The 367,734-nt window shown below is 52.7% G+C and carries 359 protein-coding genes, 5 tRNA genes, 1 rRNA gene, 1 other RNA gene, 3 pseudogenes and 1 riboswitch; of the genes and pseudogenes, 162 read left to right on the top strand and 207 right to left on the bottom strand.

The window, feature by feature from the left end; translation table 11 throughout:
* The coding region (locus tag ACVXHP_RS10715) for a hypothetical protein (protein WP_447571419.1) at positions 1–411 on the top strand (411 nt) is incomplete at its 5' end.
* Positions 412–502: 91 nt separating this feature from the next.
* Here ACVXHP_RS10715 and speA read toward each other — a convergent pair.
* The 3 genes from speA to ACVXHP_RS10700 form a co-directional block, all read right to left on the bottom strand.
* The gene (gene speA / locus ACVXHP_RS10710) at positions 503–2,479 is read right to left on the bottom strand and encodes a biosynthetic arginine decarboxylase (RefSeq protein WP_072014782.1); all 1,977 of its coding nucleotides are present in this window, start codon (positions 2,477–2,479) and stop codon (positions 503–505) included.
* An 8-nt stretch (positions 2,480–2,487) separates the two neighbouring features.
* A complete protein-coding gene (yqgB, locus tag ACVXHP_RS10705; RefSeq protein ID WP_064507034.1) occupies positions 2,488–2,619 on the bottom strand; it encodes an acid stress response protein YqgB in 132 nt (43 codons plus the stop codon).
* 91 nt (positions 2,620–2,710) lie between these two features.
* The gene (locus tag ACVXHP_RS10700; protein WP_269156192.1) at positions 2,711–2,848 is read right to left on the bottom strand and encodes a hypothetical protein; all 138 of its coding nucleotides are present in this window, start codon (positions 2,846–2,848) and stop codon (positions 2,711–2,713) included.
* 541 nt (positions 2,849–3,389) lie between these two features.
* On the opposite strand from ACVXHP_RS10700, the gene metK reads away from it, so the two are divergent.
* The 8 genes from metK (at position 3,390) to ruvX (ending at position 10,720) form a co-directional block, all read left to right on the top strand.
* On the top strand, positions 3,390–4,544 hold the full coding sequence (metK, locus tag ACVXHP_RS10695; protein WP_200009002.1) for a methionine adenosyltransferase: 1,155 nt from the start codon (positions 3,390–3,392) through the stop codon (positions 4,542–4,544).
* 401 nt (positions 4,545–4,945) lie between these two features.
* Entirely contained in the window at positions 4,946–6,340 is a 1,395-nt protein-coding gene (galP, locus tag ACVXHP_RS10690; RefSeq protein ID WP_003027074.1) for a galactose/proton symporter, read from the top strand.
* Between the two features lie 77 nt (positions 6,341–6,417).
* Positions 6,418–6,915 (top strand): SprT family zinc-dependent metalloprotease, encoded by a 498-nt coding sequence (locus tag ACVXHP_RS10685; protein ID WP_447571418.1) that lies wholly within the window; start codon positions 6,418–6,420, stop codon positions 6,913–6,915.
* 94 nt (positions 6,916–7,009) lie between these two features.
* A complete protein-coding gene (endA, locus tag ACVXHP_RS10680; RefSeq protein WP_447571417.1) occupies positions 7,010–7,717 on the top strand; it encodes a deoxyribonuclease I in 708 nt (235 codons plus the stop codon).
* 74 nt (positions 7,718–7,791) lie between these two features.
* Positions 7,792–8,523, top strand: a complete 732-nt coding sequence (gene rsmE, locus ACVXHP_RS10675; protein ID WP_447571416.1) for a 16S rRNA (uracil(1498)-N(3))-methyltransferase — start codon at positions 7,792–7,794, stop codon at positions 8,521–8,523.
* Positions 8,524–8,681: 158 nt separating this feature from the next.
* Positions 8,682–9,629, top strand: a complete 948-nt coding sequence (gene gshB / locus ACVXHP_RS10670) for a glutathione synthase (RefSeq protein ID WP_016154394.1) — start codon at positions 8,682–8,684, stop codon at positions 9,627–9,629.
* 111 nt (positions 9,630–9,740) lie between these two features.
* Complete coding sequence (locus tag ACVXHP_RS10665) at positions 9,741–10,304, top strand: YqgE/AlgH family protein (protein ID WP_032940453.1); 564 nt, start codon at positions 9,741–9,743, stop codon at positions 10,302–10,304.
* Complete coding sequence (gene ruvX / locus ACVXHP_RS10660) at positions 10,304–10,720, top strand: Holliday junction resolvase RuvX (protein ID WP_038633601.1); 417 nt, start codon at positions 10,304–10,306, stop codon at positions 10,718–10,720. Before ACVXHP_RS10665 ends, ruvX begins: the two co-directional genes overlap by 1 nt.
* Here the strand turns inward: ruvX and ACVXHP_RS10655 are convergent.
* Positions 10,717–11,697, bottom strand: a complete 981-nt coding sequence (locus tag ACVXHP_RS10655) for a type IV pilus twitching motility protein PilT (RefSeq protein WP_447571415.1) — start codon at positions 11,695–11,697, stop codon at positions 10,717–10,719. The two genes, ruvX and ACVXHP_RS10655, sit on opposite strands and share 4 nt — an antisense overlap.
* A 17-nt stretch (positions 11,698–11,714) precedes the next feature.
* Between ACVXHP_RS10655 and ACVXHP_RS10650 the strand changes: the two genes are divergently transcribed.
* The 5 genes from ACVXHP_RS10650 to hemW are packed head-to-tail and all read left to right on the top strand — an operon-like array spanning position 11,715 to position 15,021.
* Positions 11,715–12,419: a YggS family pyridoxal phosphate-dependent enzyme gene (locus tag ACVXHP_RS10650; RefSeq protein ID WP_200009007.1), complete on the top strand. Its 705-nt coding sequence runs from the start codon at positions 11,715–11,717 to the stop codon at positions 12,417–12,419.
* A gap of 18 nt (positions 12,420–12,437) precedes the next feature.
* Positions 12,438–13,004, top strand: coding sequence for a YggT family protein (locus ACVXHP_RS10645; RefSeq protein ID WP_137347445.1), 567 nt, complete (start codon positions 12,438–12,440; stop codon positions 13,002–13,004).
* The gene (gene yggU / locus ACVXHP_RS10640; protein ID WP_042310947.1) at positions 13,001–13,291 is read left to right on the top strand and encodes a DUF167 family protein YggU; all 291 of its coding nucleotides are present in this window, start codon (positions 13,001–13,003) and stop codon (positions 13,289–13,291) included. The genes ACVXHP_RS10645 and yggU overlap by 4 nt, the downstream gene beginning before the upstream one ends.
* Positions 13,292–13,298: 7 nt before the next feature.
* Complete coding sequence (locus ACVXHP_RS10635) at positions 13,299–13,892, top strand: XTP/dITP diphosphatase (protein ID WP_447571414.1); 594 nt, start codon at positions 13,299–13,301, stop codon at positions 13,890–13,892.
* Entirely contained in the window at positions 13,885–15,021 is a 1,137-nt protein-coding gene (gene hemW, locus ACVXHP_RS10630; RefSeq protein ID WP_447571413.1) for a radical SAM family heme chaperone HemW, read from the top strand. The genes ACVXHP_RS10635 and hemW overlap by 8 nt, the downstream gene beginning before the upstream one ends.
* A gap of 116 nt (positions 15,022–15,137) precedes the next feature.
* Here the strand turns inward: hemW and ansB are convergent, their stop codons facing one another.
* The 4 genes from ansB to trmB form a co-directional block, all read right to left on the bottom strand.
* On the bottom strand, positions 15,138–16,184 hold the full coding sequence (ansB, locus tag ACVXHP_RS10625; RefSeq protein WP_200009011.1) for an L-asparaginase 2: 1,047 nt from the start codon (positions 16,182–16,184) through the stop codon (positions 15,138–15,140).
* A 188-nt stretch (positions 16,185–16,372) separates the two neighbouring features.
* Positions 16,373–17,092, bottom strand: a complete 720-nt coding sequence (locus ACVXHP_RS10620) for a DUF2884 domain-containing protein (protein WP_447571412.1) — start codon at positions 17,090–17,092, stop codon at positions 16,373–16,375.
* Between the two features lie 49 nt (positions 17,093–17,141).
* Positions 17,142–17,468, bottom strand: a complete 327-nt coding sequence (locus ACVXHP_RS10615) for a YggL family protein (RefSeq protein WP_006686835.1) — start codon at positions 17,466–17,468, stop codon at positions 17,142–17,144.
* Positions 17,468–18,187, bottom strand: coding sequence for a tRNA (guanosine(46)-N7)-methyltransferase TrmB (trmB, locus tag ACVXHP_RS10610; RefSeq protein WP_006686834.1), 720 nt, complete (start codon positions 18,185–18,187; stop codon positions 17,468–17,470). The genes ACVXHP_RS10615 and trmB overlap by 1 nt, the downstream gene beginning before the upstream one ends.
* 159 nt (positions 18,188–18,346) lie before the next feature.
* On the opposite strand from trmB, the gene mutY reads away from it, so the two are divergent.
* From mutY to ACVXHP_RS10590, 4 genes are all read left to right on the top strand, one after another.
* Positions 18,347–19,399: an A/G-specific adenine glycosylase gene (gene mutY, locus ACVXHP_RS10605; RefSeq protein ID WP_447571411.1), complete on the top strand. Its 1,053-nt coding sequence runs from the start codon at positions 18,347–18,349 to the stop codon at positions 19,397–19,399.
* A gap of 27 nt (positions 19,400–19,426) precedes the next feature.
* The gene (locus tag ACVXHP_RS10600) at positions 19,427–19,696 is read left to right on the top strand and encodes an oxidative damage protection protein (RefSeq protein ID WP_003027126.1); all 270 of its coding nucleotides are present in this window, start codon (positions 19,427–19,429) and stop codon (positions 19,694–19,696) included.
* Between the two features lie 86 nt (positions 19,697–19,782).
* Positions 19,783–20,868, top strand: a complete 1,086-nt coding sequence (mltC, locus tag ACVXHP_RS10595) for a membrane-bound lytic murein transglycosylase MltC (RefSeq protein WP_094301040.1) — start codon at positions 19,783–19,785, stop codon at positions 20,866–20,868.
* A 210-nt stretch (positions 20,869–21,078) separates the two neighbouring features.
* Positions 21,079–22,335, top strand: coding sequence for a nucleoside permease (locus ACVXHP_RS10590; protein WP_262798191.1), 1,257 nt, complete (start codon positions 21,079–21,081; stop codon positions 22,333–22,335).
* Positions 22,336–22,392: 57 nt separating this feature from the next.
* On the opposite strand, the gene ACVXHP_RS10585 is transcribed toward ACVXHP_RS10590, so the two are convergent.
* Positions 22,393–24,528 (bottom strand): ornithine decarboxylase, encoded by a 2,136-nt coding sequence (locus ACVXHP_RS10585; RefSeq protein ID WP_316130498.1) that lies wholly within the window; start codon positions 24,526–24,528, stop codon positions 22,393–22,395.
* A gap of 467 nt (positions 24,529–24,995) precedes the next feature.
* Here ACVXHP_RS10585 and ACVXHP_RS10580 point away from each other — a divergent pair, with 467 nt between their 5' ends.
* Together ACVXHP_RS10580 and ACVXHP_RS10575 are read left to right on the top strand one after the other, a co-directional pair.
* Positions 24,996–25,703 (top strand): DUF554 domain-containing protein, encoded by a 708-nt coding sequence (locus tag ACVXHP_RS10580; RefSeq protein WP_447571410.1) that lies wholly within the window; start codon positions 24,996–24,998, stop codon positions 25,701–25,703.
* 105 nt (positions 25,704–25,808) lie between these two features.
* Positions 25,809–25,884 (top strand) — tRNA-Phe (locus tag ACVXHP_RS10575).
* Positions 25,885–26,097: 213 nt separating this feature from the next.
* Here ACVXHP_RS10575 and ACVXHP_RS10570 read toward each other — a convergent pair.
* The 26 genes from ACVXHP_RS10570 to ACVXHP_RS10445 form a co-directional block, all read right to left on the bottom strand.
* The gene (locus tag ACVXHP_RS10570; RefSeq protein WP_447571409.1) at positions 26,098–27,438 is read right to left on the bottom strand and encodes a VasL domain-containing protein; all 1,341 of its coding nucleotides are present in this window, start codon (positions 27,436–27,438) and stop codon (positions 26,098–26,100) included.
* Position 27,439: 1 nt separating this feature from the next.
* Positions 27,440–27,883 carry a type VI secretion system baseplate subunit TssE gene (gene tssE / locus ACVXHP_RS10565; protein WP_316128975.1) on the bottom strand — a complete coding sequence of 148 codons (444 nt, stop codon included), beginning with the start codon at positions 27,881–27,883 and terminating at the stop codon, positions 27,440–27,442.
* Complete coding sequence (gene tssJ, locus ACVXHP_RS10560) at positions 27,883–28,416, bottom strand: type VI secretion system lipoprotein TssJ (RefSeq protein WP_447571408.1); 534 nt, start codon at positions 28,414–28,416, stop codon at positions 27,883–27,885. The genes tssE and tssJ overlap by 1 nt, the downstream gene beginning before the upstream one ends.
* Positions 28,391–29,479 (bottom strand): type VI secretion system baseplate subunit TssG, encoded by a 1,089-nt coding sequence (gene tssG, locus ACVXHP_RS10555; protein ID WP_447571407.1) that lies wholly within the window; start codon positions 29,477–29,479, stop codon positions 28,391–28,393. Before tssG ends, tssJ begins: the two co-directional genes overlap by 26 nt.
* Positions 29,440–31,206, bottom strand: coding sequence for a type VI secretion system baseplate subunit TssF (tssF, locus tag ACVXHP_RS10550; protein WP_447571406.1), 1,767 nt, complete (start codon positions 31,204–31,206; stop codon positions 29,440–29,442). The genes tssG and tssF overlap by 40 nt, the downstream gene beginning before the upstream one ends.
* A gap of 22 nt (positions 31,207–31,228) precedes the next feature.
* Complete coding sequence (tssA, locus tag ACVXHP_RS10545) at positions 31,229–32,827, bottom strand: type VI secretion system protein TssA (protein WP_447571405.1); 1,599 nt, start codon at positions 32,825–32,827, stop codon at positions 31,229–31,231.
* The gene (locus ACVXHP_RS10540; RefSeq protein WP_447571404.1) at positions 32,824–36,231 is read right to left on the bottom strand and encodes an ImcF-related family protein; all 3,408 of its coding nucleotides are present in this window, start codon (positions 36,229–36,231) and stop codon (positions 32,824–32,826) included. Before ACVXHP_RS10540 ends, tssA begins: the two co-directional genes overlap by 4 nt.
* A gap of 15 nt (positions 36,232–36,246) precedes the next feature.
* On the bottom strand, positions 36,247–37,386 hold the full coding sequence (locus ACVXHP_RS10535) for a hypothetical protein (RefSeq protein WP_447571403.1): 1,140 nt from the start codon (positions 37,384–37,386) through the stop codon (positions 36,247–36,249).
* 6 nt (positions 37,387–37,392) lie between these two features.
* A complete protein-coding gene (locus ACVXHP_RS10530; RefSeq protein ID WP_447571402.1) occupies positions 37,393–37,659 on the bottom strand; it encodes a PAAR domain-containing protein in 267 nt (88 codons plus the stop codon).
* 154 nt (positions 37,660–37,813) lie between these two features.
* The gene (locus tag ACVXHP_RS10525; protein ID WP_447571401.1) at positions 37,814–38,155 is read right to left on the bottom strand and encodes a hypothetical protein; all 342 of its coding nucleotides are present in this window, start codon (positions 38,153–38,155) and stop codon (positions 37,814–37,816) included.
* 81 nt (positions 38,156–38,236) lie between these two features.
* Entirely contained in the window at positions 38,237–38,830 is a 594-nt protein-coding gene (locus tag ACVXHP_RS10520; RefSeq protein ID WP_447571400.1) for a hypothetical protein, read from the bottom strand.
* Between the two features lie 23 nt (positions 38,831–38,853).
* Positions 38,854–39,870 (bottom strand): putative type VI secretion system effector, encoded by a 1,017-nt coding sequence (locus ACVXHP_RS10515; RefSeq protein ID WP_447571399.1) that lies wholly within the window; start codon positions 39,868–39,870, stop codon positions 38,854–38,856.
* Between the two features lie 20 nt (positions 39,871–39,890).
* Positions 39,891–42,674: a T6SS effector BTH_I2691 family protein gene (locus tag ACVXHP_RS10510; RefSeq protein WP_447571398.1), complete on the bottom strand. Its 2,784-nt coding sequence runs from the start codon at positions 42,672–42,674 to the stop codon at positions 39,891–39,893.
* A 38-nt stretch (positions 42,675–42,712) separates the two neighbouring features.
* Complete coding sequence (locus ACVXHP_RS10505) at positions 42,713–43,681, bottom strand: DUF4123 domain-containing protein (protein WP_447571397.1); 969 nt, start codon at positions 43,679–43,681, stop codon at positions 42,713–42,715.
* A gap of 13 nt (positions 43,682–43,694) precedes the next feature.
* The gene (locus ACVXHP_RS10500; RefSeq protein ID WP_447571396.1) at positions 43,695–46,088 is read right to left on the bottom strand and encodes a type VI secretion system Vgr family protein; all 2,394 of its coding nucleotides are present in this window, start codon (positions 46,086–46,088) and stop codon (positions 43,695–43,697) included.
* 54 nt (positions 46,089–46,142) lie between these two features.
* The gene (locus ACVXHP_RS10495; protein ID WP_316128963.1) at positions 46,143–46,544 is read right to left on the bottom strand and encodes a hypothetical protein; all 402 of its coding nucleotides are present in this window, start codon (positions 46,542–46,544) and stop codon (positions 46,143–46,145) included.
* 6 nt (positions 46,545–46,550) lie between these two features.
* Positions 46,551–47,243 (bottom strand): hypothetical protein, encoded by a 693-nt coding sequence (locus ACVXHP_RS10490; RefSeq protein ID WP_316128977.1) that lies wholly within the window; start codon positions 47,241–47,243, stop codon positions 46,551–46,553.
* Positions 47,236–49,860, bottom strand: a complete 2,625-nt coding sequence (tssH, locus tag ACVXHP_RS10485) for a type VI secretion system ATPase TssH (protein WP_316128962.1) — start codon at positions 49,858–49,860, stop codon at positions 47,236–47,238. Before tssH ends, ACVXHP_RS10490 begins: the two co-directional genes overlap by 8 nt.
* Positions 49,861–50,020: 160 nt before the next feature.
* The gene (gene tssD, locus ACVXHP_RS10480; protein ID WP_316128961.1) at positions 50,021–50,512 is read right to left on the bottom strand and encodes a type VI secretion system tube protein TssD; all 492 of its coding nucleotides are present in this window, start codon (positions 50,510–50,512) and stop codon (positions 50,021–50,023) included.
* 16 nt (positions 50,513–50,528) lie between these two features.
* Positions 50,529–52,214 (bottom strand): OmpA family protein, encoded by a 1,686-nt coding sequence (locus ACVXHP_RS10475; RefSeq protein ID WP_447571395.1) that lies wholly within the window; start codon positions 52,212–52,214, stop codon positions 50,529–50,531.
* 3 nt (positions 52,215–52,217) lie between these two features.
* Complete coding sequence (gene tssL, locus ACVXHP_RS10470; RefSeq protein WP_447571394.1) at positions 52,218–52,859, bottom strand: type VI secretion system protein TssL, short form; 642 nt, start codon at positions 52,857–52,859, stop codon at positions 52,218–52,220.
* Between the two features lie 5 nt (positions 52,860–52,864).
* Positions 52,865–54,202, bottom strand: coding sequence for a type VI secretion system baseplate subunit TssK (gene tssK / locus ACVXHP_RS10465; protein ID WP_316128957.1), 1,338 nt, complete (start codon positions 54,200–54,202; stop codon positions 52,865–52,867).
* A gap of 23 nt (positions 54,203–54,225) precedes the next feature.
* Positions 54,226–55,755, bottom strand: coding sequence for a type VI secretion system contractile sheath large subunit (gene tssC, locus ACVXHP_RS10460; RefSeq protein WP_316128956.1), 1,530 nt, complete (start codon positions 55,753–55,755; stop codon positions 54,226–54,228).
* A 65-nt stretch (positions 55,756–55,820) separates the two neighbouring features.
* On the bottom strand, positions 55,821–56,318 hold the full coding sequence (gene tssB, locus ACVXHP_RS10455) for a type VI secretion system contractile sheath small subunit (protein ID WP_316128954.1): 498 nt from the start codon (positions 56,316–56,318) through the stop codon (positions 55,821–55,823).
* Positions 56,319–56,787: 469 nt separating this feature from the next.
* Positions 56,788–58,650 carry a bifunctional glutathionylspermidine amidase/synthase gene (gene gss, locus ACVXHP_RS10450; RefSeq protein WP_447571393.1) on the bottom strand — a complete coding sequence of 621 codons (1,863 nt, stop codon included), beginning with the start codon at positions 58,648–58,650 and terminating at the stop codon, positions 56,788–56,790.
* A gap of 153 nt (positions 58,651–58,803) precedes the next feature.
* Complete coding sequence (locus ACVXHP_RS10445; protein ID WP_447571392.1) at positions 58,804–61,092, bottom strand: FdhF/YdeP family oxidoreductase; 2,289 nt, start codon at positions 61,090–61,092, stop codon at positions 58,804–58,806.
* 218 nt (positions 61,093–61,310) lie between these two features.
* Here ACVXHP_RS10445 and yghU point away from each other — a divergent pair, with 218 nt between their 5' ends.
* Entirely contained in the window at positions 61,311–62,177 is an 867-nt protein-coding gene (yghU, locus tag ACVXHP_RS10440; RefSeq protein WP_038633828.1) for a glutathione-dependent disulfide-bond oxidoreductase, read from the top strand.
* Between the two features lie 88 nt (positions 62,178–62,265).
* Here the strand turns inward: yghU and hybG are convergent, their stop codons facing one another.
* The 11 genes and pseudogenes from hybG to ACVXHP_RS10385 all read right to left on the bottom strand — a co-directional run.
* Entirely contained in the window at positions 62,266–62,514 is a 249-nt protein-coding gene (gene hybG / locus ACVXHP_RS10435) for a hydrogenase maturation factor HybG (protein WP_042310968.1), read from the bottom strand.
* Positions 62,515–62,544: 30 nt separating this feature from the next.
* Entirely contained in the window at positions 62,545–62,886 is a 342-nt protein-coding gene (gene hypA, locus ACVXHP_RS10430) for a hydrogenase maturation nickel metallochaperone HypA (RefSeq protein WP_003828349.1), read from the bottom strand.
* Positions 62,879–63,367, bottom strand: coding sequence for a hydrogenase-2 assembly chaperone (gene hybE / locus ACVXHP_RS10425; RefSeq protein ID WP_447571391.1), 489 nt, complete (start codon positions 63,365–63,367; stop codon positions 62,879–62,881). Before hybE ends, hypA begins: the two co-directional genes overlap by 8 nt.
* Positions 63,360–63,854 carry a HyaD/HybD family hydrogenase maturation endopeptidase gene (locus tag ACVXHP_RS10420; RefSeq protein ID WP_032944999.1) on the bottom strand — a complete coding sequence of 165 codons (495 nt, stop codon included), beginning with the start codon at positions 63,852–63,854 and terminating at the stop codon, positions 63,360–63,362. The genes hybE and ACVXHP_RS10420 overlap by 8 nt, the downstream gene beginning before the upstream one ends.
* Positions 63,854–65,557, bottom strand: coding sequence for a hydrogenase 2 large subunit (gene hybC, locus ACVXHP_RS10415; RefSeq protein ID WP_038633838.1), 1,704 nt, complete (start codon positions 65,555–65,557; stop codon positions 63,854–63,856). The genes ACVXHP_RS10420 and hybC overlap by 1 nt, the downstream gene beginning before the upstream one ends.
* Positions 65,554–66,732: a Ni/Fe-hydrogenase cytochrome b subunit gene (hybB, locus tag ACVXHP_RS10410; RefSeq protein ID WP_042310972.1), complete on the bottom strand. Its 1,179-nt coding sequence runs from the start codon at positions 66,730–66,732 to the stop codon at positions 65,554–65,556. Before hybB ends, hybC begins: the two co-directional genes overlap by 4 nt.
* Positions 66,722–67,708 (bottom strand): hydrogenase 2 operon protein HybA, encoded by a 987-nt coding sequence (gene hybA / locus ACVXHP_RS10405; protein WP_003828357.1) that lies wholly within the window; start codon positions 67,706–67,708, stop codon positions 66,722–66,724. The genes hybB and hybA overlap by 11 nt, the downstream gene beginning before the upstream one ends.
* A gap of 2 nt (positions 67,709–67,710) precedes the next feature.
* Positions 67,711–68,829 carry a hydrogenase 2 small subunit gene (gene hybO, locus ACVXHP_RS10400; RefSeq protein WP_016154493.1) on the bottom strand — a complete coding sequence of 373 codons (1,119 nt, stop codon included), beginning with the start codon at positions 68,827–68,829 and terminating at the stop codon, positions 67,711–67,713.
* A gap of 190 nt (positions 68,830–69,019) precedes the next feature.
* The gene (locus tag ACVXHP_RS10395) at positions 69,020–69,307 is read right to left on the bottom strand and encodes a DUF2623 family protein (protein WP_200009029.1); all 288 of its coding nucleotides are present in this window, start codon (positions 69,305–69,307) and stop codon (positions 69,020–69,022) included.
* A gap of 85 nt (positions 69,308–69,392) precedes the next feature.
* Entirely contained in the window at positions 69,393–71,033 is a 1,641-nt protein-coding gene (locus tag ACVXHP_RS10390; RefSeq protein WP_200009030.1) for a methyl-accepting chemotaxis protein, read from the bottom strand.
* Between the two features lie 215 nt (positions 71,034–71,248).
* Positions 71,249–71,359, bottom strand: a pseudogene (locus ACVXHP_RS10385) (dienelactone hydrolase family protein); the annotation flags it as partial.
* Positions 71,360–71,515: 156 nt separating this feature from the next.
* Between ACVXHP_RS10385 and ACVXHP_RS10380 the strand changes: the two are divergent.
* Positions 71,516–72,556, top strand: a complete 1,041-nt coding sequence (locus tag ACVXHP_RS10380; protein WP_447571390.1) for an aldo/keto reductase — start codon at positions 71,516–71,518, stop codon at positions 72,554–72,556.
* Between the two features lie 64 nt (positions 72,557–72,620).
* Here the strand turns inward: ACVXHP_RS10380 and ACVXHP_RS10375 are convergent, their stop codons facing one another.
* Positions 72,621–73,124: an ESA_00282 family adhesion-associated protein gene (locus tag ACVXHP_RS10375; RefSeq protein ID WP_200009032.1), complete on the bottom strand. Its 504-nt coding sequence runs from the start codon at positions 73,122–73,124 to the stop codon at positions 72,621–72,623.
* A 104-nt stretch (positions 73,125–73,228) separates the two neighbouring features.
* Here ACVXHP_RS10375 and ACVXHP_RS10370 point away from each other — a divergent pair, with 104 nt between their 5' ends.
* Both ACVXHP_RS10370 and ACVXHP_RS10365 read left to right on the top strand, forming a co-directional pair.
* The gene (locus tag ACVXHP_RS10370) at positions 73,229–73,633 is read left to right on the top strand and encodes a hypothetical protein (RefSeq protein ID WP_447571389.1); all 405 of its coding nucleotides are present in this window, start codon (positions 73,229–73,231) and stop codon (positions 73,631–73,633) included.
* Between the two features lies 1 nt (position 73,634).
* The gene (locus tag ACVXHP_RS10365) at positions 73,635–74,042 is read left to right on the top strand and encodes a cytoplasmic protein (protein WP_200009034.1); all 408 of its coding nucleotides are present in this window, start codon (positions 73,635–73,637) and stop codon (positions 74,040–74,042) included.
* A gap of 71 nt (positions 74,043–74,113) precedes the next feature.
* Here the strand turns inward: ACVXHP_RS10365 and exbD are convergent, their stop codons facing one another.
* A complete protein-coding gene (exbD, locus tag ACVXHP_RS10360; protein ID WP_165406987.1) occupies positions 74,114–74,539 on the bottom strand; it encodes a TonB system transport protein ExbD in 426 nt (141 codons plus the stop codon).
* 6 nt (positions 74,540–74,545) lie between these two features.
* A complete protein-coding gene (gene exbB, locus ACVXHP_RS10355; protein ID WP_200009035.1) occupies positions 74,546–75,280 on the bottom strand; it encodes a tol-pal system-associated acyl-CoA thioesterase in 735 nt (244 codons plus the stop codon).
* Between the two features lie 250 nt (positions 75,281–75,530).
* Here exbB and metC point away from each other — a divergent pair, with 250 nt between their 5' ends.
* A complete protein-coding gene (gene metC, locus ACVXHP_RS10350; RefSeq protein ID WP_447571388.1) occupies positions 75,531–76,718 on the top strand; it encodes a cystathionine beta-lyase in 1,188 nt (395 codons plus the stop codon).
* 131 nt (positions 76,719–76,849) lie between these two features.
* The gene (gene yghB, locus ACVXHP_RS10345) at positions 76,850–77,509 is read left to right on the top strand and encodes a DedA family general envelope maintenance protein YghB (protein ID WP_003024510.1); all 660 of its coding nucleotides are present in this window, start codon (positions 76,850–76,852) and stop codon (positions 77,507–77,509) included.
* A gap of 90 nt (positions 77,510–77,599) precedes the next feature.
* Here the strand turns inward: yghB and ACVXHP_RS10340 are convergent, their stop codons facing one another.
* Entirely contained in the window at positions 77,600–78,499 is a 900-nt protein-coding gene (locus ACVXHP_RS10340; protein ID WP_304702164.1) for an AraC family transcriptional regulator, read from the bottom strand.
* Positions 78,500–78,692: 193 nt separating this feature from the next.
* On the opposite strand from ACVXHP_RS10340, the gene yqhD reads away from it, so the two are divergent.
* The 4 genes from yqhD (at position 78,693) to ACVXHP_RS10320 (ending at position 83,053) form a co-directional block, all read left to right on the top strand.
* Positions 78,693–79,856, top strand: coding sequence for an alcohol dehydrogenase (gene yqhD / locus ACVXHP_RS10335; protein WP_200009037.1), 1,164 nt, complete (start codon positions 78,693–78,695; stop codon positions 79,854–79,856).
* 227 nt (positions 79,857–80,083) lie between these two features.
* Positions 80,084–80,911 carry a 2,5-didehydrogluconate reductase DkgA gene (dkgA, locus tag ACVXHP_RS10330; RefSeq protein WP_447571387.1) on the top strand — a complete coding sequence of 276 codons (828 nt, stop codon included), beginning with the start codon at positions 80,084–80,086 and terminating at the stop codon, positions 80,909–80,911.
* 188 nt (positions 80,912–81,099) lie between these two features.
* The gene (locus ACVXHP_RS10325) at positions 81,100–82,554 is read left to right on the top strand and encodes a DASS family sodium-coupled anion symporter (RefSeq protein ID WP_038633882.1); all 1,455 of its coding nucleotides are present in this window, start codon (positions 81,100–81,102) and stop codon (positions 82,552–82,554) included.
* Between the two features lie 43 nt (positions 82,555–82,597).
* Complete coding sequence (locus ACVXHP_RS10320) at positions 82,598–83,053, top strand: HIT family protein (protein WP_042310999.1); 456 nt, start codon at positions 82,598–82,600, stop codon at positions 83,051–83,053.
* A 94-nt stretch (positions 83,054–83,147) separates the two neighbouring features.
* On the opposite strand, the gene ACVXHP_RS10315 is transcribed toward ACVXHP_RS10320, so the two are convergent.
* The 5 genes from ACVXHP_RS10315 to ACVXHP_RS10295 form a co-directional block, all read right to left on the bottom strand.
* Complete coding sequence (locus tag ACVXHP_RS10315) at positions 83,148–85,319, bottom strand: YgiQ family radical SAM protein (protein ID WP_003024532.1); 2,172 nt, start codon at positions 85,317–85,319, stop codon at positions 83,148–83,150.
* Positions 85,320–85,508: 189 nt separating this feature from the next.
* Entirely contained in the window at positions 85,509–86,921 is a 1,413-nt protein-coding gene (ftsP, locus tag ACVXHP_RS10310; RefSeq protein ID WP_447571386.1) for a cell division protein FtsP, read from the bottom strand.
* 71 nt (positions 86,922–86,992) lie between these two features.
* Positions 86,993–87,730: a 1-acylglycerol-3-phosphate O-acyltransferase gene (gene plsC / locus ACVXHP_RS10305; RefSeq protein ID WP_043017631.1), complete on the bottom strand. Its 738-nt coding sequence runs from the start codon at positions 87,728–87,730 to the stop codon at positions 86,993–86,995.
* Positions 87,731–87,925: 195 nt separating this feature from the next.
* Positions 87,926–90,184 carry a DNA topoisomerase IV subunit A gene (gene parC, locus ACVXHP_RS10300; RefSeq protein ID WP_200009040.1) on the bottom strand — a complete coding sequence of 753 codons (2,259 nt, stop codon included), beginning with the start codon at positions 90,182–90,184 and terminating at the stop codon, positions 87,926–87,928.
* Between the two features lie 118 nt (positions 90,185–90,302).
* Positions 90,303–90,698, bottom strand: a complete 396-nt coding sequence (locus ACVXHP_RS10295; RefSeq protein WP_038633899.1) for a YgiW/YdeI family stress tolerance OB fold protein — start codon at positions 90,696–90,698, stop codon at positions 90,303–90,305.
* Between the two features lie 151 nt (positions 90,699–90,849).
* On the opposite strand from ACVXHP_RS10295, the gene qseB reads away from it, so the two are divergent.
* From qseB to ACVXHP_RS10275, 4 genes are all read left to right on the top strand, one after another.
* Positions 90,850–91,509 (top strand): quorum sensing response regulator transcription factor QseB, encoded by a 660-nt coding sequence (gene qseB / locus ACVXHP_RS10290; protein WP_032940770.1) that lies wholly within the window; start codon positions 90,850–90,852, stop codon positions 91,507–91,509.
* Positions 91,506–92,855 carry a quorum sensing histidine kinase QseC gene (gene qseC, locus ACVXHP_RS10285; protein WP_447571385.1) on the top strand — a complete coding sequence of 450 codons (1,350 nt, stop codon included), beginning with the start codon at positions 91,506–91,508 and terminating at the stop codon, positions 92,853–92,855. Before qseB ends, qseC begins: the two co-directional genes overlap by 4 nt.
* 109 nt (positions 92,856–92,964) lie before the next feature.
* Positions 92,965–93,546, top strand: coding sequence for an NAD(P)H-dependent oxidoreductase (locus tag ACVXHP_RS10280; protein WP_137361714.1), 582 nt, complete (start codon positions 92,965–92,967; stop codon positions 93,544–93,546).
* A 30-nt stretch (positions 93,547–93,576) separates the two neighbouring features.
* Positions 93,577–93,891, top strand: a complete 315-nt coding sequence (locus ACVXHP_RS10275) for a putative quinol monooxygenase (protein WP_103769733.1) — start codon at positions 93,577–93,579, stop codon at positions 93,889–93,891.
* Positions 93,892–93,947: 56 nt separating this feature from the next.
* On the opposite strand, the gene parE is transcribed toward ACVXHP_RS10275, so the two are convergent.
* The 5 genes from parE to nudF are packed head-to-tail and all read right to left on the bottom strand — an operon-like array spanning position 93,948 to position 98,353.
* A complete protein-coding gene (gene parE / locus ACVXHP_RS10270; RefSeq protein WP_137360701.1) occupies positions 93,948–95,840 on the bottom strand; it encodes a DNA topoisomerase IV subunit B in 1,893 nt (630 codons plus the stop codon).
* Between the two features lie 28 nt (positions 95,841–95,868).
* The gene (gene yqiA, locus ACVXHP_RS10265) at positions 95,869–96,450 is read right to left on the bottom strand and encodes an esterase YqiA (protein ID WP_316128940.1); all 582 of its coding nucleotides are present in this window, start codon (positions 96,448–96,450) and stop codon (positions 95,869–95,871) included.
* On the bottom strand, positions 96,450–97,277 hold the full coding sequence (gene cpdA, locus ACVXHP_RS10260; protein ID WP_447571384.1) for a 3',5'-cyclic-AMP phosphodiesterase: 828 nt from the start codon (positions 97,275–97,277) through the stop codon (positions 96,450–96,452). Before cpdA ends, yqiA begins: the two co-directional genes overlap by 1 nt.
* 24 nt (positions 97,278–97,301) lie before the next feature.
* The gene (locus ACVXHP_RS10255) at positions 97,302–97,724 is read right to left on the bottom strand and encodes a DUF1249 family protein (protein ID WP_003024582.1); all 423 of its coding nucleotides are present in this window, start codon (positions 97,722–97,724) and stop codon (positions 97,302–97,304) included.
* Positions 97,721–98,353, bottom strand: a complete 633-nt coding sequence (nudF, locus tag ACVXHP_RS10250) for an ADP-ribose diphosphatase (RefSeq protein WP_200009044.1) — start codon at positions 98,351–98,353, stop codon at positions 97,721–97,723. The genes ACVXHP_RS10255 and nudF overlap by 4 nt, the downstream gene beginning before the upstream one ends.
* Positions 98,354–98,558: 205 nt before the next feature.
* Here nudF and tolC point away from each other — a divergent pair, with 205 nt between their 5' ends.
* From tolC to ACVXHP_RS10235, 3 genes are all read left to right on the top strand, one after another.
* On the top strand, positions 98,559–100,031 hold the full coding sequence (gene tolC, locus ACVXHP_RS10245; protein ID WP_447571383.1) for an outer membrane channel protein TolC: 1,473 nt from the start codon (positions 98,559–98,561) through the stop codon (positions 100,029–100,031).
* Positions 100,032–100,178: 147 nt separating this feature from the next.
* Entirely contained in the window at positions 100,179–100,856 is a 678-nt protein-coding gene (locus ACVXHP_RS10240; RefSeq protein WP_003024591.1) for a DUF1190 family protein, read from the top strand.
* 5 nt (positions 100,857–100,861) lie between these two features.
* Positions 100,862–102,022, top strand: a complete 1,161-nt coding sequence (locus ACVXHP_RS10235) for a glutathionylspermidine synthase family protein (protein ID WP_447571382.1) — start codon at positions 100,862–100,864, stop codon at positions 102,020–102,022.
* 40 nt (positions 102,023–102,062) lie between these two features.
* Here the strand turns inward: ACVXHP_RS10235 and ygiD are convergent, their stop codons facing one another.
* Positions 102,063–102,851 (bottom strand): 4,5-DOPA-extradiol-dioxygenase, encoded by a 789-nt coding sequence (gene ygiD, locus ACVXHP_RS10230; protein ID WP_447571381.1) that lies wholly within the window; start codon positions 102,849–102,851, stop codon positions 102,063–102,065.
* A 147-nt stretch (positions 102,852–102,998) separates the two neighbouring features.
* Between ygiD and zupT the strand changes: the two genes are divergently transcribed.
* Positions 102,999–103,772 (top strand): zinc transporter ZupT, encoded by a 774-nt coding sequence (zupT, locus tag ACVXHP_RS10225; RefSeq protein WP_038633928.1) that lies wholly within the window; start codon positions 102,999–103,001, stop codon positions 103,770–103,772.
* Positions 103,773–103,838: 66 nt separating this feature from the next.
* Here the strand turns inward: zupT and ACVXHP_RS10220 are convergent, their stop codons facing one another.
* Complete coding sequence (locus ACVXHP_RS10220; RefSeq protein WP_165406980.1) at positions 103,839–104,015, bottom strand: hypothetical protein; 177 nt, start codon at positions 104,013–104,015, stop codon at positions 103,839–103,841.
* A gap of 396 nt (positions 104,016–104,411) precedes the next feature.
* Here ACVXHP_RS10220 and ACVXHP_RS10215 point away from each other — a divergent pair, with 396 nt between their 5' ends.
* The 3 genes from ACVXHP_RS10215 to dsbI are packed head-to-tail and all read left to right on the top strand — an operon-like array spanning position 104,412 to position 107,592.
* Entirely contained in the window at positions 104,412–106,208 is a 1,797-nt protein-coding gene (locus ACVXHP_RS10215; protein ID WP_447571380.1) for an aryl-sulfate sulfotransferase, read from the top strand.
* A gap of 23 nt (positions 106,209–106,231) precedes the next feature.
* Positions 106,232–106,900, top strand: a complete 669-nt coding sequence (locus ACVXHP_RS10210) for a thiol:disulfide interchange protein DsbA/DsbL (protein ID WP_200009049.1) — start codon at positions 106,232–106,234, stop codon at positions 106,898–106,900.
* Positions 106,901–106,914: 14 nt separating this feature from the next.
* Positions 106,915–107,592, top strand: a complete 678-nt coding sequence (dsbI, locus tag ACVXHP_RS10205) for a protein-disulfide oxidoreductase DsbI (protein ID WP_316128934.1) — start codon at positions 106,915–106,917, stop codon at positions 107,590–107,592.
* Between the two features lie 83 nt (positions 107,593–107,675).
* Here the strand turns inward: dsbI and ribB are convergent, their stop codons facing one another.
* Positions 107,676–108,329: a 3,4-dihydroxy-2-butanone-4-phosphate synthase gene (gene ribB / locus ACVXHP_RS10200; protein WP_038633931.1), complete on the bottom strand. Its 654-nt coding sequence runs from the start codon at positions 108,327–108,329 to the stop codon at positions 107,676–107,678.
* A 106-nt stretch (positions 108,330–108,435) separates the two neighbouring features.
* Positions 108,436–108,586, bottom strand: a riboswitch (FMN riboswitch).
* A gap of 132 nt (positions 108,587–108,718) precedes the next feature.
* Here ribB and ubiK point away from each other — a divergent pair.
* The gene (ubiK, locus tag ACVXHP_RS10195) at positions 108,719–109,015 is read left to right on the top strand and encodes a ubiquinone biosynthesis accessory factor UbiK (RefSeq protein WP_038633935.1); all 297 of its coding nucleotides are present in this window, start codon (positions 108,719–108,721) and stop codon (positions 109,013–109,015) included.
* Between the two features lie 33 nt (positions 109,016–109,048).
* Here the strand turns inward: ubiK and glgS are convergent, their stop codons facing one another.
* On the bottom strand, positions 109,049–109,255 hold the full coding sequence (gene glgS, locus ACVXHP_RS10190; protein ID WP_200009051.1) for a cell surface composition regulator GlgS: 207 nt from the start codon (positions 109,253–109,255) through the stop codon (positions 109,049–109,051).
* Between the two features lie 127 nt (positions 109,256–109,382).
* Between glgS and ACVXHP_RS10185 the strand changes: the two are divergent.
* Positions 109,383–109,511 (top strand): annotated as a pseudogene (locus tag ACVXHP_RS10185) (hypothetical protein); the annotation flags it as partial.
* Positions 109,512–109,622: 111 nt separating this feature from the next.
* Here ACVXHP_RS10185 and hldE read toward each other — a convergent pair.
* The 3 genes from hldE to ACVXHP_RS10170 form a co-directional block, all read right to left on the bottom strand.
* Positions 109,623–111,056: a bifunctional D-glycero-beta-D-manno-heptose-7-phosphate kinase/D-glycero-beta-D-manno-heptose 1-phosphate adenylyltransferase HldE gene (gene hldE / locus ACVXHP_RS10180; protein WP_316130335.1), complete on the bottom strand. Its 1,434-nt coding sequence runs from the start codon at positions 111,054–111,056 to the stop codon at positions 109,623–109,625.
* 59 nt (positions 111,057–111,115) lie between these two features.
* Positions 111,116–113,956 carry a bifunctional [glutamate--ammonia ligase]-adenylyl-L-tyrosine phosphorylase/[glutamate--ammonia-ligase] adenylyltransferase gene (gene glnE, locus ACVXHP_RS10175; RefSeq protein ID WP_447571379.1) on the bottom strand — a complete coding sequence of 947 codons (2,841 nt, stop codon included), beginning with the start codon at positions 113,954–113,956 and terminating at the stop codon, positions 111,116–111,118.
* 92 nt (positions 113,957–114,048) lie between these two features.
* Positions 114,049–115,350: a CYTH domain-containing protein gene (locus ACVXHP_RS10170; RefSeq protein WP_447571378.1), complete on the bottom strand. Its 1,302-nt coding sequence runs from the start codon at positions 115,348–115,350 to the stop codon at positions 114,049–114,051.
* A gap of 242 nt (positions 115,351–115,592) precedes the next feature.
* On the opposite strand from ACVXHP_RS10170, the gene ACVXHP_RS10165 reads away from it, so the two are divergent.
* Together ACVXHP_RS10165 and ACVXHP_RS10160 are read left to right on the top strand one after the other, a co-directional pair.
* A complete protein-coding gene (locus ACVXHP_RS10165) occupies positions 115,593–116,213 on the top strand; it encodes a TIGR04211 family SH3 domain-containing protein (protein WP_048232822.1) in 621 nt (206 codons plus the stop codon).
* A gap of 62 nt (positions 116,214–116,275) precedes the next feature.
* Positions 116,276–117,517: a multifunctional CCA addition/repair protein gene (locus ACVXHP_RS10160; RefSeq protein ID WP_447571377.1), complete on the top strand. Its 1,242-nt coding sequence runs from the start codon at positions 116,276–116,278 to the stop codon at positions 117,515–117,517.
* An 85-nt stretch (positions 117,518–117,602) separates the two neighbouring features.
* On the opposite strand, the gene bacA is transcribed toward ACVXHP_RS10160, so the two are convergent.
* Both bacA and folB read right to left on the bottom strand, forming a co-directional pair.
* Positions 117,603–118,421 carry an undecaprenyl-diphosphate phosphatase gene (gene bacA, locus ACVXHP_RS10155; protein WP_200009059.1) on the bottom strand — a complete coding sequence of 273 codons (819 nt, stop codon included), beginning with the start codon at positions 118,419–118,421 and terminating at the stop codon, positions 117,603–117,605.
* An 86-nt stretch (positions 118,422–118,507) separates the two neighbouring features.
* Positions 118,508–118,876, bottom strand: coding sequence for a bifunctional dihydroneopterin aldolase/7,8-dihydroneopterin epimerase (gene folB, locus ACVXHP_RS10150; protein ID WP_038633959.1), 369 nt, complete (start codon positions 118,874–118,876; stop codon positions 118,508–118,510).
* Positions 118,877–118,982: 106 nt separating this feature from the next.
* Between folB and plsY the strand changes: the two genes are divergently transcribed.
* Positions 118,983–119,600, top strand: a complete 618-nt coding sequence (plsY, locus tag ACVXHP_RS10145) for a glycerol-3-phosphate 1-O-acyltransferase PlsY (RefSeq protein WP_003024662.1) — start codon at positions 118,983–118,985, stop codon at positions 119,598–119,600.
* Between the two features lie 31 nt (positions 119,601–119,631).
* Here plsY and ttdR read toward each other — a convergent pair whose 3' ends face one another.
* A complete protein-coding gene (ttdR, locus tag ACVXHP_RS10140; protein ID WP_447571376.1) occupies positions 119,632–120,573 on the bottom strand; it encodes an L-tartrate utilization transcriptional activator TtdR in 942 nt (313 codons plus the stop codon).
* A gap of 212 nt (positions 120,574–120,785) precedes the next feature.
* Here ttdR and ttdA point away from each other — a divergent pair, with 212 nt between their 5' ends.
* From ttdA to ureG, 10 genes are all read left to right on the top strand, one after another.
* The gene (gene ttdA / locus ACVXHP_RS10135) at positions 120,786–121,694 is read left to right on the top strand and encodes a L(+)-tartrate dehydratase subunit alpha (protein WP_038633966.1); all 909 of its coding nucleotides are present in this window, start codon (positions 120,786–120,788) and stop codon (positions 121,692–121,694) included.
* Positions 121,691–122,296, top strand: coding sequence for a L(+)-tartrate dehydratase subunit beta (ttdB, locus tag ACVXHP_RS10130; RefSeq protein ID WP_200009062.1), 606 nt, complete (start codon positions 121,691–121,693; stop codon positions 122,294–122,296). The genes ttdA and ttdB overlap by 4 nt, the downstream gene beginning before the upstream one ends.
* 48 nt (positions 122,297–122,344) lie before the next feature.
* Positions 122,345–123,808, top strand: coding sequence for an anion permease (locus tag ACVXHP_RS10125; protein WP_447571375.1), 1,464 nt, complete (start codon positions 122,345–122,347; stop codon positions 123,806–123,808).
* A 123-nt stretch (positions 123,809–123,931) separates the two neighbouring features.
* On the top strand, positions 123,932–124,756 hold the full coding sequence (locus ACVXHP_RS10120; RefSeq protein WP_447571424.1) for an urease accessory protein UreD: 825 nt from the start codon (positions 123,932–123,934) through the stop codon (positions 124,754–124,756).
* Between the two features lie 10 nt (positions 124,757–124,766).
* Positions 124,767–125,069, top strand: coding sequence for an urease subunit gamma (locus tag ACVXHP_RS10115; protein WP_003024678.1), 303 nt, complete (start codon positions 124,767–124,769; stop codon positions 125,067–125,069).
* Between the two features lie 9 nt (positions 125,070–125,078).
* Entirely contained in the window at positions 125,079–125,399 is a 321-nt protein-coding gene (locus ACVXHP_RS10110; RefSeq protein WP_304702181.1) for an urease subunit beta, read from the top strand.
* Positions 125,392–127,095, top strand: coding sequence for an urease subunit alpha (gene ureC, locus ACVXHP_RS10105; protein ID WP_447571374.1), 1,704 nt, complete (start codon positions 125,392–125,394; stop codon positions 127,093–127,095). The genes ACVXHP_RS10110 and ureC overlap by 8 nt, the downstream gene beginning before the upstream one ends.
* A gap of 9 nt (positions 127,096–127,104) precedes the next feature.
* On the top strand, positions 127,105–127,563 hold the full coding sequence (ureE, locus tag ACVXHP_RS10100) for an urease accessory protein UreE (RefSeq protein WP_447571373.1): 459 nt from the start codon (positions 127,105–127,107) through the stop codon (positions 127,561–127,563).
* Entirely contained in the window at positions 127,563–128,234 is a 672-nt protein-coding gene (locus ACVXHP_RS10095) for an urease accessory protein UreF (RefSeq protein WP_304702183.1), read from the top strand. The genes ureE and ACVXHP_RS10095 overlap by 1 nt, the downstream gene beginning before the upstream one ends.
* Before the next feature lie 9 nt (positions 128,235–128,243).
* Positions 128,244–128,861 (top strand): urease accessory protein UreG, encoded by a 618-nt coding sequence (ureG, locus tag ACVXHP_RS10090; protein WP_447571372.1) that lies wholly within the window; start codon positions 128,244–128,246, stop codon positions 128,859–128,861.
* Between the two features lie 86 nt (positions 128,862–128,947).
* Here the strand turns inward: ureG and tsaD are convergent, their stop codons facing one another.
* Positions 128,948–129,961: a tRNA (adenosine(37)-N6)-threonylcarbamoyltransferase complex transferase subunit TsaD gene (gene tsaD, locus ACVXHP_RS10085; protein WP_038633989.1), complete on the bottom strand. Its 1,014-nt coding sequence runs from the start codon at positions 129,959–129,961 to the stop codon at positions 128,948–128,950.
* A 236-nt stretch (positions 129,962–130,197) separates the two neighbouring features.
* Here tsaD and rpsU point away from each other — a divergent pair, with 236 nt between their 5' ends.
* The 3 genes from rpsU (at position 130,198) to rpoD (ending at position 134,525) form a co-directional block, all read left to right on the top strand.
* Positions 130,198–130,413 (top strand): 30S ribosomal protein S21, encoded by a 216-nt coding sequence (rpsU, locus tag ACVXHP_RS10080; protein WP_001144069.1) that lies wholly within the window; start codon positions 130,198–130,200, stop codon positions 130,411–130,413.
* A 237-nt stretch (positions 130,414–130,650) separates the two neighbouring features.
* A complete protein-coding gene (dnaG, locus tag ACVXHP_RS10075; protein ID WP_447571371.1) occupies positions 130,651–132,396 on the top strand; it encodes a DNA primase in 1,746 nt (581 codons plus the stop codon).
* Positions 132,397–132,680: 284 nt separating this feature from the next.
* Entirely contained in the window at positions 132,681–134,525 is a 1,845-nt protein-coding gene (gene rpoD / locus ACVXHP_RS10070) for an RNA polymerase sigma factor RpoD (protein WP_304702184.1), read from the top strand.
* A gap of 45 nt (positions 134,526–134,570) precedes the next feature.
* On the opposite strand, the gene mug is transcribed toward rpoD, so the two are convergent.
* Positions 134,571–135,077, bottom strand: coding sequence for a G/U mismatch-specific DNA glycosylase (mug, locus tag ACVXHP_RS10065; RefSeq protein WP_069324359.1), 507 nt, complete (start codon positions 135,075–135,077; stop codon positions 134,571–134,573).
* Positions 135,078–135,201: 124 nt separating this feature from the next.
* Between mug and ACVXHP_RS10060 the strand changes: the two genes are divergently transcribed.
* A tRNA-Ile gene (locus ACVXHP_RS10060) sits at positions 135,202–135,277 on the top strand.
* Positions 135,278–135,413: 136 nt separating this feature from the next.
* Here the strand turns inward: ACVXHP_RS10060 and ACVXHP_RS10055 are convergent.
* From ACVXHP_RS10055 to ACVXHP_RS09930, 26 genes and pseudogenes are all read right to left on the bottom strand, one after another.
* A complete protein-coding gene (locus ACVXHP_RS10055; protein WP_024146528.1) occupies positions 135,414–135,632 on the bottom strand; it encodes a DNA-binding transcriptional regulator in 219 nt (72 codons plus the stop codon).
* Between the two features lie 69 nt (positions 135,633–135,701).
* A complete protein-coding gene (locus ACVXHP_RS10050) occupies positions 135,702–136,802 on the bottom strand; it encodes a phage late control D family protein (RefSeq protein WP_057057191.1) in 1,101 nt (366 codons plus the stop codon).
* Positions 136,799–137,284 carry a phage tail protein gene (locus ACVXHP_RS10045; RefSeq protein ID WP_447571370.1) on the bottom strand — a complete coding sequence of 162 codons (486 nt, stop codon included), beginning with the start codon at positions 137,282–137,284 and terminating at the stop codon, positions 136,799–136,801. The genes ACVXHP_RS10050 and ACVXHP_RS10045 overlap by 4 nt, the downstream gene beginning before the upstream one ends.
* Before the next feature lie 671 nt (positions 137,285–137,955).
* Positions 137,956–140,730, bottom strand: a pseudogene (locus tag ACVXHP_RS10040) (phage tail tape measure protein); the annotation flags it as partial.
* Positions 140,723–140,842, bottom strand: coding sequence for a GpE family phage tail protein (locus tag ACVXHP_RS10035; RefSeq protein ID WP_023206368.1), 120 nt, complete (start codon positions 140,840–140,842; stop codon positions 140,723–140,725). The pseudogene ACVXHP_RS10040 and the gene ACVXHP_RS10035, both read right to left, overlap by 8 nt.
* Before the next feature lie 14 nt (positions 140,843–140,856).
* Entirely contained in the window at positions 140,857–141,159 is a 303-nt protein-coding gene (locus tag ACVXHP_RS10030; protein WP_032636603.1) for a phage tail assembly protein, read from the bottom strand.
* 54 nt (positions 141,160–141,213) lie between these two features.
* On the bottom strand, positions 141,214–141,729 hold the full coding sequence (locus tag ACVXHP_RS10025) for a phage major tail tube protein (protein ID WP_024552851.1): 516 nt from the start codon (positions 141,727–141,729) through the stop codon (positions 141,214–141,216).
* 9 nt (positions 141,730–141,738) lie between these two features.
* The gene (locus ACVXHP_RS10020; RefSeq protein WP_447571369.1) at positions 141,739–142,911 is read right to left on the bottom strand and encodes a phage tail sheath protein; all 1,173 of its coding nucleotides are present in this window, start codon (positions 142,909–142,911) and stop codon (positions 141,739–141,741) included.
* A gap of 132 nt (positions 142,912–143,043) precedes the next feature.
* Entirely contained in the window at positions 143,044–143,436 is a 393-nt protein-coding gene (locus ACVXHP_RS10015) for a tail fiber assembly protein (protein ID WP_447571368.1), read from the bottom strand.
* Positions 143,436–144,956, bottom strand: coding sequence for a phage tail protein (locus ACVXHP_RS10010; protein ID WP_447571367.1), 1,521 nt, complete (start codon positions 144,954–144,956; stop codon positions 143,436–143,438). The genes ACVXHP_RS10015 and ACVXHP_RS10010 overlap by 1 nt, the downstream gene beginning before the upstream one ends.
* Complete coding sequence (locus ACVXHP_RS10005; protein ID WP_058657795.1) at positions 144,953–145,558, bottom strand: phage tail protein I; 606 nt, start codon at positions 145,556–145,558, stop codon at positions 144,953–144,955. Before ACVXHP_RS10005 ends, ACVXHP_RS10010 begins: the two co-directional genes overlap by 4 nt.
* The gene (locus tag ACVXHP_RS10000) at positions 145,551–146,459 is read right to left on the bottom strand and encodes a baseplate assembly protein (protein WP_447571366.1); all 909 of its coding nucleotides are present in this window, start codon (positions 146,457–146,459) and stop codon (positions 145,551–145,553) included. Before ACVXHP_RS10000 ends, ACVXHP_RS10005 begins: the two co-directional genes overlap by 8 nt.
* Complete coding sequence (locus tag ACVXHP_RS09995) at positions 146,446–146,805, bottom strand: GPW/gp25 family protein (protein WP_447571365.1); 360 nt, start codon at positions 146,803–146,805, stop codon at positions 146,446–146,448. Before ACVXHP_RS09995 ends, ACVXHP_RS10000 begins: the two co-directional genes overlap by 14 nt.
* A complete protein-coding gene (locus tag ACVXHP_RS09990) occupies positions 146,802–147,380 on the bottom strand; it encodes a phage baseplate assembly protein V (RefSeq protein ID WP_032636616.1) in 579 nt (192 codons plus the stop codon). Before ACVXHP_RS09990 ends, ACVXHP_RS09995 begins: the two co-directional genes overlap by 4 nt.
* Before the next feature lie 68 nt (positions 147,381–147,448).
* Positions 147,449–147,895 (bottom strand): phage virion morphogenesis protein, encoded by a 447-nt coding sequence (locus ACVXHP_RS09985; protein WP_000343950.1) that lies wholly within the window; start codon positions 147,893–147,895, stop codon positions 147,449–147,451.
* Positions 147,888–148,319 carry a phage tail protein gene (locus ACVXHP_RS09980; RefSeq protein WP_447571364.1) on the bottom strand — a complete coding sequence of 144 codons (432 nt, stop codon included), beginning with the start codon at positions 148,317–148,319 and terminating at the stop codon, positions 147,888–147,890. The genes ACVXHP_RS09985 and ACVXHP_RS09980 overlap by 8 nt, the downstream gene beginning before the upstream one ends.
* Complete coding sequence (lysC, locus tag ACVXHP_RS09975) at positions 148,282–148,530, bottom strand: Rz1-like lysis system protein LysC (RefSeq protein ID WP_223229656.1); 249 nt, start codon at positions 148,528–148,530, stop codon at positions 148,282–148,284. Before lysC ends, ACVXHP_RS09980 begins: the two co-directional genes overlap by 38 nt.
* On the bottom strand, positions 148,415–148,843 hold the full coding sequence (lysB, locus tag ACVXHP_RS09970) for an Rz-like lysis system protein LysB (RefSeq protein ID WP_447571423.1): 429 nt from the start codon (positions 148,841–148,843) through the stop codon (positions 148,415–148,417). Before lysB ends, lysC begins: the two co-directional genes overlap by 116 nt.
* A complete protein-coding gene (locus ACVXHP_RS09965; protein WP_010835207.1) occupies positions 148,840–149,217 on the bottom strand; it encodes a DNZ54_00345 family protein in 378 nt (125 codons plus the stop codon). Before ACVXHP_RS09965 ends, lysB begins: the two co-directional genes overlap by 4 nt.
* A gap of 4 nt (positions 149,218–149,221) precedes the next feature.
* Positions 149,222–149,731 (bottom strand): lysozyme, encoded by a 510-nt coding sequence (locus ACVXHP_RS09960; protein ID WP_001069919.1) that lies wholly within the window; start codon positions 149,729–149,731, stop codon positions 149,222–149,224.
* A complete protein-coding gene (locus tag ACVXHP_RS09955; RefSeq protein WP_000171565.1) occupies positions 149,712–149,927 on the bottom strand; it encodes an HP1 family phage holin in 216 nt (71 codons plus the stop codon). The genes ACVXHP_RS09960 and ACVXHP_RS09955 overlap by 20 nt, the downstream gene beginning before the upstream one ends.
* A 3-nt stretch (positions 149,928–149,930) precedes the next feature.
* Positions 149,931–150,134 (bottom strand): tail protein X, encoded by a 204-nt coding sequence (locus ACVXHP_RS09950; protein WP_000868184.1) that lies wholly within the window; start codon positions 150,132–150,134, stop codon positions 149,931–149,933.
* Positions 150,134–150,598: a head completion/stabilization protein gene (locus tag ACVXHP_RS09945; protein ID WP_213748801.1), complete on the bottom strand. Its 465-nt coding sequence runs from the start codon at positions 150,596–150,598 to the stop codon at positions 150,134–150,136. The genes ACVXHP_RS09950 and ACVXHP_RS09945 overlap by 1 nt, the downstream gene beginning before the upstream one ends.
* A gap of 93 nt (positions 150,599–150,691) precedes the next feature.
* The gene (gene gpM / locus ACVXHP_RS09940; RefSeq protein ID WP_024552863.1) at positions 150,692–151,342 is read right to left on the bottom strand and encodes a phage terminase small subunit; all 651 of its coding nucleotides are present in this window, start codon (positions 151,340–151,342) and stop codon (positions 150,692–150,694) included.
* Positions 151,343–151,345: 3 nt separating this feature from the next.
* A complete protein-coding gene (locus ACVXHP_RS09935) occupies positions 151,346–152,410 on the bottom strand; it encodes a phage major capsid protein, P2 family (RefSeq protein ID WP_447571363.1) in 1,065 nt (354 codons plus the stop codon).
* A 16-nt stretch (positions 152,411–152,426) separates the two neighbouring features.
* Entirely contained in the window at positions 152,427–153,260 is an 834-nt protein-coding gene (locus ACVXHP_RS09930; protein ID WP_001528599.1) for a GPO family capsid scaffolding protein, read from the bottom strand.
* Between the two features lie 142 nt (positions 153,261–153,402).
* Here ACVXHP_RS09930 and ACVXHP_RS09925 point away from each other — a divergent pair, with 142 nt between their 5' ends.
* Together ACVXHP_RS09925 and ACVXHP_RS09920 are read left to right on the top strand one after the other, a co-directional pair.
* Complete coding sequence (locus ACVXHP_RS09925; protein WP_194694082.1) at positions 153,403–155,169, top strand: terminase ATPase subunit family protein; 1,767 nt, start codon at positions 153,403–153,405, stop codon at positions 155,167–155,169.
* A complete protein-coding gene (locus ACVXHP_RS09920) occupies positions 155,169–156,227 on the top strand; it encodes a phage portal protein (protein ID WP_447571362.1) in 1,059 nt (352 codons plus the stop codon). The genes ACVXHP_RS09925 and ACVXHP_RS09920 overlap by 1 nt, the downstream gene beginning before the upstream one ends.
* Before the next feature lie 381 nt (positions 156,228–156,608).
* Here ACVXHP_RS09920 and ACVXHP_RS09915 read toward each other — a convergent pair whose 3' ends face one another.
* The 12 genes from ACVXHP_RS09915 to ACVXHP_RS09860 all read right to left on the bottom strand — a co-directional run bounded on the left by ACVXHP_RS09915 (position 156,609) and on the right by ACVXHP_RS09860 (position 163,557).
* On the bottom strand, positions 156,609–156,842 hold the full coding sequence (locus ACVXHP_RS09915) for a DinI family protein (RefSeq protein WP_001217561.1): 234 nt from the start codon (positions 156,840–156,842) through the stop codon (positions 156,609–156,611).
* An 11-nt stretch (positions 156,843–156,853) separates the two neighbouring features.
* Entirely contained in the window at positions 156,854–157,042 is a 189-nt protein-coding gene (locus ACVXHP_RS09910) for a hypothetical protein (RefSeq protein WP_001154443.1), read from the bottom strand.
* Positions 157,043–157,206: 164 nt separating this feature from the next.
* Positions 157,207–159,615, bottom strand: a complete 2,409-nt coding sequence (locus ACVXHP_RS09905) for a replication endonuclease (protein WP_447571361.1) — start codon at positions 159,613–159,615, stop codon at positions 157,207–157,209.
* Complete coding sequence (locus ACVXHP_RS09900; RefSeq protein ID WP_447571360.1) at positions 159,612–160,466, bottom strand: DNA adenine methylase; 855 nt, start codon at positions 160,464–160,466, stop codon at positions 159,612–159,614. Before ACVXHP_RS09900 ends, ACVXHP_RS09905 begins: the two co-directional genes overlap by 4 nt.
* Positions 160,463–161,158 carry a DUF7415 domain-containing protein gene (locus tag ACVXHP_RS09895; RefSeq protein ID WP_220132868.1) on the bottom strand — a complete coding sequence of 232 codons (696 nt, stop codon included), beginning with the start codon at positions 161,156–161,158 and terminating at the stop codon, positions 160,463–160,465. Before ACVXHP_RS09895 ends, ACVXHP_RS09900 begins: the two co-directional genes overlap by 4 nt.
* Positions 161,155–161,739 carry a 3'-5' exonuclease gene (locus ACVXHP_RS09890; RefSeq protein ID WP_015386356.1) on the bottom strand — a complete coding sequence of 195 codons (585 nt, stop codon included), beginning with the start codon at positions 161,737–161,739 and terminating at the stop codon, positions 161,155–161,157. The genes ACVXHP_RS09895 and ACVXHP_RS09890 overlap by 4 nt, the downstream gene beginning before the upstream one ends.
* Entirely contained in the window at positions 161,736–161,963 is a 228-nt protein-coding gene (locus tag ACVXHP_RS09885; RefSeq protein WP_013098805.1) for a TraR/DksA family transcriptional regulator, read from the bottom strand. The genes ACVXHP_RS09890 and ACVXHP_RS09885 overlap by 4 nt, the downstream gene beginning before the upstream one ends.
* On the bottom strand, positions 161,963–162,196 hold the full coding sequence (locus ACVXHP_RS09880; protein WP_015386354.1) for a DUF2732 family protein: 234 nt from the start codon (positions 162,194–162,196) through the stop codon (positions 161,963–161,965). Before ACVXHP_RS09880 ends, ACVXHP_RS09885 begins: the two co-directional genes overlap by 1 nt.
* 67 nt (positions 162,197–162,263) lie before the next feature.
* Positions 162,264–162,605, bottom strand: a complete 342-nt coding sequence (locus tag ACVXHP_RS09875; RefSeq protein WP_447571359.1) for a DUF5347 domain-containing protein — start codon at positions 162,603–162,605, stop codon at positions 162,264–162,266.
* Positions 162,569–162,769, bottom strand: coding sequence for a phage filamentation protein Fil family protein (locus ACVXHP_RS09870; protein ID WP_032442472.1), 201 nt, complete (start codon positions 162,767–162,769; stop codon positions 162,569–162,571). The genes ACVXHP_RS09875 and ACVXHP_RS09870 overlap by 37 nt, the downstream gene beginning before the upstream one ends.
* A gap of 7 nt (positions 162,770–162,776) precedes the next feature.
* The gene (locus ACVXHP_RS09865; protein ID WP_015386351.1) at positions 162,777–163,286 is read right to left on the bottom strand and encodes a phage regulatory CII family protein; all 510 of its coding nucleotides are present in this window, start codon (positions 163,284–163,286) and stop codon (positions 162,777–162,779) included.
* A gap of 34 nt (positions 163,287–163,320) precedes the next feature.
* A complete protein-coding gene (locus ACVXHP_RS09860; RefSeq protein ID WP_023206292.1) occupies positions 163,321–163,557 on the bottom strand; it encodes a hypothetical protein in 237 nt (78 codons plus the stop codon).
* 87 nt (positions 163,558–163,644) lie between these two features.
* Here ACVXHP_RS09860 and ACVXHP_RS09855 point away from each other — a divergent pair, with 87 nt between their 5' ends.
* From ACVXHP_RS09855 to ACVXHP_RS09845, 3 genes are read left to right on the top strand one after another with little or no spacing between them, the layout of a single operon-like run.
* A complete protein-coding gene (locus ACVXHP_RS09855; protein WP_095908289.1) occupies positions 163,645–164,295 on the top strand; it encodes a phage repressor protein CI in 651 nt (216 codons plus the stop codon).
* A gap of 25 nt (positions 164,296–164,320) precedes the next feature.
* A complete protein-coding gene (locus ACVXHP_RS09850) occupies positions 164,321–164,866 on the top strand; it encodes a hypothetical protein (protein ID WP_447571358.1) in 546 nt (181 codons plus the stop codon).
* 5 nt (positions 164,867–164,871) lie between these two features.
* Positions 164,872–165,885 (top strand): phage integrase, encoded by a 1,014-nt coding sequence (locus ACVXHP_RS09845; RefSeq protein WP_447571357.1) that lies wholly within the window; start codon positions 164,872–164,874, stop codon positions 165,883–165,885.
* A 307-nt stretch (positions 165,886–166,192) separates the two neighbouring features.
* Here the strand turns inward: ACVXHP_RS09845 and ACVXHP_RS09840 are convergent, their stop codons facing one another.
* The 5 genes from ACVXHP_RS09840 to ACVXHP_RS09820 all read right to left on the bottom strand — a co-directional run bounded on the left by ACVXHP_RS09840 (position 166,193) and on the right by ACVXHP_RS09820 (position 171,145).
* Entirely contained in the window at positions 166,193–166,516 is a 324-nt protein-coding gene (locus ACVXHP_RS09840; protein ID WP_001539227.1) for a DUF1889 family protein, read from the bottom strand.
* Positions 166,517–166,625: 109 nt separating this feature from the next.
* Positions 166,626–168,440, bottom strand: a complete 1,815-nt coding sequence (locus ACVXHP_RS09835) for a diol dehydratase reactivase subunit alpha (protein WP_447571356.1) — start codon at positions 168,438–168,440, stop codon at positions 166,626–166,628.
* Between the two features lie 10 nt (positions 168,441–168,450).
* Complete coding sequence (locus ACVXHP_RS09830) at positions 168,451–168,879, bottom strand: diol dehydratase small subunit (RefSeq protein WP_200009076.1); 429 nt, start codon at positions 168,877–168,879, stop codon at positions 168,451–168,453.
* A gap of 2 nt (positions 168,880–168,881) precedes the next feature.
* The gene (locus tag ACVXHP_RS09825; RefSeq protein WP_019077735.1) at positions 168,882–169,466 is read right to left on the bottom strand and encodes a propanediol/glycerol family dehydratase medium subunit; all 585 of its coding nucleotides are present in this window, start codon (positions 169,464–169,466) and stop codon (positions 168,882–168,884) included.
* Positions 169,467–169,477: 11 nt separating this feature from the next.
* A complete protein-coding gene (locus ACVXHP_RS09820) occupies positions 169,478–171,145 on the bottom strand; it encodes a propanediol/glycerol family dehydratase large subunit (RefSeq protein WP_016243883.1) in 1,668 nt (555 codons plus the stop codon).
* Between the two features lie 391 nt (positions 171,146–171,536).
* Here ACVXHP_RS09820 and ACVXHP_RS09815 point away from each other — a divergent pair, with 391 nt between their 5' ends.
* The 4 genes from ACVXHP_RS09815 to ACVXHP_RS09800 are packed head-to-tail and all read left to right on the top strand — an operon-like array spanning position 171,537 to position 174,052.
* Entirely contained in the window at positions 171,537–171,965 is a 429-nt protein-coding gene (locus ACVXHP_RS09815) for a GlcG/HbpS family heme-binding protein (RefSeq protein ID WP_447571355.1), read from the top strand.
* A gap of 22 nt (positions 171,966–171,987) precedes the next feature.
* The gene (gene dhaT, locus ACVXHP_RS09810) at positions 171,988–173,151 is read left to right on the top strand and encodes a 1,3-propanediol dehydrogenase (RefSeq protein WP_447571354.1); all 1,164 of its coding nucleotides are present in this window, start codon (positions 171,988–171,990) and stop codon (positions 173,149–173,151) included.
* A gap of 16 nt (positions 173,152–173,167) precedes the next feature.
* Positions 173,168–173,521, top strand: coding sequence for a glycerol dehydratase reactivase beta/small subunit family protein (locus ACVXHP_RS09805; protein WP_200009080.1), 354 nt, complete (start codon positions 173,168–173,170; stop codon positions 173,519–173,521).
* A complete protein-coding gene (locus ACVXHP_RS09800; protein WP_042311088.1) occupies positions 173,522–174,052 on the top strand; it encodes a cob(I)yrinic acid a,c-diamide adenosyltransferase in 531 nt (176 codons plus the stop codon).
* Here ACVXHP_RS09800 and dhaR read toward each other — a convergent pair.
* Both dhaR and ACVXHP_RS09790 read right to left on the bottom strand, forming a co-directional pair.
* Positions 174,030–175,955, bottom strand: a complete 1,926-nt coding sequence (gene dhaR, locus ACVXHP_RS09795) for a dihydroxyacetone kinase operon transcriptional regulator DhaR (RefSeq protein WP_070083109.1) — start codon at positions 175,953–175,955, stop codon at positions 174,030–174,032. The two genes, ACVXHP_RS09800 and dhaR, sit on opposite strands and share 23 nt — an antisense overlap.
* 89 nt (positions 175,956–176,044) lie before the next feature.
* The gene (locus tag ACVXHP_RS09790; protein ID WP_007372185.1) at positions 176,045–177,142 is read right to left on the bottom strand and encodes a glycerol dehydrogenase; all 1,098 of its coding nucleotides are present in this window, start codon (positions 177,140–177,142) and stop codon (positions 176,045–176,047) included.
* Between the two features lie 561 nt (positions 177,143–177,703).
* Here ACVXHP_RS09790 and ACVXHP_RS09785 point away from each other — a divergent pair.
* Positions 177,704–179,362, top strand: coding sequence for a glycerone kinase (locus ACVXHP_RS09785; protein WP_447571353.1), 1,659 nt, complete (start codon positions 177,704–177,706; stop codon positions 179,360–179,362).
* A gap of 266 nt (positions 179,363–179,628) precedes the next feature.
* Here ACVXHP_RS09785 and cfa read toward each other — a convergent pair whose 3' ends face one another.
* The gene (gene cfa / locus ACVXHP_RS09780) at positions 179,629–180,783 is read right to left on the bottom strand and encodes a cyclopropane fatty acyl phospholipid synthase (RefSeq protein ID WP_200009082.1); all 1,155 of its coding nucleotides are present in this window, start codon (positions 180,781–180,783) and stop codon (positions 179,629–179,631) included.
* Positions 180,784–180,850: 67 nt separating this feature from the next.
* Here cfa and ACVXHP_RS09775 point away from each other — a divergent pair, with 67 nt between their 5' ends.
* Positions 180,851–181,699 carry a helix-turn-helix domain-containing protein gene (locus ACVXHP_RS09775; protein WP_200009083.1) on the top strand — a complete coding sequence of 283 codons (849 nt, stop codon included), beginning with the start codon at positions 180,851–180,853 and terminating at the stop codon, positions 181,697–181,699.
* Here ACVXHP_RS09775 and ACVXHP_RS09770 read toward each other — a convergent pair whose 3' ends face one another.
* Complete coding sequence (locus ACVXHP_RS09770; protein ID WP_447571352.1) at positions 181,700–182,473, bottom strand: siderophore-interacting protein; 774 nt, start codon at positions 182,471–182,473, stop codon at positions 181,700–181,702.
* A 235-nt stretch (positions 182,474–182,708) separates the two neighbouring features.
* On the opposite strand from ACVXHP_RS09770, the gene ACVXHP_RS09765 reads away from it, so the two are divergent.
* Positions 182,709–183,389 (top strand): PadR family transcriptional regulator, encoded by a 681-nt coding sequence (locus tag ACVXHP_RS09765; protein WP_316129293.1) that lies wholly within the window; start codon positions 182,709–182,711, stop codon positions 183,387–183,389.
* Between the two features lie 54 nt (positions 183,390–183,443).
* Here the strand turns inward: ACVXHP_RS09765 and ACVXHP_RS09760 are convergent, their stop codons facing one another.
* Entirely contained in the window at positions 183,444–184,964 is a 1,521-nt protein-coding gene (locus tag ACVXHP_RS09760; RefSeq protein ID WP_447571351.1) for a methyl-accepting chemotaxis protein, read from the bottom strand.
* Positions 184,965–185,394: 430 nt separating this feature from the next.
* On the opposite strand from ACVXHP_RS09760, the gene ygjG reads away from it, so the two are divergent.
* Together ygjG and ACVXHP_RS09750 are read left to right on the top strand one after the other, a co-directional pair.
* Entirely contained in the window at positions 185,395–186,774 is a 1,380-nt protein-coding gene (ygjG, locus tag ACVXHP_RS09755; protein WP_167371260.1) for a putrescine aminotransferase, read from the top strand.
* Between the two features lie 220 nt (positions 186,775–186,994).
* Positions 186,995–189,013, top strand: a complete 2,019-nt coding sequence (locus ACVXHP_RS09750; RefSeq protein WP_447571350.1) for an oxidoreductase — start codon at positions 186,995–186,997, stop codon at positions 189,011–189,013.
* 54 nt (positions 189,014–189,067) lie between these two features.
* Here ACVXHP_RS09750 and rlmG read toward each other — a convergent pair whose 3' ends face one another.
* Positions 189,068–190,204: a 23S rRNA (guanine(1835)-N(2))-methyltransferase RlmG gene (gene rlmG / locus ACVXHP_RS09745; protein ID WP_447571349.1), complete on the bottom strand. Its 1,137-nt coding sequence runs from the start codon at positions 190,202–190,204 to the stop codon at positions 189,068–189,070.
* An 83-nt stretch (positions 190,205–190,287) separates the two neighbouring features.
* Here rlmG and ACVXHP_RS09740 point away from each other — a divergent pair, with 83 nt between their 5' ends.
* The 4 genes from ACVXHP_RS09740 (at position 190,288) to sstT (ending at position 194,585) form a co-directional block, all read left to right on the top strand.
* Positions 190,288–190,788: a M48 metallopeptidase family protein gene (locus ACVXHP_RS09740; protein WP_042311118.1), complete on the top strand. Its 501-nt coding sequence runs from the start codon at positions 190,288–190,290 to the stop codon at positions 190,786–190,788.
* A 72-nt stretch (positions 190,789–190,860) separates the two neighbouring features.
* Positions 190,861–191,859: a Gfo/Idh/MocA family protein gene (locus tag ACVXHP_RS09735; protein ID WP_447571348.1), complete on the top strand. Its 999-nt coding sequence runs from the start codon at positions 190,861–190,863 to the stop codon at positions 191,857–191,859.
* A 268-nt stretch (positions 191,860–192,127) separates the two neighbouring features.
* Entirely contained in the window at positions 192,128–193,096 is a 969-nt protein-coding gene (locus ACVXHP_RS09730; RefSeq protein ID WP_316129288.1) for a TerC family protein, read from the top strand.
* A gap of 244 nt (positions 193,097–193,340) precedes the next feature.
* A complete protein-coding gene (gene sstT / locus ACVXHP_RS09725) occupies positions 193,341–194,585 on the top strand; it encodes a serine/threonine transporter SstT (protein WP_200009098.1) in 1,245 nt (414 codons plus the stop codon).
* 16 nt (positions 194,586–194,601) lie between these two features.
* Here sstT and ACVXHP_RS09720 read toward each other — a convergent pair whose 3' ends face one another.
* The 3 genes from ACVXHP_RS09720 to uxaC all read right to left on the bottom strand — a co-directional run bounded on the left by ACVXHP_RS09720 (position 194,602) and on the right by uxaC (position 198,209).
* Positions 194,602–195,156: a YgjV family protein gene (locus tag ACVXHP_RS09720; protein WP_137347591.1), complete on the bottom strand. Its 555-nt coding sequence runs from the start codon at positions 195,154–195,156 to the stop codon at positions 194,602–194,604.
* Between the two features lie 138 nt (positions 195,157–195,294).
* The gene (locus ACVXHP_RS09715; RefSeq protein WP_447571347.1) at positions 195,295–196,782 is read right to left on the bottom strand and encodes a UxaA family hydrolase; all 1,488 of its coding nucleotides are present in this window, start codon (positions 196,780–196,782) and stop codon (positions 195,295–195,297) included.
* A gap of 14 nt (positions 196,783–196,796) precedes the next feature.
* Positions 196,797–198,209, bottom strand: a complete 1,413-nt coding sequence (gene uxaC / locus ACVXHP_RS09710; RefSeq protein ID WP_304702203.1) for a glucuronate isomerase — start codon at positions 198,207–198,209, stop codon at positions 196,797–196,799.
* A 472-nt stretch (positions 198,210–198,681) separates the two neighbouring features.
* Between uxaC and ACVXHP_RS09705 the strand changes: the two genes are divergently transcribed.
* The 11 genes from ACVXHP_RS09705 (at position 198,682) to ACVXHP_RS09655 (ending at position 206,687) form a co-directional block, all read left to right on the top strand.
* The gene (locus tag ACVXHP_RS09705) at positions 198,682–199,983 is read left to right on the top strand and encodes an MFS transporter (protein WP_200009101.1); all 1,302 of its coding nucleotides are present in this window, start codon (positions 198,682–198,684) and stop codon (positions 199,981–199,983) included.
* 134 nt (positions 199,984–200,117) lie between these two features.
* Positions 200,118–200,894, top strand: a complete 777-nt coding sequence (gene exuR, locus ACVXHP_RS09700; protein ID WP_061382489.1) for a transcriptional regulator ExuR — start codon at positions 200,118–200,120, stop codon at positions 200,892–200,894.
* Between the two features lie 349 nt (positions 200,895–201,243).
* Positions 201,244–201,906 carry a DedA family general envelope maintenance protein YqjA gene (gene yqjA / locus ACVXHP_RS09695; protein WP_003024820.1) on the top strand — a complete coding sequence of 221 codons (663 nt, stop codon included), beginning with the start codon at positions 201,244–201,246 and terminating at the stop codon, positions 201,904–201,906.
* Between the two features lie 3 nt (positions 201,907–201,909).
* Entirely contained in the window at positions 201,910–202,293 is a 384-nt protein-coding gene (gene mzrA, locus ACVXHP_RS09690) for an EnvZ/OmpR regulon moderator MzrA (protein ID WP_447571346.1), read from the top strand.
* A gap of 148 nt (positions 202,294–202,441) precedes the next feature.
* A complete protein-coding gene (locus tag ACVXHP_RS09685) occupies positions 202,442–202,810 on the top strand; it encodes a DUF1090 domain-containing protein (protein WP_316129284.1) in 369 nt (122 codons plus the stop codon).
* A gap of 33 nt (positions 202,811–202,843) precedes the next feature.
* A complete protein-coding gene (locus ACVXHP_RS09680) occupies positions 202,844–203,149 on the top strand; it encodes a DUF883 family protein (protein ID WP_006687949.1) in 306 nt (101 codons plus the stop codon).
* A gap of 2 nt (positions 203,150–203,151) precedes the next feature.
* Entirely contained in the window at positions 203,152–203,547 is a 396-nt protein-coding gene (locus ACVXHP_RS09675; protein ID WP_038634082.1) for a phage holin family protein, read from the top strand.
* On the top strand, positions 203,547–203,846 hold the full coding sequence (locus ACVXHP_RS09670; RefSeq protein ID WP_038634085.1) for a YqjK-like family protein: 300 nt from the start codon (positions 203,547–203,549) through the stop codon (positions 203,844–203,846). The genes ACVXHP_RS09675 and ACVXHP_RS09670 overlap by 1 nt, the downstream gene beginning before the upstream one ends.
* A 173-nt stretch (positions 203,847–204,019) precedes the next feature.
* On the top strand, positions 204,020–204,412 hold the full coding sequence (locus ACVXHP_RS09665) for a DoxX family protein (protein ID WP_032940735.1): 393 nt from the start codon (positions 204,020–204,022) through the stop codon (positions 204,410–204,412).
* A gap of 71 nt (positions 204,413–204,483) precedes the next feature.
* Positions 204,484–205,470 (top strand): glutathionyl-hydroquinone reductase YqjG, encoded by a 987-nt coding sequence (gene yqjG, locus ACVXHP_RS09660; protein ID WP_200009103.1) that lies wholly within the window; start codon positions 204,484–204,486, stop codon positions 205,468–205,470.
* An 851-nt stretch (positions 205,471–206,321) separates the two neighbouring features.
* Positions 206,322–206,687, top strand: a complete 366-nt coding sequence (locus ACVXHP_RS09655) for a DUF805 domain-containing protein (protein WP_038642883.1) — start codon at positions 206,322–206,324, stop codon at positions 206,685–206,687.
* A gap of 108 nt (positions 206,688–206,795) precedes the next feature.
* On the opposite strand, the gene yhaJ is transcribed toward ACVXHP_RS09655, so the two are convergent.
* Positions 206,796–207,692: a DNA-binding transcriptional regulator YhaJ gene (yhaJ, locus tag ACVXHP_RS09650; protein ID WP_016154624.1), complete on the bottom strand. Its 897-nt coding sequence runs from the start codon at positions 207,690–207,692 to the stop codon at positions 206,796–206,798.
* Between the two features lie 104 nt (positions 207,693–207,796).
* Here yhaJ and ACVXHP_RS09645 point away from each other — a divergent pair, with 104 nt between their 5' ends.
* Together ACVXHP_RS09645 and ACVXHP_RS09640 are read left to right on the top strand one after the other, a co-directional pair.
* Positions 207,797–208,498, top strand: coding sequence for a pirin family protein (locus ACVXHP_RS09645; protein WP_043017746.1), 702 nt, complete (start codon positions 207,797–207,799; stop codon positions 208,496–208,498).
* 26 nt (positions 208,499–208,524) lie between these two features.
* The gene (locus ACVXHP_RS09640; RefSeq protein WP_200009105.1) at positions 208,525–208,674 is read left to right on the top strand and encodes a hypothetical protein; all 150 of its coding nucleotides are present in this window, start codon (positions 208,525–208,527) and stop codon (positions 208,672–208,674) included.
* A 54-nt stretch (positions 208,675–208,728) separates the two neighbouring features.
* Here the strand turns inward: ACVXHP_RS09640 and ACVXHP_RS09635 are convergent, their stop codons facing one another.
* From ACVXHP_RS09635 to garP, 14 genes are all read right to left on the bottom strand, one after another.
* Positions 208,729–210,039, bottom strand: a complete 1,311-nt coding sequence (locus tag ACVXHP_RS09635; protein WP_200009106.1) for an L-cysteine desulfidase family protein — start codon at positions 210,037–210,039, stop codon at positions 208,729–208,731.
* A 24-nt stretch (positions 210,040–210,063) separates the two neighbouring features.
* Complete coding sequence (locus ACVXHP_RS09630; RefSeq protein ID WP_200009107.1) at positions 210,064–211,395, bottom strand: amino acid permease; 1,332 nt, start codon at positions 211,393–211,395, stop codon at positions 210,064–210,066.
* Positions 211,396–212,473: 1,078 nt separating this feature from the next.
* Complete coding sequence (gene tdcG / locus ACVXHP_RS09625) at positions 212,474–213,838, bottom strand: L-serine ammonia-lyase (RefSeq protein ID WP_047026349.1); 1,365 nt, start codon at positions 213,836–213,838, stop codon at positions 212,474–212,476.
* Positions 213,839–213,925: 87 nt separating this feature from the next.
* Entirely contained in the window at positions 213,926–214,321 is a 396-nt protein-coding gene (locus ACVXHP_RS09620) for an enamine/imine deaminase (RefSeq protein ID WP_038634102.1), read from the bottom strand.
* A gap of 13 nt (positions 214,322–214,334) precedes the next feature.
* The gene (gene tdcE / locus ACVXHP_RS09615; RefSeq protein ID WP_447571345.1) at positions 214,335–216,629 is read right to left on the bottom strand and encodes a 2-ketobutyrate formate-lyase/pyruvate formate-lyase; all 2,295 of its coding nucleotides are present in this window, start codon (positions 216,627–216,629) and stop codon (positions 214,335–214,337) included.
* Between the two features lie 28 nt (positions 216,630–216,657).
* Positions 216,658–217,866 (bottom strand): propionate kinase, encoded by a 1,209-nt coding sequence (tdcD, locus tag ACVXHP_RS09610; protein ID WP_316129279.1) that lies wholly within the window; start codon positions 217,864–217,866, stop codon positions 216,658–216,660.
* Positions 217,867–217,897: 31 nt separating this feature from the next.
* Positions 217,898–219,229, bottom strand: coding sequence for a threonine/serine transporter TdcC (gene tdcC, locus ACVXHP_RS09605; protein WP_003024875.1), 1,332 nt, complete (start codon positions 219,227–219,229; stop codon positions 217,898–217,900).
* A gap of 22 nt (positions 219,230–219,251) precedes the next feature.
* Positions 219,252–220,241, bottom strand: a complete 990-nt coding sequence (gene tdcB / locus ACVXHP_RS09600; RefSeq protein ID WP_003828594.1) for a bifunctional threonine ammonia-lyase/L-serine ammonia-lyase TdcB — start codon at positions 220,239–220,241, stop codon at positions 219,252–219,254.
* Positions 220,242–220,340: 99 nt separating this feature from the next.
* The gene (gene tdcA / locus ACVXHP_RS09595) at positions 220,341–221,279 is read right to left on the bottom strand and encodes a transcriptional regulator TdcA (RefSeq protein ID WP_047026352.1); all 939 of its coding nucleotides are present in this window, start codon (positions 221,277–221,279) and stop codon (positions 220,341–220,343) included.
* Positions 221,280–222,247: 968 nt separating this feature from the next.
* An RNA gene (gene rnpB, locus ACVXHP_RS09590) (RNase P RNA component class A) lies at positions 222,248–222,624 on the bottom strand.
* A 32-nt stretch (positions 222,625–222,656) separates the two neighbouring features.
* Positions 222,657–223,802 carry a glycerate 2-kinase gene (garK, locus tag ACVXHP_RS09585; RefSeq protein ID WP_200009109.1) on the bottom strand — a complete coding sequence of 382 codons (1,146 nt, stop codon included), beginning with the start codon at positions 223,800–223,802 and terminating at the stop codon, positions 222,657–222,659.
* A gap of 103 nt (positions 223,803–223,905) precedes the next feature.
* Positions 223,906–224,796, bottom strand: a complete 891-nt coding sequence (gene garR / locus ACVXHP_RS09580; protein ID WP_447571344.1) for a 2-hydroxy-3-oxopropionate reductase — start codon at positions 224,794–224,796, stop codon at positions 223,906–223,908.
* A 30-nt stretch (positions 224,797–224,826) separates the two neighbouring features.
* The gene (garL, locus tag ACVXHP_RS09575; RefSeq protein ID WP_200009110.1) at positions 224,827–225,597 is read right to left on the bottom strand and encodes a 2-dehydro-3-deoxyglucarate aldolase; all 771 of its coding nucleotides are present in this window, start codon (positions 225,595–225,597) and stop codon (positions 224,827–224,829) included.
* Between the two features lie 15 nt (positions 225,598–225,612).
* A complete protein-coding gene (gene garP, locus ACVXHP_RS09570) occupies positions 225,613–226,947 on the bottom strand; it encodes a galactarate/glucarate/glycerate transporter GarP (RefSeq protein ID WP_316129793.1) in 1,335 nt (444 codons plus the stop codon).
* 404 nt (positions 226,948–227,351) lie between these two features.
* Between garP and garD the strand changes: the two genes are divergently transcribed.
* Positions 227,352–228,923 carry a galactarate dehydratase gene (gene garD / locus ACVXHP_RS09565; RefSeq protein WP_200009112.1) on the top strand — a complete coding sequence of 524 codons (1,572 nt, stop codon included), beginning with the start codon at positions 227,352–227,354 and terminating at the stop codon, positions 228,921–228,923.
* A 60-nt stretch (positions 228,924–228,983) separates the two neighbouring features.
* Here garD and ACVXHP_RS09560 read toward each other — a convergent pair whose 3' ends face one another.
* Positions 228,984–229,793, bottom strand: a complete 810-nt coding sequence (locus ACVXHP_RS09560) for a DeoR family transcriptional regulator (protein WP_447571343.1) — start codon at positions 229,791–229,793, stop codon at positions 228,984–228,986.
* A gap of 219 nt (positions 229,794–230,012) precedes the next feature.
* Between ACVXHP_RS09560 and kbaZ the strand changes: the two genes are divergently transcribed.
* From kbaZ to ACVXHP_RS09515, 9 genes are all read left to right on the top strand, one after another.
* Positions 230,013–231,338 (top strand): tagatose-bisphosphate aldolase subunit KbaZ, encoded by a 1,326-nt coding sequence (gene kbaZ / locus ACVXHP_RS09555; RefSeq protein ID WP_447571342.1) that lies wholly within the window; start codon positions 230,013–230,015, stop codon positions 231,336–231,338.
* Positions 231,339–231,357: 19 nt separating this feature from the next.
* Positions 231,358–231,831 (top strand): PTS N-acetylgalactosamine transporter subunit IIB, encoded by a 474-nt coding sequence (agaV, locus tag ACVXHP_RS09550; protein WP_316129803.1) that lies wholly within the window; start codon positions 231,358–231,360, stop codon positions 231,829–231,831.
* A gap of 10 nt (positions 231,832–231,841) precedes the next feature.
* Positions 231,842–232,621, top strand: coding sequence for a PTS N-acetylgalactosamine transporter subunit IIC (gene agaW / locus ACVXHP_RS09545; RefSeq protein WP_316129804.1), 780 nt, complete (start codon positions 231,842–231,844; stop codon positions 232,619–232,621).
* Positions 232,611–233,489, top strand: coding sequence for a PTS N-acetylgalactosamine transporter subunit IID (agaE, locus tag ACVXHP_RS09540; RefSeq protein WP_003024929.1), 879 nt, complete (start codon positions 232,611–232,613; stop codon positions 233,487–233,489). Before agaW ends, agaE begins: the two co-directional genes overlap by 11 nt.
* A 16-nt stretch (positions 233,490–233,505) precedes the next feature.
* Positions 233,506–233,940 carry a PTS galactosamine/N-acetylgalactosamine transporter subunit IIA gene (gene agaF, locus ACVXHP_RS09535; RefSeq protein ID WP_042311221.1) on the top strand — a complete coding sequence of 145 codons (435 nt, stop codon included), beginning with the start codon at positions 233,506–233,508 and terminating at the stop codon, positions 233,938–233,940.
* The gene (gene nagA, locus ACVXHP_RS09530) at positions 233,937–235,070 is read left to right on the top strand and encodes an N-acetylglucosamine-6-phosphate deacetylase (protein ID WP_447571341.1); all 1,134 of its coding nucleotides are present in this window, start codon (positions 233,937–233,939) and stop codon (positions 235,068–235,070) included. The genes agaF and nagA overlap by 4 nt, the downstream gene beginning before the upstream one ends.
* Before the next feature lie 301 nt (positions 235,071–235,371).
* On the top strand, positions 235,372–236,526 hold the full coding sequence (locus tag ACVXHP_RS09525; protein WP_316129806.1) for an AgaS family sugar isomerase: 1,155 nt from the start codon (positions 235,372–235,374) through the stop codon (positions 236,524–236,526).
* 12 nt (positions 236,527–236,538) lie between these two features.
* Positions 236,539–237,414 (top strand): tagatose-bisphosphate aldolase subunit KbaY, encoded by an 876-nt coding sequence (gene kbaY, locus ACVXHP_RS09520; protein ID WP_447571340.1) that lies wholly within the window; start codon positions 236,539–236,541, stop codon positions 237,412–237,414.
* A gap of 133 nt (positions 237,415–237,547) precedes the next feature.
* Positions 237,548–237,673, top strand: a complete 126-nt coding sequence (locus ACVXHP_RS09515) for a hypothetical protein (protein WP_447571339.1) — start codon at positions 237,548–237,550, stop codon at positions 237,671–237,673.
* Positions 237,674–237,731: 58 nt separating this feature from the next.
* Here the strand turns inward: ACVXHP_RS09515 and ACVXHP_RS09510 are convergent, their stop codons facing one another.
* Together ACVXHP_RS09510 and rsmI are read right to left on the bottom strand one after the other, a co-directional pair.
* Complete coding sequence (locus ACVXHP_RS09510; RefSeq protein WP_447571338.1) at positions 237,732–238,733, bottom strand: Fic family protein; 1,002 nt, start codon at positions 238,731–238,733, stop codon at positions 237,732–237,734.
* A gap of 2 nt (positions 238,734–238,735) precedes the next feature.
* Positions 238,736–239,599 (bottom strand): 16S rRNA (cytidine(1402)-2'-O)-methyltransferase, encoded by an 864-nt coding sequence (gene rsmI, locus ACVXHP_RS09505; protein WP_038634156.1) that lies wholly within the window; start codon positions 239,597–239,599, stop codon positions 238,736–238,738.
* Positions 239,600–239,662: 63 nt separating this feature from the next.
* Here rsmI and ACVXHP_RS09500 point away from each other — a divergent pair, with 63 nt between their 5' ends.
* From ACVXHP_RS09500 to dolP, 4 genes are read left to right on the top strand one after another with little or no spacing between them, the layout of a single operon-like run.
* On the top strand, positions 239,663–241,714 hold the full coding sequence (locus ACVXHP_RS09500; protein ID WP_447571337.1) for a penicillin-binding protein activator: 2,052 nt from the start codon (positions 239,663–239,665) through the stop codon (positions 241,712–241,714).
* Complete coding sequence (locus ACVXHP_RS09495; RefSeq protein WP_447571336.1) at positions 241,672–242,067, top strand: YraN family protein; 396 nt, start codon at positions 241,672–241,674, stop codon at positions 242,065–242,067. The genes ACVXHP_RS09500 and ACVXHP_RS09495 overlap by 43 nt, the downstream gene beginning before the upstream one ends.
* Positions 242,068–242,101: 34 nt before the next feature.
* Positions 242,102–242,692: a DnaA initiator-associating protein DiaA gene (gene diaA, locus ACVXHP_RS09490; protein ID WP_003024948.1), complete on the top strand. Its 591-nt coding sequence runs from the start codon at positions 242,102–242,104 to the stop codon at positions 242,690–242,692.
* Positions 242,693–242,701: 9 nt separating this feature from the next.
* Positions 242,702–243,277 (top strand): division/outer membrane stress-associated lipid-binding lipoprotein, encoded by a 576-nt coding sequence (gene dolP, locus ACVXHP_RS09485; RefSeq protein WP_003024954.1) that lies wholly within the window; start codon positions 242,702–242,704, stop codon positions 243,275–243,277.
* A gap of 93 nt (positions 243,278–243,370) precedes the next feature.
* Here dolP and ACVXHP_RS09480 read toward each other — a convergent pair whose 3' ends face one another.
* Entirely contained in the window at positions 243,371–244,006 is a 636-nt protein-coding gene (locus ACVXHP_RS09480) for an NAD(P)H-binding protein (RefSeq protein WP_047026369.1), read from the bottom strand.
* Between the two features lie 128 nt (positions 244,007–244,134).
* Between ACVXHP_RS09480 and ACVXHP_RS09475 the strand changes: the two genes are divergently transcribed.
* Entirely contained in the window at positions 244,135–244,653 is a 519-nt protein-coding gene (locus ACVXHP_RS09475; RefSeq protein ID WP_038634164.1) for a type 1 glutamine amidotransferase domain-containing protein, read from the top strand.
* Here ACVXHP_RS09475 and ACVXHP_RS09470 read toward each other — a convergent pair.
* Entirely contained in the window at positions 244,633–245,076 is a 444-nt protein-coding gene (locus ACVXHP_RS09470) for a YhbP family protein (RefSeq protein WP_316129813.1), read from the bottom strand. The two genes, ACVXHP_RS09475 and ACVXHP_RS09470, sit on opposite strands and share 21 nt — an antisense overlap.
* 52 nt (positions 245,077–245,128) lie before the next feature.
* On the opposite strand from ACVXHP_RS09470, the gene ACVXHP_RS09465 reads away from it, so the two are divergent.
* Entirely contained in the window at positions 245,129–245,428 is a 300-nt protein-coding gene (locus ACVXHP_RS09465; protein WP_047026371.1) for a GIY-YIG nuclease family protein, read from the top strand.
* Here ACVXHP_RS09465 and ACVXHP_RS09460 read toward each other — a convergent pair.
* Both ACVXHP_RS09460 and ubiT read right to left on the bottom strand, forming a co-directional pair.
* Positions 245,415–245,918 (bottom strand): GNAT family N-acetyltransferase, encoded by a 504-nt coding sequence (locus ACVXHP_RS09460; protein ID WP_200009121.1) that lies wholly within the window; start codon positions 245,916–245,918, stop codon positions 245,415–245,417. The genes ACVXHP_RS09465 and ACVXHP_RS09460 overlap by 14 nt on opposite strands.
* Complete coding sequence (ubiT, locus tag ACVXHP_RS09455) at positions 245,912–246,436, bottom strand: ubiquinone anaerobic biosynthesis accessory factor UbiT (RefSeq protein ID WP_047026435.1); 525 nt, start codon at positions 246,434–246,436, stop codon at positions 245,912–245,914. Before ubiT ends, ACVXHP_RS09460 begins: the two co-directional genes overlap by 7 nt.
* A gap of 220 nt (positions 246,437–246,656) precedes the next feature.
* Between ubiT and ubiU the strand changes: the two genes are divergently transcribed.
* The 3 genes from ubiU to ACVXHP_RS09440 all read left to right on the top strand — a co-directional run bounded on the left by ubiU (position 246,657) and on the right by ACVXHP_RS09440 (position 249,734).
* Positions 246,657–247,652: a ubiquinone anaerobic biosynthesis protein UbiU gene (ubiU, locus tag ACVXHP_RS09450; protein ID WP_006687898.1), complete on the top strand. Its 996-nt coding sequence runs from the start codon at positions 246,657–246,659 to the stop codon at positions 247,650–247,652.
* A gap of 8 nt (positions 247,653–247,660) precedes the next feature.
* Complete coding sequence (locus ACVXHP_RS09445; protein WP_447571335.1) at positions 247,661–248,539, top strand: U32 family peptidase; 879 nt, start codon at positions 247,661–247,663, stop codon at positions 248,537–248,539.
* A 187-nt stretch (positions 248,540–248,726) separates the two neighbouring features.
* Complete coding sequence (locus ACVXHP_RS09440) at positions 248,727–249,734, top strand: luciferase-like monooxygenase (protein ID WP_316129815.1); 1,008 nt, start codon at positions 248,727–248,729, stop codon at positions 249,732–249,734.
* Positions 249,735–249,822: 88 nt separating this feature from the next.
* Here ACVXHP_RS09440 and mtr read toward each other — a convergent pair whose 3' ends face one another.
* The 12 genes from mtr to ACVXHP_RS09380 all read right to left on the bottom strand — a co-directional run bounded on the left by mtr (position 249,823) and on the right by ACVXHP_RS09380 (position 263,729).
* Complete coding sequence (gene mtr / locus ACVXHP_RS09435) at positions 249,823–251,067, bottom strand: tryptophan permease (RefSeq protein WP_316129816.1); 1,245 nt, start codon at positions 251,065–251,067, stop codon at positions 249,823–249,825.
* 145 nt (positions 251,068–251,212) lie between these two features.
* Entirely contained in the window at positions 251,213–253,150 is a 1,938-nt protein-coding gene (deaD, locus tag ACVXHP_RS09430) for an ATP-dependent RNA helicase DeaD (protein WP_316129817.1), read from the bottom strand.
* The gene (gene yrbN, locus ACVXHP_RS09425; RefSeq protein WP_010723222.1) at positions 253,143–253,223 is read right to left on the bottom strand and encodes a protein YrbN; all 81 of its coding nucleotides are present in this window, start codon (positions 253,221–253,223) and stop codon (positions 253,143–253,145) included. Before yrbN ends, deaD begins: the two co-directional genes overlap by 8 nt.
* A 106-nt stretch (positions 253,224–253,329) precedes the next feature.
* Positions 253,330–254,214, bottom strand: coding sequence for a lipoprotein NlpI (gene nlpI, locus ACVXHP_RS09420; RefSeq protein WP_047026377.1), 885 nt, complete (start codon positions 254,212–254,214; stop codon positions 253,330–253,332).
* Positions 254,215–254,323: 109 nt separating this feature from the next.
* Positions 254,324–256,459 (bottom strand): polyribonucleotide nucleotidyltransferase, encoded by a 2,136-nt coding sequence (pnp, locus tag ACVXHP_RS09415; protein ID WP_047026378.1) that lies wholly within the window; start codon positions 256,457–256,459, stop codon positions 254,324–254,326.
* Positions 256,460–256,705: 246 nt separating this feature from the next.
* The gene (gene rpsO, locus ACVXHP_RS09410) at positions 256,706–256,975 is read right to left on the bottom strand and encodes a 30S ribosomal protein S15 (RefSeq protein ID WP_000059465.1); all 270 of its coding nucleotides are present in this window, start codon (positions 256,973–256,975) and stop codon (positions 256,706–256,708) included.
* 273 nt (positions 256,976–257,248) lie between these two features.
* A complete protein-coding gene (gene truB / locus ACVXHP_RS09405) occupies positions 257,249–258,193 on the bottom strand; it encodes a tRNA pseudouridine(55) synthase TruB (RefSeq protein WP_200009125.1) in 945 nt (314 codons plus the stop codon).
* The gene (gene rbfA / locus ACVXHP_RS09400) at positions 258,193–258,597 is read right to left on the bottom strand and encodes a 30S ribosome-binding factor RbfA (protein WP_003024988.1); all 405 of its coding nucleotides are present in this window, start codon (positions 258,595–258,597) and stop codon (positions 258,193–258,195) included. Before rbfA ends, truB begins: the two co-directional genes overlap by 1 nt.
* A 167-nt stretch (positions 258,598–258,764) precedes the next feature.
* The gene (infB, locus tag ACVXHP_RS09395; protein ID WP_047026380.1) at positions 258,765–261,452 is read right to left on the bottom strand and encodes a translation initiation factor IF-2; all 2,688 of its coding nucleotides are present in this window, start codon (positions 261,450–261,452) and stop codon (positions 258,765–258,767) included.
* 24 nt (positions 261,453–261,476) lie between these two features.
* Entirely contained in the window at positions 261,477–262,964 is a 1,488-nt protein-coding gene (nusA, locus tag ACVXHP_RS09390; RefSeq protein WP_047026381.1) for a transcription termination factor NusA, read from the bottom strand.
* A gap of 28 nt (positions 262,965–262,992) precedes the next feature.
* Positions 262,993–263,445: a ribosome maturation factor RimP gene (rimP, locus tag ACVXHP_RS09385; protein ID WP_003024996.1), complete on the bottom strand. Its 453-nt coding sequence runs from the start codon at positions 263,443–263,445 to the stop codon at positions 262,993–262,995.
* Positions 263,446–263,652: 207 nt separating this feature from the next.
* Positions 263,653–263,729: transfer RNA gene (locus ACVXHP_RS09380), tRNA-Met, on the bottom strand.
* Positions 263,730–264,063: 334 nt separating this feature from the next.
* Here ACVXHP_RS09380 and argG point away from each other — a divergent pair.
* Complete coding sequence (gene argG, locus ACVXHP_RS09375; RefSeq protein ID WP_042311271.1) at positions 264,064–265,407, top strand: argininosuccinate synthase; 1,344 nt, start codon at positions 264,064–264,066, stop codon at positions 265,405–265,407.
* A gap of 196 nt (positions 265,408–265,603) precedes the next feature.
* Here the strand turns inward: argG and ACVXHP_RS09370 are convergent.
* The 3 genes from ACVXHP_RS09370 to ACVXHP_RS09360 form a co-directional block, all read right to left on the bottom strand.
* A tRNA-Leu gene (locus ACVXHP_RS09370) sits at positions 265,604–265,690 on the bottom strand.
* A 9-nt stretch (positions 265,691–265,699) separates the two neighbouring features.
* The gene (gene secG / locus ACVXHP_RS09365; RefSeq protein ID WP_003025000.1) at positions 265,700–266,032 is read right to left on the bottom strand and encodes a preprotein translocase subunit SecG; all 333 of its coding nucleotides are present in this window, start codon (positions 266,030–266,032) and stop codon (positions 265,700–265,702) included.
* 167 nt (positions 266,033–266,199) lie between these two features.
* Positions 266,200–267,093: a LysR family transcriptional regulator gene (locus ACVXHP_RS09360; protein ID WP_047026436.1), complete on the bottom strand. Its 894-nt coding sequence runs from the start codon at positions 267,091–267,093 to the stop codon at positions 266,200–266,202.
* A 148-nt stretch (positions 267,094–267,241) separates the two neighbouring features.
* Between ACVXHP_RS09360 and iadA the strand changes: the two genes are divergently transcribed.
* The gene (gene iadA / locus ACVXHP_RS09355) at positions 267,242–268,375 is read left to right on the top strand and encodes a beta-aspartyl-peptidase (protein WP_137360128.1); all 1,134 of its coding nucleotides are present in this window, start codon (positions 267,242–267,244) and stop codon (positions 268,373–268,375) included.
* A 10-nt stretch (positions 268,376–268,385) separates the two neighbouring features.
* Positions 268,386–269,852 (top strand): C4-dicarboxylate transporter DcuC, encoded by a 1,467-nt coding sequence (dcuC, locus tag ACVXHP_RS09350; RefSeq protein ID WP_447571334.1) that lies wholly within the window; start codon positions 268,386–268,388, stop codon positions 269,850–269,852.
* Between the two features lie 45 nt (positions 269,853–269,897).
* Here the strand turns inward: dcuC (ACVXHP_RS09350) and glmM are convergent, their stop codons facing one another.
* The 4 genes from glmM to rlmE form a co-directional block, all read right to left on the bottom strand.
* Positions 269,898–271,235, bottom strand: a complete 1,338-nt coding sequence (gene glmM / locus ACVXHP_RS09345; RefSeq protein ID WP_047026384.1) for a phosphoglucosamine mutase — start codon at positions 271,233–271,235, stop codon at positions 269,898–269,900.
* Positions 271,228–272,076: a dihydropteroate synthase gene (gene folP / locus ACVXHP_RS09340; RefSeq protein WP_005121305.1), complete on the bottom strand. Its 849-nt coding sequence runs from the start codon at positions 272,074–272,076 to the stop codon at positions 271,228–271,230. Before folP ends, glmM begins: the two co-directional genes overlap by 8 nt.
* Positions 272,077–272,175: 99 nt before the next feature.
* Complete coding sequence (gene ftsH, locus ACVXHP_RS09335) at positions 272,176–274,110, bottom strand: ATP-dependent zinc metalloprotease FtsH (protein ID WP_447571333.1); 1,935 nt, start codon at positions 274,108–274,110, stop codon at positions 272,176–272,178.
* Positions 274,111–274,209: 99 nt separating this feature from the next.
* Positions 274,210–274,839: a 23S rRNA (uridine(2552)-2'-O)-methyltransferase RlmE gene (gene rlmE, locus ACVXHP_RS09330; protein WP_006687879.1), complete on the bottom strand. Its 630-nt coding sequence runs from the start codon at positions 274,837–274,839 to the stop codon at positions 274,210–274,212.
* A gap of 125 nt (positions 274,840–274,964) precedes the next feature.
* Here rlmE and yhbY point away from each other — a divergent pair, with 125 nt between their 5' ends.
* On the top strand, positions 274,965–275,258 hold the full coding sequence (gene yhbY / locus ACVXHP_RS09325) for a ribosome assembly RNA-binding protein YhbY (protein ID WP_003025016.1): 294 nt from the start codon (positions 274,965–274,967) through the stop codon (positions 275,256–275,258).
* A gap of 153 nt (positions 275,259–275,411) precedes the next feature.
* On the opposite strand, the gene greA is transcribed toward yhbY, so the two are convergent.
* Positions 275,412–275,888 carry a transcription elongation factor GreA gene (greA, locus tag ACVXHP_RS09320; protein WP_003025019.1) on the bottom strand — a complete coding sequence of 159 codons (477 nt, stop codon included), beginning with the start codon at positions 275,886–275,888 and terminating at the stop codon, positions 275,412–275,414.
* 248 nt (positions 275,889–276,136) lie between these two features.
* Between greA and dacB the strand changes: the two genes are divergently transcribed.
* A complete protein-coding gene (gene dacB, locus ACVXHP_RS09315; protein WP_447571332.1) occupies positions 276,137–277,570 on the top strand; it encodes a serine-type D-Ala-D-Ala carboxypeptidase in 1,434 nt (477 codons plus the stop codon).
* Positions 277,571–277,644: 74 nt separating this feature from the next.
* Here dacB and cgtA read toward each other — a convergent pair whose 3' ends face one another.
* The 4 genes from cgtA to rplU all read right to left on the bottom strand — a co-directional run bounded on the left by cgtA (position 277,645) and on the right by rplU (position 280,514).
* A complete protein-coding gene (cgtA, locus tag ACVXHP_RS09310) occupies positions 277,645–278,817 on the bottom strand; it encodes an Obg family GTPase CgtA (RefSeq protein WP_200009128.1) in 1,173 nt (390 codons plus the stop codon).
* Between the two features lie 15 nt (positions 278,818–278,832).
* Positions 278,833–279,798 (bottom strand): DMT family transporter, encoded by a 966-nt coding sequence (locus ACVXHP_RS09305; protein WP_200009129.1) that lies wholly within the window; start codon positions 279,796–279,798, stop codon positions 278,833–278,835.
* Between the two features lie 127 nt (positions 279,799–279,925).
* The gene (gene rpmA, locus ACVXHP_RS09300; RefSeq protein WP_003025030.1) at positions 279,926–280,183 is read right to left on the bottom strand and encodes a 50S ribosomal protein L27; all 258 of its coding nucleotides are present in this window, start codon (positions 280,181–280,183) and stop codon (positions 279,926–279,928) included.
* A 19-nt stretch (positions 280,184–280,202) separates the two neighbouring features.
* Positions 280,203–280,514: a 50S ribosomal protein L21 gene (rplU, locus tag ACVXHP_RS09295; RefSeq protein ID WP_003025032.1), complete on the bottom strand. Its 312-nt coding sequence runs from the start codon at positions 280,512–280,514 to the stop codon at positions 280,203–280,205.
* A gap of 258 nt (positions 280,515–280,772) precedes the next feature.
* On the opposite strand from rplU, the gene ispB reads away from it, so the two are divergent.
* Both ispB and sfsB read left to right on the top strand, forming a co-directional pair.
* A complete protein-coding gene (ispB, locus tag ACVXHP_RS09290; RefSeq protein WP_047026388.1) occupies positions 280,773–281,744 on the top strand; it encodes an octaprenyl diphosphate synthase in 972 nt (323 codons plus the stop codon).
* Positions 281,745–281,968: 224 nt separating this feature from the next.
* Positions 281,969–282,253 carry a DNA-binding transcriptional regulator SfsB gene (gene sfsB / locus ACVXHP_RS09285; RefSeq protein ID WP_447571331.1) on the top strand — a complete coding sequence of 95 codons (285 nt, stop codon included), beginning with the start codon at positions 281,969–281,971 and terminating at the stop codon, positions 282,251–282,253.
* A 56-nt stretch (positions 282,254–282,309) separates the two neighbouring features.
* Here sfsB and murA read toward each other — a convergent pair whose 3' ends face one another.
* From murA to mlaF, 7 genes are all read right to left on the bottom strand, one after another.
* Positions 282,310–283,569 carry a UDP-N-acetylglucosamine 1-carboxyvinyltransferase gene (murA, locus tag ACVXHP_RS09280; RefSeq protein WP_047026390.1) on the bottom strand — a complete coding sequence of 420 codons (1,260 nt, stop codon included), beginning with the start codon at positions 283,567–283,569 and terminating at the stop codon, positions 282,310–282,312.
* 53 nt (positions 283,570–283,622) lie between these two features.
* On the bottom strand, positions 283,623–283,877 hold the full coding sequence (gene ibaG, locus ACVXHP_RS09275) for a BolA family iron metabolism protein IbaG (RefSeq protein WP_003025040.1): 255 nt from the start codon (positions 283,875–283,877) through the stop codon (positions 283,623–283,625).
* 169 nt (positions 283,878–284,046) lie between these two features.
* Positions 284,047–284,340 carry a lipid asymmetry maintenance protein MlaB gene (gene mlaB, locus ACVXHP_RS09270; RefSeq protein WP_200009131.1) on the bottom strand — a complete coding sequence of 98 codons (294 nt, stop codon included), beginning with the start codon at positions 284,338–284,340 and terminating at the stop codon, positions 284,047–284,049.
* Positions 284,340–284,975: a phospholipid-binding protein MlaC gene (mlaC, locus tag ACVXHP_RS09265; RefSeq protein WP_038634253.1), complete on the bottom strand. Its 636-nt coding sequence runs from the start codon at positions 284,973–284,975 to the stop codon at positions 284,340–284,342. The genes mlaB and mlaC overlap by 1 nt, the downstream gene beginning before the upstream one ends.
* 18 nt (positions 284,976–284,993) lie before the next feature.
* Positions 284,994–285,551, bottom strand: a complete 558-nt coding sequence (mlaD, locus tag ACVXHP_RS09260) for an outer membrane lipid asymmetry maintenance protein MlaD (RefSeq protein ID WP_047026392.1) — start codon at positions 285,549–285,551, stop codon at positions 284,994–284,996.
* Positions 285,552–285,555: 4 nt separating this feature from the next.
* Positions 285,556–286,338, bottom strand: coding sequence for a lipid asymmetry maintenance ABC transporter permease subunit MlaE (gene mlaE / locus ACVXHP_RS09255; protein WP_047026393.1), 783 nt, complete (start codon positions 286,336–286,338; stop codon positions 285,556–285,558).
* 7 nt (positions 286,339–286,345) lie between these two features.
* Positions 286,346–287,158, bottom strand: a complete 813-nt coding sequence (gene mlaF, locus ACVXHP_RS09250) for a phospholipid ABC transporter ATP-binding protein MlaF (RefSeq protein WP_003828749.1) — start codon at positions 287,156–287,158, stop codon at positions 286,346–286,348.
* A 215-nt stretch (positions 287,159–287,373) separates the two neighbouring features.
* Between mlaF and ACVXHP_RS09245 the strand changes: the two genes are divergently transcribed.
* The 11 genes from ACVXHP_RS09245 (at position 287,374) to npr (ending at position 295,293) form a co-directional block, all read left to right on the top strand.
* Positions 287,374–288,351, top strand: a complete 978-nt coding sequence (locus ACVXHP_RS09245) for a calcium/sodium antiporter (RefSeq protein ID WP_047026394.1) — start codon at positions 287,374–287,376, stop codon at positions 288,349–288,351.
* A gap of 13 nt (positions 288,352–288,364) precedes the next feature.
* On the top strand, positions 288,365–289,351 hold the full coding sequence (kdsD, locus tag ACVXHP_RS09240; protein WP_200009132.1) for an arabinose-5-phosphate isomerase KdsD: 987 nt from the start codon (positions 288,365–288,367) through the stop codon (positions 289,349–289,351).
* A 20-nt stretch (positions 289,352–289,371) separates the two neighbouring features.
* Positions 289,372–289,938: a 3-deoxy-manno-octulosonate-8-phosphatase KdsC gene (kdsC, locus tag ACVXHP_RS09235; protein ID WP_304702226.1), complete on the top strand. Its 567-nt coding sequence runs from the start codon at positions 289,372–289,374 to the stop codon at positions 289,936–289,938.
* Positions 289,935–290,510, top strand: coding sequence for an LPS export ABC transporter periplasmic protein LptC (gene lptC / locus ACVXHP_RS09230; RefSeq protein WP_047026396.1), 576 nt, complete (start codon positions 289,935–289,937; stop codon positions 290,508–290,510). The genes kdsC and lptC overlap by 4 nt, the downstream gene beginning before the upstream one ends.
* Entirely contained in the window at positions 290,479–291,027 is a 549-nt protein-coding gene (gene lptA / locus ACVXHP_RS09225; protein ID WP_042311295.1) for a lipopolysaccharide ABC transporter substrate-binding protein LptA, read from the top strand. The genes lptC and lptA overlap by 32 nt, the downstream gene beginning before the upstream one ends.
* A 6-nt stretch (positions 291,028–291,033) precedes the next feature.
* Positions 291,034–291,759 (top strand): LPS export ABC transporter ATP-binding protein, encoded by a 726-nt coding sequence (lptB, locus tag ACVXHP_RS09220; protein WP_003025073.1) that lies wholly within the window; start codon positions 291,034–291,036, stop codon positions 291,757–291,759.
* A 46-nt stretch (positions 291,760–291,805) separates the two neighbouring features.
* Positions 291,806–293,239 carry an RNA polymerase factor sigma-54 gene (rpoN, locus tag ACVXHP_RS09215; RefSeq protein ID WP_047026397.1) on the top strand — a complete coding sequence of 478 codons (1,434 nt, stop codon included), beginning with the start codon at positions 291,806–291,808 and terminating at the stop codon, positions 293,237–293,239.
* 22 nt (positions 293,240–293,261) lie between these two features.
* Entirely contained in the window at positions 293,262–293,549 is a 288-nt protein-coding gene (gene hpf / locus ACVXHP_RS09210; protein WP_038634275.1) for a ribosome hibernation promoting factor, read from the top strand.
* An 83-nt stretch (positions 293,550–293,632) separates the two neighbouring features.
* Positions 293,633–294,124 (top strand): PTS IIA-like nitrogen regulatory protein PtsN, encoded by a 492-nt coding sequence (gene ptsN, locus ACVXHP_RS09205; RefSeq protein ID WP_006687857.1) that lies wholly within the window; start codon positions 293,633–293,635, stop codon positions 294,122–294,124.
* Positions 294,125–294,169: 45 nt separating this feature from the next.
* Entirely contained in the window at positions 294,170–295,024 is an 855-nt protein-coding gene (gene rapZ, locus ACVXHP_RS09200) for an RNase adapter RapZ (RefSeq protein ID WP_003025085.1), read from the top strand.
* Complete coding sequence (npr, locus tag ACVXHP_RS09195) at positions 295,021–295,293, top strand: PTS phosphocarrier protein NPr (protein WP_003828770.1); 273 nt, start codon at positions 295,021–295,023, stop codon at positions 295,291–295,293. The genes rapZ and npr overlap by 4 nt, the downstream gene beginning before the upstream one ends.
* 66 nt (positions 295,294–295,359) lie before the next feature.
* On the opposite strand, the gene mtgA is transcribed toward npr, so the two are convergent.
* The 4 genes from mtgA to ACVXHP_RS09175 form a co-directional block, all read right to left on the bottom strand.
* On the bottom strand, positions 295,360–296,079 hold the full coding sequence (gene mtgA / locus ACVXHP_RS09190; RefSeq protein WP_447571330.1) for a monofunctional biosynthetic peptidoglycan transglycosylase: 720 nt from the start codon (positions 296,077–296,079) through the stop codon (positions 295,360–295,362).
* On the bottom strand, positions 296,076–296,729 hold the full coding sequence (gene elbB / locus ACVXHP_RS09185; protein ID WP_304702228.1) for an isoprenoid biosynthesis glyoxalase ElbB: 654 nt from the start codon (positions 296,727–296,729) through the stop codon (positions 296,076–296,078). Before elbB ends, mtgA begins: the two co-directional genes overlap by 4 nt.
* A 229-nt stretch (positions 296,730–296,958) precedes the next feature.
* Complete coding sequence (gene arcB / locus ACVXHP_RS09180) at positions 296,959–299,295, bottom strand: aerobic respiration two-component sensor histidine kinase ArcB (RefSeq protein WP_447571329.1); 2,337 nt, start codon at positions 299,293–299,295, stop codon at positions 296,959–296,961.
* 203 nt (positions 299,296–299,498) lie between these two features.
* Positions 299,499–300,428, bottom strand: coding sequence for a TIGR01212 family radical SAM protein (locus tag ACVXHP_RS09175; RefSeq protein WP_447571422.1), 930 nt, complete (start codon positions 300,426–300,428; stop codon positions 299,499–299,501).
* A 684-nt stretch (positions 300,429–301,112) separates the two neighbouring features.
* On the opposite strand from ACVXHP_RS09175, the gene gltB reads away from it, so the two are divergent.
* The 5 genes from gltB to ACVXHP_RS09150 all read left to right on the top strand — a co-directional run bounded on the left by gltB (position 301,113) and on the right by ACVXHP_RS09150 (position 310,952).
* On the top strand, positions 301,113–305,573 hold the full coding sequence (gene gltB, locus ACVXHP_RS09170; protein WP_200009137.1) for a glutamate synthase large subunit: 4,461 nt from the start codon (positions 301,113–301,115) through the stop codon (positions 305,571–305,573).
* A 12-nt stretch (positions 305,574–305,585) separates the two neighbouring features.
* Positions 305,586–307,004: a glutamate synthase small subunit gene (locus ACVXHP_RS09165; RefSeq protein ID WP_447571328.1), complete on the top strand. Its 1,419-nt coding sequence runs from the start codon at positions 305,586–305,588 to the stop codon at positions 307,002–307,004.
* A 208-nt stretch (positions 307,005–307,212) separates the two neighbouring features.
* Positions 307,213–308,316: a PDDEXK nuclease domain-containing protein gene (locus ACVXHP_RS09160; RefSeq protein ID WP_447571327.1), complete on the top strand. Its 1,104-nt coding sequence runs from the start codon at positions 307,213–307,215 to the stop codon at positions 308,314–308,316.
* 115 nt (positions 308,317–308,431) lie between these two features.
* Positions 308,432–309,685 carry a cytosine permease gene (gene codB / locus ACVXHP_RS09155; protein ID WP_316129883.1) on the top strand — a complete coding sequence of 418 codons (1,254 nt, stop codon included), beginning with the start codon at positions 308,432–308,434 and terminating at the stop codon, positions 309,683–309,685.
* Positions 309,672–310,952: a cytosine deaminase gene (locus ACVXHP_RS09150; protein ID WP_204527681.1), complete on the top strand. Its 1,281-nt coding sequence runs from the start codon at positions 309,672–309,674 to the stop codon at positions 310,950–310,952. Before codB ends, ACVXHP_RS09150 begins: the two co-directional genes overlap by 14 nt.
* A 57-nt stretch (positions 310,953–311,009) precedes the next feature.
* Here ACVXHP_RS09150 and nanQ read toward each other — a convergent pair whose 3' ends face one another.
* The 5 genes from nanQ to nanR all read right to left on the bottom strand — a co-directional run bounded on the left by nanQ (position 311,010) and on the right by nanR (position 316,001).
* A complete protein-coding gene (gene nanQ, locus ACVXHP_RS09145) occupies positions 311,010–311,477 on the bottom strand; it encodes an N-acetylneuraminate anomerase (RefSeq protein WP_447571326.1) in 468 nt (155 codons plus the stop codon).
* A gap of 2 nt (positions 311,478–311,479) precedes the next feature.
* Positions 311,480–312,349 carry an N-acetylmannosamine kinase gene (nanK, locus tag ACVXHP_RS09140; protein WP_447571325.1) on the bottom strand — a complete coding sequence of 290 codons (870 nt, stop codon included), beginning with the start codon at positions 312,347–312,349 and terminating at the stop codon, positions 311,480–311,482.
* A gap of 106 nt (positions 312,350–312,455) precedes the next feature.
* Positions 312,456–313,946: an MFS transporter gene (locus tag ACVXHP_RS09135; RefSeq protein WP_316129880.1), complete on the bottom strand. Its 1,491-nt coding sequence runs from the start codon at positions 313,944–313,946 to the stop codon at positions 312,456–312,458.
* Between the two features lie 110 nt (positions 313,947–314,056).
* The gene (gene nanA, locus ACVXHP_RS09130) at positions 314,057–314,950 is read right to left on the bottom strand and encodes an N-acetylneuraminate lyase (protein ID WP_447571324.1); all 894 of its coding nucleotides are present in this window, start codon (positions 314,948–314,950) and stop codon (positions 314,057–314,059) included.
* Between the two features lie 259 nt (positions 314,951–315,209).
* Positions 315,210–316,001, bottom strand: a complete 792-nt coding sequence (nanR, locus tag ACVXHP_RS09125; protein WP_094301045.1) for a transcriptional regulator NanR — start codon at positions 315,999–316,001, stop codon at positions 315,210–315,212.
* Positions 316,002–316,360: 359 nt separating this feature from the next.
* Here nanR and dcuC (ACVXHP_RS09120) point away from each other — a divergent pair, with 359 nt between their 5' ends.
* Entirely contained in the window at positions 316,361–317,728 is a 1,368-nt protein-coding gene (dcuC, locus tag ACVXHP_RS09120; RefSeq protein WP_447571323.1) for an anaerobic C4-dicarboxylate transporter DcuC, read from the top strand.
* 55 nt (positions 317,729–317,783) lie between these two features.
* Here dcuC (ACVXHP_RS09120) and sspB read toward each other — a convergent pair whose 3' ends face one another.
* The 5 genes from sspB to zapE all read right to left on the bottom strand — a co-directional run bounded on the left by sspB (position 317,784) and on the right by zapE (position 321,431).
* Entirely contained in the window at positions 317,784–318,287 is a 504-nt protein-coding gene (sspB, locus tag ACVXHP_RS09115; RefSeq protein WP_038634317.1) for a ClpXP protease specificity-enhancing factor, read from the bottom strand.
* A gap of 5 nt (positions 318,288–318,292) precedes the next feature.
* Positions 318,293–318,931 carry a stringent starvation protein SspA gene (gene sspA / locus ACVXHP_RS09110; RefSeq protein WP_003025132.1) on the bottom strand — a complete coding sequence of 213 codons (639 nt, stop codon included), beginning with the start codon at positions 318,929–318,931 and terminating at the stop codon, positions 318,293–318,295.
* Between the two features lie 317 nt (positions 318,932–319,248).
* Entirely contained in the window at positions 319,249–319,641 is a 393-nt protein-coding gene (gene rpsI / locus ACVXHP_RS09105) for a 30S ribosomal protein S9 (RefSeq protein WP_003025138.1), read from the bottom strand.
* Between the two features lie 15 nt (positions 319,642–319,656).
* Positions 319,657–320,085, bottom strand: coding sequence for a 50S ribosomal protein L13 (rplM, locus tag ACVXHP_RS09100; protein ID WP_003025141.1), 429 nt, complete (start codon positions 320,083–320,085; stop codon positions 319,657–319,659).
* 218 nt (positions 320,086–320,303) lie between these two features.
* Positions 320,304–321,431, bottom strand: a complete 1,128-nt coding sequence (gene zapE, locus ACVXHP_RS09095; protein ID WP_447571322.1) for a cell division protein ZapE — start codon at positions 321,429–321,431, stop codon at positions 320,304–320,306.
* Positions 321,432–321,623: 192 nt separating this feature from the next.
* On the opposite strand from zapE, the gene zapG reads away from it, so the two are divergent.
* The 3 genes from zapG to degS all read left to right on the top strand — a co-directional run bounded on the left by zapG (position 321,624) and on the right by degS (position 324,714).
* The gene (zapG, locus tag ACVXHP_RS09090) at positions 321,624–322,022 is read left to right on the top strand and encodes a Z-ring associated protein ZapG (protein WP_003025147.1); all 399 of its coding nucleotides are present in this window, start codon (positions 321,624–321,626) and stop codon (positions 322,020–322,022) included.
* A gap of 168 nt (positions 322,023–322,190) precedes the next feature.
* Positions 322,191–323,558 carry a serine endoprotease DegQ gene (degQ, locus tag ACVXHP_RS09085; protein WP_042311323.1) on the top strand — a complete coding sequence of 456 codons (1,368 nt, stop codon included), beginning with the start codon at positions 322,191–322,193 and terminating at the stop codon, positions 323,556–323,558.
* An 88-nt stretch (positions 323,559–323,646) separates the two neighbouring features.
* On the top strand, positions 323,647–324,714 hold the full coding sequence (gene degS / locus ACVXHP_RS09080) for an outer membrane-stress sensor serine endopeptidase DegS (RefSeq protein ID WP_047026412.1): 1,068 nt from the start codon (positions 323,647–323,649) through the stop codon (positions 324,712–324,714).
* A 95-nt stretch (positions 324,715–324,809) separates the two neighbouring features.
* On the opposite strand, the gene mdh is transcribed toward degS, so the two are convergent.
* Positions 324,810–325,745 (bottom strand): malate dehydrogenase, encoded by a 936-nt coding sequence (gene mdh, locus ACVXHP_RS09075; protein WP_038634337.1) that lies wholly within the window; start codon positions 325,743–325,745, stop codon positions 324,810–324,812.
* 436 nt (positions 325,746–326,181) lie between these two features.
* Here mdh and argR point away from each other — a divergent pair, with 436 nt between their 5' ends.
* Positions 326,182–326,652, top strand: a complete 471-nt coding sequence (argR, locus tag ACVXHP_RS09070) for a transcriptional regulator ArgR (protein ID WP_003025162.1) — start codon at positions 326,182–326,184, stop codon at positions 326,650–326,652.
* A gap of 374 nt (positions 326,653–327,026) precedes the next feature.
* The gene (gene yhcN, locus ACVXHP_RS09065; RefSeq protein ID WP_042311328.1) at positions 327,027–327,293 is read left to right on the top strand and encodes a peroxide/acid stress response protein YhcN; all 267 of its coding nucleotides are present in this window, start codon (positions 327,027–327,029) and stop codon (positions 327,291–327,293) included.
* A gap of 56 nt (positions 327,294–327,349) precedes the next feature.
* Here the strand turns inward: yhcN and ACVXHP_RS09060 are convergent, their stop codons facing one another.
* From ACVXHP_RS09060 to aaeX, 4 genes are all read right to left on the bottom strand, one after another.
* On the bottom strand, positions 327,350–327,628 hold the full coding sequence (locus ACVXHP_RS09060) for a barstar family protein (protein WP_304702237.1): 279 nt from the start codon (positions 327,626–327,628) through the stop codon (positions 327,350–327,352).
* A gap of 117 nt (positions 327,629–327,745) precedes the next feature.
* On the bottom strand, positions 327,746–329,713 hold the full coding sequence (gene aaeB, locus ACVXHP_RS09055) for a p-hydroxybenzoic acid efflux pump subunit AaeB (protein ID WP_047026415.1): 1,968 nt from the start codon (positions 329,711–329,713) through the stop codon (positions 327,746–327,748).
* Positions 329,714–329,718: 5 nt separating this feature from the next.
* Entirely contained in the window at positions 329,719–330,651 is a 933-nt protein-coding gene (aaeA, locus tag ACVXHP_RS09050) for a p-hydroxybenzoic acid efflux pump subunit AaeA (protein WP_079225917.1), read from the bottom strand.
* 7 nt (positions 330,652–330,658) lie between these two features.
* On the bottom strand, positions 330,659–330,862 hold the full coding sequence (aaeX, locus tag ACVXHP_RS09045) for a p-hydroxybenzoic acid efflux pump operon protein AaeX (protein ID WP_003025177.1): 204 nt from the start codon (positions 330,860–330,862) through the stop codon (positions 330,659–330,661).
* A gap of 184 nt (positions 330,863–331,046) precedes the next feature.
* On the opposite strand from aaeX, the gene aaeR reads away from it, so the two are divergent.
* Positions 331,047–331,976, top strand: a complete 930-nt coding sequence (aaeR, locus tag ACVXHP_RS09040) for an HTH-type transcriptional activator AaeR (protein WP_047026417.1) — start codon at positions 331,047–331,049, stop codon at positions 331,974–331,976.
* A gap of 86 nt (positions 331,977–332,062) precedes the next feature.
* On the opposite strand, the gene tldD is transcribed toward aaeR, so the two are convergent.
* From tldD to mreB, 7 genes are all read right to left on the bottom strand, one after another.
* The gene (tldD, locus tag ACVXHP_RS09035; RefSeq protein ID WP_032940819.1) at positions 332,063–333,508 is read right to left on the bottom strand and encodes a metalloprotease TldD; all 1,446 of its coding nucleotides are present in this window, start codon (positions 333,506–333,508) and stop codon (positions 332,063–332,065) included.
* Between the two features lie 147 nt (positions 333,509–333,655).
* Positions 333,656–337,456 (bottom strand): AsmA2 domain-containing protein YhdP, encoded by a 3,801-nt coding sequence (gene yhdP, locus ACVXHP_RS09030; RefSeq protein WP_447571321.1) that lies wholly within the window; start codon positions 337,454–337,456, stop codon positions 333,656–333,658.
* 110 nt (positions 337,457–337,566) lie between these two features.
* On the bottom strand, positions 337,567–339,036 hold the full coding sequence (rng, locus tag ACVXHP_RS09025; RefSeq protein ID WP_003828822.1) for a ribonuclease G: 1,470 nt from the start codon (positions 339,034–339,036) through the stop codon (positions 337,567–337,569).
* Positions 339,026–339,619, bottom strand: a complete 594-nt coding sequence (locus ACVXHP_RS09020) for a Maf family protein (protein ID WP_447571320.1) — start codon at positions 339,617–339,619, stop codon at positions 339,026–339,028. Before ACVXHP_RS09020 ends, rng begins: the two co-directional genes overlap by 11 nt.
* Positions 339,620–339,626: 7 nt before the next feature.
* Positions 339,627–340,115: a rod shape-determining protein MreD gene (gene mreD / locus ACVXHP_RS09015; RefSeq protein ID WP_447571319.1), complete on the bottom strand. Its 489-nt coding sequence runs from the start codon at positions 340,113–340,115 to the stop codon at positions 339,627–339,629.
* A complete protein-coding gene (gene mreC, locus ACVXHP_RS09010; protein WP_042311343.1) occupies positions 340,116–341,138 on the bottom strand; it encodes a rod shape-determining protein MreC in 1,023 nt (340 codons plus the stop codon).
* Between the two features lie 64 nt (positions 341,139–341,202).
* Positions 341,203–342,246 carry a rod shape-determining protein MreB gene (gene mreB / locus ACVXHP_RS09005; RefSeq protein ID WP_000913396.1) on the bottom strand — a complete coding sequence of 348 codons (1,044 nt, stop codon included), beginning with the start codon at positions 342,244–342,246 and terminating at the stop codon, positions 341,203–341,205.
* On the opposite strand from mreB, the gene ACVXHP_RS09000 reads away from it, so the two are divergent.
* Positions 342,224–342,544, top strand: coding sequence for a hypothetical protein (locus ACVXHP_RS09000; RefSeq protein WP_154050627.1), 321 nt, complete (start codon positions 342,224–342,226; stop codon positions 342,542–342,544). The genes mreB and ACVXHP_RS09000 overlap by 23 nt on opposite strands.
* 8 nt (positions 342,545–342,552) lie before the next feature.
* On the opposite strand, the gene csrD is transcribed toward ACVXHP_RS09000, so the two are convergent.
* Positions 342,553–344,493, bottom strand: coding sequence for an RNase E specificity factor CsrD (gene csrD / locus ACVXHP_RS08995; RefSeq protein ID WP_200009144.1), 1,941 nt, complete (start codon positions 344,491–344,493; stop codon positions 342,553–342,555).
* Positions 344,494–344,718: 225 nt separating this feature from the next.
* Between csrD and acuI the strand changes: the two genes are divergently transcribed.
* From acuI to ACVXHP_RS08925, 14 genes are all read left to right on the top strand, one after another.
* On the top strand, positions 344,719–345,693 hold the full coding sequence (acuI, locus tag ACVXHP_RS08990) for an acrylyl-CoA reductase (NADPH) (protein ID WP_316130745.1): 975 nt from the start codon (positions 344,719–344,721) through the stop codon (positions 345,691–345,693).
* 119 nt (positions 345,694–345,812) lie between these two features.
* Positions 345,813–346,817 (top strand): protein-methionine-sulfoxide reductase catalytic subunit MsrP, encoded by a 1,005-nt coding sequence (gene msrP / locus ACVXHP_RS08985; protein ID WP_447571318.1) that lies wholly within the window; start codon positions 345,813–345,815, stop codon positions 346,815–346,817.
* On the top strand, positions 346,818–347,417 hold the full coding sequence (gene msrQ / locus ACVXHP_RS08980; RefSeq protein WP_047026423.1) for a protein-methionine-sulfoxide reductase heme-binding subunit MsrQ: 600 nt from the start codon (positions 346,818–346,820) through the stop codon (positions 347,415–347,417).
* 392 nt (positions 347,418–347,809) lie between these two features.
* A complete protein-coding gene (accB, locus tag ACVXHP_RS08975; protein ID WP_003025210.1) occupies positions 347,810–348,280 on the top strand; it encodes an acetyl-CoA carboxylase biotin carboxyl carrier protein in 471 nt (156 codons plus the stop codon).
* A 10-nt stretch (positions 348,281–348,290) separates the two neighbouring features.
* On the top strand, positions 348,291–349,640 hold the full coding sequence (gene accC / locus ACVXHP_RS08970; RefSeq protein ID WP_003828838.1) for an acetyl-CoA carboxylase biotin carboxylase subunit: 1,350 nt from the start codon (positions 348,291–348,293) through the stop codon (positions 349,638–349,640).
* A gap of 107 nt (positions 349,641–349,747) precedes the next feature.
* Positions 349,748–349,990: a YhdT family protein gene (locus ACVXHP_RS08965; RefSeq protein WP_006687800.1), complete on the top strand. Its 243-nt coding sequence runs from the start codon at positions 349,748–349,750 to the stop codon at positions 349,988–349,990.
* A complete protein-coding gene (gene panF, locus ACVXHP_RS08960; RefSeq protein ID WP_447571317.1) occupies positions 349,980–351,431 on the top strand; it encodes a sodium/pantothenate symporter in 1,452 nt (483 codons plus the stop codon). Before ACVXHP_RS08965 ends, panF begins: the two co-directional genes overlap by 11 nt.
* An 11-nt stretch (positions 351,432–351,442) precedes the next feature.
* Positions 351,443–352,324 carry a 50S ribosomal protein L11 methyltransferase gene (gene prmA / locus ACVXHP_RS08955; RefSeq protein WP_447571316.1) on the top strand — a complete coding sequence of 294 codons (882 nt, stop codon included), beginning with the start codon at positions 351,443–351,445 and terminating at the stop codon, positions 352,322–352,324.
* 138 nt (positions 352,325–352,462) lie between these two features.
* Complete coding sequence (locus ACVXHP_RS08950) at positions 352,463–353,203, top strand: carbonic anhydrase (protein WP_447571315.1); 741 nt, start codon at positions 352,463–352,465, stop codon at positions 353,201–353,203.
* 114 nt (positions 353,204–353,317) lie between these two features.
* Complete coding sequence (locus ACVXHP_RS08945; protein WP_316130727.1) at positions 353,318–354,094, top strand: carbonic anhydrase; 777 nt, start codon at positions 353,318–353,320, stop codon at positions 354,092–354,094.
* Positions 354,095–354,392: 298 nt separating this feature from the next.
* Entirely contained in the window at positions 354,393–355,358 is a 966-nt protein-coding gene (dusB, locus tag ACVXHP_RS08940; RefSeq protein ID WP_047026427.1) for a tRNA dihydrouridine synthase DusB, read from the top strand.
* Positions 355,359–355,383: 25 nt separating this feature from the next.
* Positions 355,384–355,680, top strand: a complete 297-nt coding sequence (gene fis / locus ACVXHP_RS08935) for a DNA-binding transcriptional regulator Fis (RefSeq protein WP_000462905.1) — start codon at positions 355,384–355,386, stop codon at positions 355,678–355,680.
* Between the two features lie 88 nt (positions 355,681–355,768).
* Positions 355,769–356,653: an adenine-specific DNA-methyltransferase gene (yhdJ, locus tag ACVXHP_RS08930; RefSeq protein ID WP_447571421.1), complete on the top strand. Its 885-nt coding sequence runs from the start codon at positions 355,769–355,771 to the stop codon at positions 356,651–356,653.
* Between the two features lie 82 nt (positions 356,654–356,735).
* Entirely contained in the window at positions 356,736–356,900 is a 165-nt protein-coding gene (locus tag ACVXHP_RS08925; protein WP_447571314.1) for a DUF2556 family protein, read from the top strand.
* Positions 356,901–356,934: 34 nt separating this feature from the next.
* Here the strand turns inward: ACVXHP_RS08925 and envR are convergent, their stop codons facing one another.
* Positions 356,935–357,591 carry an acrEF/envCD operon transcriptional regulator gene (gene envR / locus ACVXHP_RS08920; RefSeq protein WP_304702245.1) on the bottom strand — a complete coding sequence of 219 codons (657 nt, stop codon included), beginning with the start codon at positions 357,589–357,591 and terminating at the stop codon, positions 356,935–356,937.
* 414 nt (positions 357,592–358,005) lie between these two features.
* On the opposite strand from envR, the gene ACVXHP_RS08915 reads away from it, so the two are divergent.
* The 7 genes from ACVXHP_RS08915 (at position 358,006) to ACVXHP_RS08885 (ending at position 367,399) form a co-directional block, all read left to right on the top strand.
* Positions 358,006–359,166, top strand: coding sequence for an efflux RND transporter periplasmic adaptor subunit (locus ACVXHP_RS08915; RefSeq protein WP_047026430.1), 1,161 nt, complete (start codon positions 358,006–358,008; stop codon positions 359,164–359,166).
* Positions 359,167–359,177: 11 nt separating this feature from the next.
* The gene (locus ACVXHP_RS08910; RefSeq protein WP_447571313.1) at positions 359,178–362,291 is read left to right on the top strand and encodes an efflux RND transporter permease subunit; all 3,114 of its coding nucleotides are present in this window, start codon (positions 359,178–359,180) and stop codon (positions 362,289–362,291) included.
* A gap of 271 nt (positions 362,292–362,562) precedes the next feature.
* Complete coding sequence (locus tag ACVXHP_RS08905; protein ID WP_003025292.1) at positions 362,563–362,784, top strand: lipoprotein; 222 nt, start codon at positions 362,563–362,565, stop codon at positions 362,782–362,784.
* A 459-nt stretch (positions 362,785–363,243) separates the two neighbouring features.
* Positions 363,244–364,269, top strand: a complete 1,026-nt coding sequence (locus ACVXHP_RS08900; protein WP_038634415.1) for an amino acid ABC transporter substrate-binding protein — start codon at positions 363,244–363,246, stop codon at positions 364,267–364,269.
* Positions 364,270–364,338: 69 nt separating this feature from the next.
* Complete coding sequence (locus ACVXHP_RS08895; protein WP_047026432.1) at positions 364,339–365,520, top strand: amino acid ABC transporter permease; 1,182 nt, start codon at positions 364,339–364,341, stop codon at positions 365,518–365,520.
* A 9-nt stretch (positions 365,521–365,529) separates the two neighbouring features.
* Positions 365,530–366,633: an amino acid ABC transporter permease gene (locus ACVXHP_RS08890; protein ID WP_447571420.1), complete on the top strand. Its 1,104-nt coding sequence runs from the start codon at positions 365,530–365,532 to the stop codon at positions 366,631–366,633.
* A gap of 7 nt (positions 366,634–366,640) precedes the next feature.
* Positions 366,641–367,399 carry an amino acid ABC transporter ATP-binding protein gene (locus ACVXHP_RS08885; protein WP_042311366.1) on the top strand — a complete coding sequence of 253 codons (759 nt, stop codon included), beginning with the start codon at positions 366,641–366,643 and terminating at the stop codon, positions 367,397–367,399.
* Between the two features lie 104 nt (positions 367,400–367,503).
* Here ACVXHP_RS08885 and rrf read toward each other — a convergent pair.
* Both rrf and ACVXHP_RS08875 read right to left on the bottom strand, forming a co-directional pair.
* Positions 367,504–367,619, bottom strand: a 5S ribosomal RNA gene (rrf, locus tag ACVXHP_RS08880).
* A 38-nt stretch (positions 367,620–367,657) separates the two neighbouring features.
* Positions 367,658–367,733, bottom strand: a tRNA-Thr gene (locus ACVXHP_RS08875).
* Position 367,734: the final 1 nt, after the last annotated feature.

The raw sequence follows: 367,734 nt of genomic DNA, 5'->3' as shown, positions 1-367,734 counted from the left end.
CCGAAAACGCCGGAACATAAGCAGTGGAATGGCGATATGACCAACGGTGTTGCGCCGTCGAGCAATCCGAATGGAACTGACGTCAAGCTCTCACCGGGCTCTTCCACCGGCCAGAGCGGTATGGATATGCCGAAAACGCCGGAACATAAGCAGTGGAATGGCGATATGACCAACGGTGTTGCGCCGTCGAGCAATCCGAATGGAACCGACGTCAAGCTCTCACCAGGCTCTTCCACCGGCCAGACCGGTATGGATATGCCGAAAACGCCAGAACATAAAAAGTGGAACGGCGATATGAACACCACGGGTGCCATGGTCCAGCCGAAGCAGTGGCAGCAATTGCTGCCATCAAGCCCTATTGATATCTACGCAGCAGTGATTATCGGATTCGATGATAAGCAATTGAGTTAAGCCAGTCCCCCGCCACACGCTGGCGGGTATTCATGTAGCCAAAAAAAGGGTCTGACAGTAGTCAGACCCTTTTCTTATCCACTGGGGAATATTACTCGTCTTCGAGATAGGTATATCCGTACAAACCCGCCTCGAACTCTTCGAGGAACTGTTGTTGCAACTCAGCGTCCAGATCGGTGTTTTTCACCTGATCACGGAACTGCGTCAGCAGCGTTTTCGGATCCAACTGCACGTATTGCAGCATATCCGCTACGGTATCGCCTTCGTCAGACAGCTCAACTTCCACGCTGCCGTCAGGGAAAACAAACACGTCGACTGCTTCGGTATCACCAAACAGGTTGTGCATGTTGCCGAGGATCTCCTGATACGCGCCGACCATAAAGAAGCCCAGCATCGGCGGGTTCTCCGGGTCGTATTCCGGCATCGGCATGGTGGTGGCAATACCATCCCCGTCAACGTAATGGTCGATAGCGCCATCAGAGTCACAGGTAATATCCAGCAGCACCGCGCGGCGCTCAGGCGCCTGGTTCAGCCCTTCCAGCGGCAGCACCGGGAACAGTTGGTCGATTCCCCACGCATCCGGCATTGACTGGAACAGTGAGAAGTTGACGTAAATCTTATCCGCCATCCGCTCCTGCAGCTCGTCGATAATCGGGCGGTGCGCGCGGTTACTCGGATCGAGTTGTTTTTGCACATTATGGCACATGTTCAGATAGAGCTGCTCTGCCCACGCGCGTTCCTGCAGGCTAAAGGTGCCAGAAGAGTAGCCAACGTGAATATCGTGCAGGTCCATCTGACTGTCGTGCAGCCATTCACGCAGCGAACGGCGTGTGCCCGGCTCGTGCATCTCTTGCCAGGTTTCCCACATGCTTTGCAGGGAGCGCGGCGCGTTGTCTGCCGGCGGCGTCGCTTCGGTGATTTCGCTACGTTCAACGCCAATGATGTTGGAGACCAGCACGGTATGGTGTGCGGTAACGGCACGACCCGATTCGGTGATTACCGTCGGGTGCGGCAGACCATGTTCTTCACAGGCGTCGCCAATCGCCCAGATAATGTTGTTGGCGTATTCGTTCAGGCCGTAGTTTACGGAGCAGTCAGACTGCGAGCGGGTACCTTCGTAGTCCACGCCCAGGCCGCCGCCCACGTCGAAGCACTGAATATTCACGCCCAGCTTGTGCAGCTCCACGTAGAAACGAGCCGACTCACGCACGCCAGTGGCGATATCGCGAATGTTCGCCATCTGCGAGCCGAGGTGGAAGTGCAGCAGTTGAATGCTGTCCAGACGGCCGCGCTCGCGCAGAATTTCCACCAGTTGCAGTACCTGGTTTGCCGCCAGGCCGAATTTAGATTTTTCACCGCCGGATGACTGCCACTTGCCGGAACCCTGCGACGCCAGACGCGCACGTACGCCCAGACGCGGAACGACATTCAGGCGTTCAGCTTCATCCAGCACAATGGCGATTTCAGACATCTTCTCGATAACCAGATAGACCTTATGGCCCATCTTCTCGCCAATCAGCGCCAGTCGGATGTATTCACGGTCTTTATAGCCGTTACAGACGATCACGCTACGGGTCATTCCGGCATGGGCCAGAACGGCCATCAGTTCAGCCTTGGAGCCCGCTTCCAGTCCCAGCGGTTCGCCGGAGTGGATCAGTGATTCAATTACGCGACGGTGTTGGTTAACCTTGATCGGGTAAACGAGGAAATAGTCACCGTTGTAGCCGTAGGATTCACGGGCGCGTTTGAACGCGGCGTTAATCGAACGCAGTCGGTGTTGCAGGATCTGCGGGAAGCAGAACAATGCAGGCAGACGCTGGCCCTGTGCTTCACGGGCTTTCACCAACTCAGCAAGGTCAACGCGCGCTTCTGGTACGTCCGGATCCGGGCACACGCTGATGTGACCCAGTTCATTGACGTCATAGTAGTTATTACCCCACCAGGCAATATTGTAAGTACGCAGCATCTTGCTGGCTTCCTCGGAACTCATTGCAACCTCCTGCATGGAGCGTAGTACACCGTGTTCGCCTGCTGACGAAGGCGAACCCAAAGAAATGTCGTCAGACATAGCGAACCTCAAATTTTATTAACAAGTGTAAAACAGTTGACTACTATCGCAATCCAAAGACGCGATAACAACCCAAATACAGGCAGAATTTCCAGCAGATAGTGCTGACGCTCCGACTGTGCGACCGGTTTCTTTTTCATATCATTGTAAACACGCAACCGAACGTACTGCTGACGGTTCGGCGAAACCACGAGAAAACTCTTGTTTACCAAGAGCGCCCTTGTTCAGTTCTTAGTGACCGTTACCGGCTCTTGAGTCCTGAGAAGCGCCGAGATGGGTATAACATCGGCAGGTATGCAAGATGCAGATTGCGGGGGACATATGTACACCAGAACGGTGCGACAGATTCAGCAGAATACAACAGTTCATTATCTCTTATCACCTCCACGGTTGATCCTTACGGAACGAACCCACAAGCCAAAGCTAAAGTTTTAACCCGGCTGGAAGTGGCAACACGATGAAAATGTCGTGTGCTTTTTGTCTATCCTAAATAATTCGAGTTGCGGGAAGGCGGCAACGCAGAGAGTCCCCGGGAGCTTACATAAGTAAGTGACTGGGGCGAGCGAGGAAGCCAACGCACATGCAACTTGAAGTATGACGGATATGAGCCGCGCGCCGCGTTTTATACCGATATGGGGAGTAAAAAGCAAAAGATAAATGCACACATTGCCAGCACCGTCAGGAAAAATTTCCAGTTACATTTTCAGTACAATGAGACCTTACTCAAAAAAAGCTGGAAATCAGGCGAAGAACTGTCCTAAAATAGCCGTCCAGATGTTAATCCATCTATACCGATTAACACTCAGACTGCCAGTGTCCGTCATCTGCAGACTCATGGTAGAATCTTCTACACATGGCTATCCCACTCGACAGTTTGAGCTAACCAAATTCTCCTTAGGTGAAATTAAATATGGCAAAACACCTTTTTACGTCCGAGTCCGTATCAGAAGGGCATCCTGACAAAATCGCTGACCAAATCTCTGATGCCGTGCTGGATGCAATCCTGGAACAGGATCCGAAAGCACGCGTTGCCTGCGAAACCTACGTCAAAACCGGTATGGTTTTAGTTGGCGGTGAGATCACCACCAGCGCATGGGTCGATATCGAAGAGATCACCCGTAACACGGTTCGCGAAATTGGCTATGTGCATTCCGACATGGGTTTTGACGCCAACTCTTGTGCGGTACTGAGCGCAATTGGTAAACAGTCTCCGGACATCAACCAGGGCGTTGACCGTGCCGACCCGCTGGAACAGGGCGCGGGTGACCAGGGCCTGATGTTTGGCTACGCGACCAACGAAACCGATGTGCTGATGCCAGCACCAATTACCTATGCTCACCGTCTGGTGCAGCGTCAAGCTGAAGTGCGTAAAAACGGCACCTTATCCTGGCTGCGTCCGGATGCAAAAAGCCAGGTCACCTTCCAGTATGACGACGGCAAAATCGTCGGTATTGATGCGGTTGTTCTGTCGACTCAGCACTCTGAAGATATCGATCAGAAATCGCTGCAAGAAGCCGTTATGGAAGAGATCATCAAACCGGTACTGCCGACTGAGTGGCTGACCTCTGCAACTAAATTCTTCATTAACCCAACGGGTCGTTTCGTTATCGGCGGCCCGATGGGCGACTGCGGTCTGACGGGTCGTAAGATTATCGTTGATACCTACGGCGGTATGGCACGTCACGGTGGCGGCGCATTCTCTGGTAAGGATCCGTCTAAAGTTGACCGTTCCGCAGCCTACGCGGCCCGCTACGTCGCGAAAAATATCGTTGCCGCTGGCCTGGCTGACCGTTGTGAGATTCAGGTTTCCTACGCAATCGGCGTGGCTGAACCGACCTCTATCATGGTAGAAACATTCGGTACCGAAAAAGTGCCTTCAGAACAGCTGACCCTGCTGGTGCGTGAGTTCTTCGACCTGCGCCCGTATGGTCTGATTCAGATGCTGGATCTGCTGCACCCTATCTACAAAGAAACCGCAGCCTATGGTCACTTTGGTCGTGAGCATTTCCCTTGGGAAAAAACCGACAAAGCGCAACTGCTGCGTGACGCTGCCGGGTTGAAGTAATTCCCCCACGACTGAACGCGTATGCTTCCTAAGACCAGCCCCGGCTGGTCTTTTTTATGCCCATTTTCTCGCTACCTCCCATTCCCAGAATAGCCTGGCAAATCTCTTTTCGAACGAAAATGAAAGCGATTACATTAAGCAGTGTTTCAGCCCACTTCGAATTAACATCTCCTGGCCATCTCTTGTGCATCATTGTTACATTATCTTTCAGTATTGTCTTAATTTCAGGCAACTGGCTTTATCATATCCTTATAAAAAACGTTATTTTTCAATTAAATAAATGATAAACACCATGAATGCCAGTGTAAGCGATTACACTAATGTGATGTAATTCGCATTTTTTTACCCCGTACTCACCTACCCTTAACATCAACAAAATAGCTACCCAACCGGAGGGCATCATGCCTGACAATAAAAAAACGGGGCGTTCCAACAAAGCCATGACATTTTTTGTCTGCTTTCTTGCAGCCCTGGCTGGATTACTTTTTGGCCTGGATATCGGTGTTATTGCCGGTGCTTTACCGTTCATCACCGACGAGTTTCAAATAACCCCACACACTCAGGAATGGGTGGTGAGCTCAATGATGTTTGGTGCGGCTGTAGGCGCTGTCGGCAGCGGCTGGCTCTCCTTCAAACTGGGGCGTAAAAAGAGCCTGATGATTGGCGCAATCCTGTTTGTTGCCGGTTCATTGTTCTCCGCCGCGGCGCCAAACGTTGAAGTGCTGCTGGTTTCCCGCGTGCTGCTGGGCCTGGCCGTTGGTGTTGCGTCTTATACTGCGCCGCTGTACCTGTCCGAAATCGCACCGGAAAAAATCCGCGGCAGCATGATCTCGATGTATCAGTTGATGATCACCATCGGGATCCTCGGCGCTTACCTCTCCGATACCGCATTCAGTTATAGCGGCGCATGGCGCTGGATGCTGGGCGTAATCATTATCCCTGCCCTGTTACTGCTGGTTGGCGTTATCTTCCTGCCGGACAGTCCGCGTTGGTTTGCAGCTAAGCGTCGTTTTGTCGATGCCGAGCGCGTTCTGTTGCGTCTGCGTGATACCAGCGCCGAGGCCAAACGCGAGCTGGATGAAATTCGTGAGAGCTTGCAGGTTAAACAAAGTGGCTGGGCGCTGTTTAAAGAAAACAGCAACTTCCGTCGCGCAGTGTTCCTTGGCGTACTGTTACAGGTGATGCAGCAGTTCACCGGGATGAACGTCATTATGTATTACGCGCCAAAAATCTTTGAACTGGCGGGTTATACCAACACCACCGAGCAGATGTGGGGAACGGTTATCGTTGGCCTGACCAACGTACTGGCAACCTTTATCGCCATTGGTCTGGTTGACCGCTGGGGCCGTAAACCTACGCTGATTCTTGGCTTTATCGTCATGGCTGTGGGTATGGGCGTGCTGGGCACCATGATGCATGTGGGTATCCACTCCGCTGCCGCCCAGTACTTTGCCGTGCTGATGCTGCTGATGTTTATCGTTGGCTTCGCGATGAGCGCCGGTCCGCTGATTTGGGTACTGTGTTCTGAAATTCAGCCGCTGAAAGGCCGCGATTTCGGCATCACCTGCTCTACCGCAACCAACTGGATTGCTAACATGATCGTGGGCGCAACCTTCCTGACGATGCTGAACTCGCTGGGCAGCGCTAACACCTTCTGGGTCTACGGCGGTCTGAACGTCCTGTTCATCTTCCTGACTCTGTGGCTAATCCCGGAAACGAAAAACGTCTCTCTGGAACACATTGAACGTAACCTGATGAAAGGTCGTAAACTGCGCGAAATTGGCGCACACGACTAATCACTCAAAGCTTCCTCCCAGGCGGGAGGAAGCCTTCCTCTTGCAGTCCCTTCCCTGTCGCACTATCCTCTGGCGTTATGAAAACCTCCCGACTTCCCATCGCCATCCAGCAAGCCGTTATGCGCAGCCTGCGGGAAAAACTCGCCCAGGCCAATCTCAAGCTGGAACGTCATTACCCGGAGCCAAAGCTGGTTTACCAACAGCGCGGAACCGCCGCGGGCACGGCGTGGCTACAAACTTACGAAATCCGCCTCAACCCAGTTCTGCTGATGGAAAACGTCGAGGCATTCGTTAACGAAGTGGTACCTCATGAACTGGCGCATTTGCTGGTGTGGAAGCACTTTGGCCGCGTCCCGCCGCACGGGAAAGAGTGGAAATGGATGATGGAGAGTGTGCTGGGCGTCCCGGCCCGACGCACACATCAGTTTGAGCTGCAATCCGTGCAGCGTAAAACCTTCGCTTACCGCTGTAAGTGCCAGGAACATCAATTGACCGTTCGCCGACATAACCGTGTTGTTCGCGGTGAAGCCACCTACCGCTGCGTCCATTGCGGCGAACCACTGGTTGCAGAATAATATTCAGAATTATCAGGAACCTTTCTGATCTAGCTGATTGCATACAAGAACAACTTTCGCTACGTTGCGGGCTCGTTTTGACACGGAGTTCGTGATGTACCGTAATCTTTCTATTGCCGCGGCCCTGCTAGCCGCTGCGTTTTCTGGTCCGGTTTTAGCCGAAGGTATCAACAGTTTTTCTCAGGCGAAAGCAGCAGGCGTCAAAGTTAACGCCGATGCGCCGGGCGATTTCTACTGTGGTTGTAAAATTAACTGGCAAGGTAAAAAAGGGGTCGTTGACCTTGAATCCTGCGGCTACAAAGTGCGAAAAAACGAAAACCGCGCCAGTCGTATCGAATGGGAACACGTTGTTCCTGCCTGGCAGTTTGGCCATCAGCGCCAGTGCTGGCAGGACGGAGGGCGTAAAAACTGCGCCAAAGATCCGGTCTATCGCCAGATGGAAAGTGATATGCATAACCTGCAGCCTGCGGTGGGGGAAGTGAATGGCGATCGCGCAAACTTTATGTACAGCCAGTGGAACGGTGGCGAAGGTCAGTATGGACAGTGCGCCATGAAAGTTGATTTCAAAGAAAAAGTCGCTGAGCCGCCAGCCCGCGCCCGCGGTGCTATCGCACGCACTTATTTTTACATGCGTGACCAGTACGACCTGACGCTCTCCCGCCAGCAAACCCAGCTTTTTAATGCCTGGAACAAGCAATATCCGGTCACCGAGTGGGAGTGTGAGCGTGACGAACGCATTGCGAAGGTACAGGGAAACCATAACCCCTATGTGCAACGCGCTTGCCAGGCGCAAAAGAGCTAACCTACACTAGCGGCAATATTTTTAACCATGCCCAGGCCTTTCGCAGCCCAGGGCCATGACGCGGATGTTTAACTATGCGCATTCCTCGCATTTATCACCCTGAGCCACTCACTTCCGGCAGCCAAATTTCACTGTGTGAAGATGCCGCCAACCATATTGGTCGCGTGCTGCGTATGGGGCCTGGCCAGGCGCTACAGCTGTTTGACGGCAGCAACCAGGTGTTTGACGCCGAAATCACCCACGCCAGCAAAAAAAGCGTGGACGTGAAAGTGCTTAACGCCGAACTCGACGATCGTGAATCACCGTTGCATATCCACCTGGGTCAGGTGATGTCGCGCGGCGAAAAAATGGAATTTACTATCCAGAAATCGATCGAACTGGGTGTAAGCCTCATTACGCCACTTTTTTCTGAGCGCTGCGGCGTTAAACTGGACAGTGAACGCCTGAACAAAAAGCTCCAGCAGTGGCAGAAAATCGCCATTGCCGCCTGCGAACAGTGCGGTCGTAACCGGGTGCCTGAAATTCGCCCGGCAATGGATCTGGAAGCATGGTGCGCTGAGCAGGACGAAGGACTGAAGCTGAACCTGCATCCTCGCGCCAGCGCCAGCATCAATACGCTGCCGCTGCCGGTTGAGCGCGTCCGCTTGCTGATTGGCCCGGAGGGTGGGCTGTCGGCAGATGAAATTGCCATGACCGCACGTTATCAGTTTACTGATATCCTGTTAGGACCTCGCGTTCTGCGTACTGAGACAACTGCGCTCACCGCCATTACCGCCCTACAGGTGCGTTTTGGCGATCTGGGCTAAGACCGCCCTATTAGGCGTAATTGTCGCAGCCAGTTTGAACGCGGACAGCGCGCAGCAACCGGAGCGTACACGCAGTACGTGAGGATTGCGAGCACTGCCCAGGTTTAAACTGGCAAGAAAAATAGCCTAAGAGGTTGGGCTTTTAACGGAGAAGAACAATGATCAAGCTCGGCATCGTGATGGATCCCATCGCAAGCATCAACATCAAGAAGGATTCCAGCTTCGCAATGCTGCTGGAAGCACAACGTCGTGGTTACGAAATTCACTATATGGAGATGGCCGATCTTTATCTGATCAACGGTGAAGCCCGCGCTCGTACGCGGACCCTGAGCGTAGAGCAGAACTACGACAAATGGTATGAGTTCAACAGCGAGCAAGATCTCCCGCTGGCCGATCTGGACGTGATTCTGATGCGTAAGGATCCGCCATTTGATACCGAGTTCATTTACGCGACCTATATTCTGGAACGCGCAGAAGAAAAAGGGACGTTAATCGTCAACAAACCGCAGAGCCTGCGCGATTGCAACGAAAAACTGTTCACCGCATGGTTTGCCGACCTGACACCAGAAACGCTGGTCACACGTAACAAAGCGCAACTGAAAGCCTTCTGGCAAAAACACAGCGACATCATTCTCAAGCCGCTGGACGGCATGGGCGGCGCATCTATTTTCCGCGTGAAGGAAGGTGACCCGAACCTCGGCGTCATAGCCGAAACCCTGACCGAACATGGTACTCGCTACTGCATGGCGCAGAACTATTTACCGGCGATTAAAGATGGCGACAAACGCGTGCTGGTCGTGGATGGCGAACCCGTTCCGTACTGCCTGGCGCGTATTCCACAGGGTGGTGAAACCCGTGGCAACCTGGCCGCCGGTGGTCGTGGCGAACCGCGTCCATTAACCGACAGCGACTGGGAAATTGCCCGCCGTATTGGGCCAACCCTGAAAGCGAAAGGGTTGATTTTTGTCGGACTGGATATCATTGGCGATCGCCTGACGGAAATTAACGTCACCAGCCCAACCTGTATTCGTGAGATTGAAGCAGAATTCCCGGTTTCGATTACCGGTATGCTGATGGATGCCATTGAGGCACGTTTGCAAAAATAAAAGAACTCGCCGGTAGAAGGGATCCTACCAATACTCATAGTGACAGCGCTCGTATTTGTACGCATACTGGGCGCTGTTGCTTTTTTGAACCAGGAAACAGAACCTCTGACAATGAATTTACAGCATCACTTTCTTATTGCCATGCCTGCTCTCCAGGATCCGATTTTCCGCCGTTCCGTGGTGTATATCTGTGAACACAATGAGAACGGTGCAATGGGGATTATCATCAATAAACCTCTGGAAAACTTACAAATTGAAGGGATTCTGGAAAAGCTGAAAATTACCCCTGAAGCACGCGATCCGGCTATTCGTCTGGATAAACCGGTGATGCTCGGCGGACCGCTGGCGGAAGACCGTGGGTTTATTCTGCATACCCCGCCGTCACGCTTTGCATCCAGTATCCGCATTTCAGATAACACCATCATCACCACCTCCCGCGATGTATTAGAAACCTTAGGTACGCAGGAGCAACCCTCTGAGGTGCTGGTTGCGTTAGGTTATTCATCATGGGAAAAAGGCCAGCTCGAACAAGAACTGCTGGATAACGCCTGGCTTACGGCCCCCGCCGATCTCAACATCTTGTTTAAAACGCCGATTGCCGACCGCTGGCGCGATGCGGCGAAACTTATCGGGATAGATATCCTTACCATGCCTGGCGTGGCGGGACATGCCTGATGAGCGGAACATTACTCTCTTTCGACTTTGGTACAAAAAGCATTGGCGTTGCGATTGGTCAACGCATTACCGGTACCGCGAGACCCTTGCCCGCGATCAAAGCCCAGGACGGTACGCCGGACTGGAATTTGATTGAACGCCTGCTGAAAGAGTGGCAGCCGGACGAAATCATTGTCGGCTTACCGCTCAATATGGATGGCACCGAACAACCCCTTACCGCACGCGCACGCAAGTTCGCTAACCGTATTCACGGTCGTTTTGGCGTTACCGTGACGTTGCATGATGAGCGTTTGAGCACCGTCGAAGCCCGTTCCGGTCTGTTTGAGCAAGGCGGGTACCGGGCACTGAATAAAGGTAAAGTGGACTCCGCTTCTGCCGTTATTATCCTCGAAAGCTATTTCGAGCAGGGCTACTAAAGCCTCCCCTGCGCCTGGCGTTGCTGCTGGCTCTGCGTAAACGTCTGCATGCCTGTCTGTTGCCCGGTTTGCATTATGCCGGGTAGCTGATGCGTTTTCCCTTCACGGATCAGGTTACCGACAGCGGGCGTGTTGACGAGCAGTTCGAATAGCGCCACGCGCCCTCCCTGCTTATCTTGTTCCAGCTTTTGCGCAAGCACTACCCGCAGGCTGTCTGCCAGCTGATTACGCACCGGATCTTTCTCCTGTGCGGGAAAGGTATCCACCAGCCGCGCAATGGCCTGCGCTGCCCCTCGCGTGTGTAATGTTGCCAGCACCAGATGCCCGGTTTCCGCAGCCGTTAACGCCAGCCGGATGGTTTCCACGTCGCGCAGTTCCCCCAGCAGAATGACGTCAGGATCTTCACGTAGCGCGCCGCGTAAACCGGCGGCAAAAGAAGCGCAGTGTACGCCCACCTCCCGTTGTTGAATAAGACAACGCTGGCTGGTGTAGCGATATTCAATGGGATCTTCCAGCGTCAAAATATGTCCCGCAACGTGCTGATTAAGATATGCCACCATCGCCGCCAGGGTCGTTGATTTACCGCTGCCGGTGGCGCCTGTCACCAAAATTAATCCATTTTCACTGTGCAGCAGCTCCGGTAAGACGGCGGGAGTCTGGAGATCATCTAAACATGGGCAATCAAGCGGCAACAGCCTTAGCGCCAGAGAAATTCCCTGCTGATGAACAAACGCGCTCGCACGCAGACGCCGTGAGTTCGCCAGCGTAACGGCAAAATCCATCTGCCCCTGTTCCCGCCACTGTACCTGTTGTTGCTCACTGAGCCAGCACATCAGCAATTTCTCCACGTCAGGCGTGGAAAACGGTGCATTTTCGACTTTTCCGCGTATGCGCCAGCGCGCAGGCCATGCATTGCACAGGTGTAGATCCGACACGTTATGCTTTACACTAAGGGCCACTATTTCTTCCATATTCATATGAACATCCTCGGAAAATGAACGATATCGCGCATAACCTGGCACATGTCCGGGACAAAATCTCAGCCGCCGCGACGCGTTGCGGGCGGTCTTCAGAAGAAGTTACGTTGCTTGCAGTCAGTAAAACCAAACCTGCGAGCGCCATCGAAGATGCCATTGCCGCAGGTCAGCGAGCCTTCGGTGAAAATTATGTTCAGGAAGGGGTGGATAAAATTCGCTACTTCCGGGAACAAGGCGTCAACGATCTGCAATGGCACTTTATCGGCCCACTACAGTCCAACAAAAGCCGTCTGGTCGCTGAACATTTTGACTGGTGCCATACCATTGATCGTCTGCGTATCGCTACCCGTCTGAGCGAGCAGCGCCCGGCACAACTGCCGCCGCTGAATGTGCTGATACAGATTAATATCAGCGATGAGAACAGTAAGTCGGGTATTCCGCTGGCAGAGCTTGATGCACTGGCCGCTGAAGTCGCCGCATTGCCACATATTACTCTGCGTGGTCTGATGGCGATCCCGGCGCCTGAGTCAGATTATGTAAGGCAGTTTGAAGTTGCACAGCAAATGGCTGTAGCATTTGCCGGGTTGAAAACTCGCTACCCAGGCATCGACACCCTCTCACTGGGGATGTCTGATGATATGGATGCCGCAATTGCGGCAGGTAGCACGATGGTGCGCATTGGCACTGCCATTTTTGGTGCTCGTGATTACACAAAAAATTAAGGAAAACTAAGGAACACCATGAATACGTTGACCTTCCTGCTCTCAACGGTAATTGAGCTGTATACCATGGCGCTGCTGCTGCGCGTGTGGATGCAATGGTCTCGCTGCGATTTTTACAACCCGTTCTCGCAGTTTATTGTGAAAATCACGCAACCTATTATTGGGCCGTTACGCCGCGTGATTCCCCCGATGGGGCCGATTGACAGCGCATCGGCATTAGTTGCGCTCGTTCTCAGCTTTATCAAGGCAATCGTGCTGTTTAAGGTGGTCACGTTCCAGCCGATTATCTGGATCGCCGCCGTACTGATTGTCCTCAAGACCATCGGATTGCTGATTTTCTGGGTACTGCTGGTGATGGCGATTATGAGCTGGGTCAGTCAGGGCCGCAGCCCTGTGGAATATGTACTGATCCAACTGGCGGACCCGCTGCTGCGCCCTATCCGTCGTATCCTCCCGGGTATGGGCGGCATCGATTTCTCACCAATGATTCTGGTTCTGCTGCTCTACGTGATTAATATGGGCATTGCGGAAGTGTTACAGGCGACAGGCAACATGCTGCTGCCGGGGCTGTGGATGGCGCTATGAGTGCCGTTACACCCTGCGACGATGGTCTGGTTTTACGGCTCTACATTCAGCCTAAAGCCAGCCGTGACAGTATTGTGGGTTTACATGGCGACGAAGTAAAAGTCGCCATTACCGCCCCGCCGGTGGATGGGCAAGCGAATAGCCATCTGGTGAAGTTTCTCGGCAAACAGTTCCGTGTGGCAAAGAGCCAGGTCATCATTGAGAAGGGCGAGCTTGGCCGTCACAAACAGGTTAAAATCATTCATCCGCAACAGATCCCGCCCGAAATTGCGGCGCTAACTGATTAGGTATCCCATGCAAAAAGTTGTCCTCGCGACCGGCAATGCCGGTAAAGTGCGTGAACTCGCCTCTCTTCTGAGTGATTTCGGACTTGATGTCGTTGCCCAAACGGATCTGGGTGTTGATTCTGCAGAAGAGACCGGGCTGACGTTTATTGAGAATGCCATTCTGAAGGCGCGTCATGCCGCGCAAATTACCGGACTGCCGGCCATTGCTGATGACTCTGGTCTGGCGGTGAACGCTCTGGGCGGCGCGCCGGGCATCTATTCGGCCCGCTATTCCGGCGAAGATGCGACCGATCAGCAGAACCTGGAAAAACTGCTTCACACCCTGCAGGATGTCCCTGATGACAAGCGCCAGGCACAGTTCCACTGCGTGCTGGTCTACATGCGCCACGCAGACGATCCAACGCCTGTTGTTTGTCACGGAAGCTGGCCGGGCATTATTACCCGGGAACCTGCCGGAAACGGTGGTTTTGGCTACGACCCGATCTTCTTTGTACCGTCTGAAGGTAAAACGGCGGCTGAACTGACCCGTGAAGAGAAAAGTGCGATTTCTCACCGCGGACAGGCGCTGAAGCTGCTGCTGGATGCCCTGCGTAATGGTTAAGCTTCCGCCGCTAAGTCTTTATATTCACATCCCGTGGTGCGTGCAAAAATGTCCGTACTGCGACTTTAACTCGCATGCGCTGAAGGGCGACGTCCCTCATGACGACTATGTGCAGCATCTGCTGAGCGATCTGGATACTGAGGTAGCCCACGCCCAGGGACGTGAAGTAAAGACCATTTTTATCGGTGGTGGTACGCCGAGCCTGCTTTCCGGCCCGGCAATGCAAACGCTGCTTGACGGCGTGCGCGCACGTCTGAACCTGGCCGCGGATGCAGAAATCACGATGGAGGCGAATCCTGGTACGGTGGAAGCCGATCGCTTTGTTGATTATCAACGCGCTGGCGTAAACCGAATCTCCATTGGCGTACAGAGCTTTAGCGCCGCCAAACTTGAGCGACTGGGACGTATACACGGACCGGAAGAAGCCAAACGTGCCGCGAATCTGGCGAGCGGTCTGGGGCTACGTAGCTTTAACCTTGATTTGATGCACGGCCTGCCGGATCAGACGCTGGAAGAGGCGTTGGGCGATTTGCAGCAGGCCATTGCGCTCAACCCGCCGCATCTCTCGTGGTATCAGCTGACTATCGAACCCAACACGCTGTTTGGTTCACGTCCGCCGGTATTACCGGACGATGACGCGCTGTGGGATATTTTTGAGCAAGGCCACCAGTTGCTGACTGCCGCGGGGTATCAGCAGTACGAAACCTCAGCCTATGCGAAGCCGGGCTATCAGTGTCAGCACAATCTCAATTACTGGCGTTTTGGCGACTATCTTGGCATTGGCTGCGGCGCACACGGCAAAGTGACGTTCCCGGACGGACGCATCCTGCGCACCACCAAAACGCGGCATCCACGCGGATACATGCAAGGACGTTATCTGGAAAGCCAGCGTGATGTTGCCGAGGCCGATAAGCCGTTCGAGTTCTTTATGAACCGTTTCCGGTTACTGGAGGCCGCGCCACGTGCCGAATTCACGCAATATACCGGGCTTGCCGAAGACGTTATTCGTCGACAGATTGATGCAGCTATCGCCCAGGGTTACCTGAGTGAATGCGATGAATACTGGCAGATTACCCAACACGGTAAGCTGTTTTTGAATTCGCTGCTGGAGCTGTTCCTGGCGGAGTAATACGGTAACGATGTAGGCCGGATAAGGCCTTGAGCCGCCATCCGGCAAATTGCCTGATGGCGCTGCGCTTATCAGGCCTACAGGGTTAGGGCGATAAGCGCAGCCACCTTCATCGATTAATACTGATTAAACATTTCCTGGATCTGCTTAGGATCCTTGGTTTGCGTCAGCGCAAGCTGCAGCAGCACACGCGCTTTTTGCGGGTTTAGAGAACCTGAAGCCACAAAGCCGTATTTCGCATCATCAACTTCTGCATCCTGCGTGGTAGCGCCGGTTGGTACACGGGATGAACGCACGACAACGGTACCTTTATGCGCGGCAGTTGCCAGCGTATCGAAAATGGTTTTGTACAGGTTGCCGTTACCTACACCCGCACTCACGATCCCGGCATAACCTGCATCGACCAGCGCTTTAGCCGGCAGATCTGATGCGTTAGCGTAGTTGTAGACAATCCCAACTTTCGGCAGTTCGTTCAGCTTAGACACATCGAACGGAGTGGATGTGGTGTGCTTACGCGCAGGCGTACGCTGGTAGTCAATCTTACCGTTATGGATGTAGCCCAGCGGGCCATAGTTAACGGATTTGAAGGTGGCGACATCGGTAGTGTTGGTTTTGGTCACGTCGCGACCATCCATAACGGTGTCGTTCATCACCACCAGCACGCCACGGTTGGCAGAGGCTTTGTCTGCAGCCGTCACCACTGCGTTATACAGGTTGAACGGGCCATCGGCGCTCATCCCTGTAGACGGACGCATTGCGCCAACCAGCACTACCGGCTTGTTGCACTTGACGGTCAGGTCGAGGAAATAGGCGGTTTCTTCCATGGTATCCGTACCATGTGTCACGACGAAACCATCGGTTTTATCACACTCGGTGTTAATCTTTTTCGCCAGCGTTAACCAGACGTCGTCATTCATATCCTGAGAGCCGATGTTCACCACCTGCTCACCTTTCACAACCGCGATGTCTTTCAACTGAGGTACGGCTTCAACCAGATTCTCTACGCCTACCTTGCCTGCCGTGTAATTAGATTTTGTCGCGGAATCACCACCGCCGGCAATAGTCCCGCCGGTTGCTAAAATAGTGATGTTTGGCAGTGCAAGCGCCGCGCCGCTGAAACCCATAACCAGTGCGGCAAGTGCCGTTTTCTTGAAAAACTCCATGTTATTTCTCCAGTTACTTGAATTTGCAGCATTATGTCTATCTTACAGATGAATAATGTGACGGCATCCAATTAACCAGATTTATATCTCTATCAAATTGCCATTCTTAGAGATGGATATCAAAAAAACAGAAAGATACAAAATAAAACGGCACAGAATGTTTCTGTGCCGTTAAAAAGAGGTGAAAATTATTTCAGCGTGCTAACCAGCGTTTTACGATCGTCTTCCAACGTCACGACGCGGGCGCAAACATCTTTGCCAAACTGCTGGAAGTCTTGTTCCTGATTCTTCCATTCGTTCTGAATTGACGTTTGCAAACCACCCAGGCTCCCGAGTACGCCCTGCAGCGGGTTACCGCCGCCTTTGAGCACAGCTTTAGCGCCCATCTCGTTGATGCTGTCCTGCAAAATGCCGCCCATCGCCTGATTCACTAATTGCTGCCCGTCGGCGCGAACCTGGTCAATCGCCTTATAGTGGAAGGTCAGCCCGTCAGTACGATGCTCAATTATGCGGTTCATCTGCGCTTTCAGTTGCGCATCAAGCTTGGTTAAGCGGCCACGCATGTTGCTGCTTTCACCAACCTCTTTGGCGATGATTTTGTCCAACGCCACGCGACCTTTCTCAACGCGAGCTCTGGCACCTTCGTCAATCCACGGCAGACTGCTACGCAACGCCGCCTGATAATCTTTAGCCTGCTCACGCTGTGCGGCGCTGAGGTTGTACTGCTTGCCATTAAAGGTGACATCACCGGCCTGGGTAATCACCAGATCGCCGTTTTCGCCTTTCACCTGCACCGTTTGTGGACTCAAAATCACATCGTCACGTGGGGTGACGCTGCACTTGTAATCGGCATGTGCGGCCATCGCCGTGAACGTGAGGACTGCCGCCAGCAGCGTTTTGCGCATCATATCTTTCCCTCAATACAAATCGGGCCGGCATTTGCCGACCCTGTGCTACTTAGTCCCACCAAATATCGAAAAGTTCGCTGGTACGCACTTCTTCAAGTTTGTGCTCTTCCAGCCACTTACGCACGATAGCCTGATGTTCTTCGGTGCATTTGCCAATTTCCTGCAGACAGATCAGACCTTCCCAGGCCAGATAGCCACTGCCGTCAAAGGCCAGTTTGTTCGGTTCGATAACCTCATTGATAAAGTCATCAACGATTTTGTCGACCTGCTCTCCAGATGTACCTTCCGGGAAACGCCATGCAACCGAAAATCCTATTTCCTGGAATTCGTCGATGTGCATTTTTTTACGCAGACGACGGCTACGGTTCTTTGCCATTATTTCACCCTCTCGAACATTAAGTCCCATACGCCGTGGCCAAGACGATGGCCACGTTGTTCAAATTTGGTTACCGGGCGCGATTGTGGGCGCGGTACATAATCGTTACTCTCTGACTGGTTTTTATACCCGTCGATAGAGGACATCACTTCCAGCATATGCTCCGCATAAGCTTCCCAGTCAGTCGCCATATGAAACACACCGCCCAGCTTCAGCTTGCTTAAGATATGTTCAGCAAACGGTACCTGAACGATACGGCGTTTATTATGACGTGCTTTATGCCACGGGTCAGGGAAAAACAGCTGAACCATAGATAAAGAATTGTCAGGAATCATTTTATGCAGAACTTCAACGGCATCATGACACATGACGCGCAGGTTCTCGACGCCCTCTTCATGGGCGGAAGCCAGACACGCGCCAACGCCCGGCGAGTGTACCTCAATGCCGAGGAAATTTTGTTCCGGGCATGCTTTCGCCATCGCCACCAGCGAAGCCCCCATACCAAAACCAATTTCAAGCGTGACTGGCGCATCGCGACCAAACAGCGCAGCGAAATCCACAGGCTCTTCGCTGAATTCAACGCCCATCACCGGCCAGTAGTTTTCCAGCGCGTGTTCCTGCCCTTTCGTCAGTCGCCCCTGGCGACGAACAAAACTACGAATCCGGCGCAGCGGGCGGCCGTTTTCATCAAATTCCGGTGAAATGACGTCGTTCTTCATAAAAGTTTAGTCTGCTGTGTTTGAGTTCTGAAAACGGGCATTATCCAAAGTTAGTTGCCGGATGCAAGTAAAGGAAGAAAGTAGCAGCGGAAAGTTCCGGTTTACACCCCGTTGCCTCTGTGCTGCAATCTTGCCCCCGGCAATAATGAAACGGTAATCATGCAAGCCTCTCAATTTTCAGCTCAGGTTTTGAGCTGGTACGACAAATACGGACGCAAGACGCTGCCCTGGCAAATTGACAAGACGCCTTACAAAGTATGGCTCTCTGAGGTGATGCTGCAACAAACACAGGTTGCGACCGTTATCCCCTATTTTGAGCGCTTTATGGCGCGCTTCCCGACGGTAACGGATTTGGCCCATGCGCCGCTGGATGAAGTCCTGCATTTATGGACCGGGCTGGGCTATTACGCCCGTGCGCGTAATTTACATAAAGCCGCGCAGCAGGTTGTGTCGCTGCATGGTGGCACATTTCCACAAACTTTCGATGAAGTCGCCGCCCTGCCCGGCGTTGGGCGTTCCACCGCCGGCGCGATCCTTTCACTCTCTCTGGGTCAGCATTTTCCGATTCTCGACGGTAACGTCAAACGCGTGCTGGCTCGCTGTTATGCTGTAAGCGGCTGGCCGGGGAAAAAAGAGGTCGAAAAGAAACTGTGGGAACTGAGCGAGCAGGTTACGCCTGCCCACGGCGTTGAGCGTTTTAATCAGGCGATGATGGATTTAGGCGCTATGGTTTGTACACGTTCAAAGCCTAAATGTTCGCTGTGTCCGTTAGAAAATGGCTGTGTAGCGGCCGCCAATGCAAGCTGGGCGCTGTATCCTGGTAAAAAACCCAAACAGACGTTACCGGAACGTACGGGCTATTTTTTACTGCTGCAGCATGATGACGAGGTGTTGCTATCGCAGCGTCCGCCCAGCGGCTTATGGGGTGGTTTATACTGTTTCCCTCAGTTTGACGATGAAGATGGGCTGCGTAAGTGGCTGGCGCAACGGCAAATTAACACAGATAATCTGATCCAACTTAATGCGTTTCGCCATACCTTTAGCCATTTCCACTTAGATATTGTGCCTATGTGGCTTCCCGTGTCTTCATTCACCGCATGCATGGATGAAGGCAACGCGCTCTGGTATAACTTAGCGCAACCGCCATCTGTTGGACTGGCGGCTCCCGTGGAGCGTTTGTTACAGCAATTACGTGCCGGTACACAGATTTAACGTAGCGGTCGATAGAGAGGATTTTTTATGAGCAGAACGATTTTTTGCACTTTCCTGCAACGCGAAGCAGAAGGTCAGGATTTTCAGCTGTACCCAGGCGATCTGGGAAAACGCATTTATAACGAGATTTCTAAAGAAGCCTGGGCGCAATGGCAGCATAAGCAAACCATGCTGATTAACGAGAAGAAACTCAATATGATGAACGTCGAGCACCGTAAACTGCTGGAGCAGGAGATGATCAACTTCCTGTTTGAGGGTAAGGACGTGCATATTGAAGGCTATACACCAGAGTCATAAGAACCGTTGCCGGATGGCGCTGCGCTTATCCGGCCGACGATTTAATCTGGTCCTTGCAAATAACAAACACAACACGCACTCCCGGAATGATGAAAAAATTTCTCGCGCTTGCCGTTATTGCGCCGTTGCTCATCTCCTGTTCCAGCTCGACCAAAAAAGGCGATTCCTATAACGAAGCCTGGGTCAAGGATACCAACGGTTTTGATATTCTGATGGGGCAATTTGCCCATAACATTGAGAATCTGTGGGGATTTAAGGAAGTGCTGATTGCGGGTCCGAAGGACTACGTCAAGTATACCGATCAGTACCAAACCCGCAGCCACATCAACTTCGATGACGGTACGATAACCGTCGAGACCATTGCCGGAACAGATCCTGCCGGGCATCTGCGTCGGGCAATTATCAAAACGTTGCTGATGGGCGATGATCCGGGTTCTATCGATCTCTATTCCGATGTCGACGACATTAAGATTTCCAAAGAGCCGTTCCTGTACGGACAGGTGGTCGATAATACTGGCCAGCCAATTCGTTGGGAGGGACGTGCAACCAACTTTGCCAACTACCTGCTACAAACGCGACTTAAAAGCCGCAGCAATGGCCTGCGTATCATCTATAGCGTGACGATTAATTTGGTGCCGAACCACCTCGATAAACGTGCACATAAATATATCGGTATGGTGCGTCAGGCATCGCGTAAGTATGGCGTTGACGAGTCGCTAATTCTGGCCATCATGCAAACCGAATCCTCGTTTAACCCGTATGCGGTCAGCCATGCCGATGCCCTGGGGCTGATGCAGGTGGTACAACACAGCGCCGGGAAAGATGTGTTCCGTTCGCAAGGGCGCTCAGGCACACCAAGCCGCAGCTTCCTGTTTGACCCAGCCAGCAACATTGATACCGGCACGGCTTATCTGGCCATGCTTAACAATGTCTATTTGGGCGGCATTGATAATCCAACCTCGCGTCGCTATGCGGTGATCACCGCGTATAATGGCGGTGCTGGCAGTGTGCTGCGCGTGTTCTCGAATGATAAAATTCAGGCCGCGAATATCATTAACAGCATGTCGCCAGGAGATGTTTATCAAACGCTGACTACCCGACACCCCTCTGCTGAATCACGCCGATACCTTTACAAGGTCAATTCCGCACAAAAATCATATCGACGCCGCTAATGTATCCCTCTTCAGCCCGCTAAAACGGGGGGCTGAAGAGTCAAAAATGTTAACTCCATCACTCTTTTGCTTTGCAATTAGAAATTGTTTGCAAATATTTGTCACAGGTAACAAAAAAAGAGTGCTGCTCGTTGATAGAATCACATCATATAGCCACGGCAAATGTGCCTTTTAAAACATTCATCCGCATTACGGTGTGAGGAAATTAACATGAATCTTAAGCTGCAGCTGAAAGTTCTCTCGTTTCTGCAGTTCTGCTTATGGGGTAGTTGGCTCACTACTCTCGGCTCCTATATGTTTGTCACCCTTAAATTCGATGGTGCATCCATTGGCGCGGTGTATAGCTCGCTGGGGATCGCCGCCGTGTTTATGCCTACGCTGTTAGGGATCGTGGCCGACAAATGGATCAGTGCGAAATGGGTATACACCATTTGTCACCTGGTCGGTGCCGCAACGCTGTTCGCCGCAGCCGAAGTCACCACGCCAGGCGCCATGTTCTTTGTGATTTTGCTTAACTCTCTGGCCTATATGCCAACGCTGGGGTTAATCAACACTATCTCCTACTATCGCCTGCAATCAGCCGGAATGGATATCGTAACTGACTTCCCGCCAATCCGTATCTGGGGGACCATCGGCTTTATCCTGGCGATGTGGGGCGTAAGCTTCTCCGGCTTTGAACTGAGCCATATGCAGTTGTATATCGGTGCGACGTTGTCCGTGGTTCTGGCGCTGTTCACCCTGACGCTGCCGCATATTCCGGTTGCCAATCAGCAGAAAAACCAGAGCTGGTCGTCTATGCTGGGTCTGGATGCCTTTGCGCTGTTTAAAAACAAGCGCATGGCGATTTTCTTCATCTTCTCTATGATGCTGGGCGCGGAGCTGCAAATTACCAATATGTTTGGTAATACCTTCCTGCACAGCTTCGATAACAACCCGCTGTTCTCTGGTAGCTTTATCGTTGAACACGCATCGGTGATGATGTCGATTTCACAGATTTCTGAGACCTTGTTTATCCTGACCATCCCGTTCTTCTTAAGCCGATACGGTATTAAGAACGTGATGCTGATCAGTATCGTCGCGTGGATGCTGCGCTTCGGTCTGTTTGCCTACGGCGATCCGACGCCGTTCGGTACCGTACTGCTGGTTCTGTCGATGATTGTTTACGGCTGCGCCTTCGACTTCTTCAACATCTCTGGCTCCGTGTTCGTGGAGAAAGAAGTTCGCCCTGAAATTCGTGCTAGCGCACAGGGTATGTTCCTGATGATGACCAACGGCTTCGGTTGTATTCTGGGTGGTCTGGTGAGCGGCAAAGTGGTTGAACACTATACGCTGAACGGTATTACTGACTGGCAGACCGTGTGGCTGATCTTCGCAGGTTACTCGCTGGTTCTGGCATTTGCCTTCGTTGCGCTGTTTAAATACAAACACGTTCGCACTCCGGCAGGCGCCCAGACTATCGCGCACTAATCTTTATTGATGAAAGAAGGTCACCAGATGGTGACCTTCTTTTTGTCCAGATGGCGCTTACTTCACAACGTATCCATACAGACGCTTAATGCCGTCTGCATCCGTCTCACTGTAAACACCTTGCAGCTCCGGCGAGAAGCCAGGCAGCAGGTTTACCCCCTCCTCCAGCGCCAGGAAGTATTGCTGCACAGCCCCGCCCCAGACTTCGCCAGGCACCACGCACAGCACGCCCGGAGGATAAGGCAACGCACCTTCCGCCGCGATGCGGCCAGCGGCATCACAGATCCGCACCAGTTCAACATCACCACGGATAAAAGCGCTGTTCGCATCCTGCGGATTCATCGCCACGGCAGGCAGACTCTCCTGGCGGAACATCGCTTTTTGCAGATCTTTCACATCAAAGCTGACGTACAGTGAGTGCATCTCCTGACACAGTTCACGCAGCGTGTAATCCCGGTAGCGCACCGGATACTTGTTGAAGATAGTTGGCAGCACTTCAGCCAGCGGCGTGTCGTTCTCAATATGCTGTTCAAACTGCGCCAGCATCGCCACCAGTTGCGCCATTTTCTCTGCACTTTCAGCCGGGGTCAGCAGGAACAGAATCGAGTTGAGATCGCATTTCTCCGGCACAATGCCGTTTTCACGTAGGTAATGGGCCAGAATCGTCGCCGGAATACCAAACTCAGTATATTGCCCGGTTTGCGCATCAATGCCCGGGGTGGTTAACAACAGTTTGCAGGGATCGACAAAATACTGGTCGCGCGCGTAACCGGAAAAACCATGCCACTTCGCGCCAGGCTCAAAGCTAAAAAAGCGACGCTCGCTGGCAATCACCGCAGTCGGATAGGTTTCCCACGGTTTGCCATCAACCAACGGGGGAATAAACGGCTGAATCATCTTACAGCGGGTAAGTATCGCTTTACGGGCCTCGATTCCCACCGCCACGCACTCCGCCCATAGCCGACGACCGCTCTCGCCTTCATGGATTTTGGCGTTCACATCCAGCGCCGCAAACAGCGGGTAAAACGGACTGGTGGAAGCATGCAGCATAAACGCGTTGTTCAGCCGCTTATGCGGGCAGAACCGCGCCTGGCCGCGAATGTGGTTATCCTTTTTGTGGATCTGCGAGGTTTGCGAGAACCCAGCCTGTTGTTTGTGTACTGACTGCGTCACAAAGATCCCCGGATCGTTAGCATTAAGCTCCAACAGCAGCGGTGAGCCATCGGCCATCATCGGGATAAATTGCTCGTAGCCGACCCATGCGGAATCAAACAGGATGTAATCACACAGGCTACCGATCTTGTCGATCACCTGCCGGGCGTTGTAGATCGTGCCATCATAAGTGCCGAGCTGAATGATCGCCAGACGGAACGGACGCGGCTGGTCAGCCTTTTGTGGCGCAACTTCACGGATCTGCTGACGCAGGTACTGCTCATCAAAGCAGTGCTCATCAATGCCGCCAATAAAGCCAAACGGATTACGCGCTGCTTCCAGATAAACAGGCGTGGCGCCCGCCTGGATTAGCGCGCCATGGTGGTTCGACTTATGGTTGTTACGGTCAAAAAGCACCAGATCCCCACGCGTCAGTAGCGCATTGGTGACCACTTTATTGGCCGCAGAGGTCCCGTTCAGCACAAAGTAGGTTTTATCCGCGTGGAAAACTTTCGCGGCAAATTTCTGCGCATGTTTCGCTGATCCTTCATGAATCAGCAGATCGCCAAGCTTAACGTCAGCGTTGCACATGTCCGCGCGAAACAGATTCTCACCAAAGAATTCGTAGAAATGCCGTCCCGCAGGATGCTTCTTAAAAAACTCACCGTGTTGGTGTCCCGGGCAGGCAAACGTGCTGTTTCCCATTTCGACATACTGGGTCAGTGTGTCGTAGAACGGCGGCAGTAGGTCGTCTTCATACTGACAGGCAGCAGACTCCAGTTCCAGCCACTCCTGAGCCTGACCGCGAATGACCGCATTGACTCCCGCTGGCACCTCCACATCGGACTCCGCGAACAGAAACACGGGTAAATGAAAACCTGTGCGTTTAAGCAAAGCAAGGATCCCGCTGCGGCTGTCCGCAACGGTAATGACGACTGCCGCAACGTCAGTAAAATCGGTACTGTCCAGCGAGACCACCTGACGATGGCTGGACAGACGAGAGACCAGTTCACCACTGGCGGCAATTTTCATTGATTTCATAAGCGCAATAACCCGTTTCGGGAAAACCAAAAGTCCCGGCAAAGCCGCATTGCTTTGCCCACGAAATGACAGGTCAAACTGGTTACCAGCCCCGACCGCCAGACATCAGTAAAAGCAGATAGCCTCTGATCTTACTGTTATCCTGCAGTGAGCGTGCGCTGACCTCACCGCATGGTGGAAGCGTGAAGATATGTTGCAGGAAGGGGCAAGCGTCGCGCAAAAAGGCGATATGGAAGGCGATGTAGGGGGAGTAATTTCATCCCAGGCAGCCCCATTCAGACAGGAGAAAATTCGCGCAATCATGGCACCTTTCACTTACAGGCGCAAGATAAAATCCGGCGCTAAAATCTCACAGATAAACAAACATTTTGTCTGAAATTAGCGGCATAATAATGCAATCTGAAACATAATTTCACCCAGTCAATTGCCTTCAGTATCAAGACGATAATGGGTATGCAGGAGCAAACGTGGTAATCGGACCCTTTATTAATGGCGGCGCCATTTTATTTGGCGGCGTTCTCGGCGCACTACTCAGCCAGCATTTACCGGAGCGCATTCGGGTCTCGATGACCTCCATATTCGGGTTGTGCTCTTTGGGAATTGGTATCTTGCTGGTTATCAAATGCGCCAACCTGCCGGTAATGGTTCTGGCAACGCTGGTTGGCGCCTTAATTGGCGAATTCTGTTATCTGGAGAAAGGGATTAACGCCGCCGTCGCCAAAGCACAGCAGCTTTTCACCCGTTCGGACGCCAACGCAACGCATGAATCATTTATCCAAAGTTATGTGGCCATCATCGTGCTGTTTTGCGCCAGCGGTACCGGGATCTTCGGCGCGATACATGAAGGCATGACCGGCGATCCTAATATTTTAATCGCGAAATCGTTTCTTGATTTCTTCACGGCCATCATTTTTGCCTGTTCGCTGGGGATCGCGGTCTCTGCCATTTGTGTACCGATGCTGGCAATCCAGTTAACGCTTGCCACCTGCGCGGCGCTGATTTTGCCCCTGACCACGCCAGCGATGATGGCCGATTTCAGCGCCGTAGGTGGCTTACTGTTACTGGCTACCGGCCTGCGTATTTGCGGCATCAAAATGTTTGCCGTCGTAAATATGCTTCCTGCCCTGCTGTTGGCAATGCCGCTTTCCGCCGCGTGGACGGCATTTTTTGCCTGAGAATGCGTGCAATAGCAGCAATGTGGTGATAGATTGTGCAGTCTGCATTGATTTGAAGAAATTTCGTTGACGAAGCGAAGCGAATCGGGTTTAATGCGCCTCGTTGCCCGGATAGCTCAGTCGGTAGAGCAGGGGATTGAAAATCCCCGTGTCCTTGGTTCGATTCCGAGTCCGGGCACCACTATTTAAAGAACCCGCCCACAAGGCGGGTTTTTGCTTTTGGAGAAACGGACTCTCCATCGAACTGCGTTCGATTATTCGCCGCCAGCGGCTCACCCCTCCGGGGCCAGCGCGACAAGCGCGCTGTTCAACGCCTGCGGCGTTAGTCCGAGTCCGGCACCACTATTTAAAGAACCCGCCCAAAAGGCGGGTTTTTACTTTTGGAGAATAGAAACTAATCCCTCCTCACCTCGCTTTGTTTCAATAGCATATAACGATTAAGAAGCTGATTAATCCGCATATCGAGCTGCTGATACAAAACGGGTGATACACTCCCCTGCTTTTTTAATTCTTCATCTATTTGACGCAATAACTCTTCTGTCGGCGGCGTTTGGTCAAGCTGGCGGCGGATAGTGAAAATGGCTGATTTCAGCTCCGACCCCGTCAGATATTTACCCTTACGTTCATCAAGCGTATTTAGCTGCGCGGTTAACGCTTCCAGACCCTGCTGGGCATCATGCCAGTTTTGCAGAGCGCTTTCCGGCAACGCTTCCGTGGTTAACGCTTTCTGTAATCTACTAACGAATATCGCAGTCTGCGATTCCTCCGGCCATAGGGTGACTAACTGCTGCGCTAATGATGCAGCATATTCCCTCGACCATAGAGGTGGCAGGTCATGTAAAACGTCCAATTGCCCTTGCGTTGCGGTAATTATTTCCTGCTTCTGCTCCTTCAAATCTGAAGATTGCCTCAACGTGGACAATTGCTCTGGCGTCAGCATCTGCGGCAATGGCTTCACCAGTTCATATCCGTCGGCGCGCATATGAGTGATACCAAGAAAAGCACCTGTACTAACGACCGCAGTCACCATGACACCGACAGCAAACCCTAACCACATCCGTCGGGTTCCCTGTTCGTTTTGAGTAGCAAAAACCGTTGCGCGCGAATGCTCAGATGACACGGGTTCATTAACCACAAAGACCAACTGTGGCAAAGACGCCTCAACGTTAATGGTCGCCCCCGAAGCCGGTATCATCACAGCGGCCGCTCCCAAATCCGCTTCGGCCTTCTCCAGACGCAAAGCAGCATTGTGCATCCAGGTCACAACAGCCTCCAGTTTACTCAGCGTTTTCAACTCAAGCCGTTGCAGCACTTCGCAGGTATGTTTTAAACTCTGTTCAACCCGATACACCATTGATAAATCAGCATATGACAGCGTCAGCGTACGCAATTCTTGCTGTAAACGGGCAGACAGCCATGCCAGAATCTCAACGCGGGCATGCGTCTGCTGCGGCCATATAGCACTCCAGTGGTGCGTCAATAAGGCTTCCATGAGTTCCGCGCCTTCGGCAAGCCCCATCAGGCCCACATTACGTATTCTGCCGACGGTATACCAGGCCAGGGTTTGCAGTTCGATGCCGTTATGACGAAACAATGTCAGGCTTAACTGTTCAACCTTGTGCCAGTCAACATCCGGGCGCGCGGGGTGAGTCAGTTTGCTGATTTCATCGCGTAGCTGCCCGAACTCCGTAAAAGCGCGCGGGTCGCCACCGGTGATGATGCGATTCTTTTCCATGTCAGTACACTCTCGTCTCAAGCCAGCCCTGCTTCTTAAGATGACGAATAAGAACCCGCCCCTCAGGGGTAAAGTCAGTGCCATAGCGAACAATACCCAGGTCCTGCAGTTCAGCATCAATTGCATAACGCAAATGCCCCGGCGTTTCCTGCTCCTGCATCGTGACCTGAATACCTTTTAACCGCGGTTCATACTTCAACAAAACCTGAGCAAGCGTGCTGATAAGCTGATGCGCCGTTCCTGGCATACCCTGGAGGATTTTGGTCATATCCGGCAGACCGTAGTCGGGTAAATGTTTGAGGCTACCGGCACGAGTATTCAAAATGCGCTGCATATTATCGAGGACGGACAAGATGACCTGGGTGTTTTCGCTGACTGCGTGCAAAGGAAAACCAGCGGAAAAATTACCCAGCAAGATGTCATAAAGAGAAGGCCGTTTAATCATTATTCATCCTCCGGCATCAGGAGAACCAAAGCCTGAGAATTTAATTCAATCACTCGCGCTTTATCAGAATCGAGATCTTCACGACCTAATACTACGCGCCATGAATCCTCAGACTGATCGGGAGAAATGAACATTCCCGCCACGCCAACATATTGCGCTTCCTTTTCGAGTGGAATATCGACAGTTACACTTTCACCAGGACGTACCCGAATATCTTTCTGAGCCAATAAATCTGCTTTCACCACCGTGCTGTCTTGCGCAAATAAAGACTGATAGTTTGCCGAATCAAATGCTTTACGATCTTTGAGTTGGTAAATACGTACGACTGTTGAAAGCGCGATGCCCTGCTCATTTTTATTAGCGGCTTCTCTGGCGGAAAGGTCCAAATGCAATGTTTTAATTTCCTTATAAAAAATTGACTTCGTTAATGACACCGTGCCTTCAGATACTTTTTGTGTCAGACCGCATCCGGTTACCAGACTGGCCATTGCGGTTATTACGGCAAAATTAATAGCGATAATCGCCAGTCTCATCGGTTTCCCTCCGCAGATCGTGTTGACTCAGGCACTGCCAAAGCCCAAGTTTAATCGTTATGAGTTGATTATTAGTTTCCGGCTTATCCAGACGCATTACCGCCGTGCGGCCGAGCTGTACTGCACGTTCGCTTTTATTACTGATAAGTTGAGCATCCGGAAGCGCCGAGCGAGGAATGCGTAATTGCAGCCTCGCATTCACTCTGGCACCTAAATAAACGTGCAGCAGCGCGAAAAAATCATGGTAAAGCTGACCACCGGGTAACCAGTCACGAACCTCATCGGGTGCATCCGTTGTCAGAGTAATTAGCACCTGACTGTTAATATCTACGGCGCTATGTCCCATGACCGGACGAGAATGGAGGCTAACGGGGTGCCGCGCACTCATTTTTAACGCCTTATCCAGCAGGATTAAGCGTTTATCATGAGGGGTCACGGTGATATTTGTTGTTGGCGATAATAAAGAAACCAGCGCGGATATTCCTTCCGCCGTACGCGTTGGCATTCTCATTATTCCCAACAGCGCCAAAAAACGCGATAGCGGGGCGTGCGTTTGTGTGGCGCATCCTGGAATCCCCAACCCGGTTAGCCCCAGTAAATATTGCGATGTTTCATCTGTACCGCCTGGGCGAAAGGTCGCTGGATAGCTGTATTTACGCCAGATTCGATAAAACTGCGTAATTAAGCGGTGATTAAAAATATCCAGAAACTCGGCGGCAACGTCCGCCCCTTCCTGACGCTGGGCGATATCATCCTGATAGGTTGTCGGCAGCGGCGATTCCACGCCATATAACCCCATAAAAGTGACCCTAACCGTTGGAGGAAGGGTGGTTTTTTGCGGATCATATTCTGCACTTTTTAGCTCCCCCGCCGGGAACCCCATTCCCGGATGAGGGCGAAAACGAACGGCATCGAAGCGCGGGCTTTGTTGGCTCCCAGTACCTGGCGCTTGCGGGTTCCACTGTTCCAGTAACTGGCAGAAACGATAAAAATTGGTACGGGGCAGGTTTTCACCAAGGCTATTTAGCAGCCGGGTAGCCGCTGGTTGTGATTCTCTTTCCATCGCAAGCTTTTCCCTGCCGGCTGTATGATTAAAGTAAGCTGATTAAACAAATGAATATCCGCATATAATGCAAAAAAGCGGTTAAGCATTTCTCCAAACAGATGAATATCGCCCTCACCGGTAAAACCGTTCTCATCAAGCGTTATTTCGATGTCCACCCCTCGTAGTAGAAATCCTTTGTCAAAGCGCTGTATTTCATGCTGTTGAACATCCATGATCGCATCCAGGCGACGATAATTAAGCTCATCATCCTGCCAGTTATAGAGAGACAACGTCCCCTTGAGCACTTCAGCGCTGGCCATCATATTCAGAAAGCTGGATCCCAGGTGGCTCAACACTCGCCAGTGAAAACGATCCTCAGCGGGAGGATAAGCGGGGAGAGTCGGTTTACACAGATTACGCACGGCCAGCGGCGTCTGGAGGATCTGCTCACAACGATTAAGCAATGAACTCTGCAACGCTCGTCTGGGTAGCTGACCGTTTGTGCCGGTCACTTTCAATGACACGGTTTCATACTCAGCCAGACGATCCCGCTCCCAGGCATCTCCTCCGAGTATCAGCCAGGTATCATACAATCCGGATACGCCGCGTCTGACGCGAGTATGGTAGTAACGTTCGGGCGCATTACGACGCATCATGCCTCCCTTGTGGCGAAAGCTGGTAAATGGGACATAGACGGCATTACGCGTTCGCTGCGAACCTGAAACCGCATCCACCGAATAAATTTCCGTGTGGCCATCCTGCAATCTGCGCGGACGCAGCAAATATTCGCTTTCAAGCCCATTAACCACCAGCGGATCGGCTTCCAGAGTGAAGAGATTAATAACCGGAACGCAATGAAGACGGATGTTTTCACTCCCCAGAGGAAGCTCAGAACTCCACTGTTGAGTCAGTACAGCTTCTATTTCAAAACACTCTATACCGGCAGGAAACGTTACCTTTTCCAGACCATTAAGAAGGACAAACATAAATTTTTCGCGGAACGTAAAATACTCAAGCAATAATTGCCAGCCGCCAAACGCCGTATCGCCTTTTGACCATAAACTGTCTTCACTGGCAAATCCGCCTGGGGAAAAGTACCCCTCCAGTCGAATACGTTCGACGCTGTTGGGGAGTCTCAAATAAAGAGAGGCCAGACGCTTTGTCAAAGCAAGGTGCAGCGCGTGGGTCACCGGCGCGTCACCGCTCAGATAAAGGCTGAGGCGCGCCAAATCGGTTTGCGACCAGTCCATCTGGGGATTGCACTTTATTCGCATACGGATGACCGAGCGTCCGTCAGGTTCGGCATCAATATTCACCGCCGTGACAGACAACGGATTGAGCGTGACGGGCTGAGTAGTACGATACTGACATACCGTTTTTTTTGGACCAACTGGCTGGGACAATACGCCAAACCCCGCATTAATCCGTTCGCTCATTTTCAGTACATCAATATCAGGTAAAAGCTCGACAATACTTAAGGAGGGAATGGTACGTAAGTAATGTGGCCACAGCAGACTCATCAAGCCTTCGGTAAATTCAGGGAGATGATCATCTATTTTGGCGCGCAAGCGTCCCATCGAAAATGCAAAACCTTCAAATAATCGCTCCACATACGGATCGGGAATGCCGACTTTATCCAGATCCAGCATCGCTGCACGATCCGGATGCGCCTGTGCAAACTCTCTTGCCGCTTCCCTTAAATAACGCATTTCCGCGTCATAATAACGCAGAGTTAAATCTTCCATTTTACTGTTCGCTTATTTAGTTTTAGCCACACAAGACGGCGGCTCTGGCGGGATCAATGGCGACCAAACCGGACAACAATGAGTCCATCTCTGGCGCCAGACGCGCTTTGTCACTTTCACTGCGGTTGGCTTTTAAACGCAGAAGTTTCAGCCGTCGCGCTTTGACTTCAAACAGCAGTTCAGGCTCCCATTGTTTGAGGGTGAGAGAGTGTGCTGTCGTATTCAACTCGCCAAGCAAATGGAGCGCGAGATCGTTGCGCCCACATTGTTCGGTCAGACGGGCCATCAACAACTGGCGTAACCAACGCTGTCGACGTGAAAGAATGCCAGGGCGTGTCTGAAGCCAGGCAAGCGTTGCCTCAACGCCTTCGCTATCTGCCAGCGCCAGCGCCTCGCTTTCAAGTAGCAGAATATCGTCATCCGCCCCAGCGGTAGTCGCAGCGACTTTTTCCGTCTGCCAGTCGCTTTCCTGCAGCACGTCACGGGCTATCCACTCGCGGGTGACATCATCAGCAAAGGGAGTTCCATCGTTAAAAGCCAGTGTTTCCAGACCCGGCATCCGATGTAGTAGCATTTTCAGATCGCTGATGATAATCGTGGCATTTTTATCCCATGGCGAACCCGCCCTGGTTAGCGCCTGATGAAGGTACCACTGCACGTCCAGCCAGAAATGATTCACTCCCTCGACAAATAAGCTGTCAGTTAACTCAATCAGTTCAGTCCAGTTTTGCTGTAAATACACACGCTTGAGCTGCGCGCGGTAATCACTCTTGGGTGATTCCAGGCGTGTACGCCCGGCGCCATCTGGCGGAGGAAGCTGGCTGACCGTATCGAGGCGCACGCTTTTCATCAAATGATGCGCCGCCAGCCAGCCATCCGGCTGATCGCTTAAGTATTTTGCCAACACCCGTGCCTGTTCCAGCAGCTCACGGCCAGAAGCAATACTTTTGAGGACGTGGGTTTCTGCGCTGTGCCGGCTGTGTTGAGCACTGATATTTTGCGGTACTAATGCCTGAGCGCCGCCAGACTGCGCCAGCCGATTCTCCAGCGCGCTATACAACGCCCCAAGCCCTGGACGAATACTCTCCTCTCGCTGACTAAACTGTTGCTCCAGCAGCATCAGCGCACCGGCGATCCGTTGCGTGTCAGGTCGTGAAACCTCGGGAAAACGCGCCAGACTATCCAGCATCCGCCCGCCTGCCAGCCATTCAAGGGCGGCCTTATGGCTGTTGGCTCTTAAGGGATGGAGAGAATCGCCATATTGCTGCATCAGGCCAGCCAGCAAAATCAGACCATCCGCCAGGCCGGACTCACCCTCCTGATGCAAACGCGCCCATGTGTAGTAGGTGACAACACGGACATCTTTACTAGTATGGGTCAGAATTTTTTCCGCGAGCTCAATGATGAGATCCGTTTGCGCGCCAGACAGTTTATTCACCTCCTCTCGCATACGCTGAAAATCATCATCATAGCCAGGATCTTCACCACCAGGGTTGGCTGCTGAAATGGGCAATAGCCAGTTTTGCCATAGCGCAGTCTGCGTTTGCGCCTGTTCCATTAGTGGCTGTTGTTCATCTGGCGAAGCCGTGCTGGCAGCCAGTAGACGTTTCAGAGCGCTCATTCTTCTTCCTCTGAGGAAATCTTGCTGCTAACAACAAAAATTGCTTCTGGTAGTTCAAAGTCGCGGAGTTTGAGTAATGCGAGCGGACCTTCACCTGCTTCCGTTCGCAGGGTGTAGTTCAGCGGCAATCCATCCTGCGCTGTCCAGCGCAGGTTAAAACCGCTGTTCACGCCAGCGTTATCGGTTATCTCCGCTTTCTCAAGCAGTCGGATCCACCCCCAGGTACCGGGGTTATCTGAGTAGATTCGGGTTCCCGTATTGGTGCTCACCCAGCTTAGGGTTGCCCCTGCCGCTTGCGTATCGGCAGGCCAGATAACATTTTTCCACGCTGGCATCTGATTAACGTAGGTGAGTTTCTGCCCATCCAGCACGAGGTCAGTCTGCATTACATCCCGGGCCGTTCCAGGACGCAGTTCAAAACGCATCCCAGCTTCTCCACGAATAAATGCAACATCCGCAATTTGACTGAGCTGGTCCATCGCCTCGAGGAACGCCGGATTAAACACCAGTCCCTGAGCATTCACCGTGTCGGCAACCCAGTGGCTTCCCTGTTTATGCAGCACACCGCTTAAATGACTTTCGAGAAAATGCGGGATCCGGCCATTATCGCTTCGCAGATACTGCGCCAGCAGCGGCAGAGAAGCCTCACTGCCAACATCGCGAAACGGATATCGTCCGCCGAATGCGCTGTTCCAGTCATTCACAATCAGCGCCTTCCATTGCGCATTCAGGCCCGCCGCGGTTGGTTGCAACACCTGCTGCCATGACTGTTCCAGCGGCTGAACAAACATAGTTTGACCAAATCCACTCCATGCTTGCCCCAGACTGGCCGCCACCAGATTGCCATAGTCACGCGTGGTGGTGAGATCGATGGTTTTGCCCTGAAACACCGTTTGCGCCAGGGCCTGACTCATTCCCTGCGGATCTGCAGCGTTAGTAATCTGCTGGAGTTTCAGCCTGACCTGCGTTACCCGGGTCAGGTAGGTTTGCAGACTCAGGTGGCTGATATCCTGCCCGGCCGATTGTTCATCCATCAATGCCAGGATTGGCGAGAAGGTACTCGCCATTGGGCCTTCTTCCCGCGCATGCTGGTCAATGGTTTGATGTTCTTTAGTGTTAAAGAGATCCTTTGCCGACTTCACCAGTGAGTCTGACAGCGCTTCACCGGTTAACCCTGTGCGTCCCTGAACGGCGAGCGTATTCATTAACGCAACCAGAGGAGACTGACGGATATCGGCAATCAACGTGAGTTGATCGATGGCATCGCTTAGCGTCTGGGTGCGCTTCCAGCGAATACTGTTGAGAAAATCGAGCCAGTTGTCGGCAAAATCCGTGAAGTAACGCTCGCTAAGACGCGTCTTTAATGCCTGGGGAGAGAGAGGGTCGCTTGCAGAATGCGTATCATCCCCCAGCACCTGATCCATTTCTTCCCGGCGGTTGTTTACGATTTTCTCTATGGCAGGCAAAACCTCCTCTTCCCAGGCTTTGCGGGTATACACGCCAGCCACCGAACTGCGGGTATAAAATACGTGCTCTGCCCGGGTATCGCCGGTCATGTCTTCCAGACGAAGATCGGTGTAATGCGGTGTTACCTGTTCAATGATTTTCTGATACAGGGCAGCTTCGCCATTGCGGATCCCCATCTGACGAATTAACAGCGTTCGCACCTGGCTAATAAGATTTTTATCGGCTGCTATTTTCCATTCGGGATGCGCCTGAAGGTGTTCTCCCCAGAATTGCCAGAGGCCTGGCCCAACGCCCTGCCATGATGCACGCGAAATACCCGCTCGCTCCGGCCAGTCTTGCATCAACGCCTGACTAAAAAATGACGCCTCCATCTGTTCAGGCCGGGAGAGCATCAGATACATTTTCAGCTGGTTGTAGGCAATCTTTGCCTGGGCAGCAAACTGCGCGCTGTCTGGAGCCAGTCGGGTTAAAGCCGTTAATTCCTGAGTAAGATGTTGAGCAGCTTCATCACGCAGGAGCGGAATAGCGATACGCGTATAACGCGGCCATAGCGCATCCAGCAGAGCATCATTTTGACTTAAACCGAAGCGGTAGTACCACGGCACTCCATTCTGCTGACGCCAGCGAAGCATGCCTGGCGTTTGCTGAAGAGCAGATAGCGCCGTAAGACGCTCGGCGAGCGGTTTATCCGGGCCGCCTGCCAGTCTCGCCTGATCCAGACTTTCGCCGATCAGATTGCGATTCGCCAGGAAAGACACCACCATTCCCGCCCCCCATAGCAGCATCAAACCGGCTGTACAGACTGCCAACACACGCATCCCTGAACGGCCTGTACGCTGTGCCTTAAGTTCAGCAGGTAACGCAGGGAGTGAATCAAGCAGCGCACGCCAGCGCTCATCACGCATCCAGGCATGCGCAACGCGCGCTGAATTATTTTCCGCATACTGGCTCAGGATGACCGCCGCCAGTGGCAAAGGCCGATGCGGGCTAAAAAAAGTGGACAACGATTCGCTGATGGCTTCTGCGCCAGGCATCAGCAAATTAGCCATTTTCAGTAAGAAGTTATCGCGGATATTCCGCGTAACCTGCTGCGTGCCCTGCTCCGCCATCTGCATTGCGAGCGAGGTCAACTGCGAACGACATAAAGCCGTGGTGCATCCTGCAGGGAACAAACACGTCGCAGAGTGCAGGGTTACGTCATCCCGTGTGCCATACAGCGACCAAAGGTACAACGGCACTCGCCAGCGAAGCGTGGTAAAAACAGCCTGAAGATGGCGGGCGGCATTATCTGTTTGTTCTGCGCTTAAAGAGACAACAGGTGCTGATTGAACCAATGCCTGCTGGTGCTGAAAGGTGGGGGTTACCCATACAATCCCATCCAGCGGGCGCCGATGCAGCTTGCGTATCGCATCAAACAGCGTGACATCTGGCGTTTCAGTGAGCCTACCTCCCCAGATTAACACCACGCCATCCCCTTCAACCCAGCGCAGAGAGGTGAGTTTTGGCACCAACAGCTCAACCTGAGAGGCATCCCCCATCACCAGCAGGATGCGCGTTTTGGCGCGCCAGCGGCGGCCGTAATTCTCTTTAAGTGTAGAGTGGAAGTTAATTAATATATTACTATCCAATGTAGTGGTTATATTACTTCCAACATTTGTCTTATCAGCTGATTTCCATGGCAAAAAAGAATAAACAATTGATTTATATTTTAACAATGGGACATACGATATTAACACTGATTTCAGCGCATTCAGCTGCCATAATTTAAAAAAATAACACAGCGCTAATAAAATAGTTGCAAGAATTATTATCCTTGTTGTTTGGTCCCTCACCCCCAAATACTTTCCGTAGTAAAAAATCACTGCATAGCATATCAAACCAACGACAACCAAAATACATAACCGACCAAATAGTCGCAACAAGGTAGACTTTTTCATATATCTATTCCTGATTTATAATTTTTTTACCCTCGACAATATAATTCTTCCATCCGATTCCGAGAATATTAGGTCAACAGCACTCACGTTTTTTCCATTTAATAAAGAGAACATCAGCATCATCCAAACATCAAACTCTCCGTGAATACCGATATATAACTCTGCATAATATTGCTCTAGCTTATCATTGTGTTCGTTAAGAAGAATGGCTACCTTAGCTACATCTTTTTTATCGCTATGTTTCCCTATCAAAAAATTGTCAACTATCCCAGCCCTAGCCTGATAAAAAATAAGATCGTTAAGATCTTTTAGCAGTTCACCTTCATTTGTAGAAATAGACCTATACAACCTTGCTTTCTCGACAATATTATTCTGTTTAACTAACATCGGCGGAGCAAAAAGAAAAGCACACATACCATCACCTGTTCTATGGTGCTTATCTTTGATATCCGTTGATTTTCCCCCTACAATAATTAGCCTGAATTTATCCTCCGTAACGCTTAGCCATCCATTAATATTTAATACATAATCGTTTAAGATAAATTCACTGTTATTAATTATATCATCAGAAAACCCAAGTTTTTTCCAGGCCAATAAAAAAGGTTGCCATATTGAAGTGCCTGATATCTGGCCAACAATAAAATTAATAACCAACCCTTTTTCAAAAGTAACATCCATTAATCTGGCCCTCATGGGAGCCAATAACTCATGGAATAAAGCAGTGTAATCAATCGATTCTGGAAAACGTAACGCCTTGGGTCCAATTGCATTGAACTCATTCGCTTCAAGTAAACTGTGTATCCGTGATTCTACGGGAAGTAGATAACTATAATCTACAATACTTATATAATCAGATGCCCATTCAGACCACTCACAATCAATATTATAACCTTCCGTTAATATCATTTCATTTTTTTCAAGAGACACACCCAGTTGAAATAACCTAAGCCCTATGTATATAATGAATGTTAAAAAAACACTTATCGATATTACAAAGGCATAATAAAAAAAATCACTATCATAAGTAATATAATAAAACAGAGTGAATAGCAGAACAATAGCTATTAACAATGAGAAAAAAACACCACTATCACGCCCCCACCTTATAGAAGGTACAGGTTGTATTTTCTTTTTGCTTGGGATATTCCAACTCATTTTAATTTACCAAATCCCGCTACAGGGAAGAGTTGAAATAACATAACAGCCGCATTGACACATACATTTATGTACAACTACTGGTTTTCCATCTGAGATCCACTCTGTAGACCCTTGGATTATTTTATTTACTCCATGAAATGGAATAGGGCATATAACAGTATCATCAAGCAATGCGACACCTAAACCATCGATAATTATCGTTGACGAAACTGAAATTACTTTACCACCACTACTTAATGGATCATTGAGTCTGACCAAGCCTAAAAACATAAATCCTCACTATAAAACAATATAACTATCCAGATGTGATTTTTTGAAAAAAAGATCACCCAGCATATTTATATAATAAGATAAAGTTCAGATAATAACATCTTACCTGGCAATAGATGTTAGCTTTAAAATTAAACCCACACATAAAATTCGTCTAATAGTAAAAAAACCACCATCCTGATTTAAGTAATCGAATAGATCGCCCTTGTTTCTTAAATTCCCTTATCTTTTTCTTGTCGTGTTTCAGAAGGTCAATATTGGTCACATTATCCCAGCCAGCAACAGTCAATATCTCTTCCGTCAGCTGTTCTTTCGGAAAAGGATGTCGTCGCCAGATCGTCCATATTGCGGGCAGGATATACAGAAAGGTCCCCATAGTCAGAAACATCGTTACCCCGCTCACTATTTTTTCAGTAACAACCCAGCCGTCCTGGTAAATAAACACTACCAACATCGTAATAATCAACAAAATAACGATCGAAATGGGGACTTTCATCGCGTCTATTCGTGCCCGTCGTATTCCCTGGTAGCACCACGGCGGCATGGTCAGCGAGCGTGCATGCGGCCGGATAAGGGCTTATACCAGATACTCCTCTCCCACCGGCGCGGCAATCAGCTCCACTTCCTCACCTTCCCGGCAATAGGGGGCGCCCAGCCACCCAGAAAACTGCCGGCCATTGATTTCGCCCGTAACGTACCACGCCGCCGCTGGAACCCTGTCTTCATTGCTCGCCACCATGCCCTGTGCCGTTGCCGCTGAGCCCGTCGAGGCCAGCACCATCGCGGCAGACGCCATGTTCTCATCCTGCCTGCTGAAATATTCCCACGTCTGCGGATAGGCTTTGGTGTCAAAATAGTGCGTCAGGCAACGCTGGTGGTAGTTTGTCACCACGCCACTGACCTTTATCAGCGGGGCTGGCGGGGGCAGTACCGGGTCCGGTGGCATATCGACCAGCGCTTTTGCCAGCTGTTGTTCTTCACGATACAGTTCCGCCAGCCGTTTTTTATGCTCCTTCTTGCCTTCCGATTCATAATGCGCAATGGTTTGTCTTAATTTTATCCATTCCCTGCGCTCCCGGAGATAATTCTCTTTCACATACCCTTTCCCCTTCTCCAGTCCCCGGATATAGGCTCTGGGCATATCGGCGAACAGTTCATCATCTTCTGTCATAGTATTTAATCTTTAAACTCCGGCTAATAATAAAAAAACCACCATCCTGATGTCATTACCCATACAGATTTTCCATTTTTTTTGAATTCTTTTATTCTTCTGCGTTTTAATCTTCGCAAATCAATATTGGTCACATTATCCCAGCCAGCAACAGTCAATATCTCTTCCGTCAGCTGTTCTTTCGGAAAAGGATGTCGTCGCCAGATCGTCCATATTGCAGGCAGGATATACAGAAAGGTCCCCATAGTCAGAAACATCGTTACCCCGCTCACTATTTTTTCAGTAACAACCCAGCCGTCCTGGTAAATAAACACTACCAACATCGTAATAATTAACAAAATAACGATCGAAATGGGGACTTTCATCGCGTCTATTCGTGCCCGTCGTATTCCCTGGTAGCACCACGGCGGCATGGTCAGCGAACGTGCATGTGGCCGGATAAGGGCATATACCAGATACTCCTCTCCTACCGGTGCGGCAATCAGCTCCACTTCCTCACCTTCCCGGCAATAGGGGGCGCCCAGCCACCCTGAAAACTGCCGGCCATTGATTTCGCCAGTAACGTACCATGCCGAAGAAGGAACCCTGTCTTCATTGCTCGCCACCATGCCCTGTGCCGTTGCCGCAGACCCCGTCGAGGCCAGCACCATCGCGGCAGACGCCATGTTCTCATCCTGCCTGCTGAAATATTCCCACGTCTGCGGATAGGCTTTGGTGTCAAAATAGTGCGTCAGGCAGCGCTGGTGGTAGTTTGTCACCACGCCACTGACCTTTATCAGCGGGGCTGGCGGGGGCAGTACCGGGTCCGGTGGCATATCGGCCAGCGCTTTTGCCAGCTGTTGTTCTTCACGATACAGTTCCGCCAGCCGTTTTTTATGCTCCTTCTTGCCTTCCGATTCATAATGCGCAATGGTTTGTCTTAATTTTATCCATTCCCTGCGCTCCCGGAGATAGTTTTCTTCAATATACCCCTTACCCTTCTCCAGACCCCGGATATAAGCCCTGGGCATATCGGCGAACAGTTCATCATCTTCTGTCATAGTATTTTGTTGCTCCAAAATTAAACCACAGCAGGGACTTCCGGCTCATCATAGATAATAAATGGCCAGTAAATTATTGGTTTTCCACGTTGTTGTTTTTTAGCGGAAGATAATTGACGTAAGCTTTCTTGCAGTGAACTCCTGGTCTCATCAATAAATATATTGATTTTTTCCGGCGCGTAACTGTCGATATCAATCGAACAATTATCCCCAAACAAGCCATTCTCAATCCACGACTGTAAGGCATCACGTGAATAATATTCCGTCAGAATATATTCAGCAACCATCAATAACAGGGCCACCTCCCAGGACGCCAATAACCCCACCCATTCGACGCCTAATTTTGTGAATTGTGGCGCAGCTGCTTTTCCCAGCCATACGGCTAATTCCCCTTCAGGAGTCTTCCAACCAAAGCGTTCAATCAGTACCGACATCAATTTCCCTTCTGCTTTAGCAATGATGGCAACATCGCTAAGTGTCTTGACTAAATATAATCCCGTAAATGCCCATTTTTTACTGGAATTCGGTAAACTAACTTTATTCAATAATGTGGAAAAATCTAATCCCAGCGAAATACCTGCACTTATCAGCGAACATCCTGCGCCAAACATTTTCATATAGTGGAGACTATTTTTCTCTTTAAGAATAACCTCCATTGCAGGGGTTGCAATATCAATCATCCCGCTCGCCGTTGCCGATATTGCGCTGACTACCTTCGCGTAGTTAGCAGGTTCATTTTTAAAATTATCGAGTTGGTTATACAACTCAACGACATTGAAAAATAAAACAAAAATTCTAATACTGGTCACCGCATAACCAGAAGATCCCGCTGGCTGGCTAAGATAATCTGCATAAGATTTTTCAAGTGCGGCATATTTCTTACCCGCCACCCGGAGAAGATCAGCCCGAATGGCTCTTTGCGGGCTGTAAAAAACAGTGCCGGTAATGTAAGCCCTGCGTTCCGTGGCCCAGCCAAAATATTTACTGAACAATATTTTGGTTTCTAACTCTGACTTTCCCGCAGACAGTGAGAAAAGGGCTCGAACAATGAGGTCATTCATGGTATTGAGAACAGGCCCAATCCGTGAGATTGAAAAAAACCTGGCCCCTACAGTTGCCATGTGCTGGTCCATTTGATACAGCACTCTTTTCGAAAATACGGCATTGCCAGTCAGAGGTTTTGAAATTTCACTCGTTGCTTTTTCAAAACCTTTAAATATTTTATTAAGTTTAGCGCCATTCTTCTCAAAAAAGTAGAGCACATCATTTTCAGAAACCGGCGCTATGCTACACTGACGCAAGCTAGCCAATAATGCCTCCGCATCTGCCATGATCTCTGGATTATTATAAAAATGTGTTCTCCAGACAAGATTCGTTTCACTTGTCGTAGTATATGCGTCTATCCAGTCATCCAGCAATTTTACACCTGATGACGACTCACCAAGACCAGCCATCGCGAAGGCAGCAATTTCACGATAGTTCGCGTTATCAACAGGATCGTTAGAGAAAAAATCCTGTAATGTTGTTATAAATAACGAAGCCTGTAACCATTCACAACGATAGCTAATCAGCTTCGCGAGCTGTTCATCAATTTTATGTGTTAGATCAGCACAACATTTATTAAAAGACTCCAATTTATTCTGATTGATCATTCGGGCATATTTAGACCAATCATTAGCTACCTGGTGTTTTTTATATACTTCATTTTGTTTCCCCTTTACCTGCTTTTCAAATTCTTCGCGAGTTAGTATATCCTTCGGGTCTGTTCCTTTAGATTTCTCATTCTGGGCATACATATCATAAGAATAATCCATTGCAGGAGGGGAAATATATGTTTCCTGGGGTAATACAGAAAGTTGAGCTGCAACATTCTGTTCCGAGCTTTTGTTAACAATCTCCTTAACTCCGTTAATTAGACTCTGGGTGCAGAACTCCAGGGCACGTTCTTCACCAAATATCTTCGCCATCGCCAGGACATCATTCGTCCATCCCGTCAGCTCATGCGTTATCCCTGCTGCATCATGCAGCGCCATCAGCAACGGCGTGACGGGGGAACCGTCTGGCTTTACTCCCCGTTCCTTCATCTGCCGGATTGTGTTTCCTGTCACTCCGCTCTTCCACGGGTACAATGTCTCCTGCAGCCCCGGCTCTTTGACTATGGCATAGCGTTCACTCACACACTGGCTGACGCGGATTTTAGTATGGGTACCATAAGGTAACTGCATTGCCGGACTCAGCTTACTTCCCTGCGGGACGATGTAATCCAGAACCCCTGCAAGATTGCCTGTCGTTGCCTCTGTTGTTTGCTCTGAAGTCTGCGGTGACGTCCAGTTTGATGCACTCAGGCGCTGCATTCTGCGCTGCCGTTGCCCGCCATCGCTTGCGTAACGCTCCAGCGTCTTTTCCGTCCAGGGACACTGTGTGAATGCTATCCAGATATCATTTTCCAGAACTTCATATGGCAGCGTCAGAAAATCCTTTCCGCCATTACTGTAGGTTCCCTGCCGACAGTCAGGCTCTGATTTCTCCAGAACATTTTTCGCCGACAGCTGTTTCCACAAACTGCCGTCATCACACACCGACCACGCTTCCCAGTCCGTCAGGTACGGATAATAGATATAGATATAGCCCCTGCGCATCGCACGCAGCGCATAATGATAATTTTCACTTTCTGCCGGATAAGACGACGCTCCTGGTTTTGCCCACGCCGGCAACGATTCTTTAATATATTCAGGAACCACCGCATAACGGACAGGTAGTAATGCCGGTCCCTGTGACATACAGTCACATTTATGATTTGTCATCCCTGTTCTCCTGTATATTCAAACTGTAAATCGCTTAATTAATGCTCTACACGAATTTCATTCCATTGTTGTTCTGTGACATGAGATATTATTTGAGTAAATTTTTCCTTCCCACTTAGGCTATTTATTTCAAGCAACCTTTTAATAACCCCATGATTATAAAACTCCGGAGCAATATTAATTGAACACTCACCCCACTTAATAAGATCTTCTTCATCATCAAAAGCACACATCTCGGCTCTTTTAAGTGACTGCTGCAATAGCTTAAATACCGCTGATTCCGAAAAACGTTCACTACTCAAATGCGCTAAGCGATAATTACAGATAATCCTGTTTTTTATCCCTATGAAATCTATATCACGCCAATTGCCAGCGCTTAGCGATAACGTATATGAAAGTCGCAATTGATTATCAGATTGATTTATTTTATTGATAAACTGCCCATCGCCATCAATAAAACTCCACACTTCGACTGGTCCTAACAAACGTTGTTGTTGCCAATCATCCAGGATGGATAAAAGAGAGATCATAATTGCAGGGTCATAATATCGAAGCAAAACATCTTTGCCATCACGCTGTTGGATAGCGAATTTTCCCAGGTAGGCAGCGAGATTGATAATATCTTCTGCACAAGTAAGCCAACCACAAACCATCCTGCCCTTACCTAGCAGTATCTCAGTAGGTTCGATCTCTTTCAGGGCCTGCATAATACTTTCATGTAGTATTGTACAATCCTCAGCTAAAGATAAATCCAGGGAAACCAAACAAGGCTCAAATTCTGATGTTAGATAACCATTAGCAACTGGTATCCTCACAACCTCTCTATCTATTATTTGGTTGTAGAATGATGAATCTTGACTCCTTAATCTTATAATTGCAGCATCAATCATTAATATGCAATTTCTATTTAGAGCTCTAAAACGATTAAATATTTCCTCACCAATATAATCCCCCTGATTTTGCATTGCCTGTAAGGAGTAATCATAAGTTATTAAAGATTCCTTCATTATTGGCCCTCCATCAACCCAGCGTTACCGCTGGGCTTTGTGTACCCCCCGCAGCATCAATGGCAGTGGCGCAAGGGTCCGGTAGCTCTATGCTGGCGTTCAATATTGCAGGCGCCATTTTTTGAATTCCAATACTCTTTACGCGAACGTTGCCAGGTGCCCCTACTTCTATTTCACCATCTTTAAGCCTGATATATGCTCCACCACAACTGAGCACTAACTCTGTCGCTGCGGTAATGATCACCTGCTCATCCTTGCTGGCTATACTCAACGTTTTCTTTGCCAGCAGATCCATTGCATCTCCCTGCGCCTGAATTTCCACTTTTCCTTTGCTGGCGAAAATTTTAATCCCCATCCACTGAGCGAAAAGACTTATTGTTTCTTTCACACTAAGGCGGAATTTTTTAGCGACACTGACATCTGTGTCCGCTCCAGAGGTCACAATGACATTCTCACCTGATGAGAGTTGGATACTGGCGGGAGTTACCTGCGCTATACCAGCAGGGGCAGAAAAAAGTAAAGCCTGTTTCTTGAGCTCTGTCATAGACTCCATCAACAATGCTTTTTGCCTCTCTATATCAGCCAGTTCTGCTTTCGCTTTTTCTGCCGCAGAGCGAATACCTTTCGCATCCTGAAGCGCAGCTTGTAAGCTAGCTAGTGCTTCATGCATATCTAGCTGCAAACCTCCAGCTAATTCCTGGCGATCGGCACTGATAAAGATCCCTTTCCCAGCCCGAATAGCTCCCCACTGGTCTGTACGCAGTTCAAAGCCCTCTCCCCGCAGCGCACGCTGTGCATCCACGTTATGCCCCAGATTAAGTTGCGTTTTCCCGCCATACTCGGTACTGAGCTTGACGTGCTCCTCACCCCGTTTGTCCTCCATGCGCAGCTTGTTGTTCGCGGGCGTGCGGATGACGTTGCGAGTATGGTTTGCCTGTGTCACGTGGTCAGGATGCCGGGAGTCATGCAGCACATGGGCGATATAGGGTCGGTCCGGGTCACCTTCATGGAACGCCACCGCCACTTCTGTGCCCTGTATCAGCGGGAAGTGAATACCGTAGGTGTCGCCGCCGTAGGGTTTGGCAAGGCGTACTGGCATACTTTCGTAGCCCTGTTGTTTAGCATCGCGGTCCGCATCAAACTTAACCCAATAAAGCCCGCTCTGATTTAAATGAGCATATTCATCATTCTTTTTCGGGCTTGAAACACGTGCCATTAGCGTGCCGCTAATCACTGGCCGCGCTTTGAATGGAGGTCTCCAACAGCGCGTTTCACTGTAAATGGTCGCCATCAACACCACTTGTAGCGCTTCCTTTCGGCTTGCGCTGAATGAAACCGCCGTAACCAGCAAGCTGTTACGCACACTAGCAGGAAGCGTTGGGACAGGTGTCGATTCCGTAATATTCAGGACCTGCGCCGGGCTGAGGCTCACATCGGTTGATAATCCAGTGATTGTCGCTTGTGAGGAGAGATAACGTTCATGTTCCAGACGCGCCCAATAATTCCCTGTCTCAGGCGCCGGCGAAACCTTATCACCCGTTTCAAGATGGCGTGGGCGATAGTGGTAAACATCCCCGTAAGTCACCCCGTCACCTTCACCGTAAGTCATATCGGCTTGTGCAGAAAATAATATTTTCTGAGCCTGGCGATGGTTATAATCCCCGGCTGTAACCGATGCCTGCACCGTAGACTCTTGGAACTGAATATCCCAGACTGAGTCGACTCCATTGTCATTCATTCCGGAGGGACTATTCAGCGGTAATGTTTTACCAAACTCCCATGCGCTTTGTTTGTCAGCAAAATAGATCACCTCAGTGCCAGCATCAGGCTGAAGCCGGAAGAAGAAGAATATTCCAACTTCAGAGAGCAGGCGTTCAATAAAAACCAGATCACTCTCCTGATACTGATTAATTTGCGCTCTTTTGGGATATTCCATTACCAAATCAAAATTATATTCCCAGTCTTTTAAACCATGCTCCTGTAAAATTTGAGTAACCACTTCAGGAACTGACATATTAATAAAGAAACGGTGTGTGCGAAATTGATTTTTCAGTAACGCGACAAAAGGCTCGATGATTATCTGATAGATAGCCTGGTCTTTTGAACCACTGATACGATGGAAAGATGTCACAATACCATGTACCATTTTGCGGGCAGTTAACTCATTTAACTTCCCCATCCCCATGGTTAATGTCGTTGATTTTCTGAGTATTGATTCGACCGCAATATCTTTATCCTTGCTGGAAAAATGTACTACGTATCGATACAGCGAACTCATTTCCTCTGTACCATTAAAGTTAATAACATCCAGTACAGACTTGCATGAAGGGATATACAATTGATAGCGATTCAGCGTATTGTCAGATATAAATGACATCCCGCCGCCAAGTGATTCATCCATTCCCATATATTTAACCCCTGTAATTTTATAAAGAACCACTTCCAGAACGAAAACTTACCCTCAACGCATTGTTTTTATTAAACTGACCAAATCTTTTTTCTTGTTAGTGACAATAGAAAAAGTAAATCGATGATTATCATTTGATATCCAAAGTTCTTCTCTTCCATTATCACTATAATCATAAAGATGAAAACCAAGACCTGTTAGATAATCACGAATAACTCCCACATCACCACCGTGAAAAACAATAAGATTTATTTCCCGTGTACTGCCATCAGGAGAAATATATTCAAAGCGATAATTATTTGATATTCTTGGAGCCTGCTTGATATCAATATCAGTGTAAAAATAGTAGTCAAAAAGATCGCTTTCACGATATTCTAATTTATCTGGCCAGGGTATTAACAGCGGTGACAAGAAAATCAAAACAATCGTCACCAGTATTATTTTATAGTAGTTCATTACCATTCACCTCGACAAAAATGAATAATAACCGCCATCCCCGGTGATAATTTCTACCCGACCCGAAGTGAAATCACTCCACGGTTGCACCCATGTCATAAATGAAGGCAGACTCCCTTTATAGGGTTTATGGACAGCACAGTTATCCTGGGGGTCAGGAAACAGTAATGGTAAAAATCCTTTATTCTTATAATTGCCTATCGGCCCATAAAAATCCCATCTACTCAGTGCCCGTTCTTTACTGACTAAGCTCAGTCTTGACGGGTAGTCTGAGGGAAGGATTGCCCGGTAGAAGCCTAAAAGATCGGAGGTAAGATCCTCTCCGCTAAACCCACTGTCGGTATACCAACTAAAACACCAATTAGATTGCAAACTTTCAAACAAGCGCGCCGTCATCATCATCATGGCTAACGCAATGCTGTTTTTCTCACATGCAGATAAACCTTGTTTGATACGCCACTTAACAAACTTTCCTGTACCAAACTGGCGATGATATACAAACATCTTTTGGCTATAGGTGACGTCATAATAACCATCACGACTTGATTCACCTCGTTTTATATCTAACAGTAGGTTTTTAATATCACTTCCCTGTGCATGACCTATATCTATCCATCCCAATATTTCGCTGTAAACAAGCCCTGTTTTACAATCCAATGTCCATTCGGAAGGTTCAATAATATCGTTACGTTTACTCATCATTAAACTCCAGCATCATTCCCTCTTCATCACTCCAACTTAAAGTGAGTTGCTGAGGTTTTTGCTGCCGGGAAAGATACGTTAACAACTGCTGACTGAGTACAGGTAAGATTTGTTGATTCAGCAGACTATCGATATTCCTCGCCCCCATATCCGGTAGCAGGCAAGCGGCGGTCAGAGCATCAAAAAGGTTCTCGGATATCGTTGTGGTGATGCCGTAGTGACGCAGTAATCGCTGGCTAACCTGATCCAGTTTCATCTGTACAATCGTACGTAACGCAGATTCACTGAGCGGATGGTAGATAATCGTCTGGAAGCGGGCCAGTAGCGCCGGCTGGAAATGGTCACGCAAAAGTGGGCGCAGCATTTCGTGCAACTCTGACTCGGTGGTTTCCGGCTGTTCTTCCAGCAGTTGCATCACTGCGTCGCCGCCAAGATTGGAAGTCATCAAAATAACGGTATTGCGAAAATCAATTTCACGACCTTCGCCGTCACGCATGAAACCACGGTCAAATACCTGGTAAAACAGGTTCATGACGTCGCGATGCGCTTTTTCTACTTCATCCAGCAGTACCACGCTATAGGGGCGTTTTCGCACCGCTTCGGTCAGGATCCCTCCCTGTCCATAACCCACATATCCCGGAGGTGAGCCCTTTAGCTGGCTCACGGTATGCGGCTCCTGATACTCAGACAGATTAATCGTGATCAGCGATTTTTCACCGCCAAAGAGAATGTCAGCCAGGGCCAGCGCGGTCTCTGTTTTGCCGGTTCCGCTTGGCCCGGTAAGCAGAAACACACCCTGTGGGCCGTTTTCCGGCGTAAGCCCTGTTTTTGAAGCCCGCAACCGCTGTGCGATTGTATTCAGCGCATAATCCTGCCCGATAACACGGTTTCCCATCTGGGTTTCAAGCGTCAGTAAATCCGCCTGGGAATCCTTCATTAATGAAGACAAAGGTACACCGGTCCAGTCGGCGATCACCGTAGCAACGGTGCGCGCGTCTACATCCGGAAACAGTAACGGATGGCCCTGCTGAAGCACACTAAGCTGCTGCTGCAATTCAACCGTTTCCGCCTGACGAGAAATATCACGGCGGCTGGCCAGCAGTTGCTCAGTGAGCGTTAATTCCTGGCCGTACTGTGTTTCGCGTTCATCCAGTTCGACAAGCAGACGATTTTCCCGCTGTTCAATGCCGGCCAGCCTTTCACCATGCTGACCATTTCCTACCGCGAGGTCTGCAAGCAATGCCTGCTTTTCAATTTCAAGCGCAGTGATCTCCGACTTCAAACGCGTCAGTGGTTCAGGAACGGTATCAAGGCTCATCCGCACTCTTGCACCTGCGGTATCCAACAGGTCGACGGCTTTGTCGGGTAATTGCCGCCCGGTAAGATAACGGCGAGAGAGCGTAACGGCGGCTTTAACCGCTTCGTCGGTGATGTGAACGCCATGATGTTCTGCATAGCGTGATTTCAGACCACGCAGCATTAAACAGGCAGTGTCATCATCCGGCTCATCAACTTTAACCATCTGAAAACGCCGCTCCAGCGCAGCATCACGCTCAAAATACTGTTTATATTCGCTCCATGTGGTCGCCGCGATGGTTCGTAGTTCACCTCTGGCCAGAGCGGGTTTTAGCAGGTTGGCTGCGTCAGCGCCCCCCGCCTGATTACCGGCCCCGATGATGGTATGTGCTTCATCGATAAAGAGCAGAACAGGCGTTGGCGATTGCTGAACGGCATCAATGATATTTTTTAACCGCTGCTCAAACTCACCTTTCACTCCAGCGCCGGCTTGTAACAGCCCAAGATCCAGCGTGCGTAGCGTTACTGATTTCAGGCTATCAGGCACATTACCTTCAGCAATACGCAGCGCCAGCCCCTCCACCAGAGCGGTCTTGCCGACGCCAGGTTCCCCGACCAGAATGGGATTATTTTTTCGCCGCCGGGACAGAACATCCACCATTTGCCGGATTTCATTATCGCGACCAAATATCGGGTCGATAGCGCCGGCACGCGCTTTCGCGGTCACGTCCAGCGTAAACTTATCGAGCACGCCTTGTAATGCTGGCGACAACGTCGACTGAGCAAGGCCTGGACGTACTTCGTCATCTGGAGAAACCTGCACCAGAGCGGCTTCTTGCTGCCTTTCCGGACGTTCATCCGACTGGAAATTTAATAGCGGCAGAAGCCGTTCCAGTTGAATATGTCCGGCACTCAAAAGAGGCCACAGGCCGTCACACTGCAATAGTGAAGGCTTTCCTACCAGCGCCATCAGCAGATGTACACCACGTATCTGCGAATTTTCATCCGTTGCGGCACACAACCACGCTTGTTGCATTAAAGAAAGGAGCGCATCAGACAACTGCGGGCGACTTTTCACGGAACGCGGCTGAACATCCAGATGCGCCAGCAATGACTGCCAGAGATTGTCGATATCCCATTCATAACGACGAGCAATGACAGTGATATCGCCCTCTCCTTGCTCCAGCAGCTTTAGTAACCAGTGTTCGGGCGTGATTTCTGCATGCGCGCGCGTCTGACATAACGATGCCGCTGCTTCAAGCGCCTGAGCACAATAGGGGTTTAGACGTCGTAATAGCACTGCTGACTGGTGTTCCATTTGCTTCCTGACTCCCTGTATTCAGGCACGCTACCGCCCGTGGCCGTAATCCAATGCCCATAAGGTAATAGTTGTGTTGATACTCTCTGCTTAACCCCCGCCCGGACGTTCAGCAGAGGGCATAAAAAAACGGATGAGGAAATCCTCATCCGTTAGTGCGTTACGCGGTGGTACGCTCGTTCCAGGCGTCAGAATGGATGATATTGCCATCCTTATAGGTCCAGACGATCTTCTCGTAGCGCAGTTCAATCTGTTCCAGGTGGTTATGCTTCTCTTTAGCGGGATCTTTAATGTCGTACATCACAGGGTTTACTTTCACCACTTTCACGTTGTGCAGCGTGGTGTTGAAGTATTCAACTTCCTGACCCGCATCATTGATGCGATACCATTTGAACTCTGCCTGACGCAGGGTCTGACCGGTGGTTACAGCCTTGTACAGATACGGGCTGGAGGCATCGATTTCCTTAGTGAAAAGGAACGGGGTATGGATGCGCGTTCCGGTCAACTTACCGGTGTTGTTATCCGTAGGGATGTACAGGTTATGTTCCTGGGCCACGACTTCGATACTGCCCACACGCTCTTTCACATCAACAGAGCCTTTAATATCCGCGCCGCCGTCGTCTTTCAGCCAAAGGTAGACTGGAATTGCCATAACTCTTTCTCCATTTTTACTTCGCTAATGCGTCACCGCCTTGCGGTGACGGTTCCTTCATGTCCGGCACCCGACAGGCATCAGCCTGCGGTACCAGACTGATCTCTACACGGCGGTTGGCAGCCCGACCCTCCGGCGTATCGTTGCTTTTGTAGGGACGTAATTCGCCATAGCCCTGAACGGCAAAACAGCTCTCCGCAACATCACCGGTATCGCGCATCCAGTCGCGAACAGATTCCGCACGTTTGAGAGAAAGCTGCTGATTAGATTTATCGTCACCCACATCATCGGTATGTCCGGCGATGACTATCAGCCAACCGGGTTTAGCTTTGATATTGACCAAAGCCCTAATAAGTACTTTTGTTGAACCGGCTTTTAACGCCCATTTGCCCGTATCAAACAGCGACATACTGTCCAGACGTACGGTTTGCGGGGAGGTCGCTTTCGGTTTTTCAGGTGGTAGCCAGTCGCTGATGGCGGCCAGCAAAGGCGGGATCAATCTCATCCCCTGATACAATCCCATTGAAAGAGAAAGGGGTTCACCTCGCTGATACCAGCGATCCAGCCGCTGCGCATCCCGACGAAGTTGATCCTGAGCCTGAATCTTTGGTTCAGCAGGATTACCACTAAGATGGCGGTATACCGTCAAATGATCGTTGGTGATCCTGATGAGATGTTGGTTATTGATAAAGCTGCATGTCATTGCCAGCCCGACAAAAAGGCCGCACAGAAGACCACTTACGCCCACCGTTCGTTGAAAAGCTGTCAGCGCCCGACGGCGGGATAAAAAAGGCAACGCTAAATCAGGAAAAGGCAACGCTAAATCAGGAAAAGGCAACTGTACGGGCGCTGCTGACGCGGCAGGAGGAAGCGTTGTTTGAGCCGTGATATGTCGTTGCCACAGATTATTTTCACAGGCCGCTAATGAGGTGAAACACACTACCCGTAAAGCAGAGAAAAGAGGCAGAGCATGGCGCTCAGTGTCGCCTTGTACCTTCTGCAGCCATCCCAGTAAGTTATCTAGCCACACTGCATGTGTAAGATGAAAATGGCGAGCCGGGCGCTCTTGCGAAGAGAAAGGCGCAAAGTCGTCTAATCCCGTAGCCGACTGCACTTCCGCATCCTGAGGCGTACGAATAAACCAACGTACACTCTCATTGCACTGAGGAGAATTCAGCCAACAGCACAGCCAAAACGGCGGTATACCTGATAACCAACGCCGGCTCTGGGCCACCACACGCCGCCAACTGAGCAGCATATGCTTAAGCGCGTCTTCATCATTATGCCGTTCTGGAGCCAAGGCCAGCATCACGGAAACGCGCATAAGAAGCCCCGGACGCTGCGTAGCTAACTGACGAACCAGAGCAATATAATGCTCCGGGGACTGGACAGATAAATACCAGCCCTGTGAACTCTCGCAAGAATCGCCGCGCCCAGTAAACAAGAGGTCATTATCGCCACACACCAGCACAACCGGCCCACTGAAACTCTCAGGAGGGAGCGGAACTTCATGAACCGAATGAGCAGACTTCAACTGACCATACTGACGCCAGCCATAAACCATCCCAGGAATGAAAAGCAGTAAAATAAAGACGGTAAGCCCACTCCTGACGCCCGCACTTAACGGACTAAATCCCCAGACCAGCAACAAAGCCAGCACGACCGCCAGCACATAGTTAACGATCCCTCGCAACTGAGCCATGTCTTACCCCTGCCCAATAAGCTGAGCTACCTGCCCTTGTAAGACATGAGAAAATGTCAGCCACAGGGCACCCAACGCCAGCACACCGACAATCCATGCCAACCACCAGCGACGCTTACCACCTGAGAATCCGGAGGCCAGCATGATAACTGGGGCATCGTGCTTTAACTTAAAAGGCATCGCCTGAGTCGCCAGCGCTTCAAGAACATCTTCACGACGCTCGTCACCTTGCTCACGATAGCACCCAACAAAACCGAGCGTGATTGCACGATAAAAGCAGGTTAATACGGCGATATCAGGAACGGATTCGCGCAGAACGGTACGGATGCGCTCCCAGAGCTCTTCTCCTGCATTGGTCGTGTTGAAATAGCGGGCCTGTAAGGGGGTCGCTAGCCAGGTGGTATAACCGCTATCCTGCCGATTGCGGTTCAACACGCTTTCATCCAGTAACGCACATTGCGTGTAGAGCATGTGTTCAACGCTGCGTTCGCTGTACCCCATCTCACGCAATTCTTCTCGTGCAGAATCAACCCATTGGCAGGCCTGGCGATAGAAAACAGCCCCATCATCGACTTCAGCCCCGCCACGTAACTGGCTTACAGCAAGCAAGGTTGGCCAGAACACCTGATCAATATCCTTATTCATTTATTTCAATCCCTTAATACTGCGAAAAGCTCAAGTTGAATCTCTCCCAGCGTTCCCGGCACATAGAAAGCGCAATTACCGGCATCCAGCATGGCCTGGGCTGCTGGATGATTAATCTCAAGAGCAAAGTATTGATTTTCCAGGCGTAACGGGATGGCAGCGGGTACATGCGTGAGCGGTTTTAATGGAATACCGCTAAGCGCCACATTGACGACATCAGATACATCTGCCCGGCTCCCTGCTTTACAGAGCTGTGGGAATTGCGTCAGGAGGACATGCGCAGGAAGATCCGAACGAACGGAAAGATAAAAATCAGCGCCTTCACGCAGTCGGGCATCCGACAAAGCGCCATACCAGAACTGTCGCTCTTGCGTCAGTTCAATAGCGACAACGCGAGATGGCAGACTGGCTTCCAGCAGTTCAACCAGCAGGGCAAACAGTGGTGGGAATACCTGCTGCGGATTTGCGTGCTGGTATGGAGGTACAACGCTGACATCATGGTCTAATGAAAAAGTCAGCAGGCTGCCCGCTAACCGCGCCAGCTCACGCCACAAAAGTTCGGGGTGACGGCCTGGGTTTTGCAGCATTTCTTTCAGAACAGGCTCTGAGCTATTAAGCGCATTCAGCAGCCAAAACAACGAAACATCTGCTACCGCAAAATCCGCCATCCGTTCATTACTTTCTCGGCGCAAGGCCATCAGGCGGCGACAACGAGCCTGGATACGATGCACCAAATCACTGAGCGAATTGATTAATGAGGGGCTGGCTGAAAGTGAAAGCGATGGGGGTAAAAAATCACGTCCCAGCTCCCATTGCCCCTGAGCATTACGAATAAGGCAAGCTACCGGACAAGTCAGGTAAGCGCTGTTATCGTCATGGCCATACCGCAGGGTTGTAGCATGCCGCAGCACTGCCATATCAGTCCGTTCCTGACCAGAGAGATCCTGTACTGGCAGCCATTCCTGCTGCCAGCGACACGGACGGCTAACGCCGTTATCTGATGAAAGATTGCCGCCATTAGCCGAAAGCAGCGGCAACGCCAGCACAATATCAACACTGCTGTAACCAGTAAGATGCGATAAATCACACGCCGGAGGCAGGTTATCTGAAATACCTGTATCCACTAACGTACCGTCAGGAAAGCGCACAACCAGATTAACGGGATTCAATCGGGAAACCGTTAGCGCACTTTCATCAAACTCCACGCTGATGACGCCCCACGGTGATGAAAGAGACATGTGAGCAACAACGTCAGCGACATAGGCATCCCAACGAGTCTGTTGCTGAAACTGCTGGGGAGCCAGAAAGGCCCCCTCGCTCCATAACGGACGATAGATCTTCATCGCACCTCCTGTGCTCTGCGTCGTTAAGATTTTGACTTAGGCATTTGTGAAACTAACGACAAGCTGACGTCCATACCTTCAACCTGGAAATGCGGAATGGCATACAGGCGCACACGGAAGAAACCGGGGTTATCCTCAATATCCTCCACCACGACACGCCCATCACGCAGCGGGTGTGATGCCTGCAAATCATCGCCAGGATCGGTCATTTCGGTTACCAGACTGCGCAACCAGTTATTAAGTTCAAGCTCAAGCAGGCGGCGGTCTTTGGTCGTACCAATATTTTCTCGCTGCAGTATTTTCAGGTAATGAGCGATACGAGAAAGCAGGAATATATACGGCAAACGGGAGTTAATCCGACTGTTAGCCGTCGCTTCCGGCGTATCAAACTGCGCAGGTTTCTGAGCCGAGTTAGCAGAGAAGAAGCAGGCGTAATCACGATTCTTGTAATAAGAAAGCGGAATAAAACCAAGGTTGGCGAATTCAAACTCCCGGGTTTCCGGAATCATCACCTCAGATGGAATCTTCACCTGATTACCCGTACCCAGATCGTACAAATGGATAGGCAAATCTTTAACTGCGCCGCCCGCCTGCGGCCCACGGATCTGGACGCACCAGCCATTCTTGATAAAACTTTTCACCATGTTCACAGCGAAAGAGAAAGATGCGCTGGTCCACAGATATTTTTCGTGATCCGGCCCCTTCACCTCTTCAACATAGTTAAAGCTACGTACCGGCACGGTATCAGGGCCATACGGCAGACGACCCAGTACACGGGGCATAGTCAGCCCGATGTAACGTGAATCATCGCTATCACGAAATGCTTTCCACTTGATGTATTCAGCACGTTCGAAATAATCATTGATGTCTTTTATGGCCGCGACTTCTTCCATATTTTCTTTCAGGAAAAATTTCGGCCCAACGGAGCCAATGAACGGCATATGACAGGCTGCCGACACGCCAGAAATATTGCGCAGCAGTGCAATATCCTGCGGGCTGTTATCAAATTCGTACGCTGAAATCATTGCCGCAATGGGTTCGCCGCCAGGCTGATCATATTCTTCAATATAAACATGGCGGTATAACCCACTCTGGATAAGCTCCGGCGCGTCGTCAAAATCATCGCGTAACGCATCCTTGCTGATATCCATCATTTCTACCCGGACATTGCGACGAAAATCGATGCCGGTGATCATCGAATGTAAACCGCGCCAGAGCGATTCTTGCTTCTGAAACTCAGCATGATGCATGACTTCATTAACCTGATCGCTAATCTGCTTATCAAGACGAGCAATTTGTTCATCAAGCAGTGTTTTATCCAGGCGCTCTACTGGCTGTGCGGCGTCCGCCAGACATGAGACCAGAACCTGAATAGCGGCGGTCACGCGTTCAGCCGGAGCGGCATCAGAAAGCGCTTCATCGCTCTGCCACGCATCTACATTTTTTAATGTCGAAACCGGGGAAAGATTAATTTTGTCAAAGAGGGATTGATAAACGCTGCGTTCACTGGTCGTAGTGGCCGCGACTGAAGAGGTATGTTCCTGAACAGACATCAACATATTCCTTTTATGGTCCTTTACTATTCCTGCCAATTAAACGGAGGAAACCCTGTATAGCGTTAAATCTCTTCTGGCATCATGGTTGCCAGTTCATCACGCAGTTCCTGACTCAGGGCTGGATCCTTAAGGATGGTTTCCAGCTCGCGACGAAAAGCAGCGTTATCGAGTAAGTTAGATTTCAGGTCACGAAGTAAGTTACGCATAGCCAACAGAACGCGTAATTGTGGGATATTTCTGGCTACCTGCTCAGGCTCAAAATCGCGGATATTTTTAAAGGTAAGATTAATATTGTCTTTTCTATCATCACCAGCTAACGTATTTTTAACACTCAGATTAACCACTGGTGAGAACTTAGCTAACACATCATTGAAATTATTTTTATTAATATCAACCTTTTCGCGTTCCGATAGTGGTCGTTGTTCTCTACCATTACTGAAATCACCCACAGTCAAAAGTTTTAATGGCAATTCAACCTTTTTCTGAACGCCTCCGGTGTGTAAATCTAACTTGATATTAACGCGTGCCGTCGGCACTTCATTCTGAAAACTGTCACCCATACGTCCCTCTCAGACCGGCGATTCCTGCCGATATTTTTGCGTTTTCTGGCGGAGCATTTACTAATCGCTCAACGAGTCTCATACAACGTCATTTTTGTGGGCAGCCAACAATGACTGTTAATGACAATTAATGATTATAATTAGTATGGCGACATAATCCGATATATTCCCCCAGAGAAAACATGATCAATATCACTAACCAACCAAATAATACATTAGTATTATTTATTTAAAGAAGGGATCAAGAAGCTCTTTATCTAATACAAGTAACAGAAATTAATTAACGTTAAATGCATTCACTGAATAAATATATTTTTATTAGGAAGCATCACCAAAGAAAATACTTATCATTATATATATAGACCACGGCATTTATTAAAGCATCATTGAAATCAATTTAACTATAAATAAAAAAAAGCCGGACATATACTCCGGCTTTTCGCACCTCATTCCTGAGCTCGCAGAAAGATTACGCTTCCTTCACCACAATCAGCGGCTCGATATCGCTCTCTTTTTTAATTACCAGCGACTCGTCGCCGCGCAGGCAGGTACCGCCGTAGTTACCACCTACAGTGAAGGTACAAACCTGAATATATTTACCGGCAACCTTCGGCAAACACCAAAGCTGCTGATAAATGTTCTTCTGCTCGGCGAACTTACCGCTGGTTTTATCCAGGAGCTCTTCCTGATGACTCACCAGATCGATGTTGCTGCCACAACGTCCTGCAATAGGTTTCACCGCATAACCGGTTTGTGCCAGCTCTTCATTAACAGTGAAATCCGTATCAAGCAGATAGCGGTGGTGCGGGAATAATTGCCACAGGATCGGCAGAATCGCTTTGTTGCCAGGGATCACCGTCCACAGAGGCTCGAAGACCAGCACTTCCGGGCGTAGCAGCACGTCTATCAAACGTACTTCCTGATTGGTATGCCCGGTACGGATGGGCACTGCGGCATACTCCGTTTCGCTGACCTCTCGCACCTGCTCTATCGCGGTTTCCCACGCCCAGGTTTTCCAGACGCAGTTCACCAGACGGCCATCACCGTCAATCAACTGACCGGCGTCATCCCAACGTAGCTCATCGAGGCCACGCAGAATTTTGCTGTCAAACCCGGCCTGACGCAGCGCCTGCTGCATAAACTGCGCGTGGTAGTTTTCCTCAATATCCTTATCCTGCATGATGTGGACAAAAGGACGCGCGCGGCTATGTTTCCAGGCACCAGCCAGTTCGTTGATCAATCCTTCAGCCGGATTATGTCCCTGCCCTGTGTAGCCCCGCTCGGCCCATCTTTCGAGGATCAAACCGGCTTCCGTATGGCACGATGCGGAATCGGCATTGTACTCATACACCTTCAGTCCGCGTTCATCCATGCAGAAATCCATACGCCCGGTGATCATGTGATGCCGACGACGCTGCCAGGAAAGACGCAGACGCGGCCAGAGGATTTTCGGGATGTCGAACAGCGCCAACAGGTTGTCATCTTTTAGCACTTTGTCGGTTGCGTGCAGATACATCAGGTGCAGTTCGTTGGTGGCTTTAATCAGCTCCTGCTCCGCACTCTCGGTAATGGTGAAGTACTGATGCGGATCCTGATTAATGACGTGGCCGTTCGCCAGCACGTAGGCTTTTTGCAGCGGGTCCTGTTCATCCAGCCATTTTCCGTCAAACTGCCCGTTATCTTCCAGTCGCGCGCCGCCAATGTTCAGTGAGTCATTAGCGATCTCCGGCTGCGGCAGGCTGTCACGGGTATCATCGGTCTGGATCATCCAGCCAAGGATGGTGGTGTCGTCAAAGGTATCACGCAGGGTGTAACAACCGTTTTCAACCACCATTTCCAGTTCGCGGGTCCACTGCTGTCCAGGAGGCAGCGGCGTGTGGATCACGTTCTGTTCAGCAATGCGGATTTTGTTTTCCAGCAATTGGGTGACTACCGCCACATGGCCGGTGTCTTTAAATTCGCCGCCTTTCTGCCAGATAAGCAGAGCACCTGCAACCGGCGCACGGGGCGAACCATTCGGAAATGCCTGTAACGGCAGAATATTGTCATTTACCACTTCACGCAGGAAGCGTAAGGAGAAGATCTCCCACGCCATGCCTACATCGGTGAAGACCATGCCATAGTTCAGGAAGAGAAAACGGCGGGCAAACTCTACGCACTGCCATTTGTGGCCCATATATTCGTCGTCGATATAGCTGCGAAATGCCGCGTCATCGTCGTAGTCCCGTGGGTCGAGGGAGCTGTAATCTGAAGAGTAGATTGCTACGCCGCCTGGGGCGTAGCCCAATAATGTCCCGAATGGGGCATCCTGACTGGTCGTTCCTTTGCTCATGCACCTTACCTCAAAACAATACAGCCTGAGCAGGTTGGCGTGAATTTTTCGCTCTGATTGCCTGCTCTGCGACACTAACCGGACAGAGGTCGACATCATCATACACCTCAACGCAGCGGCTGGCGCTCAGAGGCGAAAAATTCACAGCAGGAACTACGCTTTTGTCAGGGTGACCGGTACGCTTTTATACGCTGGCGTCAAGCTGTGTGTGTCTACCGCATCCAGCGAAAGCAGGACATTCGCTTCAGGCAGATAAGCGCCAACAGAGCCGGTCGCCATGTTATAGATCACCACCGTTAAGCCGTACATGATGCGTTCCGCACAGGGCTGGCCATTGTCGTCCAGCGCCTGAACATTGACCACATCTCCCTGGCTCAGACTGCGAGCCGCCGCTTCTTCGGCGCTTAAAAATACCACATCACGCCGACCGGTAATGCCACGATAGCGGTCGTTCATGCCATAGATAGTCGTGTTGTACTGATCGTGACTACGCAGCGTCGCCAGAACTAACGCATCGGCAGGTTGATTTTCTCGCTCCACCGCCCGTTGATGACTGACAACAAAGTTAGCTTTACCATTTGGTGTTCGCCATTCACGGCGTGAAGCGGGCGTATCCATGCGAAATCCGCCCGGCTCGGCAATACGTGCGTTGTAATCATGGAACGCCGGGATCACGGCGGCAATGGCGTCACGGATCAACGCATAGTCTCCGATTAACGCTTCCCAGTTGATTGGTGAAAGAGGGAGCGTGGCGCGAGCGATACCAGCGACAATAGCAGGTTCTGATTTTAGCCAGCGGGAAGCGGGTTTTAGCGCGCCACAGGAAGCGTGAACCATCGACATCGAGTCTTCGACGGTCACCGACTGAATCCCCGTCACCTGAATGTCACGTTCCGTTCGGCCTAACGCAGGCAGCAGGTAGTTATGTTTTGCCAGCAGCAAATGCGATCGGTTCAGCTTGGTCGCAACATGGACCTGCAGATCCAGATTTTTCATCGCCGCAAAAGTACGCTGCGGCTGCGGCATCGCCACCGCCAGATTACCGCCCATGCAAATGAGCGCTTTTGCCTCACCCCGTTCGATGGCCCGGATACTCTCCACGCTGGAACGGCCATGCTTGCGCGGCACGCTGATAGCGAAATGCGACTCAAGGCGTTGCAGGAACTCTTCGGACGCCGCTTCGTTGATACCCACGGAACGATCGCCTTGCACGTTAGAATGACCGCGCAACGGACAGATCCCCGCGCCGGGCTTACCCATATTGCCTTTCAGCAACAGCAGGTTTACCAGTTGCTGAACGTTCTCGGTGCCGTTTTTATGCTGAGTGATCCCCAACCCGTAACAAATAATGGTGGCGCGGGATTTGTTATAGCTGTGTGCCAGATCCTCCATCTGACTGCGCGTCAGTCCGGAGTCCTGTTCCAGTTTTGCCCAGCTACACTGGCGTAAATCGTCATACAGCGCCGAATAACCCTCGGTATGCTCATGAATAAAAGCATGATCGAGGCAGGGCTGTCGATCCAGTAAGATCCGCGCTTCGTCCATTTCGATCAGCGCTTTCATTATGCCTTTGAGCAGCGAGGCGTCACCGCCTATTTTAACCTGATAGTAATCGCTGCTTAGCTCCGTGGCCTGGCCGCCAAACATCTCTTTTGGGCTTTGCGGGAAGCTAAAGCGCTCAAGTCCCCTTTCGTTCAGCGGGTTGATGGAGATAATTTTGGCTCCGCGTTTGGCAACCTCGCGTAAGGTGGTCAGCATGCGCGGATGGTTAGTGCCGGGGTTATGTCCGATACAAATGACCAGATCGCAGTGGTCAAAGTCGTCCAGTTCAACGGTCCCTTTCCCAAGGCCAATGGCCTGCGTTAACCCAGAGCTGGTGGGACCGTGGCACATGTTTGAGCAATCAGGGAAGTTGTTGCTGCCATATTCGCGGGCAAACAGCTGATACAGAAATGCCGCCTCATTTGAGGTTCTGCCGGAGGTATAAAACTCAACCTGTTCCGCTGAGTCATAGCTGCGCAGACGCTCACCGATCTCGTGGAAGGCGATATCCCAATCCACCGCCTGCCAGGTGTCTGACGCTGCATCGTATTTCATGGGATGCGTCAAACGACCAATGTTTTCCAGTTCATAATCGCTGTAGTGCCAGAGCGTGGAAACCGGATGACGGCTGAAAAATTCCGGTGACGCTTTCTTGCTGGTTGTCTCCCAGGAGACCGCCTTCACGCCATTTTCGCACAACTCCATTGGCGCACGATGCCCCGGGTCCGGCCACGCACAGCCCGGACAATCGAACCCTTTCACCTGGTTCATTTTGAACATTGCGATAATGTCGCGGGCGACAGCCTTTTGCGAAAATACCGAAGCAGTGACGGCTTTTACCGCGCCCCACCCACCCGCCGGGCCCTGATAATCGCTTACTCCTGGAACACCATTTTTCATTATTACTGCTTATTCACCGCCAATTTTTGATGGTGAATACGGTAGCAATTTCCGTCCAACATTGATTTCCTCTTCATGGAGTACGGCCCGGCTACAATGAACGGGTTAGATTTATCTTCCCCTTTCAGCACAAAGCGACATAAAGTCCCAATCTGTTAAATTGAGTTTTCCCTAACTGCTACACTGCATCAACACAACCACTCAGAAGGCAGGTCAACATGTCAGATAATACCTATCAGCCCGCGAAAGTCTGGACGTGGGAAAAATCGAACGGCGGCGCATTCGCCAATATCAACCGCCCGGTTTCCGGTGCCACCCATGAGAAAACGCTGCCGGTCGGCAAACATCCGCTGCAGCTCTATTCGCTGGGTACGCCAAACGGGCAGAAAGTGACGATTATGCTGGAGGAGCTGCTGGCGCAAGGCGTCAAGGGCGCGGAATACGATGCCTGGATTATCCGGATTGGCGACGGCGATCAGTTCTCCAGCGGCTTTGTTGAGGTGAATCCGAACTCGAAGATCCCAGCGCTGCGCGATCACTCGCAAAACCCGCCGGTTCGCGTTTTCGAGTCTGGCGCAATCCTGCTCTATCTGGCGGAAAAATATGGTTACTTCCTGCCGCAGGATTTGGCGAAACGCACTGAAACGCTGAACTGGTTGTTCTGGCTACAGGGTGCAGCCCCCTTCCTCGGCGGTGGTTTTGGTCACTTCTATAACTATGCGCCGGTAAAAATTGAGTACGCTATTAATCGCTTCACAATGGAAGCCAAGCGCCTGCTCGACGTGCTGGATAAGCAATTAGCGCAGCATCAGTTTGTGGCCGGAGATGAATACACTATTGCCGATATGGCGGTCTGGCCGTGGTTTGGCAATGTGGTTCTGGGCAACGTGTACGACGCGGCAGAGTTCCTTGATGCAGGAAGCTACAAGCACGTGCAGCGCTGGGCAAAAGAGATTGCAGCGCGTCCGGCGGTTAAGCGTGGTCGTATTGTAAACCGTACCAACGGGCCGCTGAACGAGCAGCTTCATGAACGCCATGACGCCAGCGACTTCGATACCAATACCGAAGATAAGCGCCAGGGTTAACGTAAGATGCCGGATGGCGGCGCAAACGCCTTATCCGGCCTACATATAAGGCGCGGGCCTGATAAGCGCTGCGCCATCCGGCATAAAATCACGCGCTGGTGACGTCGTACTCCATACGGCGAAGTGCATCTAACGTGGCTTTAGCTTCATCTTCATCAATGATGCTCATGGCGAACCCGACGTGCACCAGCACCCATTGCCCGACCAGCTCAGCCGTATTACCTTCACAAATCAGGGCAATATTGACATCACGTTTGATGCCGCACACTTCAACCTGCGCAAGCTGGTGAATATCTTCACCAACGGCCAGAACCTGACCAGGGACTCCAATACACATATCTGACTCCGCCCCATAGCAACCTATGGGTTATTCGACTTCAATACTTTTCACTTTCAGTGAATCGCCCGCATCAACCCGCAGACGATCGCCCTGACATAGCGGACACTGCGCATCATGCTGGGTGATTTCCACAACCTGACTGCAATCCCAGCACCACGCCTGAGCTGGCTTGTAATCAATATGCAGCTCACAACCTTGCGCCAGCGTACCCTGACAGACGATGTCGAAACTAAAACGGACGGCACTCTCCTCAACGCAGGAGAGTGCGCCAATTTCCAGCCAAACGCCGGTTACGCGTTTGACACCGTGCTGCTCTGCCTGCTGTTGAACAATCTCAACCGCGCTTTGACAAAGGGACAGCTCATGCATTTTCGCAGTTCCGACGACCCAGCAGCAGCGCGCGGCGATTTAACTGCGGCGCATTCGGATCGCTCACCGGCAGCGATAACAGCATGCGCGCGCAATCATCAGTCAGACGGACACCTTCTTGTGCCGACATGCTGTGCGAAAGCGGCGACATCAGCGAACAGGAGAGGTATTGCGATACGCCCTCCAGTTCACCCACGGTAAAGGTCATTTCGCCATACGGCAGACGCAACCCGATTTTTTCGCTGACTTTACGCACCGGCCAGATCTGATCCGGTCCGGGGAAAATCAGTGCGCTGAGCATCCAGGGTGTGATAACACACCCCGTCCACTGACCTTCAAACAGCGTAAAATCAGAGATATATACCGGCATATTCGGATGCAGAAATGAAAGATCGTGCATTGAACGCCGGGCAACCTCTTCAAACGCCGCCTGAATTTGCGTCTTCGGGGCCGTCTGAAAACCGACAAACTCCTCAGACATGAGCCGCCTCCCGAGGGATCGCTTCAACGCCTGATTCACGAAGCGCGGCAAGAACCTGCTCAAGCGCAGGTTCAATCATGGCTTCAACCGTCGGCGTTAGCCCAATATGCGGTTCAAGCGATTCCGGAATAACACCGACTAACGTCAGCTTTTTCGGAAACTCACCGGTGAAACGCAGGGCCGACAATACGTCGGCCAGGCCAAGCTGGTGCGGTGAGATTTTGTTCGTAAACAGCGCCGGGATCTCTTCATCCCGCAGGACCATCATCGTTCCCGGCGTGTTTTTCTTCGACACGATGGCGTCAGCAATGATCAGATGATCCCTGTTCGCCATATCGCCGAGAAGCTCCATCCCAGCCGTACCACCGTCCAGAACATCAACAAAGTCTGGCAGGATGTACCGTTGCTCTAACGCCTCAACGATACGCACCCCGATGGCTTCGTCGGTCAGCAAAATATTGCCGACCCCTAAAACTAATATCCGCATTACAGAACCTTAACTGAGACCACTTCGTTCCCGTCAACGTCCACCACATGCACCGCACATGACATACAAGGGTCGAAGGAGTGAATGGTACGAACCACTTCCAGCGGTTTGTTTGGATCGGCGATTGGCGTGCCTACCAGCGAGCGCTCGTACGGTCCGACTTCATCGTTGAAGTTACGTGGGCCTGAGTTCCAGGTTGACGGAACAACCGCCTGGTAGTTGCTGATAATACCGTCTTTAATCACCATCCAGTGAGACAGCATACCGCGCGGCGCTTCGAGGAAACCAACGCCTTTAAATTCGCCCGTTGCCGGAATATCCGGTTTCACGAAGGTGGTGTGGTCGCCTTTACCGATGTTCACAATCAGCGCGTTGTACTGATCCTGCAGAACGTTCTGCAGTTCACAGCAGTGAACGGTACGGCCAATGATACGGCCCAGCGTTGAGTGCAGTTGCGACACTTCGATGGTTTTACCGGTCAGCTTGGTGTAAATCGCGATGATTTCATTCAGCTTGGCATGGGTAGATTCGCGTTTGGCCGCCAGTTTACACAGCATGTTGGCCAGCGGACCCACTTCAACGGTTTTACCGTAGAAGGTCGGCGCTTTAACCCAGGAGTATTTGCCGTCATCAGACCAGCCGGTGTAATCCGGAACCGTTGTGCCTTCCCACGGAGCCTGCGGCGCTTCGTCTTTGTACCACGCGTGTTTCGCACTCTCCTGAATCCCTTTGATCAGGTACTCATCGGAGTGAGAGGTGATCGGACGATAGGTCGACAGATCTTCATTGGTGATGTAACCACCCGGGAACAGGAAGCTGCCGTTTTTACCGTCAGTCGGGAATTCCGGCGCGCTCAGGTAGTTAACCGCACCCTGTCCGCGTTCCAGCCACTCAGGGTAGAACGCAGCAATAACAGCGGTATCAACCTTGTAAACCTGCTCAACGAAGTCGCTCAGCTTATCGATGAAGGACTTGATGTACATCAGGCGTTCAAGGTTCAGCACGCCGAGGCCGTCGAGGTTAATTGGGTTAGCAACCCCACCTACTGCCAGGTTCTGGATATGCGGCGTTTTACCGCCCAACAGCGCTACAACGCGGTTGGCATCACGCTGGCATTCCAGCGCTTGCAGATAGTGAGCAACCGCAATCAGGTTCACTTCCGGCGGCAACTGCATTGCCGGATGACCCCAGCAACCGTTGGCAAAAATGCCTAACTGACCGCTGGCAACAAGGTCTTTGATCTTATTCTGAACCTTGGTGAACTCTTCCGTGCTGTTCAGGTGCCAGGAGGACACACCGTTCAGCATAGCGGACGCTTTCGCTGGATCGGCTTTCAGCGCCGAGGTGATGTCCACCCAGTCCAGCGCCGAGAGCTGATAGAAGTGAACAATGTGGTCATGCGTGGTGTGCGCGGCCAGAATGATGTTACGGATGTACTGGGCGTTCACCGGAACATCAATATTCAGCGCGCTTTCTGCTGCACGAACGGAAGAGATAGCGTGAGTGGTAGTACAAACGCCACAGATACGCTGAACAATCATCCAGGCATCGCGCGGATCGCGGTTTTTCACGATCTCTTCCATGCCGCGCCACATGGTACCGGAAGCCCATGCTTTAGATACCACGCCATTTTCGATTTCGCAGTCGATGCGTAAATGACCCTCAATACGGGTTACCGGATCAATAGTAATTCTCTGGCTCATGCTTTGCTCGCCTCATGACGATTTTGATCGTTTTGTTTTAAAGGAGGAAGTATCGGCAGTAGACGAATGAGTACGATGTATGCACAAATCTCAATAGCCACAAAACCAATAGAAATCAACAGTTCTTCCCAGGTTGGGAAGTAGTGGTAGCCACCACCAGGATTGAACGCCACCAGCGAATAGGACAGACGCCATGTCGCACAACCCAGCAATGCGCTCAGCGCAGACAGATACAGCATGCGTGAGTCATTACGCAGCTTAGTGACGCGCAGCACCACCAGCGGGAAGACCATCAGTACGACTTCAATCCAGAACATTACGGAGTAAAGATCGCCTGCAAACGCATAGGACAGTTTGTCGCGATAGATCAACTCGCCAAAGCGCAGAACCACGAAAATCGCCAGCAATATGCTGATGGTATTCGTCAGCTTAATGAACAAACTTTTCTCGTCCGGACCGTTACCTTTCAGACCGGCTTGCACCAGTGAGCCTTCAAAGATGACGATCGAGAAGCCCATAATAAAGGCGGTTAAGACGGAGAAAAGCGGCAACATTTCATACGCTTGCCATAGCGGATGCACCTTATAACCCGCAGAAATCATCAATGAACCCATTGAAGACTGGTGCATGGTTGGCAGCAGCGCGCCGAGAGCGATAATGAAGAACATCACTTTATTCAAACGCTTGAGAGAGACTTTCCAACCCAGACGTTCAAACAGAGCCGGAGCAAATTCCAGCGCCATGATGCCGATATAGATGGTCATACAGACCGCCGTTTCGAACAATACCGAGTTCACGTTGAAGTGACCTGGAATGTAGAAATACGGCAGGTTCCAGTAACGACCGACGTCAATGGTGATCGACAGACCACCCAGCGAGTAGCCAAACAGGCTTGCCAGCAGCGCCGGACGCACCAACGGATGGTATTGCCCTCTGTTGAAAACATACACCGCCCACGCCAGCGCCCAACCGCCGCACGCGAAGCCAGTACCAATCAACAGGTCAAACGCGATCCATACACCCCATGGGAAACCGCCGTTCAGATCGGAGACTGAGCCCAATCCGAAGACCAGACGTTTCACGATCAGGAGCATACACAGGACGATTAACGGCCCAAAAATAATGACCGGTTTGCTGATTATTTTTCCGCCCAGCGGTTTAGGATCATGACTCATGATCGTCTCCTCCGTCGTGATGGTCGTTTTTCGTGTTACGACGAACCAGCACGGTTAAGCCCGCCAGCGCAGCCAGGGGTAATATCATGCCCTTATACAGGGAATGTTGAACATGTTCAGAACGCGCACCGGTTGAAAGATCATCCAGTTTTGGCAGATCCAAATCCTCGTAAGGAACACCCGTCAGCACCATCACCTGCGTACCACCACCTTCCTTCTCACCGTACAGGTGTGGGTAGTACTTCGGTACCGTATGCAGATAGGTATCGCCCGCTTTCACCGTCTGACGCGGATAGTGGTATTCGCTGCCAGGCTTCAGCGCGAGACGTTTTTTCGCCTCAGCCATCAGCTCTTCACGCGTACCAAAAATCACCGCACCGGCAGGACACACTTCAACACAACCCGGTAAACCGCCTTTATCCAGACGTTCCACTCCTTTCTGGTTACACAGTTCACATTTATGAAGCGCACCAAACGGGTTGTTATAGTCGTACTTAGGTACGTTGTACGGACAGGCGACCATGCAATAGCGGCAGCCTGTACAGACATCTTTGTCATAGTGGACGATGCCGGTTTTCGGATCTTTCTTCAGAGCGGAGACCGGGCAAACGGAGACGCAGTTCGGATCGACACAGTGCATGCACTGTTTCTTAATGTATGCGTAGCCATTTTCTTCCTGGTCTTTGTTAACGCCTGTTCCGCTACGCCACACCTGAATGATGTTATTGGTATACGGCGACAGTTTGTCGTTGTTTGACCAGGTCTGCTCGCCTTCCGGGTTACGCGCCGGGAAGTTGATGTCCTGACACTTGGTGACACAGGCCTGGCAGCCCACGCATAGCGTCGAGTCATAGAGCATCCCAAGAGAACCAGGGATTGGCGGACGGTTTTCTGCAGCCGCATGGCTGATGGACGGCGCAGCGCCCAACAGCAATGCCCCGCTGGAGGCTGCTTTAATAAAGTTACGTCTGTTCACGGTTATTCTCCCCGTGAGTCAGCGTTATCTTTCTTCTGCTGACGACCCAGTTCACGAACCGCCATCACGCTGACGCCGGCAACCAGTCCTACTACGCCGCCAAGCAGCCCAATAGCCCCAGCTGAAATGTTGCCGCCTTCTTTCATGTTGACATCAGGCTTCTCTGAACGCGGGGTTTGGTTTTCCACATGAGCAAGCTGGTGAATACCTTTATGGAAACCGACGCCTTCTTCGTTACAACCGTAGCAAGGGTGACCGATTGCTACCGGCCAGACGCCGCCAACATCGCAGAACTGCAGCGTTGAGCAGTTACCGTAGGTTTCTGGTCCTTTACAGCCCAGATGGTAGAGACACCAGCCTTCACGGTGGCCTTCATCGCCAAACTCTTTCGCAAAGCGGCCTGCATCGAAGTGCGGGCGACGTTCGCAATGTTCGTGAATCAAACGACCATAGGCGAATGTTGGACGGTTTTTGGTATCCAGCTTCGGCGGCTTACCGTAAGTGATGATATGCGCGACCGTTGCCAGGAAGTTATGCGGGTTCGGCGGACAGCCGGGAATGTTGATGATGGTTTTGCCTGGCAGAACTTCCTGCAAGCCGACTGCACCCGTTGGGTTAACGCCAGCGGCAGCAACACCACCCCACGCGGCGCAAGAGCCGATGGCAATGATAGCGGCTGCGCCTTCAGCGGCCCGGCGGATATGGTCCACGATCGGCTCACCGGCAACCATGCAGTAAATACCATTATCTTTCAGTGGGATAGAACCATCTACAACCAAAACATATTGCCCCTTGTACTTCTCAAGAGCGTTATGTTTATTCTCTTCAACCTGATGGCCGAAGGCGGCAGAGAGTACCTCGTGGTATTCCAGGGAGATTGTCTCCAGGACGAGGTTTTCCACTGTAGGGTGTGTCGCACGAAGCAGCGATTCAGTACAACCCGTACACTCCTGAGCACCAATCCAGATAACCGGTGGGCGCTGAGGGCGGGAAACTGATTCGGCCATTTCTGCGGCGGCTTTGCTACTGAGCCCCATGGTAGCGGCCAGTGCTGCACAAAGCTTCATGAAATCACGGCGATTGATGCCGTTCGAATTGATGAGAGAGTTATCTCCAGTCATTTTATAGTTATTCCGTTGCGAAGACCTGGCTTTTTATTTTGCACCATTCGCATGTTGCATATTGCGATCGGCGCGCCATTTACCACACTTTTTATATGGTTATGTGCGATATAATACTTCGACGGAGCAACAAAACGAAGGCGTAGGTCAATAGTGTAATTAATTAAAGCAAGATAATACCCCTTTCGGATCAAGCTTCGAGCCGATAGCCGGCCATGAAAAAGCGAATTGTTGTACTGGACTGGTTCTCTTTAAAGAAATCCATCACCATCTCCTTATCCAGTCCATAGCGACGCGTCAGGATGCCCGCTTCCCAGGCGCTGAGCTGTCGATCTCCTGTTTTTTCAAACATTCGATGTGAAAACCCCAGTACAAAACCGCGTTTATAATCCGCGCAAAAATGCGCCACCGAACGTGCGCTATCCGCATTTGCCGCGTTTAATCCAGCCATCAGGCCTTTACCAAAATGGTTGTCCATGCATAACCTCCAATCGCTATATAATAAATTATATAGCGATTTTTTAAGCAAAGACCAGAGGTATCAGGGACTTTTTTGTGCCAGCTTAAAACGACACCCAGTCATCCGTTTTAGCTGTTGCAGAAGTTTTGCGTTCTGCGGAAGGGGAAGCGGTCGCAGTGGCAGCGAATTGCACGTCGTTAGCTGACAGACGGAACTGTTGCACCGAACGTTGCAGATCTTCCGTTTGCCGTTCCAGCGCCACTGCTGCGGCGGAAACCTGTTCGACCAGCGCGGCGTTCTGTTGCGTGACGCTGTCCATCTGCGTGATCGCCACGCTTACCTGTGAGATGCCCTTGTTCTGTTCTTCCGAAGCAGAGGCGATTTGTTTCATGATGGTGGTAACTTCGGTCGCACCGCGCAGAATCGCCTCCATCGTTAATCCGGTCTCTTTAACCAGACGAGCGCCCTGATCGACACGACGCGACGATTCGCCGATCAGTGTCTCAATCTCTTTTGCCGCTCCGGCGCTACGGCTGGCAAGATTACGCACCTCACCGGCAACTACAGCAAAACCGCGCCCCTGCTCGCCCGCTCTGGCCGCTTCAACCGCCGCGTTAAGCGCCAGAATATTGGTCTGGAAAGCAATGCTGTTAATCACTGAGGTAATTTCCGCGATCTGTTTAGAACTGGCGGCAATGCCGTCCATGGTCTCAACCACTTCTGAAACCAACGAACTGCCTTTACCTGCCGTTTCTGTCGCCGTATCAGCGAGTTGGCTGGCCTCACGCGCATTTTCGGCGTTCAGTTTTACCGTTGCGGTCAATTGCTCCATGCTGGCGGCGGTCTCTTCCAGCGCCGCAGCCTGCTCTTCAGTACGTGAGGAGAGGTCGTTATTACCGGTGGAAATTTCCGTCGCCCCTCGCCAGATGTTGTCACTACCAGAACGAATGGTACTCACGGCTTCGCGCAGGCTGTCCTGCATCGCGCACAGTAACGGCACCAGTTGGCCCACGCAGTTACGACCAAAATCTTCAATAGAATGGCTGAGATCGCCCTGCGCAATCTGTTGAAATTGTTGGCGAATACGTCCCAGAGGTTTCACCATCATGGCGACGAGATAGCGGTCGGTAAAGAACAGGAGAGCAATACCGAGAATTACGGCGGTAATAATCAGCGTCCGGATGATAGACGTTTTGCCATCGACCATCACGCGGGTGCTATCGAGCCTTTCACCCGCAGTGGTGTTAAAACGCTCAGCACTGGCGCCAAATTCACGGCTCAGGGCGGGCGTAACGGTGCTGGCATGCTCCGCAAAGGCCGTGAGCGTACCCTGCTGCGCCAGTTGCATTTGTGGGATCACGCCGTTGTCCAGCAGCGCCTGCCACTTGGTTAGCACCGCCGCGGCGACTTCCGGATCCATGGGGCCCGGAGACAATGTTTTCATCTCCTGGAGTTTTTTACTCATATTCTCCAGGGACTGTTGCGCCGGCGCAAAATCCGGCGTTCCGCCGCTCATTTTGACATCCATTGCGCGACTTAACCGCGTCACAAAACGAAAATATTGATCGTTACCCTGGCTGAGAACCGTCATCTGATGGACGAGATGACGGTCAATATCATTGCCTTCTGATATTTTTGATAAAGAATGAAGACTGAATAAACCCACGCCCGACCACAGCAGGCAAAAAAGTCCCAGTATTGCCAACATGACAATACGAATAGTGAAGTTTTTCAGCAAACGCATAATAATTTCCTTGCCGTTGATGAGGAATTCGCCATCAGGCGATACTTATCCTTGTTATCGGCAGACGGTAGAGAAGATATAATGCGTTCTTTATTTTTTTACTTTCTTAAGTCCAACCAATATCTCTCCAGACGATATCAACATGAATGCTAATGAAATTAGCTAGCATTATTATTCAGATAACTCACCTAAATTATTTAATAATGCTTTGTTTTTTATCGTAAATATTTATTAAACCCTGCAAGAGTGCGCTCCCACGCTAAATCAGCGGCAGCTTTATCATAACGACAGGTCGGATCATTATGAAAACCGTGATTAACGCAGGGAGATATATAGCCTTCACAGGCAGGTCTCCTTCAATAACTCGCGTAACGAATTCTGCCCAGTTTTTCATCCCAGTGTGACCTGTGAACGGAATATTCACCGAGAACCCGCTAGAATAGAAACGCTGTTTCGAAATTCACCTGCACTAAGGAGATCTCATGGCCTGGTTTGCCAATCCTGAACGTTACGAGCAGATGCTCTATCGCTACTGTGGACGCAGCGGTTTACGCTTACCCGCGCTGTCGCTGGGTTTGTGGCACAGTTTTGGGCACGTTCAGGCGCTGGAGTCACAGCGCGCCCTGCTGCGTAAAGCCTTTGATTTAGGCATCACCCACTTTGATTTGGCCAATAACTATGGGCCGCCTCCAGGCAGCGCAGAAGAGAATTTTGGCCGTTTATTGCGCGAGGATTTTGCACAATATCGAGATGAGTTGATCATCTCCACCAAGGCGGGCTACGACATGTGGCCAGGGCCGTACGGTTCTGGTGGTTCGCGTAAATACCTGCTTGCCAGCCTTGACCAGAGCCTGCAACGCATGGGTGTCGACTATGTCGATATCTTCTACTCGCACCGCGTGGACGAAAATACGCCAATGGAAGAGACCGCCTCAGCGCTGGCCCATGCGGTGCAAAGCGGTAAAGCGCTGTACGTCGGTATCTCATCCTATTCCCCGGAACGAACGCAAAAGATGGCCGAACTGCTGCGGGAATGGAAAATTCCGCTTCTTATCCACCAACCCTCTTACAACCTGCTTAATCGCTGGGTAGACAGCAGCGGCTTGCTGGATACGCTGGAAGCTAACGGCATGGGCTGCATTGCCTTTACGCCTCTGGCCCAGGGACTGCTGACGGGGAAATACCTCAACGGCATCCCGGAGGGTTCACGTATGCAGCGTGAAGGGAAAAAAGTTCGTGGGCTGACAGAAAATATGCTGACGGAAGCAAACCTTAGCAGCCTGCGTTTGCTCAATGAGATGGCGCAACAGCGCGGACAGTCGATGGCGCAAATGGCCTTAAGCTGGCTGCTGAAAGACGGCCGGGTCACGTCGGTATTAATTGGCGCCAGCCGACCGGAGCAACTGGAAGAGAACGTTCAGGCATTGGCTAATCTGACGTTCAGCGCTGAAGAACTGGCGCAGATCGATAAACACGTCGCAGACGGTGAGCTGAACCTGTGGCAAGCCTCATCTGACAAATAGCCGTTTGTCACTCCGTGCCGGGTAGCAATGAAGATCTACCCGGCCATGGTAACGCGCTATAATCTTATACGTCTTCTGCTTTGATCTGTGGACGCTGGTATTCCGGCCACACCAGTGCGACGAGCGCAGGGTAAGCCTCCAGACTGAACTCTCTGAAACACTGACGTAAGTTGAGCACGTCCAGATCGGCATGCGGGACCTTCTCCCCGCTAAGACAGCGTTTTTTTATATTGTCGTAATATTTATACACCGCCGAGTTAAGGTCGCTACAACGCCGCTGCGCATCAAATAAGCCTGGCGTCTCATTCAGCTCCACCATCGTCATCCGTTTGATCGTCGAGTGGATAAAATCGATATATTCGTGATTAACGCGCCAATACCATACCGGGGTAATCGAATTCATCAATACAGAAAAATGATCTTCACCCTCTTCTTTACTCAAGATTTCCGGCTGATGTCCAGCATTACCATTTTCTGCATAGCGGTTTTTATTTGCGCTGCGCATCAACAACAGTACCCCGCAGGTAAGCAATAGCAGGGTAATAACAGAATAAAATATACTGTTCATATACTGGCTCCATTTTTTTTGATTTTAAAATTACGCCATGCTATTGTCAACGCAGCCTGACATATTAAAAACAATACAGTATTGGCATCAAAGGATATTTCAACATGCTTCCCGAGCATCTTGTTCCCGCGCATTATCATTTGTCTCAAACATCGACTAATACAATCCCCACAGAAAATAGTGAAAATTTGACTCAGGGAAAGAGAACATTAAGCGATTATGAAGCAGATATTTTGATCAGCGCTACAGCGACCGGCCAGGCGCGCAATATGTTGTTTGAAGAGTGCGACCGTCATTTAAAAGAACGTTTGTTTTGCGCGGCAAAGATTGAGTCATTCACTCGCTTGCTCAATTCATTGCAAGCCGAGGGCGACATTAACGCACAAGAATTAAGTAAAATTTTGACCGAAAAAACAGCCATCATCAATGAGCAAGGAAATAAAATTTGGCTTAATTTAATTACCCGCGAAACCAGCGATCCTATTTTTTATTCTCTGGAAGAGAAATAAAATGAAAGATGTTGAGGATAATAATGTTTATTTGGCTTTAGATGACCATAAAAGTGATGAGTTTGTCTTAAAGCAGAATTTAGCCATCCTGATTGCCAATAAAAACGCGACGCTGGAAAGCGTTGCCCAAGAGATGGTTTCTATACCCGCCGCACTGGTGCGGATGAAATGGCAAAATCGCCGTGAAATTTATGCGCTACAGGCGAAAGAAGAGATCTATGGCGCCGCGATTGAGGCCATCATCGCCCAACAACCCGAACTGCGGGACAAAATCATGGCCCGGCTGGAGAGCACCTACCAGCATATACTCGCGCGAGAAACGGCCACCTTACGCCTGACGCGCAAGCTGTCCGAAGGCAACTACGAACCGACCAGGATAACCACGGTCGCATTGGATGAAAACAGATAAGAACAGGTTTGTGGGGCGTGGAATCAGGATAAGCAGGCCGGGTAGGTGAAAACCACTACCCGGCAAGAAAGCTACTTCGCTTTCACGGTCTCTTCACCGACCAGACCAATCTTCAGGAAACCCGCCTGATGCAGCGTGTCCATTACCTTCATCATGGTTTCATAATCGACGGTCTTATCCGCGCGGAAGAAAATCGTGGTGTCTTTTTTCCCTTCTGTCAGCGTATTTAGCTCGCTAATCATGGTTTCATCCGTCACCTGATTGTTGCCGATAAACATACTCTTATCGGCTTTGACTGACAGATAAACCGGTTTTTCGGGACGCGGCTGCGGCGTACTGGTGGAGGCAGGGAGATTCACCTTCACATCCACTGTTGCCAACGGCGCGGCCACCATAAAGATGATCAACAGAACCAACATAACGTCGATAAACGGCGTCACGTTGATTTCATGCATTTCACCGTTATCGTCCAGGTTTTCATTAAAGCTCATTGCCATGGAACATTACCCTACACGTAATTTCTGCGCGGCACGTACCGGATGCGCGGAGGCGCTTGCGTTCAGGTCCAGATCGCGACTTTGCAGCAACAGCACCTGCGCCGCGACATCGCCCAGCATCGCTTTATAGCTGCCAATCTGACGTGCGAAAATATTGTAGATGACGACCGCAGGAATTGCCGCAACCAGACCAATCGCGGTCGCTAACAGCGCTTCTGCAATGCCCGGCGCAACAACGGCCAGGTTGGTAGTTTGGGTTTGTGCAATCCCGATGAAGCTGTTCATGATGCCCCATACCGTACCGAACAGCCCCACGAAAGGCGAGATAGCCCCGATGGTGGCCAGGTATCCGTTACCGCGTCCCATATGACGTCCAACTGCCGCCACACGACGCTCCAGACGAAAACCGGTGCGTTCTTTAATACCTTCGTTGTCGTCACTGCCTTCCGACAGTTCCAGCTCGTTCTGCGCTTCGTTAATCAACTGTGCGCCCAGGCTTTTAGCATCGAATCCTGCGGCAATCTCGCTTGCCTGGTCTAAAGAGCGGGCATCCGCCAGCAGTTGCTGTTCACGCTTAAGACGGCGTTTCTGAGTAAAGAACTCAAGGCTCTTACTAAAGAAGATAGCCCAGGTGACCACTGACGCTAAAATCAGCCCAATCATCACGCACTTAACAACGATATCGGCGTGCTGATACATACCCCAGACGGAAAGGTCCGTCTGCATCAAATTATTACCCACTCTGTATCTCCAGGACGCAAATCACAAAATCTAAGCGTAATCATATCAAAACAACGTCGAATTGATAGTCGTTCTCATTACTATTTACATATTGCCGCACCTTTGGTTTCTTTTCCTTGCGCTTACGCAGTAAAAAAGTCACCAGAAGCATTTTGAGATTATTTTCTACTGTATGGCCGTTCTGCAGGATGCGTCATCTTTGATTCATGGTAGTTTAGACATCCAGACGTATAAAAACAGGTAATACACCATGGCAGACAAACAACTTGAAACCAAACTCGTGCACGCAGGACGCAGTAAAAAGTACACGCTGGGCTCGGTAAATAGCGTGATCCAGCGCGCTTCTTCGCTGGTGTTTGACAGCGTTGAGGCCAAAAAGCAGGCCACGCGCAACCGTGCTAACGGTGCGCTTTTCTACGGACGTCGCGGTACCCTGACGCATTTTTCGCTGCAGGAAGCCATGTGCGAACTGGAAGGCGGCGCGGGTTGCGCGTTGTTCCCTTGCGGCGCGGCGGCCGTCGCCAACACCATCCTTGCCTTTGTTGAACAAGGCGATCATGTGTTGATGACCAATACCGCCTATGAACCCAGCCAGGACTTCTGCACCAAAATTCTCGGCAAACTTGGCGTCTCAACGGGCTGGTTTGATCCATTAATTGGCGCCGATATTGTGAAGCACATTCAGCCGAAAACCAAAGTTGTCTTTCTGGAATCACCCGGCTCCGTCACCATGGAGGTACATGATGTGCCGGCAATTGTTGCCGCCGTCAGAAGCGTTGCGCCTGATGCTGTGATCATGATTGATAACACCTGGGCTGCCGGCGTACTGTTCAACGCGCTGGATTTCGGTATTGATATCTCGATTCAGGCGGGTACGAAATACCTGATTGGTCATTCCGACGGCATGGTCGGCACTGCGGTATCCAATGCCCGTTGCTGGGATCAACTGCGCGAAAATGCCTATCTGATGGGACAAATGCTGGACGCCGATACCGCCTATATGACCAGCCGTGGATTACGCACGCTGAGCGTACGCTTACGTCAGCATCATGAAAGCAGCTTAAAGGTCGCCGAGTGGCTGGCCAGCCACCCACAGGTCGCCCGCGTAAATCACCCGGCGCTGCCCGGCAGTAAAGGCCATGAATTCTGGAAACGTGATTTTACCGGCAGCAGCGGGCTATTCTCCTTTGTATTGAATAAGAAGCTTAATAATGAAGAGCTGGCCGCGTATCTGGATCACTTCAGCCTGTTCAGCATGGCCTACTCATGGGGCGGTTTTGAGTCGCTGATTCTCGCCAACCAGCCGGAACACATTGCGGCAATCCGTCCGCAAGGCGAGGTGGACTTCAGCGGAACGCTTATCCGTTTGCATATCGGTTTAGAGAATGTTGACGATCTGATTGCCGATTTAGCCGCAGGATTTGCCCGAATCGAGTAACATTGCCATAGATGGACATATATGCAGACACTTCTGGTGGAAAAGTCTGCAATTGTTGCGTCCGGGATCAAGGCATCCCGGACAATTCAGGAGTACAATCCACACATAAACGCTGTTCCACAGGAAAGTCCATGGTAGTTATTCAAGATATTGTCTCCGCGCTCTGGCAACACGACTTTGCCGCGCTGGCGGATCCACACGTTGTGAGCGTGGTGTACTTCGTAATGTTCGCCACACTGTTTTTAGAAAATGGCCTGCTGCCCGCCTCCTTTTTACCCGGAGACAGCCTGTTATTGCTGGCTGGGGCGCTGATCGCTCAGGACGTGATGAGTTTTTTACCTACCATAGCTATTCTGACCGCCGCCGCCAGCCTGGGCTGCTGGCTGAGTTACATTCAGGGACGCTGGCTGGGCAACACGCGCACGGTAAAAGGCTGGCTGGCACAATTACCTGAAAAATATCATCAGCGCGCCACCTGCATGTTTGACCAACACGGCCTGATGGCGCTGCTGGCCGGGCGCTTCCTGGCGTTCGTGCGCACCTTACTGCCGACCATGGCGGGAATTTCAGGGCTGCCCAACCGTCGATTCCAGTTTTTTAACTGGCTGAGCGGCCTGCTGTGGGTCACCGTCGTCACCAGCTTCGGCTATGCGCTGAGCATGATCCCGTTCGTTAAACGCCATGAAGATCAGGTGATGACCTTTTTAATGATCCTACCGATTGCCCTGTTAACCGCAGGTCTGTTGGGAACCCTGTTCGTGGTGATTAAAAAAAAATACTGTAGCGCCTGAATCGCATCCGTAGGCCGGATAATCTCCGGCATTTTGCCTTATGACGCGCAGCTGTAAGGCCTACGGTGTTCCTGTCGGGTTTACAAGAAATCAACTCCCCTGCATCATCCGAATTCTGGCTGCATCTTCCCCCGGCGTCACGCCAAAGAAACGTTTGAATTCCCGACTGAACTGCGATGCGCTCTCATAGCCGACACGCATGGCTGCCGCACTGGCCTTCATCCCGTCATGAATGATCATCATCCGCGCTTTATGCAGACGATAGCTTTTAAGATATTGCAGCGGCGACGTGCTGGTCACCGCTTTAAAATTATGATGAAACGCCGACACGCTCATGTTCGCCTCTGCCGCCAGCTGTTCTACATTGAGATTTTCGGTGTATTTGGTTTCAATCCGCTTCAGCACCCGGCTTATCAAGCTGAAATGCGTCTGACGACTGACCAGCGCAAGTAACGCGCCACCGCGCGGCCCGGTCAGTACATGGTAGAGGATCTCGCGAATGATCTGTTTGCCCAGAATACGCGCATCCAGCGGGCGCTCCATCACATCCAACAGGCGCTCAGCGGCGCAAAGAATGTCGTCTGAAAGCGTCGCGGAGTTAATCCCACTGGCCGCCATGGCGGGCTGAAACAGCTCATCTTCCCCAATGTCCATCAACAGCTCCTGCAATTGCAGGATATCGACATTCAGGTAGATTCCAGCCAACGGAACCTCCGGTGTCGCATACGTTTCACATTCAAAGGGTAAAGGTACGGTTAGCAGCAAGTATTCATTGGCGTCATAACGAAACACACGTTCATTGATATAACCAATTTTATGTCCAGAGAAGAGAAATATGATGCCTGGCTGATACATGACCGGTGTGCGCGCCGCCGGCACCGTTCCGTGTAGAAGGCGGACATCTGGCAGCAATGCACTGAGTTTGTTTTCATTGTTTTTCAGCTGCTTAATTTTATCTGTCAGCAGAAGGCAGATCTCTTCACGGTTCATAAAGCACCATTTCATCATCGGTTTTCGACCCTGACATCATGCGCAGATTTATCCGTTTTCTCCAGTAGTCTGTAGAAATGGGCAAGACATCGGCAGAAATGAGCATTGAGAGCGGCGCGGCTGGCGACCACAATGTTCATCATCCGGCAGACACTCTCCTGCCCTCTTTTTTACCCACACAAGGGAACGAGCAATGAACAATTTTAATCTCCATACCCCAACCCGAATTCTCTTCGGTAAAGGCGCTATTGCCGAACTGCGCGATCAAATCCCTCAGGATGCTCGCGTACTGATTACCTACGGCGGCGGCAGTGTGAAAAAAACCGGTGTCCTGGCACAGGTTCAGGATGCACTTAAAGGCCTGGACGTGCTGGAGTTTGGCGGTATTGAGCCGAACCCGTCTTATGAAACGCTGATGAATGCGGTAAAGATCGTGCGTGATGAGAAAGTAACGTTCCTGCTGGCCGTGGGCGGCGGTTCGGTACTGGATGGCACCAAATTCATCGCGGCAGCAGCACAGTACGCTGACGGCATCGATCCATGGCGTATTCTGGAAACGCACGGCAACGACGTAACAAGCGCCATCCCGATGGGCTCCGTATTAACCCTGCCCGCCACCGGTTCTGAATCTAACTCCGGCGCGGTCATCTCGCGGAAAACCACCGGCGACAAACTGGCCTTTATGACCCCGTTTGTGCAACCGGTATTTGCCGTACTGGACCCGGTTTACACCTATACCCTGCCGCCACGTCAGGTTGCGAATGGCGTCGTAGATGCCTTCGTGCATACCGTTGAGCAGTATGTCACTTATCCGGTCGACGGGAAAATTCAGGATCGCTTTGCCGAAGGCATTCTGCTTACGCTGATCGAAGAAGGTCCGAAAGCCTTGCAGGAGCCGGAAAACTACAACGTGCGTGCGAACGTCATGTGGGCGGCAACCCAGGCGCTGAACGGCCTGATTGGCGCAGGCGTACCGCAGGACTGGGCAACCCATATGCTGGGCCACGAACTGACCGCGATGCATGGTCTGGATCATGCGCAAACGCTGGCCATTGTTCTGCCTGCGCTGTGGAATGAAAAACGCGATACCAAGCGTGCCAAACTTCTGCAATACGCAGAGCGTATCTGGAATATCACCGAAGGTTCCGACGACCAGCGTATCGACGCCGCCATTGCCGCCACCCGTGCTTTCTTCGAACAAATGGGCGTACCAACCCGCCTGTCTGACTACGGCCTGGACGGTAGCTCCATCCCGGCGTTGCTGGAAAAACTGCAAGCGCACGGCGGTACGAAACTGGGTGAGCATCAGGACATTACGCTCGACGTCAGCCGTCGGATTTACGAAGCTGCTCGTTAAGGTTTTTTAAGCTCCGCCTCGTTTTTGGCTATTTATACTCTAAATAATTCGAGTTGCATAAAGGCGGCAAAGGAGAGAATCCCCAGGAGTTTACATAAGTAAGTGACTGGGGTGAACGAGTGCAGCCAACGCATATGCAGCTTGAAGTATGACGAGTATAGGCCAGACTTAAGTCACACCTAACTCACCGGGGCTTGCTCCGGTGAACTCAATTCATGGGGGGAATTATGACCAGTCCAACCATTATCAAGCTACAGGATGGTAACGTCATGCCGCAACTGGGCCTGGGGGTCTGGAAGGCAAGCAACGAAGAAGTCATTACCGCTATCCATAAAGCGCTGGAAGTGGGTTATCGTTCGATTGATACCGCTGCCGCGTACAAAAACGAAGAAGGTGTCGGCAAAGCGATACGTGATGCGGGCGTGCCGCGGGAAGAGTTATTCATCACCACCAAGCTGTGGAATGATGATCAGAAACGCGCCCGCGAAGCCTTGCTCGAAAGTATGGAGAAACTCCAGCTCGATTACCTCGATCTTTACCTGATGCACTGGCCTGTTCCGGCGATCGATCACTACGTTGAAGCGTGGGAAAACATGATCGATCTGCAAAAAGAAGGGCTGATTAAGAGCATCGGCGTGTGCAACTTTCAGATCAATCATCTCCAGCGCCTGATCGATGAAACTGGCGTTCCTCCGGTGATCAACCAGATAGAACTGCACCCGCTTATGCAGCAGCGCCAGCTTCATGCCTGGAACGCCACGCATAAGATCCAGACCGAATCCTGGAGCCCATTGGCGCAGGGCGGCCAGGGCGTCTTCGATCAAAAAATCATCCGTGACCTCGCAGAGAAATATGGCAAATCACCGGCGCAGATTGTCATTCGCTGGCACCTGGATAGCGGTCTGGTGGTTATTCCGAAATCGGTGACGCCTGCCCGTATCGCAGAAAACTTTAACGTCTGGGACTTCCGCCTGGATAAAGAAGAATTAGGCGAAATCGCGAAACTCGATCAGGGCAGACGACTGGGACCAGACCCGGACCAGTTCGGCGGTTAATCTCTTCTCTCCGGCCCGACACTCCCGTCGGGCCTTGCTGGTAATGAAATATCAGGAAACAATTAACATACATATATTGATGTATTTCTTGCAGTCGCTGGAGCAGCATTACGCAACATAACCTGTTAATTATTCAATAAATATATTCATATCATGAATATATTTACCACACCTATAGGTGCGTAACCGTGGCTGATAAAAAAAGCAATGGCGTCAAATGGCTCCCATTAATTCTTATAGTACTGATTTCTGCCGGTCTCTGGCAGCTTACGCCCCCCACTGGGTTAAGTGCGCCAGCCTGGCATTCGGCAATTATCTTCGTCGCCACCATCGCCTCTATTGTGGCGAAAGTATTACCCATCGGCGCGGTCGGCATTATTGGTATTACGGTATTCGCGCTCGCCTATGCTGCCGGGGATAAAACCGCCAGCGGCGCCATCACCACGGCACTCAGCGAACTGAACAGCTCACTTATCTGGCTTATCGTCGTGGCTTTTATGATTGCCCGTGGGTTTATCAAAACCGGCCTCGGACGACGCATTGCGTTGCAGATGATCCGCCTGCTCGGCAAGCGCACGCTGGGGCTCGCCTACGGTCTGGCTTTTGCCGATCTGATCCTCTCTCCCGCTATGCCGAGTAATACGGCGCGCTGCGGCGGCGTCATCTATCCGATTGCCGACTCTCTGGCGCGTAGTTTCCATTCGAACCCGGAAGATGAGTCCCGCAGTAAAATCGGCACCTTTCTTATCACCTGTATTGGCAACGTCAACGACGTGACGGCAGCACTGTTTATGACCGGCTATACCGGTAACCTGCTGGCAGTAAAACTGGCGGCCAACGCCGGGGTTACGCTGACCTGGGGCGGCTGGTTTATGGCGGCGCTGCTACCTTGTCTGGTCTCTTTGCTGCTCGTTCCGCTATTGGTCTACTGGCTGGTCCGTCCGGAAATCAAACACACGCCGGATGCCCCTAACCTGGCCCGCAAAGAGCTGGCGGAAATGGGCCGCATGTCACGCGGGGAATGGCTGATGCTGGCAACCGTCGGCGTACTGCTGGTGCTGTGGATTTTTGGCGATACGCTGGGCGTCGACGCCACCACCGCCTCGTTTGTAGGACTGTCGATTTTATTGCTGAGTGGCGTACTGAGCTGGGAAGATGTCAAAAGTGAGAAAGGCGCATGGGACACGTTGATTTGGTTTGCCGCGCTGCTGATGATGGCGAATCAGTTGAAAAAACTGGGCTTCACCACCTGGTTTGGTAATCTGATCGGCGATAGCCTGAGCAGTACCATGCACGGGACCAGCTGGGTGATCGTCCTGCTGCTGCTTAACGCCGCCTATTTCTATACCCACTACTTTTTTGCCAGCGGCAATGCGCAGATTGCCGCGCTGTATGCCGTTTTCCTCGGCGTCGGGCTACATCTGAATATTCCCGCTGCCCCCACGGCGTTAATGCTGGCCTTCACCAGCAGTTTGTACTGCTCGCTCACCCAGTACACTCACGCTCGCGGCCCAATTCTGTTTGGTGCCGGGTACGTTCCAACGGGCGTCTGGTGGCGCACAGGATTTATCATCAGCCTGTTTAACCAGGCGGTCTTTATTACCGTGGGTCTGATGTGGTGGAAGGTGTTGGGTCTGTACTAAACTGACTGCGTCCTGACGAAGACCTTACCTACGGAGAAAAGGAATGACCTGTATTTTCTGTCAAATTGTTGAAGGCAAAGCGCCCTGCCATAAGGTATGGGAAGACGAGCACCACCTGGCTTTTCTGTCGATTTTCCCGAACACCGACGGTTTTACCGTAGTGATCCCGAAAAAGCACTACCCCAGCTATGCCTTCGACATGCCACCGCAGGCGTTAGCGGACCTGATGCTGGCGACCCAAAAAGTGGCTAAGAAACTGGATAAGGCTTTCCCGGATGTCAGTCGTACGGGAATGTTCTTCGAAGGTTTCGGCGTAGACCATGTGCACAGTAAACTAAGCCCCATGCACGGTACTGGCGATTTAACACACTGGAAACCGATTGAATCGCGGCAGAACAAATTTTTCGAGCAGTATGAAGGATATCTGTCGTCACACGATCATGAACGGGCTGATGACGAAAAACTGGCCGCATTAGCGGCCAGAATACGTGAGGCATAAATACTGAGCACTTCTGGCGGATAGCGGTGCAAGCACCTTATCCGGCCTACTGTCTTTCAAGCCTGGTAAGCATTTCACCACCGGGCATGACAGATTAACGTCCCGCCACTTTCCCGCGTTTTTTGTTCGCAGCAGGCGTCTGACGCTGGTGCGCCACTGGCGTGTGTTTGGTCAGCGCCGGACGGGTATGACGGTTCTGGCGACGCGCTTCACGCATCTCTTCCAGCGTAGGCGCCGGAACCAGACATTCGCGACGACCGCCGATCAGATGCTTTTTACCCATATCTTCCAGCGCCTGGCGGATTAACGGCCAGTTGGCTGGATCGTGGTAACGCAACAGGGCTTTATGCAGACGACGCTGCTTATCACCTTTCGGCACCACCACGTCTTCACTCTTATAACCAATTTTACCCAACGGGTTCTTCCCGGTGTAATACATGGTTGTGGAGTTCGCCAACGGCGATGGATAGAAGTTCTGCACCTGATCCAGACGGAAACGGCGTTGCTTCAGCCACAGCGCCAGATTCACCATATCCTCGTCACGCGTACCCGGGTGCGCGGAGATAAAATACGGGATCAGGTACTGCTCTTTACCGGCCTGTTTAGAGTAGGTATCGAACAATTCCTTGAAGCGATCGTAGCTGCCCATCCCCGGCTTCATCATCTTCGACAGCGGGCCTTCTTCAGTATGCTCTGGTGCAATCTTCAGATAGCCGCCTACGTGATGGGTTGCCAGCTCTTTGATATAGCGAGGATCTTCAACCGCGATGTCGTAACGCACCCCGGATGCGATGAGGATCTTTTTAATGCCTTTGAGATCACGCGCCCGGCGGTAGAGGTTAATCGTCGGCTCGTGGTTAGTATCCATATGCGGACAAATATCCGGATAGACGCATGACAGACGACGGCAGGTCTGCTCCGCACGCGGTGACTTACAGCGCAGCATATACATGTTCGCCGTTGGGCCGCCGAGATCGGAAATCACCCCGGTAAAGCCCGGAACCGTGTCGCGAATGGCTTCGATTTCATTGATGATCGAATCTTCAGAACGGCTCTGGATAATACGGCCTTCGTGCTCGGTTATTGAACAGAACGAGCAGCCACCAAAGCAGCCACGCATAATGTTGATCGAGAAACGGATCATCTCATAGGCCGGAATACGGCTGTCGCCATACGCCGGATGCGGTACACGTTTGTACGGTAACGCAAAGACGCTATCCATCTCTTCGGTAGACAGCGGAATGGCAGGCGGGTTGATCCAGATGTAGCGATCGCCATGTTTTTGCATCAGCGCACGCGCGCAGCCTGGGTTGGTTTCATGGTGCAGGATACGCGACGCATGTGCATATAACACTTTATCGCCCTTCACTTTTTCGAAGGACGGTAGCAGCACGTAGGTTTTTTCCCACGGTTTCGGACGCGGCGGCTGCACGGTGACCGCTTTCGCTTCCTGCTTTTTCGGTGCGACAGGTTTGTTATCCGCACACGGCAGATCTTCACCGTAAGGGTGCGGGATCGGGTCAATCTTGCCCGGCGTGTCGAGACGCGTGGAATCCACCCCACTCCAGCCCGGCAACGCTTCTTTAACCATAATTGCGGTGTTACGCACATCGCGGATCTGATCGATAGTCTCCCCCATCGCCAGACGATGCGCCACTTCCACCAGCGGACGTTCGCCGTTGCCGAACATCAGCATATCGGCTTTAGAATCCACCAAAACGGAGCGGCGAACGGTATCAGACCAGTAGTCGTAGTGCGCGGTGCGGCGCAGGCTGGCCTCAATGCCGCCAAGAATAACCGGTACATCTTTCCATGCTTCTTTACAGCGCTGGGTATAGACCAGCGTGGCGCGGTCCGGGCGTTTACCCGCCACGTTGTCCGGCGTGTAGGCATCATCATGGCGCAGTCGGCGATCGGCGGTGTAACGGTTGATCATCGAGTCCATGTTGCCTGCGGTCACACCAAAGAACAGGTTCGGCTTGCCCAAACGCATAAAATCGTCTTTGTTGTTCCACTCCGGCTGGGCGATGATCCCCACGCGGAACCCTTGCGCTTCCAGCATACGACCACAAATCGCCATACCAAAGCTTGGATGGTCGACGTAGGCATCGCCGGTAACCAGAATGATGTCGCAGCTATCCCAGCCAAGTTGGTCCATTTCGTCACGTGACATCGGCAAAAACGGTGCCGGGCCAAAACAGGCAGCCCAGTACTGCGGCCAGGAGAAAAGGTCTCTGTCCGGTTGGATCAGGGATATTGCGCTCATAGTGCTTCCAAAAATGGTAAAAAAATAATCAAAGGCCGGGGATTATACGCTGGATCAACAGGGGAAATGAAGGAGTATTGTGAAGATGTTAAATATCATCTCTGGAGGCGCTTCGCTGGCCCGCGCTGCGGCTTTTTACTCTGTCCGTGCCGGATAAGACAAAACCGTCATCCGGCACGGGAATACACGTTACGGCGCCGGATTCACCAGAATCTGTCCGATAGATCCCCGGTCCGCCATTTCCAGCGTCTGGCTGTTAAAGTAGAACGGGAAATGCGCCCAGGAAGGCTGACCGTAATAAACCAGTAGCTCGACCTGACCATCTACCCAAACGGTATCTTTCCAGCCTCTGTCTTCCGGGAACGGCATCGCGCCGTTCACATTACGGATCAGGAACGAGACGCCCTCAATATGGAAAGACTGCGGCATATCCGCCCGCACAGTCCAGCGCTCCCAGGTGCCCTGCTGCGAGGTAATATCCATGCGGTTGACGTCCCACAGCTGACCGTTGATGCCCGGATCGTCATCCAGACTGATATCACGGCTGCGAATCGGCGAGCCGCTGAGGATCTCCGTGGGCAGCAGGCGCATTGGCAGGCTGTCAGTCACCAGCGGCAGGAGGCCGGTTGGTCGCAAAGTCAGTACCAGCGTGGAGATAAGAATACTCGATGGTTCAAAGAATCCGCGGATCCTGTCGACAATGCTGGCCGCCTCGCCACAGGTAATAGAGACCTCATTACCGTTAGTCATATCCACCAGGATCTCACGACGTTCGCCTGGCGCCAGCGAAAGCTGTTTCAATGAAACAGGCGCAGGTAAAAAGCCCTGATCGCTGGAAATCACATGCAGTGCGCGGCCATCACTCATTTGCAGTTGGTAGCGACGCGAGTTTGAGGCGTTCAGCAAACGCAAGCGTACCCAGCCGCGGGAGACTTCGACATAAGGACTTTGCGCCCCATTCACCAGAAGCGTATCCCCAACAAAACCACCGCTGCCGGGTTCGCTGTATTCCGGCGTACCAAAGTTGTCCAGACGCTTGTCCTGGATAATGATCGGAAAATCATCCACGCCATAATGGTTGGGAATGGACAGGGATTTACTGACCTCATCTTCAACCAACCACATCCCGGCAAGACCGTTATAAACCTGCTGAGCAGTACGATTTGGCGTATTGGCGTGATACCACAGCGTGGCGGCATTCTGGCGAATCGGCAGCACTGGCGCCCAGTCCGCATTAGGGGACATCATGCGCGCCGGGCCCCCCATCAGCGGGCCTGGTACCTGTAATCCGGCGACGGTCATCGAGACATTTTCTGTCAGACGATTGCTGTAGATAAGCTTGACGTCATCCCCTTTCCAGACACGAATTGTCGGTCCCAGGTAGCGCCCGTTAATTCCCCAGACAGGCGCGCGTGTGCCTTGTGTAAAAGACCAATGCGCGCGTTGCAGCGTCATAAATAACGGCTGCCCCCGACGCGACTCCAGCAGTGGAGGCACGGGTAACGGTTGTTGCTGACCGGCAGCATTAGCCTTCAGCGGAACGGCACCTGCACACAGTGCAATCCCCGATGCCTGAATGAACTGACGCCGACTGAATGACATATATACTCCATGAAAAACTGGCGATTAACACGCAGGAAATCTTTTCCTGTAAAAAACCCGAATTGTGCGGATTAAACCTTACCGGCGGCTTCCCGCTCGGCAACTTCTTTATCGAGTTCTGCGATTTTTTGTTCCATCAGCGTGCGGCAATGCGCTGCCAGTTCACGAACCTGATCTTTACCAAAGTGGCTAATATCCACCGGCGGCAACATCTCGACAATCGCCAGGCCATTATTGAGTCGGTTTAATTTTATCTTGTTCGAGGTTGTAGAAACGCACACCGGAATGACCGGAACGCCTGCAGCAATCGCCGCATGGAACGCGCCGGTTTTAAACGGCAGCAGACCGCGACCACGGCTGCGCGTTCCTTCCGGGAACATCCAGATAGAAATACGACGTTTTTTGAAATGGTTCACCACGGCCGCAATGGTACTGTGCGCTTTGGCGCGGTTGTTTCTGTCGATCAACAGGTTACCGGTTAACCAGTACAGCTGCCCGAAGAAAGGGATCCACAGCAGGCTTTTCTTACCTACCGTCACCGTCGGCGGCTGAACGATATTTGCAGCGGTAACCATGTCGTAGTTGTTCTGGTGGTTGCAAATATAGATAGCATTACCATAGTTCTGCGCATCCGCAGGCATACGGCACTCGACCTTCAGGCCATAAAGGGGGGCCAGGCGGCCAAACATATGACCGAACGTTGCAACGTGTTTTGGATTTCGTGGGCTGAACAGACAGTATATACAACCGAAAATACAGACCAGAATGCAGTAAATAACAGTAATGATTAAACGAAAAATATATAACATAACAACCTCTAAGGCCTAAGAGCCTGGCATTTTACGTCACCGGATGCATAACTCAGCATCAGGTTAGGGCTTTGTTAAGAGCGGCTCTCTGGAAAAGCGTATTGTTAATCGCAACGCACGAATAAACAACGGTTTTACGGGAAATTTTAACGTTGGCTCTCCCTGAGCGAAAGCAGGGAGAGCCGGGCAGTCGCGTTATTCTTCGCTGTCGCCCTGACTGGCGCGTCGAGGCGAGTCAATTTCAATGCGATCGATACGCTGTAGACCACGCATCAGCGTGCCGCGACGACCACGTTCGCCGGTTACTTTCTGCAACTCTTCAGGACGCAGTTTAATTTTGCGTTTACCGACGTGGATAGTCAGCGTGCTTTGCGGCGGTAGCACATAGAGCTGCGCCAGGCCATCTTCGCCTTTCGCCGCTTCTGCTGAAGGGATATTGATAATCTTGTTCCCTTTGCCTTTCGACAGTTGCGGCAAATCGCTCACCGGGAACATCAACATGCGACCGGCTTGGGTGATCGCCAGCAGCATATCGGTTTCATCTTCAATCACCACCGGCGGCATAACGCGCGCATTTTCTGGCAGCGTAATCAATGCCTTACCTGCACGGTTACGTGCTACCAGATCGTTAAAGGTACAGACAAAACCGTAGCCCGCATCGGATGCCATCAGCAGTTTCTGATCGTCGCCTTCCATCAGCATATGCTCCACCGTCGCGCCCGGCGGCAGCGTGAGCTTACCGGTCAATGGTTCGCCCTGACCACGAGCCGACGGCAGCGTAATCGGGTCGATGGCGTAGCTGCGTCCGGTCGAGTCAACGAACACCACCGGCTGGTTGCTCTTACCCTTCACTGCCGACTTAAAGCTGTCGCCCGCTTTATAGCTTAATCCTGGCGCATCAATGTCGTGGCCTTTGGCGCTACGCACCCAACCACTCTGGGACAATACAATGGTCACCGGCTCAGACGGCAGCATGTCGTGTTCGCTCATCGCCTTCGCTTCTTCGCGTTCCTGCAGCGGGGAGCGGCGATCGTCGCCATAAGCATCGGCATCGGCCTGCAGCTCTTTCTTCAGCAGGTTACTCATTTTACGCTCGGAAGCGAGAATGGCCTGCAGTTGATCGCGCTCTTTCGCCAGCTCATCCTGCTCACCGCGGATTTTCATCTCTTCGAGTTTGGCAAGGTGGCGCAATTTCAGCTCAAGGATGGCTTCGGCCTGCGTTTCAGAAATGCCAAACCGCGACATCAGCTCCGGCTTAGGTTCATCTTCATGACGAATAATCTCGATCACTTCGTCAATGTTGAGGAACGCCACCAGCAAACCTTCAAGGATATGCAGGCGCTTAAGCACTTTTTCCAGACGATAGTTCAGGCGACGACGCACGGTATCACGGCGGAACGCCAGCCATTCGGTGAGGATCTCCAGCAGGTTTTTCACCGCCGGGCGACCGTCGAGACCGATCATGTTCAGGTTGATACGGTAGCTTTTTTCCAGATCGGTGGTGGCAAACAGGTGGTTCATCACCTGTTCCATATCCACACGATTAGAGCGCGGGACAATCACCAGACGGGTCGGATTTTCATGATCCGATTCGTCGCGCAGGTCGTCTACCATCGGCAGCTTTTTATTGCGCATTTGAGCGGCGATCTGCTCCAGCACTTTTGCCCCGGAAACCTGATGCGGCAGCGCGGAAATCACTACTGCACCGTCTTCTTTCGTCCATACCGCGCGCATACGCACGGAGCCGCGTCCGTTTTCGTAAATCTTACGAATTTCCGCACGCGAAGTAATAATCTCGGCTTCGGTCGGGTAATCCGGCCCCTGCACGATATCCAGCAGTTGATCGAGCGTCGTTTTCGGCTGCTCAATCAGCGTAATCGCCGCTTTGGCGACCTCTCGCAGGTTATGCGGTGGAATATCCGTCGCCATACCAACGGCAATACCGGTCGTACCATTCAGCAGAATATTTGGCAGACGCGCAGGCAGCATCTTTGGCTCCTGCATGGTGCCGTCGAAGTTTGGCACCCAGTCCGACGTTCCCTGGCCGAGTTCACCCAGCAGGACTTCCGCATATTTAGACAGGCGGGATTCGGTATAACGCATCGCCGCGAAGGATTTGGGATCGTCCGGCGCCCCCCAGTTCCCCTGGCCATCAACCAGCGGATAACGGTAAGAGAACGGCTGCGCCATCAGCACCATCGCTTCATAGCAGGCGCTATCGCCGTGTGGGTGATATTTACCCAGCACGTCACCGACGGTACGGGCGGATTTTTTAAATTTGGCGCTGGCATTCAGCCCCAGTTCGGACATCGCATACACAATGCGACGCTGAACGGGTTTCAAACCATCGCCAATAAATGGCAACGCCCTGTCCATGATGACGTACATGGAGTAGTTCAGATAGGCGTTTTCCGTGAATTCATGCAGCGCCAGGCGCTCTGCCATATCGCTCATTAATCGTGGTTCCTCAACTTTGTACCCCTCTATTGAAGGGCAATATTGCCGCAGATACTACCCTATCTGGCGTGTTGAGTCACAAAGAAAAGGGCCGCGAATGCGGCCCTGATGGGGATTATTTAGCAACTTTGCTAATCTGTTTCACGTCGATTTCAACGGAGTTCCAGTCTTTATCCACTTCACCCTGGATCTCAACCACATCCTGCGGCGTTACGGTTACGCCGTTCCAGCGCTTATGGTCAATATCCACATTCACCGTGCCGGTCGCATCTTTAAACACATACAGATCGTCGGAAATACGCTCAACGATGTTCCCACGCAAGGTAACCCATGCGTCATCACGCAGCGATTTCGCACTTGCTACCGTCGTGATGCTGCCGTTCGGGCCGACAAACCCGCCGCTTTGGCTTTGTGTGGTCGTCGTTGGCCCAGAGAAGCCGCCCTGCTGCGCTGCCAGAACAGGTGCGGAACACAGTGCCATTACGGCAACCATTGCAGCTAATTTTTTCATCGTCATGTCTCCCTTTCATGTTGGTTTACGACTATTAAATAAGTTAATCCTTAACAAGTTCTTAAGGAAAAAAAAGATTCTTTTTTGCTGTACAGATGCGGCGGCGACAAGGTTTACTGACGGCAAAGAGAGTTATCGCAGGGAAGAATATATGCGCATTTTACTGGTTGAAGATGATACGTTGATCGGCGATGGCCTTAAAACCGGTCTGAGTAAAATGGGTTTTAGCATCGACTGGTTTACCGAAGGACGTCAGGGGAAAGAAGCGCTCTACAGCGCCCCGTATGATGCGGTAATCCTCGACCTGACGCTGCCAGGCATAGACGGACGAGACATCCTGCGCGAATGGCGAGCCAACGGGAAGCAGGAACCGGTGCTGATTCTGACCGCCCGCGACGCGCTGGCGGAACGTGTTGAAGGCTTACGCCTGGGCGCGGATGACTATCTGTGTAAACCCTTCGCGTTGATCGAAGTTGCCGCCAGGCTGGAGGCGCTGGTGCGTCGCGCCAGCGGCCAGGCCAGCAACACATTACGCCATGGCGAGGTGACGCTCGATCCCGGCGCGCTGGTCGCCACGGCGGCGGGCGAACCGTTGTCTCTTAAGCCCAAAGAGTTCGCGCTGCTGGAGCTACTTATGCGCAACAAGGGCCGCGTCCTGCCCCGCAAACTGATTGAGGAAAAACTGTATACCTGGGACGAAAACGTCTCCAGCAATGCGGTTGAAGTACACGTCCATCACTTACGCCGTAAGCTCGGCAGCGACTTTATCCGTACCGTGCATGGCATTGGCTACACCCTGGGTGACGCATGAAACTCGCACAACGCCTCAGCCTGCGCGTCAGGCTAACGCTTATATTCATGATTTTGGTTTTAGTGACCTGGCTGATTTCCAGCTTTGTCGCCTGGAAGCAAACCACCGATAACGTGAATGAGATGTTCGACACGCAACAGATGCTGTTCGCCAAACGCCTTATCACGCTGGATCTCGATGAACTCAAAGCCTCTGAACGCATCGCGCATACCCCGAAAAAATTCAAACATGGTCATATTGACGACGATGTACTAACCTTTGCGGCCTACACGCCAGAAGGGAAAATGGTTCTTCACGATGGCGACAATGGTCAGTACATTCCCTATAGCTATCGCCGGGAAGGTTTTGACGATGGCTATCTGAATGGCGACAACGATAAATGGCGTTTTGTCTGGCTGACTTCCGCAGATAAAAAGTATCGAATCGTTGTCGGCCAGGAATGGGAATATCGTGAAGATATGGCTTTAGCGATTGTGACAGCGCAATTGGTACCGTGGTTGGTCGCTTTGCCGCTGATGCTGTTAATCCTGATTGTGTTGTTAAGTCTTGAACTTAAACCCCTGAAAAAACTAGCGCAGGCGCTACGTTTACGCGATCCGGAATCAGAAGAACCGCTCAGTTTGAAAGGCATTCCTGGCGAGGTCCGCCCGTTAGTTGAATCACTCAACCAACTTTTCACCCGAATTCATACCACCATGGTGCGTGAACGGCGCTTTACTTCAGATGCCGCTCACGAGTTGCGTAGTCCGTTGACGGCGCTGAAAGTGCAAACCGAAGTGGCGCAACTGTCTGACGATGACCCTCAGGCAAGGCAAAAAGCCTTAATGCAGATGCAGGCCGGGATCGATCGCGCCACGCGTCTGGTCGATCAGTTACTGACGCTTTCGCGCCTTGACTCCCTCGACAATCTTCAGGATGTGGCGGAAATCTCGCTGGAGGAGTTGCTGCAATCTTCGGTGATGGATATCTACCATTCGGCCCAGCAAGCGTATATTGACGTACGGTTGCAGATTAACGCGCACGGCATCACATGTACTGGACAACCGCTGTTACTCAGCCTGATGGTGCGAAATCTGCTGGATAATGCGATTCGCTATAGTCCCCGGGGAAGCATTGTGGAAGTGACGCTCAACGCCCGCAATTTTAGCGTCAAAGATAATGGTCCAGGTATTGCGCCGGAAGTTCTGCTGCACATTGGAGAACGCTTTTATCGCCCACCGGGGCAAAGCGTGACCGGCAGCGGTCTGGGGCTGTCAATTGTCCGTCGTATTGCGACCTTACACGGAATGTCAGCCTCGTTTGGTAATGCTCCGCAAGGTGGCTTTGAAGCTAAAATCAGTTGGTAACTGCGTTATTATTGCGCGGTCAGCAAAAGACTTTGCACATTTTGCTAATTTCACCGTACCGATCATCAGCGTAGAATCGACCTCAAACGTTATTCTTTGAGGACACAAAATGAGCAATATCCTGATTATCAACGGTGCGAAAAAATTTGGCCACTCTAATGGGCAATTGAATGACACCCTGACCGAGGTCGCGGACGGTATCCTGCGCGACCTCGGGCATGATGTTAGAGTCGTACGCGCTGACAGCGATTATGACGTGCAGGCAGAAGTGCAGAACTTCGTCTGGGCAGACACCGTTATCTGGCAGATGCCGGGTTGGTGGATGGGCGCGCCGTGGACGGTGAAGAAATACATCGATGACGTGTTCACTGCCGGGCACGGTACGCTGTACGCCAGCGATGGTCGCACGCGTTCAGATGCGTCAAAAAAATACGGTTCCGGCGGACTGATTCAGGGCAAAAAATACATGCTGTCTCTGACCTGGAACGCACCGATGGAAGCCTTCACGGAAAAAGACCAGTTCTTCCATGGCGTTGGGGTTGATGGCGTTTATCTCCCGTTCCATAAAGCAAACCAGTTCCTGGGAATGGAAGCGCTGCCGACCTTTATCACCAATGATGTGATTAAAATGCCGGATGTCCCGCGTTATATCGCAGAATATCGCAAGCATCTGAACGAAATTTTTGGTTAACTGGTAACCTGGAATTAGAAGGAGTTAACCATGCTTACCGTTATTGCAGAAATCCGTACACGTCCAGGTCAACATCACCGCCAGGCGGTACTGGATCAGTTCGCTAAAATCGTTCCGACCGTACTGAAAGAAGAAGGCTGCCACGGCTACGCGCCGATGGTCGATCATGCTGCTGGCGTCAGTTTTCAGACGACAGCCCCGGATTCAATCGTCATGATTGAACAGTGGGAAAGCATCGCCCACCTTGAAGCGCATTTGCAGACCCCGCATATGAAAGCCTACAGCGAAGCCGTCAAAGGCGATGTGTTGGACATGAATATTCGTATTCTTGAGTCTGGCATTTAAGTTTGTCGATTTGCCGGATAGGCGTTTTACGCCGCCATCCGGCATTTAAGGATCGATTACCCTTCGAGATCCGCCAGGTCGCCTTTCTCCTGCAACCAATTACGACGATCTTCAGAACGCTTCTTGGCCAACAGCATATCCATCATCGCGTTGGTGCGCTGATCGTCTTCATCATCAATGATGAGCTGCACCAGGCGACGGGTGTTCGGATCCAGCGTAGTTTCGCGCAGTTGCATCGGGTTCATTTCGCCCAGACCTTTAAAACGCTGCACGTTCGGCTTGCCTTTCTTGCGCTTTAACTGCTCCAGTACGCCCGCTTTCTCTTCTTCCGTCAGCGCGTAATACACCTCTTTCCCGAGGTCGATACGGTATAACGGCGGCAACGCCACGTACACGTGACCGTGTTTCACCAATGTGCGGAAGTGTTTCACAAACAGCGCGCACAGCAGCGTGGCGATGTGCAGACCATCGGAGTCCGCATCCGCCAGGATACAGATCTTACCGTAACGCAACTGGCTCAGGTCGTCGCTGTCCGGATCGATACCGATCGCCACCGAAATATCGTGCACTTCCTGCGAGGCCAGCACTTCATCAGAAGAGACTTCCCAGGTATTGAGGATCTTACCTTTAAGCGGCATGATCGCCTGATATTCACGATCGCGCGCCTGTTTGGCCGATCCGCCCGCTGAGTCACCTTCGACGAGGAACAGTTCTGTGCGATTGAGATCCTGTGCGGTACAGTCCGCCAGTTTCCCCGGCAGCGCCGGACCGCTGGTCAGCTTTTTACGCACCACTTTTTTCGCCGCGCGCAGACGACGCTGGGCGCTGGAAATCGCCATCTCAGCCAGCAGTTCGGCTGACTGCACATTCTGGTTCAGCCACAAGCTGAAGGCATCTTTCACCACGCCAGAGACAAATGCCGCGCACTGGCGCGAGGAGAGGCGCTCTTTGGTTTGCCCGGCAAACTGCGGATCCTGCATTTTTACCGACAGCACATAGGCACAGCGATCCCAGATATCTTCCGCCGACAGCTTCACGCCGCGCGGCAGGATATTGCGGTATTCGCAGAACTCGCGCATCGCATCCAGCAGGCCCTGACGCAGACCGTTAACATGCGTACCGCCCTGCATGGTTGGGATCAGGTTTACATAGCTTTCGGTCAGCAGCTCGCCGCCTTCCGGCAGCCAGAGCAGCGCCCAGTCAACGGTCTCTGTCTCACCGCTAAAATTACCGATAAACGGTTTTTCCGGCAGCGTCGGCAGGCCATTCACCGCTTCGCTCAGATAATCATTCAGACCATCCTGGTAGCACCAGCGCTGTTCGCTATTGTTGACCTCATCTTTAAAGGTGATCTCAACGCCCGGACACAATACCGCTTTAGCTTTCAGTACATGCGTTAAGCGCGAAACGGAAAAACGCGGGCTGTCGAAGAAGGTTTCATCCGGCCAGAAATGCACGCTGGTTCCGGTATTGCGTTTACCGCAGGTCCCGACAACCTGTAAATCCTGCACCTTATCGCCGTTCTCAAACGCGATGTTGTACACCTGCCCGTCGCGACGCACGTTCACTTCCACACGCTTCGACAGAGCATTGACCACGGAGATACCCACCCCATGTAGACCACCAGAGAACTGATAGTTCTTATTGGAGAACTTACCACCCGCATGTAAACGGCAGAGGATCAACTCAACCGCCGGAACACCTTCTTCAGGGTGAATGTCTACTGGCATGCCGCGGCCATCATCAATGACTTCAAGAGATTGGTCGGCATGTAAGATCACGTCCACACGTTTTGCGTGGCCCGCCAGTGCTTCATCCACACTGTTATCAATCACTTCCTGCCCAAGGTGGTTCGGACGGGTTGTATCGGTGTACATCCCCGGGCGACGGCGTACCGGCTCAAGCCCAGTGAGTACCTCAATGGCATCAGCGTTATAAGTTTGCGTCATGGTTTAAATAAGCAATTCGAATTGATCGTCAGAAACTGTGCAGTCCAAGAAAATCGACAATCTGGTTGAAATAATCTTCGAAGCCCGTGAATGCGTGGTTTCCGCCCTCAGTAACTGTCTGGCGGCAGGAGGCGTAATACGCCACCGCCTGGCGGTAGTCCAACACTTCATCGCCCGTTTGTTGGAGCAGCCAGATTAAATCCGGCGCTTCCAGTGGGTCAATCTGCATGACTTTAAGATCGTAAATATGGCGTGACTCTAGCACATATTGCTGCCCCGTGTAGGGGTTCTCGTTTTGACCGAGATAGTCGACCAGCAGTTCATAAGGCCGGACCGCCGGGTTCACTACCACCGCTGGCAGCATAAAACATTGTGACAGCCAGGTGGCGTAATAGCCGCCCAACGAGGAACCAACAATCCCCAGCGACTCGCCGCCGTGCTCAAGAATGATCGATTCCAGCATCTCTGCTGCCTGAGCAGGATACGGCGGCAGTTGCGGTACGATCATCTCAACGTGCGGGTGGTGCTCCGCCAGCCAGTTTTTTAGCAGACACGCCTTCGCCGAACGAGGAGAGCTGTTAAATCCATGAAGATAAAGAAGCGTAGACATCAGTAGCCTTCTGAAGCGGTATCAGGGTGGAATCGATTACCCTGCAGACGACACACCTGAGTCTGCAACGTACCGTCAGCAAATAGCTCCAGCGTACGCCAGCCGGGGCTGATGGTATCTAACGTGAAATTAGAGCAATGCGGCTTAAACTGCACGCAGGTCGACGGCGTCGCCAACAGGCGGCGACCGTTCCAGTCCAGATCCAGTTCCTGATGGATATGCCCGCACAGCAGATACTTCGCGCGTGGGTAGTTCACCAGCACGTTGTCCAGCTCGGCGGCATTACGCAGACTGTGCTGATCGAGCCAGCTGCAGCCCGCAGGCAGAGGATGATGATGCAGAAGCAGCAAAGTATTGCGTTCAGGCGCATCGGCGAGTTTACGCTCCAGCCATTCGAGCTGAAATTCGCTTAACTCGCCGTGGGGAACGCCAAACACCTGACTGTCCAGCAACAATATTTGCCACTGTTCGCCAATGAAGACACGCTTAGCCGGGGAAATGCCCGCGTCCTGCAGCGCGCTGTACATTGCAGGCTGAAAATCATGATTACCCGGGAGCCAAACGCAGGGCGCACGAAAACTTGCGATGCCCTCAGCAAAATGCTGATAAGCCGCAGCGGATTGATCCTGCGCCAAATCGCCAGTCGCGACGATCAGATCGAACTCTGGCGACTCAGCATGTATTGCATCCAGTACGGATTGATAGCTGTCCCAGGTATTCACCCCCAGCAGCGTTTCATGCTTTTCGGCAAACAGGTGAGTGTCTGTAATTTGTAAGATCCTGACTCTGGCCTCACCAGCCAAAGGAAGGGTTAACAGGCTTTCCAAATGGTGTCCTTAGGTTTCACGACGCTAATAAACCGGAATCGCCATCGCTCCATGTGCTAAACAGTACCGTAACCAGTCGGCCAGAAACTGGTTAATTTGATGCTTTTCGTCGCGTTGATGCAACTTTTTATTTGGATAATCATACCGCGCTTTGAAGCGAAAGATCTGCTGACTTGAACACACTTCAGCCACCCTCGCATCATGATACAGACGCACGGTTAACGACGGCAGGCTCCAGTAAGTCACAGCCGGTGCCGTTTGTTCGATCGCGACAAGCGTAGTGTATCGGGTCGATTCAACGATCGTTAACCGATATTGTGCGTTTGCCACCTGATAGCTCACTGTTTCGCCGGCTGCGTCATTACGCGGCAACAGGCGGCGCAATTGCGAATAATTGGTTTCGCACAGGCGCATCATTTCAGGGAAGTCAGGTGTGTAACGCTTCATTTTTTCCACTCAGTTTTTAACTCTTGATAGTGCAGCTGTAACCATTGCAAGGCGATGACAGAAGCCGCGTTGTCGATTATCCCCTCTTCTACCCATTGATAAGCCTGTTCCCGGCTCACCACATGAACACGAATATCTTCGTTTTCATCAGCCAGACCATGAATTCCGCTCGCGGTCGTGGCGTCCACTTCACCCACCATAATCGATGAGCGTTCGCTGGTGCCTCCTGGGCTTGCCAGATAACTCAGCACCGGTTTTACGCGTTTAACGTTAAGCCCGGCTTCTTCCATGGCTTCACGGCGCGCGACATCTTCAACGCTCTCGCCCTCTTCGATCATCCCGGCTACCATTTCCAGTAGCCACGGGCTTGTGCTGGTATCAAACGCCGCGATGCGGATCTGCTCGACCAGCACAACTTCGTCCCGCTCAGGGTCAAAGGGTAGCAAGACTGCCGCGTGTCCGCGCTCAAAAATTTCGCGCTTTACCTCACCGCTCATCCCGCCGTTAAACAGGCGATGGCGGAACCGATAAAGATCCAGTGAAAAAAATCCGCGGTATAGCGTTTCTCGTGCAATAATTTCTACATCATTTTTAGTGAAAGTCATTGGCAAGTTGTCTGGTTTACGCATTGTGCTGTCCTGAAACCAATAGTGTTTAAAATGTGAATTTCAAGGTCGTTTGACTGATGTTTCAACGCCCTTGTGTTAAATTGATGCAAATTAACGCCGTATGGCACGTAACGCCAACTTTTTGCAGTGGCGGATTCTGCTAGAATCAGCAAATATTTTTACAATTTGATCAGCGCTAAATACTGCTTCACAACAAGGAATGCAAATGAAGAAATTGCTCCCCATCCTTATCGGCCTGAGCCTGTCGGGGTTCAGTACTCTGAGCCAGGCAGAAAACCTGATGCAGGTTTATCAGCAAGCACGCCTGAGCAACCCGGAATTGCGTAAATCCGCCGCCGATCGCGATGCTGCATTCGAAAAAATTAACGAAGCGCGTAGCCCATTACTGCCGCAACTGGGATTAGGTGCCGATTACACCTACAGCAATGGCTACCGTGATGCAAATGGCATTAACTCCAACGCCACCAGCGCTTCTCTGCAGTTAACTCAGTCCATTTTTGATATGTCAAAATGGCGTGCCCTGACGCTGCAAGAAAAATCAGCGGGCATCCAGGACGTGACCTATCAGACCGATCAGCAAACGCTGATCCTGAATACCGCTACCGCCTATTTTAACGTACTGAACGCGATTGACGTGCTGTCTTACACCCAGGCACAGAAAGATGCGGTTTACCGTCAGTTAGATCAGACCACTCAGCGTTTTAACGTTGGCCTGGTTGCCATCACTGACGTGCAGAACGCCCGTTCACAATACGATACCGTGCTGGCGAACGAAGTTACCGCGCGCAACAATCTGGATAACGCGGTGGAACAGCTGCGCCAGGTGACCGGTAACTACTACCCGGAACTGGCTTCGCTGAACGTTGACGGCTTTAAAACCAACAAACCGCAGGCGGTGAACGCACTGCTGAAAGAAGCAGAAAACCGCAACCTGTCATTATTGCAGGCACGTTTAAGCCAGGATCTGGCGCGTGAACAGATTCGCCTGGCGCAGGACGGTCATTTACCGACTCTGGACCTGACCGCATCTACTGGCGTATCGGATACGTCATACAGCGGCTCCAAAACCAACAACGCCCAGTATGACGACAGCAACATGGGCCAGAACAAAATCGGTCTGAGCTTCTCACTGCCTATTTATCAGGGCGGAATGGTTAACTCGCAGGTGAAACAAGCGCAGTACAACTTTGTTGGCGCGAGTGAACAACTGGAAAGCGCACACCGCAGCGTGGTGCAGACCGTTCGTTCTTCGTTTAACAACATTAATGCATCCATCAGTAGCATCAACGCGTACAAACAAGCGGTTGTTTCTGCGCAAAGTTCTTTGGATGCAATGGAAGCCGGTTATTCCGTTGGTACACGTACCATCGTGGATGTATTGGATGCCACTACCACGCTGTACAACGCCAAGCAACAGCTGGCTAATGCGCGTTATACCTATCTTATCAATCAGTTAAACGTCAAATCCGCGCTCGGTACGCTGAACGAGCAGGATCTGGTGGCCCTGAACAATACGCTGGGTAAACCGGTATCCACTACCCCGGATACGATCGCCCCGCAAAACGCGCAGCAAGACGCCGCAGCGGATGGTTATACGTCCAACAGCACGACGCCGGCGGCGCAGCCGACAGCAGCACCTACAACCAGCAGCAACGGCACCAACCCGTTCCGTAATTAATGCTGATGACGGGGCTTCGGCCCCGTCTGAACGTAAGACAACGTAAAGATCCGCCCCTTCCTACGCATTCTCGCCTCTTCCCGCTTCAATTTCGACCAGTCATCCTCTATTCTGAGCAGAGTTACCACTGGGTCCTGGAAGACATAAATGAAACGGACAAAATCTATACATCACGCCTCGTTCCGCAAAAGCTGGAGCGCGCGCCATCTGACTCCTGTCGCCCTGGCAGTTACCGCTGTGTTTATGCTCGCGGGCTGTGAAAAGAGCGACGAAACGGTTTCGCTTTATCAAAACGCGGACGACTGCTCTGCAGCAAATCCGGGTAAAAGCGCCGAATGTACCACCGCGTTCAACAATGCGCTGAAAGAAGCGGAACGCACCGCGCCAAAATATGCCACTCGCGAAGACTGTATCGCCGAATTCGGCGAAGGCCAGTGCCAACAGGCACCTGCGCAAGCGGGTATGGCGCCGACCGGCGAAGGCCAGGCTCAGGCGCAGAACCAAAGCAGCGGCAGCTTCTGGATGCCGCTGATGGCAGGCTACATGATGGGCCGACTGATGGGCGGCGGAATGGGCGCTCAGCAGCCGCTGTTCAGCTCGAAAAACCCGGCCAGCCCGGCATATGGCAAATACACTGACGCCAGCGGTAAAAACTACGGCGCAGCGACGCCGGGTCGCACCATGACCGTACCGAAAACCGCCATGGCACCGAAACCTGCCACCACCTCTACCGTAACACGCGGCGGATTTGGTGAGTCTGTGGCCAAACAGAGCACCATGCAGCGTAGCGCCAGCGGCACGACCACACGTTCAATGGGTGGCTGATCGTCATGGAAAGAGTCAGTATTGTTGAGCGCCCGGACTGGCGCGATAAGGCCACCGAATACGGTTTCAACTTTCACACCATGTACGGCGAGCCGTACTGGTGTGAAGACGCGTACTATAAGCTCACGCTTGCTCAGGTTGAAAAGCTGGAAGAGGTCACCGCAGAGCTGCATCAAATGTGCCTCAAAGTGGTGGAAAAGGTCATCTCCAGCGATGAGCTGATGACCAAGTTTCGCATTCCGAAGCATACCTGGGGTTTTGTCCGTCAGTCATGGCAGACACAGCAACCGTCACTTTATTCACGTCTGGATCTGGCGTGGGACGGCACGGGTGAACCCAAACTGCTGGAAAACAACGCCGATACGCCAACGTCACTGTACGAAGCTGCTTTTTTCCAGTGGATCTGGCTGGAAGATCAGCTCAATGCCGGCAACCTGCCGGAAGGCAGCGATCAGTTCAACAGTCTGCAGGAAAAGCTGATCGAGCGCTTCACCGAGCTGCGTGAACAGTATGGTTTTCAGTTGCTGCATCTGACCTGCTGTCGTGATACGGTCGAAGATCGCGGTACGATCCAGTATCTGCAGGATTGCGCTGCCGAGGCTGAGATCGCCAGTGAATTCCTCTATGTCGAAGATATTGGCCTGGGTGAAAAAGGTCAGTTCACGGATATGCAGGATCAGGTTATTGCCAACCTGTTCAAACTTTATCCGTGGGAATTCATGCTGCGTGAAATGTTCTCCACCAAGCTTGAAGACGCGGGCGTTCGCTGGCTGGAACCGGCCTGGAAGAGCATCATCTCCAACAAAGCGCTATTACCGCTGTTGTGGGAAATGTTCCCCAACCATCCGAACCTGTTGCCTGCTTATTTCGCCGAAGACGACTATCCGCAGATGGATAAATTCGTCATTAAGCCAATCTTCTCACGTGAAGGCGCTAACGTCTCCATCATCGAGAACGGGAAAACGATCGAAGCCGTGGAAGGGCCGTATGGCGAAGAAGGTATGATCGTGCAGCAGTTCCATCAGCTACCAAAATTTGGCGACAGCTATATGCTGATCGGCAGCTGGCTGATTAATGATCAACCTGCTGGCATCGGCATTCGTGAAGACAGAGCGTTGATCACTCAGGATCTCTCGCGCTTCTATCCGCATATTTTTGTCGAATAATCGTTGTGCCGGGTGAGACGAATCCGTCACCCGGCATTTCTCATCCGATCTGTACCGACAACATACTTAAACTGCCCATCTCAATCCCGTCGACAGGAATAGTCACCGGCTCTTTGCCATCCCACGCGCCCAATACATACAGCAGCGGCAGATAGTGATCTGGCGTCGGGTTCGATAACGATCCACCTTCATGATCGAGATAGTTGACCAGAGGGTGCTGTTCAACCGGTCCCTGCCATGTCAGGTTTGCCTTCACATAATCGTTGAATGAGGTCGCCCACGGGTATGGCGTGTTCTCACCGTGCCAACGCGCAGTACGCAGGTTGTGCACAACATTGCCGCTGGCCACCAACATAATGCCTTCATCACGCAATGCCGCCAGTTTGCGCCCCATCTCAAAATGCCAGGCCGCAGGTTTGGTACTGTCGACGCTTAACTGCACCATCGGAATATCCGCATTCGGATACATCTTGATCAGCACGCCCCATGAGCCGTGGTCAAAGCCCCACGCTTCCTGGTCTAAGGCCACTGGTACCGGAGCAAGCACCTCAACCAGATGCTGCGCCAGTTCCGGTGAACCGGGGGCCGGGTAATGCGTGTCATACAAAGCCTGTGGAAAACCGCCAAAATCGTGGATTGTTTTTGGCGCTTCCATCGCCGTCACGCCGGTTCCACGGGTGAACCAATGCGCCGACACCACCACAATGGCTTTCGGACGCGGCAACGTTTCCCCCAGTTGCTGCCAGGCACGGGTATAAACGTTATCTTCCAAAACATTCATCGGGCTACCGTGGCCCAAAAACAATGCTGGCATACGAGCTGAAGACATGATGATATCCTTACTGAGGGAGTCATTTTGATACCATCACAATACGCTTTTTCGGTTAATGAAGAACTCAGATAACCATGATGAAGATCATCAGTTATTTTGACGATCTGGCCCGGACAGCAGATTGATAAGGAGTTAGATTTGTCGATGTCAGTACCTTTACTTCTGACTTTACTGGCAGGTGCCGCCACGTTTATCGGCGCATTTCTCGGCGTGCTGGGGCAAAAACCTTCCAACCGCGTTCTTGCCTTTTCTTTAGGTTTCGCCGCCGGGATCATGTTACTGATCTCTTTAATGGAGATGCTACCTGCTGCGCTGGCGGCTGACGGCATGTCGCCGGTGTTGGGTTACGGGATGTTTATTGTGGGCCTGCTGGGCTACTTTGGCCTCGATCGTATACTGCCGCATGCTCACCCTCAGGATCTGGTGCAAAAAACCACGCAGCCTTTACCCGGTTCTATCCGGCGTACCGCGATTTTATTAACGCTCGGCATCAGCCTGCACAACTTCCCGGAAGGAATTGCGACATTTGTTACCGCCAGTAGCAACCTCGAACTGGGCTTTGGTATTGCCCTTGCCGTCGCATTACACAATATTCCTGAAGGATTAGCCGTGGCGGGTCCGGTCTATGCGGCTACGGGATCCAAACGCACTGCGATATTCTGGGCCGGGATTTCGGGCATGGCCGAAATATTGGGCGGCGTACTGGCGTGGTTAATTCTCGGTAGTCTGATTTCGCCGGTAGTGATGGCGGCGATAATGGCGGCCGTCGCAGGTATTATGGTCGCGCTGTCCGTCGATGAATTGATGCCATTGGCAAAAGAGATCGATCCCAATAATAATCCCAGCTATGGGGTATTGTGCGGAATGTCGGTGATGGGGTTAAGTCTCGTCATTCTCCAGTCCATGGGAATCGGATAATCCAGAGGGCGGATGCCACCCTGCAAGTTTAACAGCATCCGCTCATCCATAGCAGAACGCGAAGGACTATTCCTGTCCCTTAACCGCGCCGTTATCTTCGCCAGATCGACGAAAGAGTTTGTTTCGCGCCTCAAGTAATGCATCTCTGTCCTGGCGGAACGCCCGACAATAACGCTTCATATGACAATAATAACCCACCGCAACGAGTGCAATTAATACAATCCAATACCAGGCAATAAACATTCTTTTACCCTTAATATTTAACATCATTAAACATTTAACGTTAAAATTTTACACTACCTTATTCTGACCTACTCCTATAGTGGCATATTCCAGAAACAAATATATGATTTCGATCATATAAATAAGCGACTACGCTAATAGCCCAAATCGTTATAGAAAATTAAACTATGTCGACAAGATCACACAACGCAATAATAAATATTGTTCTTAAAATGTCTCACTCATACTATCCAAAAATAATAAAAATTAGACTCTGCAGAATAATACATCTCATCAATAGTAATTGATTCATCATAAAAGCAGCATCAGTAATACTATTCTTTGATTAATTAACATCGGAAAAACATAATATATTCAGCATCATTATATTTACAGGTAATATAAGGAGATATATCCATGTTTATGCAATACCGAAAAACACTTCTCGCTGGAACGCTTGCACTGACGTTTGGATTCACTGTGGGAAATGCGTTTGCCGCTGGTTTTCAACCCGCCCAACCCGCAGGAAAACTGGGCGCAATAGTTGTTGATCCTTATGGAAATGCCCCACTTACCGCACTGATTGAATTAGATAGTCACGTTATCTCGGATGTTAAAGTCACCGTTCATGGTAAAGGTGAAAAAGGGGTTCCAGTTACTTATACCGTTGGCAAAGAATCACTCGCCACTTACGATGGCATTCCTGTTTTTGGCCTTTATCAAAAGTTCGCTAATAAAGTTACCATTGAATATAAAGAAAATGGTAAGGCCATGAAGGACGATTACGTGGTGCAAACATCCGCCATCGTTAATCACTACATGGATAACCGTTCTCTTTCTGATTTACAGCAAACTAAAGTTATTAAGGTAGCTCCCGGCTTTGAAGACCGTCTGTATCTGGTGAATACCCATACTTTCACCGCGCAGGGCGCAGAATTCCACTGGCATGGTGAAAAAGACAAAAATGCCGGCATCCTTGATGCGGGTCCCGCCGGTGGCGCATTACCCTTTGATATCGCCCCTTTCACCTTTGTCGTCGATACGGAAGGTGAATACCGTTGGTGGCTGGATCAGGATACCTTCTATGACGGCCATGACATGGATATCAATAAGCGCGGCTACCTGATGGGCATTCGGGAAACTCCGCGCGGAACCTTCACCGCCGTGCAGGGCCAGCACTGGTATGAATTCGATCTGATGGGACAGATTCTGGCCGACCATAAGCTACCGCGTGGATTCCTTGACGCGTCGCATGAATCGATCGAAACGGTCAATGACACCGTGCTGCTGCGCGTGGGTAAACGCGATTATCGCAAGGAAGATGGCATTCACGTGCAAACTATTCGCGACCAGATTATTGAAGTCGACAGATCCGGTCGCGTTGTTGACGTATGGGATCTGACAAAAATTCTCGACCCGATGCGTGACGCGCTGCTGGGTGCGCTGGACGCAGGCGCGGTATGTGTCAACGTCGACCTCGCTCACGCAGGTCAACAGGCGAAACTGGAGCCAGATACCCCCTACGGTGATGCCCTCGGCGTTGGCGCGGGCCGTAACTGGGCTCACGTCAACTCCATTGCCTATGACGCTAAAGATGACTCTATCATCATCTCTTCCCGCCATCAGGGCGTCGTAAAAATTGGTCGGGATAAACAGGTGAAGTGGATCCTGGCGCCATCTAAAGGCTGGAATAAAGCGCTGGCAAGTAAGCTGTTAAAACCGGTAGATGCTAAAGGCAACGCGCTGAAATGTGATGAAAACGGCAAGTGTGAAAACACCGATTTCGATTTCACCTACACCCAGCACACCGCATGGCTCTCCAGCAAAGGGACATTAACCGTCTTTGATAACGGCGATGGTCGTGGACTTGAACAACCAGCTTTACCGACGATGAAATACTCGCGTTTTGTCGAATATAAAATTGACGAGAAAAAAGGAACCGTCCAGCAAATTTGGGAATACGGAAAAGAGCGCGGCTATGATTTTTATAGTCCCATCACTTCGGTTATCGAATATCAAAAAGATCGCGATACCATGTTTGGCTTTGGTGGTTCGATTAATTTATTTGACGTCGGACAGCCGACCATTGGCAAAATTAATGAAATTGACTACAAGACCAAAGAAGTCAAAGTTGAAATTAATGTCCTTTCCGATAAGCCAAACCAAACACACTACCGTGCATTACTGGTCCGCCCACAACAAATGTTTAAATAATCATGTTAGATTAAGGATTAATTATGTCATCTAAATGGATCACTTCATTATTTAAAAGCGTGGTATTAACCGCCGCACTTGCCTCACCGTTTGCAGCATCGGCTTTTACCGAAGGCACTGACTATATGGTGCTTGAGAAACCGATTCCTAATGCGGATAAGACGTTAATCAAAGTATTCAGCTACGCCTGTCCGTTCTGCTACAAATACGATAAAGCCGTAACGGGCCCCGTATCAGAAAAAGTCGCCGACATGGTTACCTTCACGCCGTTTCATCTGGAAACCAAAGGGGAATACGGTAAACAGGCAAGCGAAGTATTTGCGGTAATGATTAATAAGGACCAGGCGGCAGGAATTTCATTGTTTGACGCCAAATCTCAGTTCAAAAAAGCCAAGTTCGCATATTACGCAGCCTACCACGACAAGAAAGAGCGCTGGTCAGACGGTAAAGATCCTGCCTCATTCATCAAGACGGGGCTGGATGCTGCGGGTATGAGTCAGGCGGATTTTGAAACCGCACTGAAGGAGCCTGCCGTACAGCAAACGCTGGAGAAATGGAAAGCGGCATATGATGTCGCCAAAATTCAGGGCGTACCGGCTTACGTCGTCAACGGCAAATACCTGATCTACACCAAAAACATCAAATCCATTGATTCTATGGCTGAGCTTGTCAGAGAGCTGGCGGCAAAATAAACAGGGACCCGGCTATGGCTTTCATGAAAGGATTGTGGCGAGACTTATGTATTGCACCGGTTGATACCCTGGTGAGATGGCAGGAACGGCGCTTTCTGTGGTTACTGATGGCTTGCGCAATGGGTGGGTTAATTATTCTGGCGCACTCATTCTTCCAAATCTATCTCTACATGGCCCCCTGCGAGCAATGTGTATACATTCGCTTTGCCATGTTCGTGATGGTTTTTGGTGGGCTGATCGCGGCGATAAACCCCAAAAATGTTGTTCTGAAGCTTATCGGCTGCATCGCGGCATTTTACGGCAGCATCATGGGCATTAAGTTTTCCATCAAACTTAACGGCATTCATTATGCAGTACATAATCCGGACCCGGATTCGCTGTTTGGCGTACAGGGATGTTCCACCGATCCGACCTTTCCGTTCAATTTGCCGCTGGCAAACTGGGCGCCGGAATGGTTTAAGCCCACAGGAGACTGCGGCTATGACGCCCCCATTGTTCCCGATGGCGTGGCGCTCAGTAGTATGCAAAAGTGGTTTGTCGATCTGTACCAACAGTCGGAAGGTTGGTATCTCCTGCCTCCGTGGCATTTTATGAATATGGCGCAGGCCTGCCTGCTGGCCTTTGGCGTATGTTTGCTGCTATTAGTGATTATGAGCGGCGCCTGGGCAATCAAACTGGCCAGAACTAAATAGCCAGGCTGCAATAACAAAAAACCGAAGCCAGAAAACTGACTTCGGTTTTTTTAATCTTCTACAGCAGGCGCGGCAACACGCTATTAGCTGGCTTTACGCTCATGCGCCTGACGGTAAGCCACCAGGTCTTCGATAGTGACCACAGCCATATTATGCTTGCCGGCAAATTCGATGCACTCCGGCGCACGCGCCATGGTGCCATCATCATTGGTCAGTTCGCACAGCACACCTGCTGGTTTAAAGCCTGCCAGCGTCATCAGATCGATGGTGGCTTCAGTATGACCACCGCGAGTCAACACACCGCCTGCCTGAGCGCGCAGCGGGAAAACGTGTCCCGGGCGGTTCAGGTCGGAAGGTTTTGCGCCATCCTTAATTGCCGCACGCACCGTAGTGACTCGGTCTGCAGCGGAAACGCCGGTGGTCACGCCTTCTGCGGCTTCAATGGTCACGGTAAAACCGGTACCGTAAGCACTGGTGTTATTTTCCACCATCATTGGCAGATCGAGCTGTTTGCGTCGGTCTTCAGTGATGCACAGGCAAACAATACCGCTGCCGTGACGGATGGTCAGCGCCATCTGTTCAACGGTCATGGTCTCTGCCGGGAAAACCATATCGCCTTCGTTTTCACGATCTTCGTCGTCAAGCACCATCACACCGCGTCCTTCACGCAGCGCAGACAGCGCATGTTCAACACGTTCGAAAGGCGTACCAAAAGAGGAAAGTAGCGTCTGATTCATGGTAAAAAAACCTCACTAAAATTATGGTTACCAGAATCAGGGCAGTCTTAGGAGTACCGTCTAAGCGGCAAAAAAATAACGTGAGCGGGTCCATGCCCGACTGGATCGTTACTCTCTCCCATCCGGACTCTAACCGTCGGCCCCGGAATTACACCGGATCTGCTGACCTTTGAGTTTGCACCCAAAGCGCTCGCGGGCTTTCAGCATTAAGCTGATTTACCGCCGGTGGGGAATTTCGCCCCGCCCTGAGAATAAGCGGGTTAACTATAACGCTATTGATTACCTTCATCAACGCCTTTACTCGACTTAGCTTCACACAATTCTGGTTTATGCCTGCGCCCGTTCGCACTACAATAAGCAGCAACACGTACCAGTTCAGGGAAACCACAATGATTGACCCGAAAAAAATTGAGCAGATTGCTCGCCAAGTTCACGAGTCGATGCCGAAAGGGATCCGCGAGTTTGGGGAAGACGTCGAGAAGAAAATTCGTCAAACGCTGCAGTCACAGCTGACCCGTCTGGACCTTGTCAGCCGTGAAGAGTTTGATGTACAGACTCAGGTTTTGCTGCGTACCCGTGAAAAGCTGGCGCTGCTTGAGCAACGCCTGACTGAGCTGGAAGCGCGTGAAAAAACGGCAGAAGTTAAGCCAGCCCCCGCGATCCCCTCAGTCGATCCGCAAGAGTAAAAACGACAACGGGCCGCAAGGCCCGTTTTTCTGTTAGTGTTCCAGTTCGAGTTTCTTCGCCTCTGTCGCCTGCTGGCAGTACAGCGCATAACGTTTACAAAACCAGCTACGATGTTCCTCATCCATATTGCCAGTGATGGCTTGGATATCAACAGGGTGGCCCTCAGCCTGCATCCTGGCAAAACTGCGGGCCAGGAAATCGAAATTGTTCATTGAATACATGTTGCTGTGCATGAGCATACCCTCCAGTTATTGAATATCTGCTAAGGCCATATGCTTTTTCTAGTTTCAGTATTTCCCTGAATACGAAGCCGTTCTGTACATATTGTGCGCAAATCAACGTTCTGGTTCACAGTTTCCGACAACTCTTCCTTATCGTACACAAGCGCCGCTGATTGACTCGCTGTTAAGTGAAATTGGATTGTCCAGCGGTTCGCTGTCAGCACTGGCCGAGCTGTTAAAATCAGTGGAAAGTAGCGCTGTGGCTCAAGAATAAAACGTAAAAATGCCGGATGGCGACGCGAAAGCGTCTTATCTGGCCTACAAACGTTACGTCACGTAGGCCAGATAAGGTGTTCACACCGCCATCCGGCAAACTTTTCAGGTGTTATTTATCGCTGTCTTTCTGGATCTTCTTGATGATATTGGTCGTTGAGCAGCCATCTTCGAAGTTCAGCACCTGTACTTCACCGCCGTTCGCCCACACCTCTTTGCTGCCCGCAATATCTTCCGGCTTATAATCGCCGCCTTTTACCAGCAGATCCGGCAGGATGCCCGCAATCAGACGCTGCGGTGTATCTTCTTCAAAAGAGACCACCCAGTCGACGGCCTCCAGTGCGCCCAGTACGATCATCCGTTGTTCCAGCGGGTTGACCGGACGCGTTTCACCTTTCAGACGTTTGGTCGAAGCATCGCTGTTTACCGCTACGATCAGGCGATCGCCCAGCTTGCGCGCGTTTGCCAGATAGGAGACGTGCCCCGCATGCAGGATGTCGAACACCCCGTTGGTCATCACGACTTTCTCACCGCGTTTGCGGGCGCTGGCAACGGCCTGTTTCAGCTCAGATTCGCTCATCACGCCAAAGCCAGTATCTGCCCGACCGCGCACGGCGTTTTCCAGTTCAATGGGAGAAACGGTGGACGTCCCCAGTTTACCCACGACAACACCGGCTGCGGCGTTAGCAAAGTAGCACGCTTCTTCCAGAGAGTTACCCGCCGCCAGCGTCGCCGCCAGCACGCCGATAACCGTATCGCCCGCACCGGTCACGTCATACACTTCCTGCGCCTGGGTCGGCATATGCAGTGGCGATTTGCCCGGTTGCAGCAGCGTCATCCCCTGTTCGGAGCGCGTGATCAGCAGTGCGGAAAGGTCGAAATCAGCAATCACTTTCATGCCGCGCTCAACCAACTCGTCTTCGCTTTTGCACTTACCGGCCACCGCTTCAAACTCCGACAGGTTCGGGGTCAGCAGCGTGGCGCCACGGTAGCGTTCAAAATCGGTCCCTTTCGGATCGATAAGCACCGGAACCCCGGCCTTACGCGCCAGCGCAATCATCTGCTGCACGCTTGCCAGCGCGCCTTTGGCGTAATCAGAGAGCACCAGCGCGCCGATAGAACCCAGCGCCTGGTTAATACGCTCGTGCAACGGCTGTGGATCCACACCTTCAAAACCTTCTTCGAAATCCAGGCGAATCAGCTGCTGGTTACGGGAAAGCACGCGCAGTTTGGTAATCGTCGGATGGGTCGGTACGGACACGAAGTCACATTTTACGTTCACATCCGCCAGTGTTTTGCTCAGCGCACGTGCCGCGTCGTCAATACCGGTCAGGCCCACCAGACGCGAATTCGCTCCCAGGGAGGCAATGTTCATCGCCACGTTTGCTGCGCCACCGGGACGTTCTTCGATGGTATCCACTTTCACCACCGGAACCGGCGCTTCGGGTGAAATACGGCTGGTAGGACCGTACCAGTAGCGATCCAGCATCACATCACCGACAACCATGACTCCTGCACGTTCAAACTCTGGCAGCGTTACTTTCATTCCTGTCTCCTGAGAGATTCTCTGAGGGTCTTAAAATTTGCGCGCGATAATAGCACACTTCACTCGGCAACCAGCCACTTCTGCCAGCTCTCGCGCACCAGCGTGCGTTCAGCCTCAAAGCACTCTGGCGCCACATGGCCCGGAAGCTCCTGCAAGGCAAGATGGTGAAGTTCATCACGCAGCGTCGTATAAGCACGGGTAAGCGCCAGCGCCTCCTGCTCATCCATAATGTCGTTTTGCGCCAGTAATTCCAGAATGCGCACGTTATCCGACCAACGCGTCAGCTTCGGTTTCTCATGGGCATAGCGCAGCACCAGGTATTGCGTAATGAACTCAATATCGGTAATGCCGCCTTCGTCCGCTTTGATATCAAAACGATCGCGATGCTTATTGCCCAAATGGGCACGCATTTTCTCACGCATTTCGCGCACGTCGGTTTGCAAGGTTTTTCCGTCACGGACAAGGGTCATGATATCGCGACGTACCGCGTCAAACTGAGAGGTCAATTGCGGGTCACCGTACACTACGCGCGCGCGCACCAGCGCCTGATGCTCCCATGTCCAGGCTTCGTTGCGCTGGTAATCGGCGAAAGCGTCCGCTGATGTCACCAGCATCCCCGCCGCACCGGACGGACGCAGCCGCGCATCCACTTCGTACAAAATACCGGAGGAGGTACGGGTGCTGAAAAGGTGCATAATGCGCTGCGCAAGACGCAGATAGAATTGTCGCCCGTCAATCTCACGTTCGCCGTCCGTCATCACGTCCATTGGGCAGTCATGCAGGAAGATCAAATCGAGATCCGAGCTATAACCCAGCTCCCAGCCGCCCAGCTTGCCATAGCCGACCACGGCAAAACCACGCCCTTCACGCTCGCCGAGATGCAGAGGTTGTCCGTAGCGAGCAACCATCTGCGTCCACGCTTGTTGGACTACCGCATCGATAATGGCTTCCGCCAGCCAGGTCAAGTGGTCGCTCACTTTCATCACCGGTAGCGTGCCGGCGATATCAGCCGCGGCAATACGTAACAGCTGGGTTTGCTTAAACTGACGCAGCGCTTCCAGTTGCTGCTCTTCGTCATCTTCCGGTACGCGCAGCAAATACTGGCGCAGCTCATCGCGATAGGCATCCGTCGCCGTGGGTTGATACAACGTGTTCGGATCCAGCAGCTCGTCGAGCAACAGCGGATACCGTGCCAACTGGCTGGCGACCATCGGCGAGGCGGCGCACAGTGAAATCAGGTGTTTGAGCGCGCCGGGAAATTCGCTCAGCAGCTCCAGATAGGTTGTACGGGTGACAATGCCCACCAGCAGCGGCGTAATACGCGACAGCGGTACTGAAGCGTCGTCACGCGAACAGACGTCGCTCAGCAGATGCGGCATTAAATGATCCAGCACCTGGCGTCCGCGTGGGCCAATGGTGCGTTTATCCAGTTCTTTACGAAAATCCGCGATCAGCGACAGGACGCGTCGCCGATCGTCATCCGCCAGATGCGTCAGCACCGGCGTGGTGTCATCTTCCTGTAAGGCGTCCTGCCACAGTTCGCGCCACCGTTCTGACAGCGACTCTTCCTGAGTTTCGGCTTCGTCATCGCCAATCAACTCGTTAAACACCCGACGCACGTTGTGCATATGGCCAGCCAGCACATCGGTCAACTGCTGCCAGTCATCAACGTTCATTCCCCATGCCAGCCGCGCACGATTCAGTTCATCACCCGGCAGCGTCTGGGTCTGTTCATCATTGATGCTTTGCAGCAGGTTTTCCAGACGGCGTAAATAGAGATAGGCTGCGCGCAGTTGCTCCGCATCGGTATCTGGCAGCAGGTTTAACGCGTTGATAGCGCTCAGCGTCGGTAACAGCGAGCGGGATTGCAGCGACGGCTCGCGCCCGCCGCGAATAAGCTGGAATACCTGCACGATAAATTCGATTTCACGAATACCGCCCGCCCCCAGCTTAATGTTGTCCTTCAGTCCGCGACGGCGCACTTCACGGGCAATCATCCCTTTCATGTTACGCAGAGACTGGATCACGCTGAAATCAATATAACGACGGAAGACAAACGGTCGCAGCATGGCGCGGAGTTCATTGACGTAAGTGCCATCGGCATCGCCCATAATGCGGGCTTTGACCATCGCATAGCGTTCCCAGTCGCGGCCTTGTTCCTGGTAATAATCCTCCAGCGCGGAGAAGCTCAGCACCAGCGGGCCACTGTCGCCAAACGGGCGTAGGCGCATGTCCACCCGATAAACAAAGCCATCCATTGTGGGCTGATCCAGGACCTTGATGAGCCGCTGGCCCATACGGGTAAAGAACTGCGCGTTATCCAGCTCGCGTCGTCCGCCCTGCGTACTGCCGTGCTCCGGCCAGGCAAAAATCAGATCGATATCGGAGGAAAAATTCAGCTCGCCGCCGCCCAGTTTCCCCATGCCTAAAATCAGCAGCGGTTGCGCAACACCTTCTGGATTACAAGGCGTTCCCCATTCGCGACAGCAGGCGGCGTATAACCAGTCACGCGCGGCAACGATCAGCGTTTCAGCCAGATGACTTAGCTGCTGCAAGATACTCTCTTCTGTCACCAGCGACAGCGTCTGCGCCCATGCGATACGCACCATAATGCGACGGCGAAACAGGCGTAGCTCACGCATCAGCGTGTTTTCGTCGCTGACCTCGGCCAACGCCTGCTGTAGCCAGGCGGCATAGTGTTGCCATTCGTCCGCCTGGGGCGCTGCGCTTTCCAGCTCTACAAGCCATTCAGGATGGGCAATAAGGCTGTCGCGGACAAAATCACTGAATGTAAGCACTGACTTCGCCTGCACGCTAAGCGAAGACTCAGATACTGCTGCTGGCAGCCGCTCAACAACGGTCGGCCAGTACTGCTGTAACGGTGAAGAGAGCTGCTTCATTTATGGGACATCCTTTGAGTATTGAGGCCCAAGATATGGCCTTGTAGACCTGATAAACGCAGCGTCATCAGGCATCCCGGTCTCAGTCCTGATTATCGTTTTCCGCTGTGCAGCCAGAACGGTTCCAGCGCGATCGCCTCATTGCGGAAGTGTTCAATTTCAATATATTGGTTGGCCGCGATGGCGTGACGCAGGCCCTGCCAGTTGGCGATCCATTCCGAGGCGACATTTTCGTCATAATATCCCGCCAGCATCAGCATACTATCAATGTTGCGCGTCAGGCGTGGAAGCTGATCGGCATACTGATCGCCCAGCGGCTGAGCAAAAGTGGTTTTCAGCTCAGCGGCATGACGCGAGAGATGAATATCTGAGAAACGCTTAAAGGAGTCGGCAATTTTACCCTGCGCCTTCGCATCAAGGAACGGCTGCCATCCTTTGGTTACCAGCCATTCGGTCAGCGCCAGTTTTGCCATCGCCGTTTGTGTGCTGTAAACCGCCGAAACGGCAGAAACGTCCGACGCCATGATTGCTTCCGACTGGGTCAGCAAATCACGTAAGTGAGCGCTCGCTTTTCGTGGCACATTACCGCCAAACAGCATCAGAATGTGGCGCACCAGGCCCATTGCCGCCAGTACCTCGGATTTTGCCCCCTTGACGCCACGTACCCACAGCTCTTCATGGTACTGCCACTGTGATAATGCCAGCTCCAGCGCAGCTTCCAGACCTTGCTCGATGCTCGCCTTCGCCGGAACCCGCAAAATGCGCGTCGGTTTGAGTTCACGCGGCGCATTCCCCTGCGCTAAATGATAGCCGCGCGCCGCTTTGCTCAGGCTGCCCTGACGTAAACCGGTTTGCGAAACCAGCTGGTTTGCCAGCTTCAGTACCGCACGGGTATCGCCGCTTAGCAGCTCCAGTTCAAGCTCACAGATAGGTTCAGCAAACTCGCCCGCTTTCACTTCCCCAAGGTCGAGGGCTATCTCAATCCGGCTACCGTCAACATCAAGGCACCATTTCTCACGGTAAAAATCGGTGCTAAACAGCGGCTGCACCTGAGAAGCGAGTTCCGCGGGTAGCTTGCCATCAGGCCAGACTTCAGCGGGAAACAGGGCGAGATCCAGCTCAGGCGTGCTCAGCGCAACGTTATATTCTGGTCGCTGATGCAGACCGCCCGTTACCCGTCCGGCAATTTTCATGGTCATTTCATAATGACCGTTTTCACCGCGGATACGCAGCCCCATATCGTGACCACGCAACCAGGCATCCGGCGTTTCGTAGTAGATATTCAGCAACTGGCTGGGCGCGTGATGCTCTCCTCCCAGCGTATTCAGACGCTCACGTAGCGCATCTACAGCATCACTATTGACGATAAATTTTAATTCGATTTCCTGGGCCATGGTCTTGTACTTATGGGTTATGTCACAGTTGAGAAAACTGACTGCGAACTAAGTTCGTTCTTAATGGTCAAGTAGATAGTATTTTGCGCCAAATTGCCATGCAACGAGCAATTTGACGGGCGTAAAAGTTTCGGGTGGTGGCAAAAAGGACACAGATGATTCCGATTGATGTCGAATGCTTTGCGTAGAGACACTGATGCCACTACTATCGTTCCACTTTCTATGACAATAACGACAGCCTGATGCCAAAATTACGCCTGATTGGATTAACTTTACTCGCACTTAGCGCCACTGCAGTCTCACATGCCGAAGAAAAGCGCTATGTCTCTGACGAACTGAACACCTGGGTCCGCAGCGGTCCGGGAGATAATTATCGCCTCGTGGGTACGGTTAACGCCGGCGAGGAAGTCACGCTATTACAGACCGACGCCAACACCAACTATGCCCAGGTGAAAGACAGCACCGGACGTACCGCCTGGATCCCACTGAAAGAGCTGAACAGCACGCCGAGCCTGCGTACCCGCGTTCCCGATCTGGAAAACCAGGTTAAGACGCTGACAGATAAGCTCAATAATATCGATACCACGTGGAATCAGCGCACCGCCGATATGCAGCAAAAAGTGGCGCAAAGCGACAGTGTGATCGACGGGCTGAAGCAAGAAAATCAGAAGCTGAAAAACGAACTTATCGTGGCGCAAAAGAAGGTCAGCGCAGCCAACCTGCAGCTTGATGACAAACAGCGCACCATCATCATGCAGTGGTTTATGTACGGCGGCGGCGTGCTGGGTCTTGGTCTGCTGCTCGGACTGGTTCTGCCGCACATGATCCCAAGCCGTAAACGCAAAGATCGCTGGATGAACTGAATCGCCTTCTCCGCCACACTGACATATGATTAAGGGATGATTTTTTTCAGAAGGAAAGTGGCGTGAAGATTTATCTGGTCGGTGGTGCTGTTCGGGATGCGTTAATAGGGCTACCGGTTAAAGATAAAGATTGGGTTGTTGTCGGCGCCACGCCGCAAGAGATGCTCGACGCGGGCTACCAGCAGGTAGGCCGCGATTTTCCCGTGTTTCTCCATCCGCAAACCCGCGAAGAGTATGCATTGGCGCGTACCGAACGTAAATCTGGTTCGGGTTATACCGGGTTCACCTGCTACGCCGCGGCGGATGTCACGCTGGAGGACGATCTTCAGCGTCGCGACCTGACTATCAACGCGATGGCCCGCGATGACGACGGGGAGATTATCGACCCCTATAACGGACGCAGCGATCTGGAAAACCGCCTGCTGCGCCATGTTTCTCCCGCCTTTAGCGAAGATCCGCTACGCGTACTACGCGTGGCGCGTTTTGCTGCCCGCTATGCGCACCTCGGTTTTCGTATCGCCGACGAAACCATGACATTGATGCGCGACATGACCGCTGCCGGTGAACTGGAACATCTGACGTCAGAGCGGGTGTGGAAAGAAACGGAAAACGCCTTAACCACCCGTAATCCCCAGGTGTTCTTTCAGGTTCTGCGCGACTGCGGCGCATTGCGCGTCCTGTTCCCGGAAGTAGATGCCCTGTTTGGCGTCCCGGCCCCCGCGCAGTGGCACCCGGAAATCGATACCGGTATTCACACCCTGATGACGCTGTCGATGGCCGCCATGTTAAGCCCCGAGGTCGACGTGCGCTTTGCCACGCTGTGCCACGATCTTGGCAAAGCATTAACGCCTAAAGCACTGTGGCCACGCCATCACGGTCATGGTCCGGCGGGCGTCAAGCTGGTCGAGCAACTGTGTCAGCGCCTGCGCGTACCAAATGACATCCGTGATTTAGCCAAACTGGTGGCCGAGTTCCACGATCTCATTCATACCTTCCCCATCCTGCAGCCAAAAACCATCGTGAAGCTGTTTGATTCCATCGATGCCTGGCGTAAGCCGCAGCGTGTAGAGCAAATCGCCCTGACCAGCGAGGCCGACGTGCGTGGGCGTACCGGCTTTGAAGCGGTGGATTATCCACAAGGCAGACTGCTGCGTGAAGCCTGGCTGGTTGCGCAGGCGGTACCCACAAAAGACGTCGTTGAGGCGGGATTTAAAGGTCAGGAAATTCGGGAGGAGCTGACGAAGCGGCGAATTGCGGCGGTGGCCAGTTGGAAAGAGCAGCGTTGTCCGAAACCAGACCATTAAACTGACGTTGCCGGATGGCGGCCTACATATTGCGTCCGTGGGCCGGATAAGGCGGAACGCCGCCATCCGGCACCACGGAAAGTCATCAGAAGAACACGACGTAAACGGCGGCCGCCACAATAAAGCGGTAAATTGCAAACGGAATAAACGAAATGCGTTTAATCAGTTGCAGGAAGGTTTTGATCGCCACCAGCGCCACGATAAACGCCGTCACGAAACCGACTGCAAACATCGGAATATCTGAGGCACTGAGGAACGACCAGCTCTTGTAGAGATCCAGCGCCGTCGCGCCCATCATCATCGGTACCGCCAGCAGGAAAGAAAACTCAGATGCCGCGTAACGACTCACGCCCATCAGCATACCGCCAGAAATCGTCGCACCGGAGCGGGAAAAACCCGGCCACAGCGCCAGACACTGGAAACAGCCAATCATAAACGCCTGACGATAAGTCATATCATCCAGGCCCGGCGCGCGTGGTTCTTTCGGTTTCAGGCATTCCGCAGCGATCAGCAGCACGCCCCCTACCACCAGCGCATACATCACGTTGATCGGGTTAAACAGTGATTTGATGGTATCGTGAAAAACCAGTCCGAGGACAACGGCCGGAATCATCCCGAGCAGGATATGTCCCAGCGTCAACCGACCTTTGCCAGTCCCTTCGTGTGGGACCTTGCCAAAGTGAATGCCAATCAGGCCAAACAGACGTCGCCAGAACATCACCACGACGGCCAGAATAGAGCCCAGTTGGATCACCACTTCAAATGTTTTTGCGGTATCGCCCTCAAAACCCAACAGGTGGCCAACAATGATCATATGGCCGGTACTGGAAACGGGTAAAAATTCCGTCAATCCTTCGACCACACCCAAAATTGCCGCCACCAGCAGCGAGTGCATATCACTCATTAATAAACCCCTAGATAGAGAAACCACGGCAAAAAAGAGCCGACGAAAGGACCCTTTTATACCCGTTTGTTTTAGAAATTATTAAATTAATTATTTTCTTTCAGATTATTGCCACGCTCAATGATAACCCCGACGTTTGCCGCACGTGCCACCGCGCCAGGTTTACTGAGTTTGATACGCACCCATGGGGAATTAAAGCGACTAAGCAGGAGGTCAGCCACTTCTTCCGCTACGCGCTCTACCAGCGCAAAACGCCCGCCTTCCACATGATTAACAACCGTTTGAGCAATATCAGCATAGCTCAGACAATCAGCGACATCATCGCTTTTAGCCGACTTACGGTTATCCCACGCCATTTCGATATCGAACACCAACTTTTGCTCGATTGTCTGTTCCCAGTCGTAAACACCGATAGTGGTGATTACTGAAAGTTGCTCTATAAATACAATATCCATCACGACCCGCCTGCTTTTTGGCTAACCCGGATACCACTTCCGGCGAAATATGCGTATTATCCACAGAAGTAGCGTTTTACACGACATTTTCAAAACGGAACAGCTTATGAGTGCAATCGCGCCTGGAATGATTATCTTCGCGTACCTCTGCGGCTCTATTTCCAGTGCCATTCTGGTATGCCGCCTCGCTGGATTGCCGGACCCGCGCGACAGCGGCTCTGGGAATCCGGGCGCGACAAACGTGTTGCGCATCGGTGGCAAGGGAGCCGCCGTCGCCGTACTGATTTTCGACGTACTGAAAGGCATGTTACCCGTCTGGGGTGCCTATGCGCTAGGCGTCAGCCCCTTCTGGCTGGGATTAATAGCGATCGCCGCCTGTCTGGGACATATCTGGCCGGTATTCTTCGGCTTTAAAGGTGGGAAAGGCGTTGCCACCGCCTTTGGCGCAATTGCGCCAATTGGTTGGGACTTAACGGGCGTAATGGCGGGAACCTGGCTGCTGACCGTCTTGCTCAGCGGCTATTCGTCGTTGGGCGCTATCGTCAGCGCGTTGATCGCTCCCTTTTATGTCTGGTGGTTCAATCCCCAGTTCACTTTTCCGGTTTCTATGTTGTCGTGCTTAATTCTGCTACGTCACCATGACAACATTCAGCGTCTGTGGCGTCGTCAGGAGCCGAAGATCTGGACCAAGCTGAAGAAAAAACGCGAAAAAGATCCTGAGTGACGGTACTGCCGGATGACGGCGCTAAAGCGTCTTATCCGGCCTGGGGGACGTGATACCCTTCAATTGGCTTGCCTAATCTGTGCTGGCACCACGTCGCCAGAAACTCCACACAGACGCGAAGCTTCACGCTGCGATACAGCGGCTCCTGATAAACCGCCCAGATATTGGCGCTCTGTGCGTAGTCCGGCAGTACACGCACCAGTTCACCGCCTGCCAGAAACGGTTGTACGTCCCATTCGGAACGCAACATGATCCCTTTTCCCTGCAGCGCCCACTGCAACACAATCTCACCGCTGTTCGATGAAAGATGCCCCGCTACCTTGACCGATTTTTTCTCCTGACCGTTATCCAGTTCCCACACTCCGTGGGTCATATCGCGTTCTTTGGTAACCAGGCAATCATGCCGACTTAATTCCTGTAACGTCACCGGCTCGCCATATTTTTGTAAATAGGTCGGGGCCGCACACAATATTCTTTTGTTTTTCGTTAACAAATGCGCAATATAATAATCAGGAATTTCATCATTAATACGAATATCCAAATCGATATTATCCTGCGCCAAATCAATTTGCCGATCGTAAAGCTCAAAATGCACCTGTAATTCAGGATAGCTATGCATCAGTTCGGTAATGGCCGGCGCAATATAGCTGCGCCCAAAGCCAAAGCTACAGCCGATACGAATCATCCCCGCCGGACGCGTTTTGATTTGCGTGACGTCATCAACCAGGTGCTGGTAGCCCGCGAGGATCGCCTGGGCATGTTCATAGCAGCGTTGACCACTCTCAGTTAACGCCACGCCGCGCGCAGAGCGGTTAAGCAACGTCGTCCCCAGTGTGGATTCGAGGATTTGAATACGTTTTGTCACAAACGCTGGCGTCTGCCCCAGCGTGGCGGCGGCGGCGCTAAAGCTGCCGCTATGCACAATTTCAACCAGCACCTGTAGGTCTTTCGCCAGGGGGTACGTGTTCAGCATGGTCGGTATATCCGTAATGTTGTTAACCGCAGTGTAATTCTCTCACGCGTATTAAACCCTGCCTTTGCGCAATTTTTATTGCCTTATCCGGACATCATTCACGAACTGTTAATTGGATATTCACAGTGGCAAATAATATAAACCCCTATTTTTAGTGGTAGTTTGTGGCGGAGAATTTATTTCCAGAAAATAAAAGAACTGGAGTTTACAAGATGAGCAATCAAAATAACCAAAATGCGATAAATACGCTGACAAACATTGTCGCGAACTTTACCGCCATGATTTCTACCCGTATGCCCGACGACGTGGTGGATAAATTAAAACAGCTGCGTGAAGGCGAAGACTCGCCGATGGGTAAAATCATCTACCACACCATGTTTGACAACATGCAAAAGGCGATCGATCTGAACCGTCCGGCCTGTCAGGACACCGGCGAGATTATGTTCTTTGTAAAGGTCGGTTCCCGTTTTCCGCTGTTAGGTGAACTGCAAAGCATCCTGAAACAGGCCGTTGAAGACGCCACGGTCAAAGCGCCGCTGCGCCATAACGCGGTAGAGATTTTTGACGAAGTGAATACCGGCAAAAATACCGGCACCGGTGTGCCGTGGGTCACCTGGGACATCATTCCTGATAATGATGACGCGGAAATCGAAGTCTACATGGCAGGCGGCGGCTGTACCCTGCCAGGACGTTCAAAAGTGTTAATGCCTTCAGAAGGCTACGAAGGCGTCGTGAAATTTGTCTTCGAAAATATCTCCACGTTGGCCGTTAACGCCTGCCCGCCGGTGTTGGTGGGCGTAGGCATTGCCACCTCAGTAGAAACTGCCGCAGTGCTCTCCCGTAAAGCCGTGTTACGTCCTATCGGCTCACGTCATCCCAATCCAAAAGCGGCCGAACTGGAACTGCGTCTGGAAGAAGGGCTTAACCGCCTGGGTATTGGTCCGCAAGGGTTGACCGGCAATAGCTCCGTGATGGGCGTACATATCGAATCCGCCGCGCGCCACCCGTCGACTATCGGCGTTGCTGTTTCCACCGGCTGCTGGGCGCACCGTCGCGGCACGCTGTTGGTTCATGCCGATCTCTCCTTCGAAAATCTGTCTCACACCCGGAGCGCGTTATGAAAAAGATCCTCACAACCCCGATTAAAGCCGAAGATCTGGAAGACATTCGCGTTGGCGATGTCATTTACCTGAGCGGTACGCTGGTGACCTGCCGCGACGTGTGCCACCGTCGCCTGATCGAACTAAAACGCCCAATTCCTTATGACCTGAACGGCAAGGCTATTTTCCACGCCGGCCCAATCGTGCGTAAGAACGGTGAAAAATGGGAGATGGTCTCCGTCGGCCCAACCACCAGTATGCGTATGGAAGCCTTTGAGAAAGAGTTCATCGAGCAGACCGGCGTCAAACTGGTGGTCGGTAAAGGCGGGATGGGGCCATTGACAGAGGAAGGCTGCAAGCAGTTTAAAGCGCTGCACGTGATCTTCCCGGCAGGTTGCGCCGTACTGGCGGCCACTCAGGTTGAAGAGATTGAAGAAGTGCACTGGACGGAACTGGGCATGCCGGAATCCCTGTGGGTGTGTCGGGTCAAAGAGTTCGGTCCGTTGATTGTGTCTATCGACACCCACGGCAACAACCTGATCGCCGAAAACAAAAAGCTGTTCGCTGAACGCCGCGATCCCATCGTGGAAGAGATCTGCGAGCACGTGCATTACATCAAATAATCCTTCCGGAGAGGCGCAGCGCCTCTCCCCTTTCGCAGGGATATCACAATGGCACCTTTAGCTGGTTGGTGGCGATACCTGGCTCCGCTGGTGGTCATCGCCATTATTGCTGTTTTACCCGTCCCCACCGGTCTTGAGAGCCACACCTGGCTCTATTTTGCCGTCTTTACCGGTGTGATTGTGGGACTCATTCTGGAACCTGTACCCGGCGCGGTAGTGGCGATGATTGGTATTTCGATCATCGCCGTGCTTTCACCGTGGATCCTGTTCAGCCCGGAACAGCTCGCGCAGGACGGTTTTAAATTTACCGCCAAATCACTGTCGTGGGCCGTGTCTGGCTTTTCTAACTCGGTTATCTGGCTGATTTTCGCAGCCTTTATGTTTGGTACCGGCTATGAGAAAACCGGCCTCGGTCGGCGTATCGCGCTGATGTTAGTGAAAAAGATGGGGCACCGGACGCTGTTTCTCGGCTACGCGGTGATGTTCTCCGAGCTGATCCTCGCCCCCGTCACGCCCTCCAACTCCGCGCGCGGAGCCGGAATAATCTACCCGATTATCCGCAACCTGCCGCCGCTGTATAACTCCCAGCCCAATGACGCCAGTTCACGTTCTATTGGCTCCTACATCATGTGGATGGGCATTGTCGCCGACTGCGTCACCAGCGCAATTTTCTTAACGGCAATGGCGCCGAACCTGCTGCTGATCGGCCTGATGAAAGGCGCATCTCATACGGCGCTCAGTTGGGGCGACTGGTTCTTAGGCATGCTGCCGCTGAGCATTTTACTGGTGCTGATCGTGCCCTGGCTGGCGTATGTGCTGTACCCGCCGGCGCTGAAATCCGGCGATCAGGTACCGCGCTGGGCGGATACAGAGTTAAAAGCGATGGGACCGCTCTGCGCCCGTGAGAAAAAGATGCTGGGGCTGATGGTCGGCGCGCTGGTGTTGTGGATCTTCGGTGGCGATTATATTGACGCCGCGATGGTCGGTTACAGCGTGGTGGCATTGATGCTGGTACTGCGCATCATTAGTTGGGATGACATCGTCAGCAATAAAGCCGCATGGAACGTCTTTTTCTGGCTGGCCTCGCTGATAACCCTGGCGACCGGGCTGAATAACACCGGTTTTATTACCTGGTTCGGCAAACTGCTGGCAAACGGGCTGAGCGGCTATTCACCGATAATGGTGATGGTGGCGCTCATCGTGGTCTTTTATTTACTGCGCTACTTCTTTGCCAGCGCCACAGCGTATACCTCCGCCCTTGCGCCGATGATGATCGCCGCCGCGCTGGCGATGCCGGACATCCCGTTGCCGGTCTTCTGCCTGATGGTCGGCGCCGCTATTGGCCTGGGCAGTATTCTGACGCCCTATGCCACCGGCCCAAGCCCTATCTACTACGGCAGCGGCTATTTGCCAACGGTGGATTACTGGCGGCTGGGCGCTATTTTTGGCCTGATTTTCCTCGTACTGCTGGTGATCACCGGTCTGGTGTGGATGCCCCTCGTTTTACTGTAAACCCCTGGTGGGGCGACCTCTTGTCGCCCCTTTATCTATAAGCTTCTCATATGATCGATTTCCCGATGCGCTGAGGCATACTTTTTTGTATGCAAACACCCTCATGCTGATAAGGGAAACGCTCTGGACACGGTGGCGCACGAGACACTCACACGAGGTTGGCAGGCCGAGCTGGCTCTGCACTTTACCCGCACCGGACATAAAACGGCGCTCGCCTCGGCGCGTCACTATGGACCTTTGACGGTTCAACGTCCGTTTTATCCCGAAGAAGATGTCTGTCACCTCTATTTGCTTCATCCACCTGGCGGGATCGTTGGCGGTGATGAGCTACGTATTTCCGTATCCCTCGATGAAAACAGCCATGCGTTAATCACCCAACCCGGCGCGGGAAAATTTTATCGCAGCCGTGGGCCGCAGGCGCTGCTATGCCAGCATTTCACGCTCGCCCCGCACGCCACGCTGGAGTGGCTGCCGCAGGATACGATCTTCTTTCCCGGCGCGAATGCCACCGTCCAATCCGTATTTCATCTGACGTCTGCAAGCCATTTGCTGGCCTGGGATCTGCTATGTCTCGGACGCCCTGTCATGCAGGAAACGTTCAGCCACGGCACGCTACAAAACCGTCTGGAAGTGTGGCGGGATGGGCAACCGCTGCTGATAGAGCGTTTGCAGGTGCAGGAAGGGGATCTGAGCGGCGTCGCACATCATCCCTGGGTCGGTACGTTGCTGTGTTATCCGGCCAGCGAACAGATGCTGGAGGGGACGCGCGAGCGGCTTACGCCATTGGGGGATTATGTCGGGGCAACGCTTAACGACTCGCTGCTGACAATCCGCTTTCTTGCGAACGACAACCTGATTGTTCAGCGCGTTATGCGCGACATCTGGCAATTTCTGCGTCCGCTTCTGCTACACAAAATGCCCGTACTACCGCGAATCTGGCAAACCTAAGAGACCCCTTATGGAACTGACCCCCAGAGAAAAAGACAAGCTGTTGCTATTTACCGCCGCGCTGGTGGCGGAACGTCGCCTGGCCCGCGGGCTGAAGCTGAATTACCCGGAATCAGTGGCGCTGATTAGCGCTTTCATTATGGAAGGGGCACGCGACGGGCAAACCGTGGCCGCGCTGATGGAAGACGGGCGTCACGTGTTGCGCCGCGATCAGGTGATGGAAGGCGTACCAGAGATGATCCCGGATATTCAGGTTGAAGCCACATTCCCGGACGGTTCGAAGCTGGTCACCGTCCACAACCCGATCGTCTAAGGAGCGGCAATGATCCCAGGTGAGTATCAGATCTCAGCAGGCAACATTGCGATCAATCAGGGGCGCGAAACCTGCACGATCGTAGTGGAAAATCACGGCGACAGACCCATCCAGGTGGGATCGCACTATCACTTTTACGAGGTGAACCCGGCGCTGCGCTTTGACAGGGCGGCTACGCGGGGCTTCCGTCTGAACATTGCCGCAGGTACAGCGGTACGTTTTGAACCGGGGCAAAAGCGCGAAGTCGAACTGGTGCGCGTCGCAGGTGCACAAAGGATAGTAGGTTTTCGCAGTGAAGTGATGGGTGCGCTGGAGGCAGATCATGAGTGACATTTCCCGCCAGGCGTACGCCGATATGTTTGGCCCGACCACCGGCGATAAAGTGCGCCTGGCGGATACTGACCTGTGGATCGAGGTGGAAAAAGACTTCACCACCTACGGCGAAGAGGTCAAATTCGGCGGCGGAAAAGTGATCCGCGACGGTATGGGTCAGGGACAAATGCGCGCCCAGGGGTGTGTGGATCTGGTGATAACCAACGCGCTGATCGTTGATCACTGGGGGATCGTCAAAGCGGATATCGGCATCAAAGACGGCAGGATCTTCGCCATCGGCAAAGCGGGTAATCCCGATATTCAGCCCAATGTCACGATCCCGATAGGCGTAGGAACAGAAATCATCGCCGGAGAAGGCAAGATCGTCACCGCGGGCGGCGTGGATACGCATATTCACTGGATCTGCCCGCAGCAGGCGCAAGAAGCGCTGGTTTCCGGTGTGACGACGATGATCGGCGGTGGTACTGGTCCGGCCGCAGGCACCAACGCCACCACCTGCACGCCGGGCCCGTGGTATATCGCCCGTATGCTGCAGGCGGCAGACGCGTTGCCAGTTAACATTGGTTTGCTGGGTAAAGGCAATGGTTCAAACCCTGACGCCCTGCGCGAGCAAATCATTGCCGGCGCCATTGGCCTGAAGATCCACGAAGACTGGGGCGCCACACCTGCCGCTATCGACTGCGCACTGACCGTGGCCGACGAGATGGACATCCAGGTGGCGCTGCACAGTGACACGCTCAATGAGTCCGGTTTTGTTGAGGATACGCTGGCGGCGATCGGCGATCGCACCATTCATACCTTCCATACCGAAGGCGCGGGCGGCGGCCATGCGCCGGATATCATCACCGCCTGCGCACATCCGAATATTTTACCCTCCTCCACCAACCCGACGCTGCCTTATACCGTCAACACCATCGACGAGCATCTCGACATGCTGATGGTCTGCCACCACCTCGACCCGGATATCGCCGAAGACGTCGCCTTCGCCGAATCGCGCATTCGCCGGGAAACGATCGCAGCCGAAGATGTGCTGCATGACATTGGCGCGTTTTCCCTGACCTCGTCCGACTCACAGGCGATGGGGCGCGTGGGCGAAGTGATCCTGCGCACCTGGCAGGTGGCGCATCGCATGAAGATTCAGCGTGGCCCGCTGGCGGAAGAAACCGGCGACAACGACAACCTGCGCGTTAAACGCTATATCGCCAAGTACACCATCAATCCAGCGTTGACCCACGGTATCGCCCACGAAGTCGGCTCCGTTGAGGCTGGCAAACTGGCCGACCTGGTGCTGTGGTCGCCGGCCTTTTTTGGCGTAAAACCGGCGACCATCGTGAAGGGCGGGATGATTGTCTGCGCGCCGATGGGCGACATCAACGCCTCAATCCCCACCCCGCAGCCGGTGCATTACCGCATGATGTTCGGCGCACTCGGCGCGGCGCGGCATCACACCCGGCTGACCTTTATTTCACAGGCTGCCAACGCGCAAAACATCCCGCAGCAGCTCAATTTGCAAAGCGCTATCGCCGTCGTCAAAGGCTGCCGGACGGTGAAAAAGGCTGACATGATCCACAACGCCCTGCAACCCAATATCACCGTCGATGCCCAGACCTACGAGGTACGCATTGATGGTGAACTGATTACCAGCGACCCGGCAGACGTTTTGCCGATGGCGCAACGCTATTTCCTGTTTTAAGGAGTGAGGATGATCTACCTGACCCAACGACTTGACCACACCCACCGCGTCACCGCAAGCGTCACGTTACCCATTGATGTCCGGGTAAAAAGCCGCGCCAGAGTAACGCTGAGCGATGGCCGCGGAGCCGGCTTAATGCTACCGCGCGGTTTACTGTTACGCGGCGGCGATCTGCTGACTACCGACGATGGCCGCGAGGTGATCGAAGTGATCGCCGCGCCGGAGTCGGTTTCCGTCGTGCGCTGCGCCGACCCTTTCCTGCTCGCCAAAGCCTGTTACCACCTTGGTAATCGCCACGTACCATTGCAGATCCTGCCCGATGAGCTGCGCTACCACCACGATCATGTGCTGGACGATATGCTGCGCCAGTTCAACCTCGAGGTGGCGTTTGCCCAGTTGCCGTTTGAACCGGAAGCGGGTGCCTATGCGAGCGAGTCACACGGGCATCATCACGGTCATGCGCATTGATGCATAGCACCCAACAGCTGCGCCTGATGCAGCTCGCCAGCAGCAGTCTCCCGGTGGGATCGTTTACCTGGTCTCAGGGCCTGGAGTGGGCAGTAGAAATCGGCTGGGTGAAAAGCGTCAATGACTTCTCTGGCTGGCAAATCCAGCAGATGGAGCACAACTTTTTTACCGTCGACTTACCGCTGCTGGCGAGATTGTATCGCGCCTGTGAGCAGGACGATCTCGCCGCCGCGCGTCGCTGGACCGCTTACCTGCTGGCCTGTCGGGAAACCCGCGAACTGCGGGATGAAGAACGCAGCCGGGGCATAGCCTTTACGCGGCTGGTCACCGACTGGGAACCAGACTGTTCCCAGGAATGGCGCACGCTCTTTGCCGATAGCCAGCTGTGCGGTATGGCCTGGCTGGGTGTACGCTGGAAAATCCCCCTGACGAATCTGGCGTTAAGTCTCGGCTACAGCTGGATTGAGAGCGCCGTGATGGCAGGCGTCAAACTGGTTCCCTTTGGCCAGCAGGCGGCGCAGCGGCTGATTATTTCGCTCTGCGATCGTTATGCGCAAGGTCTGGCACAAGCGCTGGCGTACCCTGACACCTGCCTCGGATCCGCAACGCCGTTAGCCGCCATCGCGTCTGCCCGGCATGAAACCCAATATTCCCGCTTATTCCGTTCCTGAGGAGAAAAAATGAGTGACAACAAACATCCCCTGCGCGTGGGCGTTGGCGGCCCGGTTGGCTCCGGCAAAACGGCGCTGCTGGAAGCGTTATGCAAAGCCATGCGCAGCAGCTATCAACTGGCGGTCGTGACTAACGATATCTACACCAAAGAAGATCAGCGCATTCTCACCGAGGCTGGCGCACTGGAACCGGACAGGATCGTTGGTGTGGAAACTGGCGGCTGTCCGCATACCGCCATCCGCGAAGATGCGTCGATGAATCTGGCCGCGGTAGAAGCGCTGAGCGAGAAATTCGGCAACCTGGATCTGATTTTTGTAGAAAGCGGCGGCGATAACCTGAGCGCCACCTTCAGCCCGGAATTAGCGGATCTGACGATCTACGTGATCGACGTTGCCGAAGGCGAGAAGATCCCGCGTAAAGGCGGGCCGGGGATCACCAAATCCGATTTTCTGGTGATCAACAAAACCGATCTGGCCCCTTACGTGGGCGCTTCGCTGGAGGTGATGGAACGCGATACCCTGCGCATGCGCGGCGAGCGTCCGTGGACGTTTACTAACCTGAAGGCGGGGGACGGTCTGGCGACGATTATTGCGTTTCTGGAAGAAAAAGGAATGTTGCGGGTGTAGCGCGGTTTATCGCCGGGTGGCGGCTTCGCCTGACCCGACCTACGGTTTACCAGGCCCGGTAAGTGAAGCCACCACCGGGCAAAAACTCACGCCGCCGGTAATTCCGCTAGCGGCCAGCGTGGACGTACGGTCACGCCAAGATCCGCCGTTGCGCCCGCTTTAAAACGCACCATACCCGCGTAGGCGATCATCGCCCCGTTGTCGGTACAAAATTCCGGGCGCGCATAGAACACTTCGCCGCGGCGTTTTTGCATCATTTCGGCAAGCTTCGCGCGCAGCGTGCGGTTAGCGCTCACGCCCCCCGCCATCACCAGACGTTTAAAACCGGTTTGATCCAACGCGCGTTTGCACTTGATCATCAGCGTATCAACCACCGCATCTTCAAACGCTCGGGCGATATCTGCACGTGTCTGATCGTCATTTTCGTTATTACGAATCGTATTCGCGGCGAAGGTTTTCAGACCAGAGAAGCTGAAATCCAGTCCCGGACGATCGGTCATCGGACGCGGGAAGACAAAGCGTTTTTCCACACCCTGTGACGCCAGCTTAGACAGCATTGGACCGCCTGGATAATCCAGCCCCAGCAGCTTGGCAGTTTTGTCGAACGCTTCACCTGCCGCATCATCAATCGATTCGCCCAGTAATTCATACTGACCGATACCGGTGACGCTAATCAATTGCGTATGCCCGCCGGAAACCAGCAGCGCAACGAACGGAAAAGCAGGAGGATTCTCTTCCAGCATCGGCGCCAGCAGATGCCCTTCCATATGGTGCACAGGAATTGCCGGCACGCCCCAGGCGAACGCCAGTGAACGTCCTACGGTTGCGCCAACCAACAGCGCGCCAACCAGACCCGGACCCGCGGTATACGCCACCGCATCGATCTCTTTTGCCGTGAGTCCCGCTTCTTTCAGCGCGGCCTGAATCAGCGGTACGGTTTTACGTACGTGATCGCGCGAGGCCAGTTCTGGCACTACGCCGCCGTAGTCAGCATGTAATTTCACCTGACTATACAATTGGTTGGCTAAAAGACCTTTTTCATCGTCGTAAATGGCGATGCCGGTTTCATCGCAGGATGTTTCAATACCCAGTACACGCATGACTTGTTTTACCTCGCTCTATTACCGCGCAGTGTAGGACCAATGCGGGTTGATGTAAAACTTTGTTCGCCCCAGGCGAATGCCTCGTGTATACTCCTTGTCCTTATAAAAGTCCCTTTCAAAATCGCGTGGGTGCTTTACAAAGCAGCAGCAATTGCAGTAAAATTCCGCACCATTTTGAAATAAGCTGGCGTTGATGCCAGCGGCAAACCGAATTTATTAAAGGTGAGAGTTACATGCCGGTAATTAAAGTACGTGAAAACGAGCCGTTCGACGTAGCACTGCGTCGCTTCAAGCGTTCATGCGAAAAAGCAGGTGTTCTGGCGGAAGTTCGTCGTCGTGAGTTCTATGAAAAACCGACTACCGAACGTAAGCGCGCTAAAGCTTCTGCTGTGAAACGTCACGCGAAGAAACTGGCTCGCGAAAACGCACGCCGTACTCGTCTGTACTAATCCATTGAGAGCTAAAGCTCTCAATTCAGACTGAGTTGTAGTTGTAAGGCCGTGCTTCCGGAAGGAATGCGCGGCTTATTTTCGTTTATACACGTCATCATTCAAGCTGCCTCAGTGTTGGCTGCAGTCGCTCACCCCAGTCACGTACTGCTGTACGCTCCTGAGGATTCGCTTCCTTGCCGCCTTGATGCATCCTGAATGATTTTGTGTATATGAGTCATCAAAAAACAGGGGCTTATGGCTGGACGAATTCCTCGCGTTTTTATTAATGACCTGCTGGCAAGAACCGACATCGTCGATCTCATCGACGCGCGGGTAAAGCTGAAAAAGCAGGGCAAAAATTATCACGCGTGCTGTCCGTTCCATAACGAAAAAACCCCCTCTTTCACCGTAAACGGTGAAAAACAGTTTTATCACTGCTTTGGGTGTGGCGCGCATGGCAACGCCGTCGACTTTCTTATGAACTACGACAAGCTCGAGTTTGTGGAAACCGTCGAAGAACTGGCCGCAATGCACAACCTTGAAGTGCCCTATGAAGCAGGCAGTGGCCCCAGTCAGATAGAGCGCCATCAACGGCAAAGCCTTTATCAATTGATGGACGGCCTGAACACTTTTTATCAACAGTCTTTGATGCAACCCGCCGCTACCCCTGCGCGCCAGTACCTGGAAAAGCGAGGATTAAGTAGCGACGTTATCACCCGTTTTGCTATTGGTTTTGCGCCCCCCGGCTGGGACAACGTCCTGAAACGGTTTGGCGGCAATGCTGAGAATCGCAAATCGCTGGTCGATGCGGGGATGTTGGTCACCAACGATCAGGGACGCAGTTACGATCGCTTTCGCGAACGGGTGATGTTCCCCATCCGCGACAAACGTGGTCGGGTCATTGGTTTTGGTGGACGCGTGCTGGGCGATGCCCTGCCGAAGTATCTGAACTCCCCGGAAACCGATATTTTCCATAAAGGTCGCCAGCTGTATGGCCTTTATGAAGCCCAGCAGGATAACGCCGATCTGCAGCGCCTGTTAGTGGTAGAAGGCTATATGGATGTGGTGGCGCTGGCGCAATACGGCATTAACTACGCCGTGGCATCCCTTGGGACGTCAACCACCGCCGATCACATCCAACTGTTGTTCCGCGCGACAAACAACGTGATTTGCTGTTACGACGGCGACCGCGCCGGACGCGACGCAGCATGGCGCGCGCTGGAAACCGCACTGCCCTATATGACAGACGGCCGCCAGTTACGCTTTATGTTTTTACCTGATGGCGAAGACCCCGATACGTTAGTGCGTAAAGAAGGGAAAGAGGCCTTCGAAGCCCGGATGGAGCAGGCGTTGCCGCTCTCCGCGTTTTTATTTAATAGCCTGTTGCCGCAGGTTGATTTGAGTACCCCGGACGGACGCGCACAGCTCAGCACGCTGGCGTTACCGCTGATCACTCAGGTGCCGGGCGAAACGTTGCGCATTTATCTGCGACAGGAGTTGGGAAACAAGCTCGGCATTCTGGATGACAGCCAGCTTGAACGTTTAATGCCAAAACTGGCAGAAAATGGCGCTTCCCGCCCTGTTCCACAGCTAAAACGTACGACCATGCGTATACTTATAGGGTTGCTGGTGCAGAATCCGGACCTTGCTCCGCTGGTTCCGCCGTTAGGCGCGCTGGACAGCAATAAACTGCCTGGACTTGGCTTATTCAGAGAACTGGTCAACACTTGTCTGGCTCAGCCAGGCCTGACCACCGGCCAACTTTTAGAGCACTATCGTGGCACAAATGATGCTGCAACCCTTGAAAAACTGTCGATGTGGGACGATATAGCAGATAAAGATATCGCAGAAAAAACCTTCACCGACTCACTCAACCATATGTTTGATTCGATGCTTGAACTGCGCCAGGAAGAGTTGATAGCTCGTGAGCGCACACACGGTTTAAGCAGCGAAGAACGCCGGGAACTCTGGACGCTGAACCAGGAACTGGCCAAGAAATAAGAGAAAGACAAAACAAAGACAAAATCATTCGCGTTGTATCAAGACAGCAAGTGAACGAACGCCTGGGAGTGTACATAAGTACATGACCAGGAAGAGAGAACGCAGCTAACGCAGAGACAACGTGAAAGATGAAGTATTTAACGGCTTAACTGCCGAATATCGATCGGGAAGCCCCCGACAGCCGCACGGAGAGGCAGCGGCAAAATATAAGTATGCCCTCGTTTTGCCGTTGGCGGTTTTACCGCCCAACACCAATCAAACGAATTAAGTGTGGATACCGTCTTATGGAGCAAAACCCGCAGTCACAGCTGAAGCTTCTTGTCCAACGTGGTAAGGAGCAAGGCTATCTGACCTATGCCGAGGTCAATGACCATCTGCCGGAAGATATCGTCGATTCAGATCAAATCGAAGACATCATCCAAATGATCAATGACATGGGTATTCAGGTGATGGAAGAAGCACCTGATGCCGATGATCTGCTGCTTGCTGAAACCTCCAACAGCACCGATGAAGACGCGGAAGAAGCGGCTGCCCAGGTTCTGTCCAGCGTTGAGTCCGAAATCGGCCGTACAACAGACCCGGTCCGCATGTACATGCGTGAAATGGGTACCGTTGAACTGTTAACCCGTGAAGGCGAAATCGACATCGCTAAGCGCATCGAAGACGGGATTAACCAGGTTCAATGCTCCGTTGCCGAATACCCGGAAGCCATCACCTACCTGCTTGAGCAATACGATCGCGTAGAAGCTGAAGAAGCGCGTCTTTCCGATCTCATCACCGGCTTTGTCGATCCGAACGCGGAAGAAGACATGGCGCCAACGGCGACCCACGTCGGTTCTGAACTCTCTCAGGAAGAGTTGGACGACGATGAAGAAGAAGATGAAGAAGATGACGACGACAGCAGCGATGACGACAACAGCATCGACCCTGAATTAGCGCGTGAAAAATTCGGTGAACTACGTACCCAGTACGAAATCACCCGCGACACCATCAAAGCGAAAGGCCGCAGCCATGCTGCCGCGCAGGAAGAAATTCAGAAGCTGTCTGAAGTGTTCAAACAGTTCCGCCTGGTGCCGAAGCAGTTCGACTACCTGGTAAACAGCATGCGCGTCATGATGGACCGCGTGCGTACTCAGGAACGTCTGATCATGAAGCTCTGCGTTGAGCAGTGCAAAATGCCGAAGAAAAACTTCATCACCCTGTTCACTGGCAATGAAACCAGCGAAACGTGGTTCAACGCGGCTATCGCGATGAACAAACCGTGGTCTGAAAAACTGCACGACGTGGCAGATGACGTTCACCGCGGCCTGCAGAAACTGCAGCAGATTGAAGAAGAAACCGGCCTGACCATCGAGCAAGTTAAAGACATCAACCGTCGCATGTCCATCGGTGAGGCGAAAGCCCGTCGTGCGAAAAAAGAGATGGTTGAAGCGAACTTACGTCTGGTTATCTCTATCGCCAAGAAATACACCAACCGTGGTCTGCAGTTCCTGGATCTGATTCAGGAAGGCAACATCGGTCTGATGAAAGCGGTTGATAAGTTTGAATACCGTCGTGGTTACAAGTTCTCCACCTACGCAACCTGGTGGATCCGTCAGGCAATCACCCGCTCTATCGCGGATCAGGCGCGCACCATCCGTATTCCGGTGCATATGATTGAGACTATCAACAAGCTCAACCGTATCTCCCGCCAGATGCTGCAAGAGATGGGCCGCGAGCCGACGCCGGAAGAGCTGGCCGAACGCATGCTGATGCCGGAAGACAAGATCCGTAAAGTGCTGAAGATCGCCAAAGAGCCTATCTCCATGGAAACGCCGATCGGCGACGATGAAGATTCGCATCTGGGTGATTTCATCGAGGACACCACCCTCGAGCTGCCGCTGGACTCTGCCACCACCGAGAGCCTGCGTGCCGCAACGCACGACGTTCTGGCTGGCCTGACCGCCCGTGAAGCGAAAGTGCTGCGTATGCGTTTCGGTATCGATATGAACACCGACCACACGCTGGAAGAAGTAGGTAAACAGTTCGACGTTACCCGCGAACGTATCCGTCAGATCGAAGCGAAGGCGCTGCGTAAACTGCGCCACCCGAGCCGTTCTGAAGTGTTGCGTAGCTTCCTCGACGATTAATCTCGCCGTATAAGTTCAAACGCCACCGCAAGGTGGCGTTTTTATTTACATCCCGCGCATGACCAGCGCGTCATCCAGCTCGCGATACGCCTCCACCAGCTTATCCAGTGTAATCCGGCTCAATCCGCTGGGATTTGGCAATACCCAAATCTGCGTCGCGCCAATGGTCAACGTCTGCTTTCCCCACTGCGCTCCGCGCTGACTGAAGCCTTGCTCGAACGCCTGCTTGCCAAGGATCGCCAGCGCCGCGGGCTGATAGTCATCAATCTTTTCAATAAGCTTACGGCCACCGCTACGCATCTCCTGTAGCTTCACTTCATTAGCCTGCACCGTCGGCCTGTCGACAAATTTAGTCACGCCACAGCGGAAATCCAGCAGGTGTTGCGCCTCTTCTGGTTTCAGCTGGCGATCGGTAAATCCCGCCTGATGGATGACCTTCCAGAAGCGATTGGCGGGATGCGCAAAGGGGAAACCTGTACCTGCGGAAGATAGCCCCGGATTGATGCCGCAAAACACCACCCGCAGTCCCGGTGCCAGTATGTCCTTAACCATAATTACTCCGAACAATACATCAGAGTAACAGTATAACGGACTGAAAATACATTGTTTATAAAATCAGCATCCGTACGCTTATGTCTGGATTGCGACGCGGAGTTACTTTATAATCCACCGCCACGGCCCCTTAGCTCAGTGGTTAGAGCAGGCGACTCATAATCGCTTGGTCGCTGGTTCAAGTCCAGCAGGGGCCACCAAATTTTAACTGTAAAATCATATAATTAAGCCACTCAAACGAGTGGCTTTTTTGTTATCTGGATATTTGTTGGCAGCAAAATGGCAGCAGGATTTCAGCTACCATCAACAAAAAACCCGCCTAAGCGGGTTAATTTGTTAGAAATTCATGTGTCCCTGACCACTATTTAATGGGTGTGGCGGAGCATGATCGACAAGTCCAGGGGTAACAATGTAGCGCACGACGGTTTCATGGGTAACAAAAGTGGTGCCACAATTAATATTTTGGCACTGGCAGTAGCGTTCTTTTGTGTTATCAGACACCCGAAAGCTACTACGAGTATGTGCAGCATGTCCGCATTTCGGACAATTCATCATATCCGTCTCTCCCCACCGATTCCTCGCAATCACATAATGATACACTACACATCCATTTTGTGAACAAAATCATTCCATTTCTAAATCATCAATTTTTACTTCAAGCTCCAGACTGGTAGTAAAACCATTATCCGGGCTGACCGTATGCGTCAAAGTTGTAATGGTCCATTCGGCATCGTCGATAGGCTGCTTAAAGCCGCTCACCTTTACCGGCATTTCGGTGTAGAGATCTGCCCGGCCCTCAGCGAGCTGCAGGGAGAAAGACGCAACACCACGCTGCAGGCGCTCCCATTGCATTTTTGCCGCACGCTCAGCATTGCTGCGGTTTGCGTAAGTACGATTAAGAACCAGCACGTTTTCATCCGTTCCCACCAGATAATCACCCTGTTTTGCTTCCGGCTCTTTGGGCGCGGTGGTTTTCTTCCGGCGGCGCTTAACCTTGGTTGTTTCTTTTTTCTTGGGTTCGCGAGTATGCAGCCAACTGGCAATTACACCGGTATAAGCACCACGATCAGCCAGGGTAAAACGATGACCGTCACCGGCTTTACGTTCAATGGTGATAACCGGCAACGGCTTACCGCTCGCTGTTCTTCCCTGCCCCTGCCTGATAAACAGCAGGTTTCCATCCTTAACGGAAGCAATCGCCCCATACTGGCGCGCCAGCTTCATCAGGAAACTGGCATCGCTTTCATTGGTCTGGTCCATGTGATCCAGCGCCTTATCCGTCAGGTCTTTACCCAACGCCATTTTGAGGTCATGCCGTGCTGCGATTTCCTTTACCACATCGCCAACGGTTGTCTGGTGCCATGACTTTTCGCGCCGGGTATTGAGGGTTTCACGAAAATCAGCACTACGTGCGCGAATGGTCAGGCGGTCAGGGGCACCGCTATGCTCAATCTCATCCACCGTGAATGCCCCTTTTGGGAAAAGTGGCTGGCCCTTCCATCCCAGCGCCAGCTGAATAACGGCACCACGTCGCGGCAGAACGATCTGCCCGTCGGCGTCGTCCAGCTCCAGATCAAGCTGGTCAGCCTCAAAACCCCGGTTATCGGTCAGCGTCAGACTCATCAAGCGCGCATCCAGCGCGGTAGTCACGTCCTTACCTTCAATGGTGATACTGAAAGCCGGGCTTTTGCTGTTCAGGTCAAAAAGATCAGAGCTAAAATTCACTGCAGCAACCCTCCAACCGTATTTTTAATATTACCTATCGCAGATGTTGCAGAGTCCTGCAGGTTACTGAGCTGATCGCTGAGACTGCCGAACATATCAGACAGCGACTCATCAACCCTTTTCATGGTCAGCGTAAACTCAATACGGCGAGGCATTCCGCTTTCAAAAAACTCTGTTTTTGTCTGACTCAGGCTCTCGATCACAAACATGCCGTAAATGGTCCCGCTTCCCTCAATCAGAGGCCATGCTTTGCCCAGCTCTGCCATTTGCTCCAGCGCGAGCAATGACAGCCTGCCCCCGGTGACTTCCGGCAGCAGTACGCCAGATAACGTCAGCGGGTCATTATCCGGGCCAAGAAACTGCGTTGATGGTCGCCGGTTCACCCGACTGTTGGCGGCGTGTCGCCAGCTTCGCTGATACTGCAGCTCCTGATATGGCACTGTACGCAGCATGAAGACATATAACCCCAGCACCATCATCATGATTCATATCCCCCTTGATCACTGAAATTACTCCGCGCTTTAGCCCTGGCTTTGCGCTCGCGCTCGTCAAGCTGCCGCGCGACTTCGCGGGCAATATCCTGCGCACTCTGCCCAGGCTGGGCAGTGATATTAATCGGCGCGTTAATCTCATAACGGATCACTGGCGGTACGCTGGCAGATTTCGCAGGTTGACTTTGTTTGTATGCCATTGCCGGTAGGCTGTACGGATGCAGTGGAGCAGCCTCCGCAGGTGCTGCCGCTACGCCCATTACGCCAGCTATGACGGAAGCCAGAACCTTCTGACTTAAAGTCTCCGGATCAGCTCTTTTCGCCGTGATTTCCGTAACGGCCTGTGTCGGCATGACGGCTGCAGCGATACCAGCAAGCTCAACAGAGCGATCTCTACTCGGAAATTTTACCGGGGCGTTAGCGATTTCAGACGGCAACATTAACCGGCTTTCAGCCCGTTGCTCCCGGCTGGATGTTACATCGTGAGAGGGGCTTACCTTTGCCGCCAGTTTCGTCAGTTCAGTAGCACGATTGCTTACAGGAAAGTTTGCTGGGCCATTCACGCTATCAGGCGGCAAAATAATCCTGCTTTCAGGACGCCGTTTAGCGCTGGCTGGTTCCGCTTGTGAAGGATTGAGCGTTGCCGCCATCCTTGCCAGCTCAGCAGTGCGTTTTCGACCGGTGACATTTGCGGGACCGTTCACTATTTCGGGGCCGTTCTCCCCAACGATGCCAAACTGACCTCGCGGGATTGTGCCACCGCTGTCATACATGCCTGCAAACCCCATCGACGGAAATCCGCCAGGTGGCAACACCACCTTACCGTCACTGTTCACCGTAGCAGGATGCTGTCGTGTAACCTGTTCAGGTAATTTTGCTTTTGCCGCTTCCTTACTGACGATGCCGAGTTTTTCTAGCAACCACGACACGCCTGACTTGAGAGACTCAAGCGGGTGCATCACCATATTCAGACCTTCCGCCAGTGCCTCACCAAACCTGCGGCCCATTGCAGCTGCGCTGTTCAGTTCTTCGGAAGTGGATTTAACCGGCGTAAGCAAATCAGTGAACCACCCCCACAAAGCCTGCACCTTGTCGCCAATCCACTGAAAAACAGGCCGCAATGGCTCAAAGGCAGCACTGATCGGTGCAGCAGCGGCTTTGAATCCCTCCACCACACCACCCAAAAATGCGCTGATCGGCTGCCAGTATTTCCAGACAACCAGCGCCACGCCAGCCAGCGCAGCCACAACCAGCCCTATCGGACTAAGTAACGCACCCAGCAGACCGAAAATGCCATATAGCGCGACACGAAGTAATGCCAGTGGGCCGGATACCAGAAAACGCAGCACGCCACCGGCAGCAGATAACCCACCCCGCAGCACCGCCAGCGGATTCATCACCATACCAATAACATTACGAATGCCTGACATTCCCGCGCGTAGCATTACAAGCGGCGCACCTGCTACAGCTTTCAGTGCATTGCCAGCCAGCCCGGCAGAACGGCGCAAGGAATTAAGGGGAGCGCTCAGCAGCCCGGCACTGCCGCCGGATGAGGCCATACCACGACGCAACAGGGAAAGTGGAGCACCTGCCAGCCATGACAACGCACTTCCAGTTCGGGTAACTGCGGCAGTAACAGAAGGTAAAGTTTTTACACCCAAGACAGACAGGCCAAACCGGATCACCGCTATCGGCCCCAGCACTGCAGCCACCGCCACTGTAAGCATACCGAGCGCAACGGTGATCGCGGCAGTCGCTGCAGCAACTTTCATCAACGTGCCTGCCAGCTGCGGGTTGGCCTCTATCCAGCTACGTAATGCGCCAGTGACACTTTTTACGGAATCCATAATATCCATCAATGGCTGGCGCAGCGTTTCGCCCAGGCTACTGAAAGCATTCTGCGCCCCTGTTTTGACTAGCAACCACTGTGCAGATAAAGAGTCTTTGTTGATATCAGATTCTTTCTGCATGGAGCCGTTCGCTTCATCGCCTGCAGTAAGGCTAAGCTGGCGTTTCAGCTCTGTAAGATTGTTTGCAAGTTTTGCCGCATCATCACCAAATTCATTTCCAAAGACTAAAGACATCACGCCTAATCGTTTATCTTTGGGTAGACTATTGACCTTCTCAAGTACACTCTGAATAGTCCCCATCGCGTCCTTGGTCATTTGTTTTTCAAGCTTTTCAGGATCGAGCTTTAATATGCCCACCCCTTCTTGAAAACTTTTTCCCTGAACTGTTGCGGCAGACAATTTACGCACCATCGCATTAGCTGCGGTTGCGGCTACTTCTGGGGCAGCCCCCAGAGTAAGCAGCGTAGAGCCAAGCGCAGCCGCTTTACGATAGTCCAATCGATCAGCCACACCCCCCATGCGCTGCAGCACGTCGATAATATCCGCGCCTTTTGACATAGCGTTATCATCTAAATAGTTCAGTGCATCGCCCAACTGCTCGATATTACGGGTAGGCACCTTATAAAGTTGCGCCACCTTTCCCAAACTTTCAGCTAATTCATCGGCGGGTAGCTCAAACGCCGTTGCCGCTTTTGCCGCCGTGGATGCAAAGGCCAGCAGGTCACGCTTCTGGTCTTCGTAAGGATCGTCCTGTTTAGTCACGCCCATGCGCGCACCACCTTCAACCAGTGCGGCATAGTCTATAGCGCCGTTCTCCATCGGCAGCTGTTCGCTGGCGGCCTTGATAGCATCCTGCATGTCATAAAACTGTTTCGTGCGGTTGCCGTTATCGTCCCGCAACCCGTTTACCTGCTTTGCCACGCCTTTCATGGCATCTTCCATGCTGGAGTAGCTTTTCACCGCTGCCATGACCGGCGCACCCATTGCCAGCCCCGCTGCCGTGGTGGTTGCCCCTGCTCCGGCAATGCGATCCCTCACCTCAAGACGGCGTGAATATTGCTCACGTGCGGCATTCATTTTCGCTTGCTGTTCGCCCAGGCGTTTCAGGGATTTCTGCTGACGTTCCATCGCCTGCCGGGTTTCGTCGGCATTTTTACGCAGTTCCCGCTGGGCGCTACTGAGCTGTTTAGTATCAATGCCGGATTCTTTCAGCGCTTGCCGCTGCCGTTGTACCGAACCCAACAGGCCGTTGTAGGTCTGCTGCAGTTCCTGCACACGGTTTTTTGCCTGACTAAATAATCTAGCCTGAGCAGCAGTTGGGCGATTTGTTGCAGCAAACTGCGTGGCAAGTTTTGCGGCTTCTTCGCGCGCAGCACTGAGATTTGTTGCAGTGATTGCAAGCTGTGACCGGGTTTTACGGAATTCATCAATACGCCCGGCCTGTTTATTCAGTTCTTTCAAACTGTTCCGGGTAGTTTGAAGCGCAGTAGCCAGCTCTTTTGAGCTGGCCTGCGCGGATCGGAATGGGCGGGTGAGCTTGTCAACCGCATTAAGAATCACCTGCAGGCGCAGGTTGTTGTCACTCATCGCTGGCCCCGCTTCTCTGAATCGCTTTATGCCGCCACTCCAGCACATCAGTCAGCGGCATAACGTCAGTGGTGGACGGCGACCAGTGAAAGATGGTGGCAATATCTGCCACCAAATCATCAACCGTCAGGCTGTCGGTAAACCGGCAAGCACCGACTTCTTCAACAAAAAAGTCACCACCTCTACCGACAATGCGGTGAGATCGGCGGGGTCCAGTTCTGCCATTTCCTGCGCGGTCAGTGTCGGGGTAGAGATACGCGGGATCACAGTCATCATCGCGCCCACGTCCATATCCATAATGGCCTGCAGACGGGTGCCACGCAGCGCACCGGACTGCGGCTTGCGCAGCACAATTTCGGTAATTTCAGTTTTACCGCGCTTGATCGGGGTATCCAGTTGCACAGTCTTTTCAGTCAGTTTGTCGCTCATGTTCTTTTCCTGTTAATAAACTACTGGCGCGGCTGCCCGCGCCGTTAAGGTTAATCAGAGGCCGAGGGCGTTACGGTGTTCTTCCATCAGGTCCACGCCGTCAACGATTTCAACCATGTTGACCAGATCGACCTCATAGAGCACTTCGCCGTTAATGGTCAGCTTCGCGTAGCTGTTGGTGCTGCTGACCTTGGTGGTGCTGCTCTCGCCGGTTTTCCACTCGCCGGAATCCACTTCTTTATGACGCCCGCGCACAACCAGCTCAACGGCCTGCACTTCGCCGGTATCGTCACGCTGAATGGAGCCGGTGAAACGCAGCTGGATGCCGTCAACGGTTGCCTTGCCCATCTGCTTGAATAACAGCAGTTCGGTGCCGCCTATTGAAAATTCCGTGTCCAGTGCGCCGTCATCCAGCCCCATATCCACGTCCACCGCACCCGGCATACCGCCGCCGCGATACTTCTCAAACTTGCGGGTGAATTTCGGCAGGGTCAGAGACTCAACGATCCCCTGCCAGTTGTTCCCGTCGTTGAACAGGTTCAGGTGTTTTAACTTGCGTGGTAAAGCCATGGTGTCCCCTTACGCGCTGACCTGGCTGGAGAAATCCAGCAGATACTGATCGGTGATGCGCTGGCGCAGCATCAGGTTTTCAAGCGGCGGCACGGGCGTGTAGTCGTAGTCGATAGTGAGTTTCCCGGCTTTCAGGGAGTCTTTATCGTTCACCGACTCATCCAGCCAACAGTCTGCGCCGATGATGTAGCCCTGCGTTTTCAGGCTGCGCAGCTTGGCGCGGATACCTTCGATAATGTCACGGGCCAGCGATGGGTTGAGCACGCCATCCACCGCCCACATGTGCGCTTCTGCGATGGTGTCAGCCAGCACCTGCGCCGTGCGGGTGTAGTTCTCAAAGGCAAACAGAGGATCGTCACTGAGGCAGCGGGAACCCCAGAAGCGGAAGCCATCTTTGCGGATAAGCGTGGTGACGTCATTCTGGTTGAGCAGTCCCGCATCGGTTGCCGGGTCCTGCAGATCCCAGAACACATCGGCGGAAATGCCAGTGACGCCGTTCACGCCAACGTTAGAAAGGGTTTTGTGCCAGCCTGTCTGTTCGTCAATTTTGGCGCGCAGGCCGAGCGCACGGGCGGAGGAGTAAGCCGTCGCGTCTGCATTCAGCACGGTGTCAAAGTTGATGAAGTCAGGCCAGATCAGCATCCCCTCGCGCTGGCTGAAATTGTCACGGTAGGCAATCGCCTCTTCCACCGTTTTGCAGCCGTAGGCGGACAGGTAGGCGAACCCGCGCAGACTCTGCGCCACGCTCAGCAGCTCAGTAGCAACCGCCTGCGTGTCGTGTCCCGGCACGCCAAGGATGCGCGGCTTAACGCCGAGCTGCGACTGAGCAGAAAGCAGAGCCTTAACGCCCGTCTTTTTCCCTTCAGCCGTTACGCCGCCGATAATGTTGGAAGTGGTTTCTTCTTCGGTTTCGCCCTGCGCCACGCGCACGACAACGGTCACAGGTTTAGCCTGGTCGGCAATCGCATCCAGCGAGCGGGCCAGCGTGCCGGAATCGCCCGCTTTGCCGCTGGCAGTCAGTACGTCAGTCAGCAGGACAGGCTTATTGAGGGGAAACATGGACGCATCGGCATCATCGCCGGTGCAGACCATGCCCACGATGGCAGTGCTCACCGTGGAAATGGATCGAGTGCCGTCGTTGACTTCAACAACGCGCACCCCGTGGTGGTAATCCTGAGCCATAAGGCAGTCTCTCCGGTTACAGGGGGTCTGCTTATGTTCTTGTTGATATGCGCGTGGCGCACGCGCCAGGCTATGTATGGTAAATGGCACAATGGAAGGGGTAAAAAAAACCCCGCAAGTGCGGGGGCGTGTTTAATTTTTGGGAGATTCAGGCCAGATAATATTGGGCGCTGTCGAGGTATCGACATCTTTTAATGCTTTGATGTATTCCAGCCATTCAATTAATAACATCCGACTTTCTTCAGTAATCGTACCCAGCAATAATTCTGTCTGCCAAATACTAATGGTCGAATAAGCCTCATTGAGGAGTGATGATTTACGCGACTCAGCCTGATAGACATGTTCCTCATGAGGGATCTCAGGTGCAGGCGGTGCTATAAAAGCACCGTTAGTATATAACCAGCCAACCCCAGCGCTAATATCATCAACATTAATTACTTCGTAATCAGAGAAAATATCTCCTTCACCATCCCACAGGACAATGTTTTCAACAACACCGTTCCGAACCAAGGCAAAGTTACTCATTATGTATACTCCTGAACAATGACAATCCCCGGCGCACCACTCCCGCCCGCTTGTGGATCGCTGGATGCTGCCGCACAGGCACCGCCACCGCCTGAGCCATAACCCTCGGCATCGCCACCCCCGCGCCCTGAAAATGTTGCTGAACTTGCGCCACCAATGCCACATTGACCGAGGGGGGTGCTACCCCCATGGCCTCCAGATACGGCCTTGATTGAAATAACTATTGCCCCTGGGAGATCAAAGCTACTGCGCACAGATTGCAACACGATACCCGATGAAGTTGCTGATTTTCCCCTCGCAACACCTTGTATGTATGTCGAATTTGCTGATACACCTCCAGCCCCACTACCTGTACCGCCGGGTGCTGTTACCAGTTCTCCGAATGAAGTCGTACCACCGTCACCGCCAGAATTAGAGCCTGCCGCTCCACGCTTCCCCGCAGCGCCAACAACTACATTAGCTGTGAAGCTGGCATTAATATCAAAAATAGAATCAATGTAAGCACCAGACATTCCCCCGGCGCTGGTTGCCTGCTGTGTTTCAGTTGTAGCTGGAACACCACCCCCTCCGCCGCCGCCACCTACAGCGATAACGCGGATTTTTCTGGCTCCTTTTGTGGGGGTGTACAGCCCTGAGGTTCTGAAAATCACAGTATTAATTAATCGCCCCTGAAATTTGCCATCGCCCAAACCAAGGTATTCGAGAATGCCCGCAACCGACTTGCCGGACAGATCGGTTAAGGTACTGTTGAGCGGCTGCTTGCCAGCCAGGGCGTTTGTCATGGTGGTGGCGAAGTTCGGATCATTACCCAGCGCCTCTGCCAGTTCGTTCAGCGTATCCAGCGCCGCCGGGGATGATGCAACCAGCGCCGCTATGGCTGATTTGACAAAGGCCGTGGTGGCAATCTGCGTATTGTTCGCCGTCTGCGCAGCTGTCGGTGCTTTCGGCGTGCCGGTTAACGTCGGGCTCTCTTTGGGCGCGTACTGAGTGTGGGGGTCCGCTGCGGCAAGGTGCTTTGCCATCAGGTCATCCACATACACCTTTAGCTCCAGCACTTTGTCATCCACATACTTGCGGGTTGCCAGCACCACTGCCGGGTCAATTTTCAGGGTGATGTTATCGGTGCTGCTGGTAATCAGCACCATTCGCACGGTCTGCGTGCGTCCGCTCCCTTCTGCCAGCTGCGGCTTGTAGCTCTCAGGGCAGTTGCCCACAGCAATCAGTGCACCTGTTTCATCAAACAAACCAACTTCACGAATCCACCAACCGCCCTCGGTTTCGGGGATCACCTGCTCAGCAATAATCTGGCTGCTGTTCTGCGGATCGATATACAGCATATTTAATGCCGCACGGCGCTTTTCAGCAACCAGCGCTGTCTGCTGCGCGCTTGGAGTCGGTAGCACACCGCCACCGTCACCCACAGCCATCTGGGTAATTTTCAACGGGACACCGAGCGCGGCGGCGCTTGCCAGTTTCGCCGCGCCGATATCCGTCAGCAGGGTATAAAATTTTGCGCTCATGGATTCACTCTCATTGTGTCAATAACATGGACCGCCCCGCCTTCGTAAGCGGTGCCGCCGGAAATAATGGTTTCGTTGATATACGGGTAGATCGTGATTTCCTCGCCGGTGTAGGTGGCTGCGCCCACAAAATAGGGGCCGCTGGTCTGCAGGTTGATGGACATGCCGATCAGATGGCGGCTGCAGGGTTTGGCGTCACCGATCAGGCGCTCCAGCTCCAGATAGGTTTCTTCCGTGATGCCCTGATCCTGCACACCAATGTCCAGGCGGAATGTCCCCGGCGTCTCGCCGGTCTGCCACCACTCAATGATGCGGATCAGAAAGCCAAACGGCTCCACCACGCGCCGCACGGCGCTGGTTGTTCCCTTATGTTGATGGATATAGAAAGCATCCTGCACCACACGGCGCTTGACGCTCTCCGTCCAGCTTTCGTCCCAGCGGTCAACGGAAAACGCCCACGCCAGATACGGCAGAAAGCTGACCGGACATGTTGCCGGGTTCCACAAATCGCGCAGCGGCACCTGCAGATCTGAAATCCCGCTGCAGGTCTGCGCCAGTCGGCGCTCAAGCGGCGATGAACCGGGCGGCAGCAGGCTATTCATCCGTGCCCCCGTTGGTTACGCTCCATTCCGTACAGGATGCCGCCTGCGTCTTATCCAGCACCACATCATCCAGCGGGGACGCCAGTTCCACACGCTGGACGCCCTCAACGTGCAGCGCGGCATAAATCGCGCTGCGACGGATATCACGGCCCAGCCGCGTCTGACTGGCGATGTACTTCTGCAGACTGGCTTTTGCTGCCGCCATCACCGGCTCAGCTTCCGGCCCCGGATAAAGAAAAATCGTCGCATCCACGCGGTACGGAATTATTTCGGCGCTGCGCACTGTCAGGCGGTCTGCCACCGGACGCACGTTCTCGCTGTTAAGCGCCTGCTCCACCACTGACAGCAGATCAGCCTCTGCCATACCGTCACCTTCACGGCTCAGTACGGTAAGCACCACCTCCGCCGGTGCCGGACTGGTTGCGCTGGCATCTGCCACGCGCCCGTCCGCGCTTTTGGCGTGAAACTCATAGGCCGCCGTCGGCCCCGCAACGGACAAACCCTCAAACGCAGCCGGAACACGCAGGCGCAACGCATCATCGCTTTCCATGACGGCAGCAACCGGCGGCACCGCGTCGTTGTCGGCAGGCGTTACCGTCAGGCGTTTTACGTTGTAGTTGGCTGCCAGCTGATCGAGATCGCCGCCGATGGCATATGCCACCATGACCGCCTGCGCGGCCTCGTTAATACGCTGCCGCAAAAGGATTTCACGGTAGGTGCTTTCCTGCAGCAGCTTGGTGACGGGTTCAGATTCCAGCGACAGCGTGCGCCGCACCGCGTCCTGCTCATCCTCCGGATAAAGAGCCACAAAAGCGGCCTTGCGCTCAGCCAGCAGCGTCTCAAAATCCGGCACGTCCACTATCTGCGGCGCGGGCAGCTGGGAAAGGTCAATCACTGCCATTGTCTGCTCCTGTTGATACGGAAAGGGAAACCGGCGCGCCGTTATTACGCTGCCCGGTAAGCTCAACCACCATGGAACCGTCAAAATTGCTGCTGATGGTGATGGAATCCAGCGTAAGCCGTGGCTCCCAGCGACTCAGGGCCACATAGACCGCAGACATGACCTGCAGGCGTAGCGCCGGGTTCTGCGGCTGGTCAATCAGGGCGGACAGCAGGGAACCATATTCCCGGCGGGCAATCCGGCTGCCCTGTGGGGTCAGCAGAATATCCCGCACTGACTGGCGCAGATGGTCAGTATCAGTAATGGCCTTGCCGTTGCCCTGGCTCATGCCGATATACATCGTCATACCGGTCCTCCTGACGTATCACCGCCGGACTTAACGCCGGTGTGACCGTGTTTATCCACCACGATCCCGTTGGAACTCATCGCGCCGCCGCCCTGGGTGACGCCGCCATTGATCACCACCTCGCTGTTAATGCGTGTGGTGTCTGCCTCCACCACAAACTCACCGGTTTTGAGGGTGATATTGTCCGCCGCCTCGATCACCATGGATTTGATACCCCGGACATGCCACCGCCCGGTGGCGGGTTCATACTCAAACCAGCCTCCATCCGGGTACTCCGTCACGCAACCGTCCACGGAGTCCGACGGCGGCGCAAACTGATTGGAATAGATGGCAGGCAACGCAAAAGCGGTTTCCAGATTGCCGCCCATGCTCAGCACCACCACCTGCTCATCCGGCGACGGGCACCACCATGTACGGGCACCACCGGCACGCAGCGTCAGCCAGTTAATCCAGTTGGTTTCAAGCTCGCCCACCCTCACCCGGCACAGCCAGTTTTCCCGATCCACTTCGGTCACAGTGCCGGTGCGGATCAGGTTGGTGATAAGGCGCATGATTTCGGTCAGTTGTGCATTCATAACGAAAGGTTGCCATCAGAGGGAAAAGGGAGGCAGCGCGGGCGCTTGTGCCAGCGGTGGCACAAAGATCACCCCGCCAGCCAGCGCAGCAGAGTGTCACGGGTGATGGTTTCCACCTCATCATTCACGCCCAACAGGCGGCGCTCTGCGTAGCGGACCTCCGGGCCTTTTCGACTGACGCGATCCCGCAGGCCGTAATGGTGAACACGGGCAATGCGCTGCACCTTGCCATCAAACTGCACGCTGGCGGAGTCCGCACTGGCGGTGGTTTTCAGGTATTTTGTGGTGCGAAGCTTTGCAAACATCTGGCGTTTGATGCGCCCCTTCTTGCTGCGGGCTGTCACCCGGCGCGGCTCATAACCGCTGCCGTCAGGATTACGCTGCAGCCTGATGTTCTGCTGCTGCGTCCGGCGCAGCTGTTGCGCCAGTTGCCGCATCATACGGCTGCGTGCAGCAGGCTCCAGATTTGCCAGCAGCGCCGTCAGCCAGTCATCCACCCTCTGCAGCTCATCCACGTTTCACCGTCCACATTTCTTCGGGTTCGTCCGGCTCCGGCACCGCTTCAACGCTCGACACGCTGCCGTCAGTGCTGACCAGCACGCGCTCCGTCAGTTGCAGGTTCAGGCTGATATCGCACACATCGTTGCGCAGAATATCCACTTCAAAGGTGAACAGTTTTTCACGCAGTTCCGGGTTATTGATGGCATCCGGCTGGTTGTCACTTAGCCACAGCAGCACAGGAGCCATCAGCAGATTCTGGTCGCCGCTGAAATCCTCGATCACCACGTTCAGGGTGTAGCGGTACTCCCATGACATGGAGCTGGCACCGGTTGCCACCAGTGATCCGTTATCAACGAAAAGGTGCAGCTTGTCCGGGTTATCGCGGATATAGGCAACCGCTTTATTCAGGGCGCTGCGTAAGGACTGCGGTTTGTTCACTGTCTCGCTCCTGACACGCAATAATCGTGTCCACTTTGTCAGCACAGACCGCCCAGGCGGCCTCGGTTTCATCCAGCACCGCATTCAGATCGCCGTTACTGCGCGGCGCTGACCTTTCCAGGCGGCACTGTGTCACTCTGGGACAGCCACTCACGGTAAGCTGCACCTCCGGCGAGGGCCGGGCGGTCCCGCAACCTGATAATGTCAGCAGGCAAAGGAGTGTCAGCCCAGCGGCGTAAATCCTCGTTTTCACGTTTCAGTTCCTCGATCCGGTGCTGGCGGCTGCGCAGTAGTGCGGTGGTCTGTTCCGCTGCCGCATAAAGCCGCGTCTGCTCCCGGCTGTTGGTTTCAGTCAGAATGGACAGGCCGATCAGTTGGCTGTTTTTCTTCGTCAGCTCCTGCGTTTTGCTTTTCAGCGCCGCGCCCTGCGTTTCGATGGTGTGGCTGGCATTGTTTAGCTGCCACGACTGCCAGCCCAGCGCCGCAAGTACCAGCGCCAGCACTACCGCCAGCGCACGCATCAGGCCGCCATCGGCTCATGAAGCTGCGCGCGGGCAATCTGATACAGAACCAGCGTCAGCAGGTAAAACACCAGGGTGATCACCCATCCCGAAAACGCCAGGCACAGAACAATAAGCAGCCTGATTACCCATGTACGCACGGGTTTTACAGGGTGCGCCCTGAATTTGAGCAATGCCGCCCTGACCTCATCCCGTGCCCGATCTCCGGCGAACCACCCGACAGCGCACAGCGCAGCAAGCAGCCAGGCGAGGAAGCATGACACCCAGACAGACGCACCAACCAGAACCGGTGCACCGCTGCGCGGATACAGCAGACTGATAACCAACAGCGCAGCCCATGCCAGCTGGAAAAAAACGCTCATGACTTTCTTTTTCATTCCGTTATGCTCCTTTTAAGCACCAGGCCATTTCCCGCGCGCGGCGGTTGTCCAGCCCCTGATTAAACACACCTTTGACATATACCCAGCGTGGCAGCTGATGGCAGGCATCCGCCCAGCGCCGCTGGTTCAGTAACTTAACCAGCGTGGAGCTGCAGGCGTTGCCGGTGCCCACGTTGAAAGCAAACGACACCACCGCGTCATAAACCTTTTGCGGCATCGGCTGCACCACACATTTATCCAGCGCCCGCTCCACGCGCAGCACGTTGGTGATAAGTCCCTGCGCCGCCTGCCGTTCCGTGATGGTTTTGCCCGGCACCACACCGGACGTATTGCCGATCCCGTCGGTCCACACGCCCGCGCTGCACTGATAAGGCTGCAGGCGGCATCCCTCGTAATCGGCAATCAGTTTCAGCCCCTCAACGGAAGTATGAAGCGACTGAAAACCGGGCAGCGTGGCGGCGATAGCCAGTACCGCCCCGACAAGGCAGCGCTTAACGATTGAAGGATTCATATTCCCCCCGCGAAATTTTGCCGCCACGTAACAATTTGAAAGACTGGTGTTTGTAGTACCAGTTGATAGCCAGCATCAGCACACCAATCAGTACGCCGCCAACCGTTGACGCATCCTTGAGCGACAGATCGCCCAGCCATGCCAGCAGCACGGCGATGCAGTAAGTGATAAAGGCGCTGATTCGTTCAAGCGTCATAATTCAGTCCCATAGCTGGACGGTCTGCGCCGTGGTTGACGCCGTAATGTCCGGCAGCTCCACCTGCAGCCCGTGCGGTAAAAATGGGCCGTACTCAGCCAGCCCCGGATTTGCCTGCAGAACCTGCTCAGTGACACCCTGCGTGCGCCCGTAATGACGCCAGCAAAGTGCGTCCACCGTGTCATACTGATGCGCACGCACTTTCATCAGATAAGCTCCACCGTACAGTGCGGTGCATCCTGCACCCGGCTGATGGCCCAGCGGGCATCACGCCACAGATCGCCGCTGGCCTCCGCCAGCTCCTCCCCTCGCTTCACGCCTGACGACGTGGCGTCATAGTCCTGATAACGCTCATTGAGCACGGCGCGCGCCCAGCAAAAAACGGCGTTGTGGTAGTGCTGGATACGCTCGCTTTTACCGTCCAGCATTTCTGCGGGAACCTCAGCAAGTGTCCGCCAGCCCAGCATCTGCTGACGGTTGCGGAAGTCGTACAGCTCAGCGTTAACCTCAGAAATAGCCGTCAGCACGACCTGCTTTAAACGCGGCTGCGTCACCGTGCCGTCAGTACGCATCACACTGCGAAATTCCGACAGGTCCACATCAGGCCAGAACGGCGTGTTTTTGATGACCTCCGCCTGTTCCGGTGCCTGTTCGGGCGCAACAAACTTCATGCGGCTTTCTCCTGAATAAGTGGGCGGTGGACGGGGTTTTGATGCGGCAATGCCTTTCGCCACCCCGTGCCGCCCGTGCGCGGGGCACGTTCTTTAGCGGCTGTCATTGCGCAGTCTGCGCTCCAGCTGCTGCTTTTCTTTTTTCACGCCACAGCGGGGATCAAGCTGCAGCGCATGGGTAAGGTGATTCAGGGCAGACGCCGGGTTGCTTTCGCTCAGTACAGCACCGATGGCTTTATGCAGGCGCGCCCGCGACTGGTCCGGCATATCCAGATCGGTGGTCAGGTCCAGCGTCTGCAGAAGCAGATCGGCATCAAAACCGGCAGCGGCAAGCAGAGCGCTTTGCGCCGCGTCTGCCATTTCTTCTGCCAGCACGGTCTGCACGTTACGGTTGCCCAGAGGCATCACCCAGCCATGGCGCAGCGCATGGCGCCCGATTTCGAGCGCACCGGCATAATCACCGGCGTCGATACGCCACAGCATCACGTACATCAGCACGTCATCCTGCTGCGCACCTCCGGCAGCCAGCACGCCCTCCGCCCAGGCGGAATATTTCGGCAGCAGTTCCACCTTGATTTCCGCCTTTTTCACCGTGGACTGGACGCCCTTGAGGCGGCGGCGGTCTTCTGCCAACTGCAGCAGCATCAGGTCATAGCCCGACGCATGGCGAACACTGCCGCCCTCACGGGCGGCCTGTTCAGCCTGAATGCGCAGGCGGTGCTGCCGTGCGGGACTCAGGCTCATGCGTTATTCCCCACTTTCCGGTGCGGCAGGCGCGCTGAAATCACCGATTTCGATGTTTTCTACCAGCGCCGCGCAGCGGTAGTCCTCGACCACATACGCCTCGTTGACGGATTCAAAGTTTTCAATCCGGTCGCGTTTCGGGTTGTCGATAACTGAACGGCGGCGGGTGTCTTCCTGCCAGTAGATGGACAGGTTATCCAGACGGGTGATCAGCATGGCATTTGCCGGGAAGAAAGGCGCGCGCACAGCCTGCAGGCCGCCCATGCGTTTCTGGCTGATGATCAGATCGGCGGCGATTTTCTCGCTGTTGTCCTGCTCTTTGTTGACCAGCGGGAAATACTTGTCAGACAGCAGTTCACGTCCGCAGACAACAACCAGCTCGTCATCATCCTGATACTCCACATCGATCAGCTCGTTGACGGTATCCATCACCACCGCGTCAAGATTTACATACTTACCACCCGGACCTACTTTTACTGGTTCTGCAGTAGTGGTGCCGTCTTCTGCGGTTTTGCTGCCCATGACGTGATCCGGCGCGTCTTCGCGGATTTTCTGCAGCCAGCCTTTATTGACGTCCTGCAGCAGCGGGTTTTCAGCACGGTTGGAGGTTTTGGCGCGCTTCACGCCGTTAAAGCCGATCATGATGCGGTCCAGCGCCTGACGCTTGACGATGGCGTTGCGAATACGCACCTGGAAGTCCTGGAATTTCGCCCACATGTCCAGTTTTGCGTAGGTCAGCACCGTATCAAAGTTGGTCTGCTCGCATTTGTATTCCACGTCTTCCATCAGCGTAGGATCGGTAGGCTCGCGCTCTTTGGTGGTGGTATCGGTGGTTCCGGCAATGGTGCTGCCAACGCCCAGCCCCAGCAACTGACCGGACTGCTCAGTGACCGGCGTGATGTTAATAACCGTCAGGAAAGCGGCGGACTGCTGGATCTGGTCTTCCAGCGTCTGCTGCACGGACGGCTCCACGGTAAACTTGCTGGACAGTTCTTCAACTTCCACACCGTTCAGGCGCGCCAGTTGCTGCAGGTAAGCGTTAAAGGCAAAGCGGGTTTTCTTTTTCATCGGGTTTTATGCTCCATCAGCAATTGGTCAGGGTGCCTGCCGGTGCGTCACCGCCCGGCGCGCGCTGGCGGTAATCTTTGCGGCTGTCTTCACGGCTCAGCTGCTGCTGTAACTCGGCAAAGGCGGTCTGCTGCTCCTGCAGGGAGGACTCCAGCTCAGAAAGGCGCTGGTCCTGATCGGACAGGGATTTATCAGTGCGCTCGCTCAGGATCTGCTGCTCAGTAGCGACCAGCTCCACGGCTTTATGCACATCAGAGAATCGCGCATCGTCGGTCTGCTCTTTTTTGGTGAACAGCGCGGTGACGCGGGCAAAGAGGGACGGCTTTTCGTCCTGGGCTTCTTCCAGTTCAATCAGCGTTTCAACCGCTTCCGAAAACAGGTTTTCAGGGTTCAGCTTACGGTTTGCCAGCGGGTTATGTGCTGCACTGGCGCTGAAAGCCAGCATTTCGGTGCCCAGGCTCGCAGGATCGTCCGTCGCACCCAGCCCCACAAGATAGGCTTTGCCGGTGTCGGCAAACTTCGTGCTGACCTCCATGGAGGTGAACAGCTTCTGGCCTTTCTTCACCAGTTCCACCAGGGCGTCCGTGGGTTCGATATCGGCATAAAGCGCCATCTTGCCCGCCAGCGGGCCGTCCTGGATTTCTTCTGCAACCAGCCCCGTCACCCTGCCGTAGCGGTTAAAGGTGCTGTCCGGCAGATAAGACTTGATGTGCTCAAGGTTAATCAGCGCGGTATAGACCGTCGGGTTGTAGCTGGCAGCCATCTGTACCAGCCATTCACGCTGGATCTCGCGCCCGTCAGTGGTGGCACCTTCCACCCCGATACGGAAACGCTTTGCTTTCACTGTCATGAGCCGTGCTCCGTTAGAAATAACTTACTGGAGCCTTATGTTTGCGGTGATGGGGGGAGTGAGACAACGCGCTGTATTTGTACGGTAAACCACACAAACCGCAGCCGGGGAAAGCCTCCATCCAAGGCCGTATGTTTGGGCCATGAACACGACACTGACCCCCGCAGACCTCGATCCCCGTCGGCAGGCCATGCTGCTGTACTTTCAGGGATACCGCGTAGCCCGCATTGCTGAAATGCTGGGCGAGAAAGTTGCAACCGTTCACAGCTGGAAGAAGCGCGACAAGTGGGGCGACTATGGGCCGCTGGATCAGATGCAGCTCACCACCGCCGCACGTTACTGCCAGCTCATTATGAAGGAGCAGAAAGAAGGGAAAGACTTCAAGGAAATTGACCTGCTGGCGCGCCAGTCAGAGCGCCACGCCCGGATCGGTAAATTTAACGATGGCGGCAACGAAGCAGACTTAAACCCGAAAGTTGCCAACCGTAACAAAGGGCCGCGCCGCCAGCCCGAAAAGAATGTTTTCACCGATGAACAGACCGAAAAGCTGGAAGAAATCTTCCGCAACGGCATGTTTGAATATCAGCGCCACTGGTGGCAGGCAGGCGTAAAACACCGCATTCGCAACCTGCTTAAATCACGTCAGATTGGGGCAACATACTTTTTTGCCCGCGAAGCGCTGATTGATGCCATCACCACCGGGCGCAACCAGATCTTCCTCTCAGCCAGTAAGGCGCAGGCGCACGTCTTTAAGCAGTACATCATCGACTTTGCAAAAGAGGTGGATGTTGAGCTGAAAGGCGACCCGATGACGCTCAGCAACGGCGCGTGCCTGTACTTCCTCGGCACCAACGCCCGCACGGCGCAGAGCTACCACGGCAATCTGTACCTTGATGAATATTTCTGGATACCGAAATTCCAGGAGCTGCGCAAGGTGGCCTCCGGTATGGCCATTCACAAGAAATGGCGACAAACCTACTTTTCCACGCCGTCCAGCCTGACCCACAGCGCGTATCCGTTCTGGTCCGGCGCGCTGTTCAACCGGGGCCGCGCCAAAGCGGACAAGGTGGATATTGACCTGACCCACAGCAACCTTGCGCGCGGCGTGCTCTGCCCGGACGGACAGTATCGCCAGATCGTCACCGTAGAGGATGCGGTGCGCGGCGGCTGTAATCTGTTCGACCTGGACCAGTTGCGCATGGAGTACAGCCCTGACGAATACCAGAACCTGCTGATGTGCGAATTTATTGACGATCTGGCGTCAGTGTTCCCGCTCAGCGAGCTGCAGGCGTGCATGGTAGACAGTTGGGAAGTCTGGTCCGATTTTCAGGCTCTGGCGCTGCGCCCGTTTGGCTGGCGCGAAGTCTGGATCGGATACGACCCGGCGAAAGGCACGCAGAACGGTGACAGCGCCGGGTGTGTGGTTGTGGCACCACCAACTGTACCGGGCGGCAAGTTCCGCATTCTTGAGCGGCACCAGTGGCGCGGGATGGACTTCCGCGCCCAGGCTGACGCTATCAAAAAGCTGACGCAGCAGTACAACGTGACCTATATCGGTATCGACTCGACCGGCGTCGGTCACGGTGTCTACGAGAACGTGAAAGCGTTCTTTCCTGCCGTACGGGAATTTGTCTACAACCCCAACGTCAAAAACGCCCTGGTGCTCAAGGCATACGACATTATCAGCCACCGGCGTCTGGAGTTCGACGCCGGGCATACCGACATTGCGCAGTCCTTTATGGCTATCCGCCGGGCCACCACCGCCAGCGGCAACCGCCCAACCTATGAAGCCAGCCGCAGCGAAGAAGCCAGCCACGCAGATTTGGCCTGGGCAACGATGCACGCGCTGTTTAACGAACCGCTGCAGGGCGAGGCCGCCAATACCAGCAACATTGTGGAGATTTTTTAATGAGTGAACACGACGCCCTGACCAGTACCGCGCCAGTACAGGAAGCCGCGCAGCAGAAGAACACAACTCACGCCGAAGCGTTCAGCTTTGGCGATCCAATCCCGGTACTGGACCGCCGTGAGCTGCTGGATTACGTGGAATGCGTGCAGATGGATAAGTGGTATGAGCCGCCTGTGAGCTTTGACGGACTGGCGCGAACCTATCGCGCCGCCGTGCATCACAGCTCACCGATTGCCGTTAAGCGTGACATTCTCAGCAGTACCTACATCCCGCACCGCCTGCTCAGCCAGCAGGCTTTTGCCCGTTTCGTCCAGGATTATCTGGTGTTCGGTAACGCCTATCTGGAAAAGCGCACCAACCGGCTCGGCGGCGTTCTCTCACTGGAGCCAGCGCTGGCGAAGTACACACGGCGAGGCGTGGACCTCGACACCTACTGGTTTGTGCAGTATGGCCTGACCACGCAGCCCTATGAATTTACGCAGGGCAATATCTTTCATCTGCTGGAGCCGGATATTAACCAGGAGATTTACGGGCTGCCCGGCTATCTCTCCGCCATCCCGTCAACCCTGCTCAACGAGTCCGCAACGCTGTTCCGCCGGAAGTATTACATCAACGGCAGCCACGCAGGCTTCATCATGTACATGACCGACGCAGCACAGAACCAGGAGGACGTGAACAATATCCGCCAGGCAATGAAAAGCGCCAAAGGGCCGGGCAACTTCCGCAACCTGTTTATGTATTCGCCCAACGGCAAAAAGGACGGCATCCAGATCATCCCGTTATCAGAGGTTGCGGCGAAAGATGAGTTTCTGAACATCAAGAACGTGAGCCGCGATGACATGATGGCAGCGCACCGCGTACCGCCGCAGATGATGGGCATTATTCCCAACAATACCGGCGGCTTTGGTGATGTGGAAAAGGCCAGCCGCGTCTTTGTCCGCAACGAGCTGATGCCGCTGCAGAAGCGACTGCAGGAGCTTAACGACTGGCTTGGAGAAGAAGTGATCCGCTTTGAGCCGTACACGCTGGGACTGACAGAAGACAAGCGCAACGACTGACCCACCGCACCACGACAACAAGACCGCCCCTCACAGCGCCCCAGCAGCATTCTGCGGGGCGCTTCTTTTTTGCTGCCGCTCTCTCACCCTCACCAATTGAAGCCGCCAGCGTGCCGGAGATTGCGCCGGATTTTCACCATTTCACCCCGTTGCGCGCGCTCGTATCCCCGCCACGCCTGCCCGCTTTGTGTAGTGGTTTTCATGCACCTGCATGACATAAGCAAAAGCCCGCCAGTTCTGGCGGGCCTCAGCAAAAACGATCCTCAAACGATCATGCGATTTCATGCGGCATAGACATGCACAACAGCACTAACGCCTCGCATAGCTCGTTGTTCAACCTTGCGGACGGTAAAAAACCAGTTTTATCGTCCGCAACGTTCGCTAATGTAACCAGCTGTCGTCCTCCCAGACCTGCTGCATTATTTCCATCACTCGCTTTTTGTCTTCATCCAGTTTTAACCCGCTCAGCTCAACGCCGTTGGCGCTGCCCTTACGGATACGAATTGCTGTTTTGGGATACAGAGGGCGCAAATTACGGTAAAGCTCGGATTCAAGGGCGTCCAGTGTAGCCTGGCTAATCTTCTGCTCTTTATCGATCATTATTTCAATGCGCATACAGATTTCCCTTAACTGGTTACGTCCATCGACCGGCAGTATTCATGGCTGCGGATTTTCGCCATCAGCTCGTCAGTCAGTTCGGACACCCACTGGATAGCCAGCCGCTTTTCTTCGTCGCTGCACTCACTAGCCGCTACAAGCTTGATAAAAAAATCAATGCGCTGGAGTTTCAACGACTCCAAAAGATAGTCCTGCATTTTCCCTCCTATCATTACTTCAGATACACAACATAACTGTATGTATATACACTGTTTATATATACAGTATAGTAGAGATTTCTAATTGTAAAACGCTTTTTTTATTCTCAATCAGATAGCTCTGACACGGATCAATAAGAGCAGGAATTGTTAAAGCTGCGGCATCAGTACCACTGACGCCATTTGTCATCTTCCTGCAGGCGGTGATTGCGGTAAAAAATACGCAGCCCTCCACCTGACGGAATACTGCCGCCGCGCAGAAGCAGGTCAATCTCTGACTCGCTACCATCGAACCCTCTTGAACTCAGCTCTGCCTCAAGCTGCAGGCGCTGCTGATCCGAAATAGTCTGTTTGTATGCTTTTTTCCGCTTTGGTTTTACCAGCCTTAACCTGGCTGTCAGCTCCCGCCGTTCCTTCTGGCCCATGTTGTGAAGATATTCCTGCAACTCCTTCTCATCCATGGTTTTAATATCGGGTAAATCCCCCCCTGTTTGGTTCAAATTTTCAACAGGGGGACAGTTATTGCCACGAGTCCAAGGGGCGCAAGCGCCCTGGTCGGCTGTCGCCTCCTGAACGTCAACGGCCTTACGAACCTTTTTCCACTTCACCGCGTGCGTGCAAATCTTGCCCTCCACAATCGGGGACCAGATGCCATAGATACGAATACCGTGATCGCCGTAGGCGCTCGGTTCGTCGTTAAGCTCATATGCCGTGCGGACAAGGTGATGTTTGCGGGGAACCAGTACACCGCCCTGCTTCATGATGTAGGTGGCAAAGCAGCCCGCATCTGCAGCCGCCAGTACCGCATCCAGACGCGGGTTATCCAGTACCGGTGCGCCCGCTTTGCGTTCGCCCTGCACTCTCGCCGCCTGACCAGCCAGCAAACGCAGCTCGCGGTATGCCTGACGCCCCGGAATACCAAAGAAACGGAACTGCTGGACACGGTGCAGTGACGCCCAGGCGGTGACATGCTCGGCACTGTCACGCAGTGATCTGCCGGTTTCTTTGCTGATTTCTTTAGCCAGCCCTCGCCCGTCTATGTTCTTGCTGATGTATTTGGCGATGTAGCTGGTCGGCGTGCCCTTGCGCGGGTTGATTAGTTCGGACTTGAAGCGCGGCCCGGTATTGGTGCCCAGTTCCTCGCGGTCTTCACGGATGGCAAACTTGCGCAGCATCGCAGTGATTGAACGGCGGTCTTTTTTGCGCATGAAGCACAGAAGATGCCAGTGCACGGTGCCGTCATGGTGCGGCTCTGCCACGCGGACGCCATACCAGCGCATCCCGGCCTTGTGCATGGCCTTGCGGAAAGCGGCGAACGTATCAACCAGATAGTCACTGCTCTGCCGGACGGTAGCGCTGGTCCACTTCGGATTAGGTCTGCCGTTGTTGAGCGTTGCGTGGAAGCGTGACGGGCAGGTGATGGTATAGAACACTGCGCAGTCTCCGCGCATTTCTGCTATCAGCTCCAGCCCCTTAACGCAGGCCATCATTTCATTACGGCGGTGTGCCGGGTTGCTGTTGCTGGCGTTCACCACGTCTTCCATGTCCAGCGTGTCGCCGTCTTCGTTGACCAGCTCATGCGAGCGGAAGAACTCCAGCGATTTGCGGCGCTGCTCGCGTTTGTGGATCACGGCTTCATAGCTGACATACGGGGACGCTTTTTTGTTGACCAGGCAAACGGCACGCAGCTGTTCCTCCCGCCACTCGCAGCGCATCTGCCACAATTTTCGATACCACCAGTCCGCGCACAGCATACGCGCCAGCGACGATGGGATCAGTTCATAAGGCACCGGCTTGCGGCGGTGCTTTTTGCGGCGTAACTGCTCAAACGCTGGCGGGATGACCTCAAGGCGCATGGCTTCTGCAGCAACCCTTTCCCATGCCTGGCGGATTTCTTCTGGTTTTACATCATCGCTGACAAACAGATCACCGCAGGCCGCATCGAGACACATGCTCATATGTGCCGCAACCAGCGTGGAAAGGCGCTTGACCTGATCCTGATTCATTTCAGGCAGTACCAGCATCCCCTCCAGCCCGTCATGACTCGCCATGAACCGGAAAGAGGCAGACACCTGACTGTCACGCACGCGCTCCAGCCGCTCAAGACACGGCCTGATGGTTTCGCGCAGGTAGCGGGAATAGGCTTTTGCTCTGCCCAGACTATGGAAATATTTAATCCGCTCCAGCAGAGGCTTGCTGATATGGGACGGCATGGCGTTAACGTCAGCCAGAATGACCAGGTCGGGATTAAAATGCTGCTGCTCGCGCGCCATTTTGGCACGACTAATCAGCCGGTCCTGCTCCATTTCGCGCTGGACAGGATCACGGGATTCATTGAAGAAATAGCGTTCCCAGACCTCATCGCTCAGCGCCTCACGACGCAGCTGCTCCTGCTCGTTATCCGCAGCGTAAAGAGCGATCAGGTTTGAAAGCGCAGACTCCGGCGCAACTTCCGCCGGGTCCAGGTATGGGTTAACCGCTTTTTTAGGGTTACTCCATGAAAAGGCCACGGCGGCCTCATTCGAGCCGCCGGTGGTTGGTGCATTGTGGGACGCGAACTTGCCTACCGTCACGCCCGCACCTCTAAAATAACCGAGCACACATCCCCGTGGGTGGAATAAACCCGGTTAAAGCGTGTTGCTCCTGAAACGGCGATTATTTCCGCTGCGGACTTACTATCACCGGCAGCCACGCCCATGCTGCGCTTTGCGGTGATACGGTGGCGAGTGAAATTACGATAAAGCGAACAGGTCAGGGATGTGTCGCTGTTGGACACGATAACCGGATGACCTTCTGATGAACGGCGCTCAAGAATAGACGCCAGATGATACTGATCGTCCTCTGTAAAACCGGCAGTGTGATAACCATTAAACGTGCCGTCATATGGCGGATCACAATAAACCACATCACCCGTCTGCAGCAGTGCCAGCGTCTCGTCATAACTGGCGCAGATAAACGTTGCGCGTTTTGCTTTTTCTGCAAATGCGCGTATTTCGTTTTCAGGGAAGTACGGTTTTTTATAATTACCGTAAGGAACATTAAAATAGCCTTTCAAGTTATAGCGACACAGTCCGCGATAACCATAGCGATTTAAATATAAGAAATACAATGCGCGTTCAATTGCGCCACCATGGCGCAAGTTAAACTCCTGTCTCGTCTTATAATATGCCTCTGAATCATTACGGGCTTCAAAAAGATATCGGCCCTCTTCGATGAAGTATTCAACATCATTCTTAATCACCTGATAAAGATTAATCAGGTCTGGATTAATATCCGCGACAAGATAATGAGGATAGTCTGTCGCCATCATTACAGCGCATGAACCTGCGAAAGGTTCAACCAGTCGCGGACCAGCAGGAAGGTGCTTAATCAGTTCCGGCATGATGGCGGTTTTATTTCCCGCCCATTTCAGAATGGTGCTCATTTTGCACCGCCTTTCTCAATATCATCTGCATAATGCCATTTACCATCTGGGGCAATCAGGGCACCATCCGAAACACCACTTTCTGGATCGCGGAATAATGCCAATCCCATAGGGTGTAGAATTTCTTTATTAACTCGAACAATCAGGCCAAGAGCGCTTAGCTGGTTCCAGTCGAGCCAATGACACCCTCCAATCAGATCACGGCTTGCAGGAGTTGCTGGGAAATTATCAGGACACAGATTAGACCAATGAGATACGTTCTGATTAGCCTGAGCTTTATTAATAAGCCTAGTAATCTCATATTCCAGCTGTTGTCCTAGCGCTGTTTTCGTGCAGTGATCTGCCCATTCGTTTTCATGTAGCAGCGCAATAATGCCGACTACATCATTAACAATTGGCGGTTCCGCCTGCGCAGCCTTATAAAGAGCTATATCCTGCCCAAAACCGTGCGGCTTGCCCCACATTTCAGCAACCGCCGCGTGTTCGATTTCGCGCAATTCGGTTCCATCAGTCCAAGCCACCGGTGATGCTGCAGAATTTCTGCAATCCCGTAGTTCCTCTAATGCGGAAACAATATTTGAATGATAAATCTGGTCAGCATGACGCTTATCGTCACCAGCGTTATCACTAGCCAGTGACTCAATTGCTATAAGTTGATTCAAACTTTCATCGGTTATGCGGTTCATGGTCATGCTGCACCGCCTTGCGCCAAGGCTTTGATGACACCTACTGTCATTTTGCAATCCGCTAAAGCACGGTGTGCCTGCCCCTCGACCACAACCCCTTCATGCGCGGCGGCATCAACTAACTTATGCCACTTATAACCGTGATATTTCCCCGGTTCGCCACGATATTCTGCATATAACTTCATGGCGCACAGAGAATACTCATCCATAAATGAAGATAATCCGTCCGTCCCTAATCCATTTAATTCCGCTGTTTGACGAATCAGACGAGTATCATAATCAGCATTATAAATAACGAATCCATAATTAAAGAACAGATCGGCTACTGCACCATGAACATCTTTCCAAGTTGGTGCATGAGTAACCATTTCATTGGTAATGCCATGAATAGCGATAGCCTCATCGGGGATAGGCTTAGTAGGTTTAATTAGCGTATTCAGCATAATAAAACCATTTTTATCTATGATGCAGATCTCAACGATTTCCGCATCATCACCCAATCCAGTAGTTTCGGTATCAATAAATAAGCGCCCATCATCAAGCCAACGTTTTGCACGCTGGCTAATTGTCGTATTAATAATGCTCATACAGCACCTCCATTGTAGTGTTTGCCTTTCAGCTCTGCGATTTCCTGACAGGTGACGCAGCACTGCACGCCCGGAATGGCGCGGCGGCGTGCTGGCGGGATCGGTGCATCGCAATCAATGCAGAGAACACGGGAAACGCCCGGCGCTTTATTACGGGCGGTGTGGATGTGGCGCTGGCGTTCTTCTTCAACGCGCTGCTGTACAAGGTCCATTGAATCAGCCATCAGTGGATCTCCTGCGCTTCGTTCTGAATCTTCACAGCTTCCTGACGCAGCAGCTCAGCTGCTTCCGTGTGGTTAAGCTGACGTGACACGATACGAGCAGCTAAAGAATCCAGACGCGCAGCCATCACATCTGCACGTCCCCGGCGTTCTTCTTTGCGTGCTTCACTCAACAGCAGGTTTAAACCAGCATCATCTGGTCCGGTTTTAGTGGTACGGGTTTCAATATTTCGCATCGTTGTTTCTCCTGAATTTGGGCAATAAGAAGCCCGGCGGGTTTACGCCATTAATTTCTGTTGTGGATTAATTCGGCATGGTTAGCCGTTTGGGAAATAAGCTCACCACTGCACGAAAATGATTCATTGCTTTCACCAGTTCCCGCTTTTCGTCAGTAGTCAGATCACTAATATTGACGCCGTGACGTTCTGCCGGAATTTTTGCCATATAAAAAATGGCTGCCAGTGCCCGCTCATTCTGTTTATTATTTACGTCGCGTGGATCGCGCATATCTTTAATAAACCTTTCAAGCTCCGGCTCAATATTCAGACCAAACACTTTAGCCCTCAATTCCGCAATATGGTTTAGTCCGTCCAGGCGTTCACTGGGGCTTAATGGAACAGTCGCCGTAGCGCCTTCAATAGCCATGATTTCCCCTGTTTGGTTGTGGACAGGTCAGCCAGCAGTTCATCCTGAGAGCGGCACGGGTGCCAGCGTTTGCCATCCTTGCCCATGATCCAGCCGTGACCGTAGTGCATTGCCGGGCTTTGCTTTACGAGAAGTGACGCGAAAGATGGTTCTTTAGTCAGCATAACCACCTCAGATCAGACCAAACGAAGCGCCGAGGCCCGTCACGGTATCCACCGCGCTTGCCATCGCAGGGTTAGCCTGCAAACGCGCCTGCATCGAAACGGCAGCCAGTGCCATCAGACGAGTAACAGAGTTAATGCTGCTGATAACATCGCGGCGGCCTGCGGTGGTTTTCACATCACCCGATACGGCACCAGCGGCAACACGTCCGATTTCAGCAGTAGCGCTCATGACGTAATGCGGTAGCTTCTCTTTTGCCACTTCGTTCATCGGCACGCATGGCAAGCAGTGAATCTGAGCCAGAAAACCGTCAACCAGCGTGGAGTCCTCAGTAAGATCGGTAAGCAGCCAGATTTCCGACGGAGTGAGCTGATGCGGTTGCTCCGGGTTCAGTTTGTTACGCAGCGTCTGGACGTTCATTCCCGCACGTTCCGCCAGCTTAGCCATGTTGTGACGCAGCGCAAATGCCCGGCAGGCTTCGTCAAAGTGCGGATGTTTGGAAACACGATAATCAAACATGATGTAAATCCTTTTCTATCCCAAAATGGAACTATCAGGCTTGCATTGCGACTTCGCAGCCTTGGGCCGCTTCCATCGTCAACGCGAACATGTTGATTTCGATAAGGCTGTTAACTCCGGCTTTTTTCCTGATGGGCAGGCGGTTTTCCCGGATCATTTGACGGGCATAACTAGGCTTGTAACCAGTACGGCGACAGAACTCATCCAGTGTGATGAATGGCTCAGATACCACAAGGTTGATGCTGGGGCGCATTGAAAAATTACGATTCATGATGCACTATTCCTCAGTTGTGACGTTCTCTACACTATTCGGGAGCGTTCAACACTATTCGATAACAACTCACTTTGCGTAAATACTATGATCCAAAATTGGAAAGGTCAACAACAAGATTTCACTAATCGTAAGTCAATTCAGCTACCCCATGGCGGTAAAGACCCTATCGAACGTATTTGTGCAGCTTATGGCTTTACCTCACGACAGGCGTTATGCAGACATCTTGATGTGTCACAAAGCACCATGGCTAATAGGGTTACTCGTGGTAACTTTCCTGCGGATTGGGTTTTGATATGTGCCATGGAAACTGGTGCGTCTTTAGATTGGTTAGTTTTTGGACGCGGCGAAGCCCCCAAAATGGAAACACATATTGAAAACACAAATGAGATGCCTCAAGCGCAAAAAACACTCCAATTGAGTTATTTAACCATCCAAAATGGGGTAGTAAAAAACCAAAAGCAGATTGATGTTGCACCGGAACTTATCCCAACAGGCACAACCTCGCCCCGCCTTGTTGGACTAGATAGTGCGATCTGGATAGTCGATGATTTCGCAGGTGAGCTTGTAGATGGATTTTGGTTAACTGAAATGGATGGTGTTATCAGTATCCGCGAAATGTACAGATTGCCTGGTGGTCGCGTAAGAGTTGAAAACGGAAAGGCATCTTTTGAATGTAATGCCGCCGATGTGAAAATTTTGGGTAAAGCCATTGGCAAAACAGAATTTATGGAATGACTTATTAGGTATTAAGGAAATTAAAATGAAAAAAACGCTCATATCTTTTTTAATCATGACTTCTTTTGCTGTCAGTGCAGCACCTGAACAGTACGAAAGCATCAGCAAGTTAATGGATGATTATAACGATTACTCATCATACAGCGTAAATGGGGTTGAGTACCCGGCATTTAAGGTTTTAGCGCAAAATCCTTTGCATATTCAAATATCACCAAGCATCTACTCTAAAGATTCAAAAGAAATAAAATATGAGTCAGATAAAGCGTCCGTTTACGCTGTATACCGTACTCTTTTTCAGACTCCAGCTAAAAGCGTGAAAGTTACAGTCCTACCTTTATCCATTGACCTCCAAACCAAAAAATTTGAATACCTAACTGCGGAAAAATTCGATTTTTCCATAACCAGAAAGCAAGCGGAAAATCTGTTGCGTAAGTACGGCAACATCCGTAACCCTGACCAATTAATGACCGCAAGCGGAAGCTGGAGCGATAACTTCAAAAATTGCTGCTATCTGGAAGAGGGTAAGCCAGGCTTGACTAAATTTGCTCAAGACCTCATTTCTCAAAGGTAAAATAATTGGCTGTAACAAAACTATCTAATGGTAAGTGGCAGGCTCAGGTCTTCCCCAACGGTAGGGATGGGCGGCGTATTCGCCGTCAATTCGCCACCAAGGGGGAAGCCATGGCCTTTGAGCGCCATATTAAGGATCAAGCGCAGGACAAGCCCTGGCTAGGGGAAAAAGCAGATAAGCGGCGAGTTACTGACCTTGTTGAAACCTGGTTCAACGCTCATGGCGTTACACTTTCTGATGACCTAAAGCGTAAGGGCGCAATGGAGTTTGCCTGCTTTGCTATGGGAAACCCTCTCGCTACTGAATTTAACGCCAAGCTTTTTGCAACCTACCGTGAACAACGTTTAAGCGGGAAAATTACACGTTCTGATCGGGTAAAAGCAGTGACTCCCCGTACCGTTAATCTTGAGCTGGCGTATTTCCGCGCCATGTTCAACGAACTGAAAAGACTGGATGACTGGAGTGCGCCCAATCCGCTCGAAAACGTCCGGGAATTTAAAATCGATGAGGCAGAGCTAGCCTGGCTGACAGTTGAAGAAGTTAAGCAGCTTCTGGCTGAGTGCGAGAAAAGCAAGGCGGAAGATTTAGTAACTATAGTAAAGATATGCCTTGCAACCGGCGCACGATGGGGCGAGGCGGAGTCACTGACAGGCAAGCAAATAAGCCCCGGCAAAATCACTTATATCAAAACCAAGGGCAAGAAAAACCGCGCCGTTCCAATAAGTGATGAGCTTTACGAAATACTCCCAAAACTAAGAACATCAAAACCAGTCTTTACGGGGTGCTATTCTGCGTTTCGTGGGGCAATTAAGCGAGCGGGGATTGAGCTACCTGACGGGCAGCTGTCACACGTTCTACGGCACACATTTGCAAGCCACTTTATGATGCGCGGGGGTAACATTCTTGTACTGCAGCGTATCCTTGGACACACTGATATTAAGGTGACGATGCGCTATGCTCATTTCGCCCCAGACCATCTGACAGAAGCAGTGGAGTACAACCCCTTAAATCTGATTTGATGGCAGCAAAATGGCAGCAAACCTATTCACTATGCTTTCATATTCCCCACTATTCGACGGCGCAAGGCGTTGAAATTAAAGTAACTTATTGTTTTATAAGCCTTAAGTTTGGGACTCATAATCGCTTGGTCGCTGGTTCAAGTCCAGCAGGGGCCACCAAATATCAAGGGCTTGCGAGAAATCGCAGGTCCTTTTTTATTAATCTTCCGTTTAGATATGACTGCTCAATAAGCAGCATATGGTAACCCTTCTGGACGCCGCCATCCTTAGATGGAAACGTCCGTTAGCGTTTTATTCGATAGTCAGCTCACACGAGTTCTTTGAGCTGCTCCTGCATGTAGGTTGAAAAATACTCTGGGTTTTTGATAAGGATGCGGTTACCGGAGGCGACTTTTTCTGCCCATCCGGCCACTTTTTTCGTGAACTCAGGATTCCATCCCTCCTGCTCACCCCGTGCCACCACAACTTCCGGGCTTACTGGCACGCCTAAATCATGCAAATACTTTAAAATTCCCTTAGCGGTACTTTCATCCATTGAATGGGGTACTGACGCCGATGTGTTCATACCACCAATAAAATCCAAGGCTTTCTCAATTGCTGTTGGCATGCTCTTATCCTTAAAATTAACCACGTGAGAGACACCTTGATACTATGTACCCAACTCCGCCGGGATATCAAAGAGAACATCGCCTTTCTTTGACTTACCCCGCAGCTAAACGCTTGCGCGGCTGTTTTCTGCGCTACTTTTTTGCTTCTCCGGCTAAAACCAGCCCGGTCGCCACCGCATTGCGCGGGCCTTCAGTACCCCGGATGTTGCCCTGCCCGGCGACAACGCCGTAATGCGCCAGCGCATCGGTGATCATCTGCGGAATTTCAAAATCCAGCGATGAGCCGCCTACCAGCACCACAAAAGTGATATCGCGAATGGATCCACCAGGTGAGACCTGGCGTAACGCGCGCAGGCAGTTGGTAACAAAGACTTTCTCTTTGGCCTGACGGCGCACCAGACGAATCTTCTCCAGTGAGATCTGGTTATCGACCGGGATCAACTCGCCGTCTTTCAGATACACCACTTTGGCAAATACTGACGGGCTGAGCGGTTCACGAAAAAACTCGACCGCGCCGTTCTCGTGGCGAATGCTGAACAGGCTCTCCACTTTGGCCAGCGGGTATTTTTTAATTTCCTCTGCCAAAAACAGATCGCTTAAGCCCAGTTCCGTTTGAATCAACAGGCTGACCATATTCCCCGCCCCGGCAAGGTGTACCGCCTTCACTACGCCATCGCTATTAATAATGGCGGCATCGGTGGATCCTGCGCCTAAATCGAGGATCGCCAGCGGCGCGGCGCATCCAGGCGTCGTTAACGCGCCCGCTACGGCCATGTTGGCTTCCACGCCACCGACTTCGACGGGCGTGTTTAGCCGCGCACTCAGCTCGCTGGCGATAGCCTGCATCTGTAAGCGATCGGATTTCACCATCGCCGCAATGCCAACGGCGTTCTCCATTGAGCATTCCCCGGCAATGCCCCCCTGCACCTCGCGGGGAATAAACGTATCCACCGCCAGAAGATCCTGAATATGCACAGCGTTCATGTCGTGACCGGTCAGCGAGGCCATCACCTTACGCACCCGCTCAAGCATCCCGCCCGCGTGCGTACCCGATTCACCGCGGATATCGCACACGGGCGCACAGGCGCTCATCGCCTGCATAATGGCCTGTGCGCCCTGCGCTACGTCGGCTTCACCACCGCGCTTTTCGCCACGGATAAAGATCTTACCCGCCGGGATCGTTCGCGACTGCACATCCCCCTGCGGCGTTTTCAGCACCACGGCGGAGCGGTTGCCAATCAGCGCCCTGGCGATAGGGACGATGGTTTGCGTTTCCTCCGGCGTCAGGGAAAAAAAGGTCGCGATGCCGTAAGGATTCGACAATACCCGCACCACCTGCCCTGCGGCCGCAACTTCCACCGCCGCCAGCACACCTTCCGGCACCTTCTCCAGTAGCGTGACTTCATCGACCACCGGCATTGCCCGACGCAGGCGATTGTTCACCAGCACGCCATCATCTTTTTTCAGGATCGCCGCCACCACGTTGATCCCACGATCGAGCGCCGCATTGATAAGCCAGACCGCTTCGAGGAAATCGATCTCTTCGCCCACCAGCGGGATCCAGCCCTGCGCAAAGCGATCCTCACTCAGTGATGCCAGCTTATCCACGCTGATGGTGGTTCCCATCCCCACGCCGACTCCCCCCGGCGTCTGCGGGTTATGGCCAATCATTGTCGATTCCGTAATGATGGTTTCAGTGATGGTTTCCATCGCCACATCACCAATCACTGGCGCGGCCTCATTGATGCAGATTTTCGCCACGTCCTGAAGCGACCACGACGTTTTATCCAGTGCCTGCTGCAGAGAGGCCACCACTCCGGCAATATTGTCCCGCGTCCCTTTCATGCCCGTGGTGGCGACAATTCCGCTGGCAATAAACCGTCCATGCTGCGCCAACGCCACTTCGGTGGTGGCATTGCCGATATCAATCCCGGCGATTAACGGCATGCGTCCTCCGTCACTGGCTGCCTTTACGCAGCTTGTTTCTCTGCTGATACACCTCTGCCGACTCGCGGACAAAGGCGGCGTTCACCGTGGCATGCCAGGTGTGCTCCAGCTCATCGGCAATCGCCTGTAGTTCCGCAAATGAAGAACGAAACGGACGTAGCGCATTGTATATCTCCAAAATGCGAGCATCCGGGATGGTAATCAGTTCCGCCGCGCGACGGAAATTGCGCGCCACGGCGTGACGCTGCATCTGTTCGGCAATCTGCGCCTGGTACTCCAGCGTTTGCTGAGAAATACGCACATCCTGCGGCCCGACCTTGCCTGCCAGCACATTCTCAAGGGTAATGTCGGTTAACGGTTTCCCGCCAGGCGTCTGGATTTTCTCCGGGCAACGGGTCGCTAATGGGTAATCCTGCGCGGTCATGATGTTGTCGTTCATAGTCATTCCCTTACCAGTGCAATATGCAGCGTGACGGGCGCAGCATCCTGCACCACGTGTTTGGTTTCTTTAATGTGGAACAGCGCGGCCTTGGCCATAAATTTAGGGCGCACCATCTGGTCATTGACCACCGGTACCGGCGAAGGCGACTCTTTACGCGCATAGCGCGCGGCGTTTTTACCAATCTGACGATAGGTTTCCAGCGTCAGTAGTGGAGCCTGAGAGAACAGTTCAAGGTTACTCAGCGGCAGCAGATCGCGCTGATGAATCACCGTGGTTCCCTTCGACTGGATACCAATCCCAATGCCGGAACCGCTGAGGTTTGCCGCGTCCCACGCCATAAAAGAAACATCCGAGGTGCGCAGAATTCTGACCACCCGCGCATGCAGCCCCTCTTCTTCGATCCCCGCCACCAGCTCTTTAAGAATCGCGTTATGCGGCATATCAATCAGGGTTTTGTGCTGGTACTTATCAAAGGCCGGACCGACGCCAATCACCACTTCATCTACGCGTTCGTCCGCTTTAGCCGCCTCGCCTTCGCTGACCTGCAAGGTGAAAACCGGCTTACGTTCAGTTGTGCATTCCACGGTGTACCGCCTTATTCAATTGAGCCAGGCTGAACCACGCCCGCGATATTTTTAATTTCCGCCCAGCGCTCGGCAGAAATACGATAGCCGGTGCCTGGTCCCTGATAATCATTAATGTCGTTAACAGCGCTTACCACCTCAAACTGGCGATCCAGAATGGCCGACGTTTGCAGGTAATCACCGGTGACGCGCTGTCTCAGCATATTGAGGATGTTACTGGCGATATCTTCGAAGCCGCTACGGCTTAGTGCGCCGACGATATCCAGCCCGGTGATATTGCGCTTCATCATCTCTTCCACGGCGGCCAGATCTTCCACCACATTGCGCGCGGGCATATCTTTGCTGCCGTGAGCATAAGTGGCGGCCTCAACTTCCTCATCGCTAATCAGCGGCAGACCCAGTTCGCGGAACACCGCCTGAATGGCGCGCGCCGCCTTATTGCGGATGGCGATGGTTTCTTCTTCGGTTACAGGACGCAGACCACCGTCAACCATCAGATCGCGTTGCAGAATGTTGTAATCATCGAAGTCTTCCGCGTCGAAGTTCGACCCGGCAAACATGTTGTCGTAGTTCGGCACGGCACTATAGCCGGAGAAGATAAAGTCGGTACCCGGCAGCATTTGCATCAGGGTACGGGCGGTACGTCGAATATCTGAGTGGGAAAAGGTCTGGTCATTGGCGGAGGCCACTTCAAGGTCGAGCATTGAAGCAATCAGGTTTTCCGCCAGTACCGCGCGAATACCCGACGGCACTGCGCCGGTCATGCCGATACAGCTGACTGCGCCGTTTTGCAGCCCCTGTACGCCCGCGCCTTTGGTGATAAAAATACAGCGCGACTCCAGATAGAGCATCGATTTACTCTCTGAATACCCCATCAGCGCTTCCGAACCGGTGCCGGAGGTATAACGCATTTTCAGGCCGCGAGAAGCATAAGCCGAGGCGAGAAAAGCTTTTGACCACGGCGTATCATCGCCGTCGGTAAACACCGACTCTGTACCGTATACCGACACGGTTTCGGCGTAGCTGGTTAACCCGCGCATCCCCAGCTCCAGCTCAGTCGCCTCCTCAACGGAACATTGCGTGAGTACGCCAGGACGACCGCACTGGGAACCAACCAGCAGCGCCAGGGCGTTAAACGGTGCATAGCGGGCGATCCCGACCGTGGTTTCCTGTTCTGAAAAACCACGGATCCCCGCTTCAGCCGCGTCGGCGGCAATCTGTACCGGGTTATCTTTCAGGTTGGTGACATGGCACTGGTTGGACGGCGTGCGTCTGGCGCGCATTTTTTGCAGCGCCATCATCATTTCCACCACGTTCATTTGCGCCATCACCTCCACCGCTTTCGCCGGCGTGATGGCGGTGGTAATAGCAACAATCTCTTCCCGGCTAACGTGGATATCCACCAGCATTCTGGCGATCTCCAGCGCGTCGAGCCGCATTGCCCGTTCGGTTTCAGCCACGTTAATCGCGTAGTCGGCAATAAAACGGTCAATCATGTCGAACTCGGCGCGGCTCTTACCGTCCAGCTCAACAATACGACCATTCTCTACCTTCACCGACGACGCCGGATCGTAGGGGCTTTCCATGGCGATCAGCCCCTCTTCAGGCCATTCGCCAATCAGCCCATCCTGATTTACAGGGCGCTTCGCAAGCACTTCGAATCGTTTTGATCTTCTCATAGTTTATGGACTCAAAAGATAAAAAATAGGGACGCCGGGCTAACTTGCCGGGGACACAACACCCGGCATTCGCCTTTCATCAGCAATGGCCGAACTCTAAATGAGCCCAGCAATAAAAAAATAAAATTAATTTCGTTCCAATTTGGCACGTAATAAAAATTCATCGTTCCATATTGAAACGATTCTCAGGAGTAGCCGGGGCGAATTGTGATGAAGTTAAATGATCATTATCAATAAATGCCGACACACAAAATTAAATGAATAATTTTGAAATTTTCACCCTATTGACTTAATAACGCGCGGCGAGAAAATAAAGCACAACCCAATGATAAAAATAGCTGTTGCGCGATATTTTCGTGACCTCAGCCCTACAACATTTTCAGGAGAGACTGTGAATAAGAGCCAACAAATCGCCACCATTACGCTGGCAGCTGCCAGGAAAATGGCGCAGGCCGTCGAAGCTAAAGCGCTTGAGATCAACGTGCCAGTGGTCTTTTCCGTGGTGGATCGCGGCGGAAACACGCTGCTGATGCAACGCATGGACGACGCGTTTGTCACCAGCTGTGAGATTTCGCTGAATAAAGCATATACCGCCTGCTGTCTGCGCCAGGGCACCCATGAAATTACCGACGCGGTCCAACCCGGTGCGTCGTTATATGGTTTACAGCTAACGAATCAACATCGAATCGTTATTTTTGGCGGCGGTTTACCTGTCATATTAAACGATAAATTAATCGGTGCCGTCGGCGTAAGTGGCGGTACTGTCGAACAAGACATGTTATTAGCACAAACCGCACTGAATTGTTTCTCTGAATTATAAATTAAATCTAAGAAGGTAAATTATGAGCTATCGTATGTTTGATTACCTGGTGCCAAATGTGAACTTCTTTGGCCCGAATGCTATTTCCGTTGTTGGCGAACGCTGCAAACTTTTAGGCGGTAAAAAAGCGCTGCTGGTGACTGATAAAGGTCTGCGAGCCATTAAGGACGGCGCGGTTGATAAAACCCTCACCCATCTGCGTGAAGCCGGTATTGACGTGGTGGTGTTTGACGGCGTCGAGCCAAACCCCAAAGACACCAACGTGCGCGACGGCCTGGACGTTTTTCGTAAAGAGCAATGCGATATTATCGTTACCGTCGGCGGTGGTAGCCCGCATGACTGCGGTAAAGGCATTGGTATCGCGGCGACGCACGAAGGCGATCTCTACAGCTATGCCGGAATTGAAACCCTGACCAATCCGCTGCCGCCGATCGTCGCGGTGAATACCACCGCCGGTACCGCCAGCGAAGTCACCCGCCACTGCGTGCTGACCAATACCAAAACCAAAGTGAAATTTGTGATTGTCAGCTGGCGCAACCTGCCGTCGGTTTCCATTAATGACCCGCTGCTGATGCTCGGCAAACCTGCGCCACTGACCGCGGCGACCGGGATGGATGCGCTGACCCACGCCGTTGAGGCCTATATTTCAAAAGATGCCAACCCGGTTACCGACGCCGCCGCTATCCAGGCTATTCGACTGATCGCCCGCAACTTACGCCAGGCCGTAGCGCTGGGCAGCAACCTGAAAGCTCGCGAGAACATGGCCTATGCCTCTTTGCTGGCAGGTATGGCCTTCAACAACGCCAACCTTGGCTACGTTCACGCGATGGCGCATCAGCTTGGCGGTCTGTACGACATGCCGCACGGCGTAGCAAACGCCGTCCTGTTGCCGCACGTGGCGCGCTATAACCTGATCGCTAATCCGGAGAAATTTGCCGACATCGCGGAGTTTATGGGTGAGAACATCGACGGTCTGTCCACCATGGATGCCGCCGAACTGGCGATTCATGCCATCGCTCGCCTCTCTGCCGATATCGGTATTCCGCAGCATCTGCGCGAGCTGGGCGTCAAAGAAGCCGATTTCCCGTATATGGCGGAAATGGCGCTGAAAGACGGCAATGCCTTCTCCAACCCGCGTAAAGGGAACGAGAAAGAAATTGCCGAGATCTTCCGTCAGGCATTCTGATCAATAAGGGGGCGCAATGTCACTTTCATCACCGGGCGTACATCTGTTTTATCACTCGCGCTGGCAGGATACGCGCGAGCTTGATGAACTGTGCTGGGGGCTGGAAGAGCAGGGCGTTCCTTGCCGGACAATCTGTTGCGACGAGCATGAGTGCGCGCTGGCCCTCAGCACGCTGGCGGCTAAAAGCTCAACGCTACGCGTGGGTCTCGGCCTCAGCGCCACTGGTGATATTGCCCTAACCCACGCCCAGTTACCCGAGGATCGGGCGCTGGTCCGTGGGCATATCGCCGCCGGGGCTGCAATGATCCGCACGCTCGGCGCCAATGCTGGCCAACTGGTCAAAGTGCTTCCCTTTAGCGAGATAAAATAAATGTACCGCATCTATACCCGAACCGGTGATAAAGGCACGACCGCGCTGTTTGGCGGCAGTCGTATCGACAAAGACGACATCCGCGTTAACGCCTACGGTACGGTGGATGAACTGATTTCCCAGCTTGGCGTCTGCTATGCCAGCTCGCGCCAGGCAGAATTACGCCAGGATCTGCATGCCATCCAGAAGATGCTGTTTGTGCTGGGGGCGGAACTCGCCAGCGATGAGAAAGGTCTCGCCCGCCTAACGCAGACGATTAACGCCGAGGATATTCAGGCACTGGAGCAGCTTATTGACCGCAATATGGCGCAGAGCGGCCCCCTGAAAGAATTTGTCATTCCGGGGAAAAATCTGGCATCGGCACAGTTACACGTGGCGCGCACCCTGGCACGGCGGCTGGAGCGGATCCTCATCGCGATGGACAGAACGCTAACGTTACGCGATGAACCCAAGCGTTATATCAACCGGCTGTCGGATGCGCTGTTCTCAATGGCGAGAATTGAAGAAACTACTCCAGATGTTTGCGCTTAAACTGGCTGGCGTCGATGTCGTACTGCTTCATCTTACGCCACAAGGTGGTGCGACCAATATTCAGCAGTTGCGACATCTCCTGTACCCGTCCGCTGGTGACGCGGGCGGCGTGGATAATCGCCTCTTTTTCGATAGCGGTAAACGTCAGGCTGGCTGGCAGCAGGGAAGACGCGGTCTCCAGACCGGGGCGCTCAGCAAACAGATAATCCGGTAAATTACTCAGCCGAATATGCCCGTTATCGCTACTGATGGCGATGTTTTCGATAATGCTGTTCAGCTCAAAGTCATTGCCCGGCCACGAATAAGCCACCAGTTGTGCCAGCGCGTCATCGTCGATCTTCAGGCTGTATGAAAAGCGTTTTTTCAGGCTATTCAGTCGCGTATAAATCAGCGAGGGAATACTGTTACGCCGCGCGCGTAGCGGCGGGATAACAATCTCAAAAGAGTGCAGCGCGTAATACAGCTGGCGGCTAAAGCGGTTTTGCTCCACCAGGTTAGCGAGATCAACCGTAGTGGTGGCGATCACTTTCACATCCACCGGAATCAGCCGACGGGCATCAAGACGGGTTAACACTCCCTGCTTGATCACCTGTAACAGCGCGGATTGCAGCTCCGGCGCCAGATACTCAATTTTCTCCAGAAACAGCGTGCCGCCGTTCGCCAGCTCAAGGCGGCTCAACCGACCATTTTCATCATCGGTGGGCGCACTGCCCATAAAATCCTGCCCCAGCACGCTGTTGGCATACAGCTGACAGTTCACGGCGATATACGGCCCGCTGGCGCGTTCGCTTTCATTATGAATGGCCTGGCTCAGCAGCTCTTTCCCGACGCCCTCTTCCCCACACAGCAGGATCGGGAAACTCCCCCTTGCCGCCTGGCGACCAAAATGGATCAAGCGTCGGGTTTCAGGATCGTCCGTCGACATCTGCTCAAAGGTGTGGCTCACCTTCCCAAGCTGGCTGGTCATCAACTGACGCATTTGCTCCACCGGATGCAGCAGCAGGATAAAGCTGTTGCCCTGCTCCTCAACAATCGGCTTCAGGGTGATGACGGCGTCAACAAACTGGTGCTGGCTTTCAAAGGTGACTTCGACGTGATTCAGACCGCGGGCATGTTTAATTGCCCGACGCAGCAACATGGGCAAATTGAGCAGGTCATGAATATTTTTCCCCTGGCTGGCCTGCGCGTCGAGATGCAAAAGCAGCGCTGCGCGCGCATTGAGGAACTGCAACACCCCCTGCTCGTTCCAGGCCATCACGCCATCATCCATGCTCTCCAGCAGCCCGTACATCTGGTTCAGATGGCGGTTGGATTCTGCCAGCAGGCTGTCGGTCAGCAATGAATTGCCGACTTCTCTGGCAATCGCCAGCGTCAGGGATAAATCAGAAACCGACTCATGCTCTACCAGACAACATAATGAGATGGAGCCAAACAGACGCCCATGGTTATCGAACACCGGCGTCGAGCAGAACGACCACGGATGCAGCGCCTGTTTAAAGTGCTGAGCGCCAGAGGTTTTTGTCGGCTGGCCCGGCATCGTCGCCAGCGACAGCGCACAACTGCCGATAATGCTTTCCGCGCAATAGCTACCGTCGCGAAATCCAAGCTCCGCCAGCTGTTCTATCGTCTGCGGATCGCCGCAACGACTGAGAATACAGGCCGATTCATCCAGAATCAGCAGCGCGCACGGACGGCCGTCCATAAACTCCCAGGCATCTTCCAGCGCGGCCTGCGCAATCGTGAGCAGCGCCGTCTTACGACGACAAATCGACTCAAAGGTCAGCCCCTGCGCCTGATGCGGTGCCTGCCAGGTTTCCCGCTGCATGAACTTGCTGCAACGATGCCAGGACTGGGCGAGAACCGAAGAGACTTCCTGCCCGATGCTATGCGTATGCGCCGTCATATCCATTTCCGCTGTTTTACCATAGACAACCCCTCCGGCAGAGACTGTCAGAGGGGAAGAAAATGCTGAAAAGATTTACCGATGCCCGATTAACGCGCCAGCCACTGCTGTCCCAGCAGGTCTGCCGTCAAAATAGCGGCATGTACGCTTTCAGGCGTCACCGGGAATGGCATATTGTGAATGGTTTCACCTTCTGCGCAGGTGGCTTTAGCCACGGCCATAATCTTGCCGTCAATGTCGTCTTTCACGCCCATTTCCGCTAACGTTACCGGCAGGCCCACTTTCTGACAGAAATTCAGCACGGTTTCGATCTCTTCCATCGGGCTGTTCTGCAGCACCAGCTGCGCCAGCGTACCAAAGGCGACTTTTTCGCCGTGGTACAGATGGTGGCACTCTTCCAGAATCGTAAAGCCGTTATGGATGGCATGTGCCCCCGCAAGTCCGCTACTTTCAAAACCGATACCGCTGAGGTAGGTGTTGGCTTCGACAATACGTTCCAGCGCATCGGTCACCACGCCAGCCTGGGCAGCTAAGCGTGCCTTTTCGCCTTCCGCCAGCAGGGTATCATAGCACAGGCGCGCCAGGCTCAGCGCCGCCACGGTGGACTGCCCGCCCGCCATGCTGGTCGCTCGGGCGTCATAACAGGCTTTCGCTTCAAACCAGGTCGAGAGCGCATCGCCCATCCCAGCCACCAGCAGACGTACCGGCGCTTTGGCAATAATTGCGGTATCCATCACCACCATATCCGGGTTTTTCGGGTAGATCAGATACTCTTCAAATTCACCCGCTTCGGTATAGATAACGGACAGCGCGCTGGTTGGCGCATCGGTTGAGGCGATGGTCGGGATCACCACTACCGGCAGCTTCTGGTAATAACCAATTGCTTTGGCGGTATCTAACGTTTTCCCGCCACCAATCCCAACCACGCCGCGGCAACCGTGTTTTTTCAGAATGGCAATCAGGCGATTAATTTCAACATGGCTGCATTCACCGTTGAAGCGTTCCGCGTGGCAGCTAATGTCATGGCTGTGCAGGCCATTGAGTACCTTCTCTCCCGCCAGCTTCATGACGAAGTCGTCCGCAATCACGAAAAAGCTGTCCGCCAGATTTTTAGCGTATTGACCAAATAAGGTAGAAGCGTCAGGACCCTGGAGATATTTGGCTGGAGATTGAATAACTTTTAGCATTCCTTTCATCCTCAAATAAGTACATGTTTTTACATGGTGAGCCCTGGCGTTAACCCGTTTAGCCTGATGTTGACGGCGAAAACGGACGTACCGGAGCGATGTAATAACTGTATGGCGAGGCGTGCACAAAAAAATCTTTCGTCATTTTGTTCTGATATGAAACAGATAAAAATGACACACGTTTCATATTGGAACACTTAACCACAAAAATAATAAGGTTTGCGATCCCGATCCGCTCCTTTACCGCGAAATCACCGACAAACACGAAGATAAATTCCCCCAACTACGCGCCATCCTGCGTAAAAACCCGCAAAAAAAGGCTGACAGCGCCGTGTGGCCTGCTCTCATCGCAGGATAAAAAAGTGGAGCGAGGTCGCATTGTGATGATTTCCCGCCTAATTAAGTTTCATTTCGGAACAAAAAACAGCAATCACGTTTCGTAATGAAACTCATTTTCGCGTTGTTTTTTTCCATGCTGACTTCGCCAGAATCTCTCCATTGCCTCCGCACCATGAACATGCATTCGGGGGTTTGTCTTACACTCAACCTCGAGGAGCCGTTATGTCTCAATTCTTTTTTAATCAACGCCCCCATCTCGTTAGCGACGTGATCGACGGGACAATTATCGCCAGCCCGTGGAATAACCTGGCGCGTCTGGAGAGCGATCCGGCCATTCGCATCGTGGTTCGCCGCGACCTTAACAAAAATAATGTGGCGGTGATCTCCGGCGGTGGTTCAGGGCACGAACCCGCGCACGTTGGGTTTATCGGCAAAGGTATGCTGACTGCGGCGGTCTGCGGCGACGTGTTCGCCTCCCCGAGCGTGGATGCAGTACTAACCGCTATTCAGGCAGTGACCGGTGAGGCCGGCTGTCTGTTGATCGTGAAGAACTACACCGGTGACCGTCTTAATTTCGGCCTCGCCGCAGAAAAAGCGCGACGCCTTGGCTACAACGTTGAAATGCTGATAGTCGGTGACGACATCTCCCTGCCGGATAACAAACACCCACGCGGCATTGCGGGAACCATCCTGGTGCATAAAATCGCTGGCTATTTCGCTGAACGCGGCTACAACCTCGCCACCGTCCTGCGTGAAGCGCAGTATGCAGCCAACAACACTTTCAGCCTGGGCGTCGCCCTCTCCAGCTGTCATCTGCCGCAAGAAACCGACGCCGCCCCGCGCCACCATCCAGGTCATGCAGAGCTGGGTATGGGTATTCATGGCGAACCGGGGGCCTCGGTTATCGATACGCAAAACAGTGCGCAGGTGGTCAACCTGATGGTGGATAAACTACTGACGGTCCTGCCTGAAACCGGCAGAGTGGCGGTGATGATTAACAATCTTGGCGGCGTGTCCGTTGCCGAAATGGCCATTATCACCCGCGAACTGGCAAGCAGTCCGCTGTACCCGCGTATCGACTGGCTGATTGGTCCGGCCTCGCTGGTCACCGCGCTGGATATGAAAGGATTCTCACTGACGGCCATCGTGCTCGAAGAGAGCATCGAAAAAGCGCTGCTGACCGAAGTGGAAACCAGCAACTGGCCGACTCCCGTCCCACCGCGTGAAATCAGCTACACGCCATCATCGCAGCGCAGCGCGCGTGTGGAATTTCAGCCCTCAGCCAACGCGCTGGTCGCCGGGATTGTGGAGCAGGTCACCGCAACGCTTTCCGATCTGGAAGCACATCTCAACGCGCTGGATGCCAAAGTCGGCGATGGCGATACGGGTTCAACCTTTGCCGCTGGCGCGCGTGAAATTGCCAACCTGCTGCAGCGTCAGCAGCTTCCGCTGGATGACCTTGCCACGCTGTTCGCGTTGATTGGCGAACGTCTGACCGTGGTGATGGGCGGTTCCAGCGGCGTGCTGATGTCTATTTTCTTTACTGCCGCAGGGCAGAAACTGGAACAGGGAGCTAACGTTGCCGAAGCGCTGAATACGGGTCTGGCGCAGATGAAGTTCTACGGCGGCGCAGACGAAGGCGATCGCACCATGATTGACGCCCTGCAACCCGCACTGACCTCACTGCTGGCGCATCCGCACAACCTGCATGCCGCCTTTGACGCCGCGCAAGCCGGGGCCGAACGAACCTGTTTGTCGAGCAAAGCCAATGCGGGTCGCGCATCGTATCTGAGCAGCGAAAGCTTGTTGGGTAATATGGACCCCGGCGCGCATGCGGTAGCGATGGTGTTTAAAGCGCTGGCGGAGAGTGAGTTGAGCTAAGCCATAAATGCCGGATGTGTTTCTCTTATCAGGCCTACGGAGCACACGCTGCTGTAGGCCGGATAAGGCGCTTGCGCCGCCATCCGGCAAAAAATGCCTGATGCGCTTCACTTATCAGGCCTACGGAGCACACGCTGTTGTAGGCCGGATAAGGCGCTTGCGCCGCCTTCCGGCAAAAAATGCCTGATGCGCTTCACTTATCAGGCCTACGGAGTGCACGCTGCTGTAGGCCGGATAAGGCGCTTACGCCGCCATCCGGCAGAACGTTAACGATAAACGCGGATGCCGCCCTCGACGCCGCGGCTAAACAGTACCTGCCAAAGCTCAATATCTCTGGCGCGAAAAGCCCCGGCGCAGGCGCATAAATAGTAATTAAACATTCTTCTGAAGGTGGCGGAGTAACGTGAAGACAGCTCCGGCCATGCCTGATTAAAACGCTCGTGCCAGGCCATCAGCGTTTTATCGTAATCGCTGCCAAAGTTATGCCAGTCTTCCATCACAAAGCGTGACTCGCTGGCCTCGGCAATATGCGAAATCGCTGGTAAGCAACCGTTAGGGAAAATGTATTTATTGATCCACGGATCGACGCTCATCCCCTTTTTGTTGCTGCCAATAGTATGCAGCAGGAACAGCCCGTCCGGTTTTAAACAACGGTCGGCGATGCTGAAATAGGTGTCGTAGTTTTTCGGCCCAACGTGTTCGAACATCCCCACGGAGACAATGCGATCGTAGTGTTTATCGAGGTCACGATAATCCTGCAGCAGAATGTTAACGTCCAGTCCTTCACAGCGCTGTTGCGCCATTTTCTGCTGCTCTTTAGAGATAGTGACGCCTTCTACCGCCACGCCATAATGACGCGCGGCATATTCCGCCAGCCCGCCCCAGCCACAACCAATATCGAGTAAACGCATACCCGGTTTGAGTTGTAACTTCTCACAAATCATTTTTAATTTGGCATTTTGCGCATCGTCTAATGTGGTCGCGTCTTTCCAGTAACCACAGGAATATTGCATATGCGGATCCAGCATCAGCGCAAAAAGATCGTTCCCAATATCATAATGCTCTTTACCGACAATCCACGCGCGGCTCCGCGATTGCAAATTAAACAGGCGGGCGCTGGCAATGCGTAAAATATCTTTCAGATTACCCGGCATTTGCTGGTCGAGTTTTGCTTTGAGGATTTTGCAAAACAGAATATCGAGCCGCTCGCAATCCCACCAGCCTTCCATATAGCTTTCACCAAGCCCTAACGAGCCTTGTTGCAATACCCGCTTAAAGAAACCGGCATGATGAAGTTGAATGTCCCAGGCACGGGTGCCATTAATCTGGATATCCGCTTGCGAAAGCAGCTCTTTTCCCATTCGGGTCCAGTTATCATTTGTTTCATTGACGATGACAGCATCTGAACAAAGCGTGTTCATGGTATTTACCAAAAGTGGGCTAGAAATTCTTACGCAAGATTATTATGGAAAACAGAGTGTATGTATTATGATCTGCGGACAAGATCTATCGAGCAGCGGACACATCACCGGGAGCATTGACGATTCATTTATGGAAACTCTCGCGCAAAAACAGTGGAATTCGTTCCCCGATAACTCCATGGCGGAGCTGCCGCAGGACGTATACTTCCGTTCTTATGTCCTGGAAGCCAACCACCATGTTCCGCAGCATTCGCACTCTTTTATGCAGTTTCATTTCGCCCGTAAAGGCAGCATGCGTATTGATGTCGCCGGCAAATGCTGGATAATCCCGGCGCATTATGGAATCTGGATCCCGAATAATATTGAGCATGCGGTCTGGGCACTGGATGATGTGTATTTAGAGAATCTGGACATTAAGCCTGGTTTTCTTGAAGAGAGCATCAATGAATGTAAAGTGGTGGCGATCAGTGATTTCGCCAGAGAGTTTATTCATTACGCCACAAATTTAATTTCGGGCCATTATGATAGCCAGTCAAAAGAGGGCAAGCTGGTCAGTGTTCTGGTTGATATTATTCTACAGCTACCGGAAGTCGCTTTTGTATTACCCTGGCCGCAGGATCGCGAATTAACCAAAGTATGCCGGACAATTCAGGAATCCCCGGCCCTGGAGCACTCAGTAGAATACTGGGCGCAGCATCTGGGCATGTCAGCCCGTACCTTTTCACGGCATTTTAAAAAAGAAACCGGATTACCTTTCAGCGTCTGGAAGCAAAAAATGCGTATTCTGGAATCGGTATTAATGCTGAAGAAAAATAAAAGCATAACCACCGTGGCGCTGGATGTGGGGTATTCGAGCACCGCGGCATTTAGCTATGCCTTTCGCCAGGCGTTTGGCGTACCGCCATCGAATTACTGATTAACGGCGTTGATGCCAGTAAGCCGTTGCGCGCACCAGTTGCTGATCGAACGCCTCGGTTTCAAAGCGAGCGCTGAGGTTTTTTACCACCTTGCCTTCGCCGGTAATCCAGATGAAATAATCGTCCGTGGGCACGTTCAGTTGCGATAAATATTCATCCACCGCCTGTTCGTCATGGCCAATAAACCACTGAATAGCAAACTCGTCGAGATGGGCAAAATAGTCCTGATACGCCGCATCCTGCACGCTTACCAGAGCCGTTACGTTCGGGCGTACCGCTAAACGGCTGAGCGACTCCAGACGTCGGCGCAGCGCGGGCATGCCTGATTCATCACACACGTAAACCTGATACGCATAATCCTCTGGCACCACCAAAGAACCGCGCGGTCCACCGATCGTCAGCTTGTCACCCTCGCGAGCATTCATCGCCCATGAGCTCGCCACGCCACCGTCATGAATATAAAAATCCAGCGCCAGCTCATGGCGCGCTTCGTCATACAACGGCGTGTAGTCCCGGGAGAGCGGACGCACACCCTCGGCCCAGACAATGCCTTCATCGGTGACAACAGGCGGCACGAAATGGCTGCCCGGTTCCGGGAAAAAGACCTTGGTATGGTCATCAAAGCCGTGCGAGCTAAAACCGTCCAGCGCGTCACCGCCCAGTACGATACGCTGAAAGCCCACGCTAACACGTTCAACGCGCAGGACGGTAAGTTCACGGAAGCGCAGTTCATTGCGAACGCGCTGCGGGTAGCGTGAAGTGTTTTTTGTCATTTTTTCGCCTTCGTGAAGATAATACGATATATCTAAATTTATTTTCAAATGATAATGATTGCTAATCAAAAAGATTGCAAGCACTTTTTTGATATAGTCATCTTGTGATAGCCCGCTATCGCATTCATTAAAAAATAGACAATAATCAATGCATTAAACAAAATAAATTTTACAGGCTTGCATGAAAACAATATTTAGATATAAATTAGATATATCTAAATAATATCAGGAGACGATGATGCAAAACCATCATGAAGGTTGCTGTAAACAGACAGAGCACCAACACGAAGGCTGCTGCAAGGGTGAAGGACATCACCACGAAAGCCGCCACAGTGAGCACCATGCAGGTTGCTGCAAAGGTGAAGAGCATCGCCACGAAGGCTGTAATAAAGAACATCACCACGAACAGGGGTGCGGGCACCGCCACGGTCGCGGCGGAGGTGGTGGTCGTCGCCAGCGCTTCTTCGGTCACGGAGAATTACGCCTGGTGATTCTGGATATCCTGACCCGCGACGCCAGCCACGGCTATGAACTGATTAAAGCGATTGAAACCCTGACTCAGGGTAACTACACCCCGAGCCCTGGCGTTATCTATCCGACGCTGGATCTGTTGCAGGATCAGGCACTGATCGCCATCAGCGACGAGGAAGGCGGGCGTAAGCAGATTGCCATCACGACTCAAGGTCTGCAGTGGTTGGATGAGAACCGCGAACATCTGGAACATATCCACCAACGTATTAAAGCCCGTTGTGTGGGTTTTGAATTACGTAAAAATCCACAGATGAAACGCGCACTGGAGAACTTTAAAGCCGTGCTGGACCTACGCGTCAATCATGGCGATACCAGCGAGGCGCAGATCAAAAAAATCATTGGTATTATCGATCGCGCCGCGCTGGATATTACGCAGTTAGATTAATCTGCGCAGCAGGCGGAACCCGTGTGCCCGGCGTTACGCCTGCGGTTGTTAAGATTAATGCAGCACCGTGACCGCATCTTCCAGACGACCCGCGCGATGTTTCACCATCGCGGAAATCTGGGCGCTCTTTTCTACCAGTTCGGCGTTTTTCTGCGTAATGCTGCTCAGTTCATTGACCGCGCGAGTCAGGCTGGAAAGACCATCAGACTGTTCCAGCGTTGAGTGGCTGATTTGCGCGATCAGTTGAGTGACGTTTTGCACCTGCGCCACAATATCGTCCATCGTGCGCCCCGCGGCGTGTACCTGATCGGAGCCGGACTGCACCTTATCGGCGCTGGCATCAATCAGCTTGCGGATATCATTGGCCGCACTGGCGCTACGACTGGCAAGGTGACGCACTTCTCCCGCCACCACCGCGAACCCTTTCCCTTGCTCGCCCGCCCTCGCAGCTTCAACGGCGGCGTTCAAGGCCAGAATATTGGTCTGGAAAGCAATATCGTTAATCAGCGTGGTAATGGTGCCGATCCGCTGAGTGCTGTTGGCGATATCGTCCATGGTTTTGATGACGGTATCCATCGCCTCGCCGCCGTGCGTTGCCGCGTTGCTGGCGGCGATCGAGAGTTTGTCGGCTGCAGCGGCGGTCTCAGAGTTTTGTTTCACCGACGCCGCCATCTGATTCATGGTGGTCACCGTTTCCTGCACATTCTCTACGGTCTGCTGCGTATGCTTGGTCAAATCATCACTGCCTTTCGCCAGCGTTTCGCTGTCGCTACGCACACAACTCACCTGGCTGGAAACATCATGGATGAGCCAACGGCACATTAACCCCAGTTGCCCCACCGCTCGCAGCATCAAACCCAGTTCATCGCTGCGGTTAAGATGCGACACGCTGTTGCGCTCACCGGTCGCCACTTTCAACGCCTGACGAGCGACATTCTCGATGGGACGCACAATTTGCCATTCGAAAATAGCCGTCCCCAGCAGCATTACCAACGCACTCATCAACAGTAACGGCCATTCGCCGCCCATTTGCTGCAATGCGGTCGCCAGTACCACAAACATCAATGCCATCACGCTGCGTACCCGCCAGCGAATCGGCAGTGCCGGGAGTTTACCCAGCCAGCCTTTGCGTACCACCAAACCTTTATGAACACGTCGGTTGCAACGTCCTTCATTCAGCGCTTTATATAAAGGCTCTACCGCCGCAATCTCTTCGTCAGTTGCCCGGGTACGAATCGACATGTACCCGGTCACTCGCCCTTCCCGCACCATCGGCACCGCGTTGGCCCTCACCCAGTAGTGATCGCCATTCTTACGCCGGTTTTTCACAATGCCGCTCCATGGCTCACCCTGTTTGAGGGTGTACCACATATCCGCAAACGCCGCTTTTGGCATGTCCGGATGACGAACCAGGTTGTGCGGCTTATCGAGCAATTCATTCAGTTGATAGCCGCTGACCTGGACAAAGGTATCGTTCGCATGAGTGATATAGCTTTCTAAATCGGTGGTGGACATGAGGGTGATATCATCATCCAGCGGTGTATTTTGCTGACTAACGTAGGGATGAGAAGACATGGTTGCGTCCTGTGCAGGTTATCTGGTTGTTAACTCTTTCGGCTTATGTTATTTCGGCGATAATTTTTTTATCTTTAGTTGTTAAATTTGATTTAGATCGCAATTTGCGATTAAACCTCAAAATTTGTACGCATTCTAATTCATTGATTTAAAATACTTTCATTAAGCAACTATTCAATTACACATCTTCCCCCGCACCGTCACAGTGCAAATATTGCCCATTTTTAGGGCAAATACGCGTTTATTCTTTCTGTTTTCAGGTGCCAAATCTGGGCAAAATGCCAGCAAATGTTAAATACTGGCATTAAATGTTGCACAAATAAGATGTTTCCTGGTGTTTATCCCGATTTTTGCTAAGCGCGCCGGAATGGCGCAATCCCTGCAATACTTAAATCAGTATCATGTGATACGCCAGCTCCGGGAGCATATTTTGAACAGGTTACCTTCCAGCGCATCGGCCCTGGCCTGCAGCGCACACGCACTGAATCTCATCGAAAAGCGCACGCTTGATCATGAGGAAATGAAATCATTAAACCGAGAGGTGATTGAGTACTTTAAGGAGCATGTCAATCCGGGGTTCTTAGAGTATCGAAAATCTGTAACTGCAGGCGGGGATTACGGAGCCGTAGAGTGGCAAGCGGGAAGCCTTAATACGCTTGTCGACACCCAGGGACAGGAGTTTGTTGATTGCCTGGGTGGTTTTGGCATTTTCAACGTGGGGCACCGTAATCCAGTCGTGGTTTCCGCCGTACAGAACCAACTCGCGAAACAACCTCTGCACAGCCAGGAGTTACTTGACCCGTTGCGGGCCATGCTGGCAAAAACCCTCGCCGCCCTGGCGCCCGGTAAACTGAAATACAGTTTTTTCTGTAACAGCGGGACCGAGTCGGTTGAAGCCGCCCTGAAGCTGGCGAAAGCGTATCAATCGCCGCGCGGTAAATTTACATTTATTGCCACCAGCGGCGCATTCCATGGTAAATCCCTGGGCGCGCTGTCCGCCACGGCGAAATCCACCTTCCGTAAACCCTTTATGCCGCTGCTGCCGGGATTCCGCCATGTGCCGTTTGGCGATATTAACGCGATGCGTACCATGCTCAGCGAGTGTAAAAAGACCGGTGATGACGTCGCCGCCGTGATCCTTGAGCCGATTCAGGGTGAAGGGGGCGTGATCCTGCCGCCGCAAGGGTATTTAACCGCCGTGCGTAAACTTTGCGATGAGTTTGGCGCGCTGATGATCCTTGACGAAGTGCAGACCGGCATGGGACGTACCGGCAAAATGTTCGCCTGCGAACACGAAAACGTGCAGCCCGATATTATGTGTCTGGCAAAAGCGTTGGGCGGCGGCGTGATGCCGATTGGCGCAACCATTGCCACCGAAGAGGTGTTCTCGGTGCTGTTCGATAATCCTTTCCTGCATACCACGACGTTTGGCGGCAACCCGCTCGCTTGTGCGGCGGCATTGGCCACCATTAACGTCCTGCTGGAGCAAAATTTACCGGCTCAGGCAGAGCAGAAAGGCGATATGTTGCTGGATGGTTTCCGCCAGCTTGCGCGGGAATACCCGGATCTGGTGCACGATGTACGCGGCAAGGGCATGTTGATGGCGATTGAGTTTGTCGATAATGAAATCGGCTATAACTTTGCCAGTGAGATGTTCCGCCAGCGGGTGCTGGTCGCCGGGACGCTGAACAATGCCAAGACGATCCGCATCGAACCGCCGCTAACGTTAACGATCGAGCAATGCGATCTGGTGTTGCGATCAACACGCAAAGCCCTGGCAGCATTACGGGTGAGCGTGGAGCAGATGTAATACATGTCGGATGGCGCTGCGAGTATCTGGCCTACGAAAGTGTGTCCTTTTGTAGGCCGGATAAGGCGTAGCCGACATCCGGCAAATTCGTTCTCTGACCCCACTCCTTTTTTGAATCCCATCACAATCACGGCATTCCCCTTTTCCCTTTTACGCTGCGACGGCTAAATTATTAACTCATCCGACCACATAACAATAATTTTACATACTGGACACTTTTATGAGCTATCCGTCGCTGTTCGCCCCGCTCGATTTAGGCTTCACCCGGCTTAAAAACCGCGTGTTGATGGGTTCAATGCACACCGGGCTGGAGGAATATCCCGACGGCGCAGAACGGTTGGCCGCGTTCTATGCCGAACGTGCGCGTCACGGCGTGGCTCTGATTGTGACCGGAGGCATTGCGCCAACGTTATCCGGAGTGGGTATGGAAGGTGGCGCGGTGCTGAACGATACCAGCCAGCTCGCGCACCATCGCGTGATTACCGATGCCGTGCATGACGAAGGCGGCAAAATCGCTCTGCAAATCCTGCATACCGGGCGTTACAGCTATCAGCCGCATCTGGTGGCGCCTTCAGCCATTCAGGCCCCCATCAACCGCTTTACACCGCATGAACTGACACACGATGAAGTGCTGCAGTTGATTGAGGATTTTGCCCACTGCGCACAGCTGGCGCGAGAAGCGGGCTACGATGGCGTGGAAGTGATGGGCTCGGAAGGGTATCTCATCAACGAATTCCTGACCCTGCGCACCAATCAGCGTGACGACGAATGGGGCGGTGAATATGCCAACCGCATGCGTTTTGCCGTCGAGGTGGTACGGGCAGTACGCCAGCGTGCCGGCAATGACTTTATTATTATCTTCCGCCTGTCGATGCTTGATCTGGTAGAAAACGGTGGCACCTTCGAGGAAACCGTCCAGTTGGCGCAGGCTGTAGAAGCCGCAGGCGCAACCATTATCAACACCGGTATTGGCTGGCACGAGGCGCGTATTCCCACCATCGCCACCCCGGTGCCGCGTGGCGCATTTAGCTGGGTGACGCGCAAGCTGAAAGGTCATGTGACGATCCCCCTGGTTACCACCAACCGCATTAACGATCCTAAAGTCGCCGATGACATTTTGGCCCGTGGCGATGCCGATATGGTGTCGATGGCCCGCCCGTTCCTCGCCGACGCTGAACTGCTGTCAAAAGCGCAAAGCGGACGAGCGGATGAGATCAATACCTGTATCGGTTGCAACCAGGCCTGCCTGGATCAGATCTTCGTCGGCAAAGTCACCTCTTGCCTGGTGAATCCACGCGCCTGCCATGAAACCAAAATGCCGATCGTGACAGCCACTGTGCCGAAAAATCTGGCGGTTGTCGGCGCGGGTCCTGCGGGCCTCGCTTTTGCCATTAATGCCGCCGCGCGCGGGCATCACGTGACGCTGTTTGACGCCCATGGCGAGATTGGCGGGCAGTTTAATATCGCCAAACAGATCCCCGGCAAAGAAGAGTTCTATGAAACCCTGCGCTACTACCGTCGGATGATCGACGTGACGGGCGTGACGCTGAGACTGAACCACGTTGTCACCGCGCGCGATCTGGAACCCTTTGATGAAGCGATCCTCGCCAGCGGGATCGAACCACGTATGCCGCCGATCGCGGGGATCGATCATCCGAAAGTGCTGAGCTATCTCGACGTCCTGCGCGATAAAGCGCCGGTGGGCAAACGCGTCGCAATCATTGGCTGCGGCGGGATCGGTTTTGATACCGCCATGTATCTGAGCCAGCCCGGCGATCCCACCAGCCAGAACATTGCGGAGTTCTGTGTGGAATGGGGGATTGACACCAGCCTGCAACAGCCTGGCGGATTACGCCCGGAAGGTCCGCACCTATCCCGCAGCCCGCGTCAGATAGTGATGTTGCAGCGCAAGGCCAGCAAACCGGGGCAAGGTTTAGGTAAAACGACGGGCTGGATCCATCGCGCCACCCTGCTCTCACGCGGCGTGAAAATGATCCCGGCAGTCAGTTACCAGAAGATTGATGATGATGGACTACACGTTGTGTTGAACGGTGAACCGCTGATCTTTAACGTAGATAACGTGGTGATTTGCGCCGGACAAGAGCCACGCCGTGAGCTGGTCGAACCGCTCCACGCGGCAGGTAAAACAGTGCATCTGATCGGCGGCTGCGATGTGGCGATGGAACTGGATGCCCGACGCGCCATTGCGCAAGGCACCCGACTGGCGCTGGAAATTTAACGTCATGTCTTTCGTAGGCCGGATAAGGCGTTAGCCGCCATCCGGCACACGCAATTAACGACGACGACCTAATTTCACCGATTTAAGAATCACAAACTTATTATTCGTGGCGATGGTCTCGCAGTTACCGAAAATCTTCTTCAGCTTGTGGAAGTAGTCGAGGTGACGGTTCGCCACAATATACAGCTCACCGTTAATCTTCAGGCAGCGGCGGGCGTGATGGAACATCTCCCAGGCGATATTGTCGGTCAACGCGTGCTTCTGATGGAACGGCGGGTTGCACAGCACGGCGTTAAAGCGGAACGGCTCAACCCCGGACAGCGCGTTGTTGATCATAAACTCGCAGCGGTCCAGCGCCTCAGGCATGTTGCTTTCGACGTTCAGACGACTTGACGCCACCGCCATCGGCGATTCATCAACAAACACCACGCTGGCTTGCGGGTTTTTCTCCAGCAATGTCAGGCCAATCACGCCATTCCCACAGCCGAGATCGACAATCTCCCCTTCAAGATTTGAAGGCAGGTGCTCGATGAAGAAGCGTGCGCCAATATCCAGCCCGGTGCGAGAGAAGACGTTGGCGTGGTTATGGATAGTCCAGTCGGTGCCTTCCAGTTTCCAGCTCAGCGTTTGCGAAGCAGCGGCCAGTTCAGGTTTGCTGAACGTACAGTTGATCAGACGGGCTTTTTTCCACGCCAGCGTAGTGGTGGTTGGACCCAACACCTTTTCAAACAGCTCCAGCGTCGAGGTATGAATGTCGCGTGCTTTCGCTCCGGCAATAATCCGCGTTTGCGGCGTCACCACTTCACGCAGCGCGCGCAGCTGTTGCTCCAGCAGCGCCATGGTTTTAGGAATTTTAATCAGCACCACGCCCGGCGCCTGCGGATAGTCAGCGGTGCTGTCGAGAAACTTGACGCTCGATTCGACGATATCGTTGTGACGCAGGTTCTCGCGCGTGGCAAGTTCGCTGAGGTAGGAGTCGCCAATGCTGTACGGCGTATGTTCCGCCAGCGCGCAACCCAGCGCGCCAAAGGTATCATTCAGGATCAGCACCGGGCCGCTAATCTCGGTATCGTCCAGCTGTTGCAGCAGATATTCATCCGCCGCTTCCCACGCCTGCAGCGGGTTAACGTCGTCCGTCTCCGGGAAACGTTTAAGTGACAGCGAACGGAAACCGTTGTCTATGTGGCTCATCGGCCCTCCTGAATGGTAAAATTTCGGCATATCCCTGAAAAGGGTGCGTGAGTATACACTTTTTATGATTTGCGTGGACATTAATGAACCAACTAACTTACCTCCAGGGCTATCCTGAGCACTTACTCGCCCAGGTTCGAACCTTGATTAGCGAACAGCGTCTGGGCGCAGTGCTGGAGAAGCGCTATCCGGGCACGCATGACTTCGCGACCGACAAAGCGCTCTGGCAATATACGCAAGATCTGAAGAATCAGTTCCTGCGTAACGCTCCGCCGCTGAATAAGGTGATGTACGACAGCAAGATCCACGTCCTGAAGAATGCATTGGGACTGCATACTGCCGTTTCTCGCGTGCAGGGCGGCAAGCTAAAAGCCAAAGCAGAGATCCGCGTGGCGACCGTTTTTCGCAATGCCCCGGAACCCTTCCTGCGAATGATCGTGGTCCATGAACTGGCGCATCTGAAAGAAAAAGAGCATGACAAAGCGTTTTACCAACTGTGCTGTCATATGGAACCTCAGTATCATCAACTGGAGTTCGATACCCGCCTGTGGTTAACGCAACAATCGCTAAAGCAAAGTGCGTAGTCGCGCACTGGCTTTGTCTTCAAGGCATGCTAAATTGACGAAAGGATCCCTTTTAGCAGCCTGAAGGCCTTTATGATACGTTTCGCAGTAATTGGCACAAACTGGATCACTCGCCAGTTTGTCGATGCCGCCCATGAAACCGGCAAATATAAGTTAACCGCGGTTTATTCCCGCAGTCTTGAGCAGGCACAGACCTTCGCTAACGATTATCTCGTCGAGCACCTGTTTACCTCGCTGGAGGCGATGGCCAACAGCGATGCGATTGACGCCGTCTACATCGCCAGCCCAAACTCCCTGCACTTCCCGCAAACAGAGCTATTTTTGCAGCATAAAAAGCATGTCATTTGCGAAAAACCGCTGGCCTCAAACCTGGCGCAAGCCGAAGCCGCTATCGCCTGCGCGCGCGAAAATCAGGTGGTGCTGTTTGAAGCATTTAAGACCGCCAGCCTGCCTAACTTCCTGCTGTTGCAGCAAGCTTTACCCAAAGTGGGCAGAATCAGGAAAGCGTTTATCAATTACTGCCAATACTCCTCGCGTTACCAGCGTTATCTTGACGGTGAAAATCCGAATACGTTTAATCCGGCGTTCTCTAACGGTTCGATTATGGATATCGGCTTTTACTGCCTGGCCTCAGCGGTTGCGTTGTGGGGAGAGCCGCTGAGCGTGCAGGCCAGCGCCAGCCTGCTGGAAAGCGGTGTGGATGCCCACGGCGTGGTCGTACTGAATTACGGTGATTTCAGCGTCACACTCCAGCACTCCAAAGTCAGCGACTCGGTATTAGCCAGTGAAATTCAGGGCGAGTCGGGTTCGCTGGTTATTGAACATATCTCTGAGTGTCAGAAAGTGTGCTTCATTGCGCGTGGTGGCAAAACGCAGGATCTTACGGTGCCTCAGCATATCAATACCATGCTGTATGAGGCAGAGGCTTTTGCTCAGCTGGTTGAATCTGGTGAAGTGGATCATCCGGCACTGAACGTCAGCCGTATTACCGCCAAACTGCAAACGGAAATTCGCCGTCAGACCGGCGTTGTTTTCCCGGCAGACGAAACGGCGACATCGCTGACTGCGTAAAGGTATGTAAAACAAATGTTGCAGGCCATTGACTGCATGCATGGCCTGTAATATTTTGTAACCCGCAAAGGGGAGTAACTTCGTTGTCGGTTGATCGTCATTACGATGTGTGAAAAACCACATCCGGTCACCGGGCGATAACAAAGGAATACGCTATCGTATTCCTTTGTTGTTGTAAGTGAGACCTTGCCGAATGGCAAGGTCTATGCATAAAAAGCAGCGGCTAACGTCATTCGGCGTTGGCCGTTTTTTTATGCATGGGGGAATTATGAATACTGTCGGCACACCGTTGTTGTGGGGCGGCTTCGCTGTTGTGGTGGTGATTATGTTGGCCATCGACCTGCTGCTGCAGGGTCGTCGTGGCGCACATACCATGTCGATGAAACAGGCGGCGGCCTGGTCCATCGTCTGGGTAACGCTGTCGTTACTGTTTAACGCCGCATTCTGGTGGTACCTGGCCCAAACGCAGGGCCGCGCTGTTGCCGACCCACAGGCGCTGGCGTTCCTTACCGGCTATCTGATCGAGAAATCACTGGCGGTAGATAACGTCTTTGTCTGGCTGATGCTGTTCAGCTACTTCTCGGTACCGCCTGCGTTACAGCGTCGGGTACTGGTGTATGGCGTACTGGGCGCGATTGTACTGCGTACGATTATGATCTTCGCCGGTAGCTGGCTTATCACCCAGTTTGAATGGCTGCTGTACGTGTTCGGCGCGTTCCTATTGTTTACCGGCGTGAAGATGGCGCTGGCGAAAGAAGATGCTTCAGGAATTGGCGATAGACCGTTAGTCCGCTGGCTGCGTGGTCATTTACGCATGACCGATACCATCGAAGACGAAAAATTCTTCGTGCGTAAAAATGGACTGCTGTTCGTCACGCCGCTGATGCTGGTGTTGATTCTGGTTGAGCTGAGCGACGTCATTTTTGCCGTCGACAGCATCCCGGCAATTTTCGCCGTCACCACCGACCCGTTCATCGTGTTGACCTCGAACCTGTTTGCTATTTTGGGTCTGCGTGCGATGTACTTCCTGCTGGCTGGCGTGGCGGAGCGTTTCTCCATGCTGAAATACGGCTTGTCGGTCATTCTGGTGTTTATCGGCATTAAGATGCTGATCGTCGATTTCTACCATATCCCGATCGCTATCTCGTTAGGCGTGGTGTTCGGTATTCTGTTCGTCACGCTGGTCGTGAATGCGTGGGTCAACCACCAGCACGATAAAAAGCAGCAAATACAGTAACTTTCATCTGCTAGCTGAAAAAGCCCGACAGCACACTGCGTGCGTCGGGCTTTTTGTTTATCATGTCAAAATAATGTTAAGTTAAAGTTATAAAATATGATCTGAGCGCAAAAATCAGGAGATTTCGCTTCCCGAGAGTTCATCTTTCCTTATACTCAACCAGGCAAACACTTTGTTACATCCAGAAAGATGCGTCATCAGAATGCACACTGGATGAGCAACAACACAATGAAAGGATCATTACATGACTACGCAACGTTCATCGGGGCTGCTCTCGCGTTTGGCGCAGGGGAGCCTGGTTAAACAAATTTTGATCGGTTTAGTACTGGGGATATTGCTGGCGCTGGTGTCAAAACCTGCTGCAGAAGCCGTCGGGCTGTTGGGTACGCTGTTCGTTGGCGCATTAAAAGCCGTGGCCCCTATTCTGGTCCTGATGCTGGTTATGGCGTCCATCGCCAACCACCAGCACGGACAAAAAACCAATATCCGTCCAATCCTGTTCCTTTATCTGCTGGGAACGTTTTCCGCAGCATTAGCGGCGGTTGTCTTCAGCTTCGCGTTCCCGTCCACACTGCATCTTTCCAGCAGCGCCAGCGATATCGTGCCGCCATCCGGGATTGTCGAAGTCATGCGTAGCCTGCTGATGAGCATGGTTTCTAACCCGATTGATGCTCTGCTTAACGCCAACTATATCGGCATTCTGGTATGGGCCGTCGGCCTGGGCTTTGCGCTGCGTCATGGGAATGAAACGACCAAAAATCTGGTCAATGATATGTCCAACGCCGTCACCTTTATGGTGAAGCTGGTGATTCGTTTCGCGCCGATCGGTATTTTCGGTCTGGTCTCCTCTACGCTGGCAACCACCGGTTTTGCCACGCTTTGGGGCTACGCTCAGCTGCTGACCGTGCTGGTAGGCTGTATGCTGCTGGTGGCGCTGGTGGTCAACCCGCTGCTGGTGTTCTGGAAAATTCGCCGTAACCCGTATCCACTGGTGCTGGCCTGTCTGCGTGAAAGCGGCGTGTATGCCTTCTTTACCCGCAGTTCCGCGGCAAACATTCCGGTAAATATGGCGCTGTGTGAGAAGTTGAATCTGGATCGTGATACCTATTCGGTTTCTATTCCGCTGGGGGCCACCATCAATATGGCGGGGGCGGCGATCACCATTACCGTGCTGACGCTGGCGGCGGTGAATACGCTGGGTATTCCGGTCGATTTACCGACAGCACTGTTACTCAGCGTGGTGGCTTCGCTGTGCGCCTGTGGCGCATCGGGCGTGGCGGGTGGTTCGCTGCTGTTAATCCCGTTGGCGTGCAACATGTTTGGTATTCCAAATGACATCGCCATGCAGGTGGTTGCCGTTGGCTTTATCATCGGCGTGCTGCAGGACTCCTGTGAAACGGCATTAAACTCTTCTACAGACGTCCTGTTCACCGCTGCTGCCTGTCAGGCAGAAGACGAACGCCTGGCAAACAACGCCCTGCGCGGCTAATCTCTGGTCCCCTCCGTCATCGGGCGGAGGGGTTCTTATCTTGTACGCTTTTTTCAATTTTGAACGGATCAATTCCGCGTTTTTGCATCCGCCGGAAGCGAATAATGTTCAGGCCGTTCATCACCAGAAAACTCCCTTCGATCATCGTCCCGCCAATCGATCCCAGCCAGAAATTATGGATAACCCAACAGGCGGTTGCGCACCACATAACGCAACGCACGGTTAACCCCTGGCAGCGAAACAGCGCCCAGGTGCTGGCCAGCGTGCCGATTATCGGCAACAGCTCCATCGCATGCTGTAATTTCGCAAGCCCGAGAACCAGGGTGAGGATAATAAAAACGGTCATTACCCACAGTTTGCGGGTATGCATCGAGACGAGTGTGCGGATGGTATTAAGCTCGGCACTCATTCCTGCAGGCCAGGCGCCCATCAGGAAAAAATGCACACCAATGGTGGCACTATAGACAGCGAGTTGCAGCCGGAACCGGCGCTCATCGCGATTGAAAAAGGTAGTAATGCCGATCAGAAAGGCGATGACACCTACGCCCTGGGCCAGCCAATACGCGGTCATGCAAGCAACCCCAACTCCATTTCGTAGGCCGGATAAGGCGAGTTCGCCGCCATCCGGCAACGGCTTGTGCCTGATGGCGCTGCGCTTATCAGGCCTGCGGTTTGCGCAGACCTGCATGCAGGTACCATCAGGTATTTACTACAACGTTACGCCGCTTTTAAAGATAGCCAGTTCCCGGAAATCGTTGCGCTCGTTACAGGTTGGCTTGCCGTTGGCGAAATCAACGATGGTATCGACAAATTCTTCCAGTAACTGCGGCATCGCTTTGCCGTGGATCAGTTGTCCGGCGTCAAAATCGATCCAGTGCTTTTTCTTCGCTGCCAGCTCGCTGTTAGTAGCAATTTTCACCGTCGGCACAAATCCGCCGTACGGCGTACCGCGACCGGTACTGAACAGCACCATATGACAGCCCGCGCCCGCCAGTGCACTGGTAGCAACCGCGTCATTACCCGGTGCGCTCAGCAGGTTCAGGCCGTGCGTTTTCAGGCGTTCGCCGTAGCGCAGTACGTCCACCACCTGGCTGGAACCCGCTTTCTGGGTGCAGCCCAGCGATTTATCTTCCAGGGTGGTGATACCGCCCGCTTTGTTACCCGGCGATGGGTTCTCGTAGATCGGCTGGTCGTGAGCAATGAAGTACTGTTTGAAGTCATTCACCATGGTGACCAGTTTGCCGAACGTTTCTTCGTCACGGCAGTGATCCATCAGCAGCTGCTCGGCGCCGAACATTTCCGGTACTTCGGTCAGCACGGTGGTGCCGCCGTTGGCAATCACGTAGTCGGAGAAACGGCCCAGCATCGGGTTGGCGGTAATGCCGGACAGGCCGTCAGAGCCGCCGCATTCCAGGCCAAACTTCAGCTCGCCCAGTTTACCAGGCTCACGCTTATCGTTACGCATCACGTTGTACAACTGGTGAAGATGTTCGATCCCCGCTTCCACTTCGTCTTCCTGGTGTTGGCAGACCATAAAGTGCACACGATCGGGATCGTACTCGCCCAGGGTTTCGCGGAACGCATCCACCTGGTTGTTTTCACAGCCCAGGCCCACCACCAATACCGCACCCGCGTTCGGGTGGCGCACCATATTTTGCAGCATGGTGCGGGTGTTGATATGGTCGTCACCCAATTGTGAACAGCCGTAGGTGTGGCTGAAGAGATGCACGCCGTCGATCCCTTCGGCATCGTTGGTCTCTTTCAGGAAGCGATTCTGCATCTGACGGGCCATGGCGTTGACGCAACCTACTGTCGGCAGGATCCACAGTTCATTACGCACGCCAACATCGCCGTTGGCACGACGGTAGATCTGGACATCACGATCCGCCGGTTGCGCTTCAGGTTCCTGAAAGTCGGGTTGATAGCTATATTGATCCAGATCGCTCAGATTGGTACGCGTGTTATGAGCATGAATATGCTCGCCCGCCGCGATATCAGCCAGAGCATGGCCGATCGGCAGGCCATATTTCATGACGTTCTCACCCTGCGCGATATCGCAAAGCGCGAATTTATGTCCACGAGAGACCGCCTGGCGCAGGGTTACCGGCTGCCCGTCAACGGTAACTTCGGTTCCTTCAGCCAAATCAGCGAGCGCTACCGCAACGTTATCCAGCGTATGGATCTTAATGTATTGCATATCAACCCCGGACCTTAGTTCAGTTCAATGGCGAAGTAATCGCGCGCATTGTTGAAGCAAATGTTTTTCACCATTTCACCCAGCAGTTGGATGTCGGCTGGGGCTTCGCCAGCAGCAACCCAACGACCGATCATCTGGCACAGAATTCGACGGAAGTATTCGTGACGGGTGTAAGACAGGAAGCTACGGCTGTCGGTCAGCATGCCGACGAAGCGGCTCAACAGGCCCAGTTGCGCCAACTGTGTCATCTGACGTTCCATCCCGTCTTTCTGATCGTTGAACCACCAGCCAGAACCGAACTGCATTTTGCCCGGCATGCCTTCGCCCTGGAAGTTACCGATCATGGTGCCCAGCACTTCGTTATCGCGCGGGTTCAGGCAGTACAGAATGGTTTTCGGCAGCAGGTTCTGTTCGTTCTGCTTGCTCAGCAGTTTGGACAGCTCTTCCGCCATCGGACGGTCGTTGATGGAGTCGAAGCCGACGTCCGCGCCCAACAGTTTGAACTGACGCAGGTTGTTATTACGCAGCGCGCCGATGTGGTACTGCTGCACCCATTCGCGACGTGCATATTCTGCACCGAGGAACACCAGCACGGCGGTTTTGAACTGCGCGACTTCGTGCTCGCTCAGGGTTTCACCGGCCAGACGACGCGCCAGGATGCTGTCCAGCTCCGCTTCGTTAGATTCCGCAAACAGGACAACGTCCAGCGCGTGGTCAGACACTTTACAGCCGTGAGCGGCGAAGTGATCCAGACGTTTGGTCAGCGCGGTTTGCAGGTCGGCAAAGCGACGGATTTCGGTGTCAGACACTTCACCCAGTTTCGCCATGTAGTCGTTGAAGGTGGCCAGTTCGATGTTGAAGGCTTTATCCGGGCGCCAGCTCGGCAGCACTTTCACGTCGAAGGAACCGTCTTTCGCCACGGCCGCATGGTGTTCCAGAGAATCGATCGGGTCATCGGTGGTGCCGACCATTTTCACGTTCATCTGCTGCATGATGCCGCGCGCGGAGAATTGATCCTGCGCCAGCAGTTCGTTGCACTGGTTCCAGATTTCGTCAGCCGTTGCCGGAGACAGCAGCTTACCTGTAATACCAAACGGGCGACGTAGTTCGAGGTGGGTCCAGTGGTACAGCGGGTTACCGATAGTGTGCGGAACCGTAGCGGCCCAGGCATCAAACTTCTCACGATCGGAGGCATCGCCGGTACACAGGCGCTCAGCGACGCCGTTGGTACGCATTGCACGCCACTTATAGTGGTCACCCTTCAGCCAGATGTCATACAGGTTATTAAAACGGTAGTTTTCAGCGATTTGTTGCGGTGGTAAATGGCAGTGGTAATCGAAGATCGGCTGGTCTTTGGCGTAATCATGATACAGACGGCGGGCAAATTCGGTATCCAGCAGGAAATCTTCAGTCATAAACGGGGTCATTATCGTCTTCCTCTCAACGAGTGCGTCAGATTGCTTATGTTTTGATGTTGACAAAGTTATCACACCAATTTCCACACACTGAAGATATTTTCGTGAGTTAGATCAACAAATGATAACAAAAAAATTACTCTCAAAGAGGTAAAACATGCCTCAGCCCGCGCCAGTACTGGCTTTGCTGAATCGAAATAATGACCACACGAAGATTCACACTTTTGTGATGGCACTCACCTTTTAAAGCTGTATGACAAGTTATCTTTTGGCCGTCGCGATACATAAGCCGACGGAATGCAAATTACCGATGTATAACCATCGGATTGACCGGTACGGAAACCGAATTAGCACAACTATTGACATGGCAAAGTTCGGGGAGTACCGGCTTTTTTTCGGTTACCCCCTCGTAAAAGAACATCCTCCGCCCTGAACTGGAAGATGACCGCTCGTTCGCGGACATAACAAAACGATGAGGTTTTACATGCGTAAAATTAAAGGGTTACGTTGGTACATGATCGCACTGGTGACGCTTGGCACCGTGCTGGGTTACCTGACACGTAACACTGTGGCGGCAGCTGCGCCGACTCTGATGGAAGAGTTACACATCTCCACTCAACAGTATTCCTATATCATCGCAGCGTATTCTGCTGCTTACACCGTAATGCAACCCGTTGCTGGCTATGTGCTTGATGTACTCGGCACGAAAATAGGTTACGCGATGTTCGCCGTTCTGTGGGCCGTCTTCTGTGGCGCGACCGCACTGGCTGGCAGCTGGGGTGGCCTGGCGTTGGCGCGAGGCGCGGTAGGTGCCGCTGAAGCCGCAATGATCCCGGCCGGTCTGAAAGCCAGCTCTGAATGGTTCCCGGCAAAAGAGCGTTCAATTGCCGTCGGTTACTTCAACGTCGGTTCTTCTATCGGCGCGATGATCGCTCCACCGCTGGTGGTCTGGGCTATCGTCATGCACAGCTGGCAGATGGCATTCATTATTTCTGGCGCCTTGAGCTTTATCTGGGCGATGTCCTGGCTGGTGTTCTACAAACACCCACGCGACCAGAAAAAACTGTCTGATGAAGAACGTGATTACATTCTGAACGGCCAGGAATCACAGCATAAAAACGCGACTGCGAAGAAAATGTCGCTCGGCCAGATCCTGCGTAACCGCCAGTTCTGGGGCATCGCGCTGCCGCGTTTCCTGGCAGAACCGGCGTGGGGGACGTTCAACGCCTGGATCCCGCTGTTCATGTTTAAAGTCTACGGCTTTAACCTGAAAGAAATCGCCATGTTTGCCTGGATGCCAATGCTGTTTGCTGACCTGGGCTGTATCGTTGGGGGCTACCTGCCACCGCTGTTCCAGCGCTGGTTTGGCGTGAACCTGATCGTGTCCCGTAAAATGGTAGTCACCATGGGCGCACTGCTGATGATTGGCCCAGGGATGATTGGTCTGTTCACCAGCCCGTACATTGCGATCGCCCTGCTGTGCGTCGGCGGCTTTGCTCACCAGGCGCTGTCCGGTGCGCTGATTACGCTCTCTTCTGACGTATTTGGTCGTAATGAAGTGGCAACCGCGAACGGTCTGACCGGTATGTCCGCCTGGCTTGCCAGTACGCTGTTTGCCCTGGTCGTTGGCGCGCTGGCCGACACCATCGGCTTTAGCCCGCTGTTCGCCGTGCTGGCGGTATTCGACCTGCTTGGCGCGTTGGTCATCTGGACGGTACTGCAGAACAAATCAGCCAGCGAGATAGATTCAGGTCCGCAAACTGGCGATCCCGCGACGCAAAGTTAAGCAGATGCGATACAACAAGGTTATATAATGCTAAGCCGTCAGTTATCTGGCGGCTTTTTTGTCCTCGCGAGTAGAGGCGTAATCGCAAAAGTGGTATAACAAATATAGTCTGCCGTATCATGCCTGGAGCGCATATGGAAATCACCGAACCACGCCGTTTATACCAACAACTTGCCGCTGATCTTAAAGAACGCATTGAGCAGGGCGTCTATCTGGTGGGTGACAAACTCCCCGCCGAGCGCTTTATCGCCGATGAAAAAAATGTCAGCCGTACCGTGGTTCGTGAAGCGATTATCATGCTGGAAGTTGAGGGCTATGTTGAGGTGCGTAAAGGATCGGGGATCCACGTCATCTCTAACCAACCCAAACATTATGTTGCTCCCGACGAAGGTCTGGAATTCGCCAGTTACGGTCCTTTTGAGCTGCTTCAGGCTCGACAGCTCATTGAAAGCAATATTGCCGAGTTTGCCGCCACGCAGGTGACCAAACAGGACATCATGAAACTGATGGAAATTCAGGAGAAGTCACGTAACGAAAAAAGCTTTCGTGACTCCGAGTGGGATCTCCAGTTCCATGTGCAGGTCGCGCTGGCCACGCAGAACTCCGCGCTGGCCGCCATCGTGGAAAAAATGTGGACTCAGCGTATTCACAACCCTTACTGGAAAAAACTGCACGACCACATCGACTCGCGTACGGTAGATAACTGGTGCGATGACCATGACCAGATCCTGCGAGCGCTGATTCGCAAAGATCCTCATGCCGCTAAACTGGCGATGTGGCAGCACCTTGAGAACACGAAGCAGATGCTGTTTAACGAAACCAGCGATGACTTTGAGTTCAACGCGGACCGTTACCTATTTACTGAAAATCCGGTCGTTCATCTCGATACGGCCGCGAACAGCGCAAAATAATCAATCTTATCAATACAGGCGTGACGGCGCGCCTGTACCTGATGCTGAGTAAGCATTAGGTATAAAATGTCAGCCTGTGTAAATCCTCTCGCCTCCCTCCAATGCGATAAGCAAAATCACAGTTCAACAACCGTAATTTCTATAACGGACAACGTTGACCTTTGTTACAATTAGATGCTATTTGAATTTTTGTGTTTAAGAGCTTGCTAACTTCACAACTTCACAGGGAACAGTTCAGGCCGTGAATTTGTATCAGACCGCGCAACTTGCAAAAAACATCAATAAAATCGCGGTGTTACACAATCCATAAAAACCGGCATGACGATAACCGATTCTCCAGGAATATTGAATGGAACTACTGACTCAATTACTGAATGCTTTATGGGCTCAGGATTTTGAAACTCTGGCCAATCCCTCCATGATTGGCATGCTCTATTTTGTACTATTTACCATTTTGTTTCTGGAAAATGGACTGCTGCCAGCAGCGTTTTTACCCGGCGACAGTTTGCTGGTACTGGTCGGCGTACTTATTGCCAAAGGCGCAATGGGTTTTCCGCAAACGGTACTGCTACTCACCACCGCGGCCAGCCTCGGCTGTTGGCTCAGTTATATTCAGGGGCGATGGCTGGGCAACACCCGCACTGTGCAAAACTGGTTGTCGCACCTTCCTGCGCATTACCATCAGCGCGCGCATCATCTTTTTCATAAGCATGGCTTGTCTGCGCTGCTGGTTGGTCGCTTCATTGCGTTTGTCAGAACATTACTGCCCACCATCGCAGGATTATCTGGCCTGAATAATGCGCGCTTTCAGTTCTTTAACTGGATGAGCGGATTGCTTTGGGTCCTGATCCTCACAACGCTTGGCTATCTGCTGGGCAAAACGCCGGTATTTCTTAAGTATGAAGATCAGCTCATGTCTTGCCTGATGCTGCTTCCTGTGGTGTTACTGGTGTTTGGGCTGGCAGGTTCACTGGTTGTACTGTGGAAAAAGAAATACGGGAACCGAGGATAAATTATGCTGAAATCATGCATAACGCTCCGACGACTTGCCTGGACCACTACCTTTATGCTGTTTATCGGCGTGCTGCTCCTGACCTGGTCGGTTATTCGCCAGCAGGAGTCAACGCTTGCCATTCGCGCAATAAACCAGGGAGCCAGCATGCCTGATGGCTTCTCTATCTGGCATCACCTGGATGCCAACGGCATTCGCTTTAAAAGCATTACCCCGCAAAATGACGCGCTGCTGATCACTTTTGATTCCAGCGCGCAGAGCGCAGCCGCCAAAGTCGTGCTGGACCGTACGTTACCGCATGGTTTCGTTATTGCTCAGCAGGATGATGATAATCAGGCGGTGCAGTGGTTATCCCGCTTACGTGATACCCCGCATCGTTTTGGTTAATCTCCAGGAATCTGAATTAGATCACTCACTTTGGTGATTTCACCGTTTAGCGCCTATGATTAATAAACTGGGATTATGGCCCAACGTTTTATTAATCTGGAGCATCGACCGCAAGCCACAACGTCGAATCACAATGGAAGGTTCAAGAATGAAATACCGCATCGCTTTGGCAATTAGCCTTTTCGCTCTCAGTGCCGGCAGTTACGCCTCTACCCTCTGTCAGGAAAAAGAACAGGATATTCAGCGGGAGATTAGCTATGCCGAAAAGCACAACAATCAAAACCGCATCAATGGTCTGAACAAAGCACTGAGTGAGGTTCGGGCCAACTGTACTGACAGCAAACTGCGCGCCGACCACCAGAAAAAAATCGCAGAGCAGAAAGATGAGATAGCCGAGCGTCAAGATGATTTAGCCGAGGCGAAACAAAAAGGCGATACGGATAAAATTGCAAAACGCGAACGTAAGCTTGCTGAAGCTCAGAATGAGCTGAAAGAACTCGAATCACGCGATTACTAAGTACGGTAACGACCCACTCAACTGGAGAAAACTATGTCGAAAGATAATGCTACGGACAACCTGCGCGCTGAGCTGAAATCTCTTGCGGATACGCTTGAAGAAGTACTTAGCTCCTCTGGCGATAAGTCGAAGGAAGAGATGAGTAAAATTCGCAGCAAAGCCGAACACGCCCTGCGGGAGAGCCGTCATCGTCTGAGTGAAACCAGCGATGTGATTGCCAAACAGACCCGTGAAGCCGCGGCTAAAGCCGATAACTATGTACGCGAAAACCCATGGACTGGCGTCGGGATTGGCGCTGCTGTCGGTGTGGTGCTTGGCGTACTGCTGTCGCGCCGTTAACAATGGCTGACTCTCAACATGCACAAGGTCCAGGCAAAAGCGTACTGGGTATTGGACAGCGGATCCTGACGATTCTCGTTGAGATCGTAGAAACGCGGTTGCGGCTGGCCGTCGTGGAACTGGAAGAGGAAAAATCAAATCTCATCCAGATCCTGCTGATGCTTGGGCTGACCATGCTGTTCGCGGCATTTGGGCTGATGAGCCTGATGGTGCTTATCATCTGGGCCATTGACCCGCAATACCGCCTGAACGCAATGATTGCCACCACCGTTGTGCTGTTGGTTATGGCGCTTATTGGCGGGATATGGACTCTGCGTAAAGCTCGCAAAACAACGCTGCTACGCCATACGCGCCACGAACTCGCAAACGACAGGCAAGCCCTGGAGGATGATGCATAATGAGCAGTAAAGTCGAACGTCAACAACGTAAGGCGCAACTGCTTGGACAGATCCAGCAGCAACGGCTGGATCTGTCTGCTACTCGCCGCGACTGGCTGGAGGCCACCGAAGTCTACGATCGTGGCTGGAAAACCCTGTTGAACCTACGTGGCTGGGTATTAGTCGGTAGCAGTATCATGGCAGTTCGTACCATTCGTAATCCTAATCTGCTGGTACGCTGGGCTAAGCGCGGTTTTAGCGTCTGGAGCATCTGGCGTCTGGTTAAAGCGACCATCAGACAGCAGCAACTGCGCGGCTAATCCCCTCTTACTCCCCTAACCTCAAAATTTTTGAAAAAATTTGACAGTTTTCCTTGCTAACAATTGTCATTAAGCACGTTTATGATTCTCTCCATCGACAGCAACGACGCGCTCTGCAGCGTCGTTGCACAAAAAACACAATAAGCCGCCTGAGTGGTTTCCTGGAGTGAATGATGAAGAAATTAGAAGATGTTGGTGTACTGGTAGCGCGCATTCTGATGCCAATCCTGTTTATTTCCGCAGGCTGGGGAAAAATTACCGGATATGCGGGTACCCAACAGTATATGGAAGCCATGGGCGTGCCTGGTTTTATGTTGCCGCTGGTAATCCTGCTTGAGTTTGGCGGCGGTCTGGCAATCCTGTTCGGCTTCCTGACCCGTACTACCGCGCTGTTCACCGCAGGCTTCACGCTGCTGACGGCGTTCATCTTCCACAGCAACTTTGCGGAAGGCGTGAACTCTCTGATGTTCATGAAAAACCTGACCATCGCAGGCGGTTTCCTGCTGCTGGCTATCACCGGTCCGGGCGCATTCAGCATCGACCGCGTACTGAATAAAAAGTGGTAAGCGAGCTATACTGAACACATCAAAAAGCGAGGAGACATCTCCTCGCTTTTGCTATCTGAGGAGGCGATAAAATGGGACAACTGATTGACGGCGTATGGCATGACACCTGGTATGACACCAAATCAACCGGGGGAAAATTTCAACGTTCAGCATCGGCTTACCGCAACTGGCTCACCGCGGATGGCGCACCGGGTCCAACGGGCGAAGGAGGATTCGCTGCCGAAAAAGACCGCTATCATCTCTACGTTTCTCTGGCCTGTCCGTGGGCGCACCGTACGCTGATTTTGCGTAAGCTCAAAGGACTGGAACCATTTATTTCCGTTTCCGTTGTACATCCGCTGATGCTGGAAAACGGCTGGACCTTTGATGATACCTTCCCGGCTGCAACCGGCGATACGCTGTATCAACACGAGTTTCTTTACCAGCTCTATTTACATGCCGATCCGCATTACAGCGGCCGGGTAACTGTCCCGGTGCTGTGGGATAAAAAAAATCACACCATTGTCAGCAACGAATCTGCGGAGATCATCCGCATGTTTAACACCGCTTTTGATGCTTTGGGCGCAAAAGCTGGGGATTACTACCCGTCAGCCCTGCAAAGTCAAATCGACGAGCTGAACGGCTGGATTTATGACAACGTCAATAACGGTGTGTACAAAGCCGGATTTGCCACCAGCCAGGAAGCGTACGACGATGCCGTGGAAAAAGTCTTCCAATCCCTGGCGCGTCTGGAGCAAATCCTGGGGCAGCATCGCTACCTGACTGGCAACCAGTTAACAGAAGCAGATATTCGTCTGTGGACCACGCTGGTACGTTTTGATCCCGTGTATGTGACCCATTTCAAGTGCGACAAATACCGGATTAGCGACTATCTGAATCTGTACGGTTTCCTGCGCGATATCTACCAGATGCCGGGCATTGCGGAAACCGTCAATTTCGATCACATCCGTAATCACTACTTCCGGAGCCATAAAACCATTAACCCGACCGGTATTATTTCTGTTGGGCCGTGGCAGGACCTTAACGAACCCCACGGGCGTGATGAGCGTTTCGCGTGATATACACGGGTCCACTTTGGGGAATACCGATTAGTTAACGCTTCTGTTTCAGAAAGTATCAACCAGTATTGGCGGAAGTAATGAACATGCAATATCAGAGAAAAGGTTCCGTTCACCTCATGTTAATCGTTTCTCTGAGACATCGATTCCTGTGAACGTGTAAAGGGCGTTCTCCGCCACGCCCTTTACAATCCCGGCTCCCGGCGGGAAAATTGCCACTTCGTGGTTCCCTCCGCTTATTCCTCCAGGCTACCGGGCCGGGCGCGAGGTAGCGTCCCTGCAAAGCGCGCCCTGAACCCGCATCCCTGCGGGTTCTCCCGGCCTTACGGAAACACGTCGGCAATTTTCAGCCGGACCAGCCTACACCTCACCATCTGAGTTTTGGTCTGAACAGCAAAACAGATTTAACTGGAAGTCAGAGCGTTGAAGCGATGGCCCCGGTCCGGCTGAAAATCGATGAGGCGTTGACGGCTGACCGGGGCTGTCCGCAGGGATGCGGACAGAGGGGACGGCCTGCATGGACGCAGGCTCGGCCCCGACCCGACAGGCAGACGGCATAAGCCGAATGAATCGCATCGCGACGATTTTCCCGCCGGGAGCCTGGGATGCAAGGGAGGTGGCGATGAGCCTCCCTTGCACGTTCACAGGTATCTACGCTTCAGAGAAATCACTCAGCTAAGGTGAACGGAACCCTGAGCCAGAATCATATGTTCTCCATAATGTTTAACTGACAAGCAATTCTCCAATGGGGCCAATAATTAATACCACAAACATTTACCATCATTTCATTCACAGCTATTCTTAATTTGATTGCTTTAAAAACAAGTAATTGAATGCAGAACGAGGCAAAAATGGATTGGTATTTAAACGTATTAAAGAATTACTTTGGTTTTGGTGGTCGCGCGCGTCGTAAAGAATACTGGATGTTTGTGCTGGTCAACATCATCTTCACGTTCGTACTGGGCATTCTGGACAGAATGCTTGGTTGGGAACGCGCCGGAGGGGAAGGCATACTCACAACGATTTATGGCGTTCTGGTGTTTATTCCCTGGTGGGCGGTACAGTTCCGGCGTTTGCATGACACCGATCGTTCAGCCTGGTGGCTGCTGGTGCTACTGATCCCGATCGTTGGCTGGTTGATTATCATCATTTTCAACTGCCAAAACGGAACTCAGGGGAGCAACCGCTTCGGGCCCGATCCCAAACAGTTATCCTGACGTAGCACATGTAGATGCCTGATGGCGCTGCGCTTATCAGGCCTACAACATACTCCGTCCTCCTGGCCGGATAAGGTGCATTTGCACCGCATCCGGCTTAACAACCGTTTATTTCCCGGCAAACAGTTTGGGGATTTCCCGCAGACACCAGGATTTCGCCTCGCCCATACTGTCTCGCCGCCAGGCCATAATGATATCAATTTCACTTGTCGATTCCGGACTTACTACCCGCAACCGACCAGCCGCAATATCCTCCTCCACCAGCGGGTAAGGCATCGTCGCCACACCCAGTCCGGCTAACAACGCCTGACGTTTATCTTCTATCGAACTCACCGTCAGACGAGGTTGTTTATCCAGCAGTTGCACGGTCAATACCGGACGCTCACGGGCGGTATCCGCCACCGCGATACCACGGTATTTCACGCGGGTGACTTCTGATAATGGTTCCGGCTCCTGATGGATAGGATGATCCGGTGCCGCCACATACACGTTCATCAACGAGTACAGCTTGCGCGAGTTGATTTCGGAAGATGAGCGAAAATGCATATCCGGCGCAATCACGATATCCGCTCGCCCTTGCTCCAGACGCTCCCACGCCCCGGCCAGAACTTCGGTGATAACGGAAAGCTGGGTATTGGCCTTCCCGGCAAGCCTGTCGATCAGCGGGAAAAACGCCGCCGTCGGCACCAACGCTTCGGTCACGATGGTCAGATGCGTTTCCCACCCACGCGCCAGCGCTTCGGCATCGGTAGTCAGCTTATCCGCAGCTTCCAGCAGGACGCGTCCACGTTCCAGCAGCATACGTCCGACGTTGGTGAATTTTGTGCGGTGACCTGAACGGTCAAACAAGACGACGTCCAGTTCTTCCTCCAGCTTCTGCATGGTATAGCTGAGGGCTGAAGGAACGCGCCCCAGTTCGTCTGCCGCGGCGGCAAAGCTACCGCGTCTGTCTATTGCGTCCATGACGCGTAACGCTTCAAGCGTTAAAGCCCTTTCTTTGGCCATCTCGTTCTCATTCAGGAAATTTGAACATACCGGGCAGAATATCTGGCTAACAATGCAGCGTCTAGCCATTTAACATAAAAGGAAGTAAAGAGAGGTCAAGAACTATGATTACTACCCGTACAGCCAAACAATGCGGACAGGCAGACTACGGCTGGCTGCAGGCCCGTTATACCTTCTCCTTTGGACACTATTTTGATCCTAAACTGCTGGGTTATGCCTCGCTGCGTGTTCTGAACCAGGAAGTTCTGGCACCGGGGGCCTCTTTCCAGCCACGTACCTATCCGAAGGTGGATATCGTCAACCTGATCCTCGAAGGGGAAGCTGAGTACCGCGACAGCGAAGGCAATCATATCCAGGCCAAAGCGGGCGAAGTGCTATTGCTCGCGACACAGCCCGGAATCAGCTATAGCGAACACAATATCAGCAAAGATAAGCCGTTAACCAGAATGCAGCTCTGGCTGGATGCCTGCCCGCAGCGCGAAAATGCCTGCGTGCAGAAAGCCACGCTGAGTGCCGGTAAGCATCAGTTGCTGGCCTCGCCGGACGGTGAGCAAGGCAGCCTGCATCTGCGCCAACAGGTTTGGGTGCATCATGTTGAGCTGCAACAAGGCGAATCGCTCAGTTTTCAGTTGCATGGGCCTCGCGCTTATCTCCAGTCGATCCACGGCAGATTCCATGCGGTGACCTCTGGCGCCGAAAAAGAAGCCCTCACCTGCGGCGATGGCGCATTTATTCGTGACGAAACTAACATAACGTTAGTCGCCGATACCCCGCTGCGCGCTTTGCTGATAGATTTGCCCGTATAGTCATGGAAAACAATGGAGTACGACTATTGAGCAAGAAAAAAACAAAAAAACGCCAGCCGCAGGTTGAGCCGCAAAAACAGGACACGGCGACTTTCGGTTATGAAGACATGCTGACAGAACTGGAAGCGATTGTGGCCGATGCCGAGCTACGACTCGAGGACGAAGAAGCCGCCTGAAAAGGCGGCTCAGGCTGATGCCGGGTGGCGGCTGCGCCTTACCCGGCCTACAGATTAATGCGCTTTACTGGCCATGATCTCAATGATCTGCTTGTCAGTTTCCTGCATTGAACGACATGCCAGCGCGCACAGGTTAGTGATAGATTGCTCCACGTTATGCGCCACAATCCCTTCGTTACCCGTTACGGCAGTATCGTCCAGTGCCATCAGCACCGCTTTCCACGCCGCAGATGCGCTGGTTGAGACTTTCATCGCGCAGCTGTTTGAGGCACCATCGCAAATCATTCCGCTCACATCGCCAATCATACTGCTAATCGCCATCGCGATAGTGTTGTAGCGACCGTCCACAATCCATGCCATACCCGCCGCTGCGCCCATCGCCGCCGTGGTTGCCGCGCACAGTGCGGACAAACGTGGAAGCTGGTGATGGATGTAGATTGCACTCAGGTGAGACAGCATCAGCGCACGCGCCAGTTTTTCCTCATCCGCGCCAAAGTGTTCAGCAACCACCATCACCGGAACAGTGGCGGTAATACCCTGATTACCGGAGCCGGAATTGCTCATCGCCGGCAGCGTCGCCCCGCCCATTCGCGCATCCGATGCCGCACTGGTACGGATCAGAATGGCGGTAGACAGATCGTCTGCCAGCAGGCCACGCGCGCACTGCTTCTCAAGCGTGGTTCCGATATGCAGACCCCAGTTACCGCGCAACCCTTCCTGAGACAGCGCCCCGTTCAGTTTTGCCGCATCGAGAATAAAGCGGATTGACGCAAACGGCACCGCATTCACAAACGCCAGAATCTCTTCCAGCGACGTGTGAGACAGTACCGCCAGCGGTGACTCCAGCTCCTCTTCCTGAGTGCTCTCTTCTGTCGCGAACACCACGCCTTTGTTGGTTTCAATGTGCACAATGTTGGTATGACCGCCAACAATGGTCACGCATGCCCATCCTTCAGCGCTGTACACTTTCGCGCGGGAAAAGAGGATATCCTCACAAGGCTCCTGCAGCATCACCGTAACCTTCCCGGCGCTCAGCATCGCTTTGGCATCAGCAATCGCTTGTGCCGACGCGTCTTTCAATACCTCTAAACCTGCCTGGGCATTTCCACCCAGCGCCCCCAACGCCGCCGCGACAGGCAGGCCCACCATTCCGGTACCCGGCACGGTAACGCCCATGCCGTTTTTCATCAGGTTCGGTGAGACCCACGCATCAATGCGTTCAACCGCGCCGTCCAGCTCAGACGATGCGACCGCCGCCGCCAGAGCCAGAGAGATAGGTTCCGTGCAGCCCAGCGCAGGCTTCACTTCTTCCTGCACTGCGCGAATAAAACTATCCCATAATGGATTCAATGTAGTCTCAAACATAACAACGACCTTTACTCAGATAACTCAGGAAAATGCCAGGAACGGAGACACGCACAGCAGCAGACCCGTGATAATAATCAGATACAGGGAAGCGCCTTTGTATTTGTGCAGTGCAGGAACTTTGTAAACCAGCCAGGCCGGGATCAGACAACCCACCATGCCGAAGATTGGGCTACAAATAGAGGTGAAGCTCAGTACCGGCGCATTGAGCACAATTGCGCTCCAGGCCAGCAGGATGGCGAAAACCATAATGCCGCGCTGCACCAGGGTTTCATTGATTTTCTCGGCTGGCATTTTACGGCGCAGCACGTTCATCACGATCCCCTGAGTGGCTTCACGGAAGCCTAAATAGACGCCGAAGAAGGCGGTCATTACGGCAAAAATGTTCAGAATAACGCTGACGATTTTCACCCAGCCAGCACCATCGCCACTGATAAACTGCGCGGCAATCGCCAGAGCGGAAATGTTCTGCTCATAGGCTTTAACCGCTTCGTCGTGGCCCATCGCCAGCGTGAAGGAAACGGCGTAGAAAAAGACCGTAACGAACAGAATACCGAACGCGATGTTCATGGCGCGCAGCGCTTTATGACGCGCCACTTCAATGGATTTTTCGCGAGAACGATATGAGATAACCATTGGGCTAAGCGTCTGAATAAACAGAATCGAGGTCAGCGTAAACGGCAGCGTGATAATCGCGTTTTTGATCAGCAGCGCCATCGGCGGCAGCGAGCCTGCGTTATATAAATGCCACATACCTACCATCGACACGCCAAGCGCCGCGACCACCAGCAGCTTGGTCAGCACCATACCGGTAGAGATTTTAAACAGCAGTTTTTCCCCGCGCGACGAGATGGCCACCAGGATGCAAATCAGCACCAGTCCATAAAACGGGCTGTCGGAGAGTAAACCTTCAGTCACGCCAAACGTGTGCAGATAGGAGGCGCTGTCGTTGGTGATGGCGGTGGAATAGACGAACATCCAGATGACCAGCATCACAAAATACAATGCCCCCAACAGGATGCCCCAGTTTTTACCCAGATAGCCGCTGATCACGCTCGGGTAGTCTTTACATTCTGGGGATTCAGCCAGCGTATTGATAAACAGACGCTGGAACAGATACATGGCAGGGTAGCCGATGATAGAGGAGAGTAAGAATACCCACAGCCCCATCAGCCCCACCTGGACGGGAAGAAAAACAATCCCCGCGCCGATTGCCATACCGATACTCATAATGACCCAGCCGGTGTCCGTGCTGTCGAATTTAATGGCTTCGCGCCATTCGCTTTCGGTCATTCCCGCCCGACGCGCCGGAGCAGATGCGTCGAGTATTACGCTGCTATTCGTTGCCGTTTCCATAATTTCCCGCTCAATGTGTAGGTAGAGGTTTTTTTATTTTTTTCGTACTGCTTAATGCGATACGCAGTACATAAGGTGCAGGTGAGCTATTGGAGTAATGAAGAAATCATACGCGCAGGATCAGAGAAAAACTTCACAAACAAACCCCTTTAATTTCTAAAAGTTAAGAAATATTTTCTCTTTAAATACCGATAAATGTATTAAATTTCTGTTTTTGAAGCGGATCACAACAAAAAAAGGTGCGCTAAAGTACTAATGTTTGTCAGTTAAGCATTATCGAGAACATGTGATTCTAGTTCAGGATTCCGTTCACCTCAGCGGTGTCATTTCTCTGAAACGCCGTTACCCGTGAACGTGCAAGGGAGGCTCATCGCCGCCTCCCTTGCATCCCAGGCTCCCGGCGGGAAAATCGTCGCTGCGCGATTCATTCGTCTTATGCCGTCTGCCTGTCGGGTCGGGGCCGAGCCTGCATCCCTGCAGGCCATCCCCTCTGCCCGCATCCCTGCGGGCAGACCCGGTCAGCCGTCAACACCTCATCGATTTTCAGCCGGACCGGGGTCATCGCTTCAATGCTCTGACTTCCAGTGAAACCTGTTTTGCTGTTTAAACAAAAAAACGCAGATGGTCAGGTGTGGGCTGGTCCGGCTGAAAATTGCCGACGTGTTTCCGTAAGGCCGGGAGAACCCGCAGGGATGCGGGTTCAGGGCGCGCTTTGCAGGGACGCTTCATCGCGCCCGGCCCGAAAGCCTGGAGGAATGAGCGGAGGACAAAATTGCCGGGAGCAATTTTGAACAGCGCTTGCGCTGGCCCCAAAGGGGTGAGCCCCAAGGATGGGGCGAATATTCTACGAAGTGGCAATTTTCCGTGCCGGGAGCCGGGATTGTAAAGGGTGCGGCGATAGCACCCTTTACACGTTCACAGGAACCGGTACATAAGAGAAGCAATGAACATAAGGTGAACGGAACAATGCCTCAGATTCATCATCCTGGTCAGTGGATGTTGATGGATTCACTGCCGGATGGCGGCGCTTACGCCTTATCCGGCCTACAAACGCACGTCAGGCCCATGCCCTTTCATCTCAGGTACAAACCACTTTAATCGCCAGGCCACCGCGTGACGTTTCACGGTACTTGTCGTTCATATCTTTACCCGTTTCGTACATGGTCTCGATCACCTTATCGAGCGAAACGCGTGGCTCAGACGTCCGACGTAACGCCATACGTGCGGCGTTAACGGCTTTCACCGCGTTGATCGCGTTGCGTTCGATGCACGGTATTTGCACCTGTCCGGCTACCGGGTCGCAGGTCAGCCCCAGGTTATGCTCCATGGCAATTTCCGCCGCAATGCATACCTGCGCAGGGCTACCGCCAAGCAACTCTGTCAGCCCGGCTGCCGCCATGGAACAGGCTACGCCAATCTCTCCCTGACAGCCCACTTCGGCACCAGAAATAGAGGCATTCATCTTATACAGCGCGCCTATCGCTCCTGCTGCCAGCAAATATCGGGCAATCGAGTTCGCATTTACCGGACGGCGGAATTTATCGTAATAGGCCAGTACAGCGGGAATAATTCCGCATGCGCCGTTGGTTGGCGCGGTAACAACCCGACACCCGGCGGCATTTTCTTCGCTCACGGCCAGCGCGAACATGTTGATCCAGTCGATAACGTTCATCGGGTCGCTGGACAGGTTGTCGCTGGAAACCAGCAGTCGCCGCAGCGCCACGGCGCGACGCGGGACGTTAAGCGGGCCCGGCAGGACGCCTTCGGTGTTCATGCCACGCTCAATACCGGCGTGCATGACGTCCCAGATAGCGGCAAAACCAGCATCGATTTCCTCTTTGCTACGCATCGCCAGTTCGTTTTGCATCATCAGGCCGGAAACAGACAACCCGTTGCGTTCGCACAGCTTCAGCAGCTCGCTGGCGGAATGGAAATTGTAGGGTACGTGTGTTTCAACGTCATGTACCTGACCAAATTGCTCCTCTTCGACGATAAAACCACCGCCAACGGAGTAATAGGTTTTACTTAACAGTGTCTCGTTGCCGTTCCATGCGGTAATACGCATGCCATTTTCATGGCGCGGCAGCGTTTCGCTATGAAAGAGAATATTTTCGTCTGGGGAGAAATCGACAATATGCGTGCCCTCAGCAACCGGCAAACGTCCGGTACGGGCCACTTCCTGAGTAAAACCAGCGATAGAATCTATATTAACGTTCTGCGGGCTGTTACCGGCCAGTCCCATCATGATGGCGACATCTGTCGCATGACCTTTTCCGGTCAGAGAGAGCGATCCATAGAGATCGACCACAATATGCGTAGCCTTGGGGAGTTCCCCGCTGCTGACCAACCTATCGATAAAGCTTTTACCTGCGTTCATTGGCCCCACGGTATGGGAGCTGGAGGGTCCAATGCCAATCTTGAAAATATCGAATGCGCTAATCATATCCACACCCTCGGATTGCCGTTCAGTGAAGACCAGGTTTCACACTCATTAAGGATCGGGGCGATCCTGCGATCGCCCCGCATGGGATTACAGCGTATCGCCACGTACGGCGATGGCTTCAATCTCCAGCTTCACATCCTTTGGTAAGCGGGCGACCTGTACGCAACTGCGCGTAGGGTAGATTGCCTTGTGCTCATCAAAAAACTGCTGGTACACCTGGTTAATGGTGGCAAAGTCGTTCAGGTCGGAAACGAAAACGGTGGTCTTCACGATATCGCTCACTTTCAAACCGGCGGACTCGACGATCGCTTTCACGTTTTCCAGGCTTTGACGCGCCTGATCGGCCACGTGTTCTGCCACTTCACCGGTCTGTGGACACACCGGAATCTGACCTGACGTCAACACCATACTGCCCAGATCCACACCCTGTACGTAAGGTCCAATCGCCCCTGGCGCACATTCGGTTGCAATAACTTTTCTCATATCCCCTCCGGCGTCAGAGCGCCTGGGTGAAAGTACGTGAAATAACGTCCTGCTGCTGTTCGCGGGTCAGCGCGTTGAAGCGCACCGCATAACCAGACACGCGGATCGTCAGGTTCGGATAGTTTTCCGGGTGCTCAATGGCATCCATCAACATTTCACGGTTCATAACGTTAACGTTCAGATGCTGCCCACCTTCCACATGCGCTTCATGGTGGAAATAACCATCCAGCAGACCGACGAGGTTGGTTTTACGCACGCTATCCTCTTTGCCCAGCGCAGCCGGCACAATGGAGAAGGTGTACGAGATACCGTCTTTGGCATAGGTGAACGGCAGTTTGGCGACCGAGGTTAACGATGCCACCGCACCTTTGCGATCGCGGCCGTGCATCGGGTTTGCCCCTGGCGCAAACGGCGTACCTGCGCGACGTCCGTCCGGCGTGTTACCGGTTTTCTGGCCGTACACCACGTTGGAGGTGATGGTCAGGATGGACTGCGTTGGCACCGCGTTACGATAGGTCGGCAACACTTTAATTTTCTTCATAAAGCGTTCGACCAGGTCGCAGGCAATGCTGTCTACGCGCTCGTCGTTATTGCCGTATTGCGGATAGTCGCCTTCGATTTCAAAATCAACCGCCAGCCCGTTTTCATCACGAACCGGTTTCACGCGGGCGTATTTGATAGCCGACAGGGAATCCGCCGCCACGGACAGCCCCGCCATACCACAGGCCATCGTGCGATAAACGTCACGATCGTGCAGCGCCATCAGCGAAGCTTCATAGCTGTACTTATCATGCATGTAGTGGATGATGTTCAGCGCGCTGATGTACTGCACGGCCAGCCAGTCCATAAAGTGGTCCAGGCTCTCCATCACCGTGTCGTAATCCAGCACGTCATCCATCAGCGGCGCAGTTTTCGGTCCGACCTGGATTTTCAGTTTCTCATCCACACCGCCGTTGATTGCGTACAGCAACGTTTTGGCGAGGTTGGCGCGCGCCCCGAAGAACTGCATTTGCTTGCCGATAACCATCGGGCTTACGCAGCAGGCAATGGCATAGTCATCGCTGTTAAAGTCGGTACGCATCAGATCATCGTTTTCGTACTGTAAAGACGAGGTGATGATGGACACCTGAGCGGCATATTTTTTGAAGGCAATCGGTAGCTGCTCGGACCACAATACCGTCAGGTTCGGCTCAGGCGCCGGCCCCATAGTGTGCAGCGTATGCAGGTAGCGGAACGAGTTTTTGGTCACCAGCGTGCGACCATCCAGCCCCATACCACCGATGACTTCGGTCGCCCAGATAGGGTCGCCAGAGAACAGGGTGTCGAATTCCGGTGTACGCAGGAAACGCACCATACGGATCTTCATAATGAAGTGGTCGATCAACTCCTGCGCCTGCTGCTCGTTTAAAATTCCCGCTTTGAAGTCGCGCTCAATATAAATGTCGAGGAACGATGCGGTACGGCCCAGCGACATAGCGCCGCCGTTCTGCGATTTCACCGCCGCCAGATAAGCAAAGTACACCCACTGTACCGCTTCCTGCGCATTACGCGCCGGACGGGAGATATCGCAGCCATACTTCGCCGCCATTTCCTGCATTTGCAGCAGTGCGCGACGGTGTTCAGACAGCTCTTCACGCAGACGAATCGTGGCTTCAAGATTCTGGCCCCACTCCAGGTTCGACTGAAGATCGGCAAACTGCAGTTCACGCTCACGCACCAGATAGCGGATACCGTACAGCGCGACGCGGCGGTAGTCACCGATGATACGGCCACGACCATAGCCGTCCGGCAGACCGGTCAGTACGCCGGATTTACGGCAGCGCAGCATATCCGGAGAGTAGGCGTCGAATACGCCCTGGTTATGGGTCTTACGCAGTTCAGTAAACTGGTATTCAAAATCAGCATCCATCTCACGACCATAAGCATCAAAAGAGCTTTTGATCATGTTGATGCCGCCAAACGGATGCAGTGCACGCTTGAGCGGCTTATCCGTTTGCAGACCGACGATTTTTTCCAGTTCTTGTTCAATATAACCGGCGTCATGCGCGGTTATCGTGGTGGCAATATTGGTATCGAAATCAACCGGTGCATGCGTCGAGTTTTCAATACGGATGCCCGCCATAACTTTTTCCCACAACGCCGTGGTTGCAGGCGTTGCTTCGGCGAGGAAAGATTCATCCCCTTCATAAGGTGTGTAGTTGTGCTGAATAAAATCACGGACATTAATTTCTTCTTTCCAGTCCGTACCTTTAAAGCCATTCCAGGCCTCGGCATACAGCATATCGCTGGTATCGATATTTACCTTCATGAAAAATAATCTCTCTGCTGAAAATTAATTATGCAAATGCTACTGGGATATTAATTTTGCCTAACGCAATGGCATCACGAGCAATCATTTTCTCTTCATTTGTGGGAATCACCGCACAAATAACGCGAGCATCCTTATTAGAGATAATTCTTTCGCCATGGGAATTTGGCAGACTATTCATCTCGCTATCGATATTTACACCTAAAACGGCCAAATGCTCGATAACCAAACGGCGAATTAATACCGAGTTCTCACCAATTCCGCCGGTGAAAATAATGCCATCAAGACGATGCAGCGATGCAGCATGTCCGGCGATGTGACGCGCAATACGATGTACAAACGTTTTAATCGCCAGTTGCGCGCGCTCATGTCCTTCGTGCCACGCTTTTTCTAACGTACGTAAGTCAGAGGACAGACCGGAAATACCCAGCAACCCGGACTCTTTATTCACTACGCGCTCAAGGTCGCTCAGCGTCTGGTTGGTTTCACCGGCAATCCACGCCATCGCGCCGAAATCCACGTCGCCGCTGCGTGTGCCCATCATCAGCCCTTCCAGCGGCGTCATGCCCATCGAGGTATCCACGCTCTGCCCGTTACGTACCGCACAGATAGACGCGCCATTGCCCAGGTGCGCTACAACCAGACCAGAATCATCATTCTGCAGATCCAGAAGTTCATGCGCCCGTTGCGAAACATAGCGATGCGACGTGCCATGGAAACCGTAACGACGAACGCCTAACTCCTCAAAATATTTCCACGGTAAACCGTACAGATAGGCTTCTGGGGCCATCGTCTGGTGGAAGCTGGTATCAAATACCGCGACCTGCTGCACGCCTGGGAAAAGGTGCTGAGCAGATTCAATCCCGCTCAGGTTCGCATAATTATGTAGCGGTGCTAATGGCGATACCCGGCGAATATTGTCGATAACTTCCTCAGTAATAATTGCTGATTCGGTAAAGATATTTCCGCCGTGGGCAATGCGGTGGCCAATTAAGGCCACGCTGTCCATTAAATTACGTTTTTCCAGTTCAACGGCAATCGCTTTTAATGCGTCTTCGTAGCTGTGGTGAGCCAGCTTAGCTGGCTTTCCTCCATTAATTGCTATGAACGCATTTTCAGAGTTAATACCGTCTGCAATTCCCGCCATTAAAACTTCACAGTTTGCTGCATCGAGCACTGAGAATTTAATGGAAGATGAACCACAGTTAATAACCAGTACTACCGGAAACTCATTCATTTCACTACTCCGCTCATCCTGAGCTTAAGGATTAAAACAGTTTGTAGACAATGTTCAGGATGGTCAGCAGACCAATCACGGTAACAAACACGTTATCCAGACGGCCACGGTATTTCGCCAGTGATGGCGCTTTACGGATGGCATACATCGGCAGCAGGCAGAGCAGAGAGGCAATAATCGGCGCGCCCATTGCTTCAATCAGGTCCAGGATGTTCGGGTTGGCGTAAGCCACAACCCAGGTGGAGCCCATGATGAAGATCATGCTGATGGTATTAAGTTTGCCGGCAGAAACTTTCGTTTTATCGCCTTTGTAACCAAACTTCAGCACCAGACCGTTCAGACCTTCCAGCGTGCCCAGATAGTGGCCGAAGAAAGATTTGAAGATAGCAACCAGGGCGATGATAGAAGCACCGTATTCCAGAACGGTCGCGAAGGTGGACTTCGTACCGGACAGGGAAGCGAAGTGGTTCGCCAGGTAAGACAGTACTGGAATGTTCTGCGCTTTCGCATCCGCCATGTTGGCTGGAGAGAGCGTAAACAGGCAGCTAAAGGCGAAGAACATTACCACCGCAACCATCAGCATACTGGCGCGGGAGATGATTTTAGAACATTTCTGCTCGGTAAATTCGCGACCGAAATCTTTCTCATACTCTTCGCGTTTAGAGACCACGAAGGAAGAAACGATTGGCGAGAAGTTGAAAGAGAACACCATGATGGAAATACCCAGCCACACGGTAACCAGGATGCCGTCATGACCAGTCAGAGCGATATTGCTGATATCAACCTGATCGATAACCGCAGAGTTCCAGTAAGGAATCAGTGACAGAGAGATAAGCACCAGGCTGGCAATGAATGGCCATACCAGGTAGCTCATAACTTTAACCATCAGATCTTTACCAAACCAGATGACGAATGCCATCAGCAGCAACAGGAACAGCGCCACGAAGCCGCGGTTCAATGCTGGCATCTGCAACTGGTTTTCCCAGAAGGTCATAAAGGTGTTGGTAATGGTGACGCCATAAATCCACAGCAGCGGACAAATCGCAAAGAAGTAGAGGAACGTGATAACCACGCCGCCCGTTTTACCAAAATGCTCTTCAACCGTTTCTGTGATGTTACCGGAAGGGTTAGAACCGGAAAGACACAGGCGTGCCAGCGCACGGTGGCAATAGAAAGCGATGGGGTATGCTAACACCAGCATGATCAGAATGGGGATCAGTCCGCCAAAACCTGCGCGGATAGGGAAGAACAGCACCCCTGCGCCGATGGCTGTACCAAATAAACCCAGTGTCCAGGTGGTGTCCGATTTGCGCCAGGACGACTGTTTTGTCTGGCTGGATACAATGCTATCAGTAGTACTCATATCCTATCCTCAACGAAGTATATTAAGCGTCAACTAAACCAGTAATTTGAGATACACGAGAAAGATCGATATTACCGCCAGAAATAATGCTGACTGTTTTTCTGTTCTGGATATAGCTATCTAATTTCCCGCTTAATAATGCTGCGCATGCCAGCGCACCGGCACCTTCAGTTACAACTTTATTTCGCTGAATTAATGCCACCATGCTGTTGCGAATTTCATCTTCGCTGACCAGGACAATGTCATCCACCAACTCACGAACGATTTCATACGTTAAAGTACCCGGGCGGGAGACGTCACAACCATCCGCCAGGGTGCCGGTCGTTCGGTGCGTGGTTATTTCTCCAGCGTGAAAAGAAGCCGCCATGCCGTGAACGTTTTCAGACTGTACGCCAATAATTTTAATGGTCGGGTTGATGGATTTAATGGCTACCGCAATACCTGCAATCAGTCCGCCGCCGCCAATTGGCACAATCACGTTATCGACATCGTACAGATCTTCCAGAATTTCCAGACCAATAGTGCCCTGACCGGCAATGACTTTCGGATCATCATATGGCGGAATAAAGATACGGCCTTCCGTTTCAACAATCTCGCTAACCTTCGCGATAGTGTCGTTGAAGTTGTCGCCGTGCAGCACAACTTCCGCAGAATAATCGCAGGTTGCCGCGACTTTAGACTTCGGCGCGCCTTTCGGCATCACCACTTTGCCGTCAATTCCGAGCATGGCACAGGAGAGAGAAACCCCTTGCGCATGGTTCCCTGCAGAGCAAGCCACCACGCCTTTACATCTTTCCGCTTCAGTTAATGAACTGAGCTTGTTAAAAGCGCCACGGATTTTAAATGAACCGGTACGCTGCATATTTTCAAACTTGAGGAAAATTTCCCCTTTGCAACGTTCACTAAAATAGTTAGAGCGAGGCATTCCCGTTTTATATATTTTCCCCGCCAGTCTTTTTTTCGCTTCGAGGATATCTTCAATTGCAACTGGGAGATCGTATGTAATGTGCATTAGAACCTCTTACCTGGGTATTAAAGTAAATAGATAGCCGTAACCATTGTCAGATATAGACAGATGGCGTTGAGTCCGTGTTAAAAACAAATTCAATCTTTAATCAATTTCAATTAATTGCCTTCGCCTTCGACAATTATATGATGAATATTCCTTGGCTAACTCCACCAAAATAGATGCTGCTTTTTTAATTCGATAATTTTTCGACCACACGGCGGCATAACGCGCGACGGGTAACGTCTCTTGTACCGGGATAGTAATAAACTGGTTTGAGCCAAACGGTGTGGTCATATCACAGGGAATTACTGTTAAGAAATCAGCATTGAGAACAAGATTATAAATGGTGACGACGGAGTCAGTATTAACGATGTTTTCACTGCTGATGCCATTATTTTGTAACGTAGTTAGAAGTTCGCGGTAGTATCCCATATTCGTTTGTGGCAACACCCACTGTTCGTTTTTCAACGCGCTCAGCGAGGTGATGCCGGTGCATGTTCGGGACTTGCTGGCGACCAGGATGAAGTCTGACTCAAAGAGCGGCTCAACATGGAGATCCTGTAGTTTCATCTCATCACTCAGCGTACCGATCGCGAAGTCCAGGCGCCCGTCACGAAGCGCGGGTAAGAACGAGGAGAGCTGCGCTTCATACATGGAAACCTGCGCTTTCGGAAACACCTCTTTAAATTTTTTAATCATGCCGGACATGATGGTGAAGGCGATCAGTGAAGGAAAGCCAAACGACACATCAACTACCGCATTACTCGTCATGCTGTTCATCTCATCAACCATGTTTTTCATTTCACGAGTAATGGATTCAGACCATGAGAGCATCACCTGACCTGCCTGAGTCAACGTAACGCCAGTATTTTTACGCACCACTAACTCAATACCAAAATAAGCCTCAACATCATTAATGATTTTGCTGACAGCCGGTTGAGTTAAACCTAATTCTTTTGCAGCCGAACCGATAGAACCACTTCTAATGACTTCCTGAAAGACCACTAAGTGCTGTGTTTTAGGGAGAGAAATAGTATTCATATCGTCCTGCTCTAATAACTTTGTTGACGGCAGGAAGTGTACCAAATTAAGCAAACGAGGATATGTGCGACCACTCACAAATCCCCTTCACTTACATTTTGTAAGATTATTATTAAATTGATAAACGCTTATTAATCATATAGATAGAAAATAACGATCTCACTTAACCCTGACTTTAATCAAAAAAAGATGGGGGGATAACGATTTTTTATGGCTATAACGACATCATTTTCTCTGCTATTTATTAAAACCACGAAAGGCTATATTTCAATCAATTACAGAGTAATTATCGGGCGAAATGGTGCTTAAATTTAATAAGCAACTTATCAAATATAATTATATTTTATCGTTTATGGTGTTTAAATAACGCCATGCATCACATTTTTTTGCCTTGTTTGTTTGTAAAGAAACATTACATTTATCAATATTTAAAACAAGAAAAACAAAACATCATCATATGCAACATTATATTAACACTAGTTTTGCGCACTTTATCAGCAACTAATTTTGTGATGGCGATCGATTGCGCGTGATTATTCTCGATAAAAACGTATCGCATAGCGTTTTGTGTCGCCCATCACAAAACAAGAAATATCTCGCGAGACATTTCTTCTTATAAAAGAACTCAGGAACATTAATAAGAACGAAATAAAGATTAGATGAATAAGAAATAAACGTCAGATTCGGGGTAAACCAAGCGCAACGCTATCAGGAAAACATTTGCCGGATGGCGGTGTAAACACCTTATCCGGCCTACAAAACCCGTTCAACCCATCCTGGTAGGCCTGATAAGCGCAACGCCATCAGGCATGACCATCTGTCCTGAAAGCAAAAACCCCGCCGAAGCGGGATTTTATAAAGAGTGAAGCTAACCGATAAGCCGCGTTCTTTTGAGCATAGCGTCGTGGACAGTCATTCATTTAGCCTGCTCATACAGCAAAAACCCCGCCGAAGCGGGGTTTTATAAAGAGTGAAGCTGACCGATAAGCCGGGTTCTGTCGTGGACAGTCATTCATCTAGGCCAGCAATCGCTCACTGGCTCAAGCAGCCTACCCGGGTTCAGTACGGGCCGTACCTTGTGAACCCCTATTTGGCCTTGCTCCGGGTGGAGTTTACCGTGCCACGGACTGTTACCAGCCGCGCGGTGCGCTCTTACCGCACCCTTTCACCCTTACCTGATCCCACTTGCGTGGGCCATCGGCGGTTTGCTCTCTGTTGCACTGGTCGTGGGTTTCCCCCCCAGGCGTTACCTGGCACCCTGCCCTATGGAGCCCGGACTTTCCTCCCCTCCGCCCGTCTCCCCCGAAGAGGACGACGACGAAGCGGCGACTGTCTGGTCAGCTTCGGCGCGCAGTATAGAGGGTTTGCGGGGCAATGTCACCCTGCACTGCGCATTCCTATCGCCAGCGTGGCGGCAATGTTCCTTGAGGCGCGATAAATATTATCAAATGCCCCACGGAACGCCTCTTCCAGTGTGCTGATACTGGTCAATACGCTAAACACCGCATCGATACCATATTGATGCACCACCGCCACATCATGCGTCAGGCTGCCGCCAATACCAATCACTGGCTTGTGGTACTTCTTCGCGACATTCGCCACCCCTACCGGCACTTTGCCGTGAATACTCTGGCTATCGATCCGCCCCTCGCCAGTCACCACCAGCGTGCAGTCATGAATATGTTCTTCCAGATTAAGCGCCTGGGTTACAATCTCGATACCACTGCGCAGGTCCGCGCCTAAAAAAGCCATTAACGCTGCGCCCATTCCACCGGCCGCACCAGCACCGGGAACGTCTTTCACGTCGACCCGCAGCGATTTTTTAATGATCTCAGCATAGTGAGACAGATTACGGTCCAGTTCGAGAATGCGTTCTTCCGTTGCCCCTTTCTGCGGGCCAAAGATGCGCGAAGCACCAGTATCGCCTGTTAGCGGGTTGGTCACGTCACAAGCCACGCGAATTGAACAGGTTTTTAAACGTGGATCCAGGCCCGAGATATCGATGGTATTCAGACTCATCAGGCTACCACCACCGTAGCCAATCTCGGTCCCGTTGGCATCACAGAGTTTCGCTCCCAGCGCCTGCGCCATACCTGCGCCGCCGTCGTTGGTCGCGCTACCGCCAATGCCGATAATAATGCTCTGTGCGCCGCTGTTCAGCGCCTGCAAAATCAACTCCCCGGTACCGCGCGACGTCGTGACTAACGGATTGCGCTGTTCAGGAGGAACCAACCCCAGACCACTGGCTGCCGCCATTTCGATAAACGCGGTTTTACCATCCCCGGACATGCCCCAGCAGGCATTCACTTTTTCGCCCAGCGGCCCCGTCACCCACGCGGAATGCTCACTCCCCTGCGTGGCAGCAATCATGGCTTCAACCGTTCCTTCGCCGCCGTCGGCAACCGGAACGGACACATATTGCGCATCGGGGAAAATTTCCCGAAATCCTTTTTCTATTGCCTGAGCTACCTCGGTGGCAGAAAGGCTTTCTTTATAAGAGTCTGGGGCAATTACGATTTTCATAGGGGTAGCCTGTTACTGCATAACGCCGGATGGCGTTTCACTTATCCGGCCTACGGCCTGTATTGTAGGCCCGGAACGCTATGCGCCTCCGGGCACGACGTCATTAGCGAGTGACTTCCACTTTCGCCAGTTTTTCGTAGTAGCATGCGAGTGCGCTGTGATCGGCACTACCCAATCCATCTGCGCGAAGCGCCTGCATCATCTCCATGACGGCAGCCGTCAGCGGCAACTGAGCGCCAACACCGTGCGAGGTATCCAGCGCATTGGCCAGATCTTTAATGTGCAGATCGATACGGAAGCCCGGCTTGAAGTTGCGGTCCATCACCATCGGCGCTTTCGCATCCAGTACGGTGCTGCCCGCCAGTCCGCCGCGAATCGCCTGATACACCAGATCCGGATTCACGCCCGCTTTGGTCGCCAGCGTCAGCGCTTCAGACATGGCGGCAATGTTTAGCGCCACAATCACCTGATTAGCCAGCTTGGTAACGTTACCCGCACCAATGTCGCCGGTATGCACCACGGAGCCCGCCATCGCTTTCAGTAGATCGTAGTACTTGTCGAAAATCGCTTTATCGCCGCCGACCATCACCGACAGCGTGCCATCAATCGCTTTTGGTTCACCGCCGCTTACCGGCGCGTCCAGCATATCCACACCTTTCGCTTTCAGCGCCTCGCTGATTTCACGGCTGGCTAACGGGGCGATAGAGCTCATGTCGATCAACACAGTGCCCGGTTTCGCCCCTTCAATGATGCCGCCTTCACCCAGCGCCACTTCCTTCACGTGCGGAGAGTTCGGCAGCATGGTGATGATCACATCGCACTGCTCGGCAATGTCTTTCGCCGTGGCGGCGGTTTCTGCGCCTGCGGCAATCACTTCCGTGATAGATTCCGGGTTACGGTCAGCAACCACCAGCGAGTAACCTGCCTTGAGGAGGTTTTTACTCATTGGTTTACCCATGATACCGAGGCCAATAAAACCAACTTTCATTGTCATGTCTTTATCTCTCTCTACTGTCGATGGTGGTTATTTCTTAAAAGAATCAGCCAGTTTCTGCGTGGCTGAACGGAACACGCCAAGGTCGCTGCCGACGGCAACAAACGTCGCGCCCCACTCCAGATAACGCCGTGCATCAGCGTCTACCGGGGCCAGAATGCCGCTTGGCTTACCATGTGCTTTTGCACGGGCAAAAATGTGCTGAATAGCTTTCTGCACTTCCGGATGGGACGCATTGCCGAGGTGGCCTAACGCCGCGGCCAAATCGCTGGGGCCGACAAAGATACCGTCAACGCCTTCAGTCGCCGCGATTGCATCAACGTTATCCACGCCCTGCTGGCTTTCGATCTGCACAATAATGGTGATGTTCTTATTCGACTGCGCAAAATAGTCCGGCACGGTGCCAAACATATTGGCGCGATGGGAGACGGACACGCCGCGAATACCTTCCGGTGGATAGCGGGTTGACGCCACCGCGTTCACCGCCTCTTCTTCGGTCTCAACAAACGGGATCAGGAAGTTATAAAACCCGATATCCAGCAGACGCTTAATGATCACCGGCTCGTTGGTCGGCACACGTACCACCGGCGCGCTAGCGCTACCTTTAAGCGCCATCAATTGCGGGATAAATGTCGAGATATCGTTCGGCGCATGTTCGCCGTCCAGCACCAGCCAGTCGAAACCCGCCAGACCTAAAACTTCGGTGCTGATTGGGCTGGCTAATGCAGACCAGCAGCCAATCTGAATCTGCTGCGCCGCGAGGGCAGCTTTAAACTTATTCGGGAAAATTGTGTTATTCATCGCCTATACCTTTGTTTATTTCTGCAATTCCATACGTTTAATGTCACCGACAATAAACAGGTAGCAAACCATTGCCATCAGCGCTGAGCACCCTACAAACATCAGCGCGGCATTAAATGAGTGCAACTCGCTCACCAGATACCCAATCACCAACGGAGTAACAATGGAGGCCACGTTGCCAAATACGTTAAAGACGCCACCACACAGACCGACAATCTCTTTCGGCGCGGTATCGGAAATCACCGGCCAGCCCAACGCCCCGAAGCCTTTGCCGAAGAACGCCAGCGCCATCAGCGCTACCACCAGAGCGGTGTTATCGGTGTAGTTACACAGAATAATGGTCGATGCGAGCAGCATGCCGAGCACAATCGGCAGCTTACGCGCCAGGGTGATGCTGGAGCCACGTTTAATCAGATAATCCGAGAACACCCCACCCAGCACGCCACCAATGAATCCACATAGCGCCGGAATAGACGCCACCAGACCAACTTTGAGGATCGACATACCTTTTTCCTGTACCAGGTAAATCGGGAACCATGTAAGGAAAAACCAGGTAATTGTGTTGATAAAATACTGTCCGAAGAACACACCAAGCATCATACGGTTGGTGAGCAACTGCTTGATATAATGCAGCTTAGGACCACCTGACTGCATATCGCCCGGCTTCTTATGGTCCATATCCACGACCGCGCCGTTTTCAGAGATAAACTTCAGCTCTTCTGCCGACATACGCGGGTGATCGGTTGGGTTATGAATAAACTTTACCCATAGCCCGGTGAGCACAAAACCAATCGCCCCCATCACGGTAAAAACGTGCTCCCAGCCCCAGGCGAAGGTTAGCCAACCCAGCAGCGGCGAAAACAGCGCCAGGGAAAAATACTGTGCGGAGTTAAAAATCGCGGATGCTGTACCGCGCTCTTTGGTCGGGAACCAGGCCGCCACGATACGGGCGTTCGCCGGGAAGGAAGGCGCTTCCGAGAAGCCCAACATAAAGCGCATGATGAACATTGAAATACCCGCCCAGGCCAGCGGGAACATGTCGACAAAGCCCTGGAGGAAGGTAAATAGCGACCAGAAGAACAGGCTGTAAGTGTAGACTTTCTTCGAGCCGAACTTATCGAGCAGCCAGCCGCCGGGGATTTGCATCAACAGGTAAGCCCAACCGAAGGCGGAAAAAATATAACCCATTGAGATAGCGCTGAGGTGCAATTCTTTCGCCACTTCCGTGCCGGCAATTGACAGCGTCGCACGGTCCGCATAGTTAACGGCAGTAACAATAAAAATTATCAGTAATATTAAATAGCGGGTATGTGTACCTTTCTTTTTCTCGACAATTGTATCCAGAATCATTCTATTTACCTCGGGCACATAAAATTTTTTATTATTATTTGTTAGCTATTCCTGGTGATAAATTACCGATAATAAAAACACATAATAATTTATCAGACGTTATGAAACCGTGATTTAGTATAATCAGCAGCGCAACGTTAATCATTGTGCAGACGCTCACTCATCACGCATCATTAAAATAATATTTTGGGCATATGCACACATGCGTGGGCGCTAATGCACACATTTACGTATTGCACCCCCTGATAGCACGGCCTTGCTGAGTTTAAGTGATCATGATCACATTCTTAATTTTAAACTCCTGACATTCTTATTTCACGATACCGAATCTTTATTACTTACAATTAGCTTCAAAATATAAATATCCACACTATTATCACCACCCTGTTGGAGAATACTGGACAATGGCCGACATCGAAATCAGACAAGAATCGCCAACGGCGTTTTATATTAAAGTTCACGACACAGATAATGTGGCGATTATTGTCAATGACAATGGTCTGAAAGCCGGGACGCGTTTTCCGGATGGGCTGGAGCTGATTGAACATATTCCCCAGGGTCATAAAGTGGCGCTGCTTGATATTCCGGTTCACGGTGAGATCGTGCGCTATGGCGAAGTAATAGGCTTCGCCGTTCGCGATATCCCCCGCGGTAGCTGGATTGATGAATCAATGGTTGAGCTGCCCAAGGCCCCGCCGCTAGAGACGCTGCCGCTGGCGACCAAAGTACCAGAGCCGCTGCCGCCTCTTGAGGGTTATACCTTCGAAGGCTATCGCAATGCAGACGGCAGCGTCGGCACCAAGAATCTGCTCGGCATCTCCACCAGTGTGCATTGTGTCGCGGGCGTGGTGGACTATGTGGTGAAAATCATTGAGCGCGATCTGCTACCCAAATACCCGAACGTCGATGGCGTGGTGGGGCTTAATCACCTGTACGGCTGCGGGGTGGCGATTAACGCTCCGGCCGCCATTGTGCCGATTCGCACTATCCATAATATTGCGCTGAACCCCAACTTTGGCGGTGAAGTGATGGTTATTGGCCTCGGCTGTGAAAAACTGCAACCAGAGCGACTGCTGGAAGGGACTCATGATGTCCAAAGTATCCCGGTCGACAGCGCCAGCATCGTCAACCTGCAGGATGAAAAACACGTCGGTTTTCAATCGATGGTTGCTGATATTTTGCACGTGGCCGAACGCCATCTGGCAAAGCTTAACCAACGCCAACGTGAAACCTGCCCGGCGTCAGAACTGGTGGTCGGAATGCAGTGCGGCGGCAGCGATGCGTTTTCCGGCGTCACGGCCAACCCGGCGGTCGGTTATGCCTCCGACCTGTTAGTACGCTGTGGCGCGACCGTGATGTTCTCGGAAGTGACCGAAGTGCGCGATGCCATCCATCTTCTGACCCCGCGCGCGATTAACGAAGAAGTAGGTAAACGCCTGCTCGAAGAGATGGCCTGGTACGATAACTACCTGGATATGGGTAAGACTGACCGTAGCGCCAACCCTTCACCGGGCAACAAGAAAGGCGGTCTGGCAAACGTGGTGGAAAAAGCGCTGGGCTCAATCGCCAAATCTGGCAAGAGCGCCATCGTCGAAGTATTGTCGCCGGGCCAGCGTCCAACCAAACGAGGCCTGATTTACGCCGCGACCCCTGCCAGCGATTTTGTCTGCGGTACGCAGCAGGTTGCATCCGGGATCACCGTACAGGTATTCACCACCGGTCGCGGTACGCCGTACGGCCTGATGGCGGTGCCGGTAATAAAAATGGCGACGCGTACTGAGCTGGCCAATCGTTGGTTTGACCTGATGGACATCAACGCAGGTACCATCGCTACCGGAGAAGAAACCATTGAAGACGTGGGGCTGAAATTGTTCGAGTTTATTCTCGACGTCGCCAGCGGGCGTAAGAAAACCTTCTCGGATCAGTGGGGACTGCATAACCAACTGGCGGTGTTTAACCCGGCGCCAGTGACCTGATTGCTGAAATTGGAATCCGATTACAGGTCGGGGAGTTCGAAAACTTTCCGGCCTTTTTTGTCAGACACTCACCAGAACAACCTCAATCCCATGCTTACGTAATCCTTCCAGACTCTCCTCTGGAACACCTTCATCGACAATAATCATATCAATCCTCTGGGTATCAATGATCTTATGCAAACTGGAACGGTTAAACTTCGTCGAGTCGGTAACGACGATTATGCGCTCAGCCACTTCGCACATCCGGCGGTTGAGACGCGCCTCATCTTCGTTGTGCGTGCTAACACCACGCTCTAAGTCGATAGCATCGACGCCAAGAAACAGCATGTCGAAGTGATAATTTTGTAGCGATTGCTCTGCCTGATCGCCATAGAACGATTGCGACTGACGACGCAAGTGACCGCCGGTCATCAGCAACTCAACCCCTTCGGCTTCGAGTAATGCATTAGCGACATTCATACCGTTGGTCATTGCAATCACATTGGTATGCTGGCGCATCAGGCGGGCAATTTCATACGTCGTGGTGCCGGAGTCAAGGATCACACGGTGCCCCGGCTGAATCAACTCTGCGGCGGCTCTGGCAATACTGCGTTTTACCGCCGTATTGAGTGAGCTTTTGTCTTCAACAGATGGCTCCACAATAGGCGCATTGCTTTCGCAGATCAGCGCTCCCCCATAGGCGCGTACTGCAATCCCCTGCTTTTCGAGAAAGGCGAGGTCATTACGAATCGTGACCGTGGAGACGCCAAAAAATAAGGAAAGATCGTTAACCTGAACGCTTCCCTGCTGCCGTAACCGCTGGATGATCTGCTCGCGCCTTTCACTGGTGCCGATAACGCGCTTGTCTGCAGAAGACTCGGTGTTACTCATAATAAATCCTTTAGTTGAATCTTTCGTTTTATTTCGTTTTGTCTATTAACGCCTTTCTTTTGCGCGAATGCAAGTCCCACAAGCAGGGAAGAGTCGAACAGATTCACGCTGAAACCTTTCATTGCGTTTCTTTTGTGAAACAGATCGGAAAACTATTATCTTTCGTTTTATTTTTATATCACCATGATGCAGTATTAAATGAAACAAAACGAAAGATTGATGTCGCAGTTATCTGACCTGGAGAGGAAAGTGAAACATCTAACTAAAATGGTCGAGCAACATAAACGGGGGAAGGCAAACGGGATTTATGCCGTTTGTTCCGCGCATCCAATCGTACTGGAAGCCGCAATACGCTACGCCCATGCTAATCATACACCGCTATTGATCGAAGCAACCTCTAATCAGGTTGACCAGTTTGGCGGCTATACGGGTATGACCCCAGCCGATTTTCGCAGTTTTGTCTGCGATTTAGCCGACTCGCTTAATTTTTCTCAGGATATGCTGATTCTCGGCGGCGACCACCTTGGACCAAACCGTTGGCAAAATCTGCCAGCAGAACAGGCAATGGCCAACGCTGACGATCTGATCAAGAGCTATGTCGCCGCTGGCTTTAAAAAGATCCACCTTGATTGCAGCATGTCTTGTGCTAACGACCCGGTTCCATTAACGGATGAAATCGTCGCTGAGCGCGCCGCGCGCCTGGCAAAAGTTGCCGAAGAAACCTGTATTGCGCATTTTGGCGAGTCTGACCTGGTCTATGTGATTGGCACAGAAGTCCCGGTTCCTGGTGGTGCTCACGAAGCATTAACCGAACTGGCGGTGACAACGCCGGATGCCGCACGCGCAACGCTGCAGGCCCACTATCACGCCTTTGAAAAGCGCGGACTGGAAGGTATCTGGTCGCGTATCATCGCCCTGGTGGTGCAACCTGGCGTAGAATTCGACCACACCCACATCATTGATTACCAACCGCAGAAAGCCGTGTCACTCAGCAAAATGGTGGAAGACTACGACACGCTGATTTTTGAAGCGCATTCTACCGATTACCAAACGCCTCAGTCCTTGCGCCAGTTGGTTAAAGATCATTTCGCGATCCTGAAAGTCGGCCCGGCGCTGACCTTTGCCCTGCGCGAAGCTTTATTTTCATTAGCCGCTATTGAAGAGGAATTACTGCCTGCAAAAGCCAGCTCAGGCCTGCGACATGTGCTGGAAAGCGTGATGCTTGATCGACCAGAGTACTGGCAGAGCCACTATCACGGCGATGGCAACGCGCGCCGTTTGGCTCGTGGATATAGCTACTCAGATCGGGTTCGTTATTACTGGCCGGACAGCCAGATTGATGAGGCATTCGAACGTCTGGTGCGTAACCTGGCCGACGAACCGATCCCATTACCGCTGATTAGCCAGTATCTCCCCTTGCAGTACGTAAAAGTACGCGAGGGAGATCTCAGCGCGACACCGCGAGAACTCATCATTAACCATATTCAGGACATACTGCAGCAATATCACTGCGCCAGCCTGGGTGATTCATCCCATAACGCATAACAAGAAAGAGAAAAATACCATGCCAAACATTGTATTAAGTCGCATTGACGAACGTTTAATTCACGGTCAGGTCGGTGTGCAATGGGTCGGATTTGCGGGGGCAAATCTGGTGCTGGTCGCCAATGATGAGGTGGCTGAAGATCCGGTACAGCAAAACCTGATGGAAATGGTTCTGGCGGAAGGGATTGCCGTGCGTTTCTGGTCACTACAAAAAGTAATCGACAATATTCACCGTGCCGCAGATCGCCAGAAAATTCTGCTGGTCTGCAAATCGCCTGCGGATTTCCTCCGTCTGGTCGAAGGCGGTGTTCCTGTTAACCGTATCAACGTTGGCAATATGCACTATGCCAACGGCAAGCAGCAAATCGCCAAAACGGTTTCTGTAGACGCTGCCGATATTACGGCGTTCAACGGGCTGAAAGCCGCTGGGGTGGAATGCTTCGTTCAGGGCGTTCCAACAGAACCCGCCCAGGACCTCTATAAACTTCTCTGAGGAATTCACAATGGAAATCAGTCTGTTGCAGGCTTTTGCGTTGGGTATTCTCGCCTTTATTGCAGGCCTGGATATGTTCAACGGGTTAACGCACATGCACCGCCCGGTTGTTCTCGGGCCGCTGGTCGGCCTGATTCTGGGCGATCTGCATACCGGTATTTTAACTGGTGGTACGTTGGAACTGGTGTGGATGGGTCTGGCTCCGCTGGCGGGCGCACAGCCACCAAACGTCATCATCGGCACCATCGTGGGGACGACTTTCGCCATCACCACTGGCGTAAAACCGGAAGTGGCTGTCGGTGTCGCTGTTCCATTCGCGGTGGCGGTACAAATGGGTATTACCTTCCTCTTCTCCGTGATGTCCGGGGTGATGGCGCGCTGCGATCGCATGGCAGCGAATGCCGATACAAACGGAATTGAGCGGGTCAACTATCTGGCGTTACTGGCGCTGGGGACGTTCTACTTCTTATGCGCTTTCCTGCCGATTTACTTTGGCGCGGAACATGCCAAAACCGCTATAGATGTTCTGCCGACTCGTCTGATTGACGGCCTCGGCGTGGCAGGCGGCATCATGCCAGCTATCGGCTTCGCCGTACTGCTGAAAATCATGATGAAAAACGTCTATATCCCTTACTTCATCCTGGGTTTTGTCGCCGCCGCCTGGCTCAAACTCCCTGTGCTGGCAATTGCCGCAGCAGCACTGGCAATGGCGCTGATCGATTTTCTGCGTAAATCACCCGAACCTACAGCTCCCGCAGCACAAAAAGAGGAATTCGAAGATGGCATCTAATCAAACGGCTCTGCCGAACGTTTCCGAAACTGAAGAAACGCTGCTGTCCGGCACTAATGAAAACGTCTACGAAGACCAGAATATCGGTGCCGAGCTGACGAAAAAAGATATCAACCGTGTTGCCTGGCGTTCCATGTTATTACAAGCCTCTTTTAACTACGAACGTATGCAGGCATCAGGATGGTTGTACGGCCTGTTACCTGCACTGAAAAAGATCCATACCAACAAACGTGACCTGGCGCGCTCAATGAAAGGCCATATGGGCTTCTTCAACACGCACCCGTTCCTGGTCACATTTGTTATCGGGATTATCCTGGCGATGGAACGCTCCAAGCAGGATGTGAACAGTATTCAAAGTACCAAGATTGCCGTCGGTGCGCCTCTTGGCGGTATCGGTGATGCCATGTTCTGGTTAACGTTATTGCCTATTTGCGGCGGTATCGGGGCAAGCCTGGCGCTGCAAGGCTCTATTCTTGGCGCTGTTGTCTTTATTGTGATGTTTAACGTGGTTCATCTTGGTCTGCGCTTTGGGCTGGCACACTATGCCTATCGAATGGGCGTTGCAGCTATCCCACTCATTAAAGCTAACACCAAAAAGGTTGGACATGCGGCATCTATCGTTGGGATGACGGTGATCGGCGCGCTGGTAGCGACCTATGTTCGCCTGAGCACCACGCTGGAAATTACTGCTGGCGATGCGGTTGTGAAACTGCAAACAGACGTTATAGACAAGCTGATGCCTGCATTTTTGCCGCTGGTATATACGTTGACCATGTTCTGGCTGGTTCGTCGTGGCTGGAGTCCTCTGCGTCTTATCGCCATTACCGTGGTGCTCGGCGTCGTGGGTAAGTTCTGTCACTTCCTGTAAATATAAGGGGTTGTAGATGTTAGGTATTATTTTGACGGGTCATGGCGGGTTTGCCAGCGGAATGGAAAAAGCGATGAAACAGATTTTGGGTGAACAAACTCAGTTCATCGCCATCGACTTTCCGGAAACCTCAACAACAGCCTTACTCACCTCGCAACTTGAACAGGCAGTGAGTGAACTGGATGCTCAGCAAGACATCGTGTTTCTGACTGACTTATTGGGCGGGACGCCATTTCGCGTCGCTTCCACGCTGGCCATGCAAAGGCAAGGTACTGAAGTGATCACCGGCACCAATCTGCAACTGCTGCTGGAAATGGTACTGGAACGCGACGACCTGAGCAGCGAAGCATTTCGTTTGCAGGCGCTGGAATGCGGACATCGGGGGTTGACCAGCCTGGTGGACGAGCTGGGACGCTGTCGCGAGGAAAAACCCGTCGAGGAAGGGATATGACACAGGTACTACGCGCCAGACGTCTGCTCACGGAACACGGCTGGCTGGACGATCATCAGGTGCGTATTGAGGATGGCACCATTACAGCCATTGAACCTATCGCCTCAGGCGTGATGGTGCGCGATGCTGAGCTGTTGTGCCCTGCATATATCGATACTCATGTGCACGGAGGCGCAGGTGTCGATGTGATGGATGAGGCACCGGATACGCTCGACAAACTGGCAATGCACAAAGCGCGCGAAGGGGTAGCCAGTTGGCTACCCACCACCGTTACCGCCTCATTACCAGATATTCACAAGACGCTTGAGCGTATCGCCCACCGCTACTATTCCGGTGGGCCTGGCGCACAGGTACTGGGTAGTTATCTTGAAGGTCCGTACTTTACGCCGCAGAACAAAGGGGCGCATCCGCCTGAGCTCTTCAGGGAACTGGAACTCAGTGAACTGGATGAACTGATTACGATTTCCCAGCAAACTTTGCGCGTCGTTGCGCTGGCGCCAGAAAAAACCGGCGCATTGCAGGCTATCGAACATCTCAAGCAGCGCAACGTACGGGTGATGCTGGGCCATAGCGCAGCAAGCTGGGAGCAAACTCACGCCGCCTTTGATGCCGGGGCTGATGGACTGGTTCACTGCTATAACGGTATGACCGGTTTACACCACCGGGAGCCTGGAATGGTTGGCGCAGGGTTAACCGACCCTCGTGCCTGGCTGGAGCTTATTGCTGACGGACACCATGTCCACCCGGCGGCCATGAAGCTGTGCTGCTGTTGCGCAAAAGACAGACTGGTGCTGATCACCGATGCTATGCAGGCGGCTGGAATGCCGGACGGGCGCTATACGCTCTGCGGTGAGGAAGTGGAAATGCACAGCGGTATTGTGCGTACCGCTTCCGGTGGCCTGGCGGGCAGCACGCTCTCGGTTGATGCAGCCGTACGTAATATGGTCGAGTTCACCGGGATTACCCCTGAAGAGGCGATCCATATGGCTTCGCTCCATCCCGCTCGCCTGTTGGGAATCGAACGCCAGCGCGGATCGTTAGCGCTGGGCAAATGTGCCGATATTATCGCCCTCAATAGTGGCCTGCATGTGCAACAGATCTGGATTCAGGGTCAGGCTCTCCCCCTTTAGACCTTTCATTTTGTCTCGTATTGGCCTGCGATCCTCGATCGCAAGGCCTTTCTTTTCCTTTCGATTATGGAAATACTGAATCAAATCGTAATCAATTTTATCTTTTTATATCAATAAGATAACTCCAAGCCTCGTTCTCACGATCACAAATTTCGTTTTATTTCATTTTGCATTATTGAACTTTCAGTTTCTTTCATATAAATTTTAATCAATCGATCATACGAAAAAATGAAACGAAACGAAAGATAGCGACATTTCGCCAGCGTCTTATGTGGAATTTACGAGACTAAGGACTTAAGTTATGCCAGAAACCTACACCCCTGCTCACGCGTCGACGGGCACATGGACCGAAGAAGAGATCCGTCAGCAACCCGCCAGTTGGATCCGCTCTCTCACCAATATCGATAATATTCGATCCGCCATTGATAGCTTTCTCGCGCCATTGTTGCGCAAAAACGATCTGCGGATCGTACTGACCGGGGCGGGTACTTCCGCATTTATCGGCGACATTATTGCTCCGTGGCTGGCAAGCCAAACCGGAAAAAACATTAGCGCCGTGCCGACCACCGATCTGGTCACCAACCCGATGGATTACCTGAATCCCGCACATCCGTTGCTGCTGGTTTCTTTCGCTCGCTCAGGCAATAGCCCTGAAAGCGTTGCGGCAGTGGAACTGGCTAATCAGTTTGTACCTGAGTGTTATCACCTGCCGATCACCTGTAACGAAGCAGGTAGCCTGTATCAAAACGCAGTCGCAAGCGACAACGCTTTTGCTTTGTTAATGCCGGCTGAAACGCACGACCGTGGCTTCGCCATGACCAGCAGTATTACCACCATGATGGCCAGTTGCCTGGCGGTATTCGCCCCGCAAAAAATCAACAGCCAGACCTTCCGCGACGTGGCCGATCGGTGCCAGGCGATCCTGACTTCACTGGGCGATTTCAGCGACGGCGTGTTCGGCAACGCGCCATGGAAACGGATCGTCTACCTCGGTAGCGGTGGGTTACAGGGCGCTGCGCGTGAATCAGCGCTGAAAGTCCTGGAACTGACGGCGGGTAAACTGGCGGCATTCTATGACTCGCCAACCGGGTTTCGTCATGGGCCAAAATCGCTGGTCGATAGCGAAACGCTGGTGGTGGTCTTTATCTCTAGCCACCCCTACACGCGTCAGTACGATCTCGATCTACTGGCGGAGTTGCGTCGCGATCGGCAGGCACTGCGGGTTGTCGCGATTGCCGCACAAACCGATGACGTGATTGAAGCTGGCCCGCATATCCTGCTGCCGCCTGCCCGCACCTTCATCGATATGGAATTGGCGTTCTGCTTCCTGATGTACGCGCAGGTCTTCGCCCTGACACAGTCAATCAGTATCGGTAATACGCCAGATACGCCTTCTGCCAGCGGTACCGTGAACCGCGTCGTACAGGGCGTTGTTATTCACCCCTGGAACGCCTAAAAGGATCGTTTTATGAGCATTATTTCTACAAAATACCTCCTACAGGATGCGCAAAAAAAAGGCTATGCCGTACCGGCTTTCAACATCCATAACGCCGAGACGATCCAGGCGATCCTTGAAGTATGCTATGAAATGCAATCGCCGGTGATCCTGGCCGGAACGCCAGGTACGTTTAAACATATCGCGCTGGAAGAGATTTATGCGCTGTGCAGCGCTTATTCCACCAGCTACGGCATGCCACTAGCGCTGCACCTCGATCACCATGAATCACTGGACGATATCCGCCGTAAGGTGAATGCCGGGGTGCGCAGCGCCATGATTGATGGCAGCCACTTCCCGTTTGAAGAAAACGTCAAGCTGGTTAAATCCGTCGTGGATTTTTGCCATGCCAAAGATTGCAGCGTAGAAGCTGAGCTGGGCCGCCTCGGCGGCGTTGAAGATGATATGAGCGTGGATGCCGAAAGCGCATTCCTGACCGACCCACAGGAAGCGAAACGGTTTGTCGAACGTACCGGCGTCGACAGTCTGGCTGTCGCCATTGGTACAGCACACGGCTTATACACGAAAACGCCAAAAATCGATTTCCAGCGTTTAGGGGAAATTCGTGAAGTAGTGGATATTCCGTTGGTGCTGCATGGTGCAAGCGATGTTGCTGACGACTACGTCCGCCGCACAATCGAACTTGGCGTGTGCAAAGTTAATGTCGCCACCGAACTGAAAATCGCCTTTGCCGACGCGGTCAAAACGTGGTTTGCGGAAAACCCGCAGGGCAACGATCCCCGCTATTACATGCGGGTCGGTATGGATGCGATGAAAGAAGTGGTGCGTAGTAAAATTAACGTTTGTGGTTCAGCAAACAAACTGATGGCTACCTGCAAATTATCGTGACCATCATTATATTCTGCGCGAGTGCTATCTGTGTAATGTCAGGTAGCGCTCATCGTTCGAATAATAAGAAGGATACACGCCATCATGACATGTTAAAAACGTCTGCTCATCGTGTGATTCGCAGCATAAGCCAGTGTTGAAGGACATTCTGAATGCTGAAGAGATCTTGCTACTGATAGCAGCTAAAGCGAAGCACAATGCGGTAGAAAACTACCTGGCCGCCACCGTCACTACAACTATTCCTGATTCATTTTTATAGCTGCACCGTAATGTGAGTAGTCTGATTGATGGCTCACAATATCCTGATAAATAAAAATTTACAGCACCCTCCACATCCCCCCTTTTGTCGCGCCAACGCGTTGCAGTTTGCCTTTTAGCTGCAACGCTTTCAGATAGCGCTCTACGGTGCGGGCTGAAATTTCACACTCATCAGCGATACTTTTGGCAGATCTGCCCGGCTGATTCGACAAGATTTGTAGAATACGTTTTTCTATATCCAGTAAATCAGACGACATTTCTTCCGACATTTCTTCCGACATTTCTTCCGACAGGGGTGATGCTTTCCCCAATCCCTCCTGCAAAGCAGAGATGATGTTTTCCAGGATAAACTCTATAAATGGCGTGCAGCTACTTTGCCGATCGCACTGCCCTAACACCTGGTAATAGCGGTCCTGTTGGTAGTGGATCAGTGTCTCTACGGGTAACCACGCCAATTCCGATCGCCACTCACGCAGGATTAATGTCTGCCACAGCCGACCCATCCGTCCATTACCGTCGGCAAAAGGATGAATAAATTCAAATTCATAATGAAAAACAGCGCCAGCAATCAGCGGGTGAAGCTCTGTCGTTTTTAACCAGCCCAGTAAATCGTTCATCAAACGTAATACTTGTGAGGCTGGCGGAGCCATGTGAATAAGCTGCTTTTCCCTGTAAACACCAACATGTCCGGCACGTAACTGGCCCGGATTATCGACCAGACCGAGCATAAGGACTCGATGTGCTTGTAAAAGGTCGGATAATTGTTCGCTTTTCCATTCCGACATCTTTTCATAGGCCAGAATCGCATTTCTCACTTCCAGTATGTCTTTAGCAGGAGCCAGAATACGTTTTCCTTCCATCAGTGCGGTGACTTGTTCCGTAGTCAACGAATTATGCTCAATCGCTAAAGAGGCCTGAATAGTGCGAATACGATTCTCTTTGCGCAAAAGAGGAGATGCCCTACCAGCCATTGCTGCCCAATGCCCCATCAACTCACCAATTTCAATGACTTGATTGAGTATCAATGGAGTGACGACGAAAGGTGGTTGGTAGGTGCTCACTCTTACTCTCCCTGCTGGTCCAGCGCGTACTTATACAGCGCATTCTTTTTCACGCCGTGAATTTCCGCCGCCAGCGCCGCCGCTTTCTTCAACGGCAGCTCTTTTTGTAACAACGCCAGCGTACGCAGCGCATCAGCCGGGAGGTCGTCTTCTTGCGCTTTATGCCCTTCGACAATCAGCACCATTTCGCCTTTACGACGGTTTTCATCTTCCTTGACCCACGCCAGCAGTTCGCCGACCGGCGCGCCGTGAATAGTTTCCCAGGTTTTGGTCAGTTCGCGCGCCAGCACCACATAACGGGATTCTCCCCAGACGGCGACCATATCTTCCAGGCTATCCAGTAAACGGTGGGTGGATTCATAAAAAATAAGCGTACGCGGTTCTGCCTCAATGGCTTTCATCGCATCGCGGCGGCCTTTTGATTTCGCAGGCAGGAAGCCTTCGTAGCAAAAACGGTCAGATGGCAGACCGGCAGCACTCAGTGCGGCAATCGCCGCGCACGGACCAGGCAGCGGCACCACGCGGATGCCTGCTTCGCGGCAGGTGCGCACCAGATGGTAGCCCGGATCGTTAATCAGCGGCGTTCCGGCATCGGAAACCAACGCGATGTTTTGCCCCTCTTTGAGCTTTGCCACCAGCGTCTCGGCTTTTTGTTGCTCATTGTGATCGTGTAAGGCAAACAAACGGGCGTTAATCGCGAAGTGTTGTAACAATAATCCGGTATGACGGGTGTCTTCAGCGGCAATTAAATCAACGGCTTGTAAAACTTCGAGCGCTCGTTGGGTAATATCAGCCAAATTTCCGATAGGAGTAGGTACAATAAAGAGTTGGCCTTGAGAATTATCCGCCGATTCGTGTTGTTTCATTGTGTCGTCCGTATTGCCGATTTAATATTGAGCATTGCGTAAAAAAATATCACTGGATACAGTATGGTACCCTCAACATTTTCTCGTTTGAAAGCCGCGCGCGCGCTACCAGTCATTCTGGCAGCATTGATTTTCGCAGGCTGTGGCACCCAGGCGCCAGACCAGAGTGCAGCCCATATGCAGGGCACAGCGCAGGCTGATTCCGGCTTTTATCTGCAACAGATGCAGCAAAGCTCAGATGATAGCAAGACCAACTGGCAATTACTCGCCATTCGTGCACTGCTGAAAGAAGGCAAGAGCCAGCAGGCTATCGAATTGTTCAACCAGTTACCGCAGAAGCTAAACGATGCCCAGCGTCGTGAGCAGTCACTGCTGGCCGTCGAGATCAAGCTCGCGCAGAAAGATGTCGCGGGAGCACAGGCCCTGCTGGATAAACTCACGCCCGCCGATTTCGACCAAAACCAGCAGGCGCGTTACTGGCAGGCGCAAATAGACGCCAATCAGGGTCGCCCGTCACTGACGCTGCTGCGCGCCCTGATCGCACAGGAACCACTGCTTGCCGCGAACGCTAAGCAGAAAAACATAGATGCAACCTGGCAGGCGCTGTCGTCCATGACCCAGGAACAAGCGCAGACGCTGGTCATCAATGCTGATGAAAACGTACTGCAAGGCTGGCTGGACCTCCAGCGCGTCTGGTTCGATAACCGTAACGACCCGGACATGATGAAAGCCGGCATTGCCGACTGGCAAAAACGTTACCCGCAAAACCCGGGAGCAAAACTGCTGCCAACGCAGTTGGTTAACGTGCAAAGCTTTAAGCCAGCTTCCACCAGCAAGATTGCCCTGCTGCTGCCATTGAACGGTCAGGCCGCTGTATTTGGTCGTACTATTCAGCAAGGCTTTGAAGCCGCGAAAAACATGGGCACTCAGCCGGTAGCCGCTCCTGTTGCCGCCGCGCCTGCTGCGGATGCACCTGCCGCGACGACCACGGAACAGCAGCAAACGACTGACGGTGTTGCCAGCCCTTCTCAGGCGTCAGTAAGCGATCTGACCAACGAGACGCCTGCACAGCCAGAAACGACAGCCCCACAGCCAACGGCGCCTGCACAACCAACAACCGCCAGCGCGCCGGCAAATCCGTCCGCTGAGCTGAAAATCTACGACACCTCATCGCAGCCGCTGAACCAGATCCTGGCCCAGGTACAGCAGGATGGCGCCAGCATCGTGGTTGGCCCGCTGTTGAAGAATAATGTTGAAGAGCTGATGAAAAGCAACACGCCATTAAACGTCCTGGCGCTTAACCAGCCTGAGTCCGTACAGAATCTGGCGAATGTTTGTTACTTTGCCCTGTCGCCAGAAGATGAAGCGCGCGATGCCGCCCGTCACATCCGCGATCAAGGCAAACAGACGCCGCTACTGTTGATCCCACGCAGTTCGTTAGGCGATCGCGTGGCTAATGCTTTTGCGCAGGAATGGCAAAAACTGGGCGGCGGCGTAGTGCTGCAGCAGAAGTTTGGCTCCACAGCTGAGCTGAAAATGGGTGTCAACGGCGGCGCGGGTATTTCCCTGACGGGCAGCCCGGTAGCCTCTTCTGTACCTGCGCAGCCTGGCGTGACGATTGGCGGTCTGACGATTCCGGCAGCGCCCACCGATGCACAAATCACCGGCGGCAGTGGTCGCGTTGACGCCGTGTATATTCTGGCGACGCCGGAAGAAATCGCCTTTATTAAACCGATGATCGCCATGCGTAACGGCAGCCAGAGCGGAGCAACGCTGTATGCCAGCTCCCGTAGCGCGCAGGGAACCGCTGGCCCGGACTTCCGTCTGGAAATGGAAGGCTTGCAGTACAGCGAAATCCCAATGCTGGCAGGTGCTAACACGCCTCTCATGCAGCAGGCGCTGAGTGCGGTGCGTAACGACTACTCGCTGGCGCGTATGTACGCGATGGGTGTCGATGCCTGGTCGCTTGCCAACCACTTCTCGCAAATGCGTCAGGTGCAGGGCTTCGAAATTAACGGCAACACTGGCGCATTAACCGCAAATCAGGATTGTGTGATTAACAGGAAGTTATCATGGCTCAAATACCAGCAAGGACAGGTCGTCCCCGCCAGTTAACGAGTAAACAGACCGGTGACGCGTGGGAAGCTGTTGCGCGTGACTGGCTGCACAGCAAGGGATTGCATTTCATCGCCGCCAACGTGCGTGAACGTGGCGGCGAAATCGACCTGATAATGCGTGAAGGCAACACCACCGTATTTGTTGAAGTTCGCTACCGGCGTTCAACCCAGTTTGGCGGCGCGGCGGCGAGTGTGACCCGGAGCAAACAACACAAATTATTACAGACCGCCCGCTTGTGGCTTGCACGCCACAATGGGAGTTTTGATACTGTGGATTGCCGGTTCGATGTGTTAGCCTTCACCGGAAATGATGTTGAGTGGTTTAAAGACGCGTTCAACGACCGCTCATAGTTGAAGATTCAGAGCCTGGTTCTTAAGGATTAGCGTGTTAGATAGAATTAAAGTCTGCTTTACAGAAAGCATTCAAACTCAGATAGCTGCGGCTGAAGCGCTCCCGGATGCGATTTCCCGTGCAGCCATGACGCTGGTTCAGTCCCTGCTCAATGGCAACAAAATTCTCTGTTGTGGTAATGGGACGTCCGCTGCCAACGCACAGCATTTTGCTGCCAGCATGATCAATCGTTTTGAAACGGAACGGCCAAGTTTACCTGCTATTGCACTAAATACTGATAATGTGGTCTTAACTGCGATTGCCAACGATCGCCTGCACGACGAAGTTTATGCAAAACAAGTCCGTGCGCTGGGACATGCAGGTGATGTTCTGCTGGCAATCTCTACGCGTGGTAATAGTCGTGATATCGTAAAAGCCGTTGAAGCCGCCGTGACACGCGACATGACAATCGTCGCGCTGACCGGGTATGACGGCGGCGAGCTGGCCGGGTTGCTGGGGCCGCAGGATGTTGAAATCCGCATTCCCTCACACCACAGTGCCCGCGTTCAGGAAATGCATATGCTGACGGTCAACTGCCTTTGCGATCTCATCGATAACACGCTTTTTCCTCACCAGGATGATTAAGGAGTACACATGAAGGCATTTTCGCCGCTTGCTGTGATTATCGCTGCACTGCTGCTGCAAGGCTGTGTAGCTGCCGCCGTGGTCGGAACCGCAGCCGTCGGGACTAAAGCCGCAACGGATCCGCGTAGTGTCGGCACTCAGGTAGATGACGGAACCCTGGAATTACGCGTCAATACGGCGTTGTCGAAAGATGCCCAGATCAAGAAAGAAGCGCGTATCAACGTTAGCGCATATCAGGGCAAGGTTCTGCTGGTCGGTCAGTCACCGAATAGCGAACTGTCTGCGCGAGCAAAACAGATTGCGATGGGCGTAGAAGGTACCACTGAGGTCTTTAATGAGATTCGTCAGGGCCAGCCAATCGGTCTGGGCGATGCGTCCAACGATACCTGGATCACCACCAAAGTACGTTCCCAGTTGCTGACCAGCGATCAGGTGAAATCCTCTAACGTGAAAGTCACCACTGAGAACGGGGAAGTGTTCCTGCTGGGCCTGGTTACTGAACGTGAAGCGAAGGCGGCGGCAGATATCGCCAGCCGCGTCAGCGGCGTGAAACGCGTCACTACGGCCTTTACGTTTATCAAGTAATACAGATGCCGGATAGCGACGCATAGGCGTCTTATCCGGCCTACAGGACGTCATCGTTTGTAGGTCGGATAAGCGTCAGCGCCACCCGGCATTTTATTTTGCCCTTTCGCGTAGCTCGGAAGAGGTCAGGATGGTAACGCCCTCATCTCCTGGCGACAGCGCTTCTGCCAACATTGCCCGTGCAACATCCCGCGCGTCAATCGACTTCCAGTTACCCGGCAGCAGCCTGAACAACGGCGCTAAAAACTTCTCATTCGTCCGCTGCTTATCCCGTTCTCCCAGTAGCATCGAAGGTCGGACAATCGTCAGGCGCGGCCATTTCTGCGCGATTAACGCCTGCTCCATTTCCCCTTTCACCCGGTTATAAAAAAACGGTGAATTCGCATTCGCGCCCATCGAACTCACCACCAGCATATGCTGGGCGCCTAACCGGCGTCCCGTCAGGGCGGTGTCCACCACCAAGGTATAGTCAGCATGGATAAACGCCTCTTTCGTGCCTGCTTCACGTCGGGTGGTTCCCAGACAGCAAAAAACGATATCGACAGGATCGGTAACTTGCGCCAGAGCATCGGTTAGCTGCGGGTCATGGGGATTATAAATGCCAACCGTATCAGCCAGCGGTCGACGCGTCGGCGCCGTAATGGCGTTGACCCGGGGTTCATTAAGCAGCATACGCAGCAAATTTCCGCCTACCAGCCCCGTTGCGCCTGTTATTAACACCTGACTCATCCTCGCTCCTTTACAGAATTGTCCGTCTTGCACTCTCAGCCTTAGCGACCAGACTTAATAGTCCGTGAGGTAATTATCCGTCAACATAGAAATTCTGCCTCATTCGCAACCAACTCAACGGAGGAAACATGAGCAAGAAGATTGCCGTTTTAATCACTGATGAGTTTGAAGATTCAGAATTTACATCACCCGCAGCAGAATTCCGCCAGGCCGGGCATGAAGTTATCACCATTGAAAAACAGGCAGGCAAAACGGTGAAGGGGAAAAAAGGTGAAGCCAGCGTCACCATCGACAAAGCGATCGAGGATGTGCGCCCTGCCGATTTTGACGCCCTGCTACTGCCAGGCGGTCACTCCCCGGACTACCTGCGCGGGGACGATCGTTTCGTGACCTTTACCCGGGATTTTGTTAACAGCGGCAAGCCGGTATTTGCTATTTGCCACGGTCCACAGTTGCTTATCAGCGCGGATGTCATTCGTGGCCGTAAACTTACCGCCGTGAAACCTATCATCATTGATGTAAAAAATGCGGGCGCCGAATTTTACGATCAGGAAATGGTGAATGATAACGATCAGCTGATCACCAGCCGAACACCGGACGATCTGCCGGCGTTTAACCGTGAGGCATTACGTATTCTCGGGGCGTGAATCACGTAGCCAGCGCATCTTTTTGCCAAAGCCCAGCGTGTTGTCGGTGAATTTGACTTCATCCAGCCGAATCTCCCACACGGGTGCAGGCAACATTCTGGCCACGGGGAAGCGGCGATTATACGCTTTACGCGCAACGTCGCTCTCCTGCCCCTCAAGACGGCGGATTTCCCCTTTAAACTGTACCCCACGAATCAGGGCGACCGTTTTGGGCTGGCCGTTTACCGTACCGGCAACGGGCGCGCGCGGGCCAGACATCTGCGCATGACGCGTTTTACCTTCGGTCAACACATAGAAGGCCATCTTCTGCGCATCAAACAGGTAAAACGCATTCGCGCACCACAATTCGCCCTCGTGATGTACGCACCAGGTCACGACGTGCTGCTTCGCCAGCCAGCGGGTCACCGCAGTCAGTGTTTCCATTTCTGTTCTCTTTTATACTGTAGGCCTGAAAATTATCACGTCGATGGTGACAATGACACCCTGGTATCTGTACCTGATCCGTACCGCGGACAACGCCTTATACACCGGAATTACCACCGATGTGGAGCGCCGATATAAGCAGCATCAGAGCGGGAAAGGCGCGAAGGCGCTGCGTGGAAAGGGGGAACTCACCCTGGCATTTGCGGCGCAGGTCGGCGACCGTTCGCTGGCTTTGCGCATCGAGTATCGCGTCAAACAGCTCACAAAGCGTCAGAAAGAGCGCCTTGTTGAAGGCGAAGGGCTTGAGGCTCTACTGAGCAGCCTGCAAGCCCCGGATGTTAAAAACGATTGAAGTGGTCGTGGTATTCCACCAGGCCCGTCACGCCCTCCAGCGCATCGTCCGCCAGGCGATGAACCTGGAACGCGCTTTCGGTGCCCGGCCAGCGGCAACGCAGGTCATGATGCGCTGCCAGCTCAAAGCCAAAGCGGCTGTACAGTGCCGGATCGCCCAGCGTAACCACCGCGGCATAGCCAAACTCGTTCAGGGAATCGAGTCCTTCATAGACCAGCTGACGCGCCAGGCCCTGACCACGGTAGCTTTCATCCACCGCGAGCGGCGCCATGCCGACCCATTGCAGATCTTCACCCTGAACATCGACAGGGCTGAACGCGACGTAACCCACTACCTGACCTTCATCATCTGTCGCAACTAAACCTAACGTTAAGAAACCATCTTCACGCAGGTCGTGCACTAATTTCGCTTCCGCATCGCTCTCAAATGAACGGCGCAGCAACGCATCAATACCAGGGGCATCGATGGGAATCTCAACTCGAATCAGCATGGCTCACCTACCGAGGTCTGTTTGGTGTCTGGCGTCGTTTTCATTCCCGCCTCAACAAAATCCGCCAACTGCATCAGCATGACGCGCAACGCTTTAGGCATTTGATCCAGTTCGATGGCGTCCATCAGATTTTTTACGTATAGCCCTAATTCTGTATCACCTTCAATCACCAGGCGACGCTGGAAGAAAAGCGTATCCGGATCCTGCTTACGTGCCGCAATCATCAGTAAATCGCTGGCGTCAGCGCTAAAACTCACATCCGCATCGGCATTTTGGCTGACGATAAGTTTATCGTTCTCAACAGAGGTATACCATTTGAGACCAATGTCACGTACATGGATGCTTAGCCAGCGGCCTTCGAGAAACTCCAGCTCTCCATCAGCCAGCGCCTGGCTAAACTGCCAGCTCAGAACCTGCTCCAGGACCTGGCGCTTCAGCGCAAAGGGCGTCAGTTTAACCGGTACACTCATCAGAGAAGGACCAACATGTACTAAGCGTGAACGCAGTTTATCCAACACGAGCTTTACTCCCTGTTTCAATAGTCCTGCTATTTTGCCATATCAAATAAACGACATAGCGGCATAAATCAACAATTCGATGCGAAATTGTTACCTCTTTATTGCTGTCACCAATACGACTTTAACTGCCTCAAATCAAAAATTGTCTCAGCAAGGTTAACTAAAATCCCTCTTCGTTAACATTTCTGCGCCCCTCACGGCGCAACGTTCAGGATAAATTATGGAGCTGCTCTGCCCTGCCGGAAATCTCCCGGCGCTTAAGGCGGCCATCGAGAACGGCGCTGATGCTGTCTACATCGGGCTGAAAGATGATACCAACGCCCGTCATTTCGCCGGCCTTAATTTTACCGAGAAAAAATTGCAGGAAGCGGTGAGTTTTGTCCATCAACACCGCCGTAAGCTGCACATCGCGATTAACACGTTTGCGCATCCGGATGGTTATGCGCGCTGGCAGCGTGCCGTAGATATGGCGGCACAACTGGGTGCGGATGCGCTGATCCTCGCCGACCTCGCCATGCTTGAGTATGCCGCAGAGCGCTACCCGCATATTGAGCGCCATGTCTCTGTTCAGGCATCTGCTACCAACGAAGAGGCGATTAATTTTTATCATCGCAACTTTGATGTCGCCCGCGTGGTACTGCCGCGCGTGTTATCTATTCATCAGGTGAAGCAGCTCGCTCGCGTCACGCCGGTTCCCCTCGAAGTGTTCGCTTTTGGGAGTTTGTGCATTATGGCGGAAGGCCGGTGTTATCTTTCATCCTACCTGACGGGCGAATCGCCTAACACGGTTGGCGCCTGCTCTCCTGCGCGTTTTGTGCGCTGGCAGCAGACCCAACAAGGCCTGGAATCCCGCCTGAATGAAGTGCTGATTGACCGCTATCAGGACGGAGAAAACGCCGGTTATCCGACGCTGTGTAAAGGCCGCTATTTGGTTGACGGCGAGCGCTATCATGCGCTGGAAGAACCCACCAGCCTGAATACGCTGGAGCTGTTGCCGGAGCTGCTGGCGGCCAATATTGCCTCGGTAAAAATCGAGGGACGCCAGCGTAGCCCGGCCTATGTCAGCCAGGTGGCGAAAGTGTGGCGTCAGGCAATCGACCGCTGTATAGCCGACCCGCAGAACTACGCGCCACAGGCGGCATGGATGGAAACGCTCGGTTCCATGTCCGAAGGCACGCAGACCACGCTTGGCGCGTATCACCGTAAATGGCAGTGAGAGAAGCAATGAAATATTCCTTAGGGCCGGTGCTGTGGTACTGGCCGAAAGAAACGCTGGAAGATTTTTATCAGCAGGCCGCCGCCAGCCAGGCCGACATTATCTATCTTGGCGAAGCGGTATGCAGTAAACGCCGCGCCACCAAAGTGGGTGACTGGATTGATATGGCGAAGTCACTCGCTGGCAGCGGTAAACAGGTGGTGTTGTCAACGCTGGCGCTGGTGCAGGCCTCGTCTGAGCTGGGCGAATTAAAGCGTTACGTCGAAAACGGCGACTTCCTGCTGGAAGCCAGCGATCTCGGCGTGGTAAACATGTGCGCTGAGCGTAAGCTGCCGTTTGTCGCCGGACATGCGCTCAACTGCTACAACGCAGTGACGCTGCGTTTGCTGCTCAAACAAGGGATGGTGCGCTGGTGTATGCCGGTAGAATTATCTCGCGACTGGCTGATCAATCTGCTCAACCAGTGTGAAGAGTTGGCTATCCGCGATAAGTTTGAAGTAGAGGTGCTGAGCTACGGCCATCTGCCGCTGGCGTACTCTGCCCGCTGCTTTACGGCGCGCTCCGAAGACCGGCCAAAAGACGAGTGTGAAACCTGCTGCATCAAATACCCGAACGGGCGAGATGTGCTGTCGCAGGAGAATCAGCAGGTCTTTGTTCTCAATGGGATCCAGACCATGAGCGGCTATGTTTATAACCTCGGCAACGAGCTGACATCCATGCAGGGTCTGGTGGATATTGTGCGTCTGTCCCCTTCTGGCACGGAAACATTGGCCATGCTTGACGCCTTCCGTGCCAATGAAAATGGCAGCGCCCCATTACCGCTTGCCGCCCACAGCGACTGCAACGGTTACTGGAAACGTCTGGCTGGGCTGGAACTGCAATCCTGATAAAACCACGCCGGATGGCGGCATAAATGCCTTATCCGGCCTACAAATCGCGATCCCGTAGGCCCGATAAACGCAGCGCCATCGGGCATTGTTTTTGCCGTCAGTCTCATAAAGCTCACTTTGTTAACAACATTCGCTAATCTTTAATGCAGTATTAAAAGATTAACCGGTAACAAAGTGAGCCGTTATGACTGACAAAACTATTCCGTTCTCGGTGCTGGATCTGGCGCCGATCCCTGAAGGTTCTTCGGCAAAAGAAGCCTTTACGCACTCGCTTGATCTCGCACGGCTGGCTGAAAAGCGCGGCTATCACCGCTACTGGCTGGCAGAACATCACAACATGACCGGCATCGCCAGCGCCGCCACCTCAGTACTGATTGGTTATCTGGCGGCCAATACCACCACGCTGCATCTGGGTTCTGGCGGTGTGATGCTGCCCAACCATTCGCCGTTGGTGATCGCCGAGCAGTTCGGTACCCTGAACACGCTGTATCCGGGACGCATCGATCTTGGGCTTGGCCGCGCGCCGGGGAGCGATCAGCCAACGATGCGCGCGCTGCGCCGCCATATGAGTGGAGATATCGACAACTTCCCACGCGACGTAGCAGAACTGGTGGACTGGTTCGACGCCCGCGATCCGAACCCCCATGTACGACCGGTGCCTGGCTACGGCGAGCAGATCCCTGTCTGGTTATTAGGTTCCAGCTTGTATAGCGCACAGCTGGCGGCACAGCTCGGCCTGCCGTTTGCTTTCGCCTCGCACTTTGCTCCGGATATGCTGCATCAGGCGCTGCATCTGTATCGCAGCCAGTTCACACCTTCAGCGCGGCTGGCAAAGCCGTATGCAATGGTGTGCATCAACATCATTGCCGCCGACAGCAATCGCGATGCCGAATTTCTTTTCACCTCAATGCAGCAGGCGTTTATGAAACTGCGTCGTGGCGAAACCGGCCAGCTACCGCCGCCGGTAGAGAATATGCATCAACTGTGGTCCGCTTCTGAACAGTATGGTGTGCAGCAGGCGCTGAGCATGTCGCTGGTCGGTGATAAGGCGAAAGTGCGGCACGGGCTGGAGGCTATTTTGCGTGAAACCCAGGCTGATGAAATTATGGTTAACGGCCAGATTTTTGATCACCAGGCACGACTACATTCGTTCGATTTGGCGATGGATGTGAAGCAGGAATTGTTGGGATAGTGCTATTTGTGCCGGATGGCGGCTGCGCCTTATCCGGCCTACTCAGTCTCTGTAGGCCCGGTAAGCGTAGCGCCACCGGGCGATTGTTCTACTGGTACACAGGCAACAAATTCACGCTCGACAGAATATGGATAACCGCGTTGCCGACACCGAAGAGCAGAATCAGGGCAATCATCGGTTTACCGCCCCAGACACGGAATTTCGGACTGCCGAAACGTTCGCGGGATTTACGTGCCAGCAGCGCTGGCACAATGGCAGCCCAGATAGTTGCAGCTAAACCTGCATAGCCAATGGCGTACAGAAAACCGTTCGGCCACAGCAGGCCACCGACAATTGGCGGCACAAACGTCAGCAATGCGGTTTTAAAACGCCCCATTGCGGAGTCATCAAAACCGAACAAATCAGCCAGATAGTCAAACAGGCCCAGCGTCACACCGAGGAAGGAACTGGCGACCGCAAAGTTGGAGAACACCACCAGCAGCAGATCCAGACTACGGCTGTTCAGCACACCGCTCAGCGCCTGAACCAGCACATCAATATTCCCACCCTGCTGCGCAATACCAATAAACGCCGGACGCGGAATATTCCCCATCGTCCCCAGCAACCATACGCTATACAGCACCAGCGCCAGCAGCGTGCCGTATACCAGGCACTTAACGATGGTCTTCGGATCCTTGCCGTAATACTTCATCAGGCTCGGGACGTTGCCGTGATAACCAAACGACGCCAGACAAAACGGCAGTGTCATCAGCAGGTACGGCGTATATGAAGCGTTGCTCTGCGCCACGTTAAACAACGTGGCAGGCTGAACGTGTCCCAGCAGGCTGCCGAAGGTCAGGAAAAAGGTAATGACCTTTGCGCCCAGCACAATCGCCGTCATACGGCTAACCGCTTTGGTGCTTAACCACACCACAAACGCGACCAGCAGCGCAAAGCCAAGACCTGCCGCGCGCGCCGGAACGTTCAGCGACATCTCGGCAAAGGTGTGGTGCAGAATCGAGCCGCTCGCCGAAATATAGGCATAGGTCAGAATGTAGAGCACAAAGGCGATGGAGATGCCGTTAACAACGTTCCAGCCTTTGCCCAGCAGATCTTTGGTAATAGTGTCAAAGCTAGAGCCAATCCGGTAATTGAGGTTGGCTTCAAGGATCATCAGCCCGGAGTGCAGCATGCAGAACCAGGTGAAGATCAGCGCCGCCATTGACCAGAAGAACCACGCCCCGGACATGACCACCGGCAGAGAAAACATCCCCGCGCCAATAATGGTGCCGCCGATGATCACGACGCCGCCGAGCAGCGAAGGTGACGTTTGGGTGGTGGTTAGTGTGGACATTCAGCCATTTCTCCAGTCATTTATATTGCGACTACATTTCAATGTGCTGCACTGTACCAGTACACGAGTACAAATGAAATAAAAAAAGCCCCGATTGTTGAGATCGAGGCTGTATATTTTACTTTACGCGTTTAAGCCGTTTGGCTTATGCGTCACCGCCGAAACGACGACGACCGGCTGAGTCATCACGACGCGGAGCTGAAGAATCGTCACGGCGCGGGCCACGACCACCTTCACGACGTTCGCCGCTGAAACGACGACCATCACCACGACCGCCTTCACGACGCTCGCCGCTAAAACCACGGCCTTCACCACGACCGCCTTCACGACGCTCGCCGCTGAAACGACCACCGCCACGACGCTCACCACCGGTGTGCGGTACTGCATCGCCAACCAACTGCATGTTCATCGGCTTGTTCAGGATGCGGGTACGGGTAAAGTGCTGCAGCACGTCGCCCGGCATACCTTTCGGCAGTTCGATGGTGGAGTGGGAAGCAAACAGCTTGATGTTACCGATGTAACGGCTGCTGATATCACCTTCGTTAGCAATCGCGCCAACGATATGACGCACTTCAACGCCGTCATCACGACCCACTTCAATGCGGTACAGCTGCATATCACCAACATCACGACGTTCACGACGCGGACGGTCTTCACCACCACGGTCATTACGGTCACGAGGGCCACGATCGTTACGATCGCGTGGACCACGGTCGTCACGGTCGCGGAATTCGCGTTTCGGACGCATCGGCGCATCTGGTGGTACGATCAGGCTACGTTCGCCCTGAGCCATTTTCAGCAGTGCGGCTGCCAGGGTTTCCATGTCCAGCTCTTCGCCTTCAGCGGTAGGCTGAATCTGCGCCAGCAGAGCACGGTACTGATCCAGATCGCTGCTTTCCAGCTGCTGCTGTACTTTCGCGGCGAATTTTTCCAGACGGCGTTTGCCCAGCAGATCTGCGTTCGGCAGTTCTACTTCTGGAATGGTCAGCTTCATGGTGCGTTCGATGTTACGCAGCAGACGACGCTCGCGGTTTTCAACGAACAGCAGCGCACGGCCAGCACGACCCGCACGACCGGTACGACCGATACGGTGAACGTAAGATTCGGAGTCCATCGGGATATCGTAGTTAACGACCAGGCTGATACGCTCAACGTCCAGGCCACGGGCCGCAACGTCGGTTGCAATCAGAATATCCAGACGGCCATCTTTCAGACGCTCCAGAGTCTGCTCACGCAGAGACTGGTTCATGTCGCCGTTCAGTGCAGCGCTGCTATAACCGCTACGCTCCAGCGCTTCTGCAACTTCCAGGGTCGCATTTTTGGTACGGACGAAGATAATCGCCGCATCAAAGTCTTCAGCTTCCAGGAAACGCACCAGCGCTTCATTCTTACGCATGCCCCATACAGTCCAGTAGCTCTGGCTGATGTCAGGACGGGTAGTGACGCTGGACTGAATACGTACTTCCTGCGGCTCTTTCATAAAGCGGCGGGTAATACGACGAATCGCTTCCGGCATAGTGGCAGAGAACAGAGCGGTCTGATGACCTTCCGGGATCTGCGCCATTATGGTTTCAACGTCTTCGATGAAGCCCATACGCAGCATTTCATCAGCTTCGTCCAGTACCAGACCGCTCAGTTTGGAGAGGTCCAGAGTACCGCGCTTCAGGTGATCCAGCAGACGGCCCGGCGTACCGACGACGATCTGTGGTCCCTGACGCAGGGCACGTAATTGCACGTCATAACGCTGGCCGCCGTACAGGGCTACCACGTTCACGCCGCGCATGTGTTTAGAGAAATCCGTCATGGCTTCTGCAACCTGAACCGCCAGTTCGCGGGTCGGTGCCAGCACCAGAATCTGAGGTGCCTTCAGCTCAGGATCAAGATTGTTGAGCAGCGGTAAAGAGAACGCTGCCGTTTTGCCGCTACCGGTCTGGGCCATACCCAGAACATCGCGACCGCCCAGCAGATGCGGAATGCACTCTGCCTGGATTGGAGATGGTTTTTCGTAACCCAGATCGTTAAGGGCTTCAAGGATAGGAGCCTTCAGGCCCAGATCTGCAAAAGTGGTTTCGAATTCAGCCATGTAGTACGTGTGCCTCAAAATTAATGGCGGCCAGTCTACATAACTCATCATGAAATTGATCTGCAATTTTCATTGAAAAGTGTGAACCGGCTCAAAGTAGGTGTATTAACGAACAACAACGCCCTCACCCGTGAAGGTGATGGCAATCAAAAAAGATTACGGGCTGATGTGTACGTCAGCTATTGCTGGTCCGATTCTGCCAGGTCATCTTGGTCCTGGCCCAGGAGCGATAATTCCAACAATGCGTATCGGTGCTCAACAAAGTTATGAACGTTGTTAGCCACCGCCAGTTTGAACAATGCCGTAGCGTTGTCCAAATCCCCCAGACTTAGGTAGTACTTACCTAAATAGAAGTTGGTTTCACTGAGATGCTCAGCGAGCGAGGTGTTATCCGTTGCGTCCGCCTTCAGGCGTTCCATCAGCGTTGCTTCGCTAATGTTGCCCAGGTAGAACTCGACAATGTTCCATCCCCATTGCTCTTTATCCGATTTCTCGAAGCGTTGGTTTAACGCTTCTTTAGCCTGCTTCTCATCGAGCTTCTGCTCGGCAAGATAAAGCCACAGACTGCGGAAAGGATCATTGGGATCGTCTTGATAAAACGCCAGCAGATCATCTTGCGCTAACTTGTCGCGACCGCCGTAATACAATGCGATACCGCGATTTAAGTGCGCGTAGTTGTAAGTTGGATCAAGCTCAAGTACAGAATCAAACGCTTCATAGGCAGCATCAAAATTGCCTGCCTGCGTTAAATATATACCTAAGTAATTGAATACTTCAGGCATATCTGGTCGGATTGCCAGCGCTTGTGAAAAATCATTTCGCGCCAGTGCCCTCAGACCGAGACTATCATACAACACTCCGCGCTCATATAAAAGCTGTGCGCGTTCGTCATCGGTTAAAGCCCGACTGGCAAGAATTTGTTCCATACGTGCCAGAATAACTTCCTGCTGCAAAGTCGGTTGCAATGGTACTGCGAGGACTTCACTCTTACGCCAGGCGGAATTACTGCATCCAGCCAGCGTGAGTGCTGTCGCAACGAAACACCAGCGCAAAAAAGGCTTCATTTCCCACTCCCGAAGACAACGATTGAATGAACGTCCAGGTTCCCCGGTTGCTAACAAGGCGTCCTGCCGGGTTAAAGGCCCTCCGCTCACACGGAGGGCAATGGCAACCTTACTCGCCCTGTTGGCTTACCGGAGCTTCCGGTTCGCCTGCAGGCTGAGACTGCTCAGTTGCTTCTTTAATGCTCAGACGTACGCGGCCCTGGCGATCAACTTCCAGAACTTTAACCGGTACTTCCTGGCCCATCTGCAGGTAATCGGTCACTTTCTCAACGCGCTTATCAGCGATCTGAGAAATGTGTACCAGACCTTCTTTACCGCCACCGATGGCAACGAATGCGCCAAAGTCAACGATACGGGTCACTTTACCATTGTAGATACGACCTACTTCGATCTCTGCGGTGATCTCTTCGATACGACGGATAGCATATTTCGCTTTCTCGCCGTCGGTCGCTGCGATCTTCACAGTACCGTCATCTTCGATTTCGATAGTAGTGCCAGTCTCTTCGGTCAGGGCGCGGATAACAGAACCGCCTTTACCGATAACGTCTTTAATCTTGTCCGGGCTGATCTTGATGGTGTGGATACGTGGAGCGAATTCAGAGATATCGCCACGCGGCGCGTTAATCGCCTGTTCCATCACACCCAGGATGTGCAGACGCGCACCTTTAGCCTGGTTCAGAGCAACCTGCATGATCTCTTTGGTGATACCTTCAATTTTGATATCCATCTGCAGCGCAGAGATACCGTCGCGGGAACCCGCTACTTTGAAGTCCATATCGCCCAGGTGGTCTTCGTCACCCAGGATGTCAGACAGAACAACGAAGTTGTCGCCTTCTTTCACCAGACCCATCGCGATACCCGCAACGGCCGCTTTGATCGGCACGCCTGCGTCCATCAGCGCCAGGGAAGCGCCACATACGGAAGCCATGGAAGAAGAACCGTTAGATTCGGTGATTTCAGAAACCACACGCACGGTGTACGGGAATTTATCCAGTTCCGGCATCACTGCCAGCACGCCACGTTTCGCCAGGCGACCGTGACCAATCTCACGACGCTTCGGAGAACCGACCATACCGGTTTCGCCAACGCAGTACGGAGGGAAGTTGTAGTGGAACAGGAAGTTGTCAGTACGCTCGCCCATCAGTTCGTCGAGGTTCTGCGCATCACGGGTGGTGCCCAGGGTCGCAGTAACCAGCGCCTGAGTTTCGCCACGGGTGAACAACGCGGAGCCGTGGGTGCGCGGCAGCACGCCGGTGCGCACGTCCAGACCACGGATCATGTCTTTTTCACGGCCATCGATACGCGGCTCGCCTGCCAGTACGCGGCTACGAACAACGTTTTTCTCGATAGCGTGCAGGATTTCACCCAGTTCGTTAGCGTCCAGGGTTTCATCTTCAGCCACCAGAGTCGCGATGGTTTCAGATTTGATCACGTCAACCTGAGCGTAACGCTCTTGTTTGTCAGTGATACGGTAAGCATCGCTCAGACGAGCTTCTGCCAGTGCGGCAACGCGCGCGTTCAGCGCTTCGTTGACGGCTTCTGGCTGCCAGTCCCAACGCGGTTTGCCAGCTTCTTTCGCCAGCTCGTTGATAGCCTGAATAACAACTTGCTGCTGTTCGTGACCGAATACTACAGCGCCCAGCATCTGGTCTTCGCTCAGCAGTTCAGCTTCGGATTCAACCATCAGTACGGCAGCTTCGGTACCGGCAACAACCAGGTCCAGCTTGCTTTCTTTCAGTTCATCCTGAGTCGGGTTCAGTACGTACTGGTCATTGATATAACCAACACGTGCAGCACCGATCGGGCCGTTGAATGGGATGCCAGACAGCGTCAGCGCAGCGGATGCGCCAATCATTGCCACGATATCCGGGTTAACCTGCGGGTTAACGGAAACAACGGTCGCGATAACCTGAACTTCGTTAACGAACCCTTCCGGGAACAGCGGGCGAACCGGGCGGTCAATCAGACGCGCGATCAGGGTTTCGCCTTCGCTCGGACGGCCTTCACGACGGAAGAAGCTACCTGGGATACGGCCAGCAGCGTAGGTACGCTCCTGATAGTTAACAGTCAGTGGGAAAAAGTCCTGGCCTGGTTTCGCTTTTTTCTGGCCAACAACGGTAACGAATACCGCAGTGTCATCCATGCTAACCATAACAGCGGCAGTGGCCTGACGCGCCATCATGCCGGTTTCCAGCGTAACGGTATGCTGACCGTACTGGAATTTACGAACGATCGGATTAAGCAAAATAATATCCTTTCTCTATTTTTTGACGGCACATTTTTGCGCCATCGTTAATACCCGATCTTCTGCGCATCCTCGCGACTAATGACAACCCTAACCCATACGCATGAGTAAAGCCTCTCATTAGCCGCGCGAACCTCTGCAACGGAAGATCATTCATAGCAACAATACATTAGTTTCCAGCGAATTGCTGCCATCTGCTGGAAAAAAGGGGCCATGAAGGCCCCCTCTTTCTGAAACTCGAAAGAATTAGCGACGCAGACCCAGACGCTCGATCAGCGCGGTGTAGCGTGCAACATCTTTACGTTTCAGGTAGTCGAGCAGTTTACGACGCTGAGAAACCATGCGCAGCAGACCACGACGGCTGTGGTGATCTTTTTTGTGCTCTGCAAAGTGGCCCTGCAGGTGGTTAATCTGTGCAGTCAACAGAGCAACCTGAACATCGGTAGAACCGGTGTCGTTTGCATCACGACCAAACTCAGAAACGATTTTAGCGGTAGCTTCAGTACTTAGAGACATTTTAAAACTCCAAAGTGTTAAGAATGAAAGGATGCCGATCTCTAATTCAGCTATCCCAGTGTATACACTTTATCCTTCAAACTGACTCTGCGTTGGCTGCGTCCGCTCACCTCAGTCACTTACCTAAGTAAGCTCCTGAGGATGCTCAGACTTGCCGCCTTGATGCAGCTCGAATGATTTTGTGTATACGTCGCGTAGATTGTTAAACAATTTACGCGACGTTAAGCGGCAGTATTCTACTCGCAGCGCCCTTTTATCGCAAGACAGAGAGCGTTATGCCGGATATTCAACCACCAGGCGACGAGGGGCGACACGACCTTCATCGTCGATCTCCCCCATACCGATAAATTTGCCTTCATCGCCTTCCGTCACACGCACCAGGCCTTCCAGCGGGGCGCCTGTCGTACGTACCGGGTTACCATTTTTAAAGTATACCGAGGACGTCAAAGGGAGATTAACAATTGGGTAGTCCGATGCTGGACTGTCCATTGGCATCAGCAAGGGATCAAGCAACTGGGCAGCCGGAATGTTCTGCTGCTCAGCCTGTTCAACCAGCTCGCGCAAGTGCTCCAGCGTTACCATACGATCCACCGGGTACTTGCTGACCGTCAGACGACGCAGGTACGTTACGTGTGCGCCGCAGCCCAGCTTCTCGCCCAGATCGTCGATAATAGTGCGAATATAGGTGCCTTTGGAGCAGTGAACTTCCAGCTCCAGCTCGTTACCTTCATGACGAATGAACAGCAGCTCATAGACGGTAATCGGACGCGCTTCACGCGGCACTTCAATGCCCTGACGCGCATATTCGTACAGTTTCTTACCCTGATACTTCAGCGCCGAATACATTGACGGAATCTGCTCAATATCGCCGCGGAAAGTCTCCAGCGCGCTCGCAAGTTGCTCTGCGCTGAAGGTTACCGGACGTTCCTGCACGATTTGCCCGTCGGCATCGGAGGTGTCAGTACGTTGCCCCAGGCGGGCTACTACGCGATAGCGTTTGTCAGAATCCAGCAAATACTGTGAAAACTTTGTCGCTTCGCCAAGGCAGATGGGCAGCATGCCCGTCGCCAGCGGATCCAGCGCGCCGGTATGACCCGCACGGTTGGCATTGTAGATGCGTTTTACTTTTTGCAATACGTCATTGCTGGACATGCCCTGCGGCTTATCCAGCAGCAGGACACCGTGAATGTCGCGACCACGACGACGAGGACGACTCATCAGTCCTCCTTGCTGTCGTCCGCTGGGTTCACACGACGTTCATCGTCATGTTTCACCACGCTGGTCACCAGGTTAGACATACGCATCCCTTCAACCAACGAGTTGTCGTAGAAGAAGGTCAGCTCAGGCACGATACGTAGACGCATCGCTTTACCCAGCAGGGAGCGGATAAAACCAGAGGCCTCTTGCAGTGCCTTAATGCCGTTTTTCACAGCCGCTTCGTCCTGGTCGTTAAGGAAAGTCACGAACACTTTGGCATACGCCAGGTCACGGGACATCTCAACACCAGACACGGTAGTCATCATACCTACGCGTGGATCTTTGATTTCGCGTTGCAGGATGAGTGCGATCTCTTTCTGCATCTCCTGCGCCACACGCTGCGGGCGACCAAATTCTTTCGCCATAATAAATTCTCCAGAATAATGACAAAAAAGGGGCCATAAGCCCCTTTTTAAATTTCTTGCCGGATGGCGCTTTAAAGCCTGATGGCGCTACGCTTATCAGGCCTACAACCCGGCTAACAATCCTAACGTAGGCCCGGTAAACGAAGTGCCACCGGGCATTACGAAGATTAAGCGATGGTACGTTTGATCTCGATGATCTCGAACACTTCGATCATATCGCCAACGCGAACGTCGTTGTAGTTCTTAACGCCGATACCACATTCCATACCGTTACGGACTTCGTTAACGTCATCTTTGAAGCGGCGCAGGGATTCCAGCTCGCCTTCATAGATAACCACGTTGTCGCGCAGTACGCGGATTGGGTTGTGACGCTTGATGGTACCTTCGGTAACCATACAGCCCGCGATCGCACCGAATTTCGGCGATTTGAACACGTCGCGCACTTCAGCCAGACCGATGATCTGCTGTTTCAGTTCCGGAGACAGCATACCGCTCATCGCCGCTTTCACTTCGTCGATCAGATGATAGATGACGGAGTAGTAACGCAGATCCAGGCTTTCAGATTCGATCACTTTACGCGCAGAGGCATCAGCACGGACGTTGAAGCCAACCAGAATCGCGTTGGACGCCGCTGCCAGAGTCGCGTCGGTTTCGGTGATACCACCTACGCCGGAACCGATGATCTTCACTTTCACTTCGTCGGTAGACAGTTTCAGTAAGGAGTCGGAGATCGCTTCTACAGAACCCTGTACGTCGGCCTTCAGTACGACGTTCACTTCGTGAACTTCGCCTTCGGTCATGTTGGCGAACATGTTCTCAAGTTTAGATTTCTGCTGACGAGCCAGCTTAACTTCACGGAATTTGCCCTGACGATACAGCGCAACTTCACGGGCTTTCTTCTCGTCACGAACCACGGTCACTTCATCACCAGCAGCCGGAACACCGGACAGACCGAGGATTTCCACCGGAATGGACGGACCTGCTTCCAGTACTTCCTGACCCAGTTCGTTACGCATCGCACGCACGCGGCCATATTCGAAGCCACACAGTACGATGTCGCCCTTGTTCAGCGTACCTTCACGCACCAGAACGGTAGCAACCGGACCACGACCTTTATCCAGGAAGGATTCGATTACCGCGCCGCTCGCCATGCCTTTACGCACAGCTTTCAGCTCCAGAACTTCGGCCTGCAGCAGGATCGCGTCCAGCAGTTCGTCGATACCGGTACCGGCTTTCGCAGAAACGTGAACGAACTGGCTCTCGCCGCCCCACTCTTCCGGCATGATGCCGTACTGGGACAGTTCGTTTTTAACGCGATCCGGATCCGCTTCTGGTTTATCGATTTTGTTGACTGCAACCACCACCGGCACACCTGCCGCTTTCGCGTGCTGGATAGCTTCGATGGTCTGCGGCATCACGCCGTCGTCTGCTGCAACAACCAGAACCACGATATCCGTTGCCTGAGCACCACGAGCACGCATGGAGGTAAACGCGGCGTGACCCGGGGTATCCAGGAAGGTGATCATACCGTTGTCAGTTTCAACGTGGTACGCACCGATGTGCTGGGTAATGCCGCCCGCTTCGCCAGAGGCCACTTTCGTGGAACGAATGTAGTCCAGCAGGGAGGTTTTACCGTGGTCAACGTGACCCATGATGGTTACAACCGGTGCGCGCGGTTCAGCCGCAGCGCCGGTATCACGGTCGCTCATTACCGCTTCTTCCAGCTCGTTTTCACGACGCAGGATAACTTTGTGGCCCATCTCTTCGGCAACCAGCTGTGCGGTTTCCTGGTCGATGACCTGGTTGATGGTCGCCATTGCGCCCAGTTTCATCATCGCTTTGATGACCTGAGAGCCTTTAACCGCCATCTTGTTAGCCAGTTCGCCAACGGTAATGGTTTCGCCGATCACAACGTCACGGTTAACGGCCTGAGCTGGCTTCTGGAAGCCCTGCTGCAGAGCGGAACCTTTACGTTTACCGCCTTTACCACCGCGAACTGCGGCGCGTGCTTCTTCACGGTCAGCTTTCGATTCAGCGTGTTTGTTGCCTTTTTTCGCCGGACGCGCAGCTTTAGTGCTACGAGTACGACCACGACCGCCTTCAACTTCACGATCGTTTTCGTCTTCTGCCTGGCGAGCGTGCTGAGAAGTCGTGACGTGATAATCGCTGGTATCTTCAACAGGTTCAGCGTTATTCACACCATTTTTCTCGTTTTCTTCCGCCATACGGCGAGCTTCTTCCGCTACGCGGCGAGCTTCTTCTTCAAGCTTGCGACGTGCTTCTTCTTCCGCTTTACGTTTCAGTTCTGCGGCTTCATTTTCACGGCGGGCTTTTTCGGCCTGGGCGGTTTTAGTCATATCGTCGGTCTGTTGATTGCTCACTTTGTCTTTTTCCGCAGCTTCACGTTTCGCTTTATCAGCGGCTTCACGCTTAGCTTGTTCTGCGGCCTCACGTTCGGCTTTTTGTTGCGCCTCGCGTTTGGCAGCTTCTTCTGCCTCACGACGGGCTTGCTCTTCCGCTTCACGCTGCGCCTGCTCTTCCGCGGCAAGGCGTTCAGCCTCTTGCGGATCGCGTTTCACAAAGGTGCGTGTCTTGCGGACTTCGATTTGTACCGATTTGCTTTTCCCACCGGTACCTGGAATATTGAGAGTACTGCGCGTTTTACGCTGCAATGTCAACTTATCCGGCGCTGAGCCGTTCTCACGGTTCAGATGCGCCAGTAAGGTTTGTTTCTCTTGTGCGGAGACAGAGTCATCAGCAGACTTCGGGATACCAGCATCAGCAAATTGCTGTACCAGGCGATCCACGGAGGTCTGTATCTCTGCAGCCAGCGTTTTTACGGTTACATCTGTCATACTGTTCCTTCCTGCTACAGTTTATTACGCTTCGTCGCCGAACCAGCAAATATTACGGGCAGCCATAATCAGCTCACCGGCTTTTTCGTCGGTCAACCCTTCGATATCAGCCAGATCATCAATGCCCTGTTCAGCGAGATCTTCCAGCGTACAAACACCACGGGCAGCCAGTTTGAAGGCCATATCACGATCCAATCCTTCCAGATTCAGCAGATCGTCAGCCGGTTTGTTATCACCGAGGCTTTCTTCCTGGGCCAGTGCCAGAGTGGTCAGTGCGTTTTTAGCACGCTCGCGCAGCGCTTCAACGGTCTGTTCATCGAGGCCGTCAATTTCCAGCAGTTCTTTCATTGGCACGTAGGCCAGTTCTTCCAGCGTCGCAAAACCTTCTTCCACCAGAACTGTCGCGAAATCTTCATCGATATCGAGATATTTGGTGAAGGTATCGATGGCTGCATGTGCTTCAGCCTGATGCTTCGCTTGCAGGTCATCAACGGTCATTACGTTGAGTTCCCAACCGCTCAGTTGTGAAGCCAGGCGGACGTTCTGACCGTTACGTCCAATCGCCTGAGCCAGGTTACCGGCTTCAACCGCGATATCCATGGTGTGTTTGTCTTCATCCACCACGATAGAAGCGACATCTGCTGGCGCCATTGCGTTAATCACGAACTGCGCCGGGTTATCATCCCACAGGACGATATCGATACGCTCGCCGCCCAGTTCGGTAGAAACCGCCTGAACGCGCGCACCGCGCATACCCACACACGCGCCGACCGGATCAATACGCTTGTCGTTGGTCTTCACGGCGATTTTCGCACGAGAGCCCGGATCGCGAGCAGCCGCTTTAATTTCAATCACTTCTTCGCCGATTTCTGGCACTTCAATGCGGAACAGTTCAACCAACATTTCCGGTTTGGAACGGGTGACGAACAGTTGCGCACCGCGCGCTTCCGGACGCACAGAGTACAGAACGCCACGAATACGGTCGCCAGGGCGGAAGTTTTCGCGCGGCAGCATGTCTTCACGCAGGATCACGGCTTCAGCATTGCTGCCCAGATCCAGGGAAATGTTGTCACGGTTAACTTTTTTCACCACACCCGTAACGATTTCGCCTTCGTGTTCGCGGAACTGATCAACAACCATTGCGCGTTCAGCTTCACGTACTTTCTGTACGATAACCTGCTTCGCAGTCTGGGTGGTGATACGGTCGAAGGTGACAGATTCAATCTGATCTTCAACATATTCGCCTACGTTTAGGCTTTCGTCTTCGAAGCGTGCCGCTTCCAGCGTAATTTCTTTGGTTGGCTGGGTAACTTCTTCTACGATTACCCAACGACGGAAGGTATCGAAATCACCGCTTTTACGATCGATTTCTACGCGGACGTCGATCTCTTGTTCATATTTTTTCTTTGTTGCTGTAGCCAGCGCACTTTCCAGCGCTTCAAAAATTTTCTCGCGTGGCAGCGCTTTTTCGTTGGATACGGCTTCAACAACAGCCAAAATTTCTTTGTTCATCGCGGGCTTTTCACCTCAATCCAGACTGTTAAAAGTGGGGAACCAGGTTCGCCTTCTGGATATTACTCAGCGCGAACACTTCATCTTTACCTTCGACTGTGACCGTGATCATCTCACCGTCCACCGCTTTGATAACGCCCTGCCATTTACGACGGTTTTGTACCGCCATACGAAGAACCAGCGTGACTTCTTCCCCAAGGAAACGCACGTAGTGTTCAGCAGTGAACAGAGGACGGTCGAGACCCGGCGAGGAAACTTCCAGGTTATAGGCAACGGTGATTGGGTCTTCGACATCCATCACGGCGCTTACCTGATGGCTCACATCAGCACAATCATCAACATTGATGCCATCTTCACTATCAATATAGATGCGCAGTGTGGATGTGCGACCGCGAATAAATTCGATGCCGACCAGTTCGTAGCCCAGGGCTTCAACCGGTGCTGTAATCATCTCTGTTAATTTTTGCTCTAATGTGGACAAGCCCACCCCCAAGACATAAAAAAAGGGCCTAAAGCCCAGTTATTCTGTAGTCAGATAACAAAAAACCCCGATAAATCGGGGCTTTAGATAACTGAACCCTATAACCGCACCTGCGGTTCGGAGAACCTTCCGAAAGAATTTTTTTCAAATCCAGCTACGAAGGCCTAAGTCTTCACAGTATATTTGAAAAAGAACTCTAAGGGAAAGTGGTTGCGGGGGCCGGATTTGAACCGACGACCTTCGGGTTATGAGCCCGACGAGCTACCAGGCTGCTCCACCCCGCGCCTGAAACGTGGCAAATTTTACTCGTTTTGGGTAAAAAATGCAAATACTGCTGGGATTTGGTACCGAGGACGGGACGTAAAATCTGCGCACAGTATATGGATACTCTATGTGTTATGTCAACCTTGTTACCACTATGCAAATCAATGAATGCGGCCCCGCAGAGGGTAATAAAGATAAATATGCAGTCCGCGCCGTTATTTAACGAAATTATCACTAAACTCTTCCTGTCATCCAGAAAAGATGATTAAATGAAAACTCATTTATTTTGCATAAAAATGCAATTAGTATAATAAGCCGACCTCTTCACCAGTCTATCAAGCAGGGTTTTATTTTATGACGACGATTCTCAAGCATCTCCCGGTAGGTCAACGTATTGGTATCGCTTTTTCCGGCGGCCTGGACACCAGTGCAGCACTGCTGTGGATGCGACAAAAAGGGGCTGTCCCATATGCATATACTGCGAATTTGGGCCAGCCGGATGAGGATGACTATGACGCCATTCCTCGCCGTGCAATGGAATATGGTGCTGAGAATGCTCGCCTGGTAGATTGCCGTAAGCAGCTGGTTGCCGAAGGGATCGCTGCCATTCAGTGCGGCGCGTTCCACAACACCACCGGTGGCTTGACCTATTTCAACACCACTCCGCTGGGCCGCGCCGTTACCGGCACCATGCTGGTTGCCGCCATGAAAGAAGATGGCGTGAACATCTGGGGTGACGGCAGCACTTATAAAGGCAACGATATTGAACGTTTCTATCGTTACGGCCTGCTGACCAATGCGGAACTGCAGATTTACAAACCATGGCTGGATACCGATTTTATCGACGAACTGGGTGGTCGCCATGAGATGTCCGAATTTATGATCGCCTGCGGTTTCGACTACAAAATGTCTGTCGAGAAAGCGTACTCCACTGACTCCAATATGCTCGGCGCAACCCACGAAGCAAAAGATCTGGAATTCCTGAACTCCAGCGTCAAAATCGTCAACCCGATTATGGGCGTGAAGTTCTGGGATGAGAGTGTGAAGATCCCGGCAGAAGAAGTGACCGTACGCTTTGAACAGGGTCATCCGGTAGCGCTAAACGGTAAAACCTTCAGCGATGACGTAGAAATGATGCTGGAAGCTAACCGCATCGGCGGTCGTCACGGTCTGGGCATGAGCGATCAGATTGAAAACCGTATTATTGAAGCGAAAAGCCGTGGCATCTATGAAGCCCCGGGGATGGCGCTGCTGCACATCGCTTACGAGCGTCTGCTGACCGGTATCCATAACGAAGACACCATTGAGCAATATCACTCCCATGGTCGTCAGCTGGGCAAACTGCTGTACCAGGGCCGCTGGTTCGATTCGCAGGCGCTGATGCTGCGTGACGGTCTGCAACGTTGGGTCGCCAGTCAGATTACCGGCGAAGTGACGCTGGAGCTGCGCCGCGGCAACGACTACTCAATCCTCAATACCGTGTCCGACAACCTGACCTATAAGGCGGAGCGTCTGACCATGGAGAAAGGCGAGTCAGTATTCTCACCTGACGATCGTATCGGCCAGTTGACTATGCGTAATCTGGACATCACCGATACCCGCGAGAAGCTGTTCGGCTACGCGAAAGCCGGTCTGTTGACCGCCTCTTCAACGACCGGTCTGCCGCAGGTTGAGAATCTGGAAAACAAAGCGAAGTAAACATTCATCAGTTTAAGGCCGCGAAAGCGGCCTTTTTTATGCGCGGAATATAAGGTGTCTGTAGGTCGGATAAACGTAGCGCCATCAGGCGTGGTAATAATGTCGGATGGCGGCGTAAACGCCTTATCCGACCTACAGACAACCATAAATAACAGACGAAAAAAAAGACGCTTTGCAGCGTCTTTTTTTTGGAATTTGGTACCGAGGATGGGACTCGAACCCACAAGCCCGTTAGGGCACTACCACCTCAAGGTAGCGTGTCTACCAATTCCACCACCTCGGTACAGAATACTTAGCGTGGGATATCGCTGGTCGGCTGAGCCGGAGCAGCTGGCTGAGTTTGCTCGGTTTTCGCCGGTGCGCTCAGATTTTCCCACTCACTTCCTTTATTGGTCTTATTGCTGTTCATGTTACCCAGCACCAGACTGATGATGAAGAACAAGGTTCCCAATACAGCTGTCATACGGGTCATGAAGTTACCAGAACCACTTGAACCAAACAGAGTACCAGAAGCGCCTGCGCCAAAAGAGGCTCCCATATCAGCGCCTTTACCTTGCTGCAGCATGATCAAGCCTACCAGGCCAATTGCCACAATAAGGAAAACTACTAAAAGAGCTTCGTGCATAATCAACCTGTTCCTTGCGGAGTTGCCGCGTACAATGCTTCGACCATTAAAGCGGGAATGTTTACTGTTTCCCACTGAAGCGGGTGTGAATACTAACCAAAGCGAATAACCTTCGCAAGGGCAATTTGTTAGCATTGTATCAACTGCGGAAAAAATCGCCATATCAATCAAAAACGCAGCAACTTCTCCCAGCATCTCTGCATCACTGCACGTTGATCGTCAAGGTTCGCCCATACCACAACGGGGATTTCACAAATCAGATCTGCGTTTTCTGGCCAGCAGTGAATAACTTGCTGATTCACCAACTCTTCCGCCACCATCGATTCGGGTAACCATGCCATTCCCATATGGCGTAGCACCATTTCGCGTATCGTTTCACTTAAACCGCTCTCAAAGACTTTTTTCAGGCGCGGACGGACACGTTGTTCTGCCGGCTCAATAATGCGTCTGACAAAGGTATAGTCGCTATAGCAGAGCCACGGAATAGGCACCTGCGGATCGTCAAGCGTATCCGCCAGTTGCGCAGAAATAACTGGAATAAATCGCTCATATCGCCATAGCGAACGTTTTAACCCGCCGGCGATCTCCAGCCCAGGCTGCGCAGACGGTAAATCGTATGTCACCAGCAGATCAATCTGCCGGTCAATCAGCGCATTAAAGTGGTTGTCTATCCCCTGAATACTGGCATTTACCGTGAAATTGAGCTGTGGTTCACTCTGGCGCAAATAGTTGATCATATCCGGCAGGATATTGACCGACAGCGTATGCAGACTGACCATGACCAGCGTGTTATCCGTTGCGGGCGACATCGCCGATAGCTCGTGGCGCGCCTCTGTTAACGTACTGAGGACGTGTCGGGCATAGGGCTCAAATCGTTCACCATAGCGCGTCAGCGTGACGGGAGTTGTGGTCCGATCAAACAATGGCACGCCCAGCACCTCCTCCAGCGCCTTAATACGCCGACTGAGTGCAGGTTGCGTAATATGCCGCTGCGCTGCGGCCTGAGAGTAATTTCCATGCTGACTCAATGCCAGAAAATCTTCCAGCCACTTACAATCCACGTTGAACTCTCCACCATGCCATAACCGCATCCTCCAATAACAAATCGGTAATAGTCATAGATATAGTAATGGCTTTATGGTGAGCGTCATAACAACAATATTCCGTTTCACCTGCCGACTCTCACCCTCGACGTTTGACAGGACCGATATGTTTACTTTACTGACCAATGCCCGTGTTTTTTCCCCTGAAGATTTAGGCCTCTGCTCCCTGCTCATTCATGCCGACCGAATTGTGGCGGTAGAAAAAGATATTTCACTCTTTGATGGCGTCAAAGAGGTCATCGATTGTCGGGGTAAATGGGTTATCCCAGGTATCATCGATCAGCACGTCCATCTTACCGGTGGCGGCGGGGAAGCTGGGTTTGCCAGCCGGACGCCAGCAGTCAAGCTGCGCGATCTGATTCAGGCGGGCATTACCACGGTCGTCGGCGTATTGGGTACCGACGCTATTTCTCGCTCACCGAAAGATCTCTACGCCAAAATGCAGTCCCTTAATCTCGAAGGACTGCGTGCGTTTATGCATACGGGAGCCTACGCGGTACCCAGCCCGACCATTACGCGCTCTATCCGCGATGACATGGCATTTATTCCGGCGATTCTTGGCGTCAAAATCGCGCTCGCCGACCACCGCGGTTCGTATCCCTCTTTCCAGGAATTGCTGAGAATAGTCAGCGATATCCGCGTCTCTTCCCTACTGGCCGGGAAAAAAGGGCTGCTACATGTCCACCTGGGGAATCTACCGGAAGGGATGTCGCAACTGCTTGAGCTGTGTGATGCAGGCATTCCGATTCACCACATTTCACCGACGCATGTGGCAAGAACAGAACCCTTGTTCGAACAGGCGATTGCTTTCGCCCATCGTGGCGGCCATATCGACGTGACGTCTGGCGGTAGCCGCTTTACACCTCAGGAACAGGCGATTCTCCACGCCCTGGAAGCACAGGTTCCGGCCGAGCGCATCACGATCAGTTCTGATGGCAATGGCAGCGTGCCGCGCTTTAACGCGCAGGGCATCGTGGAAGGTTTAAGCGCGGCACCGGTCGCAGGCAACCTTAATCTGCTTCCTCGCCTGATTGATGTGGGAATTCCGGTGTCTCAGGCGATCGCCATGCTGACGGCAAACGTCGCACGTTCGTTGGGTATTTCCGGCGGCGTGCTCTGCGCCGGGGAACGCGCCGATATCTGCGTACTTAATGATGACCTCTCGCTGGCCCATCTGTTTGCTGCGGGTAAGCCGTTGCTGCGCGATGGCGAGTGCCTGGTCACCGGCAACTTTGAGTGAGGAAGCGAGAATGTCATTATTACTGGCGCTAATCGCCATTATCTTTGCCGGACGTCTGATTCTCAAAAAGTATCATCCCCAGTCAGTGCTGCTGTTGACCGGGATTGTACTGCTGCTGATCGCGCATTTTAGCGGCATGACGACGCTCAGTAGCCTGGTGAAAAAAAGCACCGGCTTTGGCCCCTTCGACGCCTTTGAGTTTATTCGCGATACCCTGAGCGTGCGCCTCGGCGGTCTTGGGCTGCAAATTATGCTGATTGGTGGCTTCGCTACCTATATGTCGGCCATTGGCGCAAGCCAGGTGCTGGTTCGGGTGACGTCTCGTCCGTTGCAGCGTCTGAACTCGCCTTATCTGCTGTTGGGACTGGCGCTACTGCTGGGTCAATTCCTGTCGCTGTTTATCAGCAGCGCTACCGGACTGGGCCTGTTGTTAATGGCGACGCTTTATCCACTGCTGACCCGACTGGGCTGTAGCCGCGCCGCCGTTGCCGCCGTTATCGCCAGTACCTGTGCGGTTGAGTTTGGCCCCGGTTCCGGCAACTCAGTTCTCGCCGCCAAAACCGCAGGTATCGAGGTCGTGAACTATTTTGTGCAGGATCAGTTACCGATCGTCGTCCCCGTAATCCTTTTCATCGCCCTTCTGCATATTGTTGTGCAACGCTTTTTCGATCGTCGGGAAAATGGTGACAATGCGGCTCAGCAGATGCAGACATTAACGTCGACCGAAGAAGCCGACGCCCCGATCGCCTGGCTGTTTTTGCCCATGCTGCCGCTGGTGTTGATGCTGGTATGCAGCGATTTAGTGTTCAGCTCACTCAAAATTACGCTGGATACCGCCGTACTGATAAGTCTGGCCATTACGCTGGTTTGTGAGTATGGACGTCATCGTAAAGCCCGGGAAGTCATGGCTGGCGTACAAAAGGTTTTCGACAGCATGGGCAGCGTTTTTGCCACCGTGGTGACGCTGATTATCGCCGGTGAAGTTTTTTCTGCCGGACTGAAAGCCATTGGTGCCGTCGACGCGCTGCTATCGCTTTCCGGTGAATTTGGCCTCAGCGCCGCCTCAATTATCCTGCTGATGACCCTTATCACTTTTGCGATTTCAGCGCTGATGGGTTCCGGAAATGCGGCGTTTTTCTCCTTCGCCCCAATGGTGCCGGACATCAGCCGCCATATCGGCAGCGATATCGCAGTGATGATGTTGCCTATCCAGATATCGGCGGGTATTGGTCGTACGTTATCCCCCATTGCTGGCGTCATCATTGCTATCGCGGGAATTGCTGGCGTATCACCAGTGGATATTGTCAAGCGCACCGCGATCCCGATGCTCGGTGGTTGGCTACTGATGATTGCGCTGACCTTTGCCCGGTCAGGGCATTTATTGGCGGTTCTGCCGTGGCTGGCAGTTCTTGTACTGCTGATGCTCGGGGGATATTTCTGGCAACGCCGGCGTAAACAGCCGCTGGCGGTACAGTAAAAAAAAGCCGGGGTCTCAGACTCCGGCTCTCACTGTCTTCAGCGTTTACGCCGCTTTCACAGCATCTGCAATACGGTGGGCGAATTCAGTTACCTGCGCCTCGTCTTCGCCTTCAACCATCACACGAATTAATGGTTCAGTGCCAGACTTACGCAGCAGGACGCGTCCACGATTACCCAGCGCCGCTTCAACGTCAGCCATCACCGCTTTCACATTTTCATTTTCCAGCGGATCGCCGCTACCTGCGGTGTAACGAACGTTAACCAGCAGTTGTGGGAACATTTTCATACCGCTGCACAGGTCGTGCAAACTCATATGATTGCGCACCATCGCGGTCAGCACCTGCAGACCCGCCACGATACCGTCACCGGTGGTGGTTTTATCCAGCAGGATCACATGGCCTGAGTTTTCCGCGCCGATACTCCAGCCTTTTTCCTGCATTTTTTCCAGGACATAGCGGTCACCGACTTTCGCACGGGCAAACGGAATACCCAGCTGTTTCAACGCCAGCTCAAGGCCCATGTTGCTCATCAGCGTGCCTACCGCGCCACCGCGCAGTTGCCCCTGACGCAGCGCTTCACGGGCGATGATATACATGATTTGGTCACCGTCGACCTTATTGCCTTCGTGGTCGACCATGATCACGCGGTCGCCGTCGCCGTCCAGCGCGATACCCAGATCGGCTTTTTCCGCGATCACACGCGCCTGCAGGGCACGGACGTCGGTAGCACCGACTTCTTCATTGATGTTTACGCCGTTTGGCTCACAACCAATGGCAATAACATTGGCGCCCAGCTCACGCAGTACATTTGGCGCAATGTGATACGTCGCACCGTTAGCGCAATCGACCACAATTTTAAGCTCGCTCAGGCTCAGTTCATTCGGGAAGGTGCCTTTGCAAAACTCGATATAGCGACCGGCGGCATCGACGATACGGGTGGCTTTACCCAGCTCAGCCGAGTCCACACAAGTGATGGCTTTTTCCATCTCGGCTTCTATCGCTTCTTCAACCGCATCCGGCAGTTTAGTGCCGTCGATAGAGAAAAATTTGATCCCGTTGTCATAGTACGGGTTGTGCGAAGCGGAGATGACAATCCCGGCTTCAGCACGGAAAGCACGCGTCAGATAAGCAACGGCTGGTGTTGGCATTGGGCCAGTGAAAGAAGCAGACAGACCTGCGGCAGCCAGGCCCGCTTCCAGCGCAGATTCCAGCATATAGCCAGAAATACGCGTATCTTTACCGATGATAATTTTTCGTGAACCATGACGTGCCAGCACTTTTCCTGCCGCCCATCCCAGTTTGAGCACAAAGTCAGGGGTAATTGGGGAGTCGCCTACGCGGCCACGGATCCCATCAGTGCCAAAATATTTACGATTACTCATAGCGTTTGTTTTCCTTTGCAGACAATGTGGCTTCCACCACACGCATCGCTTCTACGGTTTCTTTGACGTCATGGACACGAACGATCTGCGCCCCCTGCATTGCGGCGATCACCGCGCACGCAAGACTACCGCTCAGGCGTTCGGATGGCCCCACATTCAGCAACTGACCAACCATTGATTTTCGTGACATCCCAACCAGCAGCGGCAGATTAAAATGATGAAACTCAGCCAGGCGCGCCAGTAATGTGTAGTTGTGGGTGAGATTTTTACCGAATCCGAATCCCGGGTCGAGCAACAATTTATCTTTTGTGATGCCAGCTCGTTCACAACGTGCTATTTGCTCAACAAAGTAACGATTTACCTCAGCGAACACATCCTCGTACTTTGGCGCTTCCTGCATGGTTTTCGGCTGCCCCTGCATATGCATCAGACAAACCGGCAGTCCGGTTTCTGCGGCGGCTTCCAGCGCCCCGGGTTCCGAGAGTGAACGAATGTCATTAATGATATGTGCGCCGACCCGTGCGCATTCGCGAATCACTTCGGGTTTTGAAGTATCGACGGAAATCCATACTTCAAAACGTTGAGCAATTGCCTCTACCACGGGGATCACCCGCTGCAGTTCTTCTTCCACGCTCACATCAGCCGCGCCCGGACGCGTGGATTCCCCCCCCACATCAATGATAGTCGCCCCGGCGTTAATCATCAGATTTGCGTGTTTTACCGCCTCAACCAGAGAGTTGTGCGCCCCGCCATCGGAAAAAGAATCTGGCGTAACGTTTAAAATCCCCATGACATGAGGATGGCTGAGATCCAGTGAAGAACCCTGAGCAAAGAGTTTCATAGTTTTATCCCTGGTAAAAATCTTGAGTATGCAGATAAGAAAAACCCCGGAGCAAGCCCCAGGGTTTTCAATTAAAACACGGTCATCATCAACGATAACTTATTTGTCGCCCAGTTGCTCTGACATGGTGCCAGAGTCCGGCGCACGCGGTTCATCAACCGGACGCGGTGCGCTCGGCTTGCCGGCGCTGCCAGAGTTGTTATTAGAAGAACCCGGTTCTTCCCAACCTGCAGGCGGACGCACGTCGCGGCGAGCCATCAGATCATCAATCTGCGGCGCATCGATGGTCTCATATTTCATGAGCGCATCTTTCATCGAGTGCAGAATGTCCATGTTTTCGTTCAGCAGACGACGAGCACGGTCATAGTTACGCTCAATCAGCAGCTTAACTTCCTGATCGATGATGCGAGCCGTTTCATCGGACATATGTTTAGCTTTCGCCACAGAACGTCCCAGGAACACTTCGCCTTCTTCTTCAGCGTACAGCAGCGGACCGAGTTTATCGGAGAAGCCCCACTGAGTAACCATGTTACGCGCCAGGTTAGTCGCGACTTTAATGTCGTTCGACGCACCGGTAGAAACATGTTCAGCACCGTAGATGATCTCTTCTGCCAGACGACCGCCGTACAGCGTGGAGATCTGGCTTTCCAGCTTCTGACGGCTGGCGCTGATTGCGTCGCCTTCAGGCAGGAAGAAGGTCACACCCAGCGCACGACCGCGCGGGATAATCGTTACTTTGTGTACCGGATCGTGTTCCGGTACCAGGCGACCGATAATCGCGTGGCCTGCTTCGTGATACGCGGTAGATTCTTTCTGCGCTTCCGTCATCACCATGGAGCGACGTTCCGCACCCATCATGATTTTGTCTTTCGCTTTCTCGAACTCAACCATCGACACCACGCGCTTGTTGCCGCGAGCAGCAAACAGCGCCGCTTCGTTCACCAGGTTCGCGAGGTCCGCACCGGAGAAGCCAGGGGTACCACGGGCAATGATTGCCGCATCGATATCCGGAGACAGCGGTACGCGACGCATATGCACTTTCAGGATCTGTTCACGACCGCGAACGTCCGGCAGACCAACCACAACCTGACGGTCGAAACGGCCTGGACGCAGCAGCGCAGGGTCAAGAACGTCCGGACGGTTAGTTGCCGCGATAACGATAATACCTTCGTTACCTTCGAAGCCGTCCATCTCAACCAGCATCTGGTTCAGCGTCTGCTCACGTTCATCGTGACCACCGCCCAGACCAGCGCCACGCTGGCGGCCTACGGCGTCGATTTCATCGATGAAGATGATGCACGGTGCCGCTTTCTTGGCCTGTTCGAACATGTCACGCACACGAGATGCACCAACACCCACGAACATTTCCACGAAATCAGAACCGGAAATTGTAAAGAATGGAACCTTCGCTTCACCGGCAATCGCTTTCGCCAGCAAGGTTTTACCGGTACCCGGAGGACCGACCATCAGGACGCCTTTCGGGATTTTACCGCCCAGCTTCTGGAAGCGGCTCGGTTCGCGCAGGTATTCAACCAGCTCAGCAACCTCTTCCTTCGCTTCGTCACAACCTGCAACGTCAGCAAACGTGGTTTTGATCTGATCTTCCGTCAGCATGCGCGCTTTGCTCTTACCGAACGACATGGCGCCTTTGCCACCACCGCCCTGCATTTGACGCATGAAGAAGATCCAGACACCAATCAGCAGCAGCATTGGGAACCAGGAAATGAAGATAGAAGCCAGCAGGCTCGGCTCTTCAGGCGGCTCACCGACAACCTTGACGTTTTTGGTCAGCAGGTTATCAAGCAGCTTCGGATCGTTAACCGGAATGTAGGTCGTGTAACGGTTACTATCTTTCTTGGTAACGTTAATCTCACGTCCGTTGATCTTCGCTTCACGAACCTGGTCCTGATTGACCTCTTGCAGGAAGGTAGAGTAATCAACCTTACGGCCATTAGACTCGCTGGGCCCAAAGCTCTGGAATACTGACATCAGCACAACGGCAATGACCAGCCAGAGAATTAGGTTTTTCGCCATGTCACTCAAGGGATTAACCTCATATTACAACTGTGTTAAAAACAGCGTCAGGATACTCTATATCCAGTTTCTTTCAAACTTTCGTTTGAAATCTACCGGTTATGGTTTACGCCCGGTCGCTACAATATACACTTCACGCGAACGGGCGCGAGAAGAGTCCGGCTTACGAACTTTGACCTTCGTAAACAGGGAGCGAATCTCTCTTAGATACTCATCGAAGCCTTCGCCCTGGAACACCTTCACTACAAAACTACCACCTGGCGCTAAAACATCTCGAGCCATTCCAAGCGCCAGCTCTACCAGATACATGGCCCGGGGAATATCCACCGCCGGTGTTCCACACATATTTGGCGCCATATCAGACATGACAACTTGTACTTTACTGTCACCTACGCGTTCAAGTAACGCTTGCAGGACTAATTCATCACGAAAGTCGCCCTGAAGGAAGTCCACACCAACGATTGGATCCATAGGTAAAAGATCGCAAGCGATAATGCGGCCGCTGTTGCCGATCTGCGTAACCGCATATTGCGACCAGCCACCGGGTGCAGCGCCGAGATCAACAATCGTCATCCCCGGTTTAAAAATTTTGTCACTTTGCTGTATTTCATCAAGTTTAAACCAGGCACGGGAACGTAACCCCTTTTTCTGCGCCTGTTGAACATATTTATCGCTAAAGTGTTCCTGAAGCCAGCGACTCGAGCTGGCAGAACGCTTTTTACCTGTCATTTCACATTCCCAAAGGGCAGTTCATCGTAACCAATGGTGTAAATTTCTACACAGCTATTTGGTGATATATGGGAGATGGCGGTAGAATGACCCGTTTTCAATCCCAACGTAAGCAAAAATATACGATGAATCTGAGTACTAAACAAAAACAGCACCTGAAAGGTCTGGCACATCCGCTCAAGCCGGTAGTTATGCTTGGCAATAATGGTTTGACCGAAGGGGTACTGGCCGAGATTGAACAAGCGTTAGAGCACCATGAACTTATCAAGGTGAAAATCGCCTCGGAAGATCGCGATACCAAAACCTTGATCGTGGAAGCTATCGTACGCGAAACCGGCGCCTGCAATGTACAGGTCATCGGCAAAACGCTGGTACTGTATCGCCCGACTAAAGAACGTAAAATCTCGCTGCCACGCTAAGAATATCCCAAAGTCGCACACGAAGTTTGTGTAAAACGCGGGGTTTTCCGCTAGCAGGAGAGCAAAATGCCACGCTCTCTTCGTTGATAAAAGGCCGCTATGCGGCCTTTTTCCTTTCTTTACAATGTATCAACATCTTAACCAAGATGCGAATTACAGGTATTCGACCTTCGTTACTTCATATTCAACTTCACCGCCCGGCGTTTTGATAACGACGACATCATCCTGCTCTTTGCCAATCAGGCCACGAGCAATAGGCGAGTTCACTGAAATCAGGTTCTGTTTAAAATCAGCTTCATCATCGCCGACAATACGCCAGGTCTGCTCTTCGTCATTATCGAGATTCAGAACGGTAACCGTCGCGCCGAAAACAACACGGCCATTGTTCGGCATTTTAGTGACGTCAATCACCTGCGCATTGGACAGTTTAGCTTCGATATCTTTAATGCGTCCTTCGCAGAATCCCTGCTGTTCGCGAGCCGCGTGATACTCCGCGTTCTCTTTCAGGTCACCATGCTCACGCGCTTCCGCGATAGCGGCGATAATTTCAGGACGGCGCACAGATTTCAGAAAATCCAGCTCTTCGCGCAGTTTTTCAGCACCACGTAAGGTCATCGGGATAGCTTGCATTTGTTATACCTCTTGAACATTCCTGTAGGGGGCGATGGTTCTCACCCCGGCTGCTAAGCCCACTCTGACATACGCCATGCCAGAGTCAGAAGCAAAAAAATACCGACCCGGGGCTCAAGGTCCCAGGTCAGCTACAATTCTCTATTTGATGATCATTTTACCCTGGAGTTCCCTATGGGTCATCGTTTACTTTTTGGGGCGTTGCGCCGTAGTATGACGGCCTGTTTCCAGGTTGTTAGCGCGAGATTATGCGATTTCCCAGATTTACCATTGGATTGACTGCCAGTATAGCGTTCAGCGTTCAGGCTGCGAATGTCGACGAATACATCAACCAGCTTCCTGCCGGGGCCAACCTCGCCCTTATGGTACAGAAGGTTGGCGCACCTGCACCCGCTATTGATTTTCATAGCCAGCAGATGGCGCTCCCTGCCAGTACCCAGAAGGTGATCACCGCGCTGGCGGCGTTGATTCAGCTCGGACCTGACTTCCGTTTTACCACCACGCTTGAGACGAAAGGCAACGTGGAAGGCGGCGTGTTGAAAGGTGACTTAGTGGCGCGATTTGGCGGCGATCCGACGCTAAAACGCCAGGATATTCGCAATATGGTGACGACCCTGAAAAAATCGGGCGTGACGCAAATTGCCGGAAATGTTCTGATCGACACCTCTATTTTCGCCAGTCATGATAAAGCCCCCGGTTGGCCCTGGAACGACATGACGCAATGTTTTAGCGCACCGCCAGCCGCAGCCATTGTCGATCGCAACTGTTTCTCGATTTCGCTCTACAGCGCGCAAAAACCGAACGATCTGGCATTTATTCGCGTGGCATCCTACTACCCCGTCACCATGTTCAGCCAGGTGCGAACCCTCGCGCGTGGCTCTGCCGAAGCGCAATATTGTGAACTGGACGTGGTTCCAGGCGATCTCAACCGCTTCACGCTGACCGGATGTCTGCCCCAACGCGCCGACCCGCTGCCGCTGGCATTCGCCATTCAGGACGGCGCCAGCTATGCCGGAGCGATTATCAAAGATGAGCTAAAACAAGCAGGTATCACTTACAGCGGTACGCTGCTGCGCCAAACGCAGGTCAACGAGCCGGGAACCGTGGTTGCCAGCAAGCAGTCAGCGCCGCTGCATGATCTGCTTAAGATTATGCTGAAAAAATCGGACAACATGATTGCCGATACCGTTTTCCGCATGATTGGCCATGCACGATTTAACGTACCGGGTACCTGGCGGGCAGGTTCCGATGCCGTACGCCAAATTTTGCGTCAGCAAGCGGGTGTGGATATCGGCAACACCATTATTGCCGACGGTTCTGGTCTCTCCCGCCATAACCTGATTGCCCCGGCGACCATGATGCAGGTACTGCAATACATCGCACAGCACGATAACGAGCTGAACTTTATTACTATGCTGCCGCTGGCGGGCCATGACGGCTCCCTGCAATACCGTGCGGGCCTGCATCAGGCTGGCGTAGATGGCAAAGTATCAGCGAAGACAGGCTCACTACAGGGCGTCTACAACCTCGCAGGCTTCATCACCACGGCAAGCGGTCAGCGCATGGCATTTGTGCAGTATCTGTCAGGTTATGCGGTTGAGCCGGCAGACCAGCGTAATCGTCGTATTCCACTGGTACGCTTCGAGAGTCGGTTGTACAAAGATATTTATCAGAACAACTGATAGAAAACGGGCCGCAAATGCGGCCCGTTGGCTTTTGTAGGCCGGATAAGCGTAAGCGCCATCCGGCTACGAGATTAACGTTTGTAGATGAACTCGACGCCTTCTTCGTCGTCTTCGTCCCAATCGTCATCCCAGTCATCTTCCGCTTCGTCTTCGACTTCAGCGAGCTGCTGGCGGTGATAATCATCCCACATGAACTCAACTTTCTCTGGCTGTTTCGCTTCTTCAGCCTGAACGATCGGGTTCTCGATGATAAAGGTCATCACATCCCAGCACAGATCCTTCACGCCCAGTTGGCTGGCGGCTGAGATCAGGTAATATTTATCTTCCCAGCCCAGCGCTTCAGCAATCGCTTTCGCTTTCTCTTCCGCTTCGGCCTTGTCCAGCAAATCAATTTTGTTGAACACTAACCAGCGCGGTTTAGACGCCAGATCCTGACTGTATTTTTCCAGTTCGCCAATAATGATACGGGCGTTTTCTACCGGATCGGAACCATCAATCGGATCGATATCGATGAGGTGCAGCAGTACGCGGCAACGTTCCAGGTGTTTCAGGAAGCGGATACCGAGGCCCGCGCCTTCAGCCGCGCCTTCAATCAACCCCGGAATGTCGGCCACAACGAAGCTCTTTTCGTTGTCCATACGCACCACGCCCAGGCTTGGTACCAGGGTGGTGAACGGATAATCAGCAACTTTCGGCTTCGCTGCGGATACCGCACGGATAAACGTCGATTTACCGGCGTTTGGCATACCCAGCATACCCACGTCCGCCAGCAGCATCAGCTCCAGCATCAGATCGCGCTTATCGCCCGGTGTACCCATCGTTTTCTGACGCGGAGTACGGTTGACCGAGGATTTGAAACGGGTGTTACCCAGGCCGTGCCAGCCGCCTTTAGCGACCATCAGACGCTGACCATGCTTGGTCATGTCGCCCATGGTTTCGCCTGTGCCCTGATCGATAACGCGCGTACCGACAGGCACTTTAATCGTGACGTCTTTACCGCGCTTACCGGTGCAATCGCGGCTCGCGCCATTCTGACCACGTTCCGCACGGAAAGATTTTTCAAAACGGTAATCGATCAGCGTGTTCAGGTTCTCGTCGGCTTCCATCCATACGTCGCCGCCATCACCGCCATCACCGCCGTCCGGGCCGCCTTTTGGAATATATTTTTCACGGCGGAAGCTCACGCAACCATTACCGCCATCGCCTGCAACGACCAGAATCGATGCTTCATCAACAAACTTCATTTTACTCTCCGTAAATCATTCGCCTGAGCGGGGTTGCGAAACCACCGTTTCATGCTTACGTAAACCGCCCCAAATTCGATGACCAATGGCGGAATACATCGCGCCCGCAACCACGATAAACGCACCGAGATAACCTAATAGGTTTAGCATCGGTCTGGCGAAGAAATCGGGCCAGGCCAGTGATAATAAATCTGAAAATAACAACGTAAACAGCGGGGTAAGCGTAATAATGGCGCTTACCTGCGCCGCCTGCCAACGCGCCATCGCTTCCGCGAGAGCGCCGTATCCTACCAGCGTATTCAGGCCGCAGAATACCAGGCAGGCCAGCTGCCAGTCGCTGAGCTGCGTGATGACACCGGGTTTAGCCAGCGGCAACAACGCAATCGTACATAAAGTGTACAGCAAAAACAGGATCTGCGGTGACGCCAGACGGCGCAATAACACCTTTTGCGCGACCCCATAGCTCACCCAGACCATCGCCGCACCGACACCAAAGATAACGCCCCAGGTGTAATCGGTGAGTCGGGTAAAAATTTCGATCAGACTGGTATTAAAAAACAGAACCAGGCCGCTCAGAAGCATAATGGCGCCAATCACCTGCGTGCCGCGCATCTTTTCTTTCAGGATAAAGACGCTGGCGATCATCATGCCAACCGGTGACAGTTGGCCGATAACCTGCGAAGCCGTTGGGCTCAAGTATTGCAAAGATGAACTAAACAGAATGAAGTTACCGAACAGCCCACCGGTGGCTATTGCCAACAGCACCAACCAACGCGCTTTGCGAAAAATGCGCAATGGAGGGAGCTTTTTTTTAACCGCAAGAATAGCGCCAAGGCCAACGCTTGCCATTAAAAAACGGTAGAACACCACGGTAGGAGGCTCCATCACCTCCAGCACTTGCTTCATTGCGATTGGCAAAGCGCCCCAACATATTGCAGTCGTGAGTGCTAACAGAATACCAATGCCTGCCTGCTGCTTCATGCCGTATTCCCTGCAAGGGCTCGTTTCCGGTTTATCACGGCGCGACGAGCATATTTACCGGCCGTCGAATGTAAAAAGCCCCGCAACGTGTTGCGGGGCTTTTATCCGTTACCGGGACGCGAAAAACTTATTCAGCAACGATGCTGATGAATTTACGGTTTTTCGGGCCTTTCACTTCAAATTTCACTTTACCGTCTGCTTTAGCAAACAAAGTGTGGTCTTTGCCGCAACCAACGTTGGAGCCAGCGTGGAATTTAGTACCACGTTGACGAACGATGATGCTACCAGCCAGAACTGTTTCACCGCCGAAGCGTTTTACGCCCAGACGTTTAGCTTCTGAATCGCGACCGTTACGAGTCGAGCCGCCAGCCTTTTTATGTGCCATTTAATCTGCTCCCCTTAACTTAAGCGCTGATGCCAGTGATTTTCACATCAGTGAACCACTGACGATGGCCCTGCTGCTTACGGTAGTGTTTACGACGACGAAACTTAACGATTTTAACTTTCTCGCCACGACCGTGAGCAACAACTTCAGCTTTGATAACGCCGCCATCAACGAAAGGAACGCCGATTTTGACTTCTTCACCGTTTGCGATCATCAGAACTTCAGCGAATTCAACAGATTCGCCAGTTGCGATGTCCAGCTTTTCCAGGCGAACGGTCTGACCTTCGCTTACTCGGTGTTGTTTACCACCACTTTGGAAAACCGCGTACATAAAAAACTCCGCTTCCGCGCACACCTTTTTGATGATTCAGAGTGCGCTATAAATATTCACAATAGGGCGCGAATATTACGCAAAACGCGAGCCTTTGACAAGTGCTACCGTCAATACATGAAGAAAAAAAACACAACACGTACGGTAACGTTTATCTACGGCGTTTTTTCAGTACAATCAGCATATATTTATAACCCTGAACCCGACGTTACCTTGCCATACAGTGAGGTAATCGGGGCGAGAAGCCCGGCTTTTGCGATGAATTTAGAAAAAATCAATGAGTTAACCGCGCAAGATATGGCGGGGGTCAATGCGACAATCCTTGAACAGCTTAATTCCGATGTCCAGTTGATCAATCAGTTAGGGTACTACATCGTGAGCGGCGGCGGAAAACGCATTCGCCCAATGATCGCAGTACTTGCAGCACGTGCCGTTGGTTACCAGGAAAATGCGCACGTTACGATCGCGGCCCTCATCGAGTTTATCCACACTGCGACCCTTCTGCATGACGATGTTGTGGATGAGTCCGACATGCGCCGCGGGAAAGCCACAGCGAATGCGGCGTTTGGTAATGCGGCCAGCGTGCTGGTCGGCGATTTTATCTATACCCGCGCATTTCAGATGATGACCAGCCTCGGCTCGCTGAAAGTACTGGAAGTCATGTCGAAAGCGGTAAACGTCATCGCAGAAGGTGAAGTTCTGCAGTTGATGAACGTCAACGACCCGGACATCACCGAAGAAAACTATATGCGCGTCATCTATAGCAAGACGGCGCGTTTGTTTGAAGCCGCAGCCCAATGCTCAGGTATTCTGGCTGGCTGCAGCGAAGAGCAAGAAAAAGGGTTGCAGGATTATGGCCGCTATCTTGGGACTGCGTTCCAGTTAATTGACGATTTACTGGATTACAGCGCAGATGGCGAGCAGTTGGGTAAAAACGTCGGCGATGACCTTAACGAAGGTAAACCGACGTTACCACTGCTGCATGCCATGCGCCACGGCACCCCGGAGCAAGCGCAGATGATCCGTCAGGCCATTGAACAAGGTAACGGTCGTCACCTTCTGGAGCCGGTTCTGGAAGCGATGAACGCCTGTGGCTCTCTGGAGTGGACCCGACAGCGGGCAGAAGAAGAGGCCGATAAAGCCATCGCCGCGTTGCAGGTGCTGCCTGATACGCCATGGAAAGAAGCGCTGATTGGTCTGGCGCATATCGCCGTACAGCGCGACCGCTAATTCCCCTCCCCTCAATCACCCATCATCCCGTGCCCCGCACGGGATGTTCTTATAAAGTCCAATAAAACTTTTCCACTTCCCAGCCTGTTGCGCACGATCTTGGCATATTCCGAATATACATACACTTTACATGAACATTTTAGAACATTCGTTCCCGGAGCGTTATAGTGTCGCCATAACCGATCGTGAAACCGTAAGTCATTAACTAAAGGAGAGATGAATTTATGGAAAGCAAGCTGATTGACTGGCATCCGGCCGACATCATCGCCGGACTGCGCAAGAAAGGGACCTCAATGGCCGCTGAGTCACGTAAAAATGGCTTGAGTTCATCAACGCTGGCGAACGCGTTAACACGGCCATGGCCGAAAGGAGAGTTGATTATTGCCCGGGCGCTGGGAACCGACCCTTGGGTGATTTGGCCGTCGCGCTACCACGATGCAAAAACGCATGAATTCATCGACAGAACACGGATGATGAGGGGACCGAGAGGGACAAAGAATCCTGAATGAACATTAAGCAGTAACCCCCGGCCCAAAGACCTGGGGGTTACCAGAGGCGTTGACGATTACTCGCCTTTCACGCGCTCAATGTTTGCGCCCAGCGCGCGCAGTTTATCTTCGATACGCTCGTAGCCGCGATCGATGTGATAAATACGGTCGACCACCGTCGTACCTTCTGCAATACACCCTGCCAGCACCAGGCTTGCGGATGCGCGCAGATCGGTCGCCATCACCTGCGCGCCGGAGAGCGTTTCCACGCCGTGGCAAATCACGGTGTTGCTTTCGATTTCCGCGTGAGCACCCATACGGCTCAGCTCAGGCACGTGCATGAAGCGGTTCTCAAACACGGTTTCCGTGATGAAGCCCGTCCCTTCCGCCACCAGGTTGAGCAGCGTGAACTGAGCCTGCATATCGGTCGGGAACGCCGGATGCGGCGCAGTGCGCACATTGACCGCCTTCGGACGTTTGCCGTGCATGTCGAGGCTAATCCAGTCGTCGCCGACTTCAATATCCGCACCCGCATCACGCAGCTTCGCCAGGACGGCATCCAGCGTGTCCGGTTGCGCATTGCGGCAGATAATTTTGCCGCGAGAAATCGCCGCTGCGACCAGGAAAGTACCGGTTTCAATACGGTCAGGCAGAACGCGATAAACACCACCGCCGAGACGTTCAACACCTTCGATGGTAATGCGATCGGTACCCTGGCCGCTGATCTTCGCACCCAGCGCAATCAGGAAGTTTGCGGTATCAACGATCTCCGGCTCGCGCGCGGCGTTTTCGATGATGGTGGTGCCTTCAGCAAGTGTTGCCGCACACATAATAGTGACCGTCGCGCCGACGCTCACCTTATCCATGACGATATGCGCGCCTTTCAGACGGCCATCAACGGACGCCTTCACATAGCCTTCTTCCAGCTTGATCGTCGCGCCTAACTGCTCCAGGCCGGTAATGTGCAGGTCAACCGGACGTGCGCCGATGGTGCAACCGCCCGGCAGTGAAACCTGCCCCTGGCCAAAACGAGCAACCAACGGTCCGAGCGCCCAGATAGACGCACGCATGGTTTTCACCAGATCATACGGTGCACAGAAGACGTTAACGTCACGCGCATCAATGTGCACGGAACCATTACGCTCAACTTTCGCACCCAGCTGGCTCAGTAGCTTCATGGAGGTGTCAACGTCCTTCAGTTTCGGGACGTTTTGGATCTCTACAGGTTCTTCAGCCAGCAGCGCCGCGAAAAGGATCGGCAGTGCAGCGTTTTTAGCGCCTGAAATTGTGACTTCGCCCTGGAGCTTCGTTGGCCCCTGAACACGAAATTTATCCATTATTCTGTTCTCTGTTAAGAATTTATCTTCGCTACCGGCACATCACCCGTAGCTCAAAAACCGTTAAGTTTGCGATCGCGCGCCCATTCCGCTGGGGTAAACGCTTTAATCGACACGGCATGAATGCGGTTGTCCGCAATGTACTCCATCAACGGGCCATAGACCGACTGCTGCTTCTTGACCCGGCTCATGCCTTCAAACATCTCACCCACGGCAATAACCTGAAAGTGACTGCCGTCGCCAGAAACGTGGACTTCCTGGAGGGAGAGTGCATTCATCAGCACGCTCTGAATTTCATTATTTTCCATGGGCTCTTCATTCGTCAGATAGTGAAAACAGCCCAACATCTTAGAGCAAAGTGGCGCTGTCATAAATAAGCAAAAAGCCTCGCTGATAAATCAGACAAGGCTTTGGTGGCAGATCCCCTGTGATGGGGGTGCTGAATGAAGGCACAAGGCCTTATCCAGCCTGGAAAAATTAACGCGGAAGGACGTCGTCAGGCAGATTGTAAAGCTGCGCCAGCGTGTAAACTTTATCGTTAACGCCGGCGAGCGAAACGCTGTTCCCCTGCTGCTTGCCCTGATCGATCAAGTGCAGCAGTAACGCCAGACCACCGGTATCCACCCGGGAAACCTGGTTCAGGTCGATGCAGGTTACCCCTTGCATCGCCTGAACTCGGGCATCCCATAATGGATTCAACACGTCCTGATCCAGCTCTCCCACCAGCACCAGCTTGTCACCTTCACGCATCCAGGTGAGTGACTGCGTCATTATTTTTTCTCTTCCAGGGTAATTTTCTGCTGAGAAATAGATTTCAGCTGAGCCGTCAGGCCATCGATACCTTTGGTACGCAGCAGGTCGCTCCACTCATTCTGTTTGGTGGTGATCATACTTACGCCTTCGGCGATCATGTCATACGCCTGCCAGTTACCGGTTTGCGAGTTTTTACGCCACTGGAAATCCAGACGAACCGGAGGACGGCCATTCGGATCGATAATGGTCACGCGGATAGGCACGATGGTCGCATCACCCAGCGGCTGCTCAGGGGCAATCTGGTAGGTCTGACCGTGGTACATTGCCAGCGCCTGACCGTAAGCCTGCTTCAGGTATTCACGAAAGGCGGCGAAATAGGCGTCACGCTGTGCCGGGGTCGCTTCTTTGTAGTAGCGGCCCAGAACCAGCGCGCCAGCGTATTTAACCTGTACGTATGGCAGCAATTCCTGATCGACAACATCGCGCAGGTAATCCGGATTTGCGCGGATTTTAGGTTGCTCGTTCTTCAGGCGGTCAAAGGTCTTCTGCGCCGCCTCATTCATCAATTTGTACGGATTAGTCTGATCCGCTGCGGTTGCCGCGCTAAGTGGGGCAATGATCAGCATTGCCACCATCATCAATCGTTTAAACATACGTCGATTCTCCTGAGATTATTTCGTTGCGCCCGCAGGCGTAGTGGCTTCATTATTGCCTTCAGTTGCGGCTGGCGCATCGCCAGAATTCTTATTGTCATCACCTTTACTGTTGCTGTTGTAAAGGAACTGACCAATCATGTCTTCCAGCACCATCGCGGATTTCGTGTCCTGAATCGTACCGCCATCTTTGAGGATAGACGTTCCCAGCTCAGGATCTTCAAAACCGACGTTCAATGCGAGGTACTGCTCGCCCAGCAGGCCGGAAGTACGGATGCTCAGGGAGCTGGTGTCAGGAATATGGTTAAAACGCGATTCGATTTCCAGCGTCACACGCGGCAGGTACGTTTTCGGATCTAACGAGATGTCCGATACGCGTCCAACCACCACCCCGCCAATCCGTACCGGAGAGCGTTCTTTCAGGCCGCCGATATTATCAAAGGTCGCATAAATCGTGTAAGTCGGCTCAGTACGCATTGAGGTAACATTCGCTGCTTTCAGGCAGACAAACAGCGCAGCCAGCAGCGCAACCAGCAAGAATAACCCGACCCAAATTTCATTTTTTTTCGTTTGCATGAACTCAATTCCCAAACATCAGTGCGGTGAGCACAAAATCCAGCCCCAGAACGGCGAGAGAGGCGTGCACAACGGTGCGTGTCGTTGCCCGGCTAATGCCGGCAGAGGTCGGGATCGCATCATAACCATTGAACAATGCAATCCAGGTGACCGTAATGGCGAACACCACGCTCTTAATCAGACAGTTGACCAGGTCCAGACGCCAGTCGACGGCATTTTGCATCGCCGACCAGAAAAAGCCTGCATCAATACCTTTCCAGCTAACGCCAACCAGCGAACCACCCCAGATCCCCACCGCGACAAAAATAATCGTCAACAGCGGCAATGAAATGACACCGGCCCAAAAGCGCGGAGAGATCACCCGACGCAGCGGATCGACTGCCATCATTTCCAGACTGGAGAGCTGCTCGGTCGCCCGCATCAGGCCAATCTCTGCGGTTAAGGCCGACCCGGCGCGCCCGGCAAACAGTAACGCCGCAACAACCGGGCCCAGTTCACGTAATAATGACAGCGCCACCAGCATGCCAAGGCTGGTTTCCGCGCTGTAGGTCGTCAGAACCAGGTATCCCTGCAACCCCAGCACCATACCGATGAACACACCAGAAACAATAATGATCAGCATCGATAAGACACCGACATTATAGAGCTGGCGTATCAGCAGCGGCGCATGTTTGCGAAACTCCGGCTTGCCAATAACCGCATTGAACAACATTAATCCGGCTCGCCCGAACGTCCTGAGGGTTTTTATTCCCCGATGTCCGAGTGATGCCAGCGCATTTAACAACATGGGTGGCTTAACTCCCTGTTTTGAGTAAATCGATGTGGTAATCGCCCGCCGGGTAACGGAACGGAACCGGCCCATCAGCAATACCGTCAAGGAACTGACGTACGCGCGGGTCGGCATTTTCTTGCAGAGCCTGAGCACTACCGTAGGCCACTATTTTTTTGTCCGCCATAATATAAGCGTAATCTGCAATACTCAGCACCTCAGGCACGTCATGGGATACCACCACGCAGGTGACGCCCAGCGCACTGTTCAGTTCCGAAATCAGTTTCACCAGCACGCCCATGGTAATGGGGTCCTGGCCGACGAACGGTTCGTCAAACATAATCAGGTCAGGCTCCAGCGCGATGGCGCGTGCTAACGCGGCACGCCGTGCCATCCCACCGGATAATTCAGAAGGCATTAACTTTGCCGCGCCCCGCAGACCAACGGCTTCAAGCTTCATCATCACCGTGCTCTTCAGCAACGGCGCTGGCAACGTCGTATGCTCGCGTAGCGGATACGCGACGTTGTCAAACACGTTCATGTCGGTAAACAGCGCACCAGACTGAAACAACATACTCATGCGTTTACGCACGGTAAATAAACGCGAACGGGACATGGCCGGAACGTTCTCGCCGTCGAACAGGATCTCGCCCTTATCCGGGGGGATCTGTCCGCCAATCAGACGTAATAGCGTCGTTTTGCCGATGCCTGATGGCCCCATGATTGCCGTCACCTTACCGCGCGGCACCGTCAGGGAAATATTATCAAAGATGCAGCGGTCGCCTCGGGAAAAGCTGACATCGCGCATATCGACTAGATTCGCCACAGACTGACCCATTGATTCATCCTTTACTATTGCCTCGTTGATCGAAGAGTTTGGCGCTCAATTTAGCCCTGAACCCAACATATTTACAGATTATTGCCTGTCCTGGTTAGCGAAAGCTGGCATTTGTTTTACTTTTTAGCCGCATAAAGTCAAAATTAAGACTTCGTTACGGCTTCCAGAAGATCCTTCAAGTGGACCGGCGAGTATACCTGAAGAAAGGACTTTAGATGCTTTTAGCGACGGCGCTGTTAATAATTGGTTTACTTCTGGTGGTCTACGGTGCCGACCGTCTGGTATTTGCCGCATCGATTTTATGTCGAAATTTCGGTATCCCCCCCATTATTATTGGGATGACCGTTGTCAGCGTGGGGACGTCGTTACCCGAGATCATTGTCTCTGTGGCTGCATCAATAAATGGGCAACTCGATCTGGCCGTCGGTACCGCTATCGGCTCTAACATTACCAACATTCTGCTTATTTTAGGTCTGTCGGCGCTGATTCATCCTTTTACCGTGCATTCTGATGTTCTGCGTCGTGAATTACCGCTAATGTTGCTGGTAAGTATTTTAGCCGCATCCGTCCTGTATGACGGTCAGTTGAGTCGTAGTGACGGTTTCTTTCTATTGCTTCTGGCCGTGCTATGGCTGCTATTCATTGTTAAAATCGCCCGTCTGGCCGAGCGACAAGGCAATGACACTCTGACCCGCGAGCAGATAGCGGAACTTCCGCGTGAAGGCGGATTACCGGTCGCATTTTTGTGGTTGGGCATTGCGCTGATTATTATGCCAATGGCAACACGGATGGTGGTGGATAACGCTACCGTACTGGCGAACTATTTCGCCATGAGCGAACTCACCATCGGGCTGACGGTAGTCGCTATTGGTACCAGTTTACCAGAGCTGGCAACGGCCATTGCGGGTCTGCGTAAAGGCGAAAACGATATCGCCGTGGGCAACATCATCGGCGCGAACATTTTTAATATTGTTATCGTCCTCGGGCTGCCGGCGCTGATTACGCCGGGTGAAGTCAATCCGATGGCCTTCATCCGTGACTATAGCGTCATGCTGCTGGTGAGCGTAATTTTTGCACTACTCTGCTGGCGACGTCCGCGCCAGATTGGTCGCGGCGCGGGTGCGCTGCTGACCGGCGGTTTTATCATATGGCTGGCGATGCTGTATTGGTTATCGCCACTTCTCGTTGGATAACTGGAAACGCATTATGTCGCACTTAGAGTTGCAACCGGGTTTTGACTTTCAGCAAGCAGGCAAGGAAGTCCTGGCAATTGAACGTGAAGGCCTGGCGGAGCTTGATCAGTACATTAATCAAAACTTTACCCTCGCTTGTGAAAAAATATTCAGCTGCCTGGGAAAAGTGGTGGTAATGGGGATGGGGAAATCCGGACATATCGGACGGAAGATGGCGGCCACATTTGCCAGCACCGGCACCCCTTCATTTTTCGTACACCCGGGCGAAGCCGCGCATGGCGATCTGGGTATGGTCTCGCCGCAGGATGTGGTTATCGCCATCTCTAACTCCGGCGAATCCAATGAGATAGCGGCGTTAATCCCGGTATTAAAACGTCTTCATGTCCCGCTTATCTGCATGACCGGTCGTCCGGAGAGCAGCATGGCGCGTGCGGCAGATGTGCATCTGTGTGTTAAAGTGCCCAAGGAAGCTTGCCCGTTAGGCCTGGCGCCGACCAGCAGCACCACCGCAACGCTGGTGATGGGTGATGCGCTTGCCGTGGCGTTATTAAAAGCGCGCGGCTTTACAGCGGAAGATTTTGCGTTATCGCATCCGGGTGGCGCACTGGGTCGTAAGCTTTTGCTGCGGGTTAACGATATTATGCATACGGGTGATGAGATCCCGCATGTGAATAAAAGCGCCAGCCTGCGTGACGCCTTACTTGAGATCACACGTAAAAATCTCGGCATGACCGTCATTTGCGATGATGCTATGAAGATTGACGGTATTTTCACGGATGGCGATTTGCGTCGCGTCTTTGATATGGGCGTAGATGTACGCCAGTTAGGCATTGCCGATGTGATGACCCCTGGAGGCATTCGCGTGCGTCCGGGCATTCTTGCCGTTGATGCCCTGAACTTAATGCAGTCCCGCCATATCACTTCGGTAATGGTTGCTGATGGCGACCAGTTACTCGGTGTGTTACATATGCATGATCTGCTGCGTGCAGGTGTAGTGTAAGAAACTCAAGGATAAAGAAAATGAGTAAAGCAGGTGCGTCGCTTGCGACCTGTTATGGACCCGTCAGCGCTGACGTTATCACCCGGGCAGAGAACATCCGTTTGCTGATCCTGGATGTAGATGGCGTACTGTCTGATGGTCTGATTTATATGGGCAACAACGGTGAAGAGCTGAAGGCTTTTAACGTCCGCGATGGCTACGGAATTCGCTGTGCGCTCACTTCCGGTATTGAGGTTGCTATTATTACCGGACGAAAGGCTAAACTTGTAGAAGATCGCTGTGCCACATTGGGGATCACGCATCTGTATCAGGGGCAGTCAGACAAACTGGTCGCCTTTGCCGATCTGCTTGGAAAACTGGCGATCGCGCCGGAAAATGTGGCCTATGTTGGCGATGACCTGATCGACTGGCCAGTGATGGCAAAAGTAGGATTAAGCGTAGCGGTGGCAGATGCCCATCCATTGCTGATTCCACGCGCCGACTACGTCACCCGTATCGACGGGGGACGCGGCGCTGTACGTGAAGTCTGCGATTTATTACTCCTGGCGCAGGGCAAACTGGACGAGGCCAAAGGGCAATCGATATGAGCAAAACCAGACGTTGGGTTATCATTCTACTGTCGCTGGCTGTCCTTGTGATGATTGGTATTAACCTGGCAGACAAAGACGAGGCCACTCAGGTCGCCGTCAATAACAACGAGCCAACCTATAAAAGCGAACATACCGATACCGTCGTGTATAGTCCGGAAGGCGCGCTGAGCTATCACTTGATCGCCCAACACGTTGAATATTATTCAGATCAAGCGGTTTCGTGGTTTACTCAACCGGTATTAACCACGTTTGATAAGGATAAAGTGCCGACCTGGTCAATCAAGGCCGATAAAGCCAAATTGACCAACGATCGGATGCTGTATCTGTACGGCCATGTTGAAGTTAACGCCCTGGTGCCTGACTCTCAACTACGCAGAATTACGACCGATAACGCACAGATTAACCTGGTGACTCAAGACGTCACCTCTGATGATCTTGTCACGTTATATGGCACAACATTTAACTCCAGCGGACTGAAGATGCGCGGCAACTTACGCAACAAGAACGCCGAGCTGATTGAAAAGGTTAGAACCTCATATGAAATCCAAAACAAACAAACTCAGCCTTAATCTTGTGCTTGCCAGCTCACTTCTGGCCGCCAGCATTCCGGCATTTGCCGTCACCGGCGATACCGAGCAGCCGATTCACATTGAGTCGGACCAGCAGTCCCTGGATATGCAGGGCAACGTGGTGACGTTTACTGGTAACGTGATTGTGACCCAGGGCACCATCAAAATTAACGCCGATAAAGTCGTTGTGACCCGCCCAGGCGGTGAAGACGGTAAAGAAGTGATTGACGGTTACGGTGATCCCGCCACCTTTTACCAGATGCAGGACAACGGTAAGCCAGTGAAAGGCCGCGCCTCACACATGCACTATGAACTGGCGAAAGACTTCGTCGTTCTTACCGGTAAGGCTTACCTGGAACAGCTTGATAGCAACATCACAGGCGATAAGATCACCTATCTGGTAAAAGAGCAGAAAATGCAGGCCTTCAGCGATAAAGGCAAACGCGTCACCACCGTTCTGGTTCCGTCGCAGTTGCAGGACAAAAACAAGGCTCCGGCAGAGAAAAAAGGTAACTGATTCGTTATGGCAACATTAACTGCAAAGAACCTTGCAAAGGCCTATAAGGGCCGCCGTGTGGTGGAAGATGTCAGTCTGACCGTCAACTCCGGGGAGATCGTCGGTCTGCTCGGTCCTAACGGTGCGGGCAAGACAACGACCTTTTACATGGTGGTCGGCATTGTCCCGCGCGATGCGGGCAACATTATCATTGATGACGAAGATATCAGTCTGCTGCCACTGCATGCGCGCGCCCGTCGCGGCATCGGCTACCTGCCGCAGGAAGCGTCTATTTTCCGTCGCCTGAGCGTGTTTGATAACCTGATGGCGGTACTGCAAATTCGTGACGATCTCACCAGCGAGCAGCGGGAAGATCGCGCCAATGAGCTGATGGAAGAATTCCATATCGAACATCTGCGTGACAGCATGGGCCAATCGCTCTCCGGTGGTGAACGACGCCGTGTGGAAATCGCCCGCGCGCTGGCCGCCAATCCAAAATTTATCCTGCTTGATGAACCGTTTGCCGGTGTTGACCCGATTTCCGTTATCGATATTAAACGGATCATTGAACACCTGCGCGACAGCGGGCTTGGGGTGCTGATTACCGACCATAACGTCCGCGAAACGCTGGCAGTGTGTGAGCGCGCCTATATCGTGAGCCAGGGACACCTGATCGCCCACGGCACGCCGACAGAAATACTGCAGGATGAGCACGTTAAGCGCGTATACCTTGGGGAAGACTTCAGACTCTGATAGGGTAGAAGACTTCACGTCACCGCAGGAGAAAACAACTCTGAACATGAAGCAAGGTTTGCAACTCAGGCTTAGCCAACAACTGGCGATGACGCCTCAGCTACAACAGGCGATCCGTCTGTTGCAGTTGTCCACGCTGGAACTTCAGCAAGAACTTCAGCAAGCGCTGGAAAGTAACCCACTGCTCGAGCAAACCGATCTTCACGACGAAATTGATACCCAGGAAAAACAGGACAGCGAATCCCTCGATACCGCAGATGCACTCGAACAAAAAGAGATGCCAGAGGAATTGCCGCTTGACGCCAGTTGGGATGAAATCTACACCGCCGGTACGCCTTCAGGCACCAGCGGAGATTACATCGACGACGAACTGCCTGTTTATCAGGGTGAGACCACGCAATCGCTGCAGGATTACCTGATGTGGCAAGTGGAGCTGACCCCGTTCTCGGATACCGATCGCGCCATTGCGACATCGATTGTTGATGCGGTAGACGAAACCGGTTATCTCACCGTGACCCTGGACGATATTCTCGAAAGCATGGGCGATGACGACATCGGTATGGATGAAATCGAAGCCGTGCTTAAACGCGTTCAGCGCTTCGATCCCGTTGGCGTGGCGGCCAAAGATCTGCGTGACTGCTTACTGATCCAACTTTCACAATTTGATAAGTCCACACCATGGCTGGAAGAAGCGCGCCTGATCATCAGCGATCACCTCGATCTGTTAGCCAACCATGACTTTCGCTCGCTGATGCGCGTGACCCGACTGAAAGAAGACGTGCTGAAAGAAGCCGTCAACCTCATCCAGTCGCTCGATCCCCGCCCAGGACAGTCGATCCAAACCGGCGAGCCGGAATACGTCATCCCGGATGTGCTGGTGCGTAAGCATAACGATCGCTGGGTAGTCGAACTCAACGGCGACAGCATTCCACGCTTGCAGATTAACCAGCACTACGCCGGGATGTGCAATAGCGCGCGCAACGATGCTGACAGCCAGTTTATTCGTAGCAATTTGCAGGATGCGAAGTGGCTGATTAAAAGCCTGGAAAGCCGCAATGATACGCTGCTGCGCGTCAGCCGCTGTATCGTGGAACAGCAGCAGGCCTTCTTTGAGCAAGGCGAAGAATTTATGAAACCGATGGTGCTGGCGGATATCGCCCAGGCTGTCGAGATGCACGAATCGACCATTTCCCGAGTGACCACGCAAAAGTATCTGCACAGTCCGCGCGGCATATTTGAACTGAAGTATTTCTTTTCCAGTCACGTGAACACTGAAGGCGGGGGCGAAGCCTCATCCACAGCGATCCGCGCACTGGTGAAGAAATTAATTGCTGCGGAGAACCCCGCGAAACCGCTGAGCGACAGCAAGTTAACCTCTATGCTGTCGGATCAGGGTATCATGGTGGCGCGCCGCACCGTTGCGAAGTACCGAGAGTCTTTATCCATTCCGCCGTCTAACCAGCGCAAACAGCTGGTCTGACCCAACCGATAAGGAAGACACTATGCAGCTCAACATCACTGGAAACAACGTCGAAATCACGGAAGCTCTGCGCGAGTTTGTTAATACCAAGTTCGCCAAGCTTGAACAATATTTCGACCGGATTAATCAAGTCTATATTGTGTTGAAAGTGGAGAAGGTTACACATATCTCGGATGCAACACTGCATGTAAACGGTGGCGAAATTCATGCCAGCGCGGAAGGTCAGGATATGTACGCCGCCATTGACGGTTTAATTGATAAACTGGCTCGGCAGTTAACAAAACATAAAGATAAACTGAAACAGCACTAACTTGTCCGGGCAGTTAGCGGGTGCAGGACGGCCTGTTGTGCAGCACAACGGGCCATTTGTACGGTTAGCGCTTAGGTGAAATTATGACAAATAACGATACGACTCTACAACTGAGCAATGTTCTTAACCAGGAATGTACGCGCGCGGCCGTTCACTGCCAAAGCAAGAAACGCGCACTGGAAATCATCAGTGAACTGGCGGCAAAACAGCTCAGCTTACCCTCTCAGGTGGTATTTGAAGCCATTCTGACGCGTGAAAAAATGGGCAGTACTGGCATCGGTAATGGTATTGCCATCCCGCACGGCAAGCTGGAAGAAGACACGATGCGCGCGGTTGGCGTGTTTGTGCAACTCGAAACACCCATCGCCTTCGACGCCATTGACAATCAACCCGTCGATCTGCTTTTCGCCCTGCTGGTCCCGGCAGACCAAACCAAGACGCATTTGCATACATTGTCGTTGGTCGCCAAACGTCTGGCAGATAAAACCATCTGCCGTCGCCTGCGCGCCGCACAGAGTGACCAGGAGTTGTATCAAATCATCACGGACACCGAAGGTGGACAGGATGAAGCATAACAACCCAATGGCATCCTTTTTTGTCGTTGTGAGGAGAAACAGTACATGGTACTGATGATCGTCAGCGGTCGTTCAGGGTCTGGCAAATCCGTCGCCCTGCGTGCGCTGGAAGATATGGGTTTTTACTGCGTGGATAACCTTCCCGTAGTGCTGTTGCCCGATCTGGCTCGTACACTGGCCGATCGCCAGATTTCTGCGGCGGTCAGCATTGATGTGCGTAACATGCCGGAGTCCCCAGAGATTTTCGAGCAGGCAATGAACAATCTGCCTGAAGGCTTCTCACCGCAGCTGCTGTTCCTTGATGCTGACCGTAACACGCTGATTCGCCGCTACAGCGACACGCGTCGTTTACACCCCCTCTCCAGCAAAAACTTGTCGCTGGAAAGCGCGATCGATAAAGAAAGCGATTTGCTGGAGCCGCTGCGTTCCCGCGCAGACCTGATTGTTGATACCTCCGAAATGTCCGTGCATGAACTGGCGGAGATGTTGCGTACCCGACTGCTGGGCAAACGCGAACGCGAATTGACGATGGTATTCGAATCCTTTGGTTTCAAACACGGTATCCCGATTGACGCGGACTACGTCTTTGACGTGCGCTTCCTGCCCAACCCACACTGGGATCCGAAGCTGCGCCCGATGACCGGTCTTGACCGCCCCGTCGCCGCCTTCCTCGACAGGCACACAGAAGTACACAATTTTATCTACCAGACCCGCAGCTATCTTGAGCTATGGTTACCCATGCTGGAGACCAACAACCGCAGCTACCTCACCGTAGCCATCGGCTGTACCGGCGGGAAACACCGTTCGGTGTATATTGCAGAGCAGCTGGCAGACTACTTCCGCTCACGCGGTAAAAACGTGCAGTCACGCCATCGTACGCTGGAAAAACGTAAATCATGACCGTGAAGCAAACCGTTGAAATCACCAATAAGCTGGGCATGCATGCCCGGCCAGCAATGAAACTTTTTGAATTGATGCAGGGTTTCGAAGCAGAAGTTTTGCTGCGTAATGATGAAGGAACGGAAGCTGAGGCAAACAGCGTTATTGCGCTGCTGATGCTGGATTCTGCGAAGGGGCGTCAGATAGAAGTTGAAGCCACAGGCCCGCAGGAAGTTGAAGCTCTGGCCGCGGTGATTGCCCTGTTTAATTCAGGGTTTGACGAAGATTGATCGAGAGCACAGAACGTAGCCAGTAGGCCGGATAAGGCGTTTACGCCGCATCCGGCAATAACTCCGCTAATACAGCTTGTTTTCCCGCATAAACGACTCACCACCCAACTGGCGCATTTGGCGCATAATCCAGGCCTGACGACTACGCACATAACCCGAAGGCGCATTCGCTTTAAAACGTAAAGGATTAGGTAGTACCGCCGCCAGCAAGGCCGCCTCAGACAGACTCAGGCGACTGGCAGGTTTATGAAAATACCGTTGCGCCGCCGCCTCCACGCCGAAGACGCCATCGCCAAACTCCGCAACGTTCAGATAGACGGTCAGAATACGTTTCTTACTCCAGACCGTTTCTATCCCCAGCGTTAGCCCGGCTTCCAGGCCCTTACGCACCCAGCTACGCCCATCCCACAGAAAGAGGTTTTTTGCCGTCTGTTGCGATAACGTTGACGCCCCGCGAATACGGTTTTCATTACGTTCATTATGCGCCAGCGCTTTCTCGATGGCAGAGACATCGAAACCCCAATGGTCAGGGAACTTCTGGTCCTCGGCGGCAATCACCGCCAGTCCCATCCACGGTGAGATCTCATCCATACTCACCCAATCCGAGTGCGCCACATACCCGAAATCACCAGACAACCATGCGCCCAGTTGCCGTTCGACCATCACCGCCGAGAACGGTACCGGCATCACGCTGAAAAGGGCGATGCCCCCGCCCCAGAATACGGCGAGGACGATCACCGCCCGTAGAAAGATACGCCGCAGAAAAGCGATAACGCCTTTGCTCATTCAGTCAGCACCAGCACACGCGAGACCAATTTATCGATGCCACTCGCAGCCTGAGCGATATCCTGCGCCAGCATATAGGCGGGGGTGGTGACGATTTTGTTGTCTTCATCAACGACAATGTCGTCAACCGGACAAGGCACATGTTCTGCGCCCATCTCTTCCAGTACCTCTGCCGTATCGATATCAGTGCCAATGGTCAGACGCAGCGGAAAATCAAAAATTTTGGGTAACATGGCGGGCGCAATGCACATAAATCCCAGCGGCTTACCCATCTGATGCATGGCAACTGCCAGCGCGGCTAAATCGCTGTCAACCCGGCATTCGCTGCCCTGGCTGGCAAAATTACTCAGGTTTTTGGCGGCGCCAAACCCACCCGGTACGATCAACGCATCCAGTTCCGTTGAAACCGCCTGAGCAAGCGGGCGAATCTCGCCGCGTGTGATACGAGCGGCTTCAATCAGGACATTGCGTGTTTCCGGCATCGGTTCGCCGGTCAGATGATTAATCACATCAGCTTGTTGTTTATCCGGTGCGAAGCAGACGGCCTGCGCGCCGTTGCGGGCAATGGCCAGCAGCGTGAGTACGGTTTCATGGATCTCTGCACCGTCATACACACCGCATCCGCTGAGCACGACTCCCACTTTTTTCATCGTGATACTCCTTTCTCAACTGGCTGAAACATATTAGTTATTATGATTTAAATGCTACGCTTCACACATTTAACTGATTCATGTAACAAATTATTTAAGATTTGCTATCTTAACTGCGTGCGGCCTGAAAAATAGGGCTGCGCCTTTGTACACAATGACAATAATTTACGGCGCAGCCACGATTTCCCTGGTGTTGGCGCAGTATTCGCGCACCCCGGTCAAGCCGGGGTCATTTTTTTTCCACGCTCGCCACCCAGGCTTTTAGTACCGCCACGTCGTGCTGCCACTCCTGCTTCATCTCTTCAATCCATTCAGCAACGTTATCTTCCCAGGCTGGAAGATCCGGCGACTGGATTTGCTGACCTAACTGTTGCAGATGACGCAGCCCCACCGAACCTGCCGCACCTTTAATTTTATGACCTTCCTCAACCACGCCTTTTTTATCACGTGCTGTCAGATTAGACTCCAGCACGCTCAAATATCCTGGCATCATCTTCTCAAACACCGCCAGCCCGTCGGTAATTAACTTCGGTCCCACCAGCTCGAGGTATTGTTCCAACATAGGAATATCTAACAGCGCTTGCGATTTACTGCTCTCTTCAGATGTCACAGTGCTCTCCTCTTTGTTTCGGGTATCCCAGTATTTTTTGATCATGGCGGTTAAAGCCGGGACTGACAGCGGCTTACTCAGCACGTCGTCCATTCCCGCTTCCAGATACTCTTTTTTATCTTTCAGTACGTTGGCGGTAAGGGCCACCAGCGGCGGCAGGTCTTCACGCGCGTATTTTTGCGTCAGCTCGCGAGAGATATCCAGCCCGGTCATATCCGGTAGCTGAATATCCAGCAATACCAGGTCATATTCACCCGGCGTGAACATCTCCAGCGCGGCTTTCCCGGTCATGGCGACATCCACGCTATTACCCAGTTTTTCCAGTACCGAGCGCGCGACAATGACGTTCAGTTCAATGTCTTCCACCAGCAGTACATTCAGGGCAGGCAGCGGCATGTCATCGTCTTCAAAAGCGTCTTCAATCTCTTCCGCTACCGCAGGCGCATGCACGGTCAGCGTAAAGATGGAGCCTTTACCAGCCTGGCTGGAGACCGTAATATCGCCGCCCATATTTTTCGCCAGACGCTTTGATACGGCCAGGCCAATCCCGGTTCCCGTTGCCGGTTTGCCGCCGTTACTGTCCTTCACCTGATAATACATGGCGAAGATTTTATCCTGCTCATCCTGCGGAATGCCGATCCCGGAATCTTCTACCTCGAAATGCAGCATATTCCCCTGGTCATAGCGCGCCCGCACGGTCACCTGCCCCTGCTGGGTAAACTTCACGGCGTTGCTGATCAGATTCCACAGGATCTGGCGCAGACGCGTGCCGTCGGTAATCACTTTATGCGGCAACGGTAGCGTTGGCTCAAGCACAAAACGCAGCCCTTTTTGCTGCGCCTGCAGACCAGAGAGGTTTTCCAGATCCGCCATAAAGCTGGTGAAATCGATCGGCTGGTTATCGAGCTGCACTTTACGCCGCTCCATCTTATCCATATCGATAATATCGTTGAAAATATTGCCCAACGTCACGGCAGAGACGTGGATAGTTTTCAGGTATTTTTCCTGCTCGGCGGTCAGATCCGTGTCCAGCAGGATCCGGCTTAAGCCAACAATGCCGTTCAGCGGGGTACGCAGCTCGTGACTGATGGTGGAAATAAACGTGGTCTTATCGCGGCTGGCGCGTTCAAGCGCGTCCTGATAACGCTTACGTTCGGTAATATCGCGACCAAAGCCCATCAGACCATGTCGTTTACCGACGCGGTCGTAGTAAGGCACTTTACGAATTTCAAAGCAGGCTTTGCGTCCGTCCGGGTAGTCCAGCCACTGTTCATAGGTGAGCGAAACGTTATGACGAAACACCTTCTCATCGGTCTCAATAACTTTTTCCGCCGCCTCAGGGGAGTAAACGTCAGCCGGTTTCAAATTCACCAACTGCTTTTCGCTCTTGCCGGTCAGCAGCTCCATAGCGCGGTTACAGCCGGAAAACTCTTTATCTTCATTACGATAAAAAACCAGGTCCGGCGAGGCATCAAGGAAAGAGCGTAAAAATGAAGACTGTTGCTCAAGCTGAATCTGCGTTTCTTCGCGCTCTTTGATTTCGACCTTCAGTTGTTCAAACGTTTCCTGGCGCTCCGCTTCGGCTTTTTCGCGCTCGACAATTTCCTGATTGAGCTGGGCAATATTATCTTTCAACTGCACGTTGAGTTTGAGATCGCGCTCGCGCATCTCTTCCAGCTTCTGCACCAGGCGTGACAGGCGCTGTCGGGACTCCTCCAGTTGCTCCACCACCACTGACAAAAAATAGACGGCCCAGGGGGTAATTAACAGACCAAAAAAGATAGAGCGGATGACATCAATGCTTTCTACCTGGCCATGCAGCACCATGGTGACAGCCATTTGCACCACAATTGCCAACACGACCAAAGCCAGCGCTAATAGCAGCGAAAAGCGCACCAGACCTAACTTCATCATCAGGTCGACATAATATTGCGCCAGCATACGAATTTGCTTCATAGAGGGTTCCTTCACGACAACTTGGCACAATAATACTCAATTCTCAGCGTGACGTTGAAGATTGTGCAAGAAATGCGGAGGTTATCGGTGAAATGACCGAGGAGTGGTTCATCGTAGGCCTGATAAGCGAAGCGCCATCAGGCAAGCAGGCGCAGATTGCCGGATGTTGGCTTTGCCTTATCCGGCCTACGACCTGCAGATGGTTAGCTCTCCGGCTGAATCCACGGCGTACCTAGCGCCGAGCCTTGCACGCCGTGCTCGTTAAGGTATTTATCCAGTTCGACCATCCCCGTCCAGCGATTTTCACACCATAGCGGCGCCAACAGCGTCGGGCGACGCGCGCTGGCGGAAATACGATGATAAATCACCTCCGGCGGCGTATGGCGGATCATCTCACCTGCGGTAATCGTGTAGTCGTCCAGTTCGATCCCGTTCAGCCGCCCGGCTTCCCAGGCTTTCGCCATCGTACTGCCTTTCACAATATGCAGCGGATGCAGCTTAATACCGTCAACGCCCGTCTCCACCACACGTTCCATGGTTTGCAGACATTCTGTCTGCCCTTCCCCCGGCAGACCGACGATCAGATGTGAGCACACTTTCAGCCCGCGCTCGCGCGCCAGCCGCGTGGTGTGTTGATAGCAGGCGAAATCATGGCCGCGGTTAATTCGGTGCAAGGTTTTGTCATGCGCGGTTTGCAGACCGAGCTCCAGCCACACTTCATAGCCCAGGTCTTTATACTCACAAAGCAGATCCAGCACCGCATCCGGCACGCAGTCCGGGCGCGTCCCAACGCATAACCCGACGATACTGGCCTGGCTGACCGCCTGTTGATACATCGAGCGCAGCACCTGCACTTCGGCAAAGGTGCTGGTGTAGGCCTGGAAATAGGCCAGATAGCGTTTCGCGCGATTGACCAGGTGCGCCTGATGCTCAAGCTGCTCGGCAATGGAATGGTGCTGCTGCGCTTCATCGGCAAACGAGGCGACATTACAGAAAGTACATCCGCCGCGCCCGATGGTGCCATCGCGATTTGGACAGCTAAAGCCGCCGTGCAGCGTGAGTTTATGAACCTTTTGCCCATAACGGCGAGAAAGATCCCCACCAAACATATTGACTAATTTCTGTAACTGCATAATCTGGTAGACCGCGCCTTGAAAAGAGGCCAAAGCCTGCCATTTTTTGCCCCAGTCGGCGATGACCTGGATCAATCGCCCTGGCGAGCCTTTATTTATTGCATAACAAATCAAAATAATCGAAATTTCATTCACTAAAAATGTAATTACTTTTCCTTATATTCGACTGTTTTTTTTATCTTCTTATACTCTTTGCGTAAAAACAGTATCTTTAAGACGCCAAAACTTTAAAAACCAGCATAAAATGCCAAGCATCTCGATAAACAAAGGCAGGACGAGGGATATACAGCCTTTCTGACAGTGAGACAGATCACACTTCCCTGACCGCTCCCCCTACGTTAAACCAATGTAAAAAAGCCTTTTATTTCAGTATTTTCATAAATTTAATTACCCCATAGCACATTTTTTCATAAATAAGATTGCCATTTGACCTGTGTGTGGATTCCCGATAACGTGGAAATCCGCTGGAAGCTTTCTGGATGAGCAGCCTGCTCATCATATTTATGCAGTAATTGAGATTCCCTCTGAAGCAAGTCCTCAAACTTGTTTGACCTGTGCGAAAAGGATAAAGAGGGCGAATGCGAGGTAAGCGTATGACACGCAAACCCCGTCGCCATGCTCTTGGTGTGCCCGTGCGCAACGGTTCAGATGGGAATCCCGCAGAGCCTGGGGAGGTTCACTCATATGTTGTACGATAAATCCCTTGAGAGGGATAACTGTGGTTTCGGCCTGATCGCCCACATAGAAGGCGAACCTAGCCACAAGGTAGTGCGTACCGCCATACACGCACTGGCCCGCATGCAGCACCGTGGCGCAATTCTTGCCGATGGAAAAACCGGCGATGGTTGCGGCCTGCTGTTACAAAAACCGGATCGCTTTTTCCGCATCGTGGCGCAAGAGCGCGGCTGGCGTTTAGCCAAAAACTACGCCGTCGGCATGATCTTTTTAAATAAAGACGCTGAACTGGCAGCAGCCTCTCGTCGCATAGTTGAAGAAGAATTACAGCAGGAGACCCTGTCGATTGTCGGCTGGCGCGACGTGCCGACCAACGAAGGTGTTCTCGGTGAAATCGCTCTATCCTCCCTGCCTCGTATTGAGCAAATCTTCGTTAACGCCCCTGCGGGTTGGCGTCCGCGTGATATGGAACGCCGCTTGTTCATCGCGCGCCGTCGTATTGAAAAACGCCTCTTGCAAGATAAAGACTTCTACGTCTGTAGCCTGTCTAATCTGGTGAACATTTATAAAGGTCTGTGTATGCCGGCGGATCTGCCGCGTTTTTACCTGGACCTCGCGGACCTGCGTCTGGAATCGGCCATCTGCCTTTTCCACCAGCGCTTCTCCACCAACACCGTGCCGCGCTGGCCGCTGGCGCAGCCGTTCCGCTATCTGGCGCACAACGGCGAAATCAACACCATCACCGGTAACCGTCAGTGGGCGCGCGCACGTACTTACAAATTCCAGACGCCGCTGATCCCCGACCTGCACGACGCCGCGCCGTTCGTCAACGAAACCGGCTCCGACTCCAGCTCCATGGATAACATGCTGGAGCTGCTGCTGGCGGGCGGGATGGACATCATCCGCGCCATGCGTTTACTGGTACCGCCGGCCTGGCAGAACAACCCGGATATGGACCCGGAGCTGCGCGCGTTCTTTGACTTTAACTCTATGCACATGGAGCCGTGGGACGGTCCGGCGGGCATCGTTATGTCTGATGGTCGCTTTGCCGCCTGTAACCTCGATCGCAACGGCCTGCGTCCAGCGCGCTACGTCATCACCAAAGACAAGCTGATTACCTGCGCCTCTGAGGTCGGGATCTGGGATTACCAGCCGGATGAAGTGATGGAAAAAGGCCGCGTTGGTCCGGGTGAGCTGATGGTTATCGACACCCGTAGCGGCCGCATTCTGCACTCAGCGGAAACCGACAATGACCTGAAAAGCCGCCACCCGTACAAAGAGTGGATGGAGAAAAACGTTCGTCGTTTGGTGCCGTTCGAAGAGCTGGCTGACGATCAGGTCGGCAGCCGCGAGCTGGACGATGATACTCTCGCCAGCTACCAGAAACAGTTTAATTACAGCGCCGAAGAGCTGGATTCCGTCATTCGCGTACTCGGTGAAAACGGCCAGGAAGCGGTCGGCTCAATGGGTGACGATACCCCGTTTGCCGTGCTGTCCAGCCAGCCGCGCATCATCTATGACTACTTCCGTCAGCAGTTCGCGCAGGTAACTAACCCGCCGATTGACCCGCTGCGTGAAGCGCACGTTATGTCGCTGGCCACCAGCATCGGTCGCGAGATGAATGTCTTCTGCGAAGCGGAAGGTCAGGCACACCGTCTGAGCTTTAAATCGCCGATCCTGCTGTACTCCGATTTCACCCAGCTCACCACCATGAAAGAGGAGCATTATCGCGCTGATCGGCTGGATATCACCTTCGACGTGACCGAAACCACGCTCGAAGAGACCGTCAAAGCCTTGTGTGATAAGGCGGAACAGATGGTGCGTAACGGCACGGTGCTGCTGGTGCTCTCTGACCGTAATATCGCGAAAAACCGCTTGCCTGTTCCGGCACCGATGGCCGTGGGCGCAGTGCAAACGCGTCTGGTAGAACAAAGCCTGCGTTGCGACGCCAACATCATCGTTGAAACGGCGAGCGCCCGTGACCCGCACCACTTCGCGGTGCTGCTCGGCTTTGGCGCGACGGCCATTTATCCGTATCTGGCGTATGAAACGCTGGGACGTCTGATCGACACTCAGGCGATTGCCAAAGATTACCGGACCGTGATGCTGAACTATCGTAATGGCATCAACAAAGGTCTGTACAAAATCATGTCCAAAATGGGCATCTCAACCATCGCCTCTTACCGCTGCTCGAAGCTATTTGAAGCCGTTGGTCTGCACGATGATGTCGTGGCGTTGTGCTTCCAGGGCGTAGTCAGCCGCATCAGCGGCGCAGGTTTTACCGACTTCCAACAGGATCTGCTAAACCTCTCGAAACATGCCTGGCTGGCGCGGAAACCAATTAGTCAGGGCGGTTTGCTGAAGTACGTCCACGGCGGCGAATACCACGCTTACAACCCGGACGTAGTGCGCACGCTGCAACAGGCAGTACAAAGCGGCGAATACAGCGACTATCAGGAATATGCCAAGCTGGTCAATGAGCGTCCGGCGGCCACGCTGCGCGACCTGCTGGCGATTACGCCCGGCGATGAAGCCGTGAGCATTGACGAGGTAGAACCCGCGAGCGAATTATTTAAACGCTTTGATACCGCAGCCATGTCTATCGGCGCATTAAGCCCGGAAGCACACGAGGCGCTGGCGGAAGCGATGAACAGCATCGGTGGTAATTCTAACTCCGGCGAAGGCGGCGAAGATCCGGCGCGCTACGGCACCAACAAGGTATCGCGTATTAAGCAGGTAGCTTCCGGTCGCTTTGGCGTAACCCCGGCGTACCTGGTCAACGCCGACGTCATTCAGATTAAAGTCGCTCAGGGCGCGAAGCCGGGCGAAGGCGGTCAGTTGCCGGGTGATAAAGTGACCCCGTACATCGCCAAACTGCGCTATTCAGTGCCGGGCGTGACGCTGATCTCCCCGCCGCCGCACCACGATATCTACTCTATCGAGGACTTGGCGCAGCTGATTTTCGACCTCAAACAGGTCAACCCGAAAGCGATGATCTCGGTGAAGCTGGTTTCCGAACCGGGCGTTGGTACCATCGCCACCGGCGTGGCGAAAGCCTATGCGGATCTGATCACCATCGCCGGCTACGACGGCGGCACCGGCGCAAGCCCGCTCTCCTCGGTGAAATATGCGGGCTGCCCATGGGAGCTGGGTCTGGTGGAAACCCAGCAGGCGCTGGTCGCCAACGGTCTGCGTCACAAGATTCGTCTGCAGGTCGATGGCGGTCTGAAAACCGGCGTCGATATCATTAAAGCGGCGATTCTCGGCGCGGAAAGCTTCGGTTTCGGTACCGGTCCAATGGTCGCGCTGGGCTGTAAATACCTGCGTATTTGCCATCTGAACAACTGTGCAACCGGCGTAGCAACTCAGGACGACAAACTGCGTAAGAACCACTATCACGGTCTGCCGTTCAAAGTGACCAACTACTTTGAATTTATTGCACGTGAAGTGCGCGAGCTGATGGCCGAGCTGGGCGTGAAACGTCTGGTGGATCTGATTGGTCGTACCGACCTGCTCAAAGAGCTGGAAGGGTTTACCGCCAAACAGCAGAAGCTGGAGCTGTCTCGTCTGCTGGAAACCGCCGAGCCGCATCCTGGTAAGGCGTTGTTCTGCACCGAGAACAACCCGCCGTTTGATAACGGCGTACTGAACGCACAGCTCCTGCAACAGGCAAAACCGTATGTCGACGAGCGCCAGAGCAAAACCTTCTGGTTCGATATCCGCAACACCGACCGTTCCGTAGGCGCGTCTCTGTCTGGCTATATTGCCCAGACACACGGCGACCAGGGACTGGCGGCGGATCCCATCAAAGCGCACTTCAACGGTACTGCGGGCCAGAGCTTTGGCGTGTGGAACGCGGGCGGCGTGGAGCTGTATCTGACCGGCGATGCCAACGACTATGTCGGTAAAGGTATGGCGGGCGGCCTGCTGGCAGTGCGTCCTCCGGTTGGCTCGGCTTTCCGTAGCCATGAGGCGAGCATCATCGGTAACACCTGCCTGTACGGTGCCACCGGAGGTCGTCTGTTTGCCGCGGGCCGTGCGGGCGAGCGTTTTGCGGTGCGTAACTCCGGCGCTATCACCGTGGTGGAAGGTATCGGCGACAACGGCTGCGAATATATGACCGGCGGCATCGTCTGTATTCTCGGCAAAACGGGCGTTAACTTCGGGGCGGGTATGACGGGCGGATTCGCCTACGTACTGGATGAAGACGGCGATTTCCGCAAGCGCGTGAACCCGGAACTGGTGGAAGTGCTGGACGTTGATTCTCTGGCCATTCATGAGGAACACCTGCGCGGTCTGATTACCGAGCACGTACAGCATACCGGCTCTTCACACGGCGAAGAGATCCTGGCTAACTGGCCAGCATTCTCAGCGAAATTCGCGCTGGTAAAACCAAAATCCAGTGATGTGAAAGCACTGTTGGGTCACCGTAGTCGTAGCGCAGCAGAGCTGCGTGTGCAGGCGCAGTAAGGGGTAGCAGCAATGAGTCAGAACGTATACCAATTTATCGACCTGCAGCGCGTTGATCCGCCGAAGAAGCCGCTGAAGATCCGTAAGATCGAGTTTATCGAGATCTACGAGCCGTTTTCCGAAGGCCAGGCTAAAGCGCAGGCAGATCGCTGCCTGTCCTGCGGCAACCCGTACTGCGAGTGGAAGTGCCCGGTGCATAACTACATCCCGAACTGGCTGAAGCTGGCCAACGAGGGGCGTATTTTTGAAGCGGCCGAGCTGTCACACCAGACTAACACCCTGCCGGAAGTTTGCGGCCGCGTCTGCCCGCAGGATCGTCTGTGTGAAGGATCCTGTACCCTGAACGACGAGTTCGGCGCGGTGACCATCGGTAACATCGAGCGCTATATCAACGATAAAGCGTTCGAAATGGGCTGGCGTCCGGATATGACCGGTGTGCGCCAGACGGACAAACGCGTGGCGATTATCGGTGCGGGTCCAGCGGGCCTGGCCTGCGCTGATGTGCTAACTCGCAACGGCGTGAAGGCAGTAGTGTTTGATCGTCATCCGGAGATCGGCGGTCTGCTGACCTTCGGCATCCCGGCTTTCAAGCTGGAGAAAGAGGTCATGACCCGCCGCCGTGAAATCTTCACCGCTATGGGAATTGAGTTCAAACTCAACGTCGAAGTGGGCCGTGACGTACAGCTCGACGACCTGCTGAAGGATTACGACGCGGTATTCCTTGGCGTAGGTACCTATCAGTCGATGCGCGGCGGGCTGGAGAACGAAGACGCTTCCGGCGTATTCGACGCCCTGCCGTTCCTGATCGCCAATACCAAACAGTTAATGGGCTTCGGCGAAAGCAGCGACGAGCCGTACATCAGCATGGAAGGCAAACGCGTCGTCGTTCTCGGCGGGGGCGATACCGCGATGGACTGTGTGCGCACCTCGGTTCGCCAGAACGCAGCGCACGTAATCTGCGCCTATCGCCGCGACGAAGAGAACATGCCGGGTTCTAAACGCGAAGTGAAAAACGCGCGTGAAGAAGGCGTGGAATTCCAGTTCAACGTCCAGCCGTTAGGTGTGGAAGTGAATGCCAACGGTAAAGTATGCGGCGTGAAAATGGCGCGTACCGAAATGGGCGAACCGGATGCGAAGGGCCGTCGTCGCGCGGAGATCGTCGCCGGTTCCGAGCACGTTGTACCGGCGGATGCGGTGGTACTGGCGTTTGGTTTCCGTCCGCACAGTATGGAATGGCTGGCGAAACACAGCGTCGAACTGGATTCTCAGGGCCGGATTATCGCTCCGGAACGCAGCGACATCGCCTTCCAGACCAGCAACCCAAAAATCTTCGCCGGTGGCGACATCGTGCGCGGTTCGGATCTGGTGGTCACCGCGATTGCCGAAGGTCGTAAAGCCGCTGACGGCATCCTGAATTATCTGGAAGTGTAATACTTCTGGCTCCCCTGCCACAGCCTGACGCTGATGGATGGGGAGCCAATATTTCTCCGTTAAATACATGCGGAATCATTCTTTGAAAGCTGCTCGCAAATACAGCTGTAACTCCATGTAATACAGCTTTCCTGTATTGACCGGGCTATGCCTGAAGCGTATTGGTAGCGATATATTTTCATTTCGCAACTATCGCGCCAGGGATGACATGACTGTACCTACACCACCACAACACGCTGACGATTATCAGCAAATCCATGACGGTATTATTCGCTTAGTAGATACTGCCCAAACTGAGACTGTCCGCAGCATTAACGCGTTGATGACGGCAACCTACTGGGAAATCGGCAGGAGAATTGTCGAGTTTGAACAAGGCGGTGAAACACGAGCGGCTTATGGTATTCAGCTCATTGAGCGGTTATCCGCAGATTTAAGTCTGCGCTATAAGCGTGGATTTTCTACCAGAAACCTGTGGCAAATGAGAACATTTTATCTATGTTTTCAGTGCATTGAAATTCCGCAGACAGTGTCTGCAGAATCTTCACGTCTGGCGCAACTGGCTAAATCTTTCCCACTCCCCTGGTCGGCGTATGTCCGCCTCTTGTCGGTTAAAAATCCCGATGCCCGCAATTTTTATGAAAAAGAGACGCTACGTAACGGCTGGTCAGTGCGACAACTTGATCGACAAATTGCCACTCTATTTTACGAACGAACGCTACTGTCTCACGACAAACCCGCCATGTTGCAGCAGCCAGCACCCGCCGAGCCAAACGTCTTGCCGGAGCAAGCCATACGCGACCCGTTCATTCTGGAATTTCTGAATCTGAAAGACGAGTATTCCGAGTCGGATCTCGAAGACGCGCTGCTCAGCCACCTGATGGACTTTATGCTGGAGCTCGGTGACGATTTTGCTTTTGTCGGTCGCCAGCGACGATTACGCATAGACGATAGTTGGTTCCGCGTCGATCTGCTGTTCTTCCACCGCCGTTTGCGCTGCCTGTTGCTCGTTGACCTGAAGGTAGGCAAATTCAGTTATGCCGACGCCGGACAAATGAACATGTACCTGAACTATGCCAAAGAGCACTGGACAATGCCCGGAGAAAACCCGCCAGTCGGCTTGGTTTTGTGCGCAGGAAAAGGCGCGGGGGAAGCGTATTACGCGCTGAATGGCCTACCAAATACCATCATGGCGAGCGAGTACAAAATACAGTTGCCCGACGAGAAATTACTCACAGACGAACTCATTCGTTCGCAAACCATGCTCGAAACTCAACTCGCACGCGGTGGTTCACTGACGACGGAGAAAAACTAGCAAACCATTAACCCCATGAATAATTTTCAAGAAAATATCACACGGAAACGTTTGCTTTATTCTGAGAACTGTATATTATGCGCCGGATTTTTTGGGCAAAATTCATGGAGGCGTTGTGTCGCAAGATAACAATTATAGCCAGGGCCCCGTCCCTCTGGCGGCGCGGAAAGGCGTGATACCACTAACGTTTGTTATGTTGGGACTCACCTTCTTTTCCGCCAGTATGTGGACCGGCGGCACGCTCGGTACCGGTCTTTCTTATAATGATTTCTTCCTGGCAGTTCTCTTCGGTAATCTTCTCCTCGGTATTTACACTGCATTTCTCGGTTTCATCGGCGCAAAAACCGGACTCTCCACCCACCTTCTTGCTCGTTACTCATTTGGCGTTAAAGGCTCCTGGCTTCCTTCACTGCTATTAGGCGGTACCCAGGTAGGCTGGTTTGGCGTAGGTGTGGCCATGTTTGCTATTCCGGTTGGCAAAGCGACGGGAATTGACGTCAATATCCTGATTGCAGTTTCCGGTCTGCTGATGACGATGACCATCTTTTTTGGCATCTCGGCACTGACTATTTTATCTATCATCGCCGTGCCCGCCATCGTCATTCTTGGCAGCTACTCCGTCTGGCTGGCGGTGAGCGATGTCGGCGGTTTAGACCATTTAAAAGCGATTGTGCCGCAAACGCCGCTTGATTTCTCCACCGCCCTGGCGCTGGTGGTAGGCTCGTTTGTCAGCGCTGGGACGTTAACCGCCGACTTCGTTCGCTTTGGCCGCAATGCCAAAGGCGCGGTACTGATTGCCATGATCGCTTTTTTCCTTGGCAACTCGTTGATGTTTATCTTTGGCGCGGCGGGTGCCGCTGCAGTCGGACAAGCAGATATTTCTGACGTGATGATAGCCCAGGGCCTGCTGCTGCCTGCAATTGTGGTACTCGGCCTGAATATCTGGACCACTAACGACAATGCGCTGTACGCATCGGGTCTGGGATTTGCCAATATTACCGGTCTTTCCAGCCGTACGCTGTCGGTGGCTAACGGCATTATCGGCACACTGTGCGCACTGTGGCTTTACAATAACTTTGTTGGCTGGCTAACATTTCTGTCGGCAGCGATTCCGCCGATTGGCGGGGTGATTATCGCCGACTATCTGCTGAACCATCGCCGATACGCCGATTTCAGCAAAGCACGATTTATGACCGTCAACTGGATAGCTATTTTGTCCGTTGCACTGGGCATTGCCGCCGGTCACTATATTCCCGGTATTGTGCCAGTCAACGCCGTACTCGGCGGCGTATTCAGCTATATCCTGCTGAATCCACTTTTCAATCGCAGCCTTGCTAAATCACCAGAGGTCAGCCATGCAGAACAATAACATCACCATTCGTCAGGCGCGTTTACAGGGACGCGAAGGATTGTGGCAGCTCACGATTGAAAACGGGCGCTTCAGCCGAATTGAGCCTCAGGACGCAGCTGCGTTGCCGCAGGGCGAAGTGCTTGATGCCGAGGGCGGTCTGGCAATTCCACCGTTTGTTGAGCCACATATTCATCTGGATACCACGCAAACCGCGGGTGAGCCGAGCTGGAACCAGTCTGGTACGTTGTTTGAGGGTATTGAACGCTGGGCAGAGCGTAAGGCAATGCTGACTCACGAAGACGTCAAAGCGCGCGCGATGCAAACCCTGAAATGGCAGATGGCGAACGGCATCCAGTATGTCCGTACTCACGTTGACGTTTCCGATCCTACGCTAACGGCTTTGAAAGCCATGCTGGAAGTGAAGCAGGAGGTTGCGCCGTGGGTAGAGCTGCAAATTGTCGCGTTCCCACAGGAAGGTATTCTGTCTTATCCCAACGGTGAAGCGCTGTTAGAGGAAGCCGTGCGTTTGGGGGCCGACGTCATCGGCGCGATTCCCCACTTTGAATTTACGCGTGAATATGGCGTGGAGTCGCTGCACAAAATCTTCGCCCTGGCGCAAAAATACGACCGACTTATCGATGTGCACTGCGACGAAATTGACGATGAGCAATCACGCTTTGTTGAAACCGTCGCGGCACTGGCGCATCGCTACAATATGGGCGAGCGCGTGACCGCCAGTCATACCACGGCAATGCACTCCTATAACGGCGCATATGCTTCCCGTCTTTTCCGCCTGTTGAAAATGTCCGGTATTAACTTCGTGGCGAACCCGCTGGTCAATATTCACCTGCAAGGACGATTTGACACTTATCCTAAACGCCGCGGCGTCACGCGCGTCAAAGAGATGCTGGAAGCGGAGATCAACGTCTGCTTTGGTCATGATGACGTCTTCGATCCGTGGTATCCATTAGGCACCGCAAATATGTTACAGGTGCTGCATATGGGTTTACACGTGTGCCAGTTGATGGGATACGGACAGATAAATGATGGACTGAATCTGATCACTACCCACAGCGCGAAAACGCTGCACCTGCAGGACTATGGCCTGAGCGTGGGAAACTCGGCGAATCTGGTGATCTTACCGGCTGAAAATGGATTTGACGCGGTTCGTCGCCAGACGCCTGCACGATATTCTATTCGTCACGGGCGAGTCATTGCCGAGACAGTCCCCAGCCAGACCACGCTGCATTTGACGCAGCCGGAAGCGGTGACGTTTAAGCGCTAAATTTATATCCCGTGTCGGATGGCGCAACCTTGTCATCCGACACCGTCTCTCTCATCATCAGGCGTGTAATAAGCTGGCGCGCACCTTAATCACGACTTTTTTGATTTCCCCTGACTCCCCCACCGCACAACCCGGTTTATGCGGCTCACCCGGCATAAAAATTGCGAATCTTCCCGGCTTTAAGGTGAGCGCCTGCTCATCGGCAATGTGATTGCACAGCTGATAATCGTCCTCAGCATGCATCTCTTCGCACTGGCGAGCAGAATCGGTCAACCCGAACAGAATGCGTTCTTCACCGGACAACAGCACCTGAATATCAATGTACTGCTGATGCAGTTCCGCTTTCTTTTGCTCTGGGCTCTGCGTGGCGAACTGCATGACGTTCATAAAAATATTATCGCCCTGCAGCTCATAGCGTCCAGGTGCTTTCTCCTGCGGTCTTGCCGCAACGGCCAGCGTGAGTGCTTCCTGTAATACCGGATGTAATCCGGCAGAAGGCAGTGAACGCAATTCATCTGTCATCATTATTATTCTCCCCGGGCCAACAGCGCGGCCCCCAATAATCCAGCGTCATGACGGTAATGCGCCGCCAGTAATTCCACGTGATAGGCTGCAGGCTCTTGTGCCAGATAATGTTCCACCAGGGCCAGATATCCTTCAGCCAGCCCAACGCTGCCGCCAATGACCACGCACTGGCAATCGGTCATGGCCTTCACATCGGCGACAAGCCTTGCCAATGTTCGCGCTGAGCGATGGATCAACCGGCTTGCCTGCTCATCCCCCTGCCCGGCACGGCTAAAAATAGTTTTGGCGTCGCATCCGGCAAGCGCGCCTTCGGCAGCCGCCGCGATCCCACGACCGGATGCGATCGCCTCAACGCAGCCCACACGCCCGCAGCCACACACGGGTCCATGCGGATCGGCCAGGATATGTCCCAGATGCCCAGCCAGACCGCCGACTCCGGTGAGTAGTTTCCCAGCACTCACTACCCCGCCACCCACGCCGGTGGAAACGGTAATAAACACCATATCGCGATACTCGCCGCCAAGCGCATGATACTCAGCCCACGCCGCGGCCTGCGCGTCATTGACCGCCAGCGTCGGCAAACCAGTGAGATCTTCTAGCGTTTGCCGCAACGGAAAATGCAGCAACCCGCCGAGGTTATACGGATTCAGCGCCAGTAGAGAACCCTCACGGATAATCCCCGTCGAGGCGATAGCCACCCGTTTTGCCTGCTCCTGTAGCGGCGCAATCAGTGCCTGTAACGCGGCGCGCAGCGCATCCGGCGTTTTGCTGGCAGGCGTTGGCAATTCTCGCCGTTCGCGGATTTGCAGGCTGCTGTCCACCAGCGCGGCGGCCAGTTTGGTGCCGCCGATATCAATCGCCAGCGTAGTCATGACGTAGCCTTCTGCTTCGCGGTGATCATCTTTTTATCCCGTTGCTCAAATAACAACATCGTTCTTCCCTTACGCTAATTGCCCGGTTTAGCGCCGGGCAACCCGATTAACTTTTGGATTTCACCATGGTGCTTTTGTCACCGCCGAACGGCACGGCCCCGCTAAACGGTCGACCATCGATGGCATCATGCGTACGTAACGCTTCAGGACGCAGCCAGCGCTGTACGCGGGACGGCATATCAAGACCAATCAGCAGGATCACCACAAATGTCAGGCCAAAAGAGAGCGATCCCAGCGCGGTGCCCAGATCCAGACGTTGTGCAATCAGCGCGCCGATGATCGGAGCCAGTGCCCCGCCCAGCGCCCCAACGTTGTAGGTGAAGCCCAGACCCGCCGCACGCTGGTCGGTATCGAAATAGCCGCCAATTAATTTCGGTAAGATCCCGGAGATCCCCTGACCGAGCATTTGCTGGAAAAACAGCAGCAAACCCAGGACCCAGACGTTTGAACCACCGATCGCAAACACCGGAATAATCAGTAACTGCGAGGCCAGGAGACTGCAGACATAGGCTTTACGGGTGCCCAGCCAGTCGCCAAGAAATCCTCCGACACAACAACCGACCGCCGCGCCAAAGCCGCTAAAGAAGAGCACTCTGGCAACCGTTGAGGGGTCATACATGAGTTCGGTTTTCAGATACGTGGGCAGCAGTGCCTGAATCGGCCACGAGTACAGGAAGGCGAACAGCACGACGACCATCAACATGACGCCCGTGGGCCAACGCTTACCGCTGCTTTGCACCATAAAGCTAATGAAGATAAATGCGCATATCAGCCCCAGGACCGCCACGATAGCCGCATTTTGCAGGTCGCCAGCAAAGCAGAACCACAGCGCGGTTGCGGCGGCGAGCGTCATCAGAATATTGATAACCCGATGTTCGCCCCGATAGAGAATGTCCACCATCGTACGCACCGGCGCTTTGCCTTCGTGTTTCTCTTTCCAGTCTTCCGCTTCCGGAATATTTTTACGCAGCCAGAGGGCGAAGATAATCGGCAGAATGCCGATGAAGAACAGCGCGCGCCATCCCCAGACCGGGACCACCAGGCTGTAAACCTGGGCGGCGATCACCGCGCCAACAGAGAAGCCGGAGATCAGGAAACCACTGGCTTTGTTACGCAGGTGTTTAGGCCAGCTTTCAATGACATAAGTCGCGCTGGAGCCGTACTCGCCAGCCATCCCCATCCCGATAACCAGGCGGGCGATAAACATGGTGGTGTAGCCCGGCGCGAAGCCGCAAGCCAGCGTCCCGACAGAGAACAGAATGATGCTGGTGACCATCGCCAGACGGCGTCCGTAACGGTCGCCCATGGCCCCCAACATTAACCCGCCAAACCAGCGTGAGATAAAGGCGGCTGAGATCAAACTGGCAGCCTGCACCGTCGTCAGACCGAATTCGCCTTGTACTTCCGTCAACACAAGGGCGATTAACACAAAATCAAAACCATCAAGTAAATATCCCAGCCAGGCGGCGGAAAATGCCCGCCATTGTGCCCGATTGAGATGGCGATACCACGGGATGCTCTGGGTAGAAGTACTCATTTTACTCTCCCGACGATTTTTGTTGTTGTGCCGGATAGCAGCCTTGCCTTATCCGGCCTACGGTCGAAAATCCAGGCCGGGCGAGCGAAGCGCCCCCCGGCGACCCGCGATTACGCCTTTTCCGCCAGCAGTTGGTTAGCCAGCGCTTTCAGTTCTGGCAGATAGCGTTCATCTACCGGGGCAAACGGCTTACGACACAGCGGAACAGAAACCACATCCATATAGTGCAGTACCGTTTTCAGGCCGCGGAACACGCCAACCTTAATGAGCAGATCGATAACCTTATTGCACTCAGTTTGCAGCTTCTGTGCCGTCCGGATGTCGCCTTCTTTGAGCGCTTTCACAATTCCCTGATAACGCCACCCCATGATGTTGTAAGTGCTACCGATACCGCCATCGGCACCCGCCAGCAAACCAGAAGCAAAGATCTCGTCATAACCGTTATAAAGCACCAGATCGGGATGAGCGCGGCGGATCTGTTCCATCTGATAGAGATCGCCGGAAGTTTGCTTCAGCGCGCCAACGCCAGGTAGCGTCACCAGCGTGTTGATCTGATCCAGCGTCAGTTTTACGCCGCTCAGCGCCGGGATGTTATAGACCACCATCGGCAACCCATTCGCCGAATCAATGATTGCGCGGTAGTGATCGCAATGCTCTTCAAAGCTGAACGGATAATAAAACGGCGTGACGGCCGAAACTGCATCAAAGCCGTAGCGATGCGCGGCGCTCGCCAGCTGCTGGCTCTCTTCGGTGCTCACTGTGCCAACGTGGGCAATAAGCGTCACCTTGCCTTTCGCTTCTTCGGCAACAATTTTCAGCACCTGCTCTCTTTCAACGCGGTTTTGGACAAAGGCCTCACCCGTAGAGCCACCGACATAGAGCCCATCGATACCCTGAGCAATGTTGAAACGCACCAGCCGACGCAGGCTCTCAACGTCCAGCCGCTGTTGGCTATCGAATGGGGTTAACAACGCTGGCATTACGCCTTTTAGATCTCTTGCCATAACTACCTCTGTCGATGATTAGTGTTATCTAACTGCATACCTTTATACCTGTTATACCAGATTAAATAAGCAGCAATACAATACAGAACGCTTATAGTGCGATCTGCTTCACTAAACTCTTCATCCTTCGAGCCGCCTCTGCGTTGGCTGCGTTCGCTCCCCCCGGTCACATAGTTATCTATGCTCCAGGGGACTCGCTCTCTTGCCGCCTTGATGCAACTTGAATGATTTTGGGTTTAAACGATCGTCAGGATCGCGATCACTTACGCAATTTTTTACTTTTGCTGAAGGCGTGCCAGGTCGCGGAAACGCTGTTGAGGTGTTCTTGAAGAGCACGGTCAGCTTCCTCAGGATCGCGCTGGCGAATTGCCTCGACAATCGCGATATGCTGCTGATAACTCACGTTGTTGTGCTCATACAACTCTTGATCGGCAACGGTCGGGCGGGCAGCAATCAACCAGTCTAACAGCGCAACATGGATCGCCATAAAGATGGGATTGCCCGGGATCTCCGCCAGCACGCGATGAAAATCAACGTCCGAGCGAATGAACAGCGTGTTGTCATCCAGCGACTGGCTATTGATCTCCAGTGCTTTCGCCAGTCTGGCGATTTGCTCGTCAGTGGCGTGTTCTGCGGCGTATCGTACCAGGCTGGATTCAAAGAACAGTCGCAGCTGCTCGAAGTGGGCAATGCCGCCGGGATGCGCGAGGAAATCTTTGGCCATACCGGACAGCTCGCTGATAATGGTATCAGCCGAAGGACGCGAAACGCGGGCGCGCTCGCCGTTGTTGATTTGTACCAGGCCTTTGCGTTTTAACGCTGCCAGCGCTTCTCGTACAGAAGGACGGCCCACATTAAAGAAGGCCATCAGCTCCCGCTCAGACGGCAGTTGTTCCCCCTCGCCAAATTCCCGACGACGGATCATCTGCTCCAGTTCTTCTTCAACCATCTCAGACAGTTTTTTACGCGCCAGCGGGCGATTGCGTAAGCTACGGCCAATGGTGGATGGAGAGTCTTCAGCTTGCGAATCAAATGCGTTCATAGGGCCTATTCAGCTAAGTCGTGGTGACAAACAACAGCGGGTTTATCCTAACACAGGATCGAAAGCAGGGTGAAATGATGGTCATCCAGACCGGCTGACTTATGAATAATATATTTATTATTCATATTATATTTAGCTTAAACATGCCGATTACCTTTAATTAAACAAGGCTATATCGGCTTCGTGAAATTTCCGAATATGAATGTGAGAATTTATCATAACTCACTATTTTATAACATAAAATAAATTAAGCATTGCGTTAAAAATAAGATATCCACTCCATAAAAAGTGCCCAGAAAAATATAACATCCGTTTTGACAACAGCATTATTACCGGATTTATCATCTTCCCTGGCATGGAGTGAAACAATGTTCGGCATCATTATCTCTGTCATCGTTTTATTAACGATGGGTTACTTGATCCTCAAAAACTACAAACCCCAGGTCGTGCTGGCGGCCGCTGGGATCTTCCTGATGATCTGCGGCGTCTGGCTGGGTTACGGCGCACTGGTCGCTGACGATAAAAGTAGCGGCTATCTACTGGTCGATATTTACAACGAAATTCTGCGTATGCTCTCAAATCGGGCGGCAGGGCTGGGTTTATCCATCATGGCGGTGGGCGGTTATGCCCGTTATATGGACAGGATGGGGGCCAGCAGAGCGATGGTTAGCCTGTTAAGCCGACCGCTTAAGCTGATCCGTTCCCCCTATGTCGTGCTGGCCGCCACCTATGTGATTGGTCAGATCATGGCGCAGTTCATTACCAGCGCTTCCGGATTAGGCATGCTACTGATGGTGACGCTTTTCCCAACGCTGGTCAGTCTTGGCGTGAGTCGATTATCCGCGGTTGCGGTCATTGCCACCTCGATGTCGATTGAATGGGGAATTCTGGAAACCAACTCTATTTTTGCCGCACAGGTCGCGGGCATGAAAATCGCCACCTACTTCTTCCATTACCAGCTTCCCATCGCTTCATGCGTCATTATCGCTGTCGCCATTGCGCATTTTTTCGTGCAGCGTCGATTTGATAAAAAAGCGTTACCGGAAAATAACGGTTTCGCTGAGCAAAAGACGCTGGAAGATGTGCCCCCGCTGTATTACGCCATTTTACCGGTGATGCCGCTGATCCTGATGCTGGGTTCGCTGTTGCTGGCACATATGGGATTAATGCAGGCAGAGCTGAATCTGGTGGTGGTGATGCTCATGAGCATGACGCTGACCATGTTTGTCGAATTCCTGCATAAACATAATTTGCGCGAAACAATGGATGATGTGCAGGCCTTTTTTGACGGCATGGGGACGCAGTTTGCCAACGTTGTCACGCTGGTGGTCGCCGGTGAGATCTTTGCCAAAGGGTTGACGACTATCGGGACAGTGGACGCCGTAATAAAAGGCGCGGAACACTCCGGCCTTGGCGGCATCGGCGTGATGATCATCATGGCCGTGGTCATCGCCGCCTGTGCGATCGTCATGGGCTCAGGTAACGCACCGTTTATGTCTTTTGCCAGCCTGATCCCGGATATTGCCGCCGGGCTGCATATTCCGGCAGTAGTGATGATTATGCCGATGCATTTTGCCACTACGCTGGCCCGCGCGGTATCACCCATTACCGCGGTGATTGTCGTGACTTCTGGGATTGCCGGCGTGTCGCCCTTTGAGGTGGTAAAGCGCACCGCTATTCCGATGGCAGTAGGATTTGTGGTGAATATGATAGTCACCATCGCGCTGTTTTATTGATTGCGGAGCCAGAAAACAGAACAGGCCCGAAAGGGCCTGTTTTTCATTTTACTATCTATTTCACTACGCGCAGCGCTGGACGCCCGCCGCGAGGCGGTGGCGGAGTGTCATCCGGATCGTTGTCGTCGCTGTTGTCAGGCTTATCGCCATCAATGACCGACATGACCGTTTCACTCTCAAAACCAGACGCTTCGTTGTCGTCATCATTTAAGCTGGCGACATCTTCGTCGTAGGCGGCTTCCGGTTCAAACATCGTACCGGCGCCGTTTTCACGAGCATAAATAGCCAGAACTGCAGCCAGCGGGACGGAAACCTGACGCGGCACACCACCGAAGCGCGCGTTAAAGCGTACTTCATCGTTTGCCAGTTCCAGGTTCCCCACCGCGCGCGGTGCAATATTCAGAACTATTTGCCCGTCACGTGCGTATTCCATCGGAACCTGCACGTCCTGGAGCGTCACATCCACCACCAGATGCGGCGTGAGCTGGTTGTCTAACAACCACTCATAGAATGCACGCAGCAGATACGGACGGCGTGGTGTTAGCTGTGGCAAATCCATACAGGTTAACCCCGGCCCAGACGCATTTCACGTTCAGGCTCAGTCAGAGAAGCCAGGAAAGAATCACGTTCAAAGACGCGAGTCATATAACCTTTCAGTTCTTTCGAACCGGCACCGTTGAATTCAATACCCAGCTGCGGTAAACGCCACAGCAGCGGCGCCAGGTAGCAGTCTACCAGGCTGAACTCATCGCTCAGGAAGTAAGGTTTCTGACCGAATACTGGCGCGATTGCCAGCAGCTCTTCGCGCAGACGCTTACGCGCGACCTCGGCTTCAGAAGCGGAACCGTTCACGATGACGTTCATCAGCGTGTACCAGTCTTTTTCGATACGCTGCATGTACAGGCGGCTTTCACCACGCGCAACCGGGTAAACCGGCATCAGCGGCGGATGCGGGAAGCGCTCATCCAGGTATTCCATAATGATGCGAGATTCCCACAGGGTCAGCTCACGATCCACCAGTGTCGGTACGCTCTGATTCGGGTTGAGGTCGATCAGATCCTGAGGTGGATTGTCCTTCTCCACATGCTCAATCTCGAAACTAACACCTTTTTCAGCCAGCACGATGCGGACCTGATGGCTATAGATGTCAGTAGGACCAGAAAACAGCGTCATTACCGAACGTTTGTTGGCAGCGACAGCCATGAAAACCTCCAGGTATATTCAGAATTTTTACTGCTACCAGCCACTCAGTGGCCAGCCAGAAGTGATGTCACCCAGACTCAGGAAAGCCATTACTGTTCAAAATACAAACAAAAAATGAGCGATACCTGACATTTGGGCAGAAAATTGGATGATAGTTTACCAGATTTTGTGACCTTTGTGGTGAGTCGATTCTTGAAATGGGGAAAAAGAGGTGGCAATCAGCAGATTACCGTGATTCCTCGGGGGAGAAATAGTGATAAAAAAACCCGCCGAAGCGGGTTTTTTCGCAAATTGTTGTCTGCCGAAGCAGAAAGCAATTAACGTTTGGAGAACTGCGGACGACGACGTGCTTTACGCAGACCGACTTTCTTACGTTCAACCTGACGAGCATCACGAGTAACGAAGCCAGCTTTACGCAGTTCGCCACGCAGGGATTCGTCGTACTCCATCAGAGCGCGGGTGATACCGTGACGGATCGCACCAGCCTGACCAGAGATACCACCACCTTTAACAGTGATGTACAGATCCAGTTTCTCAACCATGTCGACCAGTTCCAGCGGCTGACGAACTACCATGCGGGCAGTTTCACGACCGAAGTACTGTTCCAGAGAACGTTGGTTGATTACGATTTTACCACTACCCGGTTTGATGAAAACGCGAGCTGCGGAACTTTTGCGGCGACCAGTGCCGTAGTATTGATTTTCAGCCATTGCCTATAATCCCGATTAGATGTCAAGAACTTGCGGTTGCTGTGCCGCGTGGTTGTGCTCGTTGCCAGCGTAAACTTTCAGTTTACGGAACATAGCACGACCCAGCGGGCCTTTTGGCAGCATGCCTTTAACCGCGATTTCAAGCACACGCTCAGGACGGCGAGCAATCATCTCTTCAAAGGTCGCTTGTTTGATACCACCGATGTGACCGGTGTGGTGATAGTACACTTTGTCAGTACGCTTGTTGCCGGTTACAGCAACTTTGTCAGCGTTCAGAACGATGATGTAATCACCAGTATCTACGTGCGGAGTATATTCCGCTTTGTGCTTACCGCGCAGGCGCAGAGCCAGTTCGGAAGCCAGACGGCCCAGAGTTTTACCGGTCGCGTCAACAACATACCAGTCGCGTTTTACGGTTTCTGGTTTAGCTGTAAAAGTTTTCATTAAAAGCTTACCCAAATAAATAAGTTACACGTTGGTGAACACCCAAACGTTTTGTCAGTTGAGGTTCACACGACATTGTCCAGCAAACCTACCCCTTCGAATAGCCTATGCCGGCGCATAGAAAGTTTTGGGAAAAAAACTCTCTCGTAACGTGGGGTCGCAAGATTATAGAGAAGTCAGGGTCAAAGATCGACCCCTTTATGTGATTTGCGGCAGGTTTAACCGGCTAAATGTTCCCGCTTCAAATACTCCTCGCTTTGCATCTCCTGCAAACGCGACAAACAACGCTGGAATTCAAACTTCAGACGCTCGCCCTGGTAGATCTCATATAAGGGAGATGCCGCACTCACCACCAGCTTGACGTGGCGTTCGTAGAACTCATCCACCAGCGCGATAAAGCGTCGCGCTTCGCTTTCCATCAGCGGGGTCATGACCGGCACATCAAACAACAGCACCGTGTGGAACAGACGCGACAGCGCAATATAGTCATGCTGACTACGGGCATCGACGCACAGCGTAGTGAATGACACCGCCAGTGTTTGGTTTTCGACGGCCAGCGTCTGCATTGGACGATGGTTGATCTCCAGCGTCGGCGCATGCTCACTTTTGGTTCCCGCTAGCGCCAGCCACAGCTTATCCATCTGCTGGCGGGTTTCCTCATTCAGAGGCGACAACCACAAATGCGCCTGCGTTAAGGTGCGCAGACGATAATCGACGCCGGCATCAACATTCATGATGTCGCAATGCTGCTTGATGGCATCAATGGCAGGAAGAAAACGCGTGCGTTGCAAACCGTTGCGATACAGGTCGTCCGGCGGAATATTGGAGGTCGCCACCAGCGTGATGCCCCGGGCAAATAGCGCCTTCATTAAGCCGCCAAGCAGCATGGCGTCAGTGATATCAGAAACAAAAAATTCGTCAAAGCACAGCACGTCCGTTTCAGCCTTAAAGCGGTCGGCAATGATTTCCAGCGGATCGCTCTGCCCCTGCAGGGCGGTAAGCTCTTCATGGACGCGCAGCATAAAGCGGTGAAAGTGCAAACGCTGTTTACGCCCGCCCGGCAGACTATGGTAGAAAAGATCCATCAGCCAGGTCTTCCCACGTCCGACGCCGCCCCACATATACAAACCACGCACCGGCGGGTTGGTCGGCGACTCACGCTTGCCCAGCAATTTGCCAAAACGCGCCATCAGACCACTTTCCTGCGGCGCAGGGCGAGTTGGCGTCGTTAGCGCCTGGAAAATGGTTTCCAGTCGATTCACGGCTTCTTGTTGTACGCTGTCGGGCTGATGAGTGCCGTCTGTAAGGGCTTGCTGGTAACGCGATGTCGGGGAAAGGCTTTGCATGATGTTATTGTTATTCCTTGAGAATCGATGTGCCGTCGCTCACGGTTGACGAAAAAAAGGCCGTTCTACATTACGTGATATAAACACGGGATTCCACTTCTACGGGATTAGCGGTTATAGTGGCATAATCAGGCGCAGGCATGGAGCCTAAAGCCAACACCCTACGGAAACACAAGACAACGGGAGATGTTCATGACCTGGGAATATGCGCTAATTGGGTTAGTCGTCGGTATCATTATTGGTGCTGTAGCCATGCGTTTTGGTAATCGTAAATTACGCCAACAGCAGGCATTGCAGTACGAACTGGAAAAAAATAAAGCTGAGCTGGAAGAGTACCGCGAAGAGCTGGTGAGCCACTTTGCCCGCAGCGCTGAATTGCTGGATAACATGGCGGACGATTATCGTCAGATCTACCAGCATATGGCGAAAAGCTCGAGCAACCTGCTGCCGGGTATGTCGCCGGAAAACAACCCGTTCCGTAATCGTCTGGCAGAGTCCGAAGCTGGCAACGATCAGGCGCCGGTTCAGATGCCGCGTGACTATTCTGAAGGGGCCTCCGGCCTGCTGCGTAGTGGCGCAAAGCGCGACTAAACGCACATCGTTAAGAAATTTATTGGGCGCAGTAATTGCGCCCTCCGCTTCTCTTCCCGTCCCAGCTATTATTTAGTCGTTAGCCTCATTGTGACCAAACCGAAAATTCAATAACATCAAACTGTTTTGAATCATCTTCCGTTTACTCAAGGTACGAGAGCAGGATCCATGAAAAAACAAACCCAGCTGTTGAGTGCATTAGCGTTAAGTGTCGGGTTAACTCTCTCGGCGCCATTCCCGGCCGTTGCGTCGATTCCCGGCCAGGTTCCCGGTCAGGCTGCGCTTCCCAGCCTCGCCCCGATGCTGGAGAAAGTGTTACCTGCCGTGGTGAGCGTTAGGGTCGAAGGCACCGCTGTTCAAGGTCAAAAAGTCCCGGAAGAGTTTAAAAAGTTTTTTGGTGATGAGCTTCCCGACCAACCTTCACAGCCTTTTGAAGGGCTGGGCTCAGGGGTCATTATTGATGCCGCAAAAGGCTACGTCCTGACCAATAACCACGTCATTAATCAGGCGCAAAAAATCAGCGTGCAGCTTAACGATGGTCGAGAGTTCGACGCGAAGCTGATCGGCAGTGACGATCAGAGCGATATCGCCCTGCTGCAAATTCAACACCCCAGCAACCTGACGCAAATCGCCATTGCCGACTCCGATAAACTCCGTGTGGGTGATTTCGCAGTGGCCGTGGGTAACCCGTTCGGTCTCGGGCAAACCGCCACTTCCGGTATTGTATCGGCATTGGGTCGCAGTGGGCTGAACCTGGAGGGTCTGGAAAACTTTATTCAGACCGATGCTTCCATCAACCGGGGTAACTCCGGCGGCGCGCTGCTTAACCTCAACGGTGAGTTGATTGGCATTAACACCGCGATTCTGGCCCCCGGCGGCGGCAGTATCGGCATTGGCTTTGCGATCCCAAGCAACATGGCGCGCACGCTGGCGCAACAGTTGATGCAGTTTGGCGAAATCAAACGCGGTCTGTTAGGCATAAAAGGTACCGAAATGACCGCCGACATCGCCAAGGCGTTCAATCTGAATGTGCAGCGCGGGGCGTTTGTCAGCGAGGTTCTGCCTAACTCAGGCTCTGCCAAGGCGGGGGTGAAATCCGGTGACGTCATTACCAGTCTCAACGGTAAACCACTCAGCAGCTTTGCCGAACTGCGTTCACGCATTGCGACAACTGAACCAGGAACCAAGGTCAAACTGGGGCTGCTGCGTAACGGTAAACCGCTGGAGGTTGAAGTCACCCTGGATACCAGCACATCATCGTCCGCCAGTGCGGAAATGATCGCCCCTGCGTTGCAAGGCGCTACGCTCAGCGATGGTCAGTTAAAAGATGGCACCAAAGGCATCAAAATAGATAACGTTGAAAAAAGTAGTCCAGCCGCGCAGGCCGGTCTGCATAAAGATGACGTTATCATTGGCGTTAACCGCGATCGCGTAAACTCGATTGCCGAAATGCGTAAGGTGCTGGAAGCGAAACCGGCGATTATCGCTCTGCAGGTGGTTCGCGGTAACGACAGTATTTACCTGCTCCTGCGGTAATGCATTAAACCGGACATCAGCCCCCGTGTGATGTCCGGTTAACTCGTGATATGCTGCTGCCGTTCCCTTTTTTAATGACGCCGCCATCATGTTTGTAAAGCTTTTACGTTCGGTCGCGATTGGTTTAATCGTCGGTGCCATTCTGCTGGCGGCGATGCCCTCTCTGCGCAAAATTAATACCCTTACCACACCGCAGTTCGACAGTGCAGATGAAACGCCCGCCAGCTATAACCCGGCGGTTCGCCGTGCCGCTCCTGCCGTCGTTAACGTTTATAACCGCAGTATGAACAGTACCGCGCATAACCAGCTTGAGATCCGTACGCTCGGCTCAGGCGTTATCATGGATCAGCGCGGCTACATCATTACCAATAAGCACGTCATTAATGATGCCGACCAAATCATCGTCGCACTGCAGGATGGACGTGTATTTGAAGCGCTGCTCGTAGGCTCTGATACGTTAACCGACCTTGCGGTGCTGAAAATCAACGCGACTGGCGGCCTGCCGACCATCCCTATTAATAACAAGCGTGTGCCCCACATCGGCGATGTGGTTCTCGCCATTGGTAACCCGTACAACCTTGGGCAAACCATTACTCAAGGCATCATTAGCGCCACCGGCCGTATTGGGCTGAACCCGACAGGACGCCAAAACTTCCTGCAAACGGATGCTTCCATCAACCACGGTAACTCCGGCGGTGCGCTGGTTAACTCGCTGGGTGAGCTGATGGGCATTAATACGCTGTCATTTGATAAGAGCAACGACGGCGAAACCCCGGAAGGTATTGGCTTCGCCATTCCGTTTCAGTTGGCAACCAAAATTATGGATAAGCTGATTCGTGACGGGCGCGTGATTCGCGGCTACATCGGCATCAGCGGTCGTGAAATTGCGCCGCTGCACGCGCAGGGCGGCGGAATGGATCAAATTCAGGGGATCGTGGTTAACGAAGTGGCTCCGGACGGTCCGGCCGCACAGGCAGGCATTCAGGTCAACGACTTGATCATTTCAGTCAATAATAAACCGGCGGTATCCGCGCTTGAGACCATGGACCAAGTGGCCGAAATTCGCCCAGGTTCGGTCATCTCCGTCGTCGTGATGCGCGATGACAAACAGCTGACGCTGCAGGTGACGATTCAGGAATACCCTGCGACAAACTGACGTTAGCACCGGATAACGTACTTTATCCGGCTATAAAAGTGTGGTACATAAAAAAACCGGAGCCAGGCTCCGGTTTTTTATTTTCTGGCCGTTCGTTACTTAACGAACTCTTCGCCCAGAGTGATATCTTTCTTCAACGTGTCCAGCATGCCTTCCAGCGCACTTTGCTCAAACGCACTCAGCTTACCGATAGACTGACGTTCTTCTACGCCGTTTTTGCCCAGCAGCAGCGGCTGAGAGAAGAAACGCGCATACTGGCCGTCGCCTTCAACGTAAGCACATTCAACCACGCCTTTTTCGCCGCTCAGTGCGCGAACCAGTGACAGGCCGAAACGTGCTGCGGCCTGACCCATGGACAGGGTAGCAGATCCGCCACCGGCTTTAGCTTCCACAACTTCAGTACCCGCGTTCTGGATACGTTTAGTCAGGTCAGCCGCTTCTTGCTCGGTGAAGCTTACGCCAGGAATTTGTGACAGCAATGGCAGAATGGTCACGCCAGAGTGGCCGCCAATAACCGGGACTTCAACGTCGCCAGGCTGTTTGCCTTTCAGTTCCGCAACAAAGGTATTGGAGCGAATAATGTCCAGCGTGGTCACGCCAAACAGTTTGTTCTTATCGTATACGCCTGCTTTTTTCAGCACTTCTGCAGCGATAGCAACGGTCGTGTTCACCGGGTTGGTGATGATACCGATACATGCTTTCGGACAGGTTTTAGCAACCTGCTGCACCAGGTTCTTCACGATGCCGGCGTTGACGTTGAACAGGTCGGAACGATCCATACCCGGTTTACGCGCGACGCCCGCAGAGATCAGTACCACATCAGCACCTTCCAGTGCAGGGGTAGCGTCTTCGCCGCTGAAGCCTTTGATTTTCACAGCAGTAGGGATGTGGCTCAAATCAACGGCCACACCAGGCGTTACTGGAGCGATGTCGTACAGGGAGAGTTCTGAACCTGAAGGCAGTTGGGTTTTTAACAGTAATGCTAGCGCCTGACCGATACCACCAGCAGCGCCGAGGACTGCAACTTTCATCCTAAACTCCTTATTATATTGATAAGCAAAGTGTCTATTGCTCCGCGGCGGCGACCTTAATCCACAAATCCAACGAATACAACAACCACGCGTCAAGAATGCGTAGTCACGCAAATTTGGCTTTTATGCATTTAACTTACGTAAAATAAAACCTAAGTTACGTAATTCAAAAGCACCCGCACAGTAGAGCAACTTTCCAACAGGTGCTGACAATATACCCTACCCGCCTCTCAAAACAACATCAATTTGATAACAATTAATTTACTTTTAACCTTATTTGCGCGCCGTGACACAGGCATGTTTCTTGATAACGAAATTTGATAAAATTCCGCTCTTTCATAACATTATTTCAGCCTTTACCAGGGCAGACCGTTTGCATAAAAATTCATCTGTATGCACAATAATGTTGTTTCTACCGCCATATTACGGGTGACTTATGCGAAGCTCGGCAAAACAAGAAGAATTAGTGAAGGCGTTTAAAGCGCTACTTAAAGAAGAAAAGTTCAGCTCTCAGGGCGAAATCGTCCTCGCATTGCAGGATCAGGGCTTTGATAATATCAATCAGTCCAAGGTTTCACGCATGCTGACCAAGTTTGGTGCGGTGCGTACCCGCAATGCGAAAATGGAAATGGTGTACTGCCTGCCGGCAGAGTTGGGGGTACCTACAACCTCCAGTCCGCTGAAGAATTTGGTACTGGATATCGACTATAACGATGCGGTCGTGGTTATTCACACCAGCCCCGGCGCTGCTCAGTTGATTGCCCGTCTGCTGGATTCGTTGGGTAAAGCGGAAGGTATTTTGGGAACGATTGCCGGTGACGATACCATCTTCACCACGCCAGCTAAGGGTTTTACGGTAAAAGATCTGTACGAAGCCATTCTGGAGCTGTTCGAACAAGAACTGTAATGCCTCCTCCCCGTCGTCTCCCGGCGGGGAAAAACCTCTACTTTCCCCTCTTCGTTCTATTTTCCACTGCCATTCATTTAACAAATGGTGCGTTTAACCGCTAAAACCCATTCACACAGTGAATACGAAGGCTGAAAAACGCACATTTTGCAAAATTCAATATCACATTGATTTTACTTAATTTATTTCTATATGGTAGTTAAAAAGGCTGATTTTAATTCCTTTAAGTTATAAAAAATAATCTTTTTAAAACTTAATAACTACAGAAACAATTAGCGTGGTATTAATTTATCGCGTTATTAGTGTATACTTGATTTTGTGATGAGGGTCACGAAACAAGACCCACAATAAAAGAATTCGACGAGGTAAATATCATGAAAATCAAAACTACTGTTGCAGCTTTAAGCCTTCTTTCTGTTCTCTCTTTCGGTGCCAGCGCCGCGGTTACTCAGGTGAACTCACAAGAAGCACAGAACCTGCAATCCATGGGTAGCATCTCCGTATCTCAGATCGGTAGCTCACCAATGGATATGCGTCAGGCTATCGCCGCGAAAGCTGAAAAAGCGGGCGCCAGCAGCTATCGCGTCACTGAACTCCGTGAAGGTGCTCACTGGCACGCGACTGCAGAACTGTACAAATAAACCCTCGTCGTCTAAACCGACGACTTGCCCCCGCCTGCCGGGGGCTTTTTTATGCCTTACATTGAGTGACGAACATTAAAACGTAACTGCCCTTCCAGCTCTTCTTCCGCTTCATCGAACAGTAATATTAGTGCGCCGTATCGCCTGCGTAGTTTGTCCGGCAAATGGATAAATTCAATCTCCACCGGCAGCGGCAAGGCTTCTCCGGTAACGACCTCCCACAGAGAATCTAAATCGACCACTTTTTCTCGGGCCAGACCAAATGCGCGCGTGAACTCGCGGTAGAAATCACCCTGATCTTCAATCTCGTCAAAATCAAACGTATAGATGTTCATCTATAGCCACCATCCCGACGCCAGTCACTCTATGGACCACCAATATGCAGGGCCTCCCGCATTTCAGGTAAGTATAGCCATAAAAAAACCGACGCTTCTGGCATCGGTTTCTTGTACTTAATTGCTGGTCAGCGCGTGCTGGTATTTGTGTAGCATCCCGCTGAGTCGTTTTACCGGCTCGGTCACCTGTGGAGGGGCTTGCCAGATGATTAACTTCTCCTGATAGATCTCAAGCTCTTCCAGCAGTTGGCTAAAGTAGCGTCGGCGCTTGTCGTCATTTCCTGCTGAAATAACATGATCGGCGGTGCGGCGCAGCTGGCGATGGAACGCAGATAAATCCTCATTCACCGGTACCGGCGCATCGCGCAGACGCTGATGCGCGATAATCATTGTCAGCGCCAGGCGAAACTTCGCCAGGTCGCCGGGGAATTTGTTCATCAGTAAAAACAACTGCTGATAAAGCGCCGGAAGGTGGTTTTCTTTACGACGAACCACGTTGGTGGTCATTGCCGAAACCGCTGCGGAGACAAACTGGTTGAGCAACACGCGACCGGTTCTGTCACGCGAGTTATCACGCACCAGCAGAATGACGAGAAACGCCAGCACACAACCAACAATCTGCCCCAACGCACTGTCAAGAAACTGGCTAAAGTGGAAGGTCATTGGGTTATCCAGCACGATAATATTAATAGTACTGGCCAGCGCCCCCATCGATCCCAGTCGCCGTTTCTGCACCTCAATTCCCAGAAAGAATCCCAGCACTGCCAGGCTCAGACACAACAGCAGCATACTTTGCTGCGTATTGGGGATTATCACCAGAAAATAGAGCGCGCCGAGCGGTAATGCCGCCAACGTACCGTAGATAAAATCTATCGCCACCATCCGAGGGTTCGGCAAGCGCATTGCCAGCGAGGTGACGACCGCAATCATCACCATCGCGCCGCTGCCGGATGTCCAGCCGGTCCACAGCCAGAACAAAGTTCCCAGCACACAGGAAAGGGTGGTGCGCCAGAAGTTGACCATCGCATGGTGACGTTCGGCTGATTCAACTTTCACCAACGGCTCGCCTTGTAGGATCTCTTCTTCCGTCGCGCTAATTTTTGTATTACTCACCACACCGCGTTTCAGCAGCAGGTAGCGCGTCGCCGCACCTGCCCAGCTATAAATCGTAACCGGTGTTTCACGCTCGCCGGTCCAGACAATCACCCGACGCATCCGCTTCAACTGTTTATGGACATCCTGCACCGTTTCAACCGGCGTATCGAACAACTCGCGGAAGGTGTCGGTGATCAGTTCCGGGCGGGTATTTTGAATAAGGTAGGTTTCACAGGATTGAGTAATAAGCGTGAGCGACAGCGTGTTCAATGCTTTGAGCCTGCGATTAGCACGCACCCAACGTGAAGACTCCATATTAAGGTTGCTGCGCATCCCCTCCAGCGCCGCCGTGCGACGGACTAAATCGCCCCAGGCTTTGTCCACTTCTTCACTGTCGCCATGCTTTATACACAACTGCATTAGCTGATACTGCGCCACCAGCAGGCTGTCCAGTTCGACATCAATTTCCTGTTTCACCGAGCGGGGCGAAAAGAGCAGATCGGCAACAATGGCGCAGACAATCCCCATCACAATCTCGCTGCAACGTTCGAGCGCAAATTGCGGCGTCAACAGCGGTTCTGCCTGGATAGTAATGACGATGATCAGCGCCGTATAGCCCGAAAGCCCCCAGGCATAGGAATTCTCGATCTTCACTAGCGACGAGATCCAGGTACAAAAACCGGCCCAGATACAGCACACCAGAATCATCAATAACGGGGCGCGGATCATGCTGATAATAATGATCAGTGCGGCAATACAGCCAATAAATGTCCCGACGATACGCAGCATCCCGCGATAGCGGATGGCGCCTGAATAGGGTTCCCCACCGGCGGCAAAAGCCGGGCCAGCTGCCACAATTGCCGCGGTCAACACCGCCCAGCGCGGGGTCTCAAGCTGAAAGTGAAAACCAACGAACAGCGCCAGGACAATCGCGCACGCCAGTTTTACCGCGAAGCGGATGTGCTGGTTGGCAATGGAAAAAATACCCATCGCAATTAACCAAACTCGCGCAGGCGGTGCGCCATTTTACGGAAGAAGGATTCCTGACTGGCATCGCGATCCTGTTTACCGGTGATAACAACAGTAGCCGTCGTCCCGGCTGGCCACAGGGTTCCTTGCTGTTCATCAAGACGAATGCGCACCGGCACACGCTGTGCCAGACGGACCCATTCAAGATTGGAATCAATGGTCGCCATACCTTTTGCGTCCCGCGTGCTGCTGGCATTCGTTACGCCAGCCGCCACGCTATCAACGGTACCCTTCAACACATTATTGCTTCCAAGCGGGGTAATTTCAGCGCGATATCCAGGGCGTACGCCTTCCAGCTTGGTTTCTTCCATATATGCCAGGACATAGAACGAGTGCTGCTTTACCAGCGCTACCGCCGTGGAGCCGCGGGTAATAAATTCGCCGCTGTAGACATTCAGGTTAGTCACCCAGCCATCCGCAGGCGCACGAATAACGGTACGTTCAAGATCCAATTTTGCCAGATCGCGGGTCGCTTGCGCCTTCGCCAACTGGTGTAATACGGTTTGCAGTACGTTGTTAGACTGATCAATCTCTTCACGAGACATGGCCTGCACGCCCAGACGGTTACGACGACCGGCTTCCTGACGTTTTTCCTGCGCCAGAACCTGGTAATACGAGACGTCGGCTTCGGCCTGTTCGAGGGCTTTTTTATAGCGCGGCTGGTCGATGGTAAACAGGACCTGATCCTTTTTCACCAGTTGGTTATCATGGACGTTAACGTTGGAAATAAGACCCGCAACGTCCGGCGCAATGGCGACGACATCTGCGCTGAAACGCGCATCACGCGTCCACGGCGACTCGGTGTAGAACACCCATGCGCGAAAAATAGCGATGAATGCAAGAACGACCAGGATGACGGTAATGGCCGTGCGGGAGATTTTTCTTGTTAGTGTTTTCACTTCAACCTCAAACGAACAGGCGCGTTATTAAATAGAACAGGCAGCAATACAGCGCGGTGTTAAACAGAGCCGGATGCCAGACAAAATCATAGATGCCAGTGGGAACCAGCACCCGGCGCACCAGCCAGAAAATCGCCAGTGACAAAAGCAATTCGAAAAAAATCGGTGGGAAGGACAGACCAAACACCACGATAACGGGAAACAGACTCATGTTGACCTTGGTAACTTAAGAGAGTGCAGGTGATAGATTTTCTAGCGTATGTCACCGCAGAGAAGGGCAAGGATGAGCCAGGCGAGAGCGACATAGCCGTTATTTGAATAATAATATATTAACGTAACTGTTATGCTGTTATCTATATTATGTGATCTAAATCACTTTTAAGCCAGAGTGAATAATGGAACGATTAAAACGTATGTCGGTGTTCGCCAAAGTTGTCGAACTGGGCTCCTTCACCGCCGCCGCAAGACAGCTACAAATGAGCGTTTCATCGATAAGCCAGACGGTCTCTAAACTGGAAGATGAACTACAGGTAAAGCTGCTAAACCGCAGTACGCGCAGCATTGGGCTAACCGAAGCCGGTAAAATTTATTATCAGGGCTGCCGTCGCATGCTGCACGAAGCGCAGGATGTTCATGAGCAGCTGTATGCCTTTAATAACACCCCCATCGGCACGTTGCGTATTGGCTGTTCTTCAACCATGGCACAAAATGTCCTCGCCGGGCTGACGGCGAAAATGCTGAAAGAGTACCCCGGTCTGACGGTAAATCTGGTCACCGGCATCCCGGCACCGGATTTAATTGCCGATGGCCTGGATGTGGTTATCCGCGTCGGCGCGTTACAAGACTCTAGCCTGTTTTCACGTCGTCTGGGGGCCATGCCGATGGTGGTCTGCGCCGCTAAAAGCTATCTCGCCCAGTTTGGCGCTCCGGAAAAACCAGCCGATCTTAGCAACCACTCATGGCTGGAATACAGCGTTCGCCCGGATAATGAATTCGAGCTTATCGCCCCGGAGGGGATCTCTACCCGCCTGATTCCAGAGGGACGCTTCGTCACCAACGATCCGATGACGCTGGTGCGTTGGCTGGCCGCAGGTGCCGGCATTGCTTATGTGCCGCTGATGTGGGTGATCAATGAGATCAATCATGGTGATGTGGAGATCCTGCTCCCCCGCTACCAGTCAGATCCGCGTCCGGTCTACGCCCTGTATACCGAGAAAGATAAGTTACCGCTCAAAGTGCAGGTGGTGATTAATTATCTGACCGACTATTTTGTCGATGTGGCGCACCTGTTCCAGGGAATGTATGGCCGGGGAAAAGAAAAATAAAAAGAGTGCAGGCCGGATAAGACGTTGACGCCGCATCCGGCAAGATGCCCGATGGCGTTGACGCTTATCGGGCCTGGATCATGATGTTATGCGGTGCCGCCGACCGTCAAATTATCGACCTTCAGCGTCGGCTGACCCACGCCAACCGGCAGGCTCTGGCCTTCTTTCCCACAAACGCCTACGCCGTTATCCAGTTTCAAGTCGTTACCCACCATCGAAATTTGCTGCATCGCTTCGATACCGGAGCCAATCAGCGTCGCGCCTTTTACCGGTTTGGTCACTTTACCGTTTTCAATCAGATACGCTTCGGACGTTGAGAACACAAATTTCCCGGAGGTGATATCCACCTGGCCGCCGCCAAAGTTAGGCGCATAAATACCGTATTCAACAGATTCGATAATTTCCTGCGGCGTGGACTTCCCTGGCAGCATATAGGTGTTGGTCATACGCGGCATCGGCAGATGAGCGTAAGATTCACGGCGTCCGTTACCCGTGGGTGCCACACCCATCAGGCGCGCATTCAGTTTGTCCTGCATGTAGCCTTTGAGAATACCGTTTTCGATCAGCACGTTATACTGGCCCGGCGTACCTTCATCATCAATAGCCACGGAACCACGACGGTCCGCCATGGTGCCATCATCCACAACGGTACACAGTTCTGACGCGACCAGTTCACCCATATGGCCGCTAAATACCGAGGTGCCACGGCGGTTAAAGTCGCCTTCCAGACCATGACCGACCGCTTCGTGCAGCAGAACGCCAGGCCAGCCAGCGCCGAGTACCACCGGTAACGTACCTGCCGGCGCAGCTACCGCCGAGAGATTGACCAGCGCCATGCGTACGGCCTCTTTCGCCCACGCGTCGGCACGAACGTCACCATCGAGATCGCCAAGGAAATAGTCATAGCCAAAGCGACCACCGCCACCGCTCGCGCCGCGCTCACGTTTACCGTCTTCTTCGACCTGTACGCTGACGGACAAACGCACCAGTGGACGGACATCCGCGGCCAACGTACCGTCGGTCGCCGCCACCAGAATCAGCTCATAAACTCCGGTCAGGCTGGCGGTTACTTCCTGAACGCGCTTGTCGGCAGCCCGTGCAACGCTGTCAACGCGACGCAGAATATCCAGCTTCTCTTCGCGGCTCATGCTCTGTAACGGATCGACCGAAGTGTAAAGCGCCTGATGCTCTACCGCCCCCAGCGTTTTTACTTTGCCATCACCGCTGTCGCGCACAATAGTCCGGGCAGCATGCGCACTTTGCTCCAGCGCCAGCAGGCTAATCTGGTCTGCATAGGCAAACCCCGTTTTTTCGCCGCTGATGGCGCGCACGCCAACACCCTGATCGATATTGTAAGAACCATCTTTAATGATGCGGTCTTCTAAAACCCAGGATTCGTGATAGCTCGACTGAAAATAGAGATCGCCGTAATCGAGACGGCGTTCGGCCAGTTGGCCCAGGATGGCAAACAGATCCTGATGTTTCAGGCCATTCGCCGCTAGCAATTGTTCACTTACCAGGTTCAGACTCATCGTTTTGGTTACTCATTTAATTCTGCCGGATGGCGGCAAAAACGCCTTATCCGGCCTACGTTGTTAGGCTACTGTAGGCCGGATAAGCGCTGCTCCATCCGGCAATACTATGTACTGAGATTGGGGCAATTAGTTGCCCCCGTCAAATCATTGCTGGCTTTCTTTGCGCGGCTGACGCAGAACTTCGTTAATCTGCGGCTTATCAACCGGACCGGTGATACGGTAACGCAGAATCGAAACTTTACTCCACAGCGGTCCCAGAACCTTACTGGCGGCAAACACCGCCGCGCCGACAATCGGGTTAACGGCGAACGCGGCGGCAACCCCAACGGTGGCAGAAATTTCAGGTGCGACAACCGCTTCCATATCCAGTTCACGGCGTACCAGATTCACCGAGCCTTTCATCGCGATGTCAGCTTCCAGGCCGTCCACCAACGTGTCGTCGGTATGCATCACGCCATCTTTAATCCACGCCGTGCTGCGAATGGAGTCGAAATAGAAGCCTTCACTGAAGGTATCGCTAAAATCAAAGCGCAGTTTACGTAGCAACGCGTCAAAGCTTAACAGGCGTAACAGTTGCCCCGCATGGCCGGTACTGAGTTCGGTAAGCTCACCTTTGCCCAATCGGGTACGCAAAATCCCATTCAGCGACGCTTCGTCCGGATCCCACGGTGGATTACGCCAGTGCAGGTCGTACTCCACATTGAACGAAGAGTTACGAATCGGCGTCGATACGCCAAAGAAACTGGCGGCAGAGTCAATTTTGTTGCCGTTCAGTTTTCCCTTCAGTGACGTACGCTCTTTACCCGGCACATTCACCCATTCGCCATCGGCAGTCAGTCTGGCAAAGCCGGTATCCAACAGACCGTTGCTCAACGACAGCGTATCGCCTTTGATCGCCACATCGGCATCAATACGCCCATATTTCTGTCCCCACAGCCAACACTCTGCACAGCGGAGCTGAACATCCGGCCAGCCACGGAAGCTGACGTTATTGATGGTAGAGAAAGGCGACGCTGGCGCTGTGCCGGGAGACGGCTTTGCGGCGCTCGGGTTGTAATAGAGGTATTTAATGTTCGCCAGCCACGGGGCGTTATTGCGCATAGCCAGCGTGGCGTTAATCTCGCGCCCCTGCGCCTGCACGCTGGAACCGTTGCCCGAAGGCTCAGACACGATACTCAAATTATTCCACTGCTGCCCCCCCAGGGATAACGATGGCGTACGCACCGTGATGCGCTGTGGGAAGTTGGCGTTCGAGCCAACGTTATCCGCAGCACCTTTCTGGAACAATGCCAGCCATTGCGCACCGTCCATAGGGGGAAGATTAAGCTCAATGCCTTGCTGATCGGGTAACGCGGGCACAGTGCGGCTTTCAGACGTCCAGATAGCGCGGTCAAGGGTCAGCTTCTGATTCAGCAGCCAGTGGCTGTTGAAGTGATTCATACTCCCTGCATTACCGGTAAGATCAAAGCTGCGCAGATTGCCGTTCGCCTTAATATTTACCGGCAGCGCCTCACCGGCCGCCTTATTCAGTGGAGCGGGTAAGTGACTACTTACATTCTTCAGGTCACTCTTTAACGCAATGTCGTAGGTCGCCCCGGCATGGTACGGAAGATTGATGCCTACCTTGCCATTCCACGCCATACTGCCGCTTAACGCATCGTTCACCTGCTTCGGCAAAATCCCCATACGGTTAGGCTGCCAGTCGCCTTGCAGATTCACCGCCACCTGATAGGCTTTGGCCCCTTCGGTCGTGGAAAAGTCGACGTTCAGCGGCTGATTAAACCAGTTGGCCGTCATCGGCTCGCTCTGCAGATCGCCGTTCACAAAGCTGAATTTACCGGTCAAATTCTTCAACGTACTGTCGAGCGGTTTAATAAACAGACTGTTATTACGCAGGTTGACGTCGCCTTTGGCTGTAACCAGCGAGCCATCCAATGGGATATCGAGATGTAAGCGAGCATTCACATCGCCATCAATCTGCAACTGCTCAAGCGTGGCGCCCAGAGAATCTTTTAGCGGCGTATCATCAAAATAAGGTCCAACCGCCTTACCCGGCCCGTTGATGTCGGCATCAATCAGCAGCTTTTCTTTTGCATAGTCGGGAATATTGGCCGTCAGGTTGCTGGCTTTTACGCCACCTAAATTAACGCCATCCGTTTTCATCCACAGGCCGTCGTTAATGAAGTTCAGTTCAATATTGAGGTCGGTCAACGCAGGCCAGTCGGGCTGGAAGGCGAATTTAGCATTGCGTAGCGGCACCAGGACCTGAAACTGCCCTTCATTGTGCAGATACGGGAACAAATGCGGGTTGCCGCCATATACCAGCGTGGCGTTATCCGCTTCGCCGCCCTGAATCGCGCCGCTGAGGTAGTCAACCAGCTCTTTGCCCATCAGATTTTCCGGGAAGTAGCGCCAGGCCTGAGAACCGTCATCAGTACTGATCCCCGCCAGAATGCCCAACCATGGCTCGTCACCGGTCGGTTGCAGATAGCGAAAACCGCCGCGCGCATGTACCGCTTTCGCTTTAACATCAATGTTGCGCCCATCTAACTGAAAACCTTTATCATTCTTCAGCCAGCTTAGCGTCGCCACGCCGTTTTCTATTTCCAATGGCGCGCGGAATACGGTCTCATACGGCATGTTGGCTTGCTTCATGGAAGCGGTAAGCGCGCCATTTTCCACGCTGCCCGCCAGCGTACCGGAGAAATGCTCAGCCCCCGGTAACAACTTCCACTGTTTCCAGGCCAAGTTGGTCCATGCGGACTGGAAGCGGGTTTTTTCTGTCGCCTGTAACGGGATATCCAGCGCCAGCACATCTATTTTGCCGCTCGGCTGCGTGGCGCGCCAAATATCACCCAGCGCAGGCGATAACCGGGACGCCATCGGGCGCAGCCCTTCTAATCCGGCCAGATCCAGATTGCTGGCACGAATGCGAAGCTCGTCGCTACGCTTGTTATTCTCACCACCGACTTCCTGCTCAGGGATCCAGGCCAGCGTTAACGCTCCGCTCGGCCAGGGTTTATCATCCATGGTGATACGGGTATCGGGAATAGAGAATTGCCAGCCCGGCTGTTCCCGGCTGATGTGCGCCGTCAGGTTATCGACAGAGAGCGTATGCGTACGGTTGTCACCCAGCCAGCTGGCACCGCCTTTCTTCAGCCAGACATCCCCCCCGGAGACGACGCCTTTATTGATCGTCATCCATGCTTCCAGGCTAAAACGCGCGGTTTGCAGCGCGACATTATCCTGCATCCATTTGCCCAGCCACGGTTTGACGTCAATGTCGTCTGCCTGCAACCAGACCCGACCATTATTCAATAGCCCATTATCGTCTCGCAGATCCATGCGCACCTGCATAACGCCATGCTGTCCGGTCAGGCTGGAAAGACTGACCTGACCCTCAGCACGATGCCGGTTTTTACCGTTCAGCCAGGTAAGCTGTGGGATCGCCAGTTCAGCGCGCTGACCTGAGAGGGTTAAAAAGCTAATTTGACTGTCGCGGAGATCGAAATGATCAAACTGACGCAGGAAGAGATCGCTGAGGTGACCCGCTTCAATTCCATCACCACTTTCACTACTCTGGATGGGGGTATTGGTGCGCAACTGCAATTGCCAGAAGGTGAGATCGCGAAACTGCCAGCGCATGTGCAGTAAGCTTTGCCAGACATCCAGCGCTAACGTGACGCGTTTTACCGAAAACTCACCGCCGTCTTTAAGCTGCGCATGAATATCACGCGCTTCAAGCGTAGGGCCGAAATTTTGCCAGTTGGCGGAAAGCTGGCTGGCGGAAACGGGCAAACCGGTCGCGGATTCAATCTTACTGAGAATGGCCGGACGCCAGCTATTAAGATGAGGTAGCGCAAGGCGCAGCCCACTGACCAGCAGCGCTGCAATGACAACGAATGCGGCTCCAGTGAGCAGTAATATCCCCGGCAATCGCCTCACGCGCCTCTCCTTGTCTGCAAAAAAATGTGACTCACACCCCTTGAGTGTATATTGCCGGATGGCGGCGCTTGCGCCTTATCCGGCCTACATGCGCTGGTGCTACTACTCAATTACATCATTACGACGTCGAACTGCTCCTGGTTATAGAGCGGTTCAACCTGGACTTTGACCTGTTTACCCACAAAGATTTCGACTTCCGCCAGCGCATGCGACTCTTCGCCTTTCAGGGTTTCCGCCACTGCCGGAGAAGCATAAACCAGGAAGCGATCGGAGTCGTATGCATGGTGTACGCGGACAATTTCTCGCATGATTTCATAGCATACGGTTTCCACCGTTTTCACGGTACCGCGTCCATGGCAGGTTGGGCACTCATTGCACAGCACATGCTCCACGCTTTCACGCGTGCGCTTGCGCGTCATCTCCACCAGGCCCAACTGTGAAAAACCGTTGATGCTGGTTTTTACGCGGTCCTTGCTCAGAGCCTGCTCCAGAGAGTGCAACACCCGGCGCCGATGGTCTTCATTATTCATGTCGATAAAATCGATAATGATAATGCCGCCCAGGTTACGCAGACGCAGCTGACGCGCAATGGCCTGCGTTGCTTCAATATTAGTATTAAAAATAGTGTCGTCGAGATTACGATGGCCAACAAACGCGCCGGTATTGATATCCACGGTAGTCATCGCTTCGGTTTGATCAATGATCAAATAGCCGCCGGATTTGAGCTCAACCTTGCGTTCCAGCGCGCGCTGGATTTCATTCTCAACGTCAAAGAGATCGAAAATGGGCTGACGTCCGCTGTAATGCTCCAGCTTGCTGGTCATCTCGGGAATGTACTCCGCCGTAAATTCCAGCAGCGCCTCATAGGTCAGGCGAGAGTCGACGCGGATCCGGTCAAGCTGGGCATCGGCAAAATCACGCAAAACGCGCTGCGCCAGCGCCAGTTCGCCATACATCTGGTAGCGCGTTTGCGGGCGTTTTTTGCGCTCCATAACTTTCGTCCAGACGCGCTTCAGGTAGGCAGCATCCGAGGCGAGATCCTCTTCACATACGCCTTCCGCCGCCGTACGAATGATAAATCCGCCCTGCTCATCACAGTAATCAGCTACCACTTTTTTCAGGCGTTCGCGTTCGGTTTCGCTTTCGATACGTTGGGAAACGCCAACGTGCGATGCACCCGGCATAAAAACAAGATAACGGGAAGGCAGCGTAATGTCCGTCGTCAGGCGAGCGCCCTTAGTTCCCAACGGATCTTTTACCACCTGCACCATCAAATCCTGGCCCTGGCGAACCAGTTCAGAAATGTCGCGCACGGTGAACTGTTTTTGCTCTTCACCGGCCACGCATTCGGTGTGCGGCATGATGTCTGAAGCGTGAAGAAATGCGGCTTTATCCAGTCCAATATCTACAAAAGCCGCCTGCATACCCGGAAGTACACGACTTACACGACCTTTGTAGATATTGCCTACGATTCCACGTCGCGCCTCACGTTCAATATGAATTTCCTGAAGAATACCGCCATCAATGTAAGCCACCCGTGTTTCCGATGGCGTTACGTTTACCAACAATTCAGCCGTCATGTTTATCCCTTTGCTCACGCAGTGCGTTAAAATTGGTCAGCAACTCATACGTTTCTACCAGCGGTAAGCCGACTACGGCGTGATAGCTGCCATTTATCTTCCTGACAAAACAGCCACCCAACCCTTGAATACCGTATGCACCTGCTTTATCCATTGGTTCACCGCTGGCAACATAACCCGCGATGTCCTCATCGGTGAGTGCTCTGAACGTCACTTCCGTCACCACCAGACAGTCCAGACTGTGCTGGCGATCGGCCAATGCCACGGCGGTCATGACCTGATGTGTGTTGCCCGACAGTTTACGCAGCATTGCGGCGGCATGGAGGGCGTCGTGTGGTTTTTCCAGCACTTCGCCGTTAAGAATAACAATGGTATCCGCACCCAATACCGGCAAATCGCGCTGCGCCAGCGCGACGCCAGCCTGCGCTTTTTCGCGCGCCAGACGAGAAACGTACTGCTGCGCGCTTTCCTGCGGGTGCCGCTGTTCTTCAATCCCAGGAACCAGCCGTTCAAACGTAACACCAAGTTGAACGAGCAGCTCCTGACGACGTGGAGAACCGGAAGCAAGATACAGAGTATTCATATCAACCTTATTGCACCGCAAACTGCTGACGGATTTTACGCATCAGTAAGAATAGCCATGGCCAGAGCACACCATTCACTACACTACTCCAGAACACTTCAGGTCTGAAAGAGACATTGATCACTAAAAACTCGGCCCAGAAAACAATAATATCCACGACCAGTGATAACAACACGACCACCAGCGCCTGTTGCCAGAGCGCGAGGTTGCGGAATAGCTGGAATTTCAGTGCGACCAGATAGGCAATGATACTCATCGACAAGGCCCGCACGCCAAGCGTGGAACCGCTAATGAGATCCAGTATGGCACCCACCACGAACCCTGTGCCCACATTTACGCGATGCGGCAGCGCCAGAATCCAATACAACAAGATGAGCAGCACCCAGTTTGGCCGGAAAACAAGAATGTTATCCGGCCAGGGCATAACTTGCAGCAACAATGCAATAAGGAACGAAAGCCAAATAACCCAACGCCCCTGGTGACGTATGCTTGCCACTTACTGTCCTCCCGGCTTTCGCGGAGCAGGTTGTGGCGGCGTGGTGTCCGTAGGCGCTGTAGTGACGCCTGTAGCAGGTGCCGGTACTGGCGCAGGCGGCCCCATGGCATCTGGCGCAGGCAGAACTTGCGGCATCATTTGCATCAAACGTTCATTAGCAACACGGTGTACTTCTTCCGGCGTCATCGGATTGGCGCCGTTACGATCGGCTCCCCACAACAGCAGCAGATAGCGCAAACGCTGCAAACCCGCGGTCGGACGTGCCTGAATGACGGTATAGGCACGCTGCGTGTCCAGCTTAACGGAAGAAACAACAGCAACCGGATAACCTTCAGGGAAGCGCCCACCCAAACCGGACGTCACCAGCACATCGCCAACGCGTATGTCGGTGTTCGCCGGCAGATGTTCGAGCTGAAGATCGTCCGTACAACCGTTGCCCGCAGCAATGACGCGAATATCGTTACGCAGCACCTGAATTGGCAGCGCATGCGTCGCATCGCAAATGAGCAGCACGCGGCTGGTCAGTTTTGCTACCGCAACGACCTGACCCACGACACCTTTGTCGCTAATAACTGGCTGACCTTCGTAGACGCCGTTAACGCTCCCTTTGTCGATCACGACCTGATCGCTGTAAGGATCGTTAACCGTTGAGATGACCTGCGTCACCATCTTTTGTTCGTCCTGACGCAATGGCGATCCCAGCAGCTCGCGCAAACGCGCGTTCTCCTGTTTATATTGCCCCAGCATCAGCAGCTCGCTGTTTTTCAGCAGCAGTTCCTGACGCAGCGCCCGGTTTTCAAGTTCGAGTTGGTCACGCGAAGCCAGCGTTTGCGACACGCCGTCGAGTAATTCACGAGGACCATTAGAGATAAAGTAGAAAGGACTGACGGCGGTATCCATGTACGTTCGGATTTGACTAAACGTACCCAGGCGGCTGTCGGCAATAATAACGCCGAGCGCCACCAGCACCGCCAGAATAAGGCGAATCTGTAGCGACGGGCCACGGCTAAAAATTGGCTTCATAGTCTATGCGTATTCTCGTATCAGAGCGGAAGGGCAACCCGCGGGCTACCCTACCTGCGTCCGATTACTCTTCGCTGAACAGGTCGCCGCCGTGCATATCGATCATCTCCAGTGCTTTGCCGCCACCGCGCGCCACGCAGGTCAGCGGATCTTCAGCAACAACAACTGGAATACCGGTTTCTTCCATTAACAGACGGTCAAGGTTGCGCAGCAGCGCACCGCCACCGGTCAGCACCATACCGCGCTCGGAGATATCTGACGCCAGCTCTGGCGGGCACTGTTCCAGGGCAACCATTACCGCACTCACGATACCGGTCAGCGGTTCCTGCAGCGCTTCCAGAATCTCGTTGGAGTTCAGGGTAAAGCCGCGTGGAACACCTTCTGCCAGGTTACGACCGCGTACTTCGATCTCACGGACTTCATCGCCCGGATAAGCGGAACCGATTTCGTGTTTAATACGTTCTGCGGTGGCTTCACCGATCAGAGAACCGTAGTTACGACGAACGTAATTAATGATGGCTTCGTCGAAGCGGTCACCACCAATACGGACAGAAGAAGAGTAAACCACGCCGTTCAGGGAGATAACGGCAACTTCAGTGGTACCACCACCGATATCCACCACCATTGAACCGGTTGCTTCAGAAACTGGCAGGCCCGCACCAATCGCGGCCGCCATCGGCTCTTCGATCAAAAAGACTTCACGGGCGCCTGCGCCCTGAGCGGATTCACGAATCGCACGGCGTTCAACCTGAGTTGCTCCAACCGGTACACACACCAGTACGCGCGGACTTGGGCGCATGAAGCTATTGCTGTGCACTTGTTTGATAAAGTGCTGGAGCATTTTTTCAGTCACGAAGAAGTCAGCGATAACGCCGTCTTTCATTGGGCGAATTGCAGCGATATTGCCCGGCGTACGACCCAGCATCTGCTTCGCATCATGACCTACTGCAGCTACGCTTTTCGGCGAACCGGCACGATCCTGACGAATGGCCACAACAGAAGGCTCATTCAATACGATGCCTTGTCCTTTTACATAAATAAGGGTATTCGCGGTACCCAGGTCAATGGACAGGTCATTGGAAAACATGCCACGAAATTTTTTCAACATACTAAGGGATAATCCTGAAAGCTGGGGCGGAAAACAAAATCCGCTTACTTTACCAACCACACGCAGCAGCGACAAGGCGCAAAAATCATCTGCTACGGTGAAAATTAGTGCAGTTCGTTTCCTTTGTTACAAAACCGGCCTGAGTCCATCAGGGCTGAAAAAATCAGCAGCATTCCTCGCTTTTGTTTGCAACCTGTCAAAGGTCATTCACCTGCATGTTTGCTGTTACAACCTGGCGAGCAGACAAGCACACCCCCAGAAGGCACAGCGCGCGTTATTCTACGTGAAAACGAATTAAACGGCAGGTTAAACCGAATATCTTTGCGAATATTTTTTCACGTTGGTGTCAAGTGGCTGTGATGCGGCAAAAAAATCCCCTTGCCCACCAGCAACTCCGCGTTCCGTCAGCGTATGCCACTCGCTACGCGAACGAACGCCCGTGGCGTAAACCTGCGTTGGCGTGCCTGAGCAGGCCTCCGCCAGGCTTTGAACCAGCAGTTGGTTTTCGGTTCGCTTATCAATATTCCTCACCAGGCTTGGATGCAGCTTCAATAACTCAACGTTAAGCTCTTTAATCCAACTGGTGCTCACCAGCGTTAAACCGGCCTGCGTAACGGCGATTCGTACCCCTAGCGCGTCCATCAATCGGATGACGGGCTGTAATCGGCTGATATGTTGACAGACATCTGCCTCAGCAAGTTCAATAATTATGCGTTTGCGTAGTGATTTTTCGCACTGCATTAACGTATCACGCAGCCAGCGCTGAAAACGTGGGCGAATTAGCGATTCAACCGTTATCTGCATCGCCAGGCTTTCCTGCGGCCAGTAGCCCAAAAGCAGGATCAGACGGCTTAACTGCAAACGGTCATACTCTTCAGCCAGGCCAAATTGCAGCACCATCGGCATATATTCCGCCGAGATAACCTCTTCGCTGCCATCAAAAATACGGCACATCAGTTCCCGGTGGTGCACCCGTCCTTCACGCGTTACCGCAGGTTTTTGATATATTCTCGGCCCGCCCCGGCTGAGCATCTGTTCAATCAGTGTTCGCCAGCGCACATTGCCCCGGCCTTTTTCCGGCAGTGAGTCATCATAGACCGACCAGCTGTTCCCGCCCTGCAGGACCGAATTCCGGGTGGCGGCCTCAGCATGATCCATCACCTGTTCCGTCGACTGGCCACTGCGGCAAACGCAAATGCCAATATGAACCATATCGGCACGATCGATCATTTTATTAGTCGGAAGCGCATCGACCGCTTTTAATAATTGCCCGGCGATGCTTTCGGCTTCTTTCAGCGTGCGATGTGGCAGCAGGATGGCAAAATCGCTACGGTGGTAGCGCGCCAGCAATGCCCCCGGATAACGCGTCATAAACGTCGACAACAAATTGATTAGCGTTGAAATTTGCTCTTCCGCCTGGGTGATTCCCCAGCTATCTCGCAGCAGAGTAAAGTCCGGCAGGCGCACCATCATCACGACGCCATGCGATCCCACCTTTTCCTGATCTTCCAGCAGCGTGGCCAATTGGTTATCAAAAAACAGACGGTTACTCAGCCCGGTTTTTGTATCCTGCGCAACATAGGAACGAATCAGGGTATCCAGTCGGCTGCGTTGCTCGCGGGCATTTTGAATTTCAGTCAGCAACATATCGAGCGCACTGCTGGTGCGCGCTGGCCATTCATAGACCGTTCCTCGTACATTCGGCCCGCGCTCACCGTTCAGAATACGCGTGGAACGAATCTCCAGTAACTCCTGGCCTGAAAGCTGACGCTGAAGCCAGCGTACCGACAAAAAGAGCATCAGAATAATAAATGCAATGGCCAGCGTGAGCGGAGCGGTAGTCAGTAGCGAATGGAAATAATTGCCCATCGGATCCTGATAAACCAGTCGCACTGACATGCCCGGATGCTTGACCAACGGTACGGTGATGTCGCGGTAGAGGTTGTTTGTTCCTGCCGGGCGATAGCTGCTGGTTCGGGAGTGGTCATACACGATATGCTCCCCTTGCAGCAATTCGATACGCACGATATCAACAGAAACCATCAGGTCATCGATTTGCGGTGTCAGCGAAACGAAATCGCGGGAGACAAGATGTGTATCAATCGCCGTCGCCACCGCCTGCACTCGCGTAGTGAACTTATATTGAATAGCGTTGTAGAAACTCAGCGAGCAGCCAATCAGAGTCACAAAGATCGTTAACCCGGTAAGCAGCGTGACAAAAGCTGAGAATTTCGTCGTTAATCGCATCCTTGTGTTAACTCCGACAGTTATGAAACAGGTATGAAAGAGATAAAGCGACTCGAAAAGGCAAAACTGAACGCAAAATCCGCCAATTTATGCAAACTGTGTGGGCATACTACCAAATCAGGTATATCTGGCAATTTATTGCGCAGAATCGGCATCATGTTTTGATTAGCGAGTATAGTCTTCATTAACAATTTTCCAATCCACTATACGAATTGAGGACAGGTTATGCAGGCTTTGATCTTAGAACAGCAGGACGGAAAAACCCTCGCATCCGTTCAACCCCTCGACGAAAACCAGCTCCCGGAAGGCGATGTAACGGTGGATGTCCACTGGTCGAGCCTGAACTATAAAGACGCCCTGGCTATCACCGGCAAGGGTAAAATCATTCGCAACTTTCCGATGATTCCAGGCATTGATTTCGCCGGAACCGTTCGCGCCAGCGAAGATCCCCGTTTTCATGTGGGTCAGGAAGTTCTACTGACCGGCTGGGGTGTGGGTGAAAACCATTGGGGCGGGCTGGCTGAACGTGCGCGCGTCAAAGGCGACTGGCTGGTAGCGCTGCCGCAAGGGCTGGACGGGCGTAAAGCGATGGTCATCGGTACCGCCGGTTTTACCGCCATGCTGTGCGTCATGGCGCTTGAGGATGCAGGTATTCGCCCGCAAGACGGTGAAATTGTCGTCACCGGCGCCAGCGGCGGCGTGGGCAGCACTGCCGTTGCATTACTGCATAAGCTGGGCTATCAGGTTGCAGCCGTATCAGGACGTGAAAGCACCCACGACTACCTGAAGAGCCTGGGCGCTAACCGTATTCTTGGCCGCGATGAGTTTGCTGAATCTCGCCCGTTGGAAAAACAGCTGTGGGCCGGCGCAATTGATACCGTTGGCGATAAAGTGCTGGCGAAAGTCCTGGCACAGATGAACTACGGGGGCTGCGTGGCCGCCTGCGGCCTGGCGGGCGGTTTCGCGCTGCCGACCACCGTTATGCCATTCATTCTGCGTAATGTACGTTTGCAAGGGGTGGACTCGGTGATGACCCCGCCGGCACGTCGCGCAGAAGCCTGGGCGCGTTTGGTTAAGGATCTGCCGGAATCATTCTATACTCAGGCCGCCACGGAGATTGCGCTGACGGATGCGCCGAAGTTCGCCGATGCCATCATCAATAACCAGGTGCAAGGTCGTACCCTGGTGAAGGTGAAATAACCGGCATCGGCGCAGAAATTTACACTTAACTCACGAAATTTCGCGGCATATATCGAGACTCCCTGCCATAGTAACTACGCATCCCCTGTCTGTCATGACGCGTAAGCCGGGAGTCTGTTATGAAGAAATTACGTCCATTTACAGAAGCCGACGTCACCGCCGAGTCGGCTTTTTTTATGCAGCGCCGTCAGGTACTGCAAGCATTAGGCATCAGCGCAGCCGCGTTGTCTTTGCCCCTCTCTGCGCAGGCCGACCTTCTTAGCTGGTTTAAGGGGAATGACCGCCCTCCGGCGCCTGCGGGTAAGCCGCTTAATTTCAGCAAGCCCACCGCCTGGCAAAATTCGCTTCCTTTAACGCCAGCGGATAAGGTTTCTGGCTACAACAACTTCTATGAGTTTGGTCTCGACAAAGCGGATCCAGCGGCCAACGCTGGCAGCCTGAAAACCGATCCGTGGACCTTGACAATCAGCGGTGAAGTCGCAAAACCACTCACTCTCGATCATGATGCGCTGACCACCCGTTTCCCATTGGAAGAGCGGATTTATCGGATGCGCTGCGTGGAAGCCTGGTCAATGGTGGTGCCGTGGATTGGCTTTCCATTACATAAACTGCTGGCGCAGGTTGAGCCCACCAGCAACGCAAAATATGTCGCTTTCGAAACGCGCTACGCGCCGGATGAAATGCCAGGACAGAAAGATCGCTTTATTGGCGGCGGGCTGAAGTATCCCTATGTTGAAGGGTTACGCCTGGATGAAGCAATGCATCCACTCACGCTGCTTACCGTAGGAGTTTATGGAAAGGCTCTTCCACCACAAAATGGCGCCCCCATCCGCTTAATTGTGCCGTGGAAATACGGATTTAAGGGCATAAAGTCGATCGTGAGTATCAAACTTATGCGCGAACGCCCGCCGACCACCTGGAACCTGGCCGCACCCAATGAATATGGGTTTTATGCCAACGTGAATCCGCATGTCGATCACCCCCGCTGGTCCCAGGCCACCGAACGCTTAATTGGCGCTGGCGGTATTTTGGACGTACAGCGTCAACCCACGCTGCTGTTTAACGGTTACGGCGACGAGGTTGCTTCTTTGTACCGTGGTCTTAATCTGCAGGAGAATTTTTAAGTGCGTCTGACTGCAAAGCACATTACCGGCCTGAAAGTTTGTCTGCATCTTGCCGGCTTTTTGCCGTTCATCTGGCTCTTTTGGGCGGTAAATTATGGCGGTTTGAGCGCCGATCCGGTCAAAGACATCCAGCACTTTACCGGTAGGACAGCTCTGAAATTCTTACTGGCGACCTTGCTGGTCTCTCCACTGGCGCGCTACGCTAAACAGCCATTATTGATACGCACGCGTCGCCTGTTAGGGCTATGGTGTTTCGCCTGGGCGACGCTGCATTTAACCAGCTACGCGTTACTGGAACTGGGTATTCATAATCTGGCGCTGTTGGGGCGGGAATTCATCTCGCGACCGTATTTGATGTTGGGCATTGTCAGTTGGGTCATATTATTTGCCCTCACCTTAACGTCCACGCAAGCTGCACAGCGAAAGCTGGGTAAGAATTGGCAATTTCTGCACAACTTCGTCTATCTTGTGGCGATCCTGGCACCCATACATTATCTGTGGTCGGTTAAAATTATCTCCCCTCAACCGATTATTTATGCCGCACTTGCTGCGGTGCTGTTAGCCTGCCGCTACAAGAAGTTTCGCCAGTGGTGGCGGTAGTTTCACGATATGTGCAGTGCGTTGCAAAACACGGACGATCCGATTTTCTTTACATGTTAACGGTTGATTATCTTCCCTGATAAGACCAGTATTTAGCTGCCAATTGCTACGAAATAGTTATAATGTGCGCCTTTGCTATCCCCGGTAGCGTTTTTACAGCGCGGAAAGGGTGACAATCGCATATTGAAGGTATATTTTGTCTTTTACCCGAAAATGGCAGAAGATAGCCGCACAATGACGAACAAGTCTGGCAATCTCATATAATGGCATTAGCACCCAGTGCAACGCCTGAGATGCGTGGCATCTTGTCACTCACTGTTATAAAAATGCTATACAGACGGCGGTAAAACGCCTGTCACAATCTCACTAAACAAAGAGTACGGAACCCACTCATGGATATTCGTAAGATTAAAAAACTGATCGAGCTGGTTGAAGAATCAGGCATCTCCGAACTGGAAATTTCTGAAGGCGAAGAGTCTGTACGCATCAGCCGTGCGGCGCCAGCTGCAAGTTTTCCAATGATGCAACAGGCTTATGCTGCACCAGTGATGCAGCAGCCAGCTCTGTCTAACGCTGTCGCACAAACTGCCTCTCCAAGTATGGAAGCTCCGGCAGCAGCGGAAATCAGTGGTCACATCGTACGCTCCCCAATGGTTGGTACGTTCTACCGCACCCCGAGCCCGGATGCGAAAGCGTTCATCGAAATCGGCCAGAAAGTGAATGCGGGCGATACCCTGTGCATCGTTGAAGCCATGAAAATGATGAACCAGATCGAAGCCGACAAATCCGGCGTCGTTAAAGCGATTCTGGTAGAAAGTGGTCAACCGGTAGAATTTGACGAGCCGCTGGTCGTCATCGAATAACGAGGCGAACATGTTGGATAAAATTGTCATCGCTAACCGCGGCGAGATTGCCTTGCGTATTCTTCGTGCCTGTAAAGAACTGGGCATCAAGACTGTCGCTGTGCACTCAAGCGCGGATCGCGATTTAAAACACGTATTGCTGGCGGATGAGACGGTCTGTATTGGCCCGGCTCCGTCCGTAAAAAGCTATCTGAACATCCCGGCTATCATTAGCGCCGCTGAAATCACTGGCGCAGTGGCAATCCACCCGGGTTATGGCTTCCTCTCTGAGAACGCCAACTTTGCTGAGCAGGTAGAACGTTCTGGCTTTATCTTCATCGGCCCGAAAGCCGACACCATCCGTCTGATGGGCGACAAAGTGTCCGCGATTACCGCGATGAAGAAAGCCGGCGTACCGACTGTTCCAGGCTCTGACGGCCCGTTGGGCGATGATATGGACGCTAACCGCGCTCATGCTAAACGCATCGGCTACCCGGTAATCATCAAAGCCTCCGGCGGCGGCGGCGGTCGCGGTATGCGCGTCGTGCGCAGCGATGCCGAACTGGCGCAATCCATCTCCATGACCAAAGCGGAAGCGAAAGCGGCTTTCAATAACGACATGGTCTACATGGAGAAATACCTGGAAAACCCACGCCACATCGAAATTCAGGTGCTGGCAGACGGTCAGGGTAACGCGATTTATCTGGCAGAGCGTGACTGCTCCATGCAGCGTCGTCACCAGAAAGTGGTCGAAGAAGCACCAGCGCCGGGCATTACCCCGGAACTGCGTCGCTACATCGGCGAGCGTTGCGCCAAAGCGTGCGTTGATATCGGCTATCGTGGAGCGGGTACTTTCGAGTTCCTGTTCGAAAACGGCGAGTTCTACTTCATTGAAATGAACACCCGTATTCAGGTTGAACACCCGGTAACCGAAATGATCACCGGCGTTGACCTGATCAAAGAACAGCTGCGCATCGCAGCGGGACAACCGCTGTCCATCAAGCAGGACGAAGTTGTGGTTAAAGGCCATGCGGTAGAGTGCCGTATCAACGCCGAAGACCCGAACACCTTCCTGCCGAGCCCGGGTAAAATCACGCGTTTCCACGCGCCGGGTGGCTTTGGTGTGCGCTGGGAGTCTCATATTTACGCAGGTTACACAGTACCTCCGTACTATGACTCAATGATCGGTAAGCTGATTTGCTATGGCGAAAACCGCGACGTCGCTATCGCCCGCATGAAAAACGCCTTGCAGGAACTGATCATCGACGGCATCAAAACCAACGTTGATCTGCAGATCCGCATCATGAATGACGAGCACTTCCAGCATGGTGGAACCAATATCCACTACCTGGAGAAAAAACTCGGACTTCAGGAAAAGTAAGCAAGCGTTAACCGAAAAGGCCGGAAATTCCGGCCTTTTGTTTTTCTCCCCTCCCATACGTGCCATAAGGTACAATCCCCGCTTTCTTTATCCACAAGGGACAAAAAATGGACGCTCGTTTTGTTCAGGCCCATAAAGAGGCGCGCTGGGCGCTGTGGCTGACCCTTTTATATCTTGCCGCATGGTTAGTGGCTGCTTACTTACCAGACTCCACTCTGGGTTTTACTGGCCTTCCGCACTGGTTTGAAATGGCCTGTCTGCTGACGCCATTGGTTTTCATCGTACTGTGTTGGGCGATGGTGAAGTTTATCTATCGCGACATTCCGCTGGAGGATGATGATGCAGCTTGAAGTTATTTTGCCGCTGGTCGCCTATCTTCTGGTGGTTTTCGGCCTCTCTGTTTACGCCATGCGCAAAAGGTCGACCGGCACCTTCCTGAATGAATATTTCCTCGGCAGCCGCTCTATGGGCGGGGTCGTGTTAGCGATGACGCTAACGGCAACCTATATTAGCGCCAGCTCGTTTATCGGCGGCCCAGGTGCTGCTTATAAATACGGGTTGGGATGGGTGTTATTGGCGATGATCCAGTTGCCTGCCGTCTGGCTGTCGTTAGGTATTCTCGGCAAAAAATTCGCCATTCTGGCACGCCGTTATAATGCGGTGACCCTCAACGATATGCTGTTTGCCCGCTACCAAAGCCGCCTGCTGGTGTGGCTGGCGAGCCTCAGCCTGCTGGTCGCGTTTGTCGGTGCAATGACCGTACAGTTTATTGGCGGCGCGCGTTTGCTGGAAACGGCAGCGGGTATCCCTTACGAAACCGGTCTGCTGATTTTTGGCGTCAGTATCGCGTTATACACGGCGTTTGGCGGATTTCGCGCCAGCGTGTTGAACGACACGATGCAGGGCATGGTGATGCTGATTGGGACTATCGTACTGCTGGTCGGTGTCGTCCATGCCGCCGGCGGTCTCAGCAATGCGGTGGTCACCCTGCAAACCATCGATCCTAAACTGGTCTCGCCGCAGGGCGCTGATGACATTCTGTCCCCCACGTTTATGACCTCGTTCTGGGTACTGGTATGCTTTGGCGTGATTGGCCTGCCGCATACGGCGGTGCGTTGCATCTCCTATAAGGACAGCAAAGCGGTACACCGTGGAATTATCATTGGCACCATCGTGGTGGCGATCCTGATGTTTGGTATGCATCTCGCCGGCGCGTTGGGCCGGGCGGTGATCCCAGACCTGACGGTACCGGATCTGGTTATTCCCACGCTGATGGTAAAAGTCTTACCGCCGGTGGCAGCCGGGATCTTCCTCGCCGCGCCCATGGCCGCGATCATGTCGACGATCAATGCCCAATTGCTGCAAAGTTCCGCTACGATCATTAAAGATCTCTATCTGAACCTTCGCCCGGAACAACTGCAAAATGAAACACGGCTGAAACGCATGTCGGCAGTGATCACTCTGCTGCTGGGCGCGTTACTATTGCTGGCCGCGTGGAAGCCGCCAGAGATGATTATCTGGCTTAACCTGCTGGCGTTTGGCGGGTTGGAAGCCGTCTTCCTGTGGCCGCTGGTGCTGGGCCTTTACTGGGAGCGGGCAAACGCGGCAGGCGCACTGAGCGCAATGATTGTCGGCGGCGTACTTTATGCCGTACTCGCGACCTTTAACATTCAGTACCTGGGCTTCCATCCAATTGTGCCCTCGTTACTGATAAGTTTGCTGGCTTTCCTGATCGGCAACCGTTTCGGTTCCGCCATTCCGCAAGCCGCCATATTGACTACTGATAAATAAAGAGTTTTGCCATGCCATGGATTCAACTGAAACTGAACACGACCGGTGCCAACGCTGAAGAGTTGAGCGACGCACTGATGGAAGCGGGCTCCGTTTCCATCACTTTCCAGGATACGCATGATACGCCGGTATTTGAACCACTGCCGGGCGAGACTCGCCTGTGGGGCGATACCGACGTTATCGGCTTGTTCGATGCAGAAACCGACATGAAAGAGGTCGTTGCTATTCTGGAACAGCACCCGCTGCTGGGTGCAGACTTCGTGCATAAAATCGAACAGCTTGAAGACAAAGACTGGGAACGCGAATGGATGGATAACTTCCACCCAATGCGCTTTGGTGAACGTCTGTGGATTTGCCCAAGCTGGCGCGATGTCCCGGATGAGAACGCCGTCAACGTGATGCTCGACCCGGGCCTGGCGTTTGGTACCGGTACGCACCCGACCACCTCTCTGTGCCTGCAATGGCTGGATGGTCTTGACCTTAACGGTAAAACGGTTATCGACTTTGGCTGCGGCTCCGGCATCCTTGCCATTGCGGCCCTGAAGCTGGGTGCGGCGAAAGCGATTGGTATAGATATCGATCCGCAAGCGATTCAGGCCAGCCGTGATAACGCCCAGCGTAATGGCGTTTCTGAGCGCCTGGAACTTTATCTGCCTAAAGACCAGCCAGAGGCGATGAAAGCCGATGTGGTGGTCGCCAACATCCTAGCTGGCCCATTACGTGAACTGGCGCCGTTAATCAGCGTGCTGCCCGTTGAGGGCGGTTTGCTGGGGCTTTCTGGCATTCTTGCCAGCCAGGCGGAAAGCGTCTGTGAAGCCTATGCCGATCTCTTTACGCTCGATCCGGTTATCGAGAAAGAAGAGTGGTGTCGCATTACCGGGCAGAAAAAATAATCCCTTCCAGTGGCCTCTCTGTAGGCCACATTTTCCCCTTTTTTGTATCCTCCCGCCAACGTCCCAATGCTAAAATAAATACTTAACTCATTGAAGTTAATATATAAAAAAACATTTATCATTCATTGGACGAATTATATGAAATCAACTTTTGGTAAGGCGGGGCTACTGGCCCTAAGCATCATGCCCGTAACGGTATTTGCCTCTCACTGGGGCTATGAGGGAGAAGGTTCTCCTGAACACTGGGGCGCACTCAGCGAGGAGTATAAAACTTGCCAGACCGGGATGAATCAATCCCCCATTAACATCGACACTACGCTTAAAGCGCATCTCCCACCGCTGAACGTTCACTACATTGATGGACCAACTACGTTCATCAACAATGGCCATACCCTCCAGGCGGGTCTGATGACCTCGACCAAAAACACCGTTACCATTGATGGAACACCATTCACCCTGCAGCAGTTTCATTTTCACGCACCAAGTGAAAATACCGTTCATGGCAAACATCATGCTATGGAAGCACATCTGGTACACAAAGATGCGAAAGGGGATATAGCCGTCGTCGCGGTCATGTTTGATGTCGGAGGGGAAAATGCAGAACTGAATAAGCTATGGGCAACAATGCCTGAAAAAGCGGATCAGGATGTCAAAATAACCCCCCATATGGATCTTAATGCGCTGCTGCCGACCAACAAGACTTACTGGCGCTTCAGCGGCTCTCTGACGACACCGCCCTGTACCGAGGGCGTTACCTGGATTGTCCTGAAGCATCCAATGACGCTTTCCGAAGCGCAGCTTAAAAAATTCACTCAGACAATGCATCACGACAACAACCGACCAGCACAACCGCTCAATGGTCGAGTGATCGTGGAGTAACCCTTCCGGCGTGGTTATCTGACCACGCCATTTTCAGACAACAGACCAGCATACTGATACTTTACCCAGCGATAAAATAAGCAATTGATTTTTATATTTTTGTTGAGTAAACGTATGCGCTTCAACCGCTTTGTAACCACTTTACTGGCAGCATGCTTAATGCCCCTGATGACCCAGGCCGCGCCATGGGGATATACCGGAGAAACCGGCCCTGCGCAGTGGGGAAAAATTAGCAAAGAGTATGCAACGTGCCAGACTGGCATCAACCAATCACCTGTTGATATCCAGACCGCAACAACCAGCAAACTCGGCCTGCCCGCGCTCAACACACAGTACATCGATAACCCGACAAGATTTCGCAGCATTAACTATACGCTGCGGGCAACAATGAGTTCCTACTCCTCTAATTTCATTGAAATTGAAGGAAGGCTCTATTATTTAAAACATTTTGATTTTCATGCCCCAAGTGAACATACGCTCAATGGTAAAACCTATCCGCTGGAGCTGCAGCTAGTCCACAAAAACCAACATGGTGACATCGCCATTGTCGCGGTCATGTTTGACGTTGGTGAGCCTAACCAGGCGATTCAAAACCTGTGGGAGTCCTTTCCAACCATGGTGGACAACAGCATGCCCATTTTTTCGGACGTCGATATCAATCAGCTTCTGCCCGACAATAAGGCCTACTGGCTTTACAGTGGCTCGTTAACAACGCCGCCCTGTACTGAAGGCGTCACCTGGGTTGTCTTGAAAAAGCCTGTCGCCCTTTCCGCCGAACAGTTGGATAACTTTCACTACATTGTTGGGCCTGCGAACAATCGCCCACCGCAGCCGCTGAACGCCCGCACGATCACGGACAGCCATTCAGGGAATACCGAGATCCTGTACTAAAATGAGGTAATGATCACACAATAGCGAGGTAATTTGCTGATTAATTCAGCAGAATATCTTGTCAGTACCTTCTGCAACTGAAGAAAAAATGAGAAGTTACGCAAAATTATATGCGTATATAAAATCGACATATTTTTTTAACGCGATGATTTATATGATTAAAAAATTTCATGAGTTCATATTTACGGCAATTCATTGATCCACCTCAGTGGATTGGTCAAAGTTTGGCCTTTCATCTCGTGCGAAAAATGCGTAATATACGCCGCCTTGCAGTCACAGTATGGTCATTTCTTAACTCATGCGCATCGGACAACACCAGCTCAGAAATCGCCTGATCGCAGCACCTATGGCTGGCATTACTGACAGACCATTCAGGACGCTGTGCTATGAGATGGGAGCAGGATTGACGGTATCCGAGATGATGTCTTCTAACCCGCAGGTTTGGGAAAGCGACAAGTCTCGTTTACGGATGGTGCACGTTGATGAGCCAGGAATTCGCACGGTGCAAATTGCCGGTAGCGACCCTGTTGAGATGGCCGATGCCGCACGTATTAACGTGGAAAGCGGCGCCCAGATTATTGATATCAATATGGGGTGTCCGGCTAAAAAAGTGAATCGCAAGCTAGCAGGTTCAGCCCTCTTGCAGTACCCGGATTTAGTGAAATCAATACTAACCGAGGTCGTCAATGCAGTGGACGTTCCTGTCACACTCAAGATTCGCACCGGCTGGGCTCCGGAACACCGTAACTGCGTAGAGATTGCCCAACTGGCTGAAGACTGTGGCATTCAGGCTCTGACCATTCATGGACGCACCCGCGCCTGTTTGTTCAATGGAGATGCTGAGTACGACAGTATTCGGGCAGTTAAGCAGAAAGTTTCCATTCCGATTATCGCGAATGGCGACATTACTGACCCGCTTAAAGCCAGAGCTGTACTCGACTATACGGGGGCGGATGCCCTGATGATAGGACGTGCAGCTCAGGGAAGACCCTGGATCTTTCGGGAAATCCAGCATTATCTGGACACTGGGGAGCTGCTGCCCCCGCTGCCACTGGCAGAGGTGAAGCGCTTGCTTTGTGCGCATGTTCGGGAACTGCACGACTTTTATGGTCAGGCAAAAGGGTACCGAATTGCGCGTAAACACGTATCCTGGTATCTCCAGGAACACGCTCCAGATGACCAGTTTCGGCGCACATTCAACGCCATTGAAGATTCCAGCGAACAGCTGGCGGCGTTGGAGGCATACTTCGAAAATTTTGCGTAAACAGAAATAAAGAGCTGACAGAACTATGTTCGAACAACGCGTAAATTCTGACGTACTGACCGTTTCTACCGTTAACTCCCAGGACCAGGTGACTCAAAAGCCCCTGCGTGACTCGGTTAAACAGGCACTGAAGAACTATTTTGCTCAATTGAATGGTCAAGACGTTAATGATCTCTATGAGCTGGTACTGGCTGAAGTAGAACAGCCCCTGTTGGACATGGTGATGCAATACACCCGCGGTAACCAGACCCGTGCTGCCCTGATGATGGGCATCAACCGTGGTACGCTGCGTAAAAAACTGAAAAAATACGGCATGAACTGATACTAATCAGTTAAATGTTTGTTTTAAAAGGCGCTACTCGGCATGGGGAAGCGCCTTTTTTATTAACGTCACACGGGAGGCTTTGGCGATGAACGCAAGATGTGAACCTGTCTATTTTGGCGATGAATCTAAAAAGATAATCCTGGGTGATGCGCTGACCGAGCTAAAAAAGCTCCCCGCTGAAAGCGTCGATCTCATTTTTGCCGACCCACCTTATAACATCGGCAAAGACTTTGACGGGATGGTCGAATCCTGGGACGAAGAGACCTTTCTGGCATGGCTGTTTGAATGCATTGACGAGTGCCATCGCATTCTCAAACCCCACGGTAGCATGTACATCATGAACAGTACGGAGAACATGCCGTACATCGACCTCAAATGCCGCCAGCTTTTTACCATCAAGAGCCGTATCGTGTGGTCATATGATAGCTCAGGAGTACAGGCTAAAAACTACTTTGGTTCGATGTATGAGCCGATCCTGATGATGGTAAAAGATCAGAAAAACTACACGTTTAATCGTGATGATGTTCTGGTTGAAGCCAAAACGGGCGCGAAACGGGCGCTAATAGACTACAGAAAGAATCCGCCCCAGCCTTACAATCAGAAAAAAGTACCGGGCAATGTCTGGGATTTTCCGCGCGTTCGCTATCTGATGGACGAATACGAAAATCACCCAACTCAAAAACCCAAAGCCCTCCTGGAACGCATCATTCTGGCTTCCTCCAACCCAGATGACAAAGTGCTGGATCCGTTTGCCGGCAGTTTTACAACCGGTGCCACCGCGGTGGAATTAGGTCGCAAATTTGTCGGTATTGAAATCAATGCTGAATACGTAAAAATGGGGCTCAGAAGACTGAGTATCGGTTCTCATTTTTCAGAGATTGAACTTGCAAAAGTGAAAAAACGTAAGACAAAAAACCTGTCTAAAAAGAGCCGATTAACGGCAAATAGTGGCGATCTTTCGGCAAAGTAAAAGCATTGTAAGTCTGCTTTTCAGCTTACTGATTTCGTGTATATTCCCTGCACGCTTGGGCATGAATACACAGGATTTAGCAATGATTCGCAAGTATTGGTGGCTGGTTGTTTTTGCGGTCTTCATTTTTCTTTTTGATGCGCTGCTCATCCAGTGGATAGAACTGATGACAACAGAGCACGACAAGTGCCGGAATATGAACTCAGTGAATCCCCTAAAGCTGGTCAACTGCGCCGATCTGGACTAGCAACGTCGACAGCCGTCAGGCCCTGGCGGCTAGACTACCCAACCTGGTTTTCACTCTGCATTAATTGCATTACGCAGCCGTCCGGGCTTAACATTTTTAATACATTATCAACTAATGCTGGCGCTTGCCCATACAGATCATAACTCTCTGGATTCATTAACCAGTTTTTTATTATTCCGCTAAAGCTACCATGCAAAATAATGATGATGACGTCTAAATCCAGACTGGTGGCAATCAAATTTTCATCTATGCACCGTTGGAGAGAATCGCGAATACTTTGGTGGCTGAGACCTATTTTATCGCGAATGGCCTGCTCTGATATCATATCGTTATGGAATTCGCATTTATGATATAAAATCTGCATTAATGCCTGCTGACGAGGGTTCTCCGCAATATATTGTAATCCTACCACAAATTTTTCACGCAGTCGCTGTAAAGGGTTATCACCCCAACGACCAATAAGCTTGTCCTGAATAAGATCGCGTAAGGGAGGTTGTTGTAACCATAACTCATTAAACAATTGGGTTTTATTTTCGAAATGCCAATAAAGTGCCCCCCGTGTCACATTGGCGGCATCCGCTATGTCGTTTAGCGTCGTATTACCTACGCCACGTGCGGCAAACTGTACAATCGCCGTTTCCATCAGGTGCTGTCGCGTTTTGAGGGCATCCGCTTTCGTTTTTCTGGCCATGATTCCGACTATCTGGATTGGAGTAGAGAATGATTAACTTTCTTATGTAATATTTTCGATCTGGAACAAATGTATCACTTAGCGTTTATTTAGACGAGGTCTAAAGTATTTAATTACGGACATTACACACAAATAGATAAAACAAATAACAGAAACAAATATATTCACCATTCAGATGATCATTTCAAAATGTATTTATCAGCATCATGGTGTTGCTATAAATATCACAATGAAACGGTAGCTGATTAATCTTTTTTTGCTTTTATGTGCCGTGAACCCCGCCCATAAATAAGTATTGCTTACATCGCAAGCTAATAATTTGTAGGATAGCCAACTATTATTTTTTCTTGTGCGCGTTATCACCTCTGCTGTTACTCGGTTAATAACGAGCGTTCGGTTTTTTAAGGAATAGAAATGACGAAAAATGCCAGGTTTTCACTCCTGCCCTCATTCATCATCATCTCCGCTGCATTACTCGCCGGTTGTAACGATCAGGGAGAAACACAAGCACATCCCGCAGAGCCGCAGGTGACTGTCCATGTCGTCGAAAAGGCCCCTTTAGCCGTGACGACCGAATTACCCGGACGCACCACAGCATTTCGTATTGCAGAAGTCCGTCCTCAGGTTAGTGGAATTGTACTTAAACGGAATTTCACCGAGGGGAGCGATGTTGAAGCCGGTCAGTCGCTTTATCAGATCGATCCCGCGACTTACCAGGCTGACTATGACAGTGCCAAAGGCGAACTGGCAAAGAGTGAAGCGGCGGCCGCTATCGCGCATTTAACGGTAAAACGTTATGTGCCGCTGGTTGGCACCAAGTACATCAGCCAGCAAGAGTACGATCAGGCAATTGCTGATGCCCGCCAGGCCGATGCCTCCGTAATCGCGGCAAAAGCGGCAGTCGAAAGCGCACGTATCAACCTGGCCTACACCAAAGTGACATCGCCCATTAGCGGACGTATCGGTAAATCTAACGTCACCGAAGGCGCATTGGTCACGAATGGTCAGGCAACTGAGCTTGCTACCGTGCAACAGCTGGATCCTATCTATGTTGACGTGACGCAGTCCAGTAACGACTTTATGCGCCTCAAGCAGTCAATTGAACAAGGTAGTCTGCATAAAGACAGCGCCAGCAGTGCGGTCGAACTGGTGATGGAAAATGGTCAGGCATATCCGCTCAAGGGTTCTTTGCAATTTTCTGATGTGACGGTTGATGAGAGCACTGGTTCAATCACCCTCAGAGCCGTATTCCCTAACCCGCAGCACACGCTGCTGCCTGGTATGTTTGTGCGTGCTCGCATTGATGAAGGCGTCCAGCCGAATGCCATTCTTGTCCCGCAGCAGGGTGTGACGCGCACGCCTCGCGGCGATGCCACCGTGATGGTCGTTAACGACAAGAGCCAGGTTGAAGCGCGGGCAGTTGTCGCCGCTCAAGCTATTGGCGACAAATGGCTCATCAGTGAAGGTCTGCAACCCGGTGACAAAGTTATCGTGAGCGGCTTACAAAAAGCACGCCCTGGCGTTCAGGTTAAAGCAACCGCCGATACCGAAACCCCTGCGACGAAAGCCCAATAAGGTAACCGGACATGGCTAACTTTTTTATCAGGCGTCCTATCTTTGCCTGGGTACTGGCCATCATTCTGATGATGGCGGGCGCTCTGGCAATCATGCAACTGCCCGTGGCTCAGTACCCGACCATCGCGCCTCCTGCCGTATCGGTTTCCGCCACCTACCCAGGTGCGGATGCGCAAACGGTGCAGGATACCGTCACGCAGGTTATCGAACAGAATATGAACGGTATCGATAACCTGATGTATATGTCCTCCACCAGCGATTCTGCCGGGAGTGTGACCATCACGCTGACCTTCCAGTCCGGTACCGACCCCGATATCGCGCAGGTTCAGGTGCAAAACAAACTGCAGCTCGCCACTCCACTACTGCCGCAAGAAGTTCAGCAGCAGGGGATCAGCGTCGAGAAATCCAGTAGCAGCTTTTTGATGGTCGCGGGTTTTGTTTCTGACAACCCACAAACCACGCAGGATGACATTTCCGACTACGTCGCTTCGAACGTTAAAGACTCGATCAGCCGTCTGAATGGCGTAGGTGACGTGCAGCTGTTTGGTGCGCAGTACGCTATGCGCATCTGGCTGGATGCAAACTTGTTGAATAAGTACCAGCTCACGCCGGTTGATGTGATCAACCAGTTGAAGGTGCAGAACGATCAGATTGCCGCCGGTCAGTTGGGCGGTACGCCTGCGTTGCCTAATCAGCAGCTTAATGCCTCTATCATTGCGCAAACGCGACTGAAAGACCCTGAAGAGTTCGGCAAAGTCACTTTACGCGTGAATAGCGATGGTTCGGTCGTTCACCTGAAAGACGTTGCACGCATCGAGTTGGGAGGTGAGAACTACAATGTGGTCGCGCGTATTAACGGCAAACCAGCATCCGGTCTCGGGATCAAACTGGCAACCGGGGCAAACGCGCTGGATACCGCAAACGCTATCAAAGCCAAGCTGGTTGAACTGCAACCGTTCTTCCCGCAGGGAATGAAGGTGGTCTATCCGTACGACACCACCCCGTTTGTGACCATCTCCATTCATGAAGTGGTAAAAACGCTGTTTGAAGCGATCGTGCTGGTGTTCCTGGTCATGTATTTGTTCCTGCAAAACATCCGGGCGACGCTCATTCCAACCATTGCCGTGCCTGTTGTATTGTTGGGCACATTTGCCGTGCTTGCCGCGTTTGGCTACTCAATAAACACCCTGACGATGTTCGGCATGGTACTCGCCATCGGTCTATTGGTTGATGATGCGATAGTGGTGGTGGAAAACGTGGAACGTGTGATGATGGAAGATAATCTGCCGCCCAAAGAGGCGACAGAAAAATCCATGTCACAAATTCAGGGCGCGCTGGTCGGTATCGCCATGGTGCTGTCAGCGGTATTTATCCCGATGGCCTTCTTTGGCGGCTCAACCGGGGCTATCTATCGGCAGTTCTCTATCACTATCGTTTCTGCAATGGCGCTTTCAGTGCTGGTAGCGCTGATCCTGACTCCCGCGCTTTGTGCAACGCTGTTGAAGCCGGTATCGGCTGAACATCACGAGAATAAAAGCGGTTTCTTTGGCTGGTTTAATGCCAAATTCGATCACAGCGTCAACCATTACACCAATAGCGTCAGCGGTATTGTGCGTAAAACCGGGCGTTACCTGGTCGTCTACCTGATTATCGTGATTGGGATGGCGGTGCTGTTTATGCGCCTTCCAACCTCCTTCTTGCCAGAAGAAGATCAGGGCGTATTCCTGACGATGATTCAGCTTCCGGCCGGCGCAACGCAAGAACGAACCCAGAAAGTGCTGGATCAGGTTACCCATTACTACCTGAACAACGAGAAAGCCAACGTCGAAAGCGTCTTTACGGTTAACGGCTTTAGCTTCAGCGGACAGGGGCAAAACTCAGGGATGGCGTTTGTCAGTCTCAAGCCCTGGGAAGAACGTAGTGGCGACGAGAATAACGTTGAATCGATTATCGCCAGAGCAACCCGCGCTTTTAGCCAGATTCGTGATGGTTTAGTGTTCCCTTTTAACATGCCAGCCATTGTTGAACTGGGTACCGCAACCGGCTTCGACTTCGAGCTGATTGACCAGGGCGGACTGGGACATAACGCGTTAACGCAAGCGCGTAACCAACTGCTGGGTATGGTTGCTAAACACCCTGACCTGTTGGTTCGCGTGCGTCCAAACGGTCTCGAGGATACCGCACAGTTCAAGCTGGATGTCGATCAGGAAAAAGCTCAGGCCCTTGGTGTCTCGCTGTCCGATATTAATGAAACCATCTCCGCTGCGCTGGGTGGTTATTACGTCAATGACTTCATTGACCGTGGCCGCGTGAAAAAAGTGTACGTACAGGCCGATGCAAAATTCCGTATGTTGCCGGAAGACATCAATAATCTGTATGTTCGTAGCGCCAATGGCGAAATGGTACCGTTCTCCACGTTCAGTTCCGCACATTGGATCTACGGGTCACCACGTCTGGAACGTTACAACGGTATGCCTTCTATGGAACTGTTAGGGGAAGCGGCGCCAGGCCGAAGCACCGGTGAAGCGATGGAGCTGATGGAAAGCCTGGCGGAGAAACTGCCTAACGGTATCGGCCATGACTGGACGGGTATGTCCTATCAGGAACGACTCTCAGGGAACCAGGCGCCTGCGCTGTATGCTATCTCGCTCATCGTTGTCTTCCTTTGCCTTGCCGCATTGTATGAGAGCTGGTCAATTCCATTCTCGGTGATGTTGGTTGTACCGCTTGGCGTGGTTGGCGCACTGTTAGCAGCATCGCTACGTGGGATGAATAACGACGTGTATTTCCAGGTTGGATTGCTAACCACTATCGGCCTCTCGGCTAAAAACGCCATCCTGATCGTCGAGTTTGCCAAAGACCTGATGGATAAAGAGGGCAAAGGACTGATCGAAGCAACGTTGGAGGCATCCCGCATGCGTCTTCGCCCTATCCTGATGACATCCCTGGCATTTATCCTGGGGGTTATGCCTCTGGTTATCAGCCACGGCGCAGGTAGCGGTGCGCAGAATGCGGTCGGTACAGGCGTAATGGGGGGAATGCTAACCGCAACATTGTTAGCGATCTTCTTCGTTCCCGTCTTCTTCGTTGTCGTCAGACGGCGTTTTAGTCGGCACACTGATTAATTTGTAAAATAAAGGCGTCTGCGGACGCCTTTTTCATCGCTACACTCTCTCTTTGTTTATTAATAAGATAGCCCTTTATTTCATTTAAGTCGTTCCTTAAAACCTGCCCGCAACCTTTATTTTTATCCATTATTTTTACAATCCACATGAATTGAGATTATTCCTCCTGTCAGTCTTTTTTTAAGAAGTGGTAAAATAATGACCGAGTTCGCAGATGGCTTAGCGTTTGTCTTTGCTCAATTAGCGAAACGCTTATTTTTGAGGTAACACCATGAAAAGATTAATATCCGTTGCATTGCTTACCGCGTTTCTTGCCGGTTGTGCACACGATTCTCCTTGCGTACCTGTATACGACGATCAGGGACGCCTGGTTCATACCAATACCTGTATGAAAGGTACCACGCAGGATAACTGGGAAACAGCCGGTGCCATCGCCGGTGGCGCAGCCGCCGTTGCCGGATTGACGCTTGGGATAGTTGCCCTGACCAAATAACGGTTCTTAAAAGCGCGGTTGTTACCGCGCTTTTAGCAATAAAAATAAAATTCACATATAAGACAAAACGTTGGTTTATCGCCCTTTCTAAATAATAAAATTGTTATAGATATCCCTCACATATCCACAATTTGAAATTAGCATTTTTCCTGTTCTTCGTTACTCCGCGTTTTCTTTTCATTATTCTCACGCGATCAATATTAACGTCCGAAATCGTTACCACGCGTCCTGTCTGATTTTAAAATTTTTGCGCTGAAATGTGGCTTACGTTTCAATTTTGCACCACTTCAGGGCGCTGCATTTATTTTTTCCTGTCTACACTCTGCATATTGCGTCGAATAATCGTGCGCAAAAACCTGGCACTACCTTTGCTTAAAAGAGTATGGCCAAAGCCACAGACCGGTAAAAGACGTTTTCAGAACGTTTTCATAACAATAATTCCTCCACACAGGATGCTCTATGAAAAAGATGATAATAGCCAGCCTGGCTGCGGCCGGCGTGCTCCTTGCGATTGCAAATCAGGCGCATGCCGGCGCAACACTTGATGCCGTAAAGAAAAAAGGGTTTGTGCAATGCGGGATCAGTGACGGGTTGCCTGGCTTCTCTTACGCCGATGCGAGCGGTAAGTTTTCAGGTATTGATGTCGACGTATGCCGAGGCGTTGCCTCCGCCGTATTTGGCGATGATACCAAAGTAAAATATACCCCGCTCACCGCCAAGGAACGTTTTACCGCGTTACAGTCTGGCGAAGTCGACATGCTCTCGCGTAATACCACATGGACCTCCTCTCGTGATGCAGGTATGGGCATGTCTTTCACTGGCGTAACCTATTACGACGGCATTGGTTTTCTTACCCACAATAAAGCTGGCCTGAAGAGCGCGAAAGAACTGGATGGCGCAACGGTGTGTATTCAGGCAGGAACCGATACCGAACTAAACGTGGCTGACTACTTTAAAGCCAACAATATGAAGTACACCCCTGTCACTTTTGACCGCTCGGATGAATCAGCCAAGGCTCTGGAATCAGGACGTTGCGATACGCTGGCCTCTGACCAGTCTCAGCTGTATGCCCTGCGAATCAAGCTGAGCAATCCTGCAGAGTGGATTGTCCTGCCAGAAGTTATTTCTAAAGAACCGCTAGGTCCGGTTGTACGTCGTGGCGATGATGAATGGTTCTCCATTGTTCGCTGGACGCTGTTCGCGATGCTGAATGCGGAAGAGATGGGGGTTAACTCGAAAAACGTTGATGAAAAAGCGGCTAATCCTGCAACGCCGGATATGGCGCATCTGTTAGGTAAAGAAGGGGATTATGGCAAGGATCTGAAGCTTGATAACAAATGGGCTTATAACATTATTAAGCAGGTAGGTAACTACTCTGAGATCTTTGAACGTAACGTTGGATCGGAAAGTCCATTGAAGATCAAACGTGGACAGAACAACCTCTGGAACAACGGTGGCATTCAATATGCGCCGCCGGTTCGCTAATGCAAAGTGATGTAACGGGCGCCGCAGCTGCGGCGCTCAGCCCAGAGCCATTGTTACCGAGGTTTTCTTATGCTTCATCGCCGCTCAACCGTAAAAGGATCGCTATCCTTTTCTAACCCTGCGGTCCGCGCCTGGTTATTTCAAATACTCGCCGTCATTGCAGTCATTAGCATTGCGGTCTATCTCATTCATAACACGATTAATAACCTGAGCAGTCGCGGTATTACCTCGGGATTTTCTTTTCTCGATCGCAGCGCCGGATTTGGTATTGTCCAGCATCTGATTGATTACGAGCAAGGCGATACCTATGGCCGCGTCTTCCTGGTCGGTCTGCTTAATACGCTGCTGGTTTCCGCACTATGTATCGTCTTCGCTTCATTCCTCGGTTTCTTTCTCGGGCTGGCACGCCTGTCAGATAACTGGTTATTGCGAAAGCTCTCCACGGTCTATATTGAAACGTTCCGTAATATCCCGCCGCTATTGCAGATCTTCTTTTGGTATTTTGCCGTATTACGTAACCTGCCCGGCCCACGTCAGGCCGTGAACGCGCTGGATTTAATATTTCTGAGCAACCGGGGGCTGTATATTCCGGCGCCGCAAATGGGAGAAGGTCTTTTTGCCTTTTGTACTGCTGTCCTTATTGCCGTCGTTATCACCTTCGGGCTATTCCGTTTCAACAAAATGCACCAGACCAAAACCGGTCAGTTACGCCGTACCTGGCCCACAGCTCTGGCATTGATCGTGTTTTTACCGATGATTTCACAATGGTTTTTTGGCGCGGCGCTTCACTGGGATATCCCCGAATTACGCGGTTTTAATTTCCGTGGCGGTATGGTGCTTATACCTGAACTGGCGGCTCTGACGCTGGCGCTTTCAGTGTATACCTCAGCGTTTATTGCAGAAATTATTCGGGCAGGAATTCAGGCCGTTCCTTATGGCCAACATGAGGCAGCACGTTCTCTGGGTTTGCCAAATCCGGTGACGCTCCGCCAGGTCATCATCCCGCAGGCGCTGCGCGTCATCATTCCTCCACTAACCAGTCAGTATCTGAATATCGTTAAAAATTCATCGCTCGCTGCAGCCATTGGTTACCCGGATATGGTTTCCCTGTTTGCCGGCACGGTACTCAATCAAACGGGACAAGCCATTGAAACTATTGCCATCACTATGTCGGTGTACCTGATCATCAGCCTGAGCATTTCTCTACTGATGAATATTTACAACCGTCGTATCGCACTGATCGAGCGCTAAGGAGCCATGATGACAAAAGCACTGCTGTCTCGCCCTGCGCGCCAGAGCAGTAACCCGGCAAGCCGCTGTCTGTTCTGGGTTCGCAAAAACCTGTTCTCCAGTTGGTCAAATAGCCTGCTCACGCTGCTATGCGTGTGGCTAATTTGGTCCTTCCTTCCACCGCTGTCGAACTGGGTATTTTTTCAGGCCAACTGGATAGGCTCTACCCGAGCTGACTGTACTAAAGCGGGGGCCTGCTGGGTGTTCATTCATGAACGCTTCGGACAATTCATGTATGGACTTTACCCACACGATCAGCGCTGGCGCATAAATCTGGCCCTGCTGATTGGCCTGGTCTCAATCGTTCCCATGTTCTGGAAAACCCTTCCCCACCGTGGTCGTTATATCGCCGTTTGGGCAGTCGTTTATCCTTTGCTGGTCTGGTGGTTGATGTACGGTGGGTTTTTCGGGCTTGAGCGAGTAGAAACCCGGCAGTGGGGCGGGTTAACGCTGACGCTTATCATCGCATCCGTCGGTATTGCGGGCGCACTTCCGTGGGGGATTCTACTGGCATTGGGACGTCGTTCTCATATGCCAATCGTGCGGATTTTATCCGTCATTTTTATTGAGTTCTGGCGCGGCGTACCGTTGATCACCGTCCTGTTTATGTCCTCTGTCATGCTCCCTCTGTTTATGTCGGAGGGGACCAGCATCGACAAGCTTATCCGGGCACTGGTCGGCGTCATTCTTTTCCAGTCAGCCTATGTCGCGGAGGTGGTTCGTGGGGGGTTACAGGCCTTGCCAAAAGGTCAGTATGAAGCGGCTGAATCACTGGCGCTAGGGTACTGGAAAACCCAGGGTCTGGTTATTCTTCCCCAAGCCCTCAAGCTGGTTATTCCTGGTTTGGTTAATACGATTATTGCCCTGTTCAAGGATACCAGTCTGGTCATCATCATCGGCCTGTTTGATCTCTTCAGCAGCGTGCAGCAAGCAACCGTGGATCCTGCATGGCTGGGTATGTCGACGGAAGGATATGTTTTCGCCGCACTGATTTACTGGATCTTTTGTTTCAGTATGTCGCGTTACAGCCAACATCTGGAAAAACGTTTTAATACCGGGCGTACACCGCACTGAGGAATTTATGAACCAATTATTAATGCAGTCTACTGACGCGATGATTACGCTGGAAAACGTCAACAAATGGTACGGACAGTTCCACGTTTTGAAAAACATCAATCTGCAGGTAAAACAAGGAGAGCGTATCGTCTTATGCGGTCCTTCTGGCTCGGGTAAATCGACGACTATCCGTTGTATTAACCATCTGGAAGAGCATCAGCAAGGACGTATTGTGGTGGATGGGATTGAACTCAATGAAGACATTCGCAATATTGAGCGCGTCAGGCAAGAAGTTGGCATGGTCTTTCAACACTTCAATCTCTTTCCTCATTTGACGGTCCTGCAAAACTGTACGCTAGCACCAGTCTGGGTGCAAAAGATGCCGAAAAAAGAGGCTGAAGTGTTGGCAATGCACTACCTTGAGCGAGTTCGCATTGCTGAACATGCGCATAAATATCCTGGGCAAATCTCTGGCGGACAACAACAGCGCGTGGCCATTGCACGCTCGCTGTGTATGAAACCCAAAATAATGTTGTTTGATGAACCCACATCAGCGCTGGATCCGGAAATGGTGAAAGAGGTGCTTGATACCATGATCGGTCTGGCGCAATCGGGTATGACTATGCTGTGCGTTACCCATGAAATGGGATTTGCCCGCACAGTGGCTGACCGGGTGATCTTTATGGATCTTGGCGAGATTGTGGAGCAGGCACCGCCGGATGAATTTTTTGCGAATCCCAGATCAGAACGTACGCGGGCATTCTTGTCGCAGGTGATTCATTAATCTTCTGTTTTGCCCGGTGGTGCTGCGCTTACCGGGCCTACGGGTTAGCAAGAAGCATAACGCAAAAAGGCCATCCTTTCGGATGGCCTTTTCACTTATTTGATGCCTGGCAGTTCCCTACTCTCGCATGGGGAGACCCCACACTACCATCGGCGCTACGGCGTTTCACTTCTGAGTTCGGCATGGGGTCAGGTGGGACCACCGCGCTACAGCCGCCAGGCAAATTCTTTTCTAAATGCCGAACTTTAACCGAAAAACTGGTGCTGATACCCAGAGTCGAACTGGGGACCTCACCCTTACCAAGGGTGCGCTCTACCAACTGAGCCATATCAGCA

Source organism: Citrobacter freundii complex sp. 2025EL-00176 (genome assembly GCF_053309355.1).
The sequence above is the reverse complement of the archived record's forward strand: the minus strand, read 5'-3'. Positions and strand labels throughout refer to the sequence as shown.

What these genes read in the sequence shown, in the direction of transcription:
- hldE (WP_316130335.1), bottom strand. Translation starts at nt 111,056, where the DNA reads ATGAAAGTAACGCTGCCAGAGTTTGAACGTGCAGGAGTCATGGTTGTC.
- ACVXHP_RS10095 (WP_304702183.1), top strand. Translation starts at nt 127,563, where the DNA reads ATGCATAGCACCCAACAGCTGCGCCTGATGCAGCTCGCCAGCAGCAGT.
- zapG (WP_003025147.1), top strand. Translation starts at nt 321,624, where the DNA reads ATGACCTGGGAATATGCGCTAATTGGGTTAGTCGTCGGTATCATTATT.
- degS (WP_047026412.1), top strand. Translation starts at nt 323,647, where the DNA reads ATGTTTGTAAAGCTTTTACGTTCGGTCGCGATTGGTTTAATCGTCGGT.
- rpsO (WP_000059465.1), bottom strand. Translation starts at nt 256,975, where the DNA reads ATGTCTCTAAGTACTGAAGCTACCGCTAAAATCGTTTCTGAGTTTGGT.
- ACVXHP_RS10685 (WP_447571418.1), top strand. Translation starts at nt 6,418, where the DNA reads ATGAAAACCTCCCGACTTCCCATCGCCATCCAGCAAGCCGTTATGCGC.
- ACVXHP_RS10045 (WP_447571370.1), bottom strand. Translation starts at nt 137,284, where the DNA reads ATGATGATGGTGCTGGGGTTATATGTCTTCATGCTGCGTACAGTGCCA.
- parE (WP_137360701.1), bottom strand. Translation starts at nt 95,840, where the DNA reads ATGACGCAAACTTATAACGCTGATGCCATTGAGGTACTCACTGGGCTT.
- ACVXHP_RS09860 (WP_023206292.1), bottom strand. Translation starts at nt 163,557, where the DNA reads ATGAATCGTAATTTTTCAATGCGCCCCAGCATCAACCTTGTGGTATCT.
- hybO (WP_016154493.1), bottom strand. Translation starts at nt 68,829, where the DNA reads ATGACTGGAGATAACTCTCTCATCAATTCGAACGGCATCAATCGCCGT.
- ACVXHP_RS10475 (WP_447571395.1), bottom strand. Translation starts at nt 52,214, where the DNA reads ATGGCTCAGTTGCGAGGGATCGTTAACTATGTGCTGGCGGTCGTGCTG.
- rsmI (WP_038634156.1), bottom strand. Translation starts at nt 239,599, where the DNA reads ATGAAACAACACGAATCGGCGGATAATTCTCAAGGCCAACTCTTTATT.
- dolP (WP_003024954.1), top strand. Translation starts at nt 242,702, where the DNA reads ATGAAGGCATTTTCGCCGCTTGCTGTGATTATCGCTGCACTGCTGCTG.
- rpsI (WP_003025138.1), bottom strand. Translation starts at nt 319,641, where the DNA reads ATGGCTGAAAATCAATACTACGGCACTGGTCGCCGCAAAAGTTCCGCA.
- ACVXHP_RS10520 (WP_447571400.1), bottom strand. Translation starts at nt 38,830, where the DNA reads ATGACAGAAGATGATGAACTGTTCGCCGATATGCCCAGAGCCTATATC.
- ACVXHP_RS10030 (WP_032636603.1), bottom strand. Translation starts at nt 141,159, where the DNA reads ATGAGCGACAAACTGACTGAAAAGACTGTGCAACTGGATACCCCGATC.
- dcuC (WP_447571334.1), top strand. Translation starts at nt 268,386, where the DNA reads ATGTCATTATTACTGGCGCTAATCGCCATTATCTTTGCCGGACGTCTG.
- ACVXHP_RS09990 (WP_032636616.1), bottom strand. Translation starts at nt 147,380, where the DNA reads ATGAATGCACAACTGACCGAAATCATGCGCCTTATCACCAACCTGATC.
- ACVXHP_RS09770 (WP_447571352.1), bottom strand. Translation starts at nt 182,473, where the DNA reads ATGACAAAAAACACTTCACGCTACCCGCAGCGCGTTCGCAATGAACTG.
- ACVXHP_RS10700 (WP_269156192.1), bottom strand. Translation starts at nt 2,848, where the DNA reads ATGAACTGTTGTATTCTGCTGAATCTGTCGCACCGTTCTGGTGTACAT.
- aaeX (WP_003025177.1), bottom strand. Translation starts at nt 330,862, where the DNA reads ATGAGTCTGTTTCCCGTTATCGTGGTGTTTGGTCTGTCCTTCCCACCG.
- elbB (WP_304702228.1), bottom strand. Translation starts at nt 296,729, where the DNA reads ATGAAAAAAGTGGGAGTCGTGCTCAGCGGATGCGGTGTGTATGACGGT.
- ACVXHP_RS09475 (WP_038634164.1), top strand. Translation starts at nt 244,135, where the DNA reads ATGAGCAAGAAGATTGCCGTTTTAATCACTGATGAGTTTGAAGATTCA.
- hybG (WP_042310968.1), bottom strand. Translation starts at nt 62,514, where the DNA reads ATGTGTATTGGAGTCCCTGGTCAGGTTCTGGCCGTTGGTGAAGATATT.
- ACVXHP_RS10340 (WP_304702164.1), bottom strand. Translation starts at nt 78,499, where the DNA reads ATGAACCGTGAAGAGATCTGCCTTCTGCTGACAGATAAAATTAAGCAG.
- ansB (WP_200009011.1), bottom strand. Translation starts at nt 16,184, where the DNA reads ATGGAGTTTTTCAAGAAAACGGCACTTGCCGCACTGGTTATGGGTTTC.
- ACVXHP_RS09665 (WP_032940735.1), top strand. Translation starts at nt 204,020, where the DNA reads ATGAAGAAATTAGAAGATGTTGGTGTACTGGTAGCGCGCATTCTGATG.
- ACVXHP_RS10280 (WP_137361714.1), top strand. Translation starts at nt 92,965, where the DNA reads ATGAGCAATATCCTGATTATCAACGGTGCGAAAAAATTTGGCCACTCT.
- parC (WP_200009040.1), bottom strand. Translation starts at nt 90,184, where the DNA reads ATGAGCGATATGGCAGAGCGCCTGGCGCTGCATGAATTCACGGAAAAC.
- ACVXHP_RS10490 (WP_316128977.1), bottom strand. Translation starts at nt 47,243, where the DNA reads ATGAGTAAACGTAACGATATTATTGAACCTTCCGAATGGACATTGGAT.
- mdh (WP_038634337.1), bottom strand. Translation starts at nt 325,745, where the DNA reads ATGAAAGTTGCAGTCCTCGGCGCTGCTGGTGGTATCGGTCAGGCGCTA.
- ACVXHP_RS09800 (WP_042311088.1), top strand. Translation starts at nt 173,522, where the DNA reads ATGTACCGCATCTATACCCGAACCGGTGATAAAGGCACGACCGCGCTG.
- yhaJ (WP_016154624.1), bottom strand. Translation starts at nt 207,692, where the DNA reads ATGGCCAAAGAAAGGGCTTTAACGCTTGAAGCGTTACGCGTCATGGAC.
- ACVXHP_RS09885 (WP_013098805.1), bottom strand. Translation starts at nt 161,963, where the DNA reads ATGGCTGATTCAATGGACCTTGTACAGCAGCGCGTTGAAGAAGAACGC.
- ACVXHP_RS10055 (WP_024146528.1), bottom strand. Translation starts at nt 135,632, where the DNA reads ATGATGAATTGTCCGAAATGCGGACATGCTGCACATACTCGTAGTAGC.
- galP (WP_003027074.1), top strand. Translation starts at nt 4,946, where the DNA reads ATGCCTGACAATAAAAAAACGGGGCGTTCCAACAAAGCCATGACATTT.
- dsbI (WP_316128934.1), top strand. Translation starts at nt 106,915, where the DNA reads ATGGCTTTCATGAAAGGATTGTGGCGAGACTTATGTATTGCACCGGTT.
- ACVXHP_RS08905 (WP_003025292.1), top strand. Translation starts at nt 362,563, where the DNA reads ATGAAAAGATTAATATCCGTTGCATTGCTTACCGCGTTTCTTGCCGGT.
- ACVXHP_RS09635 (WP_200009106.1), bottom strand. Translation starts at nt 210,039, where the DNA reads ATGTTTGAGACTACATTGAATCCATTATGGGATAGTTTTATTCGCGCA.
- ACVXHP_RS09835 (WP_447571356.1), bottom strand. Translation starts at nt 168,440, where the DNA reads ATGCCGTTAATCGCCGGGATTGATATCGGCAATGCCACCACCGAAGTG.
- ACVXHP_RS10255 (WP_003024582.1), bottom strand. Translation starts at nt 97,724, where the DNA reads ATGAAGCGTTACACACCTGACTTCCCTGAAATGATGCGCCTGTGCGAA.
- ACVXHP_RS08890 (WP_447571420.1), top strand. Translation starts at nt 365,530, where the DNA reads ATGACAAAAGCACTGCTGTCTCGCCCTGCGCGCCAGAGCAGTAACCCG.
- rlmG (WP_447571349.1), bottom strand. Translation starts at nt 190,204, where the DNA reads ATGAGCCACATAGACAACGGTTTCCGTTCGCTGTCACTTAAACGTTTC.
- ACVXHP_RS10015 (WP_447571368.1), bottom strand. Translation starts at nt 143,436, where the DNA reads ATGAGTAACTTTGCCTTGGTTCGGAACGGTGTTGTTGAAAACATTGTC.
- hybB (WP_042310972.1), bottom strand. Translation starts at nt 66,732, where the DNA reads ATGAGTCATGATCCTAAACCGCTGGGCGGAAAAATAATCAGCAAACCG.
- ACVXHP_RS10210 (WP_200009049.1), top strand. Translation starts at nt 106,232, where the DNA reads ATGTCATCTAAATGGATCACTTCATTATTTAAAAGCGTGGTATTAACC.
- glmM (WP_047026384.1), bottom strand. Translation starts at nt 271,235, where the DNA reads ATGAGTAATCGTAAATATTTTGGCACTGATGGGATCCGTGGCCGCGTA.
- msrP (WP_447571318.1), top strand. Translation starts at nt 345,813, where the DNA reads ATGAAGAAATTACGTCCATTTACAGAAGCCGACGTCACCGCCGAGTCG.
- npr (WP_003828770.1), top strand. Translation starts at nt 295,021, where the DNA reads ATGACCGTGAAGCAAACCGTTGAAATCACCAATAAGCTGGGCATGCAT.
- dkgA (WP_447571387.1), top strand. Translation starts at nt 80,084, where the DNA reads ATGACCAGTCCAACCATTATCAAGCTACAGGATGGTAACGTCATGCCG.
- metC (WP_447571388.1), top strand. Translation starts at nt 75,531, where the DNA reads ATGGCAGACAAACAACTTGAAACCAAACTCGTGCACGCAGGACGCAGT.
- tssC (WP_316128956.1), bottom strand. Translation starts at nt 55,755, where the DNA reads ATGTCTGTTCAGGAACATACCTCTTCAGTCGCGGCCACTACGACCAGT.
- rpoD (WP_304702184.1), top strand. Translation starts at nt 132,681, where the DNA reads ATGGAGCAAAACCCGCAGTCACAGCTGAAGCTTCTTGTCCAACGTGGT.
- greA (WP_003025019.1), bottom strand. Translation starts at nt 275,888, where the DNA reads ATGCAAGCTATCCCGATGACCTTACGTGGTGCTGAAAAACTGCGCGAA.
- ACVXHP_RS10010 (WP_447571367.1), bottom strand. Translation starts at nt 144,956, where the DNA reads ATGAGCGCAAAATTTTATACCCTGCTGACGGATATCGGCGCGGCGAAA.
- mlaC (WP_038634253.1), bottom strand. Translation starts at nt 284,975, where the DNA reads ATGTTTAAACGATTGATGATGGTGGCAATGCTGATCATTGCCCCACTT.
- sspB (WP_038634317.1), bottom strand. Translation starts at nt 318,287, where the DNA reads ATGGATTTGCCACAGCTAACACCACGCCGTCCGTATCTGCTGCGTGCA.
- ygiD (WP_447571381.1), bottom strand. Translation starts at nt 102,851, where the DNA reads ATGTCTTCAGCTCGTATGCCAGCATTGTTTTTGGGCCACGGTAGCCCG.
- endA (WP_447571417.1), top strand. Translation starts at nt 7,010, where the DNA reads ATGTACCGTAATCTTTCTATTGCCGCGGCCCTGCTAGCCGCTGCGTTT.
- tssL (WP_447571394.1), bottom strand. Translation starts at nt 52,859, where the DNA reads ATGAATAAGGATATTGATCAGGTGTTCTGGCCAACCTTGCTTGCTGTA.
- ttdB (WP_200009062.1), top strand. Translation starts at nt 121,691, where the DNA reads ATGAAAAAGATCCTCACAACCCCGATTAAAGCCGAAGATCTGGAAGAC.
- ACVXHP_RS09855 (WP_095908289.1), top strand. Translation starts at nt 163,645, where the DNA reads ATGATCCAAAATTGGAAAGGTCAACAACAAGATTTCACTAATCGTAAG.
- acuI (WP_316130745.1), top strand. Translation starts at nt 344,719, where the DNA reads ATGCAGGCTTTGATCTTAGAACAGCAGGACGGAAAAACCCTCGCATCC.
- dnaG (WP_447571371.1), top strand. Translation starts at nt 130,651, where the DNA reads ATGGCTGGACGAATTCCTCGCGTTTTTATTAATGACCTGCTGGCAAGA.
- gss (WP_447571393.1), bottom strand. Translation starts at nt 58,650, where the DNA reads ATGAGCAAAGGAACGACCAGTCAGGATGCCCCATTCGGGACATTATTG.
- plsY (WP_003024662.1), top strand. Translation starts at nt 118,983, where the DNA reads ATGAGTGCAATCGCGCCTGGAATGATTATCTTCGCGTACCTCTGCGGC.
- tolC (WP_447571383.1), top strand. Translation starts at nt 98,559, where the DNA reads ATGAAGAAATTGCTCCCCATCCTTATCGGCCTGAGCCTGTCGGGGTTC.
- garK (WP_200009109.1), bottom strand. Translation starts at nt 223,802, where the DNA reads ATGAAAATCGTAATTGCCCCAGACTCTTATAAAGAAAGCCTTTCTGCC.
- hypA (WP_003828349.1), bottom strand. Translation starts at nt 62,886, where the DNA reads ATGCATGAGCTGTCCCTTTGTCAAAGCGCGGTTGAGATTGTTCAACAG.
- ACVXHP_RS08900 (WP_038634415.1), top strand. Translation starts at nt 363,244, where the DNA reads ATGAAAAAGATGATAATAGCCAGCCTGGCTGCGGCCGGCGTGCTCCTT.
- ACVXHP_RS09465 (WP_047026371.1), top strand. Translation starts at nt 245,129, where the DNA reads ATGACACCCTGGTATCTGTACCTGATCCGTACCGCGGACAACGCCTTA.
- ttdR (WP_447571376.1), bottom strand. Translation starts at nt 120,573, where the DNA reads ATGCTGAACACGTACCCCCTGGCGAAAGACCTACAGGTGCTGGTTGAA.
- ACVXHP_RS10570 (WP_447571409.1), bottom strand. Translation starts at nt 27,438, where the DNA reads ATGGAAAAGAATCGCATCATCACCGGTGGCGACCCGCGCGCTTTTACG.
- ACVXHP_RS10370 (WP_447571389.1), top strand. Translation starts at nt 73,229, where the DNA reads ATGCTTCCCGAGCATCTTGTTCCCGCGCATTATCATTTGTCTCAAACA.
- ACVXHP_RS10240 (WP_003024591.1), top strand. Translation starts at nt 100,179, where the DNA reads ATGAAACGGACAAAATCTATACATCACGCCTCGTTCCGCAAAAGCTGG.
- envR (WP_304702245.1), bottom strand. Translation starts at nt 357,591, where the DNA reads ATGGCCAGAAAAACGAAAGCGGATGCCCTCAAAACGCGACAGCACCTG.
- ACVXHP_RS10530 (WP_447571402.1), bottom strand. Translation starts at nt 37,659, where the DNA reads ATGTTTTTAGGCTTGGTCAGACTCAATGATCCATTAAGTAGTGGTGGT.
- ACVXHP_RS09785 (WP_447571353.1), top strand. Translation starts at nt 177,704, where the DNA reads ATGTCTCAATTCTTTTTTAATCAACGCCCCCATCTCGTTAGCGACGTG.
- ACVXHP_RS09875 (WP_447571359.1), bottom strand. Translation starts at nt 162,605, where the DNA reads ATGGCTATTGAAGGCGCTACGGCGACTGTTCCATTAAGCCCCAGTGAA.
- sfsB (WP_447571331.1), top strand. Translation starts at nt 281,969, where the DNA reads ATGGAAAGCAAGCTGATTGACTGGCATCCGGCCGACATCATCGCCGGA.
- cgtA (WP_200009128.1), bottom strand. Translation starts at nt 278,817, where the DNA reads ATGAAGTTTGTTGATGAAGCATCGATTCTGGTCGTTGCAGGCGATGGC.
- hybE (WP_447571391.1), bottom strand. Translation starts at nt 63,367, where the DNA reads ATGTCTGAGGAGTTTGTCGGTTTTCAGACGGCCCCGAAGACGCAAATT.
- qseB (WP_032940770.1), top strand. Translation starts at nt 90,850, where the DNA reads ATGCGCATTTTACTGGTTGAAGATGATACGTTGATCGGCGATGGCCTT.
- ubiU (WP_006687898.1), top strand. Translation starts at nt 246,657, where the DNA reads ATGGAGCTGCTCTGCCCTGCCGGAAATCTCCCGGCGCTTAAGGCGGCC.
- garR (WP_447571344.1), bottom strand. Translation starts at nt 224,796, where the DNA reads ATGACAATGAAAGTTGGTTTTATTGGCCTCGGTATCATGGGTAAACCA.
- garD (WP_200009112.1), top strand. Translation starts at nt 227,352, where the DNA reads ATGGCCGACATCGAAATCAGACAAGAATCGCCAACGGCGTTTTATATT.
- ACVXHP_RS09765 (WP_316129293.1), top strand. Translation starts at nt 182,709, where the DNA reads ATGATGCAAAACCATCATGAAGGTTGCTGTAAACAGACAGAGCACCAA.
- gshB (WP_016154394.1), top strand. Translation starts at nt 8,682, where the DNA reads ATGATCAAGCTCGGCATCGTGATGGATCCCATCGCAAGCATCAACATC.
- rpsU (WP_001144069.1), top strand. Translation starts at nt 130,198, where the DNA reads ATGCCGGTAATTAAAGTACGTGAAAACGAGCCGTTCGACGTAGCACTG.
- ACVXHP_RS09680 (WP_006687949.1), top strand. Translation starts at nt 202,844, where the DNA reads ATGTCGAAAGATAATGCTACGGACAACCTGCGCGCTGAGCTGAAATCT.
- dhaR (WP_070083109.1), bottom strand. Translation starts at nt 175,955, where the DNA reads ATGACGGCGCATACGCATAGCATCGGGCAGGAAGTCTCTTCGGTTCTC.
- sstT (WP_200009098.1), top strand. Translation starts at nt 193,341, where the DNA reads ATGACTACGCAACGTTCATCGGGGCTGCTCTCGCGTTTGGCGCAGGGG.
- ACVXHP_RS09965 (WP_010835207.1), bottom strand. Translation starts at nt 149,217, where the DNA reads ATGAAAAAGAAAGTCATGAGCGTTTTTTTCCAGCTGGCATGGGCTGCG.
- ACVXHP_RS10020 (WP_447571369.1), bottom strand. Translation starts at nt 142,911, where the DNA reads ATGGCTCAGGATTACCACCACGGGGTGCGCGTTGTTGAAGTCAACGAC.
- ACVXHP_RS09955 (WP_000171565.1), bottom strand. Translation starts at nt 149,927, where the DNA reads ATGACGCTTGAACGAATCAGCGCCTTTATCACTTACTGCATCGCCGTG.
- ftsP (WP_447571386.1), bottom strand. Translation starts at nt 86,921, where the DNA reads ATGTCATTCAGTCGGCGTCAGTTCATTCAGGCATCGGGGATTGCACTG.
- ACVXHP_RS10390 (WP_200009030.1), bottom strand. Translation starts at nt 71,033, where the DNA reads ATGCGTTTGCTGAAAAACTTCACTATTCGTATTGTCATGTTGGCAATA.
- degQ (WP_042311323.1), top strand. Translation starts at nt 322,191, where the DNA reads ATGAAAAAACAAACCCAGCTGTTGAGTGCATTAGCGTTAAGTGTCGGG.
- ureE (WP_447571373.1), top strand. Translation starts at nt 127,105, where the DNA reads ATGATCTACCTGACCCAACGACTTGACCACACCCACCGCGTCACCGCA.
- ACVXHP_RS09720 (WP_137347591.1), bottom strand. Translation starts at nt 195,156, where the DNA reads ATGACCGCGTATTGGCTGGCCCAGGGCGTAGGTGTCATCGCCTTTCTG.
- nlpI (WP_047026377.1), bottom strand. Translation starts at nt 254,214, where the DNA reads ATGAAGCCTTTTTTGCGCTGGTGTTTCGTTGCGACAGCACTCACGCTG.
- hybC (WP_038633838.1), bottom strand. Translation starts at nt 65,557, where the DNA reads ATGAGCCAGAGAATTACTATTGATCCGGTAACCCGTATTGAGGGTCAT.
- ACVXHP_RS08895 (WP_047026432.1), top strand. Translation starts at nt 364,339, where the DNA reads ATGCTTCATCGCCGCTCAACCGTAAAAGGATCGCTATCCTTTTCTAAC.
- tldD (WP_032940819.1), bottom strand. Translation starts at nt 333,508, where the DNA reads ATGAGTCTGAACCTGGTAAGTGAACAATTGCTAGCGGCGAATGGCCTG.
- ACVXHP_RS09930 (WP_001528599.1), bottom strand. Translation starts at nt 153,260, where the DNA reads ATGACAGTGAAAGCAAAGCGTTTCCGTATCGGGGTGGAAGGTGCCACC.
- ACVXHP_RS10515 (WP_447571399.1), bottom strand. Translation starts at nt 39,870, where the DNA reads ATGACAGAAGATGATGAACTGTTCGCCGATATGCCCAGGGCTTATATC.
- hemW (WP_447571413.1), top strand. Translation starts at nt 13,885, where the DNA reads ATGGTTAAGCTTCCGCCGCTAAGTCTTTATATTCACATCCCGTGGTGC.
- ACVXHP_RS09850 (WP_447571358.1), top strand. Translation starts at nt 164,321, where the DNA reads ATGAAAAAAACGCTCATATCTTTTTTAATCATGACTTCTTTTGCTGTC.
- ACVXHP_RS09645 (WP_043017746.1), top strand. Translation starts at nt 207,797, where the DNA reads ATGATTACTACCCGTACAGCCAAACAATGCGGACAGGCAGACTACGGC.
- tssG (WP_447571407.1), bottom strand. Translation starts at nt 29,479, where the DNA reads ATGGAAAGAGAATCACAACCAGCGGCTACCCGGCTGCTAAATAGCCTT.
- ACVXHP_RS09735 (WP_447571348.1), top strand. Translation starts at nt 190,861, where the DNA reads ATGATACGTTTCGCAGTAATTGGCACAAACTGGATCACTCGCCAGTTT.
- bacA (WP_200009059.1), bottom strand. Translation starts at nt 118,421, where the DNA reads ATGAGTGATATGCACTCGCTGCTGGTGGCGGCAATTTTGGGTGTGGTC.
- yqgB (WP_064507034.1), bottom strand. Translation starts at nt 2,619, where the DNA reads ATGAAAAAGAAACCGGTCGCACAGTCGGAGCGTCAGCACTATCTGCTG.
- tdcB (WP_003828594.1), bottom strand. Translation starts at nt 220,241, where the DNA reads ATGCACATTACATACGATCTCCCAGTTGCAATTGAAGATATCCTCGAA.
- plsC (WP_043017631.1), bottom strand. Translation starts at nt 87,730, where the DNA reads ATGTTATATATTTTTCGTTTAATCATTACTGTTATTTACTGCATTCTG.
- ptsN (WP_006687857.1), top strand. Translation starts at nt 293,633, where the DNA reads ATGACAAATAACGATACGACTCTACAACTGAGCAATGTTCTTAACCAG.
- ACVXHP_RS09245 (WP_047026394.1), top strand. Translation starts at nt 287,374, where the DNA reads ATGCTTTTAGCGACGGCGCTGTTAATAATTGGTTTACTTCTGGTGGTC.
- ACVXHP_RS10535 (WP_447571403.1), bottom strand. Translation starts at nt 37,386, where the DNA reads ATGAGTTGGAATATCCCAAGCAAAAAGAAAATACAACCTGTACCTTCT.
- ACVXHP_RS10635 (WP_447571414.1), top strand. Translation starts at nt 13,299, where the DNA reads ATGCAAAAAGTTGTCCTCGCGACCGGCAATGCCGGTAAAGTGCGTGAA.
- mlaF (WP_003828749.1), bottom strand. Translation starts at nt 287,158, where the DNA reads ATGGGTCAGTCTGTGGCGAATCTAGTCGATATGCGCGATGTCAGCTTT.
- ACVXHP_RS10025 (WP_024552851.1), bottom strand. Translation starts at nt 141,729, where the DNA reads ATGGCTTTACCACGCAAGTTAAAACACCTGAACCTGTTCAACGACGGG.
- tdcD (WP_316129279.1), bottom strand. Translation starts at nt 217,866, where the DNA reads ATGAATGAGTTTCCGGTAGTACTGGTTATTAACTGTGGTTCATCTTCC.
- ACVXHP_RS10500 (WP_447571396.1), bottom strand. Translation starts at nt 46,088, where the DNA reads ATGGGAATGGATGAATCACTTGGCGGCGGGATGTCATTTATATCTGAC.
- ACVXHP_RS09060 (WP_304702237.1), bottom strand. Translation starts at nt 327,628, where the DNA reads ATGAACATCTATACGTTTGATTTTGACGAGATTGAAGATCAGGGTGAT.
- agaF (WP_042311221.1), top strand. Translation starts at nt 233,506, where the DNA reads ATGTTAGGTATTATTTTGACGGGTCATGGCGGGTTTGCCAGCGGAATG.
- lptB (WP_003025073.1), top strand. Translation starts at nt 291,034, where the DNA reads ATGGCAACATTAACTGCAAAGAACCTTGCAAAGGCCTATAAGGGCCGC.
- ACVXHP_RS09150 (WP_204527681.1), top strand. Translation starts at nt 309,672, where the DNA reads ATGCAGAACAATAACATCACCATTCGTCAGGCGCGTTTACAGGGACGC.
- yqjA (WP_003024820.1), top strand. Translation starts at nt 201,244, where the DNA reads ATGGAACTACTGACTCAATTACTGAATGCTTTATGGGCTCAGGATTTT.
- kbaY (WP_447571340.1), top strand. Translation starts at nt 236,539, where the DNA reads ATGAGCATTATTTCTACAAAATACCTCCTACAGGATGCGCAAAAAAAA.
- ACVXHP_RS10510 (WP_447571398.1), bottom strand. Translation starts at nt 42,674, where the DNA reads ATGACAAATCATAAATGTGACTGTATGTCACAGGGACCGGCATTACTA.
- ACVXHP_RS09775 (WP_200009083.1), top strand. Translation starts at nt 180,851, where the DNA reads ATGATCTGCGGACAAGATCTATCGAGCAGCGGACACATCACCGGGAGC.
- ACVXHP_RS09730 (WP_316129288.1), top strand. Translation starts at nt 192,128, where the DNA reads ATGAATACTGTCGGCACACCGTTGTTGTGGGGCGGCTTCGCTGTTGTG.
- tssF (WP_447571406.1), bottom strand. Translation starts at nt 31,206, where the DNA reads ATGGAAGATTTAACTCTGCGTTATTATGACGCGGAAATGCGTTATTTA.
- ispB (WP_047026388.1), top strand. Translation starts at nt 280,773, where the DNA reads ATGAATTTAGAAAAAATCAATGAGTTAACCGCGCAAGATATGGCGGGG.
- ribB (WP_038633931.1), bottom strand. Translation starts at nt 108,329, where the DNA reads ATGAATCAGACGCTACTTTCCTCTTTTGGTACGCCTTTCGAACGTGTT.
- nudF (WP_200009044.1), bottom strand. Translation starts at nt 98,353, where the DNA reads ATGCGTAAACCAGACAACTTGCCAATGACTTTCACTAAAAATGATGTA.
- mlaD (WP_047026392.1), bottom strand. Translation starts at nt 285,551, where the DNA reads ATGCAAACGAAAAAAAATGAAATTTGGGTCGGGTTATTCTTGCTGGTT.
- ACVXHP_RS09630 (WP_200009107.1), bottom strand. Translation starts at nt 211,395, where the DNA reads ATGGAAACGGCAACGAATAGCAGCGTAATACTCGACGCATCTGCTCCG.
- ACVXHP_RS10235 (WP_447571382.1), top strand. Translation starts at nt 100,862, where the DNA reads ATGGAAAGAGTCAGTATTGTTGAGCGCCCGGACTGGCGCGATAAGGCC.
- ACVXHP_RS08950 (WP_447571315.1), top strand. Translation starts at nt 352,463, where the DNA reads ATGAAATCAACTTTTGGTAAGGCGGGGCTACTGGCCCTAAGCATCATG.
- ACVXHP_RS09445 (WP_447571335.1), top strand. Translation starts at nt 247,661, where the DNA reads ATGAAATATTCCTTAGGGCCGGTGCTGTGGTACTGGCCGAAAGAAACG.
- exbD (WP_165406987.1), bottom strand. Translation starts at nt 74,539, where the DNA reads ATGGCAATGAGCTTTAATGAAAACCTGGACGATAACGGTGAAATGCAT.
- yqjG (WP_200009103.1), top strand. Translation starts at nt 204,484, where the DNA reads ATGGGACAACTGATTGACGGCGTATGGCATGACACCTGGTATGACACC.
- tdcE (WP_447571345.1), bottom strand. Translation starts at nt 216,629, where the DNA reads ATGAAGGTAAATATCGATACCAGCGATATGCTGTATGCCGAGGCCTGG.
- csrD (WP_200009144.1), bottom strand. Translation starts at nt 344,493, where the DNA reads ATGCGATTAACGACGAAATTCTCAGCTTTTGTCACGCTGCTTACCGGG.
- sspA (WP_003025132.1), bottom strand. Translation starts at nt 318,931, where the DNA reads ATGGCTGTCGCTGCCAACAAACGTTCGGTAATGACGCTGTTTTCTGGT.
- ACVXHP_RS09915 (WP_001217561.1), bottom strand. Translation starts at nt 156,842, where the DNA reads ATGCGCATTGAAATAATGATCGATAAAGAGCAGAAGATTAGCCAGGCT.
- panF (WP_447571317.1), top strand. Translation starts at nt 349,980, where the DNA reads ATGCAGCTTGAAGTTATTTTGCCGCTGGTCGCCTATCTTCTGGTGGTT.
- ttdA (WP_038633966.1), top strand. Translation starts at nt 120,786, where the DNA reads ATGAGCAATCAAAATAACCAAAATGCGATAAATACGCTGACAAACATT.
- argG (WP_042311271.1), top strand. Translation starts at nt 264,064, where the DNA reads ATGACGACGATTCTCAAGCATCTCCCGGTAGGTCAACGTATTGGTATC.
- ACVXHP_RS10320 (WP_042310999.1), top strand. Translation starts at nt 82,598, where the DNA reads ATGACCTGTATTTTCTGTCAAATTGTTGAAGGCAAAGCGCCCTGCCAT.
- zapE (WP_447571322.1), bottom strand. Translation starts at nt 321,431, where the DNA reads ATGCAAAGCCTTTCCCCGACATCGCGTTACCAGCAAGCCCTTACAGAC.
- accC (WP_003828838.1), top strand. Translation starts at nt 348,291, where the DNA reads ATGTTGGATAAAATTGTCATCGCTAACCGCGGCGAGATTGCCTTGCGT.
- kdsD (WP_200009132.1), top strand. Translation starts at nt 288,365, where the DNA reads ATGTCGCACTTAGAGTTGCAACCGGGTTTTGACTTTCAGCAAGCAGGC.
- ACVXHP_RS09715 (WP_447571347.1), bottom strand. Translation starts at nt 196,782, where the DNA reads ATGCAATACATTAAGATCCATACGCTGGATAACGTTGCGGTAGCGCTC.
- yqhD (WP_200009037.1), top strand. Translation starts at nt 78,693, where the DNA reads ATGAACAATTTTAATCTCCATACCCCAACCCGAATTCTCTTCGGTAAA.
- ureC (WP_447571374.1), top strand. Translation starts at nt 125,392, where the DNA reads ATGAGTGACATTTCCCGCCAGGCGTACGCCGATATGTTTGGCCCGACC.
- truB (WP_200009125.1), bottom strand. Translation starts at nt 258,193, where the DNA reads ATGAGTCGTCCTCGTCGTCGTGGTCGCGACATTCACGGTGTCCTGCTG.
- murA (WP_047026390.1), bottom strand. Translation starts at nt 283,569, where the DNA reads ATGGATAAATTTCGTGTTCAGGGGCCAACGAAGCTCCAGGGCGAAGTC.
- ACVXHP_RS09820 (WP_016243883.1), bottom strand. Translation starts at nt 171,145, where the DNA reads ATGAGAAGATCAAAACGATTCGAAGTGCTTGCGAAGCGCCCTGTAAAT.
- mtgA (WP_447571330.1), bottom strand. Translation starts at nt 296,079, where the DNA reads ATGAGCAAAGGCGTTATCGCTTTTCTGCGGCGTATCTTTCTACGGGCG.
- ACVXHP_RS08925 (WP_447571314.1), top strand. Translation starts at nt 356,736, where the DNA reads ATGATTCGCAAGTATTGGTGGCTGGTTGTTTTTGCGGTCTTCATTTTT.
- rsmE (WP_447571416.1), top strand. Translation starts at nt 7,792, where the DNA reads ATGCGCATTCCTCGCATTTATCACCCTGAGCCACTCACTTCCGGCAGC.
- mreB (WP_000913396.1), bottom strand. Translation starts at nt 342,246, where the DNA reads ATGTTGAAAAAATTTCGTGGCATGTTTTCCAATGACCTGTCCATTGAC.
- lptC (WP_047026396.1), top strand. Translation starts at nt 289,935, where the DNA reads ATGAGCAAAACCAGACGTTGGGTTATCATTCTACTGTCGCTGGCTGTC.
- ACVXHP_RS09305 (WP_200009129.1), bottom strand. Translation starts at nt 279,798, where the DNA reads ATGAAGCAGCAGGCAGGCATTGGTATTCTGTTAGCACTCACGACTGCA.
- agaE (WP_003024929.1), top strand. Translation starts at nt 232,611, where the DNA reads ATGGCATCTAATCAAACGGCTCTGCCGAACGTTTCCGAAACTGAAGAA.
- nanA (WP_447571324.1), bottom strand. Translation starts at nt 314,950, where the DNA reads ATGGCAAGAGATCTAAAAGGCGTAATGCCAGCGTTGTTAACCCCATTC.
- metK (WP_200009002.1), top strand. Translation starts at nt 3,390, where the DNA reads ATGGCAAAACACCTTTTTACGTCCGAGTCCGTATCAGAAGGGCATCCT.
- infB (WP_047026380.1), bottom strand. Translation starts at nt 261,452, where the DNA reads ATGACAGATGTAACCGTAAAAACGCTGGCTGCAGAGATACAGACCTCC.
- ACVXHP_RS10380 (WP_447571390.1), top strand. Translation starts at nt 71,516, where the DNA reads ATGGCCTGGTTTGCCAATCCTGAACGTTACGAGCAGATGCTCTATCGC.
- kbaZ (WP_447571342.1), top strand. Translation starts at nt 230,013, where the DNA reads ATGTCGCAGTTATCTGACCTGGAGAGGAAAGTGAAACATCTAACTAAA.
- trmB (WP_006686834.1), bottom strand. Translation starts at nt 18,187, where the DNA reads ATGAAGAACGACGTCATTTCACCGGAATTTGATGAAAACGGCCGCCCG.
- tdcG (WP_047026349.1), bottom strand. Translation starts at nt 213,838, where the DNA reads ATGATTAGCGCATTCGATATTTTCAAGATTGGCATTGGACCCTCCAGC.
- ubiK (WP_038633935.1), top strand. Translation starts at nt 108,719, where the DNA reads ATGATTGACCCGAAAAAAATTGAGCAGATTGCTCGCCAAGTTCACGAG.
- fis (WP_000462905.1), top strand. Translation starts at nt 355,384, where the DNA reads ATGTTCGAACAACGCGTAAATTCTGACGTACTGACCGTTTCTACCGTT.
- ibaG (WP_003025040.1), bottom strand. Translation starts at nt 283,877, where the DNA reads ATGGAAAATAATGAAATTCAGAGCGTGCTGATGAATGCACTCTCCCTC.
- ACVXHP_RS09790 (WP_007372185.1), bottom strand. Translation starts at nt 177,142, where the DNA reads ATGCTAAAAGTTATTCAATCTCCAGCCAAATATCTCCAGGGTCCTGAC.
- mlaE (WP_047026393.1), bottom strand. Translation starts at nt 286,338, where the DNA reads ATGTTGTTAAATGCGCTGGCATCACTCGGACATCGGGGAATAAAAACC.
- ACVXHP_RS10585 (WP_316130498.1), bottom strand. Translation starts at nt 24,528, where the DNA reads ATGAAATCAATGAAAATTGCCGCCAGTGGTGAACTGGTCTCTCGTCTG.
- yrbN (WP_010723222.1), bottom strand. Translation starts at nt 253,223, where the DNA reads ATGAAAATTGCAGATCAATTTCATGATGAGTTATGTAGACTGGCCGCC.
- ACVXHP_RS09870 (WP_032442472.1), bottom strand. Translation starts at nt 162,769, where the DNA reads ATGCTGACTAAAGAACCATCTTTCGCGTCACTTCTCGTAAAGCAAAGC.
- ACVXHP_RS09865 (WP_015386351.1), bottom strand. Translation starts at nt 163,286, where the DNA reads ATGTTTGATTATCGTGTTTCCAAACATCCGCACTTTGACGAAGCCTGC.
- rapZ (WP_003025085.1), top strand. Translation starts at nt 294,170, where the DNA reads ATGGTACTGATGATCGTCAGCGGTCGTTCAGGGTCTGGCAAATCCGTC.
- ACVXHP_RS09460 (WP_200009121.1), bottom strand. Translation starts at nt 245,918, where the DNA reads ATGCTGATTCGAGTTGAGATTCCCATCGATGCCCCTGGTATTGATGCG.
- tssE (WP_316128975.1), bottom strand. Translation starts at nt 27,883, where the DNA reads ATGATTAAACGGCCTTCTCTTTATGACATCTTGCTGGGTAATTTTTCC.
- rbfA (WP_003024988.1), bottom strand. Translation starts at nt 258,597, where the DNA reads ATGGCGAAAGAATTTGGTCGCCCGCAGCGTGTGGCGCAGGAGATGCAG.
- arcB (WP_447571329.1), bottom strand. Translation starts at nt 299,295, where the DNA reads ATGAAGCAAATTCGTATGCTGGCGCAATATTATGTCGACCTGATGATG.
- mlaB (WP_200009131.1), bottom strand. Translation starts at nt 284,340, where the DNA reads ATGACGCAGTCACTCACCTGGATGCGTGAAGGTGACAAGCTGGTGCTG.
- aaeR (WP_047026417.1), top strand. Translation starts at nt 331,047, where the DNA reads ATGGAACGATTAAAACGTATGTCGGTGTTCGCCAAAGTTGTCGAACTG.
- tssK (WP_316128957.1), bottom strand. Translation starts at nt 54,202, where the DNA reads ATGAAGATCTATCGTCCGTTATGGAGCGAGGGGGCCTTTCTGGCTCCC.
- kdsC (WP_304702226.1), top strand. Translation starts at nt 289,372, where the DNA reads ATGAGTAAAGCAGGTGCGTCGCTTGCGACCTGTTATGGACCCGTCAGC.
- argR (WP_003025162.1), top strand. Translation starts at nt 326,182, where the DNA reads ATGCGAAGCTCGGCAAAACAAGAAGAATTAGTGAAGGCGTTTAAAGCG.
- ACVXHP_RS08945 (WP_316130727.1), top strand. Translation starts at nt 353,318, where the DNA reads ATGCGCTTCAACCGCTTTGTAACCACTTTACTGGCAGCATGCTTAATG.
- ACVXHP_RS09935 (WP_447571363.1), bottom strand. Translation starts at nt 152,410, where the DNA reads ATGAAAAAGAAAACCCGCTTTGCCTTTAACGCTTACCTGCAGCAACTG.
- yghU (WP_038633828.1), top strand. Translation starts at nt 61,311, where the DNA reads ATGTCAGATAATACCTATCAGCCCGCGAAAGTCTGGACGTGGGAAAAA.
- ACVXHP_RS10590 (WP_262798191.1), top strand. Translation starts at nt 21,079, where the DNA reads ATGAATCTTAAGCTGCAGCTGAAAGTTCTCTCGTTTCTGCAGTTCTGC.
- ACVXHP_RS09560 (WP_447571343.1), bottom strand. Translation starts at nt 229,793, where the DNA reads ATGAGTAACACCGAGTCTTCTGCAGACAAGCGCGTTATCGGCACCAGT.
- ACVXHP_RS09175 (WP_447571422.1), bottom strand. Translation starts at nt 300,428, where the DNA reads ATGCAGTTACAGAAATTAGTCAATATGTTTGGTGGGGATCTTTCTCGC.
- ACVXHP_RS09495 (WP_447571336.1), top strand. Translation starts at nt 241,672, where the DNA reads ATGGCTCAAATACCAGCAAGGACAGGTCGTCCCCGCCAGTTAACGAGT.
- aaeB (WP_047026415.1), bottom strand. Translation starts at nt 329,713, where the DNA reads ATGGGTATTTTTTCCATTGCCAACCAGCACATCCGCTTCGCGGTAAAA.
- nanQ (WP_447571326.1), bottom strand. Translation starts at nt 311,477, where the DNA reads ATGATGACAGATGAATTGCGTTCACTGCCTTCTGCCGGATTACATCCG.
- ACVXHP_RS09440 (WP_316129815.1), top strand. Translation starts at nt 248,727, where the DNA reads ATGACTGACAAAACTATTCCGTTCTCGGTGCTGGATCTGGCGCCGATC.
- ACVXHP_RS10125 (WP_447571375.1), top strand. Translation starts at nt 122,345, where the DNA reads ATGGCACCTTTAGCTGGTTGGTGGCGATACCTGGCTCCGCTGGTGGTC.
- ACVXHP_RS10445 (WP_447571392.1), bottom strand. Translation starts at nt 61,092, where the DNA reads ATGAAAAATGGTGTTCCAGGAGTAAGCGATTATCAGGGCCCGGCGGGT.
- uxaC (WP_304702203.1), bottom strand. Translation starts at nt 198,209, where the DNA reads ATGACCCCGTTTATGACTGAAGATTTCCTGCTGGATACCGAATTTGCC.
- yqiA (WP_316128940.1), bottom strand. Translation starts at nt 96,450, where the DNA reads ATGTCTACGCTTCTTTATCTTCATGGATTTAACAGCTCTCCTCGTTCG.
- ACVXHP_RS10005 (WP_058657795.1), bottom strand. Translation starts at nt 145,558, where the DNA reads ATGAATAGCCTGCTGCCGCCCGGTTCATCGCCGCTTGAGCGCCGACTG.
- yggU (WP_042310947.1), top strand. Translation starts at nt 13,001, where the DNA reads ATGAGTGCCGTTACACCCTGCGACGATGGTCTGGTTTTACGGCTCTAC.
- gpM (WP_024552863.1), bottom strand. Translation starts at nt 151,342, where the DNA reads ATGAGCCTGAGTCCCGCACGGCAGCACCGCCTGCGCATTCAGGCTGAA.
- tssJ (WP_447571408.1), bottom strand. Translation starts at nt 28,416, where the DNA reads ATGAGACTGGCGATTATCGCTATTAATTTTGCCGTAATAACCGCAATG.
- ACVXHP_RS10645 (WP_137347445.1), top strand. Translation starts at nt 12,438, where the DNA reads ATGAATACGTTGACCTTCCTGCTCTCAACGGTAATTGAGCTGTATACC.
- ACVXHP_RS09525 (WP_316129806.1), top strand. Translation starts at nt 235,372, where the DNA reads ATGCCAGAAACCTACACCCCTGCTCACGCGTCGACGGGCACATGGACC.
- ACVXHP_RS10115 (WP_003024678.1), top strand. Translation starts at nt 124,767, where the DNA reads ATGGAACTGACCCCCAGAGAAAAAGACAAGCTGTTGCTATTTACCGCC.
- qseC (WP_447571385.1), top strand. Translation starts at nt 91,506, where the DNA reads ATGAAACTCGCACAACGCCTCAGCCTGCGCGTCAGGCTAACGCTTATA.
- ACVXHP_RS10365 (WP_200009034.1), top strand. Translation starts at nt 73,635, where the DNA reads ATGAAAGATGTTGAGGATAATAATGTTTATTTGGCTTTAGATGACCAT.
- deaD (WP_316129817.1), bottom strand. Translation starts at nt 253,150, where the DNA reads ATGGCTGAATTCGAAACCACTTTTGCAGATCTGGGCCTGAAGGCTCCT.
- ACVXHP_RS10620 (WP_447571412.1), bottom strand. Translation starts at nt 17,092, where the DNA reads ATGATGCGCAAAACGCTGCTGGCGGCAGTCCTCACGTTCACGGCGATG.
- ACVXHP_RS10615 (WP_006686835.1), bottom strand. Translation starts at nt 17,468, where the DNA reads ATGGCAAAGAACCGTAGCCGTCGTCTGCGTAAAAAAATGCACATCGAC.
- ACVXHP_RS10315 (WP_003024532.1), bottom strand. Translation starts at nt 85,319, where the DNA reads ATGAGCGCAATATCCCTGATCCAACCGGACAGAGACCTTTTCTCCTGG.
- agaV (WP_316129803.1), top strand. Translation starts at nt 231,358, where the DNA reads ATGCCAAACATTGTATTAAGTCGCATTGACGAACGTTTAATTCACGGT.
- ACVXHP_RS09470 (WP_316129813.1), bottom strand. Translation starts at nt 245,076, where the DNA reads ATGGAAACACTGACTGCGGTGACCCGCTGGCTGGCGAAGCAGCACGTC.
- ACVXHP_RS10420 (WP_032944999.1), bottom strand. Translation starts at nt 63,854, where the DNA reads ATGCGGATATTAGTTTTAGGGGTCGGCAATATTTTGCTGACCGACGAA.
- ACVXHP_RS09805 (WP_200009080.1), top strand. Translation starts at nt 173,168, where the DNA reads ATGTCACTTTCATCACCGGGCGTACATCTGTTTTATCACTCGCGCTGG.
- folP (WP_005121305.1), bottom strand. Translation starts at nt 272,076, where the DNA reads ATGAAACTCTTTGCTCAGGGTTCTTCACTGGATCTCAGCCATCCTCAT.
- ACVXHP_RS10395 (WP_200009029.1), bottom strand. Translation starts at nt 69,307, where the DNA reads ATGGACAACCATTTTGGTAAAGGCCTGATGGCTGGATTAAACGCGGCA.
- dacB (WP_447571332.1), top strand. Translation starts at nt 276,137, where the DNA reads ATGCGATTTCCCAGATTTACCATTGGATTGACTGCCAGTATAGCGTTC.
- ACVXHP_RS10375 (WP_200009032.1), bottom strand. Translation starts at nt 73,124, where the DNA reads ATGAACAGTATATTTTATTCTGTTATTACCCTGCTATTGCTTACCTGC.
- glnE (WP_447571379.1), bottom strand. Translation starts at nt 113,956, where the DNA reads ATGAAGCAGCTCTCTTCACCGTTACAGCAGTACTGGCCGACCGTTGTT.
- ACVXHP_RS09890 (WP_015386356.1), bottom strand. Translation starts at nt 161,739, where the DNA reads ATGAGCATTATTAATACGACAATTAGCCAGCGTGCAAAACGTTGGCTT.
- ACVXHP_RS09670 (WP_038634085.1), top strand. Translation starts at nt 203,547, where the DNA reads ATGAGCAGTAAAGTCGAACGTCAACAACGTAAGGCGCAACTGCTTGGA.
- ftsH (WP_447571333.1), bottom strand. Translation starts at nt 274,110, where the DNA reads ATGGCGAAAAACCTAATTCTCTGGCTGGTCATTGCCGTTGTGCTGATG.
- ACVXHP_RS10110 (WP_304702181.1), top strand. Translation starts at nt 125,079, where the DNA reads ATGATCCCAGGTGAGTATCAGATCTCAGCAGGCAACATTGCGATCAAT.
- yhbY (WP_003025016.1), top strand. Translation starts at nt 274,965, where the DNA reads ATGAATCTGAGTACTAAACAAAAACAGCACCTGAAAGGTCTGGCACAT.
- lptA (WP_042311295.1), top strand. Translation starts at nt 290,479, where the DNA reads ATGAAATCCAAAACAAACAAACTCAGCCTTAATCTTGTGCTTGCCAGC.
- speA (WP_072014782.1), bottom strand. Translation starts at nt 2,479, where the DNA reads ATGTCTGACGACATTTCTTTGGGTTCGCCTTCGTCAGCAGGCGAACAC.
- ACVXHP_RS09945 (WP_213748801.1), bottom strand. Translation starts at nt 150,598, where the DNA reads ATGAAGTTTGTTGCGCCCGAACAGGCACCGGAACAGGCGGAGGTCATC.
- mug (WP_069324359.1), bottom strand. Translation starts at nt 135,077, where the DNA reads ATGGTTAAGGACATACTGGCACCGGGACTGCGGGTGGTGTTTTGCGGC.
- rplM (WP_003025141.1), bottom strand. Translation starts at nt 320,085, where the DNA reads ATGAAAACTTTTACAGCTAAACCAGAAACCGTAAAACGCGACTGGTAT.
- ACVXHP_RS10495 (WP_316128963.1), bottom strand. Translation starts at nt 46,544, where the DNA reads ATGAACTACTATAAAATAATACTGGTGACGATTGTTTTGATTTTCTTG.
- ACVXHP_RS09960 (WP_001069919.1), bottom strand. Translation starts at nt 149,731, where the DNA reads ATGAATCCTTCAATCGTTAAGCGCTGCCTTGTCGGGGCGGTACTGGCT.
- ACVXHP_RS10540 (WP_447571404.1), bottom strand. Translation starts at nt 36,231, where the DNA reads ATGAAAAAGTCTACCTTGTTGCGACTATTTGGTCGGTTATGTATTTTG.
- ACVXHP_RS09675 (WP_038634082.1), top strand. Translation starts at nt 203,152, where the DNA reads ATGGCTGACTCTCAACATGCACAAGGTCCAGGCAAAAGCGTACTGGGT.
- ACVXHP_RS08965 (WP_006687800.1), top strand. Translation starts at nt 349,748, where the DNA reads ATGGACGCTCGTTTTGTTCAGGCCCATAAAGAGGCGCGCTGGGCGCTG.
- mtr (WP_316129816.1), bottom strand. Translation starts at nt 251,067, where the DNA reads ATGTCCACACTAACCACCACCCAAACGTCACCTTCGCTGCTCGGCGGC.
- rng (WP_003828822.1), bottom strand. Translation starts at nt 339,036, where the DNA reads ATGACGGCTGAATTGTTGGTAAACGTAACGCCATCGGAAACACGGGTG.
- ACVXHP_RS10295 (WP_038633899.1), bottom strand. Translation starts at nt 90,698, where the DNA reads ATGAAAAAATTAGCTGCAATGGTTGCCGTAATGGCACTGTGTTCCGCA.
- yghB (WP_003024510.1), top strand. Translation starts at nt 76,850, where the DNA reads ATGGTAGTTATTCAAGATATTGTCTCCGCGCTCTGGCAACACGACTTT.
- ACVXHP_RS08915 (WP_047026430.1), top strand. Translation starts at nt 358,006, where the DNA reads ATGACGAAAAATGCCAGGTTTTCACTCCTGCCCTCATTCATCATCATC.
- ACVXHP_RS10665 (WP_032940453.1), top strand. Translation starts at nt 9,741, where the DNA reads ATGAATTTACAGCATCACTTTCTTATTGCCATGCCTGCTCTCCAGGAT.
- hpf (WP_038634275.1), top strand. Translation starts at nt 293,262, where the DNA reads ATGCAGCTCAACATCACTGGAAACAACGTCGAAATCACGGAAGCTCTG.
- mzrA (WP_447571346.1), top strand. Translation starts at nt 201,910, where the DNA reads ATGCTGAAATCATGCATAACGCTCCGACGACTTGCCTGGACCACTACC.
- agaW (WP_316129804.1), top strand. Translation starts at nt 231,842, where the DNA reads ATGGAAATCAGTCTGTTGCAGGCTTTTGCGTTGGGTATTCTCGCCTTT.
- ACVXHP_RS09830 (WP_200009076.1), bottom strand. Translation starts at nt 168,879, where the DNA reads ATGAACGACAACATCATGACCGCGCAGGATTACCCATTAGCGACCCGT.
- ACVXHP_RS09160 (WP_447571327.1), top strand. Translation starts at nt 307,213, where the DNA reads ATGACTGTACCTACACCACCACAACACGCTGACGATTATCAGCAAATC.
- ACVXHP_RS09750 (WP_447571350.1), top strand. Translation starts at nt 186,995, where the DNA reads ATGAGCTATCCGTCGCTGTTCGCCCCGCTCGATTTAGGCTTCACCCGG.
- prmA (WP_447571316.1), top strand. Translation starts at nt 351,443, where the DNA reads ATGCCATGGATTCAACTGAAACTGAACACGACCGGTGCCAACGCTGAA.
- ACVXHP_RS08885 (WP_042311366.1), top strand. Translation starts at nt 366,641, where the DNA reads ATGAACCAATTATTAATGCAGTCTACTGACGCGATGATTACGCTGGAA.
- yhcN (WP_042311328.1), top strand. Translation starts at nt 327,027, where the DNA reads ATGAAAATCAAAACTACTGTTGCAGCTTTAAGCCTTCTTTCTGTTCTC.
- garP (WP_316129793.1), bottom strand. Translation starts at nt 226,947, where the DNA reads ATGATTCTGGATACAATTGTCGAGAAAAAGAAAGGTACACATACCCGC.
- mltC (WP_094301040.1), top strand. Translation starts at nt 19,783, where the DNA reads ATGATGAAAAAATTTCTCGCGCTTGCCGTTATTGCGCCGTTGCTCATC.
- ACVXHP_RS09620 (WP_038634102.1), bottom strand. Translation starts at nt 214,321, where the DNA reads ATGAGAAAAGTTATTGCAACCGAATGTGCGCCAGGGGCGATTGGACCT.
- nanK (WP_447571325.1), bottom strand. Translation starts at nt 312,349, where the DNA reads ATGACTACGCTGGCGATTGATATCGGCGGCACCAAACTGGCCGCCGCG.
- garL (WP_200009110.1), bottom strand. Translation starts at nt 225,597, where the DNA reads ATGAATAACACAATTTTCCCGAATAAGTTTAAAGCTGCCCTCGCGGCG.
- ACVXHP_RS10525 (WP_447571401.1), bottom strand. Translation starts at nt 38,155, where the DNA reads ATGAAAGTCCCCATTTCGATCGTTATTTTGTTGATTATTACGATGTTG.
- ACVXHP_RS10170 (WP_447571378.1), bottom strand. Translation starts at nt 115,350, where the DNA reads ATGGCCCAGGAAATCGAATTAAAATTTATCGTCAATAGTGATGCTGTA.
- ACVXHP_RS09950 (WP_000868184.1), bottom strand. Translation starts at nt 150,134, where the DNA reads ATGAAAGTGCGTGCGCATCAGTATGACACGGTGGACGCACTTTGCTGG.
- tssB (WP_316128954.1), bottom strand. Translation starts at nt 56,318, where the DNA reads ATGGGTGACAGTTTTCAGAATGAAGTGCCGACGGCACGCGTTAATATC.
- tdcA (WP_047026352.1), bottom strand. Translation starts at nt 221,279, where the DNA reads ATGAATACTATTTCTCTCCCTAAAACACAGCACTTAGTGGTCTTTCAG.
- ACVXHP_RS10220 (WP_165406980.1), bottom strand. Translation starts at nt 104,015, where the DNA reads ATGTTTATTGCCTGGTATTGGATTGTATTAATTGCACTCGTTGCGGTG.
- ACVXHP_RS09135 (WP_316129880.1), bottom strand. Translation starts at nt 313,946, where the DNA reads ATGAGTACTTCTACCCAGAGCATCCCGTGGTATCGCCATCTCAATCGG.
- ACVXHP_RS09925 (WP_194694082.1), top strand. Translation starts at nt 153,403, where the DNA reads ATGAACACGACACTGACCCCCGCAGACCTCGATCCCCGTCGGCAGGCC.
- folB (WP_038633959.1), bottom strand. Translation starts at nt 118,876, where the DNA reads ATGGATATTGTATTTATAGAGCAACTTTCAGTAATCACCACTATCGGT.
- ACVXHP_RS09900 (WP_447571360.1), bottom strand. Translation starts at nt 160,466, where the DNA reads ATGAGCACCATTCTGAAATGGGCGGGAAATAAAACCGCCATCATGCCG.
- dhaT (WP_447571354.1), top strand. Translation starts at nt 171,988, where the DNA reads ATGAGCTATCGTATGTTTGATTACCTGGTGCCAAATGTGAACTTCTTT.
- ACVXHP_RS09740 (WP_042311118.1), top strand. Translation starts at nt 190,288, where the DNA reads ATGAACCAACTAACTTACCTCCAGGGCTATCCTGAGCACTTACTCGCC.
- ACVXHP_RS10650 (WP_200009007.1), top strand. Translation starts at nt 11,715, where the DNA reads ATGAACGATATCGCGCATAACCTGGCACATGTCCGGGACAAAATCTCA.
- ACVXHP_RS08910 (WP_447571313.1), top strand. Translation starts at nt 359,178, where the DNA reads ATGGCTAACTTTTTTATCAGGCGTCCTATCTTTGCCTGGGTACTGGCC.
- accB (WP_003025210.1), top strand. Translation starts at nt 347,810, where the DNA reads ATGGATATTCGTAAGATTAAAAAACTGATCGAGCTGGTTGAAGAATCA.
- ACVXHP_RS09000 (WP_154050627.1), top strand. Translation starts at nt 342,224, where the DNA reads ATGCCACGAAATTTTTTCAACATACTAAGGGATAATCCTGAAAGCTGG.
- cfa (WP_200009082.1), bottom strand. Translation starts at nt 180,783, where the DNA reads ATGAACACGCTTTGTTCAGATGCTGTCATCGTCAATGAAACAAATGAT.
- ACVXHP_RS10165 (WP_048232822.1), top strand. Translation starts at nt 115,593, where the DNA reads ATGCCAAAATTACGCCTGATTGGATTAACTTTACTCGCACTTAGCGCC.
- ACVXHP_RS09760 (WP_447571351.1), bottom strand. Translation starts at nt 184,964, where the DNA reads ATGTCTTCTCATCCCTACGTTAGTCAGCAAAATACACCGCTGGATGAT.
- ACVXHP_RS09020 (WP_447571320.1), bottom strand. Translation starts at nt 339,619, where the DNA reads ATGAATACTCTGTATCTTGCTTCCGGTTCTCCACGTCGTCAGGAGCTG.
- ureG (WP_447571372.1), top strand. Translation starts at nt 128,244, where the DNA reads ATGAGTGACAACAAACATCCCCTGCGCGTGGGCGTTGGCGGCCCGGTT.
- tssA (WP_447571405.1), bottom strand. Translation starts at nt 32,827, where the DNA reads ATGAGCGCTCTGAAACGTCTACTGGCTGCCAGCACGGCTTCGCCAGAT.
- tssH (WP_316128962.1), bottom strand. Translation starts at nt 49,860, where the DNA reads ATGGAACACCAGTCAGCAGTGCTATTACGACGTCTAAACCCCTATTGT.
- glgS (WP_200009051.1), bottom strand. Translation starts at nt 109,255, where the DNA reads ATGCTCATGCACAGCAACATGTATTCAATGAACAATTTCGATTTCCTG.
- ACVXHP_RS09705 (WP_200009101.1), top strand. Translation starts at nt 198,682, where the DNA reads ATGCGTAAAATTAAAGGGTTACGTTGGTACATGATCGCACTGGTGACG.
- mutY (WP_447571411.1), top strand. Translation starts at nt 18,347, where the DNA reads ATGCAAGCCTCTCAATTTTCAGCTCAGGTTTTGAGCTGGTACGACAAA.
- secG (WP_003025000.1), bottom strand. Translation starts at nt 266,032, where the DNA reads ATGCACGAAGCTCTTTTAGTAGTTTTCCTTATTGTGGCAATTGGCCTG.
- zupT (WP_038633928.1), top strand. Translation starts at nt 102,999, where the DNA reads ATGTCAGTACCTTTACTTCTGACTTTACTGGCAGGTGCCGCCACGTTT.
- ACVXHP_RS09685 (WP_316129284.1), top strand. Translation starts at nt 202,442, where the DNA reads ATGAAATACCGCATCGCTTTGGCAATTAGCCTTTTCGCTCTCAGTGCC.
- tdcC (WP_003024875.1), bottom strand. Translation starts at nt 219,229, where the DNA reads ATGAGTACTACTGATAGCATTGTATCCAGCCAGACAAAACAGTCGTCC.
- tssD (WP_316128961.1), bottom strand. Translation starts at nt 50,512, where the DNA reads ATGGCAATTCCAGTCTACCTTTGGCTGAAAGACGACGGCGGCGCGGAT.
- ACVXHP_RS10505 (WP_447571397.1), bottom strand. Translation starts at nt 43,681, where the DNA reads ATGAAGGAATCTTTAATAACTTATGATTACTCCTTACAGGCAATGCAA.
- rpmA (WP_003025030.1), bottom strand. Translation starts at nt 280,183, where the DNA reads ATGGCACATAAAAAGGCTGGCGGCTCGACTCGTAACGGTCGCGATTCA.
- rplU (WP_003025032.1), bottom strand. Translation starts at nt 280,514, where the DNA reads ATGTACGCGGTTTTCCAAAGTGGTGGTAAACAACACCGAGTAAGCGAA.
- nusA (WP_047026381.1), bottom strand. Translation starts at nt 262,964, where the DNA reads ATGAACAAAGAAATTTTGGCTGTTGTTGAAGCCGTATCCAACGAAAAA.
- ACVXHP_RS09910 (WP_001154443.1), bottom strand. Translation starts at nt 157,042, where the DNA reads ATGCAGGACTATCTTTTGGAGTCGTTGAAACTCCAGCGCATTGATTTT.
- ACVXHP_RS09655 (WP_038642883.1), top strand. Translation starts at nt 206,322, where the DNA reads ATGGATTGGTATTTAAACGTATTAAAGAATTACTTTGGTTTTGGTGGT.
- ACVXHP_RS10000 (WP_447571366.1), bottom strand. Translation starts at nt 146,459, where the DNA reads ATGGCAGTGATTGACCTTTCCCAGCTGCCCGCGCCGCAGATAGTGGAC.
- ACVXHP_RS10655 (WP_447571415.1), bottom strand. Translation starts at nt 11,697, where the DNA reads ATGAATATGGAAGAAATAGTGGCCCTTAGTGTAAAGCATAACGTGTCG.
- ACVXHP_RS09165 (WP_447571328.1), top strand. Translation starts at nt 305,586, where the DNA reads ATGAGTCAGAACGTATACCAATTTATCGACCTGCAGCGCGTTGATCCG.
- ACVXHP_RS09500 (WP_447571337.1), top strand. Translation starts at nt 239,663, where the DNA reads ATGGTACCCTCAACATTTTCTCGTTTGAAAGCCGCGCGCGCGCTACCA.
- dcuC (WP_447571323.1), top strand. Translation starts at nt 316,361, where the DNA reads ATGTTCGGCATCATTATCTCTGTCATCGTTTTATTAACGATGGGTTAC.
- ACVXHP_RS09895 (WP_220132868.1), bottom strand. Translation starts at nt 161,158, where the DNA reads ATGACCATGAACCGCATAACCGATGAAAGTTTGAATCAACTTATAGCA.
- ACVXHP_RS09480 (WP_047026369.1), bottom strand. Translation starts at nt 244,006, where the DNA reads ATGAGTCAGGTGTTAATAACAGGCGCAACGGGGCTGGTAGGCGGAAAT.
- ACVXHP_RS09995 (WP_447571365.1), bottom strand. Translation starts at nt 146,805, where the DNA reads ATGACGATGTATATCGGCATGAGCCAGGGCAACGGCAAGGCCATTACT.
- ACVXHP_RS10275 (WP_103769733.1), top strand. Translation starts at nt 93,577, where the DNA reads ATGCTTACCGTTATTGCAGAAATCCGTACACGTCCAGGTCAACATCAC.
- rpoN (WP_047026397.1), top strand. Translation starts at nt 291,806, where the DNA reads ATGAAGCAAGGTTTGCAACTCAGGCTTAGCCAACAACTGGCGATGACG.
- exuR (WP_061382489.1), top strand. Translation starts at nt 200,118, where the DNA reads ATGGAAATCACCGAACCACGCCGTTTATACCAACAACTTGCCGCTGAT.
- nagA (WP_447571341.1), top strand. Translation starts at nt 233,937, where the DNA reads ATGACACAGGTACTACGCGCCAGACGTCTGCTCACGGAACACGGCTGG.
- yhdJ (WP_447571421.1), top strand. Translation starts at nt 355,769, where the DNA reads ATGAACGCAAGATGTGAACCTGTCTATTTTGGCGATGAATCTAAAAAG.
- mreC (WP_042311343.1), bottom strand. Translation starts at nt 341,138, where the DNA reads ATGAAGCCAATTTTTAGCCGTGGCCCGTCGCTACAGATTCGCCTTATT.
- iadA (WP_137360128.1), top strand. Translation starts at nt 267,242, where the DNA reads ATGTTTACTTTACTGACCAATGCCCGTGTTTTTTCCCCTGAAGATTTA.
- dusB (WP_047026427.1), top strand. Translation starts at nt 354,393, where the DNA reads ATGCGCATCGGACAACACCAGCTCAGAAATCGCCTGATCGCAGCACCT.
- ACVXHP_RS09920 (WP_447571362.1), top strand. Translation starts at nt 155,169, where the DNA reads ATGAGTGAACACGACGCCCTGACCAGTACCGCGCCAGTACAGGAAGCC.
- ACVXHP_RS09880 (WP_015386354.1), bottom strand. Translation starts at nt 162,196, where the DNA reads ATGCGAAATATTGAAACCCGTACCACTAAAACCGGACCAGATGATGCT.
- ACVXHP_RS10600 (WP_003027126.1), top strand. Translation starts at nt 19,427, where the DNA reads ATGAGCAGAACGATTTTTTGCACTTTCCTGCAACGCGAAGCAGAAGGT.
- ruvX (WP_038633601.1), top strand. Translation starts at nt 10,304, where the DNA reads ATGAGCGGAACATTACTCTCTTTCGACTTTGGTACAAAAAGCATTGGC.
- tsaD (WP_038633989.1), bottom strand. Translation starts at nt 129,961, where the DNA reads ATGCGTGTACTGGGTATTGAAACATCCTGCGATGAAACCGGCATCGCC.
- gltB (WP_200009137.1), top strand. Translation starts at nt 301,113, where the DNA reads ATGTTGTACGATAAATCCCTTGAGAGGGATAACTGTGGTTTCGGCCTG.
- rlmE (WP_006687879.1), bottom strand. Translation starts at nt 274,839, where the DNA reads ATGACAGGTAAAAAGCGTTCTGCCAGCTCGAGTCGCTGGCTTCAGGAA.
- ACVXHP_RS10215 (WP_447571380.1), top strand. Translation starts at nt 104,412, where the DNA reads ATGTTTATGCAATACCGAAAAACACTTCTCGCTGGAACGCTTGCACTG.